Below are 461,373 nucleotides of genomic sequence, written 5' to 3' on the forward strand. Positions count from 1 at the left end.
TCTGGGCCGCAAGAACATCGCGTTTGTCGGCGGACCGCAGAGCATCGAACAGGTGCAGCATCGACTTGAAGGAGCCCAATCGGTGATCGCCGGCACCGCCGACGCAGTGCTGCTGCACCTGCCCACCAAGCAGCTCACCGTGATTGAAGGCCGGGCCGTCGGCGAGCGCATCCTTGCCATGGAACCCGCCCAACGCCCGGACGGGATTTTCGCCGCCAACGACCTGCTGGCACTGGGCATCCTGCAGGCCCTGGTGATGTCCGGGTCCCTCTCGGTGCCTGGCGACATCGCGCTGGTGGGCTACGACAATATCGACTTCGCCCAGTCGGCCGTTGTCCCGATCACCACTGTGCGCCAGCCAGCCGAGGAAATCGGCCGCACGGCAGTGGACGTGTTGCTGCGCGAAGCAGAGGCAGGGGCGGACGCGGTGCGCGAGCAGTTCGTCTTCACCCCGAAACTTGTCATCCGTGAATCCACTGTGGGGACGGGCAACGCGAACTAATGGCTTGCTGATGACTTCCTCAAAGCCGGCATCTGGGGATGCAGTCGGCGTTGATCTTTTGTTAGGTTGAAGGTCCAGCCAACGAAAGGGATGGAATCATGACAGCAAATAATCCGGACGCATTCCTGAACAAGGACGAAGCCGAAGTGCCCGATACCATTTCCGACCCTGCGCTAAATGACGAGGTAGGCCAGGACTGGACCGACGAAGGCGGGGCAACTCCCACAGGAGCCGCCATCGACGGCACCGACATCTAATTACCACCTAGCACAACCGCTGCGGCGGGATGCTCCCTTGAGGAGCATCCCGCCGCAGTGCGTTAACCGGTGGCCACAGGCGCTCATGCTAGCGTTTTGCGATAGTACCGTTGCCGCCACATCTTCTAGGGGACCTTCACTTCATGGCCACTCAACCCGACCTCAGCGGTGTCTCCCTGCCCCAGATCGCGGCTGTTATCGCGGTGGTCGACTATGGTTCCTTCACTGCTGCCGCCGACATCCTCGGAATCTCCCAGCCTTCCCTCTCGCGAAGGGTGCAGAGCCTGGAACAGAGCTTGGGCGTGCCGATTTTCCGTGCGGTCGGGCGCACCATGCAGCTCACCGATGCCGGTCGCAGCCTCGTACCGGCTGGCCGGCGAATCCTCGATGAGCTGGCTTCGATCAACGCCCTGGGCACTTCAACAAGGGAACTGAAAACCGGTTCCCTGCGCATCGCGGGCTTGCCCTCGTTGATCGGCAGCGTGCTGCCCGAGTACGTAGGAAAATTCCATCAGCAGCATCCCGGCATCCATCTGGAAATCCTCAGCGTTCAGGATCACGATGAGCTCGTGGAGGCCATTCGGCTCGGCAGCGCCGACGCGGCCTTTGGCGTCAGCCACGCAGTGCCCTCTGATCTGGAAACCAGGCTGGTCTGCTATCAGGAATTCTCCGCAGTGCTCCCCGCTGATACAGAGACAGCCGCGGAACTCGACGCCGGGTTGCTGGGTACTTTGACCTTGGTCAGCCTTCCCCAGCCCACGTCCATCCGCAAGGTGACCGACGAGGTATACCGCTCGCTGGGCTGCACCCCTCCGAGGGTCATCACCACGGTGCAGCGTGACGCCCTGGTTCCGCTGAGCATTGCCAGCGGCGGGATCACCATGGTTCCAAGCATCATGGCCACCACGGCCGAAGTTTATGGCGGCAAGCAGATGCCACTTCCAACAGGAACCGGCCGAGCCATCGGCGTGATCTACCGGCCCGACCCATTCCAGAATCCCGCGTTGGCAGAGTTCCTGCACTTCTTGTGAGTCATTGCACCCGTCCGGGCGTTGGGCCTGCGATTCATGGCCACTACGCCCTGGCATAGCTTCGGTGCATGGATCCGATCGTGAAAACTATTGGTGCGCTGCTGGGCTTTCGTGATCGTCTGGAGGTTGACCTATGACCAGATGAACGCACGCAGGAGGCCCCAGATGACCGAGCTTCGAATCCGACCTCGCCGCCGGCGCATCACCTTCGTGCTCATCGCCGCGCTGGTCATTGCCCTGGTTGTCGCCGCAAGCGGTCTCTGGTTCAAACTGCAGGGCAACATCTCCACCGCATCCATGCGCAGCTCCGAATCCACCGCTCCCGACTCCAGCCATGGGCTCAATATCCTGCTGCTTGGCTCTGACACCCGCGACCTTGAAGCCTCCGGATTCGGCAAGGCCACCGGTGCGCGCAGCGATTCCATGGTGCTGGTCCATGTGGCCGCGGGCAACAAGCGGATTGATGCGGTGCAGATTCCGCGTGACACCCTGGTCGACATGCCAGCCTGTGAAGACACCGGTCATGGCTCATCCCCCGGCGGTGTATCGATGATCAACTCGGCGCTGAACTATGGCCCGGCCTGCTCTGTTGCCGCCGTGGAATCGCTGACCGGGATCCAGCTGAACCACTTCATCGAGATGAACTTCGAAGGATTCATGTCCATCGTTGACGCGCTGGGCGGAATCAGCGTGTGCCTGCCTCAGCCGATGAAGGATCCCAAGGCGAAACTGGATCTTCCCGCCGGGGACCAGAAAGTCAACGGCACCGACGCCTTGGCGTTGGCTCGCACCCGCCATGCAGTGGGCGACGGCAGCGACATCGCCCGGCTCGGACACCAGCAAATGGTCATGTCGGCCATCGTCCAGCAAGCGACCAGCCGCGAGACGCTGGCCCGCCCGGACCGCTTGTACTCATTCCTGGACGCTGCCACCCAGTCGTTGACCGTGGACCCCGGACTGAGCTCGCTCTCCGATCTCACCGCCTTGGCCGCCCGTGCCCAGGCGGTGCCTTCCGAGGAAATCACCTTCATGACCATGCCATGGGAGCCGGCACCGCAAGACCGCAACCGAGTAGTTCCCTCGGCAGATGCCGAGGCGCTTTTTGCCAGCTTGCGCGAGGACTCACCGGTGGGTCTCGCCGGAAAGCAACCGGGGAAGAAATCCGATGCGGATGCCGCGGCAATTAATGACCGTGCGGCAGCCGTGCACATCACCAATGCCGCCCGGGTAGCGAATCTCGCCGGCGACTACGCCAAGAAGGCCACCGACCAAGGGTTCACGGTGTTCGGTATCGGCAATGCCGCCAGCGTCCAGAGCACAACTACCCTGCTGGCCGCCGACACGGAAGAGGCACGGCAGACCGCCGCAGCCCTGGCCAAGGAGCTTAATCTGGATATCACGCCGGAAACCGCCGCCATCGACGGGGTGCAGCTGCACCTGGGCCAGGACTATCAGAGCGTTGAGAAGCCGGAGGAATCCCCGGTGAAAACCACCAACCGGAAGGCCAGCCAAAACTTGTGCGGCTAACTGCTAGGCGCTAGAACTCCGCGTCCAGGTTCTCGTTGATTTCCTCAATGCTGAACACCGCTGGGTCGAAATCCTCGCCTGGCTCCAATGCGTAGTCTTCGGGAACAACGTCCTGCATCATGGTCAGCGGCTGTTCGTTCTTGAGCTCTTCGACCATCTCGTTCCAGTTCAACGCTCCGCCGCTATCTTCCAGCGGACCCATGCGGCGGCCGCCGATGCACCGCGGCAGCTGGCCATCGTCGGACTTGAGAACGTCTTCGACCTCGATTCCGATGCGCCAATCATCGCCAAAGTCATAGGCGTAGGCCAAACGGTCTTTAGCCTGTTTGAACAGCTTGGAAAGCTTCACCGTCGACTCGTCGATATCGCTTTTCATATGCGGATTCTGCGGACCATAACTGACCTTGTAGTTCTTCCCGTAGAACTGGTGCAGGTGCGAATCGGACCAGTCGAAGCTGATCTGGATGATGTCATGCAGGTCGGCCAGATTCAGGTCGGCTGGCACCAAGACGCGACGCCAGATCGGCGGCTTTGCTTCGCGCAGGGTCAGCTTGAGCTGCAGCACCTTGCCCTGATACGGCTCGGTGCGCTTCAGTCGTTTGGGTTCTTCTTCCTCGTCAAGCGAGAATCCGAAGGGATCAGCGGCCGTCTGGTCTTCCGCCGCTTGATCCAGCTCTTGTTCTTGCGCGTCTTCATCCAGATCGGTCAACGCCAGGCGGACAACTCCCGGAATATCGTAGGTGACTCCTGGGCTCACGAGGCCAAGGGAACGCAGCAAGTCCATGCGTTGATGCGCCCCGGCCCAGCCTGCTTCAGAGAACGCCTCGCTGCGCTCTTCAGCGACCGGCTGTGCCTCGCCGTCAATGGCTTTGAGCAACCAGAGGTTGGACAAGCCCCAGGCTTCAAGGCTTTCCCCGGCACTTTGCTCGGGCTGGGCCAGCAGCAGATCAAGGACGGCTTTGAGGTAGGTGTACTTGCTCTCGTAGGTAGCCACGCCGCCAGAGGCCAAAAGGGCACGAGCATTCTTGCCGTGCTCCGGAACGGCACCTGTTGCGGTGTCCAGTGCACCGGCCGCTTCGAGCGCGGAGAGCACAACAGAAGCAGCATACTGACGGCTTGGAGTATCAATGCCCTTAGAAAATAGCCCGCGAACCGCGTCAGCGGCTTGGGAAAGATACTTCGGGCCCGGGCCGGCATTCCAGTACTCATGACCTGTGGTGGTAGCCCAGGTAAGGAGAACCCGGCCCATCTTCAAAACCCGCATTTGGCTGATTTCAGCCAACGCATCTTCAGCGGACTCCGGGACATCCAGCAGCTTCGTCTCGCTGTGCTCGCTGAACGGGTCATCCGAATTGATGGTCTCCAGCAGCCATTCGAGACCCGCTGGATCACCCCGCCACAGGTCGTTTTCACGTAAGAAGTCCAAGTAGACGGTCCAAGCGGTGAAGACCAGCTCGCGAAGCTCCCCGGAATCGTCATCCGGGTCTTCGGCTTCTTCAAAATCGATGGTTGCATTCAGCACCGTGAACAGCTGCGGCGGGTCGAAGTCGGTGACGCCGCGCAATTCGATTGCTTCAGCGTAGTAGCTCAAGGTCTCGCCCACCGCGGCCAAAACCATGGGGGCCAGTTCGCTATCCCCATGCTGGGCTTCGAGCCACCGGGTGAACTGAGGGGCTAGCGCATCCAATCCGCGCTTGACCTTCGCCCGTTCAATGGAGACGACATCTCCCTGCAGGCGTGCCGGGTGCCCCTGCTTGGGCTTCTGCTTCTTCTTTTTCTTCGCCACTGAGCTGCTTTCCCATCGTTGCTTCCCTTAGTTTCAAGGCTACGTGCCAACGGGCGCTCTGACCCAACTCTTAGCCCGAAGCGATTCCGTGGCAGTCTGAATCCAGACTGCTTGGATATCTATGACGAAATCATTATTGTGTCCGCACCCACGTTGGTAGGGTGAGCGCATGATCAATACTGCCCGTTTGCATTCGGATCTGTCCCGGCTCGGTCGTGAAACTGCGATGATGTCCGCAACGATCCAGACCCTGTCCTCCGAAGAACTAGCCGCAGATTCATTGTGCGAGGGCTGGAGCCGCGCACATGTCATCGCGCACTTGGCCTCCAACGGCCGCAGCCTGGTGAAGCTCGTCGACTGGGCCACCAGCGGCGAGCCACAGAAGCTTTACGCGTCGCAGGATGCACGCAACGCGGAAATCGACCAGCTGGCCGCGCTGCCCCGCGAAGAACTGCTCGCCGCTTTTGATGAATCAGCCACCTACTTCGCCCAAGAGTGCGAGCGCCTGGCCGGCGAGCTTGCTGTTGAGGAAGTGGACCTGCACGGCAAGATCATCCCGGCCACCTCCATCGTGGCGCTGCGCATTGCAGAAGTGGTCATCCATCACCATGACCTCGACACCGCATGGACCATCGAGGAAGCCGATCCGGTCTCCCAAGAAAATGCCGTCGAAGCAGCGGTTCGCACCATGCGCGTCAAGGATGCCCCCGGGATGACTCTTCGGAGCGAAGAAGGGGACGAATGGGTTATTGGCGACGGCTCGTTGACCGTCCGTGCCGACCGCGCGGGCCTGGTCGAGTGGCTGGCCCGGGAAAATGACCGCTACATCGAAGCCGACGGGCCGATTCCGCAGCTGCCCACCTGGTAGCCGCATCGGGCACGTGTGTCTGCACGTGAAAATGTGTCAGGTAACGGGGAGAATAGATACGCCCTGCTCATCGAGATGAAAAGGAAGCGCTCTTGATCCCCGTTATCGTGCTCACCGGCTACCTCGGCGCGGGCAAAACCAGCTTGCTCAACGGCCTATTGACCAGGCCCGGCACCCGTGTTGGCGTGATCATCAACGATATCGGCAAGATCAACGTCGATACCGGCCTGATCACCGGGCAGATTGATGCCGCCGAATCCATCGCCGGCGGCTGCGTCTGCTGCCTGCCCGACAGCGGCGGACTGGACGAGCTGCTGGAAAAACTGGCCCAGCCAAAGCTCCGCCTGGATGCGATCATCGTTGAGGCCAGCGGCGCCGCCGACCCGATCAATGTGGATCGACTCTTGCGCTACGGCAATGCTCCCGGGGTACGCCCCGGAGGCATCATCGATGTCATCGACGCGGTACAGCACGAACACACGGTGGACACCGCCGCTATGGCCCCTGCCCGATTCGGCGCAGCCAGCCTCGTGGTGGTCAACAAGCTGGATATGATCGCTGAAGATGCCCGCGAGGCGACCTTCGCCCGGATCAGCGATCGGGTCCGCCAGGCCAACCCGAAAGTGAGCATCGTTCCCGCCAGCCATGCAGCCATCGACCCGGATCTGGTCTTTGATATCGCACTGAACGAGGACCCGGCAGACGAACTTCCGCTGGCCGCCGTATCCCGCGCGGAACACGACCACACCCACGCACCTCACGCCCACGCGGTCACTGTTCCCTGCCCCGAACCGGCGGACCCGGGCGCCGTCTTGGACTTGCTGGAGAATCCCCCGGCGAATGCCTACCGGCTCAAGGGCCACGTAAAGATTCGCACTGGCACCGGGGTTCAGCGCTACCTGATCAATATGGTCGGCTGGCAGCCGCATCTCCAGCTGGCTACGCCTGGTTCTGATCCTGCAAAAGACGCTCTAGTGGCAGTTGGAGTGGAACTGGATGAGCAACAGGTCGGTGACGTGTTACGTGCTGCGTTGGAGCCTTCGAACGCTGAACCATCCTCGCAAGATCTCATCCGGCTTGAGCGTCGGTTGATCCTCAGTTCGCGAGTTGCCGACGAGGAATCTGTACGTAGCTGAAGCAATTTTTGCAAGTAATGGCTCTGCGGACGATTGCAAAATCCCCGTATTTGCAGGGATCCAGGTGGGTTGGTTGTAATTGTTGGCTTGCCACCTTGTAATTGTTGTTAGTTATTCCAAAGGCCAGCATCTTCCCGACGAAGGGAAGGTACTGGCCTTTGAGTGAGCTTGGCTGCGCCGCCTACAGCGCGATCTGGCGGTTCTGATCCTTGTAGAGCAGGTAGCGGAAGTTATCCGGGCCGCCGGCGTAGCAAGCCTGCGGGCAGAAGGCGCGCAGTGACATGTAGTCTCCGGCTTCCACCTCGACCCAGTCGCCGTTCAGGCGGTAGACGCCCTTGCCCTCCAGCACATACAAACCGTGCTCCATCACGTGGGTTTCGGCGAACGGGATGGAGGCGCCTGGCTCAAAGGTCACAATGTTCACGCCGAAGTCGAAGGCCACATCGTTCGGGTCGAGCATGCGGGTGGTGCGCCATTTGCCATCGGTGCCTGGCATGGCGCCAGGCTCGACGTCGCGCTCGTTGCCAACCACTGGGCCCGGAGCGTCCACGCCGGCCAGTGGCTCATAGCGCTTGCGCAGCCAGTGGAAGCTGGTCAGTTCGGTGCCATCGTTGCGTGCCGACCAGTTGCTGCCTGCCGGCAGGTAGGCGTAGCCGCCGTCTTCAAGCACATGTTCGGTGCCTTCGATGACCAGGGTCAGCTGGCCGGTGAGCACGAAGATGAAGCCCTGGACTTCGGCCTGCGGCTCTGGCTTGGTGGCTCCGCCGCCAGGGGCGACTTCCACGATGGACTGGGCGAAGGTGGTCGCGCCGCCTGCTACCGGGCGGTTCAAGACCCAAGCGCGGGTATTGGTCCATTCAGGAAAGACGCTGGTGACGATGTCGCGCAGCACGCCCTTGGGGATCACCGTGTAGGCCTCGGTGACGATGGCGCGGTCGGTGAGCAGATCGCTCTGCGACGGGTGTCCGCCGAAGTTAGCGTAGTAGGACGAGGAGTTCGCGATTGCGGGAACAGTCATGACAGGATCCTTAGGCGTGGGAGCGATTCAGCGCGATTGCTTCGAGTTCGGACAGGGTGATCTGGGCTAGTTCAGCGACTTCCTCAGCGCTTACCGCACCGCAGGTGACCCCGCGGTGGATGTAGCGGGCAAGGGCTCGGGCGGTGGCGGGCTCATCCATAATCGTCGAGCTGATCTGGTGGACGTAGTTGCGCAGGCGGGTGCCAGCCGCCTGCAGGCCTTCACGGAAGAATGCGAAGGTCGCTAGGTATCGGGTGGGCAGCTGGTTTTCGTGCAGGTCCCAGCCTTGGTAGATGCCGCGGGCCAGGTGTCGGGAAACCAGGCGTGCATGCAGCGCCCAGGCTTCGGCCATGTTCTCCGGGTCGCCGGCGGGGATGATGTTGGTCGAGCCGTCGGAGAGCTCGACGCCGGTGCCGGCCACGGCCACCTGCATGACGTCCTTGGCGTAGTCGGCCACTGGATGTTCCATGGACTGGTAGCCGGCGGCCACACCCATGGACGCCGAGTAGTCGTAGGTGCCGTAATGCAGGGAGGAAACGCGGCCTTCGCCTGCGTGGATCAGCTGCGCCACCGGATGCGTGCCATCGGCGGCGATGATCACCTGAGGGGTTTCAACCTGGACTTCAAAATGCAGCCGGCCGGCTTCCAGTCCGTGGGCCTGCTCCAGCTTCTGCACCAGAAGCACCATGGCTTTGACCTGATCCACGGTGGTGACCTTGGGCAGGGTCAGGCGCAGGCCCTCGGGCGGCTCCCCGTGGGAGAGCAACCGTGCGATGAATAGGCCCAGGGTGCGGATGCCGCGGGCCCGGGTCGGGGTCTCGAAGCATTTGAAGCGGATGCCGATAAAGGACGGTGCCTTGCCGGCGGCCACGGCCGCGGCGAGCGAGTCGGCCGCTGCCAGTACGGCAGCGTCCTCCTCGGCGTCGCTGCGATTGCCGTAGCCGTCTTCAAAGTCGATGCGCAGATCTTCGATGGGTTCACTGGCCAGCTTCTGGGCTACCAACTCGGCCAAGCGCTGCGGTTCGGCCAGGTCCAGCTTGGTGGCCAGCATGGACAGGCCTACCAGGCCTCCGGCGGCCACCACGGCATTATGGCCCCACGCCGCGGGCAGATCCGGGGTGTACTTGTCCCCCGGAACATATACGGTGTGGATGGGCTGGCGGGCTCCGGTGTCCCCTGGGTAGGACTGTTCCAGCAGCTGGTCTGTGTCGGCCAGCAGCGTTTCTACGCTGGCCAGCGTGGACTCATCGAAGGGGTTGTTCATGGCTTGCTCACGTATTCCTTTTCCAACAGTTCATATGCGCCGGTGGTGAGGAAGTCTGCGAAGTCCTCATCCTTGCCGCTGGTCAGGGTGGCGATCAGCTGTGCGGCCGGCTCGTAGTAGGCCTTGAAGTGTTCTTCATTATTGACCTCACCGCGCAGGCGTTCTACCTCTTCGCCCAAAATGGTTGAGACCAATTCTGCGGTGATGGTATTGCCGGTGTCGGCAGCCACCACTTCGTTGCGGATCTGCTGCCAGATCTGCGAACGGGAGATTTCGGCGGTGGCGGCGTCTTCCATCAGGTTGTGGATGGCGACCGCGCCGTTGCCCGAGAGCCAGACGGCCACGTAGTTCACTGCCACGTAGAGGTTGGCGCGCACGCCGGCCTCGGTGACATCGCCCGGGGCGCTGGCCACGTCGAGCAGCTGGGCTGCGGTGACCTCGACCTCTGGGCGCTGGCGGTCGATCTGGTTGGGCTTCTCGCCCAGCTTGGCGTCGAAGATCTCCTTGCAGATGTTCACCAGGTCCGGGTGGGCTACCCAGGAGCCGTCGAATCCGTCGTTGGCTTCACGGGACTTGTCATCGCGGACCTTCTCGAAGGCGGCTGCGGTGACTTCCGGTTCGCGGCGGTTCGGGATGAACGCGGCCATGCCGCCCATGGCGAAGGCACCACGCTTGTGGCAGGTCTTCACCAGCAGTTCGGTGTAGGCGCGCATCATCGGCGCGGTCATCGACACGGCCGAGCGGTCCGGCATGATGAACGCATCGCCGGCTTCGCGGAAGGTCTTGATGATGGAGAACAGGTAGTCCCAGCGGCCGGCGTTCAGGCCCGAGGCGTGCTCGCGCAGTTCGTAGAGGAACTCTTCCATCTGGAAGGCGGCCGGGATGGTCTCGATGAGCATCGTGGCACGCACTGTGCCGTGGTCGATGCCCAGTTCGGCCTGGGCGAAGGTGAAGATCTCGTTCCACAGGCGGGCTTCGAGGTAGTGCTCCATCTTCGGCAGGTAGTAGAACGGTCCCTGGCCGGATTCGGCGAGCACCTTGGCGTTGTGGAAGAAGTGCAGGCCGAAGTCCACCAGTGCGCCAACTGCAGGCTCGCCGTTGATCAGCACGTTGTTCTCTGGCAGGTGCCAGCCGCGGGGGCGCACCACGACAACCGCGCGAGGAGCGTCGGTGCGCAGCGCGTAGGACTTGCCGCTCTTGGCATCGGTGAAGGCCAGGGTGCCGCGGGCGGCGGCCGACAGGTTGGAGATCGCGTCGATGACATTGAACCAGCTTGGGGTGGAAGCATCTTCCAGGTCGGCCAGCCAGACCTTGGCGCCGGAATTCAGCGCGTTGATGGCCATCTTGGCTGGGGAGGCCGGGCCGGTGATTTCAACGCGGCGGTCGCGCAGGGCCTCAGGCGCTTCGGCAACCTTCCAGTCGCCGGTGCGTACCGATTCGGTGGCTGGGTCGAAGTCGATGGACTTGGCATCGGAGAATTCCTTGCGGCGCACCGAACGTGCGGCCAGCAGTTCTTCGCGGGTTCCAGCGAATTTCTCGTGCAGCTTCTGGATGAAAGCAAGGGCTTCGTCAGAGAGGATCTGCTGGGCATCTGCGACATCGGGGATGCTGGTAATTGAAATACTCATGAGTTGTTCCTTAACCTCTTGTGCTCTTCTGTACTGCTCTGTTCCGTTGCTGGATGCTTTGACGTGCACCCAGTTCTCTTGCTGCAACCTGCGCTGTCTTCGCGACGGTGGCTGCGAGTTCGTGATCTCGGCGATCCAAATGATTTCCGTATAGTGGATACTATTATCCTCAAAATGAAAACGCAAGGGGTATTTGTGGCCTCAACCACGGATTTTTGTCGGCGAAATATCGGATCGTGGAAGGAATGCCTGATTTTAGGCTATTGTTGGGACGAGGATTTCGCATCGTAGAACTTACGCGTAAGCTACTTCCAAAATGAGTGCCTTAACTAGAGGAGCAAAGATGACGCAGACTACCAGCAAGTCCACCACTGGCGGCGTGCAGTCCGTTGAACGCGCATTTGAGCTTCTGGAAGTCATCGCCCGCGCCGGCGGTGAAGCGGCGCTGAGCGAATTGGCCGCCGACACTCCCTTGCCGCTGCCGACCATCCACCGCCTGCTGCGCACCTTGGTCGGAGTCGGCTACGTGCGCCAGCTGCCCAATCGCCGCTATTCCCTGGGTCCTCGCCTGATTCGCTTGGGCGAAGTAGCCAACCGCCAGCTGGGCGCACTGGCATCCCCGGTCCTCAAGGACCTGGTCACCAAGCTGGGCGAATCAGCCAACATCGCCGTGCTCGATGGCGACATGGTCACCTATATCGCCCAGGTGCAATCGGCTCATTCGATGCGCATGATCACCGAAGTCGGGCGCCGCGCCATGCTGCACAACTCCGGTGTCGGCAAGGCCGTTCTCTCGGTGCTCGATGACGAACGGGTGCAGCGCCTGGTTTCCCAAGCTGGCATGCCGCCGAAAACCGCGAATACCATCACCACTTTGGGCAAGCTGTTCACCGATGTGGAAGCCACACGTGAACGCGGCTACGCCATTGACGAGGAAGAACAGGAATTGGGCGTGCGCTGCATCGCCGTTCCGGTCCCCGGGGCGCCAACCCCGATGGCCATCTCGGTCTCCGGCCCGGTCACCCGCGTTGACGAAGCGTTCATGAAAACCGCTGTGCCGGTACTGCAGGCCGCAGCCAGCGAACTGGGCGTGCAGCTGGTGGCAGCGGCCGACTAGTTTTCCGCGCCGGCGCGTGCCGGCACCAAGCTCGTCATCGCTGCCAGCGGAAGCAGGACAATGGCGGCGATGACCGTCAGCGCCGAGAAGGAGCTGATCGCCATCAGCGGGCCGGCGGCAAAAGCGGCCGTGGCACCGCAAAGGTTGGATAGGGCATCAACTCCGCCCTGGACAGACGCGCGTTCCTGCTTGCTGATGACCGTCGCGAACAGGGCAGATCCGGACACGTTGATGAACGACCAGCCCACCCCTAGCAGGATCAGGCTGGTCATGATCCAGCCCATGCTCTCCGGGTGCAATCCCCCGGCCAACAAGGAGGCGGCAAAGATTGCCAAGCCCGCGCCGATGGAGAAGCGGTAGCCCCAGCGATCCGCCACGTACCCCACCGCTGGGGCCAAGGCGTACATGCCGAGAATATGCAGCGAGATGGTGATGCCGACCAGGGACACCGAACCGCCGTGATGGGTGACGTGGATCGGAGTCATGGTCATGATGGCCACCATGACCACCTGCGCGCTGAGTATCGCCACCACCGCGTAGCGCGCCCGGAGATTATTGCGCAGTTCCGAGGCAAAGCGCTTGAGGCTGCCGCGCTGTCGCACCGGCAGAGCCGCACCGGCCGACCGGTCGTTCTCCCGGATCAGCAATAGCGGATCAGGGCGCATCAGCAAGAAGACCAGCAAGCCTGCCAGCAGCATAGCGATACCGGCAATGAGGAATGCCCCGGCGTAGACATGCAGCCCGGTCGCGTTGCTGATCGCCTGGCCAGGAACCCCGAGGTTCGGGCCGAGCACCGTGCCGATGGTTCCCACCCAAACGATCAGTGCCAGGCTGCGACCCTTGTGGTCGTCGGCAGCCAGGTCGGTGGCGGCGAATCGGGACTGCAGGCTGATGGCTGATCCCGAGCCGATCAGCAGCAAGCCGGCGAAGAGCAGGATCACCATCTGGAATTGGGCGGCGGGAACCAATAGCAGCGCACCGAGCGCTGCCAGCCACCAGCCGCCTGACAGGGCAAAACGGCGTCCGAAGCGCGCAGCCAGGTTGCCCAGGGGCAATCCGAGCAGAGCCGCGCCGAGGGTGCTGGCGGTGCGGGCTAGGCCTGCCCAGGCTTCACTCGAGGTGACTTCCTCGGCCAGCAGGATGCCGATCGACGGGGCCACGCCCACGCCGATGGTTCCGAAGATCTGGGAGATGGCAAGGACCCACAGTGTTCTTTTCTGAATCGTTGTGCGAGTCAGCTCGATCATGTCTCCCGCCCTTCCCTGCATCCTCTAGGCAACCGACGTTTTTGCTGCCGTCACCAGAGTACGCGAGCGCAGTGGGCCAACGACCCTGCTACTGGGCGAACTGGGTTTCATAGAGCTGGGTGTAGCGTCCGCCAAGGGCAAGAAGTTCTGCGTGCGTTCCGCGTTCAATGATCTGGCCGGCTTCCACTACGAGAATTTGGTCAGCCGAGCGGATAGTGGAGAGCCGGCGGGCAATGATCAGCGCGGTGCGGTTTTCCAGGGCCTCAGCCAAGGCGGCCTGCACGGCAGCTTCGTTGGCTGAATCCAAGGCGGCGGTCGCCTCATCAAGAATAACCACCTGCGGGGCGGCCAGCAGCAGTCGAGCGATGGTCATGCGCTGGCGTTCGCCACCGGAAAGGCGGTAGCCGCGCTCACCCACCACGGTTTCCAGTCCATCGGGCAGCGCCTGGATGACCGGCTTGAGCCGGGCGCGTTCCAGCGCTTCCCAGATTTGCTCGTCCGTGGCTTCAGGGCGGGCCAAGGTCAGGTTGGAACGGATGGTTTCGTGGAAGAGGTGGCCGTCCTGGGTAACCATCGAAACTGTGGTGCGCAGTGAATCCAGTTTGAGCTGACGGATATCCTGCCCCGCTAGCTGGACGCTTCCCGAGTCCACATCGTAAAGCCGGGCCAGCAGTGAAGCTACCGTGGACTTGCCGGCGCCCGAGGATCCTACGAGGGCAAAAGTCTGCCCTGCCGGGATTTCGAAATTGATATCGTGCAGGACCTGCTCGCCCCCACGGGTATCAAGAATCGCCACCTCCTCCAGCGAGGCCAGCGAGACCTTGTCCGCGCTCGGATAGGAGAAATTCACGTGATCGAATTTCACTGGAACCGCGGCGCCCGCTTCAAGACGGCGGGCATCTGGGGCATCGGAAATCAGCGGTTCCAAGTCCAAGACCTCGAAGACGCGGTCAAAGCTGACCAGAGCGCTGGTGATTTCCACGCGGGCGTTGGCCAGTGCGGTCAATGGAGTGTAGAGCCTGGTCAGCAGCATGCCGAGGGTGACAACATCGCCGGCGGCCAGTTCGCCGCGCACCGCGTACATGCCGCCCAAGCCATAGACCAAGGCGAGCGCCAAGGCGGCCACCAGGGTCAGCGCGGTCACGAAGTAGAACTGGCGCATGGTCATCTTCACGCCGATGTCGCGGACCCTGCCAGCATGCATGGCGAAGACCTTGGACTCGTCCTTGGGGCTGCCGAAGAGCTTGATCAGCGTGGCGCCCGGCGCCGAGAAGCGTTCGGTCATCTGGTTGCCCATGCTGGCGTTCAGTTCGGCGGATTCGCGGCGCAGCAAGGCGACGGATTTGCCAAAGTGGCGGGCCGGCAGAAGGAAGATCGGCAAGAGCACCAGGGCAATGAGGGTGACCTGCCATGAAGTGGTGAACATGACGGCGGCGGTGAGGATCAACGCGACGGTATTGGATACCAGGCCAGAGAGCGTCCCCGCGAATGCCGACTGGGCACCGATGACGTCATTGTTCAGCCGGCTGACCAACGCACCGGTTCGAGTACGGGCGAAGAACGCGACAGGCATTTTCTGCACGTGGTCGAAGACCGCGGTACGCAGGTCGTAGATGATGCCTTCGCCCAGTCGCGAGGAGAACCAGCGGACGATGACGGAAGTAATGGCATCCAAAACAGCGATGACCGCCATGATGATCGCCAGATTGGCAATGGTGCGCACGCCCGACTGTGCGACGATTTCGTCAACCACCCGGCCCGCGAGCACCGGGGTCACTACTGCGAGGACAGCTGCGATCACCGAGAAGAGGACGAAGACCATGAGCCGGGTCTTATACCCAGCGGCGAATTTCAGAACCCGTTTAGGCGTGGTCGAGGCATAGGCCTTCCCCTTGTCGCCAGATAGCTTCCATAGCGAATGCCAGGCGGCACTTTCCATGCTCATGAATTTTTGCTCGCAATCCTGCTCGGGGATTCGGTGGGTTCCACCTTGCTTAGTTTCCCAGCATCTCTCCTGCTACTTCTAGCTAGGGTCAGCTTATTTGGATCCACAAGGGGCATTGGGCTGGCCCGAAAATGACGAAGCCCAGCGCCAAGATGACAATGCACGGAAATGCCGCCTTTGGTCATCAGCGCGGACGACGGGTTCCTAGAAAGCTGTCACGTTTCACTTACGCAGGCGCTCAGGTTTCCACTGATCACCAATGTTTTTCCGTATTTCCATCTGAACAATCGCGACCTAGGTTGGCCCGGCTTCCTTTACACCGTTGAAACATAAAAATACTTGTGAGGGGCGCTTTTCATTCCACAATCCAGAATGAATTTATTCCGAATCGCGGAAGTTGAGTTTTCTATTGCGGAAGGAAGTGCGCTGGCTTACAGTTGACACCAACCAAGCCACAGGCACATATCTCGGAGCGAGAATTCCTCAGGAGCAGCCATGAAAATCAATTCCGCAGACAACTTAGACGTCGCCGAATTACCGCGCAAGAAACCCTTCTACACCTCCTTGTTCTTTCAACTTGGAGTAGCCATCGTCGCCGGAGTCCTGATCGGACATTTCCTGCCGAACATCGGCTCCCAGCTTCGCCCGCTGGGCGATGGATTCATCATGTTGATCAAGATGATCATCGCCCCACTCATCTTCCTCGTGATCGTGACAGGGATTTCCGCGGTAGGAGACGTCAAGGCTGTCGGTCGCCTGGGCGTCAAAGCACTGCTCTACTTCACCTGCGCGACGCTCTTCGCACTGGTCTTCGGCCTCATGATCGGAAACCTCGTTCAGCCGGGCGCAGGATTGAACATCGATCCATCCACCTTGGACGGCACTGCGGTGCAAGAAAAGACCGGCGAGGCAAAGAGCGCATCAGAATTCATTCTTGGCATCATCCCAGTCAGCGTCTTCGGAGCATTCGCCGACAACAACCTCCTGCAGGTACTGTTCTTCTCCGTTTTCTTCGGTGCAGCAATCGTCGTCGTCGGAAAAGATCGCTGCGCGCCATTGATCGGTATTTTCGACAATGTCCTGGAATTGATCTTCAAGATCATGAGTTGGGTCATGCGCGTCGCCCCATTGGGCGCTTTCGGAGCCATGGGCTTCATCATCGGCCAGTACGGAATTGAAACGCTCGGAACCTACGCGAAACTGATCTTGGCCTGCTACGCCGCGGCGTTGTTGTTCATAGGCATTCTGTTCATCGTTGCGTGGGCATTCGCTCGGGTGCCGCTGTGGCAGTTCATCAAATACACTCGCGAAGAATTCCTGCTGGCCTTGGGCACCGCATCCACGGAATCAGTGATGCCCCGCATCATGACAAAGCTGAATAATGCAGGCTGCTCCCGAGCAACAACAGGTTTGGTCGTTCCTACCGGCTACTCGTTTAATCTCGACGGCGCCGCCATCTATCTGTCCATCTCCCTGCTTTTCCTTGCCCAAGCGTTCGGACATGATTTGAGCTTTGGACAGCAATTGGCAGCGCTCGGCGTCCTGCTGCTGACATCCAAGGGAATGGCCGGCGTGCCCGGCTCATCATTCCTTGCACTCTCCGCCACCGCAGCCGCACTAGGCATCTTCCCCGTAGCAGGCGTTGCCCTGCTGCTCGGCGCGGATCGCATCATGGATTCCATGCGCGTTGCAGTGAACCTGCTGGGCAATTGCGTGGCAACCTTCGTGGTGGCCAAGTGGGAAGGACAGTTTGACCGCGAAACGATGAAGCGCGCTTTCGCCGGAGAGAACACCCTTGAGGAAGAAACATCGTTGCCCGTCGAAACTGGCGAAGACGAGCCCGCCAAGGCTACCTGTTCACACTGCGGAACAAAGGCTTCGCATTCAGCCGGCTCAATACTCGGCTCCCCTGCAGCCGCCCCGCAACACTAACGCTTCAGGAATACCGCCCACGTTAAGCATTGGCCAGGCCTGCCGGGTTTCCGGCAGGCCTGGCCAATGCCGTTCAGACCAACCGCAATTTCTAGCGAGTGCTTCGGGACTCCGGTCGCCACTTGTCGTCAATCATGGCTGCAAAGTCGAAAGCTTCATCGAGGATTTCTCTCAGGGATTCGTTGCGCGAGTCCACCCACCGCACCAGAGCGTGGTCATAAAGGGTTAGGGCCAACAGCGCCGAGGTGTCCGCCAATCGATGATTGGCACAGAACGGATGCAACGCCCGGGCAAGCTCGGCTTGCTGTTCGCGACGTGACTCTTGCCAGCGCGCTCGCAGCGCTGGGGTGCTCCACACCAGTTGAACCCGCGAGCGCATCGCCTCGGGATCCTCCTCAGCGGCAACAACCGTCGGTTCAAAGCTCCGGCGCAGAAGTTCGAGCAAGCTTTCGCTGGGATTCGATGCCATGGATTCGAGCATCTGGGAGAAATGCATATTCATGGATCGCAGTGCGGTCACCACGGCGTCTTCTTTTGAGGAGAAGTATCTGAAGAAGGTCGCGCGCGAAATTCCTACAGCTTGCGCTGCTTGCTGAGCAGTGACGTTCTCCAAACCGCGCTCAGCAAAAACGGTATACACCTGCTGAGCCAACTCGGTTTTCATCTTCTCGCGCACCCGATCGCGCACCACGCTGCCCATGGCAAAAATTTTACTCTGAGATCACTCTCCTTTAATGAGACCCCGTCTCTTTTACCATATCAGCACTGGAATACAGTAGGCGTGTCGGATCTTTTCCGATTCACGATACTCAATAATTCCCCAATGATGGTGCCCGCATCTTGCCACTTCGGTAGGCTCAAGAGTGGCATTGAATTCCAGTTGAAGGACGGGCATGGAACAGCAGAGAAGCATCAACAGCATCGAACTCGGGCAAGGCCTGAAGGTCACCGGCCAAGGCTTTGGATGCATGTCTCTGAGCAGCGCTTACGGTGCCGCCGAGGACGCGGAATCCTTGCGGACCGTGAACCACGTGATTGATTCCGGAGTCACTTTCCTGGACACCGCGAACATCTACGGCGCGGGGCACAACGAAACCCTGCTCTCCCAAGTCCTCAAGAAGCGCCGCGACGAGGTCACCCTGGCCACCAAGGCCGGAATTGTTCGACCCAAGAACCCGGGCGACCCGCGAGCAAATGGCGACCCCGCCTTCATCAAGAAATGCTTTGACGAGAGCCTCCAGCGCCTCGGAGTGGACTACATTGACCTCTACTACTACCACCGGGTTGATAGCCGGGTCCCGATTGAAGATACAGTCGGCGCCTACAAGGAATTGGTCGAGGCCGGCAAGGTGGGCCATATCGGATTGTCCGAAGTGACCGCCAACGAGCTTCGCCGAGCGCATGCGGTTCACCCTATTTCAGCGATTCAAATGGAGTACTCGATTTTCAGCCGGGACATCGAGCGCTGGCTGCTCCCCACGGCCAGCGAGCTAGGCGTGGGCCTGGTCAGCTACGCATCCTTGGGTCGCGGCTACTTCACGGGCGAAGTGGATTCGCTCGATCAGCTGGATGCGAACGACGTTCGTCGGAACTTCCCGCGTTTCGAGGACTCCAGGATGCAGCATAACCAGCCATTGCGAACGATCATCGAAGAAACCGCGCAACGTGAAGGAATCACCACCGCGCAGCTCTCATTGGCGTGGGTTTATGAGCAGGCTCGGATCCAGAATGTGCAGGTATCGCCTATTCCGGGAACTCGCTTCGCCCACCACTTTGACGAGAACCTTGGGGCTTTGGATATCCGCCTCTCCGAGGAATCAATGACGACGCTGAACGCGCTGGCAGAACGCGTGGACGGCGAGCGCCAAGCCGACATCATGTCCGTGTCCAAGGGACGCGAAGAAGTACAGATGGCGGAAGAAGGCAGCGCCTCATGAAAATTGCACTGGCCCAGGTACTGAGCACCTCGGATCCACACCGCAACCTCGTGGCCATTCGTGATCACGCGAAGCAAGCCAAGGAAGCCGGAGCGTCTTTGGTGATCTTCCCCGAAGCGATGCAGGTGGCTTTTGGCAATGATCTAGCCAAGGCCGCTGTTGCTCTCGATGGTCCTTGGCCTGCACTGGTTCGCCAGCAAGCGCGCGACATTGGCATCACCATCGTCGCCGGGATGTTCACTCCCGGCGAGGGCGGGCGGGTTCGCAATACCCTGCTGATCGCGGGTCCCGAGGCAGATACCCACTACGACAAGATCCACCTGTACGACGCCTTCGGCTACGCTGAATCCGACTCGGTGACCCCGGGAAATTCGCCAGTGCAGTTTTCGCATGAGGGACAGATCCTTGGTGTGGCCACCTGCTACGACCTCCGATTCCCGCAGCTGTTCATCCGCCATGCCAATTCCGGTGCCGCAGTGAACATCGTCTGCGCCTCGTGGGGCGCCGGTGAAGGAAAAGTTGAACAGTGGACCACTCTGGCCAAGGCCCGCGCCTTGGATTCGACCACTTTTGTGGCGGCAGTGGGCCAAGCTGATCCGGAAAGCGTTGGGCGGAAGGTATCCGGCACGGCGCCGCTAGGCGTGGGTCATTCACTCGTCGTGGACCCGCTGGGTCGGGTCATTGCCCAAGCCGGTGCCGAACCAGAATTGCTCGTGGTGGATCTGGATCTGGCCGTGGTTGAAAAAGCCCGGCAACAGTTGCCGGTGCTGGCCAATACCGTGGAACTCTAGCGGGTCAGCCAGTACAGGATGTCACTGCACACAGGGTCGCCAGTGTCATCGTCGTTGAATCACACCTCAAGCACGGTCACTAGTTGCTGTTCGGGTTGGCGCTCCACTTGCATGCTGGGGCATCGAAGAAACCAGTCTTTTATCGCGTCCAACTGCCCAAAACCAGCAGTGCAGCGCGCGTAATATCCTCGCCGAGCCGCAAGGTACCTCCCGGCATGCATCCAATAAGCCACCCGTTTATTGCCCGATGTCCTCCAGGGCTTGTGTTGGCATCACTGACCTGTCCCGGCGTCGGGGCCTCAGCTCGCTGGCAAGCGATCCGGCCACGATGAGCAGCGCGCCGACAATGGCCACAGGTGGCAGCCGGTCCCCGGCGATACGCCCGATGATCGCGGCCCATACTGGTTCCCCGGCATAGATAATTGTGGCCCTCGTCGGCGAGACCGACTTTTGCGCCCAGTTCATCGCAAGCTGGATCATGCAGCTGGCCACGCCGAGGGCAACTGAAGCAATGACCCACACCCACGAGAACTCGGGCACTTGCTCACCGACAATCGGAACGGTCAAGAACCCGAGAAACCCAGCCACCAGCAACTGAACCACGGTGACGCGCCCAAGATGCACCTTGCCGGCGAACCAGCCAATAAGAATGATCTCCAGGGCTATGGGCAACGTGCTGATAATCGTGACGATCTCGCCCGTGCCGAAGGTGAGCCCGACACTGCCGGGGTCGGCTAGGAGAACAAGCCCGATAAAGGCCAGCGACACGCCAATCCAGGTGAGCAGTCCTGGCTTCTGACGGAAGACAACCCATTGCAGCAACGGCACCAGCGGAACATAGAGCGCAGAGATAAAAGCAGAGGTGCTGCTGTTAAGCGTCTGCAAGCCGGCGGTTTGCAGACCGTAGCCGAAGAAGATCATGACTCCGATGGCCGCACCGGCACCTATCTCCTTCAGAGTCAGGCCCTTGAGTACTCGCGCAAATAACAGGGCACTAATAAGGCCGGCAGTAATAAACCGCATTCCGACGAAGAACCATGGACCACTGTGCTGCACAGCAATGTGGATGATCAGAAAGGTTGCGCCCCAGATGACTGTGGCAAGGACCAAGACCACTTCTTGGCGGGAGAACGCGCGCCACCGAAACCTATTGTGCAACATAATGCACAATCTTATGGTGAATAATAGTGCACATGCAAACGAGCGACAGCGCAGATGTCCTGACCCACGTCAGCAGAAATGTTCGCCGGCTACGCCTAGCCACGGGCCTGAGCCAGGCGGCACTGGCCGACCAATCAGGAGTAAGCCGACGCACGGTCATCAAGCTGGAAGCCGGCGAAGCGAACATCAGTCTCACAGGACTCGACCGGCTCGCAGAATCCCTGGGCGTGACATTCGTCGATTTGGTCGCTGAGCCCACGGCTCCGCGCTCTTCGATCAACGAAGCCGTATGGAGAGGGCAGCATCCTCACAGCGTGGGAACGCTGATGGCCTCAGTTCCAGCCAATAAAGAAGCGCAGCTTTTGAGCTGGTCGCTTGAACCGGAAGAACGCTACGTCGGCGAACCTGATCCTGCGGGCTGGTCCGAAATGATTCTTGTTGTCGAAGGCGAGCTCCGTATTAAGACCACAGAAGAAACGGTGCTGCGCACCGCTGGCGAGCATTACGCATTCGCCACGAATCAAGACTTCTCCTACATCAATGAAAGCCAGCATCTGACGCGTTTTGCCCGGATCGTCGTGAGCTGATTTATCCAAACAGCCACCAACACTGCTGAGCTCTTTCGCAAACAGACACAGGCCACTAGGGTGATTATCAGCCACCCGAACACCTGCCGATGGAGCTTCCGTGTCCTTAGCCTTGCCCAAGCCAACTGCGCCGCATCCATCCATGGCTCCGGCGTTGAATTGGGGAATACTGGGGCCGGGCTGGATTGCGGGGCAATTCGCGACCTCGCTGAATTCCCTGACCGCCAGTCGTCTCGCCGCGGTCGGTTCGCGCAGCCAAGAACGCTCTGCGCAGTTCGCCCAGACCCATGGCGATAGCGACACCCGGGCTTACGATTCCTATGACCAGGTGCTCGGCGACCCGTCAGTGGACGTGGTCTATATCGCCGTCCCGCACAGCGGCCATGCAGAATTAGCCATCAAGGCCATCAACGCCGGCAAACATGTCCTGGTGGAAAAGCCGATGACCCTGAACGCGGATCAGACTCAGCAGGTAATCACTGCTGCCAGAACGGCCGGCGTCTTTGCCATGGAAGCCATGTGGTCACGCCTCTTGCCCGTCGGCAACGTGATCGCCCAGGTCCTCGAATCACGGCTGCTCGGCGAAATCCTCTCCATCAACGCGGACTTCGGAGCCAAATTCCCTGTAGATCCTACCTCCCGGATTTATGATCCTGCCCTGGGCGGTGGCGCGCTGCTCGATGTCGGGATCTACCCTGTCGCCTTCAGCGCCATGATCTCCCCTGCCAAACAGCTGCTGCACGCATCAGGCCGGATGACCCAGACAGGAGTCGACGCATCATTCACGGCAGTGCTTGCCAACAACGACGGATCCACCTCCAGCATTTTCAGCAGCATCGAAACCGATTCGCCGCAGGCCGCCTGGATTGCCGGAACCGAAGCGACCTTGGAAGTTGAGCGCCCCATTTTTGCCGGCTCACGGCTCGTGCTGCGCAACGGGGATGGCAGCATCGCCGACAGCCAAGACTTCACCGAGCACTCCGCTGCCACTGGTTTAGGCTGGGAAGCCGCGCACGTCGCCCGATGCATCAGCGAAGAAGTGCTCGAGTCGCCCATCATGCCACTGGATGAATCATTGGCGATCGCACACACCATGGACCAGATCGCGGCCCGACTGCGCAAAGGCTAGTGAATCGGCACCGCTGTATGCGGGGCTCCGTGCTTCGCCACGTCATCCATCAGGATCTGCGGCCAGGCATTCACCTCATCGCGGGTGCTGGCTACCTGCAGCCTCGCTTGGGGCAACCCGTACAGCAACGCCTGCGCTGTAGTCACCGGGTGGGAAGGGTCCTCGGTCCACGCGAAGATATGCGTGGGGACATTGACGCGTGCCAGATCCGCAAGCTGCGGCAGATCGCTGGCAGCCGCGCCTCGGAAAATGGTCGGCAGAAGCTGAGGAGAATTATCCGGCAGGGTCACCGGGTTCCCGACGGTTGCTGGAGGGACCGGCTGATTGATATCGGCTTGGACAAAGGCATCCCAGCCCTCGGTTTCCAGCACCCTGGCATGGTTCAGGTACGCTTGCGACTTCGCCTTGCGGGACTCCCAGGCAGTTGGCGGAAGCAGCAGGGTCAGTCCGCAAAAGCGCTCTGGTTCCTTGATCGCGGCGTAGAGCAAGGTGGCGCAACCCATGGATGGTCCCACGCCATAGACCTTTTCGCCCGGGAAGTACTCGTGCAGCAGGGCCAGCAGATCATCCGCCAAATTCTGCCATTCGTAGTCTTCAACGACGGTGCGTCCGGTGGATTCGCCGTGCCCGCGGGCATCGTAGCGCAGCAGCCGCGTGCCACTCAGTCCCCGGCCCAAATCCATGTTCAGCACGCGGTCCCGCGCCCGGCTGGAGGTCAAGCCATGAAGCTGGACTACCGGATGTCCGCCTTCATCGCTGAGTTCCACTTCAAGTTCAGCGCCTTGAACACTAAATTTCGCCATAATCCAAGTCCGCTTCTGTCATAGTCAATCTTGGGTAATAGGATAACGCCATGAGACTGACGAACGTTGCACAGTTACGGCTGCCCTTTGGAAAGTTGCACGGATATGACGTCGCTGTTCAGCGCACCGGAGTTGAACTGCCCATTTCCTTCGACCAGCGACGCCACGTCTCCCTGGGCCAACGCCCCGGATCCTGGATGGCCATCAGCTTCAGATTGCCCGCCAAGGTTCAGCTCGATGTCCTAGCCAGCGCATGGCTGGAAGTCATCAACCGCCACGGAACCCTGTGTTCCGCCTTCAGCCAGGATGAGCACGGCGAGCTGCGCCTTGAAGAGATCGCCGTGGCACCAGGGGCCTGGGTCCAGCACCCCGTAGCCAGCGGACAGTCCATGAACGACGCGCTGCGCGATGTTTTTGATAAGGCTTGCTCCCCCTTCAACGCCCCATCCCACCGGTTGTGTCTGCTTGAGACCGCCTTGGAATCAACCGTGGTTATCGCTTCGGACCATTCGCACGTGGACATGTGGTCCATGCTGGTCGTCGTGCGGGACCTGCTGCGATCACTGGGACTATCCGATGATGATGTCGTCCCGCAGCCACTGACCGCCGCCAGTTTCACCGAGCACACCCGGGCCTTGGCGGAACGGGAGCGCGCCCCGCGCGAGGTGCACCAGCGATGGGCTGAAGTACTCGACGCCAGCGGCTCGGTCATGCCCCGCTTCCCGCTGCCGCTGGGTGAACCGGTGCCCCACGCCGAACGAGTCGAAGTACGAGATGTCCTGGACGTTGATGACAGCGCCGCCTTCGCAGCCCAAGCCAAAGAGGATTCGGTGTCCACACTGACTGCCGTCATCTCCGCGATGACCTCAGTGACTTTGGACCTGGCACAAGCCCCGCTGCGTGCTGTCTTCCCGGTGCACAGCCGCTATGACCACCAGTGGGATGACTCGGTCGGCTGGTTCATCACCAACTCCGTCATCGAATCCGCAGATCCGGCTCCCACGGCCTGCGCGGCAGCGGTCAAGGAAGCGGTGCGGCTCGGTTCGTGGCCGCTGGAAGAAATCCTCGATCCCTGGGGCGGAATGCCCGAAGCGCCGGGCATGTTCGCCATTTCCTGGCTTGATCTACGCAGGCTTCCGGTCCGCGTGGATTCCATCGGGCTCGAAGCCCAATATATTGGCGCGACCATCCGCACCGACGGGGTCATGCTGTGGTTCATCCTCGACGATGCCGGGCTGCACCTGCGCTGCCGCTACCCCGATACCCCTGAGGGCCGTGAACATGTGGGAGGCTGGCTGGATGCGCTGATCCTCAAGCTCCGCGCCCAGGCCCGCGCTTCGGTAGGCGGGCTGCTCCGGCTCGGCGAGCGTCGATACCGGGTGCAGCGTGCCGAACGCTCCGACGTACCAGCCATTGTCGCACTCTTGTCCGATGACGAGCTGGGGGCATCGCGCGAAGGCGACGAGTTGGTGGCCTACGAGCGGGCCTTCGACAAGCTCAGCCGCGACTGGTCCAACTATCTTGCGGTGGTGCGCGACGAGGAAGATGCCGTCGTCGGAACCATGCAGCTGTCGATCATTCCCGGGCTGTCCCGCAAGGGCACCACGCGCTTGCAGATCGAGGGAGTGCGGGTGGCCGCCAGCGAAAGGTCCCATGGTGTTGGCCGGGCGATGCTCGAATGGGCGCACGCGCATGGCCGGGCCCGCGGCGCCCGGCTGGCCCAGCTCACGACCGACACCTCCAGGCTCAGGGCCCACGAGTTCTATGCGCGGCTGGGCTACGAGAAGAGCCACGTCGGGCTCAAGCTGCAGCTCTAGGCCCGGCCCGCGCCCTCGTCGGCAGCCACGGTGAAGATATTCGGCTGCACATAGCCGGCCTGCTCGAAGGCCTCCAGCACCGCTTGGCTGACCGGCTCCACCTGTTCGCGATGGATCAACGCGATGGCGCTGCCGCCAAAGCCGCCACCGGTCATCCTCGCGCCAATCGCCCCGGCAGCCAGCGCCGCTTCCACCGCGGCGTCGAGTTCTTCGCTGGAGATCTCGTAGTCATCGCGCATTGAGACGTGGGACTGGTACAAGAGCTCGCCGACCGCGTCGAGATCTCCCTCGCCAAGGACCTTCACGGTCTGCAGTACGCGCTGGTTCTCGGTGACAATATGCTTTGCCCGGCGCTTGATGACCGGATCGTCGATGGCTTCAAGGGCATCAACGCTGGCCACATCGCGCAGTGCGTCGACCCCCAGGACTTCGCAGGCCTGCTCGCAGCTGCGCCGGCGCGCGGCGTAGCCGCCATCCACATGCGAATGCTCCACCCGGGTGTCAATCACCAGCACCACAGCATCATGTTCGGCCAGCGGCAGGGGCACGGTCGCCGCTTCCATGGAACGGCAATCCAAGAACAGCGCATGCTGCGCTTGGGACATCAACGAGGCGCTCTGGTCCATGATTCCGGTCGGAGCACCGACAAACTCGTTCTCCGCCCGCTGGGTCAGCTGCGCCATCCGGGTGTGCGAAAGCCCGAGGTCATAGAGGTCGTTGAGGGCAACGATGGTTCCGACTTCCAGCGCATGGGATGAGGACAGGCCAGAGCCCACCGGAACATCAGAATCCACCAGCAGCTCGAAGCCGGAGAGCTGCACCCCGTCCAGCTCGTTCAGCGCCCAGACCACCGCGGCCGGATAGGCGGCCCAACCGGGGACGGCCTTGGGCACCAGCTCGTCGATGGTAATCGAGGTGACCGGGTTCGAGTCCGCGCCCCCATAGGTGGAGGCGAAATCCAGCGTGGTGCTCTCCGGCTCCAGCTGCGACTTGCGGCGGATGGCGACCAGCGCGTTCTTGTCGATGGCGAAGGGCAGGACATAGCCCATGTTGTAGTCGGTGTGCTCGCCGATCAGGTTCACGCGCCCTGGCGCGCGCCAGATGCCTTCGGGGTGGTGCCCGAAGGTCTTGGTGAATCCTTCACGCAGCGCGCTGACGCGGGCCGCGTTCTCCTTGCTGTCGCTGATGCTCACAGGCTGACCTCACGCAATCTTGCTGCCGTGGTTTCGGCGGGAATGTCATTGATAAAAGCGCCCATGGCCGCTTCGGAGCCGGCGAGGAATTTGAGCTTGTCGGCGGCGCGGCGCGGGCTGGTCAGCTGCAGGTGCAGGCGCGAGGCCGCGCGTTCCCTGGCGGCGATCGGAGCCTGGTGCCAGGCGGCGATGTACGGGGTCGGGGTCTGGTACAGCGCATCGAAACGCCGCAAAAGGTCCCGGTACATGACCGCCAGTTCGCCTCTTTCCTCGTTATCCAGCGCCGCGAAGTCCGGCACGTGGCGGTGCGGAACCAGGTGCGCTTCCAAAGGCCAGCGTGCCGCGTAGGGAACGAAGACGGAGAAATGCTCGCCCTGGGCCACCATGCGCGTGCCCTCGGCCTGCTCGAATTCGAGGATGTCGCCCATCAGGGTCCGGCCGGTGTCCTCCAGATGCTTGACGGCTTGATCGGCCATCTTGCGCGCGGTGGGTGTCAGGTACGGGTAGGCGTAGATCTGGCCGTGGGGGTGGTGCAAGGTGACGCCGATATCCTGCCCGCGGTTTTCGAAGGGGAAGACCTGGGCGATGCCTTCCATGGCGGAGAGCTCCTCAGTGCGCTGGGCCCAGGCCTGGACGACGGTGCGGGCGCGCTCATCATCCAGCGACGCGAAGGATCCTGCATGGTCCGGGGTGAAGACCACGACTTCGCAGCGGCCATAGGCCGGAGCGGGCACCTGGCCGATTGCGGCCGCCGGGATGCGTCCCAGCGCCGGGCCCAGGGAGGGGAAGCGGTTTTCGAAGACCACCACGTTGAAGTCCTCGGCCGGGATTTCGCTGTGTCGCCCGCCCGTGCTGGGGCACAGCGGGCACTGGTCCTTGGGCGGGAGGTAGGTGCGCGACTGGCGATGGGCCGCCACCGCGACCCAGTCGCCGGTCAGCCGGTCATAGCGCAGTTCCCCTGGCTCGCCGCGCGGGTCCAGGGCCCGGGTGTCGTGCACTTCCTCGGGGACGCTGCCGGAGGCATCGGCGAAGAAGATCGCTTCGCGGCCATCGGCGAGGTGGTGCACCCGGTGGGTTGTTTCATGTGCTGCGTTGCCCTGCGGCATGGCAATGTCTCCAGATACTTCGTCAGTTATTGGGGTGGATCTCTCGGGCTGGCTCAGCCGCCCTGAACCGGGCCGATCAGCCAGCTGGCTTGGTGGGTGCCGGCTGGCTCCAACCGGATTACGTCCTCGCCGGAGTTGAAGGCTCCCGGCGGGCAGGTCATCGGCTCAATGGCCAGGCCGGTGCGGTCCAGCGCCGGATCTTCCTGGTCTGCGGTATGCACCTGCACCCAGCCGCAGGCCTGCTCCCAGGTCATCTGCGAACCGGTGCCCTGCTCATCGGTGAGGATCGCGCGGGCCAGCTTCCCGCCCTCGAAGTCCAGCGCGGTATAGGCGTGGTCGATGAAGGTAGTGCCCAGCTTCTTCGGCTCGCGGAAGTCCAGTTCGGTGCCGGCCACGGCCACCACGTCCTTGGGCAGCAGCCGCTGGCCTTCGGTGAGCTGGACCTGCGCGGCGGGCAGGCCCAGAATCCAGTTGTCCACCTTGTCGCCGGGGGCGACCAGGTAGGCGTGCGAGCCCCAGCCGAAGGGCGCTGCTTCGGTTCCGAGGTTGGTGGCGGTGGCGGTGGTGCGCAGCCCGCCGGCTTCCAGCTGGTAGCTGATCACCAGTTCCACTTCGAAGGGGTAGCCCGGGCTCGGGGTGATGGTGGTGCGCAGCTGCGCGGAGTCTTCGGTGCGCCCGGCGAGGGTGAAGTCTGTGTCCACCACCAGCCCGTGCAGGGCGTGGCCGCGTTCGGGTTCGGTGATCGGCAGCTGCTGCGGCACCGAGTCCCAGGTGTAGCTGCCGTCGGTGACGCGGTTGGGCCAGGGTGCGAGGATGGCTCCGGAGTAGACCGGGCGGGGCTGCTGCGGGTCGAAGGCCCTGACCAGCGGCCGGCCCTGGTATTCGAGGCTGACCAGGGTGGCGCCGACGGTGGCTAGTTCGGCTCGGAAACCGTGGGCGGTGAGGGTTACGATCTGGCCGTTGGCGGTGCTGCGCATGGTTCCTTTTTCTGTGCTGGTTCGGTGCCGGGGCTGGTGGCACAGGCTGGGCCCCTCCGCACACCGGTGCGGAAGGGCCCAGCCATGCTTGACGCGCGTGCGGCTTAGCTGCCGGCGCCTGCGCGGCGCTTGTTGTAGATGTCGAAGGCCACTGCCAACAGCAGCACGATACCCTTGACGATCTGCTGGGTGGAAGCGCCCACGCCCATCAGCTGCATTCCATTGGAAAGTACCGCCATCACCAGGCCGCCGACAATGGCGCCGGTCACACGGCCCACACCGCCGGTGGTCGACGCGCCGCCGATGAAGCAGGCCGCGATGGCGTCCAGCTCGAACATGTTGCCGGCGCCGGGCTGGGCGCCATTGGAACGCGAGGAGAAGACCACGCCGGCCACGCCCGAGAGCAGGCCCATGTTGATGAAGATCCACAGGTTGATCTTCTTGACGTTCACGCCCGAAAGCTTGGCCGCCGAGAGGTTGCCGCCGATGGCGTAGACGTGGCGGCCGAAGACCGTGCGGGTGGTCAATACGTGGTAGCCCAGGATCAGCACGGCCAGGATGATCAGCACGATCGGCATGCCGCGGCTGGTGGCGATCTGCCAGAAGAACCAGAGGATGATCACGGCAATGATCAGGTTCTTGACCAGGAACATCGCCATGGATTCAACGCTCTGACCGTACTTGGCGCGGCCAGCGCGGTTGCGCCACTGCGAGTAGACCAGTCCGACAACGGCGATCACGCCGATCACCAGGGTGAAGGTGTCAAAGCCGTAGCCGCCGAGCAGGCCGTTGAGGAAGCCGCCGGCAATCTGGCCGTATTCGCCAGGGAATGGCGAGAGCGAAACGTTGTTGAGCACTTCGTAGGTCAAGCCGCGGAAGAGCAGCATGCCGGCCAGGGTCACGATGAAGGCCGGGATGCCCACATAGGCCACCCAGAAGCCCTGCCACAAACCGCAGATCGCGCCCACGGCGATGCCGGCAAGCATGCCGACCCACCAAGGCATGTCGTTCTTGATCACCAGCACCGCGGAGACCGCGCCGGTCAGTGCCACCAGCGAGCCGACCGAGAGGTCGATGTGCCCGGCGACGATCACGATGATCATGCCCAGGGCCAGGATCAGCACGTAGGAGTACTGCAGGACGATATTGGTGATGTTGGTGGGGCTCAAGAGCAGCCCGTTGGTCAGGATGCTGAAGAGCACCACGATGAGCACGAAGGCAATGTAGATGCCTGAGGTGCGCAAGTTCTTGGTGAAGATATCCTTCAACTCGGTTGTGATGGTCATCGGGTGCTTTCCTTCTCGATGGTCATGAGTTCCATGAGGCGTTCCTGGTTGGCTTCGGCCACCGGCAGTTCGCCGGTCATCCGGCCATAGGCCAGGGTGTAGATGCGGTCGCAGATGCCCAGCAGCTCGGGCAGTTCGGAGGAGATCACCAGGACCGCCTTGCCGGAGGCGGCCAGCTCGTTGATGATCGTGTAGATCTCGTATTTGGCACCGACGTCGATGCCGCGGGTGGGCTCGTCGAGGATCAGCAGCTCAGGGGCGGTGTGCAGCCATTTGCCCAGCACCACTTTCTGCTGGTTTCCGCCGGAGAGGTTGCCGACCTTGGCCATGACGTTGGGGGTCTTGATGCGCATGGACTTGCGGTAGTGCTCGGCGATCTGGATTTCGCGGTTGGAGTTCACGAAGCCGTTGGAGGAGATCTTCCCCAAGCCGGCCGCGGTGGTATTCACGCGGATATCCTCGATCAGGTTCAGCCCGAACTTCTTGCGGTCCTCCGAGACGTAGGCGATGCCGGCCTTGATGGCCTTGCCCACGGTGGAGGTATCCACCTGCTTGCCGCCCATGAGCACGCTGCCGGTGATATTCCGGCCGTAGCTGTGCCCGAAGACGCTCATCGCCAGTTCGGTGCGCCCGGCGCCCATAAGACCTGCGATGCCGACGATTTCGCCAGCGCGCACGTTCAGCGAGGCGTTGTCCACCACGGTGCGTTCCTGCTGCACCGGGTGCTGGACGGACCAGTCGCGGATCTCGAAGACGACTTCGCCAATCTTCGGTTCGCGCTCCGGGTAGCGGGAGGAGAGTTCGCGGCCGACCATGCCGCGGATGATGCGGTTCTGGTTGGAGGTCGGATCGGCCATATCCAAAGCTTCGATGGACTGGCCGTCGCGGATGATGGTGGTGGTGTTCGCGATATCTTCGATTTCGCCGAGCTTGTGCGAAATGATGATCGAGGTGATGCCCTGCTCGCGCAGTCCGCGCAGCAGGTTCAGCAGGTGCTCGGAGTCATCATCGTTCAGCGCCGCGGTGGGTTCGTCCAGGATCAGCAGCTTCACGTTCTTGCTCAGCGCTTTGGCGATTTCCACCAGCTGCTGCTTGCCGACGCCCAGCTGTCCTACCGGGGTGATCGGCAGTTCATCCAGGCCCACACGTTTGAGCAGCTCGGCGGCGCGGTGGTTGGTTTCGTTCCAGTCGATGAAGCCGCTGCGCGCGGTTTCGTTGCCGAGGAAGATGTTCTCGGCCACCGACAGGTAGGGCACCAAGGCCAGTTCCTGGTGGATGATCACGATGCCTTGGGCTTCGGAGTCCTTGATATTCGAGGCTTTGAGTTCTTCGCCTTCGAAAATGATCTGGCCCTCGTAGCTGCCGTGCGGGTAGACCCCGGACAGGACCTTCATGAGGGTGGATTTGCCGGCGCCGTTTTCGCCGCAGATGGCGTGGATTTCGCCTTTGCGGACCGAAAGGTTGACGCCGTCCAGCGCCTTGACCCCGGGGAAAGTCTTGGTGATCTCCTGCATTTGCAGGATGGTGGTGTCCATAGTGCTTTCGTCCTTGGTATGTGCGGTGAGCACCCTGCCCGTGGCTGGCCGCAACATCATGATGTTGCGGCCAGCCACGGGTGCGGGAGACTACTTGCTGCGGCCGGCCTTTACTTCTTCTGCCGTGTAGTACTTGGAGTCAACGAGCAGGGACTTGATGTTGTCCTTGACCACGATGTCCGAATCCAGCAGGAAGGATGGGACGACCTTCTTGCCGTTGTCGTAGCTCTTGGTGTCGTTGGCTTCCGGCTCGCCGCCGCCGGCGTAGGCCTTGACGGCTTCTACTGCCTGGGTAGCCAGCTTGCGGGTGTCCTTGAAGATGGTGGCGTACTGGACGCCGTCGTCAATCAGCTTCACCGAAGCGATTTCGGCGTCCTGGCCGCTGATGATCGGCAGTCCGTCCTTGATCGACTTGCCGTAGCCGGCGTTGGACAGCGCGGTGATCACGCCGCGGGAGATGCCGTCGAATGGCGAGAGGATGCCGTCGATCTTGGTCTTGCCGCCAGCGTAGTTGGCGGTGATCAAGTCCTCCATGCGCGACTGGGCTTCTTCCTGGCTCCAGCGCAGGGTTGCTGCCTGCTCGATGTTGGTCTGGCCGGACTTGACCACGAGGGTCTTGTCATCCAGGAACGGCTTGAGCGTATCCATCGCGCCCTTCCAGAAGAAGTGCGCGTTGTTGTCATCGATGGAACCGGCGAAGAGCTCGATGTTCAGCGGGCCCTTCTTGTCGGTCTTCTTGCCATCCGCGTCCAACAGGCCCAGGCCGGTCAGCAGCGAGGTGGCCTGCTGCACGCCGACGTTGTAGTTGTCGAAGGTGACGTAGAAGTCGACGTTCTCGGTGCCGTTGATCAGGCGGTCGTAGGAGATGATCGGGATGCCGGCGTCGGCTGCTGCCTGCAGCTGGGTGGACAGCGCGGTGCCGTCGATGGATGCGACCACGAGGATGTCATCACCCTTGGTGATCATCTGGTCGATCTGCTGCTGCTGGGTTGGGATGTCGTCGTTCGCGAACTGCAGGTCGACGCTGTAGCCGGCCTCTTCCAGCTGGGACTTGACGGCCTTGCCATCAGCGATCCAGCGTTCCGAGGTCTCGGTTGGCATTGCCACGCCAACCTGGATGTCTTCCGGTGCCTTCGATTCGCTTTCGCCAGCGCCTGCACCGCCACCTGCGCCGCTGCCGCCGCAGGCTGCCAGTGCGGTAACCAATGCGAGGGAACCAACAGTCGCCGCAGCCTTGCGGGTCCAGTTATTCCATGCCATCTTTTCCTCCTTGAAAATGTGCCACACTCTGCGAGTGAGACGGGGCTCACACCATGTTAGCGCTAACATAGCGGGTTAGGCCACCCCTAATTGCAGATAAATTAAGATTCCTTACTCATTGCGCTGGCGAGGGCCTGGGATTGGCCTCCGCCAGCGCAAAAAACCGCGGGAAAACGGCTAAGAACTAGAAACCCTGAGCCAGCCGGTAGTAGCTCTGGTTCACGCGGATCTGCTGAGCGAAGTTCCGGCGCGTGGTTTCCTCATCGATGACCAGCAATTCGGTTCCTGCGATCTCGGCGAAGATTTCAAAAGCTTCGATGCCCGCCGCGGTGGACATCACCGTATGGTGCGCGCCTCCGGCGGCCAGCCAGGATTCGGCCGACACGTTGAAGTTCGGCCGCGGGCTCCATACCGCGCGGGCTACCGGCAGGTGCGGCAGATCAGCAGGCGGGGTCACCACGTCGACCACATTGGCGGTCAGGCGGAAGCGCTCGCGCATATCGGCCATGGAGACCACGACCGCGCCTTCGGCGGCGTCGGCGTTGAACACCATGCGCACCGGATCCTCGCGGCCGCCGATGCCCAGCGGGTGGATCTCCACCCGCGGCTTGGTGGTGGTCAGCGACGGGCAGACCTCCAGCATGTGGGCACCGAGGATCAGCTCTTTGCCCTCGGTCAGGTCGTAGGTGTAGTCCTCCATCAGCGAGGCGCCTCCCGGCAGGCCTTCTCCCATGACCTTGGCCGCGCGCACCAGCACCGCGGTCTTCCAGTCGCCTTCCGCGCCAAAGCCGTAGCCCTTGCCCATCAGGCGCTGCACGGCAAGGCCCGGAAGCTGCTTCAGGCCGCCCAGATCCTCGAAGTTGGTGGTGAAGGCCATGGCCTTCGCTTCGCCCAGGAATGCTTCCAAAGCGATTTCCTGGCGGGCCGCATAGCGCAGCGACTCGTGGCGTTCGCCTCCGGCGCGCAGTTCTTCGACCACGTCGTAGTCGTGCTCGTACTCGGCGACCAGGGCATCGATGTCGGCTTCGGCGACAGCTTCCACGGCCTCGGCCAGGTCGTTGACTGCCCAGGTGTTCACCGATACGCCAAAGCGGATTTCCGCCTCGGTCTTGTCTCCCTCGGTGACCGCGACGTTGCGCATATTGTCGCCAAAGCGCACCAGGTTCAGGTTCTGCACGGCGTTGTAGCCGGCGGCGCCGCGGACCCAGGTGCCCACGCGGCGGGCCACAACCGGGTTGGATACGTGGCCAACTACGGTGGTGCGGGCTGCGCCCAGGCGGGTGGCCAGGTAGGCGTATTCGCGGTCGCCGTGGGCGGCCTGGTTCAGGTTCATGAAGTCGAAGTCGATGGAATCCCAAGGCAGTTCGACATTGGCCTGGGTGTGCAGGTGCAGCAATGGCTTCTGCAGTGCCTTGAGTCCGTTGATCCACATCTTGGCCGGGCTGAAGGTGTGCATCCAGGTGATAACGCCCAGCACCTTGTCATCCGAGTTCGCTTCCAGCATGGCGCGGCGGATGGAGTCCGAGTCCTTGAGCACCGGCTTCCAGACGATCTTGGCTGGCACCTCGGCGGAGGCGTCGAGGGTCTGGGCCACCTCGGTGGACTGCTCGGCCACCTGGCGCAGGGTTTCCTCGCCGTAGAGGTCCTGGCTTCCGGTGAAGAACCAGATTTCTTTATCGTTATATGCCTTGGCCATGATGTCCTTACTGTCCGTAAACGTTCTGGTAGCGCTCGTAGAGCGAGTCGATCTTCGTGGGGTCGATGGGCTGCGGATCCCCAAGCTGTTGTGCGATATGCACGGTGCGGGCCACTTCTTCGCACATCACCGCTGCCTTGACGGCGGCGCGGGCATCCTTGCCGATGGTGAAGGGGCCATGGTTGGCCATGAGCACCGCGGGGCTGCGGGATTCGCGCAGCGTGGCGACGATGCCGCGGCCGATGGAGTCATCGCCGATGATCGCGAAAGGGCCGATGGGGATCGGTCCGCCGAATTCGTCGGCCATCATGGTCAGCACGCAGGGGATGTCTTCGCCGCGTGCCGCCCATGCGGTGGCGTAGGTGGAGTGGGTGTGCACCACGCCGCCGACTTCCGGCATGTGCTCGTAGGTGTACGCATGCGCCGCAGTATCCGAAGAAGGCGCATGTTCGCCTTCCAGCAGCTGGCCATCAAGGGTGCACACCACCATGGATTCCGGGGTCAAGTCATCGTAGGAGACCCCCGATGGCTTGATCACGAAGAGATCCTGGCTGCCGTCGGCCACTTCGGGGTGGCGCACCCGCTGGGAGACGTTGCCTGCGGTCCAGACCACCAGTTCGTAGCGCGGAAGCTCGGCGTGCAGGTCGGCAACTTCTTGGCGGGCCCGCTGAACTTCATCGCGCATGGATTGCGGGTAGCTCTCCAAGGTTCGTTGTTGATTCATCGGTTTCTCTTTTCGTCCAGAACTGTATGCAATGCCTAGATGGAGGTGATGGCCGCGCGCTGGATGGCCAGGCCGGCTTCATAGGTTTCCAGGTAGGCCTCGAAGCCGGCACGGTCTTCGTCCAGCGGCTCCGCGAGATTCAATGCGGTGCCAGCGAAGACCTCGGAGTCGAGGAATCCGGGCAGGGACTGCGCCAGCCCGTCGAGGACCCGGCGGCGGTAGGCTGCGAGGACTGCGATGCCCCACGCTCCCCCGTGCCCGGCGCTGTCGCCGACCAGGACCGGGGTGTTGATCGCGGCGGCCAGCAGGCGCTGAGCCACCCCGGCGGTGCGGAAGATGCCGCCATGGGCAAACATCTGCTTGACCTCGACGCCTTCAGCAGCCAGCACCCGCAGCCCGAGGCTCAGGGTGGCGAAGATGGCGTAGACCTGGACGCGCATGAGGTTGGCCAGGTTCAGCGTGGAGTCGGGGGTACGCAGGATCGCTGGGCGGCCTTCGGCAAGGTCCGCGACTGGCTCGCCGGAGAGGTTGTTGTAGGCCAGAAGCCCGGCACCATCGGCGGCACCGTCCAGCGCCGCGCGCAGCAGGGTTTCGAAGACCGCATTGTCGTCGGCCTCGCTGCCCAGTGCTTGGGCGAACTGCCCGAAGACCTGGGCCCAGGCGGCGAATTCGCTGGCGCCGTTATTGCAGTGGACCATGGCTACCGGATGGCCATCGGGTGTGGTGACCACGTCGATTTCGTGGTGCACTTCCTTCAGCGGAGCATCGAGTACCACCATGGCGAAAATGGAGGTGCCGGCGGAGATGTTGCCGGTGCGCTGGGCTACCGAATTGGTGGCTACCATGCCGGTTCCGGCGTCCCCTTCCGGCGGGCACATCGGGCTGCCGGGCTGAAGCTGGCCGGTGGGATCCAGCAGCAAGGCCCCTGCTTCGCTCAGCGTTCCGGCATCGGCGCCGGCAGGCAGGGCCGCTGGCAGCAACGAGGAAAGTCCGGTGGTGACTCCATGCCGGGCAGCCACTGTGTCGAAAGCGGAAAGCATCCGGGCGTCGTAGCTGCCGGTGGCCGAATCGATGGGGAACATTCCGGCGGCGTCCCCGACGCCGAGCACAAAATTGCCGGTGAGAAGTTCATGGACAAATCCGGCCAAGGTGTTCAGCCTGGACACCTGCGAGACGTGCTCTTCGCCATTGAGCAGAGCTTGGAAGTAGTGCGCTACGGACCAACGCTGCGGGATGTTGAAGTCCAATGCTTCGCTGAGTTCGGCAGCGGCCTGCGCGGTGGAGGTATTGCGCCAGGTGCGGAAGGGCACCAGCAGCTCGCCGTCGGCGTCGAAGGCCAGGTAGCCGTGCATCATCGCGGAGATCCCGATGGAGCCTAGCCGTGTTGGGCGGGCCCCGTGGCGTTCTTGGGCATCTGCCAGTACCTGGGCCATGCAGTCCTGCAGGCCGGCGATGATCGCTTCGCGGGAGTAGGTCCAGTTCTTGTCTTCGTACTGGTTTTCCCAGGCGTGGCTGCCGCTGGCCAGCTGTTGATGGTCTGGGCCAATCAGGCTTGCTTTGATATTCGTTGAGCCGAATTCGATGCCCAGCACGGCTTGACCGCTGGTGATGATCTCGCGGGCTACCGGCCCGTTGAGCTGTGTTGCCATGAATTCTCCGTTCGCACAGCTCGGTGAGCAGCGCCATTGCCATCGTTATCCACTGAGCGCCTGGGAAAAATACGCAGAGCGGAACAAAACCTCGATGCAATGTTAGCGCTAACATTTTGTGATGCGCAACACCAGATTTCATTTATCTGGCTTCGAAGCGGTCCTTAGCGGGACTTTGGCGGGGCGGTGCTTGCCCGGATGACCAGCGTTGGAGCAATCACCTTCGGCGCCTTGTCCGCCGCTGCCCCATCCAGCAATTCGGTAAGCGCCGCATGGCCAACATCGCGGAACGGCTGGCGCACTGTGGTCAGCGAAGGGATCAGGAAATTCGAGATCTGCAGGTCATCAAAGCCAATGACCGAAACATCGTTGGGCACGTCCAACCCGGCTTCCCAAAAGGCGCGCAATACGCCGGTGGCTAGGTAGTCATTCGCGGCAAACACGGCCGTGACCTCGCCGGATCGCACCGATTCAACCAAGCGCTTGCCTGCCTCATGGCCACTGGGGGCCAGCCAGGATTCCGCAGGCACTTCGATCACCGGGGCCTTGGCTGCAAGCATTGCTTCCTGCCAGCCAATCTGGCGTTCCGTGGCGTCGAACCAGCCGGTTGGCCCGGAAACGTGCGCGATATTTCGATGGCCCAAACCCAGCAGGTGGTTGGTGGCGATGCGCGCGCCTTCACGCTGGTCCACGTAGACGTAATGCGCCGGATCCGAGGCCGGGACTTTGGTGCGGGCAGCCACGACTACCACCGGAATAGTCAGTGCGGCATCGTCCAGGGCATCGATGACCTTTTCGAAGGGTGCGACCATGACTAGCCCGTCGATCCCCTGGTCGGCGAGGTGGCTCAGCGCCTCGCTCGCGCTGTGCGCGTCGTAGCGATCCAGCGCGGTGACGGTCACGAAATACCCTTGAGCGCGGGCCGCGGCCTCGATGGCGAGCACGGTGGATTGCGGTCCGAAGAATTCACTCCCGACGGTCAAGATGCCGATGGTGCTGGAGTGCGAAGTGGCCAGCGTGCGGGCTGCTCGATTGCGGCGATAGCCAAGCTGGCGGATCGCTTCCATCACCTGGTCACGGGTTCCCGACCGGACATTCGGATGATCATTCAGCACACGGGAGACCGTCTGATGAGACACCCCTGCCATGGCCGCCACATCCGCCATCGACGGAGGTCGGTTTCCTGGGCGCCCTTCTCCGGGCTGAGCAATGTTCACAACGGTCATTATTGCAAAGACCCGCGTTTTGACTACTGTCGCGTAGGGTACAACGGCGCTAAAACACCTGCAGCGAACGCATATGCGATTTGGTGCATATGTTTAATTACGCAACAACAACCGCCAGATGGCGGGGTTTTCCCCGAGCCTCCCGAACGTCGGGGCTTCAGAAAAATCTTGGTTCTCAAATCGTGGTCAAAGGACGATATTGGCAAGCTCGGATACGCTCACTGAATTATCTGGCGTGGTAAATCGCGCCGCTCGTGACATCTTCTTCCAACGCTTCGAGGGTCCGTCCGCGGGTTTCTGGAACCTGGGTAGTGACGAAGTACAAGGCCACCGCGCCAACGCCGGCAAAGATGAAGAAGGAGCCGGTGATTCCCACGCCTGAGACCAACGACGGGAAGAAGAGCGTCAGCACGCCATTGGTCCCCCAGCCGAAGAAGACCGAGATGCCGATGCCCAGGCCACGCATATGCAGAGGGAAGATTTCAGCAAGCCAAACCCAGACCGCCACGCTCAGGAAAGTCTGCATCGAGGCAACAAAGGCCACCACAAGGATCAGGATGACTACCGGGCGCAGCGCACTTCCTGCTGGCAGCAGCATGCTGGCAAAAGCCACCAGCAAATGGCAAATAGTGGTCAGCGACAGCCCGATCATGAAGGTCGTCCGGCGATCAAGGCGGGCCATATTGCGCAAGCCGATGATGCCGCCAATGACGGCAACAACGCCAAAAGCGATATTGGCCAGGACCGCCTGCTGCGCGGTCATGCCAGTCTCTTCCAGCACCCGCGTTCCGTAGTACATGATCGAGTTGATCCCGGTCAGCTGCTGCATGGTCGCCACACCGATGCCCACGCAAACAATGCGCAACAGCCATTTGTTTTTCAATACCGCCTTGATGCCGACGGGCTTGTTCTTCAACTGTTCTTTTTCGGCCATGGCCCGGATTTCGCGCACTTCGGCGAGCGCCCGATCAGCTGAACGTACAGTTCCGAGCACGCCAAGGGCCTTCTCGTAATGCCCCTTCTCCACGAGCCAACGCGGAGATTCGGGCATGCGCAGCATCCCGAAGAACAGAACCAGGGCTGGCAAGGCGCAGATGGAGAACATGATGCGCCAGACGCCGTCCATGCTTCCGCCAAGCCAGGCACCGAGGATCGCGTTCATGACGAACGCGGCCAGCTGGCCGGCCACGATAGCCATTTCGTTGCGGCCGGTAATGGAACCGCGGATCTCATGGGGAGCCAGTTCCGCAAGGTACACCGGCACCACGGTGGATGCGCCTCCCACCGCCACACCAAGCATGATGCGGCCGGCCACCAGCACGCCGAAGCCCACTGGGGAGAAGGTTCCCGGCTCTGGACCCGCGGGCGAGAAAACCACGAACACTGTTCCCACGAAAAACAGAACCGCCAGTGCGACGATGGTTTTGCGCCGGCCCCATAAGTCGGCGATTTGCCCGGACACGAGCGCCCCGAGTGCGGCGGCGAAGACCAGCGAGCTGATCACCACACCGACCTGCAAGAGATTCAGGCCAAGCTCCGCGGCCATCGGCCCTTCAGCGCCGTTGGCAACCCCGGTGTCGTATCCAAAGAGCAGTCCGCCGAAGCAGGCGACAATCGAGATCAAACCCAGGCGTTTGGAATGCGGACCTGAAGTCAGTGGCGGCAAACTCGATTCGGACGCAAGATTCTGCGCGCTGGACATAAAACTCCTTCGGATGGCCCGGGTGAAAGAGTCGACTGGATCTTCAGCGATCCAGTCATTGTCACTCGGTGCAACAAGGGCGAGAAGGATTGGCCACGATCTTGATCGATGCCCGGTTTTCCCGACCTCGCCCAACCCTAATAGTTTCATCGAACGCAGGTCCGTCCAAACTCGCTGGCCCGCTCTGATCCTGGACGCAAGCAAGGCCTGGGCTTCTTCACGATGGTGAAGAAGCCCAGGCCTTGTTATTGGTTCTGCTATGCCGTTGTCTGCGGGCTGGCACCGGCTTCGGCTTCGGCCCGTTCCTCGGCATGCCCGCCGAGCTGTTCGAGTTCATGGGCCAGTTCAGCCAGCTCGGCGCCGCCGGCCATCTGGGCGGTCAGCTCTTCGACAGTGATTTCCGACTTGGTGTAGTACCCGATGGACCGTCCGCGCTTGAGCAGCAGGAACGAGTCGCCTACCGGGTACGCGTGGTGCGGGTTGTGCGTAATGAAGATGACGCCCAGGCCGCGGTCGCGAGCCTGCAGGATGTAGCGCAGCACCACGCCTGACTGCTTGACGCCCAGGGCGGCGGTTGGCTCATCGAGGATCAGCACCTTCGCGCCGAAGTACACAGCACGGGCGATCGCCACGCACTGCCGCTCGCCACCGGAGAGCTGGCCAATGGGCTGCTCCACATCTCGCAGGTCAATCCCCATATCCGAGAGTTCCTGCTTGGTGATGTCCTTCATCTTCTGCACATCAAGCTTCTTGAACGGGCCCACTCCGGTGGTCAGTTCCGAGCCGAGGAAGAAGTTGCGCCAGATCGGCATCAGCGGAACCACGGCCAGGTCCTGGTACACGGCGGCGATGCCGGCATCCAGTGCAACACGGGGGCTCTTGAGCTTGATGGACGAGCCATGCAGGGTGAAGTCGCCTTCATCGTGCTGGTGCAGGCCCGCGATGATCTTGATCAGCGTGGACTTTCCGGCGCCGTTATCACCCAGGACGCAGGTGACCTTGCCTGGGTCAACCACCATGTCCACACCGCGCAGGGCGATAATGCTTCCGTAGTGCTTGCCCACGCCCTTGAGGGTCAGCAGGTTATCGCTGGTCTTCGGCTCGAGCTTTTCCAGCAGCTCTTCGGTCTTCTTGTTTTTGCGAGTTTTCATGATCTTGTCCTTGGCTTCCTATTTGCTGGATTCCGCGCGCTTCTTCACTACGATGTTGACCACCGTAGCCAGGAGCAGCATCAGGCCCAAGAAGAACTTGAACCAGTCCGGGTTCCATTCGGCGTACACGATGCCCTTGTTAGCCATGCCGAAGATGAAGGCGCCGATGGCACCGCCAATGGCTGAGCCGTAGCCGCCGGTGAGCAGGCAGCCGCCAATCACTGCGGCGATGATGTACAGGAATTCGTTGCCGATGCCTTCACCGGACTGCACTGCATCGAAGGCGAACAGGTTGTGCATGCCCAGGACCCAACCGCAGAATCCGACGGCCATGAACAGGCCGATCTTGGTACGCACTACCGGCACGCCCACGGCGCGGGCGGCCTTTTCGTCGCCGCCGATGGCGAAGATCCAGTTGCCGATTTTGGTTCGCAGCAGGATCCACGAAGCGATAATGACCATGGCCAGCCAAATGAAGACCGTCACCTTCACATCAATTCCGGCGATGTTCACCGACGAGGCGAAGATCGCCTTGGCGCTTTGGAAGCCTTCCATATCCGCAATGGATGGCGAGGACACCGAACCGCCGATAGCGCGGGTCAAACCGAGGTTCAAACCAGTGAGCATCAGGAAACTGGCCAGGGTGACGATAAAGGATGGCAGTTTGGTCTTGATCAGGATGATGCCGTTGATGAATCCGATCAGCAGCGAAACGATCAGCGCGAGGACCACGCCGACCCAGACGTTCAGGCCGAAATACCAGGAGATCAGCGAGGCGCTCAGGGCCGAGGAGATCACGGCGACACCGGTGGACAGGTCGAATTCGCCGCCGATCATCAGCAGGGATACGCCCACGGCCATGATCCCGATGGTTGAAGCGCCATAGAGGACCGTGGCCAAGGACGCCGGCGACAGGAAGACCGGGGCGACGATGGCGAAGAAGATGAATAGTGCCACGGCGCCTACCAGGGCGCCGATTTCCGGCCGGCCCAGGAGAATGGACAGCGTGCTTTTTTTGCCGACTCGCTCATCTTGGGCGGTAGTGGTTTTCTTATGCGAGGGTGAGGCTGTTAGTGATGACATGAGTTCTCCTCCGTGTCCTTGCTGCGCGTCCTGCAGATATCTGATGCCCGCAGGACGCGAGCTGCGGGACGTGGCTAGCGGACGCCTTCTTCTGCGAAACTGGTGATCTTCTCGGCCACGGTCTTGTCGACGATGGCAGGGCCGGTCAAGGTTGCCTGTCCGCCGCCGATGGTGAAACCTCCGCGGTAGTTCTGCCAGAGAGCATCGACAGCCATGTAGCCCTGCAACCACGGTTGCTGGTCAACGGTGAAGAGGACATTGCCCTTGGTGATCTCTTGAACCAGCTGCGAGTTCATGTCGAAGGATGCGACCTCGACCTTTGAATTCGCGGTGGCCTTTGCTTTCAGCAGGGTCATCGTGAACGGAGCACCCAAACCGATGATGGCATCGGCTTGCTTATCCGCCTGGAGCTTAGCGGTGGCCGTGGACTCGACCTGGGTCATGTCGGTGCCCTGCACGTAGAGCACTTCGGTGTCTGGGACAACTTTTTTCACGCCTGCGCAGCGGGCTTCCAGGCCGACGTGCCCCTGTTCCTGGATGACGCAGATTGGCTTCTTCAAGCCGGCTTCCTTGAGCTTTTCGCCAGCGGCTTCACCGGCGAGCTGTTCATTGGATCCAAAGTGGGCGAAAACGCCGAGCTCCTTGAACCGATCTTCGCCGGCGTTGAGGCTGACGATGGGAATCCCGGCATCGGTAGCTTTTTTCAGCGAGCCCTTCATGGCATCGGGCTTGGCCAGGGTTACGGCGATGCCGTCAACGCCTTGGTCAATGGCTTGTTCGATGAGCTGGGACTGGCGGCCGCCATCCGGGTCGCTGAGGTATTGAAGTTCAACATTGTCCTTCGCTGCCGCTTCTTCCGCTCCCTTGCGGATGATATCCCAGAAGGTGTCTCCGGGGGCTGCGTGGGTGATGACTGCGACTTTGATGCGTTCAGTAGTTGCGACGGCCCCACCTCCGCCGTTGCCCTCTGGCTCTGGAGCGCGTCCGCCGGTGGACGAGCAGGCCGCCAGCCCCAGAGCTGGAACGATGGCGAGTGTCAGTGCGAGTTTGCGCCAAGTTGGCTTTCCCATTGTTGTTTTCCCCTTCAGGAATCCGCCGGCGCACCCCGTTAACCCCAGGAGCGGGCCGAATGATCGAGTTATCGTGACCTGAATCACAAGATGTCTAAAGTGTGCGTCACGAACAGCGATCCGTCAATACTTTGTAAAGACATAAGGATGTGAAGACGAAAAGATTCCCGCCTTTGCGGCGATTATCGTTATCAGGCTGGCACTGAGCTTACGCGTTTCCCACAGATGATGCACGCACGATGAGCCGCGGAGAAATTGTCAGTTGACGTGCAAATTTACCTTGCGGGTTGCGCATCAGCTGCAGCAGCAGGCGCGCACCGCTGCGGCCCAGATCCTGGAAATCAGAATCAACGCTGGTCAAGGAAATCCGGCCCAGAGATGACAAGGAAATATTGTCGTAGCCAGTCACCGCAGCACTGGCCCCCGCTTCATCCAGGGCTTGAATCGCACCGAAGGCGCACAGGTCGTTGAAGCAGGCCAACGCGTCGGGCCTTGCCCCTGAAGCCAGCAGCTGTGCCACCGCGTTGTACCCGGCTTGAAGGCTCGGTCCAGCTTCCACCACCTGCACCTGCTGGCGCAGCCCATGGCGCTGCATGGCCCGGTGGTAGGCTGCTTCGCGCAACGCTGCCACCGGACCGGAGCCTCCTGAAATATGTGTGATCCGGGCGTTCCCGCCGGCGACCAAATGGTCTATGACCAGGCTGAAGCCCTGCGCCTCATCGACGGATACAACCGCGGCATTGGCGTGTGGTTCGCGGCCGCTGCCCACGAATACCGCTGGCGTCTCGCCGAGGGCGGCTTCAAAGCTGGCCGTGTCATCAGCCGATCCCACGACAAGCAGCCCACTGACCCTCAGGTCCCGCAGTGCTTGCAGTTCGGCCGGGCCGATGCCCTGGCCGTCGTGGATGGCCGCGGCGCTGAATAGGACGTCAAACCCAGCCGCCCGCAAGGCCTCGCGCGCCACTTCGGCGACTTCGAGCACCCATGGATTTTGCAGTTCGCCCAGGACCACGCCGATAGCGTGGCGGTTCTCGGCCACGAGGGAACGGGCGGCCAGATTGGGTTGATAGCCCAGCTCGCGGATCGAATCCTCGACCCGCGAGCGCCGTAGCGAACTGACCTTGCTCGGATCCGATAGCACCAGGGACACGAGGGACTTGGAGACTCCCGCATGCTTGGCGACATCTCGAATCGTGGGGCGGCTATTTGGCGTCTGCGACATGGGTGTCAGTATGGCACTTTCTAGCTGTGCGCCGCCCGGGCCATCTGCTGCCAGTCGCCGGTGGCCGCAGAGATCTCGGCTGCCTCGACCAGTGCGGCGGCAGCCACCGCGTCGGCGATGGTTGAGTTGGTTTTCTCTCCCCCTGACACTGCCAGCAGGAACTTCTTGGCCTCAATGATCTTCAGGTCATCAAAACCCATGGCATTGCCTGGCCCGGGCTGGAATCGCGAATACTCGCCATGCTTGGGCGAGCCGATGACGGTGGTGAAGCCCTGTTCTTCGTTGCCTCGTCCGAGCACGACTTCCAGCTCATTCATGCGCTCGAAGTCCCATTTGACCGAGCCTTCGGTGCCGTAGATTTCCAGCCGGTACCCGCACTGCGGACCCACCGCGACGCGCGAGGCTTCGATGGTGCCGATGGCACGCTGTGCGAGGCCCTCGGGGCTGAAACGCACCAGCGCCGCGGCATAGTCTTCGTTTTCAACCTCGCCCATTTCGCCGCCTTCAATCAGGTCAAAGTGCGTACCCTGGCCCATGGACAACTTGGGGCGCGAAGGGATCATCACGTTGGTCGAGGCGGAAATGCTCTGGATGGAACCCACGACGTGGCTGCAAAGATCTGCGGCATGGCTGAAGAGGTCGGCGAGCACCCCGCTGCCGGCGAGCTCGCGGTTGAAGCGCCAGGACAGGGCCGCCCGCGGATCAGCGGCGTAGCCGGCGAGGAAGCTGGCGCGGACGTTGGTGATGTCTCCCAGCCGACCTTCGCGGACCAGCTGCCGCGCCCGTTCGATGGCCGGGGCATGGCGGTAGTTGAAGCCCACGGAAGTTTCGACGCCGTTGCGCACGACCGCATCTTGGATCGACTGGGTCTCGGCCAAACTACGGCCAGCAGGCTTCTCGATCCAGAAGTGCTTTCCTGCTTCCGCTGCAGCGATCGCCATCTCGGCGTGCAGGAAGTTTGGCGCGCAAATCGAGACGACGTCCACCTCGGGATCGGCCAGAACCTCGTGGTAGTCCAGGGTTCCGCGCTCGAATCCCAGTGTTTGCACGGCGTAGTCCACGCGTGATTGCTCGGTATCCGCGGCGACAATCAGCCGCGGTTTGATGCCCAATTCCGGATAGACATAAGGGACGGAACTGTACGCACGAGCGTGCAACTTGCCCATCCAACCCACCGAAATCAGCCCAACTCCGATGGTGCGCTGTTCGTTCATCTTCTTCTCCTCATCTTTGGAACGTTCCAAAAAACCATACAATCCCGTTAGAATACCGGGCAATGAATTCAGGTATGTTTTTTGTCAGGACAATTGGACAAGTGGACGTCATTGTCCAAAATTCCTAGTCGAACGGTCTTTCTTGGACGCAATACATCAAGCTCGTGAGGTGATATGCGGCGGCTGCAGGCAGGCCATCAAGCCGGAGATTCCGCGGGTTCCCGCCCAGGGGATGCCCAAAGGGCCAACTTTCCTATATAGTTTGTCCTGTCAAAGCGACATATACCCTCAAGGTCGCCGACAAGGAGCAATTGTGAGCACACCACTGAGCATCAAGATCGACCGATCTTCCCCGATCCCCCTCTACCACCAGGTGGTGCAGGGCATCGAAGGCGCCATTCGCGACGGTTCGCTCGCCTCAGGCACCCGCCTGGAAAACGAGATCGAGCTGGCCCAGCGGCTTCGGCTATCCCGCCCCACCATTCGCAAGGCCATGGACGACCTGGTCCAGTCAGGCCTTCTGGTGCGCAAGCGCGGCGTCGGTACCCAGGTTGTCTCCAGCCAGATCCGCCGCCACCTTGAGCTGTCGAGCTTGAACGATGACCTCGAGCGCGCGGGCAAGAAGCCGTCCACCTCCCTGCTCAGCTTCGAGCACATTCCGGCACCAGAGCAGATCCAGGAATTGCTCTCCCTGCCCAAGGACGTCTCGGTGTACCACTTCACCCGACTGCGTTCGGCCGGCGGCAGCCCACTGGCATTGATGGAAAACTGGGTTCGCGACGACATTGTCGAACTGGACGAAAAATCCCTGCGCGCCCACGGCTTATATGAGCTCCTGCGTGAAGCGGGCGTCAACTTCCGGCTCGCCCAGCAGCGCATCGGCGCCACCATTGCCGATGGCGCCCAGGCTGAAGCACTCGATACCGAAGCTGGATCCGCCCTAGTCACCATGCAACGCACCGCTGTTGATGACACTGGTCGCAACGTTGAGACTGGGTCTCACGTCTACCGCGCTGACGCGTACAGCTTTGAAATGACCTTGGTGCAGCGCTAGCAGCGCAAGACACCGGACACCGCCGTCGAAAGGAATGAACATGGCCGACTGGATCTACCCTGCAGGCTCCGCCACCCACGGGGACTGGAGCATCTCGCTCGGTGCCCATGACTCCGCCCTCGAGGTGGACGGCTGGGCCCATACCGGCCTGAAGGTTGCCGAATTGGCTCCCGGGCAATCGATCCAGTTGGACGCCGCAGCCGAAGAGCGAATTGTCGTTCCGCTCTCCGGCGTCTCCTTCACGGTTAGCGTGGACGGCCAGGAGCATGTGCTCGCCGGTCGCGCATCGGTGTTCAACGGCCCGTCTGATGTCCTGTACACGGGCATCAACAAGGCCATCACCATCACCGCCGAACATGGCGGCCGCGTTGCACTCGCCCTGGCTCCTGCCAAGCAGTCATATCCGACGCGGCTGATCAAGGCCGAGGACACCCCGGTGGAACTGCGCGGCGCGGGCAACTGCTCGCGCCAGGTCCACAATTTCGGCACCCCGGCGGCACTGGAAGCCGACCGGTTCATCGTCTGCGAAGTCATCACCCCGGCTGGCAACTGGTCCTCTTACCCTCCGCACAAGCACGATGAGGAGAAAGAGGGCGAGACCAGCCTCGAGGAGATCTACTACTTCGAGACCCAGCTGGCCCGCAATATGCCAGCCCCGCAGGACACCGACCCGATTGGCTACGCCCGGGTTTACGCCTCGGACGAGCGTCCTATCGACGTTAATGCAGAGGTGCGCACCGGCGACGTTATTCTGGTCCCCTATGGCTGGCACGGACCGGCCATGGCAGCGCCAGGCTACGACCTCTACTACCTGAACGTGATGGCTGGACCGGGTCGGGTGCGCGACTGGCTGATCAGCGATGACCCACACCATGGCTGGATCCGCCAGACCTGGGATGCCCAGAGTATGGATCCGCGCCTGCCATTTGGACCGGCGGCATAGTCCGCAAAACTGCAAGATGAAGCGGCGGTTACAGGATTTCCTGTAACCGCCGCTTCGTTCTGGTCTTCTAGCTTGCTGGCTGAAGCAGTGGTTCAAAGGCCTGGGCGAAAGCCGCAATGGCCGCCTCGGAATCCGCGCTGGCATAGGCTTCCATGCCAACAGGACCTGAGTACCCCAGCTGAGACAAAGCCGCTGCGACCGCGCGATAGTTGATTTCCCCGGTGCCCGGCTCGCAGCGCCCCGGAACGTCCGCGACTTGGATTTCTCCGATATAAGGGCTGGCTGCACGCACCAGCTCGATGAGATTCCCCTCGCCAATCTGCGCGTGGTAGAGATCAAGCATCATCTTGACGTTCGGGTGGTCAACGGCCTTGACCAGAGACAACGTATCCTTGGCGCGCCCCAGCGGAATGCCCGGGTGATCAAGAATTGTATTCAGGTTCTCCAGCATGAAAATCACGTCATGCTCTTCGCCCAAGCGCCCCAGTTCTTCAAGGGTCTTCGCTGCGGTCAGCCACATGTCTCCGGTAGCGCGGAATCGCGGGGTGGCAGCCTGGCCGTCGATGAGTTGGGCCGGGTGCACCACCAATCGCTTGATTCCCAGTTCCTTGGCGGCCGGAATCAGTTCCCCGGCGGTACGCACGACATGGTGCGCACTGTCCGCATCGCACAGGCTGCCTTCGCTGTAGCCTGTCATGGAGCCGAAGCGGGCACCGGTGGCCGCGAGGGCTGAAAGGTCCTTGTCCCGGATATCCCAGAGTTCGATTTCAAAGCCGGCGTCGTCGAGTTTCATGACCCGCTCGATGAGCGGAAGGTCCAGGAAGACCATTTCCGCGCAGACCGCTAGCTGCGCGCTCATGCGTTCACCGCGAGCCGGGTGGCAGATTCAAGCTTCACCGGAAGGCCGGTTTCAGAGGATTCCAGTGCGGCCAGGGCTACGCGCAGGGCGGCACGCGCGTCCTTGCCGGTGGGCACGGCGAGGGCCGCGTCGGCGCTGCCTTCGCGCAAGCCGCGGATCTTGCGGGTGAAGATCGACAGCTGATCGCGGTAGGCCTGGGCGAAAAGCTCGATATTCAACCGCTCGGTGGGAGCGTGGGCTCCCTGCGCATCAAAGCTGGAAGCAGCCAGCTGGACCGGGTTGCCGGCCTGGACCATGCCCTTGGATCCGAAGACTTCTCCGCGCACGTCGTAGCCGTAGCTGGCCGAGAAGTTGGCCTCGGCGACCGCGATGGCTCCATTGGAGTAGCGCATGGTGACCACCGCGGTGTCCAGCAGACCGTTCTCCCGGTGTTCCGGGGCGACCAGGGCGTCTGCCATGACGTGGACCTCTTGCACCTCGGCACCCGGGTTCAGCCAGTTCAGGGTGTCGAAGTCGTGGATCAGGGTTTCGGTGAAGATCACGTGGGAGCGGATCTTCGCGGCGTTGGGCAATCCGCCGGCCACTTCCGGGTCGCGGGTCAGCGAACGCAGCAGTTGCGGGGTGCCGATAGCTCCGGAGTTCACCTGTTCTGCCACCGACGCGAAGTCTTGGGAGAAGCGACGGTTGAAGCCGATCTGCAACAGCACCCCGGCGTTCTCGACGGCCTTCAGCGCGTTATCGAGGTCAACCAGGGCGTGGGCCGCAGGCTTCTCGCAGAAGATGTGCTTGCCGGCCGCGGCGGCCTGGGTGATCAGGCCCGCATGGAAAGCCGAAGGGGCGCCGATCACCACGGCATCGACGGTTTTGTCAGCGAAAACGTCAGCGATGTCCTCGGTGTAGTTGGTGCAGCCCAGTTGCGCCGCCAGTTCTGCCGCGCGCCCCGGGGCCGGGTCAGCGACAACGTGCAGTTGCGCGTCGGGCAAGTACTGGGCCACCGTGCGGGCGTGGAATGCGCCGATCCAGCCGGTGCCGATGACGGCAATGCGAAGTGGCTGCCCGGACGTTGTTGGCAGGGTTTGGTAAGCCATGGAAGTTCTCCTAGAACGTTCTAGATATGGTGTTCAGGAAAATCATGGCACACTGGATAGCAAGTGTCTATAACGTTCTAGAAGAAAGTTTGGCCAATGCCCGAGGCTTCCGCCCAACGCCCCGCAAAACGCCCCACCCTCGCCGATGTCGCCCGCGCTTCGGGCGTATCCGTTGCCTTGGCCTCCATCGTGCTGCGCGAGGCCGAGGGGGCAAGTGAAGAGTCGCGGGCGCGAGTCAAGCAGGCTGCGGCGGATCTGGGCTACCGCCCCGATTCACGGGCACGCTCCCTGCGCAGCAGCCGCAGCCGGACCCTGGGCCTGGCCCTCGCGCTCGGCGAACCGCTGCATGCCGAATTGGCCGACGCCTTGTACGCCGAGGCCGATGCCCATGGCTTCGAAATCATCTTGGGCGCCACCGGCAAGCACCGCGATGAGCGCCGGGTGCTCAATACCCTCATTGACGCTGGTGTCGAGGCGGTGATCGGCGTCTTCCCCGAGCTTCCGGCCAGCCAACTCGCCCAGATCTCCAAGCAGCTGCCGGTGATCAGCCTGCTGCGCAAGGTCAAAGGCCTGCCTTCGATCATCACCGACGAAGCCGCCGGCATTGACCAGCTTGTCAGCCACCTCGCGCAGCTCGGGCATACCCGGTCGCTGCACCTGGATGGCGGATCCGCAGTTGCGGCAAAGCAACGCCGCGATGCCTTCCTGGCCTCGGCAGCCAAAGCAGATATTGAAGCCCGCGTCATTGCGGCAGGGCCCGATGACGCCACCGCGTTCGAGGTCCTGCGCGGCTACTTCGAGCAAACCCCGCCAGCCGAGCGCGTCACCGCCGTCGTGGCCTTTAATGACCGCGCCGCCCTCGGCGCACGTCAGGCGATCGATCTAGCAGGCTTGGCGGTTCCCGGCCAGATCAGTGTGACCGGCTACGATGACAGCGAGTTTTCCCGCCTGGCGCACGCCGATCTGACCAGCGTCCGCCAGGATGTCGCAGCCCTGGCGCAGGCGGCCATGCAGGCTGCGCTGGAGGCTCCCGGCACCTCAAGCACCCACGCGCCGCAGATTGTCGTGCGCGGCAGCACCGGCCGCCTCATGGCTTAACGAATTCTGGCCCCACCAGGTGGGGCCAGAATTCGCCAGTCAGGTTATTGCTTCGACGTTATGCGTTCACCGAAGGCTTGACCTGGTAGATCGCGCCGGTGGAGACATCCTCCTCCAAGGCTTCCAGGGAGCGTCCGCGGGTTTCGGGGACCTGGGTCGCGACGAAGAGCAGTGCCAGAACGCCAATGCCAGCGAAGATGAAGAAGCATCCGGTGATACCGACTCCCGAGACCAGGGATGGGAAGAAGAGCGCCAGCACGCCGTTGGTTCCCCAGCCGAAGAACACCGAGATGCCAATGCCCAAGCCGCGCATATGCAGCGGGAAGATTTCTGCCAGCCAGACCCAAACGGCAACGTTCAGGAAGGTCTGCATGGACATCACGAAGGCGACCACGAGAATCAGGATGACGACCGGGCGGATCGGATTGCCTACCGGCAGGAGCATTCCGGCGAAGGCCACCAGCAGGTGGCAGGTGGTGGTCAGCGACAGGCCGATAACGAAGGTCGTTCGGCGGTCCATGCGGTCCATATTGCGCAACGCGATCACGCCGCCCACCACAGCCACCACGCCGAAGGCGATATTGGCCAGGACAGCCTGCTGTTCGGACATGCCGGATTCTTCCAGCACGCGCGTTCCGTAGTACATGATCGAGTTGATGCCGGTGAGCTGCTGGGTCATGGAGACACCGATGCCGATGGCGATAATGCGCAGCAGCCATTTGTTGGTCAGGATGGCCTTGATGCCAACCGGCTTGTTGTTGCGCTTTTCCTCTTCGGCCACGATTTCGATTTCATGGACCTCGGCCAGTGCGCGTTCAGGGGAACGCACGGTCTTCAGCACGCGCAGCGCTTCGGCGTAGCGACGCTTTTCGACCAGCCAGCGAGGGGATTCCGGCATGCGCAGCATGCCGAAGAACAACGCGATTGCCGGCAGGGCGCAGATGGCGAACATGATTCGCCAGACGCCCTCGACGCTCCCGCCGAGCGCGGTGCCGATGATGGCGTTCATGACGAAGGCCGCCAGCTGGCCGGAAACGATGGCCAGCTCGTTGCGCCCGGTGATGGAACCGCGGATCTCATACGGCGCCAGCTCGGCGAGGTATACCGGGACCACCGTGGAAGCGCCGCCGACTGCCAGGCCGAGCATGATGCGACCGATCACCAGGACGCTGAATCCCAGGGGCGAGAAGGTTCCCGGTTCCGGTCCTGCCGGCGAGAAGATCACCAGCAGGGTTCCGAGGAAGAACATGACGGCCAGCATGATGATGGTCTTGCGCCGCCCCCAGGCGTCAGAGATCTGTCCAATGACCAGCGCGCCGACCGCTGCCGCGAAGACCAGCGAACTGATCACCACACCCACCTGCAGGAGGTTCAGTCCGAGCTCTGCCGCCATCGGGCCTTCGGCGCCGTTGGCGACACCGGTGTCGTAGCCGAAGAGCAGGCCGCCGAAACAGGCCACAATCGAGATCAAGCCAAGCCGTCTGGAATGCGGACCCGCCGTCAGGGGCGGGAGGCTCGATTTGGCAGATTGATTCTGCGCACTGGACATGGAAACTCCTTTGGTTTTCCCGAGCAAAGGACTTGATGGCCTTCGGCCATCCGTCGGATCCTCTGCGATCCGGCGTCCTTCATTCGGTGTGGCGGGGTGCTGCTTCGCGTCATCCTGGCCCTGCCACATAAACTGAAAGTGATGGGCTTCACAGCCCTTATGTAAGGACAATACGTCATCAGTGTTTCTAGATCAAGATTTATGCACTATTTTGTCCTGACAAACCGAAAACAGCCGAGGCCGGAACCATTAGCTGGTTCCGGCCTCGGTCTATCCTTCTCTGATCTGTCTTATACCTGCGCTGGCTTCCAATCCGGTTCGCCTTGCAGGGCCACCTTGCGCAACAGCCCGGCGGCACGGCGCACTCCCTCTTCCGAGTTGACCAGCACATCTTCATGCTCGATATTGAGCGTGCCGTCATACCCTGCGGCACGCAACTCATAGACGAAATCTGCCCAGAAGGCCTCGCCAGCCGGATGCCCCAAGCCCAGGGTCACGTAGTTCCAGGCCCGCTGCTGCCACAGCGTCATTCCGGTGCCATCAGGCAAACCATTGGCGGCAACTACCGGAGTATTCAACCGCACATCCTTGGCGTGAACGTGCATGATGGTGCCAGCCAAGGCTCGGATGACGCTCGGGATATCAGCTCCCATCGCCACCAGGTGCGAGGGATCCAAGTTGATGCCAACCCACTCGCTGCCCAGCGCATCAATCAGCCGCTTTGCCGTGGCCGCGTTGTACACCAGCTGCGTGAAGCAAGGCTCGATCGCCAGCTTCACCCGGTGCTCTTCGGCGAAGGCAGCAAGTTGCCTCCAGTAGGGAATGGCCACCTGCTCCCACTGGTAGTCCAGGATTTCCAGGTTTTCCGGCGGCCACGAGCTGATCACCCAGTTCGGGGAGCTATCCCCCGCAGCGCCCGGCAACCCGGACATGCAGACGACCGTGGAGACCTCCATGAGCTGCGCGAGGCGGATCGACTTTCGCAGCACCTCGTCCTGCTGCGGCCCGGAGACCGGATGCAGCTGGTTTCCATTGGCATTCAGCGCGCTGATGCCCAGCCCGGCATCGGCAATCCTGCCCATGAAGGCCGCGCGTTCGGCTTCATTATCCAGCAGGGCATCGAGGTTGATATGCGGGGCCTCGGACCAGTTGCCAGTGGGCAATTCGATCGAGCTCAGGCCCAGGCCAGCGGCAATTTCCAAAACCTCGTCGAAGCTTCGCGATGACAGAGAATCAGTGATCAGACCGATTTCCATGGTTGATTCCTTCCTTAAAGACTTGATGCCCGGCCCCGTTCGGGCCGGGCATCGGTGCCTGCGACTAGGCGCGTGCCACTTGCGCTGCGGCGACACGGCTGCGCATCTGCTCCAACTGGTACTTCGAGACCTCGATGGCGTTCTCGTTTTCGGCAAAAACGCTCGAGACCATCACGCTCTCCTCGCGGTCGGCGAAGCCATTGGCCACCAGGCCCGAGAAGAACTCATCCCAATTCACATCGCCGTCACCGATCTTCAGGTGCTGGTGCACGCGCACCGGATTGCCCGGAGGGTTGGTGATGTAGCGCAACCCGTGCGATGCGTGGTGGTCCATGGTGTCGGCCACGTGGACCACACGCAGCCGATCCCCCACGGTCCCCATGATCTCCAAAGGCTGGTCCTTCATGTGGAAGGAATGCGAGGCAACGTAGACGAAGGACAGGTTCGGTGAATTGACCCCGCGGATCACCCGCCACGCGGCCAGGCCCTCCTCCACGAAGTCATCCGGGTGCGGATCGATAGCCACGTTGATGCCTTCGCGCTCGATGATCGGCACCAGCTCTTCCATGGACCGGTAGAACGCGGCCTCGGATTCCTCGGCGCGCTCCGGGCGCCCGGAGAACTCTGTATTCATCTGGTTCACGCCCAGGTCCACGGCGATCTGGATCGCGCGCTTCCAATAGCGCACCGCGGCCTGGCGGAGGTTCTCATCGGGCGAGGACCAACGCAGCACCGGGAGCACCGAGGCAATGCCCACGCCAGCGCCCTTGCACTCGGCGGCCAGCTTGGCGACCAGGTCATCATCGGCCTTCGGATGGGTGAAGAACGGAATGATGTCCGCATGCGGGGTCAGCTGGATGTAGTCATAACCCAATTCCGCAGCCAGCTTGGGGAACTCCAGAACCGAGTGGGTGGAATGGAACGGGGTCGGATCCAATGCGTATTTCATGATGCCCTTAGCTGTAGAGATCCGGCTTGCTGTTCAGCTTCACTTCAACCTTGGCACCGGTGCGCTGGGCCTCGACGCCCGCCTCGCAGCAGGCCGCAGTGGCGTAGCCATCCCATGCGTTCGGCCCGCCAATTTCATCGCGCAACGCGGCGTCAACCCAGGACTGGATTTCGGTGTCGTAGGCTGCGCCGAAGCGTTCCTCGAAACCAGGGGTGACCTTGCCGCCCCACTGGCCTGCGGTCCGCACATATGGGCCGGCATCGTTGCCGATGGACACGATGCCGTCTTCAAAGGACGCCTGGGTGGCCACTTCGTAGCCGAACTTGGCGTTGACGTAGATCTCCACGTCAGCCAGGACACCCGACGAGGTTTCCAGCAGGACATGCTGCGGATCGTGCTGGCCGTTCGGCGCATTGCGGGTGGCCTTGCCCAGACGCACCTGCACCGAGGTGATTTCCTCGCCGGTGAAGAAGCGGATGGCGTCGAATTCGTGCACCACCGAGTCGTTGATCAGCATCTCGTTGGTGAAACCCTCAGGTGTGTTCGGGTTGCGGTGCTGGTGGTGGAGCACCAGCAGTTCGCCCAGGCCCTGGTTCTCGATCAGCTGGCGCAGCTGCTGGTATTCGGCGTCAAAGCGGCGCATGAAGCCCACCTGGATGCGCTTGCGGCCCAGCTTGGCCTCGGCCTCGACGATTTCCCAGGACGAGGCGGCATCCGGGGTCAGCGGCTTCTCGCACAACACCGGAATGTCTGCTTCCAGCACCTTGAGCAGTGCATCGTGGTGCAGGAAGCCCGGGGTGGCCAGCAGTACCGCATTCACCTCCCCGCTGGAAAGCGCGGCATCCAGATCGGTGTAGCCCTTGGCGCCGGGGATGCCCTCGATGGCGGCGTTGACCCGGTCCGAGTCGATGTCGACCACGGCGGCTACTTCGGCACCGGAAATACGGTGGTGGATTCGCTGGATATGGTCAGCGCCCATGCGTCCGGCTCCAACGACGGCGACGCGCAGGATATCTGGCACGATATGTCCTTTCAAGAAATTTTTGGCTAGGTTCAGTCTGGCTTAAACGTGGGTGCGGGAGACGCAGCTGTGCAGATAGTTACGCGTGCGCGTGGCAATCGGCAGCGGCACCGAGAAGTCGGCCACCGGGTACATGTCCTGCTCGACAATACCGAAGATCGGACGGCCCAGTTTCTCTACTTCCTGCAAGACCTCGTTGAGGTCGGGCAGGCCCGATGGCGGCTCGCACATGACCCCGGCCAGGTTGGCGGCAGCCCAGGTCATATCCTTTTCACGCACGGTGGCCAGGATGTCCGGGTTGATCTGCTTCAGGTGCAGGTAGCCGATGCGTTCCGGGAAGCGGTGGATCAAATCCACGCTGGAGGCTCCACCGTATTCGGCGTGTCCGGTATCCAAGCACAGGGTGGTGTACTGCGGGTCGGTGACTTCGAGGAACTTCTCGATGTCGCTCTGGCCGCAGACGTGGGAGTCCGCGTGGGAGTGGAACTGCTGCTTGAGGCCGAATTCCTCCTGCAGGATCTTGCCCAGGCGGTCATGGCCCTTGGCCAGCGAGTCCCAGCCCTCGGCTTCCAGGACGCCTGGTTCCAGCGCCTGGCCGGTGACGTCATCGCGCCACATAGCCGGGATCACCACGATGTGCTCGCCGCCCATGGCGGCAGTCAGCTCGGCGACCTTGCGGGCTGGCTCCCAGGCTTCTTCCCAGGCGTTGGCGCTGCCGTCGATCCCGCGGTGGAAGGCGGTGAAGACGGTGCCGGCGCAGACGTTCAGGTCGCGGGCGGCCAGCTCATCGGCGAGCTGGGAAGGGTCGGTGGGCAGGTACCCGTACGGGCCCAGCTCGATGGTCTTGTACCCGGCTTCGGCCACCTCGTCGAGGAAGCGCTGCCACGGGGTCTGCTTCGGGTCATCGGCAAACCATACGCCCCAGGAGTCAGGAGCAGTTCCGATGGTGATGTTCTGTGCCATGGTGGATACCGTTTCTGTGGCTCAAAAAGCTAGTTGGATGGGAAGTTGAAGGTGGCTGCCGTACCCTTGGCTGGTTCTGGCCAGCGCTGGGTGATGGCCTTGCCACGGGTGTAGAAACGCACGCCATCCGGGCCGTAGATGTGGTGCTCGCCGAACAGCGAGTCCTTCCAACCGCCGAAGGAGTGCCAAGCAACCGGTACCGGCAGTGGCACGTTCACGCCGACCATGCCCACCTGGATGCGGCGGGTGTAGGTGCGGGCGTGGGCGCCGGAGGAGGTGAAGATGGCGGTGCCGTTGCCGTAGGGGTTGGCGTTGACCACTTCGATGGCCTCTTCCAGCGAATCCACACGCAGCACGACCAGGACCGGGCCGAAGATCTCCTCGGTGTAGGCGCTCATTTCGCGGCTGACCTTGTCGATGATGGTCGGGCCGACGAAGAAGCCGTTCTCGTGGTCCTTGACCACCAGGTCGCGTCCGTCGATGACCAGCGCGGCGCCGGCCTGCTCGGCTTCGCCGACGATCTTCTGCAGGCGGGACTTGGAGGCCGGAGTGATGACCGGACCCATATCGGCCTTCTCATCAAAGCCGTGCGAGACGTTGACCTTGCCGGCGTGCTCGGCCAGCTTGTCCACCAATGCGTCGGCGGCATCTCCTACGGCCACGGCCACGGAGATGGCCATGCAGCGCTGGCCGGCGGAGCCGAACGCGGCGGCGTTGATGTGGTCGGCGGCCAGATCCATATCGGCATCCGGCATGATGACTGCGTGGTTCTTCGCCCCGCCCAGTGCCTGCACGCGCTTGCCGTGCTTGGTGGCGGTTTCGTGCACGTACTTGGCGATCGGGGTGGAGCCGACAAAGGAGATGCCGTCGATATCCGGGTGCGACAGCAATCCGTCCACGGTGTCCTTGCCGCCGTGCAGGACCTGGAAGACGCCGTCTGGCAGGCCGGCTTCCTTGAACAGCTTGGCGATCAGCAGCGAAGCGGATGGGTCGCGCTCGGATGGCTTGAGGATGAAGGTGTTGCCGGTGGCGATGGCTACCGGGGCCATCCACAGCGGCACCATGACCGGGAAGTTGAATGGCGTGATGCCGGCGACCACGCCCAGTGGCTGGCGGAAGGAGAAGACGTCGATGCCGGTGGAAACCTGGTCGGAGTATTCGCCCTTCAGCGACTGCGAGATGCCGCAGGCGTACTCGACGACTTCGATGCCTCGGCTGATTTCGCCGGCGGCGTCCGAGAGGACCTTGCCGTGCTCGCTGGTGATGATGCGGGCCAGCTCGTCGGTGTGCTCGGTGAGCAGCTGCTGGAAGCGGAAGAGGATCTTGCTGCGCTTGGCGATCGATACTTCGCCCCAGGTTTCGGATGCGGCCTTGGCGATGGCGACGGCCTGGGCCAGGTCCTCGTCGTTGGCCAGGCGCAGCTGGCCGGTGACCTCGCCGGTAGCCGGGTTGTAGACCGGCTGGGTCTGGGTTCCGGTGCCTGCGCTGGGGGCTCCGTTGATGTAGTGCAAGATCTCTGCGACGTCGGTGGCGATAGTAGTCATTGCTGTTCTTCCTTTGGAGTTCTGGAGTTTTCTGGTCTCTGCCTTAGCCCAGCAGGGGCTTTTGGCGTGCCTTGTGCTTGGTGTAGTTCTGGTAGGCCGATTGGGTGCTCTCCAGCTCGGCGACTTCGCTGACCGGGACATCCCACCAGGACTCGCTGGACGGAGCATCGGCGTAGAGGTCCGATTCGATGTGGATCAGGATCGGGCCGGAGCCTTCCGGTGCCGCCTTGGCAGTGGCGATCGCTGCCGACAGGTCCTCGATGGCGTCAGGGCCCGGGGTGATCCGGATGACCTTCACGCCCAGGGATTCGGCGTTGGTGGCCAAATCGATCGGCAGGGTCTCGCCCTCGTCGAAGCTGTGGCTCTGCTCATCCAGGGTGCGGTACTTGGTGCCGAAGCGCTGGGAGCCCAGCGATTCGGAAAGCGCGCCGATGGAGGCGTAGCCGTGGTTCTGGATCAGCACGTGGATCACCTTGAGCCCTTCGGCCACCGCGGTGACCAGCTCGGTGTGCATCATCAGGTAGGAGCCATCGCCCACCATGACCACCACGTCGCGGTTCTCCTGCTCGCCGCGTTCAGCTTCGGCGCGCACCGCGCGCTTGATGCCCAGGCCGCCGGCTATCTCATAGCCCATGCAGGAAAAACCGTATTCCACGTGGTAACCGTAGGGGTCGGAGACCCGCCACATCTTGTGCAGGTCCCCGGGCAGCGAACCGGCGGCGCAGACCACCACATCGCGGGGATCCATGGCCTTGTTCACCGCGCCGATGATGGCGTTCTGGCTGACCAGCGGGGACAGGCGCTCGGCGAAGGCCTCATCCACGGTGGCGTCCCAGCGCTGCTTCTCGGTGGCGACCTGCACTTCCAGGGCCCCCTCCACGCGGTAGCCGGTCAGTGCTTCGCGCAGCGCGACCAGTGCCTTGCGGGCATCGGCCACCACCGGCAGCACGGTGCCGTGCTTGTAGGCATCCAACGCCGCGACATTGATGTTCACGAACTTCACGTCGGGGTTCTGGAAGGCGGTGCGGCTAGCGGTGGTGAAGTCCTCGTAGCGGGTGCCGATGCCGATGACCAGGTCGGCCTGCTCGGCCAACGCGTTGGCGGCGGTGGTCCCGGTGGAGCCGATGGCGCCCAGCGAGTACTTCGAATCCCATGGCAGCACGCCCACACCGGCTTGGGTATTGCCCACAGGGATGCCGGTGGCTTCGCAGAGTTCAGCCAGTTCCCCGGTGGCAAAGGCGTAGAGCACCCCGCCGCCGGCCACGATCAGCGGGCGCTTGGCCGCACGGATCATCTTTGCCGCCTCGGCGATATCCTGGGCCTCTGGCTCGGGGCGGCGGATCTTCCAGTCGCGCTCGGCGAAGAATTCTTCCGGGAAGTCGAAGGCCTCGGCCTGCACATCCTGTGGCAGCGAGATGGTCACCGCGCCGGTTTCCGCCGGGTCGGTGAGCACGCGCAGCCCATGGTGCAGGGCGCTGGCCAGCTGCTCCGGGCGGGTGACGCGGTCGAAGTACTTGGACAGCGGGCGGAAGGCATCGTTAACGGTGATGTCGTAGCCATGCGGCATTTCCAGCTGCTGGAGCACCGGATCGGCGGCACGGGTGGCGAAGGTATCGGAGGGCAGCAGCAATACCGGCAGGCGGTTGGCTGTGGCCAGCGCGGCGCCGGTGAGCAGGTTGGAGGATCCTGGGCCGATGGAGGTGGAGACCGCGTAGGTGGCGCGTCGGCGGGTGTGCCGGGCGTAGGCGACGGCCTGGTGCGACTGGGCCTGCTCGTTGCGGCCCTGGTAGTAAGGCATCAGGCTTGGGTCCTTGGCCTGCCACTGCTTCAGCGCCTGGCCTACGCCTGCGACATTGCCGTGGCCGAAGATGCCGAACATGCCCGGGATCAGTCGTTCACGGTACTGGGTTCCGCCGATGGAATCCACCGTGTACTGGCGGCCGAGGAATTCCACAACCGCCTGGGCGACGGTCATTGTGCGTGTAGTCATCGAGCTTTGTCCTTCTCAGCTTCGTGCCGGTGCGGTGGTGTTCAGTAGCGATGCGGCGGTGGCCACGGCGGCGGCCACATCTTCGTCTTCGGGGTAGAGCAGGGTCCGTCCGACGGTCAGCCCCTGCACTCCGGGCAAGGCCAAGGCGGCCTGCCAGGAGGCGAAAACCTCGTCCGGGCTGCCAGCCGGGTCCCCGCCGAGCAAGACCGTAGGCAGGGTGGTGGCGGCCATGACCCGTTCCATTTCCTGCACCACGGGGATCTTCAGCCAGGTGTAGGCGCTGGATTCGCCCAGTCCGGCGGCGATGCCCATGGACTTGATGACCGCGTCGGGACGCAGGTCGTTGACGACCTTGCCCTCGACCCGCTTGGAGATGAAGGGTTCGACCATGGCGACCAGCTGGTGCCGGGCCAAATCGGAGACGGCATCGGCGGTGGCCTGCAGGGTTTTGACGGTGTCCGGGTCCTCGTAGCTGATCCGGGTGAGCATCTTGCCGCCGTCGGCGCCCAAGGCGGCCAGGGCGGAGGCGGTGTGCCCGGTGAAGCGGTCGTCGATCTCGTTGACCAGGCCGGTCAGGCCGCCACGGTTCATCGATCCGAAGACCAGTTTGCCTTCCAGCGCCCCGAGCAACAGCAGGTCATCGAGGATATCCGGGGATGCGAGCACGCCGTCGCAGGCCGGGTTCTGCAGGGCGATCTGCAGCCGGTCCAGCAGCTGGCGGCGGTCGGCCATGGCGGTGGCGCGCTTGCCTACCGACAGGGCGCCGCGGGCCGGGTGGTCGGCGGCGATGATGAAGTTCTGGCGTCCCAGCACCGGTCCGGCATGCTTCTGGCGGGCGGCTGCGGCGCGCTGCACCGATGCCGGGTCTTCCAAGCGTTGCCGGGTGATGGATTCATAGCGGCGCGGATCTTCGCGATCCACGCTCAGCTCGGTTGCCTGTTTCATTCTTAGACCAGGTCTTTCTGGGAGGCGGGAACGGTGCGGCCGCGTTCGGCCAGCAGGGCGTTCACTTCTTCGGGGGTTGGCATGGCGTCGGAGCAGGCGACCTTGGAGGCGACGATGGCTCCGGCGGCGTTGGCGTAATCCAGCACCTGTTCCAGCGGCCAGCCGGAGAGCAGTCCGTGGCAGAAGGCTCCGCCGAAGGAGTCTCCTGCGCCCAGTCCATTGGCGGTCTGCACGGGTACCGGGGCGGAGACCACGCGTTCGGTGCGGGTTTTGGCCATCACGCCTTCGGGGCCGAGCTTGACCACGGCGATCTGCACGCCGGCCTCCAGGAGGCGGTCGGCCTGCTCGTCTGGGGTTCCTTCGCCGACGGCGACGGTGCATTCGGTGTCGTTGCCGATGGCGACGGTGGCGGAGGCCAGGGCCGCGGTGACCTGTTCGCGGGCCTGTTCCACCGAGTCCCAGAACATCGGGCGGTAGTCCAGGTCCAGGATGGTGAACTGGCCTTCGGACAGCGAGCTGGCTGGGCGGGCTTCATAGGCGGCCAGCTGGGCGCTGCGTGATGGTTCTCGGCTCAGGCCGGTGACGGTGCTCCAGAAGATCTTGGAGTTCTTGACGGCATCGAGGTCGATGTCGCTGGTGTTGATATTCCAGTCCGGGGCCATCGGGAAGCGTCCGTAGAAGTAGAGCGGGAAGTCATCGGGTGGCAGGATGGCGCAGAAGGTGACCGGGGTCTGCAGGCTGGCGTCGCGGGTTACCTGCGTGCGGTCCACGTTGTAGCGGTCCAGCTCGCGTTCCAGGAAGGTCCCGAAGTCGTCGTCGCCGACTTTGGTGATCACGCCGGCGTCGCGTCCGTGGCGGGCCGCTGCTACTGCGACGTTGGTGGCGGAGCCGCCGAGGTACTTGCCGAAGGAGTTCACGTCGGCCAGGGATACGCCGATGTCGTTCGGGTACACATCAACGCTGATGCGTCCGAGGGTGAGTACGTCGTAAGTCACGCGGATCGACGTCCTTTCGAGTCAGAAGTTCAGGGATCGGCCAGCTGCCGACAGTGTGAACGGTGCCACAGGAAATACTTTGCACCATGGATCTGGCCCTGTCAAAGGTTTGTACTGACATATTTACAACATGAGTAACATGATGGGTGTAAATCCGCGGAAAACCAGGGTTTTCCATCCGTTATTGACGCTGAAAATTAAATAGATTTCTCGATACTATGTCCTGACTTTATGACTTGATCGACGAAGTTTCCGGAGAGGCAGGCCGCCTGGATCTCGCATACTCGACTCCTTGTTCACTCGTGGAGACAATAGTGCATTTTGTATAGTTCAGGCACTGCATTTTGTATAGTTCCGACGATGATTTTTGTATAGTTACTTGCCTTCCCATAGGTATAGTGGGCATATGGAATACCTCCCCCGAAGCATAGATTTTCAGCTCGATGACCTGATGTCTTTCGAAGCGGCGGTGGCAATTGATGGCCCCAAAGGCGTTGGCAAGACAGCAACGGCATCGCGTCGCGCGCAGAAGATTTGGCGAGTCGACAATCCCGCGGAGCGTGCCGTACTAGAAGCAGACCCATACTTCGCCGACGCGCCTGATGGAACCTTGCTGATCGATGAATGGCAGCACCATCCAGACGTATGGAATTCGGTGCGGCGTCTGGTGGACGATAGTGCGCCAGCAGGCCGCTTTCTACTCACGGGAAGCGCCTCGCCCATTACGGGAATAGGGACACACTCAGGTGCTGGGCGCATTGCTTCAGCTCGGATGCGCCCAATGGCCTTTTACGAACGCGGATACCTGGAACCAACCGTCAGCCTCAAGTCCCTTTTAGAAGGAACTACGGTGAAAATTAGTGGCTCGTCACCGCTGACAGCTGCAAGTTACTATCAGGCCATCACGAAGAGTGGCTTTCCCGGCATATATGGCCTCACGGAGCGGCAAGCACAAACTCGCTTGGACACCTACCTTCAACGAATCATCGACCGCGATCTACCCGAGGCAGGCTTGTCCCTACGAAAGCCACTTCTACTCAAGCGATGGATGTCTGCATACGCCGCGGCGTCGTCAACGCCAACTTCGTATTCCAACATCCTCGACTCCACAACCTCGGGAGAAGGAACACAACCTTCCAGAGCGACTACGGAGAACTATCGCGAACACCTTGCACAGATCTGGCTTCTGGATCCACTGCCCGCATGGGAGCCGTCCTTTGGAAATCCTTTTAAGCGCCAGAAATACGCTCCAAAACACCACTTAGCGGATCCAGCTCTGGCAGCAAGGCTCCTCGGGCTTACATCGAAGTCGCTCGCAGACCGACGCGGAGCTCCGATGGCTGGACCACTGCTCGAATCGCTAGCCACCCTTACTGTGCGGGTCGCTGCAGAGGCTATCGGCGCCAAGGTTGGCCACCTGCGAACGTCGTCCGGCGACCATGAAGTTGATCTCGTGGTCGAAGGATTTGATGGCGAAGTACTCGCCCTCGAAGTTAAACTTTCAGCTCACGTAGATAACAAGGATGTCCGGCATCTTCTCTGGTTACGAGACCAGCTGCCAGACCGAGTAAACAACGTAGCAGTGCTCTACACCGGAACCGAGGCTTATCAACGTCAAGACGGAGTCGCAGTCATTCCACTTTCCTTACTTGGCCTCTGACGTACCTCAAGCCGCTCACCCTAGGTCGGCAACGAGTTCGACCACGCCCAAACATACAACGCGCTAGGCTCTTAAGAAAACATCCATGACACCTTGGAGGAACCGTGGCCGCAGAACGCCGTCGAGCAACCATTTATGACGTTGCCCAGGCCGCCGGCGTTTCCAAGTCACTGGTATCCCTGGTGCTGCGCGGCTCCCCCAGCGTCTCCACCCCGCGCCGCGCGGCAGTGTTGGCCGCCATCAAGGAATTGGACTACCGCCCCAGTCAGGCCGCGACTGCACTAGCCGGCGGCACCAGCCAAACCGTTGGCGTGGTCATCGATGACTACACCAACACCTGGTTCGTGGAACTGCTGCGCGGCCTGCAGGAGGGACTGGCCAGCGCAGGTTTGCGCATCGCCGTCTCCGACCGTTCGCTCAACACCCATATCGAATCGGACCCGCTGGATGGCTTTTTGAGCACGCGGGTCGAAGCCTTGGTCTTGGCCACTGAGCCCACCGAGGCCATGCGCTTTTCCTCGCAGATCCCGGTCATCATCGCCGGCAATCGCGCCACCGAAGTTCCCGGCGCGGATATAACTTCGAGCGATGACCGGCTCGGCGCCCGCCGGGCCATCGAGCACCTGATCTCGCTGGGACACACGCAGATCGGCCATATCGCCGGTGGCGGCGGAGCCTCGATGCAGCGCATCGCCGGCTACCAGGACGCGATGAAGGCCGCGGGCCTCACGGAACGCATCGTCACGGTCAGCGAACTGACCACCGAGGACATCGGCTATCAGTGCACGCGCCAGCTACTGGACGAAGCTCCGGAAACCACGGCCATCCTGGCCGGCAATGACTCCATGGCGATGGGAGCCATGGGAGCTGCCCAGGAAGCAGGCCTGCTGGTGCCCAAGGATCTATCAATCATCGGCTACGACAACTCTCCGCTCTCCGACACCCACTTGCTGCAGCTGACCACGGTTGACAGCCGCAACCATGCGCTTGGATTGCACGCGGCCGAGCAGGTGCTCTCCCGGCTCGCAGACCCTGAACGCACTGCTCAGCGGGTACTTCTGGAGCCCTTGCTGATCGAGCGCAGCACCTGCGCACCCGTGCGCAACGCCTGATTTCCACCGCCGCAAAGCTTTCTTCCCTTCACCCCTTGACCCTGGTCTGAAATCAGCTTTACACTTTTTTGGAGCGCTCCAATATATTCCAAAACACACATCCCCAGGAGAATTCCCGTGGCAAAAAGCATCGGCATCGCCGTCATCGGCGCCGGCATGGCCGGACTGTCCCACATCGCCGGATACCGCACCGCACCCACTTTGTATAACCCGGATCTGCCACCACTGCGCTACGTTGCGGTGGCCGACATGAACACCCAACTCGCAGCAAAAGTGGCCAAACGCTACGGCTACGAAAAGGCCTTGGGTTCATGGCAGGAAGTCGCCGCCGACCCCGACATCGACGTGGTTTCCGTAGTGATCGCCAACCGTTTCCACCGCGAGGCAGTAGAGGGACTGCTGGCTGCCGGCAAGCACGTATTGTGCGAAAAGCCCTTGGCTGACACCCTCGAAGAAGCCGAAGCCATGGCCGACGCCGCGAGCAAAGCCCAGTCCATCGCCCGGGTCGGATTCACCTTCCGCCGCACCCCCGGCATCGCCGCCATCCGCGATCTGATCACCGACGGCACCCTGGGCAAGGTCCTGCACTTCTCGGGCCGCTACTGGACCGACTACGGTCACAACCCGCAGGCCCCGATGAGCTGGCGCTTCAAGGGCGCCCCGGGCTCGGGCGCCCTTGCCGATGTAGGCAGCCACCTCGCCTACGTCGCAGAATTCCTGGCTGGCGAGATCACCGCGGTCAGCGGCGGCCAGCTGAGCACCAGCATCACCGAACGCTACCTGCCCGCCGGAGCCGTCACCGGACACAATCTCGTGGAGCTCAGCGACCAGTCGGAGCCCGTGGAAAATGATGACTACGCGGCTTTCAACGTGCAGTTCCCTTCTGCTGCCGGCAGCTTGGAAGTCTCTCGCGTGGCCGCCGGCCACCCCAATTCGCTGGCCTTCGAGGTGTTCTGCGAAAAGGGCGCAGCCCGCTTCAACCAGTTGCGCCCAGCCGAAATCCAGATCATGCTCACCGATGGCCCCGAGGCAACCAACGGCTATCGCACGGTGAACCTCGGCCCGGAACATGCCTACATCGGTGGCGGCCTGCCCATGGACGCTCCCGGTGTCGGCTTCGGACAGAATGACGCTTTTGGCTACCAGGCCCGCGCGTTCCTTGACGAGGTGTGTGGCATTGAGGCTTCCCTGCCAGCCAACGCCACCTTCGAGGACGGCGTGCACAATATGAAAATCCTGCAGGCGGTTGTCCAGTCGGCCGCCAATGACGGAAAGAAGATCTCACTATGAAACTCGGCGTCTACAACGCAATCCTGCACGACCGCCCGCTGACCGAGGCACTTAGGATCATTGCGGATCTCGGACTGACCGGCATTGAGCTGAACACCGGAGGGTTCCTGGCGCCAACCCATGTGCCGAATATCGACCAGATCTTGGACAGCGATGCCGCCCGCGATGACTTCCTGGAAATTTTCGAGAACACCGGCGTGCAGATCGCAGGGTTGAACTGCAACGGCAATCCCCTGCATCCCAACCGGGCCATCAGTGAAAAGCATGCCGAGGATGTCCGCCGCAGCATCAAGCTCGCACAGCGCCTGGGCCAGCACCGCGTGGTGACCATGTCGGGGCTGCCGGGCAGCGAGCCGGGTGCCACCCGGGTCAATTGGGTGGTCAACGCCTGGAACTCGGCAGCTCTGGATCAGCTGGATTACCAGTACGGCGTCGCGGCGGACTTCTGGAAGGAAACCGATGCCCTGGCCCAGGACCACGACGTCAAGGTCGCGCTGGAACTGCACCCGCAGAACATCGTCTTCAACCCGGCGAGCTTCCGCGAGCTGATCGAACGAGCTGGCACCAGCAATATCGGTGTTGAGCTGGATGCTTCGCACCTGTTCTGGCAGCAGATGGATCCGGTGGCTGTGGTGCGCGACCTGGGCTCATGGGTCTTCCAGGCGGCGGCCAAGGACGTGCGCATCAACCCCCATGCGGCCATCAACGGGGTATTGGATAACAGCTTCCGCAAGTTGCGCGCCGACGAGCCCCGCACCAATCTGGGCGGGGATGAATGGGCCAACGAGTGGCCGAAGAATTCGGCATGGGACTTCGTGGCCCTGGGCAAGGGGCATGACACGGCTTTCTGGACCGAGTTCCTGCGGGCCCTGCACGAAGTGGATCCCGACATGCTGGTGAACATCGAGCATGAGGATACCGAATTAGGTGCCGTTGAAGGCCTGGAAGTGGCCGCCAAAGTCCTGCGTGACGCCGATGCGGCCTTGGCCGCATCGCTTGCCACTAACTAGTCCGCTGACCGATCAAGAAGACTAGCCCGGAACTCATCGTGATGAGTTCCGGGCTTGCCTTTGGTGTTCGTGGAGTTCAGTGACCCGCGATTAGACGGTGCGAACTGCCTTCTCGTACTCGAAGCGAGCCTTTGGAGCGCCGAGTTCGCTCTGCGCTGGCTGGCCGATGTTGACCACGAGGAAGCTCTTCTGTTCGCCTTCTGGGAAGAACGAGGCATCGATGGCGGAGAAGTCAGCGCCGGTCATCGGGCCAACAGCGAAGCCGAGGCTGCGGGCGGCCAGCATGAAGTAGCCTGCCTGCAGGTGGGCGTTGTTGTTGCCGGTGGCTGCGGTGAAGTCGGCGTCAGCGTCGTACATGGCCTTTGGCGCGTTGTAGCCTGGCAGGAAGTTATCCCACTGTTCGTGCCATGCGGTGTCGTAGCTGAGGATCGCAACCAGTGGAGCTGCGGCAGTCTTTTCCTGGTTGCCTCGAGCCATGGCGTCAACCAGGGTGGCGCGGGCTTCGTCCGAACGAACGTAGGTCACGCGCAGCGGCTGGGAGTTGAATGCGGTAGGACCGAACTTGGCCAGCTCGTAGATTTCCTGGGCCTGTGCTTCGGTGACCTCGCCGGTGAAAGCGTTAGCGGTGCGCGCTTCGCCAAAAATGGCGTTGAGCGTTGCGGTGTCGACCTGGGTTTCCTGGGATGCAACAGTCATTGATTGCCTTTCGGATCAGCCCGAGGCCGCTGTGCTGGCCATGCTCGGACACGAATTTGTTCTCTGAATGTCCAACCATCAGCGTGCCTGCATCATTCCGCTCACGGACGTGTTTTATGACACATCAACTACTTGGGGTCCCATGAACCGAATCCCGGGTCCAGCGCCGATGCAGGAGCAGACAAGCAACCGAACATAGCGCAATGGTGATGCCAAACCAGGTCACCGCCATCGATTCGCCGGCCAATTGGCCCACCCAGCCCAAGCCCAGTGCACCCAGCGCGGTCAGCGCATAACCCAGCACCCAGAAGGCCGAACTGGCACTGCCACGGTGGCGAAGTTCAATGCGCCGCAAAACAATGCCCAGGCCTACCGGGAACAAGGCACCGTGGCTCAGGCCCGCGACCAGCAGCCCGAAAAGGTAGACCATGACCGCCGCTGATCCATGCAATCTCGGCGCCAGGGCAATAAGCGCCGTACCGATCATCAATCCAGCAAATCCTAGATAGGCTTTTTCGCTCACCAATTTTCCGCCGGCTTTCTGCCCCACCGTGGTGGCAACAAAAATCAATGAGCCAATGAGCCCCAAGAGCCTCAGATCGGTAATCCCGAAGGCACGCACCACCAGGATGGAGGTCATGGCGGTGCAGCCGCCCATCACGGCGAACCCCAAGGTCATCAGGCCGCCCACGCAGTAATCGCGCAGCGCGAAGCGAGGTATCAACGGCAAGCTGGGCTTGAGTCCGCGTCCGCGGTGGGCCACGGTATCCGGAATCAGCGCCAAGAGCACCATGCACAGTCCAGAGAGGACAGCATGGACGCTGAACGCGATCATCGGAGTGGAAGGAACGAAGTGGGTGAGGAATGCTGCCAGCGCCGGCCCGCTGCCCAGGCCGATCATATTCGCCACGCTGGAAATACTCGCCCCGCGCGCGGAACTGGAAACCAGGTCCGTGAGGTACGCCGTGGCGGTACCCGTCACCAGGCCGGCGCAGACTCCGGAGAGGATGCGGGCAATGAACAGCATGGGCGCATCTGCGGCCACGGCGTACAGCACGCCGCTGGCCGCCGAGGCAAGCAGCCCGATGATCATCACCGGCTTGCGGCCAATGGCATCGGAAAGCGACCCGAAAATGCATAGCACCGTGAGCACCACGATGGCGTAGATGGCAAAGAGCTGCGTCGAGGCCGCGGTGCTCAGCCCATACTCATCTTGCAGGGTCGGATAGAGCGCGGTGGGCATGGTGGTGCCGCACATGGCAATTGCGTAGGTGGCCAGAACAATGCCTAAGGATGCACCCTGAGCCCGGTCTGGCTTGGCCGACATGTTCACACCAAGACCTCGCTCTCAAGTTGGATAACAACCCGAGCCTAGATAAGACCTAATGTCCTGTCAATCTTTTTCTACTGCTGCTGGTTGAACCGAGCCAGATCCGCAGCGCCAATCAACCCTGAGGCCGGACCCAACTGCGCTTGGCTGATCTTTGCGAAGGGACGGTAGCCCCTGCCCGAGAGCGTACGGCGGTAGGTCTCTTCTGCTTTGGCTACCAATTCCTTGGAAGCCGCGCCGAGGCCGCCACCAATAACGATGGTGCCCGGATCCAGGACCGAAACGAGGTTGGAAATACCTAGACCCAACCACTCACCCATATCGGAGATGAGGTCTGCACAGGCAGGATCACCCTCGATGGCCAACTTGGTAACTATCGCACCGGTGACAGCTTCAGGGTTATCCCCCACGGCTTCACGCAGGCGGAAAGCCACCGGTGATTTACTGCGGACAAGCTCGGCCCCTTCGCGGCCCAACGCGTTGCCCGAAGCGTACTGTTCCCAGCAGCCGCGGTTGCCGCAGGCGCAACGATGTCCACCAGGAACCATCACCTGGTGCCCGAATTCTCCGGCAATGCCAGATTTGCCTCGGTGGACCTGGCCGCCAAGGATCACTGCTCCCCCAATGCCGGTTCCTAGGGTCAAGCAGACCATGTCGCTCTCTCCTTGACCGGCACCAAAACGGTGCTCAGCCCAGCCCGCGGCATCGGCGTCGTTGACCAAGGTGACTTCGTGGCCGACAAGTTTCATCAGTCGGTCGCGCACCGGTTCATTGCGCCATGACAAGTGCGGGCTGAACAGCACGTTCCGGCCCTTACGGTCCATCCATCCGGCGGCCCCAATGCCGACCGGTAACCCTTCATTGCCTCCGGAGAGCTCATGGATGACTTCCGCAATGGCACGTTCGATCCCTGCCACGTCGTGGTTGGGGGTATCTCGATGAACCTGCCCGGACACATTTCCCGCTTCGTCCACGAGGGCGGCAAGTATCTTGGTACCGCCGATGTCGACACCGATGGAAAGATTAGCTGAACTCACAATTTTCCAGCTTAGACCCTCCGGGGCCAAAGCGAGTTCAAATGTGCTGAGGTCAACTGCTTACAGCGGGTGGCGCGGTACTAGCCCGCTGAATGAATCGGGTGGGAACGATGGAGGTTCCAGGCTTGTGCTCCCGGGTGCGTAGTTGCTCCAGAATTGCAGCCACGCTGCGCCGACCTACCTCGGCGAAGTCTTGATGAATAGTGGTCAGCGGGGGCGAATAGGCGGGCGTATCGGCCGAATCGTCAAATCCGACCACGCTCAGATCCTCGGGGATCCGGCGGCCTGCTTCAGCCGCCGCGCGATACAGCCCCAGAGCCATTTGATCATTAGCGCAGAACACGGCGGTGCAGTCAGGATCTGCCAGCAGAATGCTGCCTGCCTCGTATCCTGAAGCAGCGCTCCAGTCTCCGCGCATCACTTCCTTGGCCTCAAGTCCGGCCTCGCTCAGGCTTTCACGCCATCCGTCCACACGGCGCTGGGCAGCGAAGGATGATTCTGGTCCGGCCAGGTGCCGGATGTTGGTATGGCCAAGTTCAATTAGGTGCCTTGTGGCTTGCCGTGCCCCGTCGGCCTGGTCGGTGTCGACCACGGTGTACTCGTCGCCCGCGTCGGAGTCGACCACTACCGTAGGCACCCCGCGAGGCAGTACCACTTTGGCTCGGTCCAGCAGGTGGACTTCAACGATGACCGCTACCGCGTCAACCGCCAGCTCTTCCAGCCGGCCAAAGGCATGCTCCACGCCGCTTTGGGTTGGCAAATCTACCGGGATAAGGGTGACGGCGTAACCTGCTTTGGCTGCCGCGACCGAAATCGCTTGGATGGTTCGATGATTACCCACTGCTTCCAGCGAAAAAGTAATGACCCCGATGGTGTGAAAGGAACCGAGTTTCAGCGCTCGGGCAGCGCTGTTGGGCCGGTAACCCAGCTCGTCCATGGCCTTGAGCACCAGTTCTCTGGTTTCAGGGATGACTCCGGGATAACCGTTGGAAACCCGCGACACCGTTTGCGAGGACACCCCGGCATGCCGTGCCACGTCCCCCATGGAAACGTGGCGTTTTCGTCCCCCGCGAGAAGCTTTTCCATTAGTCATAACTGACAGATTACCGTCGAAAACAATTTTGGAGGTTGGCGCAACCTGTCTCACACCCTAGGATGTTTACGTAAACATAGCACCGTCGCATCTTGGCGGTTGAGCCAGGAGAAACTTACATGCAACACCACCGCTGGTTGCGAACCCCCGCTTCAAAGCAACCACGCCTATCATTCGGCGCCGACTACAACCCCGAGCAGTGGCCCCGCGAGGTCTGGGATGAAGATGTCGCACTCATGAAGCAGGCAGGGGTGGATGTCGTCAGCGTCGCCATATTCTCGTGGGCGAAGCTACAACCAACGGAAAACAGCTGGGACTTCGCCTGGCTAGACGAAGTGATCGACCTGCTCCACACCAATGGAATCGGCGTAGATCTGGCCACTGCCACCGCATCCCCTCCAGCGTGGTTGAGCATGAAGCACCCAGAAATCCTGCCCGTGACCAGTGAAGGCAACACCCTGTGGCAAGGTGGACGTCAGCATTGGCGTCCGACCAGCCCGGTCTTTGGCAAATACTCCCTGGCCCTGGTGGAAAAGCTGGCCGAACGCTACAAGGACCACCCGGCGATAGTTGCGTGGCATGTAAATAACGAGCTGGGCTGCCACAACGCCTACGATTATTCCGATGACGCTGCCGCAGCCTTCCGCATCTGGCTCTCGGAACGCTACGGCACTATCGAAGCGCTGAATCATGCCTGGGGTACAGCGTTCTGGGCGCAGCGATACGGCAGCTTTGAGCACATCCTTCCACCAAGACAAGCCGCCGCCTTCCCGAATCCCACTCAGCAGCTGGACTTCTCGCGCTTCTGTTCGGATGCACTCAAAGATTATCTGGTGGCCGAACGCGAAGTACTGCGCCGCATCACTCCGGATATCCCGGTGACCACCAACTTCATGATCATGGGCGAAACCGGATTTGCTGACTACTCCGACTGGGCTCAGGAAGTGGACTTTGTTTCCAATGACCACTACCGCCAACCCATTGAACGCTCACGTGATGAACTAGGGTTCTCGGCGGCACTGACCTCCGGGGTAGCGCACGGCGAACCCTGGTTCTTGATGGAGCACTCAACCAGCGCGGTGAACTGGCAGCCGATCAACCGGCCGAAGGCGCCTGGAGAGCTGACTCGTGATTCCCTGACCCATGTTGCCCATGGTGCCGACGCGGTCTGCTATTTCCAGTGGCGGCAGTCGGCCGCCGGTGCCGAGAAGTTCCATTCGGCCATGGTTCCGCATGCCGGCCCTGACTCTCGGGTCTTCCGCGACGTGGTGAGCCTCGGTGAACGACTTGGTCAGCTGTCTCCAGTGTCCGGCAGCCACCGGGCACCATCACGGGTGGCGATCCTTTTTGACTGGCATTCATGGTGGGGCAGTGAGTTGGATTCGCACCCGACCGACCAGCTGCGCTACCGCGATGAGGCGTTCGCCTGGTGGTGCGCGCTGATCGACGTGGGGGTCCGTGCCGATGTGGTGCCGGTCAGCCATGACTTCTCCGGGTACGACATGGTCATCACACCTGTGTTGTATTCGGTGCCGCGACCTTTGGCGCAGCGTTTGGATGACTACGCTCAGGGCGGTGGGCATCTGATCACCACCTACTTCTCAGGCATCGTTGACGAGAACGACCATGCCTGGCTCGGTGGTTACCCGGGCGCGCTGCGTGAAGTACTGGGCATCCGCGTTGAGGAGTTCCGCCCTCTGCACCACGGCGAAACCGTGTCATTGGGATCCGTCCCCGGGCGCGGCGAACTGTGGAGCGAGATTGTTGATATCGCCTCAGAGAACGTGAGCATTGTGGCGAGTTTTGAGCAAGATGAGGAACTTGGCGGACTGCCTGCGGTGACCCGGCGTGCCCTGAAATCTGGCAGCGCCAGTTATGTCGCAACTTGTCTGGATTCTGAAGCTCGCAGCGTAGTGCTGCAGAAGCTACTGAACGCTGCGGGTATCGGATCCGAACTTCCTGAGGCGCTACGCGGGCAGGTGGAGTTAGCCGTTCGCCGTGGTGAAAACTCGGACTTTGCCTTCCTGATCAACCGGACCAATACCGAGTTGAGTTTGGAAGGTTTTGCCGGGCAGGTCATCGGCGGCCCCGATGCTCCGGGCACCAGAGGCATCCTAGATGGCCGTGCGGTGGCCGTCTTTGAAATCGAGCACCAGAACTAATTGCAGATAGTAACGAATAAGGCGAGGCGCCTCGCAGATGGAGGGCCTCGCCTTATTCGTGCAATGACTACGGAAATTAGACTCGCGACTGGGAAGCGCGGTAGGCGCTGTCCACCATCTCTTCGAGAGTATGGCGCATCTGCCACCCCAAGTCACGAGCCGCCAGCTGTCCGTCGGCCACAATTCGTGCCGGATCGCCTGGGCGGCGTGCTTCTTGGATCGCGGTGAACGGGACACCGGTCACCTTGGCCACCGCGTCCATGATTTCCCGCACGGAAACCCCGTCGCCAGAGCCAAGGTTGTAGACCGGTTCCAGCTCGGTGCCGGCTTCCAACTTCTTCGCCGCCTCAACGTGGGCCAGCGCCAGATCCGCCACATGGACGTAGTCGCGCACGCAGGTGCCGTCGGCAGTGTCGTAGTCGGTACCGAAGATCTTTGGGGCCTTGCCTTCATTGAGGGCTTTGAAGACAAGTGGGAACAGGTTGTGCGGGCTGGCATCAAAGAGTTCTTCGCTGCCCGAGCCCACCACGTTGAAGTAACGCAATGAGGTGTGCTTCAGGCCCATCGCCACCGCCTGATCACGAATCAGCCATTCACCAATCAGCTTGCTCTGGCCGTAGGGAGATTCCGGGAAAGTACCGGTCTCCTCGGTGACCAGGTCAACCGATGGGGTGCCATAGACTGCAGCGGAAGAGGAGAAGACGATATTCTCAACTCGCGCGTCGGCCATGGCCTGCAATAGGTTGGCGGTACCGGTGACGTTTTGTTCAAAGGTCAACAGCGGATTTTTTACCGATTCACCAGCGTACTTGTATCCCGCAAGGTGGATCACCCCTCGCACCTGGTGGCGCATAATGATGTCGGTGAGCTTTTCGCTGTTCAGAATGTTGACCGAATAGAAAGGCACGTCCTGCGGAACAAATCCGCGCACTCCGCTGGACATGGAATCAACGACAATTGGTTCCATAGACACCTCGGCCAACGAACGGACAACGTGCGACCCAATGTATCCGGCACCGCCGGTAACTAACCAACTCATGCCCGTCCTGCTCCTTGATCCGCAACAACAGTGAAAATGTTCGGCAGAGTGTACCCAGCCTGCTCAAAGGCGGAGATCACGGCGTTGCTCACGGCTTCGATCTGTTCTCGTTTGATCAGCGCAATGGAACTCCCACCAAAACCGCCACCGGTCATGCGGGCTCCGATGGCGCCAGCTTGCAAGGAAGCTTCAACCGCCACATCCAGCTCGTCACACGAAATCTCGTAGTCATCACGCATCGAAACATGTGACTGGTACAGAAGTTTTCCAACCGCTTCCAAATCCCCATCTTCAAGGGCTTTTACGGTATCCAGAACACGCTGATTTTCGGTCACGATATGCCGAGCGCGGCGACGGATCAATGGATCCGCAATAGCTTCGAGCTGGGCAATACCATCAATTTCGCGTAGCGACGATACCTGCAGAATTGCACTGGCTTCTTCGCAACTGCGCCGGCGCGCGGCGTAACCACCATCAACGTGCGAATGCTCCACGCGAGTATCAATCACCAAAACGACCGCATCATTTTGTGCCAATGGCAGTGGAACAGTCTGCGCTTCCATGGAGCGACAGTCCAGGAATAATGCATGTTGTGCCTCGGACATGAGTGAGGCGCTTTGGTCCATGATGCCGGTGGGTGCGCCAACAAATTCGTTTTCAGCCTGCTGGGTCAGCTGGGCCATGCGCGTGTGCGAAAGTCCCAGTTCATACAGGTCGTTGAGAGCTACGATGGTGCTGACTTCTAAGGCATGGGATGAGGACAACCCGGATCCAACAGGAACATCAGAATCCACCAGCAAATCAAAGCCTGAAATTTCTTCTTCATCGAGCTGGTTCAAGGCCCACGCCACGGCAGCTGGATAGGCGGCCCAGCCACTGACGGAACCGGGCTGCAATTCGTCCACTGCAACACTGCTGATTTCAGGGATCTCTGCATGGCCATAAGTCGAGGCCAAATTCAGCTGGTTGCCGTCCTGCTCACGAGCAGATTTCCGGCGGATCGCTACGAGGGCGTTCTTATCGATAGCAAACGGCAGCACGTATCCCAAGTTGTAGTCGGTGTGCTCTCCGATGAGATTAACTCGCCCCGGAGCGCGCCAGATCCCCTCCGGATGATGCCCGTAAAGCTTGAAGAAATTCTGACGAAGATTTTCAGTGCGTTCCAGAGTTTCTGGGTTATTGCTGTTGCTGTTGCTGTTGCTCAAAGCGATACCTCACGCAGTCGTGCAGCCGTCTGTTCCGGCGTAATGTCATTGATGAAGGCGCCCATGGCGGCTTCGGATCCAGCCAAGAATTTGAGCTTGTCAGCTGCGCGTCGTGGACTGGTTAGTTGTAGGTGCAGTCGTGTGGCTTCACGGTCGGCATCATTAATTGGTGCTTGGTGCCAGGCAGCAATATACGGAGTCGGGGTGTCATACAGGCCATCAAATCGGCGCAGCAGATCCCGATACATGATTGCGAGTTCGTCTTTTTCTTCCTCGGTCAGTGCAGCAAAATCTGGCACGTGACGGTGTGGCACTAGATGCGCTTCCAAGGGCCAGCGAGCGGCGTAAGGAACAAATACAGTGAAGTGCTCGCCGCGCGAAACAATGCGTGATCCGTCGGCAATCTCTGACTCAAGGATCTCTCCGAGCAACGCTGTTTGCGTCTTCTCGAAGTGATCCCGGGCCCGCTGCGCGATCTTTTTCGCAGTGGGTGTCACATAGGGGTAAGCGTAAATCTGACCGTGCGGATGGTGCAGGGTCACACCAATGTCCTGACCTCGATTTTCAAAGATAAAAACCTGCTCAATGCCTTCTTTGGCCGAAAGTTCCCGGGTGCGATGCGCCCAGGCTTCGACCACTGTGCGGGCTCGCTCATCAGTCAAGGAACCGAAGGATCCAGCATGATCTGGGGTGAAAACAACTACCTCACAGCGGCCTACGGCTGGCACTGGAGCGTCCGTAATTGGTGCTCCGAGTTCCGGAGAGTGGATCTGGCCTAGTGCTGGGCCAAGGGATGGGAAACGGTTTTCAAAAACCACCACATCAAAATCTTCGGTCGGGATTTCACTGTGGCGTCCGCCCACACTCGGGCACAGCGGACACTGTTCCTTGGGTGGCAGGTAGGTGCGCGACTGACGGTGTGCTGCAACGGCAACCCAGTCTCCGGTCAATCGGTCAAGGCGCAGTTCTCCGGGTTCACCACGAGGATCAAGTTCACGATCGTCGATGATTTCGGTGGGAATAGCATGCCCAGGATCTGCGAAAAATACTGATTCGCGACCATCAGCCAATCGATGGCTAATCCAGTGGTCGGCGAGCGCTTTGGCCTCGAAATTTTCGTCTACCATCAGGCCTTCTCCAGTCGTAGGTCATGAATGTGCTCTGAGATGGCGTCTACATCCGCGAGGGACAATCCGTCATCGGTGATGAGTGTGTCAATGGCGTCGAGCTCGGCAATTCGGTAGAGACCTTTGGTTCCGAATTTGCTGTGGTCGGCGAGCAATACGTTGTTGTTGCTGTGCTCGAGGAAGAGTCGATTAACGTCAACTTCCATCATGTTTGGTGTACTCAGGCCGTCTTCAATGCTGAATCCGTGGACGCCCATGAAGCAACGATCTACGTGCAGCGATGCGATGGAGGCTGTGGCCAGCGGTCCCACTAGGGCATCTGAGACGGTACGCATGCCACCGGTGAGAAGTACTGTTTGCCCTTCCACCGGAGCATCCTGAAGTAGGTCTGCGATCCTGGGCGAATTGGTGACCACGGTAATACGTGGAACCTGGCGTAGTGCCCGTGCGAGTGCGAAGGTGGTAGTTCCGGAGGTCAGGGACACCGACATTCCCGGTTCTACGAGCTTGGCGGCGGCCGTTGCGATCGCTGCCTTTTCTGGTAGCTGTAACTGGGACTTGCTCTGGAAGCCTGGCTCATCCGCAGAAGACCCCGATTGCAGCTCTGCTCCGCCGTGGACCTTGTTCAGTTCGCCGTCTTTGACCAATCGGTTCAAGTCGCGTCGCACTGTCATGTCTGATACGCCGAACTCCTGTGCAAGATCTGCAACTTTAGCAGCACCGGCAGCGCGGACACGTTCCAGAATTAGCTGGCGGCGACGCCCTGGCAGAATTTCGCTCACAGTCTCTCCTACTTTCTCGCCGCACGCGACAGTGTTGATTCCTGTTCATAATCTAAACATATAGATGTTTATTTCAACAGTCTTGTTGTTTACTTATGTTCATTCTACTATGATCTAAACCACAGACCTGACAACGTTGCCCCTAAGGCCTTCAACGAGGAACGCACATGACTCAGCATGCAGAACAACTAAACATCAACACGCAGTGCCATGTTCACTTGAACAGTGGTGACGTGTCAGTACTTATAGATCTCGGTGAACAACAACTACCATCCATCGTCCACTGGGGCGCATCGCTCGGACAGGTTTCCGCTGCCCAAGCGACCACCATGACCAAGGCCAATGTCAACCACTTCACTTCGAACAACCAAGACCTCCCGGTACGCCCTGACATTCTCGGTTCCCTCCACGCAGGTTGGTCAGGGCGCCCAGGACTCAGCGGAACTCGCGTCGGTCAAAACTGGTCCCCTAAGTTCACTCTCACCTCAGCTAGCCTGAACAGCACCAACGAGCGGCAAATCTGCATCACTGACGGCCTGATCAGCGCCTCGGCAGCAACCCTGAACATCGTTGCGGTTGACTCCCACAGCAACCTAGAACTGACGGTCGATATCGAACTGACCACGCAGGGCGTACTACGCACCCGCGGAACACTTCGCAACACTGCCTCCGAGGCCTACCAGGTTCACGAATTTGGCCTCATCCTCCCACTACCAACCCATGCCGCCGAGATCTTGGACTTTGCCGGCCACTGGGGCAAAGAACGCGTTCCACAGCGCCGAGAACTAACCATCGGTACCCACCTGCGTGAAAACCGCAAGGGTCGCACCGGAGCGGATGCCGCCTATGTACTGAACGTCGGCGAGCCAGGATTCGACTTTGCCAATGGCGAGTTGTGGGGACTGCACCTGGGTTACTCCGGCAACCAGCGTGTCTGGGCTGAGAAACTCTATGACGGTAACCGTGCCTTTGGCGCCAGTGAAATTCTGGCACCGGGAGAAATTGAACTTGCACGCGGCGAAACCGTCAGCACCCCATGGATTTACGGCATCTACGGCGTCGGCCTCGACGAGCAAGCCCACCGACTTCACAGCTGGCTGCGTGGTCGCCCCTCACACCCAAAGCGCGCCCGTCCGGTGACCCTAAACGTGTGGGAAGCGGTGTACTTCAACCACGACGAAACCAAGCTGAAGCAGCTGGCGGATCGTGCTGCAGAACTCGGCGTGGAGCGTTACGTTCTGGATGATGGCTGGTTCGGTTCACGCCGCGATGACACCTCAGGACTAGGCGACTGGACCGTCTCCCCAGAGGTATGGCCTCAGGGTTTGAATACATTGATTGACCACGTCACCTCGCTGGGCATGGAATTTGGCCTGTGGTTTGAACCAGAAATGGTCAACATCGATTCTGACGTAGCCCGCGAACACCCTGAATGGATCATGGCACCAGCAGGACGCCTGCCGACCGAGAGTCGCAATCAGCAGGTACTGAACCTGGCCATCGACGAAGCTTACGCTCACGTCCGTGACCAGATGGTGGCAGTTCTCGAAGCTCACAACATTGCCTACATCAAGTGGGACCACAACCGGGACCTGCTCGAAGCCGGCAACCAGCTCACTGGCAAGGCGTCGGTACACGCCCAAACCCTGGCCGCTTACCGTCTAATGGCCGAGCTTAAGGAACGCTTCCCAGAACTTGAAATCGAATCCTGCTCCTCCGGCGGAGCTCGTGTTGACCTCGGCGTTCTGGAATTCACTGACCGTGTTTGGGCTTCGGACGACATCGACCCATTTGAACGTCAGCAGATGCACCGCTGGACCCAGCAGCTCATTCCTGCCGAGCTAATGGGCTCCCACGTAGCTTCCGGCGCTTCACACACTACGCACCGCAATCACAGCCTGCACTACCGTGCAGGCACCGCGTTCTGGGGCCATATGGGCATCGAATGGGACCTCACCCAAGCGGACCCCGAAGATATGAAGGAACTACGCGCTTGGATCGAAGCCCACAAGGCACATCGCGATCTGCTACACAACGGACGACTGGTTCGCGTGGATCAGTTTGATTCATCCCTGGATATCCATGGCGTAGTCAGCCAAGACAAGACCGAAGCAATCTTTGCTGTGGTCTCCTTGGCTCTGGCTGACACCGACCCCGTTGGAAAGTTCCGTTTCACCGGACTAGATGAATCGCTGGACTACGAAATCCTCGATATCACTCCAGGATTTGAAGCCAGCGCCGAATATCAAGGACGTCACCCACAATCAGCACACCGCGAGCTGAACATGCGCTTGCCAGGCTGGTGGCCTGTAGACGGTCCCGTCACTCTTAGTGGCGCTGGATTGAGCAAGGCTGGCGTCTTCAGCCCGTGGCTCAACCCAGAATCACTGCGCATTCTGCACCTACGTGCACTACCAGCTAAGGGATCAAAATGAGTTCCTCGACCAACTACCGCTCACTGGGCGCTGCGAAACGTAGTCGTGCATCAAAGCAGGACCTGCGTCTGGCCATCATCTTCCTGACTCCAGCAGCCATCGGCTTTTTGGTGTTCTTGGTGTGGCCAACCCTGCGCGGAATCTGGCTGAGCTTCACCTCCTACAACCTACTGACCCCAGCTGAATTTGTAGGCTTCGCCAACTATGAACGCATGCTTGGCGACCCAGTGTTCTGGAACTCGATGAAGGTCACCGTAGAGTACGTGGTCATCAACATCGGGCTGCAAACGGCGATCGCGTTGATCATCGCCTTGCTGATGCACCGGCTGACCCAATCCACACTATTGCGCGGTATCGTCCTGATGCCCTATCTGGTCTCCAACGTCGTGACCGCCATCGTGTTCCTGTGGGTTCTGGACGTTCAGTTCGGTGTAGCCAACCAGGTTCTTGAATGGATCGGCGTGGACAAGATTGGTTTCCTCTCCAGCGAAACCTGGGCCATCCCTACCATCGCGTTGATCAATGTTTGGCGCCACGTCGGATACACTGCTCTACTGATTTTTGCCGGTTTGCAGATGCTACCCAACGACGTTTTTGAAGCTGCCAAGTTGGACGGCGCGGGCGAATTCCGCTCCTTCTTCTCCATCACCATGCCACTGCTACGTCCAATCATGGCGTTAGTGCTGATCATGACCGTCATCGGTTCTTTCCAGGTCTTTGATACGGTCGCGGTGACTACCGGCGGCGGCCCAGCTAACGCCACCAATGTCTTGCAGCTATACATCTACGACGTTGCCTTCGGCCGTTTCCAGTTCGGATACGCCTCAGCAATGTCAGTAGCCCTGCTGCTCGTTTTGGGCATCATCACCTTCATCCAATTCCGCTTGACCCGTGCCGGGTCCAGCGACATGAACTAACGGCGGTTCAACCATGACAACAACAGCAGCTCGTCGCGTAGAAGCGAACATAGAGCCAAAGCCAACCAAAACCCGTCGCAGGCTCTCCCCCGGTCGCATCGTGGCCTGGGCGATCATGATTCTGGTCATTATCGTGACGCTCTTCCCTTTCTACTGGATGCTACGCACCGCGTTATCCACTAACCCCGGGCTGCAGGCTAACCCGGATTCTTGGCTACCACCAGAATTCACCTTTGGTGCCTTTGAACGCGTCTTCGGATTGCAAGACACCGAACAGGCCATCGCTGAAGGCGGGTCGGGAACGCAGCTGAACTTCTGGCGCTACCTGCTGAACTCGGTGTTTGTCTCCACGCTGATTACCGTATGCCAGCTGGCCTTCTCAGCCATGGCGGCCTTCGCTTTCTCACGTTTGAACTGGCCTGGCCGAGACAAGGTTTTTGCGATCTTCATCGGAGGCCTGATGGTCCCTTCGATCTTCACCTTGCTACCGAACTTCGTTCTGATCAAACAGCTGGGCCTGATCGATAATCTGCTAGGCATCGCCCTCCCCACGATGTTCATGACACCATTTGCGGTGTTCTTCTTCCGCCAGTTCTTCTTGAACGTACCTAAAGAAATCGAAGAGGCGGCGCTGCTGGACGGGGTCTCCAAAATGGGAACCTTCTTCCGTGTTGTACTTCCAATGTCTAGCTCGCCACTGGCCACTCTGGGCATCCTGACTTACATCAGTTCATGGAATGACTACTTCTGGCCTCTGATGGTTTCCTACACCGATTCCTCACGAGTACTCACTGTCGCTTTGGGCGTCTTCCGCTCCCAGTCCCCACAGTCCGGAACGGACTGGGCAGGACTGATGGCGGCAACGCTGGTCGCGGCACTTCCGATGATCCTGCTCTTCGGTGTCTTCGCCAAGCGCATCGTTAATTCCATCGGTTTCAGCGGCATCAAATAGGAGATTCTGATGAATGCTAACCAACTTCCCGCAAAGACGCGCGCAGCGCGGTTCACCGCAGTGCTGGCCACCGCGGCACTGGCCTTGACCGGTTGCGCTGGCACCACTGAAAATGCCCAGCCTTCAAACACCATCGATTACTGGATGTGGGACACCAGCCAGCTGCCTTCGTACCAAAAGTGCGCCGCCGGCTTTGAAAAAGCCAATCCTGACTTGAAGGTGAAAATCACCCAGTACGGTTGGGATGACTACTGGAGCAAGCTGACCGCAAGCTTCATCGCAGGCACCGGACCGGATGTGTTCACGAACCATGTCTCGCAGTATCCGCAGTTCGTTTCACTGGATGTGCTCGCACCATTGGATGATTTCAAGGACATCCAAGGTGTGGACCAGGAAGCTTTCCAAGACGGATTGAAGGATCTGTGGACGGGACCGGACGGCAAGCAGTACGGCATGCCCAAGGACTGGGACACCATTGCGATGTACTACAACCAGAAGATTCTGGACGAAGCCGGCGTAGATCCCAAAGAGATCTCCGATTCCCAGTTCTCTCCGGAGGGCGGTGGCAGTTTTGAAAAACTAGTCGCTCACCTCAGCATTGATGCCAACGGAGTTCGAGGTGATGAGCCAGGCTTCGATAAGAACCACGTCAAGGTATATGGTCTTGGGCTTTCCAACGCCGGTGGCGACAATGCTGGCCAGTCACAGTGGGCAGGTTTTGCTGCCACCAACGGCTGGCAGGCCACCGACCAGCCACTGTGGGGAACCCACTACAACTACGACGATCCCAAAGTCCAAGAAACTCTCGACTGGTATTTCGGGCTCAGCGACAAGGGCTTCATGCCTCGCTACGGCCAGTTCAATTCGGCCGATGGTGTCCTCGGTCAGGTCACCTCCGGTTCCGTAGCCATGGTCAGCGATGGTGCCTGGATGAACGCATCCTACATATCGAGCGACACCAAGATCGGCGCCGCTCGTCTGCCCAAGGGTCCGGATGGTACTAGCAAATCCGTAATCAATGGCCTAGCGGACTCCGTGGTCAAGAGCAGCGACAACCAGGAGGGCGGTGCACGCTGGGTGGCTTACTTAGCCAGCAAGCAATGCCAGGATGTTGTAGCCAAGGCCGGCGTGGTCTTCCCATCGCGGACTGACGCCACCAACATCACGTCCAAGATCTACGCACAACAAGGCATGGACCCTACAGCCTTCACCGGGCCGGTCAAAGATGGCAACACCTTCTACCTGCCAGTCACTGACCACGGTGCCGATGTCACTTCGCTGATCATTCCCGCTCTTGAAGATCTCTGGGCGAATCGGCAGCCTGCGTCGACCCTGAACGGAACGAACGACGCGATCAACAACGTGTTCATCAAGTAGCACTCTGCAATCGAAGAAGCAGCCGACAACCGCATGGTTGTCGGCTACATCTTTTGGTGCACAGTGATGGTTGGTGCCGAGTCAGTGATCCTGGGATTCCGCCAACTTCGGCACCGGCATCTGGATCTGCCCGGTTTGGATCTTCTCGAATTCATCCGGTGAGACGACAGGGATTTCGTAGCCTTCCTTGTCGATCAGCTTGCCGTTTTCGAAGTGGTCGCCTTCGATCAGCCCACAGATCTCGTCCTGCTTCACCATGCGAGGCGGAGCGGCTGAGAAGACCGAAGCGTTCTTGGTATTGCCGAAGGTGAATTCATTGAACAGCAGATTCAGCAGAACCGCCATGATGGCTGCCGAAGAAATCCCGGAATGGAAGATGGTCTCGAACCAGGTAGGGAATCCGGCGTAGAAATCGGCTTTGACGATCGGGATGCAGCCGAAGGCGATCGATGCTGCCACGATCACCAGATTCATGCCGTCGTACTTGACCTTCGAGAGCGTGCGGATGCCCGAAGCGGCAACGGTACCGAAGAGCACAATGCCTGCGCCGCCGAGCACTGGGGTCGGGATGGCGGCGACGACGCGGCCGAGCACTGGCAACAGGCCGAGCACCATCAGGATGCCACCGCCCGCGGCGACAACAAATCGGCTGGTGATTCCGGTGATCGCCACCAGGCCCACATTCTGCGCAAAGGCCGACTGGGTAAAGGTGTTGAAGATCGGGGCGATCGCCGACGAGGCCATGTCGGCTCGAAGACCGTTGGCAATGCGCTTCGAGTCGATCTTGGATCCTGCGATCTCGCCCACGGCGAGGATGTCCGCGGTGGTTTCGGTGAGGATCACCAGCACCACAATGGTCATCGAGATGATGCCGCCGATCTCGAAGACCGGCATGCCGAAAGCCAATGGCTGAGGGAAGGCGAAAATTGCTCCCTCGGAGACCTTGGAGAAGTCTGCTTTGCCCAGCAAAGCCGCGGCAATGGTGCCGATGACGATAGCCAAGAGGATGGACATCCGCGAGATCGCGGCGTTGCCGACCTTGGACAACAGAAGGACCACCAGCAGCGTTCCGGCGGCCAACCCGATGTTGGACAGCGAACCGTAATCATCGGCCTTGGCATCTCCGCCCATGGCCCAGTTGGCGGCCACCGGGGTGAGCGAGATGCCGATCATCGTAATGACCACGCCGGTGACCACCGGCGGGAAGAAACGGATAATGCGTGCGAAGAACGGGGCAACAAGCAAGCCGATCAATGCGGCGACAAGCACCGCACCGAACACTGCCGGCAGTCCCCCGCCGCCATTGACGATGGCCACCATGGTGGACACCGTGGCGAAGGAAGTGCCCTGGACGAGAGGAAGCTGAGCTCCGAAGAATGGGATGCCGAGTGTCTGCAGCAGGGTGGCGATGCCACCTACAAACAGACAGCAAGCTACCAATAGGCCGATATCGGCCGGCGAGACTCCAGCGGCGTTGCCGATGATCAGTGGCGGGGCGATGATGCCGCCGTACATGGTCAACACGTGCTGCAGGCCGTAGGCAAAACTCTTTCCTACGGAAAGTTTTACATCCTCAGGCCGGATGGCTTTGGTAGATTCATCAGGTGTAGCGCTCAAGGCTGACCTCCTACGTCAGTCGCTGCCAAGGGTGTGCCGGTGTGTCCGCACCGGCACACCCTCAACGCTGTTCGGTTAGATAAATGCCGGAATATTGGCCCAGATCGGGTGATTTTCTTCCGTACCTTCACGGGTGATGGTCGCTTCGATCAACCCGTAAGGGCGGTCCGCGGCGAAGAAGACCTCATTCGGGTTGTCCTGTCCGAAGACATCCAGGTCCACAAGGAAGTGGTGCTTGTTCGGCAGGGACATCTTGATCTCAGCGATTTCCGGATGGGCTTCCAGTACTGCCTGGCCCATCTGGAACATGGTCTGCTGCAGCGCGTAGGAGTGGGTCTGCGCGAACTGGGTGAGCAGCAGGTTGCGCACCGAGGCGTAGACGCCGTCGAAGTCGATGCCTTCGGCAATGGCCTGATCCGTGTAGCGCCAGCGTGCGGTCACGTCAGTGGCCAAGATGCGGTCGGTGGTTTCCTTCAAGGTCGTGTACTTGTCCCGCGGGAAGCCGTGGAACTCGCTGCCGGTGGACTTCAGGACCGTCAGATCCTCAAGGCCGGCAACAATGGACTTCTTGCCCTGCGCGTCGATCTCCAAGACCGCGGTGCGGACCTCGGATTTGTTCTGCGAGAAGGCATGGTCGTGATCGTTGATGCGGTCCCAGAAGAACTGCTGCGCTGCCCAGCGGCCACCGGTGATCCAGTCGAATTCGCCGGTGAAGTGCTCGCCCAGCTGCACCAGGAACTCTTCGATGGCACCCACGCCGTTGCGGGCCAGGCCGTACACGGTGTTCTTCTGGGTGTCGGTGGCAACAACGCGGGAGTTGTCGCCATCCTGGTGGGCTGCGCTGAAGTCACCGTGCAGCTGGCTGGTGACATTCAGGTCCTGGATCTGATGGCGCTCGGTGTCGCGGGTGATCTTTACCAGGCGTACTTCCGACTTGCCGTACTGGTTGGATCCGAGCACGATCTTGGTCTGGGTTGGGGCGGTGATTTCGGTAGTCATTGTTCTAACTCCCTCGGTACGTGGAATATGCAAACGGGCTGATAAGAAGAGGTACGTGGTAGTGCTCATCGACGTCATTCACGAAGAAGTCGATGGTTACCGCGGGGAAGAAGCTTTCCGTTCCCTGCTTCCCGAAGTAGTCGCCGGTTTCAAATGAAATCCGGTAGCGGCCGGCTTCAACCTGTATCGGCCCAAGGTTCTTGATGCGTCCATCCGCATCGGTTGAACCTGTTCCGATTTCTTGCCAGCCGGATGCCGTCTTGGCTTCCAGCGTGGCCTTGACACCGGAGGCAGGCCTCCCGGTCCCGGTGTCGAGTATGTGGGTGGTGATGTGGCTGCGCTCTGCGCTGTCATCCGCCATGGTCATCTCCTAGACGTTGGAGGGAATTAGTTGGTAATGAGGTCTTTGAGCCGAAGAACGGCTATTTCACGCAATTGCGTGGCGACTTCGGCAAGTTCGGTGGCGTCGTCGTTCGCCAGCCGGCGTTCGCATTCGGCCAGGATCTCCTCGGTGCTGCGACCGGCGGCGCGGATGAGGAACACTCGATCAAAGCGCTGTTCGTAGTCCTGATTCGCTGCTTTCAGGCGAGCCGTTGCATCCCCATCGAGTTTCAAAGTTGCCTGCTCGCCGCGTGATAGATCCGCTTCTTTGCTTTCGCCCTCTGCCCGTTCGCCGATGCGCGGGTGCTGCGCCAAGGCGGCGTCCAGCTCCTGGGGATTAAAAGGGGCGATGCCACTCAGGGCATAAGAAGCGAGTTCGTCCCGGTCAGCGAAGGGACGAGCGGAGATCAGTTCGTTGATCCAACGGTCGACATCAACGCAGGGCCGAAGAAGGTTTTCGGCTTCTGCTGCGGAGAGTTCGTTGAACGCGTCGAGGTGCATCGGGTGATCAGCTCTTTTCTTCGGTCGTCATTCCACGGACCTTGGCTGAACACCCTTACCACCGAAAATAATGATTTCGGCTTCGACTCGATGCTGGTTTCGTGGAACCTTGTTGCTCAACTGTAAGCCACTTCACAGCAGGTGCGTCAAGGGAAATACCGAAAAATTTACACGCCCTTATTTTGTTAAATAGTTTTCACACGACCGCAAAACTATTTGCCCAGACCCCTTGCCAACACCCTCTCAAGGCTCACATACTAGTTTCACTAGATAAAAGATAGTTTTCACGATACGAAAGTATTGCCACCCGAAGGAGGGAACCATGACCGCCGTCAACCAGACAAAATTTAATTTCCCAGCCGAGGAAAATCGCCCTCTGGGAATGACTGAGGCGTTGCGAACGGGACTGTTTCAGTCCATCGACAATCTAGATCCGGACATTGTCCGGCAGCCGAAAATTTCCAGCGACGCTCCGTCACTGTGGAACAAGATCTTTGGTTCCACCGACTCCCGCTAAGACCGGTTACCCACCGGCTTTCATCGCCTAGGAGTGGGCCAGCAGCTGTAGCAAGATGACAACTACACCGGCCGTGGCCAGTAAAAGCATCAGCAATGTAGTGCGCAAGAATCCTAAATTCATTCGGCGCATTGCCAAGAATGCAAAGAAGGCCAGGGCGGCAATTAGCCACCATTGGCCCAGGCGTAGTGCCATTGAAACGTCAAGAACATCCAGGGCGCTGAGGCCAAGCAAAGCTAGCGGACCAAAAACGGCACCACCAGCACCCCACACCACCTTGAGCAGGTGTCTGAATTCGGCGCGGGTAACAAAAGCGGCATGCACTGTAGAGTGCGCAATGATGTCGGCTACGAGACTGGCCATCAATACCGCAGCCACCGTAACCACGAGGGTCAGCGCCGCAGCGCCGGCTGTTGGGGTATGCCCGTGGGAACCAGTAGCAATCAACACGGCGAGCGCAGTAGAGGCGACATAAACGCGCTCTTTGAGCATCGCCGCAAGCTCTTCCGGCGCCGCATCAGAATTGTTGAGCTTCTTCTGCACCACTGCTACCCCACCTTGCCTCAATAGATTGCCGACCCCAGTTTATCGCTGAGAAAAATCCATAAAATCAGCGGGCGAGGTGCTCGGAGCAGCCATCATTCCGACCACGGAATCGATCAAGAAGTAACCTACAGACTCCCACGTACCCAGCTGCTCGCCCTCATTTACCGAATCCTCGTACTCTGCACAGAGGCCCAACAGCATCAACCCAAGAATCTTGGCACGCGCACTAATGACTACGTCAGGCAGTCCCTCCAACTCAGGAGGTAGACGCCGGGGAAAGTCTTTTCCACGGAAATCTTCATCGACTAGTCCCGCCAATACGTCCGTGAGGTCAGGGCGAAGCAAAGCCTGGAAAAGGAACTTGGCTCGCCATGAAGGCTTCGGCAGAGCATCAAAGGAATAGACCAACGGAAGAGTGTACAACGTGACCTGTTCACGCAAGTTTAGTGCTGATACATCCGAGTTCAGTGGTAGTTTCTCGCGGATGGCATACACATCGCCCACCGCTCGCTGAACCATCGCACGCAATAGGTCCGCTCGGCTACCAAAGTGATACTTGATAGCTGAGTGGTTGGCCGTACCAGCGTGCTCCGTGATCTTGCGGTTTGAAACCGCATCGATTCCGTGCAGCGCAAAAAGCTCTTCCGCCGCATCCAGCAGCACTTCTCGCGCCTTGTCGCTATGTCGACTCACGGAATACTTCCCTTCAAATCTGGTACATCCAGTGATCTTAATGGTGATCTATGGCGCATCTAATGTCATTTTACGCCACGTGGCGTAAAGTCGTTGATGTACTTCATCTAAACCAGTTTGTCTCAACAAGGCAACTCTGGCTGTCCAAAACTGAGGAGCAAGAGCATTTGAGCACTGCACCCGCCGATCCACAGAGCACGCCGCCATCTCGGCGTGAAGCAAAACAGGAGCAACAAAACCTCACTCCGCAAGAGGCGGCCGCCAAGCGCGCTAAGGCTGAGAAGATCGGACGGACAGTCGCGGTTTTCATCATGCCTCTGATGATCGTAGGCATGATGATCTGGGGTTACCTCGGAGCCATGCACCATCAAGAAGCCAAGAACATGCCCGTTGCAATTAGCGCAACGAGCTCCTCGGCGGCTGAAAAATTTGCTAAGTCACTTGAAGAGCAAAACTCCGACGCAGTAGATATCACCATCGCCGACTCCGGCCTGGAAGCTCGCACACAGGTCACCGATCGCGATGTGACGGCAGCCGTGGTTCTGGATGATAAGTCTGCGACTCTGTACACCGCCAGCGGTGCCGGTGTTTCCAGCTCTTCAGCCATCACCGCAGTGCTTACCCCCGTATTGGCCGAAGATGGATTTACGATCAACAGCCAGGACCTTGCGCCACTTCCTGAGAATGACTCCATGGGTATGGGCGCCATGCTCCTGTCCACAGCGATGATCACCGCCGGTTACATGCCCTGGTCCCTGGCTTTCTCCAACTCTCCCGAGTTGCTCAAGCGTCGTCGCGCGCTGCCATTACTGGCCGGCTGGTCTCTTCTACTCTCAGGTCTGGGTATTTTGATTGGCGGACCAATCTTGGGCGTCATCCCAGCCGCCAGCATCATTCCGGTGTGGGGCACACTGGCACTAGGCGTCTTCGCCGTCGGTTCCTCGCAGGTTCTTTTGACCCGCATCTTCGGCGCCATGGCCGTAATCCCCGGCATGTTCCTGTTCATGGTGCTCGGTCAGCCTGCCTCCAACATGGGCATGTCCGTATATATGCTGCCGAAGATCTTCCCGTTCCTGCACCAGTTCTTGCCAATGCCCGCTCTCGGTGAGGCCATGCGTTCGGTACTGTACTTTGATGGCAACGGGGCTGGGAAACATATTCTGATCCTCATCGCTGGCGCAGTGGCAGCTGTATTGCTAACCACGTTCATCGACTTCCTGCGAGTCCGTAAGGGAAAGAGCCCCACACCAACGCAGATTAACGTTGTCTCGCTACACGGTGGCGCACGCCCTAAGAACAGAGCTTGGCGCTACATTACCTTGGGTGCAGTTCCCTTCGGCATGATCGCCATCATGCTCACCGCTATGCTCGGCGCAATGCAAGAACCAACGCCTCGACATATGCCAGTGGCTTTGGTCGGCTCCACCACCGAACAGGCTCAGCAGATGGCCGACTCCTTGAATGAATCCATGGAGGGCAAGTTCGACTTCACCATCTTGGATAACGCGGATGATGCCAAGGCTATGGTCGAAGCTCAAGACCTCACCGGCGCATTTATCTTGCCAAGCCAAGACGATCCACAGGCCACGATCTATACCGCGCAGGCTTCAGGCAACGCTGCCTCGCAGGTAGTTGTTCAGGTCTTCACCCAAATTGGCCAGTCGCAAAAGATGGCCGTGGACCATCAAGAGCTTGCCCCACTGCCAGATAACGACAATATAGGCACCGCCACCATGTACTACGGTATGGGCTGGGTGATGGCAGGATTCATGGTCATCATGGTTGGCTCGACCGCCGCCCCGCACGTTCGTCCACTGAAGAAACTCATCCCACTGCTGGCGGTCTATTCGGCCTTCATGTCTCTGGTTCTGTATTTGATCGCCGGTCCGTTTACCAACGCCGTGGATGGACACTTTGGGAAGCTGTTCAGTGTCGGCATGTTGGCCATCTTCGCAGTAGCGATGCTGACCACCGTATTCAACCGACTAATTGGCATGCTTTGCTTGCTGCCAACAATGCTGCTGGTGATGTTCCTCGGCGTACCAGCCTCCAACGGTGCGCTGTCGATCTACATGGAACCGCGCATGTTCAACATCCTGCATGACATCCTGCCGATGCCAGCAGCGGTTGAATCGATCCGCTCGATTCTCTACTTCGATTCAGAAGGTCTGAGTGCTCACCTAGTGACCCTAGCCATCTGGGCTCTGGTCTGCCTGGCCGTGACCATGGTGATTGACCAGCTCAAGCCGGTCCGAACCACCAGCCACCCAGTACCCGAGGAAGAGCTAGCAGCTCTTCAGGGTCGCGCGCTGGAAGCCAAGGCAACAGAGGCCGCGCAGGGCGCGGACCAGATTGATGCTGAAGCTCAGCACCTCATCCATGACGACCACTCGCAGGTCGAGGAAGAGAAAGACACAGTTCAGGTCTAACCACACCTGCTCTACTTAAACGCTGCGGGGCCGATGATTTTTCATCGACCCCGCAGCCTTTCATTTTAAGACCAGCTGGGCCAGCACGGGCAATGCGATAACGGACAGCAGGCAGGTGATCACGATAGCCACCGCAGTGGGTTCGCCGTCTCCGGTGTCGTTGTACGCCATGATGTAGGCGGTGGCGCTGACCGGCATGGCAGCCATCAAGACTGCTGCGTTGAACCAAATGCGATCCAGGTCCGGGGCAAAAAGTTGGAGCATCAGCACCGTGAGCAGCGGCAGGGCCACCAGCTTGCCGATGACCATGACCAGCATGGAGCTCTTGGCCCAAGCAGCCGGTGCCGCAGCCGATTTCACTGGCGCATTCCTGGCCGCACGTGAGCGTTCAATGGTTCGCTTCAGGGACATGCCGATGACAAAGAGCGCTCCGGGAGCCGCAGCGGCGGAGAGCAGGTCAATGGTGTCGTCAATCGGAGCCGGTACGCGGACTCCCGAAAGCACCACGGCACCGCCGATGACCATGGCCCAGGTGACCGGGCTATAAAGCAGCGCGTTGCGGATGGTGCGCAGGAGCCGGGATCCGCTGGCAGGATGCTGCCCTGCGTCAGCCCCGGCTGGCATCATGATCTGCGTGAGGATGGGGAACCCGACCATGAAGATGATGTTGTGCACCAGTTGGCCCATCCCGGCGGCGAAGCCGGCCTGCGGGCCCATCACACCCAGGATCACCGGAATACCGAGGTAGGAAACGTTGCCAAAACTCGTGGTGAGCATTCCGGCGAGCGCACGGGCTTTCCCCACGCGCAGCAGGTATCTGAAGAGGATCCAGCTGACCCCGGCAAAGAGCAGTGTCGCGACAATGCTGATCCAGAGGAATGAGAAGGGCACTCCCTGGCTGATGTCGGCGCGGCCCACCACTTTGTACAGCAGCGCAGGCAAGGCCACGTAGAACACGAAGACGTTCAATGCTGGTTCGACGGAGGCTGGAAATTTGGGTGCGTAACTCGTGCCGTAGCCGATGAGCATGATGAAGAACAGCGGCAAGACACCGTAGAGCACGTCGAGGAACACAAGACTCCTTTGAAGGTTGACCGGCCAAGATGCTGTGGGCCGGACATATCAACCCTAGTTGCTTGGGCAGCTTTGGCTCCATCCGGCCATAGCGGCCGCGCAACATCCGGTGCCTGGACTGGGCATTGCAGGCATGGATTCCTAGGATGGGAGAAGGCACGCTACACCGATGTAGTTGGAACCTTGCAAGGAGAAAAGATGTCCCAGTCCCCTCATCCGCATGGACAGGCTCGCACCGTGGTGATCACCGGCGCCGGTTCAGGCATCGGACGTGCCACCGCACGCTTGCTCCTGTCGCAGGGTTGGAATGTTGCGCTGGCAGGGCGCACCGAGGCCACCTTGGAAGAGACGGCGCGGTCGCATCCATCGGCTTTGGTCCATCCCGCCGATGTCACCGATGCGAGAGCCATGGATGAGCTTTTCGCCGCGGCACATGCTCGATTCGGCTCGGTCGACGTGCTCTTTAATAACGCTGGAATCTTCGGGCCATCGGTGCCGATTGATGAACTGAGCCCTGAGCAATGGGATCAGGTGTGCCAGATCAATCTGACCGGAGCTATCAACGCGGCCCGCGTTGCCTTTGCGCATTTCAAAGCCCGTGGTGGTGGCCGCATCATCAACAACGGCTCGATTTCGGCTCAGGTTCCGCGGGTGAATTCGGTAGCTTACACGGTGACCAAACACGGAATCGCGGGGCTGACCAAGGCGTTGGAGCTTGATGGCCGTCCTTATCGCATCCGTGCCACGCAGGTGGATATCGGCAATACGGCCAGTGACCTGCTCGATGATTTTGGTGCTCATTCCGGGGCCTTGCAGCCCAGCGGCCAGCGCATGGTTGAGCCGACCTTCCCGCTGGAAGAGGCGGCGCAGGCCATCGCCTATATTGCCGCGGTTCCCTTGGGAACCTCAATTAATCAGTTCACCATTACCGCCGGTGGCATGCCCTATATCGGACGGGGCTAGGGGAAATCCAATGAACGTAGAAGTACCTTCAACGTGTGGCAATGCTCCACGGCATCAGATCATTACCGAAGTTCTAGCCGCGATTTACCGCAAAGACTTGCCCGCACTTGAACAATGGCTCTCACCGGACGTTCGGTGGATCGTCGCTGGAATTCAGCCATTGGACGGCTTGGATGCAGTGCGCGAATGGATACTTGCGATACCAGAAACGCGAACTGTGCAATTTCTCAGCGTGCTAACGCACGGTGCGGAAGGAAGCGCTGATGGCCAAAGCTACGACGCTAATAATTCCGTGACCCGCTTCAGCCACGTCCTGAGATTCGCTTCCGCCGGCAAAACCGCAAAGATCAAGCAGATTCGCAGCTATTTCGTAAAGCAGTGAACCGTGGGGTTGGCACTCTAGAAGTATTCAGCGAGCAACGATTCAAGCTTGCCCAGTGCTGAATGCCAAGCCTTGGTGCTCGAATCAACCACTTCGTAGGGCAATGGGCCCTGAGTCAGGGTCAGCATGGTCTGGCCCGCGAACTCCTTGAACTCGATGCGGGTTTCAATAACAAGGTCCAGGGTCATCTCATGGGGTCCGTCGGCGCTGACCAGGCACTCGTATTCATCAAAAGTGGTTAACACCGCTTTCAGCGGCACCTTGGCCTCTGGGTTGCCGACCTGCACCATTTCCAGTTCGTGGCGGCCGCCTACTTTGGCTTCAAAAACGACGGACTCTTCGTTGACTGCCCAGCCGTGTGGACCCCACCATTGCGCGATGATTTCAGGCTCTACAAAAGCTGCCCAGACGGCAGTCCTCGGTGCAGAAAACTGTCGCGCAACCACCAATTCAGTCATCGATTCCATGAGTTCAATGGTATCGCTAGTTAAAGATGCTGTAGCCCCGACCTTGGCCTCAGATCACTTTCATTCTCTTAGCAAAACAGCGGAAAAGTACCGCAAACGATGGCAGACGAGAACGCTGGCTCTGCCACGTTGGTCGCAATCGAGTTCAAGGCGAAGGTGAAAGTGAAAAGCAGGTTAGACATTTAGTGTTCTCCGTACTCATGAATGCGAGGATGATCTGTCGTGGCATTCTCATGCCACTAACTACTTTTCATCGAGGTCACGGTCTCGCACCTATACAAAAGAACAGTTCTCGCAAATTATCTGCTTTCAGCTGGATTTATTCTGTCCCTGCAAATCCGTCAGAACTCTTCCGTTTTCCCTGGCGTAAAAAGCAACATGCCTCTCTACCAACCCGATCTTCTTGGGCCAAGGATCGTTGAACTTTTGTACACCGCAAGACTGTACGGAAGTACAGGGTCGCTTGATTCAACGGCTAATACAGTCGTTATCAACAACAACGATTCCAAACCAGGAAGGCCCATCATGAACGGATTGCAGCTAAGCGGCGTTAGTCGCAGCTTCGGGGACCGTACCGTCTTGCACAGCATGGATCTTTCGGTCCAGCGCGGCGAGATCGTCGGTTTCATCGGAGGCAATGGTGCCGGCAAGACAACGAGCATGAGGCTGATCTTGGGACTACTGAGCGCCGATCAAGGACAAATTATGTGGGATGGCAAACCCATCTCCGCCCAGGATCGACGCAACATCGGTTACATGCCTGAAGAACGCGGACTTTACCCACAGATGCCGGTGCGCGAACAGATCATCCACTTTGCATTATTGGAAGGTCATAAGCTTCCCGTTGCCCGCACGGTGGCAGATGATCTCATCTCTTCATTGGGACTTCAGGGTAGAGAACGCACGCTCATTCAGGATCTCTCGCTGGGCAACCAACAGCGAGTTCAGTTAGCAGTTTCGCTGGTGGGCGACCCAGCACTACTGGTACTCGACGAACCATTTTCTGGCTTAGATCCCAGCGCTGTGGCAACCATGGGCGAATTGATCCGTGAACAAGCTGCCCGCGGAGTCGGCGTTCTTTTCTCTTCTCACCAACTGGATCTAGTTGAACGACTCTGTGACCGGGTCTGCATTCTCGACCAAGGTCGAGTAAAGGCCAGCGGAAGCATCACGGAGCTAAAAACCGAAGGCAAAAGTCGTTGGCAGCTGAACTTCTCCCACAATGCAGATGCCTTCGCAGCTGAAACAGCAATGCTTCGGGACATCGACGTGACGTGGTCTTCCGCAGATCGAACCAGCGTCATGGTCTGCCTGGAAGGCGATGACCGCGACATACCTACGCAGCTTCTAGCCATTGCCCAGAGACACGGTGGATTGCGCAGCATCGAATCCGTTCAACGCTCTCTGGATGAATTACTCACGAAGCAATACATTTCGGCTGGTTTGGCCACAACAGCCGCAGCCGAACCAGTGACAACAGCATCGGAGGCAAGTAAATGAATACCGCTACCTTGAACATCGGCACCGTTTCGAAATCACGGCAAGCACTACGCGAAACAGGACTAGTTATCCGTAGGGAAATCCTCACCCGAACGGCAAACCGCACCATTCTAGTGACCACCGGGCTGCTCACATTGGGCGTCGGTGCTGCAGCAAGTGTTGGAGGCTGGTTTCTCGTCAACTCCCCGCAGGGCCTTGATACGTTCAACCTGAACCCACGCATGCTCTTCGCCACCGCCATGATCTGCGCTCTACTGACCTCTCTGGTCTATTCCTCACAAAGCTTGACCTCCGGAGTGGTGGAAGAGAAGTCCTCCCGAGTTGTTGAAATCCTGCTCACCAAGATCGGAATCGGGCCGCTACTTGCCGGCAAGTTACTGGGTATCGGGCTGGTCACGCTGGCTCAACTATTAGTGATCGGCGGTGCCGGAGTACTCGGGTTCACGGTGATGGGCGGGTTCTCTCTTATTGATATCCAGGTGGGCCCATCATTGATGTGGTTCATGGTGTGGTTCTTGCTCGGCTATGCAGTCTTCGCGCTGCTCAACACTGCTTTGGCAGCCACTGTGGCCCGGCAGGAGGACCTGGCTTCGGCAGTCATGCCGCTGTCGGTATTGCAAATGGTCCTTTTGGTTATCTCGCTGTACGTCTTACCAACTCACCTTGATAACGCCTGGCTACATGCTCTGTCCTTTGTCCCGCTATTTTCCTCTTATCTGATGCCTATTCGATTCGGTCTTGACGGTATTGAAATGTGGCAAATGATTGCGGCCGCCGGCCTCAGTTTGATGGCAATCCCTGTCCTGTTCTGGGTTGCAACCCTTCTTTATCGCAACAATGCTTTGCGCACCGGGTCCCGAGTCTCCCTGCGTACTTCCCTGAGCGCGGCCGACTAATACCAATTCCGTAAACCTGATCACTACACGTCTTTGAAAGGACAAAAACAATGCCTGAAACCAACACCGCGCAAAATAGCCCGTCCAAATCCCCGAAGCTGAAGAAGCACCTTCGAAATCTCGCTCTGCTCCTCATTGGCATCGCCGTGGCTTACGCCATCACTACCTTCCTGGCCTAGCCGCTGTCCAAACCTCATAGCCTGAAAGCGCATCGCCATGACCGTCATTCTTAATCCCTCACCTCCGGCGTCCCAAGCTGGCACCACGGCAGCGCAGCAGGCCCAACCTCTACTAGATGGTCTTGGCCGGGCACAAATCCGCACAGTTTCACCGACACAATTCGCTGGACGTAATGGCAGCTGGATCATGGAACTAACAGACGGGAGTCGGATCTTCGTCAAGAAGTTCAATACGTCTGCGACATCGCCGCAGGCATTTGCCCGATCAATGAACTTTTCAACCTTTGCTAGAAACTATCCACAGCATGCGCCTAGCACCCCCAAGTTGTTAGCAGGGGATGAATCAACTGGCCTGTTGCTGTTCGACTACTGTTCGGGAACCAGCCTGGCTCATCTGATCGTCCAAGATGCTTTGCCCGTGAGTTTCGCGGCAGATTCCGGCAGGTTACTGGCGCGATTACATTCAGGCCCTACTGACGGATTGGAACCAGCGGGTAGCACGCTACCGGTGCAGATGTTGCGCTTCGGTGTCACACATACCAGGTACTTGGATTTCACGTTGGCAGAGCTCAGCCTGTACCCAACGTTGCAACAGGACGGCGAACTTCTTCAAGCACTCGAAGCCCTACAAGATGCTGAGGAGACGAACCGCAAATCACCAATTCACGGTGATTTGCGGTGGGACCAATTTCATCTGAACGATTCGCAGCTGAATCTGTTGGATTGGGAAGACTTCTGCCTGGGAGACCCTGCACGAGACATTGGAACACTGGCCGGGGAATGGATCTACCGCGCGGTGCTCGACACGGTCACATCTCGTGGCGGAGCCGATTCCCCACCCGAATATTTTGATGAAAACAGTGCGACAACGATGATATCTCACCGGCTAGCTGCAGTAGTTCCGCAGCTACAAGAGCTGTGGCACCACTATCGGCTTAATTCCAGCACCGATGACTCGCAACTGGCATTGCGCGTCACAGCACGGTTGGGGTGGCATTTGGTGGATCGTTCAATGGCTAGGGCAGCCATGGTTTCCAGGCTCCCCGGCATTGAACGGGCAGCGGCCGGCATCGGCCGTAGAGCCTTGCTGGACCCCGCACGATATAGCCACGCACTAGGTTTCGGAAAGGACTGAGAATGAACGCCCTGCTTACGGCAACTGACACTGGTTTCACTGACATCCTGGCTTCTATCTCAGAATCTGTGCAGTTGGATCTGGTGAAAATGACGGCAAGTATCGATGAGCATCAATTTGGTGCGTCAAGTCCCGGGGAACTCAAGAACGAACTGAGTGCCCAGATTTATAAGCATCTGCACATCCGCAATCCCCTTATAGATACCCACCCTACAACCGGAGAACAAGATCTAGCTGCGCAGTTCATCCCCCTAGTGCCACACCGAAGTATCTGGCAGGTAGCGGACCGTGGATTCGAAAGTTCGGCTTCAGTAGATGGAGAATCCCACGTCATCGTGAAGCTCGGCGGTGTCAAGGTTCTATTACCTCAGTGCGACGTACGTAGGGACACTGCGGAAGAGACGTTGACCGTACGTCTGCCCAGCTGGCGTGTTCGAACCACACCAGGATATTTGCTGGTTCTCGGTGAGCTTTCCCCTGGGCCTTCCGCGGGCACTGCTCGACTCTATTTTAGTTGTGAAACCCCTGCTCAAGCCTTAGAACTCTTTCCCGCGTTACTTCGAACACTTGCAGCTTCGGGAAAGGGATACCACCTCAAAGCACTGTCATCCTCATTGGCTTACCCCCGCAGCGACGCGATCGTTGCCTACGTACCGGCAGTGCACGCTATAAAAATCGCAGACATGCTCAGCCGGACCATAACAGACCTGACGAGCACTCTAAACAGCCTTTCGATATTCACCCAGCCGCTTGGTAACGGAATCGCCCTGGCCGAAGAAAGTATCGATCAACGTCCGTCCCACCGGTCGCTGAGCTTCGGGCAACATCGCTCTCGGGTTCTAGCCGACGCACTTTTCCGTGAAGACCGCGAAAAGATCGGTTTACCTCAGGCGTGGAATCTAGAAGCGACCGCGGCCCGGATCGACCCTAACCAGCCATCTGCCAACCTGTAAATTTTCCTCACTGGCCACACACCCATCACAAAAAATGCCGTCTCGCCGGCCTATCACTAAGGAGCACCATCATGAGCAACGCCACCGCACTAACCGACCTAGCCCAGGCGCACACGATCTATGCCGCACCAGACGAACTCGGCGCCGACGCAGCCGCAGAAGCCCCAGCAACCAGCCCACTGTGCATCGGCATCATCGTCGGCGCTACCCTCGGCACCGGCTGCTAACCCACCAACAAGAATCAGTCCACCCAATCAATCAAGGAGCACCATCATGAGCAACACCACCGCACTAACCGATTTGGCCCAGGCGCACACGATCTATGCCGCACCAGACGAACTCGGCGCCGACGCAGCCGCAGAAGCCCCAGCAACCAGCCCACTGTGCATCGGCATCATCGTCGGCGCTACCCTCGGCACCGGCTGCTAACCCACTGGGTACGCATTAACTAACCGTCAAACCAAGCACTACCCAATCAATCAAGGAGAACCATCATGAGCAACACCACCATCGTTGAGAACAACAGCGCACTGACCGACCTAGCCCAGGCGCACACCGCCTATGCTGCACCGAGCGAACTCGGCGCCGACGCGGCCGCAGAAGCCCCAGCAACCAGCCCATTCTGCGCAGGCGTTCTGATCGGCGCAACCTTGACCGTGGGTTGCTAGCACGCACCTCTATCAGTCACTGCGGCGGAGTACTTGGCCGGCAACGGTCATTCGCTCCGCCGCAACATTCCACAGCTACCCCAGAGGAACACCATGACCACAGCGCACAGCACCATGCCAGCTCAGGCACTGGATCTTTCGTTGGACGGCTTCGGCTATCGTAAAGTTGCGCTGGTTCTGACAGGTTCTGCTGCGACCCAAGTCATGCCGTTCTGGCTCGATTGGATTCTGGCCGCAGCTCCCCACACGCAGTTCAGAATCATCATGCGAGACTCCGCGAGCCGCTTCATCACTCGACACAGCTTGGAAACGCGTTTGCGTGCACGAGTACATTCCGATCATTGGGAAGACGAGGTGATCGCCGAACATGTGGAGCTAGCCGAATGGGCAGATCTCATACTGATCTATCCCGCAACCTTGGACTATGCATCGCGGCTCGCCAGCGGAATTACCGATTCCCCCTCATTACTCGCTGCGCTCAGTACAAGTGCACCGGTATGCATCGCTCCCGCGCTACCACCCCGCGCGCTGTCCAATCCGCTGGTAACCAATATCTTGGATGTTTTGCGCGCCCCAAAGAACTTCGTGGTCATCGATCCGGTACCTGGACCCAGCGAATCTAGTGATATCGCGCAAGCGTGGGTACCGCCGCCTTTCCCAGCAGTGCTGCGTCGTCTCGAAACGTTACGAGTTGCTGGGACTATCGGCTCGACAACGGATCGCTAATGACGACAGTTAACTTCACTCCGGATGCAAGCTTCAGGGTACAAACAGGGTTGCTGGCCACCGAAGTAACGAGTCATGACGGCGTATATACGTGGCAACATCGCTTGGGCGCACACGCCCCGGTCGGTTTTTCCACCCTTGCGCCGTCTGGGAAATCGAAAGAAACTCACGATTCAGAATTGGTCATTTGGGGACAAGGCGACAACACGGGTCGCAGTTACCGAACCCACGCCGGTTCATCCCTCGCGATTCATCTTTTGGATCCCCAACCGGTCAAGTTGCGAGCTATCGGGAAACTCTGGGGCGCTGCGCTTAACGAGGTACACAATGTTCGTCCTGCTTCCAAAGTAACTTTCACCAAGCCTCGCACCTTGCAACGCGCTGCCGCATGGCTCGACGGCTCCTGGAAACCAGCTCGTACCGTTCTAGGATCCGCCGGACTGAGCTGCCTAGTTGATTGGGCTATTCGAATGGGCGAAGGCCCTCATCGTGTACTTGTACACGGTTGCCCCGGAATGGCCCACTGGGTCATGACTTCCGATGCACGAGAGGGAAGCCTACTAACCGGCGAAGATGCTGGCGTCGCGAGCCCAATCTACGATTTCGGCTGGGTTTTGGGCGAAATTACAGAGCTAAGAGCATTTCACCCTTTGCTAGGCACAGGGTTGAACCAGCTAGAGGAAGGTCTCCTCGACTGTTTTCCCGAAGTACCCAACCTGACTGATCTGAACTTGGCTCGTGCGTTCCGACTGGTTCACCACGCCTTTGATTGGCACCACTATGCCGGTGCATCGATTGAACAGGCCGCATTGCTTTTGCGATTAGCAAGGAATTACATATCCAACCCGGTAGGAACTGATCAGGAAATCTCATGAACTCGACCCCCTTGGAGGCAGCCCAAATGCGCGGCATGACACTTGATCAGGGTGCCCGCGCAATCGCCATTCAAAACCCGTCAGCGCGAAACAGTACATTCGTTCTTGCCATTTCTTCAGGGATGCGACACGAACTACCGGGTGAAGAAGGAATGCTTCACTTACTCGAGCATCTGATTTACCAAGATAGTGCGGCAATCACCTCAAGCGACCGTGAAGCTGAACTTAACAGTGTTGGTGGTGTCTTGGGCGGACACACTCACATGGACTACACCGAGTTTTATGAAACGGCATTACCTTCTGATCTGTCTGGCATGGTGGCCCGAGTGATTGAACAGGTATTTCATCCAGCATTTAAACCTGAGCAGATTAATGAACAGATCCACGCTGTATGCACCGAACGTTCCCAGCGTTTGGCTCCCGCACCTGGTGAGGTGTTGCCGTTCCCGCACCTGACTTGCCAATATTGGGAAGACCACGCGCATGGCCACGATGGTACCGGCGACAAGAGCTTATTTTCTAGAGTTTCTGTCGAGCGTCTGCAAGATTTGCATGCAAAGCACTACCGCCCTGAACACGCTGTTTTGGTGACTTTCGGGCCACAAGAACCGTCCGAAATGTTGGAGATCCTCGCGGAAGAAATGGGTTCAGTCTCGATTGCGAAATCCATGCCAAAAGCTACAGCATCGCACCACATGGAGGCCCGTCAAAACTCGGCGAAAAACCAAATAGTTCATGACCCTGGCTTACCAGGTAGACGTCTGCTCGCCGCTACCAGCGCTGCGGACGCACGGACGATTAACGAAGCATTCCTTGGTGATTTGATTGTCGCTTCTCTGCTTTCAATGCAAACCGGATTGGATTCCAGCGTTGGAATCTTCGGTCCGGCCGACCTAACCGAAAACGACTTATTCATCCTCGTAGATGACACGGGACTCGATCTAGAGCCAATACTCAGGCTACGAGCATTGGCCTCTGTTGATGACACAATTTTGCAATCTGCGGCAAAAAGGGCACTGTTTACCGTTGAAAAATCCGTGCATGATGATGAACGGCTGGCACGAACTACCGCTCGGGACATGCTTCTTCGAGGATCGCCTAGCTTTTCCCATGAACTGGTGAGTCGGCTAAGGCTTCTTTCCGAGCAGACAACAAGATTACGCAAACTACTACTAGGTTCAACGCAGCGTCTAGCTACTCAGCCGTGGCATACCCTCGACGTTACCCCAACCCTCCAGGAGGATGCATGAGAAGCCTAGCCAAGAGAGTACTAACAATCTCCGATGACCGCTCCAGTTTTCCTGTGCTCTCGCTGGCGTGGCGCACCGACCCGCAACATGAACAGGAAACTCGACGGTTGTTGACTCAGAGTTTCGGCCATACTGACCGGTTGGTTCCGGTCTGGCACCAGTTTTCGGGCGACAACGGGTCAGTAATTCTGACGGTTGCCGCTGAACAGCCGCAACTGGAGCGGTGGTTGCGGTCCATGGCCCACGAATCCTCGCGTCTCGATTCCACGTTGGCCTCCGGACCGACGATCGCTTTAGTCGGAACCTTCGCTGATGCCAAAAATTTCCTTGCCACTGCTACCTACCTGTTCCCGAGAAATGACTCAGAAACTGCAGTGCTACCGAGCCGAATGCAGCAAAACATGGTCCAGGGCTACCAGCAGACACTGATTACCGGCCAAGACCCAAGCCTGAAGGCCGGAGAGGCAGCCTGCTTCTTGGCACTGTGCCTATTATCGGGAGGGTCTTCGGCAATGCTACCCCGCACGGTATCGAGCCTTGGGAACGGGGCCACGGTCCAAATTTCCCGAGGTCTTGTGCAACGCCGGGCTGCCATCACTTGGCAAGGAATTTGCCGAGGGAGCGGCGGATTGCAGGTTTTCGAAATGCTCGCCCAAGCCCTGCCAGCGCAACTCAAAGCCATGAATGACGCCGAGGTGCAACAGCTCAAGCACTTCGCGCTGGCAAACCTTAGTCGTGCATGGCGCTCACCGGTAGAACTGGCGCAAACCGCGAATCAGTACCAGATCATGGACTGGGGACAGTCATTGATCTCTAGCCCGCAATCAGAACTTGATCGAGTAACGCGCGAAGACTTGGATCACGCAATGGATCAATTACTACGTCCTGTCTTGGAAGTTCTCGGCCGAAGCTAAGGGGAAGTATTGCACGCACTAACTAGACTCGCGGCACCCTTTTAATATCTAACAGCCCATATTCCATAGACTTAACGAGGATTTGCACGCGGTCGCGAACTCCGAGCTTTTCCATTACCTTAACGAACCGCGCCTTCACGGTCGATTCGGTAACGTACAACTCTTCGGCCATTTCCTTATTGCTCATCCCTTTGCCAAGCAACACGATGACTTCAAGCTCTTTGTCAGTTAGGGCCTCAGATAATTTTGCATCAGGTTCAACTTGCGCTGGAATCGAGTCGGCCAGCCCGGAAACGACGTGGCGAGTTACCTCAGCGGAAAGCACCGATTCACCAGCCATTACTTTGTGTATTGCTTCGGTGATCTCTTTAGGCTGAGCGTCCTTGACAAGATATCCGCTGGCTCCAGCACGGAGTAGGTCCACTACGTAACGGTCCGTATTAAAGGTACTCAGCCCAATAATCGCGATTTCTGGATTGTTTTGATGGATCTGCGCAGTGGCGGCCACCCCGTCCATTACCGGCATCTGCATGTCCATGAGAATCACGTCCGGACGTAGCCCGGCAGCCTGAAGCACAGCAGCTTTCCCGTCAGCAGCTTCTCCAATGATCTGGATGGTGGGATCCGAGGAAAGGTAGTCACGCAAAATTTCGCGAGTCAGAGTTTCGTCGTCAACGAGCAGTACGGTGCTCAAGGCTTCTCCTTCTTACCTGGCGCCATGACCACACGGCGCTACTACCCTTAGTTTGCCTTAGAAAGTCCATCTAATGGAATCGTGACGCTGGTTGTCCACTCTCTATCAGCTTCGCCCGCTTCCACAAACCCACCGAAAACCCTACAACGTGCGCGCATGGCCTCAAGCCCAGTTTTTGAAGACACGATCGGCTTTTCGTCCGATATGTCATTCGTAGCTAGGAGTTGAACGTTACCCTCGCGCACATATAGGCCCACTTCTACACTGCTCGCGGGGACCGCGTGTTTGAGAACGTTGGTGCCCAGCTCTCGAATGGTTCGGCGGAGCGCCTGCCTCAAGCTGGCTGGAATACGGGCAACTTCGCCCTGCACCGTGAGCTTCACTTCATATCCTGAACTCTGAAGCGCATCCGCCACCGCATCCAGATCATGCACCAGACCCACGGCCGTCGTAGTTTCTCCAGAAAGTTCAGCCAGATCGATAATGCTCGGACCAACTGTTGCGCTTTCGCCAGCTGCGTCAGATGCTTTATCTTCTTCCTTGAGTAGCAGTACTAGCGAGCGAAGATCCTGCAGTGTCTGCTGTGCGGAATTGCCAATTCCCTCGAGAATCTCTGAAGTTTTTTTCTGGTCGTCCACGAACTCTGCGCGCCTCGCCTGCATCGCGATAATAGTGACGTCATGGGCCACGATGTCGTGTAACTCGTGTGCAAGTAAGGTTCGTTCGTTGGCCCGAATTTTTGCCTGCTCGACTTCCAAATCCTCGATACGTTTGGTGCTACTTTCGTGACGGCGGCGAAATGCATTCAAGCTGAGTCCTGCCACACCAGCGAAGGCAACAAAGACTCCCACCATGGCCACCGCGAACAACGGAGCATTAGGAACCAACAAATACAGGAAGAATAAGACGACTTCACCCAGCAAAGGAAAAAGCACTGCTTGACGCCAAGGTAGAAGGTAGCAAGAACCTGCAACGACAATTACTGAGGGGAAAACTAGCCCCGCCAAAAGGGCGCCCGGCATACCCACTGCAGCGATAATACATATGCATGCGAGCCAGAGGGCAGCTCCCGGTAAAGCACCAAGAGATAGGGCCACGAGCGGCAAATAAGGTAGCGCCAATTTCAGCGCCCCATATTTTCCAAATGAGTCCCCGGAGCCTACCCAGACGTCCCCCACATACATGATGAGGGCCAACAGAACCAGTACCAGACGACCAACGATGCCTCCGGGCAACGGCTTAATATCTGCAGTCCAGGCAGTCCAATTTCTCATATCTGACATTGTTCCATCGCCAGTGCTGGTTATTGACATCGTCACGAATTCCATGACGGACTCAGAGAGCGTGGTGTCAGAGTGGCGAATAGCTAGAGCTTGCTATCTATTGCGGTCGACGCCGTGGTTCCAAGCGGCTGACGGTGTAGAGCGTCTGGTCATCCGGCTGGGTTCCCGCGGCCTCATGCGCCGCCTTGACCTTCATGGCCCGGTCCCACTTGATACGCTCGCGCGGGCTGGAATCGACCCGGCGTTCGGCAGGACCAAAAATACTCAGCCCCAAATACTTCAGGCGCCAGAGAACACGGTAGCCAACACCCAATCCGGTGGTATCGGTGATGATTGGCAGTGGAGATTCATCCATGCGCTTGGTCCTCTGCAGTATGCGTGGGCGTTGATGCTATTGCCCTCAGCATAGCGCATTAGTTGGTACACCAACTAAATTTCTGATTACTCCTTGGGAGCCTTGCCGCCGGCGGCAATCAGGCGATCCAGGACATTCCGCAATTCAACGACATCCTTCTCCGAGAGCTCCAATCGAGACATCATCTCAACCGGGACTTTCAGCGCTTCCTTGCGCAGCTCGGTGCCCTTTGGCGTGGGCTGGAGAATCACCGCTCGTTCATCCTGCGGATTCCTGGTCTTATCCACCAGCCCAGCAGCCTCCAGCCGCTTGACCAGCGGAGAGAGCGTACCCGGATCCAGGTGCAGCTGTTGGCTCAATTCCCGGGCACTCATCGGACCGGAATCCCACAGGGCCAGCATCACCAAATACTGCGGGTGGGTCAGCCCCAACGGATCCAGCACAGGCTTATAAGCCGAGATCACTGACCGCGAAGCGACCGCCAGACCAAAGCACACCTGCTTTTCCAGCTTTAGAAGGTCATCTTCCGGAAGAATAGCGCTGTCCACGTTGCTGCAAACTCCTTGAATGGGGTCAATACCGGTCTATCGATCGTACCGCTCGCCTCCTCAACTGTTGTGGCCAAAGCCCAGCGCAGTGCATAACCTAGGCACATGAGCAATCTCGAGAACAGCCCGGCAGAAATCGACTGCAGCAAGGTCGACTCCCCGGCCGAGGTCGAAATCTTGACTCCTCGCGAAGTGCCGCTGGGCGGACCTCGCGCCATGACCGTCTTCCGCACCCTGCCGCAAAAGCAGCGCAGCCTGATCGGCGCATGGTGCTTCTTGGACCACTACGGTCCCGATGACGTCAAAGCCACCGGAGGCATGAACGTCCCGCGCCACCCTCATACCGGATTGCAAACAGTCTCTTGGCTATTCACCGGACAGATCAACCACATGGATTCTGCTGGATTCAAAGCCGTCGTCCGTCCGGGCGAAGTCAACCTGATGACCGCAGGACATGGAATCAGCCATTCCGAAATCCTCACCGAAGACACCACCATCTTGCACGGCGCCCAGCTGTGGACCGCGTTGCCAGAGCACGCCCGCGATATGGAACATACTTTTGAGAACTACCGGCCTGAACCGGTCAATGGCCACGGTTGGACCATGTCGGTATTCCTCGGCAGCTACGAGATCGATGGTCAACGCTCCGTCTCCCCGGTCAGCACCCACACCGAGCTGAGCGGGGCGGAACTGCGCCTTGAGCCGCACACCGAGATCGAGATCGTGGTCCCGAAGCACCATGAGCACGGAGTGCTCGTCGACTCCGGCAGCCTCACGGTCAATGGGCACGAGGTAGCGCCGCGGGAATTGGGGTTTGTCCGGGCAGGATGCACCACGCTGCGCTTAGCCGCGGGTGAAGAGGCGGTCTTGGCACTGCTCATAGGCGGCGAACCGCTGAATGAGGACATCTTGATGTGGTGGAATTTTGTGGGCCGAACCCATGAAGAGGTCCTGGCCTTCCGCGCCCAATGGCAAGCCGAGATCTCAGCGGAGCCTGGCGATGCCTCCGAGGACCGCTTCGGGCCCTTCCCTCCCGATACGCCAACCGCCTTGCCGGCCCCGGCCCTGCCGACCGTTCGCCTGCGTCCACGCGTCAACCCATCCTGAACCCGAGGAGATCTACCATGAGCGAGATCAAGCCAGTACTCTTGCCCGAACGCCGCCGTTTCGCCCTCGATGATGACGGCAAGATCATCGGAGCTGCCCACTACCGGGATTTTGATGGCTCTGACGGTGTTGAGCGGATTTTCTTCCACACCACGGTGGATGAGGAATACGGCGGTCAAGGCCTAGCTGGCATCTTGGTGAAGTTCGCGCTGGAAAATACCATCGCCAGCGGGGCGAAGATCGTGGCGGTCTGCCCGTACGTCAAAAGCTATGTAGCCAAGCACAATGACTACGACCAGCACCTGGTTGCACCCACCAAGACCCATTTGGACCTCTTGCCTCGAAGCTAGCCTTCTGACGGAGCCGGGGTTCCCTTGGTGCGCGGGGAGATGGCAATCAAGATCAGGATCAGCACCAGGCTGAACGCGAACACCGAGATGAATCCGGTGCCGGCTGCGGCCATGGCAAAGATGACGCCGCCGATGGCCGTGGCCCCGGCATTGCCCAACGAATCTGCCACGGTCATCGCCGAGGAGTTGAATCCCTGCTCTTCCTTGGCCGACAGGGAGAGCATGTTGACGTTTTGACGAGGGAAAATCAGTCCCATGCCAAAACCGCCCACCGCCCAGCCGCACACCAGAACGAATACCGGCGGGTGGTAGATCGCAGTAGCCAACGCGGTGGCGATAGCTACGCTTCCGGCCACTGCGCCCAGGGTGATGCAGGTTGATGACTCGATCTTCTCCCCCAGCTTCCCCTGGAGCCAGGAGCCCATGGACCAGCACAGGGCCGAAGCGGTCAGGATCAGGCCGGCCCGGTCGGGGGCCAGGAAGTAGTCTTCGCGAAGCAGGTAGGGAAGATAGACTTCCACGCCGAAGAAGGCGCCGGTGATGAATATCCTGGTCATGATGGTTGCCGGCAGTCCGCGGCGCACAAGGAAGGTTCCACGGGGCAAGAGCGGGCGAATCGCCAGCAAGGCGACCACCAGCGCCAGCGCTAATCCGGCCAATGACCAGCGGCTGTTCGAATTGCCCAAGAGGTTCATGCAGATCACGGCGAGCCCGGTCAGCCCGGCGAGCGCCAGGCGTTTGACCGACACCTTACCGAGGTCATGGTTGCGCTCGGAATCCAGGGATTTGAGCACCGGGATCATCGCGCAGAAGGCGACAAGCACCAAGACTGCCACGCCGGAAAAGACCCAGCGCCACCCAAGATGCACTGCCATGAGTCCGGCCAGCCATGGGCCGATCATTGCCGGAAGCACCCAGGCGGTGGCGAAGAGGGCGAAGATTTTTGAATGCAGATGCCCTGGATACGCTCGGGCAATCAGCACGTAGATGGCCACGGTAATGGCTCCACCGCCGATGCCCTGCAAGATCCGGCCACCGATCAGCATTTGCATGTTCGCTGCAGAACCGCAGATCAGCAAGCCCACACAGAAAATCGCGACGCTTATGAACAACGGGTGTTTTGGTCCCCAACGGTCGGTGACCTCACCGGCGGCCACCATGCCGAGCATTCCGCTGGCGATGGGCGCGGCAAAGGCCAGCGCAAAATAGCGTTCGCCATTGAGCAGTTCGCTGACCATCGGCATGACGGTGGTGACCGCCATGGATTCGAAGGCAACGAGAAACACCAGAATGAACATGCCCATCGTGGTGGCCAAGAATTGCGGTGCGTAGATGGTCTCCGTAGCCGGCGCAGGGGTGTGGCTACTACGTCTTAGGGGCATGCCCTAATCATGCCAGCTTTTACCTAGCCGCCCAGAACGTGCAGGGCGAAGGCCGAAAGGAATCCACCGGTGACCAACAACCCGGTGTAATCATGCTCGACAGCGTAGGCCTCGGGGATCATCGCATCGGCGATCATGGTCAGGATTCCGCCCGCGGCCACGGCCGTGGCAAAGGCCAGAGCTTCTTCAGGCATGGACTGCATGAGCAGCGCACCGAAAAAGGCTGCCAGGCCGCAAGAAATCGCGATGGATCCCCACAACATGGCAATGGATGAACCCTTGCGGCCAGCTGATTTCATCTGAGCCGTACTGGCTAGGCCTTCGGGCACATTGGATATGAAGATGGCGATGAGCATGGCGGGATTGATGCTCGCGCTCGCGACAACGCTCAACCCCAGAGCCACCGACTCGGGGATGCCATCAATGAGCGCGCCCACAGCCAATGCGCTTCCCGATGAGCTCTCGCCATTGGTGTTGCCGGAGGCCTTCTGGCGCTTCTTGGTGCGCCAGTCCAATACCCGGTTGGCCGAGAAATACAATGCTGCGCCAGCGAGTACACCACCCACGGTGGCCATCAAGCCGCCGGTTTCAAACGCTTCGAGCACAAGCTCGAAACTCAGTGCGCTGACCAGGACTCCTGCGCCGAAGGCCATGATCGCGCAGACCCAGACTCTCGGGATTTTCAGCCACCAGGCGGCGCCCGATCCCAGCAGCAAGGCGGAACCAGCCACCGTGCCCCAAAGCAAAGCTTGCAAAGAATCGAACATGGCACCCACTATAGCCAGCAATTCGCCGGCTTAGTAGGTGCCATGTTGGTTCTGACTGGGATTAACTCTCAGAGGACATATTGCTGAAGCGCGAGTAGTGGCCCTGGAACGCCACGGTGATGGTCTTGGTAGGACCAGCACGGTGCTTTGCGATGATGACATCGGCCTCGCCGGGGCGATTTTCCTTGTCATACACATCGTCACGGTGCAGCAGGATGACCATGTCGGCGTCCTGCTCGATGGAACCGGATTCACGAAGGTCCGAAACCATTGGCCGCTTGTCGGTACGCTGCTCGGAACCACGGTTCAGCTGTGACAGTGCAATCAGCGGAACATCCAGTTCCTTGGCCAGCAGCTTGAGGTTACGCGAGAACTCGGAGACTTCCTGCTGGCGGGATTCCACGCGCTTGCCCGAGCTCATCAGCTGCAGGTAGTCAAGGATGATCATGCGCAGCTCGTTGCGCTGCTTCAGTCGACGGCACTTCGCCCGGATTTCCATCATGGACATATTCGGCGAATCATCGATGAACAGCGGCGCCTCATTCAAGCGCCCCATTGTGGTGGCAATCTTGGTCCACTGCGCGTCTTCAACCGAACCCTTACGCAGGTCCTGGAGCTGGATGGATGCCTCTGCGGAAAGCAGGCGCATCGCGATTTCATTGCGGCCCATTTCCAAGGAGAAGAAGACCGTAGCCATGTTGTTCTTGATGGCTGCCGACCGGGCGAAGTCCAAGGCAAAAGTTGATTTACCGACTGCAGGACGGGCTGCGATGATAATCATCTGCCCGCCCTTCAGGCCCTGGGTCAGTTCGTCGAATTCGTAGAATCCGGTCGGCACACCGGTAATGCCGTCACCGGCATTGGCAGCATTTTCGATTTCGTCGACAGTGCCTTCGATGATGTCCGAGAGACGGACATAATCTTCACTGCTGCGGTTTTCGGCGACTTTGTAGACCTCGGCCTGGGCTTCGTTGACGATGGCGTCGACTTCGCCGTCAGGCGAGTAGCCCATCTGGACGATACGGGTACCGGCATCAACCAGGCGGCGCAGAACGGCGCGCTCGCGCACGATTTCTGCATAGTAGCCGGCGTTGGCTGCGGTGGGCACCTGCTGAATGAGATTGTGGAGGTAAGCGGCTCCGCCTACGCGGGAAATTTCACCGCGTTTGGTCAGCAAGTCAGCTACGGTCACGGCGTCGGCTGGCTCGCCTCGACCGTACAAATCGATGATTGCCTCGTAGATGGATTCGTGGGCCGGGCGATAGAAGTCGGTTCCGCGAAGCGCTTCAACAACGTCAGCGATGGCGTCCTTGGATAGCATCATGCCGCCGAGCACGGACATCTCTGCCTCGACATCCTGTGGCGGCTTGCGCCCAGCGTCGGACTCTCGTCCTTCGTATACCGGCTCAGCACTCATTACAGACACTTCCATCCCCTATTGACCCCACTGGGAAAATTCATCCTTGCCCGATGGCAACGTTCCATCCTGTCAGTTGAGACCGACAGTTCAATGATTAACGTCTGTGGATATTTCTGTCCCAAGGCCAACAGTAGGGCTGATATTTACCCACGTAAACCCCATTATCCACAGCTCCTGTGCATAACATACCCTCACCTGTGGACTAGCCTGTTCACTAACTGGGGAGAACCCTGTGGATTAATGTCAAGTACCCGACAGTAATAGCTTTTGACTAGGTCTTTCATCTTTTCACAACTGTGGACAGAAAGAGATTTTATTGAATCTATCGCTATATCGAGAATAGTTATCAACAGCCAAAAACGCCCGGAATTCAGGGTTTCTTGCGCTTTTCACACAGTTCTGCACACTGCGCCCACAGCCATGTGGATAACTATGTGGATATAGATGGGTACGCAAAACCCTTAGTCATCTCAATAAATGAGGAAATATCCAGCGCCAGTCTAACGGTAGTCCACATTTTCACAGTGGCCCGCCTGTCCACACCGTGGATAACTATTACTTCGCATTCAACACATCAAGAAATGCATCGAGGCCTGTTGTGGATCACCTCGGTGATCCACAACAGGCCTCGATGAGGCTACTACTTGGAAGTGTTAGACGAGTTCAGGAACTGGGATTGAATGAAATCGAGAGTCATGGAAGATCTGCGGCGAGTGCTGCGATGTGTGATGCCCATGCACCTCCAAGAGCACAACCCAGTGGTCCCCTGCCTCAACCTCGTTGTAAATAGACGTTTCCAGCCAAAGTGTGGACTCCTCGATGAACAAGGCACCCTGATCGGAGGTCACCGTATCGACGCCGCGGAATCGATCACCGTTTTTCGAAGCAATCTGCGCGCAGACTCCGCCATTCTGGTCGCTGAGCACTGAGACTCCGATATGGCTGGCACCGCGCAGCTTAGGCCAGGTATTGGAAGACTTCTGGACCGCAAACATAACAAGTGCCGGCTCCAGTGAAACGCCGACGGTGAATGAGGAGGCAACGATGCCGGTTTTTACTCCATCCACCTCTGCGCACAGAGCGGCCACTCCAGAGGGATGCTGAGCGAAAACCTTACGTAGGGTTAGCGGGTCAAGTTCACGATTCAATGACATGGCTCGATTCCTTCGGGTCTTGCCCACCGCGTCAGACCCAGTGGACTTGTCGGTTCGGATGCTTCCAAACTTGCTTATCACTGAGGCTTCACGCCGTGCGCGGTACTTGTTCTGACGCCATTTGGAGCAGAACCGAATCCTCACCTGGAGCACCCCACTACCGTTGAGAGGGTTGCCGATCAGCAAGCCAGGGCTTTTAGCTGATGCTCTTGATTCTGTTTAAAACGATATGGCTCATGACGAATCACCGTCAAACAATTCACTTCGCAAATCGCAATATTCAACAAAATATTCGACTACTACGTTGATTCGAGGGAGTAAAACAGTCTTTTATTCGTCAAAACAGCCTCTGATCGCTGCCGCGACGACCCAAAAATATGTGATCTTCGTCGTAACGCATTAACTTATGGCAAGCGTTGGAGTTCATCGCCTTTTGCACCTTCACCGTTTTTACCGAGCCGTCTACCGTAATGAAACCAAGTTTCTTACTTTGACGCTGAGGTTCATGCAACGATGGAAGTCGCAGTGTTCCGGGTCACACCCGTACTGCCTGTCACCGTTGCCAGAGATGATGAGTGAAGGATGCCTCCATGGTAGATACCCAGGCCAACCATTCCGAGCTAACCCCGTTGCGCTTTCTTGAACGCTCCGCAGAGGTTTATCCAGGGAAGACTGCCGTCGTCCATGGGACGCGCAGCTATACCTACCGGGAACTTGAAACGCACGTCCAGCGTTTCGCCCAAGTCCTCGCCTCACGCATCGAGCCCGGGGATCGAGTGGCCGTTTTGGCACCGAACACTCCGGAAATGCTCATGGCCCACTACGCGGTTCCGTTGGCCGGCGGGGTGCTCATCGCCTTGAATACGCGGCTATCAGCCCACGAGTTGCAGTACATCATGGATCATTCCGAAGCCAAGCTGCTGTTCGCAGACACCGAACTGCTGGAGAACACCGAGAACCTGCGCCGGGACAATCCCACGCTCCAGGCCCTGATTGAAATCACCGATGACCAGTTCACCGGGCCACGCCCCGACGTTGCAGTAGACGGCACGCTCCAGCAATTGCTGTCCGCCGCCTCGGATGAACGGCTTGGGTACGCGATCGCTGACGAACGCGCACCGATCACCTTGAACTACACCTCGGGCACCACCGGAAAACCCAAGGGCGTGCTTTACTCGCATCGAGGCAGCTACCTGAACTCGCTAGGCGAAGCCCACCATCAGGGCTTCACCGCGGCCACCCGATACCTCTGGACGCTGCCGATGTTCCATTGCAACGGCTGGTGCACCCCATGGGCCGTCACAGCCGCTGGTGGCACCCACCTGTGCCTGCGCGCGGTCCGTGAAGATGCAGTCTGGGATGCCATTGAGCAGCTGGATACAACCCATCTGTGCGGCGCACCCACCGTCTGCTCGATCATCGCCGATTCCTCCCGCGCTCATCAGCTCGATGCCCCGCTGCGGATCACCACGGCCGGTGCCCCGCCGTCCCCTGCCATCATCTCCAAGCTCCAGAAACTGGGCATCGAGGTGGTCCACGTCTACGGCCTGACCGAGGTCTACGGCCCCTATACGGTTTGCGAATACCAGGATGAATGGAATGAGCTGGACCCTCCTGCCCGGGCCGCGAAGCTCGCCCGCCAGGGCGTTGGCATGATCACCGGCGAATCAGCCCGCATTGTCGATGAGAACATGGTCGATGTTCCCGCGGACGGATCCACCATGGGCGAGATCGTACTGCGCGGCAATATGGTGATGATCGGCTACTACCGCGATGATGCCGCCACCTCGGAAGCCTTCCGCGGCGGCTGGTTCCACACCGGCGACCTGGGCGTAATGCACCCTGACGGCTATATCCAGGTCCGTGACCGCGCCAAGGACATCATCATTTCCGGCGGCGAGAACATCTCCACCATCGAGGTGGAGCAGGCCCTGGCCTCGCACCCCGAGGTGCTGGATCTGGCCGTGGTCGGCGTGGCCGATGAGAAGTGGGGCGAGCGCCCGGTGGCCTACGTGATTCGCGCCAGCGGCTCGAGTCTTGATGCCCAGACGCTGATCAGCTTCGCCCGTGAAAAGCTGGCCGGCTACAAGGTCCCGCGCACCATCATCTTCCCGCAGGATCTGCCGAGGACTTCTACGGGTAAAGTGCAAAAGAATGTATTAAGAGCCCAGGCTATTGAGCAGCAGCCCAGCGCCTAACACTTTTGGAGTCACCCATGAATTCGCCCGAACCTCGAATCCCCGATAAGACCAGCCGCTTCACCGAGAGCATCGGATTGGTCTTTGACGACATCACCGCCACGTCCGTGCACGGACATGCCGACTTGAACGAGGACCACCACACCCCGTGGGGCGTAGTCCATGGCGGGGTGTACGCCTCGATGATTGAAAGCGCCGGCAGTGTCGGCGCCAGTTTCGCGGTGGCGGAACGCAACCAGTTTGCCGTCGGCGTGCACAATGCCACCGATTTCTTGCGCCCTTCCACCGGGGCGCGCGTTCAGGTGGTGGCCAAGGCGCTGTTCCAGGGCCGGACCCAGCAGTTGTGGGAAGTTGTCATCACCGACGAGGCCAGCGGCAAAGAGCTCTCACGCGGGCAATTGCGAACCCAGAACGTGGATATGCCGCAGGCCTGAGCGTATTCTAGGTGGCACCTAGCGGATCAGCTTCGGGAGGCTCGCCATGAGTTCCACCTATACCTTTGACGTGTTCAGCAGCCTGGATGGCTTCGGCAGTGCCGGCGGCGATAGGGGCGGCTACTGGGGCAAGCAGGGCCCGGAACTGCTGGCCCGGCGTCTGGAGCTTTACGGCTCGCCCTGCCATGTGGTGTTCGGAGCCAACACCTTCCGCCTGTTCGCCCAGTTCTGGGAAGAGGTAGAGCAGAATCCCGAAGTCGAGGATCCCTGGGGCGTGGCCCTTCATCGGCAGCCGGCCACCGTCATCTCCACGACCCTCCAGGAGCCGTTGAACTGGCCGGATGCCACCTTGGAGCGCGAGGACGCGGTAGAGGTGGTGCTGCGGCTGAAAAACAACTCCACCTTGCCCCTGCGTTCGCACGGCAGCCTGGCGATGAATCACTCCCTGCTGGAGGCCGGGTTGGTGGATTTCATCCAGATGACCATCTTCCCCGTTCTCACCGGCCGCAGCGGCAGCGACCCGGTCCTTGCCGGGGTGGATGACTATGACCTTGAACTGGTGGATTCACGCCTTCTGGATGGCAGCATCCAGGAACTGACATACCGTCCAACGCTTCATCGGGCTGCCTGAACCCTGAAAATGTCCCTGTAATAATGCTTCATTGCGCCTATTTATGCACCAATTGGTTATAAGTTCGTAGGTGATCAGACTCGAACGCGCGTAGGCGAGGCCAGCAATGAAGAATCCGAAGAATTTTCCAGTCATTTTCGCCCTCATCGCAGCCCTGGCACTGTCTGGCTGCTCGGCAGTCGCCCCAACGGCGGACCAGACGGATTCTGCCAAGCCCTCAAGCTCCAGCTCGACGGCTCCGTCCAGCTCAGCAAGCGCAACACCGACCGAGAGCCGGCTCAAGGACCTCACCGTGGACATGGCGATGTCCGCGAGCATTCCCTCCGTGTGCGGATTCCCCGCCGGAAAACTCTCCAAAGGCGTCCTGCAGAAAAAACACCCGCAGTATTCCAACGCCAGCGTCCCCAACATCCCATCCAAGAAGCTGGTCGTCGCCGGGGACCTCACCGGGGATGGCATCAAGGAGCTCGCCGCCGTGATCTACTGCGACAAGGGCGGGGTGCGCTGGCCCTCGCACATCCAGCTCTTCGAAAACACCGCCAAGGGCATCGCCGCTCTGGGCAAGCCCTTTCAAATGAGCGATGTCAACGGCGGAGCGCGAGGCATTCTCGAATCACTGAAATTCACCAAAGGCCAGCTGGAAGTCACCGACAGGCAACTGATGCCCATGGACCCTGCAGTCCAGCCCACCGGCAGGATCAAGGCCGCCTTGAAGTGGGATGTCAAGAAGCTGGTCGCCACCGCCATCCAGGATCTCGCCAATCCCGAGAATGGCACGCTGAAGACGGCAACTGTCAACGGCACCTGGTGCCAGCTGAGCGCCCAAAGCAAGATCAACAGCAAGAAGTGCTTGGAGATCAACTACCCGCAGCTGACCCAGAAGGGCCAGGACCCGCAATCCTTGACCTACTGGGTCAATAACGGCTTCACGGAGCTGGCCTACTTCGGAGCGCCGCTAGGCACCATCTACACCCCCGGAGCCAAAATCAAGGATCCAGCCAACCCGTCGGCGCCGACCGCGCAACAGGACCAGTACCGCCTGTACAACAGCCAAACCCAGGAAACCTACGTTCGGCAAGGAAAGTAGGCCTAGCTGGCCGGGCGCATGTCTCCGGTTTCCTGGAAGCGCTGGTGCCAGCTCAGGGCCTCGCCCAGCAGGTGCGGGGTGTGCTTGCCGTAGCTGTCCTTGCAGGCACGATCGAAGTAGTCCTGCAGCAGTGGACGGTATTCAGGGTGCGCGCAGTTGTTGATGACCAGCTGGGCACGCTGCTTGGGCGACAGGCCGCGCAAATCGGCCAGGCCCTGCTCGGTAATCAGGATCATGGTGTCGTGCTCGGTATGGTCCACATGCGAAGCGAAAGGAACGATGCCCGAGATCTTGCCGCCCTTGGCGGTGGATGGGGACATGAACACCGACAGGTAGCCGTTACGAGCAAAGTCGCCCGAGCCGCCGATGCCGTTCATAACATGGGAGCCGAGCACGTTGGTGGAGTTCACGTTGCCGTAGATGTCGGCCTCGATCATGCCGTTCAGCGCAATGCAGCCCAGGCGGCGGATGATCTCCGGGTGGTTGGAGATCTCCTGGGCGCGCAGCAGGATGCGTTCGCGGTAGTGCTCCACGTTCTTGTTGAACTCGTCGATGCCCTCGGCAGACAGCGAGAAGCTGGTGGCGGAGGCAAACTCAATGGTGCCATCTTTGATCAGCTCCAGCATGCCATCCTGGATGACCTCGGTGTAGGCGGTCAGGCCCTTGTAGCCGCCGCGGGCCAAGCCGGCGAGCACCGCATTGGCGATATTGCCGACGCCGGACTGCAGGGGCAGCAGCCTCTCGGAGAGGCGGCCGGCGCGGATTTCCGAGTCCAGGAAGGCCAGCAGGTGATCGGCGATCTTCTCGCTGGTCTCATCCACCGGGGCGAAGGGGCTGAGGCGATCGGGCGCATCGGTTTTCACCACGGCGACGATCTTGTCCACGTCAACGTCCATGTACTTCTGGCCGATTCGATCGCGCACCGTGGTCAGGTTGATGGGCTTGCGGTGCGGAGGCAGCGCGGTGCCGTAGTAGACATCGTGCATGCCTTCCATGGCGGCGGACTGCTGCTCATTGACCTCGATGATGACCTTGTCGGCCATTTCCAGCCAGGTCTTGTTGTTGCCCACGGAGCTGGATGGGATCAGGTCGCCGTCGGCGGTGATGCCCACGACTTCCACAATGGCCACGTCGATCTTGCCGTAGAAGCCGAACCAGGCGTGCTGGGCGACATGGGACAGGTGGATGTCCATGTACTCCATGTTGCCCTCGTTGATGCGGCGGCGCAGCTCCGGGTCGGACATGTAGGGCAGGCGCAGGTTCATGCCCTCGGCCTTGGCCAGCACGCCATCGAGCTCGGGGGCGGTGGAGGCGCCGGTGAGCACGTTGATCTTGAAGTCCTTGCCTTCTGCGTGCTGGCGTTCCATCTGGGCGGCCAGGGCGCCGGGAACGGCTTTCGGGTATCCGGCACCGGTGAAGCCGCTCATGGCTACGGTCATGCCCGGCTTGATGAATGTTGCGGCCTGTTCGGCGCTCATCAGACGATCAGCAAAGGCCCGGTGTTGGATACGCTCGTGCAAAATAAACCCCTTCGAAACTCCGTTGTGACGTAGGTCTATAACCTGCATCTCACCGGAATACTTTAGCCGTTATCGCCGGCAACTCAGACCACGAATGGGCCGATAGAACGGTGGGTGGCGCTTTTCTCGATGAGTTGCCCGCTATTTGCGGTGGCCGGTTGCCCCAGCCTGCTCCGGCGCGCGGCTAAGCCAGGGACGCGTGGGAGCCGCCGCGAATGGCCGTGATCTCGATTCGGGCGTCCAGGGCCTGCACATATCGGCGCAGGGTGGCTAGCTGCACGCGGTCCAGGTCGCCGGTTTCCAGCCGCTTGATCCGCTCAACGGGCAGCTTGAGGATCGCGGCCAGATCTGCCGGGCTCAGCTTCGCCTCTTCGCGCAGTTCCTTTGGGGTCAGCTCGCGCGGCTGGCGGCGCACAGTACTCTGGCGCTCAGCGAGCGCGACGCGTTGTTCCTCGGTGAGGGCCTGCGGATCGGCATATGCAAAACCCATGTCTTCCACCATCTCCTTTAATCGTGTCGGCGAGGATTGCCATCACTTAAGAGATTATGGGCTGAAGATCGCGGACCCGCCGCTGGTGGCCGGGAACTCGTGCGAAGAAGCGATGAATTGTTCAAGAACCCGCGGTGACGCCAGGTTCGCGGGATTTAACGCCAACGGGTGGCGTGCGTTCCTTGCGGAATGCACGCCACCCGTTGAACAGAAGGTGGGTCTAGAAGACTTACTTCTTTGCGGCAGCAACAACCTGCAGGCGCAGGTTTGCAACGACGTCCTCGTGTACGCGAACGGTTGCGGTGTAGTTGCCAGTCGACTTGATGTGGTCGTTGACCTCGATGTTGCGCTTGTCGATCTTGCCCAGACCGGCAGCCTCTACGGCGTTAGCGATATCGGTGGTCTTGACGGTACCGAACAGGCGACCGTTGGAACCAGCCTTGATGGTGATCTTCACCGGCTGGGACTTCAGCTTAGCTGCAAGTGCCTGAGCATCCTCAAGGTTTGCAACAGCGCGAGCAGCACGTGCAGCCTTGATCGACTCCACCTGCTTCTCACCGCCAACGGTCCAAACGATTGCGAAGCCGCGTGGCAGCAGGTAGTTACGGGCGTAGCCGTTCTTTACCTCGACGATATCGCCAGCAGCACCGAGACCGGATACTTCGTGAGTCAAAATGATCTTTGCCATGATGTTATATCCCTTCCTTAACCGCGGCCAGCGCCGGAGTAAGGCAGCAGGGCTACTTCACGTGCGTTCTTGATTGCCTGTGCGATCTTGCGCTGTTCCTGAACGGAAACGCCGGTCACTCGACGAGCGCGGATCTTTCCGCGGTCAGAGATGAACTTGCGCAGCAATGCGGTGTCCTTGTAGTCGATGACAGTGATGTCAGCGGCCTTCAAGGGGTTGGACTTTGGTTTGGGCTTACGGATTTCAGCCTTAGCCATCGTGGAGCTCCTTAGCTTTGGAGCCCGCAGAGTGATCTGCGGGATGGTGAATAAATAATGTTTAGAAAGGCGGTTCGTCAGCGCCTGGGTTGCCCCAGCCGCCACCGTTGTTTCCGCCGGTGCTCCATGGGTCAGCGGCTGGAGCATTCCATCCGCCACCCTGTTGCGGCTGCTGCTGACGCGGCTGCTGCGCTGGGGCACCTTGCTGTGGTGCGTTGGAGAATCCTCCACCGCCACCATTGCCGAAGCCACCGTTGCCACCGCCGGAGCGCTGGGTGCGGGTGACCTTGGCGGACGCGAAACGGAGCGATGGGCCGATTTCATCGACCTCAAGCTCCATCACGGTGCGACGTTCGCCTTCCTTGGTGTCGTAAGAACGTGAACGCAAACGGCCCTGGGCGATGACGCGCATGCCCTTGGTCAGCGTTTCAGCAACGTTCTCTGCAGCCTCGCGCCATACCGATGCGCGCAAGAACAGGGCTTCCCCGTCCTTCCACTCATTGGACTGGCGGTCAAAGGTGCGAGGAGTCGAAGCGATCGTAAAGTTCGCTACGGCTGAACCGGATGGCGTAAAACGCAGCTCCGGATCGGCGGTCAGGTTTCCGATAACGGTAATAACAGTCTCGCCTGCCATTGACTCTCCTTAAAAAGATTGAACGCTATTTCTTACGACGGAAGGTTTTGCGTAATTAAACGCGAGCCTCTTCCGGGCGGGTGACCTTGTGGCGCAGGATCTGCTCGTTGATCTTCAGCTGGCGCTCAAGCTCAGCGGAAGCGGCTGGTTCTGCGGTGTAGTTCACCACTACGTAAGTGGCTTCTGCCTTCTTCTTGATTTCGTAAGCCATCTTGCGACGACCCCAGATATCAACCTTTTCGATAGTGCCACCGTTGGAGCGAACAACCTCGAGGTACTTCTCGATGGTTGGCTCTACGGTGCGGTCATCGACCTCTGGATCAATGAGGACCATAAGTTCATAAGCACGCATGTGAACCCACCTCCTTTGGGCTAAACGGTCGCGGTATTTCCGCAACAGGAGGTTCTTGCGTTATCCATGCACCAGACACCCAACTTTCGGGCATGCAGTGGCACAGACCTTTCAATCCTACCCGAGATCATCGCGCAAGCATAAGCCTTCGTGTCCTAGATCATGGATGGCTACTTGGAATCGATCGCCTGCTGCAGCCTCTGGCCGAAGATCGGGACCAGCGTGCTCATGTAGGTATCGCTGATGTGGTGCTTGTCGCGGTAGATCAGCACGTTGCCGACCACGGCCGGACAGGTGCCATCCACGCAGAACTGGTCACTGAAGTCCAAGAGCTTGACCCGCGGCTCCAGCTTGGCGGCCGCCTTGGTGGGATCCGCCTTGTCGAAGGCGCCCTTTTCCGGGAAGGAGCACGCTTCAGGATTCTCGATGTTCTGCTCCACGCAGTCCCTGGCATAGGAGTCCTGTGGCGGCCGTGGGGTGTCGACAATGGGATAGACCGGCAGCCCGGCATCCTCGAGCTTGCCCCATGTTTTCGCCAGGCCTTGGGCCGGATCGGAGACGAAGGTGGAACCTGCCCAGTTGGAGGTGACCACCGCGTTGATGTCATTGCGTTTGGTCAGCGCATCCAGGCTCTGCTCATACGCCTCCTGGCAGTTGATGCTTCCGTCCTTATCTGCCTTGCGCTGCGCTTCATTAAAGGGGCAGGAGTTCTTCAGATAGGTGACGACCTTCCACCCCTTGCTCTTGGCATACTCGTTGAGCGCCTCGAACCAGTGGGCTGCATGGGAGTCCCCCACTAGGGCTACCGTGAAGGTGGCGTCCTTGCTCCCGAACTGGCATTCCTTGATCTGCGTGGACTGCGGATTCTGCACGCAATTGCCGATGTCGGGAAGGTCCTTGGCGGCCTCGGCCGGCACCGGAACCACCTGGTGCTGATCGGTGACAAAGGCCGGAGCTCCCTGACCGAGCGAGGCAGCCCCAAAACCTTCGGGACGCTGTTCAGCCAGAGCGGTAGCAACCCGCTGCTCCTGCTTGACCATGCGCTCCTGGGTCATGCCCGGAAGCAGGGCCACCGATGCGGTCACCGCAACCATGGCCGCGCCGGCAATCAATGACCGCGTCGGGGACACCGCCAGGAAGCGCAGGTGTCGCATCGGCGTTTCCACGAACTTCAAGCTGGCCCATGCCAGGAGCAGCGAAGCGATCAACAGGGCGATGGACTGCAGGGGTTTGGGCTTGGCCCCGGCGAGTTCGGTGTAGAAAACGATCAGCGGCCAGTGCCAGAGATACAGCGAATAGGAAGCCAGGCCGACCCATTGCACCGGAGACCAATTGACGAGCCGGTGCAGCGAACCCGGACCCCGGGTGCTGCCGGCGGCAATGATCACCGCGCATCCGAAGACCGGCACGGCAGCGGCAATGCCGGGGAAGACGGTGGCCCCGTCATAACTGAAGGCAGCGATGCCGATGGCAATCAGTGCCACCAGCACGGCCAGGTTTCGCGTGGACCATGCGGTGGCCCACCGCGGCAGCCGCAGGGCATCCTTCTCATGCGCCTGCACGCCCAGCGCCAGCAAGCCGCCAATAGCCAGTTCCCAGATGCGTGTGGTGGTCACGAAATACCCGGCAGAGTTCCCGGAGTATCCCGCGTAGGCCGAATAGCCCAGGGAGAACAGTGCGACAGCGCCGAAAACCAGCCACAGCCAACGGCGGCGGGCGGCGAAGTGATCCGAATGGGATCCGGGCATGGTGGGTTTGACCAGCCAGCACACTGCGAGGATCAGCAGCGGCCAAAACAGATAGAACTGCTCTTCAACGCCAAGGGACCAGAAGTGCTGCAATGGGCCAGCTGCCTGCTCGGCGGCCAGGTAGTCCACGGAGTCAGCGGCCAGCACCCAGTTCTGCACGGAGAACGCCGAGGCCAGTGCCTGGGTTCCCAAGGTGCCCCACTGGGTCTTCGGGAAGATCATGAACCCTGCCGCCACGACAACGAGAATCACCAGCATGGCTGCAGGCAGGATGCGCCGGGCTCTGCCGGCGAAGAATGCGGAGAGCTTGATTCGTCCGGCGCGTTCGGCTTCGCGCAACAGGTGCGAGGTAATCAGGAATCCAGAAATGACGAAGAAGATGTCAACGCCGATATATCCGCCGGGAACCACGTTGGGTTCCAGATGGTATGCGACCACCAGCAGGACTGCCAGTGCACGCAGCGCTTGGATTTCTGGTCTGAAATTTCTGACCTGCACGGAATTCGAACTCATATTGTTCGATCTGACCAGTTCCGGATGAACAACAGGTAATCAAACGGTATCTGCCCGGATAACGGCAGATGGGAAGCTCAGCTGTCTCCGCACTGGGCGGGCGAGGACAAGGGATATTTGGTATCCAGCTTGGGATCCACCACCAGGCGCATGATGGCATCCAGAAGGACCTTGCCGGCAGCCCAGTAAAGCGGAATAAGCAGCCAGATGTACCAGCCGAGCCCTCCCGCGGTTCCCAGGATGACAGTTCCGAAGGTGACCACAATGCCAAGGGCGTTGAAGATCATCATGATTCCGTGGGTGATGGAATTCCGTCGTTCCTGTTCGGCACGGGTTCTGGATTCAAGGCCTTCGACGGCTTGGGAGAAATGAGGTGTTTGAACGCTTTGGAACAATTCGCCTACTTGGACATCCAATGCCTTGGCCACCAGCGAGATGGACTCCAAACTCGCATCGTTGCCAGCCTCAAGCCGCTGGATGGTTCGCACGGTGATTCCGCTTTCCTGGGCCAGTCGTTCCTGAGTCCAGCCCTTAGCGCGTCGCAATTCTGCAATTCGTGATTCATTCATGGCACTAAAGCTATCGAGAGGAAGCACGAATCCACCACGACAAGAGCACGACAGTTACCCGTCAGCAACCCGACAGCCTGGAAATTCACGGATTGATCTGACCTGATTGAATATGCACGTTGAGGCATCAATTGCGCTGCTGCTTTTCTCTGATCAGGTCCAACGCTAGGACCGAGCCAATAATTGCTTGGCGGTGTTGCGTGCTCAATTGGCCGGCCAACTGCAGCGCGTAGGTGGACTTGCCCATTAGAGCGTTGCCCATTCCGGACCACTGGCGAGTGACGGTGCCAAGCACTCCGCGGGAATTGGAGATCTGGAAATCGAAATCCCATACGCTGCCTGAGAGTTCGAGTTCTTCGCCCAGCATGGAAATGGTGACCCTGGTTTTGAACAGGGTGATCCGCTTGACCAGGCTGGCCAGCGGACTGTCATTTCCATCAAGGATTTCAAAACGATCGCGCCCCATGGTCATGGTGTCCTTGACCTTGATGACTGGTTTCTCCGGGCCGTCGAAGACGGTCAGCTCCCGGGCACCGGTAAACATCCGCCCAAGGGTGCTGCCGCCTGTCTCGACGTGGGCGACTTGCATGCCCGCGGCATCGAGGATCGCAAAATCATTCTTCGAGAAGTTCTTCGTCTGCTGAAAAACGAGCATGTCTTGGGCAAAAATCGTCATGCTGATGATTATGCCACTGATAAATTTTCTGCCAAGAGGCACTTGGAACGCGAAGAAGGCCGGCATTGCTGCCGGCCTTCTTCGCTGGACGAACTAAGCCCCGAAGAACTCGCGCGTCACCTTGGACAGGTACCAAGGATCATCGACGCCGCACATCTCGCGTGCCGAATGCATGGACAGCAGTGCCACACCCACATCGAGGGTGCGGATGCCCAACCGGGTGGCCGTCAATGGGCCAATAGTCGAACCGCAAGGAACCCGGTTGTTGGAGACGAACTCCTGGTAAGGAACTCCGGCGCGCTCGCACCAGTTGGCGAAGGCGGCAGCACCCACCGCGTCGGTGGCATAACGCTGGTTGGCGTTGATCTTCAACAGCGGACCAGCATTGACCTGCGGACGGTTGGCCGGGTCGTGGCGCTCCGGATAGTTAGGGTGCACCGCATGGCCGGCGTCAGCCGAAAGGCATACCGAATTAGCCAAGGCGCGCGCCCGGTCTTCTACCCCGGCGCCCAGCGATACCTGGATCCGGTTGATCAGCTCTTCAAGGAATGGACCGCAGGCACCCGAACGGGAACTGGAGCCCAGCTCTTCGTGGTCGAATGCGGCCAACATGGCAATGTGCTGGCCCGATGGCTTCCGCGAGTGGTCGACTAGGGCGATAACTCCGGCATGCACCGAGGTGAGGTTATCCAGTCGGCCGCTGGCGAAGAAGTCCTTGCCGTGGCCGAAGACTTCGCCGCGCTGTGCAGGGGCCGTGAGAATGTCATAACCGGCCACCTGTGCCGGGTCCACGCCGGCGGAGGCAGCGAGGACAGCCAGGATGTCGGCATCAGCCAGATCCCCGGATCCGAAGATGGGGTTGGTGTGGGTCTGCTTGTCCAGGGTCAGGCCCTCGTTGACCTGGCGGTCAAGGTGGATTGCCAGCTGCGGGATGCGCAGGATCGGTTCGGTCTGAGCCAAGTGCTCACTGCCGTCTTTCAACACCAAGCGCCCGGCGAGGACCAGTTCGCGGTCCAGCCAAGAATTCAGCAGCGGCCCGCCGTACACTTCAACGCCGGCCTGCCACCAGCCATTGGATCCCGTGGTGGGCTTTGGCTTCAGCTTGAAACCCGGTGAGTCGGTGTGGGCACCGAGAATATGGAATCCCGAGGTTGCGGTGGCTTCCTCTGGCTGGACCCACGCGATAATCGCCCCGTCGCGCACCACATAGTAGGATCCCGGCCCCAAGTTCCAAGCGTCGGCTTCGTTCAAGCCGGTAAACCCGACAGCGTCCAGGCGCTTAGCGGCCGATGCTGCCGCGTGGTAGCTGGAAGGGGAAGTTGCGACGTATTCGGCCAGGTCTGCAATGTGGGCCATTGCTGCGGCTTGTGCCATAGCTGGTTACTCACTTCTTTCTGTCATCGTCTCGCTGGAATCCAGGATGAGGTTCCCGCCTGAACTATCGGGTTGTTCTCCAGCTTAGTATCCCGGTGCCGGTTTACCGGCGGATCAGCGCCCTCCGGGCTTGCTAGGAACCCGATGGACACCCTCATCTCATGCTTGACTTGGAGCCTAGCGTCGGCAAAGCTGAAGTCAGACCGGGAGACAACGAAAGCGAGATCATCATGGCTACATCTGATCCAACCCCAGAGCCACGCAACCTGCCTGTGGAGCCAGAGAATGGTGTCCAGGTTAATTCCGGTGAACACGCTGTTCAACCGCGTACGCCGAAGGAAACCAAGGCACCGCGCGAAGTTCCTGAATCCAAGGAAAAGCTGCCGGTGACCAAGCTCGGCCGCATCTGGACCGCCACCGTCTTGGGCATCATCGTGCTGATCTTGCTGATCATCTTCATCGCCCAAAACCAAGACCAAGTCACCCTGCGATACTTCGCCTACGAAGGACAGGTGAACCTCGGCTTGGCCCTGTTCATCGCCGCCATCGGCGGCGCCTTGGTGGTTGCGATTGCCGGAGTAGCCCGCGTTATCCAGCTGCGCGCCACTGCGAAGAAGAAGCGCAAGGCCAGCAAGCGCTAAGACCAATTCAAGGGCCGTTGCCTGCCGAAATCAACATTTCAGCAGGCAGCGGTCCTTGTGTTTGGAAAATCAGTAATCAAGTCCCTGGGAAGGGATGACCAACCCAGTCTCATAGGCATAGACCACGGCTTGGACACGGTCCCTCAAATGCAGCTTGGTCAGGATCCTGCGCACATGCGTTTTGACCGTTGCCTCGGAAAGGAAGAAACGGTGCGCGATTTCCGCGTTGGATAATCCTTCGGCGAGCGCGCGCAATACTTCTTGCTCGCGTGGCGTCAGATCATCGAGCAAGGGATCTCGAGGTGCTTCAGCGGGCTGACCGGCATGGGCTTTGCCGCCATTGCGGACATAGGTTTCCAGCAGCCGCGCAGTAACCCGGGGCGCCACCACGGCATCGCCGGAGGCAACCAGGCGCACCGCCTGGACCAGTTCTTCAGGGGCAACATCCTTGAGCAGGAACGCGCTGGCCCCGGCTTGCAACCCTGAAAAGGCATATTCATCAAGATCAAAGGTCGTCAGGATGATGATCTTGGTGTCCGGGTGTTCCTTCGCGATGCGTTCGGTGGCTTCAATGCCGTCCATTTTGGGCATGCGGACATCCATGAGCACTACGTCGGGTTTCAGCACCGCCGTCTGGGTCAAGGCATCCAGGCCGTCGACGGCTTCGCCGGCGATGGCGATATCCTCCTCGCCTTCGAGGATCAGGCGGAATCCCATGCGCAACAGCGGCTGATCATCAACCAGCAAGACCTTGATTTTCTCTTCCATGTCTATTCCTTCGCTGTTTTCTGCTTGTCGTTTTTCACGCCGCATTCAGGGATTTTCAGCACCGCTTTAACTATCCATCCACCGCTGGCTACCGGGCCTGCCTCAACGGTGCCCTCATAGAGCGCTGCTCGTTCGCGCATGCCTCGCAGCCCTCGGCCGCTGCCCACGCTGGGCACCCTGGTCGCATCGCCGTTATCCATGACTTCCAGGCGCAGTTCGTCGTCGTGCCTTCGTTCCAAACGTACCTGTACGTCGCTGACATTGCGGGCGTAGCGCAGCGAGTTGGTCAGAGATTCTTGGATCATGCGGAAGACCGTCAATTGGAAGGTGGTGTCTTCGGGCAGGTCTCCCCCCGTATGGGTGAAGGTGATGGGCAGGCCTGCCGTGCGGAATCCCTCAAGCAGCTGCTCGACATTCCCGCCGGTGGGTTGCGGTTCCAGCTCCCCGGTCTCGTTCTGGCGCAGCACGCCAAGCATGCGGCGCATATCCGCCAGGGCCGCCCTGCCGGTGCCGGAGAGCTCGTTGAGTACCTCGTCGGCGCGGGCCTGGTCCCGTTTGGCGACCACGCGTGCGCCTTCGGACAAGGCGATCATCACGGACAGGGAGTGCGCGACCACGTCATGCATTTCCCGGGCGATCCTGTTGCGCTCTTGTACCTGGGCCAGGCTGGATACCTGGCGCGCCCAGTGATTGAGCTCGGCCTCATGGATTCGCGCATTGCGCACGTTCATGCCGACCGCGGCCGCAGCGATATAGAACCCGATAACAAAACTGCCTGAGATGCCGATGATGATTCGGCTGAATACCGCTTCGTCAATACCGTCGCTCGGGTCCAGTTCCATCCCCTCCATATCGGGGAAGCCCATCAGCACCATCAGCACCACTTGGAAGCTGCCGGCTAGTACGGCCAGCGGAATGGTGCGCTTCGCCGAATAGCTGGTGGCTACCGTGTACAGCGCAATGATCATGCCCACGCCGCCGAGCCCTCCTTGCGGGCCGGCGATGATCAGGGCGACGCACTCGAAAACGAAGACCAATACGATCACCGTCATCGGCGCCTTGCGGCGGTACAGCAAGGCCGCGCTCACGGCCAGCGTAGTGACCAGCAGCCCGGTCGCGTTGGCCCCGGGCATGGCCGCGGCGATCAGAACCCCGGGCAGGGTGAGCAACAGGTACAGGACCACTGCGCCAATGACCACCAAGCGCGGGTGGGTGCGCAGGTAGCGGCGCACCCGGCCCATTCGCTTGGCGGTCAGTTCGTCAAAGGAGGCGACAGTTTCCTGCAGCGTCTGTTGGGTCATGATTCCAGTGTAGTTTTCCCGGCCTGTCCGCCGATTACTTGATGTCACGCTTAGCGAGCAATACTGCGCCCAGCACCAATGGGATGACGATCCATCCAGCGACGCCGGCCAACTGCTGCCACAGCTCCAATTCGGTGGGGACGCTCAGTGGCGTGGCCAAGGACATTCCCAACTGGTCCGGCAGGAATGCCGAAATGTTCTTGGACCAATCCACGAGGGACCCAAGGATGGCGGTGATAATCGGCAGGACAAAGAACACGCCGGCCAAGATGGTGATGCCGCCTGCGGAATTGCGCAGCAAGACGCCCAAGGCCAAGCCGATCAGGGCTGCCATGATGACGGCCAGGGTGCCGTACCAGAGCACCGATTGGAATGATTCGCCACCGAAGTCCAGGACCAGGTCGTAGTTCTCGGCGATGGGCTTCGCCGCCACAAAGGCCAGGAGGCTCGACACCAACTGTGTCAGTCCCGTGAGCACCACGATCAACACGATTTTTGCAGACATCACGCGCAGCCGCTGCGGGCTGGCCAGGAAGGTGCTGACTGCCGAGCCTGTGGTGAATTCACCGCTGAACAGCAGCACGCCCAGCACGCCGAGGATCAATTGGCTGAAGACAAGTCCGGAGCCGATGGTTTCGCTGGCGAATCCTGGCTGCGCCATGGAACTCATGCCTTCCATCTGGCTGACATCGCCCATGCTCTGCATCAGCGAGCCGACGCCCCACGTGCCAATGACGGCGATGGCTACATAGAGCACTAGCGCTATGGCCAATAGGATGCCGGTGGATTTCAACGAGAACATGCGGATCGCTTCGCTGCGCAGCACGCCTCTGAAAGTGACCTTGCCGCGCACTGGCGCTTGAATCTGGGTAGTCATTGTCTTCTACTTCCCGCCGCTGTGCTCGGCAACAATATTCGAGTTGTATTCCACGGCTTCCCGGGTCAACTCCATGTAGGCATCTTCCAAAGTGCGTTGCAAAGGACGCAGCTCGCTGAGCACCACACCGGCTTCCAGGGCGCGGCGGCCGATGATCTCCGAGTCCGGGCCGGTGACTTCCAGGCTCTGCCCATCAAGGCGGCGCAATTGCACGCCTTCCGCACTCAGGGCATTCATCAACACCTCGATGTCGGTGGCGCGAACAATGGTCTGGGACAGCCCGTTATCGATGAATTCACTGATGGGGGCCTCGGCCATGATGCGTCCTCGGCCAATGACAATGAGATGATCCGCGGTTTGCGCCATCTCGCTCATGAGGTGGGAGGAAATGAACACGGTCTTGCCGGCTGCCGCTTGCTGCCGGGCGAGGTTGCGCACCCAGGCCACGCCTTCGGGATCCAGCCCATTGACCGGTTCATCGAGGATCAGCACTTGCGGGTCGCCCAGCAGCGCGGTGGCGATGCCCAGGCGTTGGCCCATGCCCAAGGAGAACCCGCCGACCTTCTTGCGCTGCACGCCGCTCAGGCCGGTTAGTTCCAGCACCTCGTGGACCCGGGAGACCGGCAGGCCCGCGGTGGCAGCCATGGACCGCAGATGGGCCAAGGGGGTCAGCGACTTGTGCACCGACTTCGCTTCCAGCAAGGTGCCCACTTCGGTCAGCGGGTGCTTGGAGGTCTTGAAGTCCCGGTTGTTCACCAGAACCTGCCCGCTGGTGGGGGCCGCCAACCCGACGATCATGCGCATAGTGGTGGATTTGCCGGCGCCGTTAGGACCGAGGAAACCGGTCACCGCTCCGGGTTGCACCGTGAACGACACCTGGTCGACCACGGTCTTGTTACCGTATCTCTTCGTCAACTGCTGAGCCTGGATCATATCTCCAGCCTATGGAAAACAGGCTGCAGATGAACCGACCCGAGTGCTGATCTTCGCCTCACTCAAAAGGGTGAGTGCCCGGGGTTAAAGCAGTGATGGAATGCACCTTGCGGTGCACGCCATCACTGCTGTCCGCGGGGTTCAGAACCCGGCACGGGTGGCCAGGAAGATCAGCCCGGCAAGGCCCACCGCGAAGGGCAGGGCCAGCAGGATGATGAGCTTGAGCTGATCGCGGGCAATCGCCACGCACTCACGCAAAAAGGCGCTGGGCCGGTAGTAGGCTGCCGTCTTCCCGCCGTAGGAGCGGGCTTCCAAGCCCATCTGGCGCGAGGCCAACCCGGCTCGCAGCGCGTGATAATCGCTGGTGACCAGCCACAGGTGTCCCTCCGGCTGGCGTTCGCGGACCAACGCATCGGAGAATTCCAGGTTCTCCACGGTGTCCTTGGCCCGGTCTTCGATCAGGATCTGCGATTCGGGGATGCCCTGATCACGCAGGTAGCGGGCCATGCTCACGCCCTCGGGTTCCTTCTCATCGTGCCCCTGTCCCCCGGTGGGAACCATCAGCAGTTGCGGCTCGGATTGCGAGGAGTAGAGCTCGATGGCCTTATCCAGCCGGCCGCGCAGCAAGGGAGTGACTTTCCCGTTGATGGTGCGCGCCCCGAGGATGACGGCGGCAACACCGCTGGTTTTTGCCGGGAACTTCGCGTGCACCCAGGCATATAGCAGCATCATGGCGAAGAGGCTGGCGGTGAACACCGAGGCCATGAACAAGATGAACGCGAGCGAGTAGGTCCACCAGGTATTGATCCCCACCAGCAGCACGGCGAGCACCGGCAGGATGAAGACCAGCACGCCGGCGGCCAGCGACAGCAGGTTGGAGATCCGTGCGCCCTCACGCCGCCACATCAGCACGCCGTTGTAGATCAGCGCCCCGCCGAAGACCACCACGATCAGCGGCGTGAGCACCATGACGATGGCTATCAGGAAGCCGAAGCCGGGTACCAGGGTGCTCAGCAGATCCACGACGGCGGCAATGCTGCACAGCGCCAAGGGAAAGAGCAAGGCGGCCAGCCCCAGTCGGCGGGGATCCTTGCGGTACTGCCAAACGAATACCGCCCAGAGCACTGCCAGCAGGGCCCATCCAGCGAGTTGAACCAGTAGTTCCTGCATTTGCGACTATTTCACCGATTTCCAGTTTTTGATGCGGTATTCGCGTTTGAGCATGGATTGGGCGCCAAGGTATCCGCCCATGCCATGGACCGATGGCCCCGGCGGGGCCGCCGAGGAGATGAGATACAGGCCCTTGGACTGCAGGTACCAGGGATCCAGGGAAACCCTTGGCCGCTTGATAGTGCCCAGCAGGTCCATGGTGCCGCCGGATAGGTCCCCGCCGATCAAGGCTGCGTTCTGCCGCTCCAAATCCTTGGCGGTGACCACGTGGGCTTCGAGGATTATTTCGGAGAAGCCCGGGGCCGCCTGCTGGATCATGGATTGGATTTCCTGGCGCATATCCCGTGGCGAATCCAGGGGCACATGGCAATAGGCCCAGATGACGTGCTGTCCTTCTGGCGCGCGCGAATCATCGAACTGCGAAGGCTGGGAAACGATCATGAACGGGGTCGCCGATCCGCGGTGGACCGCGGCACGCTCGGCCTTGCCCACCTGCTTGGCGGTGCCGCCCAGATGCACGGTGCCGGCAGTGGCCAGCACCGGATCGAGCCAAGGAACCGGTTCGGAGAGCACAAAGTGGACCAGGCAGCTGCCCGGCGAGCGCCTGGTGGTGGACAGGGCTCGGGAGAGCTGTTCGGGCAGGTGGCCGGCGCTGAGCTTCGCGGCCTCTTCGGCTGAGGTGTCGAAGAGGATGTTCTGCGCGGAGAGCTCGTCGATGTGGTTGACCCTCACGCCGGTATGGATCTGCGCGCCGTGGGCGGTGGCTTCGGCAGCCAGCGCGTCACTGATTGCTTGGGAGCCTCCGCGGGGAATCGGCCAGCCCTTGGCGTGGGCGGTGGCGGCCAGGAACAGGCCGGCCCCGGCATTGGCCGGGCCCTGCGATCCGCCAGCCACATGGGCTGCGCACCCCGAGTAGAGGGCCGCGGCCCGCTCATACTTCGCCCCGAGCAATTCCTTGAGCCCCATGCCGCCCAGGGTGGCAGCCCCGAAGCTGGCCAGGGCCAGCGGGTGGCTGGGGACTTTGAGCAGGGTATTGAGCAGGGTATCGCTGACCTGGTCGATCTGGTTGACCAGCGGCTGGACCAGCCGGCGATAGATCTGCCCGTCCTCGCCGCCCAATTCCTCGACGGTGCGCTCCAGATCCCGGTAGGCGTAGGCGGTGCGGTCATCGATGACATGGGCGAAGGACAGATCCGGGGTGATGAAGTCCACGCGTTCGTGGACCCCGAGTTCGCGCATGGCCGGGGACTGCATGGCCATCGGGTGCACGGCGCTGCCCAGATCGAAGATCGCCTCGGAGCCATCCAGGGATTGGGTCCTGGCCGCCCCGCCGATGCTCTCGTTGGCTTCATAGACCTGCACGTTGAGCCCGGCCCGGGCGGCCACCGCGGCGGCGGCCAATCCGTTGGGCCCGGCGCCGATGACAGCGACGTCGATCATTGCTTGCCTCCTGCGGTTTCATGTTGCTTCTTGGTGCCAGGCAGCCATGGGCGCAGGGTGAATTGGTCGGGGAGCCCCGCGAACTGGCCGGCCAGCGGATCAACCTGCCCCACCGCGCGGATCGGGTCGCGCCGCGGATCGAGGATGGAACGGGCCACCAGGTACATCAGGTAGCCGAGCATCAGCATGTGGGCGAAGACCAGGACCACGTAGCCGACCTCGGGGAAGGCCTTGTGCGGGTCTTCGGCAGAGGAGGCGGCCAGGTAGTTCCAGAGACCATAGAAGTGGGCGATCTCCACCAGCATCCAGATCACGAATTCGCGCCAGCGCGGCAAGGCCAGTACGAACAGCGGGATCAGCCAGACGATGAACTGCGGCGAGTAGACCTTGTTGACCATGACAAAGGAGGCAATGATCAAGAAGGCCATCGATCCCAGCCGCGGGGTGCGCTCGGCGCACAGTCCAAGCAGGGCCACGCCTACGCAGCACAGGAAGAAGAGGACCAGCCCGTAGCGCGAAATCTGGTCGGCCTCGAAGATCGGCAGGCCCGGGTTCTTGGCAGCCACCACATTCCAGGCGTGCCAGAAGCTGGACAGGCCCGCCCCGCGTTCCGAGGAGAAGTTGAAGAAGTGCATGAAGGACTTGGGGAAGGCCAGCGCGTAGGGCAGGTTGACCAGGACCCAGGTGGCCGCGGCGGTTCCGCCGGTGACCCAGAAGGTCTTGAGCCGGCCGGTGCGGATGGCCAGCACGAGGATCGCGCCGAGGATGAAGAAGGGGTAGATCTTCATTGCGGCGCCTAGTCCGATCAGCACCCCGGCCCAGACGGTGTGCTTGCGCGCGAAGGCCAGCATGCCGGCGGCCAGCAGGGCGACGGCCCACATATCCCAGTTGATGCTGCCGGCCAGGATGATGCCCGGGGCGATCGCCACCATCGCGGCATCCCAGGGCCGTCGTCCGGTCATCCGCACGGTGCACACCACGGTGATCATCCACAGGATCGCCACCAGCACCAGGTTCATGTCGAAGTACAGCAGCGAGCGGTTGGCCACCGATTCGGGCACGATCGAGGCCACCGCGGAAGCAACGGTGCTCATCAGCACCGGGTATTCGAATTCGGCGGTGGCGCTGAACGGGGCCCACGGGTTATCGGCAAATCCGCGGGCGCCGAACAGCGGCACCCAGTCGCTGTAGCAGGCATAGTTATAGGGGTTGCCGCCGCCCCAGCCGTTGACCCGGCACGGGTTCTTGGCCAGCAGCATCAGCAGCGCCCCGAGGGTGGTCATCAGGATGATGACGCGTTCCACGCTGAAGAATCCCGGGTCGACCCGACCCGGATCGCTGCGCCGGCCCAAGGGGCCGCCGATCAGGGCGGTGAACTGTCGAAGGAAGCCGTCAGCGCGTGATGGCACGGTAATACGCAGAGGGCCACGCTTGGGCGGAGACTGGTTTGGCTCGTGCATACTCTCCAGCCTAGATGTTTTGCCCGCAAGCATCAGCGCATAGGCCAACGTTTCGTATTAACTCGCTGCTTCGCACCGTTCGCGAAGGCTGAAGCCGAGCCCGGCGAGCGCACGTAAACCGCTTGCTGACCTCACTTTCAGCAAATAAGCAGGTGATTACACCGTGACTTCACCCCTCGTTTACCTAAATACTCCCGGTTGGTTAACTAAGGCCCATAGCGTCATATCCGTGAGCAAAACCAACCAGCCAAATGTCATGGCGATCATCCCCGCCCGGGGAGGATCCAAGGGCATCCGGCTCAAGAACCTGCGTGAGATCGGCGGCAAGTCGCTGCTGGGACGCGCAATTGAATCAGCCAAGGCCGCGAGTACAGTCAGCGACGTCGTGGTCAGCACGGATCATGAGCAGATCAAGGCCGAAGCCCTGCGCTACGGCGCTTCAGTGGTTGACCGACCGGCAGATATCGCCGGGGATACGGCCAGCAGCGAGTCGGTTCTGCAGCATGTCCTGGCCAATAGCGCCTCCAAGCCGGCGGTGACGCTGTTCATCCAGTGCACCAGCCCGATGATCGACCCGGCAGACCTGGATGCAGCCATCACCAAGGTCACCTCCGGGGAAGCAGAAGTCAGCTTCGCAGCGGTGGCCGATCACGGTTTCCACTGGGCGATCGACGAGAACGGCGAAGCTGTCGCGGTGGGGCACGAGAAGCTGCACCGTCCGCGCCGCCAGGATCGCGAACCTCGTTTCCGCGAAACCGGTGCGTTCTACGCCATGGATACCGAAGGCTTCCTGGCCGCCGGGCACCGGTTCTTCGGACGGGTCCAGGTCCATGAGGTACCCAGCGAGCACGGGATCGACATCGATACCGAGGCCGATCTGCAGCTGGCGGAACTAACGCTCCCGAATGAACCGGCAGCGATCAACGTGGACGCGGTCATCACGGATTTTGATGGCGTGCACACCCCGGACACCGCGTATGTGGATGAGCACGGCACCGAAACCGTGCGCGTCTCGCGTTCCGATGGCATGGGGGTGGCCCGGTTGCGGGCCGCTGGAGTCAAGTTCCTGATCCTCTCCAAGGAAGCCAATCCGGTTGTTGCAGCTCGGGCCGCCAAGCTCAAGGTCGAGGTGGCCCACGGCATCGACAACAAGGCCGAATACCTGGCCCAGTGGCTTGCCGACGAGTCAATCAACCCGGCACGCGTGGCCTATGTCGGCAACGACATTAATGACCTCGGCGCCATGAAGCTTGTTGGCTGGCCCGTTTCCGTGGCCGACGCCAATGAGCAAGTACACCGTGCAGCCCGCCACCGCCTGTCCCGCAAGGGCGGATACGGGGCGGTGCGAGAACTGGCCGAACTGGTCCTCGCCGCACGCTAACCCACAATTTTTCCCCAGTTTCACCCAATGAAAGGCAAATCAATGACCTCCGTCAACACCGAAATCAAGCCAGTTGCTATCGGCGAATCCCTGCTTGGCGCTGGCCAGCAGGTCTACGTCATCGGCGAAATCGGCATCAACCACAATGGTGATATCGAAATCGCCAAGCAGCTGATCGACGTTTCGGCTGAGGCCGGCGCCAACGCGGTGAAGTTCCAGAAGCGCACCCCGGAAATCTCCACCCCAACCGACATGCGCGACAAGATCCGCTCCACCCCATGGGGCGACATGACCTACCTGGACTACCGCTACCGCGTCGAGTTCGACCAGGCCCAGTACAAGGAGCTCATCTCCTACGCAGCCTCCAAGGGCCTGCACGCCTTCGCTTCGCCATGGGACGTTCCATCGGTTGAGTTCATGGAAGAGCAGGGTGCAGTCACCCACAAGGTCGCTTCCGCATCGGTCACCGACATCGAGCTGCTCAAGGCCCTGGCCGAGACCGGGAAGCCGATCATCCTGTCCACCGGCATGTCCACCATCGAGCAGATCGACAAGGCTGTTGAGACCCTGGGCACCTCCAATCTGGTCATGATGCACGCTACCTCCACCTACCCACTGCCTCCAGAAGAAGCCAACCTGCGCATGATCGAAACCCTGCGCGACCGCTACCAGGTTCCAGTGGGCTACTCGGGCCACGAGCGCGGCCTGCAGATCTCGCTGGCGGCTGTCGCCCTGGGCGCTGTGACCGTTGAGCGCCACATCACCCTGGACCGCACCATGTGGGGTTCGGATCAGGCTTCCTCCCTGGAGCCAAAGGGCTTCGAGTCGCTGATCCGCGACATCCGCATCCTCGAGCAGGCCATGGGTGACGGCGTGAAGAAGGTCTTCCCAGGCGAGCTGGCTCCACTGAGCCGCCTGCGCCGCGTCGACGCCTAATCTCCGCACACCGTGTTATCTCGGCGGTCGAACCTGCTCCAGGTCCGGCCGCCGAGTTCCATGAGTCATCACTAAGCAGTACCGCACCAAGCAAAGGAAGCCAGTCCCGCCATGACGAGCCTGATCCCTGGCCGCATATCCGTGGTCATCCCGGCCTATAACCAGGAAGCATACATTTGTGATGCGCTGGCTTCCCTCGAGAGGCAAAAGCTGGGCCAGTGGGAGATGGAAGTGCTCGTCGTGGATGATGCTTCCACCGACGCCACCGCTTCGCTGATCGAGACCTACATCGATCGGGTCCCGGGCCTGAAGCTGATCAAGCTCGAGCAGAATGTGGGCGTCTCGGCCGCCAGGAACATTGCGTTGAAGCAGGTGACCGGCGAGTTCTACACCTTCTTGGATCCCGACGACTGGTACGGGCCGCAGCATCTGGCCACCTTGGCCGACACCCTGAGCAAATTGCACGTGGACTTCGTGCGCTGCGACCACGTGCGCGTCACCGGCACCAACCGGGTGATCTACCGCGCTCCGCAGGCCTTGCGGGGCATTGTGCTCAATCCGTCCGATGACATCGAACCGATCGACTCGCCGTCAATGGTTGACTACCCCTACTCGTGGGCCGGCATGTACCGCACCGAGTTGATGAAATCCATTGGCTGCTTCTACTTCGATGAGCGTCTGCTCTCGGCCGAAGACCGTCCCTGGATCTGGAAGCTGCACCTTGATACCTCGCGCTATGCGGTGATCTCCTCGCCCAGCATCTTCTACCGCCGAGGCCTGCCGAATTCGCTCAGCCAGGTCTTCGATGAGCGGCAGCTCGGATTCCTCGAGGCCTTCACCCAGGTATTGGCTACGGTGCGCGAACACCCTGATTCCTCACGCCACCTGCCCAAAGCCCTGCGCCAATTTTTCGCTATCGTGTGCCACCACGAAAAGCGCTCTAAGAACTACCCCCCGCAAGTTCGGCTTACAATCAAACAACAGCTGCGTGAGATCTTCAGTGACATCGACGTTGCTGTTGCCCACCAAGTAGTTCTTGAAATGGATGTCGCTCGCCGCCGCCATATCCTCTCGTACCTCCAGCCAGGTCAGATCGGGGTCGCCAAGTGATCGCACTGATTGAAGCCAGCAGCTACTTTCAGCTAGCTTCTCTGGCCGCGATGGCCGATGCAGGGCTGCTTCCCGAAGCAGATGAACGCATTCTGGTTCTGGCCAATGGCTCACAGGTTCCGGAATTGACTACCCCTCTGGAGGAAACGCCAGGTTTCCAGCAGCTTGCCGCGCGCTTCGACCGGGTAGTGGATTTTGCCGCGCTGACCTCGCCGCGTCGCCCGTCCCAGTTCAACCCGCGCGAAGACGAGCTGCACATCTTCGAGTCGTTGCTGCGCCAGGCATGGAATCTGGGTACCGGGCCCCTGACGCTGGTGCTCGAATCCATCCAGGTCAATCCGGCTCGAGCACTGGCGCGCATCTTCTTTGACGCCCAGTTGTGGGTCCACTCCGACGGGCTGATGTCCTACGGTCCTACCCGCAGCCGCTTGGCGATGGCGCTGCGCCAGCGATTGATGGGCACCATCCACGTTGACCTGGTTCCGGGCTTGGAGCCGCATCTTCTGGCCGAGCTCGAGCCAGTGCGCAAGGTGCTGCACGCCCACGAATTGGCGAAGATCTTCACCGAGCTTGCCGAAGATGCGCACTTCGACCTGCCTGGTTCCAGCGCGTTGATTCTTGGCCAGTACCTCGGCTCGCTGCGCCTGATGGATGCCGACGAGGAGTTCGAGCTGCATGTGCAGATGCTCCAGGAAGTGTTGAACCGCGGCCTAGATACGGTGCTTTTCAAGGCGCACCCATCGGCTAGTGCCACCTCGGCGGCCCGGCTGGCCACAGTGGCTGAAGAAATGGGCCTGGATTTCCGGCTGCTCAACACCGATCACCTTGCGGAAACAGTGATCGCCTCGGCACGCCCGGAAGTCGTCATCTCCTGCTTCTCCACCGGTCTGGCCACGGCCAAGTACATTCTGGATACCGATGTCCATGCTGTGGGCACCGGAACCATGCTGCAGGCCTTGGCACCCTATGAGAATTCGAACCGCATCCCGCTCTCAATCATTCACGCGCTGTTCGTCCAAGACCTCCCAGCCCCGGCGCACAGCGAAGGCGATGACCAGCTCTCGAAGCTGCTGGTCGCCGTTGCCTATTGCATGCAGGCAGCCCAGCTGCCTCAGCTGCGCGAGCAGGCAGCCGAATTCCTGAGCGTTCACTACCCTGAATTCTCCGCGCACTTCAAGCGCCGTCGCATCACCAAATTGGATCTGCCACCACGCTGGGTTCATCTGGTTTCGCGCCGCTCCCTGCCTTCGAAGGTCCGCGGGGCGTCACGACGGGTTCTGCGAAAAGGGTCCAAACAGCTCGAAGCCCTGTCCAAGTCCTTGAGCCGACTGGCAAAATGACCCTCACGATGATGAAACTGACTCAGCACGACACCCATGAGGTTCCGCGTCCACGATTCGGGACTGCTCATGTATGGGTCGAGTCCCCCTTGCAGTTGCTCTCGGCGGTGGAAACACACGCGGCGGGACTGCTGGGCACCGACATCCGGGTGATCCCTCGTTTGGGCATGCCGCTGGAAGCAACGACCCAGGCGCTGCTGAACCATGCCCCGGCCGGGGTGCACTTTGAACCGGCGGCACGCAAGCCACCGCAGCCTAAGAGCTCTTCGGACCGGTATGTCACCGGTGATGCCTACTCGGGCAAGGTGCAGCGCAGCTTGCTGGCGGGGGTGAAAGCCAAGGAAATCATCATCATCGATGACGGCTTGGCTACTTTGGCCCTGATCAAGCAGTTGATCAGCGACTCCCCTACCCCTCTGGTCCGTGCTCGAGCGAAGAATTCCGCGGCCCGCATCGCCATGGGCCTCGCCACCTGGCATCGCCTGCGCCAGCTGGCCCGTGAAGATCGATTGCTCATCGTTTCAGCATTGATGGTGGATGCCGAAACGAGGGCCAAGATGGCTGAACTTGGCATCAAGTTCGCCCAGCACAAGTTTGAATGGCTGGCTACCCAGCCGGTGGCAGAGAGCTTTACCGAGCCCACTTTGCTCATTGGATCCGCCATGGTTGCTGACCAGCTGATCCATGAGCAGCCATACTTGCAATGGATCGAAGAGATTTCTGCCGACGGGCCGGTCGCCTATTTCCCTCACCGCAGGGAAACCCCGGAGCTTCTGGAGAAGATCTCGAAAATCGATCAAGTGATCCTCAAAGAGCACACGGTGCCCATTGAGATGCGCTTGCGGGTATTGCGCCCGGGCCAGGAGATCCGCGCATTGCCTTCAACCGTGATCCCTTCGTTGCGCCTATTGCTGGGCCCGGATGCCCGATATCTCTACCCACAAGCGGTCCCCGAGCACTGGTGGACCGATGGAACCGACATTGAGTTGCGTGAGCACCTATCTAGTTCGTTGAAGGTGTGAAGCCACGTATGAAACCCTCAGTTCTTGCAATCGCCGATTCAGATTCCTATCTGAAGCTGGCCACAAGTTTTTTGCACCGGCTGGGTCCGGAATGGGACCGCAAGGTGTATTTGGCGCGCACTCCGGTGATGCCCACTGAACAGCAGATTTCAGCGGCCTTCGAAGGGACCGATCTGGACCCTGAGATGCTCGAGGTCATCCATCTCTCGCAGTTGGAGGCTCATTCCGTCCAGGAAGACATCATCTTCGCTTCGGCCACAGGACCAGTTGTCGCCGAGATCTACTCGCGGATGCTGCGTACCGAACCGGTTGATGCGCGCCGTACGGCGTTGATTTCTGCCTTGCCCGGTGTTGCCTACCCTGCCACGCAGAAGGGCTGGAATTATCGCCGTGCAGGCGATGCTTTCATCTGCCATTCGCACGCCGAGGCTCGGGATTTCTCGTTCATGACCGAATACCACGCCGGACACCAGCCGACCATCATGGTCAGCAAGCTGCCTTTCCTGAATTGCACGGGGTTCCCTCCTGCTCAAGAGAAGCTGATCAACCGATTGGTATTCGCGCCGCAGGCGAAGGTCCCGGAGACTGCCGAGCAGCGCGAATCGATTCTGCTGGCGTTGGAAAAGGCCAGCAAGATGAATCCCGGGCTGGAAGTCATGATCAAGCTGCGGGCCAAAGCCGGCGAGCCTCAGACCCATCTGGAGGCTCATCCCTATGACAGCCTCTTCTCCCAGCTTCAGGCGCAAAACAAGATCAGCCCCGAGTCACGCATTCAATTCGATACCGGGTCGATGAGCGAAGCGCTCATTCCCGGCAGCGCCCTGGTGACCGTCTCCTCCACAGCGGCATTGGAATCCATAGACCGCGGCCTGCCCACCATGGTGCTCTCCGATTTCGGCGTGAACCGGCAAATGATCAATACCGTTTTTGTCGCCTCCGGGATCATCGGCGACCTGGATGATGTCGTGGCATTGAACTTTGGCGAGCCCAGCAAAGCGTGGCTGCGCGAGAACTACTTTCACCGCATGGATCGCAGCTTCTTTCAATCCTTGGAGATCCTTGCCCAAAGAGCTAACTCCGGCAAGCTGCGCACCGATCCCGAAACCCTGGCTTTCATCCGACGACAGCCGCTGCGCCATCGACTGCGGACCGCGCTTCCCTCGCCACTGGTGAAGGTGCTGTTGAAAATGCGCCGAGGCTACCGCCAATCACGCGGACGCAGCGCAAGATCCATGTCATGAGTAATTAATGATTTGCCAATGACACGCTTTTTGACCTGAGTTTCAAGCACTTGTCATTACTCAACTGCTTTTCGATCTTGTACAAAAAATGAACCGGTTGCACGTCGCGTAGATTCTCGACAGGCATATATCTCTCTGCACCTGGCCTCAGCTGCATCCATTGGGAGCTACGCGGGAATTTTATGATGACAACAGGACTTGAAGTCCTTGGGACCTGCATCACAAAGATCACTTTGGGATGCCGGGATCCCGAAGTTTGATAACTTTCACAAAGGAGCTCATGTGCCAGATAATCCGATTCGCGTTGCCATCGTTGGCGTAGGCAACTGCGCCACTTCCCTGATCCAGGGTGTTGAGTACTACCGAAACGCTGATGTTCAGTCCACTGTTCCGGGGCTCATGCATGTTCAGTTCGGCCAGTACCATGTTGGCGACGTGCAGTTCGTTGCCGCCTTCGACGTTGATGCCAAGAAGGTCGGCCTTGATCTTTCGGACGCCATTTTGGCCAGCGAAAACAACACCATCAAGATCGCCGACGTTCCGACCACGGGCGTAACGGTCCAGCGCGGACACACCCTCGATGGGCTGGGCAAGTACTACCGCGAGACCATCGAAGAATCTGATGCTGAGCCGGTGGACATCGTCCAGTCCCTCAAGGACAACAAAGTTGATGTCCTGGTCTGCTACCTGCCGGTTGGTTCAGAAGAAGCCGCTAAGTACTACGCCCAGTGCGCCATCGATGCCGGCGTCGCTTTTGTTAATGCGCTTCCGGTCTTCATCGCTGGCACTCCCGAATGGGCCGAGAAGTTCACTGATGCTGGTGTGCCTATCGTCGGCGACGACATCAAGAGCCAGATCGGCGCAACCATCACGCACCGAGTCATGGCCAAGCTGTTCGAAGACCGCGGAGTGGTGCTGGATCGCACCTATCAGTTGAACGTGGGCGGCAACATGGACTTCAAAAACATGCTTGAGCGCGATCGCTTGGAATCAAAGAAGATCTCCAAGACGCAGGCTGTCACCTCCAATACCTCGGCAAAGCTGGCCGCCGATGATGTCCATATCGGCCCGAGCGACTACGTTGCCTGGCTTGATGACCGCAAGTGGGCTTTCGTGCGCCTTGAAGGTCGCAACTTCGGAGATGCTCCGGTGAATCTGGAGTACAAACTGGAGGTCTGGGATTCCCCGAACTCTGCCGGGGTGATCATCGATGCTGTACGCGCTGCCAAGATCGCACTGGATCGAGGCATCGGCGGTCCGATCCTGTCGGCATCGAGCTACTTCATGAAGTCGCCGCCGGAGCAGTACGACGATGAAACTGCACGCGCGAAGGTGGAAGCCTTCATCCGCGGCGACGTGGAGCGCTAGGCCCTCTGCTCGCTGAGGGCAACATGGTGGGTCAGGACTTCTGGTCCTGGCCCATCGTTATTTCCGACCGCACCCCAGACGCGGAGAAGCCCGCCGGCTTGCAGGCCGGCGGGCCTCTGGGCACTAATATGCGAGATCATAGTGGGTACCTCTTACTTATTCGATTGGCGGACAACGGTAATGGCGTTGTGCGCACTTAGCGAATGCGAAGGTACATTTCTACAGGCACGTGATTCTTGAGTTCACGCTCCCGCATTCGGCGATTGAATTCGGTGCTGTCGAAGTTTTTCAGCTTGCTGCTGTCTTGACGCTTTTTCATTTGCTGTCCCTCCCTTCAGCCACAGTTGAAGGGGAGGGAAGATCCTGGCGCGTTGTTGAAACGGCGCGAGCTTTCAGGCTTTCGGGACCAGCGAAGATGAGTTCCGAGGTGCGAATGGCCCGTTGAGCGGACGAGGAATACAGGGTGCTAGACATGAAAAAAGTTCCTAAGGTGAGAGTCGATTACTGACCTGCAACCTCAGGAACTCGGGTGGGATTCACCGTAGTCTAGGAATCCACTGTTCCGGAGGTTGGAGAGACAAGGCCGAAATTGCCGGCAGGCATAAAGCCGCCGCCACGTCGCCATGTGCGATGAGTAGAAATATCCAGAGTGATATTCATCGTTTCTCCACCTCCTAAAATCTCTTCGTAGCCAGTCGTGATCAATCACGAGGCTTTGCTGATAAGTTTTATCGATCCGCAAGTCTCATTGAGACTTCCCAATCACAATATTTAGCATACATGGATTGGCCAGACTGCGCCACTAGTTAAGTCAAAAAGTTTAAGAACTTTTTTGAGTGCGCAAAAATGCCCAACACCTCGCGGGTGTTGGGCATCTTCGCAGCACTCTTCTCAAGTCAGCGATTACTCTCCGGTAATCGCTTCCTGGGCCTCGGGCTGTTCCTTCCACCAGGCTCGAAGCTGCTCTACAGCGGCTTCTTCACCGAGCGGACCCTCATCCAGGCGGAGCTCGAGCAGGAAGTTATACGCGCGGCCGACCACAGGACCTGGCTTGATTCCCAGAAGCGCCATGATCTGCTGGCCGTCCAGGTCCGGGCGGATGGACTTGAGTTCTTCCTGTTCCGCGATCTGGGCAATACGTGCCTCGAGGTCATCGTAGGCAAAGGCCAGCCGGTCAGCCTTCTTGCGATTGCGGGTCGTGACATCCGAACGCGTCAGCCGGTGAAGATGCTCGAGCAAGTCCCCGGCATCGGTGACATAGCGGCGAACGGCCGAATCAGTCCATCCGGCATCGCCATAGCCGTAGAAGCGCATATGCAATTCCACAAGGCGGGCTACCGCTTTGGTGGTTTCCTTGTCGAAGCGCAAGGTGCGCATCCGCGCTTTGACCAGCTTGGAGCCGACCATGTCGTGGTGGCGGAAGGACACCGCTCCGCTCGGTTCGAATTTGCGAGTCGCGGGCTTGCCGATATCGTGCATCAACGCGGCAAAGCGCAGCACGAAGTTCGGTCCTGGAACCGGACCGTCCTGATCGGTTTCCAGCCCGATTGCCTGCTCGAGCACGGTGAGCGAATGCTGGTAGACATCCTTATGCCTATGGTGCTCGTCAATTTCAAGACGCAGGGCGGAAACCTCGGGAAGCACCTTGTCGGCCAAGCCGGTTTCGACAAGCAGGTTGATTCCGGCACGGGGGTCAGCGCCGTTGATCAGCTTCACCAGTTCATCGCGCACGCGTTCTGCGGAGATGATATCGATGCGCTCGGTCATTTCGCTCATGGCCTTGCGCACTTCGGCGCTCACTTCGATTTGCAGCTGAGAAGCGAATCGCGCGGCGCGCATCATGCGCAAGGGGTCATCAGAGAAGGAAATGTCAGGGGCACCCGGGGTGCGAATGGACTGGTCCTTCAGCGATGAGACGCCATCGAAGGGGTCAACAAGTTCAAGGTCCGGCAACCTCAGGGCCATGGAGTTCATGGTGAAGTCGCGGCGGAACAGGTCATCGTGCAGATTATCGCCGAAGGCGACGATAGGCTTCCGCGATTCCTTGTCATAGGCATCAGCGCGATAGGTCGTGACCTCTAGGGTGTGCTCACCCTTTTTCAGGGCAATGGTGCCGAACTCTCGTCCCACATCCCAGATATTGTCAGCCCAGCCAGAGATCACCTTGATGGTTTCCTCGGGACGCGCGCTCGTGGTGAAGTCGAGGTCGGGAGATACTCGACCCAGGTACAGATCTCGAACCGGTCCACCCACCAGGGACAGCTCATGGCCTGCCGTGACAAAGCGGTCGGCCAAGTCGAAAATGACCGAGGGCAGGATTTGACGCAATGCGTCAGGTGAGGGAAGTGCATGCATAGTTACTTAAGCGTGCCAGAAATCTGTGTGAATTGCTTGAAAATGCGCTGATTTTGCTTGCGAGATAACTTACTTGTCCACGTCGATAAAGCGAACGCGGCTACTTTCTCGATAGAGTGGATTCATGAACCGACCGATCCCGTCTGCCCCAAAGCGCACTCCATTGACTGCGTCAATGGCTCGCGCGCAGGCAACTGGCGGTCATACAAGCTTGCCAACAGTGGAAGAAGTCTCTTCCGGCGGCATCGTCATCGACTTCAATGCCCCGCAGCTTCCGGTAGCGATTATCGCCCGGTACAACCGCGGCGGCCGCCTGGAATGGTGCCTGCCCAAAGGGCATCCCGAGGGCGTGGAATCCAATGAGGAAGCGGCGATCCGCGAAATCGAGGAGGAAACCGGCATCGCCGGCCGCATCCTCGCGCCGCTGGGTTCGGTCGACTACTGGTTCACCGTGACAAACTACCGAGTGCACAAAACCGTGCACCATTTCCTGCTGGAAGCTACCGGCGGGCATTTGACGATCGAGAACGATCCCGATCACGAAGCCGTCGATGTTGCCTGGGTCCCCCTGGATTCCCTCGGCAAACGCCTGTCCTTCCCCAATGAGCGCCGGATCGCTGATCTGGCACGCGAGGTTCTAACAAAGCATGACTCAGGTTCCTAATTCATCTGCCGGCTCCGATCAGCAGCCAATGACCGGGGCCATGGACTTAGTCGCCGAACCTCCTGTGGAGCTGCATCATCAGCAAGGCAGGTCCCGCTCCAAGATTTATGCCCTGATGGCCTCGGGCACCCTCGTATCGCGACTGCTCGGATTCGTCCGCACCGCGCTGCTGGCCATGGCCATCGGCTCGGTCACCTCGGTGGCCGACATCTTTGAAAAAGCCAACGTCATCCCGACGATCATCTACATGCTGCTGGCCGGCGGCGTGTTCAACGTGGTGCTCATTCCCCAGCTGATCAAGGCCTCCAAGGCCAAGGACCGAGGGGCTTCCTACACCTCGAAGCTGATCTCGCTGACCGTGGTGGTGATGGGCATCCTGACCCTGATCCTCACCCTGGGCGCGCGGCCGCTGATCACGGCGCTGACCAATAACTGGTCTGAACCGATGATCGTGCTCGGCACCGCTTTCGCCTACTGGTCGCTGCCGCAGATCTTCTTCTACGGGCTCTACGCGGTGCTCGGCCAGGTGTTGAATGCCAACGGCCGATTCGCCGCCTTCATGTGGGCCCCGGCGATCAACAACATCATCCAGCTGGTGGTTATTGGCGCGTTCATCGTGACCTTCGGTGCCTATACCTCGGGCGATCCGATGCAGGACTGGAGCTCGCTGAAAACCATGTGGCTGGCCGGCGGAGCCACCCTGGGCATCGTGATGCAGTCCCTGGTGCTGTTCTGGCCGCTGAAGAAGGTCGGGCTCAAGCTCACCCTCGACTTCGGCTGGCGCGGCATGGGCCTGCGCCACGTGGGCAAGCTGGCGATCTGGACCCTGGCCGCCATGGTCATCGGCAACCTCTCCTCGCTGCTGTACTCCAAGATCGTCTCCGGGGCGACCGCAGCACGCGCCCAGATGCCAGCCGAGCAGGCCGCCTCGGTGGCCGGCGAATACGCGCTGAACACTTCGCAGCTGATCACCGTCCTGCCGCACTCCCTGTTCGCCTTGACGGTGGCCACGGTGCTGTTCAACGACTTCGCCCGGGCCTTCGCCGAGAAGCGCGTCAACGATGTCGGCCAGCTGCTGAACCGCGGCATGCGATCCACCGCGATCCCGATCGTATTCTGCACCATCGTATTCATCGTGCTCGCCGGACCTTTGGGCCGCCTCTTTGCCGGTTCATCCGAAAATGCCGCACAGGCCGCCGGTGCGCTGGGCCAGCTGCTGGTGCTGACGTCTTTGGGCCTGCCATTCAAGTCCCTGCAGTTCTTCATGCTGCGCGTGTTCTACGCCGAAGAAGATACCCGCACCCCGATGCTGATCCAGACCGCCACCGCGGCCCTGGGCCTGGTCTTGGCCTTCTCCGCCGCCGCGCTGGTCGATCCGATGCACATCGCCGCGGCCATCGCCTTCATCTACGGGCTGACCAACGTGCTGGGCTGCATCGGCACCCATTACCTGGTCAAGCGCCGCTACGGCAGCTATGGCGTCACCTCGGTGATCGATACCTACGTCCGCGTGGGCTGGATGGCGACCATCGCCGGTGCCGTCGGTAGCCTCGTGCTCTGGCTGCTGGGCGGATTCAGCTTCGGCTTCGCCTACAGTTCGCTGATCAACGCCATCATTTCGATCATTCTGGTCGCCGGAACCATGGGCGTGGTCTACATCGGTTTGCTGCACAAAACCAAGGTCCCGGAGCTCGATGGCTTCCTCGGCCCGATCCTTCGTCGGATCCCAGGATTCAAGCGCTGAAAATCCTCTGAAACTTGCTAGTGATTATGGGCAAATTGGCACCATTTAGAGTTCACTGACAGGTAACATGACAGGTGGTGGTCTGAGTACTGCTACCGAAGAACAATCAACCCTTGGAGATGCACGTGTCGCAGCCAATCGATGTCGGCTCTGTCCTCAGCGGCCGCTACCAGGTCACTGAGACTGTCCTTTCATCAGCTGAAGGTGACTTGGTACTCGGCGGCATTGACCAGGTGCTGAACCGATCCGTGAGCATCATGGTGGCATCGAGCGAGAATTCCTCGCAGCTTGCAGCCAGCGCCCGTGAAATTGCCATGGGCGAGCGCGCCTCCAACGTCCAGGTCCTGGATCTGGGCATCACCGACTCCAACCAGACCTATCTGGTTGCCAACGTCGCCCGCTCCTCGGACCTCTTGGACCTCGTCCTTGAATCCGACGACGCACCCTACGTCGAGCCGTTCTTCACCGATACCCTTGGCACCGAGATCTTCGGCGAATCCCGCCAAGCCGTACCCGAAACCTACGAGTACGAGGATGAAGAGCCAGAGCACCAGCACAAGCTGGGCACCGCGTTCTCCAGCGGCCTGGCCGGCTTGAAGAACCGCTTCGGCAAGAAGAACCACGAACAGGCAGAAGGGCAGCAGTTCGACCAGACTGCCCCTAACGAGCAGGTTCCTGCCACCACCGCAACCCCCGTGACTCCTGCCGAGCAGCCGGCCACTCAAGATCAGCCAGCGGTTTCCCGCCTGGATGATGAAGATGACGAGCCAAACGTCACCGCCACCGCGGCCCTGGCAGCTGCAGCCCAGTCCAAGGGCGACACCCCAGCCAAGTCCAAGCCTGAACAGGGAGCCAAGGAACAGTCTTCCAAGGCTGAACCGAAAAAGAAGCCTGCACAAGAGGAGCAGAAGCCAGCCAAGAAGAAGGCAGGCGCTGTTGCCGCCGGCGCAGCAGCGGCTGGAGCCGGTGCGGCTGGAGCTGCTGTAGCAGCCGGTGGTGCCAAGGCCTCGACTTTCCCTGCTGCGGCCAAGAACGTCCCTGCACAGGGCGCTGCGGCCCCTGTTGTGGACAAGGAAGAGGACGAGAACACCTCGAAGGGAACCCGCCTGCTGGTCGGCGCGGTCCTGCTGATCGTTCTGGTTCTCGCCGTGGTCTTCGCGTTCAACTTCCTCGGCGGCGACAAGGACACCACCGCTGACGGTTCAGGCGAGCAGACCGAAGCTTCACAGCCTGCTGAGTCCGAGCAGGCCAAAGAATCCACCGAGCCGGCTCTGCCAAAGCCCGAAATCTCCGACGTCTCGCGTTTGGTGCCGGGCAATCAGCAGCTGAATGCCGAAACCGATGGCAACCTGTCGAACATGATCGACGGCAACGCCTCGAGCGCCTACAACACCTACACCTACACCACCAGCAACTTCGGTGGCTTCGCCTCGAACATGGTCTTCATCCTCGAGCTCGAAGACAAGTCCGCGATCTCCGAGGTCAATCTGGACGGCCTGAACGCTACTGGTGGCGACTACGAAATCCTGGTCGGTGATTCCGATGACCTGGGCGATGCCAAGTCCGTGGCCAAGGGTTCCTTCTCCGGCCCGTCGGTCTCCGTGACCGTGAAGGATGGCGACAAGGATTCGATGGAAGGCTCCTATGTCTTCCTGAACGTCACTGACCTGCCACGCAAGGCTTCGGGCGGCAACGAATCGCGCCCATACGGCCTGCAAATCGGTGAGTTCTCCGCCAAGTAATAGAAGCGGAATTTTTTAGCAAAGCCATACGTTGAGGTGGATAGTGAGGTAAAGCCTCGCTATCCACCTCGCACTATTAGGACGAAAGGGTTCTACCCCCGTGACTTCAGCACAGAACGACGAAATCCGCGACGTAATCATCGTCGGCTCCGGCCCGTCGGGTTATACCGCTGCGATTTACACCGCGCGTGCGAACCTGAAACCACTGGTCATCGCCGGTTCGGTCACCGCTGGCGGCGAACTGATGAACACCACGGATGTGGAAAACTTCCCAGGGTTCCCAGAGGGAATCATGGGCCCAGACCTGATGGACAACATGCAGAAGCAGGCCGAGCGCTTCGGCGCTGAGATCCTCTTCGATGATGTCACTGCGATGGACCTCACAGGCGAGATCAAGACCCTCTCGCTGGCCGACGGCACCACCTTCCGTGCCCGCAGCGTGATCGTCTCCACCGGCTCCGCATACCGCGAACTGGGCCTGGAAGACGAGAAGCGCCTCTCCGGCCACGGCGTCTCCTGGTGCGCAACCTGCGATGGTTTCTTCTTCCGCGAGCAGAACATTGCCGTGATCGGCGGTGGCGACTCCGCTATGGAGGAAGCACTGTTCCTGACCAAGTTCGCTTCCAAAGTCACCGTGGTGCACCGCCGCAGCGAGCTTCGTGCATCGAAGATCATGGCCGACCGCGCCCTGGCTCACGAGAAGATCGACTTCGTGTGGGACTCCGAGGTAGTCGGCATCAACGGCGAGGACAAGGTTCAGAGCATCGCCCTGAAGAACCTCGTCAACGGCGAAGAGAGCACCTTGGATGTGACCGGCATCTTCGTAGCCATCGGTAATGATCCACGTGTAGATCTCGTCAAGGATCAGCTTGAACTGACTTCCGAAGGCACCATTGCCGTCGAAGGACGTACTTCGAAGACTTCGCTGCCCGGCGTATTCGCCGCCGGCGACGTCATCGATTCCACCTACCGCCAGGCAATCACCGCAGCCGCTTCGGGCTGCGCCGCTGCACAGGATGTGGAGCACTACCTGGCTAACGTCAACGAATCCGTAACAACCGTCTAATTAGATTTCTCAGAAAGGGGTTGTCTCTCATGAGCAACGCAAAAGCAGTAACTGAAGCAACCTTCCAGAGCGAAGTTCTGGATGCCGAAAAGCCAGTCATCGTCGATTTCTGGGCAGAGTGGTGCGGTCCTTGCCGTCAGCTTGGTCCAGTTCTGGATCAGATCGCTGAAGAGCACGCTGCCAAGGTAGACGTCGTCAAGGTCAACGTTGACGAGAACCAGGGCATCGCCGCCAAGTACGGCATCACCAGCATCCCAGCTGTTTACGTCTTCAAGGGTGGCGAGCACGTTGCCACTTCGATCGGTGCCAAGCCAAAGGCTGTCATCGAGAAGGACTTCGCAGATTACCTGTAAGTCTTAATACAGAAGCGAAAACGGGACCGGCCACTGGCCGGTCCCGTTTTTCTAACCCTGGAAGCATTCCCAAACCCTACCTGGGGTCAGGGTATCGGTGAGGGTACATCCAGAGGTTTCCTGACGAAGGAATTCACATTTGAAAACTATTTAACTTGTTTTCGTATTTTCATCAGTATTGTACTCATACACACTGCCCTCATTTCCTGGAATTGCCAGCACCTCTCTCGTGAAAGCCAATTCCGCACCCGCCAAATCATATTTCTAATCGGGATGGGTTTATTTTCGCCCCGCTAGGCGTTGTCGAGCTGATGGCTGAGAGCATTGGGGACGCAGATGACACCAGCGGGGTTCGCCACGAAATCTTCCCCCGCACTCGCGATCTTGTCACTAGGCAATCGAGCACTTACGGTTCTCATTCATTTGCAATCATCTAGAGCCGGCAACCGACTATGTTTTCTCGCTCCACCCTTGCTCTTTCGAAATCGCCTCTCGTACCTGTTGTCGTTTCAGTCGATACGTGTCCCGGTTACTGAGGATCTTGCGTGCTCACGAACCAGACACGCTAGCCATGCGAAGTCTCGGGGACCATCTGAATCTCAACAGTCGTTTCCACATTTCACAGATTTGGCTCGTAGGCGCCACCGATTGCAAATTACATTCCCACCAGCTCTTCCCCGATTGCCCGCTAAGCACACGACACCGTCACCGAGAATGTTCAGCCTTACCGAGCACACCTATGATGGCTGATCCGCTCCAGCCTGAGCAGCACAGACGGATAGTCGATGTTGAGATGCGAATCCGTTCGTGGACAGTGCATACCAACGTCGACGATTCCCAGCGGTTGGTTGATGCTGACTTAAGGAATCTATTCTGCCCAGCACCGCGGACTGAGGATTCCGGCGCAAGATTCTTTGTGGTTTGTTCATTCCTCTCTCCGTACTGGAGGGCCAATACATTTTGAACCACTTCGAACCTACGACTAGGTCGACCTCCCATATGCAGGCCGCAAATCCGTGCTGGTTGTCCGGATCTTAAGCACTTCCAATAACCCATTCGGGAGAATCATTCCGGGAGTGGCAGCGGTCTGGGTCGGCTTCAATCATCGCGCGAATCAGCTGACAGCCTACGCAACCTTGTGGGTCCATCCACCTGCATGTCTCACGAGGGATTGTCCTCTTGAGGCTGAGGCGACTGCCTCGTATTGCCATATAGTTGTCCAAGACTGTTCTATTACGCGCCACACTTTATGTGCCGTCTCTTGCCCAGCGACACAGCCCTACGCCCGCCTACAGGGCTTCAGAGTGGCCTGGCCACGCCCTCAGAGGGCTACAGGAGGCTCTCGGGGTGCTGAGCCGCCTCCGAGAGCGCCCTTGAGACCCTGTGGGATCTCATGGCGCCTCAGATGTCCCTAAGCGCTCCTTATAGCTTCAGGGGCGTTACATCGCCTCGAAGATCCACGTTCAGGGTCAAGTTTGGTTGCTCGTCCCGAGAGTAGCATCGCTGCCCGGGCTACCTATCTGTAGACGCTTATATTCATGGGACTATATTGCCGCTGACTTCCATATGACCACTATGGCGGCTAGTTCCGGATGCTGTAGCAGCGAGTACTGTACCGAACTACCGCTGTTGCCTTAATATAGATGCGACTTCGCGGACTTCCTGCCAATCGCAGCGTTTTAGCCTCTCTTGAACTATGTGAGAGTTACAGCGCCTGCATGGCGGCTGTGGCGGGATCACTCCCCCGCTGAACCCGATGGCACAACACTCTAATTGCTGACGCCTTTTCATTCTCGAGAAGCCTGGCTCTGGTAGCTATTATCGCCACGCGTTTCCATGTCCCAGGTGTACAGAACACATGTCATCGATGGAGCACCTTGGACACTGACGACTTTGGTGCCTCTAACGGCGTTCGGTCTATGGCTTCTTCGTAAGCTAAGCTGCCTTATCCACTGAAGCACATTTGATTCTTGACTGTAGATGCTTGTTTCACGTGAAATTATGAGTTTTCATCGCACTAACGAATAAATCTCGTCGCTCCACCCGGTAACTGTTTCACGTGAAACATGCGCAACCGCTGCAATACCGTGGTGATCATACATCGGACCAAGATATTCGTCTTAGCTCTAGGATGGCACACCTAGGTCAGGCCTCATTACGAATCAAAGAGTGCAACCCAAACCCCCTCCCCTATCGTGCCGCACCGGCCTGTTGGTCATGCGTCGCTGTCGGTGCTCTGCACGACGGGCGCAATCAACCTCAGTGAATACAGCCGGCGTCTTAGCACAAAGGTGCGATGAGACTACCACCTGAACGCCAAGCGCAGTGTTGAGGGCATCCCCGCGATCGATGGGCAGAAACTACCAGTATTTTGATGTACACGGTAAGCGGATTCAACACGACTCAATGAATGTCCTCCTGGATTGCAGGTAGAACCATCTAGTAGCCTATAGAGTTCGATAAACTAGGCCAGCTCTAAAAACATCGATATCTGAGGAGCTGAAGTCATTGGTGAGCGCTACGCCGCCACAAGGAACTCCCCGCTTCAACGAAGGCCCTCCTGTTTCCAAAATGACGCATGCCCCATCACATGAAGTAGCTGCCACAAGAAGGTAGCGACCAGGAATCCACGTAGGAGTCATAGATATCCAGACCTGGCGATGTGTACATCTCCGGCTCTCGATTATCTACATCCGCGTTTTGATACTTGAACTCGAAACCGCCGCTATTCGTTCGATGCTCTTCTGCCACTTTCAGTTGCGCCGCAATCCAGAGCTTTGATTCCTGTACTACAGGCGACTGATTAACGCCGGCGACATCTCAGATGCGCGTCCAATGCCCGAAACTGCCGACTGCCCAGCCAGCGGATATGCCTACTTCCTAATCTATCTACTTTTGTCCGTTGCCAGTCATCTGATCTAGGAACAGGTCCCGAACGTCATGTTGTGTACCAGTAGCGATTTACCGGCGTTGACTCCTCTTACCTCAGACTGCAATTTGAAAGCATCGAAGGCTGTTGACAGTCTTCAGTAGTCGCTGCTGTATCCACTCATTTCGACTCCCCTTACGCCCGTAATGCAGGGTTTCACGTGAAACATGTACCTGGGCCTTCTTTGAACCAGATGCTCTGAAGAAGATCGCGGCACCATGTGGTGGCAATCCGGGGTTCAGAACCGATTTCGATATCGGCTGCGATGTTCCTTCTGTAGACCACGCGTCAACTGACGATTACTGAGGCTCTACCCAATCTCCCAGAATCGCAGGGTTATGGGCCTACCTTGTGGTCCAGATTCATCTGTCTTGAAGCGATACCTCGACTCAGGTCAGCTACCCGACATCCGTTCCTTCGTTTGAATGGGGAACTCGCAAGTATTCGATACGCCGAAACTAATGTGGAATGCACACTCTGGTTGCACGTGAAACATCTGAGAATGCAAAAATGGCGCATGTTTCACGTGAAACATGCGCCATTTTGAAAGATCCCTTACTGCATCATATTGGGATCAATGACCTGCATGATCCTGTTGAGGTCCTCAACGGAAGCGAACTCGATGCTTACTTTGCCCTTTCGGGAACCAAGCTGAATCTTTACATTCGTATCCAAGCGATCTGCCAAAGATGTCGCCAGGAAGTCGAGTCTCTCATTTCGTTGAGTCTCTCTGGTCTTCTTTGCGGGCTTCTTCGGCTTATCGTCGCTAAGAGCTACGGCCTCTTCGGTCGCGCGTACTGAAAGTCCTTCATTAATGATTCGCTGAGCCAACTGCTCGATAGCTTCGTTATTAGACAGTCCCAACAGAGCTCGAGCGTGTCCTGCCGATAGAACACCGGCCGCGACACGACGCTGCACCAGAGGTGGGAGCTTCATGAGACGAATCGTATTCGAGATTTGAGACCTTGAACGGCCGATCCGGTCGGAAAGTACCTCTTGAGTACAGTTGAATTCTTCAAGAAGCTGCTGATAAGCGGCTGCTTCTTCGAGTGGGTTCAGCTGCGAGCGGTGCAGATTCTCAAGAAGAGCATCACGCAGAAGGTCGGTATCCTGCGTATCGCGAATGATCGCAGGGATCGTTTCGAGACCAGCGGCCTGGGTCGCGCGCCAACGACGTTCACCCATGACGAGTTCATATGGTGCATCATCGGCCTCGCGTGATGGCCGAACAACAATTGGCTGCAGCAATCCAATTTCTCGAATGGAGTGGATGAGTTCATCCATATGCTCCTGGTCGAAATTGGTACGTGGCTGCTTCCGGTTCGGATGAATCAGCTTGACGTCAAGCTCGGCGAACTGCGCACCGGGTACTTCTACCAAACCCGTTGCGTTATCAGTCTCTGAGGTAGCTTTACTGTCCTGAGGCGTTGAACTCTTGGCAGGTTTAACTGGCTCAGTCGGCTTGGTTTCTGGCTTATCCTCTACTGCAGGCTTTGAGCCAAGGGTTGTATTGAGGCCGGGCATTGTTGCTCGAGGACGCTTCGTCGACTTGCTTGTGGACGCAGCTGGCTTCGGTGCTGCGGACTTACGCCCTGGTTCGAAGAACATGTCCACAGGTCGGGCAGCTTTAGGCTTTGAGGTACTTTGCTTAACTTCTGGCTTAGCTGTTTCACGTGAAACATCGACAGTATCTTCTGCTGCCTCGGTAACCGGTGAACTCGAGATCAGAGCACCCAGCCCCCGGCCTAGCCCACGCTTCTTCTCTGCCATGTTAATTGCACGCCCTTTCGTCCGAACATTCAGCCCGAGACTAGTCTACTGTTTTAAGACATCGAACCGGGGATGCGCAGGGAAAGATAGCATCGGTGTTGCTCACCCTGAGTAAAAGTTGAATCATTCCGAATAAAACAAAGATTTCCACATGTAGAAAGTCTTTGATTCGCTGGGATTCAACAAACTGAAGCTATGCTCCGCGTTCGGCCATTTCATAGGCTGCTTCAGTGTATGAAAGAGCTCCGGTCGAGTTCGGATCATAGGTAATCACAGTCTGCTGGTAACTTGGAGCTTCAGAGATGCGTACCGATCGAGGAATGACAGCGTTGAGCACCTGCTCAGGGAAGTGCTCACGTACCTCATTTGCGACCTGGGCTGCCAGCTTGGTCCGTCCGTCGTACATCGTCAGCAGGATTGTGGAAACCGTAAGCTTTGAGTTCAGGTGCTTCTGAATCATCTCGATATTCTTCAGGAGTTGGCTCAAGCCCTCGAGGGCGTAGTACTCACACTGAATCGGAATCAGAACCTCACGGGCTGCGACAAAGGCATTGACGGTGAGAAGGCCAAGGCTTGGTGGGCAGTCGATGAAAACGTAGTCCAGACGTGGCAGACCTTCGCACTGGCGTGTACGCGCATAATCATCAAGTGCACGCTGCAGTCGCTGCTCACGAGCCACCAGAGAGACAAGTTCGATCTCGGCACCAGCCAGGTGGATGGTAGCCGGCGCAACCTGGAGCGTTGGCAGGTCTGGGCAAGTTGCAACAACATCAGACAACGGAAGATCGTTGATAAGCACGTCGTAGATGCTATCGACTTCGGAATGATGCTCAATGCCCAAAGCAGTAGATGCATTGCCCTGCGGATCAATATCGATAACCAAAACGTTCAAGCCGCCCTTGGCCAGCGCGGCTGCCAAGTTGACGGTGGTGGTCGTCTTACCGACGCCACCCTTTTGGTTTGAAATTGTGAAATAGCGGGTCTTCTCGGGAGCTGGCACCGTTCGGGCCTCCAAAGCTTCGCGACGACGATGTTCGCTAGCTATCTGCGTAGCCAGTGGCGAGGACGAGTCACTGAAGTCAAAAGCACTATCCGACGAGCTCTTAGTCTTGGACACAGGTAAAACTCCTCCTCGTGAATTAGTGAAACCCATATTGATGGCTTCACCGACAATGTTTCACGTGAAACATTCAAAACAAGTTATTAGGTTTGCCAAGCGACTTCGATCGGCAGATCTCTGCAAAATGAAGTCGCCGGCAAACCCAGAACTATTTAACAGACTATCGCGTTGTGCTAGCCAACCTTAATGCGAACCACCGTAGTAGGCTCCGCGAGGAAATCTTCACCGACAGTCAAGACTTCAGTTTCTTTGCCCCCGAGCTTGCGAATGGCCTTCGAGGCCTTGTCGATCTCTTCAGCAGCCGAACGGCCCTTGATGGCGATAAGCTCGCCCTGACCGTGCAGCAGTGGGATGGTAAGGCCAGCCAGGTTGGTCAATGCCGATACAGCGCGTGCGGTGACGTAGCGAGCATTTACGGCATCGACCATCTGCTCCGCGCGTCCGCGCATGACGGTCACGTTATCCAAGCCGAGGTCATCGATAACCTCGGAGAGCCAGATGCAGCGGCGTTCCAAGGGCTCGATAAGGGTGAGCTTCAGATCCGGACGCGCGATGGCCAGGCAGAGGCCTGGCAGGCCCGCTCCAGAGCCTACGTCGGCTACCTCGACGTCACGCTCCATGACAGACTCGATGACCGCGCAGTTGAGCACGTGACGCGACCACAAGCGTGGAACTTCACGAGGACCGAGCAGCCCGCGTTCAATGCCTGAGGTAGCCAGATGCTGAACGTAGCGCTTGGCTAGATCCAGGCGGTCACCGAAGATCTTCTCGGCGGCCAGGGTCTCTTCTGCAGTAAGGCTGAGATCCTCAGTCATGGTCTTGGTCCTTTAGGTCGATCAGCACGCGGCTGCGTATTGTTGCTTAGCTGTCCACTACCGAGATAACGATATGGCGTCGAGTTGATTCGCCTTCGGATTCCGAATGCAGTCCTGCTTCGGCGATCACGTCGTGCACGAGCTTGCGCTCGTAGGCGCTCATTGGTTCCAAATGGACTTTTTCACCGGTCTCGCGGGCACTGGCAATGGCGTCCTCGGCCAGCTTTTTGAGCTGCTCGGCACGGTCTGCGCGGTAGCCTGCGATGTCCAGGATCAAGCGTGAACGCTCACCGGTGGCAGTAAGGACTGCCAGTCGGGTCAGCTCCTGAAGCGCGTCCAGGATCTCACCGTTCTCGCCCACCAGGCTATCCAAGGAGGTGTTTTCATCCTCGGTCACGATGGAGATGTAGGTGCGTCCACCGCGGATTTCGATGTCGATGTCGCCGTCGAGATCGGCAATATCAAGAAGCTCTTCAAGGTAGTCTGCAGCGACTTCGCCCTCGTCTAGTACCTCTTGCTCATCGTCGATCTGAGCTTCAAGCTCGGGTGCGTCGATATTCTCAGTTGCAGTCATCGCTACTTCTTCTTCCGGCGGTTATTACGCTTTGGCTGTTCGCGCTGGCCCTTGGCAGCCTGCTTTGCGGCTTCTTCTGCAGCGGCAGCTGCATCTTCCTTCTTGACGCCTACAGGAGGCAGGCCCTTGGCTGCACGGCGAGCATTCAGCTCACGCTCTGCTTCCGAACCTGGGGTTGGGTTGTTGCGGATAACCCAGAATTGCTGGCCCAAAGTCCACAGGTTGGTTGCGGTCCAGTAAATCAGAACACCAACTGGGAAGTTGATGCCACCGATGCCGAAGACCAAAGGCAGGATGTACAGCATCATCTTCTGCTGCTGCATGAACGGGCCCTCGAGGGCTTCCTTGCTCATGTTCTTGGTCATCAGCTGGCGTTGGGTGAAGAACTGTGATGCAGTCATCGCCAGGATCATGACCACGGCAACGATGATGACGGCCCAATTCATTGAGCCAGAGTTAATGGTTCCGAGGAAGGTCTCGGACAGCGGAGCGCCGAAGATCTGCGCATTATCGAAGCTGCGAATGTTCTCTACGGACAACGCACCAACGGACTGGCCGTTCTCGCTGGCGTGGGATGCGTTGTTCAATACGCGGAACAGCGCAAAGAAGAACGGCATCTGGATCAGCAGCGGAAGGCATGAAGACAGAGGGTTGGTCTTATGCTTCTTGAACAGCTCCTGCTGCTCCTGAACCATAGCCTGACGCGACATCTGGTCGGTCTTGCCTTTGTACTTAGCCTGCAGCTTGCGAAGGTCGGGCTGAAGTGCCTGCATGGCGCGCTGCGACTTGATCTGCTTGACGAAGACCGGAATCAGCAGGGTACGGATCAGCAGCACAAGGAAGATGATCGACAGGGTCCAGGTAACGCCTGACCCTTCATCCATCCCAATCCGGGTGAACAGTTCGTGGAAAGCCCACAAAACCCACGACACCGCATATGTAAACGGAGTCAATATCGTGTCTAGGAAGTTGTTCATCAGTGGTCGAGCTCCTTGCGGCCGCTATCCGCGGCGTCTTCATCGTCGGGAATCACAGGATGATTCAGAACTATGATCCTCGGCAGTTTGCCTTCTGGCCAAATCCTTGGTCCCTCGGGAACATGATCGACGCCTCCGTGAGACCACGGATTGCACCGAAGGATACGCCAAGTGGTCAGTCCGGCACCCTTAATAACACCGTGCTGAGTCACTGCTTCGAGCCCATAGGCAGAACAGCTAGGAAAGTATCGGCATACATCGCCATAAAGCGGCGAGATGATTTTTCGGTAAATCTTGAGCAACCCGATAACTATGTTGCGTGGAATGTCGATGATGAACCACAAAACACCGGTCCGGGGAGCAGAGTCCTTACGCATCAGCGATCCTCGAGCTTCCGTAACGCAGCTGAAAATGATGCGTTTATCTGGGAACGAAGTTCTTCCCACGAAAGTTCCGCGGCGCCTGGAAGCGCCCGCACGACAATGTCGACATCGCCATCCACGCGCCGAAGCTCGTGGGCGATTTCTCGCATTCGTCGTTTAGCGAGGTTCCTTTTAACGGCGATACCTACAGCCTTGGAAACTATGAATCCAAACCGGTCCCCGGCAAACTCATCGGTGTGGCGACGGCGTGCATATAGCACGACGTTCCGGCGTCCGCTTCGGACGCCGGAACGTACTGTGGCTGTAAGATCCTGCGCTAGGCGCAGTCGCTGATTCTTTGGCAACATGTTTTTTGACCAGCTCTTTAGTTGAGCTCGTTGAAATCATGAAGCCAACAGCTGATTAGCAAATTTATGCTGAGAGTTCGGAACGGCCCTTGCCGCGACGTGCCGAAAGGATGGCACGACCTGCACGGGTACGCATACGAAGACGGAAACCGTGCTTCTTCGAACGACGACGGTTGTTAGGCTGAAAAGTCCGCTTGCTCACGGTGACACTCCAAGACGATCTAGATGATGCGTTCTTCCCGTTGACTAGCTAGCTCGATAACAACAGGTTGACGCTCGTACTTTTTATAATATGTGCGTTATTTGCGGGCTCTTCGAAAATGAGCAAGTCGCAAAATGAAGCACACAGGACTGAATAACAATAGAAAAATGCGCGCCATAGGTCAAATTGGCGCGGAAGTACTGCCAACGACTGCGAACAGAAGAGTTGGCCTGTGAATAATCTACCTCAAACTTGTGGATTACTTCCTTCCAGAAGGAAAGAAAGTTCACATATTTACAAGAAACCGCTAGTCATCTCCCAGCTTAAAACGCACATTTTCAAGGGAAAACCCGTTTTCCACACCTTTAGGGCCAACTTTTTCCACCAAGCTGTGCATAACTGTGTGGATGGTGGATAGAATCAATGGAGACGTCGTCCAAAAAACGGCGTTTTCGAGCCTTGAAAACAGGTTTCGTGTGACCAACATTGCATTTTTGACGAGAGTGGGGCGCCCTTAGTGAGCAGCGACGAGACCAATAGCATTGGTAGCTCCTGGCGTCAGGTCATTCGCAAGATCGAGGACGATGATCGAGTCAAAGCGCGCTACCGTGCCTTCGTGTCGTTGGCCAAGCCTCAAGGGCTGATCGGTACGACCCTGCTCGTGGCAGTCCCTAACGACCTGACCCGCGACATTTTGCAGACCCAGCTGCGTGAACCGCTGGATGAAGCGTTGCGCGAAGTATTCCAGGATGACATTCGTTGTGCGGTGAGTGTCGATCTGTCGCTCTCGGACGAAATGGATGAAGAAGTTCCCGAGGCCAGCGCACCAGCACCTGCGGCGGCCCCTGCGGTAACCGAAACTCCCGGCCCACGGCCGCAGCCGGCTCCGCAGCCTACTCCCCCGTCGAATTCCCAAGAATTCGGACGACTGAATCCGAAGTACATTTTCGATACGTTCGTGATTGGCTCATCGAACCGTTTCGCCCACGCGGCCGCCGTCGCTGTCGCTGAAGCACCTGCCAAGGCGTATAACCCGCTATTCATCTATGGTGATTCCGGGCTGGGCAAGACCCACTTGCTCCATGCCATCGGCCACTACGCGCGGCACCTCTACAAAGGCATCCGCGTCCGCTACGTCAACTCTGAAGAATTCACCAACGACTTCATCAACTCCATCCGTGATGACGAGGGCGCCAGCTTCAAGCAGACCTATCGCAACGTCGATATCCTGCTCATTGACGATATCCAGTTCTTGGCGAACAAGGACGCGACCCAGGAAGAGTTTTTCCATACCTTCAACGCGCTGCACAACCACAACAAGCAGGTTGTGATCACTTCGGATCTTCCTCCGAAGCAGCTGCAAGGCTTTGAGGACCGTATGCGTTCCCGCTTCGAGTGGGGCCTGCTCACCGATATCCAGCCACCAGAACTCGAAACACGTATCGCCATTCTGCGCAAGAAGGCCGATGCGGAAAATCTCTCGGCGCCAGGCGACGTCATGGAATACATCGCTTCACGCATCTCCACCAACATCCGTGAACTCGAAGGCGCTTTGATCCGAGTCACCGCGTTCGCTTCCCTGAATAATCAGCCGGTTGATCTGGCCCTGGCCGAAACCGTACTCAAGGACTTGATCAGCGAGGACGGCGCCCAGGAGATCACTCCGTCGACAATCATCAAACAGACTGCTGAGTACTTCGGGCTGTCCATCGATGAGCTGAACAGCAAGTCGCGAACCCGAACTCTGGTCACTGCTCGCCAGATTGCCATGTACCTTTTGCGTGAGCTTACCGACATGTCGCTGCCGAAGATCGGTGCCGAGCTCGGTGGACGCGACCACACCACCGTGATTCACGCAGATCGCAAGATCCGTGAGCTCATGGCGGAACGTCGAGCGATCTTTAACCAAGTCACCGAGCTAACCAACCGCATCAAGCAGAGCCAGCGGGAGCACTAAATAACAAGAAACCACAGGTGTGGATAAATCTGTGGACGATCTGGTGACTACCTGCGGATAAAGGTAGCTAACCGTGTGGACGTTAAAAATCGTGGAACTGAGTTTCAACAAGACATTGGAACTCGGTGTCAGTTTCAACCACAGATTGTTCACATGCACAATTGCCGTCAGGTCTGATGATTTAGGGCTTATCCACAGTATCAACAAGGGTTATTAACACTCCTCCTTTAAACACTTATTCATCCAAATAACGAGTCCACTCCTGACCCTCGAGCCAAACCTGTTCAAATCCTTTCCTCCGCAGCTCTCATCAACAGATGAGATTGAGGACTGACTTTGCATCATCAGGACGTGGCAAGATTAAAATGGAAAGAACGTGCAACTACCTGCTCTATGCTTAAGAACTTGGCGAGGGAACAACCTTCTTGGCCTGACTTAAGACTCAAGGGTGTCCGAAAGGCGGATTTTTCGTGAAGTTCAGCGTTGAAAAGGATGTATTGGCAGAAGCCGTATCCTGGACCGCCCGGTCCCTGGCACAACGCCCACCCTCACCAGTACTTGCTGGCATTTTGATCACGACCCATGAAGGCCTAGTTCGCCTCGAGGGTTTTGATTATGAGATCTCCTCGCACATTGAGATTCCTGCAGATATCTCTGAGCAAGGTTCGATCTTGGTCTCCGGCAAGCTCTTGGCTGAGATCACTCGTTCATTGCCAAATTCCACGGTGACCTTGGAAACCGATGGTTCAAAGATTTCGTTGACCTGTGGTCGCTCGCGATTCCACCTGGCCACCATGCCAGTTGATGAGTACCCGACGCTGCCAGAGCTTCCAGCCATTGCCGGCACCATCGACGGCCAGGCCTTCGCTGCTGCGGTATCCCAGGTCATCGTCGCAGCGTCCAAGGATGACACCCTTCCGGTGCTCACCGGCATCAAGGTTGAGATTGAAAACGATCTGATCACCTTCTTGGCTACCGACCGCTACCGCTTGGCCCTGCGTGAACTGAACTGGACTCCGAACACTTCGGAGATCTCTACTTCATTCCTGATCAAGGCGAAGACCCTGAGCGAAGTCGCGAAGACCCTTTCCGGTGCTGGCGAATTGAAACTGGCTATCAGCGAGAAGGGCGACATGGTTGGCTTCGAAAGCTCCAACCGACGCACCACCTCGTTGCTGATCAATGGCGAATATCCAAAGATCCGCTCGCTGTTCCCAAGCGACACCCCGATCCATGCAACGGTTCGTACCAGCGAGCTGATGGAAGCCGTCCGACGCGTATCGGTTGTTGCTGAACGCAATACGCCGGTACGCATGGCCTTCACCGACGGACAGCTGACCTTGGATGCAGGCACCGGCGAAGACGCCCAGGCTGAGGAAGCTATCGTTGCTTCCTTGCGCGGCGAAGATATCGTGGTTGCCTTCAACCCGACCTTCTTGTCCGAAGGCTTGAACTCGTTCACCACTGATTTCGTGCGTTTCTCCTTCACCAGCGCGCCGAAGCCGGCAATGCTCACCGGGCAGAAGCAGCTGGACGAAGCCGACCAGGATCAGTACCGCTACCTCGTGATGCCGGTACGCTTGCCAAACTCGAACTAAGCCAATTGCGTGGTGGATGAATACTTCATCCACCACCTCGTTTCTGTCAGGACCCCGGTGTATATATCGCAGCTTTCCCTCACGAGCTTCCGCTCGTATGCGCAGGCCGACGTGCACCTGGCTCCTGGCATCAACGTGCTCATTGGACCCAACGGCGTGGGCAAAACTAACATCGTTGAATCCATTGGCTATCTGGCGAATTTGGCGTCCCACCGAGTCAGCAACGATGCTCCGCTGCTGAATTTCGGCGCTGAAAGAGCGCTCATCCGCGGCACTTTGCATCGCGGCAGCCAAAGAACCACGCTGGAAGTCGAAATCACCAGCGGCAAGCTCAATCGAGCTCGAATCAACCGGGCCAACCCGGTGCGCGCTCGAGAGATTCTCGGCATGGTGCGCACCGTGCTCTTCGCTCCCGAAGACTTGGCGCTGGTCAAGGGCGATCCTTCGCACCGGCGGAAATTCCTGGACGAGCTGCTCGTCGCCTTGCGCCCGATCGAAGCCGGGACCAAAAACGACTACGAACGAATCGTGAAACAGCGCAATGCGCTGCTCAAGTCGATCCGCGGAAAATCCAAACTCACGTCCTCGCAGGAGAACACACTCAAAGCCTGGGACCTGCAGCTGGCCACCTGCGGCGCCCGGCTCATTCGCGGTCGCCTCGATGTTCTTATGCTGATTAGGCCATATATGCAGGCTGCCTATGCTGATCTTGCTGACGGTGCCAAAGACGCCAAGGCGATCTACCGTTCGTCGTTGGAAAATGAAGCCGACGAAAACAGCCTCGAGACCATCTCGCTCGAGAACCTGAGCCAGGAAGAAATCCAGGATCTGCTGCTGGACGCCATTGAGGCCAACCGCAGCCGGGAACTGGACCGCGGCGTTTCCCTCTTCGGCCCGCACCGCGACGATTTAACCCTGATTTTGGGCCCCACGCCGGCCAAGGGCTACGCCTCCCACGGCGAAACCTGGTCTTTTGCCCTCGCACTTCGCCTCGCGGCCTATCGGGTCTTTGGCGATGATGATCCTCGCCCCGGTTCAGGACCGATCTTGATCCTTGACGATGTTTTTGCCGAATTGGACGCGACTCGTCGCGACCGGCTGGCCCATATCGTTGCCGGAGCCGAGCAGGTCCTGGTGACCGCGGCAGTTGTGGAAGATGTCCCCGAAGCGCTGAAGGGACATTTCTTCCAGGTATCCCCTGGCCAGGTCGTCGATGCGTGAACCTGAAGAACGAGACGAACATCGTTTTGATCCGGAGCTCGATGCCGCCAAGGCGTTGCTGAACCGGATGCGCAAGCTCGCTGAAGAACGCGGCGATCGGCGCGTTGACGCGGCGCGCATGGAAAAAGTCCGCAAACGCCAGGCAGCCCGGCGCGGCTTCATGGACAAGGGCGGATCACCCGAGCCCGGTGCCATCCGGGACCCCCGGGCCATTGGCGAAGTGGTTGCGCGCCTGTCCAAGGCACGCGGCTGGAATACCCAGGTGGCCGTGGGATCGGTGCTGGGCCGTTGGAACGAAATGGTCGGCGAGGATATCGCCGCGCACTGCAAACCCGAATCCTTTGAAGACACCGTGGTGATCGTGCGCTGCGATTCAACCTCGTGGGCAACACAGTTGCGCCTACTCAGCCACCAATTACTGAAGAAATTTGATGCTGAACTAGGCCCCGGGATCGTGACCGTGATCCGGGTCCTCGGTCCCAATGCCCCGTCATGGCGCCATGGCATGCGTTCGGTGGCTGGGCGGGGTCCTCGGGACACCTACGGATAAAAATTGCTGATACGGCATATGGCGCACTAACGGACCCGGAGGATGGATCCCCCCTCACTTGAGCTCCGCAACTGCCTCAGATGGTCAATTACTAGCTTTATGTGGCTGATTTAGGCCACAGAAGCACCGATTATTTTGCTCAACGCGGTAGAATTAGAGGTAGTGAAATGACTTTAGCGCGGGTTATGCCCTGCGGTGAGGTCCCTCCAGACCAAGATCGCCAAAAATGCCCCACTGGGCACCAACGGTGATCGCGCGCCAAATTCGAGGAGTTCGTAGCACCCGTGTCTACTGAAAATGCTTCACCGCAGGATCCGGCAGAAAGCCAAGTTCCCGCGGAATCGATGACTTCCAAAGTCGAACATACCTATGGCGCCCAGGATATTACCGTCCTCGAAGGACTCGAAGCGGTACGCAAACGCCCGGGCATGTACATCGGTTCCACTGGCCCTCGCGGCCTTCACCACTTGGTTTACGAAGTTGTCGACAACTCCGTCGATGAAGCATTGGCGGGATACTGCGACACCATCAATGTCACCCTGCAGGCCGATGGCGGCGTGCGCTGTGAAGACAATGGCCGAGGCATCCCGGTGGATGTCCACCCGACCGAGGGCAAGCCCACCGTCGAGGTAGTAATGACCATCCTGCACGCCGGCGGCAAGTTCGGCGGCGGCGGTTACGCCGTGTCCGGCGGCCTGCACGGCGTGGGCATTTCCGTGGTCAACGCGCTTTCCCGCAAGGTCGATACCATCGTGCGCCGCCAGGGCCACGCATGGCGCATCAGCTTCGGCAACGGCGGTGTCACCACCAGCCCGCTGACCCAGGGCGAGGAAACCGAGATGACCGGCACCAGCCAGACCTTCTACCCGGATCCGGAAATCTTCGAGACCACCGAATTCGACTTCGAAACCCTGCGTGCCCGCTTCCAGCAGATGGCGTTCCTGAACAAGGGCCTGCGCATCACGCTGACCGACGAGCGCACCCCGGTGAACGCCGAACCGGAAGCGGAAGTCGAAGAAGAGATCGAAAACCAGGTAGTCAAGCCACGCACCGTGGACTACCTGTACAAGGATGGCCTGCTGGACTACGTCAAGCACCTGAATGCCGCCAAGAAGATCGAACTGGTCCACGACGAGGTCATCGCCTTCGAATCCGAGGATGCCGCTCGAGGCATCAGCGTGGAAATCGCGATGCAGTGGACCAGCGCGTACGCCGAATCCGTGCACACCTACGCGAACACCATCAACACCCATGAGGGCGGCACCCACGAAGAAGGCTTCCGCGCCGCGCTGACCGGCCTGCTCAACCGCTACGCCAGGGATAACAAGATCCTGCGCGAAAAGGATGACAACCTCACCGGCGAAGACGCGCGTGAAGGCTTGACCGCGGTCATTTCGGTGAAGCTCTCCGAACCGCAGTTCGAAGGCCAGACCAAGACCAAGCTGGGCAACTCGATCGCCCGCGGCTTCGTCCAGGGCGTGGTGAACGAGGAGCTCAGCGACTGGTTCGAACGCAACCCGAACGTGGCTCGCGACATCATCCGCAAGGCCCAGCTCGCTTCCCAGGCCCGTATGGCTGCCCGCAAGGCCCGCGATAATGCCCGCCGCAAGTCGCCGATGGAATCCTTCGGCATGCCAGGCAAGCTCTCGGACTGCTCCTCGAAGAACCCTTCCGAGTGCGAAGTGTTCATCGTGGAGGGCGACTCCGCAGGCGGCTCGGCCAAGCGCGGACGCGACCCGCACACCCAGGCCATCCTGCCGCTGCGCGGCAAGATCCTGAACGTGGAGCGAGCCCGGCTGGATCGTGCGTTGGGCAACGCCGAAGTCCAGGCGATGATCACCGCCTTCGGCACCGGCATCGGCGAAGAGTTCGACATGGCCAAGCTGCGCTACCACAAGATCGTGCTGATGGCCGATGCCGACGTGGACGGCCAGCACATCACCACCCTGCTGCTGACCTTGATCTTCCGCTTCATGCGCCCGCTGATCGAACACGGCTACGTTTTCCTGGCAGCACCTCCGCTGTACCGCATCAAGTGGTCCAACGCCCCGCACGACTACGTGTTCTCGGACAAGGAACGCGACGACGCGCTGCTCGCCGGCCAGACCTCCAACAAGCGCCTGCCCAAGGACAACGGCATCCAGCGCTACAAGGGCCTGGGCGAGATGGACTACTCGGAGCTGTGGGATACCACCATGGACCCTGAGTTCCGCACCCTGCGCCAGGTCACCATGGATGACGCCGCGGCCGCAGACGAAGTTTTCTCCGTGCTGATGGGCGAGGACGTCGAGTCCCGCCGAAACTTCATCCAGCAGAACGCCAAGGACGTGCGCTTCCTGGATATCTGATCGGCCGCGCCGATCGACTATCCACCGAAGACTTTTTGACTTATAAGGGAAAAAATTGAGCGACGAGCAAACCCCTGAGAACGAACCCATGGACGGCGAGGTCCTCGAGCCGATCCATGACGGCGGGCGCATCGACCAGATCGACCTGCAGACCGAAATGCAGCGGTCCTACCTGGACTACGCCATGGCCGTCATCGTCGGCCGCGCGCTGCCCGATGTGCGCGATGGACTGAAGCCAGTGCACCGCCGCGTGCTGTACGCGATGTACGACGGCGGCTACCGCCCGGAACGCGCCTACAACAAGTGCGCCCGCGTGGTCGGCGAAGTCATGGGCCAGTACCACCCGCACGGCGATACCGCGATCTACGACGCACTGGTCCGCCTGATCCAGGACTGGGTCATGCGCTACCCGCTGGCCCTGGGCCAGGGCAACTTCGGCTCGCCAGGCAACGACGGCGCCGCCGCCCAGCGTTACACCGAAACCAAGATGGCCCCGCTGGCCATGGAAATGGTCCGCGACATCAACGAGAACACCGTTGATTTCCAGGACAACTACGACGGCAAGAACCAGGAGCCAACGGTTCTGCCGGCCCGCTTCCCTAACCTCTTGGTCAACGGCTCCTCCGGCATCGCCGTGGGCATGGCCACGAACATTCCGCCGCATAACCTTCGCGAAGTCGCCGAGGGCGTGCAGTGGTACCTGAAGAACCCCGAGGCAAGCCGCGAAGAGCTGCTCGCCGAGCTGATGCTGCGCGTGAAGGGCCCGGACTTCCCATCCGGCGCGATGATCCTTGGCACCAAGGGCATCGCCGATGCCTACCGCACCGGCCGCGGCTCGATCACCATGCGCGCCGTGGTGAACGTCGAGGAAATCCAGGGCCGTACCTGCCTGGTGGTCACCGAGCTGCCATATATGGCCAACCCGGATAACCTCGCGGTGAAGATCGCCGAACTGGTGCGCGACGGCAAGATCGCCGGCATCGCCGATATGCGCGACGAGACTTCCGGCCGCACCGGCCAGCGCCTGGTCATCGTGCTCAAGCGCGACGCCGTGGCAAAGGTCGTGCTGAACAACCTGTACAAGCACACCGAGCTGCAGACCAACTTCTCGGCCAATATGCTCGCGATCGTCGACGGGGTGCCACGCACCCTGCCGCTGGACGGGTTCATCCGCCACTGGGTCACCCACCAGATCGAAGTCATCGTCCGCCGCACCCAGTTCCGCTTGAAGAAGGCCGAAGAAGAGGCCCACATCCTGCGCGGCCTGCTCAAGGCCCTGGATGCCCTGGACGAGGTCATCGCGCTGATCCGCCGTTCGGCTACCACCGAGGCGGCCCGCGACGGGTTGATGGAAATGCTGAGCATCGACGAGGACCAGGCCCGCGCCATCCTGGACATGCAGCTGCGCCGCCTGGCCGCCCTCGAGCGCCAGAAGATCCAGGATCGCCACGCCGAGCTCGAGCGCATGATCGCCGAATTCCAGACCATCATCGCGTCCCCGGAACGCCAGCGCGAGATCGTTTCCGAGGAACTGCAGGAAATCGTCGACAAGCACGGAGATGACCGCCGCACCAAGATCCTCATGGGCTACGACGGCGACATGAGCGTTGAAGACCTGATCCCTGAAGAGGAAATGGTCGTCACCATCACCCGCGGCGGCTACGTCAAGCGCACCCGCATTGACAACTACCGCTCGCAGGCCCGCGGCGGCAAGGGCATCAAGGGCGCCAACCTGCGCGGGGACGATGTGGTGGAGCACTTCTTCGTCACTTCGACCCACAACTGGCTGCTGTTCTTCACCAACCATGGCCGCGTCTACCGCACCAAGTGCTACGAGCTGGCCGAGGCCGGCCGCGACGCCAAGGGCCAGCACGTGGCCAACGTGATGGCCTTCCAGCCGGACGAGCACATCGCCCAGGTATTGGATCTGCGCACCTACCAGGACGCGCAGTACCTGATGCTGGCGACCCGCAACGGCCTGGTGAAGAAGACCCGCCTGGAAGACTACGACACCAACCGCACCGCCGGCGTGATCGCCATCAACCTGCGTGATGATGATGAACTCGTCTCCGCGCAGCTGGTGAGCGAATCCGATGATGTGATGCTCGTCTCGCGCAAGGGCCAGTCGGTCCGCTTCACCGCCACCGACACCGCGCTGCGTCCGATGGGCCGTGCAACCTCCGGTGTGACCGGCATGAAGTTCCGCGAGGGCGACGAGCTGCTGGCCGCCGACGTGGTCCGCGAGGGCGCCTTCGTCTTCACGGTGACCAATGAGGGCTACGCGAAGCGCACCGACGTGGCTGAATACCGCGTGCAATCCCGTGGTGGCTTGGGCATTAAGGTTGCCAAGCTGAACGAGGGGCGTGGCGAATTGGTCGGCGCGATGATCGTCGACGAGACCGATGAGGTCCTCGTGGTGATGGGCTCGGGCAAGGTCGTCCGCTCGGCCGCCGCGCAGGTTCCAGCCAAGGGCCGCGACACCATGGGCGTCATCTTCGCCAAGCCGGATAAGAAGGACCACATTATTGCGGTGGCCAAGAACTCTGAGACTGAGCTCGAAGAGAACTTGGAGGAAGATGCCGTAACGTTGGACGCAGAAAACACGATCGATCAGTCATCCACCGCGCCGGAAACCGAATCGGACGCCCAGGAAGATGACACCACTAACGGAGGTAACGCATGAGCACGCCCTCGACGCCACGCCCCAGCGGCAGTGCCCCGAAGAGCGAAGCGCCGCGACCTACCCAGGTAAAGCGTCCGGCATCAACTGGCACCGGTAGCCGCCCAGCCGCCGCAGGTGCCAAGCCAGCTGCAGGTGCCAAGCCGGCCGCCGGCCAGGCTCGTCCCGCAGGTTCCCGCCCGACAGGCCAGCGGCCAACCGGCGCCCAGCGTCCGGCCAACGGCCAGGAGCGCCTGGTACGCCCGGCCCCCAAGGCCAAGGTGCGCAAGGCCCGCTTGCTGGTTTCCAAGGTTGAGCCATTCTCGGTCCTGAAGCTGGCCTTCCTGCTCTCGGTAGCCTTCGGTGTGATCACCGTGGTCGCGGCCGTTGGCATCTGGGCCCTGCTGGACCTGATGGGTACGTTCGACGCATTCAACCAGCTGATCCAGGACGCGATGGCTGAAGGCGGCTTCGACCTGCGCCAGAGCATGTCCCTTGGCCAGGTGGCTTCCTACGCGACGATTATCGCCGTGGTGAACGTCGTGGTCATTTCCGTCATCTCGATGCTGGGTGCGGTGCTGTACAACATCGCCGCTTCGCTGGTCGGCGGCGTCGGAGTGACCCTCACCGACGACTAGAAACACCCCTAGTCGAGCCCGGGTTTCATGCTGTGATGCATGACACCCGGGCTCGATTTGTATCTTCTGGAAATCCCCGGTAGAGTTTTATTTCGTTCCAAAGGGAACAAACAAAAGCAAGGGCGTATAGCTCAGGCGGTTAGAGCGCTTCGCTGATAACGAAGAGGTCCCAAGTTCAAGTCTTGGTACGCCCACGGAAACCTTGCTGGAGAGAAAGAGGAAGTAATGAAAAAGTTCCTGGTTCTCGCAACGATTGCGACTGCTGCGGTAGTCTTGGTCAAGAAAGCGAAGGCTTCTTCGGAAACAAAGGAAACCTGGCATCAGGTAGCCGATAAAGTTTCCTAAAGCTTTTGGGGCCTTAGCTCAGTTGGTAGAGCGTCTGCTTTGCAAGCAGAATGTCAGGAGTTCGATTCTCCTAGGCTCCACAAAAGAGAATGGCGGAAAGCATCAGCTTTCCGCTAATTCTTTTTGATTGATCCGCAACGGGTCGGTCGGTGTGGAACACCAGATAAATAAATACGGGGCCTTAGCTCAGTTGGTAGAGCGTCTGCTTTGCAAGCAGAATGTCAGGAGTTCGATTCTCCTAGGCTCCACAGTCAAAGGACGGAAAGCATCTGCTTTCCGTCCTTTTTCGATCTCCGTGTTCTGGCGCTGCTAGCGGCTGATCCGCGCCATCCGCACATGCTGGTAGTGATCCAAGAGCTGTTCGCCGATGCTGAACCATGAACGATCCTGCACGCTGCGCAAGGCAGCGCTGGCAAAGGCCAGGCGCTTCGCGTCGTCGTAGACTAGGTCGCTGACCCGGCTGCGCAGTTCATTGAGGTTTCCCGGCTGGTACAGCCAGCCCGTGCGCGAAGAATCAACCAGATCCAACGGCCCTCCGCGGCCCACCGCGACCACGGGCACGCCGCAAGCCATGGCTTCTTGAATGGTCTGGCAGAACGTCTCCGAAGCTCCCGGATGGACAAATACATCCATTGAGGCCATGACCTCGGCCAGCCGCTCTCCCGAAAGGAATCCGGTGAAGTGCGCGGTAGGCAGCAAAGCCCGCAATTCGCTCTCTAACGGGCCAGAACCTACGATGACGAGCCTGGTGTTCTTCAAATCCGCCAAGGCCTTCAGATCGGCGACCTGCTTCTCTGCGGCCAGGCGCCCCACATAGCCGATGACCACCTCGCCATTCGGGGCCACCGCCGACCTGAATTGCTCGCTGCGGCGGCTCGGGGTGAACTGCGCGGTGTCTACTCCCCTGCCCGAGATCTTCAATCGGTCAATGCCCAGATCCTGCAGCTGGCGGTACGAGAAAGTACTAGGGACCAGCGACAGGTCAGCTGCGGTATGGATTGCCCGGACATGATCCCAGAGGCGCTGGGTCAGCCACGGCATCTTATAGCGCTCGGCATAGCTTGGAACTTCGGTCTGGTAGAGCGCTACGGTGGGCAGGTTCAGTTCCTTGGCGGCGCGCAATCCCTGCCAGCCCAGGATGAAAGGGCTGGCCAGATGGACGACATCTACGCGTTCGCGGGCCAGGATCTTGCGCAAGCGCCCGACACTGGTGGTGGCCACCCGGACTTCCGGATAGCTCGCCAGGGGCATTGATGGCACCGTATGGATCGCGAAGCCCTTGTACTGGCGAGGAACGCCGTGCCCCGTCAGTTCACCAGCCAAGGAACCTGCTGGCGTGATGACCACCGCGTCGTGCCCGGTAAGCGCTAAGTGGTCCAGCGTCTTGAGAATAGAGTTGGTAACCCCATTGAAGTGGGGAAGGAACGATTCAGCAACGATAGCAACCTTCACACTTTCAGCATGGGGATCAACAGTGACATCAAAGTTAATATGACTGGGTCAGTTCATTAACTTCTGTCTTCCCATTTTTGGTAAACAGCCATTGGTGGCAAGATACCGTAAGTGTTGAACGATAATTCCGGCGAGGTCCGCGGCGCGGCTGACACCGCAAAGATTGAAAAAGACTCGCGCATTGCCGTATTGCTCTTCCCCGCGCTGATCCTGCTCGGCGGGCTGTGCGGCATGCTGCTTCCCCAGGCATTCCTCGGCTTCGCAGGATGGATCAATCCCCTGCTGATGGTGATCATGTTCTGCATGGGCCTGACCCTGACCTTGCCGGATTTCTCACTGGTAGTGAAGAACCCGTTGCCGGTCCTAGGCGGCGTGGTTGCCCAGTTCGTGGTGATGCCGACGATGGGCTGGCTTGTTGCCAAGCTCCTGCATCTGGATCCTGCGCTTGCCGCCGGCCTGATCCTGGTCGGCTGCGCACCGGGCGGTACCGCATCCAACGTTGTCTCGTATTTGGCTCGAGGTAACGTCGCCCTGTCTGTGGCGATGACCTCGGTTTCAACATTGATCGCTCCGGCGCTCACTCCCTTTTTGGCGCTGTGGCTGGCTGGCCAGTACATGCCGGTCGATGCCGGCTCCATGGCGGTCAGCGTCGTGCAGATCGTGCTGATTCCGGTCATCCTCGGTCTCGTGCTTCGAATGCTGCTCAACCGGTGGGTGCTGAAGGTGACCGGAGTGCTTCCGTGGATCTCGGTCATTGCCATTACCTTCGTCGTGACCATCATCGTTGCCGGCAGTGCCCAGGCGATCCTGACTGCCGGTTTGCTGGTGCTGGTCGCGGTGATCCTGCATAACGGTCTTGGCCTGTTGCTGGGTTATGGAGTCGGCGTCTTGATGCGCGTACCCGAAGACGCACGGCGCACGATGGCTATCGAGGTTGGCATGCAGAATTCCGGATTGGCTGGCGGTCTGGCCAAGCAATACTTCACTCCGGAGGCGGCTTTGCCGGCTGCTGTATTCTCGGTGTGGCATAACTTGTCCGGAGCGCTCGTCGCCGCCTACTGGCGCCGTAAGAAGGCCCAGAAGGTCGAAATCTAGCAGATATAGCTACGTATTCCATATGAGGAATATTCTGATTCTTGAAGGAATCAGCACGTTCGGCCTACCCGGAGAGGCCGCTGGAAAACCGGGGTGCCAACCACCGGTAATCTGAGTCAGTGACGTTACTACTCGCCCTGGTCGGGATCATCGGCATCTCGGCTTCCGGGCCCATTATCGCCGCGTTCCCCGGCGTACCTGTTTTATCAATGGCCTTCTGGCGCAATGGAGCTGCCGCGGCCGTACTCAGCGTTCCCGCCCTGCGGAAGAACCCCCGCGTTTATCTTTCGATGACCCGGCGCGAATGGTTCTTCACGGGCATTGCCGGACTGGCCTTGGCTTTGCACTTCGTGTGCTTCATGTACTCGATGCGGCTGACCAGCGTGGCAGCTGGTACCGCCTTGGTCTGCATCCAAGGAGTATGGATCGCCGTCTTCCAGGTAGTGCGCGGTGTGCAGTACCGGACTCCGGTATTCATTGGCATGGCTGTGTCGCTCGGCGGGGCGATCCTGATTACCGGATTCGACATGGGGCTGAGCTCTCAGGCACTGCTCGGAGACCTCTTGGCGCTGGCCGGCGGCGTGCTGGCCGCGGTGTACACGCTGGCTGGTTCGGTGGCGCGGCGGACGATGGCTACGGCGACCTACACCTCGAGCTGTTATGCGATCACCGCCCTGGCGCTATTGGTTCTTTGCCTGGCCACGGGGATGCCCATTTGGGGTTTTGATGCCCAGGGCTGGTGGGCCATCATCCTGCTGACATTGTGCGCGCAGATCTTCGGGCATACAGCGATGAATCACTTGCTCAATGTGCTGGGGCCTTTGACGGTTTGCACGCTGATCCTCTTGGAGATCCCGGGCGCAGCCCTTCTGGCGGCATTGTTCTTGGGGCAGGTGGTTTCATTGGCCACCTACGGCGGCCTGCTGGTGATACTCGTTGGGCTTGCCCTCGTGATCCGAGGACAAGCCCAACCGAAAACTCGTGAGTAACTAGAATTTATTTGTCATCTTCGATGATCTCGCGGATTTCTTCGACGCTTGCTTCGCGAGACTCGACGGGCTGCTGCGGCTGTGCTGGCGCGGGTTCATTTTCCCAAGGATCTTCGATGGGTTTTGAGGCCTTCCAAACAGCCACCAGTAGCGCGACTATGCCAGCAATCAAGCCTACGGCTAGTACTTTTCCTGCTTTGCTCTTCTTGCTCATGCATTGCTCCAGACTGAAAGAGGATCTCGCTCTCCGACAGCTCAAGCCTATGCAGTTACAGCGCCTCAGACCAGTGTTTATCGGCAAGCCACCAGAGATTGTTCTAAATTTTCACTCAACGCGTACGTCAGTTTTTAGCGGCTCACGCCCTGATCATGGAACAATGTAGGCATGACCGCAAACGCAACTCATAAAGCCACGATTCACACTACTTTGGGCGATATCGTTGTCGATCTCTTCGGCAACCACGCACCTAAGACCGTAAAGAACTTCGTTGGCCTGTCGACCGGTGAGCAGGAGTGGGTACACCCAGAGTCCGGTGACAAGAAGACCAACACCCCGCTGTACAGCGGAACCATCTTCCACCGCATCATCTCTGACTTCATGATTCAGGGTGGCGACCCACTGGGCCAGGGCTTCGGTGGCCCAGGCTACCAGTTCGATGATGAGATCCACCCAGAACTGAACTTCAACGAGCCTTACAAGCTGGCCATGGCCAACGCGGGTATCCGCATGGGCCGTGGAACCAACGGTTCGCAGTTCTTCATCACCACCGTTCCAACCACCTGGCTGCAGGGCAAGCACACCATCTTCGGTGAAGTTGTCGATGCAGACTCCCGCAAGGTCGTTGACGCACTGAACGCTGTAGCAACCGATGGCCGTGACAAGCCACTGGAAGACGTCGTCATCAACTCGGTCGATATCGAGACCCTGTAGTAACTCACCGACGCAATACTTCGAGGCCCCGACGATCCACCCAGTGGTGTTGTCGGGGCCTCGAGCTTTAAGCACTCTCCCACTACACAAGGCAGGTACCGATGTCCTACGGGCAGGTAAACCCACAGGGCCAAGCAACTCCGACGTGCTATCGACACCCGCAGACGGTGTCTTATGTATCGTGTCATCGATGCGGACGTCCGATCTGCCCCGAATGCCAGGTGTCCGCTCCGGTGGGAGTGCAATGCGTTGAATGCGTCGCCCAAGCCAATAGGGCTCTCCCCCAGCAGAAAACCGAATTTGGCGGCAGGCTTCGTGCCGGTGTTCCGGTCATTACCTACGCGGTGATCGCGCTCAACGTCTTGGTCTATGCCCTGCAATGGATCATTCCGGGATTCACCAATTCCTTGGTCCTGGCTCCGGCCATCGCGGCCTATGAGCCGTGGAGGCTGATCACCAGCGCGTTTGCGCATTCCATGGGATCGTTCCTGCACCTGGCCATGAACATGTACGGCATCTATATCTTCGGCACTCTGCTGGAACCCAAGCTGGGCAGGCTGCGCTTTGCCTGGCTGTATTTGATCAGCGCGATCGGTGGCTCACTTGGCATCTTGCTCCTCAGCGCACCGTTGAGCGCCACCCTCGGAGCATCTGGTGCTTTGGCTGGCCTGTTCCTAGCCACCTTCGTTGTCTACCGCTCCAACAAGCAGGCTCTACGACAAATGGGCATCATTCTGGTGCTGAACATCGTCCTGGGCTTTGTGGTTTCCGGAATCTCGTGGCAAGGCCACTTGGGTGGTGCAGTTCTTGGGATCCTGGCCGCCTGCTGCATTGTCTTGATACCGAAAAGTAATCCACAACGTGCTCGAACGCAGATACTGCTTTTGGCTGTTCTTTCAGTGCTGCTTCTAGGGGCCGTCTATCTTGCCGCGCAGGCCGTGAAGTTCACTAGCTGATCGTTCGAAAACAGCTCCGCCGGTTATCCACACAGATTATCCACAATGTTAATAACTTACATCCGTGTAACTTGTTGGCACGTGGAGATATTAACAGGCGTCATTTCCCGGGATATCAAGGGTATTCCGGCTGTGTTACCCAATACTCACAACCTTGTCCCCAGTTGTGGATAACTTTTTAACACCCCCTGTAGATAGTGCATATACGAACCATCGGGCTGTTAATAACTTATGATTCGAAAGTTTAACCGACGGCTCGGAACCCCGCTCCAATGGTGTGAATACAGCCTTTATCCACAGTCGGAATCCACAGTGTTAATAACTTACACTCATGTGATTCGAACCCAAGAAATGCATATTGACTAGGCATTTCTGCGAAATTGTCAGATTTAGACAGTTGATATCCCCACCTGTGGATAAGTTTGTGAACAACTGTTTGTAAAAATTATGCACACTGCATGTGGATAACGAGCCCCGCTTGTGGATTACTTGGTGAAAACCGGCCAAATCAGCACCGCGGCAAAGAAGAGCATCATGAGCCCGATGATGAAATCCAGAATCTGCCAGGCCTTGGGCCTGGCGAAGAGCGGAGCAAGGAATCGAGCGGCGTAGGCCAACGCGAAAAACCACAGGAAACTTGCGGCAATGGCTCCGACGGCAAAGAAGCCCGTGCCGGCGCCCTGCGCAACGGCCACTGATCCCAAGAGCAGCACCGTGTCGATATAGACGTGTGGATTCAACCAAGTGAGCGCCAGAATGGTTCCGATCACCGATAAAGCGGTTGTCGCCTGGGTAGCGCCTGCAAGCTTGAGGGATTCAGGTTTAATCGCCCTTCGGAAAGCGAAGATGGCGTAGGTGGCCAAAAACAGGAATCCGCCAACCCGTGCGAAGATCAGCAGCCAAGGTACCCGCTCCACCAAGACGCCCATGCCGTTGACCCCAGCAAAGATCAGCACTGCGTCTGACAGGGAGCACACGAGTGCCGTGATGAATACATGTTCCTTTCTGATGCCCTGGCGCAGCACAAAGGCATTTTGTGCGCCTATGGCCACGATCAGTGACAGTCCGGTGGTCAGTCCGAAGAAAAATGGTGCTGGGCTCATGGGAAAACCGTATGAGATTGATTCTTCTTAGTCGAACTTAATTTTCTGAATCTAGATTAGAGTTCCTAATGTGAATATCGATGTTGAACATCTCGAGACGCTCTTGGCCATCGTTGACGCGGGAAGCTTCGACGATGCATCCATTGATCTGGGGATTACGCCCTCCGCCGTCAGCCAGCGGATCAAAGCTCTGGAAAATCGCATGGGAGCAATTCTTGTCGTTCGCAGCCGCCCGGTCGTGCCAACAGAACAGGGTTACAAGGTACTGCGCTATGCCCGGCAAATGTCGCTGCTGAGTGCGGAGTTCGCCCGCGAGCTCGCAGCGGATAAGCCATTGTCCATAGCATTGGGCGTCAACTCCGATTCGCTCTCCACCTGGTTTAGCCCGGTTTTTGAACAGCTAGCAGAGATTGATGACCTTTCGGTCGAGATACTCCGCACCGACGAAAACAGGGGACTGGAGCTGCTGCGCACCGGCCGCGTCAGCGCTGTGGTGACAGCAACCCCGGAACCGCTCCAAGGATGCATCAGCAAAAAGCTGGGTGCCATGCGCTACCGGGCGGCCGCCTCACCGCGAATTATCAAACGGTATCTGCACCACAAAACCCCGGAAGAACTGGCAAAAACGCCCATGGTGGTTTTTGACCGGGAAGATCCTCTTCAATACGACATGCTCGAGCGGGTGGCAGGCGCCGGAAGCCGTCCTTCCGGAGCGGTGCACCATATTCCGGATTCCCTCAAGTACGTCAGTGCCGTCGAAGCCGGCATGGGCTGGGGCATGATTCCAGAACTGCAATTACCGCAGGCAACAGGCATCCAGACAATTCACGACCAATGGTTTGCCGATGTTCCCCTGTACCTGCAGCGCTGGGCCGTGGACTCGAGCCTGCTCAATAAGATCGATGGCATCTTGGTCACTGCAGCCCGCCGCAGCGGTCTGCATTTGATAGCCTGAGCTTGTTGCAGGCCATGAATGCCTGAACCCGGACGAGGGAGCCGTACCCGGAGCGCGACAAGACGGCCAGAGAAGGGAATCTGGCATGTATTGGGCCGTTCTTATTATTTCTGGCGTTTTTGAAGCCGTATGGGCCATCGCCTTGGGGATGAGCGACGGGTTGTCGAAGCTCGTCCCGTCCATCGTCTTTTTCGCTGGCCTGCTCGTATCCATGGGTGGCTTGGCCTATGCGATGAAGGAAATCCCCATCGGTACCGCCTACGCGATATGGGTGGGAATTGGAGCCGCACTCGCGGTGATTTACTCCATGGCTACCGGGCAGGAAGCATTTTCGGTGCTGAAAATGGTGTTCATCTTGGGCCTGGTTGGCTGCGTCATCGGACTGAAAGCCGTCAGCCACTAGTCAAAACGTTGTTAAACAAATTTCGCCGGTCCCAATGGGACCGGCGAAAGCGCTATTTCCAGCCTGTTGTCATGAAGAATCCGACCATCGCGATGCCGAATCCAATCACGATGTTCCAGCCGCCAATGTTGGGGATGGGGAACAGGGTCTGCGAAAGGTAGTACACAATGATCCACAGCAGACCCAGGAGCATGAGGCCAAACATCACCGGCTTGTACCATCCGGGCATTGGCTTATCGATAGAGTGGGCGCTTTGGCGCTCGGCTCGGGCCTGCGTTGTGTTCTTGCGTCGTGGTTTTGACTCCGGCACTCGAATGCTCCCTCGGCTTCATCTGCTTAATGTAGTAAATGTGGGAGACATTAACGTCTTCCCGGTAGGCTTGGGTACAAGAATGCTGAGAACTGCTTGCTGCATTCCTACGTAGCTTCCATACTAGCCGCAACCCGCGATAACTCCGGGGTTTTGGCCTGCATCTGACTGCGTTGATTGACAGATCGTTATATACGAATGCCCTAAGGAGCCTGAGAGCTGTGAACCGATCCGCCACAGTGCAAGGTCGCCGCATGGAACGCCGGCCACGGTCCGCGGGAAATGTCGTCGTAGGGTTCCTAGGCGAGCTGTTCATTACCTTGGGCATCATCTTGATGCTCTACGTGGTGTGGGAACTGTGGTGGACCAATATCGACTCCGCGCAGGCCCAGAAACAGGCCACGCAGGGACTGGTGCAGGAACTGGGCGACGTCGTCATCCCGGATGATTCCGATGAGCCGTCCGAGGAGCAGGAAAAGGCCGAAGAAAAAGACTACGGGCCGGCACCGGTGACAAAGATCGATCCGGGGGAGACCTTCGGGATCATGTACTTCCCGCTTTTTGGCAGCCACGGCTCGCATCACCCAGTCACCAACGGTGTTGAAGACCGAGTCATCGACAATCTGGGCATCGGGCACTACCCGTCAACCCAGCAGCCGGGCGAGCTGGGCAATTTTGCGGTCGCAGCCCACCGCCAGACCCATGGCCAGGTCTTCTGGGATATCGACAAGCTCCAAAAGGGCGACAAGATCTACCTGCAAACGGCTGAAGGGTATTACACCTATACCTGGTACGCCACAGAAGTTGTGGCTCCTTCCAACGGCGACGTCCTGTTGCCGACCCCGCATCAATGGGGCGTGGAGCCGACAAAGTCCATCTTGACCATGACCACCTGCCACCCGAAGTACACGACCCAACAGCGAATGATCGCCTATTCCGAGCTCACGGATTGGCGCCCCTTGGATGCTGGCCCGCCCAAGGAAATCCGCGACATGGTTATCGACGCAACGAGCTAGGAGGAAAAATGTACGCCTGGATTTTCAGAAATCTCCCGGGTCCATTGTGGCTTCGCATTTTTGAAGCATTGATTCTCATTGCCGCCATCGTGCTATTACTGATGGTGTACGTTTTCCCGTGGCTGAACCAGTACATCAGCCCCTTCACCGATTCAACGATTGGCCAGAGTACCTCGTGAGCAGCACCAAGATTTTAGTGATCGACAACTACGACAGCTTTGTCTACACCCTCGTGGGCTATCTCCAAGAGCTGGGCGCTGAGACGACGGTATACCGCAATGATGATTTGAGCGTCCAGGAAGCGATCGAGCTAGCGGCCGATTACGACGGTGTGCTGATTTCCCCGGGCCCCGGCGACCCGGCAGGCGCGGGCGTCAGCATTGATCTGATCAAGTGGTGCGGTGAGAAGCGCAAGCCAATGCTGGGTGTCTGCCTTGGACACCAGGCGCTCGCCGAGGCCTATGGGGGGACGGTGACCCATGCCGAAGAACTGATGCATGGCAAGACGTCGTTGGTTAATCACGATAACCACCCGGTATTCAACAATGTCGCCAACCCATTCACCGCAACGCGCTACCACTCGCTGGCCGCCGTGCGCGAAAGCATCCCGGATGAGCTGGAAATCATCGCCCAGACTGCTGGGGGAGTCATCATGGCCCTGGCCCACCGGGACGCACCGTTGTGGGGCCTGCAGTACCACCCGGAGTCGGTCTTGACCGAACAGGGCTACCAGATGCTGGGGAACTGGCTGGAATTCCTGGGCTTGCAGGGGGCAGCCAAGAAGGCTGCCACCCTGAGCCCGCTATTCAGCGGCGAATAATCGCTGGCTGATTAATTGCCCTCACCGGGTTTTGCCGGTGGGGGCAATTCTCCGCGTGGGGTCTTGCTTGGAGTCTGGGAAGGGGTCTCGCTCGGCGATTCACTGGCAGTGGAATCATCCGAAGACTCGCTTTCGGACGGGGTTTCAGATGGGGTCTCGGACGGAGTTGGTTCCGCTGGCGCTTCAGCCAGGACATAGGTAATCGTGCCGCCCTGCTCCATGGTGCCCGGGGCGCTGGGAGTTTGGCTCACGATAGTGCCCGGCGCGAATTCGTCGGTCACTTCGGTGTCCGTGCTGGCGCTGAGCGACAGCTTTTCCAGGCCCTGGTCCTTGAGGATCTCTTCAGCCTCATCAGGAGTCTTCCCGGTGAGATCAGGGACCTCGACCTTGCCGGTGGAGAGGATCAGATCAACCTCGCTGCCGGCCTTGACCTTGGAACCCAGATCCGGGCTCGTTCCAATGACCCAGTCCGTCGGAATGGTCGCTGAATCCTCGCGGGTGACCTTGCCTACCTCCAGGCCAGCCTGGCGCAAGGCATCGCGCGCGGCGGCCTCGGACTGGTTGGTGAGGTCTTCGGGGATAACCCGCTGCTCGGAGCCCTCGGAGATGTACAAGGTCACCGTGGATTCCTTGGCCACCTCGGTGCCTGATGCAGGATCGGTACGAGCCGCCTTGTTCTCATCCACGTCCTCATTGAACTCACGCTCAACACGGACGTTGAAGGTCGCATCGCGCAGCAAGCTGCTGGCGTCGTCTTCCGACAGGTTCTTCACGTCTGGGACGGCCAACGGGGCGCGCTTTTCGGCATCGGCCTGGATCGAGCGGATCACCAGGAAGCTGGCAATGGCCACTGCCACCACGGCGATCAACGACAACAGCACGATCAGCCCGCGATTAGAGCGATGACGGGTGGTTTCCACCGGTTCATCGTGTGTCGTGAAGACCGGATGCTCCGTGGTCATCGGGGCCGCTTGGGCCGCGAAACCGGGCTCGGTGGAGTCGTGGGTGCCGTAGATCGGCAACGTGTAGGTTGCCGGCGTGGACTGATCCTCGTGGAATTCAATCCCGTTCAGGGCGTTCTCCAAAGCCTGCGCGAACGCTCCAGCGGACTGGAAGCGGTCATCACGCTCCTTGGACAGCACCTTGGCCACGACCGGATCGAAGATCGGGTCGACATCCTGTGCGACCTCGCTAGGGGCCGGCGGGATCTCGCCCACATGCTGGTAGGCCACGGAGACCGGGGAGTCCCCGGTGAACGGCGGCTTGCCGGTCATCAGCTCGTAGAACAGGCACCCGGCCGAATAGATATCGGAGCGGAAGTCCACCTGCTCGCCGCGAGCCTGCTCGGGGGAGAAGTACTGGGCGGTGCCCACCACGGCAGCGGTCTGCGTCATGGTGGCGGAGTTATCAGTGGCTCGCGCGATGCCGAAGTCCATCAGCTTCACATGTCCGGAGTCGGTCACCATGACATTGGCTGGCTTGACGTCGCGGTGCACCACATTATTGGCGTGGGAGTGATCCAGCGCCTCGGATACGCCACGGATCAGGGAGACCGCGAACTGGGCATCGATCCGGTCCTGGGAAATCACCTGCTTGAGGGTTTTCCCGGTGACATACTCCATGACCATGAACGGCAGTCGTTCGCGCTGCTGATCGGTGGCTGGAAGCTCGCCGGTGTCGTAGACAGCGACGATATTCGGGTGGCTCAGCGCCGCAACCGCCTTGGCCTCGCGCCGGAACCGGTTGACCACCATGGGATTGCTGGCGGTGTCCGGGCGCAGGACCTTCACGGCTACCTTGCGCGAGAGCACATGGTCCAGCGCCAGATAGACATCCGCCATGCCGCCGCGGCCGATGAGCGATTCGATCTCATATCGGTCGCTGATCATCCTCGGCAAGCCAGGCGGCAATGCTTCGACTTCGCTCATGGTGCTTCGCTCTGGTCCGTTTCCGAGGCAGTTGGCGAGGAAGTAGGAGTTGGCGTGGCCGTCGGGGTCTCGGATTCTTCCGGCTCCTCTTCAGGGCCGGTCGAAAGATCCAGGGTGACGGTGGTGCCAGGGTCTACTTCGCGGCCTGCGGGGACGTCCTGCGACAGGACGGTGCCGGCGACCGAGGAGTCGCTGCGCTCTTCGCCCCGTGCGGCAGCCAGGCCGGCATCCTGGATGCGCTTCTGCGCCGCTTCGAAGCTCATGCCGGTGACCTTGGGAACTTCAACGGTTTCCGGTGCCATGGCGTAGGTGACCGTCACGGTCTCGCCGACCTCGACATTGCCGGTGGGGTTCAGCGAAATGACTTCGCGCGGCTCGGCCTCATCGGTTTCCTGCGGTACGGCATTGACCTTCAGGCCCTTGCTCTCGAGCTCCGAGGTGACCTTGTCGATGTCCTGGCCGATCAGCGAGGAGGAGACCTCGACGTACTCGGGGCTCTCGCTTTGGCTTTCCGAAGGGGACTCGGAGGTCTCTGAGGGCTCCGAGGTCTCCTCCGATGGCTCGGTGGTTTCCTCGGTCGGCTCGCTGGACTCAGGCGATTCGGAGCTGCTTTCGGTGACCGTTGCGGTGGGCTGGTCGTCGTTGTTGCTGCTCATGGCAGGGATCAGCCAAGCCAAGAGCGCAATGACTACAGCCAGGGCGATGATGGCGATCAGCGGGATCAGCCATGGGCTGCGCTTGGAATCGGCAGGCTGCGGATCCTGGGCATCGGCATCTTCATCGTCAAAGCCGTTGGCACCCTGGTTGCTGGCCGCGGTGAAACCGCTGGCGGTCCGCGCAGGCTCCACCACGGTTGGCATGGCATTGGTCATGGTCGGGGCGGAATCCTGGCGGGTCATCGCCTGGGTGGCGTCCTCGCCCATATTCAGCGCCTGCGTGGCATCTTCGGAAATGCCGGTGGCCAGCATGCCTGGCACCGCCATGGTGGCGGTGTTGGTATCGCCGGCGCGCAAGGCGTCGGCGGCCTTGGCAAGGGCCGTGGCATCCTTGGGGCGGTCGGCAGGGTTCTTGGCCAGCATCGACATGATCAGCTGGCGTACCGGTGCCGGGATGGTGTCAGGCAGCGCCGGGGGAGCGTCGTTGACCTGCGCCAAGGCGATGGCGATCTGCGACTCTCCGGTGAACGGGCGGCGTCCGGCCAGGCATTCGTAGCCGATCACTCCCAGCGCGTAGATATCCGAGCTGCCGGTCGCGTTCTGCCCGGTGGCCTGCTCCGGAGCCAGGTACTGGGCGGTGCCCATCACCTGTCCGGTGGCGGTCAGCGGGACCTGGTCGGCCAGGCGGGCGATGCCGAAGTCGGTGATCTTGACGACCCCCGATGGCATGACCAGGATATTGCCCGGCTTCACGTCGCGGTGCACCAAGCCGTGCTCGTGGGCGGCGGCCAGTGCGCGTGCGGTCTGCGCGATCAGCGAGAGGGTGCGATCCACCTCGAGCTTGCGTTCGCGCTCGATGATGGTGGACAGCGGCGGGCCGGGAACAAGTTCCATGACCAGGTAGGCGGAGCCCTGTTCCTCGCCGTAGTCGAAGACGCCGGCGATGCCCGGGTGGTTCAGCAGCGCGGTGTGGCGGGCTTCAACGCGGAAGCGCGTCAGGAAGCTCTCGTTGTCGGTGTATTCCTCTTTGAGGATCTTGATCGCTACGAGGCGTCCAAGGACCTGGTCGCGAGCTTTCCAAACTTCGCCCATGCCACCGATCGCAATGCGGTCGGTGAGCTTGTAACGACCGCCCAAGGTGGTGCCGGTTACTGGCCTCACTTGTTGAACACCGCCTTTAACATCGTCTTCATGAGTGCACCGGTCGTGTTGTGACCAGTGTCGTAATCTACGTTTTGCAAGGTGACCGTAATGGCTACCTGTGGGTCATCCGCTGGGGCGAAGCCGGTCATCCACGAGTTCACGTAGGCGACGCCGTCTTCGACTTTCAGCTGAGCCGTACCGGTTTTCGCGCGGAAGTCCACGCCTGGAACCGCTGCATTCATGGCGGTACCGTGCTGGACCGGGCCTTCCATCAGCTCGGCGAGCTGCCCGGCGATCTCCGGGCTGGTGGCCGTGGAGAACTTCTCGGGCTTCGGTTCCTCGATCACGCGAAGATCGGGGGCGATGACCTTGTCGATCATATTCGGCTTCATGATCACGCCCTTGTTGGCGATGGCCATGGCGGCCATGTTCATCTGCAACGGGGTGACCTGGTTGTTGCCCTGGCCGATGGCCATGCGGGCCAGTTCGGCCGCGTCGGCTTCGCCGGTCGGGAACTTGCTTGGAACCACGTTCTGCGGAATGCTCAGCTGCTGGCCGTAGCCGAAGCGTTCGGCCACATCAGCGAACTTCTCCTTGCCCACGGTCTGGCTGATCTCCATGAAAGGCGTGTTGCAGCTCTGGGCGAAGATGAAGGCAAGGCGGGCACGTGGCTCGCGGGCACAGATGCCTTCACCGAAGTTGCTCATCGGCGTGGTGGAGTTCGGGTAGTTCACCTTGATCGGATTGTTGATCACGGTATCCAGGTCGTACTTTCCGGACTCCAGGGCGGCAACCGTGCTGAGGATCTTGAAGGAAGAACCAGGGAAGCTCAGGTTGTTGATGGCCGGGTTCTGGTACGGGCTCAGGCCATCGATTTCACTGACCTTCTTCAGGTTCTGCGCGGCCTTGGAGGTCGAGTGCACCGCCAGGTCGTTGGTGTCGTAGCTCGGCTTGGAGGCCATCGCCAGGATGTCGCCGGTCTTCGGGTCGGTGACGATGATGGTCGCCTTCACGCCATCGGGGATGGCGTTGAACGCGGTCTTCTGCAGCGCGCCATCGATGGTCAGCTCGACCGAAGCGCCTTCGGTCTTCTTGCCGGTGAACATCGCCAGCAGGCGGTCATAGAGCAGATCCGAGCTGGTGCCGGTAAGCCAATCGTTGAGCGAGGACTCCAGCTGGGTGGTGCCGTTGGCCAGCGAGTAGTAGCCGGTCAGGTGCGCGTAGGTTTCCGGATCGGTGTACTTGCGCTGGTACTCGAACTGGCCGTCATCGGTCGGAACCGACTCGGCAATGGGCTTGCCATCAACCAGGATGGCGCCACGCGGCAGATCGAATTCGCGGTACAGCTGGCGCTTGTTCAGCGCGTTGTCGGAAAGCTGGTCAGCGTCGAAGAACTGGATGTAGCTCAACCCGCCGAGGCAGATTACGAAGAGCAGAGTCAGTGCTACCCAAACTCGCTTAATGGCCTGATTCACTTGCTCTTCACCACCTTGGTGCTGGTCGTTGGGGCTTTGCTGGGTGTTGCAATTTCATCGGTGGGTCCTGAGACGCCGGACTTCGGCCGGCGCGAGTTGTGTGAAATCAAGAGCAGGAGGGCGATGATGATCCAGTTGGCCAGCAGCGAGGAGCCGCCGGCGGCCATGAACGGGGTGGCCAAACCGGTCAGCGGGATCAGGCGGGTGACGCCGCCGATGATGACGATGCACTGCAGGCCCAGGGTGAAGGACAATCCGGCGGCCAGCAGCTTGCCGAAGGTATCGCGGGAACCGAGGGCCGCGCGCAGGCCGCGGGAGACCAGCAACATGTAGAGCAGGACGATGGCGGTGACGCCGATCAGGCCGATCTCTTCGCCGAAGGAGGCGATGATCATATCCGAGTTGGCCAGCGGCACCCGGTAGGGGGAGCCGGCGCCCAGCCCGGTGCCGAACAGGCCGCCGTCGGCCATGCCGAACAGGCCTTCGACGATCTGCATGCTGCCGCCGGTGGCCTGGTAGATGGCTGGGTCGAAGGCGTTGAGCCATACGTCCAGGCGTCGGGTCACGTGGCTCATGGTCAGCCCGGCGACCGCGCCGCCGGCAACCACCAAGAGCAGGCCGATGAGCACCCAGGAGATGCGTGCGGTAGCGACGTAGACCATCACGATGAACAGCCCGAAGAACAGGATGGCCGATCCCAGGTCGCGCTGGATCACCAGCACGCCGATGGAGAGCAGCCATGCGATGACCATGGGGGCCATATCGCGCAGTCGCGGCAGCTGCAGCGGGCCGAACTTATGCCCTGCCAGCAGGATCAGGTCGCGGTTCGAGGAGAGATATCCGGCGAAGAAGACCGACAGGGTGATCTTCGCAAGTTCGCCTGGCTGCAGGGAGAAGGCACCCACGCGGATCCAAATGCGGGCGCCGTTGATAGTCACGCCCAAGCCTGGAACCAGCGGCAGCAACAGCAGCAGGATGGATACCAGCAACGCGATATAGGTGAATCGGCGCAGAATCCGGTGGTCCTTGACGGCCCAGAGAACCGCGGCCGCAATGACAATGGCGATGGCCGTCCAGAGCAGCTGGCGAGCCGACTGTGAACTGCCTTTAGCCAAGTCAATTCGGTGAATCATGGCCAGGCCGAGGGAGTTCAACGCTACCGTGATCGGAAGTATTACCGGATCGGCATATTTAGCGAAGATGCGCAGCAATACGTGCACAGCCAGGGCGAGCACCGCCATGATGCTCATCTGGACATAGAAGTCGGTATTGTCGACATCCTCGGTGGTGCTGCCCACCAGGAAGAACGCTGCACCGCCGACGCAGAGAGCCAATACAAGCAGCAGCAGCTCGAGATTGCGCCGTGGTACCGGTGCGGTCTGCACTTCGGTCATTGCATGATCTCCTGACAGTAGGCTGGCAGCTGGGTTTGGTTGCTACTTGTTGATCCCTTGGAACCGGGCACTTGCACCGGACAGTTCTGCTTGGCGGTGACCAGCAGTTCCTGGATGATCATCTGCGCATGTTCGCGGTTATCCGCCGAGATGGTGGCTTCAACGCGTTGGCGCGAGTATTCGGGCAGGGATTCCAGCGGAACCTGGCTGACCGTATCGACCTCGGAGAGCGAAATCGGTCCAAGCTCCTGCGGGACGCCCTTGTAGATGGCGACCTTGTTGTCCACGGTGCCAACGAAGTATTGGGTTTGCGTCCACATGTAGCCCCAGACGGCCAAGGCCACCACTAGGAAGGCCGCCAAGGTCAGCAGGATCGGCATCATCCAGCGGCGGTGGGCTGTCGGGCTTTCCAGCGGATCGAGGATCTGGCCGGCAGCCGGTGAGCGGTGGGTGAGCAGCGCGGCGGCTCGGCGTTCACCAGTATGCTGGGTGACCACCGGAATCTGACCGGTCTGGGTGGCCAACTGGGCCGCTCCGACCAGAAGATGCGGACGCTGGGAAATCTCGTGGCGCAGCAAGGAGGCGCTGGCTTCGACGTCGCCTTCAGCGGCAATGGCCAGCTGGGCGGTATCCGGAGCGGGTTCCTGGACGGAGGGCTCGCTGAATTCGTCGGCGGTATCCTCGACGACCTCGAACATCACCACGGTGACGTTATCCGGGGCGCCGTTTTTCAAGGTGGTGGCCACCAGGTCGTTGACGGCTTCATCCATGTCCGCGGTATTGCGGATGATCTGCTCGATGATCGGCAGCGGAACCGCATCGGTCAGGCCGTCGGAGCACAGCATCCAGCGTTCGCCGGGTTCGGCGTCGATTTGCTGGACATCGAGTTCGGGGGAGGCATCCGAGTCGCCGAGCACGCGCAGCAGCACGTTCTTGTGTGGATGGACTTCGGCTTCGGCCGGCTTGATGCGGCCCTCATCGACCAGGCGCTGCACGAAGGTGTGGTCGCGGCTGATCTGCTCGAAGTTGTTGTGCTTCAGCCGGTAGGCGCGCGAGTCGCCGATGTGGGCCATATGCAAAGTGCTGCCCGAAAGCAGCAGGGATGTCACGGTGGTGCCCATGCCCGAAAGCTTCGGGTTGGCACCAACGAGTTCATTCAAAACCAGATTTGCGGCCTGGATTTCATCGGGCAGCGCGTTTTGCGGATCGATGATATCTGCATGATCCAGGTGCACCAGATCCAAAACGGTGGATGCGGACGCCACGTCGCCACCGACATGGCCGCCCATGCCATCGGCGAGCACGGCAAGGTATTCGCCGGCATAGGCGGAGTCGTCGTTCTTCTTGCGAATCCGGCCGACGTCAGATTTCGCGGCAAATTTGAGTTTGAGGGCCATAGGCTAGGACTTCAATTCCAGGACAGTCTTTCCGATGCGGATGCGCTGGCCTGGCTCCACTGGTTGTGCACGAGTCAGCTGGCTATCGCCGACAAAGGTTCCGTTGGTGGAACCCAGATCTTCGATGAACCAGCGTGACCCCTGGGGGAACAGGCGGGCATGGCGTCCGGAAGCATAATCGTCATCCAATACTACGGTGGCGTCCTGCGCGCGGCCGAACATGATCGGCTGTCCGCTCAGGGGGATGCTGTTGCCGGCCAGGGGGCCTTCAACAATAGCCAGCGAGGTGGCGGCCTTGCGCGCTGGAGCTTCTGGTTCTGCCAGTTCGGGGTTCTTTTTCAGAGCGCGTTTGCTGGGCTTGCCCGTGCGGGCTCGTGATCCCACGGCCAAATCACGGCGCATCGATCCGACAACGCTCAAGACGAGCAGCCAGATGAGTACTAGGAAGCCCAGTCGGAACAGGCTTAGAACCAGATCGTTCATGCGCGGCCTCCGTTGTTCGAGGTGATAAGCCGAAAGACTATCTTTGTCTGTCCAATGGTGATGATCGAACCGTCAAAAATAGGGGTTTCGGCAGAAATCTTCTTGCCGTCTACGTAGGTGCCGTTGGTCGAACCCAAATCGGACACCACAAAGTTGGTCTTGCCACGGGTCTCAACGCGGATGTGCTGGCGTGAAACGCCGGAATCATCCACCGGGATATCGGTGCTCGCCGAGCGGCCCAGGACAACCGAGTGGTGGTTCAGGGCGAAACGCTGGCCGGCAACTTCAAGGATGGCCTGCTTCTGCGTTGGCACCTTGGGGATCTCGTTGACCGGGCGGACGTTAGGGCGCGGCTGCGCAGTGGTGCGCGGCGATGACTGGTCCACGGGGCGAGCGGTCGGCGTCTTCACCGGTGCCGAAGCCACAACATGGGAGCTGGTTTCCTTGACGGAGCCGTTGATTTCCATTTCCCCAGGCTTGAAGTCCTGCTTGGAAACGAAGTGGATCATGACATCACCATGGACCGAGTAGTCCTGGTTGGTGGCGTGCTCTGCGGTGACCTTAGCCATCTCATTTACGACTGCTCGTCCCCAGCTTTTAGCGGTTTCGAAGTCTTTGGTGCTCAACGAGACGACAAAGTCGTTCGGAGCGAGGCTGCGTCCTTCGCTAATCGGCAGAATCCCGCGGTCCATTTCATTGCGCAGGGCGGTAGTCAGTTCTACCGGCTTGAGGTCTGCGGTGCTGGTTCCACGAAAGAAGCTTGTGACGACCTTCTCTAAGCCGCGTTCGACATTGTCGAGAAAGCCCATTATTCGTGCTCCTTCCTTAAGGGTCCATTGTTTGTCTTAGTGTCTCGCATTCCCGCCAAAAAGCAGTGAACACAGAACTTCATATTCGATCTTACTGTTTTCAGCTGTGCAAATGCCGAAAAATCCTTGGGTGATCCACAGAGATCAGCCTTACCGACACGGTGGTCAGGGCATGAACGCTGTGTCTCTGGCCACATAGACAGGTTTCGATTAGGTGAACTGAAAATGTGTGTGTAAGCTATTTCTTGTTGCAAAAGCACGAAGCAACAAAAATTACATATGCGCGAGTGGCGGAATTGGTAGACGCGCTGGCTTCAGGTGCCAGTGATCGCAAGGTCGTGGGGGTTCAAGTCCCCCCTCGCGCACAAAATGAAAATAACCTCTAAAATGAACGAAAGTTCAGTTCAGAGGTTATTTTTTGTTTAAGCCGGCCATTGCCAGCTATGCATCATTTTGATAACTATTGCCCGCGGCGAGTCGAAACGGACAATCCGCGCCGCTTGAGCAGGGCCGCAAGCACTCCGTCGCCTTCGACCAAAGTTCCACTGTGCGAGCCATCGTAAATGGCTCCGCAGCCGCAGGAAGGGCTGCGATCTTGCAAAATGGCCTCGGTGATTCCGTTCTCTGCAGCCAGATCCGCGACCTTTTGGGCCCCTGAGATAAAGGCCTGGGTCAGATCCTCGCCGTTGATAGCGAGCACTTTGGCGTGTCCTTCGAGGACATCGTTCCCGTCTCCTCCCAGGATTTCGGCAGGCGGACGCGGAGTTGGCAGATCGCCTAGAACTTCAGCGCAGGCTGCGATCGCAGCGCCCGAGGCGACGGCTTCAGCAATTTGCGGATCGGTTTTGGCCTTGCCGTTATAACGGCAGGGAACGCCTGCCAGGCAGGAACTAACAAGCAACGGGACCTCGCGCATAACTTTAATCCTAGTACCGTGCTGGCACCTGGCGGCTGGACTAGACTTCCATTGACGATTTGAAAGGCAGGACATCGTGGCAGCATCCAAAGAACCGTTCGAAATTCGCGGAACCCTCGACCTGGTCAACGGCCACAGGATTCTTCGCCTAGAGCAGGAATCCAGCGACCAGCTCTCCAGCCGGGGCCAAGTAGCGCTCGATCTTCTCGGGGATTTTGCCGGCCGGACCGTGGTGATTGATCCCGATGGACGCCGCGGTCACTGGCTTGACCTGCACGCCGAACAGGCACCTGAGCTCGAAGGCGAGATAGGACAGCAATTCCAGCTATCAGTGCAGCCAAGCTCCAGCTGGCCGGAAACCGCAGTGCCCGCTGACCTTGCCAAAGCGCTGGGCGAAGCCAGCGATCTGGACGAGACATGGGTTGGCTTGACCCCGATGGCTCGATGGGAATGGGTCCGCTGGGTCGGTTCTACCAAGAACCCGGACACTCGTCAGCGGCGCGTCGAGGTCAGCATTTCCAAGCTGCGCGACGGCAAGCGCCGACCTTGCTGTTTCGACCTGTCTTCGTGCACCAATCCGGAACTGGCCAAGAGCGGAAAGCTTATCCAGTAGGGCTAGTGGTCCCCGCCGATCACGGTGGAGCCGCGGACAACCAATGAGCTAGGCAGCATGCTCTGCAGCGGCTCGGGGTCCTTGCCCTCGAGCAAGGCGCGAAGCTTCAAAGCGGCCAGCCGCCCGCCTTCCTGCGCGTTCAGTTGCACAGAGGTAATGGCAGGGTTGGAGGTCGCCGAGTAGGGAAGATCGTCAAAGCCAGCCACCGCGAGCTGATCCGGAATGCGGATCCCCAGGCCCCGGGTCGCATGGAGCACTCCGAAGGCGTGGTTATCGGTGGCGCAGCCCAGGGCGGTCACTCCTGCCTCCTGCCAGATGGTCCACTGCTGGCTGAAGACCGTGGATGCGGCGTTGACATCGATCATCGAGCTGGCCACGGAAGACGGCAGTACTTCGATGCCGTAATCGCCGGCGGCCTCCAGGAAGGCTTCACGGCGCACCGCGAGGGTTTCGGTTCCGGTGATGGCATCCAAGTACGCGGCTTTGGTGTGCCCCTGGGCGGCAAAATGCGCCACCACATCGCGGGCGCCTTGGGCGACATCCATATTAACCGCTGGGAACTTCGGGCTGATGCCGGGAGCGTCGAGGGCGACCATGGGCAGGTTGCCGCCAATCTCGTCAAGGAATTCCTGGCTTGGCGCGTGCACCAGCAGGCCGGCCGGGCGCAGGCCCAGGATCTTGCGGGTTTCGCTGGCGCTGGGGGAGACACCGGCATCGGTGACCGAGAGCATGAGCTGGTAGTCGCTGGCCAAGACCGAGCGAACGCCGGCGATGACCTTGGCGAAGAACGGGTTGGAGATATCCGGTGCGACCAGGACGACCAGGGAGCTGACGCCCTTGGCCAATGAGCTGCCGATGCTGTCGACAAAATAACCGAGTTCGCGGATCGCTTCGCGCACGCGTTGCTCGTTCTTGGCGGAGACCCTTCCGGAAGACTTGCCGTTGGCAACCAGCGAGACCGTGGCCGTGGATACGCCTGCATGCGCAGCGACCATGGCTGCGGTGACCCGGCGTGGTTCGCGGGTATTTCCGGTCTTCTCAGCAATCGTCATGGCTCCATCGTAGTCGCTTGCCCTCCCGGACAACTCCTAAGTTAAGCGCTTGACGTAAACTGGAGAACAGGAAAGAATTGCCTAGGATGAAGATCTTCGCATCTCGATCAATGACCGGCCGCCCGCCGGCGGAATAAAAGGATGGCACCATGGCCCAGGACAGCGCAACGCCCCGCAAGATCATTCTGGACTGCGATCCGGGGCACGATGACGCGGTTGCCATGATTCTGGCGCACGGAAGCCCGGCCATCGACTTGCTGGCCGTCACCACCGTCGCCGGAAACCAGACCCTGGAAAAGGTCACCGCCAATGCGCTGGCCGTGGGCACCATCGCCGGCATTACCGGCATTCCTTTTGCCGCAGGCTGCGCCCGGCCCCTGGTGCGCGAGGTGGAAACCGCGGCAGAAGTCCACGGCGACTCGGGCATGGACGGACCCCAGCAGCCAGTGCCGACCATTGAACTGGACCCCCGCCATGCGGTGGATGTGATCATCGATCTGGTGATGAGCCACGAGCCAGGGGAAATCACCCTGGTGCCCACCGGCGCCCTGACCAATATCGCGCTGGCCGTGCGCAAGGAACCGCGCATCGTCTCGCGGGTTCGCGAAGTCGTGCTCATGGGCGGCGGCTACCACACCGGCAACTGGAGCGCCGTCGCCGAATTCAATATCAAGGTGGACCCGGAAGCCGCGCACATCGTGTTCAACGAAAGCTGGCCGGTAGTCATGGTCGGCCTGGATCTGACCCACCAGGCCTTGGCCACCACCGAGGTGGTGCAGAGCATCGAGAAGATCGGCACCGGCCCGGCAAAATTCGTGCGCGAGCTCATGGACTTCTTCGCCCAGGCCTACCGCGACCACCAGGGCTTCGACGCCCCGCCGGTCCACGACCCCTGTGCGGTCGCCTATGTCATCGACCCGCAGATCGTGCGCACCGTGAAGGCGCCGGTCAACGTGGAACTGCGAGGGGATTTGACCCTGGGCATGACGGTCACCGACTTCCGCTCCCCAGCCAGCGAGCAGTGCAACACCTCGGTGGCCGTGGATCTGGATCACGACGGCTTCTGGAATCTGGTGACCGACGCGCTGCAGCGCATCGGCGAAGTCACACCCGCCAAATAAACAACTTCTGGCTAATGTGGGGCACATCAATGCCAATTAGGCCCAGACCTGCATAAACTGGGATCACACGAAGATCAGGAGGCGTAATGGCAGGAAAAACCCCGCACCAGAACGTGACGTTCCCATCCTCGGGTGCGCAAGCACACGGCTACCTTTCAGTACCTGAATCAGGAAAGGGCCCTGGGGTCATCGTGATCCAGGAATGGTGGGGCCTGACCGACCACATTCGAGATACCGCCGATCGCCTCGCGGCCCTCGGCTTTGTCGCCCTCGCCCCGGATCTCTACGGCGGATCCATCACCCACGACGGCGAGGAAGCCGGGCAGATGATGGCCGAGCTTCCCGAAGCCAAGGGTGCCCAGCTTCTGGCTGGCGCCGTGGACTACCTGCTGGCCAATGAACATGTCACCAGCGAGAAGCTGGGTGTCATCGGATTCTGCATGGGTGGCGGCTTTGTTCTGCAGTTGGCCGCGCAGCAGGGAGAGAAAATCGCCGCTGCCGTTCCGTTCTACGGAGTCGGCCAGGGCGTGCCCAATGACTTCTCGGGAATCCGCGCCGACATCCAGGGCCACTACGCCAACTTCGACGAGATGTACCCGCCTGAGCAGGCCCGCGCCCAGGAGGAGCAAATCCGCGAGCAATCCGGCGCCAACGTGAAGTATTACTTCTACGATGCCAAGCATGCCTTCCATAATGACGAAAACACCGCCGGAAATTACGACCCTGAGCAGGCAGTTATCGCTTGGGAACGCGCCGTCGGCTTTTTACAGGATAAAGTGGCCTAAAGGCCATAAAGTGTTATCCATCACTTAACAGCATCACTCACTAATAAGGAGAGCAATATGTCAGAAACCATCATCGTAGGTGTCGACGGTTCGGAAACCGCACAGCGAGCAGCTCGCCGTGCAGCGGAATTGGCATTGAAGATTGACGCCGAATTGGTGGTCGTCACCGCTCACGCATCGGACAACACCGAGGTCGTATCCATCGGTTCCGATACCTGGATCCTGGACGACGCAGAACAGGCCCGCAAGCTGGCCCAGCGCGTTGCCAACGACGTGAAGAACGCTGTCCCAGGCGTGAAGATCACCGCTGCTGCCGGCCACGGCAAGCCAGGCGACGTTCTGATCTCCGACGCCGAAGACCGCAAGGCTTCGCTGATCGTCGTGGGTAACGTAGGCATGAAGGGCCTGGGCCGCGTACTGGGTTCGGTTGCCTCCTCGGTAGCCCACTCGGCACCATGCGACGTACTGGTTGTGAAGACCGACAAGTAAGCCCCAGCGCTTTCGCTGACAGGCGGGTACCGTTCAACGGTGCCCGCCTGCAGTATTTAACCCCGCACAGCGTAGGCTTAACCCGTGCAAACTCTTCGAATCGCCTACGCCACCGGCGTGACCCCCGGCAAATGGATGGACCGCTTCAAGGAGCGCTATCCAAAGGTTGAGCTCCAGGCCTGGCGCCACGACGAAAGCGGAATCCTCGACCTGCTGGCCGAGGACAAGGCTGACGCGGTGTTCGTGCGCTACCGCGAGGTTTCCCCCAAGGACCACACCCGCCACGTGATCCCGTTGTACGAGGAGCTGGAAGTGGTCTGCGCCGCCAAGGACCACGAGATCGAATATTACGACGAATCGGTGCCAGCCGAGGTGGCTGCCGGCTTCCCGCAACTGGACCTGGCTGATTACCCGGAAGCCGTGGGAGGCATCGGCGTGGCCATGGAGGTCGTGGCCTCCGGCGCCCAGGTACTGCGCGTGCCGCAGAGCATCGCCCGGCTGTTCGCCCGCAAGGACGTGGTCTCCCGCTTCGTCGAGGACGGCGCGCCAACCCAGGTGGGCATCGCCTGGCCGACCTCCATGGAAGACACCACGCTCCTGGAGGAATTCATCGGGATTGTGCGCGGCCGCAGCGCGAATTCCTCCCGCCAGGCCTCGGTGCGCAACCATGAGCAGAAGGCCAAGCGCATCAACGACAAGGCGAAGTTCGAAGCCAAGGCCAAATCCCTGGCCGCAGCCAAGCGCCAAAAGGAGCTGGCCAAGAAGCAGGCGCGCAGCAACGGCGGCAAGCCCGGCAAGCCAGGCGGTTCCAAGGGGCGCAAGAAACGCTAGAACCGGCCAGGTCCCATGGGTAGAGTGAAGCCATGAAGCAATTTGATACGCTCGCCCTGTCCACGCGCGGCCCAGCACTGATCCTGACCATCAACCAGCCGAAATCGCTGAACGCGCTGGCCCAGGAGGTCGTCAATGACCTCGAAGCCTTCATCGACTGGTTTGAAACCACCGGATTCGAATACCGCGGAGTCATCATCACCGGCGCCGGGGAGAAGTCCTTTGTGGCCGGAGCCAACATCGTGCAGATGAACGCCATGGATTCCCAGGCCGCCCTGGCCTACGGACGCCAGATGCACGCGGTGACCGAACGGCTGGAGTCCCTGCAGGTTCCGGTCATCGCAGCGGTCAACGGCTTCGCCCTGGGCGGCGGCTGCGAAATCGCCCTGGCCTGCGACTTCATCTACGCCTCCGAGAACGCCAGCTTCGGCCAGCCCGAAGTGAACCTGGGCCTGGTGCCAGGCTTCGGCGGTTCGGTGCGCCTGCCGCGCCGCATCGGCAATGCGCTGGCCCGCGAACTGATCTTCACCGGACGCAGGATCAAGTCCGCCGAAGCACTGCGGATCGGCCTGGCCAACCGGGTGGTCCCTGCCGAGGAGCTGATCGACCAGGCCGTGGCCACCATCGAGGAGATCGCCGCAGTCTCGCCCACCGCGGTGGCCAACGCCAAATCCGCGCTGGTGCAGATGGATGCGCTGAACACCCATGACGCGCTGCTGGTGGAGGCCGACTCCTTCCAGCGGGCCTTCGCCACCAATGATTCGGTGGAAGGCCGGGCCGCCTTCGTGGAAAAGCGCTCGCCGAACTTCCCCGGCAACTAGTGATGCACTACGGGGCCCACCCGGACCAGCACCTCCAGTTCTTCGAACCCGAGCACAGCACGGCCCGCGGCGCGGTGATGATCATCCACGGCGGCTATTGGCGGGAGAGGTACACCGCGCAGCTCGGCGTCCCGCTGGCACAGGATCTGGCGGCCCGCGGGATTCCGGCCTACAACCTGGAGTACCGGCGGGGGACCGGCAGTGCCGCGGCGATGCTCGCCGACGCCCGGCTGGCTCTGGGGCTGATCAAGGAGGACGGGCCGATAACGCTGATCGGCCATTCGGCCGGAGCGCAGCTGGCCTGTGTGCTGGCCGCGAATGATCCGCGCGTCACCCAGGTGGTCAGCCAGGCCGGGCTGCTGGACCTGGAGTATGCGCGCAGGCAGGGGCTCAGCGATTCCGCGGTGGACCTGCTGCTCGATGGGGCGCCGCTGGCGACCTATAGCCCGGTGGAATTATGGCCGATGCCCGCCCGTGTCGTAATCTTTCATGGTCGCGAGGATGCCGACGTTCCGTTGAAAATCGCCCAGCGCGCCGCCCACAAGGCGGCGGCTCTCGGCCAGGACTACCGCTTCGCGTTGTTCCCGGGCGATCATTACACTTGGATTGACCCGCGCAGCAGCCAATGGGCCGCCTGCGTGCGCGCCCTGTCACCTGCGCACTATTAAAGGAGCAGCATGAACCCGACCGTGATCGGCGAAGCCCTCGTTGACGTCCTGGCCTCAGGCATTACCCCAGCCCAGGAATTTGTTGGCGGCAGCCCGCTGAACGTCGCGGTCTCACTGGCTCGCCTGGGTTACCCCGGAACCCTGATTTCCCGTTGGGGCGCCGACGACAAGGGCGCGAAGATCGAGGATTACCTCAAGGACAACAACGTCAAGTACCTGGGCGGCGCCGATGACGAGGCGACCGTGATCGCCCACGGCATCCTCGACCCCGCCGGCGGCGCGGCCTTCGCCTTTAATGCCTTCTGGCAGATGCCGACCATCGGCCCGGAACTGCCGCAGGACGTGGAACTGGTCCACACCGGCTCCATCGCCACGCTGTTCAGCCCAGAAGAGCTTTTGCCGCTGCTCTCCGCCGCGCGCACGCATGCGACCATCAGCTATGACCCTAACTTGCGCCCATCGCTGGTCACCAATCATGCCCAGACGGTGGCCGAGGTGGAACGCTTTGTCGGCCAGGCCGACGTTGTGCGCGTCTCGGGCATCGACCTGAAGTGGATGTACCCGATGCGTTCGGTGCATGAGTCGGCCCGCGCCTGGCTGGATATGGGCCCGGCCATCGTCGTATCCACCGCCGGATCGCGTGGCTCCTGGGGCGTGGTGCGCGCCGGGGATGCAGAATTCATCGCACCGTCGGTAGAGGTCACCGACACCGTGGGCGCCGGTGATACCTTCACCGCGGCCTTGCTGTGCTGGCTGGCAGAGCACGACATGATTGGCGCTGCCAACCGCGAGAAGCTGGGCCAGCTGCAGATCAGCGAACTGTCCCTGGCCCTGGAATTCGCCGCCAAGGCGGCAGCCGTGACCGTTCAACGTGCCGGTGCCAACCCGCCGCGGCGCGAGGAGCTCTAGCGTGATCAAGCTGATCGCCTCGGACCTGGATGGGACCATCGTCGCCCCGGACGGGACGATATCCGCGCGAACCCGCCAGGCGTTCCTGGATGCCCGCAAGGCCGGGATCCAGATCGTTTTTGTCACCGGGCGCCCGTTCCGCTGGCTTACCCCGGTGATCGAGGCCTTTGGCGGCCTGGGTACCGTCATCTGCTCCAACGGCGCGGTGCTCTACGATCTGGAGCGCGACGAGGTGATCTGGTCCCGGACGTTGAGTGCCGCCACGGCACGCGAAGCCGCGCAGATCATCACCGAAGTGGAGCCGGAGGCGACCTTCGCGGCGGAGACCACCAAGGGCCTGCATCTTGGCGAGGGCTTCGCTGACCGGCACCATAATTTCGGTGTGCAGGCGGTGATGGATCTGTCCTCGGATGCCATCGACGGCGAGGGCATCGTCAAATTCCTTGCGCGCTCCCAGCACCTGGCCATCGACGATTTTTATGCTGCCGTGAGGCCCAAGCTCAGCCATCTGGTCTCCATCACCCACTCGGCCTTTGACGTGTCGCTGTTGGAGATGGCCCACGTGGACATCCATAAGGCGCGGACCCTGAACGAATACTGCCAGCGCTTGGATATCACCCCGGAAGAAGTGATGGCTTTCGGCGATATGCCCAACGACATCCAGATGCTCGAATTCGCCGGACATGGCTACGCCATGGCCTCGGGGCACCCCACCACGCTGGCCACGGCCCGCTACTGTGCCCCATCCCTGGCCGAAGACGGCGTCGCCCAGGTCATCGAGGAATTGCTGAAATGACGTACGCTTTCACTCACCGCGGCGTGCGCCATGCCGGTGAAGAGAATACGCTGGTGGCCTTCCAGCGCGCCGTGGATCTCGGGGTGCTCCATCTGGAATCCGACGTGCACGCCTCGGCTGATGGCACGGTCTACCTGTTCCATGATGAGACCTTGGACCGGGTGACCGATGCCAGCGGAAAATTCAATGAGCGCACCGATGACCAGCTCGCGCAGATCACCGCTGGCGGAGAACCGCTGTGCACCCTTGACCAGTTGCTCGATGCCTTCCCGCAGGCGCAGGTCGTGAACCTCGACGTCAAAGACGAACACGTCATCGGCCCGTTGGCCGAGCTGATCGAACGGCGCGGGGCGCATCAGCAGATCGCCTTGGCTTCATTTTCCAGCGCACGCAGCCATGCGGTGCGCCACCTTCTGTCGGCGCCGATCAGGCGCTCGCCGGGGCAGCGTGAAATCATCCTGATTTGGCTCTGCGCCCACCTTCTTGGCTGGGTTCCGAAGAAGCTGGTCAAGGATTTCTGGGCTGTACAGGTTCCCTTCAAACAGGGTTGGCTTCCCGTGGCCACCGGTCGTTTCACCCGGGCGGTCCAACGTGCCGGCGCGCAGGTGCACGTGTGGGTGGTCAATGACGAGCCGACCATGAAACTGCTCAAGGATCGCAAAGTCGACGCGATCATGAGCGATGACGCGCAGCTATTGATGAAGGTGCTCGGATCCTAGCCTGCACCTAAAGCGCTGTATTTGATGGTGTATTGATCCATGACAGCTTCATCCGGGGCGAATCCAAGGCCCGGTGTGCTCGGCAATGGCACGCTACCATCGGATTCCATGAGGCTTTGATGCGGCGCGTGCCAGGGATGAAGCTGCACATCCCAATTCAAGAACGGGATCTCCAGTTCCGGGCGGAGATTGCCGTCCGACAGCTGCAACGGCGGATCCAGGGCAATGATTTGCGCGCTGGCCAGCAGTGCTGGGCCGTAATAGAAGCAATGCGGGATCACGTGCGCGCCGAGCCGTTGGCCTGCTTCGCGCACTTGCAGCATGGCGCTGATGCCGCCGATTTTCCCCACGCTTGGCTGCGCGAATTCAAGGGCTCCTCGCTCCATGTCATTGATCAGGCCTTGGACTCCCGAGTGGTTTTCGCCGCCGGAGACATTCTTGAAGGCGGTATTCAGCTCGCGCAGGGAATGTGAATCGTCCGGTGGGAAGACCGGTTCTTCAATCCACAACAGATTCATGTCAGCCAGGTCTTCGAAACCCAAGCGGGCCTGGGCCGCATCCCACTTGCAGTTCACATCGACCATCAGCGGGAGAGTACCAACTGTGTCCCGCGCGGTCTTGATGGCGGGCTTGAGGGATTCATGCAGCTTGAAAGCCCTGAATCCGCGGGATTTGGCGCGTTCGAGGTGGAACGAGACCTCCTGCGGATCCTCTGCGTAGTGCACCAGGGACGCGTAGGCGTGGACTTCGTGGCGGGCCTGGGCATTGATGAACTCCCGAAGAGTCTTCTTGGCCCGCTTGGCTTCGATGTCCCAAAGAGCGATGTCGACAGCTGACAGTGCGTAATGGACCGGGCCCGTGCGTCCGAAGGCATGGAAAGCGTACTGAGCCGCGGGGAGACAGTCGTTCAGAACGGTTGTGCGCCCCAGGAAAAATGGCGCGACGATGTCTTCCAAAGCCGCCCATGTGGCGGGATTCGTCTTGTGGCCGAACCCCTCGCCCCAGCCGACCAGGCCTTGGGCCGTGGTGATTTTGACGATCAATGATTCCATCTGTGTGAAAGTTCTTGATGATGCATTGAAAGTATCGATTGATTCCACATTGGAATCTTCTGTTTCTCTACGTGCTGCATCAAAGGGCATTGAAACTAGATAGAGTTCTATGGACTCGATAGTGTCATTAAATCCGGATCTGACCTGTGGCAATTGGCCTATCCTTTCGTAGGTTTTCGGTGCGCCGAGGTGATGATATTTCGTCTGTGTGCGCTACTGCCCTGCTGGCATTACGGCTGCGATTATTCATCTGGCCAATGTGGTTGACCTCACGTTGCTCTTTAGTTTAGCGTTGTGGAATAGAGATTGGAAAGCGCATTCCAAAGCATGTTGGCGAAGCATTTTTGAAGCAAGGAGTCAGTCATGTCGGTCCCGATTCGCAAGGGGCACCTTAGCGTTCTGATGAAAGGAGGTGATGGCCAGTGAGTGCCATTGCCGAGTTGCAAAGCCTGAGTAAGACCAAGGGTCGGAAGGCTCCTGCAAAAGACAACAAGGCCGCTCATATCTTCCTGATCCCCTGGACGATAGGGCTCTTTCTGGTCACGCTGGGACCGATGGCGATGTCCTTGTACCTCGCCTTCACGGATTACAACCTGTTGCAATCGCCGGAATTCACCGGCTTGGACAACATCCAGCGGATGCTCGAGGACCAGCGGCTGCACAACTCGCTGCGAGTGACCTTCACCTACGTATTGATTGGCGTCCCGCTCCAGCTGGCTGTAGCACTGGGAGTAGCCATCCTGCTGGACCGTGGCATGCGCGGACTCTCGTTCTACCGCTCCGTTTTCTACCTGCCCTCAATGCTCGGATCCTCCGTAGCTATCGCAGTGCTGTGGAAGCAGATCTTCGGCACCACCGGCCTGGTCAACCAGATGCTGGAACTTATAGGAATCCAAGGCATCGGCTGGATTTCAGATCCGAATACATCGCTTGGAAGCCTGATCCTGCTCAACGTCTGGACCTTCGGATCACCCATGGTGATCTTCCTGGCAGGCCTGCGACAAGTGCCAGCCATGTACTACGAAGCCGCCTCCATTGACGGCGCTACGAAATGGCGCCAGTTCCGCAGCATCACCCTACCGATGATCAGCCCGATCATCTTCTTCAACCTCGTGCTGCAGATCATCGGCGCATTCCAGAACTTCACCCAAGCCTTCATCGTTTCCAACGGTTCAGGCGGGCCGGCGGACTCCACGATGTTCTTCACTCTGTATCTGTACCAGCAAGGCTTCAAGCAATTCGACATGGGTTATGCCTCGGCCATGGCCTGGCTCCTGGTCCTCATAGTCGGCGCTTTCACCGCCGTGAACTTCTTAGTTTCAAAGTATTGGGTGTTCTACGATGACTAATCAAACTTCGGTACCGCAGTCAGCAGATCTTGACCAGGCAAGGCAGGATCACGTTCTCGACGAGGAGAAAATGCTGGGCCAGAAACCACCGGTAGGTGGAACCGACTCCAAGGGCCGCAGGGTCAAAGGGCACAAACCCAAGATGCGCACGCCACTGCGTTCGGTAGTAAAGCATGCCCTGCTGATCCTGGCAGCCGGCGTGATGATCTACCCGCTGCTGTGGATGGTTGCAAGTTCCTTCAGGCCCAATGACCTGATCTTCCGTGAAGCGGGCCTGGTCATTTCCCAAGTGGACTGGACCAACTACCCCAACGGGTGGGACGCCCTGTCGGAGCCATTCAGCAAGTACCTGATGAACTCCGCCATCCTGGTTTTGGGCTGCATCATCGGAAACCTGGTTTCTTGCTCCATGGCGGCATACGCTTTCGCCCGGCTTGAGTTCAAGTTCAAGAAGATCATGTTCGTTCTCATGCTGATGACGATCATGCTTCCGATTCACGTGATCATCGTTCCGCAGTACGTCATGTTCTCCCAGATCGGTTGGGTCAACACCTTCTGGCCGATTATTGTCCCCAAGCTGCTGGCCACGGACGGATTCTTCATCTTCCTGATGATCCAGTTCATCCGCGGTATTCCTAAGGATATGGACGAAGCCGCCCGTATCGATGGTGCCGGCCACCCGCGGATCTTCCTGCAGGTGATCCTGCCGCTGATGGTGCCGGCGTTGGCCACCACGGCGATCTTCACCTTCATCTGGACCTGGAGCGACTTCTTCACCTCGCTGATCTACCTGACGAACCCGAGCAACTACACCGTGCAGGTAGCGCTGAACGCGTTCATCGACTCCACCGGCGAATCGAACTGGGGCGCCCTGTTCGCGATGTCGATAGTCACCCTCATCCCGGTCTTCCTGGCCTTCCTCTTCGGCCAGAAATATCTGGTCAAGGGCATCGCCACGACCGGCATCAAATAACCAAGTGCGAATGGCCCGGAGACCCAGAACCCGGGCCATTGGCATGTCTGAAACTGGCCCAATGGCCGCGGCCCATAGCTAAGGAGAAAACAACACATGGGAACAACAACACGCACGCGCTATGTGCTGATCGGTGCCGGCAACAGATGCGAAATGTACATCACCTCCATGCTCGGCGATCACAGCAACGTCGCTGAACTGGTCGCCTTGGCTGATACCAACCCAGGCCGCATCGAGTACTACCAGGATGTCGTCGAGCAGACCTTCGGCCAGCGGCTGGGGTCCTTTGACCCCGCAGACCTTGAGGCGTACATCCGCGAGAACGCGATTGATCGAGTCATCATCACGACCCCGGACTATACCCACGCCTCCTTGATTTGCTCCTCCATGTACGCGGGCGCTGACGTCATCGTGGAAAAGCCGCTGACTATCGATGCCGCGAGCACCGCGCGCATTGCCCAGGCGGTTGCCGAGACCGGACGCGAAGTCATCGTGGCCTTCAACTATCGCTACTCACCGCGCAATACGGCCTTGAAAAAGGCCATCGATGACGGACTGATCGGCCAGGTCACTTCCATTGATTTCAATTGGATGCTCGACACCGTTCATGGCGCCGACTACTTCCGCCGCTGGCACCGTCTGAAGGAGAATTCCGGCGGTCTGCTCATCCACAAATCGAGCCACCATTTTGACCTCGTCAACTGGTGGCTTGATGACTCGCCGCACAGCGTATTCGCCGCCGGAGGCCTGAAGTTCTATGGCCCGAAGAACGCCGAAGCCAGGGGCTTCGCGACCCACGAACGCGGCACGCACGACACCAGCGACCAAGAACCGTTCGACCTTGATCTGCGCAGCGATGAACGACTGGAGAAACTGTACCTGGCTAATGAGCACTTTGATGGGTACCGTCGCGACCAGGGCGTCTTCAACGGCCAGATTTCCATCGAAGACAATCTGAGCCTCACTGTTCAATACGACAAAGGCCCGATTCTTTCCTACTCGCTCAACGCGCACAGCCCCTGGGAAGGCTACCGGGTGGCCATTAACGGAACCGAAGGCCGACTGGAACTCGACGTGGTCGAGCGCGCAGCCGTCTTGCCGGCATCCGGCGGGAGGCCAGTGGATCCCTCCTACAGCGACGACGGGCAGAGCAGCAAGGTCCGTTCCAAAGGCGAACGCCTTGTGGTTCAGCGCCACTGGCAAGAAGCCGAAGAAATCCCGATCATCAATTCGGAAGGATCGCACGGAGGAGGCGACAAGCTGCTCCTGGAAGAACTCTTCGAAGGACGCCAGGCAGACGCCTACTCACGCCAAGCCGGGTTCCTCGACGGCGTCCGGGCCATTGCCGTAGGAATCTGCGGGAACAAATCCCTGGACACCGGCGCTCTCATCGATGTTGCATCGGCCGGGCTAGGCGTTAATCTGTTATCGAATCAACAGGTTCAGGTGTAATTGAATCCATGAGTGAAAAAGTCATTATCACCGGCGGCTCTGGCCGCTTGGGACGCGCAGTGGTCCAAGGCTTCGCAGCGGCCGGACACGAGGTGATCTCGCTGGACCGGGAGTTGCCCAAACAAGCTGTTCCCGGCGTTGACTACCGCAGCATCGATTTGATGGATGCCGAAGCCACCCACACGGCATTCAAGGAAATCTCCCCGCAAGCAGTAGTCTCCCTAGCCGCGATGGCGGTGCCCTTTATGGCTCCCGAGGAAGTCCTGCTGAAGACCAACTCGACGATCGCGCACAACGTCACCTCGGCCGCTGTCGAGTCCGGCGCGACGCGCGTAGTGCTGGCCTCCAGCCCATCCATCATGGGCTACGGATCTCCGGGCGGCTGGGTTCCTGAGAAACTGCCCTTGGACGAAAACGAAACCCCACGCCCTTGGCACGCCTACGGGCTGTCAAAATATGTGGCGGAACAGATCGCTGCCATGTTCGCGGCAAAGATGGGTCCCAGCAGCCCGGTGAAGTTCGCTTCATTCCGTCCCTGCTTCGTGATTGCCGAAGAAGAGTGGGACGGGGCTCCAACACAGCAAGGACACACGGTAGCCGAGCGCCTGCAGGATCCGAAGCTCTCAGCCCCGGCACTATTCAACTATGTGGATGCACGCGACGTCGCTGACTTCCTCTTGCTGCTCCTAGAGCGATTTGATCGTGTTGAGAACGGCTCGGTATTTTTCGTCGGCGCCAAGGATGCCATGGCAACCCGGCCGCTCTCGGAAATCATTCCGGAAATCTACCCGGAACTCGCATCGCTGGCCACCGGTCTGACCGGGGACCGTCCGGCCTTCAGCATCGACAAGGCGCGGGAAACCATCGGTTGGGAACCCAAGCGAAGCTGGAGAACCGAGCTCAAAACAAAGATCTGAGTCTAGATGCAAAAATCCGGTGGATGCGAGGAAAATATTCCTCGCATCCACCGGATTTCTTATTGGCCGCTTATCTCTGCAGGACTTGGGGCCGGGGCAAGCCATTCACCATGATCGCCGGCCAGCGCGGATCCACGCTGAGAACTTCGATAGCGCCGGATTCGGCCAGCAGCATGGTGTCTTCGACCTTGAAGGTCAGGCCATCGCGTTGCGCGCTCGGGTTGAAAGTGAAAGCTTGATTGAACTGGAAGCGGTCAGTCGCTCCGGGAGCCAGTCGAGGATCCCTGCCGCTATACCCAGCAATTCCGCCCTGGTGATGCCGCGTCCACTCCAGCTCGTCAAAACCGTGGGCCGGGTAGGCCTGTTGGATCCGAGGCAAAAGGTCGCCGAGCATCGTGCCCGCGCAAATGCCGGAAAGGATCTCCGCCTCGACGCCGAGAATGTCCGATTCCCCGGAAATTTCCTGCTCCGTGGCCGGTTCAAAACGCACCCACCGCGTGAGATTGGCAATCAGCCCGTGTCTCCGGACGCACAACACTGCCATGGCCTTGCGCCCCAGCGGAACACCCTTCGGCAGCGGATGCCGGTAGCCGGCCCGCGCAGCAGAACTGACGAGCGCAACGAGCACCTCACCACCTAGCTCCATGGCACCGGCAGAGAGCTTGGCTGCGACGGAAAATTCGCTGTCCGCGCTGGAGACGACAGACAAGACGTCGGTCATGACCGCAGCCGTGTCCTGGCACAGCTGGCGATAACGCTCGATTTCCACCGCGGATAATGAGGTGCGCAAGGCACGCAATTCCGACTCGATCTCCGATTCGTCGAGAATCTCCCATGCAGCGGCTTGCCCAAACCACGAGCCAACATCATCGAGGGACTCGTACCATCCGGTGACGTGGATGTTGATCTGATCCAAGGCATTGAGTTCCTCGTTTTGCAGGCGCTGCGCTTCACTGACGGACGTCGCCAGCTCGCAGCCATCGGCATGAACCAGGACCCTGGCGATTGGCGGGGCACCGAGGGACACATGGGTCCGGGCGCCACCAAGGAACCAAGCCAAGGACGCGGGGGTGGAGAGCATGATGGCCTGGGCTCCATGTGCCTGGAGGAGCTCAATGAGCTGGGCATGCTTCGTTGCATGCTCAATAGCGGCGGCAGAAGACATGAGGCAACTTCCTAATGGTGGGAACCGAATTCTTGGAAAAGCGCCGATACCGCGGAGCGATCCCACTGGCCATCAGCCACCAGCACACGCACACGACGGGTCAACGAGGCTCCGGGATCCAAGATGACCGGGGCATCCCATGCCAGAGAGCTTCCCACACCCGGATAGCCGGAGCTGCGGACAAACCATGGATCACCATCGCCACTGCAGAAAATGAGTGTCGCCGCGCCGTGTCCCGTGCTTCGTTGCGCCAAGCTGACAGCTTCCGAGGCAAAGTCGGAGCTGAATGCCATCCACGGGCTGCGGGCGCCGTGGACTTGTTCCTCACCCGAGAGGGTGTCGGTGAATATCTGCGTGTTTTCGGCTTTCGGCAGTCTCCAGAAGAATCCGCCATAACCGCCATTGAGCCGTCCATTGGATCCTGGGGAGCCAATGGATACGGATTCTTCCCGTGCCCGCAGGGTGAAAGCGAAATCCATGATCCAGCCCGTTGCCGAGGTGGGTTGGTGTGTGAAGGCGGTGAAATCGATGCTGCGGTGCTCGTCCAGCAGCACCTGCTGCTTATGTCCGACCCACTCCAGCTCGGAGCGCACGGAACTTCCGTTCGGGGCAAAGGAATTGGCCACTGTGCGGATGTGCCCGTGGTCTTGGCGCCATACATACCGGGAGTCGGCACGGGTGTAGGTTCGCCCGCCCCAGAAGTTATTTCCATTCACGTCCTGCAAGGCCACCGAGACCCCAAGATGCCATGTGTGGTCCAGCGGCTGCTGGTCGCTGACGTGCACGCCGCCCAAGGTGGCCAGCTGATCCAAGAAGGGCCGCGGCGAGTTCGTGATGGAAATGTCCTGGCCTGTGCGCAGTCTTGCGATGCCTTGTTTTTGGGCGTTGGAAGGATTTTCCACTGTGAATGTTCCGCTGGTCTCCGGTTCGCTGGCCCACGGTGCGCCAAGCGAGGAAAAGTCGGACTGCGCGGCCACGGAACGGTTGATGAAATGTTCGATATCTGGGATGACCGGGTGGAACTGATCGCCCTGGTCGGTGGGGATCACGTAGGCCGCCGGAATGTCCTTGGGCTCGGCGCCGGTGCGGATCTGTTCCAGGACGCGCATGAACGCGCCGGCCGATTCCAGGGAGCTGAGCAGCTCGGGCGCGTGTCCTGCACGGACGTCTACGAGATTCTCCAGCAGGTTCACGCGGCCGAAGACCTGGGATGTCTCGGGTTTGCCGGATTCCGGATTGGGGCGGATGACCAATTCATCGCGCGTGTAGTACAAGATGGCCAAGCCCTCGGTCCCGTAGATGGTGATCCATGGGTCCTGCTGTTCGGCCGCGCAGACGGTCAAAGCCGCGGTGACCGGGATGCCGCTGTTTGTCTGCAGCCTCACCACGGATGTATCGTCGGCTTCGATTTGATGGGCATGGTACAAATCCGTGGCTACCGAGAGAACATCGCCAGCGCGCTGGGCACCGGCAATCCGCAATGCGCTGGCAACCGCATGGGCCAGCGGGTTGGTGACCACGCCGTCGGCGATTTCCACGCCGTTGAGCTGGCGATGGCCCGCCCATGGCGAGCGGTTGTAGTAGCCCGTGGTGCGCAGCCAATTTCCGCTGGCACCAACCGCACGCAGCGCGCCGATGGGAGAGTTCGCAACGCCATTTTCAAAGAACCCGGCCACTGCTGTCAGAGCCAGCGACCCCAGGGCCTGGAACCCAACCTGGACGTTGACGCCAGCTGCCTGGGCGGCACTGAGCAGGGTTTCGTATTGCTCCAGCGTGGCCGTTGGCGGCTTTTCCAGATACAGGTCCGCGCCCGTGGCCAGAGCTTTCATGGCCAAGTCGGCATGGGTGCTGATCGGGGTTGAAATGATGATGATGTCCGGTTTCAGCCCGGATTCGAGGAACTCGTCGAGGGTGGTGAAGATTCGCGTGTTTTCCCCGCGAACCAGGCTGCCCGGATCTTTAGGATCAATGCCAGCGAGGAAACTGATCTTGTTCTCGCTGGCCAAGCGCTGGATGTTGCCCAGATGCTGGCGTCCGAAGCCATTAAGGCCAACCAGCACCACCGCTGGGGCTGTTGACGGCGCAACGGAACTGTCGTCTTTGGCAGCTGCTGCGGTGGTTTGCTGGTTCATAGTGTCCTTCTTGGAATCGTCGAAGTCAGATCAGTTTATTGCGCTCGCCGGCTGGATGCCCGCAGCTTGTTCAAGATGAGGCAAAACAAGCGACTGATAACGCTCAGACATGGCCGCCAAGGTCAGATCCGCATCCTGGCCATTGATCTCGTCGTTGAAGATCTCGACTTCCACTGGACCTTGATAACCGGCCTTGGTCATCCAGCGGGAGATGGATGGGAAGTCGATATGCCCGTCGCCCATCATGCCGCGCGATTGCAGGGCGTTGCTGGCAATGGGCAAGTTGAAATCGCAGATTTGGTAACTAGCCAATCGGCGCTCATGCCCGGCTCGCTGGATCTGCTGCTGCAACTGCGGGTCCCAGAAGACATGGAAGGTATCGACAACAACGCCGACAGCTTCTGCAGGGTGCGCGGTGGCCAAATCCAGGGCCTGGCCCAAGGTCGAGAGCACCGCCCGGTCAGCGGCATACATGGGGTGCAGCGCTTCGAGTACCAGGCAAACCCCGTGATCCAACGCAACAGGCACCAGTTGGTCCAGCGCACGCGCGACTCGGTCACGAGCCCCGACGATGTCCTTGTCCTGCGGATCTCCGGTGCCTCCGAGAACGTGCGCGGCTGAAGGCAATCCGCCGACGACCATGATCAGATTTCCTGCCCCGATGGCGGCTGCTTCCTCAATGGCTTTCCGATTGGATTCGAAAGCTTCCTTTTGCGCTTCATTGGAAGTTGCCGTCAGGAATCCGCCGCGGCACAGGGTGCTTGCCTGCAGCCCGCCTTCCTTGATGATGTCCGCTGCTCGTTGCGCACCTCCCGCCTCTTCGAGCAGGTGGCGCCAAGGGCCGATATGGGTCAATCCGGCGCGGGCTGCGGCTTCGACCGCCTCGTGCAGGTTGAGGTTGGGGGTGGTGCCGGTGTTCAGAGATAATTCGAAGCTCATGACACTCCTGTCAGTGATCGGTTGGCTGCCTTGATTCCATAGACCGCAAGGAGCTGTTCCATGCGTTCAGCGGCCAGGGGCGGGTTCAAGATCAAACCGGCGGAATCCGCCAGAATAAAGGTCCGGATCAGGTGGGGCAGCGAGCGCCCAGCGTGAAGCCCGCCCACCATTTGGAATCCGCTTTGATGGCCGTTGAGCCAGGAAAGGAAAGCGATACCCGTCTTGTAGTAGAAGGTCGGGGCACTGAAGATATGCAGTCCCAGTTCCCGGGTAGAGTCCAAGATGGCCCGTCCCCGTGCGGAATCCGCGGCATCGAACGCCTGCAGCGCTGTCGAGGCGGCGGGGTAAATCGCGGCGAATATTCCTAGCAAGGCATCTGAATGGAGTTCGCCGTCACCGTCGATGAGCTCGGGATAGTTGAAGTCGTCTCCGGTGTAGAGCCTGATCCCTGGGGGGAGGGCCGAGCGAAGCTGTTTCTCGTGCTCTGCGTTGAGCAGGGAAACTTTCACCCCGTCGATCTTCTGCGAGTACTTTTCCAAGATGGACTGGAATACCGAGGTCGCTTCGGAAAGGTCGGTGGTTCCCCAGTAGCCGGCAAGCTGCGGATCAAACATCTCGCCCAGCCAGTGCAGGATCACGGGTTGCTGCGCGGCTTCCAGCAGGTTGCCGTAGACCTGGAGGTAATCCTCGGGAGTCTGCGCGGCCTTGGCCAGCGCGCGCGAGCACATCAGGATGGACTTCGCGCCGGAGGCCTCTACGAGGCGCAGCATTTCCAGATAGGCGTCAGTGACTTTCTGCAGCTGGCCCGGTTCAACGGACTCGATGGTGAGCTGGTCGGTTCCAACGCCGCAGGAGAGAATATCGCGCACCGTCAGCCCGGTGAGCGCGGGGTAGCGGTTTTCCGAGATGACCGTTGCCGCCTCTCGGGCCGAACGGTTGATCAGTTCGCAGGTCGCAGGGTAATCCAGGCCCATGCCGCGCTGTGCAGTATCCATGGCATCGGCGACGCCGAGGCCGTAGGACCAGAGCTCGTGGCGGTAGGCCAACGTGGCGTCCCAGTCGATCACCGCTGGCGCTCCGGGGGTATTGTCCGCCCCCATTTGAGGAATCACATGGGCCGCGGCATACACCTTGCGCGAGGTGATCGGCGAGGCGGGGCGGTGGAAGTCACCGGGACCCTGCAACCTGTAAGTGAAGGACTGGCCGTGCTCATCGATCAGGGCGAGTTCCGGGAAATTGTTCTCGCTCATAGCGTGATCTCCGGGATGTCCAGGGTTCGGCGTTCTGCTGCGGACTGCAGGCCCAGGGACGCCAGCTGCACGCCGCGCGCTGCCGAGAGCAGGCCGTATTTGTGTTCGCGTCCGGCGACGACATCTGCGAGGAAGTCTTCCCACTGCAGCTTGAAGCCGTTATCCAAATCAGCGTTGGCTGGAACTTCCAGCCACTGGTCGCGGAAGGATTCGGTAACCGGCAGGTCAGGGTTCCAGACCGGCTTCGGGGTGTGGGCGCGTTGCTGGGCGACGCACTTGTTCAGGCCTGCAACTGCCGAGCCGTGGGTGCCATCGATCTGGAATTCGACCAGTTCGTCGCGGTATACGCGCACTGCCCAGGAGGAGTTGATCTGGGCGATCACCGGATCGCCTGAGGGGGTTTCGAGTTCGAAAATACCGTAGGCCGCATCGTCCGCGGTAGCTTCATATGCTTCACCCTGCTCATTCCATCGGGTCGGGATGTGGGTGGCGGTTGTCGAGGTGACGCTCTTGACCTTGCCGATGATTCCTTCCAGGACGTAGTTCCAGTGGCAGTACATGTCGGTGGTCATCGAGCCGCCGTCGGCCAGCCGGTAATTCCACGATGGGCGCTGGGCTTCCTGGATTTCGCCTTCGAAGACCCAGTAGCCGAATTCTCCGCGCAGGGAGAGGATTCTTCCGAAGAAGCCTTCGTCGACGAGGCGGCGCAGCTTCACGAGGCCGGGCAGGTAGAGCTTGTCGTGCACGACGCCGGCGGTAATGCCCTTGGCTTTGGCCTGTCGGGCCAGGTCGATGGCATCGCTCAGGGTTTCTGCGGTCGGCTTTTCGGTGAAGATGTGCTTGCCGGCGGCGATGGCCTTGGACAGGGTGTCGTATCGCAGCGAAGTCATCGAGGCATCGAAAATGATGTCGATGCTCGGGTCTTCGATCAGCGAATCGAGGTCTGTGCTGTAGTGCTCTACCTGGTGCTTCTGCGCGAGCTCGCGCAATTTATCTTCATTGCGGCCGACAAGAATCGGCTCAACGGTGAGCTTGGTGCCGTCAGCCAGGGTGATGCCGCCCTGATCGCGGATGGGCAGGATCGAACGCAGCAGGTGCTGCCGATAGCCCATGCGGCCGGTAATGCCGTTCATGGCAATTCGGAGAACTTTGGTATTTGTCACGAGAGACTCCTCGGCTGAAGTGAGAGTAGGAAATATTTTTGGGAATGCGCTTTCCACGATAGTGATGCAGAATTGGGGTGTCAACCATCACGGGGATTGAAAGATAAGCTTGTCCCAGCTTGTAGTGGACGAAAAGGATTTCAGATGGCTATTCGACTAACTGACGTCGCTAATGAAGCCGGAGTTTCATTGGCTACTGCCTCGCGTGTGCTCAACGGTTCCGCACGTAAACCAGCGGCCGAGATCTCCGATAAGGTCCGCGCGGCCGCGGAAAAACTCGGCTACTTTCCCAACGCGCAAGCGCAAGCGCTTGCCCGGGCATCAACCAAGCTCATAGGCCTTGTAGTCCGCGATATCGCCGACCCCTACTTCTCCACGATTGCCCGCGGCGTCCAGCGTGGCCTGGGGGATAGCGGCACCCAGTTGCTCCTGGCCAGCACGGATTCCGAGCCGGAACGGGAAATCGAGGCCGTGAGGGCCTTCATGTCGCAGCGGACGGATGCCATCATCCTTTCCGGCTCGCGTGGTCAATCCGAAGATGACGGGCTGCTCAAGTTGATTGAGAACTACCAGGAGAACGGCGGGCAGGTGGTTGTCATCGGCCAGCCCCTGGCCAGCACCGGCGGTATCCAAGTGGATAACGAAACCACCTCTGAGAACCTTGCCGGAGAGCTGATCCGTGCAGGTCACCGCAAGTTTGTTGTCCTGGCTGGCGATGAAAATCTGCTGACTTCACGCCACCGCGCCCAAGGCTTCCTCTCGAAGCTGAAGCGCACCGGGCTTGCCGCCGTCGATGTTTTCCATGGGGCGTTTTCCCGGGAGGGCGCCTACATGGCCATGAGCGATTACCTCCGGGTGCGAAAGCCCGAAGAAGCGGATCAGCAAGTATGCGTTTTCTGCGTTTCCGACGTGATGGCCCTGGGTGCGATTCGCGCTGTCAGGGAAAGCGGGTTGCGGGTGCCTGAGGATATCGCTGTGGTGGGTTTCGATGATATTCCGACGCTCGAAGATGTCACCCCTTCGATCAGCACTGCGCGCCTGCCACTGGAAGAAATCGGCCGCTGGGCCGGGGAAATGGTGTTAAGCCACGGGGATGCGCGCAAAATGGTGGTCACTGGCACCCCTGTGCTACGCGATTCTTCGCGATTGCACAGCGATAATCGGTAATACCGAGCGTGCATGATGCCATGTTCAAATGTTATTGACGGATTCCACTTCCCCTCTTGACTCGTGACTGGGGTCACACTTAGATTGTTTGGGAAGCGCTTTCCAAAAGACTGAAAATGACGGTCAATTGTTGAAACCTCGCACTTACCGGCCCACTCAAGGAGGAGACCCATGGACCAGCAGGACAACTCAAGAAAAAGTCGACAGAAGTTCGGTGCACGTCTGAGCAAGTCCGTAGCCGTTGCCGCGGTTGCTGCTCTCGCGTTGACCGGGTGTGGAGGCAGCAGCGGCGCCGAGAACGCCGACGGGAAGACCGTGCTCCGGTTCTCCTGGTGGGGTTCCGACTCGCGGGCCCAGGCCACCAACAAGATCATCGAAGCCTTTGAAGCAGAGAACCCGGATATCGACGTGCAGGGCGAATACTCGGACTGGAGCGGGTACTGGGACAAGCTGGCAACCCAGGTGGCCTCCAATGACGCTCCCGACATCATCCAGATGGACGACAAGTACCTTCGTGAATATGCGGACCGCGGGGCGCTGCTGGATTTGACCGGCGTGGATGTCTCCAAGTTTGAAGAGGTATCCATCCAGAACGGAACCACCGATGACGGCCTGGTTGGCATCACCACGGGCATTAACTCCTTCACCCTGACCGCCAACCCAAAGGTCCTTGAAGAAGCCGGGCTGAAGGTTCCCGACGACAAGACCTGGACCTGGGATGACTACCGGAAGATCACCGAAACCGTGAGCGAGAAGCTCGACGGCAAATACGGTGCCGAAGCTCCGAACGAACCTGCAGGATTGCAGACGTGGCTGCGCCAGGACGGCAAGCACCTCACCGGCAGCGACGGAGCCCTCGGATTCACCGCCGAGGATCTCGCCGGATACTTCCAGCACCACCGGGATCTGCTCAGCGGTGGCTCCTACCCCAAGGCTTCGGTACTGGCGGAAAACCAGAATGCCGGACCAGACCGCTCGATGACCGGCACCGGAACCGCAGCCTTCGGCATGTGGTGGAGCAACCAGCTAGGCGGCCTGTCGGCTGCCGTCGGTTCCGATCTGGTCCCATTGCGCCTGCCTAGCAGCACCGGCAAGGCCGAGGACAACGGCCTGTGGTACAAATCCTCGATGATGATGTCCGGCTACGGCCGCACCAAGCACCCGGATGAGGTCAAGAAATTCATTGATTTCATGGTCAATTCGCAAGAGGCGGGTGCACTGAACCAGATGGACCGCGGATTGCCGGCAAACCTCGACGTCCGCAAGAGCGTTGTCGCGGATCTGGACTCGGTCGAGACCGCGTCCGCAGAATTCGTCACCAGCCTGGAGCCTGAGCTGCAGGGAACCGAGCCTATTCCGCCCATGGGATTCAGCGCCGTCCAGGACATTCTGTACCGCTACGAAATGGAGGTCTTCTTTGACCGCCAGAGCGTAGCAGACGCCGCGCAAAACGCCTTCAAGGAAATCGAAACCGCTGTAGCGCAGTAGTCCATGCAAACTGAGGGACCCAGTTCATTCATTGAACTGGGTCCCTCATTTTTTTAAAGCTACTGAAGATCTAAGGTAGCAAGCACGCTCGGCGCGTTCTCGCGCAGGTGCTCGTCATCGGCATCCAGCAGCAATCGCAGCCACGTTTCATGCTGGGACAGCGGAGCCACCAAGCAGGCTGGGCCGATCAGGTCATAGAGCTCATCCGGTGAGCCATAGGCTGCAAACTGGTCCAGATAAGCGAAAAGCACCTGCATAACGCGCTCATCGCTGGTGTCACAATCCCAGACCTCGGTCATGGCGGCCAGAGCGGTGTTCAGCGAGGAGAAGGGGTGCGCCCAGTGAGCCGAGGACAGGTTCAAGATCCGCCCATGGGTGCCGGATTCGGCCGGAACAACTACCTGGGAGAGATCAAAGTTTCCATGCTCCAGGCTCAGGGGAACAGAACCCTCATGCAACGTTGCGCAGGCCTTGGTCAGCTCGTCGATATGGGACGCCAGGTGATCGGCCTGGGCCCCGTCGATGTGCAGGGGATGTTCCGGCGGCAGGGAAACATGCATCATCAACGCCTGCTCGAACTGTTCCGGCAGGAACTGCGGGTCGACAACGGTGACCCCGGCGTCGAAGAACTGGTCTTCCCGGCCCATCAGGGCCACCTGCAGTGAACCAAGCGAGGCGAGGGCCAGTTCCCAGTTCTCCACCGAGTCCCCGAGATCCGCCATCGTATGCCCGAAGTCGGGGCTGAGCATGTAGCCGGCACTGCGGTCCACCGCCAGGGGCATCACGAAACGCTCGGGAAGAATCTGGCCGGCTACCACGGTGGTGGCCGCTTCGGCAGCCAGCCCGGGGGCGTTGGCGCTGAAGATCAGGTCCGCCGCATCGGTTTGCACCGTCGCCTGGATCTGGTGCAATTGGGCAGGCCAGAAGTCGGGACCGGAGGTGCGCTGGATGCCGTACGCCTCGCAGGCCGCGTCGATCCATTCGGCGGTCGACTCACGCCAGTTATCGCTATTGAACAAATCTATCCACTGTGCCACGTTCTTATCGTAGTATGTCGATGCAAACGCGTTCAGTTGCTACCGTATGGACTACGGCTAGTAATTTGCTCCTCTTTCGAAGGATTTCGATCGTGAACGCTTATCGACCTGAGTACCGACACCGTGATTACAAAGCCGTCCTCTTCGACCTGGATGGTGTGATTACACCAACGGCACTGCTTCACCGCAGGGCCTGGCATGAACTTTTCTCTGCCTATTTTGACCAATTCCCGGGCGTGGCCAGCTACACCGAGCAAGACTATTTCAACTTGCTCGACGGACGCCCGCGCTATGACGCGGTGCAAGCCGTCCTCGCCTCGCGTGGTCTCGAATTGCCTTGGGGCACCGTAGAGGATCCCGCCGGCCTGGACACAATCTGCGCCCTAGGCAATATGAAGAACGACAAGTTCACCGAAGTGCTGCTGCGCGACGGCATCGAACCCTACGCGGGTTCCCTGGCCTACCTGCGCCAGGTCCTCGCAGCAGGGCTGGACGTAGCGGTAGTCTCATCCTCCCGCAACGCCCGCATGGTGCTTTCTGCCGCGGGCCTGGAAGAGCACTTCCCGCTGGTGATGGGCGGGCAGGAAGCCGCCGCCCGCGGCTTGGCCGGCAAGCCAGCCCCGGACACCTTCCTGGCGGCCGCGGCTGATCTGGGCTGGCGCCCGGAAGAGTGCGTGGTCTTCGAGGACGCCACCAGCGGCGTGGCCGCAGCCCGTGCCGGAGGCTTCGGCGTGGTCGGCGTGGCACGCGAGGAGAACGCGGCCGAGCTGATGGAAGCCGGCGCGCACTTTGTCATCGAGGATCTTGCAGAACTCGTCTCCGAGGATTCAGTTCAAGCCTGGGAAATGGACTCCTGGTCCTTGCTGCGCGATGAGCACCGCGACACCGACGGCGCCCAAGACACCGTCTTCTCCCTGGGCAATGGTTTCCTCGGCGCACGGGCCGCCCAGCTGGGCTTGGGCGACCAGAGCGGCGGAACATTCATCAACGGCCTGCACGAGGCCTGGCAGATCCGGCACGCTGAAAGCGCCTTCGGCCTGGCTGAAACCGGACAGACCATGATCAGCGCCCCGGATTTCAGGACCTTGCGCGTCTTCATCAACGATGAAGCCCTGGAAGTCGGCCGCACCGAGATGCTTCGCGATGAGCTGCGCCTGGACTTCCGCGACGGAACCTTGTGCGCGCGCACCCTGTGGCGCACCGCTGAGGGGCACCGCGTGGCCGTCATGGCCCGTACGATGATTTCCTTCACCGACCGGCACCTGGCCTTGCAGGACGTCCACGTCCGGCTGCTGGATGCCCCGGCCAGGGTGCTCGTGCAGTCTTCGGTCGTGGGCTACCGCTCGGCGCGCACGGTGGCCTCGCCGGAGGAGACCGATGCCTCCGCAGCAGGGGTGGCCGATCCGCGCAAGAGCGAAGAGGCCAGCCAGAATCCGCTGCACCCGGCAGGGAACGCGGTCAACGGCTCGCGCCTGGGGATCTCCTATGCGGTCCCGGGCTCCGGCATGTCCGTGGCGGCAATGGTCGAGCACCAGGTGAGCACCACCGGCGGCGCCGACCAGCAGCTGCGCATCGACCGCAAGACCTCGGATGAAAGCGCCGACGAGGTCATCAGCGCCCGGCTGGAGGCCGGTCAGGGCATCCGCGTCTCGAAGTACGCGGTCTACAACTGCTCGCGGCGCCATCCCGCCCAGGAAATGCTGCAGCGCTCGGATCGCGCCCTGGACCACTTGGTCGAGCAGGGCATGGACGAGCACTTCCGCACCCAGCGCGACTTCATGGCCGACTTCTGGCAGCGCAGCGATGTTGTGGTGGACTGCGACGACGCCGGCTTGCAGCGCAAGATCCGCTGGAACCTGTTCCAGCTGGCCCAGGCCGCCGGCCGCGCTGACGGTTTGGGCATCAGCGCCAAGGGCGTGAGCGGCAACGGGTATTCCGGGCATTACTTCTGGGATACCGAAATCTACGTGATGCCGTTCTTGACCTACACCAACCAGCAGTGGGCCCGTAATACGCTGCGCGCCAGGGTCGCGATGATCCCGGCCGCTACACGCAGGGCCAGCATCATGAACGAGGCCGGCCTGCTCTTCCCGTGGCGAACCATCAATGGTGAAGAAGCCAGTGCGTACTATCCGGCGGGCACAGCCCAGTATCACATCAACGCGGACGTCGTGTATTCGCTCAACCGCTATCTGAGCGTGATGGAGGACGACGAGTTCCTGCTGGCCGGGGGCGCGGAGATCCTGGCGGGCACCGCCCGCATGTGGGCGTCGCTGGGATTCTGGCGCGGCCAGGAAGGCAATGAGCGCTTCCACATCCATGGCGTGACCGGACCGGATGAGTACACCGCGGTGGTCAATGACAATCTGTACACCAACGTCATGGCCCGCTTTAACCTGCGGCGCAGCGCCCAGCTGCTCACCGAGCTGGCCGGGCAGCACCCCGAGCAGTACGCCAGCCTTGCCGGCAAGCTGGAGTTGAGCGACGAGGAAATCGCCCTCTGGCTCAAGGCCGCTGACTGCATGCATATTCCGTATTCGGAATCTGTTGGCATCCACCCGCAGGACGAGCACTTCCTGAACCGCGAGGTGTGGGATCTGGCCAATACCGGTCCGGATAAGCGCCCGTTGCTGCTGCACTACCACCCGCTGGTGATCTACCGCTTCCAGGTGATCAAGCAGGCCGACGCGGTGCTGGCCCTGTGGCTGCGCTCCAGCGATTTCACCGCCGAACAGAAGCTCGCGGACTTCAACTACTACGATCCGCTGACCACCGGCGACTCGACGCTCTCGGCCACGGTGCAGTCCATCCTGGCTGCCGAGGTCGGATACCGCGAGCTGTCATGGGAGTACTTCGAGCACGCGCTGAACGTCGATCTGGAGAACCTGCACGGCAACACCGGCGACGGTGTGCACGTGGCCTCCACCGGCGGTGTCTGGTCCGGGCTGATCTACGGCTTCGCGGGCCTGCGTGATGACGATGACCGGCTGTGCTTCGACCCGCGCCTGCCCGAAGCATGGCGCTCGATCAGCTTCAGCCTGGCCTGGCACGGCATGCGCATCGCGGTCCGCCTGGAACGCGAGAGCATCACCTTCACCTTGGACGGCGCCCATTCGCGCCCGATCTGGGTGCGCGGAGAGCAGGTGGACCTGGTTCCGGGGGAAAGCATCGTGGTTCCGCTGGCCGATCAGGGTCCGGTGCGCGAGGGACGCCCGAGCCTGGACAAGGTCCTCGAAGTCCAAAGCGAGGCCGGGGTGGATGTGCCCCGCAAGGCCTGGTAGCCCCGGCCGGGGTTAAACGATGAGGCGGTGCGGAACCACAATGGTTCCGCACCGCCTCATTCATGCCCAGCTAAGAGCGAGCGTGCTTTACAGCTTCATATCTTCCAGGGTGCGTCCCTTGGTCTCCTTGACCATGAAGATCACGAAGAGCAAGGAGAGCAGCGCGGCCACTGCGTAGATGCCGTAAGCCAGCGCCAGGCCTGCGTCGGCCAGGGCCGGGAAGGTGGTGGAGACGATGAAGTTGGCGATCCACTGTGCGGCGGCGGCCACACCGAGGGCCATGGCGCGGATGGAGTTCGGGAAGATCTCGCCGAGCAGAACCCATACGGCCGGGCCCCAGGTAGCGCCGAAGCCGACCACGAACAGGTTGGCCGAGACCAGGGCGATGATGCCCCAGCTGCCAGGCAGCGATACTGCGCCGTTGATGGTCTCCGACTGGGCGAAGGCCACTGCCATCATGCCCAGGGACAGGGTCATGATGGCCGAGCCGATGGTCAGCAGCAGCTTGCGTCCCAGGACGTCGATCAGCAGCACTGCCACGATGGTGGCCACCACGTTGGTCACCGAGGTGATCAGCGAAATGGTGAAGGAATCCGATTCGGCGAAGCCCACGGACTTCCACAGGGTGGTGGAGTAGTAGAAGATCACGTTGATGCCGACGAACTGCTGGAAGACCGAGAGCAGGATGCCTACCCACACCAGCGGGTGGAAGCCGAAGCGGCCCAGCAGGTCGCTGAACTTCTGGCGGCGTTCCACGTGCACGGTGGCACGGATTTCTTCGATCTTCTTCTCGGTCTCTTCGCCGGCGTTCATGCCCATGTCGCGGGTCAGCACGGTAGCTGCTTCAACGTAGCGGCCGCGCTCAACGAGGTAGCGAGGGGATTCCGGAAGGCGCAGCGAGAGCACGCCGTAGAGCACTGCTGGAACCAGCAGCGAGAGGTACATCCAGCGCCATGCAGCCAGGCCGAACAAGCCGGTTGCATCTGCGGAGCCCATCACGAAGACCAGCAGTGCGCTGACCAGGAAGGCTACGAAGATGCCCAGCACGATGGCCATCTGCTGCATGGTGCCCAGGCGTCCGCGGTGGGCCGCTGGGGAGACCTCGGCGATGTAGGCAGGGGCGATCACCGAAGCGAAGCCCACGCCGATGCCGCCGACGATGCGCCATACGATGAGGTCGGCTGCGCTGAAGCACAGGCCGCAACCGATGGCCGAAATGGCAAGGAGGATGGAGGCGAAGAGCATGGTGCGTACGCGTCCTACGCGTTCGGAGACCATGCCTGCAATCCATGCGCCGAGAGCTGCGCCGAGCAAGGCGCAGGAAACAGTGAAACCGATAGTTACCGCGTTGAGCCCGAATTCGTGCTCGACAGCGTCTACGGTGCCGTTAACGATTGATGAGTCATATCCAAAAACGAACCCACCCAATGCCGCCCCGAGGGCGATGAAGATGAGTCGTGCGGAGAGTTTTCCGTCTGATGTTGTCGCAGTCACAATCTGCCATGCTATCTGATTTGTCCGGGCTGGAAATCCGTAATTTTCAGATTTTGATGGGATAACAATCACATTTTGGAAGGAGTCCTTACATGTTTCACCCAGACTGTTGTTCTACCCTCTGCGTCTCTTGCCTAACCAGCCGGGGATTGCATCAAAAAGCCGGCCGGTCTCGCGAACAAAGTCGCAACACCGGCCGGCCGAAAAAATTTTTTGAACTCTCAGGATTCTTTCGAATGATCCGCGAGATCGTTGCCGCGCAGCTTGGCCACCGCACGCATCGAGTGGAAGACCACCAAGGTGGCAATCGAACCGAGGGCAATGCCGCCGAGCTGGAACTGGCCGAAGCTGATATCGCTGGTGACGGCAATGGCGATAATCAATCCGGTGCCCGCGGTCATCAGGTTGATCGGATTGCCGAAGTCGACCTTCGCCTCGATCCACAAGCGCGCGCCGACGATGCCGATCATGCCGTACAGGACAATGCCCAACCCGCCGATGACACCCACCGGAATGGTGCCGACCAGGGCGCCGAACTTCGGCAGGAAGGCCAAGGCCATCGCCACAATGGCCGCCACCCAGTAGGCGGCGGTGGAGTACACGCGGGAGGCGGCCATGACGCCGATGTTCTCCGCATAGGTGGTGGTGGCAGAACCGCCACCGAGACCGGCAACAACGCTGGCAGCGCCATCGGCCATCAGCGCGCGGCCGTTGAACTTCGACAGGTCCCGGCCGGTCATCACGCCTACGGTGCGCACGTGTCCGATGTTCTCGGCAATCAACACGAAGACGGCTGGCAGGAACATCAACGCGGTATCAAAGTGGAAGCTCGGAGCGGTGAACTGCGGCAAGCCAACCCAGCTGGCTGACTGGACCGCGCTGAAATCCACCTGGCCCTGCGCCAAAGCCACCAGGTAGCCCAGGACCAAGCCGACAAGAATCGACAGGCGGCCCAGCAGGCCCTTGAAGGCCACCGTGGCCAGCACCGTGAAAATCACCGTCAGGAACGTGGTCAGCGGGACATCGGTCATCGGAGCGAGCGTTGCGCTGGCGAGGTTCAAGCCGATCAGGGCAACGATCGTGCCCATCACCACCGGAGGCATCAGCGCGTGGATCCAGCCGGTGCCGGTCGCCTGCACAATCAGGCCCACCACGAAGAGCAGGGCGCCGGTCATCACGATGCCGCCCAGCGCGCCAGCCATGCTGTGCGACTGGGTGGTGGAGATGACCGGAGCGATCATCGCAAAGGAGGAACCGAGGTAGCTGGGCACCTTGTTGTTGGTCATCAGCAGGAAGATGATGGTGGCCAAGCCGGTGAACAGCAAAGTGGTGGTGACCGGGAAACCGGTCAAGGTGGGGACCAGGATGCTGGAGCCGAACATCGCTAGGATGTGTTGGGCGCCAATGGTAATGGTTTGCGGCCAGTGCAGCCGTTCCTCCGGGGCGACGACCTCGCCTGGGGTGATGGTCTTTCCGTTACCGTGAATGCTCCAGCTCATACAATCCTCCAGATCGTGGCCCGCGCGTTTCAGACCGTAGGAAATTCTACTCGGTTCTGCCGTGCCTGATCGAAGAAGGCCACTTCATGTTCTGAAGATCGCATAAATGCCACCCGCATCCGCTCGCGCAGCCCGTCATCAGCCTGCTTCCATGCTTCGCGCACCATGCTGATGGCGCGTTCCGTGGCGCGGTCGAATTCCTCGGACGCATAGGTCACCAGCCACTGCTTATACGGGTGTGCCTGATGGTTAGCCGAGGCCAGGCGCTTGCCGATGTCCTGGTAAAGCCAGTAGCAGGGAAGGATCGCGGCAATCAGCTCGGCATAGCTCGAAGCGGACGCAGCCAGATGATTCACATAGTTCAGCGTGATGGCGCTGGGGTTCGCGGTCCCCTCAGCCAGGTAGCTGCGATGCAGCTGCAACTCGCCTTCCAGGATTTCGCTGGCGGAATTCGCCCAGAAACGCTGCGCCTCAAGATCCGGGGCCAAGGCGCTGGCCTCGGACAACACCTGGGCGTAGCGCTGCAAGTACAGCGCATCCTGGGCCAGATAGTATTCGAAGTCCGTCTCGGCCAGCGTGCCATCGGCCAGCTGGGTGATGAACTCCAGGTTGTCGATCGAGTCGCGCAGCCCCTGGATCTGCTGCCACCAGCTATCCATCGGATCGGTGTCGCTGAAGAAGTCAGCAAAATGGTTCACCGGACCGTGCCCGCTGCCGACGTTCAGTTCATCGGCCGCGCCGATGGCGCGGAACAAATAGGCCTTGGCCTTCTCCAGGGCGCAGACCCAGTCGCCGGATGCTGCGAAAAGGGTGGCCAGGGCGCTTGAGAGGGTGCAACCGGTGCCATGGGTGTTTTTGGTATCGAGGCGCGGGTTGCTGAACTCGGCCAGCACGCCTTCGCCCGAGACCAGGGCGTCGGGGCAGAGTTCACCGGCCAGGTGCCCGCCCTTGGCCAGGACCAGCGAACCATGCTTCGCGGCCAGGCATTGAGCCTGCTCCAGCGCCTGCGGCCAGCTGGCTGCTGCCGGTTCACGCAGCAGGCTGGCTAGCTCCAGCAGATTCGGGGTGATCACCGAGGCGCGGTCCAACAGCGAATCGAGCACCGCCTCGTCCTCCAGGAGCCGGTCTCCGCTGGTGGCGACCATGACCGGGTCCAGGACCACGGGGGCATCGACGGTATCGAGCCATCCGTTGACCGCGCGAATCACCTCGGCGTTGGCCAGCATCCCGATCTTGATCGCATCGATCTGCACGTCGGCGCTGATGGCCTCCAACTGGGCGAGCACAAACTCGCCGCCGATGGCCTGCACCGCGCTCACCCCTTGGGTGTTCTGCGCGGTCAGCGCGGTGATTACGCACATGCCGTATCCGCCGTTGGCGGCGATGGCTTTGAGATCCGCCTGGATTCCGGCACCGCCCGAGGGATCAGAGCCGGCGATCGAGAGAATGTTTTTCACTGGACCGCCACCCAGGCAGCGACCAGCTGTTCGCTGGCTTCTTGCGGGTTCTCGGCATTGCAGATGGCCCGGACTACCGCCAGGCCCGAACCTCCACCGGCGCGGATGGCGCCGGCGTCTTCAGCGGTAATCGCGCCAATGGCGACACAGGGCAGCTCGGTGAGCGAGGCGGCACGCGCAAAACCATCCAGGCCCAACGGGGTGGGGTGGTCCTTTTTGGTCGGGGTGGCACGCACTGCGCCGACGCCAAGGTAGTCGATGGCCTCGGCATCAAGATTGGCCTGCGCCAGCTGCTCATCGGTGGAAGCGCTCAGGCCGATGATGCCTTCGCCGATGATCTGGCGTGCCAGACGCACCGGAATGTCCTTCTGCCCGATATGGATGCCGTTGACTGCCGCCCCCGCCGCGCGGGCAGCCAGGAACACGTCGATCCGGTCATTGATCAGCAGCTTCGCCTTGCCCTCGGTAAGCCGGGCCGCTGCACATGACAGCTCGAAGAATTCCCTGGCGGTTTCATCCTTGGCCCGCAGCTGGATCCACTCGATGCCACCAGCCACCGCGCCTTCAATGACTTCCAAGGTGGTGCGTGGAGTGCAGCTGGCGGTATTGGCTACCAGATATGCGCCGATATTATCCATGGTTCAGTTCCTCGTACTTCAAATTCTGCAGTTCTTCAGGTTCGGTGGCGGCCAGGGCGTCAAGGAAGGCGACAGCGAAGCTGCCCGGGCCGTTGCTGGCGGCCAGCGCCTTTTCTGCCGCGAGGCCATAGAAGCCGTGGGCGGCGATGGCCGCTTCAAAAGGGTCCTCGTGTACCGCGATCATGCCGGCGCTAAACGCGCCTAGCGCGCACCCGCCACCGGTGACCCTGGTCAGTCCTAAGCCGTTGGTGTGCACCAGCACGGTGCGATTTGCGTCAATGATGGCGTCGGCTTCACCGGAAATGGCCACGACGCTCCCATGCTTGCTGGCCAGTTCGCGTCCGGCATCCAGCGCTGCTTGGACGGTATCGGCCGAGTCAACGCCGCGGCCGCTGGAGTCCTTGCCGGCCAGGGCCAGGATTTCCGAAGCGTTGCCGCGGATCAAGGTGGGGCGCTGCTGCACAATACGGCGTGCGAAGTCGGTGCGCACGGACAGAGCGCCCACGGCTACCGGATCCAATACCCACGGGGTTCCGGCGGCGCTCGCCGAAGCCACCGCTTCCTCCATGGCAACCATTTGCTCAGTGCTGGGAGTACCGAGATTCACCAGTACCGCCGAGGCCAGGGCCGCAAACCCGCCGGCCTCGCCGGGCAAGTTGGTCATGGCCGGTGAAGCACCCGAAGCCAATAAGACATTGGCGGTGAAGTTGGTGACGACAGTATTGGTCAGGCAAAAAACCAAGGGGGAGCGTTGCCGGTATTTTTGGGCAACGGTAGGCAGAGTCATGCGACATCCCTCCGCTAGCGTGAACTAGATCAGGTTCGACGGGTTTCATCTCAGTCGGCTTCTCCGACACCCCGTGTCACTGATTTAGAGAGTACGCAGAAGGGTTGCCTAGAACAAATCCTTACCGTTCACGCCGCGCCACCAGGGCCTTCAGCGTCGCTGCATCCACCTGTTGCGCGGCAGCCAACTCCCAGAGGTGGTCGACGGCTGCCACCAGATCTTCATGTGCGTCTACGGGTTCGGGGCGCGCGTTCACTACCGTGCCGGCACGGCGCCTCGAAGAAATCAGGCCCTCGGCTTCCAATTCCTTGTAGGCGCGGGCCACCGTTCCGGCTGCCACTCCCAGATCCGTCGCCAGCGCGCGCACGGTGGGCAGCTTGCTCCCGGCCGTCAATTCGCCGAGGTTGATAAGCGAGGCGATCTGCGAACGGATCTGTTCGTAGGGTGCAGTGGCCGCCTCGAGGTCCACACTGATCTGCGTGCTCATGCCGAAACATTCGTCAAGAGCCGGGCATTCGGGCGTTTGACCACGAGCAAGGAAGGGATGCAGAAGAGCCCAACGCCAATGGCTATGACCATTGGCTCATCAAACGAGGCCACACCGGGCAAGAGGAATAATGCACTGCAGAGAATGCGTAGGGCCCGGAACTCCAAGACTTGCCGGTACCAGATCTCCTGCTCGCCGGTGACTTGCCATGGAACGGAGCAATGCCGCGTCCACCAGATATATCCGGCTGCAATGAGCAGCAAGCCGAGGACGATCCCGGTGCTGACCCATGGGCTAACTGCCAGTTCTGCGCCGGGAGTCAAAGTCTGCGGCGTGTACAGCATGAAGATTCCACTGGCGATGAACAGTGCCGCCAACGAGTAAACCCAGACAGGCAGGTTTTCGCTGATGGGCTCCCTTGGCGTCCCCAGCTTTGCGCGCAGATGCGCATAGAACGCGAAACCAGCCGAGAGCACCAGGTATATGGCCACTGCGGCTCCGGACAAGGCAAGCATCAGCGTATTGCTGGCGGCTTGCGCTCTGGCCGGGCCAAAGGCTTCGGATAAATGCTCGAAACGGTAACTGCAGGCAATCCAAATCGCGTAGGCGGCGAGCACCATCAACGAGTTGAGGACGTACGATACAGCGTTGCTGTGGTCGCGCATCCGGCTAGATGCACTGGCTTTTGCGTTCCTTCCAACGTTGGCCACTGCGAACTTCGGGGCCCAGACGAACAACACGAAACCCAGAGTGATGAAGCCGAATGTGGACACGGTGTTCCAGCCGGTACCCAGGATCGGGTTTGCGTAGGAAATTTCTGAACCAACGATGTTGATCAGCACCCAGCCACAGTTCCGCAGCAGCCTGTTGAGCCAGACAGCGCGCAACTGCTGGTTGTGGTCAACTGAGATTCCAGCCAGTGGCCTGCGTTTGAGAATGATGAACGCGATGAGGGCAGTCGCTAGCAGAACGCCTGCGATGCACAGTGCAAATAACGGTGCGACCTCGGTGCCCGGGCGCCACCTATCGAGGCCATCCCAGCGGACTTCAGAGAAATTTGAATAATCCTGCGCGGGTACTCCTTCCCGGTCGCTTTCAGAGACATAGGCAGCGACCTTCGAGACAGGCCATATCAGGCAGGACGCGGCGATCGCCAAGATGCCAACAAGGGCGCCGAGCATCCGCGGGAAAGGGGTCGTCAAACTCCGCGGTTCCAATGAGGCCACGCGCACCGTTTGCAGTTCTTTTGGCCAGGTAAAGAGCCCAATGATGTAAACCGCAGCCAGCCACCCACCGGCGTTCAACGCGATGAATACCAGGGTGAGCATTGACTGCGATTGCGCGGGGACCGACCAGAATTGGGCAAGATCCCAAGATGTGGATAGGAAGAATGCGATGAGCGCGCACCAGAACGAATGCGATTGTGCCCGTCGGAGCGCTTGAGTGCCACGGCGATGGGCGACGGAACGGAGCCACAGGTAGATGATTGTGGCAACCACGGCCATCGACAAGGCGCTCGCAGAAATCTCTTCCATACCCGTTAATGTATCAAATGGTTGATACATAATGAATCCTTCGGCGAATTATTCAATAGAAATTCCGCTCGGTGGCGTACGCTCAAAACATGGGTCTGTTTACCTCCACTCCATTGCCCGAGCCGGTCGGCGATTCCGCTCCTCCGGTGGACGAGCATCCTTCCCGCATCGCCACGGTTCTGAATCATCTTCGCCGCTCGGCCGATGCGCGAATTACCCATCCGCGCCGCTTTAGGATCCAGCAGCTGCGTGCCCTGGAGAAGATGCTCGAAGAGCACCTTGATGACTTCCTCCAGGCATTGAACGAAGACCTGGGAAAGAGCCCCACCGAAGCCAAATTCGCCGAGGTCGACGTGGTGCGCGCCGAGATCGATTTCGCGCTGCGGCACCTGGCCGAATGGATGGACAGCACCGGGGTGAAGGTGCCACTGGCACTTCAGCCAGCCATGGCCAAGATCGAACCGCGCCCCCTGGGAGTGGTCCTGATCATCGGCGCGTGGAACTACCCGCTGCAGCTCGTGCTGGCACCATTGGTAGCCGCCATTGCCGCCGGCAACGCCGCGGTCATCAAGCCCTCCGAATTAGCTCCTGCCACCTCGGGCGCTTTGGCGAAATTCCTGCCGCTCTATCTTGATGAACGGGTTTTCGCGGTCATTGAAGGCGGAGTGGATACTGCTACCGAATTATTGGTAGCCCGCTGGGACCATATCTTCTACACCGGCGGAGAGCGGGTTGCGAAGATTGTCGCGATGGCGGCCGCAAAGCACCTGACCCCGACCACGCTGGAGCTCGGCGGAAAGTCTCCGGCGGTCGTGGACAACCACTCGCCAGCCACCGCCAAGCGCCTGGCCTATGCGAAGTTCATGAATGCCGGCCAGACCTGCGTCGCACCGGATTACATCCTGTGCATTGGAGATGCCACGCCGCTGATCAACCGCCTGGGGCAGGCCATCACCAGCTTCTACGGCAAGGAACCCATTACCCACCCCGACTTCGGGCGCATTGCCAGCAGCCAGCATTTTGAGCGTTTGCTTGCAATGCTTGAACAGGGCGAGGTGGTGTTCGGTGGCGAGTATGACGAAGAGACCTTGCGTATCGCACCGACCATCATGCGCAACGTCGACCTGGATGGCACTCTGATGAGCGAGGAAATCTTCGGCCCGATTCTTCCGGTCATCGAGGTCAAGACTTTCGAGGAAGCCCTGGAATTCATTGCCCGGCGCCCCTCGCCGCTAGCGGCCTATCTGATGAGCGAGAGCCCTCGGCTGCAGTCGATTTTCTCGGACCGGGTGCGCGCTGGCGCTATTGTGCACAACGCTCCCTTGGCCCAGATGGTCATTCCCACCCTGCCGTTTGGCGGCGTAGGCGCAAGCGGCATGGGTTCGTATCACGGGAAGCATGGCTTTGATCGGCTTTCGCAAATGCGTTCGGAACTCAACAAAACCACGGTGGTTGATACCCTGAGCGCAATTTATCCTCCGTATTCGTGGGCTAAGCGAAAGATTATTGATCGCTTACTGTAGCGCGGTTCATAGCTTTGCGACTGGTCAGAGTGCTTGGATTGAAAGGTTGGAAATTTCTAAGCATCAGGAGATGTAACGCATGACTGAGCCCGCACCGTCGCAGGACGGCCTGAAGCGTGGCCTCAAAGCTCGCCACATGCAGATGATTGCCATTGGCGGCTCAATTGGTACCGGACTATTCGTCGCGTCCGGCGGCACGATCTCTGAAGCTGGCCCGGGTGGCGCGCTCGTCGCTTATGCCCTGATTGGCATCATGGTGCTGCTGCTGATGCAGTCACTGGGCGAGATGAGTACACGACTTCCTGTGGCAGGTTCATTCCAGACCTACGCCACCGTCTTCGTCAACCGCCACTTCGGCTTCGCGATCGGGTGGAACTACTGGTTCAACTGGGCTATTACCGTCGCCGCCGAGCTGGTTGCCGCGGGCATCGTGATGTCTTACTGGTTCCCGGACTCTCCCGGATGGATCTGGGCCGCCATCTTCCTGGTGCTGCTCACCGGGCTCAACGCCCTGTCGTCCAAGGCCTTCGGCGAAGGCGAATACTGGCTCGCTGCCATCAAGGTCATCACGGTCATCGTGTTCCTGATCTGCGGCTTCGCGATGATCTTCGGCATCATCGGCGGAACCTCGCCAGGATTTAGCAACTGGACCGACGGGGACGCGCCATTTGTGGGCGGATGGCTGTCCATCGTTTCGGTGTTCATGATTGCCGGCTTCTCGTTCCAGGGAACCGAGCTGGTTGGTGTTGCCGCAGGTGAAGCGGAAAACCCGCAGCGCGATGTTCCGAAGGCCATCAAGACCATCTTCTGGCGAATCATGCTCTTCTACATCGGCGCCATCTTTGTCATCGGCATGTTGATCCCATACCTGGATCCTTCACTGCTGTCATCCGAAGCATCGGACATCGCCACCTCGCCGTTCACCTTGGTCTTCGAGCGAGCCGGCATCGCGTTCGCCGCCGCGTTGATGAACGCAGTGATCCTCTCGGCCATCCTGTCGGCAGGCAACTCCGGCCTATATGCCTCTGCGCGCATGCTTTATTCCATGGCCAAAGACGGCAAAGCACCGAAGATCTTCGCCCGCTTGAACAAGCGTGGCGTTCCGGTGCCGGCCATGCTTTTGACCGCCTCGGTGGGGCTCTTCGGGTTCCTGACGGCGATCATCGGACAGGGCGAGGCCTACACCTGGCTGCTGAACGTCTCGGGGCTGTCCGGATTCATTGCGTGGGTTGGCATTGCGGTGAGCCACTATCAATTCCGCAAGGCCTACTTGGCCAGCGGTCAGGACCTGGCCGATCTGCCGTACAAGGCTCCGCTGTTCCCTCTAGGCCCAATCCTTGCCTTCGTCATCCTGCTGGTGGTCATCGCCGGCCAGAACTACCAGGCAGTCCTGGACGGCAATCTGCTGCAGATGGCTTCGAGCTATGTCGGCCTGCCGATCTTCCTCTTGCTGTGGCTGGGCCACTGGCTGGCTACTCGCAAGCAGCCAGCCGAGGTCATTGACCCATGGACCGCGAAGCTGAACTAGCCAGCCAGAGCAGCGTCAACAATCACCCGAGCTTCAGCGAGCACTTGCTGCAGATGCTCGGGTGATTTTGTTGATTCCGCATAGATCTTGTAGATGTCTTCGGTGCCTGAAGGACGGGCCGCGAACCAAGCATGCTCGCTGGAAACCTTCAGGCCGCCAATGGCGAAACCAGCCGCTTCGGTCACCTTTGCGGTGATCGCGTCGCCCGCCAACTCGGTCGCTGCGACCATCGAAGGATCCAGCTTGGAAAGCACGGCTTTCTGCTCGCGGTTAGCCGGGGCATCAAAGCGGTCATAGAAGCTGGAACCGTGGCGCTCCACCAGTTCCGCGTGCAACTGGCTCGGGCTCTTTCCGGTGGCCGCGCGCATCTCGCTGGCCAGCAAGGCAAGCATCAGCCCGTCCTTGTCGGTGCTGAAGGCCTTGCCGGAGAAGTCCAGGAAACTTGCGCCGGCGGACTCTTCGCCACAGAAGGCCACCTTGCCAGAGGCCAGAGGCTCTACGAAGTACTTGAAGCCCACCGGGACCTCGCGCAGGGTGCGGTTGTGCGAGGCGACGACCTTGTCGATGAGTATCGAGGAGACCAGGGTCTTGCCGATCTCGGCATCTGCCGGCCAGTTCCCGCGATGGGTCAACAGGTAGTCGATGGCCACCGCCAGGAAGTGGTTAGGGTTCATCAATCCGGCGTCGGGGGTGACGATGCCGTGGCGGTCCGCGTCCGCGTCATTGCCGGTGGCGATGTCATACTTTTCGCGGTTCGCAACCAGCGATGCCATGGCGTGGGCCGAGGAGCAATCCATGCGGATCTTGCCGTCTTTGTCCAAGGTCATGAAGCCGAAGCGCGGGTCAACGGTTTCGTTGACTACCTCCAGATTCAGGCCGTAGCGGCGGCCGATCTCGCCCCAGTAGTGCACCGAAGCTCCGCCTAGCGGGTCAGCTCCGATGGAAATGCCGGATTCAGCGATGACCTTGAAGTCGATGACCTCTGCCAGGTCGGTGATGTACAACTCGCGGAAATCGAAAGGCTTGGCGGCAGCTTCGCCGCGCTTGATTTCTCCGCTGGCCAGCAGCTCATTGGCACGGGCTGCGATGGGTCCGGTGATTTCGGATTCTGCCGGGCCGCCGTGAGGCGGGTTGTACTTGATGCCGCCGTCGGTTGGCGGGTTGTGCGACGGGGTGATGATCAGGCCGTCTGCCTGATCGCCGCCCCTGGCGTTGTGGACGAGGATTGCATGGCTGACCGCTGGGGTAGGAGTCAGTCCGTCTTCGGCGAGGACCTCGACGTTGTTTCCCGCGAGCACTTCAAGGGCGGTCTGGTAGGCAGGGTCCGAGAGCGCGTGGCTGTCCTTGCCGACGTACATCGGGCCGGTGATGCCGGCGCTCACGCGGTAGTCCACGACAGCCTGGGTAATCGCGGCGATATGTGCTTCGTTGAAGGTGCCGTTCAGCGAGGTGCCGCGGTGTCCCGAGGTGCCGAAGATGACGGCCTGGTCAGGGTTGTCGCTGGAAGGAATGATGCTGCTGTAGGCATCGAGCACCTCCTGAAGATTAATCAGGTCGGATTCGTTTGCTGGTTGGCCAGCTCGAAGGTGTGCCACAAATTGCCTCTCAGGTTGATGCGCTTTATGCGAATTCATAGAAGAATAGTAAGTGATGAGCTACTACCAGTATCCGCAAAACCCCTACCAGCCGCCGAGAGAGTCCACCGGGCTATCTGTGGCTTCCCTCGTGCTGGGCATCTTGTCGATGTTGGGCTTTTTTGCAATTATCCTCGTTCCATTGGCTGGAGTCATCACTGGACACCTCGGCTTGCGCCGCGAACCGCAATCCAGGAGCCTGGCTATCGCCGGCCTGATCACGTCGTGGATCGGATTAGTCCTAGCCATAGTCGTCTATGCGGTGGCCATCTGGCTGATTTGGTGGGTGGGTTCCGAATATGGAAATTATTCCTATTACGAGAATATGACCTACTCATAAGCTCAAATCTGCGCAAGAAACGGTCCAAAAACAAGAATTGCTGGCCCCGAAAAAATCGGGACCAGCAATTTTTTGTGTGCGCTTGAATCTAGTGAATCGAGCCCATCAGCTTCTTCAGCCCTGGGGTCGCAGCCATCATGGCTACACCCAAAACGACGGCGGTGCCGCCCATGGCGATGAAGTAAGGGATCTCGTTGCCTGGCGTGTAGTAGCCAGCCAGCACGCCCGAGAGGGTGGTGCCCAGGGAGACCGACAGGAAGAACAGCGCGATCATCTGGGTGCCGAAGGCGGCCGGAGCCAGCTTGGTGGCAATTGCCTGGCCCACAGGTGAAAGGAGTAGCTCAGCGAAGGTGCACAGCAGCAAGATGCCCACCAGTGCCAGCAGTGGGGTCATGGTGAAGGATTCCAGCGGGATGAAGCACAGGAACGCAGCACCCACGATCACCAGTGCCAAGCCGAACTTGATGGCGGTGTGCGGCTGGCGCTTGCCCAGCTTGCTCCACATGGCTGCGAAGACGCCGGCGAAGATGATGATGAAGACCGGGTTGATGGAGGTGACCCAGCTTGGCGGCATCTCCCAGCTACCCAGGTGGCGGTCCAAACGCTGATCCGAGTATGCGGCGATGAACGTGAACTGCTGCTGGAACAGCGCCCAGAACGCAGCCGAGCCGATGTAGAACGGAATGAACGCCCACACCTGTTTCCGCTCGGTCGCATTGACCTTCTTGCTGCGCAAGATCAGCGCGAAATAGATGGCCGAAGCGATGATCACGACGTAGGCAAGGGTGCTTGCCAGGTTCGCCGGGGTGACGATCTTGGTTGCGAAGGCGGCGATGATGATCACCAGGACAGCCGCAAAGATCACCACGTAGCGCTTGCGCTCAGAGGCAGGCAACGGGTTGTTCGGGATGTTGCCGCCAGCAGGCAGCTTCTTGCGCCCGGCAGCGTAGATGCCCAGGCCGATGGCCATGCCGATGGCGGCGGCGCCGAAACCAATGTGGAAGCCGTAGGCTACCTGCAGCCAACCGGTGAGCAGCGGGCCGATCAGGCCGCCGATGTTCACGCCCATGTAGAACAGGGAGAAGCCCGCATCAATGCGGGGATCATCCTTGGCGTAGAGCGAACCGACCAGGGCCACGGCGTTGGCCTTCAGGCCGCCGGAACCGACAGCGACCAGGATCAGGCCGACGATCAGGCCGACGAAGCCAGGCAGCAGTGCCAGGCCGATGTGGCCGAGCATGATGGCGATAGCCGAGAAGAACAGCACGCGTTCGGAACCGAAGAGGCGGTCCGAGAGCCACGCGCCCAGAATGGTGGAGAGGTATACGGCGCCACCGTAGGCGCCGACCAAGGACAGGGCAAGGCCCTGGTCCATTCCCAGGCCGCCTTCGGTGGCCGAGTAGTACATGTAGTAAGCCAGCAAGCCCTGCATGCCGTAGAAGGAGAATCGCTCCCACATTTCTACGCTGAAGAGGCTTGCGAGCGCACCGGGGTGACCAAAGAAGGACCTTCCGGTGTTAGAAGTGCTCGATGTTGCAGTAGACATACGTAATATTTTTCGCTTTTGCCTACGCGAGTACCTACTTATATGGGAAAGCTCACACCTGCATCTGGGCGGCCAGCGCCAGCAGGAGTCCTTCGTCAGAACGCGGGGAAATCAGCTGAATACTCATCGGTAACCCAACGTTGGTGGTCGTGACGGGAATGGTGATGGCAGCGACTGAGGCGACGTTCACCATGGAGGTGTACGGGGTGTACTCGCATTGCAACATATAATCGCGATCGGCCGTGGATTGTGTATAGTGCCCGATCAGCGGTGGAATGCTCGCCATGGCCGGGGTGGCAATCACATCATAGGCCGACCACTGGCGCACAAAATCGGCGGCGATCTGCTTCAGCCGCGACCCCGCCTGCAGGTTCTGCTCCAGCGATCGTCCGGCGGCCCGGCGGCGGTAGTCCCGCGCCAACTCGCCCAGCAGCGACTCGTCATTGATCGGTACGTCCTTCAGTCCGTTGGTCCACACCGTGGCGAAGGTTTCCGGATAGTCCGCGGCATATTCCAGATCTGCCGGCTGCACCCGGTGGCGTTCGCCCAACAGTTCAAGACCGCGCTTGAATGCCGCTTGGGCTTCGGGGGCCAGCAAGATGTCGTACACCGATTCAAAGGGCGAATGGGCGCTGAATCCGATGTTCAGCCCGTTCAGGCGGTCCGGGTAGCTGCCCTGCAGCAGCGGAAGATAATGGTCCTTGCCGCGCATCGCATCCAGCAGCATTGCCGCATCCAGGGCGTCATGGGCCAGCGGGCCGGAGACCGCGAGCTTGGGCGCGCCCAGCGTGTCGACATAACCGTCCTGCACATCCGAGGGCACCCGGCCCAAGGATGGCTTGAGCCCGATCAGCCCGCAGGCCGCAGCTGGAATGCGCACCGAGCCGCCGCCATCGGACCCAGGACCCACCGGAATCATCCCGGCAGCTACCGCGGCGGCTTGGCCGCCCGAAGAACCGCCGGAAGAGCGCTGCGGATCAAAGGGGTTGCGCGAGGGCGGGGCCACCAGATTCTCCGAATGGCTGCTCAGCCCGAATTCGGGCACCTGCGTCTTGCCGAGAATGACCACTCCCTCATCGCGCAAACGCTGGACCAGCGAGTGGTCCCGGGTGGCTACCGGATGATCCACGGCGGCCGAACCATAGGTGGTCGGCATCCCGGCAACGTCATTGAGGTCCTTGAACGCGGTCGGCAAGCCGTGCAAACGCCCGAGCTCGCCGCGCACCTGCGCCTCATCCGCCGCCTGGGCCGCGGACATGGCGTCCTCGGCTACATGCACAAAGGCGCCGAGATCCTGGTGCTGTTCAATGCGGTTCAGGTAGTGCTCGGTGAGCTCGCGGCTGGAAATCTCGCCACGGGCCAGCTCGTCTCGCAATTTCAAGGCGCTGGAGGGAAACATGTCAGCTTTCGACGCAGGAAATGACTAGTCTTATTAAGCAAACACCCTATAAGTGAGGAATGCTAGCTGTGAGCGATTTTGAGACTGTCTCGGTCAACGACGTCCCGAAGGATGCCTTCATCCTTGACGTGCGCGAGGACTTCGAATGGGAAGCGGGCCACGCAACCGGCGCCACCCACATCGTGCTCGGCACCCTGCCAGAGCGTGTTGGCGAGCTGGATCCAGATGTCGATACCTACGTGATCTGCCGTACCGGCGGACGTTCCGCGCAGGCCGCATCGTGGCTGACCGGCATGGGGTACACCGCATTCAACATTGCCGGTGGATCCGACTCGTGGATCGAGGCCGGATTGCCGATGGAATCGGAGAATGGCCAGGAGCCAACCGTCCGATGAAATATGCCTATCTGGGACCTGCCGGCACCTTCACCGAGTCGGCGCTGTTGCAGGTTCCCGGGGCACCCGACGCGCAGCGCATCCCTGCAGCGAACGTGAACGTGGCCCTGGCCATGGTGCGTGATGGCAGCGTTGACGCTGCGATGGTGCCCATTGAGAATTCGGTGGAGGGCGGCGTCTCGGCCACCCTGGATGCCATTGCCCAGGGCCAGGCCTTGCAGATTGTCGCAGAGATCCTCGTCCCCATCACCTTCGTGCTGGCGACACGCCCAGGCATCGACTCGCTGGATCAGATCAAGCTCATCTCCACCCACGGGCACGCGTGGGCGCAATGCCGGTTGTGGGCCGAAGCGAATATCCCCGGCGCGGTCTTCACCCCTGCCTCATCCACCGCGGCCGCCGCGGTGGCCCTCATCGAGGACGACCCGCAGCACGATGCGGCGATCTGCAACCCATTGGTGGCTGAAGAACGCGGACTGAATGTCTTGGTGCGCGGGGTGGAAGACAACATCGGCGCGGTCACCCGCTTCATCCTGGTCACCCGTCCGGGAAGGATCCCGGCACCCAGCGGAGTGGACAAGTCCACGCTGATCCTGCCCCTGCCCGAAGACCGTCCCGGTGCCCTGATGGAACTCCTTGAGCAATTCACCGCGCGAGGCGTGAACCTTTCGCGCATTGAATCGCGTCCCACCGGGGAGGGCCTGGGCCAGTACTTCTTCTCCGTGGATTTCGAAGGCCACGTCGCCGATGAACGTGTCGCCGCGGCGCTCTCAGGTTTGCACCGTTTGTCCCCGGAGCTGCGCTTCCTCGGTTCCTACCCGGCGGCCCAGGGCGTGGAGCCATTCGTGGATACGCATAATTCCGATGCCGCGTTCAGCGACGCCCGCACCTGGGTGCAGTCGCTGCGAGATCGACTCTAGCTGGTACACGAAAGGCGCTGATGTTCCTCGCGGAGCGTCAGCGCCTTTCGCCTGCCTGGAGCAGGCTCTTGGTTATGGGGTGCGCAGGCGCAGCGCGCTTGGTGAAACGCTGACTTCCAGTTCGTTGACCTGTCCGGTTGGGTCCCCATCAATCTGGGTATTCATCGGCTCGGTGCAACGCAGGGCAACACCTGGGGTCTGGTAGAAGCTCATCACCGGAATCTTGTTCTTGGTCCGGAACGCGGTCTTGAGCAGAATCCACATCCAGCCAGCTGCCGAGCGCGGCGACAGGATCACTGCGTCCAGCACGCCGTCATCGATCTTGGCGTCCGGGACGAAGTCCAAGCCCTGCAGCTTGCCGCAGTTGGCGAAAAGCACCGAGCGGACCTTGCGGGTCTGCCAGTTCTCATCCCCCTCCAGCTTGAAGTTGACCTTCTTGCGCTTCCCGGGCAGCTGGCGCAGGCCGGCCTCCGAGTAGGCGAGCCAGCCCACCTTGGACTTCAGTTCCTCATTGGTGTCGTCAAAGAGATCGGCATCGGTGCCGACGCCGGCGATGACCAGGAATGCGTGGTCCGCTTCTCCGCCATCGAGCAGCTTGAGCTTCATATGCCCCACGTCGATGCGCCGCACCATGCCGCGCACTGCAACGAGGGCTGCAGTGTGCAGGTCATCGATAGGGATATCGACATTGCGGGCCAGCAGGTTGCCGGTGCCCAGCGGGAGGACTCCCAGCGACGCATCGGTGTCTTCAAGTACTTCTGCGACGGCGCGAATCGTTCCATCGCCACCGGCGGCAATAATTGTGTCGCATTGCGCATCCAAGGCTTCGCGGGCAGCATCCTGGCCGGCATTGTCCTTGGTGGTGTGCAGTACCAGCGGCGCTTCAATGCCCGCTTCGGCGCAAACCCGCTCCACGGCTTTCTGCGCCTCTTCAGCGCCTGACTTGGAGGGATTGATGACCAATGCCACCTTGTTCGCGGTGACATGTTCGGCGGCAACAGGCTCTTGTGCCGAGGGCTTTCGGTAGCGCGACAGCTTGCGCACCGAGTACCAACTGGTTGCCGCGGCGGCAGCTGCGGCGGCCACGACAGAGAAAACGATCACACGATTTGTCTGCATAGTGCTTTCATCGTACTCATGATTGCTACGCTTAATGTGTGATCGACCTGAAAATGCTCACCGAAAATCCGGATTTGTACCGTGCCTCGCAACGCGCGCGCGGTGCCGACGAGTCGTTAATTGACCAGCTTCTCGAAGCTGACACGGCACGTCGTGAAACCATTGCCACCTACGAACGCCTGCGTGCCGAGCAGAATGCGTTCTCCAAGAAGGTCGGCCAGGCCAAGGGCGAGGAGCGCTCCGCGCTGCTGGCCGAGGTCAAAGAGCTGGCCGCTTCGGTCAAGTCTGCCCAGGCTCAGTCTGATGAGGCTTCTGCCAAGTGCACCGAACTGCAGCGCCTGATTCCCAACCTGATCATCGACGGCATCCCTGCCGGTGGCGAGGACGACTTCACCGTTGTCAAGCACGTGGGCACCATCCGTGACTTCAAGGCTGAAGGCTTTGAACCGCTGGACCACTTGCAGATCGGCGAGAAGCTTGGCGCCATCGACATGGAACGTGGTGCCAAGGTTTCTGGCTCGCGCTTCTACTTCCTCAAGGGCATCGGCGCCCGCCTGGAAATCGCGATGATGAACATGGCTTTGGACGTGGCCATGGAGCGTGGCTTCATCCCGATGATCACCCCGACCCTGGTCCGCCCAGAGACCATGCAGGGCACCGGCTTCGATGTGGCCCACGACGACGAGATCTACAAGCTCGAGCGTGACAACATGTACCTGGTGGGCACCTCCGAGGTGGCCCTGGCCGGTTACCACTCGGACGAGATCATGGATCTGTCCGATGGCCCGATCCGCTATGCCGGTTGGTCCTCGTGCTACCGCCGTGAAGCAGGTTCAGCCGGCAAGGACACCCGTGGCATCATCCGCGTACACCAGTTCAACAAGCTGGAAATGTTCATCTACACCAGCGTCGAGAACGCTGAAGTTGAGCACCAGAACCTGCTGGCCATGGAAGAAGAAATGCTTGGCCGCATGGAACTTCCATACCGCGTGATCGATACCGCCGCTGGTGACCTCGGCATGAGCGCCGCCCGCAAGTTCGACTGCGAAGCATGGGTGCCAACTCAGGATGCTTTCCGTGAGTTGACTTCAACTTCTAACTGCACCACCTTCCAGGCTCGCCGCTTGAACATTCGCGAACGCGAAATCGTTGACGGCAAGCCAGGTAAGACCCGTGCGGTCGCTACCCTGAATGGCACCTTGGCTACCACCCGCTGGATTGTCGCGATTCTGGAAAACCACCAGAACCCAGACGGTTCGGTTAACGTACCTAAGGCGTTGCAGCCATACCTTGGCGGACTCGAAGTCCTCAAGTAAAACAGGTTCACATAGTTGCCGGTCATCCATTGCGGGTGGCCGGCAACTGTCGTTAACCAGCTGTTCAGTTGCTCCTGTGCCGTGGGTCATCGCCAAAATGTGGTGGTGGTGGTTAACTTGAGCCATGACAGTTATGACAAAGATCGGCAACGATGACCGACTAGATAAGCAGAAAAAGATGATTTGCCTTGATGTGGACGGGACTATCGTCAACCATCAAGGGCAAATGAGCCAGCGGGTGCGCGAAGCAGCCCGCGCTGTGGTGGAACAAGGTCACGAAGTGATTATCTCCACCGGACGGTCGCTGGGAGCCGCCCTGCCCATCATGCAAGAGCTGGGAATTGACCATGGTTACGTGGTCGTCAGTAATGGTGGTGTGCTGGCCAAGGTGAGCGCGAATGACATCGAAGTGATTCACCGTGAAGTTTTTGATCCTTCGGTAGCGCTCAAAGCCTTGTGGAAGCAGCTGCCCAAGGCCAAGTACGCGCTGGAAAACGAGCGCGGCGAATTTCTATCTAACCAAGCCTTTGGCGATGCCAGCTTTGGCGCCGAAACCAGGGTTGTGGATTTCGAAGAATTACTCAGCAATAAGGCCGTGCGTGTTGTGGTGTTCTCCACCGACAATACTGCCGAGGAATTCGGTCATGCGGTGCAAGGCCTGGGCCTATCCGGAGTGACCTACTCGGTAGGGTGGACCGCGTGGCTGGACATCGCCGCCGACGGCACCACCAAAGCTAGTGGTCTGGAGCGTCTACGCGCGATCCTCAAATTTGATTTGGCCGATTCACTGGCCGTAGGCGATGGACGCAATGACATCGAAATGCTTCAGTGGGCCGGTCATGGCGTAGCCATGGGCCAAGCACCGGATGAAGTTAAGGACGCCGCGGACGCTGTGACCGAAGGCGTCGATGAAGACGGTCTGGCGATTGTTCTCGAGGAGTTACTCCAGGACTAGGCGACTAGGTGAAAACCACCGTTGGCTCGTCATGTAGGTCAGTCACTGAATGCCGACGGCAAGTCAAAGTATGTGTGCGTGCCACTTCATGGAACCCACATGAGTCAGCACCCAACCAATGAGAACAATGTTCAGACGCATTTTGACTCAGGCGTTGAGAGCACGCATGTAGTCGCAACGCCGGACTCTACTGCGAGCCACGGACAGGTTGCTTCAAGCAGTGACATTGGCTGTTGAGCCCATCGGCATCGCTTGAAGCCAAATTTTTTTATCTGATCATATTTGCGATGAAGAATCCGGTTCCGATGGCGAGCAGTAGCACGGCCGGAATCCCGATCCATTTGGGCAGTGTGGCGACTTCGTGACTACTTTTGGTTGTTCCAGAGTGAGACGGGCCAATGAGGCTCGAAGTTAGTAGTATGGCTGATCCTGCAACCATGCAGATGATTCCGTATAAGACGAAGGGCGTCATAAGGCTAGATCGCTTTCGCTAGATCGCTTTCGCTAGATCGCGTTTATTGGTTTTTGTTTCCTGCTCTACCGGCGAAGAAATATGAGCTGCGTATCCAAAGAGGAATCCAAAGGCCGGTAAGGTTAGTAGTCCAAAAACTTGGCATACAAGCGTCGTCGGGCTTGCTGCAATAAGCCACGGTGTGATGACAACAATAGAACCGACTAAAAGGCCGATGGAAGTGAACCTTATATAAGGTTTGTTCATAGTGTCCCTAACTAACAAATCTTTGAGTCAATATAGGCTTCCAGTGCTGAGAAAGACCCAGCAACCGCAGCGAGTCCACCAAGTTGTGCGCCGCTGAGAGCGACACCCCCGATAACGACAGTTCCTCCGCCGGTTGCAACGGCTGCTGCACCCAGGGCAGTGGCTCCAATGCCGAAGACAACGGCTGCTAAGGATGTGGCGCACCAGCTAGCAGCTGGCGTAGCAATTGATGAATCGCCGGTGGCTACAAAACTCAGTTGGCCGTGATTCTTACTGACTTTGAAATCTTGGCCGTTAGGTGAGGAATAAGTAAAGGACTCACCACTCTTCAAGCTCTCCATTTTCTTTGCCAACTTGTTAGTTTCAGAATGGGTATCTGAACTCTCGATTGTTTGCTGCGGCGCACTAACGAATGTTGTCGCATTGGCAGGAGCATTCACCGCCAACGTGAGGGCGACAGTGGTGAGTATGGCAAGCGATGTCGAGTTAATTTTTTTTGAATAAAGGGATGTCACGATTCATATCTAATGGATTTAAGCTACATTTCGATGGTAGCGGCTACAGCTGTGGATGTAAATCGTACTTTTGTAGGAGAGCAGGTGACTTTGGCTCGTTTGTACGAGGCAGCGCGTTCCCGGGAGCAGTCGATCTCATCTTTAGGCGTGGCAAGGTGACGATTTGGTTTTCGGCGCTGATCGACCCCGCGCAGGCCAAGGGAGAACCTAAATCCCATGCAATAGAACGTCGAATTATCTGCGTTGTATGAAAGGGTGCAGGGCGGAAATCGGCGATTCGAAGCAGGAGCTGGGCTCTACAATTGGTCAGTGAATTCCAGCAGTCGGGCAATGGCTGCTCGTGCGCCGAGCTCATCGTTATACCCAGAACGCACGATGGCAGCAGACACCGCCTGCGGGGTAATACCAAGAATTTCGGCCACGGCTTTTTGCTGGCCACGTACTCCTGGAGTGAGCAGGTCTACCACTGACCATTCGGCCTCGGTACGGGTGCGAATCCACTGGCCCAACATGCGCAGCAGACCCTCCAATTCGGCATCCATCTCATCGGTGCCCGAGGAGACGCAAATTGGTACCCGTTCGCCGCGGTGACTGGCCGCTTCCAGCGCACCCAAGGCCCGGCGTGCGGCCTTGCCTTCCACCAAGTCTGCATCGGTCGGTACCGGTTCATAGAGGCTCCCGATACCGAGTCCGATATTGCAGAAGTTCAACCTCGTCACCCGCATGAGTGCATCTACTGCTGCGTCGGGATCCTTGGGTACGCCCAGCAATAATTGGCCGCTCAGAGCGGTGAACGGTGCATGCGTGTCCACCCGGGAGAGCTGATGCCACAATTGCTCGCTGGCGTCGGCAACATCGGTGACCGAGCGGGGCCGGGGGCTGAGCGCAACGACAAACATATTTCCAGTATTGCCTGTACAGGCGGGTTTGTCGCGAGTTCAGCGCGACACGTTGACCTTAGTGCTGTTGTGGCAAGCGCACGCTAGTGCGCGAAACGAAGAGCTGCGTGGCTGGTCCGATGAGTACCGCGTAAGCCACCGTGCCCAGGCCCACCGGGCCGCCGAGCAGCCAGCCGATGCCCAGCACCGAGAGTTCCAGCGCGGTGCGGATCAGCCGCAGCGACAGCCCGGTGCGCAGGTGCAGTCCGGTCATCAGCCCATCGCGCGGGCCGGGACCGAAGTGGCTTCCTATGTAGAGGGCGCCTCCCAAGCCGTTGATGAGGATTGCGACCACGAGGGTGAGGATCTGCCAGCCAAGACCGTTGATAACAGGTAAGAATCGCAGGAAGAAATCGAGTGCAACACCGAGGTACAGCGTGTTGGCGATGGTGCCCAGGCCGGGCCATTGGCGCAAGGGGATCCAGGCGAGCAGGACCAGTGCGCCTACCAGGATGATGATGGTGCCCAGCGACAAGGGCACATGATTGGCGATGCCAAGGTGCAGCACATCCCACGGATCCACGCCCAGCTGCGCTCGAATGATCATGGCCATCGCTAATGCGTAGAGGGACAGGCCGGCAAAGAGGTTGAAGAATCGCAAGGGCAACCGCCCGCTGGCGAGCTGTTGGCGCGGAGTCAGATTAGTGATGGTCATGAATAAAATAATCCGGTAAATTGGCCATGTAAAAAATAGCCAATTTTGAAGAGGTGGACTTATGGGCCGCGTCACAGGTGCTGCGCTCGCCGGAATGCTCGGGGCAGCCGACACTTCCCAACCTGCCTACCGATGGCTTTTTGAAACGCTGCGCTCGCTCATAGCCAATGGCCGCATCCTGCACGGCTCGGTACTGCCCAGCGAACGCGAAGTCGTGGCTCGACTGGGGCTGAGCCGCACCACCATTTCACGTGCCTACGCAGAACTTCGCGATAGCGGCTACGCCAGCTCCCGCCAAGGCTCGGGAACAGTCGCCCAGATTCCCGGAGGGCCGGTTGCCGGCGGAGCAGAGCCGCTGCCGCTGGGCGGTTTCGGGCCAATGCCTGGAAGCACCGCGCTAGATCTGACCTGCGCGGCGCCCAATGCCCCGACCGGAATGCTCGGGGAATTCCAAGCAGCGTTGGAACAGCTTCCGCGATATGCGGCCACGATGGGCTACTACCCATTAGGCCTAGAGCCGCTAAGGTTGGCCCTCGCCGATTACTACACCCGCAAAGGTTTACCTACCGGTCCGGATCAGATCATTGTTACCTCAGGTGCGCTGTCCTCGGTGGCAGCCGCAGGCCGCGCGGTCATGGGTCGCGGACAGAGCGTGCTGGCAGAATCCCCGACCTACCCCAACTCCTTGCTTGCGCTCAAGGCACATGGTGCTCGCACCGCAGCGGTGCCCATCGGTCCGGACGGGTCCGACATGGAGCAGATCGCCTCGGCCCTTCACACGGTGTCCCCGACAGTGATGCTGTGCCTGCCCGACTTCCACAACCCCGTGGGAACCTTGCTGGATGACGCAAGGCGAGAACGCTGGGCGGCAGAACTGGACCGGGCGGGAACCGTCGGCATCATCGATGAAACCTGCGCCGAGCTGTGGCTTGATACTGAGCCGGACGTTTTGCCGATGGCGGCCTTTTCCAAGAACCTGGTCACCGTGGGCAGCGCCAGCAAATCGCACTGGGGTGGATTGCGCCTTGGCTGGATTCGAACGCCACGGCATCTCTCGGGTGCCATCGCCCGCTCGCGCATGAGCATGGATCTCGGCGCGCCCGTGCTGGAGCAATTGGTGCTGGCCAACCTGCTGAATGCAGGCACCAGCCTCGCACAGAGTGCCCGGGAGGGCTTGCGGGATAACCGGGACTGGATGATCGCTGAACTGCAGCGGTTGCTGCCGGAATGGAAGCCCAATAGGCCTGCAGGTGGCCTGAGCCTATGGTGCCAACTGCCGCAGCCTCGTTCCAGCGCGCTTGCTCGACAGCTCAAATCAGTGTTGCTGGCGCCGGGATCCACCTTCGCCGTGGAAGGCCACGGCTTGGAGCATTATCTGCGTTTGCCATTTGCCCAGGACCGAGCCGATCTGGAACAGGCGCTTCCGGCAATTGCCGAGGCGTGGCACAAGGTGGCTGCGTGAGATTGAACTGATCCTTGGGCGCGATGGGGCAATCCGTGGACTAATCCAACCAGGCGGCCAAAGCTCCGGAGGTAATGAGGGCGAAGGTGCCAACAAATAAAACAGCGATGATGACTGAAAATAGTACGAGCCAGCGAGTTTCAGGTTTATTCATTCTTTAGACCTGGCTTTCGCGGTTGGTGAATTTCCGAATTGCCTGGCCGGCAGCGTAGCAAATGCCAAGCCCTGGAATGCATAAAGACCCCACCAGTACGATCAGCATGTACGTCGAACGGCACTGGACGTAGCGCCAGCACACGTAGATGACCCCGGTGGCCCAAAGAAGCATTACGGATACTTCAAAGGGGTCTAGAGCAAGAGCGTTGTCCATGTCAGTAGTCTATTTCATTTGGTCGGCAAGGGACGCTAGGACCACGGTCAGTGCTTCGGCAAGCTCGGGGAGAGTGCAGCTAGTCCGAGGCTGCGCCTTAAGCGCAGCTTCACGGTTGTCCGTCTCGGCACCCACCGTGGCCTTCTGCCCTTCAGGTCGAAGCGCGGGAACATGGATGAACAGCGCCGGTACTTTCTGCCCATAGGCGAGGTATGCGATGCGGTTGCAAACAAATCTGCCCGCGTCTTCGGATAGGTAAGCGCCGTGGCCTGCCTGATGCAATGCCTTCAGGATAATTTCTGGATCCAAGGTCGCGGGGCGGTAGTCTTCGCCGCCACGAACGATGCTCTGTTTCACCGGCTGGGCGCCATCATTATCCGGGATGCGGGCATCGTCCACGTTGGCGCCTTGGACTTCCAGGCTGATTTCATCTCGCCCGCCAGCCTCGCCGACGCAGATCAAAGCATCGGGCTGGTGATCCTGCAGCAAAGCTGCCAGAACCTCGCCAGAGCGCTGGAAGGATACCGGCAAGATCGCCTTGGTGATTCGATGGCCATCGGCTTTGTCGGGAACCAGCCGCACGGCCTCGCCGCTCGCGTTGAACTGGTCGTTGCCGAAAGGCTCGAAGCCGGTCACCAAAAGATGCATGAGCCCATTATGTCCCTAAACTGTCGGTGCGTGTTGATAGAGCTTGGGTATAGGTCCAATTGAAAGCCACTGGATAGGTGCTCATGGTTATCGCGGTTTTAATCCTCGTCATCCTCAATATTCTCGCAACGGCATGTATTGCCCTGCTGCTGATTCGACGCACCCAGGGCAATGATGATGGCCAGATCCGGGACTCGGTGCGGTCCGCTAATTCAGAGCTTCGGCAGGAGCTGGGAACCCAGCGCAATGAACTGCGCCAGGGCATGGGAGAAGTGCGCTCCGAGATTGATGCGAAGCTCAGCGCCATGAGCGAATCCAATGCCAACCGGCACATCCAGATCCAGCACCTGCTGCAACAGGAAATGGAGAAGCTGCGCACTGGCAATGAAGCCAAGCTGGAAAAGATGCGCGAAACCGTGGATGAGAAGTTGCAGGGAACCCTGGAGAAGCGCTTGGGCGAATCCTTCGAGTTGGTGAGCAAGCGGCTGGAAATGGTTCAGCAGGGGTTGGGCGAGATGCAATCTCTAGCCCAGGATGTCGGCGGGCTCAAGCGCGTGCTCACCAATGTGAAAAGCCGCGGCTCCTGGGGCGAAGTGCAGCTCTCGCGCCAGTTGGAAGACATCCTCACCGCTGATCAATACGAGCAGAATGTTGTAGTCGTTCCGGGAAGTCGCGAAGTAGTGGAATTCGCGGTGATCTTGCCCGGACGCGAGGCCGGCACCATCTATCTGCCTATCGACTCCAAGCTCCCGCAAGAAGATTATGAGCGCCTGCTCGATGCCCAGGAATCCGGGGAAAAGGCTGCCATTGACGCAGCGGCCAAGGCCTTGGACCGAGCGATTATCGAGCAGGCCAAACTGATCTCCAGCAAGTACATCGCCCCGCCCTACAGCACCGATTTCGCGATCATGTACCTGCCCACCGAAGGGCTCTTCGCTGAAGTCGTGCGCAGCCCCGGCCTGGCCAGCAAACTGCAAACAGAGCATCGGGTCCTCGTTACAGGTCCAACAACCCTGATGAGCCTGCTCAACTCGCTGCAGATGGGCTTCCGCACGCTGGCCATCGAGAAGCGCAGCAGCGAAGTGTGGCAGGTGCTCTCTGCGGCCAAGGAAGAATTCCGCAAATACGGGGACGTCTGGGACAAGCTGGGCAAGCAACTGGCCACCGCGCAGAACACAGTTCGTGATGCCGGTACACGCACGCGGGCCGTGGAACGCAGGCTCAAGGATGTCCAGACCTTGGAAGTCACGCCCCAAGAAGATGTCCTGAGCGGATTGCTTCCCGAAGCCTAGAAGCAGGCCTTGCGCCGGTCATGGTAAATGCGCAGGAAAGCATCCATCCCGGCACCAGCCCGTAAACGGCGCGCAGGAAGTCCGGGTCTTCCAAGAAGACCACGAAAGTTGAAAATGGCGGTGACCCGCAAGGGGTCACCGCCATTTTCAGCTCAAGTCTCGGAGACTAGGCCTTGAAACGCTCGATGGAGCGAGCCAGCTCGGCCTCGGCAGCCTCGCGGCCTTCCCAGCCCTCAGCCTTGACCCACTTGCCTGGCTCCAGGTCCTTGTAGCGGGTGAAGAAGTGCTCGATCTCCTTGATCAGCCATTCGTCGATGTCTTCAAGTTCCTTGATGTGGTCAAAGCGCTTGTCTGCAGGAACGCACAGCAGCTTGGCATCGCCACCGCCATCGTCGGTCATGTTGAATACGCCAATTGGGCGGGCTTCGACAACAACGCCTGGGATCAGATCAACGCCTGGGATGTAAACCATGGCGTCCAATGGATCGCCATCCTCGCCCAGAGTATCGTCGAAGTAGCCGTAGTGGGTTGGGTACTGCATCGAGGTGAACAGCACGCGATCCAGGCGCAAGCGGTGGGTCTCGTGGTCGATCTCGTACTTGACGCGCGATCCGGTTGGGATCTCGATGGTCACGTCGTGGCTCATGAAAAGCACGCTCCTAAACTAGTCTTAGGGTTATCCGCTAATAAGGGTATCGCCCCACGGGCCCCCTTCGATAAAACTTCGAGAGGAATGTAACCATATGAACACTGCCGCCCGACGCGCGCTTACGCTAGGGGTGGCCGTGCTGGCCGTGGTTGCAGTCATTCTGGCCATGGTGCTAGCCCCTCGATTCTTCACCGGCGAACCCGAAGCTTTCTACACCCCGGCCAGTGCCCAGCAAGCTGGAAAAGACCCAGTCACCGTGGCAGATCTCGATCCGCAGGCCCCGGCGCCGGACACCGCGGCACTCACCGCCAAACTCGATGCGATCCTCGCCGACACTTCCGATGGCACCAGCTTTAATGCGCAGGTGGTCGACGTCGCCAGCCAGACGGTGCTTTATAACCGCAACGCCGACACAAACGGCACCCCGGCATCCAGCCTGAAGGTCGTGACCGCCATGGCCGCCTTGGAAACCATGGGCGGCGACAGCCAGCTATCCACCTCGGTTCTGCTTGATGGCAACACCCTCATCCTGCGCGGCGGGGGAGATGTGCTGTTGGGCGATGGGAAGTCGGACCCGGCGCACCCCAAGGGCTACGCCGGCCTGGCCACCCTGGCCGAGCAGACCGCCAAGGAACTGGAATCCCACGGCATCAGCGAAGTCTCGCTGTGGCTTGACGATTCTCTCTTCGGCGACGCCCACAACAATTCCGCCTGGGATAAGTCGCTGTTCACCTCTAATAACATCGGCGAGGTATACCCGATCGCGCACTACGCAGGCCGCGCCGGCGAAAGCACCAACACCGCTTACCAATCCGATGCAGCCGAACAGGTCCGCAAGGTCTTCGCCAAAGAGCTCTCATCCTCTGTCAAGGTCAATGAAGGCGGCCGGGGCTCCTACGACGGCGGTGAGAAGATCACCGAAGTGAAATCCGCGCCCCTGCGCCAAGTCATCAAGCACATGCTGCTGGTCTCCGATAACTACATCGCCGAAACCATGGGACGGCTCGTGGCCGTCAAACGCGGCATGGCCCCGGAACAGGCTGGCGAAGCGGTCGCCGCCGTGGCCGGTGAACATGGCGCCGAAGGCGCGCAGCTGGCCGATACCAGCGGATTGGCCGCACAGAACAAGATCTCACCGGCCGCACTGACCGCGGTCTTGCGCGCGGCGGCCGCCAGCCCCAAGCCGGAACTGCGCGAACTGGTCTACTCCCTGCCGGTCGCCGGCTATAACGGCACGCTCATGAATCGCCTAGGCCAGTCCTCCACACTGGGATTGGTGCGCGCCAAGACCGGTTCGCTGACCGGGGTGGCCACGTTGACCGGCATGACCATCACCCAAGACGGGCGCTTGCTGGCCTTCTCGATTTTTGCCCATCAACCTGGCGGAACACTCGCACCGCATAAGCCGATTATCGACTCAGCAGTGGCCGCCATTCGCGGTTGCGGCTGCCAGAGCTAAAGGAGCAGGAGCAGCATATGAATCAGGTTGTTGATTGGAAACTGGCCGCGAACGCCGCCAAGACGCTGATGCCTGCCGGGCCGAAGATCCTCAGAAAAGATGCCGCCCGAATCATCGAGGAACTGCGCATTGCCGCCGGCGAAGGCCTGATCGAGGCGGAGAAGATCTCCAAGCTGACCTCCACCGCGCCCTCGCAGACCCTGGTGGTGGACCGGGCCGGATGGGCCAAGGCCGTCAGCCAGAATTTCGCGGCCATGCTGCCCGAACAGGCCAACGTCCCCACCATGGTTCCCGCGGTTGCCGGAGCCGAGCTCGGCGCAGTGCTCTCGGTGCTGGGCACCCGGGTGCTGGGACAGTTCGACCCCTTCGTCGGCCCGCGACTGCTGCTCAACGCACCGACCATCACCCAGATCCGCGGCGAACTGAACCTGAACGCCCGCGATTTTTATCTGTGGATCGCCACCCACGAGCAGACCCACCGCCTGCAGTTCGAGCATGCGCCCTGGATCCCCGAGGTCATGAAGTCCATCCTCGCCGAAGCGTTTGGCCCGCTGGAGAATGAAGGGTCGATGAACCAGCTCGGCGAGCGTCTGAAATCCATGAAGTCGGAAGTCAGCGAATTGACCAGCATCATGTCGGTGCTCGAAGGCCACGCCATGGTGGTGATGAACGATGTGACCAGCATCGGCAGCATCAAGACCATCCGCCGGCGCTTTGAAGCACGCGGCGAAAACCGGTCGGTGCTTGCCACCTTGCTGGGCAAGCTGCTTGGCCTGGATGCCAAGGCCCTGCAGTACAAGCGCGGAGCCAAATTCGTGCGCCATGTGGTGGACGAGATCGGCTATGAAGGCTTCAACCAGGTCTTCAGCTCCCGGGAACTGTTCCCCAGCGCCGAAGAACTCGACCACCCTGAACGCTGGCTGGCCCGCACCCGATGAACCAGGCTTTGCTCGCGGCCCGCACCGCCATTGCCCGGGCCTCCGGCCCGGGACTCACCCTGATCGGGGTCTCCGGCGGCGCGGACTCGCTGGCCCTGGCCATTGCGGCAGCCACCCTGCCCGATCCCTTCGGCGCAGTGATCGTGGACCACGGATTGCAACCGGGCAGCGCGCAGGTCGCGCAGCGGGCCGCCGGGCAATGCCGCGAGCTGGGCTTGGACCCGGTGCTGGTTTATCCGGTGCAGACTGCCGGCGATGAAGCCTCGGCCCGGGCGGCCCGCTATGAGCAGTTCGAGCTGGCGCTGAGCCGCACCGGCGCCCAGCGGATGCTGCTCGCGCACACCCGTGATGACCAGGCTGAGCAGGTGCTGCTCGGGCTTATCCGCGGTTCGGGCACCCGATCCCTGGCAGGGATCCCGGCCGAACGCGGACCTTACCGAAGGCCGCTGCTGGATCTGTCCCGGAAGCAGACCGAAGAGATCTGCCAGGACGCGCGGGTCGACTATTGGGAAGATCCGAGCAATTCCGACACCGGCTACCGGCGGAACCTGATCCGCCACGAGATCCTGCCGTTTTTGGCTGAGCGGCTCGGCGGGCATCTGCCCGAGGCCCTGGCCCGCACCGCATCGCTGGCGGCCGCCGACGCAGATGCCCTCGACCAGTGGGCGCAAACGGCCAAGGAGCAGCACGGGCTGAACCTGCGGGAGCTTTCCACGCTCCCGGTGGCGGTGGCCTCCAGAGTGTTACGCCTTTTCGCCATCGAAGCCGGCGCGAAAAATGTGGGCCATGAGCGAACACAGGCGCTGTGCGCGCTGGCCGGAATCGGCGGGCCCAAGTCCAAATCTGCTGGTCCGGTGCAACTGGATGGCAAAATCAGCGCCTTTCGGCGCGGCCCGGTGATCGTTTTCACGAGGACCGGCTCAACAACAGATCACTAAATGTGGCACTCTAGGTAAGTACCACACCTCTAGAATCAGGAGAACCCTCGTGGATTCCACTGCAGTCAAAGCCGATCTGGCGCATGTTCTGTACACCAAGGAAGAAATCCAGGCTCGCGTGGCAGAACTCGCCGCGCAGATCGACAAGGACTACGAGGGCCGCGACATTCTCGTCGTGGGTGTGCTCAAGGGTGCCGTGATGATCATGGCCGACCTGGTCCGTGCGCTGAAGTCGCACCTGACCATGGACTGGATGGCAGTATCCTCCTACGGTTCGGGAACCCAGTCCTCCGGCGTGGTACGCATCCTCAAGGACCTGGACTCGGATCTGATGGGCAAGCACGTGCTGATCGTCGAGGACATCATCGACTCGGGCCTGACCCTGTCCTGGCTGAAGTCCAACCTGGAATCCCGCGGCCCGGCATCGGTGGAAATCTGCGCCCTGCTGCGCAAGCCCGAGGCTGCCAAGGTCGAGATCGACGTGAAGTACGTCGGCATGGACATTCCTAATGAATTCGTCGTGGGCTACGGCCTGGACTACGCGGAAAAGTACCGCAACCTGGACTGCGTGGGCACCTTGGCTCCGCATATCTACCAGTAGGGGAACTTTTTTCGCCGGTCTGGCGTTGAGAAGTATCGAAGGTGGCGTGACCCGGACGCCAGAGCAGTGCGTGAGGGGGATGCGTGAGGCGCGGGGCCTTGCGGATCAATGAAAACGAAGAAGCTTTTTAATAGCTGGATCATGTGGGTTGTACTCGGCGTCCTGGCCGTAGTGCTGTTTTTGCCGATGGTTTTCGGCAATAGCTCTGCGAAGGTCGATACGTCGGTAGGCCTGCAACAGCTGACCAGTGGCAATGTCACCGAAGCCAAGATGTTCGACTCGGATCAGCGCGTCGATTTGAAGCTGCGCGACTCGTTGAAGATCGACGGCGTCGACAAGGGCAACTCGGTGAGCTTCTACTACTCCACCGCGCGTGCCCAGCAGGTCGCCAATGCGATCACCAAGGCCGAACCGGGCAAGTTCACCGACCAGCCGGTGCAGAGCAACTGGCTGCTCTCGATGCTCGGCGTGATCATCCCATTCCTGCTGATCGCCGCCATTTTCTGGTTCATCCTCGCCCGCTCCCAGGGCGGTGGCTCCAAGGTCATGCAGTTCGGCAAGTCCAAGGCGAAGCTGATCACCAAGGACATGCCGCAGGTGACCTTCAAAGATGTCGCCGGCGCTGACGAGGCCGTGGAAGAACTCCACGAAATCAAGGAATTCCTGCAGGAACCAGCCAAGTTCCAGGCCGTGGGTGCAAAGATCCCCAAGGGCGTGCTGCTCTACGGCCCTCCAGGCACCGGCAAGACCCTGCTCGCCAAGGCCGTGGCCGGCGAAGCCCAGGTGCCGTTCTACTCGATCTCCGGTTCGGACTTCGTGGAGATGTTCGTCGGCGTGGGCGCCAGCCGCGTGCGCGACCTGTTCGAACAGGCCAAGAACAACTCGCCTGCCATCATCTTCGTTGACGAGATCGACGCCGTTGGCCGCCACCGCGGCGCCGGCATCGGCGGCGGCAACGATGAGCGAGAACAGACCCTGAACCAGCTGCTCGTTGAGATGGATGGCTTCGACGCCACCACCAACGTCATCCTGATCGCCGCGACTAACCGTCCGGACGTGCTGGACCCGGCCCTGCTGCGCCCAGGCCGTTTCGACCGCCAGATCCCGGTGGAGGCACCGGATCTGAAGGGCCGCGAAGACATCCTCAAGGTCCACGTCAAGGGCAAGCCGATGGATGCCACCGTGGATCTGAACGCCGTGGCCAAGAAGACCCCGGGCTACACCGGTGCCGACCTGGCCAACGTGCTCAACGAAGCCGCGCTGCTGACCGCGCGCTCCAACGCCAACCTGATTGACGATCGCGCCCTGGATGAGGCGATCGACCGCGTAATGGCCGGCCCGCAGAAGCGCACCCGGTTGATGGACGAGCACGAGCGCAAGGTCACCGCCTACCACGAGGGCGGCCACGCCCTGGTGGCCGCGGCCATGAACCAGACTGCACCGGTCACCAAGATCACCATCCTGCCTCGCGGCCGCGCCCTGGGCTACACCATGGTGGTGCCGGAGTCCGATAAGTACTCGGTGACCCGCAACGAGCTGCTGGACCAGATGGCCTACGCCATGGGCGGCCGCGTGGCCGAGGAGATCGTCTTCCACGATCCATCCACCGGCGCTTCGAATGACATCGAGAAGGCCACCTCCACGGCCCGCAAGATGGTCACCGAATACGGCATGAGCGAAAAGGTCGGCGCCGTGCGCCTGGCCGGTTCCGCCGCGGAACAGCAGATGGGCGGAGCCCAGCGCGAATTCTCCGACGAAATGGCGCACCTGGTGGACCAGGAAGTGCGCGAGCTGATCGAGCAGGCGCATAACGACGCCTACCAGGCGCTGATGACCAACCGCCACGTGCTCGACCGCCTCGCCCTGGCCCTGCTGGAGCGCGAGACGCTGAACCAGAAGGAAATCGCCGAGATCTTCTCCGATCTGCAAAAGCGCGAGGTGCGCGATGTGTGGCTGAGCAATGAGGGGCGTCCGGTCCACTCAGATGGCCCGGTATTAAGCCCCAAGGAGCGCGCAGCTTCCTCGACCGACTAGGATCGAAGCGTGAGTGAACTAGAACAGATCGATCAGCCGCGGATCGCGGCAGCCGTCCGCGAGATCCTGGAGGCCATTGGCGAGGATCCCGATCGCGACGGCTTGGCAGAGACCCCCAAGCGGGTGGCCAAGGCCTATGCGGAATTCTTCGCCGGCTTGCACCAGGACGCGGCAGAGCACCTGTCGACCACTTTCGACATCGAGCATGACGAGATGGTCCTGGTCAAGGACATCCCGTTCTACTCGACCTGCGAGCACCACCTGGTGCCCTTCTACGGATCGGCGCATATCGGCTACATCCCGGGCAAGGGCGGCAAGGTCACCGGGCTGTCCAAGCTGGCCCGACTGGTCGAGGTCTACGCCCGCCGCCCGCAGGTCCAGGAGCGCCTGACCACGCAGATCGTCGATTCGCTGGTGGAGCACCTGAACCCGGCCGGCGCGATCGTCGTCGTCGAATGCGAGCACATGTGCATGTCCATGCGCGGGGTGCAAAAGCCCGGAGCGAAGACCGTGACCAGTGCGGTGCGCGGCCAGCTGCGGGAAACCGCCACCCGTGCCGAAGCCATGAGCCTGATCCTCGGAAAGTAGGAACCCCTATGTCCCTAGGCGCCATCCCGGGCACCGGCCCGAACACCAGCCCCCTGCCCGTGATCCGCAAGTCCAAGGTCAAGACCCTGGCTGATCTGCCCACCGACCGCACCCTGGTCATGGGCATCCTGAACATCACCGAAGACTCCTTCTCCGACGGCGGCGAGTACCTGGACGCCGACGTGGCGATCGACCGCGGGCTGAAGCTGCTGTACTCGGGCGCCGACATCATCGACGTGGGCGGCGAATCCACCCGCCCCGGCGCCAAGGATGTCGACCCGGAACTGGAGCGCTCGCGCATCATCCCGGTCATCGAGACCCTGGTGAAGGCCGGTGCCATCGTTTCGGTGGATACCATGCACGTGGGCACCGCCCGCGCGGCCATCAACGCCGGCGCGCACATCATCAACGACGTCTCCGGGCTGACCTATGAGCCGGGCATGCCCGAGCTGATCGCCGAAACCGGCGTGCCCTACGTGCTGATGCACCGCCGCGGCACCGCGCAGTCCATGGTCGCCGAAGCGAACTACGAGAACGTGCTCACCGAGGTGGTCGGCGAACTGCGTACCCTGCGTGACGAATTTGTCGCCAAGGGAGTGGCCCCGGAGCAGATCATCATCGATCCGGGACTGGGCTTCGCCAAGGACGCCGAGCACAACTGGGCGCTGCTCGGCCACCTGGATGCCATCGAGGAACTGGGCCACCGGGTGCTGATCGGCACCAGCCGCAAGCGCTTCCTGGGCGAGCTGCTGGCCGAATCCGGCAGCAGCCGGCCCCCGCTGGAACGCGACACCGCCACCGCGGCCACCACCGTGCTGGCCGCCAAGGACCAGGTCTGGGCCGTGCGCGTGCATGACGTGGTGGGCAGCCGCGACGCCATCGAAGTCGTGAAGGCCTATGGATCGCATTAGCATCTACGGGATTTCTGCCACCGGCTACCATGGGGTTTTCGACCATGAAAAGCGCGATGGCCAGAAGTTCATCATCGACGTGGTGCTGCACGTGGACATCACCCGAGCCGCGGCCAGCGACAATGTGCTCGACACCGTGCACTACGGCGAGGTCAGCGAGCTGGTGGTCGAGCAGATCCAGGCCGGCCCCTGGGACCTGATCGAAAAGCTGGGCAGCGAAATCGCCGACGCGATCCTCGCCGCCTACCCCAGCGTGCTTCAAATCGACGTGGTCGTGCACAAGCCGCAGGCCCCGATCCCGGTGCCCTTCACCGACGTCACCATCTCGCTGACCCGTGCGCAGAAGCAGCACACCGCGATCATCGCCCTGGGCGCCAACCTCGGCGACCCGAAGGCCACCTTGGCCCAAGCCGTCAAGGACCTGGGCCAAGAGCTGGAGATCCTTAAGGTCTCGCCGCTGGCGATCACCAAGCCGGTGGGCGGGCCGCCGGACCAGCCGGATTACACCAACCAGGTCATCGAGGTGCGCACGCGCCACTCGGCCCACGAGCTGCTGGATCTGTGCCAGGGCATCGAGGCCAAGCACCACCGCACCCGCGAGGTGCGCTGGGAAGCGCGCACCTTGGACCTGGACCTGATCACCTACGACCAGCTGCGCCTGGATGATGAACGGCTGACCCTGCCGCATCCGCGGGCCGCGATCCGCGGATTCGTGCTGACCCCGTGGAGCTGGATGGACCCCGACGCGGTGCTCGACGGCCAGCTGGTCTCCCGCCTGGCCTCCGAAGCCGCCGATACCAAGGACATCATCCGGCTATGAGCAAGCTGAAGCTGCGTTGGGTGCTGTGGTGCGCGGTGATCGGTGCCGTCGCCGGCTGGATCGTCCTGCGGGTGCTCACCGCCGCCGGCCGCTACGCCCCGGTGCTGGACTACTCGGCCCTGTACTCCCTGGGCGCGGTCTGCGCGGTCATCCTCTTCCTCGGCATCCGCGTGAAGCGCTCCACCCTGGGCAAATCCCATTTCGAGCCGATCGCCGCGGCCCGCACCCTGGTGCTGGCCCAGGCCTCGGCCTATGCCGGCGCGGTCATCACCGGCTGGCATGTGCCGGCCATCATGACCCTCTGGCTGGCCAATGGGCAAAGCCCGACCCTGACCCGCGGCCTGGTGCTGGCCGGCGCCGGGGTGCTGATGGTGATCATCGGCTACATTGTCCAGCATCTGTGCAAGCTACCTCCGGAGGATACCGATGACGCCAACGACTCCGTGGTCACCGAATAGCTTCACCCCCGCCGACCCGGCATACTTCAAGGTCAAGCTCACCACCTGGGCACTGACCTGGGGATTGATCTTCCTGGCCAGCCTGGTCCCGGGCGTGCTGCTGGCCAGTGGCGCCAGCGTGCCGCCATGGCTGGCGATCATCCCGGCGCTGCTCGTGCTGGTGATCGCCCTGCTGATCCTGCGCATCCTGCGCCGCCAGGTCCGCGCCCTGGGCTATCTGGAGCGCGAGGAGGACTTCGTGGTGAGCTCCGGGGTGATGTGGCGTAAGCAGCTGGTCATCCCTTACGGGCGCATGCAATATGTCGAGGTCAACAGCGGACCGCTGGAACGCCGCTATGGGCTGTGCCAGCTGACGCTGAATACCGCAGGCGCCGGGGCCACCGCCCACGTGTACGGATTGCCCGAGGCCCAGGGCCACGCGCTGCGTGAACGCCTGGTGGCCGCCGGCGAAGAGAAAATGCTGTGAACCAGGACGAGAACTGGCAGCGGGTGCATCCAGCCAGCCCCTTCGTGCGCGGCTGGCTGGCCATCGTCGGCCTGCTCTACATCTACTGGCAGAATACCGACGAACTCTCCTTCGCCGAGCGCTTTTCCGGAGACCGGCTGATCTGGACGGTGGTGCTGGCCGGGGCGGCGCTGCTCGTGGTGCTGGTGTTCTACTTCCTCTCCTGGTACTTCACCCGCTACAAGCTCACCGCCACCCACGTCTACGTGAACTCCGGCATGCTCTTCCGCAGCCAGAAGCAGGCGCGGATCGACAAGGTGCAGGGCATCGACATCGCCCAGCCGCTGCTCGCCCGGATCCTGGGCCTGGCCGAACTGCGCTTCGACGTGGCAGACTCCTCCGAATCGGTGCTGCGCCTGGCCTTCCTGTCCAAAACCGACGCGCACGCCCTGCGCCAGCTGATCCTGCAGCGCGCCACCGGCCAACTAGCCGAAGAGCCAGCCGAAGCGCCAGCGCACCCCGCCGCACCCCAAGCCGGTGCCGAACCGGCCGAACCGTTGATGGCCAAGGTGCCCGCCCCCCGGCTGCTGGCATCGCTGTTCCTCCAGCTGCCGGTGATGATCGGCCTCGTGGCCTGCGTGGTGATCGTGATCTTGTGGCTGTCCGGCATCCAGGGCATCATCGCCGCGGTCCTGCCGATCCTGCTCAGCTTCGGCAGCTGGTTCTACAAGCAGCTGAACCAAGGCTGGAACTACACCGCCAGTGCCTCGGATACCGGCATGCGCATCAGCTACGGCCTGGCCGATACCCGCCAGCACTCGATCCCCACCGGCCGGGTGCAGGCCATCTCGGTCACCGCCCCGCTCTTGTGGCGGCTGCTGGGCTGGTACAAGGTGGAAGTCAACGTGCTGGGCACAAAAAGCGACGACCTGGACAACCTTCAGGTCCTGCCGGTGGGCGATTTCGAATCGGTCGCCCGCATCATGGGCATCCTGCTGCCCGATCTCGGCGTAGGCAACCAGCGCGAAGTGCTCTCCACCGCGGTGAGCACCGGCTACGAGCACGGGTTCATCGGCTCCCCTCCACGAGCCAGGCAGCTCTCGCCGGGCGCCTGGAAGCACCAGGGATTCCTGGCCACCGCCACCACGGTGATTTCCCGCTACGGGTGGCTGGCACGCACCGCCAGCTTTGTCCCGCACTCCCGGGTCCAAGGCACCGAGTTCAGGCAGGGCCCGTGGGAACAAAAGCGTAAACTGGCCGGGGTCCGCCTGCATTGCGCCGGCGGCAATATCATCGGCTACCTGCATCAGGTTGATGCGCAGATCGCAGCGGAATTTACCCTGGCCCAAGCAGCACGCCAGGTTGAAAGGTAGAAGTGGACGCACCACGTTTGGGAATCGGGATCATCTCCGCCGGCAAGGTCGGCACCGTTCTGGGGGCCGCGCTGGCCGCCAGCGGCCACCGCATCACCGGGATCCACGCCGTCTCCGAAGCCTCCCGGGTCCGCGCTGACGCGCTCTTGCCGCAGGCCCCGCTGCTGGATCCGCCAGAGATCCTGCGCCGCAGCGAACTGGTGCTCTTCGCGGTGCCCGATGACGTGCTCGGCGAACTGGTCGCCGGCCTGGCCTCCGCCGGCCACATCCAGCCCGGGCAGCTGATCGCCCACACCGCCGGGCGCTACGGCACCTCCATTTTGCAGCCGGCCCTCGACGCCGGGGCCTTCGGCCTGGCCATCCACCCGGCCATGACCTTCACCGGGATGAGCATGGACCTGTCCCGGCTGACCGACTGCGTCTTCGCGGTCACCGCCGAGGAAGCCATGCTGCCGGTGGCCCAGGCCCTCGTGGTGGAAATGCGGGCCGAACCGGTAGTCATCGCCGAGGCCGACCGCGCCAGCTACCATGCTGCCCTGGCCCATGCGGCCAACCACCTGAACACCATCACCGCGCAGTCCGCCGATATCCTGCGCCGCATCGGTGTTGAGGACCCCGCCAATACGCTGCGCGCGCTGATGAATGCCAGCCTCGATAACGCCCTGCGTTCGGGTGCCGGAGCGTTGACCGGACCGGTGGCCCGCGGGGATATCGGCACCGTGTCAGCCCACCTCGATGCCCTGTCCGGGGATCCGGCCGAAACCAATAATTCCTACCGCAGCCTCTCGCGGGCCACCGCCTTGCGCGCTGCGCAGCGCGGGCTGATCTCCCAGGCCACGGTGGAAGAACTGTTGCGAGTTCTAGAATAGAAGCGTGAAAAACCCCAAGATCGTTAAAACCCGTGCCGAGCTGAAGGCTGCCATTGCCCAAGCCAACCCGGGATCATTGGGCTTCGTGCCCACCATGGGAGCCCTGCATGCAGGCCACAGCTCCCTGTTCAAAGCCGCTCGCGACGAAAACGAGCTGGTCGTCATCTCCATCTTCGTCAACGAACTGCAGTTCAACGACGCCAACGACTACGCCCGCTACCCGCGCCAGCTCGAGCAAGACGCCCAGCTGGCCGGCGAAGCCGGAGTCGACATCATCTTCGCCCCCGAGGCCCACGAGATCTACCACGCCGGACTCCCGCTGATCCAGCTGCATTCCGGAAGCATGGGAGAGGTCTACGAAGGGGCTTCACGGCCCGGCCATTTTGATGGAATGCTGGCCGTCGTCTCCAAGCTCTTGCACCTGGCCGATCCGCGCCAGGGCGAATACCGCGCCTACTTCGGGCAGAAGGATGCCCAGCAGGTAGTGCTCATCCGCCGCATGGTCGCCGACCTGGACTACCCGGTGCAGCTGCGCCTGGTGCCGATCGTGCGCAGTGCCAAGGGCCTGGCTCTCTCCAGCCGCAATGCGCTGCTCAGCGATCAGGAGAAGGAAGCGGCCCTGGTCCTGCACCGCGCCATCGGGCTGGTCGCCGACCGCGCCGCACACAACGAGCCGCTGAATATTGAGGACGCCATCGGGCTATTCCAGATGGAACCGCTGGTCCAGCTGGACTACTTCGTGGTGGTTGACCCCAATACCTTGCAGGAGCTGGCCTTCAACTGTCAGGACACCCCGTTCACCGGCGAGGGCCTGATCCTCGTGGCCGCCACCGTGGGCCAGGTGCGATTGATCGACAACCAGCCGATCAGCGCCTAGCTCCTAGGCGAAGCGCCGGGCGGTCTCGCTCAAGATCTGGCGGAAGCCAGCCAAGTCGGCCATGACCTCGGCTGCGGCCTGCGGTGTTTGCACGAACTGCACCGCCTGGCCGGCATATACCGGAGCCATGGCCGGCTGCGCTTCGGCGCGGGCCCGCACCATTTCCTCCCGCAGTTCGCTGGTGGCCTCCCACGTGGACAGGTCCTCGTGGCTCTCGCTGAATTCATTGCGCAGCGCGCGGCCGCCGAATTCGGCAGGCCAAGCAAGCTGCTGGGCGATATCAAAGGCCCGGGTATAAGTAGTGTCATCCATTCCGGCTTCGCGCACGGCGCTCTTGAAGTTCTCGTGTCCCAGAGACTCGACGGAAGAGAGGAACCGGGTGCCGACCCAGGCCGCCTGGGCCCCCGCGGCGAGAACCGCCGCCACCCCGTGGGCGGTGCCGATGCCGCCGGCAGCGACGACGGGCTTCACCTGCTGCGCAGCGGCCAGTTGCAATAGCGGCAGGGTGCCGGATTCATTGCGCCCGTGTCCGCCGCCCTCGCCGCCGCGAGCGATGATGATGTCGATGTCATCTTCCATGGCTCGTTCCAGTTCTGCCGCGTTGCCGATCTGCATGGCGGTGAGCACTCCGGCTTCGTGGGCCAAGGCCGCCCCTCGGGTGACATCGCCAAAGCTCAGCGAGACCAGCGAGGGGGAGAATTCGAGGAAGCTCTCCAGGGGGGATAGGTCAGTTTCCAGGGACCACGCCATGAAGCCGACACCCCAAGGTGTATCCAGGGCGGCAACATGTCCAGCCTGTTCCTGAATCCACTGCGTGGAAGGTGATCCCGAGACGCCGATCATTCCGATGCCACCGGCCTGGGAAACGGCTGCGGCTAAAGCGCCTCCGGCAGCTCCGGCCATAGGTGCGTTGAAGATGGGTTCACGGTAGCCAAGCAGGCGTTGCAGGTCGCTCATGTGCCCAGAGTAGAACAGCTTTCTTGGTGTGACCTAGAACGCGGCTCCCCGATTTGTAACATCGCGGAAACCTCTGTATAGTTTTTATCTGTTGCCGGAACGGAAACAACACGGAATCTACGAGTTGTTTACCCGGCAGCCAATCACTTTTCACCGAAGAGTTTCGACCGGTTTTGACCGGATCACGAAACATGGTAGGCTAGAAAAGTTGCTCCGGAGCGAAGCAGCCACTGGGTTTTTGGTGGTTGTGGTGTCGAGAGTGTTTGTTGTTTGAGAACTCAATAGTGTGCCAAGTTTGTTGATACCGAATTATTTTTATTTGGTGAATACATAACATTTGCTTGAGGCATTGCACCCCCGTGCAGTGTTCTTGAGTGTTTTTTATTCGCCAGGATTTTTTCATTGATTCTCCCTTATTTTCCGAGGGGTTTCGGTGGCTTTTTGTTTTTTATGGAGAGTTTGATCCTGGCTCAGGATGAACGCTGGCGGCGTGCTTAACACATGCAAGTCGAACGATGAAGCCCTGCTTGCAGGGTGGATTAGTGGCGAACGGGTGAGTAACACGTGAGTAACCTGCCCCTGACTCTGGGATAAGCCCGGGAAACTGGGTCTAATACCGGATATGACTTCCTACTGCATGGTGGGTTGTTGAAAGATTTATCGGTGGGGGATGGACTCGCGGCCTATCAGCTTGTTGGTGAGGTAATGGCTCACCAAGGCGACGACGGGTAGCCGGCCTGAGAGGGTGACCGGCCACACTGGGACTGAGACACGGCCCAGACTCCTACGGGAGGCAGCAGTGGGGAATATTGCACAATGGGCGGAAGCCTGATGCAGCGACGCCGCGTGAGGGATGACGGCCTTCGGGTTGTAAACCTCTTTCAGTAGGGAAGAAGCGAAAGTGACGGTACCTGCAGAAGAAGCGCCGGCTAACTACGTGCCAGCAGCCGCGGTAATACGTAGGGCGCAAGCGTTATCCGGATTTATTGGGCGTAAAGAGCTCGTAGGCGGTTTGTCGCGTCTGCCGTGAAAGTCCGAGGCTCAACCTCGGATCTGCGGTGGGTACGGGCAGACTAGAGTGATGTAGGGGAGACTGGAATTCCTGGTGTAGCGGTGAAATGCGCAGATATCAGGAGGAACACCGATGGCGAAGGCAGGTCTCTGGGCATTTACTGACGCTGAGGAGCGAAAGCATGGGGAGCGAACAGGATTAGATACCCTGGTAGTCCATGCCGTAAACGTTGGGCACTAGGTGTGGGGGACATTCCACGTTTTCCGCGCCGTAGCTAACGCATTAAGTGCCCCGCCTGGGGAGTACGGCCGCAAGGCTAAAACTCAAAGGAATTGACGGGGGCCCGCACAAGCGGCGGAGCATGCGGATTAATTCGATGCAACGCGAAGAACCTTACCAAGGCTTGACATGTGCCAGACCGCTCCAGAGATGGGGTTTCCCTTCGGGGCTGGTTCACAGGTGGTGCATGGTTGTCGTCAGCTCGTGTCGTGAGATGTTGGGTTAAGTCCCGCAACGAGCGCAACCCTCGTTCCATGTTGCCAGCACGTAGTGGTGGGGACTCATGGGAGACTGCCGGGGTCAACTCGGAGGAAGGTGGGGATGACGTCAAATCATCATGCCCCTTATGTCTTGGGCTTCACGCATGCTACAATGGCCGGTACAATGGGTTGCGATACTGTGAGGTGGAGCTAATCCCTAAAAGCCGGTCTCAGTTCGGATTGGGGTCTGCAACTCGACCCCATGAAGTCGGAGTCGCTAGTAATCGCAGATCAGCAACGCTGCGGTGAATACGTTCCCGGGCCTTGTACACACCGCCCGTCAAGTCACGAAAGTTGGTAACACCCGAAGCCGATGGCCTAACCACCTTGTGTGGGGGGAGTCGTCGAAGGTGGGACTGGCGATTGGGACTAAGTCGTAACAAGGTAGCCGTACCGGAAGGTGCGGCTGGATCACCTCCTTTCTAAGGAGCTAACCATTATTATGGTTGCCCATGTCTGTGCCCGAGTGTGGTACGGGTGGGTTGCTCATGGGTGGAATATCAATGAACTCAGTACTGGAAAGCATGCATGCCTGATTGATCCTTTGTGGGGTTGTGTGGTGTGTGTGGGGTACTGGCTGTGGCTGCATGGTGTTGTTGCTGGTGAGTACGCAGCATGATGATCCTTTGGGTTGTTGTGGTGTTGGAAAAGCGGTGGTGGTGTTGTGTGGTTTGTATGGTTTGGCATGCTGTTGGGTTTTGAGGCAACAAGCCTCCGTCCCTGGTGGATGATGTGATCGGTTGTTGTGGTGCTGGCCCTTGTGGGGTTGGTGTTGTGATGGTTGGTTGTTTCTCTTCTTGGGTGGCGGGGTTCTTGGTGTTTCGGTGTTTGTCCTGTGTTTGCCGTGGACGTGCCGCCTTTGTTGGTGGTGTGGTTGCGGGGGTGTGGGGTTGTTGTTTGGGAACTGTATAGTGAACGCGAGCATCTTGCAGATGAGATGAGTCTGGTGGCCCTTTTCCTTGGGTCATCTAGGTGTTTGAGTCTTGTCTGCGTGATTTTGTTAGATTGTTTTATTGCTCATATCTTGAGACTTTGATGTTGTGTTGAAGTTTTTAAGGGCGCACGGTGGATGCCTTGGCATCAAGAGCCGATGAAGGACGTGGGAATCTGCGATAAGCCTGGTGGAGTCGATAACCGGACGTTGATACCAGGATTTCCGAATGGGGGAACCCCGCACCATGTTATGTGGTGTGACCTGCAGCTGAATGTATAGGCTGTGTGGAGGGAACGCGGGGAAGTGAAACATCTCAGTACCCGCAGGAAGAGAAAACAATAGTGATTCCGTTAGTAGTGGCGAGCGAACGCGGATGGGGCTAAACCGGTTGGTGTGTGATAGCGGATAGGCGTTGCATCATCGGGGTTGTGGGGTTGACATGTACCAGTGCTATCTTGCTGGTGGGATGAGGTGCAGGCGTATAGGTGAATCGGTTGGAATGCCGGACCATAGAGGGTGATAGTCCCGTAGGTGTAATGCGTGTCTGCCGTTCTAGTGTTGATACCCGAGTAGCACGGGGCCCGTGAAACCTTGTGTGAATCTGCCAGGACCACCTGGTAAGCCTGAATACTACTTGATGACCGATAGTGAATCAGTACCGTGAGGGAATGGTGAAAAGTACCCCGGGAGGGGAGTGAAATAGTACCTGAAACCGTGCGCTTACAATCCGTTAGAGCCTGGGACTTGTTCCTGGGTGATGGCGTGCCTTTTGAAGAATGAGCCTGCGAGTTAGTGCTGTGTCGCGAGGTTAACCCGTGTGGGGTAGCCGTAGCGAAAGCGAGTCTGAATAGGGCGTTTGAGTGGCACGGTCTAGACCCGAAGCGAAGTGATCTACCCATGGCCAGGTTGAAGCGCGTGTAAGAGCGTGTGGAGGACCGAACCCACTTCAGTTGAAAATGGAGGGGATGAGCTGTGGGTAGGGGTGAAAGGCCAATCAAACTTCGTGATAGCTGGTTCTCCCCGAAATGCATTTAGGTGCAGCGTTACGTGTTTCTTGCTGGAGGTAGAGCTACTGGATAGGCGATGGGCCCTACAAGGTTACTGACCTTAGCCAAACTCCGAATGCCGGTAAGTGAGAGCGTAGCAGTGAGACTGTGGGGGATAAGCTTCATAGTCGAGAGGGAAACAGCCCAGAACGCCAACTAAGGCCCCTAAGCGTGTGCTAAGTGGGAAAGGATGTGGAGTTGCTGTGACAACCAGGAGGTTGGCTTAGAAGCAGCCACCCTTGAAAGAGTGCGTAATAGCTCACTGGTCAAGTGATTCCGCGCCGATAATGTAGCGGGGCTCAAGCACACCGCCGAAGTTGCGTCATTCAAATATTTGCCTGGCTTTTGTTGGGCGTTTGGATGGGTAGGGGAGCGTCGTATAGCGGGTGAAGTCGCGGTGGAAACCAGCGGTGGACGCTATACGAGTGAGAATGCAGGCATGAGTAGCGAATGACGGGTGAGAAACCCGTCCGCCGAATGATCAAGGGTTCCAGGGTTAAGCTAATCTGCCCTGGGTTAGTCGGGGCCTAAGGCGAGGCCGACAGGCGTAGTCGATGGATAACGGGTTGATATTCCCGTACCGGCGAAGGACCGCCCATACTGAGCTGTGGATGCTAACCATGACGGATTCCAGTGTTGATGCCTTCGGGTGTCTTGTTGGTTGATGTGGTGGGAACCGATGCAGTGAGGTCAGCGTATTAACAGGTGTGACGCAGGAAGGTAGCCGAGCCAGGCAATGGAATTGACCTGGTCCAAGGGTGTAGGAAGAGTGGTTGGCAAATCCGCCGCTCAATTGTTTCTGAGACCTGATAGGCGCCCCATTTTTTGGGGTGATTCGGTGATCCTATGCTGCCTAGAAAAGCATCGGCGCGAGGTCCCAGTCCGCCCGTACCCCAAACCGACACAGGTGATCAGGTAGAGAATACTAAGGCGATCGAGAGAATCATGGTTAAGGAACTCGGCAAAATGCCCCCGTAACTTCGGAAGAAGGGGGGCCTGCCTCGTGATCAGCTCTTGCAGTTGTGAGCGGGTGTGGGCCGCAGAGACCAGGGGGAAGCGACTGTTTACTAAAAACACAGGTCCGTGCGAAGTCGCAAGACGATGTATACGGACTGACTCCTGCCCGGTGCTGGAAGGTTAAGAGGACTGGTTAGTCACTTTTGTGGCGAAGCTGAGAATTTAAGCCCCAGTAAACGGCGGTGGTAACTATAACCATCCTAAGGTAGCGAAATTCCTTGTCGGGTAAGTTCCGACCTGCACGAATGGAGTAACGACTTCCCCGCTGTCTCAACCATGAACTCGGCGAAATTGCAGTACGAGTAAAGATGCTCGTTACGCGCAGCAGGACGGAAAGACCCCGAGACCTTTACTATAGTTTGGTATTGGTGTTCGGTGCAGCTTGTGTAGGATAGGTGGGAGACTTTGAAGCTTGGACGCTAGTTCAGGTGGAGTCATCGTTGAAATACCACTCTGGCTGTACCGGTCACCTAACTTCGGACCATGATCTGGTTCAGGGACAGTGCCTGATGGGTAGTTTAACTGGGGCGGTTGCCTCCTAAAATGTAACGGAGGCGCCCAAAGGTTCCCTCAGCCTGGTTGGCAATCAGGTGTTGAGTGTAAGTGCACAAGGGAGCTTGACTGTGAGAGTGACAGCTCGAGCAGGGACGAAAGTCGGGACTAGTGATCCGGCGGCACCTCGTGGAAGGGCCGTCGCTCAACGGATAAAAGGTACCTCGGGGATAACAGGCTGATCTTGCCCAAGAGTCCATATCGACGGCATGGTTTGGCACCTCGATGTCGGCTCGTCGCATCCTGGGGCTGGAGTAGGTCCCAAGGGTTGGGCTGTTCGCCCATTAAAGCGGTACGCGAGCTGGGTTTAGAACGTCGTGAGACAGTTCGGTCCCTATCCGCTGCGCGCGTTGGAAATTTGAGAAGGGCTGTCCTTAGTACGAGAGGACCGGGACGGACTAACCTCTGGTGTGTCAGTTGTACTGCCAAGTGCATCGCTGATTAGCTACGTTGGGAAGGGATAACCGCTGAAAGCATCTAAGCGGGAAGCCTGCTTCGAGATGAGATTTCCATGCACCTTGAGTGTGTGAGGCCCCCAGCTAGACCACTGGGTTGATAGGCAGGATGTGGAAGCAAGGACTGAAGACTTGTGTAGCTGACCTGTACTAATAGGCCGATGACTTTCAACACACAATATAACAATATTTGAACTAATGATTTCAATGCTGTTCGCGTTCACTATGCGGTTACGAGACAACAACCCGTAATCACTTGAAAACAAATATAAGACGTTTTAACACCGGAAAACATGACCAAGTTGTTTGGTTTGTGTGCTTCGTGATTGTTACGGCGGTCATAGCGTGGGGGAAACGCCCGGTCCCATACCGAACCCGGAAGCTAAGGCCCATTGCGCCGATGGTACTGCACTCGTGAGGGTGTGGGAGAGTAGGTCACCGCCGGACTTAACCTGAAAATGGTTTGAGGCCCTGACACAGTGTGTGTTGGGGCCTCACCTGTTTAACCAGTGCTGCTGCTGGCCTGGTATTAGTTGGTGCCGGTTTGGGCTGGCCTGGTGTTGGCGGGGTGGGCTATCAGCTCGCCCCTTGTTCTTGTTTAAGGGCTCAGTTCAGTGGGTTGCTTCTTCAGCGTCTATGCGTTGGGCGAGATCCGTGTTTTCGACGGTAAGCATTACTGCACTGTCTCTAGCATTGAATAGATGCATAGTGATCGCCCAGCCATTCCACTCCCATATGCATGGAGGCTGCTGTTCATCTTCCCAGGGGTGCGTGGCTGGACCATAGAGGTCGCTCAACTCGTTCTTTATCTGAAGAAAACCTTGCCGCGTTTCGGCCGACCCAGGTTTTGTTGAAGTGTAGAGATGAAGTGTGACATCAAGGAAATCTTTCTCGTATGTGCCCCACGTGCCGAGCACAGTGCTCCCAAGCCCAACGTCCAGGGGATTGATGCGCAGAGCGGATTGCTCATCGGGGTTGTCTTGGCTAATTCGCGAGATAAAACCAAGCTGAGTAAATAGTGCCTCGCGCTGGCTATCGTTCTTCGGCCTTCGGCTTTCTACTAGCCTGTGGACTATGGAAATGACATCACTGGGGGCAGGCACCAATTCAAGAAGTTGGTTTTTCTCGGACATATTGAGAGCGTACTCGTTAGGGGGCTCGCAGAACTAGCGCCAACCGGGTAGCTGGTCTGTTTTCTGCAGGGTGCCGGTGAATGCAACTAACACCCGTAGCCAAGTCAGTTCTATTCCGGAATACCGTGGCAGAAACGGGATCGACGACACCAGATATTGCCGGCCCAATGGGGCTGGGTAGTTGCTCGCATGTCTTGCTGAGTGCCTCGACATTTCTAGCTAGGTCGTATCTGCACGGCAGTATCTTGCCGTTCTAGTTCGGTTCGGGTCGAGTTGCCCCACTCATCGCAGATATCGGTAATTTCTTGCCGAATCCTCTTTTGTGATGGATGATAGAGAGCGGAATGTTGCTGATCGGCGAGATGCTGCCGGAAGAGGACTATCTATGAATTCTGTGTCGGAGCTCGGCGCCGAATTGCAGCGCGCTAGAAAGCAGAATGGTCTAACCCAGGAACAACTTGCCGAGTTGGCTGGCATCTCTGAACGTACGTTGCGTTCAATAGAACGCGGTGCGGGCAACCCTTCCATAGAAGCAGTGCTTTCCGTGGCCGACGTACTCGGCCTGAGAATCGTAGTGGCCAAATGACTCCGTCACTCCAAGAACTCAAGCTGGTCGCCCAGGCTGATGTCTATTGCAATGACAGCTTGGCTGGGTACCTAACCCGACAAGACGACGGAAGCATTGCCTTCACTTACGACGTTCACTATCTTCACGATGGCGGCTCCGCAATAGCCACATCCCTGCCGGCGGCCCGCTACGTGTACGTCGGGCCCGGTGGCGCATTGCCTTCTTTCTTCTCAGGACTATTACCCGAGGGACATCGACTCACCGTTCTCAAAGATGCAACGAAGACCAGCCTCTCTGACGAGCTGACCCTCTTGATGGCCGTCGGGTCTGATACCCCCGGCAATGTCCGGGTCATTCCGGCCGGATCGAAGTTAGAGCAAACTCCTGTGGTCGCTGAATTCAGCACTACGGAGGATCTCGACTTCTCGGCGCTCTCTAGGACTTTGGATCGCCACTCGATTCCAGGTGTTCAAGACAAGATCAGCGCAACCATGTTGACCACACCAGTCGAATTCAAGAACAGCGCTTATCTGCTTAAGCTCGATCCTCGAGACCATCCACATCTGGTGCTAAACGAGGCACTGCACCTCAAAGCAGCAAGGGCACTGAAACTCCCGGTGGCAAAGAATCAGCTAGTAATGGATTCGAAGGCGAACCCCGGGCTACTTGTAGAGCGCTTTGACCGCATGGCAGTCGAGCCCGAGGCGCAACCGGAACGATTGCCGTTGGAAGACGCCATGCAGGTACTCAACCTTCCGCCGGCAAGCAAATATGCAGTTAGCACGGAACAGGTTATCCAGGTTCTAGCCCAACACTGCCAGGCGCCGGTACTGGCTAGACGCAATCTCTACATCCAATTCGTCTTCGCCTGGCTTACCGGCAACGGGGACTTGCATGGAAAGAATGTTTCGATCCTCGCAAACGAGCAAGGACAATTCGGCGTCGCGCCGATATACGACATACCCTGCACCTTGGTCTACGGTGATGACACCATGGCTCTAACTGTCGCGGGTAAAACTAAGAACCTGAAAAGGAAGCACTGGGCCGAACTTGCCGGTGAGCTGGGATTGGCGGACCGTGCAGCACAGTCGGCAAACCAACTCGCTTTGAAGGCTGCACTCACTGCAGACCTCGACGAGCTGCCCTTTGAGGGGTCGCCACTACGCGGTGCCCAACGGGAACTGAGGTTCCGACGGATGGAGCTGGAGTAGAGAGCCAGGTATCGGCTGTCAGTCTACGAGCACGGAGAATGCGGGCCGCTGGGCATCTTGGCTCTTCTTCGCTTGCCCATGGAGCCCAGTGACCCATGAAGGGTAGACGCGAAAGCCGCGTTTCCCTGGGGCAGTCGCTGATGCGTAGACGCCCAGCTGCTCGAGGTGCTGCTGCGTGAAGCGGAAGACTCCGAAGCGCTCGGATTGCTCAATGAAGACCAATGCGCCGTGCAGTTCTGCATCGGAAACGTACGGTGCGGTGGATCCAGTTTCATCGCGATGCCATATGGCTACGAAGCCGCCAGACTTCGTTGGCGTGGTCCTTGCGGTTCTTATTCGCCAGAGTTGACCGTCGATTTCAGCGATGCCGGCTTGGTAATCGCTCTGTTGCGCTTCGGGAATAACTTCGCCGTGTGCCTGCCCAGTGACGAGGCAGTAGCGGTCTAACGCGGTGTAGGTCATTCATGCCTTCCTATGTGCTACCGGCGGTCCACCAGGAACAGTAGTGATGTCATTGAGAACTATACGTTGGCCTGTAGCTCAGCCACATCGCATTTCGCAGTAGCTCAAGGCGATACCTGCAGAGAATCACTCGCAGGCACGAGGAGAGGGCTGCCTGGCCAGTCTGCCTTGTCGTGCGCTCTGCTGTCCCTGAGCCGGCTGGATTATGCCTGTAGGCCACTCGCGTTCAGCTTCGATCCTCGCTGCGGTCTATATCCGTTGCTCAGATGTACGACTGCGCAGGTACGGCATCATTCGTAGATGCGGGCGGGAGGCCGCCGCGTTGCTTCGCGATTCAGAGAGTGGAATAAGGGGAGGTGTCGGGTGCATAGAGCAGAGTAGGGAGTCCTTGAGCAACTGTAAACGTGCATTTGTACTTCGCTATTGGGTGGGCAACGGGGGCCTAAACAACGATGCGGAAATTAAGTGTCGACGCTCACCCGGAAAAAGCAGCCACCCGATTTGCACGACCCCCCCAAACCTGTGTATAGTTTTTCCTTGTCGCCGAGAGCAAAACGGAAGAAATAACCGGATGCAAAACGACGGCGAAACCCCAGAAAATCAACGGTTTCACACAGGTCACTGTGGGAAAATAGTTGAAGAATGGGAACCAAGAATACTGTTTCAAATCACAAACAATTGATTTGACTTTCAGAAATTCGCGGTGATAAGATTTGAATATAACGCTGGACGAAATCATTGCCTGAATTGTTGGGTAATGGAGAACCGGTAAGTGTTTGTTGTTTGAGAACTCAATAGTGTGCCAAGTTTGTTGATACCGAATTATTTTTATTTGGTGAATACATAACATTTGCTTGAGGCATTGCACCCCCGTGCAGTGTTCTTGAGTGTTTTTTATTCGCCAGGATTTTTTCATTGATTCTCCCTTATTTTCCGAGGGGTTTCGGTGGCTTTTTGTTTTTTATGGAGAGTTTGATCCTGGCTCAGGATGAACGCTGGCGGCGTGCTTAACACATGCAAGTCGAACGATGAAGCCCTGCTTGCAGGGTGGATTAGTGGCGAACGGGTGAGTAACACGTGAGTAACCTGCCCCTGACTCTGGGATAAGCCCGGGAAACTGGGTCTAATACCGGATATGACTTCCTACTGCATGGTGGGTTGTTGAAAGATTTATCGGTGGGGGATGGACTCGCGGCCTATCAGCTTGTTGGTGAGGTAATGGCTCACCAAGGCGACGACGGGTAGCCGGCCTGAGAGGGTGACCGGCCACACTGGGACTGAGACACGGCCCAGACTCCTACGGGAGGCAGCAGTGGGGAATATTGCACAATGGGCGGAAGCCTGATGCAGCGACGCCGCGTGAGGGATGACGGCCTTCGGGTTGTAAACCTCTTTCAGTAGGGAAGAAGCGAAAGTGACGGTACCTGCAGAAGAAGCGCCGGCTAACTACGTGCCAGCAGCCGCGGTAATACGTAGGGCGCAAGCGTTATCCGGATTTATTGGGCGTAAAGAGCTCGTAGGCGGTTTGTCGCGTCTGCCGTGAAAGTCCGAGGCTCAACCTCGGATCTGCGGTGGGTACGGGCAGACTAGAGTGATGTAGGGGAGACTGGAATTCCTGGTGTAGCGGTGAAATGCGCAGATATCAGGAGGAACACCGATGGCGAAGGCAGGTCTCTGGGCATTTACTGACGCTGAGGAGCGAAAGCATGGGGAGCGAACAGGATTAGATACCCTGGTAGTCCATGCCGTAAACGTTGGGCACTAGGTGTGGGGGACATTCCACGTTTTCCGCGCCGTAGCTAACGCATTAAGTGCCCCGCCTGGGGAGTACGGCCGCAAGGCTAAAACTCAAAGGAATTGACGGGGGCCCGCACAAGCGGCGGAGCATGCGGATTAATTCGATGCAACGCGAAGAACCTTACCAAGGCTTGACATGTGCCAGACCGCTCCAGAGATGGGGTTTCCCTTCGGGGCTGGTTCACAGGTGGTGCATGGTTGTCGTCAGCTCGTGTCGTGAGATGTTGGGTTAAGTCCCGCAACGAGCGCAACCCTCGTTCCATGTTGCCAGCACGTAGTGGTGGGGACTCATGGGAGACTGCCGGGGTCAACTCGGAGGAAGGTGGGGATGACGTCAAATCATCATGCCCCTTATGTCTTGGGCTTCACGCATGCTACAATGGCCGGTACAATGGGTTGCGATACTGTGAGGTGGAGCTAATCCCTAAAAGCCGGTCTCAGTTCGGATTGGGGTCTGCAACTCGACCCCATGAAGTCGGAGTCGCTAGTAATCGCAGATCAGCAACGCTGCGGTGAATACGTTCCCGGGCCTTGTACACACCGCCCGTCAAGTCACGAAAGTTGGTAACACCCGAAGCCGATGGCCTAACCACCTTGTGTGGGGGGAGTCGTCGAAGGTGGGACTGGCGATTGGGACTAAGTCGTAACAAGGTAGCCGTACCGGAAGGTGCGGCTGGATCACCTCCTTTCTAAGGAGCTAACCATTATTATGGTTGCCCATGTCTGTGCCCGAGTGTGGTACGGGTGGGTTGCTCATGGGTGGAATATCAATGAACTCAGTACTGGAAAGCATGCATGCCTGATTGATCCTTTGTGGGGTTGTGTGGTGTGTGTGGGGTACTGGCTGTGGCTGCATGGTGTTGTTGCTGGTGAGTACGCAGCATGATGATCCTTTGGGTTGTTGTGGTGTTGGAAAAGCGGTGGTGGTGTTGTGTGGTTTGTATGGTTTGGCATGCTGTTGGGTTTTGAGGCAACAAGCCTCCGTCCCTGGTGGATGATGTGATCGGTTGTTGTGGTGCTGGCCCTTGTGGGGTTGGTGTTGTGATGGTTGGTTGTTTCTCTTCTTGGGTGGCGGGGTTCTTGGTGTTTCGGTGTTTGTCCTGTGTTTGCCGTGGACGTGCCGCCTTTGTTGGTGGTGTGGTTGCGGGGGTGTGGGGTTGTTGTTTGGGAACTGTATAGTGAACGCGAGCATCTTGCAGATGAGATGAGTCTGGTGGCCCTTTTCCTTGGGTCATCTAGGTGTTTGAGTCTTGTCTGCGTGATTTTGTTAGATTGTTTTATTGCTCATATCTTGAGACTTTGATGTTGTGTTGAAGTTTTTAAGGGCGCACGGTGGATGCCTTGGCATCAAGAGCCGATGAAGGACGTGGGAATCTGCGATAAGCCTGGTGGAGTCGATAACCGGACGTTGATACCAGGATTTCCGAATGGGGGAACCCCGCACCATGTTATGTGGTGTGACCTGCAGCTGAATGTATAGGCTGTGTGGAGGGAACGCGGGGAAGTGAAACATCTCAGTACCCGCAGGAAGAGAAAACAATAGTGATTCCGTTAGTAGTGGCGAGCGAACGCGGATGGGGCTAAACCGGTTGGTGTGTGATAGCGGATAGGCGTTGCATCATCGGGGTTGTGGGGTTGACATGTACCAGTGCTATCTTGCTGGTGGGATGAGGTGCAGGCGTATAGGTGAATCGGTTGGAATGCCGGACCATAGAGGGTGATAGTCCCGTAGGTGTAATGCGTGTCTGCCGTTCTAGTGTTGATACCCGAGTAGCACGGGGCCCGTGAAACCTTGTGTGAATCTGCCAGGACCACCTGGTAAGCCTGAATACTACTTGATGACCGATAGTGAATCAGTACCGTGAGGGAATGGTGAAAAGTACCCCGGGAGGGGAGTGAAATAGTACCTGAAACCGTGCGCTTACAATCCGTTAGAGCCTGGGACTTGTTCCTGGGTGATGGCGTGCCTTTTGAAGAATGAGCCTGCGAGTTAGTGCTGTGTCGCGAGGTTAACCCGTGTGGGGTAGCCGTAGCGAAAGCGAGTCTGAATAGGGCGTTTGAGTGGCACGGTCTAGACCCGAAGCGAAGTGATCTACCCATGGCCAGGTTGAAGCGCGTGTAAGAGCGTGTGGAGGACCGAACCCACTTCAGTTGAAAATGGAGGGGATGAGCTGTGGGTAGGGGTGAAAGGCCAATCAAACTTCGTGATAGCTGGTTCTCCCCGAAATGCATTTAGGTGCAGCGTTACGTGTTTCTTGCTGGAGGTAGAGCTACTGGATAGGCGATGGGCCCTACAAGGTTACTGACCTTAGCCAAACTCCGAATGCCGGTAAGTGAGAGCGTAGCAGTGAGACTGTGGGGGATAAGCTTCATAGTCGAGAGGGAAACAGCCCAGAACGCCAACTAAGGCCCCTAAGCGTGTGCTAAGTGGGAAAGGATGTGGAGTTGCTGTGACAACCAGGAGGTTGGCTTAGAAGCAGCCACCCTTGAAAGAGTGCGTAATAGCTCACTGGTCAAGTGATTCCGCGCCGATAATGTAGCGGGGCTCAAGCACACCGCCGAAGTTGCGTCATTCAAATATTTGCCTGGCTTTTGTTGGGCGTTTGGATGGGTAGGGGAGCGTCGTATAGCGGGTGAAGTCGCGGTGGAAACCAGCGGTGGACGCTATACGAGTGAGAATGCAGGCATGAGTAGCGAATGACGGGTGAGAAACCCGTCCGCCGAATGATCAAGGGTTCCAGGGTTAAGCTAATCTGCCCTGGGTTAGTCGGGGCCTAAGGCGAGGCCGACAGGCGTAGTCGATGGATAACGGGTTGATATTCCCGTACCGGCGAAGGACCGCCCATACTGAGCTGTGGATGCTAACCATGACGGATTCCAGTGTTGATGCCTTCGGGTGTCTTGTTGGTTGATGTGGTGGGAACCGATGCAGTGAGGTCAGCGTATTAACAGGTGTGACGCAGGAAGGTAGCCGAGCCAGGCAATGGAATTGACCTGGTCCAAGGGTGTAGGAAGAGTGGTTGGCAAATCCGCCGCTCAATTGTTTCTGAGACCTGATAGGCGCCCCATTTTTTGGGGTGATTCGGTGATCCTATGCTGCCTAGAAAAGCATCGGCGCGAGGTCCCAGTCCGCCCGTACCCCAAACCGACACAGGTGATCAGGTAGAGAATACTAAGGCGATCGAGAGAATCATGGTTAAGGAACTCGGCAAAATGCCCCCGTAACTTCGGAAGAAGGGGGGCCTGCCTCGTGATCAGCTCTTGCAGTTGTGAGCGGGTGTGGGCCGCAGAGACCAGGGGGAAGCGACTGTTTACTAAAAACACAGGTCCGTGCGAAGTCGCAAGACGATGTATACGGACTGACTCCTGCCCGGTGCTGGAAGGTTAAGAGGACTGGTTAGTCACTTTTGTGGCGAAGCTGAGAATTTAAGCCCCAGTAAACGGCGGTGGTAACTATAACCATCCTAAGGTAGCGAAATTCCTTGTCGGGTAAGTTCCGACCTGCACGAATGGAGTAACGACTTCCCCGCTGTCTCAACCATGAACTCGGCGAAATTGCAGTACGAGTAAAGATGCTCGTTACGCGCAGCAGGACGGAAAGACCCCGAGACCTTTACTATAGTTTGGTATTGGTGTTCGGTGCAGCTTGTGTAGGATAGGTGGGAGACTTTGAAGCTTGGACGCTAGTTCAGGTGGAGTCATCGTTGAAATACCACTCTGGCTGTACCGGTCACCTAACTTCGGACCATGATCTGGTTCAGGGACAGTGCCTGATGGGTAGTTTAACTGGGGCGGTTGCCTCCTAAAATGTAACGGAGGCGCCCAAAGGTTCCCTCAGCCTGGTTGGCAATCAGGTGTTGAGTGTAAGTGCACAAGGGAGCTTGACTGTGAGAGTGACAGCTCGAGCAGGGACGAAAGTCGGGACTAGTGATCCGGCGGCACCTCGTGGAAGGGCCGTCGCTCAACGGATAAAAGGTACCTCGGGGATAACAGGCTGATCTTGCCCAAGAGTCCATATCGACGGCATGGTTTGGCACCTCGATGTCGGCTCGTCGCATCCTGGGGCTGGAGTAGGTCCCAAGGGTTGGGCTGTTCGCCCATTAAAGCGGTACGCGAGCTGGGTTTAGAACGTCGTGAGACAGTTCGGTCCCTATCCGCTGCGCGCGTTGGAAATTTGAGAAGGGCTGTCCTTAGTACGAGAGGACCGGGACGGACTAACCTCTGGTGTGTCAGTTGTACTGCCAAGTGCATCGCTGATTAGCTACGTTGGGAAGGGATAACCGCTGAAAGCATCTAAGCGGGAAGCCTGCTTCGAGATGAGATTTCCATGCACCTTGAGTGTGTGAGGCCCCCAGCTAGACCACTGGGTTGATAGGCAGGATGTGGAAGCAAGGACTGAAGACTTGTGTAGCTGACCTGTACTAATAGGCCGATGACTTTCAACACACAATATAACAATATTTGAACTAATGATTTCAATGCTGTTCGCGTTCACTATGCGGTTACGAGACAACAACCCGTAATCACCTGAAAACAAATATAAGACGTTTTAACACCGGAAAACATGACCAAGTTGTTTGGTTTGTGTGCTTCGTGATTGTTACGGCGGTCATAGCGTGGGGGAAACGCCCGGTCCCATACCGAACCCGGAAGCTAAGGCCCATTGCGCCGATGGTACTGCACTCGTGAGGGTGTGGGAGAGTAGGTCACCGCCGGACTTAACCTAATATGGTTTGAGGCCCTGACACAGTGTGTGTTGGGGCCTCACCTGTTTAAGCCGTCCGCGCATCAGCGGCACTGACGCTCTTTTTCGTCGGGGAACTGGTTACAGTGTGTAGTAGATAAAACGAGATCTGCTATTTAGGGGGAGCCCCGCCTTGACCACCGAGACAACGAGCCCGCTGCGCTACCGAGACGATTCGATTCGTCCCCAGGATGATCTTTACCGGCACAGCAACGGCAAGTGGTTCGAAACCGCCACTATCCCAGGTGACCAGGGAATCTACGGCTCATTCATGGAGCTTCGCGATCAGGCAGAAGACGCCGTTCACGCGATCATCAAGGAAGCGGTCCAGTCCTACGAATCCGGTTCGGCCACCGACGGAGCAACCCAGCGTATTGCTCAGCTTTATGGCTCGTTCATGAATGAAGCAGTCATCGAAGAACGCGGTGCGACACCGGTTGCCGGCTTCTTGGAAGCCATCTCGGATATCCAGAGCACCGACCAGCTGCTCGAGGTCACCGGCTCATTCCACCGCAAGGGCATCAGTGGATTCTTGGATATCGGTGCCAGCAATGATGCGGGCAATCCAGACCGCAACCTCCTGACTTTCCTGCAGGGCGGACTTGGCCTGCCCGATGAGTCCTACTATCGCGAGGAGCAGTTCGCTGAAACCCTTGCCGACTATCAGGAGCACCTGAACCGCCTGCTGACCCTGGGCGCCATTGCTGATGCCCAGGCTGCAGCCGCAAGTGTTGTCGACCTCGAGAAAGCCATCGCCTCACACCACTGGGACCGCGTCAAGGTTCGCGATGCCCAGGCACGCTACAACCTGATGACAGGTGCTGATCTCTTCGAGTTGTTCGCTGGCCTGAAAACCTGGTTGGCTGGAGCAGGCATTGAAGAGAAGTACTACCAGGAAGTTGTCGTCTGGCAGCCAAGCTACCTGCAGGGCCTCGCGGAGCTGTTCGAGAGCCAGCCGCTGGAAGCATGGAAGAACTGGCTGCGCGTGCAAGTGCTGCGTTCCTTTGCCCCGTATCTGTCCAGCGATTTCGTCAATGAGAATTTCTCCTTCTACTCTGCCAAGCTCGGCGGTGTTGAGCAGATCAAGGACCGCTGGAAGCGTGCCGTCGCCTTCACCGAAGGCGCGGTTGGCGAGGATATCGGCCAGCTCTACGTCGCCAAGAACTTCTCCGCCGATGCCAAGAGCGCAATGGACGCATTGGTTCAGCGCCTTATCGAGGCCTACCGGATCTCCATCAGCGAGTTGTCGTGGATGAGCCCTGAAACCATTGAGAAGGCGCTCGAGAAGCTCTCGCAGTTCCGCCCGAAAATCGGCTACCCGAAAGAGTGGATCGATTACTCCAGCATCACCACCGATCAGCACGACGTCATTGCGAACCTGGCCTCGGCCAATGAATTCGAGTTCCGTCGTGAACTGAAGAAGATCGACGACGGCGTGGACCGGGAGCTGTGGTTCATGTACCCGCAGACCGTCAACGCCTACTACCACCCGTTGCTGAACGAAATTGCGTTCCCTGCGGCGATCCTCCGCCTGCCATTCTTCGACGTCAACCGCGACGTTGCTTCCAACTTCGGCGCCATTGGCGCGGTCATCGGCCACGAAATCGGCCACGGATTCGATGACCAGGGCTCGCAGTTCGACGGCACCGGCCAGCTGCGCAACTGGTGGACCGATGAGGACCGCGCTTCCTTCGAGAAGCTCACCGGCAAACTGGTAGACCAGTACAACGCGCTCTCGCCCACGGAAGCTCCAGATCACAAGGTCAACGGCGCGCTCACCTTGGGCGAGAACATTGGCGACCTGGGCGGCCTGGGCATCGCCTACAAGGCGTACAAGCTCGAGCTGGCTGCGCGCGGAATCGAAGAGGACGAGGTCATCGATGGCATCACCGGCGACCAGCGCTTCTTCTACGCATGGGCCGAATGCTGGCGCACGCTGATCCGCCCGGAAACCGCCGTAGTCCGAGTGACCACCGACCCGCACGCGCCAGGTGAATTCCGTTGCAACCAGGTTCCGAAGAACCTCGCTGCCTTCCACGAAGCCTTCGGCACCAAGCCGGGGGATGGCATGTGGCTGGATCCAGAACAGCGCGTTGAGATCTGGTAAACCAGCAGGACGCTAAGCCAGGGCACCGGAAAGCCAGCTTTCCGGTGCCCTGGCCTGTATCTGCCCGGACTTCGGGGTGTAAGTCTGATCATGATGGGCTTTATCCGCGCGCAATGACACGTAGAATGGACTATTGTGACTTCCGAAAATAATTCCGCACAGCCCATTGATCCCAACGACCAGCGACAGGTCCGCACTGATAAGCGCAACCAGTTCCTGGCCAAGGGTGAGGAAGCCTACCCTGTGGGTGTGGCCCGCACCCACTCACTGCTGGAAATCCGCGACAAGTACGCCCACCTCGAAGCCGGCGAAGAAACCGAAGATGTCGTAGGCGTTGCCGGCCGTATTGTTTTCATGCGCAACACCGGCAAGCTGTGCTTCGCCACCTTGCAGGAGGGCGGCCCCAAGGGCGAGGGCGTGCGCCTTCAGGTAATGCTGTCGCTGGCCAACGTCGGCGAAGAGCGCCTGGCGCAGTGGAAGTCCCTGGTTGACCTCGGCGACCACGTATTGGTTAGCGGCAAGGTCATCTCTTCGCGCCGCGGCGAGCTGTCCATCATGGCCGACACCTTCGAAATGGCCTCCAAGGCACTGCGCCCATTGCCAGTGCTGCATGCGGACTTGAACGAGGAAACCCGCGTCCGCCAGCGCTACGCAGATTTGATCGTGCGCAACGAAGCCCGCGAGATGGTCTACAAGCGTGCCGCTATCGTCCGCGCCGTGCGCAACACCCTGGAGAACCACAGCTACGTTGAGGTTGAAACCCCAATGCTGCAGCTGGTCCACGGTGGCGCTTCGGCTCGACCATTCAAGACCCACCTGAACGCCTTTGACCAGGAAATGACCCTGCGCATCGCTACCGAGCTGTACCTCAAGCGCTGTGTTGTCGGCGGCGTGGACCGCGTATTCGAAGTCGGACGCATCTTCCGCAACGAAGGCGTGGACTCGACCCACTCGCCGGAATTCACCACCCTCGAATGCTACGAGGCCTACGCCGACCAGTACGTGATGGCCGAGCGCATGAAGGAGATCATCCTCAACGCCGCCGACGCCATTGGCGCAGGCCGTACCATCGAGACCTCTCGAGGCACCGCGAACCTGGACGGCGAATGGCGCTGGTTGAGCGTCTACCCTGGCCTGTCCGAGGCCGTCGGCTTGGAAATCACCCCGGAAACCGACGCTTCGGTGCTGCGTGAGGTTGCGGCCAAGCACGAAGTGAAGATCGATCCGGCTTGGAGCGCCCAGAAGCTGGTTATCGAGCTCTTCGGCGAAATCGTCGAGCCTACCTTGATCGACCCGACCTTCGTCTGTGACTACCCGCCGCTGGCTCAGCCTTTGGCTCGTCCGCACCGTTCGAAGCCAGGGGTTATCGAGGCATGGGACTTGATCATCGGCGGCATGGAGCGCGGTACGGCGTTCTCCGAGCTCATCGACCCTGTCATTCAGCGCGAACGCCTGACCGAGCAGTCCCTGCTGGCCGCCGGCGGCGATCCTGAGGCAATGCAGCTGGATGAAGACTTCTTGCGTGCCTTGGAATACGGTGCCCCGCCAATGGGTGGCATCGGCTTGGGCATCGACCGTTTGGTGATGCTGTTTACCAACGTCGGCATCCGCGAAACCATTCTCTTCCCACTGCTTAAGCCGGAGGCATAGAAATGCCATATATCGAGGCAATTGTTCCGACTATCTGTCTGGCGCTGCTTTTTTGGTACGTGATGAAAGCTATTACAAACGCGGACCGAAAAGAACGCCAGGCGGAAGCGGAAGCGGATGCGCTTATTCAAAATCGTCCGGATTCCAATAATCCGGCGAACGAGAATTAGGCTATTCCTGAAAGAAGCTTGTGAATTCTGATCAGAATTAGAATTCTCAGTCGCTATTTGTATAAGCTTGAACACTGAAAAGGACTGGTGGGTTCAAACCAGATAGTCCAGCACATTCAAGCTCGGAGGAATCCTCAGATGGCACGTCAGGTTCAAATTGCCCTGATTGATGATATTGATGGTAGCGAAGCAACCGAATCAATTGCTTTTAGTGTTGCTGGCCAGCACTTCGAAATTGATTTGAATGATGAGCATGCTGCACAATTCCACGCGGCTATTGAACCGTATGTTGAAGCTGCACGCTCGTCGAAGCAGACTGCAACCAGCGAAGCCCCTGCAATTCGTGCTTGGGCAAAAGAGAATAATATTAAGGTCAACGCCCGTGGGCGCCTTAATGCAGAAGTTGTAGATGCCTACAACGCTGCAATGCGCAAGGGCGGTCGTAACCGTACGAAGTAATTCCTTCGGTCGCAGATAGACTTCTAATGAGTCGGCACATTCAATGTGCCGACTCATTCGTTTATAACGGCGACCGTGATATATCCATTTAATTTTGTTGAAGATAATAGTATTTGTGCAACAAGTAAAAATGGCATTTTCACCCTCAGCCCGAGGCCAAAGATCAGCGGTGAAGCAACTGATCGGGTTATCCCCGTGGCGAACAAGGGCGAATTGCAGGCGCTAGATGCGTAGCATCGAATTATTGGTAAGCAAGGAGTGTGCCGAAGATGTTTGAGAGATTTACCGACCGTGCCCGTCGAGTTGTCGTGCTCGCCCAAGAAGAGGCGCGCATGCTCAACCACAATTACATCGGCACCGAGCACCTGCTGCTCGGCCTAATCCACGAAGGTGACGGTGTAGCCGCAAAAGCGCTCGAGTCGCTGAATATTTCGCTGGGTGCCGTACGTGAGCAGGTTCAGGAGATTATCGGCAAGGGCCAGCAGGCGCCTTCCGGTCATATCCCGTTCACTCCTCGCGCCAAGAAAGTCTTGGAATTGTCGCTGCGCGAAGCATTGCAGCTGGGACATAACTACATTGGGACCGAGCACATCCTGCTCGGCCTGATCCGCGAAGGTGAAGGTGTAGCCGCACAGGTGCTCGTGAAGCTGGGCGCTGACCTCGGCCGCGTGCGCCAGCAGGTCATCCAGCTGCTCTCGGGCTACCAGGGTGGCAAGGAAACCGCCGCAGCTGGTGTCAGCTCGGGCGGCCAGCAGGAAGGCACCCCGGCAGGTTCGGCAGTGCTGGACCAGTTCGGCCGCAACCTCACCGCTGCTGCCCGCGAAGGCAAGCTTGATCCGGTGATCGGCCGCGAGCACGAGATGGAACGCGTCATGCAGGTCCTCTCGCGCCGTACCAAGAACAACCCTGTTCTCATCGGTGAACCTGGTGTTGGTAAGACCGCCGTCGTAGAGGGCCTGGCCCAGTCGATCGTTCGCGGTGACGTGCCGGAAACCATCAAGGACAAGCAGCTTTACACCTTGGACCTCGGTTCCCTGGTGGCAGGTTCGCGCTACCGCGGTGACTTCGAAGAGCGCCTGAAGAAGGTCCTCAAGGAGATCCGCACCCGTGGCGATATCATCCTGTTCATCGACGAGATCCACACCCTGGTGGGTGCAGGTGCCGCCGAGGGTGCTATCGATGCTGCATCGATCCTCAAGCCTATGTTGGCTCGTGGCGAACTGCAGACCATCGGTGCCACCACCTTGGACGAGTACCGCAAGAACATCGAGAAGGACGCTGCGCTCGAGCGCCGCTTCCAGCCGATCCAGGTCAAGGAGCCAACCGTCGAGCTGACCACGCAGATCCTGCGTGGCCTGCGTGACCGCTACGAGGCACACCACCGCGTGACCATCACCGATGGCGCGCTGCAGGCTGCCGCAACGCTGGCCCACCGCTACATCTCCGATCGCTTCCTGCCGGACAAGGCAGTGGACCTGATCGATGAAGCCGGCGCCCGCCTGCGCATCCAGCGCATGACCGCACCTCCTGCCCTGAAGGAAATGGACGAGGAGATCGCGACCGTACGCCTGGAGAAGGAAGCCGCGATCGACGCCCAGGACTTCGAAGGTGCAGCCTCGCTGCGCGACAAGGAGTCCAAGCTCATCGAGGCGCGCAACGAAAAGGAAAAGTCGTGGCGCAACGGTGACATGGATGAAGTATCCGAGGTCACCGAAGAACTCATCGCTGAAGTCCTGGCCAACTCCACCGGCATCCCGGTAGTGAAGCTGACCGAGGAAGAGTCCTCGCGTCTGCTGAACATGGAAGAGGAACTGCACAAGCGCGTTATCGGCCAGGATTCGGCTATCAAGGCCATTTCCCAGGCGATCCGCCGCACCCGTGCAGGCCTGAAGGATCCAAACCGCCCAGGCGGCTCGTTCATCTTCGCCGGCCCGACCGGTGTGGGTAAGACCGAGCTGGCCAAGGCGCTGGCAGAGTTCCTCTTCGGCGAAGAAGACGCGCTGATCACCCTGGACATGTCCGAATACTCGGAGAAGCACACCGTTTCCCGCCTGTTCGGCGCCCCTCCAGGCTACGTCGGCTACGAAGAAGGCGGACAGCTGACCGAAAAGGTCCGTCGTCGTCCATTCTCCGTAGTGCTCTTCGATGAGGTCGAGAAGGCCCACGCCGACTTGTTCAACTCGCTGCTGCAGATCCTGGAAGACGGCCGTTTGACCGACTCCCAGGGCCGCGTGGTGGACTTCAAGAACACCATCATCATCATGACCACCAACCTCGGTACCCGTGACATCTCCAAGGGTGTGATGACCGGCTTCCAGTCGGCCGCGGATACCAAGACCGGTTACGAGCGCATGCAGGCCAAGGTGCAGGAAGAGCTGCGTCAGCACTTCCGCCCAGAGTTCCTGAACCGTGTTGATGACACCGTGGTCTTCCCTCAGCTGAACCAGGAAGAGATCGAAGAGATCGTCGACCTGTTCGTTGGCCGCCTGGCCAAGCGCCTGAAGGAACGCGAGATGACCATCGAGCTGACCCAGGCTGCCCGCAGCCTGCTGGCACAGCGCGGCTACGACCCAGCTATGGGTGCTCGTCCGCTGCGCCGCACCATCCAGCGCGATATCGAAGATCAGCTTTCCGAGCGGATCCTGTTCGGCCAGATCGTCGCCGGACAGAAGGTCACCGTGGATGTCGAAGGCGAGGGAGCGGACCAGAAGTTCGTCTTCCACGCTGAAGGCGGCCAGGGCCAGCTGGAAGGCGAGCCTGCACCAGCAGCGCTGGAGGGCTAAGCCCGGATAATTACCCACAGCAAGCCGCGGAACCAGATGAAACTGGTTCCGCGGCTTGCTGCTTTAACACCTGGGACCTAGCGCCCCACGGCCTTGGCGACCAGCTGCGCGATCATTTGCTCATGCTTCTTATCCAACGCGGTGATCGCAAACGAGGTTGGCCAGAGCGTCCCCTCATCAAGCTGCGCCACATCGTTGAATCCGAAGGTCAGATAACGGGTGTCGAACTTCTTGGCGTCCTGGATAAAGCAAAGGATCTTGCCATCCAGGGCGTAGGCCGGCATGCCGTACCAGGTCTTGGGCTCCAATTCCGGCGCGGTCTCGGTGATGATCTGATGCAGCTTTTCGGCGAGCACCTTGTCGGTGCCTTGGAAGGAAGCGATCTTCTCTTCGAGCTCCTTGCGCGCCTGGGCGGCCTTTTCGGCCTTGGTCATGCGCTTCTTCGGTGCACGCACCTCCGCCGCGCGTTCCTTCATCGCCGCTTTTTCGGCGGCCGAGAAACCTTCCTGATCTGCCTGGCTCATTTTTCCTGCCCCTTCATCGCTTGGTTGATTCGGACCATGTTGCCCGACGGGTCGCGGAAAGCGCAATCGCGGGGTCCCCACGGCTGATCCATGGGCTCCTGCAGCACTTCCGCGCCCGAAGCGCTGAGCGATTCGAACAGCGGATCAAGGGCATCAACGCTGAGCACCAGCCCGCCCAAGGCGCCCTTGGCCACGAGTTCTGCCAATGACTGGGCATCGGCATCGGAACGTCCGGCACCCGGAGCGGACAGCACCAGGTTCAACCCAGGCTGGCCGGGCACCGCAAGACTGACCCAGCGGAATCCCGCATTGGCCACATCGGAGACTACCTCTAGGCCCAGGCCGTCCCGGTAGAAGCCCAGGGCTTCATCAACATCGAGGACGGTGACTGGAATGTACTGAACTGAAATCTGTGTCATGCCTACAGCTTATGGACGGACGGCTAGTCCGCGCTTCTTCAAAACTGCTCAGAATCTCGAGGGGCGCAATAAGACCTTGGCGATGCACGCCGGGATCTGCTCCGAATCCTCATGTTCGCGCTCCCGATAGGCGGTTGGCGTCTCGCCCACCACCTCGGTGAAGCGGGTGCTGAACGAGCCCAGGGAACTCCAGCCAACCTGCATGCAGGCATCGGTGACCGAGGCCCCGGAACGCAAAAGTTGCATGGCCCGCTCGATGCGGCGCGTCAGCAGATAGGAGTACGGCGTCTCCCCGTAAGCACGCTTGAATTCGCGCGAAAAATGGGCGGGGGACATCAGCGCCTTGCTGGCCATCGCCGGGACATCCAGCGGCTGGCCATAGTGCCGATCGATCAGATCCTTGGCCCTGCGCAGATGCGCCAGGACCTTAAGCGCCTGGGTATCCATGGGCTACCGGCTCCGAGATGAACGCAGGACCAGGAAGATTCCCAGCACCGTGCAGCACAGGTACACGCCGATAACGCAGATCCAGCCCGCGGTGAAGCCTCCAGCGGATCCTACGAGCAGGCCCATGGCCAGCGGCCCCACGGTGAAGCCGCCAAACTGGCCGGCAGAGACCAGTCCGCTGGAGCTGCCCAAGCGATTCGCCGGGACCACTCTAAGCAGCGCCGCCATCAGCACCACGGATACTCCCAAGGCCGAGGCGCCATGCAGCGCGACCGCAAGCCAGAGCAGGATCGGGGAGTGCAACTGCTGGGCCAGCAGGAAACTCGCCCCGCCACAGGTGGCCAGCACCGCCAGCAATAGCAGGAGCTTCGGCGCGGCAATTCCCCGCGACATCATTCGGCCCCAGCCGACTCGGGCGCTGACCCCGACGATTCCGGCAACTGCCGCGGTCAGCCCGCCGGCAACCAGCGAGAAGTCCAATTCGCGCACCGCAAAGAGCGCCAGGTACACATTCGTGGCCTGCACGCCCACGCCGTTGATGAATCCGAACAAGCTCAGCGCGTAGATGATGAACCGGGTGGAAGCGGCCGCGCTGGCCACCGGCTCGCCGCTATCCGTCCCGCTCTGCTTGCTCTTGCTTGGCGCCGGTGTGGCAAGCACCGGGGTGGCTTTGATGATGCGCACTGCAAGGATGGCCAGGCCCGCGGCCAGCACCGCCCCGGCCAGGGAAGCGCCCTGCCAGCCGATAAAGGCAGCCAGCAGCGGGAAGCCAAGGCTGCCGACCAGCTGCGAGACCTGGACCCCGGACTGCTTGATGCCGGTCCAGGTAATACGCTGGGCGGCCGGAACCCGTTGGGCAAGGATCCGGTTGGTCACCCCATTGGGGAAGGACTGGGCAAAGCCGGCGATCCCGGAGGCCACCAGCAGCAGCACATATCCGGCATCCACCGCGGCCAGTGCCATGGCGGCCGCCGCGGTTCCGAATATGATCAGCACCAGCCGGGAGTCGGGCTGCGCATTGGAGAACTTCCCGAACACCACATTGCCGATGGCCGCGCAGCCGAAGCACACCGTGGCCAAGAGCCCGAATTGCGATTCGGTGATGCCCAGGTCCCGGATCACCAAATCGCTGGTGGCGCTCAGCCCGTAGTTCAGCAGCGGCGCGATGCCAACAGCCGCCAGGAGGATGGCCAGCAGCCCGAATCCGGGGCGTGCTTCTTTGACTGACATCCTCATCCTTAGCCTTGTTCCGCAGTGCTTCAAGCTAAGTTTTGCACAGCCGAACCAGCTTCCCGGGCACTATGACATATCTGGCAACGGCTTCGAATCTTCTTGCCATCGGGCATAGGATTTGAAGGTGAATACTTTTACCGTCCGCTCCGCCAAAACCAGTGATGTCCCGGCCATTCGCGATCTTGTGCGACCGTTGGCCGAACAACGCATCTTGCTGGATAAGGAAGCGGTCACCTACTACGAATCCATCCAGGAATTCGTTGTAGCCCAGGACGCCCAAGGGAATGTTGTCGGCTGCGGCGGCCTGCACGTGATCTGGGAAGATATCGCCGAAATCCGCACCCTCGCTACCTCCGATACGGTCCGCGGCATGGGAGTCGGGCACCTTTTGCTGGGCGAATTGCTGCGCCGCGCCAAGGCTGTTGGCGTATCCCGGGTCTTCTGCCTGACCTTCGAGGTCGCCTTCTTCGAACGCCAAGGCTTCAGCGTGATGGCCGACCAGAGCGCCGTGGACCCCTCGGTGTACCAGGAAATCCTGCTCTCAAGGGATGAAGGCGTGGCCGAATTCCTGGACCTGGCCCGGGTCAAGCCCAATACGCTGGGCAATACGCGCATGATCATCGCCCTGGACTAGGCCCGGCTAGTCCATCCGGTCATAGCGGGCACGCAAGACCAGATACAGCGCATAGCTGAGCAGGCCCGCGGCAATCGCCACCAGCAACACCGAACCGTAGGCCTGGTCGCGGATGGCCTTGAGCGCGCCATCGATGCCGCTGGCCTCTTCGGGATCGCCCTGGATGGTGGCCACGATGAACAAGAGCCCCAGCGCCCCGAGCACCAGCCCCTTGGCCGGATAGCCGATCATCCCGGAATAGCGGATCGCCGAGGAGATTTCGCTGCTGCTCGAACGGTGGAGGTCATCAAGGAACTTCCGGCTCACTCCCTTGTAGATGTAATACCCGGCCATCCCCAGCAGCACCAGGCCCAGGATGATCAGTGCGGCCCGCCCCGCCAAGGACTTCATCAGCACGCCGCTCAGGCTCGTGGCGCTCTGGCCAGAATCGCTGGGATTGCCCACGGCAAAACGGCCGAAGGCGAAGCCCACGGCCAGGAACACCACGCCGGTGCCCGCGAACTTGAGCCGATCCTTGGCCTCCTTCTCGGGCAGCAGCAGCTGCGCCAGCGACCACAACCCGAGCAATAGCGCGCCGATGGCGCAGATCCACAGCAGCACCACGCCAAAGGGCTGCGCCGACAGCGCCCGCATCGCCCCGCTCTGGTCGGCCTGCGCATGCCCGCCGGTGGCGAGCACCGCGGCAAGAACCCCCATGGTGGCGTGCAAAATGCCATTGGCGATATAACCGAGCCGGGCCAGGCGTTCAAACCACGGGTGCCGTGCGGCCTGATGGGCGGCAGCGGCCGGATCAACGGAAGCGTTCATGCGCTAAGCATAGCTAGGAAGGCAGGCGCACGCCGTCATCCTCGAGCACCGCCAGCCCGTCCTTGAGCAAGCCGGCCAGGGCCCGCTCGCGCTGCGCGGATTCAGCCTGCAGCTTTTCCAGCGCCACATAGGTGGCGTGGCTCTGCCCGGCAAGATCGGCCAGGAAGGAAGCTTGCGGAACCGGATGCTCATGTTCGCGCAGGACCGCCATGATCGCGCCGCGCACCTGGCGGTCGGTGCCTTTCCAGGCCTGGCCCCTCGGGGTGTAATGCGGGGCCGGCTGGCCGGCGGCGATCCACGCGCACTGCTCGAAGACCGGGCAGGCATCGCACCGCGGGCTGCGTGCGGTGCATACCAGCGCGCCGAGCTCCATCACCGAGACATTCCACAAATTCGCCTGGCCATCATCCTCGGGCTGCACCTGCCGGGCGCGCGCGAATTCGCTGGCGCGCGGGCTTGGCTCGGGCAGGGCCATGCCGCCAAAGAGCCTGGCGTGCACCCGCCGGATATTGGTATCCACCACCACGGTGCGCTCGCCGAAGGCAAAACAGGCAATGGCCGCGGCTGTATAGTCGCCCACTCCCGGCAAGGCCCGCAGTGCCTCTTCTGTGCGCGGCACCTCGCCGTTGTATTCGGTGGTGATTTCCACTGCCGCGGCATGCAGCCGCTGCGCCCGGCGCGGGTAGCCCAAGCGGCCCCAGGCCTTCAGCGCTTCGGAGAGCGGCTCGGCGGCCAGGTCCTGAGGCCGCGGCCAACGGCGCATCCACTGTTCCCACACCGGCAGAACGCGCACCACGGGGGTCTGCTGGAGCATGAATTCGCTGACCATGACCTCCCAGCCGCCCACGCCCTCGCGGCGCCAGGGCAGGTCCCGGGAATTCTTCTGGTACCAGTCATTGATGAGGTGATGGATTTGTTGCACCCCACCACTGTAGCCAACGACGCTTCATTGCCTCGATTCAACTGCCATTACCCGGATCCCGGGCAACAATGAACTAGCCTTAAGCCATGAGCAATACATCAGGGGGAAAGCTTCCAGCCAGCGTCTATCGGCGCCGGCGCATCACCGTCGCGGTGGTCGCCTTGGTGCTGGTGGGCTTGATCATCTGGGGTGTTGTTGCCATTGCCGGATTGCTCTCGCCGGACCCGCAGGATCCTGCCGCGCCGGCCCCTACCGCGCAGTCCAGCGCCCCGACCCAGAGTGCGGAATCCGAAGAGGACGCGGGCAAGAAGTGCAAGGCCGATGAAGTGAAGGTGACCGCTTCCACTGATGCCAAGAGCTATCCCGCAGGCAAGAAGCCGGTGCTGATCCTGACCGTGGAAAACACCTCGAAGCGCGAGTGCGAGTTGAACGTCGGCACCAGCATGCAGGAATTCTTGATCTCCAGCGGCGCCGACCGGGTCTTCTCCACCGTGGACTGCCTGCAAAACGGCGAAGATGTGCCGCTGACCTTCGCCGCCGGGCAGAAGGAGAACGCCCGCTTCACCTGGAACCGCGACCGTTCGGCCCCGGGCTGCAAGGCCGTGGGCGTCCAGCCGCGGCCGGGCACCTACAAGTTCACCGCGGCCATCGGGGAATTCGAATCCGAACCGGTGAGCTTCACCCTGGAGTAGGTCCTAGATGTAGCGGTCCAGCAGCGAGGACTCGGCCATGCGGGCCAGGCCTTCGCGGATGGAACGGGCACGCTGTTCGCCCACCCCTTCGATCTCCATCAACGCGGTCGTCGAGGCCGCCATCAATAGCTGCAAATTATCAAAGGATGCCACCAGCCGGTCGCCAATGGCCTTGGGAACCGTGCGGATCTGCGAGAGCAGGCGGTAGCCCTTGGGCGTGAGCTGGTCATCGTGCCCGATGGTGCCCTGCGGGAACAGGATCTTGGTCAGCGGCTCAAGGTCGATCAGCTGCGCATCGGAGACTTCATGCAGCCGCTCCAGGGCGATATCGATATCCAGCTCCTGGCCCTCGGCCTGCGCATAGTCGCGCATCAGCAGCTGGTTATCGACCTGGATCCCGGAGAGCAATTCCGCATGTTGCGCGGCCAGCAATCGCCCATCCATGCCCAGCTCCAGTACGTAGCGGGAAATTTCCTCGCTGGTACGGCGCAGCATTTCGGTGCGCTGCAAGACTGCCAGGACCTCGCGGGCGGTAGCCACATCCTCGATCTCCGCCGCGGACAGGGCGCTGGTGACCTGGTCCAGGCGGTGGCGGTAGCGTTCCAGGGTGGCGATGGCCTGGTTGCCTCGGGCCAGCAGCCGTTCGGCCGGCTCGAGCACGTGGCGCTCGCCGGCGGCGTAGAGCGTAATGGTCTGCATGGACTGGGAGACCGAGATGGTCGGGAAGCCGGTCTGCGCGGCAACACGTTCGGCCGTGCGGTGGCGGGTGCCGGATTCCTGGGTGTCGATCTGCGCGTCGGGCATCAGCTGCACCCCGGCCTGGAGGATCTGGCGGGCGGTGCCGTCCAGGATGATCGCCCCGTCCATCTTCGCCAGTTCGCGGATGCGGGTGGGCGTGTAGTCGGTGTTGATCCTGAAGCCGCCGGAGCTGATGGATTCAACCACCTTGTCATGTCCCAGAACGATCAGGGCGCCGGTGCGGCCGCGCTGGATGCGCTCGATCCCCTGGGCAAGTTCGGTCCCCGGGGCGATCTGGGCCAGAATGGCCAGGAATCCGGGGGATGGGTTCGCTTTCAACTTGCGTCCTTTCGGCGGGCGGCAACACTCTAGTTTATCGTGTTGGCTTCTGCCGCTGGGTGAAGGCGATATCCAAGGCCTGGGCGATGTTCTCCACCTGGAATACGCGGATCCCGTCCGGGATGTTCTTCAGCGGTTCCGGGGTGGCCGGAGCCATTGCGAAGGAGAAGCCCAGGCGCTGCGCTTCGGTGATGCGCCGCGAGATCTCCGGCACCTGCCGCACCTCGCCGGCCAATCCGACCTCGCCGAAGGCCACAAAATCCTGGGGCAGCGGGAACTCGTTCATCGAGGAGGCCAGCGCCAGCGCGCAGGCCAGGTCGGAGGCGGGTTCGGCGATTTTCACCCCGCCGACGGTGGCGATGTAGGAATCCATGGAGGACAGGTCCATATGGGCGCGGGCCTGCAGGACCGCGACCACCATCTGCGCGCGGGCCGAATCCAATCCGCTGGTGGCGCGCCGGGCCGCCGGGGCGTTGCTGCGCGAGAGCAGGGTCTGCACCTCGGCGACCAGCGGGCGCCGGCCCTCCAGGGTCACGGTGATGCAGGTTCCCGGCACCGGATTGCGGGTGCGGGTGACAAAGAGCTTGGACGGGTCGGTCAATGATTCGATGCCGTCTTCATTCAGATCGAAGCAGCCTACCTCATCGGTGGCCCCGTAGCGGTTTTTCAGCGCGCGCAGAATGCGCAGCCGCGAATGCTTTTCGCCGTCGAACTGGCAGACCACATCCACCAGGTGCTCCAGCAGGCGGGGGCCCGCGACCGAGCCTTCCTTGGTCACATGCCCGACCATGATGGTGGACATCGCCCGGGTCTTGGCGGCGTTGATGATCGAGGCGGCCACCTCGCGCACCTGCGAGACGCCGCCGGCGGCCCCATCAACTTCGGCCGAGGAGAAGGTCTGCACCGAGTCCAGGATCAGCAGCTGCGGGTCGATCTCCTGGATTTGGCCCAGGGCCAGTGCCAGGTCGGTTTCGGCTGCCAGATACAGGGTGTCGGCGATCGCGTTGATGCGTTCGGCCCGGGATTTGACCTGGGCGGCGGATTCCTCACCGGTCAGGTAGAGCACCCGAAGCCCGGTCTGCGCGGCCTTGGCGGCCACATCCAATAGCAGCGTGGACTTTCCGACGCCCGGTTCGCCCGCCAGCAGGATGGCTGCGGCCGGAACCAATCCGCCACCGAGCACGCGGTCCAATTCGGAGACTCCGCTAGGCCTGAAGGCCGCTTCCGAGCCGTCGATCTGGGCGATCGGCTTGGCTGGATGGGCCACCTTGGCAGCGGCCACGGTGCGCGCGGAGACGACCCCTACCTCTTCAACGGTGCCCCAGGCCTGGCATTCGCCGCAGCGTCCCACCCATTTGATGGTGGTCCAGCCGCATTCAGAACATTTGAATGTCGGCGAAGACTTGCTGCGTGTGGAGGTTTTGGCCATAGGCCCATGCTATCGAGCCGGGCGGACAAAATTGCTCAAGACAGCTTGGGCAACGCGCTGATGGCTTCGTCATGATTGCGCCCGGCAGCTTCGAGCAGATCCACGATCATCGGCCGCAGCAGCAGCACCAGGCCTTCGCCCTGCAGGCCCTCGACCCCTAGCGACTGCGGGTCGAGCTGCGCGGCCGCGTTCTCCAGCTGGCGCACCGCGGCCTTTTCGTATTTGCGCTGCCCGGCCACGGTCTGCTCGCGCACCGAGTGGGCCAGCGAGTTCGCGGCCTCCGAGACCTCGCGCAACAGCGGTGCCAAGGCTTCGGCCCCTTCCGGGGTCAGCGCCCCGTTGCTGAGCACCGATGCCAGGCGGCGGGCGAAAACACGCAGGTTGCGGGCGGTCCAGTCGTAGTGGTTGAAGCGTTCGGACAGCCGGTTCAGCTCGTGGCGGTGCCGTCGACCGGCGGGGGAGATCATCGCGATCTCCTTGGAGGCGCTGAAGGCCCCGGGCAGCTTGTCCAGGTGCTTCTGGGTTCCGCGGGCCTTGATCAACGCGTGGAAAGCCGAGCGCCGATCATCATCGCGGATGGCCCACGAGCATTCGAGGATCGCCTCGGAGAGCTCCTTGAACAGTTCGCTCAGGGCCGCCACCGGGGTGCGCCGCGGATCGGTTGGCCAGAAGATGATCACCAGCAGGGCCAGCAGCGAACCGGTCAGCGCGTCGATGGATCTGGCAAAGGGACCGTCCACGCTGACCGGCAGCAGGACGACCAGCGCCGATTGCATGCCCAGCTGGGTGGAGAAGATCGCCCCTGAATCCAGATAGCGCGCGATCACCAGGCTCAGCGACATCACCAGGGCGGCCTGCCAGATGCCCTGGCCGAACCAGTGCATCAAGGTATCGCCCAAGGCCACGCCCAGGGTGCAGCCCAGGGCCACTTCGGCGGTTTTGCGCACCGTGGTGGAGGCGCCGAAGCCCAGGGAAATCAGGGCGCTGGTAGCGGAAAAAATCGGCTGGGTGTGCCCCCAGATGCTCTCGGCAATCCAGAAGGCGCCGATGGCGCCCAGCGTCATGCGCAGGATCCTTGGCAGCGAATTGCGCGCGCGGAGCAGCCCGGAGCGGTTTCGCGCAGCCAGGAAACCGGCAACCTTTGCCGGCATGCGCTTCTGAGTACTCCCAATAGCCATAGGCACAGTCTCCCACGGACTGGCCGCGAAGCCGATGAACATGCGGCGATATTGCTTCAGTGAGCAGGATCACCAGCCGACGTAGAAGCTGTTAACCTTTTGTTCACCTTCGCCGGGGGAACTGGTTACCTTGGCTCCTTACCGTCATAGATGAAGCGGGGCAGAATCCGCTGGCAAGTTTCTTACATTTCGTATTCAACATGGGGAGTACAACTCGTGAAGCTCAATCGCTTTGGCAGTGCAGCTGCCGTCCTTTCTGTCGCGGCACTCGCACTGACCGCTTGCGGTTCAGACAGCCCAACCGCTACCAGCTCCGAAAGCGCAGCAGGCGGCTCGTCGGCAGCAGCTGGCGTCACCGGCACCCTGACCGGCATCGGCGCTTCCAGCCAGAAGTCGGCCATGGAAGCCTGGGCAACCGGATTCAAGTCCGCCAACCCTGAAGCACAGGTCCAGTACTCGCCAGATGGCTCCGGCGCAGGCCGCGAAGCCTTCCTGGCAGGCGGCGCGCAGTTCGCCGGCTCGGATGCCTACCTGAAGGAAGAAGAAGCAACCAAGGCCAAGGGAGTTTGCGGCCCTGACGGCGCCTTCAACATCCCAGCCTACGTTTCGCCGATCGCTGTCGCCTTCAACCTCGAAGGCGTTGAAGAGATCAACATGGACGCAGCCACCATCGCCAAGGTGTTCAAGAAGGAAATCACCAAGTGGAACGATGAGGCCATCGCCAAGCAGAACCCAGATGTGGAACTGCCTGACACCGCCATCACCGTGGTTCACCGCAACGATGAGTCCGGCACCACCGAGAACTTCGTCGAATACCTGAAGGCCGCCGCAGCCGATGTCTGGAGCTACGACGTTTCCGGCGACTGGCCAAGCGACATCCAGTCGGAGAACGCCAAGGGCACCTCCGGCGTGGTTTCGACCACCACCTCCACCAACGGCGCCATCACCTACGCTGACTTCTCCGCAGTGGGCGGCCTGTCCACCGTGAACGTCAAGGTCGGCGACGAGTACACCAAGATTTCGGCTGATGCAGCTGCCAAGGCACTGGAAGCCGCAACGCCGGTTGAAGGCGCAGCCGAGAACGATCTGGCGCTGGATCTGAAGCGCGACACCACCGAAGCGGGCACCTACCCGATCGTTTTGGTTTCGTACCACATCTTCTGCAGCAGCTACAAGGATCAGGCCACCGTGGACCTGGTGAAGGCCTTCGGCAACTACGTGGTTTCCGATGAGGGCCAGAAGACCGCTCAGGAATCGGCCGGCAACGCCCCGATCTCCGCAAGCATCGCCGAGAAGGCTGCCAAGGCGATCGACTCGATCACCGTAGCCAAGTAGGACTTACGCCGGGCAACCGGCACATGGTGCGGGTGGTGACTCAGCCACCCGCACCAGCAACACCCCTCCACCCCCAGCAGTGAAAACTGCTTCACCCCCGTTTCGTAAAGGCTTTAGCCATGACTACCAATGCTTTGACAAGCAAGTCATCGACTTCCGGCCGCGCAGGCGACAAGATCTTCTCCGGCGCCGCCATGGCTGCCGGTGTCCTGATCCTGATCACGCTCTTCGCGGTCGCGGTCTTCTTGCTGATCCAGGCGCTGCCGACGTTCTTCGCCGATCCGGCCGAGATTTCCGGTGGCAAAGGATTCTTCGCTTACATCTGGCCGATTGTTATCGGCACCGTTATCGCAGCGGCCATCGCGCTCGTTGTCGCCACCCCGATCGGCATCGGCGTGGCACTGTTCATCTCGCACTTCGCGCCGCGCAAGGTTGCCGGCCCGCTGGGCTACCTGATCGACCTGCTGGCCGCGATCCCATCGGTGATCTACGGCGCCTGGGGCTACATGGTCCTGGCACCGGCCCTGGTTCCGGGCTTTGAATGGCTGTCGAAGAACCTGGGCTTCATCCCCATCTTCGAAGGCCCTGCCTCGCAGACCGGCAAGACCATGCTCACCGCGGGCATCGTGCTGGCCGTGATGGTGCTTCCGATCATCACTTCGCTGAGCCGTGAAATCTTCTTGCAGACTCCTAAGCTGCACGAGGAAGCCGCACTGGCTCTGGGCGCAACCCGCTGGGAAATGATCACCACCGCGGTGATCCCCTTCGCCCGTCCGGGCATCGTCTCGGCAGTCATGCTGGGCCTGGGCCGCGCCTTGGGCGAGACCATGGCCGTGGCGCTGGTGCTCTCCACCGGCAACCTGATCCCATCGCTGATCAAAACCGGCAACCAGACTATTGCCGCGGAAATCGCGTTGAACTTCCCAGAAGCCTTCGGGCTGCGCCTCTCGGAGCTGATCGCCGCCGGTCTGGTCCTGTTCCTGATCACCCTGATCGTGAACATGATCGCCCGCGCAATCATCGCCCGCCACAAGGAATTCTCGGGAGCTAACTGATGAGTGCCACCACTACCAACCTCAGCAACAAGGCCAGCGGCAATTCCACCCCGCCGGTGCGCAAGCGCAACTCCCTGGCCAAGGGCAAACTGCCAAAGTGGGCCATCTGGGCCATCGCTGCCGGCTCGATCGTCATCGGCGCCGCAGCCTCTACACTGACCGGCTTCAACGTGGCAGCATTTGCCATCTACTCGGCGATCATCTTCCTGATCGCGGCCTCCGTGATCACCACCGTGGTGGAAGGCAAGCGCCGCGGCAAGAACGCCATGTGGACCTATCTGATCTACGCCGCCTTCATCGTGGCGCTGATCCCGCTGGCCTCGGTGCTCTTCACGGTCTTGCAAAAGGGCCTGCCGGGCATCAACAGCCACTTCCTGTTCTCCTCGATGAACGGCGTCACCGGCGCCATCGATAACCAGACCGTGGCCAACGGCGAGCCAGTCATCGGTGGCGCCTACCACGCGGTGATGGGCACCTTGCTGATCACCCTCTGGGCCACCTTGATCTCGGTTCCCGTGGGCATGCTCACCGCTGTCTACCTGGTGGAATACGGCCAGGGCAAAGTGCTGTCCAAGGCGATCACCTTCTTCGTTGACGTGATGACCGGTATCCCATCCATCGTCGCCGGTCTGTTCGCGGCCGCCTTCTTCGGCCTGATCCTCGGACCGAATGCCCGCATGGGCATCGTTGCCGCGGTTGCCTTGAGCGTGCTGATGATCCCGACCGTGGTCCGCTCCACCGAGGAAATGCTCAAGATCGTCCCGAACGAGCTGCGCGAAGCCTCCTTCGCACTGGGTGTGCGCCGCTGGCGCACCATCTTGAAGGTGGTCATCCCGACCGCGATCTCCGGCATCGCTTCGGGTGTCACCCTGGCCATCGCCCGCGTGATCGGCGAGACCGCGCCAATCCTGGTCACCGCAGGCATCGCGAGCCAGATCAACATGAACGTCTTCGCAAACTGGATGTCCACGCTGCCGACCTTCATCTACTACCAGATCCTGACTCCGACCAGCCCGACGAATATCGACCCGTCGGTACAGCGCGCCTGGGCTGCGGCCCTGCTGCTGATCCTGATGGTGATGGCTTTGAACCTCATCGCCCGACTGGTCGCCTCGATCTTCGCTCCAAAGAAGGGCCGTTGAGCTTAGGCTCCGGTCCGGACAACTCCAAACTTTTCAAGGAATACATCATGGCAAAACGCATTGACGTCAATGATCTGAACGTCTACTACTCCAAGTTCCTGGCCGTTGAGGGCGTCTCGATTAACATCGAGCCGAAGTCCGTCACCGCCTTCATCGGTCCATCGGGCTGTGGCAAGTCCACCTTCCTGCGCACGCTGAACCGCATGCACGAAGTGATCCCCGGCGGCCGCGTCGAGGGCCAGGTGCTGCTGGACGGAGACGACCTCTACGGTGCCGGTGTTGACCCGGTGACCGTGCGCAGCCAGATCGGCATGGTCTTCCAGCGTCCGAACCCATTCCCGACCATGTCCATCAAGGACAACGTGCTCGCCGGCGTGAAGCTGAACGGCACCAAGATCTCGCGTTCAGACGCCGATGACCTGGTGGAGAAGTCGCTGCGTGGCGCCAACCTGTGGAATGAAGTCAAGGACCGCCTGGACAAGCCGGGCTCCGGCCTTTCCGGTGGCCAGCAGCAGCGCCTGTGCATCGCCCGCACCATCGCAGTGAAGCCGGACGTGATCCTGATGGACGAGCCTTGCTCGGCACTGGACCCGATCTCCACCCTGGCCATCGAGGATTTGATCAACGAGCTGAAGAACGACTTCACCGTGGTGATCGTGACCCACAATATGCAGCAGGCCGCCCGCGTGAGCGACAAGACCGCCTTCTTCAACATCGCGGGCACCGGCAAGCCGGGCAAGCTCATCGAGTTCAACGACACCACCGCCATCTTCTCCAACCCGGAGCAGAAGGCCACCGAAGATTACGTCTCCGGACGCTTCGGATAAAGATTTCGGATATCGCCGCTCTGTGAGCCGGCGGTAGACGAACCGGAAGGGGGGTCTTCCGGGGATCCTGGAGGGGATCACCGCCAGCGGCGCACCATGAATGGTGTGCCGCTGGTTTTTAAGCTGGCATGTAAAGCACCCTTGACTGTAAAGCGTGCTTGTCATTAGGGTGGAGGTGCATGGCAAACGATGGGAGATGGCAATGAGTACTCAGACAGCCACACGAAGCCGCTGGGGCCGTTCGCGCTTTGGCGGCGGTCCAGGCGCCCTGATCACAGTCAGCCTCGTCGCAGGGCTTGTCCTGTCGGCTGGCGCCTGCGTCCTATTCGCCCGGCTAAATGCACCGGCTCATTTCATGCTGGCTGCATTGATCATGACCGCTGGTTTACTCCCAGTTTTGTCCACGACTTGCTGGGCGTTGCTGCTGGATCGGAACACCTTGCGCGGTGCCACAAGAAACCCCGCAATTTCGGTGGAGAGCCAGTGGTACGACAAGGCGGCCGTCGGCGTATTCCAAGACCTGCTGCTCGTTTGCGGCCTGGGTGGGGCGTTGTTTTCCTTCATGCCGGTATCCGTCTCGCTGGGACTCGTCTTGGCTGGCGTAGTCCTGGTCGCCATGATTGATTTCGCAATCCGCTACCTGATGATCAAGCGGGCGCAGAGCTAGTGGAGAACAATCTCACCGAGTACCGGAAGGAACGCGGGTTCTCCCAGCAGGCCTTAGCCGACGAACTAGGAGTCTCTAGGCAGACCGTCATCTCCCTGGAAAAAGGGCGTTATGACCCATCCCTGCCCCTGGCGTTCAAGCTCGCGGCGCTGTTCCAATGCCGCATCGAGGACCTGTTCATCCCCGAAAGCTCCTAGCTCCCGGCGAAGAGCGGACGCACCGCCAGAGCGAAAATCGCGCCACCGATCACGCAGACCACCGGGGTCAACAGCCAGTGCCAGAGCACGCGGTTCACATTGCGCCAGGCCACGGATTCAAAAGCCTGGTTCCGGCCCGCGCCGACAATGCCGCTGGTGACCGCCTGGGTCGTTGACAGCGGCAGGTGGACCACCAAGGAACCGACAAAAAGCATGCCAGCGGCAACACCTTGGGCGATCATGCCGCGCAGGGGATCGAAGTTCACCAGGCGGCGTCCCAGCGTATAGGTGATTCGCCAGCCGCCCAGCAGCACGCCGAAGCTCAGGGCACAGGCCGCAGTGAGCTGGATGGCTACGGTCAGCGGCCCGGGAGCCATCATATTGCCGGTGATGAGCACCAAGCTCAGCATGGCCCCGGTACGCTGGCCATCCTGCAATCCAAGTCCCAGTGCCACCGCGCCAGCAGCCACGGCCTGCCCGGCCCTGGAGCCATCATTCACCGAGCGGGAAGTTTTGTATCGCAAGAACCGCGTTGCCGGGAACACCAGGAGGTAGGACAGCACGTAGGCGATGATCGAGGCGAGCACCATGGGGATGATCACCGAAGACAGCAGCAGCCCCCACACATTGCGGGTGGATTCGTCGCCCATGATCGCCGCGGCGCCACTGCCGCCAGCCAGCGCCGAAAGCAGCGCATGCGTGGAGCTGATTGGAAGGCCGCGCCACCAGCAATATATGCCCCAGATGCCGGCTACGATCAGCCCGCTGATCAGCAGCTTCAGCCCGGCCACGCCCGCGGGAACATTGATGTTCAGCTCCTGCACCAGGGACACGCTCAGCCCCGAGGTGGCCATGGTGCCGATGAAGGCGAAGACGGCGGCCACGGAGACCGCAATGGCCGGGCGCAAGGCCCGGGTGCGCACCGATGCGGCCACCGCGGTGGAGGCATCACGCATGCCGTTGAGCACGGCGTAGGCCAGTGTCAGGACAACAGCAATCGCCGTGAGGACCGAAATCAGGGTCATCGGACTTAGGACTCCTTGACCAGGACACGACCGAGGTGGTCGGCGAACTGGCGCAGGGTGTTCGCGGCCAGCATCAGCTGGTCCGCCACCTGCTGGTGCCGATGGATGGTGCTGGCCTTGGAGAAGTTGGCGATCTCATCGCCCCACACCAGATGCGTGCGTGCCGCGCGCTTGGAGAACTGCAGCATCTGCAGCCAGTGGTCTTCCAGGTCATCAAGATTATTCAGGCGCTGCACCGCATCGGAAGCCAGCTCCGCGAGCTGCGAAATCAACTCCAGCTGCTCCGAGGAACGCTCCGAGAGCGGGGTGGATCCCACGGTCATGATCAGCTCGCCGGTACCCCGCAGATGCTCCATGGTCTCGTGAAGGAAGCGCGATAGCGCGTACATGTCTTCGCGCGGCAGGGGGCTGACGTAACTGGTGCGCAGGTGGGTCATCACCGCGTGCAAAAGGTCCGACGCCTCGGCCTCGGCCGAGGCCAGGTCGCGCAGGCGATCGGAACGCGTTGTCGGGCTGCCGATCATTTCGGCCACGCTCTCAACCGAGCCACGAATGGTGGCGGTCAGCGCGCGCAGCAGCTCAATGCCACGCAAGGCGGAGGGAAAGACCTGGAACTTCACTTTTTGGGCGCACCATTCGGATCGACTGCTTTTGGTACCAACGCAGAACAGTTTACGACGTGGAAGTTAACGCCGGGTCATTGATGATGTCGGACCGGGAACGCCTCTCGGCGGAAGGCCGCTCGAAGCGGCAGAATTTTGGAGCCCGGGGTTACCAGCGGCCCGACACCGTTACCTAGTTTTCTCGCCTAACGCCCCTGCTGTCAACCACAGCAAGCGGTGCGTGTAATTTCTCACGCTAATGCCGAAGATTCTTCTCCACACCGCTCAGGCACAACAGCGCGCAGCAGAACCAGATCGCGCCGGCCGGCCCCATCCCGGCGGCCACAGAACTTGAAACCAGCGGCAACGCCACTTGTCCAAGCCGGTTTCCCATCAGCCGCACGGCAAGCGCCGCGCCGCGATCCACCGGAGGCACGGAGGTGGAAATCATTGTCATCGTCATCGGCTGGCCCAGCCCCAGGAAGAAGCCGCCGACGAGCAGTGCCAGCCCCGAAGCCCACAGTTCATCGATGAAGATCGGAGCCAGCGCGATCGAGACGCCCGAAGCGTAGAGGCTGGCCACCAGCAAATGCCGGCGTTCGAAGTGTGCGGAGAGCTTGGGGATGAACAGCCTGGATACGACCGAGGCGCAGCCTCGAATGGCCAAAAGCACACCCACAGCTGTCGGGGAGACCTCATGTTTCTCGGCCACCAGGGGCAGGAAGGCGGTCAGGATGTCCAGCATGGACAGCAGCATCATGGAGGCGAACATATGCGAGGTCATGCCCTTGACCCGCAGGATCGAGCCGATCGAGGCCGAGGATCGCTCCGGCCGGGCCGCCGACACGGATTTGGAAACCCGTGGCTGGAAATTGGGCAGCAGGAACGGTATCGACAGCAGTGCGCAGCCCGCGCCGATCCACAGCGACAGGCTGATATCGGCGATTCGTTCTGCCGAAACCGCATCGGTGTCGGTGCCCAGCACTATGCCGGCAATCAGCGGGCCGATGAACTGCCCGGCCGCATAGGCGGCGGTGAACCAGCCGAAGCCCTTGTCCAGATCGCGGTCCGGGAAATAGCGGGCAATGGAGGACTGGCCGCCGATGGTGAACATCAGATGCCCCAGGCCCAGCACGGCGCTGGCCAGCGCCACGGTGAGCGCATTCGGCGCGAGGTTCACGCCTAAACCGCCCAGGGCAATCAGGCCCACGCCCGCAACCATCAGGAAGCGGATGCGGCGGATCCGGGAGCTGACCCGGCCCAAAAGCATGGCGGTGAACAGCGGAAGGATCGCATAGGCCGCGGTCACCGCGCCAACGGTAAAAGACCCGGAGCCAAAGGAGATGAGCTTGTAGGTGGTGACCGGCCGAACGAGGTTCAACGCCGCCTGGGATAGCAGCCCGGTGGCAACCAGGACGATGAGCCAGCGCATGATCCCCGAAGAGTTCGCTTTCGATCCGGCGACCACACACACCTGCCTAAAATTCCGGGACTAGTTCCTCATCCATCCTAAAACTCCGGCCCGGCTATTTAGTCCAACGCGCCTTGTCGCCACAACCGGGCGCAAGTTTCCAAGTCGGCGGCGGTCTTGCTCAATGCCCGGGCCTGCTGGGTCAGCTTGCTGCCCCGGTCGGAATTGGACAGGTCAGCGGCGTCTGCGTGCTCGGTCATGCCCAGGACCAGTACCCGGCAATAGGCCGCGGTGCGTTCGAGCGCGTGGGCAAAATCTCCATCAAAAGCGCCGGTAAGAATCGACCCGGTCATCTTCTTGAGTTCTTCCGCCGTCGGAGGCTCGGCGACACCGGCCACGATGCGTTCGACCTGCGCGCGATGGGCTCCGGCCTGGAAACGGGCCGAATGCACTTCCGGCTTGCTCATGGTTGCCGCTCGCACCGCATACAGGCGCCAGAGCGCACCTGGCAGCGAATGCGCCGGAGCTTCGCTCCACAGCTGTGCCAGCACCTCGAGGCCTTCGTCCTCCGCCACGGCGATCAGCCGGTTGGAGATCTCCGGGTCATTGTTCTCGATGCCCCGGCGCACGAATGCCTGGGCTGATAGGTGGGCTGCTTCCGAAACGCGCGCCGGATCGGCCCCGCCTTCGTAGGGCTCGAATTCCTCTGGAGCGAAGGGGCGTGGTTTGTGATGGCGGAATCCCGCGTCCTGGGCAACTTTTGATCCTGCGCGTGCACCTCTCATGGCCTCAAGGATACTCGCCGAACCTTGGTTCTTAGTTAACAGGTGTTGCACCACATATTGCCCGGGATTCAGCTGTTTTTGCCTTCTGTCCAAGCGCGAAAACAGCCGATTAATACTCACGCGGTTACATCAGGTAGTATGGATTTTGGCCTTGTGCCGTGCGCCTTTAGCTCAGCTGGTAGAGCACTGGACTTTTAATCCATTGGTCGCGGGTTCGATCCCCGCAGGGCGCACAAGTGGAAACTGGATCCGAATCGCATACGCGAGTCGGATCCAGTTTCTTTTGTTAAGAGTTGACGCTCATAAAAGCACCATCCATGACATTGTTAATTTTGCCACTGGAATCCGGGCTGAAATCGACTCCATGGACACCTCTTATGGCCGCGATGAACCCTCTTAGCTTTGTCGACCTTTGTCGACTAGACGTAAGGCTCCAGGAACTTGATCACGCGTTCCATGACCAGCGCGCGGGCTTCGGGATCATGCGAACGCAACGAGCTGTCGGTGAACAGGTGCTTGTTGCCCGGGTAGGTGAACAACTGGGCGAGGTCTTTGCCTTGGCCGGCAACGAAGTTCTGCGCGGACTCCAGATCGCCTTCCTTGGCGAAAAACGGATCTTCGTCCATGCCATGGATCTGCACCGGAACATTTTCCGGCCACGGACCGAAGCTCCACTCGGCGTCAAGATCAACAAAGGACTCCAGCAGTACAGCGGCCACTGCGCCCTGCCGTTGCTGCGCGCACTGTTGGGCAAGGGCTGCGCCCCATGAGGTGCCGATGTAGACCAGTTCTTCGGGAAGCTTGCTGAAGAGCTTCTCCACTCGTTCCTGGATCTTGTCTTCGGTCAGTTTGTTGGCCATGCGCATGCCAGCCTCAAAATCCTTGGGCAGCTTGCCCGTGTAAAGGTCCATGGCGTGAACCGTATGACCCGCGGCACGCAATTCGGCGGCCATTGCTTGGACCCCGGGAGTGAGCCCTTGGACGTGGTGGAACAAGACAATGGTTGCCATGAGAGTACTCCTGGAGTTTTCTAGCGTTCGTCGACGAGGTTGTTGATGCGCTGGGGGAGGTGTTCCAAGGCGGCGTCCCAGCCCGGCATCTGGCTGTTGATTTCTACGCTGTAGCCTTCAACCAGCATGAATTCTGCGCAGGTGAGGACTTCTTGCTCGGATTCGGTTTCGTAAATAAACGCGCGTTTGATGTCACTCCAGAGCAAGGTGGCCGACTGGTCGATAACCAGGCCGGTCTTTACTACTTCAACGGTGCGCTGGGGATAGGACATGTTCCACTTGCTTTCGAGATCCGCGGCGGTGTGCTTTGCTCAAGTCTAAACCTGTTGCACACCGCCTGCCGGTGATCAAACCGGGTTGGGGTAGGACTTGCTCAGTGTTCCTTGCGCCGAAAGCTCCAGGAAGTAGTCCAGGTTCAGCTGGGCCAGGAAGTTCTGGTCGTGGCTGACTACCAGCAATGCGCCGCGATAAGCCTGCAGGGCTTCGGCCAGCTGGCGCACGCTGTCGATGTCCAGGTTATTTGTCGGCTCATCGAGAATGAGCAGCTGCGCGGTCGGCTCAGACAGCAGCAGCGTTGCCAGATAAACACGGAATCTTTCACCACCGGAAAGCACTGCCAGCGGACGGTCAGCACTTGCCCCGCGCAGCAACAGCCGGGCGAGCATATTGCGAATCTTCCCGCTGTTTGCCGAAGGGGCTACTGCAGCGACATTTTCCATGGCGCTGAGCTGGTCATCCAGGCCAATCAGGCGCTGTGGCAGGAAACCAACCCGGTCTAGACAGATTTCTCCTTTCAACTTTCCGCTGGCGGCATCGCCGGAAACCATCTGCCGCAGCAAGGTGCTCTTGCCTGAACCGTTAGGGCCGATCAGCCCCACGCGCTCTGGCCCCTGGATTATCTGCTGCGTCGTCCCGGAAGATACGATCGCGACGTTCTTGCTGGACGGCAGTTCAGGGTCCGGCAATTCAAGATTGATGTGTTCCACCTGCCGGACTTTGCGGTCTGCATCATCAACCTTGGCTTGCGCGTTTTCAACCTTCCCGTCCAGGTGCGAGCGCATCTTCCCGGCGTTAGCCTCGGACTTCTGCTTCAGGCTATTGGCCAGGATCTTCGGCAGGCCGCCGCCGAGCTGTTCGGCCCGGCCCTTGCGTTTGGCCCGGGCCAGCTTGGTCTCGGCTTCCACGCGCTGGCGCTTCTCCACTTTCAGAGTCGCCTGCGCGGTTTTTGCCGCCTGCTGGGCAGCTTGCTGTTCGGTCTCCAGCTGCTGAACGTACACGCTGTATGGCCCGCCGAAAACGCGAAGCTCGCCAGCGTGCAACTCGACGGTGTGCTCCATCATTTCCAGCAGCTCAAGGTCGTGGCTGACCACGATCAGCGTCCCTTTCCAGGAACGGACCAACTCGTAGAGCAGCTCGCGGGTGGGTGCATCGAGGTTATTGGTGGGCTCATCGAGCAAGGTGATCTCGTTCCCTGCAAGGCGCAGGCCAAGAACTGCCAGAAGCATCGTTTCGCCGCCGGAGAGCGAACCAATCCGGCGTTCCAGGCTCACGTGCCCTAATCCCAGGCGGTTCAACTCGACGTCGACACGGGCTTCCACATCCCAGTCATTTCCTACCGCATCAAAATCAGCGGGGTCGACGCTGCCAGCCTCGATGGCCTTGAGCGCCACCAGCGACTTCTCGACACCGAGCAGCTGCGCCACCGTCGCGTCCTTTTCCAAGGTGATCATCTGTGGCAGGTAGCCGATCTGCGCGTTGGCTTCCACCGATCCGCTGGTTGGTGCCAGCAGGCCGGCGATGAGCTTGAGCAGAGTCGTTTTGCCGCTGCCGTTGCGGCCGGTTAAGCCCACCAAGCCGGCCGGGAATGTGCCGTCCAGATCTGCCAGGGCGCGTTCGCCGGTGGGCCATTCGAAGCTGAGGTTTTTCAGGGTAATTGGTGGAGTCAAAGACATATATTCCTCCCACATGTGGTGAAGAGGCTGCCGACTGGCGGAATCAGATAGCTGGCTCAACCCACAGGGGAGCCAAGAAAAAGGGATACCGTAGCCGGTAGCCAAAATGAACAAGTTGCGCCTCAGGTGATGGGCGCAGGGTCATTGGCTGGCTTAGTAGGTATCCATGGAAAAAGTGTAACAGGAGTTTCCAAACCCGTCGTTAAAGAACTTTCGGCCCGCATCCATCACCGGATATGGGCCGAAAAACAAAACTACGGAAAGGCTACTTCCAAGCGCGGTGCACCGCAACGATGCCACCGGTCAGATTGCGGTATTCCACATTCTTCCAGTCCACGTTGACGAACTTGGCGCCCAGTTCTTCCTGGTTTGGCCAGGCCGCAATGGACTCAGCCAGGTACGCGTACGCGGTCGGGTTGGGCGAAACCAGGTAGCCCAGCGCGGGAATCACGCGTGGCAGGAACTGCTGGTAGGCCACCTTGATCGGGGTCACGGTTGGGGTGGAGAACTCTGCAACCACGATGCGCCCGCCGGGCTTGGTCACGCGGCGCATCTCCGAGAGGGCCTTCTCGGTGTCGTCGATATTGCGCAGGCCATAGGAGATGGTCACCGCGTCAAAGGTGTCGTCCTCGAAAGGAAGGTCGTGGGCATCGCCGTATACGAAGTCCAGATGCGGGTAGCGCTTGCGGCCCTCGGCGAGCATGCCGTTGGACATGTCGCAAGCGGTCACCTTTGCGCCGGCTTCGGCCAGCGGGACCGAGGAGGTGCCGGTGCCGGCAGCCAGGTCGAGGATGCGCTCGCCGGGCTTCGGCGCGATGGCCTCGGTGGTGATCTTGCGCCAGTAGTTCACAATGCCACCGGTCATCAAGGTATTGAGCAAGTCGTAGCGTGGAGCCAGCTTGTCGAACATGTTCTGAACCTGATCGGCCTGCTTATCCAGGCCTGCGCGCGCATTGTGGGAACTCATGGGACTAAGTGTTTCATATTTGCGCGCGCCTCGGCGCCGGATGTGGGGCGAATCGCCCTCTAGAGAATCGATTCGAGCCGGGCGTAGCTGGCCTCCATTCCCTCGGTCATTCCGGTGGCGAGCACCGTGTCGCGGGTTTGCGCGTCGGGATAGGTAATGAGCACGGTGAGCAGGGTGCCGCCGTCATTTGGTGTCAGCGTCAGTTCGTTGACCGTGGCTGGGTAGTCCGTGTCGATCATCTGCTCGGTGGTCTGCTCATAGGACTGCGGCAAGGACTCCAGCACAGTGCCGGTGAAACCGAATCCTGTCCCGGCGTCGCCTGCTACCGGTTCCCACCAGTAACGGTAGGTCTCACCAACCTGCTTAGCGGTGATGCATTCGGTCATTTTCCAGCCATCTGGACCGAGCATCCAGCGTTTCATGAGCTGTTCATCGTGATGGGCCTGCCACACTTGCGCCACCGATCCACGAATCAGGCGGGTGACGCGCACCTGGGTATCGGAGAGGATCTGGGTGTCAGTGCTGAAGTTCTGAGCGTAGTCGCGCAGGTCTGCCAGGACCTGTTCGATTTGGCTCATCGCCGAGCGGATTCCTTCAATCATGCCCATAGTGACGACCTTCTCCAGGTCTTCTGCGGTCTCGAACACGGCGCTCACGCTCAGCTTGCTTCCCTCGGGGGTTGGGTCGAAGGTGAACACCATGCGGTTAACCGGCAGCGTCGTGTCCTCGGTGCCGTCGGCGTGCGCGAAGCCGTCGCTGACTTCGAAGAACTTGTGTTCAACCACTTCGTGCCAGATCCAGTATCCATGGTGTTCTTCGCCTTCGGGTGAGGTCATGTGGTAGTTGGATCGGCCACCTGCGGTGGCGTCGTGGCGGGTGAAGGTTGCAGGGTATTCGACCGGCCCCCAGAATTTTTCGATTTGTCGGGCATCAAGGTAGGCGTCCCAGAGGCGGGATACTGGCACCGGAAATTCTGCGTGCACGGTCAGCGAGAGGGTTTCGGGGTCTTTGACTACGGATGTGACGGGCATGGTCTTGCTCCTTAGTTCTCTGTCTCGGCGAGGAAATCATCGAGCCGGCTAATGCGCTGGCGCCAGATATCTTCGAGGGAGGTCAGTAGTTCTTGTGCTTGCCGGATGGTTTCCGGCTGCCCACGAACGATGCGTTCGCGACCACGTGCGATTTTTGTGACCAGGCAAGCAGCTTCTAGCACTGCCACGTGCTTTTGCACCGCTGCAAAAGACATGTCGTAGTGTGCTGCAAGTTCAGAAACACTGACTTCACCACGAAGCGTCCGCCGCACGATGTCTCGTCGTGTGGCGTCTGCCAAGGCGCGGAAGACCTTGTTTGTCTGTTCTTCGCTCAACTCATATACAACCATTTGGTTGTATATTACGCCCGGGTGGAACCGCGAGTAAAGGGGCTGGCTCAAGTTTCTTATAAAAAGGTCGACAAGTCACCTGAAAAACTCGAGAAATTCAGTAGATTTCTCACGTAGTTATCCACTATATCCACGGTGTGCTCTTCTCAACCCTGCGGTGTTCGCCTAGTCTTGTGAGACCGCACAAAATCGGCTTTCCGACGAGGTGAAGAGGGAGTATGGGTACGTCCGCCATTGACTGGTCCAACACAACTCGTCGGGCACAACAAGCGCGTGAGCTGCTTTCCACCCAAGAAGCCGGAATTGGAGATCTGCCACTGCGTACAGATGTGCGCGAATCCTGGAAACGCTCACTAGCCCAAGATGGTTTGGTACAAGGCCCTCCGGTGCTGAGTAATGATCGCCTGCGTCTTGCCCGCGAACGTAGTGAACTGCAGCGAATCTGGCCGGTCTTTGAAAAACTCCTGGTTCCCGCCGCGACCGACGCCAATCTACTTGTCGCGCTGGCCGATGCTGGCGGAACCTTGTTATGGGTCGCGGGAAGCAGTAGCTCCATGAGCCAGGCCGAGCACGTGGGCTTTATGGCTGGTGCCGATTGGGCGGAGCGATCCGTGGGAACCTCGGCACCCGGAATGGCCTTGGCTACCGGTTCCGGCTCTCAGGTTTCTGGCGCCGAACACCTATATGAGCAAGCCCAGCAGTACAGCTGTTCGGCCGTGCCGATCAGGGATCTGCGTAGTGGCCAGGTGATCGGAGCCATCGATCTGACCGGAGGACCGGAAGCCATCGCGGCGCATTCCTTGCCGCTGCTGCAGGCAGCCGTCATGGCCGCCGAAACACAATTACTCCTGCCTGGTGCGGGAGTGGTGGCCGACCCTGACTACCTTGATTTGGGCCGACCGGATGGTGCCCACTTGGGATCTCACCCCATCTCCCTGCGCCATGCCGAGATTTTGACCCTGCTGGCCCAGCATCGTGACGGCCTGACTAGCGCGCAGCTAGTAGAAGAACTCTTTGAACGACCAGACTCGGCCGCCGAAGGAACCGTACGCGCCGAAATGGTCCGGTTGCGCAAGGTTCTGGCGGGTACGCCCGGGCGGACCCTGACCTCTCGCCCTTACCGCCTGCAATGGGAACTTCAAACCACCCTTGGCCGGCTTCGCAGGGCTCTGGAACAGGGCGATGTCGACTCGGCGCTTCAGCTATTCACCCCGGGGATGCTCGAACGCTCGCAGGCCCCGGGCGTACTCGCCTTGCGCTACCGCGCCGAAGCAGCGCTGCGCGAGTTGGTCATGGACCGCGGCAGCGCCCAGCAGCTGCTGAATCTCGGCCGCCAGTTAGCCGATTCCAGCCTCCTGCGCGCCGCCTTGCGCGAACTTCCGGCTGACTCGCCGGCCCGCTCGCTGATCGTCTCTGAGATTCAGGAGCTCGAAGCCTGAGTCGCTGCACCGCGTTGCAACCTACCTGCAACGTTGCTGTGATTAGAGTCACACTCAAGAGGCTGCGGAGGCGAATTCGCGGCATCATCCACTGACAAAGGAGTCATGTAGCCATGAGCGTTTATGCAAACCCGAACACCGATGGCGCGCTGGTTAATTTCAAGGAGCGCTACGAGAACTACATTGGCGGCCAATGGGTCGCCCCGGCCAAGGGCATGTATTTCGAGAACGTCACCCCGGTGACCGGCAAGGTCTTCTGCGAGGTGGCCCGTTCCACCGCCGAGGATATCGAGACTGCCCTAGATGCAGCCCATGCGGCCGCTCCTGCTTGGGGCAAGACCGGCCCTGCCGAACGCGCTGTCATCCTGAACAAGATCGCGGACCGCATCGAGGAAAACCTCGAAATGATGGCCGTGGCCGAAACCTGGGACAACGGCAAGGCCATCCGCGAGTGCCTGAACGCCGACCTGCCGCTGGCAGTTGACCACTTCCGCTACTTCGCCGGCGCCATCCGCGCTCAAGAAGGCAGTCTCTCCCAGCTCGATGACGACACCACCGCCTACCACTATCACGAACCGCTGGGCGTGGTCGGGCAGATCATCCCGTGGAACTTCCCGATCCTCATGGCTGTATGGAAGCTCGCCCCGGCACTGGCCGCCGGCAACGCGATCGTGCTCAAGCCAGCCGAGCAGACCCCGGTCTCCATCCTCGTGCTGCTGGAGCTGATCGGCGACCTGCTGCCAGCCGGCGTGCTGAACGTGGTCAACGGCTTCGGCGTGGAGGCAGGCAAGCCGCTGGCCAGCAATAAGCGCATCCGCAAGATCGCCTTCACCGGCGAAACCACCACGGGCCGGCTGATCATGCAGTACGCCTCCGAAAACCTGATCCCGGTCACCCTGGAGCTGGGCGGCAAGTCCCCGAACATCTTCTTCGAGGACATCGCCGCCAAGGAAGACGCGTTTTACGACAAGGCCCAGGAAGGGTTCACCCTGTTCGCGCTGAATCAGGGTGAAGTCTGCACCTGCCCATCGCGCGCGCTGATCCAGGAAAGCATCTACGATCGCTTCATGGGCGACGTCGTGGCCCGCACCAAGGCCATCAAGCAGGGCAACCCGCTGGATACCGATGTCATGATGGGCGCCCAGGCCTCGAATGACCAGCTGGAGAAGATCCTCTCCTACATGGACATCGGCAAGTCCGAGGGCGCCAAGGTGCTGCTCGGCGGCGGACGGGCGGATCTGGGCGGAGAGCTCTCCGGCGGCTACTACGTGCAGCCGACCATCTTCGAGGGCACCAATGACATGCGCATCTTCCAGGAGGAGATCTTCGGACCGGTGGTCGCGGTGACCAAGTTCAAGGACTACGACGACGCCATCTCCATCGCCAATGACACCCTCTACGGTTTGGGCTCGGGTGTGTGGAGTCGTAACGGAAATACTGCCTACCGCGCCGGCCGCGCCATCCAGGCCGGGCGCGTCTGGGTCAACCAGTACCATGCCTACCCGGCTCACTCGGCCTTCGGCGGCTACAAGTCCTCGGGCATCGGGCGTGAAAACCACCTGATGATGCTCGATCACTATCAGCAGACCAAGAACCTGCTCGTCTCCTACTCGGAAGACAAGCTCGGCTTCTTCTAAGCCGGAAACTTCCACCAAGCAACATCAATATCACTCAGACCTCGAAGGCGCGGGGTCAGGGGTAGCGGCGTCCGGGACGCGATTGGACTCAATTCCCGGAAGCACCCCCATGCCCCGCACCTTCGAAGCCCATGCAAAGGACAAAGTACATGAGCACGATGAAAGCTGCAATAGTCAAAGGCTTCGGCGATGAACTGGACATCGAGGATGCCGCCATTCCGCAGCCCGGCCCCGGCCAGGTGCTGGTCAAGCTGATCGCCTCCGGGGTGTGCCACACCGACCTGCACGCCGCCGAAGGCGACTGGCCGGTCAAGCCAAAGCTTCCGCTGATCCCCGGGCATGAAGGGGTGGGCAACGTCGAAAAGCTCGGCGAAGGCGTCACGGAAGTCTCCGTGGGCGACCTGATTGGCAATGCGTGGCTCGCCAGCGCGTGCGGGCACTGCCAGTATTGCCGCACCGGATGGGAGACGCTGTGCGAAGAGCAGTCCAATGGCGGCTATTCGGTGGACGGCTCCTTCGGGCAGTACATGCTGGTCGACGCCCGCTTTGCGGCCCGGATCCCGGACGGGGCCGACCCCCACGAAATTGCTCCGGTGCTGTGCGCCGGGGTGACGGTGTACAAGGGGCTGAAGATGACCGAGGTGCGCCCCGGCCAGTGGGTCGCGATCTCTGGCATCGGAGGCCTGGGGCATATTGCGGTGCAGTATGCGGTGGCCATGGGAATGCGCGTGATCGCCATCGACGTGGCCGATGACAAGCTCGATCTGGCCTCCAAGCACGGTGCGGAGATCACTGTCAATGCCTTTGCGCAGGATCCGGCCGAGGTGATCCAGGAAAAGATCGGCGGCACCCACGGCGTACTGGTCACCGCAGTGCACCCTAAGGCCTTCGGGCAGGCGATCGGCATGACCCGCCGCGGCGGAACCATCGTGTTCAACGGGCTGCCGGCCGGCGATTTCCCGGCCCCGATCTTCGACATCGTGCTCAAGGGCCTGACCATCCGCGGCTCCATCGTGGGCACCCGGCAGGACATGATCGAGGCACTGGACTTCTATGCCGCGGGCAAGATCAAGCCGACCTTCCACACCCGTCCGCTCGAAGACATCAATGCCGTCTTCGACGAAATGCGCCATGCCAAGATCGATGGCCGCGTGGTGATCGACTACACCGGCAAGAAATAGCCAGCCTGGAACCCCGGGCCTGCCTGCTGCGGCAACCAGCCAGGCAGGTCCGGGGTTTCTGCTTCGCCAACACCATGGACTGCACAGCGTTTATGGAGGACACTGGCAACAACAACTTCACGCAGGAGTGAACCATGAGCACCGTGACCGAAACCAGGGCCGCTATTGCCGGGGAGGAATTCTCCCGGGTGGCCTTCACCCCCGAGGCCTTGGAGCTGTTGCGCAAGCTCTGGGGGATCCACGGGCCGCTGATGTTCCATCAATCCGGGGGCTGCTGCGATGGTTCCTCGCCCATGTGCTATCCGGCCGGGGAATTCCGCACGGGCGGCTCGGATATCCTGCTCGGCGTGCTGCCGCTGGATGACGGTGCCGGGGGTGTCCTGGGCGAGATCGACTTCTGGATGTCCAAGGAGCAGTTCGAATACTGGAAGCACACCAAGCTGACCGTTGACGTGGTCACCGGCCGCGGTTCCGGCTTCTCGGTGGAAGCCCCGGAGGGCAAGCGCTTCTTGATCCGCAGCCAGATCATCGAATTCCCGGCCAGCTAGGAGAGCTTCATGCTAGGTCCCAAGGTTTATATCCACTTCCCGGGCACGGCGCGCGAAGCGCTGGACTTCTACCAGCAGATTTTCGGCGGCGAACTCGCCCTGTACACTCTTGAGGAGTTCAACCGCACCGACGGGGACCCGCAGGGCATCGCCCACGGCGAGCTGACCGGGCAGGTGTGCCTCGGCGGGGCGGATGCCTCCGCCATGGACCGCCCGTTGCGCGTCGAGGGAATGATGCTTTCGCTGCTGGGCACCGCGCAGCCAGAGGTGCTGCACCAGTGGTTCGACAAGCTCAGTGCCGGCGGCGAAGTGATCGACCCGCTCTCCGATAAGCCCTGGGGTGCTGTTGATGGGCAGGTGCGCGACCGCTATGGGGTGCACTGGCTGATCGGCTATGAACCTGAGAAGACGGAATAGGAAAAACGCTTGATTCCGTGCCACGGGCGAGAAATCAAGCGTTTTTCCAGCCATAGTTGTTCGATTTCTGCGGATTAGCCGAAGATGCGCGCGAAGAACCCCTTCTTTGGCTCGGCGTCATGGCCTGGGCAGCGATCCTTGCCCGGTACGCCACGCATGACGGAATCAACGTGCTGGCCGCAGCCAGCCCAGGTGGTTTTCTGGCAGATTTTGCACTGAACCTGGCGACACATGTTTTCTCCTTGTTGGTTTGTCAGGAAAGGGAAAGGAATAGCTTTTCGAGTTCCTCGATGCTCAGGCCGTCTTCTTCTTCGGCGGCCTTCTGCGGGTCTGCGATGCAGTGCTGCATCGCAGTCGAGACAATTGCGAATCCGGCGCGGTCCAATGCAGTGGATACCGCCGCGAGCTGTGTGACCACTTCCTTGCAAGACCCATCGGTTTCCACTGCGTTGATCACTGCATCAAGCTGGCCACGGGCGCGCTTGAGGCGGTTGAGGATTCGCTTTCGGGTTGCTTCGTCAGCGGTGCGCATCAATTACTCCTTTTTTGCTGCTGCGGCATGCATCGAGGACCAGGGGATTGGCGCTGCCATGAATCCAACATAGAATATACCCCCGGGGGTATGTCAAAAATACGGGCGGGGCATCCCTGGGCAGCGAAAAGGCTAAGGTGCCTGATTGCCGTAGAACCGCGCCAGCTCAGCCGATGGTAGCTGCCAGCACCGCATCGAATCCGCGCTTCAGCGCGCCGGCGAGCTCCTGTGGTTCACCGAGATAGCCGTTGACCATGGCGCCATCGCGCAACATCATGAACTGGCGGGCCACCGCCTGCGGTTCCTGGGCCCCGGCGTCCGAGGCGATGGACGCGAATTCGCCGAGCATCCACGCCCGATGCGCGTCGATCACTTCGCGTACCGGATCGCCGGCTTCGGAATATTCGGCGGCCGCATTGATGAAGGCGCAGCCGCGGAACCCCGGGCTGCAGCTGGCGGCCCCGATGCCGGCGGCGATGGCATCCAGGGATCGCGCCGGATCCTTGGGATCGCGCAAGGAGGAGAACCAGCTGCTTTCCTGCTCGGCCTGGGCTTGCAGGTAGGCGACAACGAGGTCGTTCTTGCTGCGGAAGTGGCGGTAGAAGGTGACCTTGGTGATGCCCACTTCTTCGATGATCCTATCGGCGCTGGTGGCCCGGATGCCCTGTGCGTAGAACAGCTGGTTGGTGGCATCCAGGATCCTCTGGCGAGTGGGTGTGGCCGTGGTTTTGGCTGGCATGGCGACCTTTCGGATCCTGAAGCGCTTGCATTGGTATACGAAGTAGTCTACCTTAACGATGTAGACGAACTAGTAACTCTACTTGTTCCGCTTCCCACTCACCGAAAGATGGCCATGAGCTACTCCCACAAACTTCGCGACCTCTATTTCATCCGCTTCGCCTTCGCCATAGTCTGGGTGGGTGTCATGTTCGTTATCGCCGCCAAGGCGGCTGAACCCACCGCACTGCTCACCGTGCTGCTGGTCATCTACCCGGCCTTCGATGCCGGCGCGGTGCTCTGGCAGCTGCGCGCGGATCCCGAGGCCGGCCGATCGAAAACCAGCGAATGGATCTCGGTCGCGGTCAGCGTCCTTGTTGCCATCGCTTTGGGCATCAGCTCCTCCATCGCCCTGCCGGCAGCGCTCGCCGTCTGGGGCATCTGGGCGATCGTCGCCGGCATCCCGCAATTGATCACCGCAATCCGCAACCGCAAGGCCGGAGGGCAGATCGCGCAAATGCTCTCCGGAGGCATCTCCGTCTTCGCCGGATCCGGTTTCCTGCTCCAGGGGATCCAGGGCAAGGCGATGATGACCGGGCCTGCCGGCTACGCGCTGCTCGGTGCCATCTTCTTCCTGATCTCCGCCATCCGCCTGGGCATCAAACTTCGAAAGGCCAACGCATGAGCGAGCAATATGACTACGATCTGATCGTCATCGGAGCCGGCCCCGTCGGCGAAAATGTCGCGGACTACGCCGCCCGGCAGTCGCTGAGCGTGGCCATCATCGAATCCGAGCTGGTCGGCGGTGAATGCTCCTACTGGGCCTGCATGCCCTCCAAAGCTCTGCTGCGCAGCGGCCACGCATTGCGTGCGGCCCAGCGGCTGCCCGGCGCAAGCCAGGCGATCACCGGAAAGCTCGATGCCAACGCCGTGCTGGCGCGCCGCACACAATTCACCAGCGGCTGGAAGGACGACGGGCAAGTGAAGTGGCTGGATTCGGCCGGGATCGACCTGATCCGCGGTCGCGGCCAGCTGGCCGGACCGGGCAAGGTGCAGGTGGGCGATCAGTTCTACACCGCCCGCGCCGTAGCGTTGGCCACCGGATCGATCCCCACGCTGCCGGATATCAAGGGCCTGGCCGAAGCCCGGCCCTGGGGCACGCGCGAAATCACCTCCGCGCAGCAGGTTCCGGACTCGCTGATCGTGCTCGGCGGCGGGGTGGCGGGCACCGAAATGGCCCTGGCCTTCGCCAGCCTCGGATCGAGCGTCACGCTGATCTCGCGTTCGGCGCTGCTGGGCCGCGAGGAGCCATTTGTCGCCGACCATGTGGCTGCCGGCCTGAAGGAAGCCGGGGTGGAAGTTCGCCTCGGGGCCAAGCCCACCGAAGTGCACCGCGCCCAGGATGGAACTGTCAGCTTGTCGCTCGATGACGGGTCAACGATGCAGGCCAGCGAACTGGTAGTGGCCGCCGGGCGCACCCCGGCCACCCTTGATCTGGGGCTGGAAGCACTTGGCCTGGATGCCAAGCTCAGCGTGGATGACACCATGCTGGTGGCGGGAACCGACTGGCTATACGCCGCCGGAGATGTGAATGGCCGGGCGCTGCTGACCCATCAGGGCAAATACCAGGCGCGCATTGCCGGGGAAGCGATCGCCGCTCGGCTCAATGGAGCCCCGCTGGAAACCGGGCCCTGGGGCCAGCATGCGGCCACCGCCGACCACCACGCCGTGCCGCGGGTGATCTTCACCGACCCCGAGGTGGCCGCCGTGGGGCTGACCGAAGCCCAGGCGCGCGAGGCCGGCTTCCCGGTGCGCACCGTGGCTTACGACCTGGGCAACGTGGCCGGGGCGAGCCTTCACGCCGATGGCTACACCGGGCGCGCCCAGCTGGTGATCGACCAGGACCAACAGGTGATCCTCGGCGCCACCTTTGTCGGCCAGGACGTGGCCGAGCTGCTGCACGCGGCGACCATCGCGATCGTCGGCTCAGTTTCGCTGGATCGGCTGTGGCATGCGGTGCCGGCCTATCCGACGATGAGCGAAATCTGGCTGCGCCTACTGGAGGCCTGCCGCCAGGCTGTCTAGGTGCACGGCCAGCCGGCTGCTGGCATTCTCCAGGTGCCGGGCCAACAGCTCGGCGGCGCCCTGCTGGTCTCCGGCGGCGATCTTATCCAGCAGCCGGGCATGTTCGTTGGCGATATCGGCGGTGTTCAGCAGCGTCGCGTCCTGGACCTGGGTCATGCACAGGCGGATTTCGTCGCTGAGCTGGCTGTAGATCGCGCTGGTGCGCTCGGATTCCAGAGCTTGGACCAGCGCGCTGTGGAAGCGGACGTCGGGATCGACGATCTGGATCGGCGAGGCCTCGCTCAAGGCGGTGATTTCCGCGTTGGCTTCCCGCGCGGCGTCGGGGACCTGCCCGGTGCCGGCGAGCAGGCGCACAGCTTCGGCCTCGATGATGGCACGGGTGCGGTAGATGTCGCGGGCATCGGCCGAGGTCAGCCGCGTGACCCGGGCGCTTTGATGGGCGCTGCGGGTGAGCAGGCCGCTGGCCACGAGGTTTTCCAGCGCGGCCTTGGCGGTGGGGCGGGCCACCTCATAATGGGTGGCCACATCGACTTCGCCCAAGGGGGTGCCGGGAGCCAGCTCACCGCTGAAGATGCGGGTGCGCAGCGAGGCGATCACGGCCTGCACCACCGAAACCACTCCTAATCGGGCTGCCACGTGTTTCCTTTCGGGCTAAGAAAATAACCTCACAAGTATCCCATGAATCGTACTACTATTGGTTGTGTACTTGTTAGACAATTTTCCTTTTGGGCAGTAACCACCTGCCCGCGACACAGGAGCGCACCATGGCATTGAGCACGCCAGCACTCGGCGAACCAACGGTTTCACCCAGCATCCTCGACCTCGTTGGCGAACCGGGCCGCGTCAAGACCCGTTCCATCGACCGCGTCGCCTACGCCTCGGATGCCTCGCACTACCTGTACACCCCGCAGGCGGTGATCCTCGCCAAGGATGCCGCCGAAGTCTCCGCCCTGCTGCACGCCGCGGCCAGCAACAACCAGCCGGTCACCCTGCGCTCCGGCGGCACCTCGCTGGCTGGCCAAGCCAGCGGCGATGGGCTGATGATCGACGTGCGCCGCAATTTCCGCGACATCCAGGTCCTTGATAACGGGGCGCGCGTGCGCGTAGAGCCCGGCGCCACCGTTCGCCAGGTCAACGCGCGCCTGGCCGTCTACGGCACCAAGCTCGGCCCGGACCCGGCCAGCGAAGCTGCCTGCACCATCGGCGGAGTGATCGCCAACAATTCCTCGGGCATGGCCTGCGGCACCGAGTTCAACACCTACCGCACCCTGGAATCGATGACCTTCGTGCTGCCCTCTGGCACCATGATCAACACCGCCGATCCCGACGCCGACCGCCAACTGGCCGCCGCCGAACCCCAGCTGGTCGCCACCCTGGATCGCCTGCTCAAGCGCGTGCGCAACAACCCCGCATCGGTCGCCAAGATCCAGAAGCACTTCGCCCTGAAAAACACCATGGGCTACGGCATCAACGCCTTCCTCGACTTCGACACCCCGGCCGAGCTCATGGCCCACCTGATCATCGGCTCAGAAGGCACCTTGGCCTTTGTCGCCGAAGCGGTGTTCCGCACCGTGCCGATCCGCAAGCTGGCCATCGCCACACTAGCCGTTTTCGACAACCTCGATCTGGCCACCCGCGCCCTGCCCGAACTCCTGGATTCCGGGGCGGCCACCTTGGAACTGATGGACTCCACCTCGCTGCGCGTGGGGCAGGAACTGCCCGGCGTCCCCGAAGCGATTATGGGTTTCGAGGTCGACCAGCAGGCCGCGCTGCTTGTTGAATACCACGCGGATACCGCCGAAGAACTTGCCGGGCTGCAGAATGCCGGCCAGCGCCTACTGGATTCAGCCGCGCTGCGTGCTCCGGCGCTGCTCTCCCAGGATGCCAAAAACCGCCAGGCCGCCTGGAAATTCCGCAAGGGCCTCTACGCCTCGGTGGCCGGCGCCCGCGTTTCCGGCACCACCGCCCTGCTCGAAGACGTCGTCGTCCCGGTTCAGTCGCTGGCCGAAACCTGCGGCAGCCTGCAAGAGCTGTTCACCGAGTACGGCTACGAGGATTCGGTGATCTTCGGACACGCCAAGGACGGCAACATCCACTTCATGCTCACCGACCGCTTCGAGGGCGAGGCGGCGCTGAACCGCTACAACGCCTTCAATGACCAAATGGTCGCTCTGATCCTCGCCAAGGACGGAAACCTCAAGGCCGAACACGGAACCGGCCGCGCCATGGCGCCATTTGTCCGCGCGCAGTATGGCGACGAACTCTACGAGGTGCATCTTGAACTCAAGGCCGCCTGCGACCCGCGGCTGATGATGAACCCGGGCGTAATCATCGACGAAGACCACGCCGCGCACATCCGCAACATCAAGCTCAACGAAACCATCGAGGTCGAGGCCGACCGCTGTGTGGAATGCGGATACTGCGAGCCGGTCTGCCCCTCCAAGGACCTGACCCTCACCCCGCGCCAGCGCATCGTGGTGCGCCGCGCCATCGCCAAGGCCGAGGCCGAAGGAAACACCGAGCTGGCCGCTGAGCTGGAGCGCGACTACGAATACAACGGCGTGCAGACCTGCGCGGTGGACGGCATGTGCGTCACAGCCTGCCCGGTCGGCATCAACACCGGACTGATGGTCAAGCGCCTGCGCCGCGAAGATGCGCACCCGGTGCTCGCTGCCGGATTCAAGGCCGCCGCCAAGGGCTGGGGCCCGGCCACCCGGGTTGGTTCGATGGCGCTGAGCGTGGCCGACAAGTTCCCCGCTCCGCTGGTTCGCGGCGTCACCGATGTCGCACGCAAAGTCGTGAGCACCGACGTCATGCCGCGCTACGATGCCGATCTTCCAGCCGGCGGTGCCGCGCGCAAGCCGCTGGCTGGCAACCTGGGTGCTGAAGGCACCGAACCGCTGGCTATCTACTTGCCAGCCTGCGTGAATTCGATGTTCGGCCCTGCCGGCGAGGGCGAAGGAGTAGCGTCGGCCTTCACCAAGTTGCTGCACGCCGCCGGGGTTTCGGTCTTCGTTCCGCAGGGTATCGAATCTACGTGTTGCGGTACGCCATGGACCTCCAAGGGCTACGCCGACGGGCATGAAGTGATGGCGCAGAGGGTCCTCGATGAAGTGCGTTCAGCCATGCCGGGCAAGAACTTGCCGGTGATCTCGGATGCATCCAGCTGCACCGAAGGCTTTGCCCACACCCTCGAAGAACAGGGCTACGAAGTCATCGATCTCCTGGCCTTCACCACCCGGAACCTGCTGGATAAGCTGCCTGAGATCGACAAGATCTCCTCGCTCACTCTGCACCCGACCTGTTCGTCGACCCAGATGGGCCTGAATCCTGACCTGCAGAGGATCGCGCAGGCCGTGGCGCAGACCGTGAACACCCCGGTGAATTGGGGTTGCTGTGCCTTCGCGGGGGATCGCGGCATGCTCCATCCGGAACTGACGGATTCGGCCACCGCCCGGGAGGCCGCGGAGGTCCGGGCGCTTGATGCCCAGGCTCATGCTTCGTGCAACCGCACCTGTGAACTTGGGATGTCTCGGGCGACCGGAAAAGAGTACCGCCACGTGGTCGAACTCCTTGCTGAAGCCGCCACGAAGTAGTTCCTGCGAAGCCACCTGGATGATCCATCCGGGTGGCTTAGCCGTTGGTGCGAAAAGCACTTATCTACCTTGGTTCGGTGCCAAATACCCTAGACGCGCGAAGTGCCGTTCCTAATAGGGTTAAACCTAGTCATCAATGGTGCTCGGAGGGAGTCAAATGCGCATCGCTGTAATGCAGGACGAAGCTGAGGTCTTGGGGCTTGAGCGCAATCTCGACGCCATTGATCATGCTGCGCAACGTGCTGCCGCCGATGGTGCCAAAATCCTGCTCACATCCGAGCTCTTCACCGTCGGCTACGCGCCCTACGTCCTGCGCGATTCCCTGGATATTTCCCTGCTGCCGGGTGCTCACCAGCGATTGTCGCAAATTGCAGCCAAGCATTCGATTGCCTTGGTTTACTCCCTGCCGGAGATCACCGATGCCGGTTGGCTGATTACATCGACCTTTGTTGATGATCAGGGAGTGAAGCTCGCGCATTATCAGAAGGTGCAGCTTTTTGGCGTTGAAGAGCATGAAGTATTCACCGCAGGCAGCAACCCGCCAGCATCCTTCGCCTATGCAGGACTGAGGCTGGGCATGGTGATCTGCTTTGACGTGGAATTCCCGGAAGTTGTCCGCGAAGCTTCACGACGTTCGGTCCAGTTGCTGCTCGTCCCAACTGCCATGGGCCGCGGATATGAGCAGGTATGCACTCGCCTTGTTCCAACCCGTGCCATGGAGAGCCAGCTTTTCATCGCCTACGCGAACCACAGCGGTTCGGAAGCTGGCTTCGAGTTGGCAGGCACCAGCGTCATCGCCGGTGCTGATGGGACTATCCTGGCGCAGGCTGGCGCGGGTTCCGAGCTTCTTGCTGCGGATATCGACGTGAACGCACTTCCGCGGATCAGAGCGGAAGTTCCGTATCTGGAACAGGCGCGCAAGGACCTCTACGCGCAATGGCTAATGGATAAGTAACCATCTCCCTGGGTGCTTCCGCAGGCGAAAGTATCGTGCGGAAGCATCAGGAGGCCTGAGGTTGTAGTCAGGCGGCCGTGGGTTTCGCGAAGCCAGGTCCTCCGAGTTTGCCTTTGAGTTCTTCGAACCAACGCGAGTCACTCATGAGATGAGGGAAGGGCTTGTGGACTAAACCCGTAGCTGGCGGGGCCGTCGATCTATACGACGTCGAGGACACCGGATTGATCAACATGGTGTGCGGACCCTTCATGAGCGTCAACTCAAACCAGCCAGCAGCTTCCTTGGCTTTATTGCAGATTTCGCAGCGACCGCAGCCGTTGTACGCACTGGTCTTGCCACCTCGAGCATGCTGCTTGACGTGGTCTGTTTCTTCGACAATTCCGTCGCAAAATGGAGTGCGGCAATGCCGGTCACGAACTCTGATGAACTTCTTGAGGTTTTCCGGGAAGATCCGGGCTTTGGAGTCCATCGCTATCAGGTCTTGATCTCCAGGTGCCGTATAGAACCTAGCTAGTTCAGTGAGCACTTCGATCTGTTCGACATGGTCCGGAGTGAGCTTCGCTTCCATCTCTTCGAACGTTAGCTCGTTGTCGATTTGATGTCCGCCGATCCATGCCCGCACGTCCTGCGCGGGCATGTAGCCGTAGCCTTCGAGGTATGCAGGTTCCCGTTCGCCCTGGAACAAAGCCCGGTCGGTCATGATGACTCCGACTTGCAAGTTGATGGGCATCTTTGAGGGCTCGCCGGCCATCATATAGCTGTGGAGAATGTCGGCCCTGATTTGATCCAGGGTTCGCTCGTCACCCTTTTTCTTGAGCCTCCGGGATTCCTTGTCGAGATAGTTCTTCAACCCCATGCCGGGAAGCAACGGATACATCGCGGTGAGCTTGATGCAGCCCTTCGTTGTATCAATGTCCATGCGGGCGTAGCGGCTCTCTTCGACTGTCTTCTGCTCTTTGGATACCTGGTCAGAGTTGTAGGAAAGCGTGAACTTCCGGACAGTGTCTTTGATGCGCTTCGGCCCCATGTTCTCGAACATGTCAGGGTTCTCGCCGTAGAAATCATCAAATTCGGTGCGACGTTGCGCCTTGACCGTCTGCAATTCATTGAGGATTGCCATGATCTGACGTTCGGTAAATTCACCGTGTGCGAATGCGGTCGCCAAATTTGGGGTGTCTTCCATGAGGACGCGGCAATTGGTCAGGTAATTGCGGAATCCTTTGGGTGATTGTCTGCGTGCCATGGCAACGCTGGAAGCTGCGCCTCGCGTTTGATCGTCCAGGTTGACTCCGCGTTCTTCGTGGTCGCGGACTACGTCTTTTTCTACCTGATAAGACAACGAAGCCTGCTTGTAGTTAGCCGAAGAGGCCAAGCTTTCCAAGCCTGCGATGGCTTGGAGGCGTTCAGTTGTGCTGCCGTGGTCTTCAATCCACGCCAGGTCATCTTGCAGTTGCAGCAAGTGGGTTTCGAAATCCTCTTGCGTCACTGCTGGGTGCAGGCCATCTCCGTGCGCCTTTGCTTCGGGCATATTCTAATTATACTTCTTAAGCTCGAATATGTCTTCGAACAATGTGGAAAAGTTTTGGTGCGGTGCGGTTAGCTCGAAGCGAGGAAATTCAGTGCGAGATAGAGCTCCTGGCGAACGCCAGCGCGGTTCAGGTCCTTGTCGAGAATCTCGCCGATGGAGGCGATGTGACGGCGCACGGAATTGCGATGCAAGTCAATGTTCTTCGAAGTCTGATCCCAGGAACCATTGGCTTCCAGCCAGCCGGTGAGCACCTCAAGGTAGAGGTCGCGGCGGGGTTCGGGGAGATCGAGGATCGGCGCGAGGGCTTGTTCGGCGAGCTGCTTCCCGGCTTGGGCGGGGAGCAGGGAAAGGAATGAACGAGGGATGGAGCGGGCGTCGAGGCTCTGGCGTTTTTCGCGGATCTGGGGGAGCAGGCCGGTGGCTTGGGCCTGGAGATCAGCGAGCTTTTCGCCGAGCTGGCGATCGGCGGGTTCCGGAGTGCTGAAGCCGGCGACGTAGCCGGAGGATTCGAGTCGTTCGAACATCGCGGTGGTGGGTTCGGCGCGGGTGAGGGCGACGAAGTGGTCGTCGGCCTGCATCACCAGGCGGGTGTCAAAGAGCGCCTGGAGGTGGGTCAAATGCGGCGAAGGCTGCTGCGCAGCGGAGGAGTCGAGCGGGGAAACCACCGCAACGCGCACCGGATTCGCGGCGGCTCCGCCAAGGCTGGCGGAGAACAGGTCGAAGGTCGCGGCGTCGAAGGCGGAGCGCGAGGCGAACAGCAAGGTGGTGGCGAGTTGTGTTGAGCTCGACGAGCTGGCGGCACGTTCGCGCGCAAGGACATCGAGCAGGCCCAGCGCCGTGGTGATCAGGTTGTGGTCGAAAGCCGAGGGAGTGCGGGCGAAACCGATGGACAGCACGCCCAGCAGCGGCGCGCGGCCGCCGGAAGTAGTGCTGGCGCGGATCGGGAAGGCCAGGTCAACCAGCGAATCTTCGCGGTGCATGGCGAACTGCTGGTTGCTGGCTCCGCTGGCGGCCTTCTCGAAGAGCTCGGATTTGCGGTCCTCGTCGAGATCGGCGGTTTCAGCGAGCGACACCTCGTGGCGGACTTGGCCTTCGGCGCCGAGCAGCCGGACGCTGGCCTTGAGCCGTTGGGAAAGGACCGCGACCAGCTGGGCTTCGGGGTCCGGATGGGTCATGCAGCGCATCAAAGCGCGGTTGGCTTCGGCGCTGCCGCGCAATTGGGCGGCGTTATCCGCCTCGATCAGCTGCGCGAAGGCGATGCCGATGGCGGCGAAGGGGACGCTGGCCGGGATTTCCACCAGCGGCAACTGATGGGCGAGGCAGGCATCGATCACCGTCTGCGGGATGGCGGTGAAATAGGGTTCGAGGCCGAAGCCCAGCGCGCTGACCTTGGCCTGGGCGAGGCGGGCGATGAACTGCTGGACCTGATCGGGGTCCTGGTCATGGCCGAGCAACGGGAAACCGCTGGTGAGGATCATTTCCTCGTCGAGCAGGTAGTCGGTGGGATCGTCCATATCGCTGGCTTCCACCCAGCGCAGCGGCCGGTCGCCGGCATCGTGGACCAGGGTGATCTCCGGAGGAAGCTGGCGCAGGAATCGGCGCAGGGTGATGCCGGGAGCCACGGGCTGGGGCGAGGATTGTGGTGGTGCGGAATGTCCCATGAGAAACTATTTTAGTTCAAAACTTCCATTCTGAGAGCCGGGTCACAGATCTAGGCTTGAAGGCGGAAGAAAAACCACCGTGCAGCAAAATCCACAGTGCAGCGAGGACCCGAGATGAACAGCACCACGAGCGCCAGGCAGAAACCCGCCACTGGCCTTGGCCCGCAGCTGCGGCGGCGCAAGTCGATCCAGCAGATGATCGGCGACTCAGAATCCAGCTCATCGGGCGGTGCGCTGCGCCGCACCCTGGGCATGTGGCAGCTGACCATGATCAGCGTCGGCGCCACCATGGGCACCGGCATCCTGGTGATCCTCGGTGCGACCGTGCCGATCGCCGGCCCGGCCATCTGGATCTCCTTCGTGATCGCCGGCGTGACCGCGCTGCTCTCGGCCGTGTCCTACGCCGAAATGGCGGGCATGGTGCCGGTGGCAGGCTCCAGCTACTCCTATTCCTACGCGACCATGGGCGAAGGCATCGCCTGGATCTGCGGATGGTGCCTGGTGCTCGAATACGCGGTCTCCGTGGCCGCGGTGGCGGTGGGAGCAGGCGAATACGTCAATGAGACGCTGCGCGCCTTTAATATGGAGCTGCCCGCCTCGCTGGCCGGCGGACCGGCTGAAGGCGGAGTGGTGAACCTGCCGGCGCTGATCGTCGTCGTGCTGGCCACCTTGCTGCTGGTGCGCGGAGCGCGCGAATCGGCCATCGTGAACACCGTTGTGGTGGTGATCAAGGCCGGCATCCTGGTCTTCTTCTCGATCGTCGCCTTCAGCGCCTTCAACGCCGGGAACTTCGAGCCATTGCTGCCGATGGGAGCTGCCGGCGTGACCGCGGCGGCCTCCAGCGTCTTCTTCTCTTACATCGGTTTCGACGCGGCCTCCACAGCCGGCGAAGAAGCCAAGAACCCCAAGCGCGATCTGCCGCGCGCGATCATGCTCTCGATGCTGATAGTCACCCTGACCTACGTGCTGGTGGCGGTCTCCGCGATCGGCGCCCGCGAATGGACCTGGTTCGAGGGGACCGAAGCCGCGCTGGTGCAGATCGTCGGCGAAATCACCGGACAGCCATGGCTGGTGCTGGTCTTTGCGCTGGCCTCCGTGCTGGCCATCGCCTCGGTGGTGCTCACCGTGCTCTACGGGCAGACCCGCATCCTGCTGTCCATGTCCCGCGACGGGCTGGTGCCCGCCGCCTTCGGCAAGGTCTCAAAGCGCACCGGAACCCCGGTGATCGGCACCCTGATCACCGGCATCCTGGTGGCGATCACCGCCGGCTTCATCCCGCTGGGCGCGCTGGCCGACGCCACAAGCATCGGCACCCTGTTCGCCTTCGCTCTGGTGGGCGTCTCGGTGATGTACCTGCGCCGCAAGCAGCCGCTGGCACCACGCACCTTCAAGGTCCCGTTCTACCCGATCACCCCGATCCTGGGCGTGCTCGCCTGCCTGTTCCTGATGAGCCAGCTCAGCTGGCACACCTGGGTGGTCTTCGGCGGCTGGATGCTCGTGGGCATCATCTTGTACCTGGCCTATGGCCGCCGCCGCTCGGTGCTTGGGCAGCTGAGCAAGCAGGAATATATCGACAGCCACCTCGGCAATAAATAGGAGCCATTTTGAACCCCATCACCATGCTCAATCCGGACTTCCCGTTCAGCTACGACCACTACCTGGCCAACGACGCCGGCCTGGGTTCCGTGCCGGAATCGCTCTACGGCACCGAGGTGGCCGTGATCGGCGCCGGGCTTTCCGGCCTGGTCACCGCCTATGAACTGATGAAGCTGGGCCTGAAGCCGGTAGTCTACGAGGCCGATCAGATCGGCGGGCGCCTGCGCACCGCAAGCTTCGCCGCGGCCCCGCAGATCACCTGCGATCTGGGCGGCATGCGCTTCCCGGTCTCCAGCAAGGCGCTGTACCACTACATCGAGCTGCTGGGGCTGGACACCTACGACTTCCCGAACCCGCTGGCCGAGCCCACCGACTCCACCGTGATCGAGCTCAAGGGCCAGAAGATCTACGTGGAAGACCCCGCCGACCTGCCGGTCTTCTACCAGGAAGTAGCCGATGCCTGGAAGCAGGCGTTGCGCGAAGACGCCCATTTCGAGCAGATGCAGCAGGCCATCCGCGACCGCGATACGCACACCATCAAGGCGCTGTGGGACTCGATGCTCGAGGAGTTCGACGAGGAGAGCTTCTACGGCTTCATCGCCAACTCCAAGGCCTTCAAACAGGCCGGCTTCGAGCACCGCGAGGCCTTCGGCCAGGTGGGCTTCGGCTCGGGCGGCTGGGATACCGACTTCCCGAACTCGATCCTGGAAATCCTGCGCGTGGTCTACACCGACGCCGACGACTACCACCGCGGCATCACCGGCGGAGCGGCCAAGCTTCCCGAGGCGCTGTGGAACCATGCGCCCGAAAAGATGGCGCACTGGCCAGCGGGCACTTCCCTGTCCACGCTGCACGTCGGCGCTCCGCGCGGCGCGGTCGCCAAGGTCTACCGCACTTCCAACCCCGGGTTCAACGGCGCGAATACCATCGAGGTGACCGAGCGCTTCGGCCGCACCCAGGAATTCGGCGCCGTGGTCTCCACCGTGCAGTCCTGGCTGCTGTCCACCGGGATCGACACCGACGAGGACTTGTTCGCCCCGGAACTGTGGACCGCGATCGAGCGCAGCCACTACATGCAGTCCTCCAAGACCTTCGTGATGGTCGACCGCCCGTTCTGGAAGGACCGCGACCCGGTCACCGGGCAGCACCTGATGTCCATGACGCTCACCGACCGGCTCAGCCGCGCCACCTACCTGCTGGATAACGGCGAGGACCAGCCGGCGGTCATCCTGCTCTCCTACACCTGGAATGACGATGCGCTCAAGTGGCTCTCCCTGTCGGCTGAACGCCGGATGGAGCTGATGCTGCATTCGCTGGAGAAGATCTACCCGGGGGTGGATATCCGCAGCCACATCGTGGGCCAGCCGATCACCGTGTCCTGGGAGTCCGATCCGAACTTCATGGGCGCGTTCAAGGCCAACCTGCCCGGCCACTACCGCTACCAGCAGCGCCTCTACACCCACTTCGACCAGCAGGCCATGGCTGCCGAGCACCGCGGCATCTTCTTGGCCGGCGATGACGTTTCGTGGACCGCCGGCTGGGCCGAAGGCGCGGTGACCACCGGTTTGAATGCCCTGTGGGGCGTGGTGCAGCACCTGGGCGGCGCGGATGCGCAGGCCAATCCCGGCCCGGGCGCATTCCTGGCCGAGATCGGGCCCAAGGCGCTGTAGCTAGACGCTGCCGAAGAAACCAAAATCCCGCACAGACGGGGTCTGGCGTTCGTCGCAACGCCGGCGATCTAGGCCTCGATAATAGTTCATGCATACGCTCGACTGGAATCTTCCAGCCGAGCGTTTTGCATTGGAGCCCATTGAGCAACGGAGCCACTTCCTTCAAATCCTCTGGACCGTCAGAGTAGACTCGTTTGCTTCGGCGGTTTCGATTGCGGTTTTCCTGCGTCGGACGAATTCTCAATGGATGCCAACTTGTCTGACGGCTTGTCAACGACGCATACTTTGGGCACACGGGCACAGGAACTCTTAACGTTTTCTAGCTCGAGGTTGCGGGAAATTCGCACGGGCTCTGATCGCCCGCTGGCAGATTGTGTGGTTTGGGAAGCTTGGTTCGCGGACCGCTTGGCTAGCGTTTTGATGCTTGTCGAGGGCCATGAAGAACGTGTATTTTTGGCCTTGGCGCATTGAGTTCTGTAGAGAATTTCGACGCCACGTGATTCCGATACTCAGCGAGTAGTGCGCCCTGGGTTCGCTTGTGATCGATCGGTTTTGGAATAAATTAAGGTGCTGTCATTGTAACTTCTGATTGTCCGAGGTGCAGCAATAACAGTTAGGGTTCGCCTTAACCGTGGAGTGCAGAATTTTCCTGTGCAAAACCCATGACTGATTAAATTTTTCCATTGCGTTATGAAACTAATGACAATTTTGCATTTTTCGGACAGTTGGGGCGTTCTTCTGCACCAAGAGAATAAAACGTCTACTCGCACCGACGTTTTATGATCGACAGTTGGGCTTTATGGGGTTAAAGCTTTTCTCTCAGCTTGTCGCGAGGGACCGTGCTGCTATTGTCCGTAGCACTTCATTACATCGTTTTTCGTTTCCTCTTCATTTGAGGATGCCATGAAGGAAGTTCAATCATCTTGAAAAGTGGATCTTTCTGTAGACGTAGTGGGAAGATTTTCTCCGTTTTGTCTGCTGTAATCCTGACCGCTTCTTCGCTTGTTGCTACCCCTGCATCAGCTGCAACCGAGAAGAATTCCCAACCTTCATACTCTGCTGCGTTAGAGCCTTGTGTGCAGAAAGCTGTCAAGTCCAAGGCCAAGAAGTGGGTGTGTGAACCTGAAGGCCTGAGCATTAATGTGGATGGCAAGGGTGTACAGGTAAATGAGTTTATTGAGATTCCTACCAAGCAGAGCTATCTAGGGGCGATTGCACAGCCGGCTAAGGGTGGAAGTCACGAGGACACATGGTGTGAAAACGGCGCATCTTGTAAGCGCAAAATCAATGACTACATTTATGAAGTCAAGAGAAATGCTGTTTATGGTAGCGGATCAAAGACTATCGGCCAATATGACTTGGTTGTTCGAACCTACCTCAATGGGCGCCAAGCACAGTGGACTGTGACGCGCGTATGGGATTCTGGGCCTTCACTAAACTTCACTGACTCGAAACTTACATGCTTGGAGAAACGCGGGGCTCTCTCCCCAAATATCTGCGGTACCCACAAGCTTTCTTCCGTGACGATCAATTCTGGAGTTCCTCGCACACAGAAGAAGATCTACGGGAACTATTTGAGAAACAGCAATAACTATTACGGAATATTCCGTACAAAGTTCACTCCTAGGGGCTATTCGCAGTACACGGCGGCAGGATTCGATACCGGCACATTCAACTGCTATGGAAATGCGGATGATAGGTGCTACGTTCCTTAACCATGAAGACTCTGCATATTGACGAAGTTCAAGAAGTTGATGTTGCTCCTGACGGTTGGGAGCTTGCTAGTGAGAATGGTTGGGGATACTTGGCACTTGTGAGTCTGCAAGAGTCAGGGCGATTGTCCAAGATTGTTCGTGTACCGCGAGCTGCTGAGGATGTCGATGCCCGCGACATCGTTGATGATGCTATTTCTTCTTATGTGGAAGACACCGCGGACATCAGGTACGCGGAGAATTTTCTGGAGTGGGAATGGTATTTTCAGAAGCCACATGGTTCCGAGAATTTCTGGGCTGAGTTGAATTCCGAAGTGTATAAACGCGTCAGGAGTAAAGCGCCGCTTCCTGAAGAGAACTACCAGGCGATGCTTCAAGCTGTCAGTTCTTTGTACGCGGAAGGCGTGGAGAACTAGATAGTAGTGGGAGAGGAGCAAGGCCGTCCTTAACGTGAGAAGTGCGGAACTTTTGGGTTCCTCTTTGAGCTGATCCGGTACTTAGACGTCCTGTCGGCGTCGGGAAGCAACCCGGCGCCACAGGGTGTAGCCGATCATCAGCGCCAATAGCGCGTACAGGGTGATGGTGATGCCCGAGCCGAGCAGGATCGACAGCTCGCCGCCGCTGGACATCAGCGCATTGCGCAGGCTGGTTTCGGCCAGCGGGCCAAGCACCACACCGATCATCACCGGCGCCAGCGGGTAGCCATAGCGGCGCATCAAAAACGCGACAAATCCGATCACCAGCACCAGCAGCAGGTCGATCACCGAGGCTCCGGTGGCGTACACGCCCAACCCGCAGAACACCGTGATGCCGGCGAACAGGTGCGGCTTGGGAATCAGCAGCAGCTTGGCCCACAGTGGCGCAAAGGGCAGATTCAACACCAACAGCATCACCAGGCCGACAAAGAGGCTGGCCAGCAGCGCCCAGACCAGATCGGCATTGCGCTCGAAAAGCATCGGGCCCGGCTGCAGGCCATACTGCTGGAAAGCTGCCAGCATGATGGCGGCCGTCGCCGAGGTGGGAAGGCCCAGGGCCAGCAGCGCGCCCATGGCGGTGCCGCTGGTGGCATTGCCTGCGGCTTCCGGGGCGGCGACGCCGCGGATCGCGCCGGTGCCGAACTTCGGGTGGCGGCGTTTGCGGTCCAGCTGGCGTTCGGTGCCGTAGGCCAGGAAGGTCGGCACCTCGGCGCCGCCCACCGGGATCACGCCGAAGGGCACGCCAAAAGCGGTGCCGCGCAGCCACGCGGGAATCGCTTCGCGCACTTCGGAGCGCGAAAGGTAGGGGCGGCCCGACACGGAAATAGCGGTCAGCTTCTCATCGCGGTGGATCCGCGAGGCCACATGCAGCACTTCGCCCAGAGCCAGCACGCCGACGGTGATCACGATGATGCTCACCCCGTCAAAGAGCTGCGGTACATTCGCGGTGAAGCGCGAGGCGCCGGAAATGCCATCGATGCCCACCACGGCCAAGGCCAAGCCGACCAGCAGCGAGGCCAGGCCCTTCAGGGCCGAGTCCGAAACCACCGAAGCGGTGGCGATGAAGGCGAAGACCGCGAGGGCGAAGTATTCGGCCGGCCCGAAAAGCACCGCGACTTCCGCAAGCTTGGGGGCGAAGAACACCACCAGGGTGGTGGCGATCAATCCGCCGATGAAGGCGCCGATCGCGCTGGTGGCCAGCGCCTGCGGAGCCCGGCCGTCCTTGGCCATGCGATGGCCCTCGAAGGTGGTGGCAATGGCGGTGGAGCCGCCGGGGGTATTCATCAAGATCCCCATGGTGGAGTCGCCGAAAAGCCCGCCGAAGTAGACGCCGGCGAACATGATGAACGCGCCGACCGGGTCCAGCGAGAAGGTCATCGGCAGCAGCAAAGCCACGGCCATGGAGGACCCCAGGCCGGGCAGCACGCCCACGGCGGTGCCCAGCAAGGCGCCGATGAAGACCCAGAGCAGGTTCATCGGGGTCAGTGCTTGGCCGAAGCCTTCAAGAAGCAGATTCAGTGATTCCATTAGCCGATCAGTCCTTCCAGGATGCCGCTAGGCAGGTTCAAGCCGAGTGCCGCGCCGAAGGCCAGCTGGATGACCGAGGCGAAAACCAGTGCGATCCCCAGATCCCTGGCCCGGTTCTTGCTGCCCAGGGCAAAGGCCACGGTCCAGAACAGCAGGCTGGCGCTGATCAGCCATCCGGCGGGGACCAAAAGCAGGGCGAAGGCCAGGAATCCGGCGGCGACCAGGGCCACGGTTTTCCAGTCCGAATAGCTGCGGTAGCCCTGCCGATCGGCGGGGACCGGCTCGGGGTTGCGGATCAGCTGCACTGTTAATAGCGCCGCGATCACGAAGATCGCGATGGTGATCAGGATCGGGAAGAATGTGGGCCCCGGTTGCTTGGCCCCGTCGGGCACGTCCATGGTGATGATGCCGACGGCCAGGTAGATCCCCAGCAGCACCAGGATGCCTGGCAGGATCAGACCGCTGCGGCCGGTGGTCTTAGCTTTCATCTTCATCGGCCTTCACGCTCAGCACCGGGATGCTGGACCCGAGGATCACCGCTTGGGCGTCGGAGCCCATGAGCATTTTCCCTACCCGCGAGCGGGAGCGGACGCCGATGACGATCAGCTTCGCGTCCAGCTCGTTGCCTAGGTCGATCAGTTCATCGGCGGCGCGCGGCGAATTGGCGCCAGGCTGCAGGAAGCGGGCCTTGCCCTTCAGCTGCGAGTCGAGTTCCGGGCTTGGCCAGGTTTCGCCGTTGAGGGCGAAGAGCGGGAAGAGGGCCACGTCGGTGTGGACCAGTTCGGCGGCGGCGAGGCCCTGCCGCAGGGCGGCGGCGCCCTCGGCGGTGTGGGTGTATCCGACCAGGATGGTCATGGTTTCTCCAATTTTTCGTGGCTAGTAGCCAAGCTCATTCCAGATGGCGTCGACGCTTTGCCGTTCGGATTCGAGGAATTCCTCGAACTCCGGGCCGGTCAGGAAGGTGTCGGCCCACTGGTTGCGTTCCAGGGCGTCGGCCCATTCGGGGGTTTGGACGGTTTCGGTGACGATCTGCTGGAGCTCTTTGATGTTTTCGTCGCTGAGTCCCGGAGGGGCGACGATGCCGCGCCAGTTGGTCAGCTCGATGTCGTAGCCCAATTCCTTCAGGGTGGGCACCCCGGTGGCAGGGACCGGTTCGGGAGCCGAGACGGCCAGGGCCTTGAGTTTCCCGGCTTCGATCTGGTCGGCGAAGTCCACCCAGCCGGAGACCGAGGCCTTGATGGTTCCGCTGAGCAGGCTGGTGGCCAGCTCGCCGCCGCCGGAGTAGGCGATGTAGTTCACCGCGGTGGGCTTGATGCCGGCTTGCTGGGCGAGCTGGGTGATGATCATCTGGTCGACGCTGCCCAGCGAACCGCCGCCGAAGGCGAAGGCGTTGGGGTCTTTGGCCCAGTCGGCGACCAATTCATCCACCGAGTCATAGGGCGAGTCGGCGGGGACCACCAGGACGTCGTAGTCATCGGTGATCCGAGCGATCGGGGTGACGTCCTGGATGGTGGTTTCCGAGCCGTTGATGTTGATGGCGCCGAGCATCGTAATGCCCATGACCATGAGGCTGGATTTTTCGCCTTCCATGCCGGCGAACTTATTCAGCCCGATGGTGCCTCCGGCACCGGGGATGTTGACGACCTGGGCGTTGTTGACGATGGATTGCGCTCGCATGGCCTGCTGGGCTTCGCGGGCCGCTCCATCCCAGCCGCCGCCGGCGCCTGCCGGAGCGATGAGGGTCAGCTGGGCTCGTGCGTCATCGCCGCTGCCGCTGCTGGCCGCATTAAAGGCCGCCCCGGCGACCACTGCCGCGCCGGCCAGGATAGCCATGGCGCGAAGCGGTTTCCGCAGGCGGGTGCTATCAAGAGTCATTGTGATCCTTTCGCGCCCGATGCCGGGACGCCGTTGGATGTTACAAATTATAAATTATAGTTAACGACCTTAAGTTGTGACCCAAGTCATGTCAAGGTGCGGGTGGCGGGCATGAAAATACCCCCAGTGCCTAAGGCGCTGGGGGTCTTGGGATGGGCTGGGCCTACGGGGCCAGTGCGTCGATGGCCCGGCGGCCGAGGCTGCCTTGGACGTGCTTGGTCATTTCTTCCTCGGCTTTGGCCGCATTGCCGGCGATGACCGCCTTGAGGATGCGCTCATGCTCGGCGGCAACGCGCTTTTTGTCCGCGGCCGAATCCTGCCGGGCGGACAGTCCGACCTGGCGGTAGCGGTCGGCCTTATCCCACAGGGATTCGAGCATGTTGATCAGCAGGTCATTGTGCGAGGCGGTGTAGATCGAGCGATGGAATTCGCGGTGCGCAGCCAGCGCGTCGAGATCGGGGTTTGGTGCCAATGGACGCATCTTTTCGGCCGCGGCCTTCATCCGGCTGATGTCCTCATCGGTGCGGTGGGTTGCGGCCAAGGTTGCAGCCATCGGGTCAAGGCGTTCGCGCACCTGGAAGAGATCGGTGGCTTCCTGGGCGGTCAGTGGCGCGACCTTGGCGTTGCGGTGGGCGTCGATGGTGATCAGCCCTTCGGCTTCCAGCTTGCGCAAAGCCTCGCGCATGGGGGTGAGGCTGACGCCGAGGTCTGCAGCAAGCTGCGACTGCGCCAAGGCTTCGCCCGGTAGCAGTTCCCCGCTCATGATCAGCTCCCTGACGCTTTGATAGGCGTAGGCGTTCTTGGTCAGCGCAGCTTGGCTCACGAGTGGCCTCTTTCGAAGTGCAGGTTTCGGCGGTGCACATTTCATAGAGTGCAACGTCCTTTTTATAAATGTTAGCCGGTAGAGCCTTGGGTCGGGGGAATGCGTGTTGTACGATTTTATAAATTATAAAAACGAGGGGAGAGGCGCATGCCTTCACAAAGCCAACCGCGCATCACGACATTCGAATCCGGCGGCCAGCGCTATTCAGCCACGGATCTTCGGGCAGCCCTGGGCGCGGAATTCAGCCGGCTCCCCGTCGTGCTCAGGCTGCTGGCCGAAAATACCTTGCGCCGCTCCAGCACAGGCGAAGGTGCCAGGACAGTAGCCAACCTCAAGGACTGGCTGCGCGAACATCGCTCCGAAGCCGAACTGGAATACTGGCCGCACCGGATCTTGATGCATGACACCACCAGCACCCCAGCCCTGGTTGATATTGCCGCCATGCGTGACTCGTTGGCCGAAGCCGGTATCGACCCGATCGTGCTCAACCCGCAATTGCAGGTCGAGGTCTCCATCGACCACTCTCTCGCCGTCGAGGACTACGGGCGTGATGATGCAGCACCGCGCAATCTGGCACATGAGTACCGGCGGAACCAGGAACGCTACAAATTTCTGAAGTGGGCGCAGCAATCCATGGAAACGGTTAACGTCAACCCGCCGGGAACAGGGATCATGCACACCCTGAACCTGGAGCAGCTGGCAACTGTGGCGCATCTGGATATCGAGCGCTCGGAAAACCTGGAGCATCCGCTGGTCGTGCCGGACATGATGATCGGCACCGATTCCCACACCCCGATGGTCAACGCCTTGGGTGTTCTGGGCTGGGGTGTTGGCGGGCTCGAAGCCCAGACGGTGATGTTCGGCCTGCCCACCACCCTGCGCATCCCCGACGTCATCGGATTCCGGCTCACCGGGCAATTGCCGGCCGGGGCCACCGCCACCGACCTGGCGCTGAATATCACCCACATCATCCGCGAACGAGGGGCCAGCGGCGAATTTGTCGAGTTCTTCGGCCCCGGCGTGAGCACGCTGAAGGCCGGAGAGCGCGCGGTGGTTGCGAATATGGCCCCGGAATACGGGGCCAGCACCGGCTACTTCCCGGTGGATCAGCAGGTCCTTGACTACCTGGCGCAAACCGGTCGGGCGAGCGAGCAGATCCAACTGGTGCAGGACTACTATCAGGCGGCCGGTCTGTGGTTCGACCCGCAGGGTCAGCCGGAATACACCGATGTGCTGGAGCTGGATCTGGGCCAGGTCCGGCTGAGTGCCGCCGGACCACGCCGTCCGCAGGATCTGATGGAGGTATCGCAAATTCCGCAGGCCTTGGAGGGCGAGGCAGACGGAGTTGAAGATGACGCTGGCGGATTGCCGCGCTTCGCCATCGCGCTGGCCGCGATCACCAGCTGCACCAATACCACCGATCCTAAACTGCTGATCGCCGCCGGACTGGTCGCCCGCAAGGCACGCGAGTATGGGCTGAAGGTTCCGCACTGGGTGAAGACCTCGCTGGCACCGGGGTCGCCGGCAGCCATGAGCTACCTGCGCCGGGCCGGGCTCCTGGAGGACCTGGGCTACGCCGGATTTGATGTGGTGGGCTTCGGCTGCACCACCTGCATCGGCAACTCCGGGCCGCTGAGCGAACCGATCAGCCAAGAGCTGGCGGAAGCCGCGATCAGACCCGTCGCGGTCCTTTCGGGGAACCGGAATTTTACCGGCCGCATCCACCCGGACTTGGATCTGGGCTTCCTGGTTTCGCCACCTTTGGTGGTGGCTTTTGCGCTCGTGGGCCGGGCCGACGTTGACTTGTTGACCTACGAATTCACCCCGGAACAAGCTGGCGGTACGCCGGTGAAGCTTGCCGACCTGCTGCCCACGCGTGAGGAAGTCCAAGCGGCATGGGAGCGGGGGCATGATGCCCAGGACTTCGCGCGCGACTTCAAAATCGCCACCACCAGCCCCCTGTGGTCGAAGCTGGATGCGCCGACCGGCGCCCAATTCCATTGGAACGAAGACTCCAACATCCTGCGCCGCCCGCCTTTTGCCGCTGCTAGTGAAGGCAGCCAACTCGGGACATTTGTTGCGCACCCGCTGCTGGTGCTCGGCGATGATGTCACCACGGACCATATTTCCCCCGCCAGCGCGATCCCGGCCGATTCGCTCGTGGCCGACTACCTCGTCTCGCGCGGAGAGAACCGCGATGACCTCAACGTTTTTGCCTCGCGCCGCGGCAATTTTGAAGTGATGGTGCGCGGTGGATTCCACGCCAAGAACCTGGAGAACAAGCTCGGTGCCAACCTGCCGGTGGTCCATACCGTGCATGCCGGAACCGGAGACGTGATCCCGCTGGCCGAAGCTGCCAACAGGTATCGGGAGCAGGGGCAAAGCACCGTGGTCATCGCGGGAGAACGCTATGGGACCGGCAGCTCGCGCGACTGGGCGGCCAAGGTCCAACGGCTGCTGGGGGTGCGCGCGGTGCTTGCCGGAAGCTTCGAGCGAATCCACCGCTCCAACCTCATTGGCATGGGAGTGGTGCCATTGCTGGTTCCGCAGGAGGTCAAAGCGCAGCTGCAGCAGCTTGCCGCCGATGACTGGATCGGGATCTCGGTCCCGTCTTCCACCTTGGCGGTGCGCGGGGCAGTACCGGTGAAGGTCGAGTTCTCCGGTGGGGGAGTCCTGGAATTCGAGGCCCGGCTGGCCGCTGAAACAGAGCTGGATCTGACGTTGCTGAAAGCAGGTGGAGTCATTCCGCACCTGCTAGCCAAAACCCAGGCTCAATTCCGAGGAGTTGCACGATGAACCATGCCAAGAAGCCCGGGGTGATCGTGGAAATCCGCGGCGACGAGGCTGCCAACGAGATGTTCACCATGGTGCGCGAACGGATTATCAAGCCCCTCGTTGACGTCGACATTCAAAGTTTTGACCTGTCGCTGGCCAATAGGGACGCGACCGCCGATGCGATTACCGTGCAGGCGGCCGCAGCCGTGAAGGAACATCGGGTGGCGGTGAAGTGCTCGACCATCACGCCCACGGCAGCGCAGGTGGCAAGCTTCGGGCTGAGCCAACGCTGGAAATCGCCCAACGCGACCTTGCGCAAGGCATTGGACGGCGTGATCTTCCGGGAGCCGATCGTGCTGGAATCGGTGCCGCGGATCGTGCCGGGCTGGAAGGCCCCGATTGTTGTTGCGCGGCATGCCAACGCCGATCAATACCAGGCAACCGACTTCAAGGTACCTGGCGCGGGAAGCCTTACCCTGAGTTTCACCCCGGCCGATGGTTCAGGGCCAATAGTCCGTGAGGTCACAACCTTCGGAGCCGATGGCGGCGTGGCCCTGGGCATGTACAACAACACCGATTCCATCCGGGCTTTTGCGCGGGCATGTTTCAGGCAGGCCTTGCGTTTGAAGCTTCCCCTGTATTTCTCCACCAAGCACACCGTGCTCAAGGAATACGACGGTGTTTTTGTTGAAGCGTTCCAGGGAATCTACCAGGGGGAATTCGCACAGTTATTTGCCGAGGCGGGGCTCAGCTATGAACATCGATTGATCGATGACATGGTGGCTTTTGCGATCAAGAGCCCTGGCGGATTCATGTGGGCGCTGAAGAACTACGACGGCGATGTCCAAGCGGATATCGTCGCCCAGGGCTTTGGTTCACCTGGTTTGATGGCATCGGTGCTGGCTGGGGAGGACGGTGAAACCTGCTTGTTCGAGGCGGCCCACGGAACCGTGGCCCGCCACTACAAGAGATTGGTCCAGGGCGAAGAGCTGAGGGCAAATCCCGTGGCCACCATTGCCGCCTGGAGCCGCGCCCTCGAGCATCGTGGCACCTTGGACTCCAATGCCGAACTGGTCCAAGCGGCCGAAGCGATCGACGCTGCGGTCAGAGGGACCGTGGCCGATGGCGTGATGACCGCGGACCTGGCTGGCTTGGCCGGCGGCCACCCGGTGGGGACCGCCCAATTCATTGATGCGGTGGCCGGCAAGCTGGGCATGACGGGGGCTGGGCGTTAAAGAACCGCGGTGGCGTTGGCGGGCGACCCGGTGCCGCCGATGAGATTCAGTGGCTTGATGCTCAGCAGGCAGTCCCAGCGATCCAGCTGGCCCATGCGGCGGGCCAGCGGCCCCAACCGCCATAGCTCGCCGAGCGGAAGGCCGAGCTTCGCCAGGAATTCCTGGTGCATCATCCCCCGATCATTCGGCGCTGAGTCAAGGAACGGGGAGTTGGCCACAGGCGGCAGGCACTCCACGGCAAAGTTGTCGGCCGCCAGGATGCTCAGCCCCGAATCCCACGCCCAGTCCAGCAGCTGCTCGGACTGTGCCAATCCGGTGGCTTTCCCGCTATCGCGCTGCCGGGATTTTTCCTCCGGGGATAGCGCCAGGAACCATTCGCTCCAGCCGGTGTGGACCATCAGCGCATCGCCGGGCTCCACCGAGATTCCTTGGTGGTTCATGGCCTCCAGGAGCAAGGAGAACGGGAGCTGCTGCCCGCCTTGATGGTCGAGCTGCTGGCCCAAGCTGGCCACGTATCCGGCAAGGTCAAGCAACAGGCCTCGGGTCACGATGGGTTGATCCGACCAGTACTGGATGCCCAATTCTGCGGTGCCGGCAATGATCTGTTCGTCGGGCACGCCGTTATAAAAGCCCACCTCGTCCGAACGGCGGTGGCGCAGCCCGTCGATCTGCGATGAGCCCTGGAGGTAGAAGTTGTCCAGATAGTCATCGCGGTGGGCCGGATGGTTGCCGAAAATATGGTGCTCCGGGGCGCCACGGGTTTTGGACATTCCCGGCGAGAAGGCGTTGATCGGGTAATCCAGCCCGAACGTTTCCCCCAGCCGCACCGAGGTGGCGGCCTGCACGCGCTTGGCCGCATCGATCTTATCGGGGGCGCCGGCAGAGGGAGAGCTGAACAGGCCCCAAGAAGTGCCGGCAAGCCGGCCCGGCCGCTGCTTGAGCTGCGCGCGAGTGGGGTAGCTTTTCTTCTCGCTCATCGTGCGCTCTTTTCCTGCGCGTATTTCACCGGGGTGGAACCCACATGGAGTAATAGGAAGGCCGCGATCGAGGCGATGGATGCGCAGATGCAAAGGATCATCTTGAATACGGTGTTGGGTCCGGTCAGCAATGTTGCGCTGCCGAAGACGATTCCGGCCAGCTGCAGCAGGACAAAGACGATTCCGCCGCACAGGGCCAGCGCCAGCGAGGCGACGAAGGTTTTTCGAAGTATCAGTCGGTACATGGTGCTTCCTCGTGGGTTAGACCGGCAGGATTCCGGACGCGATCAACACGCCAATGGCCAATAACGGTAGTGCATAGAACAGCAGCATGCGACGGAAGGTGCTGTAGGGGTTGACCCCGGCGATGCCGCAGGCAACATACAACGGCGCACCACCTGGCGGAACTGCTGCTTCGCAGGAGGAGAAGACAAGCACTGCTACTGCCGCGGTCGGCGCCGGGACTCCCGCGGCGACCAGTGCGGCCACTCCCACGGTACCCACGGCCGCCATGGTCGCGGTCGAGGAGAGCGGAGCTGCTACGGCAATGACGATCAGCCCGATGACCAGGGCCAGCAGCCACACCGGCAGCGATAGCTGGTTCAACACGGCGGTCAGTTGCTCGGGCAATCCGGTGCTGGCCAGCGCATTGGCGCCGGCGAAGGCGAATAGCACGGTCACCCCGACGATGCCGAAGCGGGGGATGGAATCTTCGAGCATGGCGGACCAGGCCTTGAGGGTGCGCGGCAGCTGGCGGTATCCCAGCAGCAGGCCCATCAGGATCAGCGCGATAGGGATCCAGAAGATCGGGCTGATCGCCTTGGCCACGTTGGTTTGGGTGTAGCTGCTTAATGCCTCGGCGATGGCGCCGCTGGTGATGATCATCGGGATGGCGACGCCGACAAAGAGCAGCAGGGTGCTCCATCCTTGCCTGAAGGCCACCGATAGCGCTTGGCGTTGCTCCTTGGCAGTGGCTTGCGCGCCACTGCGGCGAACCAGCAGGTAGGTCACGACCAGCCGGTGGGCCACGCACCATAGGCCGCCGAAAATCAAGGGGATCAATAGTTCATTGGCCGAGAGCAGAGGGCCCACGGTGGAGGAGCCGACCAGGACAAACATGGATGCGCTGAACGGGAAGGTGATGCCCATGCCCGCGTTGCCAGCCACGATGGTGGCCGCGGTCGGCCGGTCGATCTTCGAGCGTTCCATCCACGGGATCGTAATGGAGCCTACCGTCGCGGCGATGGCAGCCTGGTTGTGCACGATGCTGCCCAGCCCGGCGGAGGACACCGTGGAGACATAGGCCGCGCCGCCCTTGCTGCCGCCGATCAGCGAATCCAGCAGATTGATCATCCGCTCCATGACGCCGGCTCGTTCCAGCAGATAGCCCATGAAAACGAAGATCACCGTCGCATAAACGATTTCATCGGTGAGCGCCTCGTACAGCGCACCCCATCCTGCTGAGAGCATCTGGCTGCCGTTGAACGCTGCCGCCACGATGAAGCCGAGGATCATCGCTTCGCCGACATTGCGGCGCATCAGCACCGACCAAATGATGATGACCGCGAGGTAGGCGCCCAGCGCCCAGATGCCAATCATGCTGTTTCCTTCCAAAGCTTGCCAGCGTCGCTGCTAGCCAGCTGTCATCCTATTATCGATAGCCATGCGCTCCATGGCGCTGGCTGAGGCGTCGGCCATTTCGTGCGGGACGCCCAGGTCTTCCAGATATCCGCCGGTGGAACGCATTTCCGCCGCACGGCGTACTGCATGCTTGGCGGTGCCCGTCAGGAAGCGATCGATGGTTGCCTGCCCGTCGCCGGCCAGCGTCTTGGAGATTTCTTCGCGGATCCATGGTTCCAGCCCGGCGGCAGCACCGGCGCGCACCGCTTCAATCACCACAGAGGCCAGGCCCTTGGTGAAGACGCTGCGCAGCAGCTTATGGGCCATGGCGCTGCCCGGCCCGCCATCAACGATCTGGACCGATGCCCCTACGGAGTGGAGCAGAGCGGCAAAGTCCTGCGCTCCGCGGCCGCTGGCCATCAAGGGGGTCTTCGCTCCCTGGGCAATGACGGGGCCGAGGATGGCTACATCGATGAAGTTGGCTTCGCCCGCGGTGGAGCCGAGTTCTTCCATGGTCTTGGGGGATGAGCTGGTCAGGTCGGCGTAGCCGGCACCTGGCTTCATCACCGGCAGGCATTCTTCGGCTACCTTGGGCGCAGCGCCGGCGCCGGTGAGGACCAGGACCATGTCGGCTTCCCTGGCTGCTTCCGCCGCCGATTGGGCCAGCACGGCCCCTGGCGGGGCGGTGGTGATGAACGGGTCGTAGCCGATGATTTCGTGTCCTGCGTCGAGCAGCGCGGCGGCATAGATCTGTCCGACTTCACCGAGTCCGATAAGTGCACATTTCATAGTGTGGGGCCTTTGATTGTCAGGAGTGGGAGAGTTTGCGGCTGGCGAGAATGGCGGTGCGGCGCTGGGACTCATCGAGATTCACGGCTTCAGCGGCGGTGGCGATGTCTTCGGCGCGCTCTGCCGGAATGATGACCAGGCCATCGGAATCGCCGATGACAATGTCGCCTGGCGAGACGGCAACCCCGCCGAAAGCGATCGTTCCGTTCACTTCGAAGGGGCCATTCTTGTAGGGGCCGGCGGGGCTGGTGGCTCGGGCGAAGACCGGAAGATTGATTTCGCCGAGATCCACGGCATCACGGACCGCTCCGTCGACAGCGAATCCGGCCACGCCCTTGGAAATCGCGCGCTCGCCGATGAGCTCTCCAAGCAGCGCTCGATCGGTGTAGCCGCCGCCGTTGACGACGATGACTTCTCCGGGCTGAACATGTTTGAGCGCTTCGTGGATTCCGGCGTTGTCACCCGGAGCCACCCAAACGGTGTAGGCAGGTCCGGAAATCTTGGCGCCTTCCCAGACTGCCTGGATTTGCGCTGAAGCAATGCCTAGGCGCTGCATGGCGTCGCCGATGTTGGCGGCGGGAAGCGCAGCGAGTCGATCGATAACGGATTGCGCGACGAGAAGAGGCTGCGTCGATTGATTCATGGGGCACCTATCCCAAATGCTGGGGCGAGCGTGAAACTTTTGAATAAATTTCATTAGACGTTCTATAGTTTCACACTACGCAATTAATTGATGATGTACGGAATCATGACATGGGCTGCGTCACAGTGTCAAGGCGCAGGAAGGCATATTTCCCGCCCAACGCGGAGGGCGCTGGAAATTCAGGGCGCGCAAAAACAGGCGCGTGTATCACGCGCCTGTTTAGGTGGTGGCGGCCTTTAGTAGACGCTGCTCGCCAGGAGATCCGAGAGTCTGCGGGCAGCTTGGAGGAGCTCCGGGGCGCGGGCCTCAAGGGTTTCGCGGGTGACCGTGTGGATCGGGCCGGTCAGCGAGAGGGCTTCGGTGGGCGGACCTTGCCGCGAAGGGATGGCGGCGGCGATCGAGATGATGCCAAGCGCGCGCTCGTCTTCGGAGATGGCATAGCTGGCGTCCGCCATCGGGGCGCGGGCCTTGATGGCCTTGAGGTCGAAGTCCTCGTTTTCGTAATGCAGGTGCCGGGAGGTTTCGGCAATCTGCGTGAGCTCATCGTCGTCGGCACCGAGCAGGAAGATGCGTCCGGCTGCGCCGGCGGTAAGCGGCAGGCGCCTGCCCTGGGGCAGGTTGTAGCCCAGCGAGCTTTCGCCCACGACGCGTTCGACCAGGACTCGCTCGCTGCCCAGTCGGGTATAAAGCGAAGCCGTTAGCTTCGTGGCCTGGGACAGCTGCTGGAGGATCGGCTGGGCGACCCGGGGCAGCGGGTCGTTTTCGAGGAAGACGCGGGCCGCGGGAAGAACCGCTGGACCCAGGCGGTAGCTCTTGTCGGTCTGGCTGACGAGGCCGGCTTCCTGGAGCACCCGCAGGATGCGCAGGGTCGTAGGCGAGCTCATGCCCATGTCGGCGGCGATAGTGCTGAGGCGACGCGGATGCTCGTAGCGCTGGATCTGCTCGAATACGGCTATCGCTCGGGTCAACGACCGCATGCCGTTGGGTGCTTCGGACTTCTCTTTTTCTGCCGCCATGATTTCATTCTATGCAATTAATTTGTAATTTGATGCACTTGCTTGACGACCTCTTGTGCCCCATGTCACTATTTCATGGAACGCTAGATAATTTTACTGTATGAAATTTACGAACAAACTATGCAATTGGAGGAAGCTGTGTCGAACGATGCAACGGGGAGGCGGGTTCCAGCTGGACGATGGCCGATCCTCATCGGCCAGGCTGTCATCGCACTCGTAGGCTTGTACGCGCTGCTGGGTTCATTAAGCCTTGGACTCTGGAGCAGCCTCGGTCCGGGTGCCGGCTTCTTTCCAGCAGTTCTTGGCATTTTCCTGATGGTTCTCGTCGTGCTCTGGTTTGTGCAGGAACGCGCCAAGCCAACCGAAGATGCAGGCGCAGAAGCCTTTGACAGTGCCCAGATATGGGCCGTTGTCCTCAGCCTGGTGATTCTGGCGGCCGCTTTGCCATTCCTCGGCTTCCAGCTCAGCGTCTTCATCTTCCTCATGTACCACCTCAGCTTCCGGGCGCGGATCGGATGGGTGAAGGCCGTCATCATTTCTCTTTGCGGGAGCGTCGGGGTCTTTTACCTGTTTACGGCCGTCCTGCACGTCTCTCTGCCGGTGGCAACGGTGCCGCCGTTGAGCATGATTGGACTTTGATATGGATGTTCTCAACGAACTCATGATGGGTTTTGCGCAGGCGATGACCTGGCAGAACCTCCTCTTCGCCTTCGTCGGCTGCCTGTTGGGCACCGTCATTGGCGTCCTGCCGGGCATCGGGCCTGTTGCCGGCATCGCCCTGCTGATCCCGCTGACGCTGAATCTTGATCCTGCCGGATCCATCATCATGTTGTGCGCGATTTTTTATGGCACGACCTACGGCGGAACCATCACCAGTGTCCTGCTCAATACCCCGGGCGAAGCTGCCTCGGCCATCACCGCCATCGACGGCTACCAGATGACCAAAGTGGGACGCGCTGGTGTCGCGCTGACCATTGCCGCGGTGGGTTCCTTCATTGGCGGAACCATTGCCACCGTTGGCCTGGTCATGGCGGCCAAGCCGCTGGGCAGCCTGGGCTTGCTGATCGGCCCTCCGGAATTCTTCGCTCTTGTGGTCGTCGGCATATCCCTGCTGGTCGCCTTGGCTGGACGCTCGATGGTCAGGGCACTGATCTCCGGGGCCTTGGGATTGCTGATTTCGATGGTCGGCATCGATCCGGTCATGGGAGCACCACGTTTTACCTTCGGCATGGAGCGCTTGCTCGATGGCGTCTCCTTTGTGGCCGTCATTGTGGGCATCTTCGGCTTGTCGGAGATCCTTTCCTACCGCCCGGGGAAAAACCAGGCGGTGGCCCAAGCGCCGGGAATGCGCGCGCTGCTTCCCACGCGCACCGACTGGAAACGCAGCACCCCGGCCTTCGCCCGCGGTACCGGCATCGGCTTCGCCATGGGGCTGATTCCAGGCATGACCGGATCGGTATCCTCACTGCTGTCCTACGGCGCCGAGAAGAAATTCTCCAAGCACCGCAATGAACTGGGGCAGGGAGCCATCGAAGGAGTTGCCGGTCCGGAGACCGCGAATAATGCGCACGCAAATGGCGCCTTGATTCCGCTGTTCACTCTGGGGATCCCCGCCTCGCCGACGATCGCCGTGCTCATGGGCGCCTTCCTGCAGCAGGGGCTGACCCCCGGCCCCACCCTGTTCGCCGAACACAGCACACTGGCGTGGACGATCATCGCGAGCCTGTTCATCGGCAATGTCCTGCTGCTGGTGCTCAACGTCCCCCTGGTCGGCCTGTGGACTTCGATCCTGAAGGTGCCATATCCGATCCTTGCCGGTTTGATCCTGATGTTCATGGTCGTCGGTGCCTACACCATCAACTTCTCGGTATTCGACGTTTTCGTCATGATCATCTTCGGTCTGGTGGGTCTTGGCCTGCGCCGGCTGGACATTCCGCTGGCGCCCATGGTCTTGACCTTGGTGCTGGGCCCGCTGATGGAACGCTCCCTGCGCGAATCGCTGGATATTTCGCACGGCAGTTTCTCCATCTTCTTCGATCGCCCCATCACCATGGTTCTTCTGCTCATCGCCTTGGTGATTGTCTGCAGCCCGCTGCTGAAGCTGCGCAAGCCAGCCGCCCTGGTGGCTGAAGATCCCGAAAGCTAAACACTCGCAATAAGCAGTACCGAACAAAAAGGAACCAACAATGAAACGCATCATCACCGCTGTCGCTGTAGGTGCACTCGCCCTGGCCGCCTCTGGCTGTTCAGCAAGCGGCGGAGCCGCCTCCAATGCCGGAGCCGACTTCCCTAAAAACGGCAAATCCGTCGAACTGCTGGTGGCATTCTCGCCCGGCGGGCCGGTGGACACCGCTGCCCGGTTGATCCAGCCAGTGCTCGAAAAAGAACTGGGAACCAACGTCGAGGTGGTCAACAAGCCAGGCGCTGGCGGTCAGATCGGCTACACCTCCCTGGCTAACGCCAAGCCCGATGGATACACTATTGGCGCCGTAGGCTCGCCCTCCATCGTGGTCATTCCCTTGGACAAGGCCCGAGGTGCAGCGTTCACCCGGGAAGACATGCAGCCACTGGCCCGCCAGGTGACCGATCCGATGGTGATCGCTGTCCAGCCGGATAGCAAGTACAAGAACGTCAAGGACCTGTTCGAGGACAGCAAGGCGAATCCAGGGGCTATTAATGCCACTACCACCGGCCAAATGGGTGGCGAGCACTTTGCCATCGCGCAGATCAACGAGGCCACCGGCGGCGAACTGAGTCCGGTCCACTTCTCCGAGGGCGCTTCGCAGGCTTCCACCGCATTCCTGGGCAAGCATGTTGATGTGCTGGTTGGAAATATTAGCGAAGTCATCGACCTGCAGAAGCAAGGAAAGGCCAAGGTGCTGGGCGTCATGCATTCAGAACGCTCCGACGCTCTGCCCCAGGTGCCAACCCTCAGCGAGGAAGGCTATGACGTAGTGGCTGCGACCGCGCGTGGCTATGCGGCCCCGGCAGGCTTGCCTGAGGATGTGGCTAAGAAGCTGGAATCAGCATTGCAGAAGGCGATTGAAGATGAGTCAGTAGTGTCGAAGATGGACAATCTGGGGCTGGCCACCAGTTACCAAAATTCGGCGGACTACGGCGAATTCTGGACGAAGCAGGAAGCCGACTACAAGGCGGTACTGCCGCTCGTGCAGGCCAAATAGCCTGCAGAGAGGTCTTTTCAGCGGTGGCTGGGCGCGCATGGTGCGCGCCCAGCCACCGCTGCCCTAGCGCAAAACTGTCGCCGTGCCCTATCATCGATGAGTCAGGAGTCACAGTCTTGTGGTTTCCGGCGCTCTCAAAAGGGGCGATACCCGTTGCCGTGAAGCAACTGGTAACGGCAGACATATATGGAATTTTCTTAAGCACCATTTCTTGAAAAGAGTCCATAATGTCTAGCGTTTCCGCAGCCATTGCCCATGCCCTTAAACCAATTGCCCCGCAGATCTTCGGGCTGATGGGAAATGGCAACGCCCACTTCCTTGATGCCGCCGTCCGTGCGGGATTCGACTACACCGCAGTGCGCCATGAGTCCGCGGCGGTTTCGGCCGCCGACGCGTATTTCCGGATCGCGAATAAGCTGGCCATCGCTACCACCACCTACGGTGCCGGCTACACCAATGCCGTGACCGCGCTGGCCGAAGCCGCAGCCGCCGGAACGCCGCTGCTCTTTGTCACCGGCGATGCGCCCAGCACGGGACTGCGCGGCTGGGACGTGGACCAGGCGGCGATCGACGGCGGTGTGCGAGCACCCCGCTACGTCGTGGATCGCCACACCCCGGGCAGCATCGCGTTGCAGGCCGCCGCTCATGCGCTGCGCGAGCAGACCCCGGTAGTCCTGGCCATTCCTTATGACCTGGCGGCCGCCGAAAGCGCAGGCGAAGAACTTCCCGATTTCGCCTCGCTGGCCTGCACGCCGGCCAAGCCGCGGTTGGAGCCCGCCGCGCTGCAGCAGATCGTAACCAAGCTGGATGCCTCGAAGCGCACCCATATTCTTTATGGGCGCGGCGCCATTGACGCCGCCGACCAGGTCAGGGAGCTGGCCCGGAAGCTGGATGCCACCACCTCGGGCACGCTGCTGGCCCGCGACCTGCTGGACTACGACTTCGACCTCGGAATCACCGGCGGATTCTCCACCGAGGCTAACGCCCGCATCATTGCCCAGGCCGACACGGTGCTGGTCTTGGGAGCTTCACTGAACCAATTCACCTTGCGCTTCGGCGAGCTGGTTAATGAGTCGGCGACGCTGATCCAGATCGATCTCGGCGCGGCAGCCACCAATGCCCGCGTGGACGTCTTCGCCACCGCCGATGCCCAGAGCGCCGCGGCAGATTTGCTCGACGCTGTACAGCGGGCGCAAGGCAACTGGTGCGCGGGACTGGACCTGGGTGATCTGCGCAGCCGCCCGGCCGGCGACGATAAGGCCGAGGACGGATTGCTGGATCCTCGCCGGGTAGCCAGCGAGCTGGAGAAGATCCTGCCAGCCAACCGGGTCCTGGTCCAGGATGGCGGGCACTTCATCGGCTGGGGGCCGATGTACTGGTCGACCAGCGGCGCGCGTTCGCTGGCCTGTGTGGGCACCGCGTACCAGTCCATCGGCCTGGGCATCGCTTCCATGGTGGGAGCTGGCGCCGCGGCGCAGGGCCGTACCGTGGTACTGGCCGCCGGCGACGGAGGATTCCTGATGGGCCTGGCCGACCTCGAATCCATCATCCGCACCGTCGACAGCGGAGTGATCGTTATCTACAACGACTCCGCCTACGGCGCAGAGGTCCATCAATACGGCTCCATCGGCCTGCACGAAGACCCGATGCTGATCCCGACCGTGGACTTCGCAGGCATCGCCCGCTCCATGGGAGCCACCGGGGTGCGGGTGGAGAATCTGGTGGATATGGCTGGACTCACACAGTGGGTGGCTGACGGTGCGCGGGGCGTATGCCTCGTCGATGCCCGCGTCACCACGCGGGTTCGCGCCCCTTATATGGAAGAGGTGCTCGCCGCCAACAAGAAAGCGGCCGCGACACTGGCATTACAATCCGATTAAGACGCTGGCAAAACGGTTGGGATACGGCGTAGGGTTGACCCGTGCGCAAGATATTAGTTGGAACAGCCAGCCTGAGCCTGGGAGCGCTTTTAGTCCTCCCAGCGACCGCTGCCTTTGCTGTACCAACTGGACCCGGTGACCGGGCCGAAGCGCCGACCCAACTGTTTTCTGATTCTTCGCTGCGTGTAGCCACCATCCAGGCCAACCTCACCGCTGATGCCTCTGGCGGCCTGGAAGCGAAGTTGATGGGCGGAACCAACCCGCAGGCCGCCCAGATCGCCGATAGCATTTCCGAAGCCGATGCCGACGTAGTGGTTTTGACCAATATGGATGCCGAACAGGGTGCCGTTGATGCGTTCAAGGACCAGTACCTGAACAACGAGGCGGATGACCGCACCGATATCGACTACCAGTACTCTTATCTGGCCGTTGGCTCCAAGGGCCTGCAAAGCGGTGCTGATTTGAACGCTGATGGCGTGATCGGCAGCGCCGAGGATGCCTGGGGCCAGGGAGCTTTTGAAGAGCAGGGCTCGGTAGTGGTGCTTTCCAAGTACCCGGTGGACGAAGAGAAGATCACCGCAGTCTCCAAGCTCAAGTGGCAGGACGTGGAGAACGACCAGTTGCACCATACCGACCTGTCGGGTGTCCTGGCTGCCTCTATTCCAGTCATGAATACCGGCCTGTGGGATATTCCCCTTGAAGTTGGCGGCCAGCAAGTCCATGTTGTTGCCACTCAGACCGAGCCTGAAGATGCGAACCAGGGGTACTCCCAGGCCCGCCACGGTGATGAACTGAAAGTCATTTCGGACTACTTGGCTGGCAAGGACTACGTGCACACGGATCAGGGCCGCCAGGCCGAGGGCGTGGGCGATGAGAAGTTCGTCGTCGCTGGTGCCTTGGATCTGCGGGATGCCACCGAGAACCGGCTTGAACCATTCCTCAAGGGCTTCGCTCGCGAAGATGCCCTGAATGACGCCGGCAGCTACCTGATTCCGGATGCCTCGTGGCAGGTTACCGGACAGGGACGCATCGAGCAGAGCGATCCTCCACTGGAAGAAGCAGTGCCGAGCACCGTTGAAGCACCCGGATCACTGATCTGGACCGACATCGAGTTCTAAGCTCTATCCATCCAGCCGCGGGCTGGAGAACAATCCGCTTGGCCCGTTCGCGAAGGGCGATCTACCCGGTCGCAGATAACAGCCAGGCGTACTCCATCAGCAGAAATTGCTGTAATCCACCCGCTGGTCTGCGGGTTTGTGTAGATTAGCTACTGCACCTAGATTTCGCACGATCCAATCATTGGCAGCAGACCCGAAGAATGCCCGGCAGTCTCAAGGCAACTCTCAGGGTCATGCAGATAAGCTGAGGGCATCATGAAAAACGATCCAATCTCGATGACTTTCATTGGCAAAGATGGCAAGCCTCGCTCCAGCGTGCAACAGGCCATCTTGAAGGGCATCGGCGTGCAGCGGCCGCTGGTACTCGCGTACATCAATCGTCTTCGCAAAAAGAACCCCCAGGCGGAAACCGCTGAACTAGCCGCCATCGTTGAACGGGACTACCTTCGCGTAGTGACCGGCTCCGGTGCTGCCGTTGGCGGCACGGCTGCAGTGCCCGCCGTTGGCACTGGCGTAGCGCTTGGCCTGTCGGTCGCAGCGACCTTGGGCTTCCTGGAAGCTTCGGCGCTCTATGCCCAAAGCCTGGCCGAGCTTCACGGCATCGCCATCGAGGACCCGGACCACTCGCGTGTTTTGGTCATGGGCATCCTGATGGGTGAAGAAGGCAGCTCCATGATTGCCGGACTTACCTCGCAGGCCGCTGGCCGTGGCGGCGGCCCGGTCAAGGGATGGGCTCAGGCCTTCGGAGCGAACAAGAGCACCAGCTTCTACTCGAGCGTGCAGCGGACCTTGCAGAAGAAGTTCCTGCATAAGATCATCGGCACCCAGGCCGCTAGTGTTGTCGGACGCCTGGTTCCCTTCGGCGTAGGCGCTGTGATCGGTGGCGCTGGCAACCGGTTCATGGCAAAGCGCGTGATCGAGAATGCGCAGGAAGCCTTCGCTGGCATCCCTACGGTGGCGCCAAGTGCCTTGCCGTTGGATGATCCACGAATTTTGGAATCCGAAATCGTCGAAGACTAGCCGCGAGGCAGAGCCGGGCAGCGAGAGAAGAGCCCGCGAAGCGCCCCGTAAAATAGTATTAACTGTTTTACGGGGCGTTTTTCTTGGTTTAAACCGCGTGAATCCGGGGATGGGAGCGCGTACATGGGATTAAGTGTCGACGCTCACCCGGAAAAGCAGCCACCCGATTTGCACGACCCCCCAAACCTGTGTATAGTTTTTCCTTGTCGCCGAGAGCAAAACGGAAGAAATAACCGGATGCAAAACGACGGCGAAACCCCAGAAAATCAACGGTTTCACACAGGTCACTGTGGGAAAATAGTTGAAGAATGGGAACCAAGAATACTGTTTCAAATCACAAACAATTGATTTGACTTTCAGAAATTCGCGGTGATAAGATTTGAATATAACGCTGGACGAAATCATTGCCTGAATTGTTGGGTAATGGAGAACCGGTAAGTGTTTGTTGTTTGAGAACTCAATAGTGTGCCAAGTTTGTTGATACCGAATTATTTTTATTTGGTGAATACATAACATTTGCTTGAGGCATTGCACCCCCGTGTAGTGTTCTTGAGTGTTTTTTATTCGCCAGGATTTTTTCATTGATTCTCCCTTATTTTCCGAGGGGTTTCGGTGGCTTTTTGTTTTTTATGGAGAGTTTGATCCTGGCTCAGGATGAACGCTGGCGGCGTGCTTAACACATGCAAGTCGAACGATGAAGCCCTGCTTGCAGGGTGGATTAGTGGCGAACGGGTGAGTAACACGTGAGTAACCTGCCCCTGACTCTGGGATAAGCCCGGGAAACTGGGTCTAATACCGGATATGACTTCCTACTGCATGGTGGGTTGTTGAAAGATTTATCGGTGGGGGATGGACTCGCGGCCTATCAGCTTGTTGGTGAGGTAATGGCTCACCAAGGCGACGACGGGTAGCCGGCCTGAGAGGGTGACCGGCCACACTGGGACTGAGACACGGCCCAGACTCCTACGGGAGGCAGCAGTGGGGAATATTGCACAATGGGCGGAAGCCTGATGCAGCGACGCCGCGTGAGGGATGACGGCCTTCGGGTTGTAAACCTCTTTCAGTAGGGAAGAAGCGAAAGTGACGGTACCTGCAGAAGAAGCGCCGGCTAACTACGTGCCAGCAGCCGCGGTAATACGTAGGGCGCAAGCGTTATCCGGATTTATTGGGCGTAAAGAGCTCGTAGGCGGTTTGTCGCGTCTGCCGTGAAAGTCCGAGGCTCAACCTCGGATCTGCGGTGGGTACGGGCAGACTAGAGTGATGTAGGGGAGACTGGAATTCCTGGTGTAGCGGTGAAATGCGCAGATATCAGGAGGAACACCGATGGCGAAGGCAGGTCTCTGGGCATTTACTGACGCTGAGGAGCGAAAGCATGGGGAGCGAACAGGATTAGATACCCTGGTAGTCCATGCCGTAAACGTTGGGCACTAGGTGTGGGGGACATTCCACGTTTTCCGCGCCGTAGCTAACGCATTAAGTGCCCCGCCTGGGGAGTACGGCCGCAAGGCTAAAACTCAAAGGAATTGACGGGGGCCCGCACAAGCGGCGGAGCATGCGGATTAATTCGATGCAACGCGAAGAACCTTACCAAGGCTTGACATGTGCCAGACCGCTCCAGAGATGGGGTTTCCCTTCGGGGCTGGTTCACAGGTGGTGCATGGTTGTCGTCAGCTCGTGTCGTGAGATGTTGGGTTAAGTCCCGCAACGAGCGCAACCCTCGTTCCATGTTGCCAGCACGTAGTGGTGGGGACTCATGGGAGACTGCCGGGGTCAACTCGGAGGAAGGTGGGGATGACGTCAAATCATCATGCCCCTTATGTCTTGGGCTTCACGCATGCTACAATGGCCGGTACAATGGGTTGCGATACTGTGAGGTGGAGCTAATCCCTAAAAGCCGGTCTCAGTTCGGATTGGGGTCTGCAACTCGACCCCATGAAGTCGGAGTCGCTAGTAATCGCAGATCAGCAACGCTGCGGTGAATACGTTCCCGGGCCTTGTACACACCGCCCGTCAAGTCACGAAAGTTGGTAACACCCGAAGCCGATGGCCTAACCACCTTGTGTGGGGGGAGTCGTCGAAGGTGGGACTGGCGATTGGGACTAAGTCGTAACAAGGTAGCCGTACCGGAAGGTGCGGCTGGATCACCTCCTTTCTAAGGAGCTAACCATTATTATGGTTGCCCATGTCTGTGCCCGAGTGTGGTACGGGTGGGTTGCTCATGGGTGGAATATCAATGAACTCAGTACTGGAAAGCATGCATGCCTGATTGATCCTTTGTGGGGTTGTGTGGTGTGTGTGGGGTACTGGCTGTGGCTGCATGGTGTTGTTGCTGGTGAGTACGCAGCATGATGATCCTTTGGGTTGTTGTGGTGTTGGAAAAGCGGTGGTGGTGTTGTGTGGTTTGTATGGTTTGGCATGCTGTTGGGTTTTGAGGCAACAAGCCTCCGTCCCTGGTGGATGATGTGATCGGTTGTTGTGGTGCTGGCCCTTGTGGGGTTGGTGTTGTGATGGTTGGTTGTTTCTCTTCTTGGGTGGCGGGGTTCTTGGTGTTTCGGTGTTTGTCCTGTGTTTGCCGTGGACGTGCCGCCTTTGTTGGTGGTGTGGTTGCGGGGGTGTGGGGTTGTTGTTTGGGAACTGTATAGTGAACGCGAGCATCTTGCAGATGAGATGAGTCTGGTGGCCCTTTTCCTTGGGTCATCTAGGTGTTTGAGTCTTGTCTGCGTGATTTTGTTAGATTGTTTTATTGCTCATATCTTGAGACTTTGATGTTGTGTTGAAGTTTTTAAGGGCGCACGGTGGATGCCTTGGCATCAAGAGCCGATGAAGGACGTGGGAATCTGCGATAAGCCTGGTGGAGTCGATAACCGGACGTTGATACCAGGATTTCCGAATGGGGGAACCCCGCACCATGTTATGTGGTGTGACCTGCAGCTGAATGTATAGGCTGTGTGGAGGGAACGCGGGGAAGTGAAACATCTCAGTACCCGCAGGAAGAGAAAACAATAGTGATTCCGTTAGTAGTGGCGAGCGAACGCGGATGGGGCTAAACCGGTTGGTGTGTGATAGCGGATAGGCGTTGCATCATCGGGGTTGTGGGGTTGACATGTACCAGTGCTATCTTGCTGGTGGGATGAGGTGCAGGCGTATAGGTGAATCGGTTGGAATGCCGGACCATAGAGGGTGATAGTCCCGTAGGTGTAATGCGTGTCTGCCGTTCTAGTGTTGATACCCGAGTAGCACGGGGCCCGTGAAACCTTGTGTGAATCTGCCAGGACCACCTGGTAAGCCTGAATACTACTTGATGACCGATAGTGAATCAGTACCGTGAGGGAATGGTGAAAAGTACCCCGGGAGGGGAGTGAAATAGTACCTGAAACCGTGCGCTTACAATCCGTTAGAGCCTGGGACTTGTTCCTGGGTGATGGCGTGCCTTTTGAAGAATGAGCCTGCGAGTTAGTGCTGTGTCGCGAGGTTAACCCGTGTGGGGTAGCCGTAGCGAAAGCGAGTCTGAATAGGGCGTTTGAGTGGCACGGTCTAGACCCGAAGCGAAGTGATCTACCCATGGCCAGGTTGAAGCGCGTGTAAGAGCGTGTGGAGGACCGAACCCACTTCAGTTGAAAATGGAGGGGATGAGCTGTGGGTAGGGGTGAAAGGCCAATCAAACTTCGTGATAGCTGGTTCTCCCCGAAATGCATTTAGGTGCAGCGTTACGTGTTTCTTGCTGGAGGTAGAGCTACTGGATAGGCGATGGGCCCTACAAGGTTACTGACCTTAGCCAAACTCCGAATGCCGGTAAGTGAGAGCGTAGCAGTGAGACTGTGGGGGATAAGCTTCATAGTCGAGAGGGAAACAGCCCAGAACGCCAACTAAGGCCCCTAAGCGTGTGCTAAGTGGGAAAGGATGTGGAGTTGCTGTGACAACCAGGAGGTTGGCTTAGAAGCAGCCACCCTTGAAAGAGTGCGTAATAGCTCACTGGTCAAGTGATTCCGCGCCGATAATGTAGCGGGGCTCAAGCACACCGCCGAAGTTGCGTCATTCAAATATTTGCCTGGCTTTTGTTGGGCGTTTGGATGGGTAGGGGAGCGTCGTATAGCGGGTGAAGTCGCGGTGGAAACCAGCGGTGGACGCTATACGAGTGAGAATGCAGGCATGAGTAGCGAATGACGGGTGAGAAACCCGTCCGCCGAATGATCAAGGGTTCCAGGGTTAAGCTAATCTGCCCTGGGTTAGTCGGGGCCTAAGGCGAGGCCGACAGGCGTAGTCGATGGATAACGGGTTGATATTCCCGTACCGGCGAAGGACCGCCCATACTGAGCTGTGGATGCTAACCATGACGGATTCCAGTGTTGATGCCTTCGGGTGTCTTGTTGGTTGATGTGGTGGGAACCGATGCAGTGAGGTCAGCGTATTAACAGGTGTGACGCAGGAAGGTAGCCGAGCCAGGCAATGGAATTGACCTGGTCCAAGGGTGTAGGAAGAGTGGTTGGCAAATCCGCCGCTCAATTGTTTCTGAGACCTGATAGGCGCCCCATTTTTTGGGGTGATTCGGTGATCCTATGCTGCCTAGAAAAGCATCGGCGCGAGGTCCCAGTCCGCCCGTACCCCAAACCGACACAGGTGATCAGGTAGAGAATACTAAGGCGATCGAGAGAATCATGGTTAAGGAACTCGGCAAAATGCCCCCGTAACTTCGGAAGAAGGGGGGCCTGCCTCGTGATCAGCTCTTGCAGTTGTGAGCGGGTGTGGGCCGCAGAGACCAGGGGGAAGCGACTGTTTACTAAAAACACAGGTCCGTGCGAAGTCGCAAGACGATGTATACGGACTGACTCCTGCCCGGTGCTGGAAGGTTAAGAGGACTGGTTAGTCACTTTTGTGGCGAAGCTGAGAATTTAAGCCCCAGTAAACGGCGGTGGTAACTATAACCATCCTAAGGTAGCGAAATTCCTTGTCGGGTAAGTTCCGACCTGCACGAATGGAGTAACGACTTCCCCGCTGTCTCAACCATGAACTCGGCGAAATTGCAGTACGAGTAAAGATGCTCGTTACGCGCAGCAGGACGGAAAGACCCCGAGACCTTTACTATAGTTTGGTATTGGTGTTCGGTGCAGCTTGTGTAGGATAGGTGGGAGACTTTGAAGCTTGGACGCTAGTTCAGGTGGAGTCATCGTTGAAATACCACTCTGGCTGTACCGGTCACCTAACTTCGGACCATGATCTGGTTCAGGGACAGTGCCTGATGGGTAGTTTAACTGGGGCGGTTGCCTCCTAAAATGTAACGGAGGCGCCCAAAGGTTCCCTCAGCCTGGTTGGCAATCAGGTGTTGAGTGTAAGTGCACAAGGGAGCTTGACTGTGAGAGTGACAGCTCGAGCAGGGACGAAAGTCGGGACTAGTGATCCGGCGGCACCTCGTGGAAGGGCCGTCGCTCAACGGATAAAAGGTACCTCGGGGATAACAGGCTGATCTTGCCCAAGAGTCCATATCGACGGCATGGTTTGGCACCTCGATGTCGGCTCGTCGCATCCTGGGGCTGGAGTAGGTCCCAAGGGTTGGGCTGTTCGCCCATTAAAGCGGTACGCGAGCTGGGTTTAGAACGTCGTGAGACAGTTCGGTCCCTATCCGCTGCGCGCGTTGGAAATTTGAGAAGGGCTGTCCTTAGTACGAGAGGACCGGGACGGACTAACCTCTGGTGTGTCAGTTGTACTGCCAAGTGCATCGCTGATTAGCTACGTTGGGAAGGGATAACCGCTGAAAGCATCTAAGCGGGAAGCCTGCTTCGAGATGAGATTTCCATGCACCTTGAGTGTGTGAGGCCCCCAGCTAGACCACTGGGTTGATAGGCAGGATGTGGAAGCAAGGACTGAAGACTTGTGTAGCTGACCTGTACTAATAGGCCGATGACTTTCAACACACAATATAACAATATTTGAACTAATGATTTCAATGCTGTTCGCGTTCACTATGCGGTTACGAGACAACAACCCGTAATCACCTGAAAACAAATATAAGACGTTTTAACACCGGAAAACATGACCAAGTTGTTTGGTTTGTGTGCTTCGTGATTGTTACGGCGGTCATAGCGTGGGGGAAACGCCCGGTCCCATACCGAACCCGGAAGCTAAGGCCCATTGCGCCGATGGTACTGCACTCGTGAGGGTGTGGGAGAGTAGGTCACCGCCGGACTTAACCTAATATGGTTTGAGGCCCTGACACAGTGTGTTGGGGCCTCACCTGTTTAACCAGTGCTGCTGGCTTGGTGGTGTTGGCGGGGTGGGCTATCAGCTCGCCCCTTTTCCTGCTTAAGAGGGTTATCTCTTGACGCATTCTTGGAAGCAGACCTAGAGTCAACGCACGCATTCGTCGTTGGCCGAGGAGAATCCGCAGATGGGACAGTTAACCTACGCAATCAATGTCACCCTGGATGGCTGCATTGACCATAGAGTGGGCATCGTCGACGACGAGACCCATGACTATTTCACCAACTTAATGGACCAGCGCGGCGCAATGCTGTGGGGCCGGACTACGTACGAAATGATGGAAGAGTACTGGCCTCAGGTGGCCAGCGGAGAAGCAGAGGCTCCCGCGGCGCTTCGGGAATGGGCGATCAAGCTGCAGGCCAAGCCGAAGTACGTGGTCACTTCAACGCGCACCGATTTTCCCTGGAACAATAGCCATCACCTTGACGGCGAATTAGTCGCGTCGGTACGAGAGCTCGTTGATCAGACCCCGAACGGTGTGCTGCTCGGCAGCACCAAATTGGCATCGGCCTTGGATCAACTGGGACTGATCGATGAGTATCGCTTCTTGATCCATCCGATCATCGCTGGACATGGGCCGAGGTTGTACGATGCCGGATTGCCAGAATCGCGTTACCTGGAACTGGTCGAGACGAGGAACCTGAGCAACGGCGTGATCGCTGCCAGTTACCTGCGGGCATAGTAAAGCCGGTCGGTCCGTACGCAGAGGTACGAACCGGCCGGCTTTCGGATTGGGCGATATCAGCTGGTAGTGGTCTTCTGCCCCAGGAGCTCTGCCAAGGTGGCCAGCGAGCCGTGCTCATGCAGGGACCGGAGCGTCTTGAGGTACGGGGCGGTGAACCGCTCGTCATCAACTACGTCGCCAAAGAGATCACGCTGGCGCAGGAAGGCCAACGGATCCTCGCTGTGCTTGGAAGCGGCGGCATGCACTTCTTCTTCCAAGCGGTCGACAATGGTGATCGGTTCGCCGGCTTCATCGATGCCTTCGGCGTAGCGCGCCCAGCTGGCTACGATGGCAGCCGAGAGGGTCACATCCCGGCCAGCGGCGAGGTTCTCGCGCACCACGGGCATCAGCCACTTGGGGATGCGGTCCGAGGAATCCGCGCACAGCCGGGCGACGGTATCGGCGACGTACTCATTGCTGTAGCGCTCGATGAGCTTGTGCTGGTAGGCATCCAGATCCACCCCGGGCAGCTCGCGCAGGGTCGGTTCGGCCTCGTTTTTCATGTATCGCAGCAGGAAATCGGCGAAAAGCTCATTGCGGGCCACATCGTGCACGGCGCGGTAGCCGGCGAGGTGGCCGAAGTAGCACAGGCCCTGGTGGGTGGCATTGAGCAGGCGCAGCTTCATCAGTTCATAGGGAACCACATCGTCGACCAGCTGCACGCCGGCTTCCTCATAGGCCGGGCGGCCGGCTACGAACTTGTCTTCCAGCACCCACTGCTCGAAGTCCTCGCAGACTACCGGCCAGCCGTCCTCGATGCCGTAGCGCTGCGTGACATCGGCGCGATCGGCATCCGTGGTCACCGGCGTAATGCGGTCCACCATGGAGTTAGGGAAGGACACGTTCTGTTGCACCCAGTCGCCGAATTCCGGATCCAACGCCGCGGCGAAGGCACCGAACATCTTGTGCGCCACTTCGCCGTTGCCCTGGATGTTATCGCAGCTCATCACCGTGAACGGCGCGATGCCGCGTTCGCGGCGCAGCTTCAGGCCGGCGCTGATCAAGCCGAAGGTGGTGCGTGGCGCCTGCGGGTTGGCAAGGTCCGCGGCGATGGCTGCATTGGCCAGATCAAATTCTCCGGTGACCGGGTGGACGTTGTAGCCGCCTTCGGTGACCGTCAGCGAGACGATGCGGATGGCCGGGTCAGCCAGCTGCTCAATGGCTGCGTCCAGATCATCGGGGGCGTAGAGGAAGCCGAGGATCGAGCCGATCACCTCAACCTGGCGCGATCCGTCGGGATTCTTGACCACGAGGGTGTACAGCCCGTCGCTGGCCGTGAGCACATCGCGCATGCGCTGATCGGACTCCATCACGCCCATGCCGATAATGCCCCAGTCCAGCGCCTTGCCCTGGTTCATCAGCCGGTTCAGGTACATGGCCTGGTGGGCGCGGTGGAAGCCGCCGACCCCGAAGTGCACGATGCCGGGCGTGGCTGCGCTGCGGTCGTACTGCGGGGTGGAGACCTGCGGGTCCAGCTGGCTGAGGGTGGTGTTGTCCAGTTTCATGGTGGGTAGCTCCTTGGTCGGGATCGGACGAATTCAGTGGGCGGCGATCGCGGTTGTTGGCGCGAGGCCGTGGAAGCCGGGTTGGGTTCCGCGCAGCGCGTGGGACATGACCGCTGCGATCAGGTAGAGGGCCGCGAAGAGGAAGACCATGCCGGCGGCTCCCAGCACGTTGTAGAGCAGTGCCACCAGCAGCGGGCCGGCGAAGACGGCGGCGCCGATGCCGAGGTTGTAGGAAGCCATGGCCGCTCCGGGATGTTCGGGGGCCAGGGATACGGCGATGGCGGAGAGCGGGACGAAGCCGGCCAGCCCTATGCCGAAGACCGCGCCGATCACCAGGGTCAGCGGGTAGGCGAAGGCATAGCCGTGGTCCACGGCCCAGGCCGGAATCAGGTAGAGCGCCGCCATGGAGATCGCGCAGAGCACCGCGCCGAACCAAACCACGACCTTGGACCAGCCCAGCTTGTCGCCCAGGGCGCCGAAGAAGAGGTTGAAGGGGATGTTCACCGCGTAGATCACGGTGGTCAGGATCAGGAACTGGCCTACGCTCCAGCCGAAGCGGTCCACGAACAGGGCCGGGAAGAAGATGGCCATGCCGTAGGTGGGGACCGAGTTGATGGTTCGGGTGAGCATGACCATCAGGGCCTTGCGGTTGCTCACCAGCAGGCGCAGGCCGAAGCTCATGGTGCTGAAAACCTGTTCGGGATTGGCCACCAAAGGCGCGCGTCCGGTCTTTTCCTTCACGCCGATCAGCGCGATGGCCGCTCCGATGACCACCAGGGCCAGGGAGACCCAGAGGGTCTGGTAGTAGCTCAGGGAGAAGAGTTCCAGGCTGGCGCTGGCGGTCAGCGCGCCGAGGGTGGGCAATCCGGAGCTGAAGGCGACGTAGAACCAGCCGATGGCTACGGCCAGGCGCTTGGCGTTGGCGGTGGCGGAGATCCAGACCAGGAAGCCGTAGGCGAAGAACGGGTAGCCGAAGCCGCGCAGCCCGTAGGCGATGAAGATCAGCGGCGTGCTCGAGGTGTTCAGCGCGATGCCCAGGAAGAGCAGTTCGAAGATCACCCAGATGCCGGCGCCGATGAACATCACCTTGCGCGGGCCCCAGAGGTCGGAAAGCGAAGCGGAGAGGAAGGCGGCGATGGCTACGGCCACGCCGTAGATGGTGACCAGGGTTCCGGCCAGCGGGATGGAGAAGCCATGTTCGCCGGTGAGGTACGGGGCGAGGATGTTCGTTTCCACGCCGTCGCCGATCATGAAGATCATCAGTCCCACAAAACCCCAGAGCAATGGGCGCGGCAGCCCTAGCCTGTCGAGGATCGAGGGGCGTGGTGGCAATGGGTTCGAGGTCATGGCGCTCCTTTGCGTTCGGCCGTGCCGGGTGATCGATTGAACCAATCTAACACCAAAGAAACAAACTCAACAGATTTTTTGTTAAAAACTTGAAAGAAATGATGTTTTGCTAGTTCGAGCCCAGCATCTATCATCGAAGTTGTGGCATATAACGAATCTGATGTTAAAAACGAAACGCCCGGCGCTGCCCAGGGGCTGCCTCCGGAGGCCCGCCGCGAGCAGATCACCGGGCACGTGAACAAGTCGCGCAGCGCCCGCGTGGAAGAACTGGCCGAGATCTTCGCCGTCAGCGCCATGACCATCCACCGCGACCTCGACGTGCTGGCCAAGGAAGGCCGGCTCCAGCGCATCCGCGGCGGAGCGCGCGCCATCACCGCACGGCTGGCCGAGCGCGATGTGCGCCTGCGCCGGCACCTGAACGCCGAGATCAAGCAGCAGCTCGCCGCCACCGCGGCACAGCTGATCGAACGCAACTCGGTGATCGCCCTGGATGACTCCACCACCGTAGGCGCGCTCAGCGACTACCTCGAAGAGCGCGAGCCATCCACCGTGATCACCCACTCCCTGGCGCTGATGGGGGCAGTCTCTTCCATGGCCCACATCGACATGGTGGGTCTGGGCGGGCAATACTATGCCGAAACCGACTCCTTCCTCGGATCGATCGTGGTGGAACAAGCCGAACGGCTGATGGCCGACGCGGTCTTCGTCTCCACCACGGCCATCAAGAACCAGTCCCTGCTGCACCCGGATGCCGAAGCGGCCCGCACCAAACGCAGCCTGCTGAAAATGGGGCGCCGCAAGATCCTGGTGATGGACTCGAGCAAATATGAATCCGCCGGGATCTATCACGTCATGGACCTGGCCGAAATCGACGATGTCGTGATCGATGACCAGCTCGATGAAGTCCTGATGGCACAGCTGCAGGCCCTGGGCCCGCGCATCCACATCGTCAACACCTCTGCAAAGGCGCAGCCATGAAACCAACCTATGTCCTGGGCATCGACTCCTCCACCCAATCCTGCAAGGCGCTGCTGGTCGAAGCTGACAGCGGCAAAGTTGTCGCCGAACAGCGCAGCGCGCACCCGCAGGGAACCCAAATCGACCCGCGGCACTGGATCGCCGCCCTGGAAGAAGCCACCGCGGGGCTTGTGGAGCAGGCCTCGGCACTGTCCATCGCCGGGCAGCAGCACGGCATGGTGGCCCTGGACGAGCAGGGCGTCCCGGTGCGCGATGCGATGCTCTGGAACGATACTTCCTCCGCCCCGCAAGCCCGCGAACTGGCCGAAGAGCTCGGCGGAGCGCAGGCCAGCGCCGAGAAGATCGGCAGCGTGCCGGTGGCCTCGTTGACCGTAACCAAGCTGCGCTGGCTGCGCGATCACGAACCGGAGAAAGCCGCGAAGACCAGCCAGGTCCTCTTGCCCCATGACTATCTGACCTGGCATCTGGGCGGACGCAAGGAAGCGGTGAGCGACCACGGGGATGCCTCGGGCACCGGATACTACGACCCGGCCGCACGCCGCTTCCTGCCCGAACTGGCCGCCAGCGCGCTGGGCCACCCGGTCAAGCTGCCGCGGCTGGCCCAAGCCAACGAGGTGGTGGGCCACACCGCCGGCGGTGTGAAGATCGCGGCGGGCACCGGCGATAACATGGCCGCGGCCCTGGGCCTTGACCTGCAGCCAGGGGATGTCTGCATCTCCATCGGCACCTCCGGGGTCGCCTCCGCGGTGGTCGATCACAGCGTGCACGACGGCACCGGGATGGTCACCGGATTTGTGGCCGCCAATGGAAAATTCCTGCCGCTGGCCTGCACCCTGAACGGCGCGCCGGTCCTGGACTTCGGCGCGCGGATGCTCGGGGTCGGCCAAGAGGAATTCTCGCAGCTGGCCCTGGCCGCTGAACCCGGATCCGGCGGCGTTGTTGTGCTGCCCTACTTCGGCGGGGAACGCACTCCCAACCGGCCCGAAGCCACCGGCCTGCTGCAGGGCCTGCGCACCACGACTACCCGCGAGCAGATCGCCCGCGCCTACGTGGAAGGGCTGCTGTGCTCCATGAAGGACGCGGTGGCCGCTCTGGAAGCCAGCACCAAGGTGGCCACGCGGCGGATCCTGCTGATCGGCGGCGGTGCGCAATCCGAGGCGGTCCGCATGATCGCCCCGCAGGTGTTCGGCGTGGCCGTGGACGTTCCGCAGACCGCTCAATACGTGGCGCTGGGCGCGGCCCGGCAGGCGGCCTGGGCGCTGGGCGGCCAGGGACAGCCGCCGGTCTGGAACCTCGCCGAATCCACCCGCTACGAAGCGCAGCCGCGACCGGAAATCTACGCCGGCTACGCGAAGCTGCGCGATCGCACCGATGGGTGGAAATAAGTGCTCGATCGCGTAGCGTAGGAACCATGGATACGCTCTTCTTCGCCCACCGCGGCAGTTCCCATAAATATTCGGAGAATACCCGGGCCGCCTACCTGCAGGCCATCGACGAGGGGGCCGACGGGATCGAATGCGATGTCCACTTGAGCATGGACGGCCAAGTGGTGTGCCACCACGACCCCACGGTGGATCGCACCTCCGATGCCTCGGGCCTGGTCTCGGCCTTCACCCTCGAACAGCTCAAGGCCATGGACTTCACCGGGGTGGTGCCCGCCGAGGTCCCGGCCGAATACGGCACCGAGAACGAGCAGCTGCTCAGCCTCGATGAGCTGCTGGCGCTGATCGAGGACCGCGGCAAGCCGGTGGGCCTGGCCGTGGAGATCAAGCACCCCAGCCCCTATGGCTACCTGCTCGAGGACCGGGTGCTGCAGGTGCTTGCCGGCCATGGCTTCGACCCGCAGACCGGCCGCGCCGGAAGCCAGGGGCAGATCGCGGTGACCTTGATGAGCTTCGAACCCGATGCGCTGCGCTATCTGGGCCGCACGGTGAATACCGATCTGCTGTGCCAGCTGATGACCGAGGTGAATCCCGAATACATCCAGGAGCTCTTGGACTCCGGGCAGGTCGGGCGGGCTGGCGTGTACTCGGTGCTCTACCGCTCGGTGGCCGAGGGCATCGAGCTGATCAACGCCGGGGGCGCTGGCATCATCGGCTCCGGGGTGGCCTGGACCCGCGCCAATGAGCAGATGGTGCGCCGCTGGCTCGCTGAAGGACGCCAAGCGCGGATCTGGACCGTGGATCGGCCCGCCGACGCGCAGTATCTGATCGACCTCGGGGTCGGGGAACTGACCAGCAACCGTCCGGTGGAACTTCGCAGGGAATTGGAGCAGCACTAGGGCCATGGGCATCAAGAATTCCGAACAGGCCAATCTGTACCTGGAAGACACATACGTTTTCAGCACCGAAGCCACCGTGATTGCCGCCGGCAGCGACGACGAGGGTCCGTGGCTTGCGCTCAGCCCCAATATCTTCCACCCGCGCGGCGGGGGACAGCCCGAGGACTCGGGCACCGTAGATGGGCAAGGAGTCGCAGTGCAGCGCGCCGATGACGGGCTGGTGATCCTGCGCGGGGCCGGAAGCCAGCCGGTGGGCGCCGTGGTGCACACGCAGATCGATCGCGAACTGCGCTTGAAGCATGCGGCCTTGCACACCGCCGGGCATGTGCTGGGTTTTGCCGGCGAGGATCGCGGTTGGCAGCACAAGGGCCACTCGCACTTCCCGGGGCAGTCGCGCCTGGACTTCGACCCGGACAGCGTAGACCTGCCGCTGGCCGAGCCAGCCCAGCGTGATGCAGCCAAGGTCTGGCTGCAGCAGCGCGTCGACGAGCTGCTGGCCCAGGGCGGGGAGGTAACCGCAGTGATGGATGAGGCTGGACGGCGGACCGTCACCATTGCCGGAATCAATGCTGAGCCCTGCGGCGGCACCCACGTGAGCCACGTGGACCAGCTGCGCGATGTCGCCATTGGCGAGGCCAAGGTCAAGCGCGGGGTATACAAGGTGCGCTACGAGGCCAGCCATAGTGACTAGGGGTTTGACCCCGGCGACCAAGATGGGGCTGTCCATCTCGATTGCCACCGGGTTGTACGGAATTTCCTTTGGCGCGCTGTCCATTGCCGCCGGGCTGAACCTCTGGCAGACCGTGGCCTTGAGCGCCTTGATGTTCACCGGCGGATCGCAGTTCGCCTTCATCGGCGTGATCTCCGGCGGAGGGGCAGGCTCGGCTGCTTTTTCGGCTGCCTCGCTGTTGGGCGTGCGCAACGCCGTGTACGGCATGCAGATCAAGCAGACCTTGCGCCCGCACGGCCGGCACGTTCCGTGGATGGCCCAGGTGACCATCGACGAATCCACCGCCGTGAGCCTCGGCCAGGCAGGGATCGGGGAAAAGCGCCGCGGATTCTTCACCGCAGGCATCGGGGTGTACGTGCTGTGGAACCTGTTCACCATCATCGGCGCACTGCTGGGCGAACGCATGGGGGATCCGGCGGCCTGGGGGCTTGACGGGGCGGCGGTGGCGGCCTTTATCGGCCTGTTGTGGCCTCGGCTCACATCGATGCAACCGGCGCTGATTGCCGTGGCCGCGGCGATCCTGACCGCGCTGGCGGTGCCCGTCAGCGCACCGGGCCTGCCCATTTTGATCACTGCTGTTGCCGCCGCGCTCTACGCGGTGTTCAGCGTGCGCACAAAGCCCGCGGCAACAGAACATGGCGGGCTGCGCAGCGTGGATGAGGAGCAAGCATGAGTGAACTGAGCTGGTGGATCCTGGCCTCGTGCCTCACCGCCTATGCCATCAAGCTCTGCGGCTACTTCGTGCCGCGCAAGGTGCTCGACTCGCCGCTGATGACCCATGTGGCCTCGACCTTGACCGTCGCATTGCTGGCCTCCCTGGTCACGGTCAACGCCTTCACCTCGGGCCAGGAGCTGGTGATCGATGCGCGCATCGGCGCCCTGGCGGCGGCCATTATCGCGCTGATCTTCAAGGCGCCCTATCTTGTGGTGGTGCTCGTCGGGGCGCTGGCCGCAGTACTTTTGCGAGCCACCGGGCTGGCCGCCTGAAGCAGATGACAAGCCGGGGCAGTGGTGGGAAAGTAGAAGCATGATTGTAGCTTTTTCTGTAGCCCCTTCCGGTACCGGCAGCAACCCCGATGGCTCGGTGCATGATGCCGTCGCCGAAGCCGTGAAAGTGGTGCGCGAGTCCGGCCTGCCCAACCGCACCAGCTCGATGTTCACCGAAATCGAAGGCGAATGGGACGAGGTCTTCGACGTCGTCAAGCGCGCCACCGAAGCCGTGGCGCCTTTCGGCTCCCGCATCTCGCTGGTGATCAAGGCCGACATCCGACCGGGGCGAGAAGGCGAGCTGGACGGGAAGATCCAGCGGCTCGAAAAGGCTATCAAGGACAGCGAGGAGAGTGCATCGAAATGACCCGCCATTCAACTGACCGTGAAGCCGGTTTAGTTGAGCAGTATCTCGAGGAATCCCTCGGGCTTGGAATCGAGTCCCTGGAGAAGGGGCGCGAGCACGCGCGGGCTGCCGGTCTGCCGCCCATCGAAGTCAGTGCGGGACAGGGCAAGCTCCTGCAGCTGCTGGCCGAAATGATCGGCGCCCGCCGGGTTTTGGAGATCGGCACCCTGGGCGGCTATTCGACCAGCTGGCTGGCCCTCGGAGCCGGCGCGGCAGGAACGGTCATCACCTGCGAATTCGAGCCGTTGCACGCCTCGGTAGCGCGGGAGAACCTGGAACGCTCCGGGCTCGCGGACCGGGTGCAGATCAAGCTGGGCGCCGCCGAAGGCACCTTGGATTCGCTGATAGCCAAGCGGACCGAGGCTTTCGACCTGGTCTTCATCGATGCCGACAAGCGCAATAACGTCCGCTATCTTGAACGCGCGCTGAAGCTGTCGCATCCGGGCACCGTGCTGGTGCTCGATAACGTGGTGCGCGGCGGTGCGATCCTGGATGATCCAGCCAAGCTGGGCAACCAGGAAGCCGATGTGCGCGGGGTCCAGGAATCGCTGGCGTGGCTGCGGGAGAACCCGAGGGTGTCGGCTACCGCGCTGCAGACCCTGGGTGCCAAGGGCTGGGACGGATTCGCGATCGCGCGGGTGCTGTAGGCGCTAGCGCGCTGAATGGTGGCCGTGGAATTCCTGCTCGAATTCCTCGTCGGTGTCGTGGGTGAATGGCGGGGACTTGATGATGAAATACAGCACCGCCGCCCCGCAGAGAACGGCCGCGGGCGCGCCAACCCAGAAGGCGTACTCGGTATTGCGCACCAGCCCGGCCACGACCGGGCCCACCAGCATCGGGATGATGTAGTAGTAATGCTTCGGGGCCGCCGGGCCCCAAAAGCGTTCAAGCTTGGATAAGAGGCTGAAGCCGGCAGCAAGGATGATGCATCCGAGCAAAATCACCCACAGCGTGGACGACAGGCTGATGGTGAGGGTCAAAGAGCCGACAAGTCCTGCAGTTAAACACGCGTACTTCGTATTTCGATGCAAGCCCTCGCCCCTTTTTCTGCTCCGGATGGATTGAACCTAGACTAGTATTTTTTCAAACACTTAGACAGTCCGCAATCCTACTTAAGTAGGAGGGTCACGTGGAGCGTTGGCGGAAATAGCCTCGGGCACTGCCGTAGGGTATAAATGTGCCACATATGAACGACTACCGAATCCGACTGGCTGCCGAACACGACGTGCGTCAAGCGCTGGAAATGAAGCTGCAATGCTGGCGTGAGGCCTATGCCGAATTGCGCGAACCAACCTTCTTCGCGCACCACGAAAAAGAACTCGACGGGCAAGTCGCGTGGTGGGAACGAGGACTGGCCTCCGGGGCGCAGTTCTTCATCGCCGAAGACCCGCAGGGCAGGATCATCGGGCTGGCCGGTGGCACCCCGGCCATCGAGGAAGACCGCGATGCCGGCGTGGATATCGAGCTGGGCATGCTCTACGTGCTTGAAGAGTACTACGGCAGCGGCCTGGGGGCACATCTGATGGACGTGGTGCTCGGGCAGCGCGAAGCGCTGGTCTGGGTGATCGAAGGCAACGATCGGGCCATGGCCTTCTTCGAAAAGCAAGGATTCACCGCCGACGGAACCACCGAAGCGCTGGTGGGCACCTGGCAAGGACTGACCGAACGACGGATGGTGCGCACACATGGCTAGGGATACCAAGGACTCGCTGCTCGGCGAATTCCCGATTGATACCGGAACCGCCATCATCGAGGCCGACCCCTACGGCGGGAACCGCTACATCCTGAAGGTCAACGGGGTTCCCTCATCGCATGTGGATCTGGATGATCCGACCTACCTGGACTTCGAGTACATGCGCTGGATGGAGCCGATTTTCACCTACGGCTTCCCGGCCGAGGACTATGACGGCCGCGCCCGCAAGCTGCGCGTGCTGCACCTGGGCGGCGGTGGCTGCTCCATGGCCCGCTGGGTCGCGGCCAGCTACGAAAACGCCCGCCAGGTAGTGGTGGAGCTCGATGCGAAGCTCGCTGAACTGGTGCGCACCAGCTTCGACGTGCCGCGCGCCCCGCTGGTCCGCCTGCGGGTAGGTGATGCCGGCCAGGTGCTGCCCACGCTGAGTGAAGAGAGCCGCGACGTGATCATCCGCGACGTGTTCGCCGGGAGCACCACCCCGCGCGAACTGACCACGGTGGACTACGCCCGCCAGGCTCAACGGGTCCTGGATGGCGGCGGCGTATACATCATGAACTGCGGGGATACCGCGGATCTGGCCGGAGCCAAGGCCGAGGCCGCCACCTTGCTCGAGGTCTTCGAGCATGTGGCCATGATCGCCGACCCGCCGATGCTCAAGGGGCGCCGCTACGGCAATATCGTTTTCCTGGCCAGCGACGAACCGCTCAGCCTCGGCGCCGGGTTCGAACGCAATCTGCGCACCGCACCGCTGCCAGCCCAGCTGGTCTCCGGGGCCGGTGTGCAGCGCTTCGCCGCCGGGGCGTCGCCGATCCTTCCCTAGGCCCTAGGATTCGTCCCAGCGCCGGTAGCTGGAGCCATCGGCGGCGCGCAGCAGCAGCGCGTGGTCGACCATGTACCGGCGCAGCAGGGCGACATCCGGGTGGAATACCCGCAGCCGCTCATTAACCTGCTCTTCGCGCAGCTGCTCATCGGCGCCGATCACCGCGTCGCGGATGGATACCAGCACCTCGTGCCGGTCAGCGGGCTTGGCCGGCAGCGTATCGAGCCGGTGGCCGGTGAAAAACCGCTGGATGCCGGTACGGTCCGCCTGCGCCGCGCTCGCCGAGGACAGCGTCTGATCCAGCAGTTTTTCGTTCAACTGCCCATCTGGGCCAAGCAGTCCGATCTTCTGCCAGCGGGCGAGGTCCTTGAGCTGGGTCTTGCCCGGCTGTTCCGGGACCCCGGCGCCGGTCAGGACGGCTCCGAGCAGCTGTCGCATGCCCGGGTTCTTTAATCCCGCGGCCACTTGGATCCAGGTTCCCGCGGTGTTCTGCTCTTGGCTCATGTCCCCATCCTAGCCACGGCTGGAGCGCCGTGATGGCACAAAACAGCCCGCCATGACCAGGTCATGGCGGGCTGTGCAATGTGGTGCGCGGTGTTTAGACCCCGGCCCACATCTCGATGAGTCCGATGCCGAAGAACAGGACGAAGGCCGCGGAGACAACCCACATCAGCGGGTGGATTTCCTTGGCGCGGCCCTGGGTGGCGCGGATGAAGACGTAGGAGATGAAGCCTGCGCCGATGCCGTTGGCGATCGAGTAGGTGAATGGCATCAGGGTGAAGGTCAGGAAGGCCGGCAGCGCAATGCCCCAGTCGCTCCAGTCGATCTTGGAGACCTGGGTGATCATCATGAAGCCGACGACCACCAGTGCCGGAGCAACCGCTTCGAAAGGCACCAGGTAGATCAGCGGGCTCAGGAACATCGCGACGATCATCAGCAGGCCGGTGACCACCGAGGCCAGGCCGGTGCGTGCGCCTTCGCCGATGCCGGCACCGGATTCCACGAAGATCTGCGCCGAGGAGCTGGAGGTGCCGCCGCCAATGATCGCGCCAGCGGCGTCGACCATCAGCACCTTGTCCACGTTTTCGATCTGTCCGTTTTCGTCCATGGAGCCGGCCTCGGAGGCCAGGCCCACCATGGTGCCCATGGCATCGAAGAAGATCGAGAGCAGGATGACGAAGGCCAGCAGCGAGGCGGCGGTGAAGCCGAGCTTGCTGAAGGCGCCGAAGATGCTGACCTGGCCGATCAGCGACAGGTCAGGCAGGGTCCAATCCGGCATGGATGGAACCACCAGGGACCAGGATCCGGTTTCGAATTCGCCGATGTGGAAGATGGCTTCCAGGATGTTGGCGATCACCGCAGAGACGACGATGCCGATCAGGATCGCGCCCTTGACCTTGCGCACGACCAGGGCCATGGTCAGCAGCAGGCCGATGATGAAGACCAGGATCGGCCAGCCCATCAGTTCGCCGTCGAAGCCCAGGCCTACCGGCACGGTGGTATTCGCGGCGTCCGGGATGCGCTGCACGAAGCCCGCGTTGACCAGGCCGATCAGCGCGATGAACATGCCGATGCCCACCACGATGGCCGTTTTCAGCCCGGCCGGAACCGCGTTGAAGACCGCGGTTCTGAACCCGGTGAGCACCAGGATGAACATGACCACACCGGCAATGAGCACCAGGCCCATGACGTCGGCCCAGGTCAGTTCCGGGTTGGTGGCCACGGTGATGGCCACGAAGGCATTGACGCCAAGGCCGGTGGCCATGGCGAAGGGGTGGCGGGCCCAGATGCCCATGAGGATGGTCAGGATGCCGGCCACAAAAGCGGTCACCGCGGCAACGCGCTGGATGCCCAACTCGCCGCCCGAGGAGTCGGCGCCGGAAAGCACCAGCGGGTTGAGGACGACGATGTAGCTCATTGCGAAGAAGGTGGCGATGCCGCCGCGAACCTCGGTGGAGAACGTCGAACGCCGTTCCGAAATCTTGAAGTATCGGTCGATCCGCGCGGCCGCAGACGTGCCGGAAGCAGTTTTGGTGGAGGAGGACATGGAAAAATTCTATGTTGTTTTTGTTGCGTATCGATATCTAACTTCTAACTAACTAGGCACAATCAGAAATCTTTAGACCCAACTCACACCTAGTAACTGCCAAAGCAAGTACATTGGAGGTAAGGGAAATCACACCCATGTTGATCTCAGGTTATGAAGGAGCGATTCAGATGAGTGATGAAGCGCCAGTCGCAGCAGAAAAGATCGAAGGAATTGTTGTCGGTGTTGATGGTTCGCAGCAAAGCAAGTGCGCTTTGCGGTGGGCCGAACGCGAGGCGGTGCGCCGCGGAAGCGTGCTGAATATCGTTTCCGCCTACACCATTCCGGTCTTCGCCGCGTCCTCCATGGATGCTGGTTACTCGACCCTGGACGATGATTTGATTCGTGGCGGAGCCGAGGAAATCGTCCGGCAGGCGCGGGCTGATCTTGAAGGCAGCCAGGCTCAGATCCGCACCTATATCGAGTCCGGGGATCCGGCCGGGGTGCTTCTGGATTTGAGCCAGGATGCCGAATTGGTTGTCGTAGGCACCCGTGGCCGCGGTGGTTTTGTGGGACGTTTGCTCGGCTCGGTATCCTCCGCGCTGCCGGCCCACTCCAAATGCCCGACTGTTGTGGTGCCGCTGTGCATGTCCAAGGAACAGGAGAGCTCCGGCAACGCGGCCGTTGAGCGCAACTGCATCGTGGTTGGCGTGGATGGCTCGGATCGGGCCCGCTCCGCGGTGCTCGCCGCGGCCGATGCGGCGGTCGCCAGCGACCTGACCCTGCGCCTGATCTGCGCGGTGCCTCCGGTAGGCGCGGCGCTGGCGTGGATGCCGGCGACCATTGACCAGGAAGCCGTGCTGGAAGATGTCCGCTACCAGATGAGCGTGGGCACCAAGTGGCTGCGTTCGCATTACCCGGAGCTGAAGATGGAGACCGATGTGGTTTCCGGGCCTCCGGTAGAAGTGCTGATTCGCGAGTCGGAGCATGCGGTGCTGACGGTGACCGGTTCGCGCGGCCGCGGTGGATTCACCGGCATGCTGCTGGGCTCCACCTCGCAGGGCGTGCTGCACCACTCCAAGGGGCCGGTGATGGTGGTTCCCGATTCGGAGGATCCGCGCTTGGAGGACCGGAAGAACTTCGACACCCGGGCCCAGGAGCAGTAGCCGCCTGGATCGCCGAGGGCGATAAAGCAGATTAAGCAGATTAAGCAGAAGGCCACGCACCCATCGGGTGCGTGGCCTTCTGCTTGGCGGTGGCTGCTTTAGTAGCGAGCTGCCTTCGAGTACAGGTTGTTGACCCAGCTCAATGGCGTCACCGAAATACCTGCATTCGGGTTACGGGCGTGCACTACGTTGCCGTTACCGATGTAGATCGCTACGTGGTAGAACGATGATCCGCCGTTGGAGGAGGAGAACACCAGGTCGCCCGGGCGCAGGTTGCTCAGCGACACGTACTGCGGAGCGCTGAAGAACTGCTGGGTCGAGGTGCGCGGCAGGCTGATGCCCGACTGGCCGAAAGCGCGCTGCGAGAAGCTCGAGCAGTCGAACGCGTTAGGGCCGTTGCTGCCGTAGACGTAGTACTTGCTTGGATCGTCAGCGGTCTTCAAGGCCCAGGCGATTGCTGCCGAGTAGCTGCGGCCGGTATCTGGCTGCGGCTCTGGCTCTGGCTCAGCGGTCTTGGTTGGCTCAGGCTTTGGAGTCGGCTTGGGCGTTGGCTTAGGAGTCGGCTTCGGTGTTGGCTTTGGAGTCGGCTTTGGCTCAGCGGTCTTCGTCGGCTTTGGCTCAGGCTTCGGTTCAGCCGTCCTGGTTGGCTTTGGCTCAGGCTTTGGTTCGGCCGTCTTGGTCGGCTTTGGCTCTGGAGTCTTGGTTGGCTCCGGGGTAGGCTCAGCAGTCTTGGTAGGCTGCGGCTCCGGAGTCTTGGTTGGCTCGGCCTTTGGAGGCTCAGGCATCGCGGTTGGAGTCAGGGTATCGAGCTCCACTGCCTTGGGCTTGACCGTTGGCTCGTCCTGGGAATCGGTAGGTTCCAATTCCTGCGGTTCTGCGACGGCCAGTGGCTGGACTGCCGCTGGCTTTTCCTCGGGAACTTCGGTGGTGTCCTCGGTGGCGATAGCCTCCTCGAGGGCGGCTTCCTGTTCCTTGGCTTCCTTCTTCTCTACTGCCTTGCGGACTTCAGCTTCTTCCTTCTGCTGCAAGGTAGCGAGGTGGCCGATGAGTTCGTTGCGGAGCTTCTTCTCGGGCTCAACGGCGGATTCGTAAGTGTTCAGGGTGCTGTTGGCGGTGGCTGCAGCTGAATCGTAGTTCGCGGCGGCTTCCTCAGCGGCGCTCTGGGCTGCGTCGGCATATTCCTGCCACGCGGAGACCAATGCTTCTGCCTCGGAGGCGGTGTTGACCGACTGGACCTGCTGTTCGCTCAATGCGTCGATGGTGGCGGCCTTGTAGAAGAGGTCGCCTTCCTTGTTGTCATCCAGCAGCAAGCCCAGGGTGGAGGTGCCGGCGCCGTTGCGGTAGATATCCGAAGCGATGGCGCCCAGGTCCTTGCGGCTCTGTGCCAGGTAGGTCTTCGCGTAATCCAGCTGCTTGACGGCCTTCTCGGCTTCGGCGGTGCGCAGGTCGCGCTCTTCGCCAGCGGAGAGCAGGGATTCCTGTGCCTCGGCGGCTTCGGTTTCAACCCGCTGCAGTTCAGCGCGGCTGGAAGCCAGGGATGCCTCGATACGAGCGATCATGGCGTTCGTAGAGTCTTTGTTCTTCTTGGCTTCTTGGATCTCTGCATCCGTTGGCAGAGCCGAAGCGCTTGGTGCAGCTGCGATGGAGACAGATGCAGGGAACGTAGTTGAAGTTGATGCGGACGCGGGCAGGGCACCTACAAGGCAGGATGCTGCTAAGGCTAGTGTGCTAGCGGCGACACCGAGCGTGTGGCGAGTAGCCATATCGTTCCTCACTAAGTTCTTGGATGACAGAGAGCGTTGAAACCGTGACTTCCTGAGGTGGAAAGATCACGATTAGGACAAGGCTCCAAATAGCACATTAGGCTAACTGCAATACCCTTGGCAACACTGTTCACACCAGTCACATGAATCCCAAACGTGTAATTCACTTGAAGTTTTGCGCTGTGATCTGCAGTAACGCGAGATGTTGCGAGTCGTTTTTCCTGAAAGAAACCTTGGAAAATTTTTTGGAGCCGCGCAGGTAGTCGTTACCTGAACGCGCTGTTCATGAAGCTTCGGTAACGCAATGAATGCATTTAATCGCCCCGGTGGGAGATCGAGGGAATCCGGCATCAAAAAGCCGCCTTTAAAAGGAACGGTTTTTGAACGGCTTGGAATCCGATTTCTGGGGCCGGGGGAAGCTGCTCCCGTTCGTGCAGTAATCCGATGTGGTCTGCCTCTCTTTCGAATCCACTCTGGCCACTGGATTCAGGAAAATTTGTGAGACAGATCTCAAAAGAACTTTTCGGGATTTCGGGCTCAAGCCCACCCTAGATCGTGCAATTTTTCGTCGTCGATGCCGAAGTGATGGGCTACCTCATGCATGACCGTAATGCCGATTTCGCGAACCACTTCTTCCCTGGTTTCGCATGCGCGCAGCGTCGGGTTTTTGAAGATCGTAATCTGGTCCGGAAGTGCGCCGAAACCCCAGTCTGAATCCCGTTCGGTCAGCGCCACGCCCTCGTATAGCCCCAGAATTTCAAGGTTTTCTGGCTCTCCTGGCTGGGGTGTGTACTCGTCTTCGATGAAGAAAATGACGTTGTCCATCATGGCGAAAGCGGCCTCGGGAATGGCGTCGATCGCCTGCTCAACTAGCTGCTCGAACTCGTCGTCGCTGATCTCTGAAAGCATGTTTTCAGCCTAGTTGCGGAGCATGGTTTCGGCATCGAAAAAATGGCCCGGGAGCCGATTTTGCGAAATCAAAAAACCCCACGTATAGTTATTGGAGTCCGCTACGGAGACGCAAGAAACCGAAGCGACTTAGGCCCCCATCGTCTAGCGGCCTAGGACACCGCCCTTTCACGGCGGCGGCACGGGTTCGAATCCCGTTGGGGGTACAAACAACTAATTCATTAGTTGTCAGATGGAGAAATCCATTGGCTTGCGAAAGCAAGGCCCTGTAGCGCAGTTGGTTAGCGCGCCGCCCTGTCACGGCGGAGGTCGCGGGTTCAAGTCCCGTCAGGGTCGCTCAATTTACTAATCTATTAGTAAATTTGGTGTCCACTAAGTGGTACCAGGCTCTGTAGCTCAGTTGGTAGAGCGTTCGACTGAAAATCGAAAGGTCACCGGATCGACGCCGGTCGGAGCCACGCAGGCCCTCGGTTTACCGAGGGTTTTACTGTGTGTATTGAAAGTTATTCAAAACACTAGGCCCTGTAGCGCAGTTGGTTAGCGCGCCGCCCTGTCACGGCGGAGGTCGCGGGTTCAAGTCCCGTCAGGGTCGCCTGATAAACAAATGCTCCGGTTTTCCGGAGCATTTGCTGTATCTGCGGTTATTTAGTTGGCGCGTCCCAAGTGGCGCGGCCCCAGCCAACGGTTGCTCAGCCTGCGATAGGCCGCGGCAGCGCCGGTCATATCGCCATCATCCAAAGCCTGCAGGCCATCGAGCAAGTCATTGGGCGAATCGTCAGGCCACACAATTTCAGCCAAAAGACCGTAGTCCAGCTCGATGACCGAGCGGCGATCAAAGGACTCCAGCCAACTGCCCAGGCTGCCCAGCTCCTCGAAAAGCTGAGATTGGGGCGCATGGGTCACCAGCGTCTGGACAGCCCAGGCAAGCCGCTCCACGGCCTGCTCAAAGCCGATGTACATGCGCGCGGTCTTCAGATGCTCGCCTTCATGGATGACCTCTTGCTCATCATCTTCGCGGAACAAGGCAAACCAGCTCAGTGGAATGCCCCAGGAAGATGTGCGGGTATGAAGATGCGTCAGATCCCCAGCGAGCCGGTCCGGATCCACCCGCTGCGCGTTCGCTTTCCGGGAGGCCGGCGGGACCAGGAGGTCGAAAACTTCTGGGCGGATGGCCTCTTCGGCCTGCTCGGCGGCGAGCAGGCTGCGCGCCTGCAGCTGCCCGGGGCAGTAGCGGGTATGTTCGGTGCCCTGGTAATCAAGGGTCTTGATGGCCCGGAAAAATTCGGGCTCATTGTGCGGGAATGGGTCGGAAACGCTGCGCAAGGTGCGTTGCCACAGCCGCTCATTTTCGAACTCGTCCCATTGCGCGGCGGTGCGCTGCGGGGTGCGCAGAATGATCGACTGGGCCCAGTCTTCAAAGGTGTCCAGCGGCTCGTAAACGCGCAGGTGTGCCGTGGCCGAGGTGAGCTCATTGGTGGGCCCAGTCAATTTAGAGGTCATGGCTAGTCCGCGAGCTCCACGATGACCGGCGCGTGGTCGCTGGCGCCCTTGCCCTTTCGTTCCTCCCGATCGATGCTTGCCGAGGTGACTCGTGCGGTGAGCGCGGGGGACGTCAAGGAGAAATCGATGCGCATGCCTTCACCCTTGGGGAAGCGCAACTGGGTGTAATCCCAGTAGGTGTACTGGCCCTCGGTGTAGCCACGGACGACGTCGCTGAATCCCAGATCCTCAAAAGCGGTGAACGCTGCGCGCTCGGGAGCCGAAACGTGGGTGAGCTTGTTCTCCAGGAAGAAATCGATGTCCCAGACATCTTCATCCTTCGGGGCGATATTCCAGTCGCCCATCAAGGCGATTTGGGCTTCTGGGTTCTCTCTGAGCCATTGCCCGGAACGCTGCTTGAGTTCATCGAGCCAGTTCAGCTTGTAGGCCATGTGCTCGTCGTCCAGGGCTCGGCCGTTCGGGACGTACAAGCTCCAGATGCGCACGCCGCCGCAGGTCGCGGCAATGGCGCGGGGCTCCTGGATCGGGTTCTTGCCGCCTTTGCCGAATTCCGGCTGGCCCGGGAAGGTGCGCTGCACATCTTCAAGTCCGACGCGTGAAGCAATGGCTACGCCATTCCACTGGTTAACGCCGAAGTGCGCTACCTCGTAGTCATTGTTCTCGAACAATTCCCACGGAAAATTCTCGTCTTTGCATTTCGTCTCCTGGATAGCCAGGACATCCACGTCGGTGCGGCGCAGCCAGTCCTCAACACGGTCGGCGCGGGCTCGCAGCGAGTTCACATTCCAAGTTGCAATCTTCACAAGTTCAACCTATCAAGTTTGCCGACCAGTGCCACTTCAATTTACTTGGAAGTCCGAGTATATTCGTGTGCAGAAGGTGACGCCAATCACTGCAAGGAGGCAATGGTGCCGGAAATCCTGACCGAACGTCGCGGCCATTTGGGCCTGATCACGCTTAATCGCCCCAAGGCGCTGAACGCTTTGAACGCCTCGATGTGCCAAATAATTCTTGATACTTTGCTTGCCTGGCGTGATGACCCCGACATCGCGCAGGTGGTGGTCCAGGGTGCGGGGGAGCGCGGACTCTGCGCCGGCGGCGATATCGTCGCCATCTACCAGGACATCAAGGAACGGACCGGGTCCTCCGAGAATTTCTGGCGCATCGAATACCAGCTGAACGTCCTGATCAATGAGTATCCCAAGCCCTACATCGCGTTGATGAGCGGCATCGTCCTGGGTGGCGGCATCGGCATCTCCGCGCACGGCAGCCACCGAATCGTCACCGATTCCAGCAAATGCGGGATGCCGGAAGTCGGCATCGGCTTTTTCCCGGACGTCGGCGGCACGCACCTGCTGGCCAAAGCCCCGCATGCCGCCGGTCGATTGGCGGCCCTGACCGGAAGCAAATTCGGTGCGGCCGACGCCATCCTCCTCGGGCTGGCCGACAGCTACGTGCCCGAAGACCAGCTGGCCCGGCTGCTGGTTGAGCTGGAAAGCGAATCAGCGCAGTCCGTCATCGAAAGGCACCAGCAAACCCCGCCGACCGGCTACATGCACGAGCCCTGGGTTCAGGCCTTTGATGGGGAGAATTTGCGCGAGGTATTGCGCTCGCTGCAATCCAGCCAGGCGCCCAAGGCCCAGGAAATGGCCGAAACCCTGCAGAGCGCCTGCCCCAGCTCCGTGCGGCTGACCAACGAACTCATCCGGCAAGCCGGGGATGATCTCCGCGCGGATTTGCAGCGCGAATTCCGTGCCGCGCTGCACCGGCTGGATGACCCCGACTTCGCAGAAGGAATCAGGGCCGCGGTCATCGACAAGGACCGCACACCGCACTGGGTGGAATCGCTGCCCGGGTTGAGCCATGAACAACGAACCGAACGGCATCTCGGCCCGCTGCCGGGAGCCGAATTGAATTACGCCATGCTCGGCGCAAGCGCCGAAGAGAAGAGTGCATCATGAGTGAGAAGCCAACCATCGGCTTTCTGGGAATGGGGCACATGGGATTGCCCATGGCCATCAACCTGCATCGAGCCGGATACCAGCTCAAGGGATTCGACGTGGTCCCGGCTGCCGTGAAAGCCGCGCAGGAGGCAGGGATCCAGACGGTGGCCAGCGGCGCCGAAGCCGCCGTCGACGTGGACATCGTGCTGACCATGTTCCCCTCCGGGCAGCATGTGCTTGATGCCTACGATCAATATCTGCTCAAGAGCGCCAAGCCCAATACGCTGTTCCTGGAATGTTCCACCATTGATGTCGCCCAAGCCCGGCAGGCCGCGGAACTAGCCGTGGCAGCCGGCCATCGCAGCGCGGACGCCCCGGTTTCCGGCGGCGTCGTGGGTGCCGAAGCCGGGACGCTGACCTTCATGCTCGGCGCGCAGGCAGAGGACCTGGCAGAGATCACCGAAGTCTTGGAGAGCATGGGCAAGCGGATCGTGCACTGCGGCGGCTACGGCGCGGGGCAGGCGGCCAAGGTCTGCAACAACATGCTGCTGGGCATCTCGATGATCGGCGCGGCGGAAGCCTTTGTGCTCGGTGAACGGCTCGGCCTGGAGCACCAGGCGCTTTATGACGTGATCTCCTCGGCCTCGGGCCAGTGCTGGGCCGTGACCACCAACTGCCCGGTGCCCGGTCCGGTGCCCACCTCGCCGGCCAACCGGGACTACCAGCCCGGGTTCGCCGCGGCGTTGATGGCCAAAGATCTCGGACTGGCCAGCAGCGCCTTGGCGCATACCGACACGGATGCCCAGCTCGGGTCCCTGGCCTCGGCCCTGTATCGGAAGTTCAGCGACGAAGGCAATGCCGGAACGGACTTCTCCGGCATCATCAACGCCATCCGCGACGGTTCCCTATAGGAAATCTCCGGAGGCCTTGCGGAAGCGGGCGAGGATCTCGAAAAGCTGGGTGGCATCGTTGCCCGAAAGGTTGCTCTGGGCGAAAAGCTGCTCATTGAGGTCATCGCGGGCCGCGGCCAGGACCTTCTGGCCGTTGGCGGTCAGCTCCAGCAATCGGGTGCGTCCATCGGTCGGGTGCGCAATGCGGCGCACCAGGCCGGTGGACTCCAGGCGGTCCACCGAATTGGTCAGGCTGGTGGCGTGGACCTGGAGCAGGTCGCTGGCCTGGCTCATCGGCAGCGAACCCCGCTTGGAGAAACCCAGCAGGGCCAGAACCTCGAAGCGGGCAAAGGTCAGCCCATGCGGTTTGAGGATCGCATCGGCGCGCTGCAGGAAGATCGAAGCGGTGCGCATGACCGCGGTGATCGCGGCCATGGAATCAGCCTGGGCTGTCCAGCCATGCAAAATCCACTGTTCCCGGGCCTGGGCAATCGGGTCGCGCGGCAACGGAGAAGTCATTTAAATACCCCCATAAGAAGACCTAGTCCAACAATATACTTGGACATCCTAAGGTTTGGAAGGAGAACCCCCATGGACCTATTAGGAGTGGCACAACAGCTGCGAGCTCAAGAACATGAACGCCTGCTTGAAGTGCGGGAACTGGTGCAGGACAAAATCCGCCGCCAGTCCATCGATTACTGGAACCGCGAAGAATTCCCTGAGGATCTGGTGGCACAGCTCGCCGGGCACGGGCTGGGAGGTGTCCAGCTGGAAGAATGCTCGCACCTGCTGCGCGGATTAATCCACGCGGAAATCGCTCGCGCCGACATCTCGCTGTCCTCGGTGGTGGGCATCCACAACGAGCTCGTGGTCGGGATGATCCATGAATTCGGCTCCGCGCAGCAGAAGGCCCAATGGCTGCCCAAGCTCACGGCCTTTGAAGCCTTCGGCGCCTTTGCCCTGACCGAACCCGAACATGGCTCGGATATTGCCGGGGGAGTGCAGAGCACCGCCCGGCGCGACGGGGACGAGTACGTGATCTCTGGGGCCAAACGCTGGATCGGCATGGGGACCTTCAGCGACTTCGCACTGATCTGGGCCAAAGACGAGGACAGCGGGGATCTGGGCGCCTACCTCGTGGAATCGGATCGTCCTGGCTACAGCGCCACCAAGATCGAGCACAAGATCGGGCTGCGGATCATGCAGAATGCGGATATCACCCTGGACCAGGTGCGTATTCCGGTGGCCAATAAGCTTCCCGGCGCCACCTGTTTTGCCTCCGCCAACGGCCTGCTGATGCAATCGCGGGCCTGGGTCGGCTGGCAGGCTGTCGGCGCGATGATGGCAACACTGGATATCTGCCTGTCCTACGCCGGCAAACGCCAGCAGTTCGGCCAGCGGCTTGCCTCTTTCCAGCTGATCCAGCAGTCCCTGGCTGAAATCGCGGGGAACCTGAGCCTGTGCCTGTCGATGATGAGCGATATCGCCCGCAAGCAGGAGCGCGGGGATCTGCAGATGGTTGATGCGGCCATGGCCAAGTCCACCGCCACCCGGCTGGCGCGCGAATCGGCGGCGCTGGGCAGGGCGCTGTTGGGCGGCAACGGGGTGGTCAGCGACTTCGAGATGGCGAAGGTGTTCTGCGACGTGGAAATCCTGCACACCTATGAAGGCACCTACGAAATCAATTCGCTCATTGTTGGGCGGGCGCTGACAGGCATCAGCGCGTTCGTGTAGCGGGCTTTGAGCGGATCGAAAGCCAATAAAATAACTAACAAGTACTTTCCATTTTGGAAAGTACTTGTTAGTGTTGGGGTGTTCGAAGGTTCGCAGGCAAAGGAGCAGGATCATGAAAGCGACGTTCAGCACTTGGTACCTCACCGCGATCATCGTGGCGGGATTGGCCTTTTTTGCGCTTGCGCTCAGCGCGTACGCCACCGGTCAGCAGGCCTTGATTTTCATTGGCATGGGGATCTTCATGGTTACCACCATGACAATGGCCTCGTTGTTTGCGCAGCGGCAGCGCAAGGCCCAGGCATTGGACAGCAAATGAGCTCGGAACAGGAACTGGGCCCCGAGGAGCAATTGGCCGCGCTGGGCAAGGCGCGGCAGGGCATGGATCGCGCCTCCGGGTACGGCGCCAGATTGCTGGGATCCTATTGCATTGCCCTGGGCCTGCTGATCGGCGGGCTCGCGGCGCTCTTGCAGATCTATCGCCCTGATGAGAAATTCGCCGGATTCATCGTCATCATGGCGCTGTTTGCCGCAGCTGTTCTCGCGATGTCCTTGGCCTATGGGAAGCTCTACCGTTCGCTTCCGAGGGGATACTCGAAAATGTACATGCGCGGATTTATTGCCAGCATGGTGCTCTACGCGGTGTCAGTGGCATTGATTGGCGCCGGACCGCTGGATTGGCCGGCAATGGCGCTCATTGGCGTTGTTGTTGCTGCGCCATTATGCGCAACTGGAATTGCGATGGTGCGGCGATGAGCGCCCATGCCCGGGATCGGCTGAATGGAGATTTCTCGAATCCCCTGCGGCTATCGGTCATGGGATCGCTGCAGGCCGTGGACGAGGCTGATTTCAAGTCCCTTAAAGAAGCCCTGGGCGTCTCCGATTCGGTGCTTTCGCGGCATTTGAGCGCGCTTGAAGCTGGCGGCTACGTGCAGATCAAAAAAGGGTATGTCGGCAAAAGGCCCCGCACCTGGGCGAAGCTCACTTCGACCGGGCGCAAGGCCTTTGCACAACATGTTCAAGCGCTGAAAGAGATTACCGGTTTGGCGTAATCCCTAGGAGCGCCACCACTGATCCCAGTAGGTCGCTGGCACCGCGCGCTTATGCCGTGATGCGACAAAGCGCTTTTCAATGGCTTCCGCGGCAACTTCGGCAACTTCGCGGCCCTCGAGGTAATCGTCGATCTGGTCGTAGGTCAGGCCGAGTTCTTCCTCATCGGCGCGCTGCGGCTGGCCGTCGAGCAGGTCCGCGGTGGGCTTCTTGGACCAGAGCAGTTCTGGGGCCTGCAGTTCACGCAGCAGGGCCTGGTTCTGGCGCTTGTTCAAACCGGCCAGCGGCAAAAGATCGGCGCCGCCATCACCGAATTTGGTGAAGAACCCGGTCACGGATTCGGCGGCGTGGTCGGTGCCCAGCACCAGCATTCCGCGGTCGCCCGCGATGGCGTACTGCACGATCATGCGGGTGCGGGCCTTCGCGTTGCCGCGGTTGAAGTCGCTGATCTTCGGGTGCCCGGCATCGGCGATCGCCTCATCAAGCGCGGCGACCGGCTTGGCGATATTCACCTCGAATTGCTCATCGGCGGCAATGAAGTCCATGGCCGCGGCGGCGTCGTCCGCATCCTGCTGGACACCGTGGGGAAGGCGTACCGAAACGAAGCGTGCTCCGCCCCCGGCCTCGCGGACCTCCTGGACTGCCAGCTGGGCCAGGCGCCCGGCCAGGGTGGAATCGATGCCGCCGGAAATCCCGAGGACAAAACCCTTGGCGCCTGTGGCCGCCAGATAGTCCTTGAGGAAATCAACGCGGCGGCGGATCTCCTGCGCGGCGTCGATTTCCGGGCGCACGCCCAACTCTTCAATGATCTCTGCTTGCAATTCACGCATGTCTTTAATCCTAGGCAGTTGGCATGGCTACGGGGCGCCAGGTGCCGCGTTTGCCTCGAAAATTAATCTGTTCTCAACATACGCCGCAATGGCCTGTGGCTACGCTTGGTCGTCTTCTGGTTTCCAGCCGAGGTTGCGCGCCATCTTTTCCAGGGTCTGGACTACCGCGTCATATTCCGAGCCGTCCAGATCCTCTCCGAACTGTGTGCGGATCTTCTCCACGAGCTCGCTGAGCTTCAGCAGCGAGACGTGGCCGCGGTCGGTGATCGAGTACTCGCCGTCCTGCGCGGTAACCCATCCCGATTCCACCAGCTCGGCCAGGTGCTCGCTCAACGATTGCGGCTCATCCTCGGAAGCGAAGAACGGGGAGAGCCCGGCGTTCAGCTGCGCCTCGGTGGCGGGCTGATGCTCCAGCAGGTTGAGCACCTGCCACTGCCGGCGTGTCACACCGTGTTCTTCCAAAGTCGCTGCAAACTGCTCGTCAATCAGCGAATCCACCAATTTCAACCAGTAACCCAAGGGGCGTTGTGCGTTCATAAAATCAGCCTAGCGATGATGCCGACTAGAATCGAGGGTATGAGCGAAACCAGCGCCCGTGAGCGACTAAAAGAACTGATCCAAGAACTTGCCATTGTGCGCGGCAAGGTCATCTTGTCTTCGGGCAAGGAAGCTGACTACTACATCGATTTGCGCCGCGTGACCCTGCACCAGGAGGCCTCTGGCCTGGTGGGCGAGGTCATGCTGGAGCTGCTGGATGAAGCGAAGCTGGACTTCACCAATGTGGGCGGGCTGACCATGGGCGCAGACCCGGTGGGCACCGCCATCATGCACACCGCACGCGCCAAGGATCGGGCGATTGACGCCTTCGTGGTGCGCAAGGCGCAGAAGTCCTACGGCATGGGCCGCCAGGTCGAGGGCCCAAGCGTCGAGGGACGCGACGTGATCGTGCTCGAGGATACTTCCACCACCGGCGGCTCGGCGCTGACCGCGGTGGAAGGCGTGCGCAAGGCTGGCGGCAACGTGATTGCCGTGGCCGTGATCGTGGACCGCGATACCGGAGCCAAGGAGCGCATCGAGGCTGAAGCCGGGGTGCCTTACCTGTTCGCCTACGGCAAGGATGAGCTGGGCCTGTAGCCAACGTGCATATCCCTGCCGGGCACCCGCCATTTTCGGATCTTCCGGGATGGCGGGTTTCCTGTTTTAAATGGCGCGCGGCGGCGCGGTGGTATCGCGGGGAACCAGCACCGCGGGCAGCTGCTGCGGCGCGCTGGCTTCTTCGCCGTCCAGCAGGCAGAGCAGCAGGCGCACCGCGTGCGCGCCCATTTCGTGCAGCGGCTGGCGCACGGTGCTCAAGGCCGGGATGCTTTGCGCGGCGGCCGGGATGTCATCGAATCCGATGATCGACAGGTCGCCAGGCACGGCCAGCCCGCGGTCGGCGGCCACGCTCAAGGCGGCCAGCGCGGAGATGTCGTTGGCCGCGAAAATGGCGGTGGGCGGCTGGGGCAGGTCAAGGAGCCGTTCGGTGGCGGCTACCGCGGACTCGTGCTGGTAGTCGCCGTCCTGGATGAGCTGTTCATCAAAGTCGATGCCGGCATTCTCCAGCGCCTGGCGGTAGCCGGCTTCGCGCAGGTGCGCGGATTTGAGGTCTTCGCGGCCGCGGATATGCCCGATGCGCCGGTGGCCTAATTCCAGGAGGTGCTCGGTGGCTCTTTGCGCGCCACCGGAATTATCCACGTCCACGGTGATGGGCATATCGGTGCCCGCCTGCGGGTCGATGGCCACCACGGGCACGGAGCTGTGCGGGATTTCAACGGTGGGCGTCACGATGATGGCGCCGTCGATCAGCGTGCCGCCCAGGCGCGAGAGGGAACGGCGCTCCCACCCGATATGCCCTTCGGGGCTGAGGTTGCCGGCATAGGCCATCAGGTCGTATTTGGTGCCGCGCAAGGTGGCGGAAATGCCGTTGAGCAGCTCCAAGGCGAAGGGCTCGAATTCGGCGACCAGGATGCCGATTATGTTGGTGCGCGAGTTGCGCATGGAGGAGGCTACCAGCGAGGTCTCGTAGCCGAGCTCGTTGATGACCTGGTGCACGCGTGCAATGGTGGCCGGCGAGACGCCGTAGCGTCCGTTGACCACCTTGGACACCGTAGAGACCGAAACCTCGGCGACGCGGGCCACATCGTTGATGGTGACCCGGGCGGCAACCTGGTTTTCGGCAGGCGCGGGAAGCCATGCGGAGGCGGCGTTCACGGTGTTCTCGGTCTCTGGGCTCATCACCCGACTAACAGTAGCGTATATTTCCGCGAAAACAGTGGAGTTTGCGGGCCTGTGACATGGCAGCAGCGAATTTTCGATAACGTTTTCGCCAAGGATTTCGAAAACGTTATCGAAAACGATTGACATGACGTGGGTCACAGTGCAATTCTTGGTGAAGCCAAGTGCCTGCCGCGCCATCGCCGACAGGGCCAATTCATCACCACCGCTCAGGAGCACACGCATGATATCCACGTCCCGCACCGCTAAATTTCTGGCGCTGGCAGCCACTGGCTCGCTGCTCTTCTCCGGATGCGCCTCCGGTTCCTCCAACGCCAGCGGGTCCTCCGACGGCACCACCACCGTGACCTGGTGGCACAACTCCAACAATGGCGAAGGCAAGGCCTACTACGAAAAGGTCGCCAAGGACTTTGAAGCGGAACATGAAGGCGTGGACATCGAAGTCCACGCCATGCAGCACGAAGACATGCTCACCAAGCTCGACGCCGCATTCCAAAGCGGGGATGCGCCGGATGTCTACATGGAGCGTGGCGGCGGAGAGCTCGCCGCCCACGTGGCCGCCGGGCTGACCAAGGACCTCAGCGACGTGGCCAGCGAGGAAATCGGCTTCCTCGGCGACACCGCCGGCGGCTGGCAGATCGAGGGCAAGACCTATGCCCTGCCCTACTCGCTGGGCGCGGCAGGCTTCTGGTACAACAAAGCCCTGTTCAAAAAAGCCGGCATCGACAAGGCCCCGGAAACCTGGCAGGAGCTGCTCGATGCCAGCAAGAAGCTCAAGGACGCCGGCATCACCCCGATCTCCGTGGGAGCCGGCGACAAGTGGCCGGCAGCGCACTACTGGTACTACGCCGCCGTGCGCGAATGCGCCGAGCAGACCCTGGCCGACTCGGTCACCAACCTCGACTTCAGCGACCAGTGCTTCGTGAAGGCCGGCGAGGACGTGGACCAGCTGATCAAGGCTGAGCCATTCAACCCGGGCTTCCTCTCCACCCCGGCACAGTCCGGGCCGACTTCGGCCTCGGGCCTGCTGGCCACCGGCAAGGCCGCCATGGAACTGGCCGGACACTGGGAACCAGGGATCTTGCAGGGACTGACCGAAGACGGCAAGGGCCTGGGCAAGGACACCGGCTGGTTCTCCTTCCCCGCCATTGAAGGCGGCGCGGGCAATCCTGATGCGCAGCTCGGCGGCGGCGATGCCTGGGCGGTAGCCCAGGACGCACCGGATGCGGCCGTGGAATTCGCCAAGTACATGCTCTCCGAGAAGGTCCAGCGCGGCTTCGCCGAACTGGATATGGGCCTGCCCACCAACCCGAAGGCCACCGACGCCGTGGCTGATCCGGCACTGGCTTCCATGCTGGACGTGCGTGATAATGCGCCATACTTCCAGCTGTACTTCGACACCGCCTTCGGTGCCTCCGTCGGAGGGGCCATGAACGATGAAATCGCCCTGCTCTTCGCTGGCAAGTCCGATGCGCAGAAGATCGTTGACGCCAGCCAAGATGCCGCAGACCTGGAGAAGTGATCCGGGTCGTGGCTCAAGAAGTGAGGTATGCATCAACCCCGGTGGCCCAAGGCCCGGCAGCACAGGCCGCGGCCACCGGGCAGGCCCCGGCTGAAAGCGGGGCGGCAAAAGCCGGGCGCCGCCGGCGAAAGCCAGCGGACCGGCGCAAAACCCTGGAGATCTTGTTCTTCGTCAGCCCGGCGCTGCTGCTGATCGCCGTGTTCATGCTGCTGCCCATCATCCAGGCCGTGCGCTTCTCGGTGTACAACTGGAAGGGCTTCGGCCCGCTGGTGGACTTTGTCGGGCTGAAGAACTACGCCCGGGTGCTGGGCAACGAGGTCTTCACCGATGCGATGATCCACAACCTGATCATCATCGGCGGATCCATCGCATTGCAGCTGCCCATCGGCCTGGGCATCGCCCTGCTGCTGAATCGGAAGATGAAGATCCAGTCGCTGCTGCGCACCATCATCTTCGTTCCCTATGTGCTCTCCGAGGTTATCGCCGGCGTCATCTGGTTCCAGCTGCTGCAGCCGCAGTATGGGGTCATCGACACCATCCTGTCCAAGCTGGGAGTCCAGGGCCCTGCCCAAGGCTGGCTGGGCACGCCCGAATTGGCGCTATGGACCGTGCTGGCGGTATTGACTTGGAAGTACCTGGGCCTGGCCGTCATCCTGTTCCTGGCCGGCCTGCAGGGCGTGCCCTCCGAACTGTATGAAGCCGCTGAAATCGACGGGGCCTCCTGGTGGCAGATCCAGCGCAGGATCACCATCCCGCTGCTCGGGCCCACGCTGCGCACCTGGGGATTCCTCTCCATGATCGGCTCGCTGCAGCTGTTCGACATGGTCTGGATCCTCACCGGCGGAGGACCTGCGAACTCCACCACCACCATGGCCAGCTTCCTGGTATCCGAAGGAACCAAGCGGCAGAACTTCGGCGTGGCAGCCGCCGCCTCGGTGGTGCTGTTCATCGTCGCCCTGATCCTGGCGGTGTCCTACCAGCAGTTTGTCCTCAAGCGGGATTCGCAGCCAGATGACGAACGAACCAAGGCGAAGAAGGTCAAAGCATGAGCGCCACCGTGGCCACCGGCCCGCAGCACACCCCAGCACAGGCAATGCGCGCCAAGAAGCGGGCGCGGAACCAAGGCGGAAACGTCCTCGTGTACGCCATCGCCCTCGCGGTAGTGGCGCTGACCCTCGGCCCGGTGCTCTACGGCGTGCTCGGCGGATTCCGCAGCAACGCGCAGCTCGCCGAGAACCCGGCCGGCCTGCCGGCACCCTGGGTGCTGGATAACTATCTTGGCGTGCTGAAAAACCCGGACTTCTGGCAATATGCGCTGAACTCCACCATGATCGCGGTGATCACCACGGTGATCGTCGTGGTCCTGGGCATCATGGCCGCCTACCCGCTGGCCCGCTACCAGTTCAGGATGCGCGAACCGATCTTCATGGTCTTCGTGCTGGGCTTGCTCTTCCCCGCCACCGTGGCCATTGTTCCGCTGTTCATCCTGATCACCCGCGACCTGCATATGGGCAATACCTGGTGGGGCGTGGCCCTGCCGCAGGCAGCCTTTGCGCTGCCAATGACCGTGGTCATCCTGCGCCCCTTCCTGATGGCGCTGCCCCAGGAATTGGAAGAAGCCGCCCAGCTCGATGGCGCAAGCCGCATCGGCTTCTTCTGGAGGATCCTGTTGCCGCTCTCCGGCCCGGGCATGGTCACTGTCGGTGTGCTGGCCTTTGTCGGTTCGTGGAATGCCTACCTGCTGCCGCTGCTTCTGCTGCAAGGGGATATGCGCACCCTGCCGCTGGGAGTCGCCGACTATTCCAGCGAGCACTCCGCCGATACCGCCGGAGTTTTCGCCTTCACCGCACTGGCGATGATCCCGGCGCTGATCTTCTTCCTCGCCATGCAAAAGCGCATCGTCAACGGACTGCAGGGTGCAGTCAAGGGCTAAGTACCTGAAAGCGCCCCTCCCACTTTTGAGAATAGGATTTTCATGAAAACTGCCGAGCAGACCTGGCATGATGCCAGCCTCCCAACAGACCAGCGCGTGGCGGCCCTCCTGGCACAGATGACGCTCGAAGAAAAAGCCGGGCAGCTGGGCTCCTACTGGATCCGCCCGGAAGAAGAACAGCAAGACGGCGAAAGCAATGTGGCGCCAATGGCCGATACCTTCGGCGGCGGCCCGAGCTTCGAAACAGCCATCGCCAACGGGCTGGGCCACATCACCCGGGCCTTCGGCACCGTTCCGCTGGACCCGGCCGAGGGCCGCACCAAGCTGGCCGAACTGCAAGAACAGGTCATGGCCGCCAACCGCTTCGGCATCCCGGCCATCGCCCACGAAGAATGCCTGACCGGTTTCACCGCCCTGGGCGCCACCTGCTACCCGGCATCCATTGCCTGGGGAGCGAGCTTCAACCCGGAATTGGTGCAGTCTATGGCTGCGCGCATCGGGGCCGATATGAAAAAGCTGGGTGTGCACCAGGGACTGTCCCCGGTGCTGGATGTAGTGCGCGATTACCGCTGGGGACGCGTGGAAGAGACCATCGGCGAAGACCCTCACCTGGTCGGAGAGCTTGCCGTCGCCTACGTGAAGGGCCTGCAGGGTTCTGGCGTCAGCGCCACCTTGAAGCATTTCGCCGGATACGCCGCCTCGCAAGCCGGGCGCAACCATGCGCCGGTCTCCATTGGCCAGCGCGCCCTGGAAGACACAGTCTTCCCGCCCTTTGAACGAGCGGTGCGCGAAGCCAAGGTGCAGTCGGTGATGAACTCCTACGCGGATATCGACGGCGAAGCGCCAGCGGCCAGCCGTCGGTTGCTCACAGAAGTGCTGCGTGAACGCTGGGGCTTCACCGGCACCGTGGTGGCAGACTATTGGGCCGTGAGCTTCCTGCACAGCATGCATGAAATCGCCGACAGCGAAGACAGCGCGGGCCTGCTTGCCCTGAATGCCGGCATGGATGTGGAATTGCCAGAGACCATTGCCTACGCCCGCCTCGCAGAAGCGGTACGCGCAGGGCGTTTGGACGAGTCGGTCCTGGATACCGCGGTCAGCCGGGTGCTCACCCAGAAAATCGAGGCCGGCCTGCTGGACCCGGACTACAGCCCCGAACAAGCCTGGCAAGGCGACGATGTTGAACTGGATTCCGCGCAGAACCGGGAACACGCCCGCACCATGGCCGAAGAATCCATCATTTTGCTGCGCAATGAGCAGATCCTGCCACTGAAGAATCCTGCCCGCCTAGCGGTGATCGGCCCGAGCGCCACCCAGCCGCGCACTCATTTGGGTTGCTATTCCTTTACCAACCACGTGTACTCGCGCTTCGCCGAGCAAGAAGACTATGGCGTGCAGATGACCTCCATACTTGAAGCCTTGCGTGAAGCTCCGGCGCTCGCCGGAAGCCAGATCGAATATGCCCGAGGGGTGGACTTCACCGACCTTGATGAGGCGGGCATCGAGCAGGCCGTGGAAGCAGCGCGCAACGCCGAAGTGGCGGTGGTGACCGTGGGGGATTTGGCTGGGCTCTTTGGCCGCGGAACCTCCGGCGAGGGCTGCGACGTAGTGGATCTGAAACTGCCTGGACGCCAAGCAGAATTGGTCGAGGCTGTGCTGGAAACCGGTACGCCGACCGTCCTGGTATTGGTCACCGGACGCCCCTATTCGCTGGGGCAATTTGCTGACCGGGCCGCGGGCATTGTCCAGTGCTTCATGCCAGGCGTTGAAGGCGGACCAGCATTGGCCGCGGTGCTCACCGGGCAGGTGAATCCTTCGGGCAAACTGCCGGTGCAGATTCCCGACCATATTGGTGGACAACCCGGAACCTACCTGGCGCCCAAGCTGGGGTGGCATTCGGATGGCGTCTCGAACCTCGACCCGCGTCCGCTCTATCCCTTCGGCTACGGATTGTCCTACACGAGCTTCGAAATCTCAGGTATCGAATTATCGGCCCAGGAAATTTCCACCGAGGGGATCCTGGAAGTCAGCGCCACCGTGACAAATACCGGCCAGATTCCGGGCGCCCAGGCGGTGCAGCTGTATCTTGCAGATGAAATCTCGCAGGTGGTCCGTCCGCGCCGTTGGCTGGCTGGTTTCGCGAAGGTCAAACTGGCCGCGGGGGAGTCGAAGCGGGTGAGCTTCAGCGTGCATGCTGACCGCACGTCATTTACCGGTCTGGCTGGACGCCGGATCGTGGAGCCAGGCAAATTCACCTTGTTCATCGGTTCGGACAGCGAAGATCTGGATCAACAAGCTGGGTTCAACATCGTGGGCGAGATCCGAGAGATCGGCGAGGGCCGGGTCATGGATACCCCGGTAGTGATCAGCTAGTAGGGCAGGCGAATCAAGATACAGCGAAGGCCGGGCAATAAGCCCGGCCTTCAGCGTGTGCAGATGGTTACTTCTTGGCTGCGGGAGCCTCGGCCGGCTGCGCGCCCTTGGCCAGTTCTGCATGCAGGTTCGCTACCGATGGGTACTGCAGGTCCGGACGGAACGGGAAGGTGTCCATGTCATCACGGGCGGTGATGCCGGTGAAGACCAAAGCGGTCAGCAAGCCTGCTTCCATGCCTGCCACGATGTCGGTGTCCATGCGGTCGCCGATCATCGCCGTGGTTTCCGAGTGGGCGTCGATGCGGTTCAACGCGGAACGGAACATCATCGGGTTTGGCTTGCCCACGACATATGGTTCGCGGTTGGTGGCGCGCGAGATCAACGCTGCGATGGCACCGGTTGCCGGCAGCAGGCCTTCGGCCGATGGGCCGGTGGCATCTGGGTTGGTGGCGATGAACTTGGCGCCGCCCTCGATGAGGCGGATCGCCTTGGTGATCGCCTCGAAGGAGTAGGTGCGGGTCTCGCCCAGGACCACATAATCAGGATTCTGGTCGGTCATGATGAATCCGGCGTCGTGCAAGGCGGTGGTCAGTCCGGCTTCGCCGATCACGAAGGTGCGGCCGCCTGGACGTTGGCGGGCCAGGAACTCAGCGGTAGCCATGGCCGAAGTCCAGATGTTCTCCTCTGGAACGTCCAATCCCGAAGCCAGCAGGCGGGCGCGGAGGTCGCGCGGGGTGTAAATGGAGTTGTTGGTCAAGACGAGGAAACGCAGATTGTTTTCACGCCAGTACCCCAATAGCTCTGCGGCACCTTTTACGGCCTGATTTTCATGGACAAGAACGCCGTCCATATCAGTGAGCCAGCACTGGATATCGTGGACAGTACGTGCGGCGCGGTTGGTAGTCGTCACGAGGTGAAGTCCTCCCTGATGAAATTGTGGTGGGAGCTATCTGCGTTGAAAGGTTCCCCTGCTATTAAAAAGACTACACAGCCTCGGGGAATTGCGCCGTGAACAAGGGCACGATGAGAAAGAACTACGCTTAATACCGTGAATCAAGAAACGCATGAGCCAGTGAACGACCCCAGCGAGCAGCACGTCATCGGAGTGGGCCCCTGGGAAGGGGAACTGCCTGCCGATGAAAAGTATGACCCGGAGCTGCTGGCCAACGGCGACCGGCGCAATGTCGCCGACAAATATCGTTACTGGACGATGGACGCCATCATCGAGGATCTCGATGAGCGCCGCCACGATTTCCACATTGCCATTGAAAATTGGCAGCATGACATGAATATCGGGACCGTGGTGCGCAGCGCCAACGCATTCTTGGCCAAGGAAGTCCACATTATTGGCCGCCGCCGCTGGAACCGTCGAGGTGCGATGGTGACAGATCGTTACCAACACGTGCGCCACCATCCGACCGTGGAGGATTTTGTTACCTGGGCTGAAGCCGAGGGGCTCACGATCCTGGGAATCGATATCTTCCCGGATTCCGTGCCGCTGGAAACCTACGACCTTCCGAAGAATTGCGTATTGGTGTTTGGCCAAGAAGGACCCGGTTTAAGCCCTGAAGTCCATGCTGCAGCTAAGGACACCTTGTCAATTGAACAATTCGGATCAACCCGGTCCATTAATGCCGCTTCCGCGGCTGGAATTGCCATGCATGCGTGGGTCCGCAGGCATGTTTTCGGGCAACGAGTTGGCTAACGCAAAAATTAATACTGAAGAGTATTAGTCGAGCATCTGGATTAGTTACATTTTTCCGCTTAGGCTGTTAATCGGTTATGAAAATGTGATCTGGGAGCGAGTGGCTGTGAAACGACGTCATCAAGTGAACCACGACTTATTGCTGCCCGGATTGCCTCGACGCAAGAACCCCGTGGTTATCTGGTCGACCTCCATCGTTGCCGCACTGGGGTTAACCGGTGCGTTGGCAATTCCTATCGTGGCGCAGCCAGCTGATTCGCGTCAGGGCGATGTTGAGGTGTCCATGGATGCCGTCGCGGATTACTCCCTTACTGATGGACCGATTTTTGTTAGCGCAGATGCTCCACTGAACGCCTTCGGCGCTTCCGGCAAAGACCTGGCCATTGACGGTCGTCCGCTGGGCATGATCGAGGGCGCCGCAGAGACTTCCGAATCAAGCAGCAGCGAAGAAGAATCCACTGCGCTGCTGGCTGGCACCGTTGGCGAGCTCGGCAAGCTTCCTGGTGATCTCCAGCTGATGCACCCGGTGAAGACCCGTCGCATTTCCAGCCCATATGGATGGCGCGCGAATCCGACCGGTGCAGGCAACCAGATCCACATCGGCCAGGACTACCCGATTTCTTGTGGCTCCCCGGTCTATGCGTCCGAGGATGGCACCGTTTCGGTTTCTGCATGGGCTGGCCACTCGGGCATGCGCGTGACCATTGATCACGGCTCCAATGTCCAAACCGGTTATAGCCACAACTCAAAGCTCATCGCGAAGGTTGGCCAAAGCGTCAAGCAGGGCGAGCTGATTGCCTTGGCTGGCACCACCGGCAACTCCACCGGCTGCCACGTGCACTTCGAGGTCATCATCGATGGCCGTTGGCACGACCCTCGCAATTACCTGCCGCTGATCCCAGGCCAGCGTCAGGCAATGATCGATTCGCAGCGTCTGACCGTGAACGCGAATACCGCGCCTAAGGGCAATGGTTCGCAGAACTCGGGCCAGTCCAATAATGCGCCTGATCCGGACATCATCGTTCCCGAGGACGACGAAACCCCATACATTCCTGCTCCGAAGCCGCGTCCTACGCCTACGAAGTCGACCAAGCCGACTCCAAGCCAGAGCGAGAGCGAAAGCCCAACCGGCACGAAGAGCCCAAGCGATTCGACCTCGCCATCCGAGAGCGAGTCCGAATCGCCGACGAACAGCCAGCCGCCGACTGTGAAGCCGTCTCCGACTAAGTTGCCATCAGAAACGTCTTCTCCAGAAGACCCATCGACACCTCCGCCATCGAATGTCGACGATTCGGATAGCCAGGCGCCTGCAAGCCCGCCGCCAGCAACGCCAGAGGATACGAGTTCCAAGGAGCCATCGACTACCAAGACGGGAAGCGTACAGTCGCCGTCAACCTCAAGTTCTTCATTCCTTGGGCTAACGCTTGATCCGACCGAAGGTGCAAGCCTGTCAGCCTCGATAACTGAATAAATAACTGCTGTTTGGACAACGGCCGTCTGCTGCGAGTGCCCTACTCGTTTCAGGCGGCCGTTGTCATTGAGAATAGTGGTTCTTTACCGTGTCACGATATGAGATTTTAGGTAGAGATAGTGACCTAGGCGATAGGATGGATGGCGAACCGCCGTCAATGGAGACGCGAAACCTCGCTAATCACCAGGAGTGAAGCATGCCTATCGCAACCCCCGATAAGTACAATGCCATGATCGATGCTGCCAAGGCAGGCGGCTACGCCTTCCCAGCAGTGAACGTGACCAGTTCGCAGACCCTGAACGCCGCAATCCGCGGCTTCGCCGAAGCTGAGTCTGACGGCATCATCCAGGTCTCCACCGGCGGTGCCGCCTACTGGTCCGGCGCCTCCATCAAGGACATGGTCGCAGGCTCGTTGGGCTTCGCAGCCTTCGCCCGTGAAGTAGCCAAGAACTACGGCGTCAACATCGCCCTGCACACCGACCACTGCCCAGCAGACAAGCTGGACAGCTTCGTGCTGCCACTGCTGGCTGCCTCGGAAGCTGAAGTTGCTGCAGGCCGCGACCCATTCTTCAACTCCCATATGTGGGACGGCTCGGCTGAGACCCTTGAAGAGAACCTGCGTATCGCTGCAGAACTGCTGCCACGCACCGCTGCTGCCAAGCAGATCCTCGAAGTTGAAATCGGCGCAGTGGGTGGCGAAGAAGACGGCGTAGAGAACGCTATCAACGACAAGCTGTACTCCACCGTTGAGGACGCACTGGCAACCATCGACGCACTGGGCGCCGGTGAAAAGGGTCGCTACATCACCGCATTGACCTTCGGCAACGTCCACGGCGTTTACAAGCCAGGCAACGTGAAGCTGCGTCCGGAGATCCTGAAGGATATCCAGGCTCAGGTTGGCGCCAAGATTGGCAAGGAAAACCCATTCGACCTCGTCTTCCACGGTGGTTCGGGCTCCTCCGAGCAGGAAATCGCAGACGCGGTTGCCTACGGTGTCATTAAGATGAACATCGACACCGACACCCAGTACGCATTCACCCGTCCAGTCGCCGGCCACATGCTGGGCAACTACGACGGTGTGCTGAAGATCGACGGCGAAGTCGGCAACAAGAAGACCTACGACCCACGCGTATGGGGTGCCAAGGCTGAAGAGTCCATGGCAGCTCGCATCGTTGAAGCTGCTCGTCAGCTGGGCTCGGCCGGAAAGTCGCTGAAGTAAATATGGTCGGCGAAAACCTGTTGGGCATTCCAGAAACTCTGCTCCCCGAGGAGTCCGAGGTCTTGGCACATCTTGAAGCTGGCGATGAACCAGTGGACCTGGCGGCCAAGTTCCCTTCCTCCTCGTTGGTGTGGGCGCTGCTGGCCGATGAAGCACACGGCGAAGGTCGCACCGTGGAATCCTACGCGTTTGCGCGCGTGGGCTACCACCGCGGTCTGGACTCGCTGCGCAAAGCCGGTTGGCGCGGTCAGGGACCAGTTCCTTGGAGCCACGAGCCCAACCGCGGCTTCCTCCGCTCGCTTTATGCGCTGGGCCGTGCGGCCGCAGCCATCGGCGAAGCCGAAGAAGTTGATCGCATCGGCAAGTTCTTGAACGATTCGGATGCTTCTGCCAAGGCTGAAATCGAAGCTGGAAAGTAAGCACCGGAATAAACACCAAACGGCGGCTCATCTCATGAAGAGATGGGCCGCCGTTTGTCGTTAATGAGCGCTTCGAAGGCTGATGTGAGCGCAAAGTTACCTTATTTCAACGGACGAAAACATATAGGCACAGGTCAAGACTCATTCAGTAATATGAGGGCATTCTCATCCAGCTCTACTTTTGCCTTCATTCTGTTCACCTAAAGTTCACTTAGAAGGGATCATCGCTTCACACTTTTGAAAGGGATAAGAATGTTGTCTTTCTGGACAGGACTAGCCTCAAACGTCATCGGCATTACCGTGCTGGTGTACTTCGTATACTTCCGTCGACACTTCCGCCGTGACCTTGTGCTCGCATACATCGCCTTGAGCATGGGTATCTTCGCGGTCACTTTGCTGCTTTCCGGCAGCGGCGCAGGCATGGGGCTGGGCCTTGGCCTCTTCGGCATCCTTTCAATCATCCGCCTTCGGTCAGACACGCTGACCCAGGAAGAAGTCGCCTACTACTTCATTTCCCTGGCCATTGGTTTGGTCAACGGCCTGCACCCGGACCCAGCATGGTTGGCACCGTCGGCCACCGCGGCTCTGGTGCTGGTCATGTTCCTGGCGGATCACCCAAGCTTCGCCCCGCGGACCGAACGCCAGACGGTGACCCTGGAGAAGGCCTATCCCAAGAAAGCTGAACTCCAGTCGGCTCTGGAAGAACTGCTTGATGCCAAGGTCCTGCGCACCGTTGTTGTCGAGCTGGATATGGTTCGTGATCTGACCATCGTTGACGTTCGCTTCCGCACCAATGCCGCTTCGCCGGAGAGCTCGGACAGCAACTACGCCAACGCGGAGAACTATGCAGGAACCTACGAACTGGCCAAGGGGCAAAGCGCTTCCCAGAATTCTTCGGTACAGAACGGAGCCAAGCAGGAGACCTGGTCCTAATGACTGCGCTCGATAGCCGTATTCAAACTGACCGAGCGACAAAGGCTCGCGAAGCATTGGAAGAAGCAGTTGCCTGCCGTGAACCGATCAGCCTGGAAGAAGTCGTGTCCGAGGCGGCGCTTCAAACTCGTGTTGATAAGAAATTCTTGCTCACTCCACAACAGTTCGCTGCATTGTCGGAACGCCTCGGCGAGAAGTTCAAGATCATGCAGATCGATGGCCTTCGCACATTCCGCTATGAATCCGTGTACTTCGACACCGAAGATTTTGACCAGTATCGGGCTCACCGCCAAGGACGGCGCAGACGCTACAAGGTCCGCTCTCGAACCTACGCTGACACTGGACTGTCCATGTTCGAGATCAAGACCAAGGGCCTGCGCGGGGCAACCGTGAAACACCGGATCCAACAGGACCTGTATCGGGCGGGTGAGCTGACCGAAGATAACCTGCAGTTCCTGGAATCCGTGTTGGATAGCGAATACGGCCAAGGAGTCCCTGAACTGCAACCGGTGCTAGACAGTTCCTATACGCGTGCCACCTTCGTGAACCCCATCGATTCCGAACGATTGACCTGCGATGTCGAACTGGAATACGCCAACTCAAAGACTCGCATCAACGGGCCAGACTTGATTGTCGTCGAGACGAAGTCTGCCGATGGCCGCGGAGCCTCGGACCGGGCGCTGGCGGAGCTGGGAATCAGGGAAGTGTCCATGTCCAAGTACTGCATCGGAGTGGCTCTGCTCAATCCGCATCTGCCGGCAAACCGCTGGAGCCGACTGCTGCAGCAGAATTTTGTCCCGGCTCCCACCCTGCGCTAAGCCTTGTGCCGGCTAGCTATTTTGCGGCTGCCAGACGGTAGCCGAAGCCGCGGACAGTCTCGAAGCGTGCAGAGCCGAGCTTATTACGAAGGTAGCGGACATACACGTCAACCACGTTTGAACCAGGATCAAAATCGTAGCCCCAGACTCGCGAAAGCAACTGTTCCCGGCTGAGCACCTGGCCTGGGTTGCGCAAAAATGCTTCGGCCAGGGCGAATTCGCGGGCTGAAAGATCCACTTCGGTTGAATCCACGGTGACCCTCCGGCGCAGCAGATCCATGTGCAGGTTTTCGTGGGTCAAGGACGAAACCTCAGGGGCGTTGTCCTCGGTCCGCAAGCGCAGCCGTACTCGGGCGAGTAGCTCATCAAAGTGGAATGGCTTAGCCATGTAGTCATCTGCGCCGTTTTGCAGCCCAGCGACAGTGTCTTCAACACTTCCGCGAGCGGTCAGGATGATGACCGGGGTGGTAATCTGCGCTGCTCGCAATCGGCGTAGAACGGAGAACCCGTCTTCGTCCGGCAAGCCCAAATCCAGGATGATCAATTCATGCTCGCCGTCGAGCGCCTGGGTGAATCCGTCGTGGCCCGTCTCTGCAATGGAGGAAGTCAGCCCGGCAGCCCGCAGCCCTTTGGCGACAAACGAGCTGATGCGGGGTTCATCTTCGACGATCAATATTTGGCTCATGCTTCCTTGCTTCCTGTCGACAGCGGCAAATCAATATAGAACGTGGATCCCTTATCGGGCTCAGAGTTAACCCAGACGCGTCCACCGTGGGTTTCGGCGATGGCTTGCACAATATTCAATCCCAGCCCGGACCCGGAGGAGCGTGCGGAGTTCTGTCCGCGTCCGAAGCGTTCAAAGATGCGTTCCAGATCTTCGGTTTGGATGCCGATGCCGGCATCGGAGACCCACCAGCGCAAGGTGGTTTCTCCATGTCCATTGCGCAGGATCTCGTTGCCCAAGGCAATGCGGCTATCATCTTCGGAGAATTTCACGGCGTTGGCGCAGAGCTGCAGCATGGCCTGGGTCAGGCGTATCGGGTCCAGCCTGACGGTAGCCTCGGTGCGGTAGTCGATGCGCCATTGGCGCTGGCCCAGGCCGCGGGCCTTGTCCAGGATGTCATCAAGCAGCTTGCCCACCTGGACCGGCTCAATCTGCAGGAAGTCCGTGCGGTTGGACTTGGCCAGGGTCACCAAGTCATTGATCAGCAGGGACATGCGGCCCAACTCATCCATGGCGATATCGCGGCTCTGTTTCACATCCTGCGGGTCATCAGGATCCATCAATTCCAGATGGCCGTTGATGATGGTCACCGGCGTGCGCAGCTCATGTCCCACATCGTCTAGCAATTGGCGTTGGGCCTTGAGTGCGCCCTCGAGGCGGTCCAGCATTTCATTGACCGTGACGGTCAAGTCTGCGAACTCGTCATTGCCGGAGACTTCGATGCGCTGGGAGACGTCGGTTTCGGAGATCTGCTGTGCGGTGGTCTGCAGCCTGCGAATGGGTTCAAGCATTCGCCCCACTACCAACCAGGCCGCCAGGGCTGAGAGCGCCATGACCGAAGCCCCCACGGCGCTGTAGATCAAGAAGTTCCGGTCATTGGCCACCGCTTCCGCCGAGTAGTCGTAGGCCAACACGAAAGAGCCGCGCTCATGATCCGCCGGCAAGCTCACCGGTACCACTACGGCACGGTAGGTGGCGATATCCGTCTTTATGGTGCCCAACCGGATGTGGTTGCTGTCTTGGACTTGGAAGGCCCAGTCGATGAATTCGGGATCGTCTTCCAGCCGGGTGCCTACGATATCCGGCGCAGTCCAACGGACCTCCTTGCCGACAAGGGAGACCATTCCCTGCTTGGGGGAGGGCAGGGTGCGCTGCATGGCAATATAGAGCAGGTCCTCGGCATGCTCGAATCGTTTCATCGTTCGCGGGTCGACACCCGTTTCGGTCAGCACCCCGAATTCCTTGACGGAACGCGAGAGTGATTCATCAAGACGTTCATTGAGCTCGTGGCGTTGCACTGCGAAGCTGGCAGCACCAGCGGCAACCAAGGCCAGGCCGACCAATAGCAACATGCCGGTGAGCACGCGAGCGCGGATGGACCATCGGCGTTCGGGTGCTTTAATCATCGTCATCTACGTCGTCGGCCTCGTCATCGTCGTCATCAGACTCGTAATCGTCATCATCATCGTCGTCATCGTAGTTTTGGTTCCCTGACGGTGGCAATGGGGTGACGGTTTTCTTAGGCGGGGCCGGAGCTGGCGGCTTTGGCTTGGGCTTGACCGTTGGCGTGGGCTTAGGCGTGGGCTTTTTCGTAGAGTTGCTCGGCTTGGGGGTGGCGGATGGTGTGGGCTTGGCGGTCTTGGATGCGGAGGGGCTTGGCGATGGCGTTGGGCCATTAGGCACACCGCTGGTCGGGGAAGGGGATTCTTCTTCGAAAATGAATCCTTCACCGAGATCTTGATCCGAGGGGCCGCCCAAGGCGCGGCTGATCCCGAAGGCTCCCAAGCAGATGACCGCCACCACGGCGATGGAAGCCACGACGCGGCGCAACGTTTCCTTTCCCATGCCACCCATTGTTCCGGATGCAAATGAGATCTAGATGAGAGATGCCACTAGATGACGGCGCAGGCAGACCTAGCGCAGGTGCTCAAAGATAATCACCGTTTGGGTTGAAGAAAACGCACGGTTGGAGCCGAGATGAGCCGCAACGAAGGTGCGCAGATCATCGATGCTCCGGGTTGCAACCCGGACCAGTAGATCAGGTGATCCACCGAGCACGAAGACCTCTTTGACCTCCGGCAGCTGCTGCAGTGACTTCGCCGAGGAAAGCAGCCGGTCCCGGGCCGAGGGGGAGACGAGCACGGAAATCATCGCGTTGACCGTGACGCCAAGCAGTTTTTCATTGATCGCCGCGTGGTAACCGGTAATGATTCCGGCGTTGGATAGTGCCTTGACCCGGCCGAGGCACGTCGAAGGGGCTATGCCCACCGTGGCAGCGAGAAGGTTATTGGGAATCCGGGCGTCTTTGCTCAGTTCCGAGAGGATCGCCAGATCGGTGGCATCAACGCGAACAGGATTCGGAACGGCATCGCCTTGCACTTCCCAGAGGGAATTCTCCACGGATATCTCATTTCATTCTTTATGAAAGTTCGGAATCAGTCGCGTGATCTTGTGTTTGATTCTACGATAACTACAGCGTGGAGAACTGAAATCCTAGGAGAAAAATGTCTACCGAGTTGACTCGTCAAGCCTTGTCCCAGCTGGATGCAGCGGATCCCTTGACGGCATTCGCTGACCGTTTCATCTTGCCTGAAGACACCATTTACCTTGATGGAAACTCTCTCGGTGCTCTGCCCAAGGGTGCTGCCGAACGCGCGGCCCAGGTGGTGAGCGAAGAATGGGGACAAGGCCTGATCCGCTCATGGAACACCGCAGGCTGGTTCGACCTGCCACTGAAGCTGGGGGACAAGCTGGGAAGCTTGCTCGGAGGGAAGCCCAATGAAACAGCCATCACCGACACCACCACGCTGAACCTGTTCAAAGCACTGGCCTCGGCACTGCGCACGCAAAAAACCGATGCGCCACAGCGCCGGGTGATCCTGACCGAACGCGACAATTTCCCCACCGACATCTACATTGCCGAAGGCCTGGCAGATCTGGTCAACTCCCTGTCCCAGGAGACCGGCGTCGCGTACGAGGTGAAGCTGATCGATGACGAGGCATCCTTGCGCGCGGCCTTAGATGACAGTGTTGCCGTAGTGGCGCTGTCGCACGTGAATTACCGGACCGGTGCCATGTGGAACATGGATGAGATCACAGCAGCGATCCACGCTTCCGGTGCGCTGGTGATCTGGGATCTGGCCCATGCTGCCGGGGCTGTGCCGGTGGATCTGAACGCCGCAAATGCCGACTACGCAGTGGGCTGCACCTATAAGTACCTCAACGGCGGACCAGGCTCGCCGGCCTTCATCTGGGTCAACGCCCGCCACCACGAACGTTTCTGGCAGCCGCTGTCGGGCTGGTGGTCCCACAACAAGCCCTTCGAAATGTCGCAAAGCTACACCCCGGCCAATGACATCCGCCGATTCATGTGCGGCACCCAGCCAATGACCTCGCTGGCCATGGTCGAGGTAGGACTCGACATCGCCTTGGAAGCGGATATGGCTCAGGTGCGCGCCAAGTCGCTGGAGCTTGTTGATCTGTTCATCAACCTGGTTGAGACGCGATGCGCTGGTTATGGTTTGGAGTTGGTGACTCCACGCGAACATGCGGCACGAGGCAGCCACGTCAGCTTCCGACATGAACATGGCTACGAGATCATCGCCGCGCTGATCGACCAAGGGGTCATCGGTGATTACCGGGAACCTGAAGTCCTGCGCTTCGGCATCACCCCGCTGTACCTGTCGCGCACCGATATCTGGGATGCCGTGGAGAAACTGCGTGAAATTCTGCACACCAACGCATGGCAGCGTGAAGAGTACGCCGTGCGAAATGCCGTGACGTAACCGGGAAACCGGCAACGGCTCCATATAACAGCTCTACCGCTGGCCTGCGATGGCCAGAGTACGCTTGTACGCAACACGGCATGTTCTGATGCCGTGCTGTTCGCATGAGATTTAGGGAGCATTGTTGGGCAAGCAGCCGGTACGCGCCACTGACGTCGGGTCGGGTCTGAAGAAGTCGCTGACTCCCGCGCAGATGTCCATGATTGCTCTGGGCAGCGCCATCGGCACCGGGCTTTTCGCCGGCAGCAAGCTGGCCATCATGATGGCTGGACCGTCGGTGATCCTCAGCTACGTGATCGGCGGGGTGGTGGCTCTGCTGGTGATGGGAGCGCTCGCCGAAATGACAGTCAAACAACCGGTGGCAGGGTCCTTCGGCGTCTATGCTGAACGCTATCTTGGCCGTTTTGCCGGATACCTGACCAAATACCTGTATTGGTCCGCATTGATCTTCGCGGTGGGCACCGAGGTCAGCGCTGTTGGCGAGTATATGCAGTACTGGTTCCCTCAGATCACCGGATTATGGTGGGTGGCCATTTTCTCTGCCGTTCTCTTGGCAGTGAACTTCTCCAGCGTGAAGATCTTCGGAACCACGGAATACTGGTTCTCGGCGATCAAGGTTTTTGCGGTCCTTGCCTTCATCATCATTGCCCTGTGGCTGGTCTTCCATAATTCCCAGGACCAGTTTGGCGTGCATAACTACAGTGCGGAAGGCGGCTTCTTCGCCAACGGATTATTCGGCACATGGAGCGCGGTCATCGTTGCGATTTTCTCTTATATGGGAATCGAAGCCATCTCGATTGCTGCCGCGGAAGCGCATAATCCGAAGGTCGCGGTGCGCAAGTCCTTCAAGGTGTCCTTCCTTCGGCTCTTGCTGTTCTACGTATTCACCATGGCCCTGATCCTGGCGGTGGCGCCCACCAGCGAATTGATTGCCGGTGGCTCGCCTTTTGTCACCGTGATGTCCCAGGTGGGTATTCCATTTGCCGACTCGGTGCTGAATTTTGTGCTGATTGTTGCCGCGCTCTCGGCCATGAACGCCCAGCTGTATGCCGCGACCCGCATGCTGCATTCGCTGGCTGATTCGGGCCATGCACCTCGCATTGCGCATCGGACCAATCGTGCCGGAGCGCCAGTTCATGCGGTGTGGATGTCCGCTGGCGGCATTGCCGTGGCCGCGGTGGTTTACGCGCTGGTCCCGGACGGTGGCTTTGGCATCATGCTGTCTCTGGCCACCTTTGGTGCGCTGGCTACCTGGTTCATGATCCTGATAACCCACGTGTCATTCCGGCGCAGGGTGAAAGAAGAACGCGTAGCCCTGGAATTCAAACTATTCGGATATCCAGCTGCCTCCATCCTTGGCGCGCTGCTGCTGGCGGCCTTGCTGGTGACCTCGTTCTTTGTTCCGCAGTTCAAGTACACGCTGATCTTCGGTGTGCCTTTTGTCGTGGTCATGTCGGTACTGTATTGGCTGGTCTTTGCCAGAAAAGAACAGAAAGAAACCGCCTAGCTCTGGCCAAGGCCAACCGTCAACGACAGCTGTGAGTTGAATTGGATTGGGCCTCCAGCCGAGTGTAGCTACCGCCGATTAATGGTGCTGGCACTAAGATCGTAGGGTGCCGTCTAGTTAGTTGGCGCAACCGATCTTCAAGGAGCGATAGTGGCCAAGTTGTATTTCCGCTACGGAGCAATGAATTCTGGCAAGTCCACGAGTTTGCTCCAGGCTGCTTTCAACTATGAAGAACGCGGCCAGCGAATCCTGCTGGCAAAGCCAGGCATTGATACCAAGGGTGACAACTCGATTGTTTCGCGGCTGGGCATCAAGCGCATCACTGATTTCACCATTGGTCCTGAGGATCATGTCCGGGAGCAATTCGCGGCCCAGAGTTCGGGAGATGACCCGAACGCGTTGGTGACACATGTTGATGCTCCACCGGTGGCCTGCCTATTGGTGGATGAGGCGCAATTCCTCACGCGTGAGCAGGTTGATGATCTGTTGCGCATCGCCGTGCTGGATAACGTGCCGGTGCTGGCTTACGGTATCCGCACCGACTTCCGCACCCATGCCTTCCCGGGTTCGGCACGCTTGATGGAACTCGCCCATTCCTTGGAAGAGCTGAAGACCATTTGCCGTTGCGGACGCAAGGCCATGTTCAACACCCGACGGGTTGGCGATGGTTTTGTCTTTGATGGCGACCAGGTGGCCATTGATGGCGAAGAGGTCGGGTACGAATCGCTGTGCGCCTCATGCTATCTCGAAGCTTCCGATGGGAAATTGAGCTAATTCCCACCCGTTGTCGCATCTCGTTTTGATTACATCGATGACGTGATGAAGATTCGTATGCCAGACTCTGATCATGAAATCTCCGCTTGGCTTATCACTCGTCGCTGCAGCGTTGCTGATACTTGCTGGCTGCGCTGAGGCAACACCTGACGGACAGCCAGATTCCAAGGATCTATTCGAGAAGTCCCGGCATTCTGATCGTGCGCCTTCAAGCTTCCACGATGATGTCCAACGCGAATCCTGCGGGGAGATAGACCTTTCGCAGGGTGAACAGATCCCCCAGGAAGCCCTTGCCTGCATGGATGCGGCAATAGGTGAACGCAATGTTGAATTGGCTGTCTCATCGCCAACTACCGAAGGTGATCCGATCATCACGTTTTACCGCACCAGTGCTGATGCCTCAGGAGTTGAGATGTTCTCCAACGGCGAGTACGACAAATTCGGTGCAGGGGACTGGATTCAGGCCACCTGCCCCGCAACGATGGCGCTCGCCGCACGCGAGGGCTGTCAGGATTAGAAACCTATTGTCGGATCCGTGAACGAAGCTCAGGAAGGTGCCGCTTGATCGCCGCAGCAGTTATCACCTTGCTTTTGTCCTTGGTTTTCATCGGTGTATTCGAATGGGAACGCAGAGACAGGAAGAAAACCGGTTCCAAGGAGGACAAGTTCTTTGGCAATTGGGCGCTGGTGGCCTTCTGGATCTGCGCGTTTTTCTTCGTCGTATTTGCCCTTGGCGCGTTCTGAACGTGCTTGTGAAAGCCTAGGCACTTTTGACCCCGTCAAAAGTAAATGACTCATCCAATGCTGCTGATGGTAACGGCCGCCGATAGTAGTACCTGTCTGGTTTCTTCACGGCGTCTTCATTAACGGGTAGATGATTGCGCGCGCTAATCGATTGTTAGAACCAAGAAAGGCAAGCATCTAGCGCTAGCCAGTACAGTTGCGTTCATGGAAATTCGCGCCCTCAACATTGATGATGATCTGGAACTGACCGCGGCTTATCTTGTTGAGTGCGTCGCTAATCAGAACTCGCGCCCAGATTGGAAACCGCTAAGCAAGGAAGCCAGAATGCTGTCGTGGCGGGCATCAGACGGCTGGCGCAATCACCTCGTAGGCGCGTGGGATGACTCCAAGCTCTTAGGGTTCGCGGCTGGGATGAACCATGCGGATACTCCAGAGACGACGTGGGTATTCTCGTGGGTTGAACCCGACGAGCAAAGGTCCGGTATCGGCTCTGCGCTGGTGCGAACCGTTGAAAGCACCAGTCAGAGTTCAACCACTAGGTTCACCACGAGCATCTTCCGCCCTGAAACTGCACAAATAGACCAAGTCGCACGTGATTTCCTGCAGCCACTGGGCTACGCTCCGGCAACGACCGAAACTGTTGTGGAGTTGGATCTGAGCGTAGTATCTCTTCCCGAACCTCGCACTATTGAGGGGTATGAAATAAATACTTACGTGAACGGCGTGCCTGAACGATACCGAGAGCAAGTAGGTCGTATCAAAGGCCTCGTGGATTCGGAAGCTCCCAATGGAGACTTGGATTGGAACGAATCTCCCGTATCACCGGAAGAGTATGCAGACGAAATCTCATTGTGGAAGGCACAAGAGTTCACAGTCCTGGAAACCATTGCCATAACACCTGAAGGTGCTGTGGCTGCATGGACCTGCCTACTAGTACCGGTCCATCCTGCGATCCCGGCGCAAGTCGAAGGTACTTTAGTCGTTTCTGCACACCGAGGTCATGCACTGGGGTTTGCCGTAAAACTAGATAACCTGAGGTGCGCTTTGGCAGAAACCGAGGTCAAGAAGGTCAGGACTAGCAGCGATGACGAGAATGTCTGGATGAGGTCAATCAATAGCGCTCTCGGATTTGAACCCGTTGAGACGGAGATGATCCTGCAGAAGAAAACGTGCAAGTGATGCTGGTGACCTGCGCGTAGAGTCACCAAGAATCCGGCTGAAGCGAAGAAGCTCCCTTGTGCCGCAGCAGTCGCCGGGAGCCCAGAACCTTGACGGGCCTAAGCCGGTACCAGTTCAGTTTCTTCAAGAACCAGTATAGGGCTCTTGCCCGAGCTGTCAGCTAACCAGCCCGGCAACAGCTCGTTGCAAGCCCCAGTCGAAGCCATCCGCCAGCGGCGCATCAACATCCAACTGCACGAGATTCTGGCGGAAGGCGACAGACCCGAGGATGTGGTTGAGCAGCAGCTGCTGTCCGTGGCGGGCATTCTCGCCAGACAGCCCCGAAGCTTCCAAAAGCTCACGCAATTGCAGAACTGGAACCAGCTCGGTGGCTTGCATAGCGGTGGCCACTTCAATGACTTCAGGACTGTCCTGGATAGGCAACAACGCTAAATACAGCCGGCGGCACAGCTGGAGAATGGCGTCGGCAGGAGTTTTGAAGTCCTCAACATCCACCGAGAGCTGCGGGGTATTAAGCAGCTTGGCTGCAACCTGGGCCAGCAGCTCCTGCTTGTTCTTCACATGCCAGTAGAGGGCACCAACTTGGACATCCAGCTCTTTGGCCAGGCGACGCATCGACAAGTCAGCCAACCCGAACTGTTGCAGGATGTCGACCGCGGTATCCACGACCGTTAACTGAGTCAATGCCATAAGACCAAGTCTAGCCTCCGGGGCTTTAACTCTCCTGCTGCTAGCCGTTGACGAGTTCCGGAACGAGGCCAGAGCTCTCTTCGCACTGTGCTGCCAGGCGATTGACCAGAGACCTTAGCTGGGTCGAGGCTGTCTGCGGATGTTCCGGATGCCATTGCACTGCGGTTACCGGGGCCGACTCATGGACCACGGCCTCGATAATGTCATCTGTGGACATCGCCGCAATCTGCAGTCCGTGGCCCAACTCGTGGATTGCCTGATGATGGGTGCACTTGTGGCTGTCCTTCGCGGACAGATCTTCTGCGAGCTCAGAAGCAATCGAGTCGAAACGGGTATCAACAAATGGATCACCACCGGTGCTGCGGTGCGCATCGGCGTTCTCCAGATGCTGGATCAAGCTGCCGCCCAAGGCAACGTTGAGCAGCTGCAAGCCACGGCAGATACCAAGCAATGGCGTCTTGGTGGTGATGGCATGCTGGATGGCAGCGATCTGGTTCCGGTCGGAGGCCACCTCGTGATATCCGCCGCCGGGGTAGGATGAAGTGCGTCCGTAAAGCGAAGGCTCGACATCTTCGCCGCCCATGATGATCACCGCGTCCGAAGCATCAACGATCTGCAGCATCTGCTCGACGCTGAGATCATTGCAGGGAACCAGCGAGGCATTGTGCCCGGCATCGATGATCTGGCCGATGGTGTTTTCGTTGAGCTCATCAAGTTCCAGCTGGAATTGCGGGTTGCGCGGACGGGACTCGCGAATGTGCAGGACCGAGAAATTCAAAGGTGCCAAAACCAGCTCCAACTAATGCGTTTCGGGCCGATAAAACTGGCCCATGAAGGTTGATGCATCCCACGCTACAAGTTCCGGATTTCGCAACCGAATCACCGATGTTTCCTGCGCATTTCCACAAGTTCATCTATAGCGACTTGCTAATAAAGCCACGTCGGCCCCTAATAATTGCCTTCCAGAGTATCGCCTGGGATTCCGTCAGCCAAAAAGAAGTCAGCTGATGACCGGCCTTTTACAAGGAATTCACACGGTCGATATTTGCCTTGTGAAATGAAACATTGCGTTGCCTATCTGAAATGGATTCGAAAGCGAAGCGGAATGTTGCATCGATAGTTTGAACTTGCTCGCAAACACAAACTTCGAAAGGGGCGCCCATCATGGAAGCCGCTGACATGGCTTGGCTCCTGGCGGCATTCGCCATGGTCCTGCTGATGTTCCCAGGACTGGCAATGCTCTACGGTGGCATGCTCAACGGACGCAATGTCCTGAACATGATGCTGATGGTGCTCAGCGCATTGGCAGTGACCGGCGTTGTCTACGTGGTCATCGGCCATGGACTGGTTCTAGGTGATTCGCTCGGGGGCGCAGGAATCATCGGGAATCCTTTCGAGTACACCTTCTTCTCCGACTTCATGACCGACGACGAGGCTGGCGGCACCTTCTGGGGCGCGTTCTACATCCTCTTCGCCGCCATCTCCGTAGCCCTGGTCGCTTCCGGCGCCGCCGGGAGAATGAAGTTCGGCGCCTGGCTGGTCTTCGTGGCCTTGTGGATCATCCTGGTCTACTGCCCTCTGGGACACTGGGTCTTCGCCCTTGATAACCCGGAGACCGGCACCGTCGGTGGCTGGATGCGCAACAAGCTCGGCTTCCACGACTTCGCCGGCGGCACCGCGGTGCACATGAACGCCGGTGCCGCAGGACTGGCGCTGGCAGTGGTCCTGGGCAAGCGCAAGATGAGCCCGGGACGTCCACACAACTTGCCGCTCATGCTGATCGGCGTGGGTCTGATCGCTACTGGCTGGATGGGCTTCAACGGCGGCACCGCCGGCGGGGCGAACTTCATGGCACAGTACGTCATTCTCACCACTTTGCTAGCCCTGTGTGGTGGCATGCTGGGGTTCATCACGATCGAACGTGTTCGTGATGGGCATGCCACCATGCTGGGTTTGGGTACCGGCGCCATTGCCGGAATGGTCGGTATCACCCCGGTGGCCGATGCGGTGGGGCCGATCGGTGCCATCATGGTGGGCTTCCTCGCCGCAGCAGCTGCCGCGTGGGCCATCACCTGGAAGCGCCGCCACCAGATTGATGACTCGCTGGACGTCTTCGCAGTGCACGGCATTGCCGGCATCACCGGCTCGCTGTTCGCGACCTTTTTCGCGAATCCGAAGGCGCCGGGCGAAATGGCTGGCATCTTCTTCGGCGGCCACTTCAGCGAGCTGGGACATGAGCTGATCGCGATTGCCGCCACCTTGGTATACAGCTTCGCCATGACCTTCGCTATCGCTTGGGTGATGAACAAGATCTCCCCAATCCGCGTCAGCGAGGCGGACGAAGAAGCCGGTTTGGATAACTCCATCCACGCTGAATCCGCCTATGACAGCCGTCAGCTCTAGCCGCCTGCACAGAAAGGCTATGCCATGAAACTTATTACCGCAGTCATCAAGCCCATCCGGCTTGAATCCATCTGTTCCGAACTGGAAAAGGCCGGTTTCTCGGGCGTGACCGCTACCGAAGTCCAGGGCCGTGGCGCCCAGGGCGGGCGCACCGAGTACTACCGAGGCCAAGAATTCTCGGTGATGTTCCGGAACAAGATCCGTCTTGAACTGCTGGTCTCGGAACCTGATCTGGAACGTGCCCTGGAGATCATCGTCCACACCGCCAAGACCGGTGAAAACGGCGAGATCGGTGACGGGAAGGTCTGGGTCACCTCCTTGGAACAGATCATCCGAGTGCGTACCGGTGAAACCGGCGAAGCAGCCATCTAAGTTTGAACGTCTAGAAATTTCCAGCAAGGGAGCTCCACATGACTACTATCAACTTCCGCTACCTCAGCGAACAGGACATGATCGCTGCAGGTGTCACCGACATCGCCCGTTGCACCGACGTGATGGAGGAAGCGCTGATCCTGCTGCGCAACGGTGATTACCGGATGGCCGGCGAAAACGGCAACTCGCACGGTGCAATGATCACCTTCCCGCAGAACCCGGTCCACGAGGGCATGCCCAGTGATGGACCAGACCGCCGCTTCATGGCGATGCCGGCCTACCTCGGCGGCCGCTTCGGGACGACCGGTGTGAAGTGGTACGGCTCGAACACCGAAAACCGCGCCAAGGGCCAGCCGCGCTCCATCCACCTGTTCACCTTGAATGACACCGACACCGGTGCGCCGATGGCCGTGATGAGCGCCAACCTGCTCAGCGCCTACCGCACCGGAGCTGTTCCGGGTGTGGGCGTGAAGCACCTGGCCAAGCAGGATGCCAAGGTTGCCGCCGTGGTAGGCCCTGGCGTGATTGCCAAGTCCGTTATCGACGCGACCCTGTCGCTGCGTCCGAGCATCGACACCGTGACCGTCAAGGGCCGTTCGGCTGCTGGCGTGGAGTCTTTCGCGCAATACGTCCGCGAGAACTTCCCTCAGGTGACCTCGGTGGTGGCTGCCGAAACCATTGAAGAAGCCATCAAGGATGCAGATGTCATCATGGCGACCACCAGCACCGACATCAAGGGCTCCGAGGCTTTCCCTTACTTCCCAACCGAGGCCATCAAGCCTGGCGCGCTGTTGCTGCTGCCTGCGGCTGCTCGTTTTGATGATGATTTCATCATCAATGATGCACGTCTGGTCCTCGACGCCCGTGGTCTGTATGACGCGTGGGCTGAGGAATATGGAACCCAGGCTTACCAGCTGCTGGGCATTCCAGGCACGCACTTCCACGATTTGATGCGTGAAGGCAAGCTGTCCGAATCCAAGCTGGAAGAAATCGCGGACGTTGCCACCGGCAAGATTCCAGCTCGCCGCAATGATGAGGAAATCATCCTCTACTCGGTGGGTGGCATGCCGATCGAAGACGTGGCCTGGGCTACCGATTTGTACCAGTCGGCCGAGGAGAAGAACATCGGCCAGGTACTGAATCTGTGGGATACCCCGGTCCTCGCCTAAAGATTTAGGTCCAGTGACTTGGACCTTGAAAAACGTAGATCCCCGAAAAGCGGAGTGTGGCCGCTGTTCGGGGATCTGCCATGTCCGGGACAGAATTTATCTGCCGTGGAAAGGATGCCGTGGTCACTGCAGTTTGCCCGACGGACCCCGGCGGGTCGAACCACCTCGCGTCCAGCTCGCTCAGTCTCGACGTCGAGTATCTAGGGGAGTTCTATTACCGGTGTGATGAACTCATACGTTTGGGAGGCAAAACACCTGCTCGCTTTCGTACTGCCGCCGGCCTAGCAAGACATGAATCTATCTCAACCCTGCGGTGCTATCGGTTTCCGAAGCTCTCAGAAGTTCTGCCTATTTTCCTCCGCGTTACACCGCTCCGTCCGCAGGGGAACCGCCCGACCTCGACAGGAGAGATAATGCGTAAAGGTCAGGCACCGGATTATCAATCGTTATGTTGCTTCGGTCTGAAAACGGTATTTGAAAGCGGTGCATAGGCATACCATCCAGTGCTTCTCCCCGACGGGTAGCTTCCCTTGCACGCGATACTTCCTCTTCAAAATCTTTAACCTCAATGGCCAAGGAATCGAACACTGCGGCAGCTTCAGGGTTGAGGGCTGGTCCCCTCCCTTGAAATTTGCGTTTTGGTGAGCCTTCCAAGGACGTGACTAACTCGATTTCGAATTTATCGCCAAGTTCATCAGCCACACGTTGCGCTAATCGTTCACCCTCTGCAGCGAATCTGCGAGCCACACCTGCGGATTTCCACTCATAGTCATGGTTCAATCCGTCATAGTACGACTGTTCCCACTGCGAGAGTTCATGTGTCAAAGTATCGGACAGCTTGGCAGTGTCGTACTCGATTGGTTCGTTAAACCAAAGCACCGTGTTTGCATAATCCGGAAACAGGCGCACCGTTGACGGCGCGGACTCCTGTGAAGAATTCATACCGCGATCATACCGACGCAGACCAGTAAGGCGCATCCTCAAAATTGCCACCCCTTGGGGACGGTAAAGCGACGGAAAAGACTACCCGACAGATCCACTTCGCGTGCTATTGCTCCATTCCCGTAAGTCGAACGCTCTACGGGACAGTCGGCGCACTAATCAAGTGGATCGCGGCACGACCGATGCGTAGTGCCACGCAAGAACGGCGTTTCTATCGTTCGTACAGGCGTCCGGTATCACGTACCCGTGTAACGTCACTCTGACTCAAGTTTGCGCGAACTCCTATTGCCCGGGCGGATGTGCCATGGGGTCTCCTGCAGGAATGGGAATCACTTAGTTCTGTATTCCCACACACCACGGAAAGCGGGAATACAGAGATCGGGGATTCCCAGTTGCTATTCCAGTAATTCGGACAGTTCTTCTCAGACCACGGCAATGGCCACCGGCGGCATCCACCCTCTGCGATTTTGAAGTTGGGTCCGGAATTTGCGCACGGCAGCTTGGCTTCGGGCAAAATCTGCCCAAATTCAGGTGAAGAGATCCAACCCCGGCTACTGAAGCAACGATGCTAAGGCATCGGCCAAAGCTGCCGCGCCGAGTTCCGCGTCAGCGTCTTCTACATATTCTTCAGGGGAGTGGGAGATGCCGTTGGGGTTGCGAACAAAAATCATGGCACTCGGTACGTGTCCGGCGAGTACACCAGCATCATGCCCCGCACCGGTATCGAGTACCGGAGTGTTGGGCAGCGCCAGTCCAAGCTGCCCCGAAAGCTTTGCATCAAAACTTACCGTTGGACTCAATGATTCTTGGGAGAAATCGAGGGTGCAGCCCTCTTCAGCTGCAATAACCTGCGCCGACTCGTGAATCTCTTGGACAACACCGGCTGTAACCGCATCATCTGGATGGCGCACGTCCAGCCAGTAGTCCACCCGCGAGGCAATGACATTAGTTCCGCCAGGAACCGGTTGCAGCCGGCCCACTGTAGCTCGCGCGTTATCCCGTGTGCGGGCAATCTGCTGCACCGCGGCAATGCTGCGGGCAGCAGCCACCATCGGATCCTTGCGGTCAGACATCAGCGTGGTTCCTGCGTGGTTACCTTGTCCCCGCATGCTCAACTTCCAACGTCCGTGGCCGAGGATGGATCCGCCGATGGCCACCGGGTGATCCAGATCCGCCAGCCCGAGTCCCTGTTCCACATGCAACTCGACAAAGACACCAATCTGTCCCAAGAGGCGGCGGTCTGGGCCGATGAAACGTGGATCTAGCCCATTGCTGGATGCTATGTCGGCAAAACTATTGCCGTCAGGATCCCTCAGATTCAACGCCTTGTTTCGGTCAATGGCTCCGGTGAGCAGACGCGAGCCCAAGCAAGCCACACCAAAGCGGGAGCCTTCCTCTTCCGGGAACACCAAGATGGCCATGGCACGGGTGCGCGCCAGATTCTTTGCCTGCATCAGATCAAAGGCAATCAGCGCGCTGGCTACGCCAAGCGGCCCGTCAAAGGGTCCGCCACCCGGGACCGAGTCGAGGTGGCTGCCGGTGACAACTGCATTGGTGCGGATTCCTGTGGGCAGATCCCACCAGGCCCAGAGCGCGCCGTTTCCGTCTTCCTCTACGCTTAGCTGCCGTCTGGTGGCTTGTTCAATGAACCACGTGCGCAGGTCGATTTCAGCGCTGGAATACACCGGGCGGGAATAGCCTCCGCGCAATGGGTCTTGCCCGGTGCCGGCGATGCCAGCCATGAGCTCGGAGACTGTCGTAGTGGGCAGGTCTAGCGGGATGTTGAACAAGGGATTCTCCAAAATAGCTTGCTGCTGGGACTTCTAGACCATGGCCTTGGCGTGGGAAGCGAGGCGGAAAAGCTCGGGGGTTTCCCGCACCCCGGTGGCCAAGTCCGCAGCAAGCTCGCCGAGCAGTGGGCCGAACTTGGCTCCATGCCCCGAGCAAGGCGAGAAGATGGTGATGCCGTCGACTTCATCCATGATGAAATCCTCAGTGGGGGTTGCGCTGAAAATGCAGGTGGTTTCGGCGTAAGGTGTTGGTTCCAGTCCGGGCAGGTACTTTTTCACGTACTCGATCACGCGTTCGCGGTTGGCTGGATCGATCTGGCCGTTTTGCTGGCTGGCAGTATCCAGCTGACGTCCCGCCATGTATTCGGCAACCTTTTGCCCGCGGAAGTTGGCGTCACGTCCTCCCGGCAGGCCGTAGGACTTAAAAGCAGGGTCCTTGTGGATGTAGGTTGGCCACGCTTGGCGTGCTTCGGGATCCTGGTCGCGGTAAGGGAAGTGGAAGGCATTCTCTTGATATACAACCATCTTGGGAACGCTGCGTACAAAGCCTGATGGCAGGGGAAGGTTTCCGAGCAATTCTGGCAACCAGCCGCCTGCGGCCACGATGATTTTGGATGCCAAGTAGGTGCGTCCATCTGCGGACGTGAGTTTGTATCCGTTAACTGTTGCCTCGACGGAAGCGACTGGCCACTGGGTTTCCACCTGGGCGCCATGAGCCTTGGCTTGAGCCACCATTGCCTGAACCGAGCGTTCGGCGTCCAGTACTCCGGCACCTGAGTGCCAAAGGACTTCGGTATCAAAATTGATTCCACTAAAGCGGTTACGGGCTTCGGCGGCGGAGAGCAATTCATGTTCCACCCCGGCGTTGGCGAGAATCCCGGCGAGCATACGTGGATTGCGCAGGGGTCCGTAATCCGCTGAACCGCAGGGGTTGATCAGCTGGCTGCCGCTGGCCTCTTCGAGTTCATTCCAGGCTTTGCGCGCTTGTACAACAAGGTCTGTGTAGAGCTGGTTGGGGTAGCCATAACGGAAGATGCGCGCTGAGCCATGCGAACTGGCATCGTCAGCGGCGGGCACTTTGCGCTCCAGCAGGGCAACTTCATGGCCTCGCTGAGCCAACCTCCATGCTGCTGAGGAGCCGGCGAGGCCTGCTCCGATGACAACGTATTCTGCAGAGGGCGACTGGGACGAGGTGCTCATGGCTTGCTCCTGATCTGGGCATCTTTGTTGTTCTACCTCTAGTAACCCACGGATATTATTAGGGCGTCCAATACCTTTTTCCTAGACATTATTAGTTTTTGTGCAAAAATTGAGTGCATGGAACTCCGCCACCTCCACTACTTCCTCGTTGTTGCTGAACATTTGCACTTCGGCCGTGCCGCCGAAGAGCTTCGGATGTCGCAGCCACCGCTGACCGTTGCAGTGAAAAAGCTGGAACAAGAGCTGGGCGTGCAGCTCTTTGACCGCACCACTCGCAGCGTAATCCTCACGCCCGCAGGGCGGATGTATCTGGACCGCATCAAACCGTTACTAGCGGATCTGGATAAGGCCAATCAAGAACTGACCGAGGCGGGACTGGGCCTGCGCGGACGGCTGAATGTCGGATTTGTCAGCTCTGCCAGTTATGCCACCATGCCTTCGGCGCTGCGCAGGTTCCGCGAACTGCGGCCCAATGTTGAGCTGGTGCTGCACCCGCTCACTACCGACGAGCAGATTGAAAAGCTGCTAGAAAATAGTCTTGATCTCGGAATTCTGCGTGACCCAACACGAGTGCCCGGCGTCGAATTGCAAGAGATCCATTCGGAGCCACTGGTGGTGGCGCTTCCGGCGGGCCATCGTTTGGGTGCCAATGAGCAGATCAAGGCAGAGGATCTCGCCGATGAAGACTTTGTCCTTTTCCCCTACAAGTACATGAGTGGTTTCTACTCGCTGGTACATTCATTATTCGATGGTCGTACGCCGCCTCGAATTGTCGAGCGAGCCATTCATCAGGAGACCATTCTTGGGCTGGTCGCTGCCGGGCTGGGAGTCTCAATCCTGCCTGCATCGGTGTCGCGCTTCCAGATGCCTGAAGTCTCGTTCCACCCGTTGGTCGGTGAGCCAAAGACGCGGCTCTATGCGGGTACGGGTACTCCGAATCCTGCGGCCCAGGCTTTTCAGAAGTGCTTGCTTGAGGCTGACCGCGAAGGCTGAGTAAGTACGTGGCGCGAATGGGGTGGGCTACGAGTTATTGATAGCATGCTGAATATGTCTGGTCTTGAATCTGAACCATCGGTGGAGAATCCTCCTGCTTTTTCACGTTTTCTGCCCGGAGGCATCCCACTCACGGGGGCATTTGCCAGGTTTGGCGGAAAGCTCTATGAATGTGGGTCAGCAAAGCTGCCATCTGGTGAGTATGACCATGGCATGCTCGTGCTCTCCTCCATCGAGGAACGGCCCGGGCCGGAGTGGCAACTAACCTGGCGGTCTCAACTTGGTCCGCTTGCCGGATTTACTGAGTGGAGCAGAGTCGTTCATCGGAGTCAGGCCGAAGAGACATTCTGGTGCCGCAATTACCTAGTGTGGCAAGGTATAGGATTCTCAGGGTCGACCAACGTTCATGAAGAAAAGTATGTCGGGATGTTTTGGGAGCACTCGCGCAACATTCCCGAAGAGAAACTTCGCACCCTCAAGAAATACGAGCGCCTTGATGCCGTCGAGTGGTTCGCGCTAGTGCCACTCGACGACCTTGAGACGCTTAAGATTTATCGCGAGCAGTGGCCCGAGAGTCCGAAAAAACCGAAGAAATCTTTTTGGAGATTATTCCGATAGCCGGATATCCACTAGGCGATAGTTCCTTCAAGTTGGCAACTAGACCGATCGACACAAATTGGGTGTGCTCCATTGCCCTAGAACCTAAGCACCAAAGAGATTGCGATTCAGGAATTCGTTGCGGAATTTGCCCGCAGGATCCAAGCGCTGAGCCAACTCGATAAAGTCATTGAACTTCGGGTACAGCTTCTGCAGATCGGTTGACGTTGCTGCAAAGAGCTTGCCCCAATGCGGACGAGCCGCAAAAGGCGCGAGAGCTGATTCAACGTGCGGCAGGATTGTCTCCACTTCCTGCTGCTGCGGCTTCCACGTAAAGTGCAGGGCAATACCGTCGCGGCCGTAGTTGCCGCTGAGCCACAACTCATCGGCGGCAATGGTCCGCACCTCAGCCACCAGCAATAACGGGGTGATCACCGAGGACAGCTCGCGCATCGCGGTAATGGCTTGAACAGCGTATTCACGCGGAACCAAATATTCGGTCTGCAACTCATCACCGGCACTGGGCATGAAGTCCATGCGGAAATGGGAGAGCCGATCGGACCAAGGCCCGGCCACCCCGAGCTGTTCGCTGCAGATCGCGCCATCGGCTCCGGGCAATGGGTGCATCGGAGCGATCGCCGCCAGACCGCCAAATTTTCCCTGATCAATATCATCGAGAAGGGCATCACCAACACGACGCTTGAGCCATGTTTGGCCCACCAAGTCCCCGCTCCAATCGGTGAACAGGCTGACGCTGTAGGCGGAAGCCTGGATTCCATCAAAGCTGTCCAGAACTTTGTCCCAGGACAGCTGCTCATACACGGTCTGTTGCACATCAAAGCTCGGAACGATATCCAAGGTCAGATGAGTGATCACGCCTAGCGCACCAAGGGACACTACATAGCCGTTGAATTCCGGATCGTTTCGATTGACCGAGAGCTGCGAGCCATCGGCCAGCACGAGCTCGACTGCGCTGACTGCGGTTGCCAGGTTGCCGTGGGCTTCGCCCGAGCCATGGGTGCCAGTGGATACCGCGCCGGCCACCGAAATATGCGGCAGGGAAGCCAGATTGTGCAGCGCAAAACCGGCGGCGTGCAGCGCATCGGCCAGCGCGCCATAGGTGATTCCGCCACTGACGCGCACGTTCATGGCCTGCGCATCGATATCAATGACTTGGGGCATCTTGGCCAGTGAGATCATGGTTTCGCTGGTATCGGCAATGTCATTAAATGAATGGCGGGAACCGAGCACGCGCACCTTCCTGGCGGCGCGAACCTGTTCCTGCAGTTGCTCAATGCTGGTGGGGTACAGCAGTTCGCTGGCCCGGTACTCAAGGTTTCCAGCCCAGTTGAGTTCCTTGGTCTCTAGCTCCACGGCAGATCCTTACTTCTCTAGCCACTGGCTGGAAACCAGCGAACGGTAGCGTTCCAAAACATGCGGTGTTGCTTCTGCCGCAGGGACTTCGGTGGAGTCCTGGGTCCACTGCGGGAATGCTCCGGCCAGCACACCGGCAGCTTGCCGTGCCGCGCCATCAGCCACATACTCGCCAGGGGCCGGAATGATAATCGGCAGGCCCAGGACCTGGGCTGCAATCTGCTGCACCGCTGTGGACTGCGCTCCGCCGCCCACCAAGATGATGCGCTGGGCTTGAACCCCTTGGGCCTCAAGCGCGCGCAGCCCATCGGCTAGCGAGCAGATGATTGCTTCCACCGCGCTGCGAGCCAAGTTGGGTGCAGTGTAATTCGCACGGGTGATTCCGTGCAGCGAACCCGTGGCATCTGGCAGGTTCGGGGTGCGCTCGCCGTCAAAGTAAGGGAGCAGGGTCAGTCCATCGGAGCCCGGGTTGGCTGACAGGGCGAGGTCATTGAGCTCTGTCAGGCTCACCTGCAACAGGTTGGCGGTGGCATCAAAAATTCGGGTGGCGTTTAGCGTGCACACCAGTGGGAGGTAGTTTCCGGTGGCATCGGCAAACCCGGCCACCAGCCCGCTGGTGTCTGCAGATGGGGCGTCGGCAACGGCGAAGACCGTGCCGGAAGTGCCCAGGGACATCACTACATCACCAACGGTGGCGCCAACCCCCAGTCCGGCGGCGGCGTTATCACCCGCGCCGGGACCGATCAGCGCGCCGGTGGCGGTGCGGCCGATGGATTCCAGCGGTCCCGCCACCGCAGGCAAAATTGGGGCGTGCCCCAGATGCTGCTCCAAGGCTTTGAGGTCATAGGATTCTTCGGCAGCCCGGTAGTACCCGGTGCCCGAGGCATCGGAGCGGTCGGTGCCTAGAGCGGCCAATCCTTCGACACCGCTGCCCGGGCCATAACCGGCCAGACGCCAGGACAGCCAGTCGTGGGGCAGGCAGACCGCGGCGACCTTGGCCGCGTTGTCCGGTTCATGGTCCTTGAGCCAACGTAGTTTGGCCAGGGTGATCGAGGAGACCGGAAGGGTGCCGGTACGCTGCGCCCAGTAGGCGGCGCCAGCCTCGCTGTCACCGTCGCCGGCCTCGGTGATGATGTGGCGGGCCGCCTGCGCGCTGCGGGTATCGTTCCACAGCAGCGCAGGGCGGATCACCGCACCGGTGGCATCCAGCACGACCATGCCGTGCTGTTGCCCGCCCACCGAGATCGCGGCCACATCGTCCAGGCCGCCGGCCTGGGCGATGGCTTCTTGCAGGGCGGCGAACCAGAACTCCGGGTCCACTTCGGTGCCATCCGGGTGGCTGGCGCGTCCGGAGCGGATCAACGCTCCGGTGTCAGCGTCGCGGATGACAACCTTGCAGGACTGGGTGGAGGAGTCGATGCCGGCTACAAGCGTCATTGAGTGTGGCTGCTTTCTACGGTGGGTTCTGGCGGGGTTTAGCGCGAGCCGAGCAGGTGCTCGATGGCCAGCTGGTTCAGGCGGATGAAGGCGAAGTTGCGCTGCGCGGCAGCATCGGCGTCAAAGCCTGCGAAGCTCGCGGAGTCATTCATCAGATCCGCTGCGCTTTCTCCGGCGTTCAGGGTGGTTTCGCCCAGTTCGAAGACACCCGAGGTCTTCATGGCTTCCTGTACTTCTGGATCCGCGCGGAAGGCCAGCGCGCGTTCCTTGAGCAGCAGGTACATGGACATATTGGCCTTGGCCGAGTCCCACACGCCGTCGTAGCCGTCGGTGCGCGATGGCTTGTAGTCGAAGTGGCGTGGGCCGGTGTACTTTGGCCCGCCGTTGGGGAAGCCGTTCTCCAGCAGGTCAACGGTGAAGAAGGCGCTGGTCAAATCGCCGTGGCCGAAGACCAGGTCCTGGTCGTACTTGATGCCGCGCTGGCCGTTGAGGTCAATGTGGAACAGCTTTTCGGCCCACAATGCCTGGGCGATGCCATGGGTGAAGTTCAGCCCAGCCATCTGCTCGTGGCCGGTTTCCGGGTTCAGGCCCACGATGTCTCCGTGTTCCAGCTGCTCGATGAACGCCAGGCCATGGCCGACGGTTGGCAGGAAGATATCGCCGCGTGGTTCGTTTGGCTTTGGCTCCAGTGCGATGCGCAGGTTGTAGCCCTTGTCCTTGATGTAGCCGGCTGCCGTGTCCACGCCTTCGCGCATGCGGTTCAGTGCTGCGGCCAAGTCCTTGGAGCCGTCGTATTCGCTGCCTTCGCGCCCGCCCCACATGACGAAGGTTTCGGCGCCCATCTCGGCGGCAAGATCGATGTTATGCAGGACCTTGGCCAGTGCGAAACGGCGGATCGAGCGGTCGTTGGAGGTGAAGCCGCCGTCCTTGAATACCGGGTGGCTGAACAGGTTGGTGGTCACCATCGGGACCTTCAAGCCGGTTTCTTCCAGAGCTGCGCGGAAGTCAGCCAGGATCTTTTCGCGTTCAGCCTCGGTGGCGTCAAAAGGAATCAGGTCATTGTCGTGGAAGGTGAGGCCGTAGGCGCCGAGTTCAGCGAGCTTGTGGACGGCTTCTACCGGGTCCAAGTTCTTGCGGGTGGCGACACCAAATGGGTCAGCACCGGTCCATCCCACGGTCCAGAGGCCAAAAGTGAAGTGGTCTTCAGGGGTCGGGGTAACGCTCATGGTGATACATCCTTGGATCGTTCGGAATGGCTGACGCCATTTAGTTTATGTCCTGAACTATATGGGTGGTGATGCGCTAGAGTCAATAGCGAGCAGTGAACGATTCGTCCCAAAAAATTCTCAAGGAGAAGGCATGCGCCAGCCAGCGACTACCGCCCGAGCCGCAACATCTTCGGCCCCGGGTAACGTCGGCGATGTGCGCAAAGCCAACCTGGCCAGAGTCTTGTCGGTAATTGCAGCCGCAGGGGAGGACCAGCGGTTATCGCGTGCCGATATCGCGCAACTCAGCCAACTCACCAAGGCCTCGGTTTCCAGCCTGGTGACCGATTTGTTAGCCGCCGGATTGGTTATTGAAATTGGCGTGCACCGTGACGGGGAACGCGGCCGCCCCTCGGTAGGACTAGTGCTGAACCCCGCGCGCTGTGTCATGGGCATGGAAATCAACGTTGACTACATCGCCGCCGGACTGGTGGACCTCAGCGGCAAACTGCTGGCTCACGAGGTCCTACCCCGTGCCAACCACAGCTCAACAGCAAGCGAAGTGCTCGCTGCGCTGGGGGAGTTGAGCCAGAGGCTCCAAGCTGCTGCCCAGGCCCAGGGTCTGATGATCCTCGGCGGAGGATTAGCCGTTCCCGGTTTGGTCAACGAGGAACATTTCACCGTCCTGCAGGCACCAAACCTTGGGTGGGTTCAGCAGGAACTGGACGTGGCAGCATTGCTGCCTGAACCCAAAACCCGCTTCCGGCTCTTTAACGAAGCCAACGCCTCAGCACTGGCCCAACAGCAATTGATGGACGCGCAAGAGGACAACTTCCTCTTCGTTTCCGGGGAAGTGGGCATTGGTGGCGGATTGATCATCGACGCTGAACTCTTTGTCGGGCCTCAGGGCCACGCCGGCGAACTCGGCCATGTGGTGATCGCACCCGATGGCAAAACCTGCAGGTGCGGCGGACGCGGTTGTTTGGAGACCATTGCCGGGCAGGAAGCCATTCTGGCCGCGGCCAACCTCGGCGCTGGCGCCGACAGCGCGCCGCGCCAAGAGCGAATCAGCCAGCTCTACCAAGCATTGGAAACCGGAACTGAACCCGCGGCGAAAGCGGTGGCCGAGGCCGGAAAATCCTTGGGAATTGCCGTAGCCTCGGCCATGCGCCTGTACAACGTTTCCACCGTGGTCTTTGGCGGGCATTTTGCCGCCCTGGAGCAGTGGTTGCGTCCTGCCATGGAAGCCAGCCTGCAGGTGCACGCGCCGAGCATTGTCGGACAGACGAGGCTGCTGTGTTCGCCTCTGGGCCAAACCGGCGCACTGGTCGGTGCGGCACGCAGCGTGGTGGGGGACCTGCTGGAGGCTCCGTACCAGCTGGTGGATTAGGGAGCGCCGACTGGCTGCTGAAGTTCGGTCACCCAATCCGCTTGGTCATCGGACACAGCGCGCACGTAGACTTCACGGCACGGCCCGGACGGGACCAAGCCGCGGGCCAGGACTTCTTCGTGCACGGCCTGCCAGCTTTCATGGATGGTGTCCATGGAACCAAGGTGTACTCCGCAGATCGCTTCGGGCACCGCGGGAAGCTCGATGATCTCGACACCGGCCAGGCTCTGGGCGCTAGTGGCATACCCGGCGATGACCTCGACTCCATCCTCGGTACCGTTGTATTGCGCAATGGGTGTGGCAAGGCTTTGGCCCTGAATGGACTGCGCGATTCTGTCGAAAAGCGGGCCGATGCGTCCGGCGATTTCAGGCTGTTCGGCCACCGTGAAACGGCCGGCGGCCAAGCGCACCGCGGGCAATGGCTTGTGGATGATTTCAATGCGTGACATGAGGTTCTCCTTGGAAATCAGTTGCAGGCGCCGCTGCACATCAGCCAAGCGCTGCGTGGCCAGCTGGTGCTCGGCCTCAACTTGAGCCTGGCGAATGTGCAATAGGTCGGTTATCTTTCCCGCGCTTGCTCCCTGGTCCAGGATCAAAGAAATTTCTTCAAGCCCGAATCCCAAATCGCGCAGGGCAACAATCTGATGCAAGCGCTGAAGCTGGGAAGGATCGTAGGAGCGATAACCGCTAAATGGGTCCACATGGGCGGGTGTCAGCAGGCCGGCAGTATCCCAGTGCCGCAACATGCGGTGGGTCACCTGGCCGATCTGGGCAAACATCCCGATGGATAACATTCTTCAGTTCTCCGCCCTCACACTATGTCAGGGTCAAGTCTGCTTCAGAAACCCATCGATATCCATGTTTAAGCTCGACTCCGTGACGTACAACTCGAGATTCACTAATCGTTTCGGTAAACTTTGGTCGTAAGAGCCCCTAACTCTTGCAACGAACCTTCGGGTTTTAGTGAGCAGGACTGGGGCATATTTTTTGCCCGGCACCGTGCCGGGACGGCGCTAAGCACGCCGTAACCACTGCTTTTTGCAAGGGGGAGGATCCCATGCCAGCAATCGTGATCGTCGGAGCCCAATGGGGCGATGAGGGTAAAGGAAAAGCTACCGACCTGCTCGGTGGCAAGGTTGACTACGTAGTAAAGCCAAACGGCGGAAACAACGCCGGGCACACCGTAGTCGTCGGCGGCGAGAAGTACGAGCTCAAGCTCCTTCCAGCCGGCATCCTTTCACCTAATGCCACTCCGATTATCGGCAACGGCTGCGTGGTGAACCTTGAAGCCCTCTTTGACGAGATCGACGGCCTGGAATCCCGTGGCGCCGACACCTCGAAGCTGCGCGTCTCGGCCAACGCGCACCTGGTGGCCCCGTACCACCAGACCATGGACAAGGTCACCGAACGCTTCCTGGGCAAGCGTGCCATCGGCACCACCGGACGCGGCATCGGCCCGGCCTACATGGATAAGGTCGGACGCCTCGGCATCCGCGTGCAGGACGTCTTCGACGAGTCCATCCTGCGCCAGAAAGTAGAGGGCGCACTGCGCCAGAAGAACGAACTGCTGGTCAAAATCTACAACCGCCGCAGCGTCGAGGTCGAGGAAATAGTCTCGTACTTCCTGTCCTACGCTGAGCGCCTGCGCCCGCTGGTGATCGACTCCACCTACGAGCTGAACAAGGCTCTGGACGAGGACAAGGTCGTACTGATGGAAGGCGGCCAGGCAACCTTCCTGGACGTGGACCACGGCACCTACCCGTTCGTGACCTCCTCCAACCCGACCGCCGGCGGCGCTTCGGTGGGCTCGGGCATCGGCCCAACCCGCATCACCCGCTCCATCGGCATTATCAAGGCTTACACCACCCGTGTGGGTGCCGGTCCATTCCCGACCGAGCTCTTTGATGAGATGGGCATCTACCTGCAGAAGACCGGCGGCGAGTTCGGTGTGAACACCGGCCGCCCACGTCGCTGCGGCTGGTACGACGCGGTTCTGGCTCGCCACGCTTCGCGCGTGAACGGTTTCACCGATTACTTTGTCACCAAGCTGGATGTGCTTACCAACATCGAGCAGATCCCAGTGTGCGTGGCTTATGACGTTGACGGCGTCCGCCACGACGAAATGCCAATGACCCAGACCGACTTCCATCACGCGAAGCCGATCTTCGAGTACTTCCCGGGCTGGACCGAGGACATTTCGGACGCCAAGACCATGGAAGATCTTCCGGAGAACGCCCGGAACTACATCCTGGCTTTGGAAAAGATCAGCGGCACCCGGATCTCCGCCATCGGCGTGGGCCCGGACCGCGATCAGACCATCGTGCGCCACGATCTGATTCAGGACTAGTTCTTAGACAACTAAGGAGCCACCGCAGTTCATTTATTGATGAACTGCGGTGGCTCCTTTTTTGGTGCGCCGGATTCTTTGCCATGTTGGTCGTGAGATTCGGACCCGCGCAGGTGAAAACCCTAGGATTGAATGGCACCAGCCGGTTGTACCGGCCGGGGTCAATCAGCATGAAGATGGAACAAGAAGGAACTCGAATGCCAGAACAGATCACCGTCAGCGCCGTCATCATCAGAAACGAAGCGGGACAGGCTCTGATAGTTCGCAAACGAGATACAACGTTATTCATGTTTCCCGGTGGCAAGCCAGAACTCGGGGAGTCGGCTATTGACGCGGCGGTGCGTGAAGTAAGCGAAGAGCTGGGCGTCAATTTGAATCCAGCATTGTTGCGACTCGTTGGGACCTTCACTGCCCCGGCAGCCAATGAAGCCGGGCATAGCGTTCAAGCCACCGTATTTGAACATCCTCTGGTGCCGATTGGTGAGCCGCTGGCTGAAATCGAAGAGTTGCAGTGGACCGACCCTGCAGCGCAATTAGATGAGCTTGCCCCGTTGCTCAAAGACGTGGTCTTTCCGGCGTTGCTCGCTGGCCCACGAATGATCCAGACTTTGGCAGTGTTCACCGGCTCGGCTTCGGGCAAGTCACCTGTGTATGAGCAAGCGGCAGAAGACTTCGCACGTACCGTTGCCGACTCAGGGCGAGCCATCGTTTATGGCGGCGGACGCGTGGGTTTGATGGGAATAATTGCTGATGCGGCGCGCAAGGCTGGTGGCGAGGTTTACGGTGTCATGCCACAGGTCCTGGTTGATGGCGAACTGGCGCATCCGGGGCTAACAAGCCTCGAAGTTGTTGCGGACATGCATGCACGCAAGCACCGCATGTCGGAACTAGCCGATGGCTTTGTCGCGCTGCCCGGTGGTGCCGGAACCTTGGAAGAGCTCTTTGAAGTATGGACCTGGCAGCAGCTGGGAATCCATGCGAAACCAGTAGCCCTTCTGGACGTCGACGGATTCTGGCAGCCTCTGCTGAGCATGCTGGATCACATGACTGATCAGGGATTCCTGGCCCCACAGTTTCGTGACTCGTTGGTGGTGGCCAGTGAACCACAGGCGCTTTTGGACGCTCTGTCCTCATGGCAGGCGCCGGCGGCCAAATGGAGCGCAGGATCTAACAACTAAAGCACGAAGAACAATTCGAGCCTTATGCCCAGCGGGTTGCACCGCTGGGCATAGGGCTCGAATTTATGGGTCCGACTCGGTATTTCTAGCGGACTAGAGCGTAGGCCCTTGTGCCGTTGCGTTCACAGGGGCATCCTGGGCCTTGCCAGCAACGCGCAGGTTCCAGTGCTCAATCACTTGTCGGTCTGTGGTCTTGGTCAGCAGCGAAACAATAATGAACGCTACTGCCGAAGCGATCAGGCCGTAGTAGATAGGTTCGTTGGCATAGACGCCATCGAACTTGTTCTCGGCCTGGATCTCCAAGATGATCATCGTGCCCAGGGTTACCAGGGAGCCGGCAGCCATGGAGGCCGTAGCCCCAACACCGTTGCCGCGCTTCCACAGCAGGCCGCCGATGATAGCCACCAGCAAACCGCCCACCAGAATGTCGTATGCGATAGTCAATGCGGCAACCACGTCATCCACCAGGATGGCCAAGGTGACCGTGACGACGCCTAGAACCATGACCCAGATGCGGTTGGCGCGAACATCGTGCTCAGGGTTCTCATTCGAGTTGACCTGGATCTGCTTGCCGAACCAGCTAGCCACAAATGGAGTCACGTCGGTGCGTGCCACGGTGGCGGCGGCGATCAATGCGCCCGAAGCGGTGGACATCATGGCGGCAACAGCCGCGGCCATCACCAGACCGCCCACAGCTACTGGCAGCAGCTGCGTTGCGACCTCTGCGTAAACGACGTCCTTATTGTCCGCTGCGCCCGCGATCTCAGGCAGTGCTACCTTTGCGGCCATGCCGATCAGGGCACCTGCTGCGCCGTAGAAGATGCAGTAGATGCCAGCAGTCATGCCGCCCCAGCGAGCTACCTTGGGAGTCTTGGCGGTGAAGACGCGCTGCCAGATGTCCTGGCCGATGAGTAGGCCGAGGGTATAGACCACGAAGTAGGTGATGATCGACTGCAAGCCGATGCCGGTGAAGCTGAAGAACTCAGCATCCACGCGTTCGCGGATGCCGTCCAGGCCGCCAGCTGCGTGCATGGAGAATGGGAGCATCAGCGCGAATATGCCGATGGTCTTGATGATGAACTGGACCTGGTCCGCAAGGGTAATGGACCACATGCCGCCGATGGTCGAGTAGACCACCACGATCGCACCGCCAATGGCGATGGCTACCCACTTTTCCCAGCCGAAGAGCACCACAAAGATGGTGGCGTAGGCACTGGTGGAGGTTGCACAGAGCATCAGCGTGTAGGCCAGCATGACAATGCCGGAGGTGTTGGTAGCCGCTGCGCTGCCGTAACGCAGGCTGAGCATCTGCGAGACGGTGAAGACCTTGAGCTTCTGCAGGGTTGGCGCGAAGAACACCGAAAGGAGAATGACGCCGGCGCCGATGGCGACCACGAGCCACATGCCTGAGATGCCCCATTTGTATCCCAGACCCACACCGCCCACGGTGGAGGCGCCGCCAAGCACGACGGCGGCCATGGTCCCGGTGTAGAGGAACGGGCCGAGGCGGCGGCCGGCGACTAGATAATCGCTGCTGTTTTTGGTGCGGGACTTGCCCCACCATCCGAACGCGAGCATTGCGGCGAGATATAACGCGACAATGGTCCCATTGATGAATTCCATGGACTTCCCCGATGCGAGTGAGAATGCTTACTATCAGTAAACTTTTATTTCTCAATAGGCTACTTGTGTGAGCTGACACAGGTCAATGCTTTCCGGCTTTGTGTCTGTGAACTGGCCCGCTCAGGGGTGTGATAAACGTTACTGTTCTACGGTTCCAAAAAATATAGACAATTTGCCTAGAAATATGCATCACGGCGCGCATGGTGTCATAGTTGCGTAGTAATAGGCATTCACGGTGCGCAATTGGGTCTTCTTTAGTACTGTTTTACGACAACGCAACGTTGCATCACTGGCTTTAGTGCCGTCAATTTCCGTTGCGTCTGACAATTTCCCGCAACCAGAAAGACGCCTACAGATGAGTGAAAATGCCCAAGGTCTGACAAAGAAGTCAGCCGGACATGTCATTGTCGATACACTTGCCGCGCACGGCGTTGAACGAGCCTACGTTGTTCCGGGCGAAAGCTACTTGGATGTCCTCGATGGGCTGCACAACTCATCCATTGAGACCGTCGTATGCCGCCACGAAGGCGGAGCTACCTACATGGCTGAAGCCGAAGGAAAAATGCACCAGCGTCCCGGCATCGCCATGGTGACCCGAGGACCGGGCGCCGCCAACGCACACGTCGGGCTGCACACCGCCTGGCAGGACTCCACTCCACTGGTGCTTTTTGTCGGCCTGATTCCTTTTGAGCACCGTGAAAAGGAAGCCTTCCAGGAATTCGACCCGAAGGCCTGGTTCGGCACCGGAGCCAAGCGCGTGATGATCCTGGACCATGCGGACCGCGCCAGTGAAGTAGTCGCAGAGGCGATGTTCGCAGCCATGTCCGGCCGTCCCGGCCCCGTGGTGGTTGGCCTCCCGGAAGACGTCATCCGCAACGAGATTTCTGCCGAACTGCACCCGGAAATTCCGGTTGCCACCGGCGGCATGACCGTGACGGACTGGAAGGCGCTGAACACCGCCCTGCAGGAGGCGGACAAGCCGCTGTTCATTTTCGGCGGCAACGACTGGTCGCCGCAGGGCGCAGCCGATTTCACCCGCTGGCTCGAAGAGCATGACCTCCCGGCCGCTGCCGAATGGCGTTGCGAAGGCACCGTTCCATTCAATTCGCCTTCCTATGTCGGCCCCATCGGCTACGGCCGCCCCAAGCCAACCTATGACCTGCTGGAAGAAACAGATCTGCTGATCTTCGTTGGAACCGTTCCAGGCGACGTGATCACCGACGGCTTCAATGTCCGTCAGAACTGGGAGAAGAAAAACTTCCTGGTCACCATCGACCCATCCTTGCGCGGTCGCTCCGGTCCGGTTTCGCATCAGGTCGTGGCCAAGCCCGACGTATTTGTCCGCGACCTGTTGTTGATGGACTTGCCCGTGAAGGACTCCTGGAAAGAATGGACCTCGCGGATGCGCGGCGAGCAGGAGAAATTCGCAGCGCTGCCAACCCCGGTACCTGCCGACGGGCCAGCCAAGATGGCAACCCTGATGTCGAACCTGGTCAATGCATTGCCTGAAGACGCCATGGTCACTTTTGGCGCTGGCGAGCACACCAACTGGGCCCACCGCTACTTCCCGACCAACGGATATGCCTCGATGCTCTCCGCGCGCAATGGCTCCATGGGATACTCCATTCCATCGGCAGTGGCTGCTTCGCTGAATTACCCAGGGCGCCGAGTGGTGACCATCGCAGGTGACGGCGAATTCTTGATGAACGGCCAGGAACTGGCCACGGCAACACAATACGGCGCCACGCCGCTGGTGGTCATCATGGACAACCAGCAATACGGCACCATTCGCACCCACCAGGAACGCCAGTACCCCGATCGTGTTTCCGGCACTCAGCTGCAGAATCCTGATTTCGCCTTGATGGCACAGTCCTTTGGCGGCTACGGAGTCCGGGTCGAAAAGGACGCCGATGTTCCAGCGGCCCTGGAAGCCGCATTGAAGGCTATCGACGAGAACAAGACCTTTGCGTTGATCCACCTGATCGTGGAGCAGGGCGTCAAGGCCTACTAAGGGCGAGGCTAAGAGCAAACATATAATTCCAACGGGTATCGTTTATGCGGTACCCGTTGGATGCCTTAAGTGGCAGAGTTGTCAGAAGAAGTCTGCCAGCAACAACTCGCAATAGTGGAGCTCTCACAATATGAATGATCCCCTGATCGCCAGCCTCTTGCGTGCCGTCGAAGCGGCGCCAGAGGAACACGAATTGCGCCTTCATCTGGCCCAGCAACTGCACCAAGCCAACCGAGCGGCTGAAGCTCTGGCGCATATCAATATCGTGGTCCAAAAAGACCCCGGAAATACCGCGGCCTTGCAATTGCTCGGCCAAGTCAGCGCAGCACTCATGGGCGGCGCGAGGGAAGAACCAACTCCCGAACCGGCTTCAGAACCGGCTCCAGCCACGCCACAAAGCACCGAGCAGCCAGGCTTTGACTGGGAGGCGGCGGCGCAGCAATTCGAGCAGTCCGTGCCAGCGCCCTTTGCAGAACCGGAAATCCAGATGGGCGAGAGCACGGAAACCGTCGCCCCGGTAGAACCGGCGGGCCAGCGCATCACCCTGGCCGATGTAGGCGGCCTTCAGAACGTGAAGGACCGGCTCAACGAATCGTTCCTGGCGCCGATGCGCAACGCCGCCATCGCCAAGGCCTTCGGCAAGTCCCTGCGCGGCGGGCTTCTTCTCTATGGCCCTCCGGGTTGCGGCAAGACCTTTGTGGCACGTGCTGTGGCTGGTGAGCTCCAAGCCAACTTCATGGCGGTCACCATGACCGATATCCTCGATTCGCACATCGGAGAAACCGAAAAGAACATCAAGGCCATCTTCGAAAAGGCCCGCAGCAATTCGCCAACCGTTCTCTTCCTTGATGAGGTTGATGCCCTGGGCCTGCGCCGTGGGTCTCTGACTGGCAGCGCCTCGTGGCTACGCCAGATGGTCAACCAGCTTCTCATGGAGATGGATTCGCTCTCCTCGAACAATGATGGGCTCTACGTACTGGCCGCAACCAACCATCCGTGGGATCTGGATGAGGCGTTGCTGCGTCCTGGCCGCTTGGACCGTACCGTGCTGGTCACTGCGCCGGACCTGCCAGCGCGTGAATCCATCCTGCGCTATCATCTGGAGCGCCGCCCTATCGCCGGAATCGATCTGAAATGGATTGCCGAGCAAACTGACGGATTCTCCGGAGCCGACCTGGAGCATTTGTGCACCACCGCGGCCGAGAAAGCCATGATGCAGTCCATCGAGCGCAATGAAGTGCTGCCCGTGGATATGGCGCATATCCGCACGGCCATGAAAGAAGTGAAGCCATCGACCCTGCCATGGCTGGAATCGGCTCGCAACGTCGTGCGCTTCAGCAACGAGAACGGCCGATACGACGAGCTGGCTGATTACCTGGTCGCCAGGAAACTGCTCTAACCCAAGCAGGAAAGGCGCCGCATGGAATTTGACGTCCTCTACACCAGAATCAGCCACCACCTGGCGACCGGCAGGGAAACCGAAGCCATCAGCCTGCTCAAGGATAATCTCAACGAGTATCAGCAGGTTGCCGAATTCTGGATGCTCTATTCGGCCTGCCATCTGAACCTGGAACAGTGGGACGAAGCCGAAGGCACCGCACGGGCGGCGCTAGGTCTGAACCCTGAACATCCAGTAGCCGGAGAACAGCTGGCGGTTGCGCTCTCCAGGCTGCGCCGCCGCGATGAAGCCTTGGCGACGATCCAGCAGGTCATTGCCGTGGAACCGGAGTATGCCCGTGGCCATCACCTGCTGGGAATGATCCTGCTGGGAAATGTGCAGAATAATGACGAGCGGATCCTGGCCCGCCAGGCCACCGAACATGCGCTGATGCTGGAGCCGGAAAACCCTGACTTCTATCAAGGCGCTGCACTTGCAGCCGATATGGCCGGGGACCAGCGCAGCGCGTTGAGGCACCTCGAAGCAGGACTGCGCATCGACCCGCATCATCAGGGCCTATTGCGTTCAGCTGGAAGCATTGAAAAAGGCCACAAGATCGTGGGGGACCACGGCCAACTGCTGCGCGGCATGCTGGCCAGCGACCCCATGAATGAAAAGCTGCACGAGGACTACGCAGAGAACTTCCTCGCCAAGCAGGCGGTTTATGCGAACCGCTGGTGGCTGTTCATTCCTCTTCTTGCGGCCATCTCCTCTTTCGGGGTTGGCGCCAGCTTGCCGGTTCTCCTTATTGCCATTGCGTTGGTGTCAGTTTGCGCCGGGCTCTTTGCCTGGTGGAATATCGCCACCTACAGGAAGAGCGAGAAGTCCCTCCCAGCTGGATATATCAAAGATATCCATGCCCGTTTTCCGAGCCTGCCCAAAGCCGCCCGCGCGTACCAGATCAGCTGGGCCGCAGCCCTCATCGGAGCGATTGCAGGTTGCATTGCCCCGATGGCGGGAGCAATCATGATGATTCTTGGTGCCGCGGCGGGCCGGGCAGGTGCGGCGCTGATTTTCCGCGAGATTTCGGGTCCTCCGGAAGATCGCCAGGATCCTGAAGAACGCCGGATACACCTGGTGCGCCTGAGCGGTGGATACGCTGCTGGGTTCTGGAAACGTGTCCTCTTGGTATTGGCTCATCTGATTCTTTTTGGCGTGTGCATGGCGCATCCAAGCCAGCTGGCCGCAGTGCCCCTGGGGTCGGCAGGACTTGGCCTCTTGGTCATCGGCGCAGTCCTGGCCTATTGCCAATTCCGTTTGGGATTCAAGGACAACGCCTTCGCGTACGGGCTCGCAGTGAGCTCCTCTGCAAAATCGAGGGGATTCGCCTTGCTCCGAGGCAACCTTGGTGGACTGTACTTCATTGCCGTGCATTTGGTGTTCGGGCTCATCGCCTTCGCAGTGTCCCTCTCGCTGCTCGGTGGCGTCCCTCAGCCCTCGGAAGATTCCGGCGGCCCGGTGGAAGATGGGCCTGGCGGGCCGGTCGAGTTGACGCCCGAACAGCTTGACCAGCTGACCAAATCACCTGTACCGAAGCTCGACGACTTCAGCTTTTCACCTATGCCTGAACTGCCTGATGTCCCTTCTCTGGATCAGTAACAGCCGTCGAAAATCACGCGGTCGAAAAGATCACAATCCAACTGAAGATTCTGTCTTGGCATGCTCGCGCTGAAGAAATAAGATGAATTGCTACCGAATTACGTGAAGCAAAAACCCCGACCACGAGGTGGATAATCAGATGGCAATGATGAGCGAAGAGCTCATTGAGCAGTGGGCTGACGCAACTGCTGAAATCTACAATGAGTCCCTGACTGGCATCAACCTGAGCCGTCTGCCCGAGGCAGTGGCTCAGTACGTCGAACTCTTTGCGCAGAGCGAGAATCTGACGTTTAACGAAGATGCCACCCCAACCGATTACTTTGAGCATCACCCATTCGTTGCGGTGACCGCAGTGCTTAACAGCCCCGAAGCCCTTGAGGTTTTGGACGGTGATGCGCAGGATGCGCTGGATTCCATGGCTGATTTCACCGAGGCCTGGTACAACTTCGACCTGGAGCAGGAGCCGGAGCTGGGAATCTCGGAAGCCGACGTTGATGATGAAGACTGGTAAACACCAATAACGCCCGTGGCCGGCGCCAAACAGGACAACTGTTTGACGCCGGCTTTTTTCTGCCCGAATCTTCTGAAAGCTATTCCCATTCACCCATGGGAGTGCAACGATTCCGGTATGAGGCAGTTCAGTGTTTTTGAAAGCACCGTTCTCATTCATCTTCCGGTGCACCGCGTCTGGGAATTGCTAACCGACTGGGCAGCAGCTCCCTTGTGGATCCATGGGATTGGTTCCATGCATTCAGATGACCCCGAATTGAAGGTGGGCACCAATCTGGTCTATCGGGTCTCCGGACATGAACGCGTCTATCGCGTCCATAAACTCATCGACAATCGATTGCTCATTCTCCACACCTCAGAAAACCCGGATGGCCTGTCCTATCGGTATGACCTGAAGGACGACGCCGGATACACCGAAGTGGTATTGCAAGTGGCGATCATCAATCCTGATTTGAGCGTGGAACAGTGCGAGGAACTCGCTGCGAACGTTCGCGAAAGCGAGGGGGACAAGCTGGATCAGCTGCGTCTTTATGCTGAACAAGCGCCTTGATAATTACTGCTGCGCGGGATCGAGCGGCGCCGATGAATACACCACGGAATCCTCCATTTCCCCGGCGAAGAGCTGGTCCACGGTTACCGGGGTATAGCCCTTGGCTCGCAGCTGCGACACCATTTCGGGAATGGCTTGGACGGTGGTCTTGCGAGGATCGTGCATCAGGATGATGGAGCCCGGCTGGACGGTATCCATCGTGACCTTCACGATCTTTTCGGAATTCTTCAGCCGCCCATCATGGGTGTGGATGTCCCAAAGCACCAGTGGGTAAGGGACCAGCTGATTGTGCGCCTTGTCGTGATGTCCTAGCGGCGGACGGAAAACGCTGGGGCTCTGCCCTGTCGCCTTTTTGATGGCGGCATCCGTGCGATCCAGCTGTTGCTTCAGCTGCTGGGCTGACAGCTTGGTGATATCCGAATGGTCCCAGGTGTGGCTGCCGATCTGGTGGCCTTCAGCTGCCATGCGCTGGAGCGTGCCAGGGAGCTTCTGGACCTTGCTTCCGATGAGGAAGAACGTGGCAGGGGTTTCGGTGGCCTTCAAGGTATCCAGCAACTCATCGGTGAACTGGTCCGGGCCATCATCAAATGTGAGCGCGACGCAGCGCTGCACGGAGCAATCAACTTGTTCGCTGGCGGACTGGCTGGGGGATTGGGCCTGCGGCTCCGCCCCGGTGGTGGCAGAGCAGGACGCGGCACTTGTAGCGCCCAGCAGCGCCATGGCAAGCATGCTCCAGCGGGAAAGTTGTCGGCTCATCCTTCTAGTGTTATCCGAGGTGGCGAGATTGGTACAGAGCGCCACAGTGAATGGGCCGAAAATTACCCATCCGTTCAACTGCGGTGCGCAGGGATGCAAGAGCAAGCCGAGGGGTGAACTTCGGCAACGGCCCGGGCTCACCTCTCGGTTACGGGCAAAGGCTCATCCACCAGCGGATGTTCCACTTCGTCTCGAGCGAACTTTCCAGCCCACCAAGCGATGATTCCGAAGACCGGCGAGGCGAGGCCCGCGATGACGAATATCGATTGCAGGCTCAGAACCTGGGTAAGGGGTCCTGCGACCGCCATGGACAGCGGCATCAGTGCCAGCGAAACGAAGAAGTCGAGGCTGGAAATCCGGCCCAGCAGCCGGCTGGGCACCCTGCGCTGCAAGAGCGTTCCCCAGATGACCATGCCCACCGCGTCGGTGATGCCGAAGGCCAAGAGGATGATGAACAGCATCCATGCTTCATCAACATAGCCAACCATGGCCAAGGGCAAGGTGCCCAGGCACCAGCAAGCGGTCATCAGGCTCAGATAGCGGCGCGGAAATTTAGCCGAGGCAATCAGCAATGAACCCAGCGCTGATCCGACGCCGAAGAACGCCAATGCAAAACTGAAAAGTTTCGCATCGCCATGCAGGTTGTCGCTGACGATAAAAGGCAAGAGCACTTCGAAGGGGCCGATGAAGGTGAATACGGAGATGACCGAAAACAACAGGGTCCATAACAGCCAGCGGGTGCGCACGGTATAGCCGACTCCCTCACGCAATTGGCGGACAATGCCCGGTTTCGCTTCGCCGTCAGCGACCGCTGCGGCGTTGTAGGCATCCCGGTTGGGGATCCTGCGTAGCATCAGCAAAGCAGAGAAGTGCACCAAGGCCACGCCAATGATGGCGTGGGCCGGTGACAGCGCGGCGACGAGGAAGCCTGCGGCCATGGGGCCCAGCGCGGTATGCACCACGGGGCGCACGGTTCCCTCCAGCCCGTTGGCGGCCAGAAGCTGATCGCTGGGCAGCATCTTGGGCAGCAGCGCAGAGTAGGACGGGTAGAAGAATGCTGATGCGGCACCCATGAAGAATCCGGCCACCATCAGGTGCCATAGTTCCAGTGCACCGGAAATTGCGAGAATCGCGGTGATGCTCATCAGGGCAAAGGAAAAGGTCTCCACCAGCAGCACAATGCGACGGCATGAATGCCGGTCGGCCATGATGCCGCCGAACAGCACAAAGCACAGCAGGCCCACGGCGTTGGCGGTCGCGACCATGGACAGTTCTACCGGTCCGCCATCCAGCCTGCGTACCTGGTAGACCATGGCCACGCTCCACATGCCCGCGGCAAAGGTCGAGAAAACAAGGGCGCTGGCCAGCAGGGCGTAATCGCGGATGGCGAAGGGCTTGATGAGGCGCAGCGCGGAGGTCTTGAGCGCGCTCATGCAAACTCCTACGTTAGTGCGTAAGTATCATCATCCGCTAAGTGATTGAGTTCTGTCAATCGGTAATTTGACCACAAAAAACGGGGAACAAGCCGTAGCTTGTTCCCCGTTTTTGAGCTAAGAATTACTCAGCGTCGTGGTCGGTCTCCAAGATGGTGACCAGCTGGTCAAGGGCAGCTTCTGCGCCTTCGCCCTCGGCACGCAGGACCACGGTGGTGCCGTGCTCAGCGCCCAGGCCCATCAGCGAGAGGATGCTCGAAGCGTCCATGGCCTCGTCCGCTGGCTCGCCTTCCAGGGCGATGGTGACCTCTACCGGAAGCTCTGCTGCTGCTTCGGCGAAGATGGCCGCCGGGCGGGCGTGCAGGCCGACGCGGCTGCCGATGATTGCTTTACGTTCTGCCATGATGGCTCCTTCAGGATCTTGTGAACGGTCGTTGAAGATAAATTCTAGTGGCCTACAGGCCGAAGCGGTCCAGTTCGCTCAGCTCGGCGCGAACAGCGCTGCGGGCCAGCTCGGCAGACGGCGCATCCAGTGCCAGCTTGGCCAGGCGCTGGGCCTTGGCGAAGTCCACGGTGCGCAGTACTGCGGAGACCGGAGCCAGCGCGCGCTTGTTCATCGACAAGGTGGTGACACCTAAGCCCACCAACACTACGGCCAGGGCCGGGTCGGCAGCGGCTTCACCACAAACACCTACTGGCTTACCGTCGGCGCTTTGTGCTCCAGCGGTGGTGGCAGCGACCATATGAAGCACTGCTGGCTGCCAAGGATCATTCAGCTCGGCAAGGGTGCCCAGCTGGCGATCCGCAGCCATGGTGTACTGGGTCAGGTCATTGGTGCCAATGGAGACGAAGTCGCAGCGCTGCAGGATCTGTCCGGCCAGGACGGCGGCTGAAGGCACTTCGATCATGGTTCCAGCGGTAGCCAGGCCAGCAGCCTTGGCCATCTCGGCGAAATCCTGTGCCTCGGCCGGGGTGGAGATCATCGGGGCCATGACCCAGACATCTGCCTCGTGCTCGCTGGTCGCCTGGGCGATGGCCTTGAGCTGGCGTTCCAGCACACCCGGGCTGGTCAGGTCGGTGCGGTAGCCGCGAACACCCAGTGCCGGGTTCGGCTCGCTGGAATCGGTCAAGAATGGCAACGGCTTATCCGCGCCGGCATCCAGGGTGCGAACAACAACCTTTTTGCCCGGGAAGGCGGCAAAAACGGCGCCGTAAGCAGCAACCTGCTCCTCATGGGTCGGCTCTTTTTCCTTGCCCAGGAAGCAGAACTCGGTGCGCAGCAGGCCCACGCCTTCGGCGCCGGCTTCAGCTGCCAGCTGGGCGTCCTCGCCGCTGCCCACATTGGAGAGCAGCGGAACGCGGTAGCCATCGGCCAGCTCGCCGGTGCCGGAGAAGTCCGGCAGGACCTCGCGGTTGGCGTAGGTGGAGGCCAGGTGCTCTTCGGCTTCGGTGGGGTCGGTGATGACCTGTCCGTCGATGCCGTCGACAAAGACGTAGTCCCCGTCGGCCAGCTCGGTGGTTTCCGGAGCGGCAACGATGGCCGGCAGTCCCAGCGAGCGGGCGATGATCGCGGTGTGCGACTGCGGTCCGCCATCGGAGGTGACCAGGGCCAGCACCTTGGCCGGGTCCAGGGTCGCGGTGTCCGCTGGAGCCAGATCCACGGCGGCCAGGATGAATGGCTCATCCGAATCCGGGATGCCCGGGGCAGGGACCCCGCGCAGTTCTGCCACGATGCGGGCGCGCACGTCCAGCACGTCGCCGGCGCGTTCAGCCATGTAGCCGCCCAGCGCGGTGAGCTGGGTGGCGACCGCGTCAGCGGCCTCCCAGATCGCCGATTCGGCGCAGGTGCCGCCGGCTACCAGCTTGGTGGCGGACTTGATCAGCGAACGGTCGCTGGCCATCAATGCGGTGGCCTTCAGCACGGCCTGCGCATCTCCGGTGGCCAGCGCCGCGCGCTCCTTGAGCCCGGCGGCCACGGCCTTGGAAGCCTCGGCCAGACGCTGGGTTTCTTCCTCCGGGCTCACGCCCGCCGGCAGCGGCGCGCCATCTGCTGGTGGAAGGATTGGTTCAGGCATGCGGCGGACGTGTCCAATGACGCGTCCAGCGCTCACGCCTACTCCGGTGAACTTCTTGCTCATGCTGCGACCTTTGCCGGTTCAGCGGCTCCCACAGGAGCCTTGCGTACGTACTTCTTCAAAACGATGACCAACACTGCTGAGATAACCGTACCAATCAAGGTGGCCAGCAGGAACAGCGGCCAGGTGTTGTTCATGGCGAAGAAGACGAAGATGCCGCCGTGCGGGGCCTGGCTGACCACATCGAAGCTCATGATCAGCGAGCCGGTGACGCCGGCGCCCACCATCGAAGCCGGGATCACGCGCAGCGGGTCAGCTGCGGCGAATGGAATGGCGCCTTCGGAGATGAATGCGGCACCCAGCAGCCAGGCGGCCTTGCCGTTTTCGCGTTCGGCTTCGGTGAACAGCTTGGAAGCGACGGTGGTGGCCAGGGCCAAAGCCAGTGGCGGAACCATACCGGCAGCCATCACAGCAGCCATGATCATCATCGGGGCGGGGTTATCGGCCAGTGAAGCGGTACCCAGGCCAGCAACTGCGAAGGAGTAGGCCACCTTGTTCACTGGCCCGCCAAGATCTACGGCCATCATCAGACCAAGAATCAGACCCAGTACTGCAGCTGCAGTGCCGGACATGCCCGAGAGCCAGCTGTTCAAAGCTTCGGTCAGCTTGGCGATTGGACCACCAAGGAACAGGAACATCAGGCCCGAGGCAATAATTGAGCCCAACAGTGGGGTGATAACTACCGGCATCAACCCACGCATCCAGCGTGGCACGTTCCAGGAACCGATCCAGCGGCAGGCCAGGCCGGCGATCAAACCGCCGACGATGCCGCCGATGAAGCCGGCACCCATGAAGCCTGCCACCGCACCGGCGGTGAAGCCTGGGGCGATGCCCGGGCGGTCTGCGTAGGCGTAGGCGATGTAGCCTGCCAATGCCGGGATCAGGAAGCTCATGGAGAGGTTACCGATCTTGAACGCCACCGCGCCGATGTAGGCCATGAAGCCGGCATCCGGCAGGTTGAACAGGGTGTTCTCGGTCAGGTACTTGTCGGCAACATCGGTGATGTCGTAGCCGCCGAAGAGGAAGCCCAGGGCGATGAGCAGACCGCCACCGGCCACAAACGGAATCATGTAGGAGACACCGGTGAGCAGGGCACGCTTCAGCCCGGCGCCGAAGGACTCGTTGTCCTTGTTCTCTTCGGTGCTTGCCGCGGCGCCTGCAGGAACGCGGCGTGCCTGCGGATCCTCGGAGGCGGCGATGGCGTCGTTGATCAGCTTTTCCGGCTCATCGATGCCGCGCTTGACCGGAACCTGGATGACCGGCTTGCCGGCGAAGCGGCCGCGGTCGCGCACGTCTACGTCCACCGCGAAGATCACGGCGTCGGCAGCTTCAATGACTGCTGGATCCAGCGGGGTGGAGCCCGAGGAGCCCTGGGTTTCCACCGCGAACTCCACGCCCATTTCCTCGGCGGTCTGGGCCAGCGAGTCGGCGGCCATGTAGGTGTGGGCGATGCCGGTAGGGCATGCGGTCACCGCGACGATCGACTTCTTCTTAGGTCCCGCAGTGGCTGCCGGGGCCTCGGAAGCGGCTGGAGCGGTGGCCGCGGCCGGGGCAGCTGCTGTGGGTGCGGCTGCAGGGGCGGCGGCCGGCTTGTCGGCAACAACCTCGCGTACCAGTTCCACAATCTCCGCTTCGCTCTGCGCTTCGCGCAGCGAGCCGGTGAAGGACTTCTTCACCAGCGCACGAGCGAGCTTGGAGAGCAGCTTCAGGTGCGCCTGGTCGGCGCCATCCGGGGCGGCGATGAAGAAGACCAGGTCGGCTTCGCCGTCCTTGGCGCCGAAGTCGACCTTCGGGTTCAGGCGGGCCATGGCCAGGGTCGGCTCGGTCACCGCGGCGGAACGGCAATGCGGGATGGCAATGCCGCCGGGAACGCCGGTGGCGGTCTTGGCTTCGCGGGCCTTGCCGTCGGCAGCCAGGGCGCCTGCATCGGTGGCACGGCCCTGTTCAGCAACCAGCGAGGCCAGCTTTTCGATGACTTCACTCGTGCTGTTGCCCAGATCGGCATCGAGCAGCACGAGCTCTGCGGTGATTAGTTCACTCATGACTCGGTTCCTTGCTTTGGAGTAAGTTCGCGGACGGTGACGGCGTCAACGGTGAGATCGGATTGGGTCGGGATGGTGGAGCCTGGCAGCTGCGTGGCGGCAGCCCCGTAGGCGACGGCGTTTTTCAGCCGTTCAGGGGCGCTGGCCCCTGCAACATCTGCCAGCAGGTAGCCGGCCAGCGACGAGTCGCCGGCCCCCACCGTGCTGCGCGGGGTGATCGGGGTGTGCGATCCGTGCCAGACGCCATCCTCGGTGACCAGCAGGGCGCCCTTGGCGCCCAGGGTGGCCAGGACTGCGCCGATGCCCTTGGCCAAAAGCTTTTGCGAGCATTCGGTGGCCAGCTCTACCGAGCCTTCCAGCGCTTCCTCGTCGCAGCCGCCGACCAGTTCGGCCAGTTCTTCGGCGTTGGGCTTGATTAGATCCGGGATGTGCTGCGCGCTGTGGGCGAAGAGCTCGATCAGCGGAGCGCCAGAGGTGTCCACCGCGATCTTCGGGCACTTCTCGCCCAGCTCGGCACGAAGCCGAGCGGTTAGCTGCGCGTAGAAGTCGGCGGGGACTCCCGGCGGCAGCGACCCGGCCAGCACCAGCCAGTTGGCTTCGGCGGCTGCCCCGGCGACCAGTGCGCTGAGCTCGGCGAGCTGGCCGGCGTCCAGGCTCGGGCCTGGCTCGTTGATCTTGGTGGTGGTTCCATCGGGATCGGTCAGCGTGATGTTGGTGCGCAGCGGTTCGGTGATCGACAGGGTGCGGTGCGCCAGCTTGTCGCTGGACAGCGCGGTGATCAGCGGGTCGGTGCTGGCCCCGGGCAGTACGGCCAGGGTCGGGACGCCGGCCGCGGCGATGGCGCGGGAAACGTTCACGCCCTTGCCGGCGGCCTGCACGTGGCTGGCGGTGGCGCGCTGTACTGCGCCGTGGGAGAGCGGTTCGCCCAGTTCAATGGTTTTATCCAGTGCCGGGTTGACGGTCAGGGTCACAATCATGCGATCACCACTTCTACATCTGCGGCTTCCAAGGCGGCGGCGAGTTCCTCGCCGGGCTGCTGATCGGTGACCAGCGTGTCAATGGAATCCAGGCGGGCGAAGCAGACCAGGGTTTCCTGGTCGAACTTGGAGCTGTCGGCCAGCAGGACCACGCGGCGTGCGCTGGTGACCAGTGCGCGCTTCACGGCCGCTTCCAGCGGATCGGGGGTGCTCAATCCGAAGCCTGCGTGCAGGCCGTTGGTGCCGATGAAGGCGATGTCCGCGCGGTGCCGCGAGTATTCCTCGACGGTCTGCGCTCCGGAGGTCGCGCCGGTCAGTCCGCGCACGCGTCCGCCGATGAGCTCTAGGATGCCTGACTGGCTCTGCACCAGAACCGAGGCGATGGGCAGTGCGTGGGTGATGACGACCAAACCGGCGTTGGCGTTGGTGCGCAGCATGCGTTCTGCGAGGAATTCGGTGGTGGTGCCGGCATCGATGATGACCGAGGCATCCGAGACCGGCAGCAGGCTCAGGGCGCGCTGGGCGATGCGGGATTTCGCGTCGGCGTGGATTGCGGTGCGCACCAGGTGGCTTTCCTCGCGGGTGCTGGCCTCGGTGGTGGTGACCGCTCCGCCGTGGACGCGGCGCAAGAAGTTCTCTGATTCGAGTTGGGCGAGGTCGCGGCGGACCGTTTCCCGGGTGATTTCAAAGCGTTCGGCGAGTTGCGCGACGGAAACTTTTCCGTCCGATTCGAGCTGCTCGACGATCAGCCGGTGTCGTTCTTCGGCGAACATTTTCTGCCTCCGGGATTCCTCATGACCTGCACCACATGAATCTGTGTTTCCATGACTTTATGCCCGAATGCGTGGGAACGTCAAGTGAAATGTGAGGGAAATTTAACGAACCGGACATTTGAAAGTGGTTATAGTTGGCATTTTGCCGTATGAGATGCCTGTGGGCCGCAAAAATCGGCCTGGAAACTTTGATCAATCAAGTCTGGGTCCGCGGTTTGTGCAGGTCCTGGCATTCGGGATCCGATGCCGCGGGTTCACTCTTGCCGACTAATCTGAGCTTCTTTCAAGTGACCACGTATACCTCTTGAGTTCTAGAACGTATGGGTAGCAAAATCTTGATATGTGGGAGATTGATGTCGAGATCATCGAAGGCTGGCTCATGTCGTTTGATGAACAGTCGTAGGCTCACGTGATTCTGCGCTGAGGCTCCCGGGTCCCAGAAGGATTCGCATCTAATTCGCAGATGAGCCCGCAGGGCACGCCAACTTATTGGTGGCTGGTGATAAGCGCGGACACTGGGAGAACTGGTACCGAGAAAACATTCCTGTCGCGGATTATTTGTACGAAGCTCATTTAGAACAGCTACAGAAAGGCGGACGCAATGACTAAGAATCTCGAAGAGCTACTGGCGCAAAGGCCTGTGAACGAACAGCTCGCATCAATATTTGAGAATCAATTGCGCGCCGAAATCCGCGCCTATCGTCCCAGGGAGTTGCGTGAAAAATCAGAACTCACGCAGACCGCGATGGCTAAGGTCCTGGACGTCAGCCAGAAACGAGTCTCCAACATCGAGCACGGCGCGGTTGAGCGGGCACAAGTTGATACTTTGCGCAGGTACGTTGAAGCGCTCGGTGGGACGTTGCTCGTGGAAGCGAAATTCGGCGATGAAACTTATCGGATCGCCTAGAGCTGGACTGTAAAAGACAGCTAATGCCGGTGCCGGGCAACCAAATAAGTTGCCCGGCGCCGGCATTAGATCATCAGGACTGGTTAGGCGAGCACCTGGCGCTTGGAAGAAATCACGCCCGTATTAAAACCGGCCAGGCGCAGTCCGCCGTGGAAACGGGCGTGCTCGATCTTGACGCAACGATCCATCACGACGTTCAGGCCGGCTGCTTCCGCTCGGCGTGCCACGTCTTCATGCCATGAACCTAGCTGGAGCCACAGGGTCTTCGCGCCCACAGCCAAGGCCTCGTCCAAAACCGAGGGCAGGTCATCGTGCTTGCGGAAGACCTCCACCAGGTCCGGGGTCTCTGGCAGATCTGCCAGAGACTTGTAGACCGGCTGGCCCAAGATCTCATCCAGTACCGGGTTGATGAAGTACACCTTGTACTTGGACGAAGACAGCAGGTAGGTCGCGACGAAGTAGCTGGCACGCGAGGGCTTGTTCGATGCGCCCACGATGGCAATGGTCTTGGTGTCGCGCAGGATGCCCAGACGCTCGGCTGCGCCCGGACCTTCCCAGGTGCGTTCGGTGGTGCTCATTAGTTAGCTCCCTTCGGTGCGGCAGGAATGGCGCAAGCTGCACCGTCATAGGTTGGTGCCGCGAATTCTTCGGCAGAACCAGCAACGGCTTCCTGCGAAGCGGTTAGTGCCTGATCCAGATCCCAAAGGATGTCCTCGACATCTTCCAGACCCACCGACAGGCGGATCAGGTCTTCTGGAACGCCGGCGGCAACCAGCTGGTCAGCGCTCAGCTGCTGGTGTGTGGTGGACGCTGGGTGCAGCACCAAGGTGCGGGCATCACCGATATTGGCCAGGTGGCTGGCCAGCTGCAAGGCTTCGATGAACTTGGAGCCGGCTTCGCGCCCGCCCTTCACGCCGAAGCTGAAGACCGAGCCGACTCCCATCGGCAGCAGTTCCTTCGCGTGCGCATGCTGCGGGTGCGATTCCAGGCCCGCGTAGTTCACGTAGGTGACGCGCGGGTCTGCTTCGAGCCATGCGGCAACCTGCTTGGCATTGGCCAAATGGTTGTCCATGCGCTGAGGCAGGGTCTCCAGGCCCTGCAGCAGCTGGAACGCCGACTGGGCTGGCAACGCCGGGCCGAAGTCGCGCAGTTGTTCGCTGCGCAGCTTGGTCAGGAAGCCGTACTCGCCGAAGTTGGCCCACCAGGAGACATTGCCGTAGCTGGCTACCGGTTCGGTCATGGCGGGGAACTTGCCGTTGCCCCAGTTGAACTTGCCGGATTCCACCACTACGCCGCCAAGGGTCGTGCCGTGGCCGCCGATGAACTTGGTTGCCGAGTGGATCACGATATCGGCACCGTGCTCGATCGGCCGCAAGATATATGGGGGAGTGAGCGTGGAGTCGACGACCAGCGGAATCAGGTGGCGGTGCGCCACCTCGGCCAGGCCCTTGAGGTCGGCGATATCGCCCGAAGGGTTGGCTACCACTTCGGTGTAGACGGCCTTGGTGTTCTCCTGGATGGCGGCCTCGAAGTCGGCTGGATCATTGGAGTCGATGAAGGTGGTGTTGATGCCGAAGCGGCGCAGTGAGACGTCCAGCTGAGTGATGGTTCCGCCGTAGAGCTTGGAGGAGGCCACGATGTGGTCCCCGGCCTGGGCAAGGGCGGCGAAGGTGACGAACTCGGCGGCCATGCCCGAGCCGGTGGCTACTGCGCCGATGCCGCCTTCCAGGGAAGCCATGCGCTCCTCGAAAGCAGCGACGGTCGGGTTGCCGATGCGCGAGTAGATGTTGCCGTACTTCTGCAATGCGAAGAGGTTGGCTGCGTCATCGGCATCTTTGAAGACGAATGAGGTGCTCTGATAGATGGGCACTGCGCGGGCGCCGTGCTCGGCATCGGGGGTGCCACCGGCGTGCAATGCGCGGGTGCGGAATCCAAACTGATGATCTGCCATGATGGCTTACGACTCCTTGTCGATTGGGTTTTCGCGATTCACCGCTAGGCGGTGGCGCGATCGAGGCAGGAATCCCGGAATCAATGTCGCTTCCTGTTTTTGCTTAAACAGGAAAAGCGGCTGCATCGTTTCTGGCGGTAGCACCGTAACCACCGGATGTGGCAGGTTGCTGCGGCTTCATCGAACCAGATCTCTCAGCCGCTCGGGATGGTGTAATAATCTTCGCAACATGACCGTTCGTGACCTAACTATGAGTCGTAACGTTGCGTATTGGACGTAATATCGGAGATTCTTCGATATCCATGCTCGCCGGTACGCTGGACTCATGGATACTGCGCTGGTGTTGATCAGACACGGACTGACCGATTGGAATCTGGCTGGCCGCCTTCAAGGGCGTACCGACATTCCACTGAATGACACCGGACGCGGACAAGCCCGCGGTGTCGGCCGCGAATTGGTAGGCCAGGGCTTCTCCTTGATCCTCGCTTCCCCTCTGGGCCGGGCCCAGGAAACCGCCGCATTGATTGCCGAGGAATTAAACGCAGAAACCGGCCAGCCGGTCCCGGATCTCATCGAACGCGGATTCGGGCCGTTGGAAGGCCGGATCATGGCCGAGGTCTCCGACGAGGAATCAGTGTCGTTGCAGTCCCAGCTCGAACCCATCGACGATATCCTGCGCCGGGCGATTCCCGCTTTGATTGACCTGTCGGTGGAACATGCCGGCAAGAAGGTGGCCGTGGTGAGCCATGGCGCAACCATGCGCGCCATCCGCGATGCACTGGCTGGAACCAAGCTGCCACGAGGCGTGGAAAACGGCGAGATCATCCAGATCAATATCCAACGCCTCAACGAGCTGGCTGAAGAACTCGATTTGGTCAGCTGCTAGGACCTGGAAGTTTTCTTCTCCGGAACCTCACACTTTTGCAGCGCACTGCGTTTACATGGTGAAAGCCCGTCAAGGCGCCAAACTTCAGGAGAGCCATGCAAGTACCCTTTGAGCGGATAGTCCAGGATTATGGGCTGAACGTATTACGGGTTTGCCGTGCCTTGCTTGATGAGCACCGCGCCCAGGACGCCTGGTCCGAGACCTTCCTTTCCGCGCTCAAGGCCTATCCGCAGCTGGCGGATGATGCCAATGTCCTCGCCTGGCTGGTGCGTATCGCGCGCAACAAGGCCATCGATGAACTGCGCAGGAACAAGCCGGAGATCCTTGACGATCACCAGCAATGGGACCACGCTGACGGCCAACCGGATCTTGGGCTGGAGCTGGAGAACCTCCAGCTCTGGCAAGAGGTTGCCCAATTGCCCCAGAAACAACGGCTGGTAGTCGGGTACAGGTATCTCGGCGGGTTGAGCTATGCGCATATAGCCCATCTGGTTTCCGGGACTGAGGCCGCGGCTCGGCGTGCAGGCAGCGACGGGATCAAGAACCTTCGCCGGATACTCGGCGACGACACACTGTGGCAGGAGCAGTCATGACTGACTCAAGAATCAACCCAACCGCAACCGGAGAAGAAACCGCGCTTTTGGAAAAACTGGGCAATGAACTTCGGGCCAAGGCGCAGGCCGAGGAACTGCTCGACGTTTCCTACCGCATCGTTGATAGCCCGGTAGGCTCGCTGCTTTTGGCCAGCACCACGGCTGGCCTGGTGCGGGTGGCCTTCGAAACCGAAGACCACGACAAGATCCTTGAACTGCTCGCTCAAAAACTCAGCCCGCGAATCCTCAAGGATCCTTCGCGCCTGGATGCCGTGGCCAGGCAGCTGGACGAGTACTTTGCCGGAACCCGGCACAATTTCGACGTGCCCTTGGACCTCAAGCTCTCCACTGCCTTCCGCCGCCAGGTTCAGCTGGAGCTGGGCGAGATCGGCTACGGGCATACCTGGAGCTACTCGCAAATGGCCGAGCGCATCGGCAACCCGAAGGCCGTACGCGCCGTCGGGTCAGCCTGCGCGACCAATCCGATCCCCATCGTCCTGCCGTGCCACCGGGTGCTGCGCACTGATGGGTCATTAGGCGGATACCTGGGCGGACTGGAAGCGAAAACAGAATTGCTGAAGCTGGAAAATCCGGACTTCGGTGGTGCGCCGGGCACGCTGTTCTAGAGCCCGGCTCAGTTGTTTTCGCGGATGCGCTTCAGGGAGAGCTGCAGCTGGGCAGCGGTCTGTTCTCCCAAGCCCAGCAGCGGAATCATCGCTTCGGCTTGAAGCAGCAGGTGCTCCCAGCCGTCGGAATATTCCAGGCCCTGGTCTATGGCCGACTGGATTGTTCCCGTGACGTGCTTGCCGTACACGAAGTCATAGACAAAGGTTCCAGGCGTGAGCCGGGTTTTGCCCCAAGGCGCTGGGTCTTCTGGATACTTGCCGATGGGTGTGGCATTGATGATCAGCGAGGCTTGCGTGGCTGCTTCGGCAACGTGCGAGAAATCCACGGTCCTGCCCCGGATTCCCATGCCATTGGCCAGGGACAACAGCTCTGCTGCGACATCCTGGTTTCGGTCCGTGATGGTGACGGTGCCGATGCGCCCCTTGAGCGCAACCAGCGCGGCCCGAGCGGCGCCACCTGCGCCGAGCAGCAAAACGTGATCATGGGATTTCGCGGCAAGCCTGTTTTCTACGGCAATCAGATCAGTGTTGTAGCCGTGGAGCTGATCGTCCTGCCGAATCAACAGGTTTGCTGCGCCGCTGAGGCTGACCTGTTTGGAGCGTTCGTCCGCGATGGCCGCGGCCCACTGCTTGTGGGGCATGGTCACGTTGGCGCCAATGACGTCCGCGGCGAGCAATCCGTCATGCACTTCCTGCATTCCGCTTTGCGCAGGTACGTCCCAAGTCAGATACTCCCACTTGTTGCCAAGCTCTTTGAATACTGGATTCCAGAGGTCGGGTGACATGGTGTGGGAGGCGTGGGATCCGATGATGAATAGTTGTGTTGCGTTGTCCTCGTAACTCATTGTTGTCCTTCCGAGACGAACTGGTTCAGTGTTGATGACGCAGGCCGTTTAACATCTTGTGACACGCCTCACCTTTGCTGTACTTTATTCATTGTCGCATATCGCACAGATGTGCGCATTGCGTACAACTGGCATAAGTGCAGGACGTGAATCATCCCCGCTGCTGTGGAAGGACACCCCATGAGCAAGACCACCACCCATACGAGCCCGAACCTCGATGAGGAGCAACAGCGCAAGCTCAAGCGAGCCAAGAAAGCGGCGCTCGCGGGATTCCTCGGCGGCGCGCTGGAATACTATGACTTCTTCATCTACGCGACCGCGGCTTCCTTGATCTTCTCCAAGATCTTCTTCCCGGCCGGGGATGCGACCATTGCGCTGCTGGCCTCGTTTGCCACCTTCGGCGTCGCCTACATCGCCCGTCCATTCGGAGCGATCTTCTTCGGGCATCTCGGCGACAGGCTGGGACGCAAGGCGGCGCTGGTGATGACCCTGGTGCTGATGGGCTCGGCAACCTTCCTCATCGGCGTGCTGCCGGACTTCTCGACAGCCGGCTACTGGGCACCGGCCCTTCTGGTGATCTTGCGCCTGATGCAGGGCTTGTCCGCAGGAGCGGAAACAGCCGGCGCTTCGGCGCTGTCCACCGAGGAAGCGCCCGAAGGGCGCCGCGGCTTCTTCGCCAGCTTCTCCATGAGCGGCATTTCCTTCGGTATCGTCCTCGCGTCGCTTGCTTTTCTTCCGGTGGCCGCGATGGAAGAATCGGCGCGGTTGGCCTGGGGCTGGAGGATCCCATTCTGGCTCTCGCTTTTGGTTCTCGTTGCCGCCTACCTTGTGCGCCGCTCATTGGAGGAGCCCGAGGTCTTCGAGGAAAAGCAGGAAGCGGACGCTACGGTCAAGCTGCCGTTCACCAAGATGATCACCACCCACCCAGCGCAGTTCGTCCAGGTGGCGCTGATGTCCTTCCAAGTCGTCACGAATACATTCATGCAGTCCTTTGGGCTCTCTTACGCGGTATCCGTCGGCATCCCGGCTGCCACCATGCTGTGGGTGAGCATCGCAGGCAATGTCATTGCCATTGCCAGCCAGCCATTCTTCGCACGTCTCTCTGACATCTACGGGCGCAAGAAGGTCTTTATCGCGGGCGTCATGGGATCTGGCGTGATGATCTTTGTGTACTTCTTGACGATTTCCACCGGAAATCTGGCCATGATTTTTGTTTCCAGCATGCTGATCACGGCCGGAACGTACGCCGCGTCGAACTCGGTCTACCCGGCCTGGTTCTCCGAGCTGTTCAACGTGAAGGTGCGCTATTCGGGAATGGCCATCGGCCTGCAGATCGGCATCCTCTGCGCCGGGTTCACCCCGATGCTTGCCACCGCCCTTGTGGGAGATGTGACTGCCAACTGGGGCCCTGCGGCGTGGATCGTAGCTGCCTCTTCGATCCTCGCTGTGATTGGCGCGGTATGGGCCCGCGAAACGAGCAAGACTGATCTGCGCGAACTAGGCAACCCAGTTCCTTAACGCCAGCACAATGACAGCTTTCAATTAACGACGGTGGCCGCCACCTTCCGAATCAATCGGAAGGTGGCGGCCACCGTTGTGCGCCGTGGGCTGCTTACTTGCGCAGCTCGAAGCGGTCTGCATCCATGAGCTTGGCCCATGCTGCGGCGAAGTCCTTGACGAACTTCTCCTTGGCGTCGTCCGAAGCGTAAACCTCGGCCAGTGCGCGCAGCTCGGAGTTCGAGCCGAAGACCAGGTCTACGCGGCTGCCGACCCAGCGGCCGTCAGTGGTTGCGTAGGTCTTCTCTTCTGCATCCGGGGTCCACTCAAGGCCCAGTTCCAGCAGGTTAGCGAAGAAGTCGTTGGTCAGTGCACCAGGGGTCTCGGTGAACACGCCGGTGTTCGAGCCGTCCCAGTTGTTGCCCAGTACGCGCAGGCCGCCGAGCAGTACGGTGGTCTCTGGCGCGGTCAGGCCCAACAGGTTGGCGCGGTCCAGCAGCAGGTACTCGGAAGGCAGGTTCAAGAAGCCCGAGTCGTAGTTGCGGAAACCGTCAGCTACTGGCTCCAGCCATGCGAACTGCTCAACGTCGGTCTGCTCCTGGGTTGCGTCAACGCGACCTGGGGTGAAAGGAACCTCGATCTGCTGGCCGCCAGCTGCAGCGCCCAGCTCAACACCTACGTTGCCGGCCAGAACCACAACGTCAGCGAAGGAGGTCTTCACAGCGGAAGTAGCGTTGAAGGTGTCAACGATTTCTTCCAGCTTTGCGATAACTGGCTTCAGCTGCTCTGGCTGGTTCACGCTCCAGGAAACCTGTGGCTCCAGGCGGATGCGGCCGCCGTTGGCGCCGCCGCGCTTATCCGACGAGCGGAAGGTTGCCGCTGCCTTCCATGCGGTGGAGACCAGCTGCTGTACCGACAGGCCGGAGTTCTTGATCAGTTCCTTGAGTTCGGAAATCTCTGCGGCGCCCAGGGTGGTCTCTGGTGCAGCTGGCAGTGGATCCTGCCACAGCAGGTCCTCTGCAGGAACCTCTGGACCGAAGTAGCGGGACTTCGGGCCCATGTCGCGGTGGGTCAACTTGAACCAAGCGCGAGCGAAAGCGTCAGCGAACTTCTGCTGGTTGTCCTTGAACTCGCGGGAGATCTTCTCGTAGGCAGGATCAACGCGCAGGGCCAGGTCGCTGGTGAGCATGCGTGGTTCGCGGCGCACCGAGGAGTTCTGGGCCATTGGAACCATGTCGGCTCCGCCGTTGTCCTTTGGACGCCACTGCTGGGCACCAGCAGGGGAGTGGAACAGTTCCCACTCGTAAGCGAAGAGGATGTGGAAGAACTCGTTGTCCCAACGGGTTGGATGGTAGGTCCAGGTAACTTCCAGACCGGAGCCGATGGTGTCATCGCCGTGGCCGGTGCCGAAGTCGGACTTCCAGCCCAGACCCTGCATCTCCAGTGGAGCTGCTTCCGGGTCGCCGCTCTTGTGGGACTCGGCACTGGCGCCGTGGGTCTTGCCGAAGGTGTGGCCACCGGCAATCAGGGCGACGGTTTCTTCGTCGTCCATGCCCATGCGGCGGAAGGTCTCGCGGATATCCGCTGCCGAAGCCAGCGGATCGGCAACGCCGTCCGGGCCTTCTGGGTTCACGTAGATCAGACCCATCTGGACTGCTGCCAGAGGTGCCTCCAGATTGCGGGCGCCTGTGTAGCGTTCGCTATCCAGCCAGACCTTTTCTGGGCCCCAGTAAACATCGTCATCTGGCTCCCAAACGTCCTTGCGGCCGCCGGCGAAGCCGAAGGTCTTGAAGCCCATGTCTTCCAGAGCCACGTTGCCAGCCAGGATCATAAGGTCAGCCCAGGAGATGGACTGGCCGTACTTCTTCTTTACTGGCCACAGCAGACGGCGAGCCTTGTCCAGGTTCACGTTATCTGGCCACGAGTTCAGTGGAGCGAAGCGCTGCTGGCCGGCGGAGCCGCCACCGCGGCCGTCGTGCGAGCGGTAGGTGCCAGCGGAGTGCCACGCCATGCGAATCAGGAAGGGACCGTAGTGGCCGAAGTCGGCTGGCCACCAGTCGTAGGACTTGGTCATAACCTCGGCAAGATCAGCCTTGACTGCCGCCAGATCCAGAGCTTCGAAAGCCTTGATGTAATCGAAGTCTGCATCCAGAGGGTTGGTGGCCTCCTGGTTCTTTGCAAGGATCTTCAGATTCAGCTTATTCGGCCACCACTCGGTGTTGGCGTTGCCCTGAGTCGGGTGTACACGACCGGTGTTGCCTACAACCGGGCACTGACCTGCTGTTGTCTCAGACATATGCTCTTCCTTCCGGATTTCTTGGGGTTTAGGTTTCGATGTTCATCGCGCGAGATGGCTCGTGAGATGACAAAGTCTTAGGGCCGGGCGGCTATTCGTTCAGATTCTTGGCCTGGCATTCGGGGCAGGTGCCCCAGTAGATGACCTCGGCTTCATCGATCTTGAATCCGTGGTCATCTGATGCGTGCAGACAAGGTGCTCCGCCGACAGCACAGTCGACGTCGGCCAGGTTCCCGCATTGGCGGCACACCACATGATGATGATTGTCGCCCACGCGGGTCTCGTACCGTGCGATATGTCCTTGAGGCTGAATCTGGCGAATGACGCCCAAACTGGTGAAAAGCTTGAGCGAATCGTAGACCGCTTGGTGCGACACCGTGGGATGCTCACTGTGGACAGCCGAAATAATTGTTTCGGTATCCGCGTGAGGGTGCGCGGCTACGGCAGCGAGTACCGCAACGCGTGGTTGCGTGACTCGCATCGAAGCCGCTTTGAGCACCTGCTCAATCCCGTCTAGAGATGTCATATCTTCAGCATGCCCGCTTATCTTGAATGAGTCAAGATAAGTCGCGATGCATTTCAGGTTACTACGCGAAGATTCGCGGTTAACGGCTTTGCAGTAGATGCTGGTTAGTAGATATTCCGACTAGGGAATATTCCCGTGTGCCGTGTCAAGGAAACCGCAGTTACCGCGACAGCCTCGTTTTTCGGATCAGTTTTGCGGAAAATCCAAGGGGAAAATCAGGGGGGGGAGAATTCCCTGTCGGAACCGAAGAATTCCGCTCGCTTTGCCACTGAAATTGTTCGCACGCGAGCAAGTTCACAGAGCTGTGAAACCCCTATGGAAACATCGCTCTGGAGGGGTTGCGGCGAGCCAAGATCCGCGAAAAATAGGGGCTCTGGTTTGACCAATGGGTGCGAGTCGACCATGCTTAAAAAGGACTATTTACGATTTATTGTGACAATCCGAGAAGAAATAGCGTCGGGTCACCGGTCAAATTACCGGAGACATTCCCCTTGGCTAGCTGTACCAATCAGCGCCTGCTGACGCTAGATTTGGATTCAGTGAATCGACACCGATAAGCAATTCGCAATCAAACACACTGCATGGCAATCGCATCCTAGGGAAACGGTTACGCATCGGATTCCAAGGTGGATCTCATCCGCGGAGTCTTGCCAGTGAAGGAAGAACGCAATGAAGCAGACGGATCAATCTTTTGAAGACCTCGTCGGCGAGCTGCATTCAGCTCGACAACGACGACCTAAGAAATATTCGGTTTCAGGAACCGACTATTGGGTATTTGGCATCGCTGGCGCCTTGGCGCTGGCATTTATTGTTTGGGGTTTTGTTACCCCCGAGGGCTTGGGCAAAGCCTCAGACGTAGCACTTGATTGGGTCATCACCAACACCGGCTGGCTGTTCGTTATCGCAGCCTCGGTCTTTGCAATATTTGTCATCGTGGTAGCTGCTAAGAACTTTGGCCGCATCCCGCTGGGCAAGGACGACGAAAAACCGCAATTCAGCACGGTCTCATGGATCTCCATGATGTTCGCCACCGGCATGGGCATCGGCCTGGTGTTCTACGGCGTAGGCGAACCGCTGTTCTTCTACATGTCGCCTCCACCAGGCACCGTTGAAGGATCTACCGACGCTGCCTTGAGCACCGCGATGGGCACCACGCTCTTCCACTGGACACTGTTCCCTTGGGCGATGTACGCCATCGTCGGTTTGGGCATGGCCTACGGCAGCTTCCGACTGGGACGCCCGCAGCTGTTCTCAGCGATGTTCTCCTCGATTTTCGGAGAGCGCATCGTCCACGGCTGGGGTGGCCGCACCATTAACGTCCTGGCTATTATCGCCACGCTCTTCGGCTCCGCTTGTTCCTTGGGACTCGGAGCGCTGCAGATTGGCGGCGGCATCCAGTCCGCAGGAATCATGGAAAAGGTCGGCTCCGGTGTCCTGGTAGTCATCATCGCGATTCTGACCGCACTGTTTGTCGCCTCAGCCGTCTCCGGCATCGAGCGCGGCATCCAGTGGCTGTCGAATATCAACATGGTTCTGGCAGTGGTCTTGGCGCTGATCGTCTTCATCGGCGGACCGACCCTGTTCATCCTGAACGTCATCCCTAACGCCGTGGGCTCCTTCATCGGCGACTTGCCTGAGATGGCCTCGCGCACCGCGGCCTCCGGCGATAGCACCATGTCCAGCTGGCTGTCTTCGTGGACCGTCTTCTACTGGGCCTGGTGGATCTCATGGAGCCCATTCGTAGGCCTGTTCATCGCGCGTATTTCGCGCGGCCGCACCATCCGCCAGTTCGTCACCGGCGTGCTGCTGGTTCCTTCTGCTGTCACCCTGATCTGGTTCTCGATCTTCGGCGGCGGCGCCATTGGCCTGCAGGAGCGCGCTGAGCGTGCTGGAAACACCGGCGACATGCTGACCAAGATGGCGGACGGGGCTCCGGACATCAACTTCGACCTGATCCTCTTCGGCCTGCTCGACAAGCTGCCGGTCTCCGGCTGGATCGCCACGGTTCTGATGGTGGTCACGGTCTTGCTGATCGCGATCTTCTTCGTCACCGGCGCCGACTCGGCCTCCATCGTGATGGGTGCCCTGAGCGAGCGGGGCGCGGAAGAGCCAACCAAGAAGTCCGTGCTCTTCTGGGGTGTTGCCACCGGCGCTGTCGCGGCAGTCATGCTGCTGGCTGGCGGCGATCATCCGGCCGAAGCGCTCAATGGCCTGAAGAACATCACGATCGTTTCGGCCTTGCCGTTCGTGATCGTCATGCTCTTGCTGTGCGTAGCGCTGTGGAAGGACCTGAGCCGGGATCCGCTGATCCTGCGCGGCAAGGTCGCCCGCACCGTGCTGGAGCAATCGGTGACCCAGGGTGTGGACCGGCATGAAGGCAGCCAGTTCAGCTTGATGACCACCGAGATTCCAATCATCAAACCGGCCGATAAGCCCGAAGCCGGTGACTCGGGATCTGCCCAGATCTTCGTCACCGAAGCTGATGCGAAAGATCCCTCGGACTCCACCCAGTCCAAGGATTCCTAGCAACAAATAGTTGAAGCCACGTCCCGCGGGACGTGGCTTCAACTATTTAAGCGGGGCGGGCCGGTGAGCCTAGCCGCGTGCCCGGCAGATCGCGTTGATCTCGGGAATGCACGGTTCATTCTGCAAGCTGGTGGTATCGCCGAGTGTGGTCCCCTCGAACAGCTGGGTGAGCAACCGGCGCATGATCTTGCCTGAGCGCGTCTTGGGTACATCAGGAACGAGCACCACATCGCGCGGCTTGGCGATCGGGCCAATCTGCGTGGTGACCGTGGAGCGCAGCTCAGCGATGAACTTCGCCTGGCGGGCAGCGAGCTGCTCATCAGGATTCTCGGCAATCAGCGACTTATCCAAAGGCACCACAAAAGCGGTCGCCGCGTGGCCAGTCTTGGCATCCGGAGTCGGGCACACACCGGCCTCGACAACACCCGGGTTGGTGACCAGCGCGGACTCGATTTCAATGGTGGACAGCCGGTGGCCGGAAATGTTGATCACGTCATCGGTGCGGCCCAGGATGAAGATATCTCCATCCTGGTCAAAGCGCGCGCCGTCACCGGCGAGGAACCAGCCCTGCTGGACATACTGTTCCCAGTAGCTGGTGTAGTAGCGTTCCGGGTTGCCCCATACGGTACGCGCCATCGACGGACCGGTCTGGGTGATGACGATATTGCCCTGGGTATTCGGCGCAACGCGCTGGCCCTGGCCATCAACAATGTCCACCGAGACTCCCGGCAAAGCGCGGGCAGCGCAGCCCGGCTTGAAGTAGTCGTCGGTCGGCAGCGGGGAGAGGATGGTCGCGCCGGACTCGGACTGCCACCAGGTATCCACCATGGGCAGGCCGGCCGGGGTATCGCGCCCCAGCTGTTCGCGGAACCACTTCCACGCTTCCGGGTTCACTGCTTCGCCCACGGTGCCGCCGGTGTTGATGGAGGACAGGTCGTACTGTGCGGGGATGCCGTCCGGGAACCAGCCCATCAACGAGCGAACCAGGGTGGGCGCGGTGTAGTAGCTGGTGACCTTGTAGCGTTCGATGACTTCAAAGTGGCGTCCTGGATGCGGGGCGTTGGGGACGCCTTCATAAATCACCTGGGTGACGCCGTTGGCCAGCGGACCGTAGATCTCGTAGGTGTGGGCGGTAACCCAGGCAAGGTCCGCGGTGCACCAGTGCACGTCTTGATCGCGCTGGGAAGGATCCGGGTTGGCGAAGAGCATGTTGTAGCTGGCGGCGGCCTGGGTCAGGTATCCGCCGGTGGTGTGCACCAGGCCCTTGGGCTGTCCGGTGGTGCCGGAGGTGTACATGATGAACAGCGGAGTTTCCGAGTCGAAGAACTGAGCCTCATGTTCGGTGGACTGGGTGTCGACAACATCGTGCCACCACACGTCGCGGCCTTCGGTCCACGGGATCTCATCGCCGGTGCGGCGAATGACCAGGACCTTTTCGATTTCGTTCTCGCCGGAGACCGCTTCATCGGCGTTGTCCTTCACTGGCACCGAGGTGCCGCGGCGGAACTGGCCATCGGTGGTCACCAGCACCTTGGCCTTGGTGTCTTCTACGCGGAACTTCAGGGCCTCGGCGGAGAAGCCGCCGAAGACCAGCGAGTGGATGGCGCCGATGCGGGCGCAGGCCAGGGTGATGACGATGGTTTCAATGAGCACCGGGAGGTAGATGACCACGCGGTCGCCCTTGACCACGCCCAGGGATTCCAGCGCGTTGGCCGCCTGGCTGACGCGTTCTTGCAGGTTCTTGTAGGTGACGGCTACCCGGTCTCCGGGCTCACCCTCGAAGTACAGCGCCACTTTCTCACCGCGCCCGGCGGCTACGTGGCGGTCGGCGCAGTTCACCGCGGCGTTGAGCTTGCCGCCCAGATACCAGGAGATCTGCGGGCCGCGCTTGGCGGCTGGATCAGCCGGGACGATCTGGCTGGTGGTGTGCCAATTGGTGTCCCAATCAAGGAGGCGTGCCGCTTCATCCCAGAATGCTTGGCGTGCTTCCTCCGAGGCAAGAGTTGAGGTTGATGCCGATTCGATGGTCATGACAGAAAATTCCTTGAACAGTATTGATGAAAAAATGGTGGTTCTAGCGATGCGCTGGAATCAGGTCCAGCGTTTGATGGCCCAGCGTTCGGCGATGGAGAGCAAGATGATGGTCATGATCAGCCCGTCAAGCCTGCCGTTGTTCTGCGAGTCGGTGAGCAAGAAGCCTAGGCCCCTGGATGCGCCGAGCAATTCTGCTGCGTTCTTGCATGCGTCATATCAGGGCGAAACATGAATTGTCTTGCGACATTCGCAGTCGTTTGCGGCTTTCCTTCTTGGTGGTGAAGGTGCGTGATACCTCGCTGAAGTCGACACCCAGTGCGGTCGAGGGGTGGGCCGGGTCGTGCGCCTGAGGCTGTGCAAAGCTCAGTGCCATGATCATCTCCATCGGTCCTGGCGGTAGCACCGGCCTATGGAAAGTGGTCTCATCCATAGGTGGTTGCTGCGGCGTCACTGAGCCAGATCTCTCGGCCGCTCGGGATGGTTACACGTCCATTACAGGGTTTCGAAGGAATTGAATGCAAATCTTGCGTAACATGAAAAATCTTCGATAACTCCGTCACATGCGCGGGATATTTCGTTACTTATTTCATTGAATGCCTGTTTGATCGATGATGGGCGTTGTTGATCAAGTCATCTTCGGCGTGAAGCGCCATTGACTGTGCAACCTGCCTGTCAAACCGGTACGCCGCGGGGACGAAATGTGACTTCGTGGCTTGGAAGCACCGGTTTGTTACGGCTACAAATGAATGACAACCCATCCAGAGCGGCTAAGAGATCTGGCTCGACGACGCCGCAGCAACCACCCGAATCGCGGGACGGTGCTACCGCCAGGACCGATGGAAAGAATTGAGGACTTCTGATGTCATTTGGCGAGTCGCCAAACACCCCCGGCATGGACTTCAACCAGCTCAGCGACCCTTCACAGGCCAGCGCCTTGGGACTCGATGAATTCGAAGAGCAGCTGCCCACCCGGCAGCTGCTGAAAGTCACGCCCGGCCCCGGCGCAGATGAGCAATACGACCGCTTGGCCGAAATCTTCCGTCCGGTCTTCGCTCAGATCGCAGCCACCGCCAAGGACCGCGACCGCAACCGGGTCCTGCCCTTCGAACAGGTGGGCCTGCTCAACCGCGAGCGTTTCGGCGCGCTGCGCATCCCGGTAGCCGATGGCGGATACGGCGCCCGCCTGGTCGACGTATTCCGCCTGCTCATCGAGCTTTCCGAAGCTGATTCTCATGTCGGCCAGCTATGGCGCGCCCATATCGCCTTCGTGGAGAACGTCCTGGTCCTTGATGACCAGGAACTGCGCAGCAAGTGGATTGCCCGCATCGCCGCCGGACAGATTGTCGGCAACGCCTACACCGAACGAGGCGGCAACGCCCTGGGCACTCTGAACACCAAGACCAGCCAGGTGGATGGCCGGTGGCTGGTCAACGGCGAGAAGTACTACTGCACCGGCACCATCTTCGCCGACTGGACCACCGTGGCCGTAGCCCACCCGGACTTGCCCGGACGCCAGATCGCCGTGGTCTCCACCCAGCACAGCGGTGTGAAGATCCTCGACGACTGGGACGGGTTCGGCCAGGGCCTGACCGGAACCGGCACCACCGAATTCCATCAGGTGCCGGTGGACTCGTTCATGCCCCAGCAATCCAACGACTCCGAGGCCGCGATCTTCCAGCTGGTGCTCATGGCCGTCCAGGCAGGCATCGCCCGGGCCGCCCTGAATGACCTGCGCATCTCGGTGCAGAACCGGACCCGCATCTTCACCACCGGCACCGGCGTGCCGGTGCACCGCGAACCACAGGTGCTGCAACTGGTCGGCGAGGTCTCCGCTGAATCCTTCGCCGCCGACTCGGTGGTGATCGGAGCGGTCCTTGAAGTAGAAGCTGCGCTGGTTGATCTGGGGCTGAACGACGAGGAACGCTACGCAGTGTGCGAGCTCGCGGCGAACCGCGCGCAAACCATCGTCCAGCCACTGGTGATCGGCGCTACCAGCAAGCTCTTCGACGGGCTGGGGGCATCATCCACCAGCGTCGTGTGCAACCTGGACCGGCACTGGCGCAACGCCCGCACCATCGCCACCCACAACCCGGCCATCTACAAGGCCCGCATCGTGGGGGACTACGAAATCAATGCTGTCCAGCCGCAACGGCTCTCAGTCACCGGCGAAGACAGCAACCATCGAGGCTACGGCGCCTGAACGCCGACCAACAGACTTCACCACTACCCAACCATGGCAAGGGGAACAACAATGAGCCAGCAGCGCGAAATCCTTTTCAACGCATTCGACATGAACTGCGTGGTGCACCAGTCGCCAGGCCTCTGGCGCCACCCGGATGACAAGGCTTCGACCTACAACACCATCGGCTACTGGACCCACCTGGCCAAGGTGCTGGAAAAGGGCAAGTTCGATGGCCTGTTCATCGCCGACGTGCTGGGCACCTACGATGTCTTCAACGGCACCAACGAATCCCCGCTGCGTTCCGGCGCCCAGGCACCGGTGAACGACCCGATGATGCTGGTCTCCGCCATGGCCGCCGTCACCGAGAACCTCGGCTTCGGCGTCACCGCCGGCACCGCCTACGAGCACCCTTACGCTTTCGCCCGCCGACTGGCCACCCTGGATCACCTGACCAACGGCCGCGTGGGCTGGAACGTCGTGACCGGCTACCTGCCATCGGCCGCCCGCAATATGGGCCAGGAAGACCAGATGGAGCACGACGAGCGCTACAACCACGCCGATGAATACCTCGAAGTGGTCTACAAGCTGCTCGAAGGCTCGTGGGAAGACGACGCCGTGCAGAACAACAAGGAAACCGGGATCTACACCGATCCGGCCAAGGTGCACAACATCGAGCACGAAGGCAAGTACTTCAAGGTGCCGGGCATTGCCATCACCGAGCCTTCCACCCAGCGCACCCCGGTGATCTACCAGGCCGGCGCCTCCTCGCGCGGCATCAAGTTCGCATCGGAAAACGCCGAGGCGGTCTTCGTGACCAGCCCGACCCGCGAAATCCTCAAGGCCACCGTCACCAAGATCCGCGACGCCGCCGAGGCCGCCGGCCGCGACCGCTACGATGTGAAGATCTTCGCGATGCAGACCATCATCACCGATGAGACGTCCGAGAAGGCCCAGGCCAAGTACGAGGACTACAAGTCCTACGCCGACGTTGAAGGCGCCCAGGTGCTGATCTCCGGTTGGATGGGCGTTGACCTGTCGGAGCTGAACCCGGATGAGCCATTGGGCGCCAACCTGAAGTCCAACGCCATCCAGTCCACCGTGGAAACCTTCCAGAAGGCCAGCGGCGATGACGGCAACCCATGGACCATCCGCCAGCTGGCCGAGTGGGTGGGGGTGGGCGGCTTCGGCCCGATCACCGTCGGCTCCGGCGCCGAGGTGGCCGAGAAGCTCATCGACTGGGTGGACTACACCGACGTGGACGGCTTCAACCTGGCCTACGCTGTCACCCCGGCGACCTTCGAAGACGTCGTCGAGTACGTTGTTCCCGAGCTGCAGGCCCGTGGCGCGTACAAGGCCGAGTACGCTGAAGGCTCGCTGCGCAACAAGCTCTTCGGAGCCGGCGACCGCGTGAAGGACACCCACCGCGCAGCGCAGTTCAAGATTTCCAACCGGCTGGCCGCCCAGGGCTGATCAGCGGGCAAGAATCCTCGACCTTAAACCAGCGCCGGCTCCGTCCACCCTCATGGGTGGACGGAGCCGGCGTTGTCTTGAGGGCTTACTTGGCGGGAGCCACCACCATGGCGGAGCCTCCGCCGCGGCGTACCGGTTCGGCCGCTGCGGTCAGCGTTCCATCGGCATTGATCTCCACGGCTTCCACCGCGCCGATCTCTGCCTGCGGGGTGAAGGAATCCCCGGCCGGGGTGAGCTTATGGCCGAAAGCTTCCAATGCTGAGCCGTACTGGGTGATGAATTCCGGCTCCGCGGTCACCGCTGCGGTATTGCGCTGCGAGGCGCGTGGGGCGGCGATTGCCTGGCTGATGTCCATGCCCAGGTCATAGCGGTTGAGCAGGGTCTGCAGCACCGTGGTGATAATCGTGGAGCCACCCGGGGAGCCAATAGCCAGCACCGGCTCGCCATCACGCAGCACGATGGTCGGCGCCATGGAAGAACGCGGGCGCTTGCCTGGCTCGATGCGGTTGGGATCCTCTGGATCATAGACGGTGGAGAAGTCCGTAAGCTCGTTATTCAGAAGGAAGCCTCGGCCCGGGACCACCATGCCCGAGCCGCCGGTCTGCTCGATGGTCAGCGTGTAGGACACCACGTTGCCCCAACGGTCCACGACCGACAGGTGGGTGGTGGACATGTTCTCGGTATCCTGCTCCACGGCAGGCTCGGTGGTTGCCGCCGGGCACTGGCCATCAAAATTCTCGATATCACCCGGTGCCACCGGCTTGGTTGCCGCCTGCTCCGGGTTCAGCGCGCAGGCGCGGTCATCACCAAAGAGCTTGCTGGTCAGCGTCTTGGTCGGCACGTCGACGAATGCAGGATCACCGACGTACTTGCCGCGGTCAGCGTAGGCCAGCGCAGTGGCCTCGAAGTAGTGGTGCAAGGCGTCGGCCGGCTCCATCGAGGACAGGTCATAGTTGCCCAGGATGTTCAGCGATTCACCCATGGTGGTGCCACCGCTGGACGATGGAGCCATGCCGAAGACATCCAATCCTCGGTAATCCACCGAGGTCGGCTTCTGCTCAGCCACCTCGTAGTTCGCAAGGTCATCGGTGCTGACAAAGCCTGCCGGAACCGGCAGCTTGGTGTCTTCGACCTTGGGCGGGGCCTGGACCGTCTGGGAAATTTCAGCGGCCAGATCTCCCTGGTAGAACGCCTTGGGGCCTTCCTTGGCCAGCAATCGGTAGGTGTCGGCCAGTTCGGGATTCTTGAAGATGGCTCCGACCTGCGGTGCATCTCCATCGGGGAGGAACAAATCGCTGGTCGAGGCGAATGCTTCGAAGCGTTCCTTGTTATCCAGTGTCTGTTCGCGGAAGGTCTCATCAACCACAAATCCACGCGAAGCGACCTGGGTTGCCGGGCGCAGAACCTGCTTCAGGCTTTGCGATCCCCAGTTATCCAGGGCCCGCTGCCAGGTGGCGACGGTGCCGGGAACGCCTACAGCAGCTCCGCTGGTTACCAGTTCCGGAGTGAAGTTGTAGGGTTCGCCGGTGCTCGGGTCGATAAAGGCATCGTGCGGAGTGGAAGCCGGTGCGGTTTCGCGTCCGTCAATGGTGTTGACCTTGCCGGTGGCCGCGTCGTAGTACATGAAGTATCCGCCGCCGCCGATACCGGCACTGTAGGGTTCGGTCACGCCCAGCGCCGCTGCTGTGGCGACCGCGGCATCCACCGCGTTGCCTCCCTTGCGCAGGACTTCGATGCCTGCGGCTGAAGCTTCCGGATCGACCGAAGAAACCGCTCCGCCGGTACCAGTGGCGGTCGGGGTCTTCTCGGTCTGGCGTGGCTCGGCGCTCGCCGGAATCGCGCTGAAGGCGCCCAATCCCAGACAGAGGATTGCGGCACCAGCCAGTGCGCGCACACTTGATCGTTGCATACTTTGATCTCCTGAAAAGGTGGGGATGAAGGTATGCGTGAATTTACGTGAGACGTTCGACTCCGCGATGAAGTGACACGCGCCATCTTCTCCGGTTCGTTGTATTTCCGTCCATGTGGAAGAAATAAGTTTGGATATGACATTAAACAGCGGAGGCAATCAGCGGACGGGTCATCGTCCTGGCTGATTGACTCCGCTGCACAAGAACTTATGTTGTCCTAGCGTGCGAGGGCATCCTTGATGGCTTTGCCAAGGGAAGTCGGAGCGCGGCCGATGAGCTTGGCCAGATCCCCGGAAGACACTTCCAAGCCCCCTTCGCGAACTCGCAGATCCGTATCCACCAGGATGTCAGCGAAAAACTCGGGAACACCCGACTCGGTGTAGATCGCCACCAGCTGCTGCGGATCCATGTCCTGGTAAGCGACATCCTGCCCTGCGGCCGCACCGACGGCGCCGGCCAGCTGGCTGAGGGTGAAGGGCTTGTCCCCGCCCAATTCGTAGATCTTCCCTGCTTCGTCGGATTCCGAGAGCAACACGGCGGCCGCCGCCTCCGCGTAGTCCGCGCGGGTCGCGGCGCTGATCTTGCCGTCGCCGGCTGCTCCGAGGATAACCCCGCTATTGAGGTAGCCGAGCAGCTGATCGGTGTAGTTTTCCGTGTACCAGCCGTTGCGCAAGAGGACGTAGTCGATGCCGGAAGCGGCCAGCACATGCTCGGTGGCGATATGTTCCTGTGCAAGCTTCATATTTCCGGTGAGCGCATTGGCGATGGAGGTGTAGGCAATGAGCTTGACGTTGACGCGCTGGGCCGCGGTGATGACGTTCTCATGCTGGACGGCTCGCTGCCCGACTTCGCTGCCTGAAATCAGCAGCAGCTTGTCCACGCCCTCCAGTGCGGTGACCAAGGAGGCTTCCACATTGTAGTCAGCCACGCGCGTCTGAAGACCCTTGCCTGCCAGCGGTTCAAGCTTCTGCGCAGAACGGCCAATGGCTACCAGCTGTGCTGGGTCGGCCCCGCGTTCGAGCAGTGCGTCGATGACCAGCTGGCCCAGTTGTCCGGTGGCGCCGGCAATTGCGATCTTCATAATGTCCTCTCGATTGATCTGCAATCCAATACAACCATCGTGTCCACTGCAGAATTCCCCATTCAACTTTGGCGGGACATTCAAAACCACACCGGTGCAAAGCTCAAGGCTTTCCGTCTTAAAAGGAGTTACTGGCGAAATATGTCGGATTGCTACGCCGATTATTGCGCGATTTCCACGAGTACCGAGTCCAAGCATGACTTGATGACGCAGATTTACGTAACGTTTGCCGGCCCGCAGCCACGGGCGACAGACTTGAATTGTCCGGGAGGTACAACCGGACACACACCATCCAGAGCGACTGAGAGATCTGGCTCAACGACGTCGCAGCAACCACCCGAAAGGGAGCGGTGCTACAGCCAGGACCGATGGAGTACTTTCACTTCGCGATTTGAATATCTGCGCACCGCAGATGATTTTTTCGCGAAGTACGCTCCGCATAACCAAGCATCAAGGAGCGATGATGATTCGTCTTGAGAACGTAACCACCACCTTCGGCAAAGGCCAGGAGCAATTCACCGCCGTCAAGGATGTCTCACTCGATATCCAGGCCGGCAGCATCCACGGCATCATCGGATTCTCCGGTGCCGGCAAGTCAACGCTCCTGCGCAATATCAACCTGCTGCAGCGCCCTACTTCGGGCCAGGTGTTTGTTGACGGCGTTGAGCTCACCGGGCTCAGCGAAGGCGATCTGCGCAAACAGCGCCATGACATCGGAATGATCTTCCAGCACTTTAATCTGCTCAATAACCGCACCGCGCAGCAGAACGTCGAGCTGAACCTGAAGTTCGCCGGGGTGCCCAAGAAGGAACGCCGCGAACGCGCACTGGAGGCGCTGTCCATCGTGGACCTTGCCGACAAGGCCAGCGCCTACCCGGGCCAGCTCTCCGGCGGACAGAAGCAGCGCATCTCCATCGCCCGCGCCCTGGTGACCGAGCCCAAGGTGCTGTTGTGCGATGAACCAACCAGCGCCGTGGACCCGCGAACCACCACCTCGGTGCTGCAGTACCTCAGCGACATCAACGCCAGCCTCGGCATCACCACCGTGATCGTCACCCACGAGATGAACGTCATCAAGGCCATCGCCGACAAGGTCTCGGTCATGGAAGACGGAGCGGTCGTTGAGGAATTCGCGCTGAGCTCGCTGAAAGAACCAAGCTTTGAACCGATTACGCCCATTGGCCGCTACCTGATCAGCGATGAAATCACGCTGAACCGCCAGCCCAAGCAGGCGGATAACCTCGCTGCCAACGTAGCCCGCGTATAGAGAACCTGGATTACCAATGAACTTCACTTCAGTAGTGCTAGCCACGAGCAACGGCAGCGCAGCAGCTTTCAGCTTTGACCGGATTGCCGAATTGGCCCCGGAAATCTGGGTGGCCATGGCGCAGACCTTCGCGATGCTGCTGGTGGCCATCCCCATCGCCATCCTCCTGGGAACCCCGCTGGGCATTTGGCTCTATTCAATGTCTCCCAATGGGCTGCGTCCGCGTCCAAAGCTGCACCGGGTAGTTGACGGCTTGGTAAATACCATCCGTTCCTTCCCGTTCTTGATCCTGCTGATTGCCATCATTCCGTTCACCCGATTCGTCGTGGGAACCACCATCGGCACCGCGGCGGTCATCGTGCCGCTGACCATCAACGCGATCCCGTACTTCGCCCGCTTCGTGGAACAGAACATCAGCCAGCTGGGCAACGGAGTTGTTGAAGCCGCCCAGGCCATGGGCGCTACCCGCGGACAGATCATCCGCGAGGTGCTGCTGGTCGAAGCCAAGCCGGCATTGCTCTCATCCATCACCATCATGACCGTCAGCTTCATTTCCTA

Annotated in this window: 416 protein-coding genes, 9 tRNA genes, 9 rRNA genes, 1 pseudogene and 7 riboswitches (2 of these 442 only partly in view); of the genes and pseudogenes, 228 read left to right on the top strand and 207 right to left on the bottom strand. The window is 60.2% G+C overall.

The window, feature by feature from the left end; genetic code table 11:
* The 4 genes from D3791_RS07585 to D3791_RS07600 all read left to right on the top strand — a co-directional run.
* A protein-coding gene (locus D3791_RS07585; RefSeq protein ID WP_172511805.1) for a LacI family DNA-binding transcriptional regulator crosses the window boundary here: on the top strand, positions 1-502 show its end. The gene continues 521 nt to the left of window position 1, outside the view; the window shows 502 of its 1,023 coding nt (coding positions 522-1,023); its start codon lies off the left edge, out of view; its stop codon occupies positions 500-502.
* Positions 503-600: 98 nt separating this feature from the next.
* Positions 601-759 (top strand): hypothetical protein, encoded by a 159-nt coding sequence (locus tag D3791_RS07590; RefSeq protein ID WP_022874640.1) that lies wholly within the window; start codon positions 601-603, stop codon positions 757-759.
* Between the two features lie 143 nt (positions 760-902).
* Positions 903-1,790: a LysR family transcriptional regulator gene (locus D3791_RS07595; RefSeq protein WP_022874639.1), complete on the top strand. Its 888-nt coding sequence runs from the start codon at positions 903-905 to the stop codon at positions 1,788-1,790.
* A 165-nt stretch (positions 1,791-1,955) separates the two neighbouring features.
* Positions 1,956-3,317, top strand: a complete 1,362-nt coding sequence (locus tag D3791_RS07600; protein WP_172511806.1) for an LCP family protein — start codon at positions 1,956-1,958, stop codon at positions 3,315-3,317.
* Between the two features lie 10 nt (positions 3,318-3,327).
* Here D3791_RS07600 and D3791_RS07605 read toward each other — a convergent pair whose 3' ends face one another.
* Positions 3,328-5,103, bottom strand: coding sequence for a plasmid pRiA4b ORF-3 family protein (locus D3791_RS07605; RefSeq protein ID WP_081638045.1), 1,776 nt, complete (start codon positions 5,101-5,103; stop codon positions 3,328-3,330).
* A gap of 169 nt (positions 5,104-5,272) precedes the next feature.
* Here D3791_RS07605 and D3791_RS07610 point away from each other — a divergent pair, with 169 nt between their 5' ends.
* Positions 5,273-5,971, top strand: a complete 699-nt coding sequence (locus D3791_RS07610; protein WP_172511807.1) for a maleylpyruvate isomerase family mycothiol-dependent enzyme — start codon at positions 5,273-5,275, stop codon at positions 5,969-5,971.
* A 92-nt stretch (positions 5,972-6,063) separates the two neighbouring features.
* Positions 6,064-7,107 carry a CobW family GTP-binding protein gene (locus D3791_RS07615; protein WP_172511808.1) on the top strand — a complete coding sequence of 348 codons (1,044 nt, stop codon included), beginning with the start codon at positions 6,064-6,066 and terminating at the stop codon, positions 7,105-7,107.
* A 181-nt stretch (positions 7,108-7,288) separates the two neighbouring features.
* On the opposite strand, the gene D3791_RS07620 is transcribed toward D3791_RS07615, so the two are convergent.
* From D3791_RS07620 to aceB, 3 genes are read right to left on the bottom strand one after another with little or no spacing between them, the layout of a single operon-like run.
* Positions 7,289-8,125 carry a bifunctional allantoicase/(S)-ureidoglycine aminohydrolase gene (locus D3791_RS07620; RefSeq protein ID WP_022874635.1) on the bottom strand — a complete coding sequence of 279 codons (837 nt, stop codon included), beginning with the start codon at positions 8,123-8,125 and terminating at the stop codon, positions 7,289-7,291.
* A gap of 10 nt (positions 8,126-8,135) precedes the next feature.
* The gene (locus tag D3791_RS07625; protein ID WP_022874634.1) at positions 8,136-9,389 is read right to left on the bottom strand and encodes a DUF6986 family protein; all 1,254 of its coding nucleotides are present in this window, start codon (positions 9,387-9,389) and stop codon (positions 8,136-8,138) included.
* Positions 9,386-11,017: a malate synthase A gene (aceB, locus tag D3791_RS07630; protein ID WP_172511809.1), complete on the bottom strand. Its 1,632-nt coding sequence runs from the start codon at positions 11,015-11,017 to the stop codon at positions 9,386-9,388. Before aceB ends, D3791_RS07625 begins: the two co-directional genes overlap by 4 nt.
* 343 nt (positions 11,018-11,360) lie before the next feature.
* On the opposite strand from aceB, the gene D3791_RS07635 reads away from it, so the two are divergent.
* The gene (locus tag D3791_RS07635) at positions 11,361-12,134 is read left to right on the top strand and encodes an IclR family transcriptional regulator (protein ID WP_022874632.1); all 774 of its coding nucleotides are present in this window, start codon (positions 11,361-11,363) and stop codon (positions 12,132-12,134) included.
* Here D3791_RS07635 and D3791_RS07640 read toward each other — a convergent pair.
* Positions 12,131-13,381, bottom strand: coding sequence for an MFS transporter (locus D3791_RS07640; RefSeq protein ID WP_172511810.1), 1,251 nt, complete (start codon positions 13,379-13,381; stop codon positions 12,131-12,133). The two genes, D3791_RS07635 and D3791_RS07640, sit on opposite strands and share 4 nt — an antisense overlap.
* Positions 13,382-13,469: 88 nt before the next feature.
* Positions 13,470-15,326, bottom strand: coding sequence for an ABC transporter ATP-binding protein (locus D3791_RS07645; protein WP_172511811.1), 1,857 nt, complete (start codon positions 15,324-15,326; stop codon positions 13,470-13,472).
* Positions 15,327-15,821: 495 nt separating this feature from the next.
* Between D3791_RS07645 and D3791_RS07650 the strand changes: the two genes are divergently transcribed.
* Positions 15,822-17,258, top strand: coding sequence for a cation:dicarboxylate symporter family transporter (locus tag D3791_RS07650; RefSeq protein ID WP_022874629.1), 1,437 nt, complete (start codon positions 15,822-15,824; stop codon positions 17,256-17,258).
* A 91-nt stretch (positions 17,259-17,349) separates the two neighbouring features.
* Here the strand turns inward: D3791_RS07650 and D3791_RS07655 are convergent, their stop codons facing one another.
* Positions 17,350-17,958, bottom strand: coding sequence for a TetR family transcriptional regulator (locus D3791_RS07655; protein ID WP_172511812.1), 609 nt, complete (start codon positions 17,956-17,958; stop codon positions 17,350-17,352).
* Between the two features lie 193 nt (positions 17,959-18,151).
* Here D3791_RS07655 and D3791_RS07660 point away from each other — a divergent pair, with 193 nt between their 5' ends.
* Positions 18,152-19,195, top strand: coding sequence for an aldo/keto reductase (locus D3791_RS07660; RefSeq protein WP_172511813.1), 1,044 nt, complete (start codon positions 18,152-18,154; stop codon positions 19,193-19,195).
* A complete protein-coding gene (locus D3791_RS07665; protein WP_022874626.1) occupies positions 19,192-19,986 on the top strand; it encodes a carbon-nitrogen hydrolase family protein in 795 nt (264 codons plus the stop codon). Before D3791_RS07660 ends, D3791_RS07665 begins: the two co-directional genes overlap by 4 nt.
* A gap of 237 nt (positions 19,987-20,223) precedes the next feature.
* Here the strand turns inward: D3791_RS07665 and D3791_RS07670 are convergent, their stop codons facing one another.
* Entirely contained in the window at positions 20,224-21,102 is an 879-nt protein-coding gene (locus D3791_RS07670; protein ID WP_246242552.1) for a DMT family transporter, read from the bottom strand.
* Positions 21,103-21,179: 77 nt separating this feature from the next.
* Here D3791_RS07670 and D3791_RS07675 point away from each other — a divergent pair, with 77 nt between their 5' ends.
* Together D3791_RS07675 and D3791_RS07680 are read left to right on the top strand one after the other, a co-directional pair.
* Positions 21,180-21,734: an XRE family transcriptional regulator gene (locus D3791_RS07675; RefSeq protein WP_172511814.1), complete on the top strand. Its 555-nt coding sequence runs from the start codon at positions 21,180-21,182 to the stop codon at positions 21,732-21,734.
* 100 nt (positions 21,735-21,834) lie between these two features.
* The gene (locus D3791_RS07680) at positions 21,835-22,863 is read left to right on the top strand and encodes a Gfo/Idh/MocA family protein (RefSeq protein WP_022874623.1); all 1,029 of its coding nucleotides are present in this window, start codon (positions 21,835-21,837) and stop codon (positions 22,861-22,863) included.
* Here the strand turns inward: D3791_RS07680 and D3791_RS07685 are convergent.
* A complete protein-coding gene (locus D3791_RS07685; RefSeq protein WP_022874622.1) occupies positions 22,860-23,666 on the bottom strand; it encodes an alpha/beta fold hydrolase in 807 nt (268 codons plus the stop codon). The two genes, D3791_RS07680 and D3791_RS07685, sit on opposite strands and share 4 nt — an antisense overlap.
* 50 nt (positions 23,667-23,716) lie before the next feature.
* Between D3791_RS07685 and D3791_RS07690 the strand changes: the two genes are divergently transcribed.
* Positions 23,717-25,483: a GNAT family N-acetyltransferase gene (locus D3791_RS07690; RefSeq protein WP_172511815.1), complete on the top strand. Its 1,767-nt coding sequence runs from the start codon at positions 23,717-23,719 to the stop codon at positions 25,481-25,483.
* Here the strand turns inward: D3791_RS07690 and galK (D3791_RS07695) are convergent.
* The 16 genes from galK (D3791_RS07695) to D3791_RS07770 all read right to left on the bottom strand — a co-directional run bounded on the left by galK (D3791_RS07695) (position 25,480) and on the right by D3791_RS07770 (position 45,577).
* Positions 25,480-26,676: a galactokinase gene (gene galK / locus D3791_RS07695; RefSeq protein ID WP_172511816.1), complete on the bottom strand. Its 1,197-nt coding sequence runs from the start codon at positions 26,674-26,676 to the stop codon at positions 25,480-25,482. The genes D3791_RS07690 and galK (D3791_RS07695) overlap by 4 nt on opposite strands.
* The gene (galT, locus tag D3791_RS07700) at positions 26,673-27,782 is read right to left on the bottom strand and encodes a galactose-1-phosphate uridylyltransferase (protein WP_172511817.1); all 1,110 of its coding nucleotides are present in this window, start codon (positions 27,780-27,782) and stop codon (positions 26,673-26,675) included. The genes galK (D3791_RS07695) and galT (D3791_RS07700) overlap by 4 nt, the downstream gene beginning before the upstream one ends.
* Positions 27,783-27,835: 53 nt before the next feature.
* The gene (locus D3791_RS07705; RefSeq protein WP_172511818.1) at positions 27,836-28,759 is read right to left on the bottom strand and encodes an aldose 1-epimerase family protein; all 924 of its coding nucleotides are present in this window, start codon (positions 28,757-28,759) and stop codon (positions 27,836-27,838) included.
* 104 nt (positions 28,760-28,863) lie between these two features.
* On the bottom strand, positions 28,864-30,045 hold the full coding sequence (gene mmsB, locus D3791_RS07710; RefSeq protein ID WP_022874617.1) for a multiple monosaccharide ABC transporter permease: 1,182 nt from the start codon (positions 30,043-30,045) through the stop codon (positions 28,864-28,866).
* Positions 30,042-31,580 carry a multiple monosaccharide ABC transporter ATP-binding protein gene (gene mmsA, locus D3791_RS07715; protein ID WP_172511819.1) on the bottom strand — a complete coding sequence of 513 codons (1,539 nt, stop codon included), beginning with the start codon at positions 31,578-31,580 and terminating at the stop codon, positions 30,042-30,044. The genes mmsB (D3791_RS07710) and mmsA overlap by 4 nt, the downstream gene beginning before the upstream one ends.
* A 90-nt stretch (positions 31,581-31,670) precedes the next feature.
* A complete protein-coding gene (gene chvE, locus D3791_RS07720; RefSeq protein WP_172511820.1) occupies positions 31,671-32,840 on the bottom strand; it encodes a multiple monosaccharide ABC transporter substrate-binding protein in 1,170 nt (389 codons plus the stop codon).
* 184 nt (positions 32,841-33,024) lie between these two features.
* Positions 33,025-34,536 carry an L-arabinose isomerase gene (araA, locus tag D3791_RS07725; protein WP_172511821.1) on the bottom strand — a complete coding sequence of 504 codons (1,512 nt, stop codon included), beginning with the start codon at positions 34,534-34,536 and terminating at the stop codon, positions 33,025-33,027.
* 7 nt (positions 34,537-34,543) lie between these two features.
* Complete coding sequence (locus D3791_RS07730; RefSeq protein ID WP_172511822.1) at positions 34,544-35,260, bottom strand: L-ribulose-5-phosphate 4-epimerase; 717 nt, start codon at positions 35,258-35,260, stop codon at positions 34,544-34,546.
* Between the two features lie 35 nt (positions 35,261-35,295).
* Positions 35,296-36,909 carry a xylulokinase gene (locus tag D3791_RS07735; RefSeq protein ID WP_172511823.1) on the bottom strand — a complete coding sequence of 538 codons (1,614 nt, stop codon included), beginning with the start codon at positions 36,907-36,909 and terminating at the stop codon, positions 35,296-35,298.
* A 164-nt stretch (positions 36,910-37,073) separates the two neighbouring features.
* Positions 37,074-38,135: a LacI family DNA-binding transcriptional regulator gene (locus tag D3791_RS07740; RefSeq protein ID WP_022874611.1), complete on the bottom strand. Its 1,062-nt coding sequence runs from the start codon at positions 38,133-38,135 to the stop codon at positions 37,074-37,076.
* 226 nt (positions 38,136-38,361) lie between these two features.
* Positions 38,362-39,837, bottom strand: coding sequence for a sugar porter family MFS transporter (locus D3791_RS07745; RefSeq protein ID WP_172511824.1), 1,476 nt, complete (start codon positions 39,835-39,837; stop codon positions 38,362-38,364).
* 257 nt (positions 39,838-40,094) lie between these two features.
* Positions 40,095-40,988, bottom strand: coding sequence for an ATP-binding cassette domain-containing protein (locus D3791_RS07750; RefSeq protein ID WP_172511825.1), 894 nt, complete (start codon positions 40,986-40,988; stop codon positions 40,095-40,097).
* An 18-nt stretch (positions 40,989-41,006) separates the two neighbouring features.
* On the bottom strand, positions 41,007-42,071 hold the full coding sequence (locus D3791_RS07755; protein ID WP_022874608.1) for an ABC transporter permease: 1,065 nt from the start codon (positions 42,069-42,071) through the stop codon (positions 41,007-41,009).
* Positions 42,072-42,145: 74 nt separating this feature from the next.
* On the bottom strand, positions 42,146-43,141 hold the full coding sequence (locus D3791_RS07760; RefSeq protein ID WP_172511826.1) for a substrate-binding domain-containing protein: 996 nt from the start codon (positions 43,139-43,141) through the stop codon (positions 42,146-42,148).
* A 208-nt stretch (positions 43,142-43,349) separates the two neighbouring features.
* Positions 43,350-44,363, bottom strand: coding sequence for a LacI family DNA-binding transcriptional regulator (locus tag D3791_RS07765; RefSeq protein ID WP_172511827.1), 1,014 nt, complete (start codon positions 44,361-44,363; stop codon positions 43,350-43,352).
* A gap of 20 nt (positions 44,364-44,383) precedes the next feature.
* Positions 44,384-45,577, bottom strand: a complete 1,194-nt coding sequence (locus tag D3791_RS07770; protein ID WP_172511828.1) for a Gfo/Idh/MocA family protein — start codon at positions 45,575-45,577, stop codon at positions 44,384-44,386.
* A gap of 313 nt (positions 45,578-45,890) precedes the next feature.
* Here D3791_RS07770 and D3791_RS07775 point away from each other — a divergent pair, with 313 nt between their 5' ends.
* Positions 45,891-46,631, top strand: coding sequence for a GntR family transcriptional regulator (locus D3791_RS07775; RefSeq protein WP_246242442.1), 741 nt, complete (start codon positions 45,891-45,893; stop codon positions 46,629-46,631).
* A gap of 40 nt (positions 46,632-46,671) precedes the next feature.
* Entirely contained in the window at positions 46,672-47,574 is a 903-nt protein-coding gene (gene iolB, locus D3791_RS07780; RefSeq protein ID WP_172511830.1) for a 5-deoxy-glucuronate isomerase, read from the top strand.
* 67 nt (positions 47,575-47,641) lie between these two features.
* Here the strand turns inward: iolB and D3791_RS07785 are convergent, their stop codons facing one another.
* Together D3791_RS07785 and D3791_RS07790 are read right to left on the bottom strand one after the other, a co-directional pair.
* The gene (locus D3791_RS07785) at positions 47,642-48,433 is read right to left on the bottom strand and encodes a TIM barrel protein (RefSeq protein WP_172511831.1); all 792 of its coding nucleotides are present in this window, start codon (positions 48,431-48,433) and stop codon (positions 47,642-47,644) included.
* Positions 48,430-49,521 carry a Gfo/Idh/MocA family oxidoreductase gene (locus tag D3791_RS07790; RefSeq protein WP_172511832.1) on the bottom strand — a complete coding sequence of 364 codons (1,092 nt, stop codon included), beginning with the start codon at positions 49,519-49,521 and terminating at the stop codon, positions 48,430-48,432. The genes D3791_RS07785 and D3791_RS07790 overlap by 4 nt, the downstream gene beginning before the upstream one ends.
* Before the next feature lie 96 nt (positions 49,522-49,617).
* Here D3791_RS07790 and D3791_RS07795 point away from each other — a divergent pair, with 96 nt between their 5' ends.
* The gene (locus D3791_RS07795) at positions 49,618-50,619 is read left to right on the top strand and encodes a LacI family DNA-binding transcriptional regulator (protein WP_172511833.1); all 1,002 of its coding nucleotides are present in this window, start codon (positions 49,618-49,620) and stop codon (positions 50,617-50,619) included.
* 58 nt (positions 50,620-50,677) lie between these two features.
* Here D3791_RS07795 and D3791_RS07800 read toward each other — a convergent pair whose 3' ends face one another.
* The 9 genes from D3791_RS07800 to iolC all read right to left on the bottom strand — a co-directional run bounded on the left by D3791_RS07800 (position 50,678) and on the right by iolC (position 61,831).
* Positions 50,678-52,168: a sugar porter family MFS transporter gene (locus tag D3791_RS07800; protein ID WP_022874599.1), complete on the bottom strand. Its 1,491-nt coding sequence runs from the start codon at positions 52,166-52,168 to the stop codon at positions 50,678-50,680.
* A 290-nt stretch (positions 52,169-52,458) separates the two neighbouring features.
* Entirely contained in the window at positions 52,459-53,424 is a 966-nt protein-coding gene (locus D3791_RS07805; protein ID WP_172511834.1) for a sugar phosphate isomerase/epimerase family protein, read from the bottom strand.
* A 64-nt stretch (positions 53,425-53,488) separates the two neighbouring features.
* On the bottom strand, positions 53,489-54,373 hold the full coding sequence (locus D3791_RS07810) for a sugar phosphate isomerase/epimerase family protein (protein WP_172511835.1): 885 nt from the start codon (positions 54,371-54,373) through the stop codon (positions 53,489-53,491).
* A gap of 7 nt (positions 54,374-54,380) precedes the next feature.
* Positions 54,381-55,394 (bottom strand): Gfo/Idh/MocA family protein, encoded by a 1,014-nt coding sequence (locus D3791_RS07815; protein WP_172511836.1) that lies wholly within the window; start codon positions 55,392-55,394, stop codon positions 54,381-54,383.
* Between the two features lie 42 nt (positions 55,395-55,436).
* Entirely contained in the window at positions 55,437-56,357 is a 921-nt protein-coding gene (locus D3791_RS07820; protein ID WP_022874595.1) for a sugar phosphate isomerase/epimerase family protein, read from the bottom strand.
* Positions 56,358-56,386: 29 nt separating this feature from the next.
* Positions 56,387-57,901: a CoA-acylating methylmalonate-semialdehyde dehydrogenase gene (locus D3791_RS07825; RefSeq protein WP_022874594.1), complete on the bottom strand. Its 1,515-nt coding sequence runs from the start codon at positions 57,899-57,901 to the stop codon at positions 56,387-56,389.
* A gap of 43 nt (positions 57,902-57,944) precedes the next feature.
* Positions 57,945-59,876 carry a 3D-(3,5/4)-trihydroxycyclohexane-1,2-dione acylhydrolase (decyclizing) gene (gene iolD / locus D3791_RS07830; protein ID WP_172512933.1) on the bottom strand — a complete coding sequence of 644 codons (1,932 nt, stop codon included), beginning with the start codon at positions 59,874-59,876 and terminating at the stop codon, positions 57,945-57,947.
* A gap of 30 nt (positions 59,877-59,906) precedes the next feature.
* Complete coding sequence (locus D3791_RS07835; RefSeq protein WP_172511837.1) at positions 59,907-60,836, bottom strand: Cgl0159 family (beta/alpha)8-fold protein; 930 nt, start codon at positions 60,834-60,836, stop codon at positions 59,907-59,909.
* A gap of 2 nt (positions 60,837-60,838) precedes the next feature.
* Positions 60,839-61,831, bottom strand: coding sequence for a 5-dehydro-2-deoxygluconokinase (iolC, locus tag D3791_RS07840; protein ID WP_172511838.1), 993 nt, complete (start codon positions 61,829-61,831; stop codon positions 60,839-60,841).
* A 406-nt stretch (positions 61,832-62,237) separates the two neighbouring features.
* Here iolC and D3791_RS07845 point away from each other — a divergent pair, with 406 nt between their 5' ends.
* From D3791_RS07845 to D3791_RS07860, 4 genes are all read left to right on the top strand, one after another.
* Positions 62,238-63,491, top strand: coding sequence for an ATP-binding protein (locus D3791_RS07845; protein ID WP_172511839.1), 1,254 nt, complete (start codon positions 62,238-62,240; stop codon positions 63,489-63,491).
* Between the two features lie 104 nt (positions 63,492-63,595).
* Positions 63,596-64,603, top strand: coding sequence for a LacI family DNA-binding transcriptional regulator (locus tag D3791_RS07850; protein WP_172511840.1), 1,008 nt, complete (start codon positions 63,596-63,598; stop codon positions 64,601-64,603).
* 117 nt (positions 64,604-64,720) lie between these two features.
* Entirely contained in the window at positions 64,721-65,893 is a 1,173-nt protein-coding gene (locus D3791_RS07855; RefSeq protein WP_172511841.1) for a Gfo/Idh/MocA family protein, read from the top strand.
* Entirely contained in the window at positions 65,890-66,903 is a 1,014-nt protein-coding gene (locus D3791_RS07860) for a sugar phosphate isomerase/epimerase family protein (RefSeq protein ID WP_022874587.1), read from the top strand. The genes D3791_RS07855 and D3791_RS07860 overlap by 4 nt, the downstream gene beginning before the upstream one ends.
* 90 nt (positions 66,904-66,993) lie before the next feature.
* Here D3791_RS07860 and D3791_RS07865 read toward each other — a convergent pair whose 3' ends face one another.
* From D3791_RS07865 to D3791_RS07880, 4 genes are all read right to left on the bottom strand, one after another.
* The gene (locus D3791_RS07865; RefSeq protein ID WP_022874586.1) at positions 66,994-67,599 is read right to left on the bottom strand and encodes a malonic semialdehyde reductase; all 606 of its coding nucleotides are present in this window, start codon (positions 67,597-67,599) and stop codon (positions 66,994-66,996) included.
* A 124-nt stretch (positions 67,600-67,723) separates the two neighbouring features.
* Positions 67,724-68,926 carry an MFS transporter gene (locus D3791_RS07870; RefSeq protein WP_172511842.1) on the bottom strand — a complete coding sequence of 401 codons (1,203 nt, stop codon included), beginning with the start codon at positions 68,924-68,926 and terminating at the stop codon, positions 67,724-67,726.
* A gap of 77 nt (positions 68,927-69,003) precedes the next feature.
* The gene (locus D3791_RS07875; protein WP_172511843.1) at positions 69,004-69,966 is read right to left on the bottom strand and encodes an ROK family protein; all 963 of its coding nucleotides are present in this window, start codon (positions 69,964-69,966) and stop codon (positions 69,004-69,006) included.
* Between the two features lie 52 nt (positions 69,967-70,018).
* Positions 70,019-71,059, bottom strand: a complete 1,041-nt coding sequence (locus D3791_RS07880; protein WP_246242443.1) for a LacI family DNA-binding transcriptional regulator — start codon at positions 71,057-71,059, stop codon at positions 70,019-70,021.
* Between the two features lie 119 nt (positions 71,060-71,178).
* On the opposite strand from D3791_RS07880, the gene D3791_RS07885 reads away from it, so the two are divergent.
* Positions 71,179-73,221, top strand: coding sequence for a beta-galactosidase (locus D3791_RS07885; protein ID WP_172511844.1), 2,043 nt, complete (start codon positions 71,179-71,181; stop codon positions 73,219-73,221).
* A 76-nt stretch (positions 73,222-73,297) separates the two neighbouring features.
* Here the strand turns inward: D3791_RS07885 and galE are convergent, their stop codons facing one another.
* The 4 genes from galE to D3791_RS07905 are packed head-to-tail and all read right to left on the bottom strand — an operon-like array spanning position 73,298 to position 77,374.
* Positions 73,298-74,260, bottom strand: a complete 963-nt coding sequence (gene galE / locus D3791_RS07890; RefSeq protein WP_172511845.1) for a UDP-glucose 4-epimerase GalE — start codon at positions 74,258-74,260, stop codon at positions 73,298-73,300.
* Positions 74,257-75,465: a galactokinase gene (galK, locus tag D3791_RS07895; RefSeq protein WP_246242446.1), complete on the bottom strand. Its 1,209-nt coding sequence runs from the start codon at positions 75,463-75,465 to the stop codon at positions 74,257-74,259. Before galK (D3791_RS07895) ends, galE begins: the two co-directional genes overlap by 4 nt.
* The gene (gene galT / locus D3791_RS07900; protein WP_172511846.1) at positions 75,462-76,592 is read right to left on the bottom strand and encodes a galactose-1-phosphate uridylyltransferase; all 1,131 of its coding nucleotides are present in this window, start codon (positions 76,590-76,592) and stop codon (positions 75,462-75,464) included. Before galT (D3791_RS07900) ends, galK (D3791_RS07895) begins: the two co-directional genes overlap by 4 nt.
* Positions 76,592-77,374, bottom strand: coding sequence for a DeoR/GlpR family DNA-binding transcription regulator (locus D3791_RS07905; protein WP_172511847.1), 783 nt, complete (start codon positions 77,372-77,374; stop codon positions 76,592-76,594). The genes galT (D3791_RS07900) and D3791_RS07905 overlap by 1 nt, the downstream gene beginning before the upstream one ends.
* 167 nt (positions 77,375-77,541) lie before the next feature.
* Between D3791_RS07905 and D3791_RS07910 the strand changes: the two genes are divergently transcribed.
* From D3791_RS07910 to D3791_RS07925, 4 genes are read left to right on the top strand one after another with little or no spacing between them, the layout of a single operon-like run.
* On the top strand, positions 77,542-79,809 hold the full coding sequence (locus tag D3791_RS07910) for an alpha-galactosidase (RefSeq protein ID WP_172511848.1): 2,268 nt from the start codon (positions 77,542-77,544) through the stop codon (positions 79,807-79,809).
* Positions 79,806-80,726: a carbohydrate ABC transporter permease gene (locus D3791_RS07915; RefSeq protein ID WP_022874576.1), complete on the top strand. Its 921-nt coding sequence runs from the start codon at positions 79,806-79,808 to the stop codon at positions 80,724-80,726. The genes D3791_RS07910 and D3791_RS07915 overlap by 4 nt, the downstream gene beginning before the upstream one ends.
* 13 nt (positions 80,727-80,739) lie before the next feature.
* Entirely contained in the window at positions 80,740-81,678 is a 939-nt protein-coding gene (locus D3791_RS07920) for a carbohydrate ABC transporter permease (RefSeq protein WP_058255964.1), read from the top strand.
* 9 nt (positions 81,679-81,687) lie between these two features.
* The gene (locus tag D3791_RS07925; protein ID WP_022874574.1) at positions 81,688-83,055 is read left to right on the top strand and encodes an ABC transporter substrate-binding protein; all 1,368 of its coding nucleotides are present in this window, start codon (positions 81,688-81,690) and stop codon (positions 83,053-83,055) included.
* Between the two features lie 81 nt (positions 83,056-83,136).
* On the opposite strand, the gene D3791_RS07930 is transcribed toward D3791_RS07925, so the two are convergent.
* The 4 genes from D3791_RS07930 to uraD all read right to left on the bottom strand — a co-directional run bounded on the left by D3791_RS07930 (position 83,137) and on the right by uraD (position 86,553).
* Complete coding sequence (locus D3791_RS07930; protein ID WP_246242449.1) at positions 83,137-84,672, bottom strand: nucleobase:cation symporter-2 family protein; 1,536 nt, start codon at positions 84,670-84,672, stop codon at positions 83,137-83,139.
* Positions 84,673-84,747: 75 nt separating this feature from the next.
* Positions 84,748-85,671: a factor-independent urate hydroxylase gene (gene pucL, locus D3791_RS07935; protein WP_172511849.1), complete on the bottom strand. Its 924-nt coding sequence runs from the start codon at positions 85,669-85,671 to the stop codon at positions 84,748-84,750.
* A gap of 4 nt (positions 85,672-85,675) precedes the next feature.
* On the bottom strand, positions 85,676-86,032 hold the full coding sequence (uraH, locus tag D3791_RS07940) for a hydroxyisourate hydrolase (protein ID WP_022874571.1): 357 nt from the start codon (positions 86,030-86,032) through the stop codon (positions 85,676-85,678).
* 26 nt (positions 86,033-86,058) lie between these two features.
* Entirely contained in the window at positions 86,059-86,553 is a 495-nt protein-coding gene (uraD, locus tag D3791_RS07945) for a 2-oxo-4-hydroxy-4-carboxy-5-ureidoimidazoline decarboxylase (protein ID WP_172511850.1), read from the bottom strand.
* Between the two features lie 322 nt (positions 86,554-86,875).
* Between uraD and D3791_RS07950 the strand changes: the two genes are divergently transcribed.
* The gene (locus tag D3791_RS07950; RefSeq protein WP_172511851.1) at positions 86,876-87,070 is read left to right on the top strand and encodes a hypothetical protein; all 195 of its coding nucleotides are present in this window, start codon (positions 86,876-86,878) and stop codon (positions 87,068-87,070) included.
* Between the two features lie 27 nt (positions 87,071-87,097).
* On the opposite strand, the gene D3791_RS07955 is transcribed toward D3791_RS07950, so the two are convergent.
* Positions 87,098-87,616, bottom strand: coding sequence for a hypothetical protein (locus D3791_RS07955; protein ID WP_172511852.1), 519 nt, complete (start codon positions 87,614-87,616; stop codon positions 87,098-87,100).
* A gap of 39 nt (positions 87,617-87,655) precedes the next feature.
* Complete coding sequence (locus D3791_RS07960) at positions 87,656-88,309, bottom strand: TetR/AcrR family transcriptional regulator (RefSeq protein ID WP_022874567.1); 654 nt, start codon at positions 88,307-88,309, stop codon at positions 87,656-87,658.
* A gap of 167 nt (positions 88,310-88,476) precedes the next feature.
* On the opposite strand from D3791_RS07960, the gene D3791_RS07965 reads away from it, so the two are divergent.
* Positions 88,477-90,738, top strand: coding sequence for an ABC transporter permease (locus D3791_RS07965; RefSeq protein ID WP_172511853.1), 2,262 nt, complete (start codon positions 88,477-88,479; stop codon positions 90,736-90,738).
* 60 nt (positions 90,739-90,798) lie between these two features.
* On the opposite strand, the gene D3791_RS07970 is transcribed toward D3791_RS07965, so the two are convergent.
* Entirely contained in the window at positions 90,799-91,812 is a 1,014-nt protein-coding gene (locus tag D3791_RS07970) for an AEC family transporter (RefSeq protein ID WP_172511854.1), read from the bottom strand.
* Between the two features lie 198 nt (positions 91,813-92,010).
* On the opposite strand from D3791_RS07970, the gene D3791_RS07975 reads away from it, so the two are divergent.
* Both D3791_RS07975 and D3791_RS07980 read left to right on the top strand, forming a co-directional pair.
* Positions 92,011-92,775, top strand: a complete 765-nt coding sequence (locus D3791_RS07975) for an SDR family oxidoreductase (RefSeq protein WP_022874564.1) — start codon at positions 92,011-92,013, stop codon at positions 92,773-92,775.
* A 10-nt stretch (positions 92,776-92,785) separates the two neighbouring features.
* On the top strand, positions 92,786-93,157 hold the full coding sequence (locus D3791_RS07980; RefSeq protein WP_028268408.1) for a nuclear transport factor 2 family protein: 372 nt from the start codon (positions 92,786-92,788) through the stop codon (positions 93,155-93,157).
* 17 nt (positions 93,158-93,174) lie between these two features.
* On the opposite strand, the gene D3791_RS07985 is transcribed toward D3791_RS07980, so the two are convergent.
* Positions 93,175-93,615, bottom strand: a complete 441-nt coding sequence (locus D3791_RS07985; RefSeq protein ID WP_022874562.1) for an SRPBCC family protein — start codon at positions 93,613-93,615, stop codon at positions 93,175-93,177.
* A 534-nt stretch (positions 93,616-94,149) separates the two neighbouring features.
* Between D3791_RS07985 and D3791_RS07990 the strand changes: the two genes are divergently transcribed.
* From D3791_RS07990 to D3791_RS08040, 12 genes are all read left to right on the top strand, one after another.
* Positions 94,150-95,124 carry an ABC transporter ATP-binding protein gene (locus D3791_RS07990; RefSeq protein WP_172511855.1) on the top strand — a complete coding sequence of 325 codons (975 nt, stop codon included), beginning with the start codon at positions 94,150-94,152 and terminating at the stop codon, positions 95,122-95,124.
* A gap of 11 nt (positions 95,125-95,135) precedes the next feature.
* Entirely contained in the window at positions 95,136-96,020 is an 885-nt protein-coding gene (locus D3791_RS07995; RefSeq protein ID WP_246242456.1) for an ABC transporter permease, read from the top strand.
* Between the two features lie 50 nt (positions 96,021-96,070).
* A complete protein-coding gene (locus D3791_RS16835; protein ID WP_022874559.1) occupies positions 96,071-96,199 on the top strand; it encodes a hypothetical protein in 129 nt (42 codons plus the stop codon).
* A 37-nt stretch (positions 96,200-96,236) separates the two neighbouring features.
* Positions 96,237-97,334: a class V lanthionine synthetase subunit LxmK gene (gene lxmK / locus D3791_RS08000; RefSeq protein WP_022874558.1), complete on the top strand. Its 1,098-nt coding sequence runs from the start codon at positions 96,237-96,239 to the stop codon at positions 97,332-97,334.
* A gap of 2 nt (positions 97,335-97,336) precedes the next feature.
* A complete protein-coding gene (locus D3791_RS08005) occupies positions 97,337-98,287 on the top strand; it encodes a T3SS effector HopA1 family protein (RefSeq protein ID WP_172511856.1) in 951 nt (316 codons plus the stop codon).
* Positions 98,288-98,358: 71 nt separating this feature from the next.
* Positions 98,359-98,514 carry a hypothetical protein gene (locus D3791_RS08010; RefSeq protein ID WP_022874556.1) on the top strand — a complete coding sequence of 52 codons (156 nt, stop codon included), beginning with the start codon at positions 98,359-98,361 and terminating at the stop codon, positions 98,512-98,514.
* 46 nt (positions 98,515-98,560) lie between these two features.
* Positions 98,561-98,716 carry a hypothetical protein gene (locus D3791_RS08015; RefSeq protein ID WP_022874555.1) on the top strand — a complete coding sequence of 52 codons (156 nt, stop codon included), beginning with the start codon at positions 98,561-98,563 and terminating at the stop codon, positions 98,714-98,716.
* Positions 98,717-98,781: 65 nt separating this feature from the next.
* Positions 98,782-98,955, top strand: coding sequence for a hypothetical protein (locus tag D3791_RS08020; RefSeq protein WP_022874554.1), 174 nt, complete (start codon positions 98,782-98,784; stop codon positions 98,953-98,955).
* Positions 98,956-99,048: 93 nt separating this feature from the next.
* Positions 99,049-99,681, top strand: coding sequence for a flavoprotein (locus D3791_RS08025; protein ID WP_061955675.1), 633 nt, complete (start codon positions 99,049-99,051; stop codon positions 99,679-99,681).
* Positions 99,681-100,556, top strand: coding sequence for a hypothetical protein (locus D3791_RS08030; protein ID WP_172511857.1), 876 nt, complete (start codon positions 99,681-99,683; stop codon positions 100,554-100,556). Before D3791_RS08025 ends, D3791_RS08030 begins: the two co-directional genes overlap by 1 nt.
* On the top strand, positions 100,553-101,806 hold the full coding sequence (locus D3791_RS08035) for a M16 family metallopeptidase (protein WP_172511858.1): 1,254 nt from the start codon (positions 100,553-100,555) through the stop codon (positions 101,804-101,806). Before D3791_RS08030 ends, D3791_RS08035 begins: the two co-directional genes overlap by 4 nt.
* A complete protein-coding gene (locus tag D3791_RS08040) occupies positions 101,803-102,720 on the top strand; it encodes a hypothetical protein (RefSeq protein WP_172511859.1) in 918 nt (305 codons plus the stop codon). Before D3791_RS08035 ends, D3791_RS08040 begins: the two co-directional genes overlap by 4 nt.
* A 22-nt stretch (positions 102,721-102,742) precedes the next feature.
* Here D3791_RS08040 and D3791_RS08045 read toward each other — a convergent pair whose 3' ends face one another.
* From D3791_RS08045 to D3791_RS08060, 4 genes are all read right to left on the bottom strand, one after another.
* A complete protein-coding gene (locus D3791_RS08045) occupies positions 102,743-103,414 on the bottom strand; it encodes a response regulator (RefSeq protein ID WP_022874549.1) in 672 nt (223 codons plus the stop codon).
* 47 nt (positions 103,415-103,461) lie between these two features.
* Positions 103,462-104,742, bottom strand: coding sequence for a sensor histidine kinase (locus D3791_RS08050; protein WP_246242457.1), 1,281 nt, complete (start codon positions 104,740-104,742; stop codon positions 103,462-103,464).
* 52 nt (positions 104,743-104,794) lie between these two features.
* Entirely contained in the window at positions 104,795-105,052 is a 258-nt protein-coding gene (locus tag D3791_RS08055) for a hypothetical protein (RefSeq protein ID WP_022874547.1), read from the bottom strand.
* Positions 105,053-105,138: 86 nt separating this feature from the next.
* Positions 105,139-105,600, bottom strand: coding sequence for a MarR family winged helix-turn-helix transcriptional regulator (locus tag D3791_RS08060; protein WP_022874546.1), 462 nt, complete (start codon positions 105,598-105,600; stop codon positions 105,139-105,141).
* A 105-nt stretch (positions 105,601-105,705) separates the two neighbouring features.
* On the opposite strand from D3791_RS08060, the gene D3791_RS08065 reads away from it, so the two are divergent.
* Complete coding sequence (locus tag D3791_RS08065) at positions 105,706-106,707, top strand: pirin family protein (RefSeq protein WP_172511860.1); 1,002 nt, start codon at positions 105,706-105,708, stop codon at positions 106,705-106,707.
* 17 nt (positions 106,708-106,724) lie between these two features.
* On the top strand, positions 106,725-107,057 hold the full coding sequence (locus tag D3791_RS08070) for a GNAT family N-acetyltransferase (RefSeq protein WP_172511861.1): 333 nt from the start codon (positions 106,725-106,727) through the stop codon (positions 107,055-107,057).
* Here D3791_RS08070 and D3791_RS08075 read toward each other — a convergent pair.
* From D3791_RS08075 to D3791_RS08090, 4 genes are all read right to left on the bottom strand, one after another.
* On the bottom strand, positions 107,054-108,439 hold the full coding sequence (locus tag D3791_RS08075) for an MFS transporter (RefSeq protein ID WP_172511862.1): 1,386 nt from the start codon (positions 108,437-108,439) through the stop codon (positions 107,054-107,056). The genes D3791_RS08070 and D3791_RS08075 overlap by 4 nt on opposite strands.
* Before the next feature lie 23 nt (positions 108,440-108,462).
* Positions 108,463-109,206 carry a ZIP family metal transporter gene (locus D3791_RS08080; RefSeq protein WP_172511863.1) on the bottom strand — a complete coding sequence of 248 codons (744 nt, stop codon included), beginning with the start codon at positions 109,204-109,206 and terminating at the stop codon, positions 108,463-108,465.
* Positions 109,207-109,267: 61 nt separating this feature from the next.
* Entirely contained in the window at positions 109,268-110,623 is a 1,356-nt protein-coding gene (gene dnaB, locus D3791_RS08085; protein WP_022874541.1) for a replicative DNA helicase, read from the bottom strand.
* A 656-nt stretch (positions 110,624-111,279) separates the two neighbouring features.
* Positions 111,280-111,780: a flavin reductase family protein gene (locus tag D3791_RS08090; protein ID WP_022874540.1), complete on the bottom strand. Its 501-nt coding sequence runs from the start codon at positions 111,778-111,780 to the stop codon at positions 111,280-111,282.
* 97 nt (positions 111,781-111,877) lie between these two features.
* Positions 111,878-111,995, bottom strand: a riboswitch (SAM riboswitch).
* Positions 111,996-112,370: 375 nt separating this feature from the next.
* Between D3791_RS08090 and D3791_RS08095 the strand changes: the two genes are divergently transcribed.
* The 4 genes from D3791_RS08095 (at position 112,371) to D3791_RS08110 (ending at position 116,130) form a co-directional block, all read left to right on the top strand.
* A complete protein-coding gene (locus D3791_RS08095; protein ID WP_172511864.1) occupies positions 112,371-113,978 on the top strand; it encodes an AMP-binding protein in 1,608 nt (535 codons plus the stop codon).
* Between the two features lie 17 nt (positions 113,979-113,995).
* A complete protein-coding gene (locus tag D3791_RS08100) occupies positions 113,996-114,412 on the top strand; it encodes a PaaI family thioesterase (RefSeq protein ID WP_172511865.1) in 417 nt (138 codons plus the stop codon).
* A gap of 46 nt (positions 114,413-114,458) precedes the next feature.
* Positions 114,459-115,043 (top strand): dihydrofolate reductase family protein, encoded by a 585-nt coding sequence (locus tag D3791_RS08105; RefSeq protein WP_172511866.1) that lies wholly within the window; start codon positions 114,459-114,461, stop codon positions 115,041-115,043.
* A 106-nt stretch (positions 115,044-115,149) separates the two neighbouring features.
* The gene (locus tag D3791_RS08110) at positions 115,150-116,130 is read left to right on the top strand and encodes a hypothetical protein (protein WP_172511867.1); all 981 of its coding nucleotides are present in this window, start codon (positions 115,150-115,152) and stop codon (positions 116,128-116,130) included.
* Between the two features lie 2 nt (positions 116,131-116,132).
* On the opposite strand, the gene scpC is transcribed toward D3791_RS08110, so the two are convergent.
* From scpC to D3791_RS08160, 10 genes are all read right to left on the bottom strand, one after another.
* Positions 116,133-117,650, bottom strand: coding sequence for a succinyl-CoA:acetate CoA-transferase ScpC (gene scpC, locus D3791_RS08115; RefSeq protein WP_425483159.1), 1,518 nt, complete (start codon positions 117,648-117,650; stop codon positions 116,133-116,135).
* A 184-nt stretch (positions 117,651-117,834) separates the two neighbouring features.
* Positions 117,835-118,140: a helix-turn-helix domain-containing protein gene (locus D3791_RS08120; protein ID WP_172511869.1), complete on the bottom strand. Its 306-nt coding sequence runs from the start codon at positions 118,138-118,140 to the stop codon at positions 117,835-117,837.
* Positions 118,141-118,369: 229 nt separating this feature from the next.
* Entirely contained in the window at positions 118,370-118,828 is a 459-nt protein-coding gene (gene rplI, locus D3791_RS08125) for a 50S ribosomal protein L9 (RefSeq protein ID WP_022874533.1), read from the bottom strand.
* Between the two features lie 17 nt (positions 118,829-118,845).
* Complete coding sequence (gene rpsR / locus D3791_RS08130) at positions 118,846-119,085, bottom strand: 30S ribosomal protein S18 (RefSeq protein WP_013350683.1); 240 nt, start codon at positions 119,083-119,085, stop codon at positions 118,846-118,848.
* Between the two features lie 61 nt (positions 119,086-119,146).
* A complete protein-coding gene (locus D3791_RS08135) occupies positions 119,147-119,719 on the bottom strand; it encodes a single-stranded DNA-binding protein (RefSeq protein WP_022874532.1) in 573 nt (190 codons plus the stop codon).
* 55 nt (positions 119,720-119,774) lie between these two features.
* Positions 119,775-120,071 carry a 30S ribosomal protein S6 gene (gene rpsF, locus D3791_RS08140; RefSeq protein WP_022874531.1) on the bottom strand — a complete coding sequence of 99 codons (297 nt, stop codon included), beginning with the start codon at positions 120,069-120,071 and terminating at the stop codon, positions 119,775-119,777.
* 170 nt (positions 120,072-120,241) lie between these two features.
* Entirely contained in the window at positions 120,242-122,332 is a 2,091-nt protein-coding gene (locus D3791_RS08145) for an acyltransferase family protein (RefSeq protein WP_172511870.1), read from the bottom strand.
* Positions 122,333-122,409: 77 nt separating this feature from the next.
* The gene (locus D3791_RS08150) at positions 122,410-122,901 is read right to left on the bottom strand and encodes a helix-turn-helix domain-containing protein (RefSeq protein ID WP_022874529.1); all 492 of its coding nucleotides are present in this window, start codon (positions 122,899-122,901) and stop codon (positions 122,410-122,412) included.
* A 127-nt stretch (positions 122,902-123,028) separates the two neighbouring features.
* On the bottom strand, positions 123,029-123,577 hold the full coding sequence (locus D3791_RS08155) for an LURP-one-related/scramblase family protein (RefSeq protein ID WP_172511871.1): 549 nt from the start codon (positions 123,575-123,577) through the stop codon (positions 123,029-123,031).
* A 93-nt stretch (positions 123,578-123,670) separates the two neighbouring features.
* Complete coding sequence (locus tag D3791_RS08160; protein ID WP_172511872.1) at positions 123,671-124,951, bottom strand: M18 family aminopeptidase; 1,281 nt, start codon at positions 124,949-124,951, stop codon at positions 123,671-123,673.
* Positions 124,952-125,181: 230 nt separating this feature from the next.
* Here D3791_RS08160 and D3791_RS08165 point away from each other — a divergent pair, with 230 nt between their 5' ends.
* Entirely contained in the window at positions 125,182-125,592 is a 411-nt protein-coding gene (locus D3791_RS08165) for a LapA family protein (protein ID WP_152485468.1), read from the top strand.
* 69 nt (positions 125,593-125,661) lie between these two features.
* Here the strand turns inward: D3791_RS08165 and D3791_RS08170 are convergent, their stop codons facing one another.
* The 7 genes from D3791_RS08170 to D3791_RS08200 form a co-directional block, all read right to left on the bottom strand.
* Positions 125,662-126,360, bottom strand: a complete 699-nt coding sequence (locus D3791_RS08170) for a response regulator (RefSeq protein WP_028268399.1) — start codon at positions 126,358-126,360, stop codon at positions 125,662-125,664.
* Positions 126,361-126,362: 2 nt separating this feature from the next.
* Positions 126,363-127,661: a sensor histidine kinase gene (locus D3791_RS08175; RefSeq protein WP_172511873.1), complete on the bottom strand. Its 1,299-nt coding sequence runs from the start codon at positions 127,659-127,661 to the stop codon at positions 126,363-126,365.
* A gap of 34 nt (positions 127,662-127,695) precedes the next feature.
* The gene (locus D3791_RS08180; protein WP_172511874.1) at positions 127,696-128,538 is read right to left on the bottom strand and encodes an ABC transporter permease; all 843 of its coding nucleotides are present in this window, start codon (positions 128,536-128,538) and stop codon (positions 127,696-127,698) included.
* Positions 128,539-128,544: 6 nt separating this feature from the next.
* Positions 128,545-129,471, bottom strand: a complete 927-nt coding sequence (locus D3791_RS08185) for an ABC transporter ATP-binding protein (protein WP_022874521.1) — start codon at positions 129,469-129,471, stop codon at positions 128,545-128,547.
* A 141-nt stretch (positions 129,472-129,612) separates the two neighbouring features.
* A complete protein-coding gene (locus D3791_RS08190; RefSeq protein WP_172511875.1) occupies positions 129,613-130,641 on the bottom strand; it encodes a YdcF family protein in 1,029 nt (342 codons plus the stop codon).
* Between the two features lie 6 nt (positions 130,642-130,647).
* Complete coding sequence (locus tag D3791_RS08195) at positions 130,648-132,081, bottom strand: phytoene desaturase family protein (protein WP_172511876.1); 1,434 nt, start codon at positions 132,079-132,081, stop codon at positions 130,648-130,650.
* A complete protein-coding gene (locus D3791_RS08200) occupies positions 132,078-133,541 on the bottom strand; it encodes a glycosyltransferase family 87 protein (protein WP_172511877.1) in 1,464 nt (487 codons plus the stop codon). Before D3791_RS08200 ends, D3791_RS08195 begins: the two co-directional genes overlap by 4 nt.
* Positions 133,542-133,770: 229 nt before the next feature.
* On the opposite strand from D3791_RS08200, the gene D3791_RS08205 reads away from it, so the two are divergent.
* The 7 genes from D3791_RS08205 to D3791_RS08235 all read left to right on the top strand — a co-directional run bounded on the left by D3791_RS08205 (position 133,771) and on the right by D3791_RS08235 (position 141,939).
* Complete coding sequence (locus D3791_RS08205) at positions 133,771-134,922, top strand: acylneuraminate cytidylyltransferase (RefSeq protein ID WP_172511878.1); 1,152 nt, start codon at positions 133,771-133,773, stop codon at positions 134,920-134,922.
* 42 nt (positions 134,923-134,964) lie between these two features.
* A complete protein-coding gene (locus D3791_RS08210) occupies positions 134,965-135,858 on the top strand; it encodes an N-acetylneuraminate synthase family protein (RefSeq protein WP_172511879.1) in 894 nt (297 codons plus the stop codon).
* Positions 135,859-135,969: 111 nt separating this feature from the next.
* Positions 135,970-136,968, top strand: a complete 999-nt coding sequence (locus D3791_RS08215; protein WP_172511880.1) for a glycosyltransferase family 2 protein — start codon at positions 135,970-135,972, stop codon at positions 136,966-136,968.
* Positions 136,965-138,308: a polysialyltransferase family glycosyltransferase gene (locus tag D3791_RS08220; protein ID WP_172511881.1), complete on the top strand. Its 1,344-nt coding sequence runs from the start codon at positions 136,965-136,967 to the stop codon at positions 138,306-138,308. Before D3791_RS08215 ends, D3791_RS08220 begins: the two co-directional genes overlap by 4 nt.
* An 8-nt stretch (positions 138,309-138,316) precedes the next feature.
* Positions 138,317-139,330: a hypothetical protein gene (locus D3791_RS08225; protein WP_246242459.1), complete on the top strand. Its 1,014-nt coding sequence runs from the start codon at positions 138,317-138,319 to the stop codon at positions 139,328-139,330.
* Positions 139,331-139,338: 8 nt separating this feature from the next.
* The gene (locus tag D3791_RS08230) at positions 139,339-140,571 is read left to right on the top strand and encodes a DUF6716 putative glycosyltransferase (RefSeq protein ID WP_246242461.1); all 1,233 of its coding nucleotides are present in this window, start codon (positions 139,339-139,341) and stop codon (positions 140,569-140,571) included.
* 282 nt (positions 140,572-140,853) lie between these two features.
* On the top strand, positions 140,854-141,939 hold the full coding sequence (locus D3791_RS08235) for an inositol-3-phosphate synthase (RefSeq protein WP_172511884.1): 1,086 nt from the start codon (positions 140,854-140,856) through the stop codon (positions 141,937-141,939).
* 903 nt (positions 141,940-142,842) lie between these two features.
* Here D3791_RS08235 and D3791_RS08240 read toward each other — a convergent pair.
* Entirely contained in the window at positions 142,843-144,294 is a 1,452-nt protein-coding gene (locus tag D3791_RS08240) for a CCA tRNA nucleotidyltransferase (RefSeq protein ID WP_172511885.1), read from the bottom strand.
* Between the two features lie 124 nt (positions 144,295-144,418).
* On the opposite strand from D3791_RS08240, the gene D3791_RS08245 reads away from it, so the two are divergent.
* The 5 genes from D3791_RS08245 to trxA all read left to right on the top strand — a co-directional run bounded on the left by D3791_RS08245 (position 144,419) and on the right by trxA (position 149,863).
* On the top strand, positions 144,419-144,958 hold the full coding sequence (locus tag D3791_RS08245; RefSeq protein ID WP_022874507.1) for an NUDIX domain-containing protein: 540 nt from the start codon (positions 144,419-144,421) through the stop codon (positions 144,956-144,958).
* Positions 144,942-146,702, top strand: coding sequence for a murein biosynthesis integral membrane protein MurJ (murJ, locus tag D3791_RS08250; protein ID WP_246242462.1), 1,761 nt, complete (start codon positions 144,942-144,944; stop codon positions 146,700-146,702). The genes D3791_RS08245 and murJ overlap by 17 nt, the downstream gene beginning before the upstream one ends.
* Positions 146,703-146,827: 125 nt before the next feature.
* Positions 146,828-148,444 (top strand): hypothetical protein, encoded by a 1,617-nt coding sequence (locus tag D3791_RS08255; protein ID WP_172511886.1) that lies wholly within the window; start codon positions 146,828-146,830, stop codon positions 148,442-148,444.
* A 100-nt stretch (positions 148,445-148,544) separates the two neighbouring features.
* A complete protein-coding gene (gene trxB / locus D3791_RS08260) occupies positions 148,545-149,510 on the top strand; it encodes a thioredoxin-disulfide reductase (protein WP_022874504.1) in 966 nt (321 codons plus the stop codon).
* Positions 149,511-149,539: 29 nt separating this feature from the next.
* Complete coding sequence (gene trxA, locus D3791_RS08265; RefSeq protein ID WP_061955595.1) at positions 149,540-149,863, top strand: thioredoxin; 324 nt, start codon at positions 149,540-149,542, stop codon at positions 149,861-149,863.
* Between the two features lie 3,484 nt (positions 149,864-153,347).
* Here the strand turns inward: trxA and D3791_RS08270 are convergent.
* The 8 genes from D3791_RS08270 to rpmH all read right to left on the bottom strand — a co-directional run bounded on the left by D3791_RS08270 (position 153,348) and on the right by rpmH (position 158,980).
* On the bottom strand, positions 153,348-154,562 hold the full coding sequence (locus tag D3791_RS08270; protein ID WP_172511887.1) for a ParB/RepB/Spo0J family partition protein: 1,215 nt from the start codon (positions 154,560-154,562) through the stop codon (positions 153,348-153,350).
* Between the two features lie 193 nt (positions 154,563-154,755).
* Positions 154,756-155,715: a ParA family protein gene (locus tag D3791_RS08275; protein WP_425483160.1), complete on the bottom strand. Its 960-nt coding sequence runs from the start codon at positions 155,713-155,715 to the stop codon at positions 154,756-154,758.
* 140 nt (positions 155,716-155,855) lie between these two features.
* Positions 155,856-156,497 (bottom strand): 16S rRNA (guanine(527)-N(7))-methyltransferase RsmG, encoded by a 642-nt coding sequence (gene rsmG / locus D3791_RS08280; protein WP_022874500.1) that lies wholly within the window; start codon positions 156,495-156,497, stop codon positions 155,856-155,858.
* Positions 156,498-156,543: 46 nt separating this feature from the next.
* Positions 156,544-157,071 carry a Jag family protein gene (locus D3791_RS08285; RefSeq protein WP_022874499.1) on the bottom strand — a complete coding sequence of 176 codons (528 nt, stop codon included), beginning with the start codon at positions 157,069-157,071 and terminating at the stop codon, positions 156,544-156,546.
* A gap of 2 nt (positions 157,072-157,073) precedes the next feature.
* Entirely contained in the window at positions 157,074-158,048 is a 975-nt protein-coding gene (gene yidC, locus D3791_RS08290) for a membrane protein insertase YidC (RefSeq protein WP_022874498.1), read from the bottom strand.
* Positions 158,048-158,425, bottom strand: a complete 378-nt coding sequence (gene yidD, locus D3791_RS08295) for a membrane protein insertion efficiency factor YidD (protein WP_022874497.1) — start codon at positions 158,423-158,425, stop codon at positions 158,048-158,050. The genes yidC and yidD overlap by 1 nt, the downstream gene beginning before the upstream one ends.
* Entirely contained in the window at positions 158,425-158,778 is a 354-nt protein-coding gene (gene rnpA, locus D3791_RS08300) for a ribonuclease P protein component (RefSeq protein WP_081638040.1), read from the bottom strand. Before rnpA ends, yidD begins: the two co-directional genes overlap by 1 nt.
* A 64-nt stretch (positions 158,779-158,842) precedes the next feature.
* Positions 158,843-158,980, bottom strand: coding sequence for a 50S ribosomal protein L34 (rpmH, locus tag D3791_RS08305; protein ID WP_081638039.1), 138 nt, complete (start codon positions 158,978-158,980; stop codon positions 158,843-158,845).
* Positions 158,981-159,497: 517 nt separating this feature from the next.
* Between rpmH and dnaA the strand changes: the two genes are divergently transcribed.
* The 11 genes from dnaA to D3791_RS08355 all read left to right on the top strand — a co-directional run bounded on the left by dnaA (position 159,498) and on the right by D3791_RS08355 (position 170,544).
* Positions 159,498-160,937, top strand: coding sequence for a chromosomal replication initiator protein DnaA (dnaA, locus tag D3791_RS08310; RefSeq protein WP_022874495.1), 1,440 nt, complete (start codon positions 159,498-159,500; stop codon positions 160,935-160,937).
* A gap of 470 nt (positions 160,938-161,407) precedes the next feature.
* Positions 161,408-162,535, top strand: a complete 1,128-nt coding sequence (gene dnaN, locus D3791_RS08315) for a DNA polymerase III subunit beta (protein WP_022874494.1) — start codon at positions 161,408-161,410, stop codon at positions 162,533-162,535.
* 57 nt (positions 162,536-162,592) lie between these two features.
* Positions 162,593-163,756, top strand: a complete 1,164-nt coding sequence (recF, locus tag D3791_RS08320) for a DNA replication/repair protein RecF (RefSeq protein ID WP_172511888.1) — start codon at positions 162,593-162,595, stop codon at positions 163,754-163,756.
* Entirely contained in the window at positions 163,749-164,306 is a 558-nt protein-coding gene (locus D3791_RS08325) for a DciA family protein (RefSeq protein ID WP_061955585.1), read from the top strand. Before recF ends, D3791_RS08325 begins: the two co-directional genes overlap by 8 nt.
* Before the next feature lie 344 nt (positions 164,307-164,650).
* Positions 164,651-166,654: a DNA topoisomerase (ATP-hydrolyzing) subunit B gene (gene gyrB, locus D3791_RS08330; protein ID WP_216847380.1), complete on the top strand. Its 2,004-nt coding sequence runs from the start codon at positions 164,651-164,653 to the stop codon at positions 166,652-166,654.
* Positions 166,655-166,709: 55 nt separating this feature from the next.
* The gene (gyrA, locus tag D3791_RS08335; RefSeq protein WP_172511889.1) at positions 166,710-169,337 is read left to right on the top strand and encodes a DNA gyrase subunit A; all 2,628 of its coding nucleotides are present in this window, start codon (positions 166,710-166,712) and stop codon (positions 169,335-169,337) included.
* Complete coding sequence (locus D3791_RS08340; protein ID WP_172511890.1) at positions 169,334-169,951, top strand: DUF3566 domain-containing protein; 618 nt, start codon at positions 169,334-169,336, stop codon at positions 169,949-169,951. The genes gyrA and D3791_RS08340 overlap by 4 nt, the downstream gene beginning before the upstream one ends.
* A 120-nt stretch (positions 169,952-170,071) precedes the next feature.
* A tRNA-Ile gene (locus D3791_RS08345) sits at positions 170,072-170,145 on the top strand.
* Between the two features lie 31 nt (positions 170,146-170,176).
* On the top strand, positions 170,177-170,296 hold the full coding sequence (locus tag D3791_RS16915; protein ID WP_022874488.1) for a DLW-39 family protein: 120 nt from the start codon (positions 170,177-170,179) through the stop codon (positions 170,294-170,296).
* Between the two features lie 7 nt (positions 170,297-170,303).
* Positions 170,304-170,376 (top strand) — tRNA-Ala (locus D3791_RS08350).
* A gap of 95 nt (positions 170,377-170,471) precedes the next feature.
* Positions 170,472-170,544: transfer RNA gene (locus D3791_RS08355), tRNA-Ala, on the top strand.
* A gap of 61 nt (positions 170,545-170,605) precedes the next feature.
* Here the strand turns inward: D3791_RS08355 and D3791_RS08360 are convergent.
* The gene (locus D3791_RS08360; RefSeq protein WP_172511891.1) at positions 170,606-171,748 is read right to left on the bottom strand and encodes a glycosyltransferase family 4 protein; all 1,143 of its coding nucleotides are present in this window, start codon (positions 171,746-171,748) and stop codon (positions 170,606-170,608) included.
* Positions 171,749-171,862: 114 nt separating this feature from the next.
* On the opposite strand from D3791_RS08360, the gene D3791_RS08365 reads away from it, so the two are divergent.
* Both D3791_RS08365 and D3791_RS08370 read left to right on the top strand, forming a co-directional pair.
* The gene (locus D3791_RS08365; protein WP_216847381.1) at positions 171,863-172,843 is read left to right on the top strand and encodes a bile acid:sodium symporter family protein; all 981 of its coding nucleotides are present in this window, start codon (positions 171,863-171,865) and stop codon (positions 172,841-172,843) included.
* A gap of 119 nt (positions 172,844-172,962) precedes the next feature.
* Positions 172,963-173,832 (top strand): DMT family transporter, encoded by an 870-nt coding sequence (locus D3791_RS08370; RefSeq protein ID WP_172511892.1) that lies wholly within the window; start codon positions 172,963-172,965, stop codon positions 173,830-173,832.
* A 7-nt stretch (positions 173,833-173,839) separates the two neighbouring features.
* Here the strand turns inward: D3791_RS08370 and D3791_RS08375 are convergent, their stop codons facing one another.
* Positions 173,840-174,046: a hypothetical protein gene (locus D3791_RS08375; RefSeq protein WP_022874484.1), complete on the bottom strand. Its 207-nt coding sequence runs from the start codon at positions 174,044-174,046 to the stop codon at positions 173,840-173,842.
* Positions 174,047-174,217: 171 nt separating this feature from the next.
* On the opposite strand from D3791_RS08375, the gene D3791_RS08380 reads away from it, so the two are divergent.
* Together D3791_RS08380 and D3791_RS08385 are read left to right on the top strand one after the other, a co-directional pair.
* On the top strand, positions 174,218-174,763 hold the full coding sequence (locus D3791_RS08380; protein ID WP_022874483.1) for a peptidylprolyl isomerase: 546 nt from the start codon (positions 174,218-174,220) through the stop codon (positions 174,761-174,763).
* 233 nt (positions 174,764-174,996) lie between these two features.
* Positions 174,997-175,719, top strand: coding sequence for a rhomboid family intramembrane serine protease (locus tag D3791_RS08385; protein ID WP_246242472.1), 723 nt, complete (start codon positions 174,997-174,999; stop codon positions 175,717-175,719).
* 485 nt (positions 175,720-176,204) lie between these two features.
* Here D3791_RS08385 and D3791_RS08390 read toward each other — a convergent pair whose 3' ends face one another.
* Positions 176,205-176,822: a LysE/ArgO family amino acid transporter gene (locus D3791_RS08390; protein WP_172511894.1), complete on the bottom strand. Its 618-nt coding sequence runs from the start codon at positions 176,820-176,822 to the stop codon at positions 176,205-176,207.
* Positions 176,823-176,892: 70 nt separating this feature from the next.
* Here D3791_RS08390 and D3791_RS08395 point away from each other — a divergent pair, with 70 nt between their 5' ends.
* Both D3791_RS08395 and D3791_RS08400 read left to right on the top strand, forming a co-directional pair.
* On the top strand, positions 176,893-177,777 hold the full coding sequence (locus D3791_RS08395; protein WP_172511895.1) for an ArgP/LysG family DNA-binding transcriptional regulator: 885 nt from the start codon (positions 176,893-176,895) through the stop codon (positions 177,775-177,777).
* Between the two features lie 4 nt (positions 177,778-177,781).
* Positions 177,782-177,848, top strand: a riboswitch (guanidine-III (ykkC-III) riboswitch).
* 14 nt (positions 177,849-177,862) lie between these two features.
* Positions 177,863-178,180 (top strand): DMT family transporter, encoded by a 318-nt coding sequence (locus D3791_RS08400; protein WP_172511896.1) that lies wholly within the window; start codon positions 177,863-177,865, stop codon positions 178,178-178,180.
* A gap of 52 nt (positions 178,181-178,232) precedes the next feature.
* On the opposite strand, the gene D3791_RS08405 is transcribed toward D3791_RS08400, so the two are convergent.
* Positions 178,233-178,490 carry a cell division protein CrgA gene (locus tag D3791_RS08405; RefSeq protein ID WP_172511897.1) on the bottom strand — a complete coding sequence of 86 codons (258 nt, stop codon included), beginning with the start codon at positions 178,488-178,490 and terminating at the stop codon, positions 178,233-178,235.
* 221 nt (positions 178,491-178,711) lie between these two features.
* On the opposite strand from D3791_RS08405, the gene D3791_RS08410 reads away from it, so the two are divergent.
* From D3791_RS08410 to D3791_RS08420, 3 genes are read left to right on the top strand one after another with little or no spacing between them, the layout of a single operon-like run.
* Positions 178,712-179,506, top strand: a complete 795-nt coding sequence (locus tag D3791_RS08410) for a class E sortase (RefSeq protein WP_172511898.1) — start codon at positions 178,712-178,714, stop codon at positions 179,504-179,506.
* Between the two features lie 8 nt (positions 179,507-179,514).
* A complete protein-coding gene (locus D3791_RS08415; RefSeq protein ID WP_022874476.1) occupies positions 179,515-179,685 on the top strand; it encodes a hypothetical protein in 171 nt (56 codons plus the stop codon).
* Complete coding sequence (locus D3791_RS08420; protein ID WP_172511899.1) at positions 179,682-180,326, top strand: anthranilate synthase component II; 645 nt, start codon at positions 179,682-179,684, stop codon at positions 180,324-180,326. Before D3791_RS08415 ends, D3791_RS08420 begins: the two co-directional genes overlap by 4 nt.
* Positions 180,327-180,337: 11 nt before the next feature.
* On the opposite strand, the gene pknB is transcribed toward D3791_RS08420, so the two are convergent.
* The 7 genes from pknB to D3791_RS08455 are packed head-to-tail and all read right to left on the bottom strand — an operon-like array spanning position 180,338 to position 189,611.
* On the bottom strand, positions 180,338-182,254 hold the full coding sequence (gene pknB / locus D3791_RS08425) for a Stk1 family PASTA domain-containing Ser/Thr kinase (protein WP_172511900.1): 1,917 nt from the start codon (positions 182,252-182,254) through the stop codon (positions 180,338-180,340).
* A complete protein-coding gene (locus tag D3791_RS08430) occupies positions 182,251-184,071 on the bottom strand; it encodes a protein kinase domain-containing protein (RefSeq protein ID WP_172511901.1) in 1,821 nt (606 codons plus the stop codon). The genes pknB and D3791_RS08430 overlap by 4 nt, the downstream gene beginning before the upstream one ends.
* Positions 184,068-185,528 (bottom strand): peptidoglycan D,D-transpeptidase FtsI family protein, encoded by a 1,461-nt coding sequence (locus D3791_RS08435; RefSeq protein WP_022874472.1) that lies wholly within the window; start codon positions 185,526-185,528, stop codon positions 184,068-184,070. The genes D3791_RS08430 and D3791_RS08435 overlap by 4 nt, the downstream gene beginning before the upstream one ends.
* Positions 185,525-186,922: an FtsW/RodA/SpoVE family cell cycle protein gene (locus D3791_RS08440; RefSeq protein WP_172511902.1), complete on the bottom strand. Its 1,398-nt coding sequence runs from the start codon at positions 186,920-186,922 to the stop codon at positions 185,525-185,527. The genes D3791_RS08435 and D3791_RS08440 overlap by 4 nt, the downstream gene beginning before the upstream one ends.
* Positions 186,919-188,319 carry a PP2C family protein-serine/threonine phosphatase gene (locus D3791_RS08445; RefSeq protein ID WP_022874470.1) on the bottom strand — a complete coding sequence of 467 codons (1,401 nt, stop codon included), beginning with the start codon at positions 188,317-188,319 and terminating at the stop codon, positions 186,919-186,921. Before D3791_RS08445 ends, D3791_RS08440 begins: the two co-directional genes overlap by 4 nt.
* 3 nt (positions 188,320-188,322) lie before the next feature.
* On the bottom strand, positions 188,323-188,802 hold the full coding sequence (locus D3791_RS08450; RefSeq protein ID WP_022874469.1) for an FHA domain-containing protein FhaB/FipA: 480 nt from the start codon (positions 188,800-188,802) through the stop codon (positions 188,323-188,325).
* The gene (locus tag D3791_RS08455; RefSeq protein ID WP_022874468.1) at positions 188,799-189,611 is read right to left on the bottom strand and encodes an FHA domain-containing protein; all 813 of its coding nucleotides are present in this window, start codon (positions 189,609-189,611) and stop codon (positions 188,799-188,801) included. Before D3791_RS08455 ends, D3791_RS08450 begins: the two co-directional genes overlap by 4 nt.
* 281 nt (positions 189,612-189,892) lie before the next feature.
* On the opposite strand from D3791_RS08455, the gene D3791_RS08460 reads away from it, so the two are divergent.
* Positions 189,893-189,976, top strand: a tRNA-Leu gene (locus D3791_RS08460).
* A 95-nt stretch (positions 189,977-190,071) separates the two neighbouring features.
* Here the strand turns inward: D3791_RS08460 and D3791_RS08465 are convergent.
* Positions 190,072-190,527: a 2-thiouracil desulfurase family protein gene (locus D3791_RS08465; protein ID WP_172511903.1), complete on the bottom strand. Its 456-nt coding sequence runs from the start codon at positions 190,525-190,527 to the stop codon at positions 190,072-190,074.
* Positions 190,528-190,603: 76 nt separating this feature from the next.
* On the opposite strand from D3791_RS08465, the gene D3791_RS08470 reads away from it, so the two are divergent.
* Positions 190,604-191,140 (top strand): YdeI/OmpD-associated family protein, encoded by a 537-nt coding sequence (locus D3791_RS08470; protein WP_172511904.1) that lies wholly within the window; start codon positions 190,604-190,606, stop codon positions 191,138-191,140.
* A gap of 2 nt (positions 191,141-191,142) precedes the next feature.
* Here the strand turns inward: D3791_RS08470 and D3791_RS08475 are convergent, their stop codons facing one another.
* The gene (locus D3791_RS08475; protein WP_022874465.1) at positions 191,143-192,192 is read right to left on the bottom strand and encodes a LacI family DNA-binding transcriptional regulator; all 1,050 of its coding nucleotides are present in this window, start codon (positions 192,190-192,192) and stop codon (positions 191,143-191,145) included.
* 149 nt (positions 192,193-192,341) lie between these two features.
* On the opposite strand from D3791_RS08475, the gene uriH reads away from it, so the two are divergent.
* The 9 genes from uriH to D3791_RS08520 all read left to right on the top strand — a co-directional run bounded on the left by uriH (position 192,342) and on the right by D3791_RS08520 (position 199,331).
* Positions 192,342-193,313, top strand: a complete 972-nt coding sequence (gene uriH, locus D3791_RS08480) for a uridine-preferring nucleoside hydrolase UriH (RefSeq protein WP_061955547.1) — start codon at positions 192,342-192,344, stop codon at positions 193,311-193,313.
* 86 nt (positions 193,314-193,399) lie between these two features.
* Positions 193,400-194,098, top strand: a complete 699-nt coding sequence (locus D3791_RS08485) for a dienelactone hydrolase family protein (RefSeq protein ID WP_172511905.1) — start codon at positions 193,400-193,402, stop codon at positions 194,096-194,098.
* Between the two features lie 57 nt (positions 194,099-194,155).
* A complete protein-coding gene (locus D3791_RS08490) occupies positions 194,156-194,587 on the top strand; it encodes a universal stress protein (protein ID WP_022874462.1) in 432 nt (143 codons plus the stop codon).
* Between the two features lie 84 nt (positions 194,588-194,671).
* Positions 194,672-195,418, top strand: a complete 747-nt coding sequence (locus tag D3791_RS08495) for a LysR family transcriptional regulator substrate-binding protein (RefSeq protein WP_022874461.1) — start codon at positions 194,672-194,674, stop codon at positions 195,416-195,418.
* Positions 195,419-195,450: 32 nt separating this feature from the next.
* Positions 195,451-196,239, top strand: a complete 789-nt coding sequence (locus tag D3791_RS08500) for an enoyl-CoA hydratase/isomerase family protein (RefSeq protein WP_022874460.1) — start codon at positions 195,451-195,453, stop codon at positions 196,237-196,239.
* Between the two features lie 2 nt (positions 196,240-196,241).
* Entirely contained in the window at positions 196,242-196,907 is a 666-nt protein-coding gene (locus D3791_RS08505; protein WP_052165177.1) for an alpha/beta hydrolase, read from the top strand.
* A 9-nt stretch (positions 196,908-196,916) separates the two neighbouring features.
* Complete coding sequence (locus D3791_RS08510) at positions 196,917-197,816, top strand: PfkB family carbohydrate kinase (RefSeq protein ID WP_022874458.1); 900 nt, start codon at positions 196,917-196,919, stop codon at positions 197,814-197,816.
* Between the two features lies 1 nt (position 197,817).
* Positions 197,818-198,612 (top strand): Cof-type HAD-IIB family hydrolase, encoded by a 795-nt coding sequence (locus D3791_RS08515; RefSeq protein ID WP_022874457.1) that lies wholly within the window; start codon positions 197,818-197,820, stop codon positions 198,610-198,612.
* Positions 198,609-199,331, top strand: coding sequence for a glycerophosphodiester phosphodiesterase family protein (locus D3791_RS08520; protein WP_172511906.1), 723 nt, complete (start codon positions 198,609-198,611; stop codon positions 199,329-199,331). Before D3791_RS08515 ends, D3791_RS08520 begins: the two co-directional genes overlap by 4 nt.
* On the opposite strand, the gene D3791_RS08525 is transcribed toward D3791_RS08520, so the two are convergent.
* Positions 199,328-200,473 carry a mandelate racemase/muconate lactonizing enzyme family protein gene (locus tag D3791_RS08525; protein WP_281350633.1) on the bottom strand — a complete coding sequence of 382 codons (1,146 nt, stop codon included), beginning with the start codon at positions 200,471-200,473 and terminating at the stop codon, positions 199,328-199,330. The two genes, D3791_RS08520 and D3791_RS08525, sit on opposite strands and share 4 nt — an antisense overlap.
* A 332-nt stretch (positions 200,474-200,805) precedes the next feature.
* Here D3791_RS08525 and D3791_RS08530 point away from each other — a divergent pair, with 332 nt between their 5' ends.
* From D3791_RS08530 to D3791_RS08545, 4 genes are all read left to right on the top strand, one after another.
* Entirely contained in the window at positions 200,806-201,732 is a 927-nt protein-coding gene (locus tag D3791_RS08530; protein ID WP_022874454.1) for a carbohydrate ABC transporter permease, read from the top strand.
* Complete coding sequence (locus tag D3791_RS08535; RefSeq protein ID WP_028268387.1) at positions 201,725-202,705, top strand: carbohydrate ABC transporter permease; 981 nt, start codon at positions 201,725-201,727, stop codon at positions 202,703-202,705. The genes D3791_RS08530 and D3791_RS08535 overlap by 8 nt, the downstream gene beginning before the upstream one ends.
* A gap of 96 nt (positions 202,706-202,801) precedes the next feature.
* Entirely contained in the window at positions 202,802-204,157 is a 1,356-nt protein-coding gene (locus tag D3791_RS08540) for a Gfo/Idh/MocA family protein (protein ID WP_172511908.1), read from the top strand.
* Between the two features lie 8 nt (positions 204,158-204,165).
* On the top strand, positions 204,166-205,074 hold the full coding sequence (locus tag D3791_RS08545) for an NAD-dependent epimerase/dehydratase family protein (RefSeq protein WP_172511909.1): 909 nt from the start codon (positions 204,166-204,168) through the stop codon (positions 205,072-205,074).
* A 70-nt stretch (positions 205,075-205,144) separates the two neighbouring features.
* On the opposite strand, the gene D3791_RS08550 is transcribed toward D3791_RS08545, so the two are convergent.
* From D3791_RS08550 to D3791_RS08570, 5 genes are read right to left on the bottom strand one after another with little or no spacing between them, the layout of a single operon-like run.
* A complete protein-coding gene (locus D3791_RS08550) occupies positions 205,145-206,239 on the bottom strand; it encodes a M24 family metallopeptidase (RefSeq protein ID WP_172511910.1) in 1,095 nt (364 codons plus the stop codon).
* Between the two features lie 11 nt (positions 206,240-206,250).
* Positions 206,251-208,371, bottom strand: a complete 2,121-nt coding sequence (locus D3791_RS08555) for a DUF6807 family protein (RefSeq protein ID WP_172511911.1) — start codon at positions 208,369-208,371, stop codon at positions 206,251-206,253.
* A gap of 30 nt (positions 208,372-208,401) precedes the next feature.
* Entirely contained in the window at positions 208,402-209,310 is a 909-nt protein-coding gene (locus tag D3791_RS08560) for a sugar phosphate isomerase/epimerase family protein (protein WP_172511912.1), read from the bottom strand.
* On the bottom strand, positions 209,307-210,560 hold the full coding sequence (locus D3791_RS08565) for a dihydrodipicolinate synthase family protein (RefSeq protein WP_172511913.1): 1,254 nt from the start codon (positions 210,558-210,560) through the stop codon (positions 209,307-209,309). Before D3791_RS08565 ends, D3791_RS08560 begins: the two co-directional genes overlap by 4 nt.
* A complete protein-coding gene (locus D3791_RS08570; RefSeq protein ID WP_172512941.1) occupies positions 210,557-211,693 on the bottom strand; it encodes a Gfo/Idh/MocA family protein in 1,137 nt (378 codons plus the stop codon). The genes D3791_RS08565 and D3791_RS08570 overlap by 4 nt, the downstream gene beginning before the upstream one ends.
* Positions 211,694-211,867: 174 nt before the next feature.
* Here D3791_RS08570 and D3791_RS08575 point away from each other — a divergent pair, with 174 nt between their 5' ends.
* Positions 211,868-212,890, top strand: coding sequence for a LacI family DNA-binding transcriptional regulator (locus D3791_RS08575; RefSeq protein ID WP_022874445.1), 1,023 nt, complete (start codon positions 211,868-211,870; stop codon positions 212,888-212,890).
* 171 nt (positions 212,891-213,061) lie between these two features.
* Entirely contained in the window at positions 213,062-214,378 is a 1,317-nt protein-coding gene (locus tag D3791_RS08580) for an ABC transporter substrate-binding protein (RefSeq protein ID WP_061955520.1), read from the top strand.
* A gap of 59 nt (positions 214,379-214,437) precedes the next feature.
* Here the strand turns inward: D3791_RS08580 and D3791_RS08585 are convergent, their stop codons facing one another.
* A complete protein-coding gene (locus D3791_RS08585; protein WP_022874443.1) occupies positions 214,438-215,397 on the bottom strand; it encodes a hypothetical protein in 960 nt (319 codons plus the stop codon).
* Between the two features lie 110 nt (positions 215,398-215,507).
* Between D3791_RS08585 and D3791_RS08590 the strand changes: the two genes are divergently transcribed.
* On the top strand, positions 215,508-218,696 hold the full coding sequence (locus D3791_RS08590; protein WP_172511914.1) for an HAD-IA family hydrolase: 3,189 nt from the start codon (positions 215,508-215,510) through the stop codon (positions 218,694-218,696).
* An 87-nt stretch (positions 218,697-218,783) separates the two neighbouring features.
* Here D3791_RS08590 and D3791_RS08595 read toward each other — a convergent pair whose 3' ends face one another.
* From D3791_RS08595 to D3791_RS08625, 7 genes are all read right to left on the bottom strand, one after another.
* Entirely contained in the window at positions 218,784-220,190 is a 1,407-nt protein-coding gene (locus tag D3791_RS08595; protein ID WP_022874434.1) for a sugar porter family MFS transporter, read from the bottom strand.
* Positions 220,191-220,411: 221 nt separating this feature from the next.
* Complete coding sequence (locus tag D3791_RS08600) at positions 220,412-221,689, bottom strand: uracil-xanthine permease family protein (RefSeq protein ID WP_172511915.1); 1,278 nt, start codon at positions 221,687-221,689, stop codon at positions 220,412-220,414.
* A 29-nt stretch (positions 221,690-221,718) separates the two neighbouring features.
* Complete coding sequence (thiD, locus tag D3791_RS08605; RefSeq protein WP_246241956.1) at positions 221,719-223,146, bottom strand: bifunctional hydroxymethylpyrimidine kinase/phosphomethylpyrimidine kinase; 1,428 nt, start codon at positions 223,144-223,146, stop codon at positions 221,719-221,721.
* On the bottom strand, positions 223,143-223,784 hold the full coding sequence (thiE, locus tag D3791_RS08610) for a thiamine phosphate synthase (protein ID WP_022874431.1): 642 nt from the start codon (positions 223,782-223,784) through the stop codon (positions 223,143-223,145). Before thiE ends, thiD begins: the two co-directional genes overlap by 4 nt.
* Positions 223,777-224,571, bottom strand: a complete 795-nt coding sequence (gene thiM / locus D3791_RS08615; protein ID WP_172511916.1) for a hydroxyethylthiazole kinase — start codon at positions 224,569-224,571, stop codon at positions 223,777-223,779. The genes thiE and thiM overlap by 8 nt, the downstream gene beginning before the upstream one ends.
* Positions 224,561-224,655, bottom strand: a riboswitch (TPP riboswitch). (Overlaps the previous gene by 11 nt.)
* Positions 224,656-224,692: 37 nt before the next feature.
* Positions 224,693-225,058, bottom strand: a complete 366-nt coding sequence (locus D3791_RS08620) for a GntR family transcriptional regulator (RefSeq protein ID WP_022874429.1) — start codon at positions 225,056-225,058, stop codon at positions 224,693-224,695.
* Positions 225,055-226,623, bottom strand: a complete 1,569-nt coding sequence (locus D3791_RS08625; RefSeq protein ID WP_172511917.1) for a hypothetical protein — start codon at positions 226,621-226,623, stop codon at positions 225,055-225,057. The genes D3791_RS08620 and D3791_RS08625 overlap by 4 nt, the downstream gene beginning before the upstream one ends.
* 41 nt (positions 226,624-226,664) lie before the next feature.
* On the opposite strand from D3791_RS08625, the gene D3791_RS08630 reads away from it, so the two are divergent.
* On the top strand, positions 226,665-228,116 hold the full coding sequence (locus tag D3791_RS08630; protein WP_246241959.1) for an aldehyde dehydrogenase family protein: 1,452 nt from the start codon (positions 226,665-226,667) through the stop codon (positions 228,114-228,116).
* Positions 228,117-228,195: 79 nt separating this feature from the next.
* On the top strand, positions 228,196-229,644 hold the full coding sequence (locus tag D3791_RS08635; RefSeq protein WP_172511918.1) for an amino acid permease: 1,449 nt from the start codon (positions 228,196-228,198) through the stop codon (positions 229,642-229,644).
* Here D3791_RS08635 and pgm read toward each other — a convergent pair.
* Positions 229,641-231,239 (bottom strand): phosphoglucomutase (alpha-D-glucose-1,6-bisphosphate-dependent), encoded by a 1,599-nt coding sequence (gene pgm / locus D3791_RS08640; protein ID WP_172511919.1) that lies wholly within the window; start codon positions 231,237-231,239, stop codon positions 229,641-229,643. The two genes, D3791_RS08635 and pgm, sit on opposite strands and share 4 nt — an antisense overlap.
* A 55-nt stretch (positions 231,240-231,294) precedes the next feature.
* Between pgm and D3791_RS08645 the strand changes: the two genes are divergently transcribed.
* Positions 231,295-231,618 (top strand): DUF4190 domain-containing protein, encoded by a 324-nt coding sequence (locus D3791_RS08645; RefSeq protein ID WP_022874424.1) that lies wholly within the window; start codon positions 231,295-231,297, stop codon positions 231,616-231,618.
* 88 nt (positions 231,619-231,706) lie between these two features.
* Here the strand turns inward: D3791_RS08645 and D3791_RS08650 are convergent, their stop codons facing one another.
* Together D3791_RS08650 and D3791_RS08655 are read right to left on the bottom strand one after the other, a co-directional pair.
* The gene (locus D3791_RS08650; RefSeq protein ID WP_172511920.1) at positions 231,707-233,164 is read right to left on the bottom strand and encodes a peptide MFS transporter; all 1,458 of its coding nucleotides are present in this window, start codon (positions 233,162-233,164) and stop codon (positions 231,707-231,709) included.
* A 52-nt stretch (positions 233,165-233,216) separates the two neighbouring features.
* Entirely contained in the window at positions 233,217-234,563 is a 1,347-nt protein-coding gene (locus D3791_RS08655; protein ID WP_022874422.1) for an amidase, read from the bottom strand.
* 68 nt (positions 234,564-234,631) lie between these two features.
* On the opposite strand from D3791_RS08655, the gene D3791_RS08660 reads away from it, so the two are divergent.
* Entirely contained in the window at positions 234,632-234,958 is a 327-nt protein-coding gene (locus D3791_RS08660) for a rhodanese-like domain-containing protein (protein ID WP_022874421.1), read from the top strand.
* The gene (gene pheA / locus D3791_RS08665) at positions 234,955-235,878 is read left to right on the top strand and encodes a prephenate dehydratase (protein WP_172511921.1); all 924 of its coding nucleotides are present in this window, start codon (positions 234,955-234,957) and stop codon (positions 235,876-235,878) included. Before D3791_RS08660 ends, pheA begins: the two co-directional genes overlap by 4 nt.
* A gap of 72 nt (positions 235,879-235,950) precedes the next feature.
* Here pheA and D3791_RS08670 read toward each other — a convergent pair whose 3' ends face one another.
* Entirely contained in the window at positions 235,951-236,997 is a 1,047-nt protein-coding gene (locus tag D3791_RS08670; RefSeq protein WP_172511922.1) for a diacylglycerol/lipid kinase family protein, read from the bottom strand.
* A 38-nt stretch (positions 236,998-237,035) separates the two neighbouring features.
* On the opposite strand from D3791_RS08670, the gene serS reads away from it, so the two are divergent.
* Positions 237,036-238,313 carry a serine--tRNA ligase gene (serS, locus tag D3791_RS08675; protein ID WP_172511923.1) on the top strand — a complete coding sequence of 426 codons (1,278 nt, stop codon included), beginning with the start codon at positions 237,036-237,038 and terminating at the stop codon, positions 238,311-238,313.
* 124 nt (positions 238,314-238,437) lie between these two features.
* Positions 238,438-239,268 (top strand): HAD family hydrolase, encoded by an 831-nt coding sequence (locus tag D3791_RS08680; RefSeq protein ID WP_022874417.1) that lies wholly within the window; start codon positions 238,438-238,440, stop codon positions 239,266-239,268.
* Positions 239,269-239,997: 729 nt separating this feature from the next.
* Here the strand turns inward: D3791_RS08680 and D3791_RS08685 are convergent.
* From D3791_RS08685 to yczE, 3 genes are all read right to left on the bottom strand, one after another.
* Positions 239,998-240,501 carry a hypothetical protein gene (locus D3791_RS08685; protein WP_172511924.1) on the bottom strand — a complete coding sequence of 168 codons (504 nt, stop codon included), beginning with the start codon at positions 240,499-240,501 and terminating at the stop codon, positions 239,998-240,000.
* Between the two features lie 296 nt (positions 240,502-240,797).
* Entirely contained in the window at positions 240,798-241,400 is a 603-nt protein-coding gene (locus tag D3791_RS08690) for a hypothetical protein (protein ID WP_172511925.1), read from the bottom strand.
* 58 nt (positions 241,401-241,458) lie between these two features.
* Positions 241,459-242,094 (bottom strand): membrane protein YczE, encoded by a 636-nt coding sequence (yczE, locus tag D3791_RS08695; RefSeq protein ID WP_246241962.1) that lies wholly within the window; start codon positions 242,092-242,094, stop codon positions 241,459-241,461.
* A gap of 61 nt (positions 242,095-242,155) precedes the next feature.
* Here yczE and yczR point away from each other — a divergent pair, with 61 nt between their 5' ends.
* Positions 242,156-243,556: a MocR-like transcription factor YczR gene (yczR, locus tag D3791_RS08700; protein WP_172511926.1), complete on the top strand. Its 1,401-nt coding sequence runs from the start codon at positions 242,156-242,158 to the stop codon at positions 243,554-243,556.
* A 157-nt stretch (positions 243,557-243,713) separates the two neighbouring features.
* On the opposite strand, the gene D3791_RS08705 is transcribed toward yczR, so the two are convergent.
* Positions 243,714-243,926, bottom strand: a complete 213-nt coding sequence (locus D3791_RS08705) for a hypothetical protein (RefSeq protein WP_022874413.1) — start codon at positions 243,924-243,926, stop codon at positions 243,714-243,716.
* 9 nt (positions 243,927-243,935) lie between these two features.
* Entirely contained in the window at positions 243,936-244,574 is a 639-nt protein-coding gene (locus D3791_RS08710; RefSeq protein ID WP_022874412.1) for a pyroglutamyl-peptidase I, read from the bottom strand.
* 83 nt (positions 244,575-244,657) lie between these two features.
* Between D3791_RS08710 and D3791_RS08715 the strand changes: the two genes are divergently transcribed.
* The gene (locus tag D3791_RS08715) at positions 244,658-245,866 is read left to right on the top strand and encodes a DNA recombination protein RmuC (protein WP_061956674.1); all 1,209 of its coding nucleotides are present in this window, start codon (positions 244,658-244,660) and stop codon (positions 245,864-245,866) included.
* Between the two features lie 166 nt (positions 245,867-246,032).
* Here D3791_RS08715 and D3791_RS08720 read toward each other — a convergent pair whose 3' ends face one another.
* Entirely contained in the window at positions 246,033-246,512 is a 480-nt protein-coding gene (locus tag D3791_RS08720; protein ID WP_013347472.1) for an inorganic diphosphatase, read from the bottom strand.
* 97 nt (positions 246,513-246,609) lie between these two features.
* Here D3791_RS08720 and dacB point away from each other — a divergent pair, with 97 nt between their 5' ends.
* The 13 genes from dacB (at position 246,610) to panC (ending at position 258,826) form a co-directional block, all read left to right on the top strand.
* The gene (gene dacB, locus D3791_RS08725) at positions 246,610-247,974 is read left to right on the top strand and encodes a D-alanyl-D-alanine carboxypeptidase/D-alanyl-D-alanine endopeptidase (RefSeq protein WP_172511927.1); all 1,365 of its coding nucleotides are present in this window, start codon (positions 246,610-246,612) and stop codon (positions 247,972-247,974) included.
* A gap of 17 nt (positions 247,975-247,991) precedes the next feature.
* Positions 247,992-248,912, top strand: coding sequence for a zinc-dependent metalloprotease (locus D3791_RS08730; RefSeq protein ID WP_172511928.1), 921 nt, complete (start codon positions 247,992-247,994; stop codon positions 248,910-248,912).
* Positions 248,909-249,850, top strand: a complete 942-nt coding sequence (gene tilS / locus D3791_RS08735; protein ID WP_246241965.1) for a tRNA lysidine(34) synthetase TilS — start codon at positions 248,909-248,911, stop codon at positions 249,848-249,850. Before D3791_RS08730 ends, tilS begins: the two co-directional genes overlap by 4 nt.
* A gap of 49 nt (positions 249,851-249,899) precedes the next feature.
* Entirely contained in the window at positions 249,900-250,451 is a 552-nt protein-coding gene (gene hpt, locus D3791_RS08740) for a hypoxanthine phosphoribosyltransferase (RefSeq protein WP_172511929.1), read from the top strand.
* 108 nt (positions 250,452-250,559) lie between these two features.
* Positions 250,560-252,485 carry an ATP-dependent zinc metalloprotease FtsH gene (gene ftsH / locus D3791_RS08745; RefSeq protein WP_022874406.1) on the top strand — a complete coding sequence of 642 codons (1,926 nt, stop codon included), beginning with the start codon at positions 250,560-250,562 and terminating at the stop codon, positions 252,483-252,485.
* Between the two features lie 9 nt (positions 252,486-252,494).
* Complete coding sequence (gene folE, locus D3791_RS08750; RefSeq protein WP_172511930.1) at positions 252,495-253,073, top strand: GTP cyclohydrolase I FolE; 579 nt, start codon at positions 252,495-252,497, stop codon at positions 253,071-253,073.
* 8 nt (positions 253,074-253,081) lie between these two features.
* The gene (gene folP, locus D3791_RS08755; protein ID WP_172511931.1) at positions 253,082-253,984 is read left to right on the top strand and encodes a dihydropteroate synthase; all 903 of its coding nucleotides are present in this window, start codon (positions 253,082-253,084) and stop codon (positions 253,982-253,984) included.
* Entirely contained in the window at positions 253,971-254,804 is an 834-nt protein-coding gene (folK, locus tag D3791_RS08760; protein ID WP_172511932.1) for a 2-amino-4-hydroxy-6-hydroxymethyldihydropteridine diphosphokinase, read from the top strand. The genes folP and folK overlap by 14 nt, the downstream gene beginning before the upstream one ends.
* The gene (locus D3791_RS08765; protein ID WP_172511933.1) at positions 254,801-255,262 is read left to right on the top strand and encodes a DUF3180 domain-containing protein; all 462 of its coding nucleotides are present in this window, start codon (positions 254,801-254,803) and stop codon (positions 255,260-255,262) included. Before folK ends, D3791_RS08765 begins: the two co-directional genes overlap by 4 nt.
* Positions 255,231-255,728 (top strand): PH domain-containing protein, encoded by a 498-nt coding sequence (locus tag D3791_RS08770; RefSeq protein ID WP_022874401.1) that lies wholly within the window; start codon positions 255,231-255,233, stop codon positions 255,726-255,728. The genes D3791_RS08765 and D3791_RS08770 overlap by 32 nt, the downstream gene beginning before the upstream one ends.
* Entirely contained in the window at positions 255,725-257,080 is a 1,356-nt protein-coding gene (locus tag D3791_RS08775) for a PH domain-containing protein (RefSeq protein WP_172511934.1), read from the top strand. Before D3791_RS08770 ends, D3791_RS08775 begins: the two co-directional genes overlap by 4 nt.
* A 2-nt stretch (positions 257,081-257,082) precedes the next feature.
* Positions 257,083-257,949 carry a Rossmann-like and DUF2520 domain-containing protein gene (locus tag D3791_RS08780; protein ID WP_172511935.1) on the top strand — a complete coding sequence of 289 codons (867 nt, stop codon included), beginning with the start codon at positions 257,083-257,085 and terminating at the stop codon, positions 257,947-257,949.
* A 4-nt stretch (positions 257,950-257,953) separates the two neighbouring features.
* Positions 257,954-258,826, top strand: a complete 873-nt coding sequence (panC, locus tag D3791_RS08785; protein ID WP_172511936.1) for a pantoate--beta-alanine ligase — start codon at positions 257,954-257,956, stop codon at positions 258,824-258,826.
* Between the two features lie 3 nt (positions 258,827-258,829).
* On the opposite strand, the gene D3791_RS08790 is transcribed toward panC, so the two are convergent.
* Positions 258,830-259,783: an NAD(P)H-dependent flavin oxidoreductase gene (locus D3791_RS08790; protein WP_172511937.1), complete on the bottom strand. Its 954-nt coding sequence runs from the start codon at positions 259,781-259,783 to the stop codon at positions 258,830-258,832.
* Between the two features lie 447 nt (positions 259,784-260,230).
* Here D3791_RS08790 and D3791_RS08795 point away from each other — a divergent pair.
* The 3 genes from D3791_RS08795 to rrf (D3791_RS08805) all read left to right on the top strand — a co-directional run bounded on the left by D3791_RS08795 (position 260,231) and on the right by rrf (D3791_RS08805) (position 265,785).
* Positions 260,231-261,756: ribosomal RNA gene (locus tag D3791_RS08795) — 16S ribosomal RNA — on the top strand.
* Between the two features lie 620 nt (positions 261,757-262,376).
* A 23S ribosomal RNA gene (locus D3791_RS08800) occupies positions 262,377-265,513 on the top strand.
* A gap of 155 nt (positions 265,514-265,668) precedes the next feature.
* Positions 265,669-265,785 (top strand): 5S ribosomal RNA (rrf, locus tag D3791_RS08805).
* Together the 16S, 23S and 5S rRNA genes form the textbook arrangement of a ribosomal RNA operon.
* A 164-nt stretch (positions 265,786-265,949) precedes the next feature.
* On the opposite strand, the gene D3791_RS08810 is transcribed toward rrf (D3791_RS08805), so the two are convergent.
* Complete coding sequence (locus D3791_RS08810; protein ID WP_172511938.1) at positions 265,950-266,471, bottom strand: hypothetical protein; 522 nt, start codon at positions 266,469-266,471, stop codon at positions 265,950-265,952.
* Between the two features lie 385 nt (positions 266,472-266,856).
* Here D3791_RS08810 and D3791_RS08815 point away from each other — a divergent pair, with 385 nt between their 5' ends.
* A complete protein-coding gene (locus D3791_RS08815; protein ID WP_022877199.1) occupies positions 266,857-267,057 on the top strand; it encodes a helix-turn-helix transcriptional regulator in 201 nt (66 codons plus the stop codon).
* Complete coding sequence (locus tag D3791_RS08820) at positions 267,054-268,250, top strand: type II toxin-antitoxin system HipA family toxin (protein WP_172511939.1); 1,197 nt, start codon at positions 267,054-267,056, stop codon at positions 268,248-268,250. The genes D3791_RS08815 and D3791_RS08820 overlap by 4 nt, the downstream gene beginning before the upstream one ends.
* 18 nt (positions 268,251-268,268) lie before the next feature.
* Here the strand turns inward: D3791_RS08820 and D3791_RS08825 are convergent, their stop codons facing one another.
* Positions 268,269-268,712: a MepB family protein gene (locus D3791_RS08825; RefSeq protein ID WP_022877201.1), complete on the bottom strand. Its 444-nt coding sequence runs from the start codon at positions 268,710-268,712 to the stop codon at positions 268,269-268,271.
* 960 nt (positions 268,713-269,672) lie between these two features.
* Here D3791_RS08825 and D3791_RS08830 point away from each other — a divergent pair.
* The 8 genes from D3791_RS08830 (at position 269,673) to D3791_RS08865 (ending at position 282,422) form a co-directional block, all read left to right on the top strand.
* A 16S ribosomal RNA gene (locus D3791_RS08830) occupies positions 269,673-271,198 on the top strand.
* Between the two features lie 620 nt (positions 271,199-271,818).
* Positions 271,819-274,955: ribosomal RNA gene (locus D3791_RS08835) — 23S ribosomal RNA — on the top strand.
* A gap of 155 nt (positions 274,956-275,110) precedes the next feature.
* Positions 275,111-275,227: ribosomal RNA gene (gene rrf / locus D3791_RS08840) — 5S ribosomal RNA — on the top strand.
* A 159-nt stretch (positions 275,228-275,386) separates the two neighbouring features.
* Positions 275,387-277,360, top strand: coding sequence for a M13 family metallopeptidase (locus D3791_RS08845; RefSeq protein ID WP_172511940.1), 1,974 nt, complete (start codon positions 275,387-275,389; stop codon positions 277,358-277,360).
* Positions 277,361-277,495: 135 nt separating this feature from the next.
* Positions 277,496-279,010, top strand: coding sequence for a lysine--tRNA ligase (lysS, locus tag D3791_RS08850; RefSeq protein WP_172511941.1), 1,515 nt, complete (start codon positions 277,496-277,498; stop codon positions 279,008-279,010).
* 2 nt (positions 279,011-279,012) lie between these two features.
* The gene (locus tag D3791_RS08855; protein WP_172511942.1) at positions 279,013-279,180 is read left to right on the top strand and encodes a hypothetical protein; all 168 of its coding nucleotides are present in this window, start codon (positions 279,013-279,015) and stop codon (positions 279,178-279,180) included.
* A gap of 138 nt (positions 279,181-279,318) precedes the next feature.
* Entirely contained in the window at positions 279,319-279,639 is a 321-nt protein-coding gene (locus D3791_RS08860; RefSeq protein WP_022876972.1) for a histone-like nucleoid-structuring protein Lsr2, read from the top strand.
* Positions 279,640-279,908: 269 nt separating this feature from the next.
* The gene (locus D3791_RS08865) at positions 279,909-282,422 is read left to right on the top strand and encodes an ATP-dependent Clp protease ATP-binding subunit (RefSeq protein WP_022876973.1); all 2,514 of its coding nucleotides are present in this window, start codon (positions 279,909-279,911) and stop codon (positions 282,420-282,422) included.
* Positions 282,423-282,499: 77 nt separating this feature from the next.
* Here the strand turns inward: D3791_RS08865 and D3791_RS08870 are convergent, their stop codons facing one another.
* From D3791_RS08870 to D3791_RS08885, 4 genes are read right to left on the bottom strand one after another with little or no spacing between them, the layout of a single operon-like run.
* Positions 282,500-282,946 carry an iron chaperone gene (locus D3791_RS08870; RefSeq protein ID WP_172511943.1) on the bottom strand — a complete coding sequence of 149 codons (447 nt, stop codon included), beginning with the start codon at positions 282,944-282,946 and terminating at the stop codon, positions 282,500-282,502.
* Positions 282,943-283,365 carry a VOC family protein gene (locus tag D3791_RS08875; protein WP_022876975.1) on the bottom strand — a complete coding sequence of 141 codons (423 nt, stop codon included), beginning with the start codon at positions 283,363-283,365 and terminating at the stop codon, positions 282,943-282,945. Before D3791_RS08875 ends, D3791_RS08870 begins: the two co-directional genes overlap by 4 nt.
* A 48-nt stretch (positions 283,366-283,413) precedes the next feature.
* Positions 283,414-283,812 (bottom strand): helix-turn-helix domain-containing protein, encoded by a 399-nt coding sequence (locus D3791_RS08880; RefSeq protein ID WP_022876976.1) that lies wholly within the window; start codon positions 283,810-283,812, stop codon positions 283,414-283,416.
* A gap of 3 nt (positions 283,813-283,815) precedes the next feature.
* Positions 283,816-285,042 (bottom strand): MFS transporter, encoded by a 1,227-nt coding sequence (locus D3791_RS08885; protein ID WP_172511944.1) that lies wholly within the window; start codon positions 285,040-285,042, stop codon positions 283,816-283,818.
* Between the two features lie 127 nt (positions 285,043-285,169).
* Here D3791_RS08885 and D3791_RS08890 point away from each other — a divergent pair, with 127 nt between their 5' ends.
* A complete protein-coding gene (locus D3791_RS08890; protein WP_022876978.1) occupies positions 285,170-285,679 on the top strand; it encodes an amino-acid N-acetyltransferase in 510 nt (169 codons plus the stop codon).
* Positions 285,680-285,685: 6 nt separating this feature from the next.
* On the opposite strand, the gene D3791_RS08895 is transcribed toward D3791_RS08890, so the two are convergent.
* Together D3791_RS08895 and D3791_RS08900 are read right to left on the bottom strand one after the other, a co-directional pair.
* A complete protein-coding gene (locus D3791_RS08895) occupies positions 285,686-286,486 on the bottom strand; it encodes a DUF1206 domain-containing protein (RefSeq protein ID WP_022876979.1) in 801 nt (266 codons plus the stop codon).
* A 13-nt stretch (positions 286,487-286,499) separates the two neighbouring features.
* On the bottom strand, positions 286,500-287,408 hold the full coding sequence (locus tag D3791_RS08900; RefSeq protein ID WP_172511945.1) for an A/G-specific adenine glycosylase: 909 nt from the start codon (positions 287,406-287,408) through the stop codon (positions 286,500-286,502).
* Positions 287,409-287,494: 86 nt separating this feature from the next.
* Here D3791_RS08900 and D3791_RS08905 point away from each other — a divergent pair, with 86 nt between their 5' ends.
* Positions 287,495-288,100, top strand: coding sequence for a hypothetical protein (locus tag D3791_RS08905; RefSeq protein WP_172511946.1), 606 nt, complete (start codon positions 287,495-287,497; stop codon positions 288,098-288,100).
* A gap of 3 nt (positions 288,101-288,103) precedes the next feature.
* On the opposite strand, the gene disA is transcribed toward D3791_RS08905, so the two are convergent.
* Genes disA through D3791_RS08920 form a run of 3 tightly spaced genes read right to left on the bottom strand, consistent with a single transcriptional unit; the run spans position 288,104 to position 291,757 of the window.
* Positions 288,104-289,177 carry a DNA integrity scanning diadenylate cyclase DisA gene (gene disA / locus D3791_RS08910; protein WP_022876982.1) on the bottom strand — a complete coding sequence of 358 codons (1,074 nt, stop codon included), beginning with the start codon at positions 289,175-289,177 and terminating at the stop codon, positions 288,104-288,106.
* A 34-nt stretch (positions 289,178-289,211) separates the two neighbouring features.
* Positions 289,212-290,606 (bottom strand): DNA repair protein RadA, encoded by a 1,395-nt coding sequence (gene radA, locus D3791_RS08915; RefSeq protein WP_172511947.1) that lies wholly within the window; start codon positions 290,604-290,606, stop codon positions 289,212-289,214.
* Positions 290,607-290,641: 35 nt separating this feature from the next.
* Complete coding sequence (locus tag D3791_RS08920; RefSeq protein WP_022876984.1) at positions 290,642-291,757, bottom strand: FUSC family protein; 1,116 nt, start codon at positions 291,755-291,757, stop codon at positions 290,642-290,644.
* A gap of 243 nt (positions 291,758-292,000) precedes the next feature.
* Between D3791_RS08920 and pstS the strand changes: the two genes are divergently transcribed.
* The 6 genes from pstS to D3791_RS08950 all read left to right on the top strand — a co-directional run bounded on the left by pstS (position 292,001) and on the right by D3791_RS08950 (position 297,007).
* The gene (gene pstS / locus D3791_RS08925; protein ID WP_172511948.1) at positions 292,001-293,119 is read left to right on the top strand and encodes a phosphate ABC transporter substrate-binding protein PstS; all 1,119 of its coding nucleotides are present in this window, start codon (positions 292,001-292,003) and stop codon (positions 293,117-293,119) included.
* Positions 293,120-293,238: 119 nt separating this feature from the next.
* A complete protein-coding gene (pstC, locus tag D3791_RS08930; protein ID WP_022876986.1) occupies positions 293,239-294,174 on the top strand; it encodes a phosphate ABC transporter permease subunit PstC in 936 nt (311 codons plus the stop codon).
* On the top strand, positions 294,174-295,316 hold the full coding sequence (gene pstA / locus D3791_RS08935; protein ID WP_022876987.1) for a phosphate ABC transporter permease PstA: 1,143 nt from the start codon (positions 294,174-294,176) through the stop codon (positions 295,314-295,316). The genes pstC and pstA overlap by 1 nt, the downstream gene beginning before the upstream one ends.
* Before the next feature lie 47 nt (positions 295,317-295,363).
* Positions 295,364-296,143 carry a phosphate ABC transporter ATP-binding protein PstB gene (pstB, locus tag D3791_RS08940; RefSeq protein WP_028268887.1) on the top strand — a complete coding sequence of 260 codons (780 nt, stop codon included), beginning with the start codon at positions 295,364-295,366 and terminating at the stop codon, positions 296,141-296,143.
* A gap of 202 nt (positions 296,144-296,345) precedes the next feature.
* Positions 296,346-296,810, top strand: coding sequence for a hypothetical protein (locus D3791_RS08945; protein WP_172511949.1), 465 nt, complete (start codon positions 296,346-296,348; stop codon positions 296,808-296,810).
* A complete protein-coding gene (locus D3791_RS08950; protein ID WP_022876990.1) occupies positions 296,810-297,007 on the top strand; it encodes a helix-turn-helix transcriptional regulator in 198 nt (65 codons plus the stop codon). The genes D3791_RS08945 and D3791_RS08950 overlap by 1 nt, the downstream gene beginning before the upstream one ends.
* Here the strand turns inward: D3791_RS08950 and D3791_RS08955 are convergent.
* The 4 genes from D3791_RS08955 to D3791_RS08970 form a co-directional block, all read right to left on the bottom strand.
* A complete protein-coding gene (locus D3791_RS08955) occupies positions 297,004-298,032 on the bottom strand; it encodes an inorganic phosphate transporter (RefSeq protein ID WP_172511950.1) in 1,029 nt (342 codons plus the stop codon). The two genes, D3791_RS08950 and D3791_RS08955, sit on opposite strands and share 4 nt — an antisense overlap.
* A gap of 5 nt (positions 298,033-298,037) precedes the next feature.
* Positions 298,038-298,652, bottom strand: coding sequence for a hypothetical protein (locus tag D3791_RS08960; RefSeq protein WP_022876992.1), 615 nt, complete (start codon positions 298,650-298,652; stop codon positions 298,038-298,040).
* Positions 298,653-298,890: 238 nt separating this feature from the next.
* The gene (locus D3791_RS08965) at positions 298,891-300,102 is read right to left on the bottom strand and encodes an MFS transporter (RefSeq protein ID WP_246241967.1); all 1,212 of its coding nucleotides are present in this window, start codon (positions 300,100-300,102) and stop codon (positions 298,891-298,893) included.
* Positions 300,103-300,164: 62 nt separating this feature from the next.
* Positions 300,165-300,830 carry a hypothetical protein gene (locus tag D3791_RS08970; RefSeq protein ID WP_172511951.1) on the bottom strand — a complete coding sequence of 222 codons (666 nt, stop codon included), beginning with the start codon at positions 300,828-300,830 and terminating at the stop codon, positions 300,165-300,167.
* 160 nt (positions 300,831-300,990) lie between these two features.
* Here D3791_RS08970 and D3791_RS08975 point away from each other — a divergent pair.
* Positions 300,991-301,063 (top strand) — tRNA-Lys (locus D3791_RS08975).
* A 186-nt stretch (positions 301,064-301,249) separates the two neighbouring features.
* On the opposite strand, the gene D3791_RS08980 is transcribed toward D3791_RS08975, so the two are convergent.
* From D3791_RS08980 to D3791_RS09005, 6 genes are all read right to left on the bottom strand, one after another.
* Positions 301,250-301,840 carry a dienelactone hydrolase family protein gene (locus D3791_RS08980; RefSeq protein ID WP_172511952.1) on the bottom strand — a complete coding sequence of 197 codons (591 nt, stop codon included), beginning with the start codon at positions 301,838-301,840 and terminating at the stop codon, positions 301,250-301,252.
* A 20-nt stretch (positions 301,841-301,860) separates the two neighbouring features.
* Positions 301,861-302,112 carry a hypothetical protein gene (locus D3791_RS08985; protein WP_022876996.1) on the bottom strand — a complete coding sequence of 84 codons (252 nt, stop codon included), beginning with the start codon at positions 302,110-302,112 and terminating at the stop codon, positions 301,861-301,863.
* A gap of 75 nt (positions 302,113-302,187) precedes the next feature.
* The gene (locus D3791_RS08990; RefSeq protein ID WP_022876997.1) at positions 302,188-303,792 is read right to left on the bottom strand and encodes an ABC-F family ATP-binding cassette domain-containing protein; all 1,605 of its coding nucleotides are present in this window, start codon (positions 303,790-303,792) and stop codon (positions 302,188-302,190) included.
* Positions 303,793-304,057: 265 nt separating this feature from the next.
* Complete coding sequence (locus D3791_RS08995; RefSeq protein WP_022876998.1) at positions 304,058-304,759, bottom strand: class I SAM-dependent methyltransferase; 702 nt, start codon at positions 304,757-304,759, stop codon at positions 304,058-304,060.
* Positions 304,760-304,818: 59 nt separating this feature from the next.
* Positions 304,819-305,790: an SRPBCC family protein gene (locus tag D3791_RS09000; RefSeq protein ID WP_022876999.1), complete on the bottom strand. Its 972-nt coding sequence runs from the start codon at positions 305,788-305,790 to the stop codon at positions 304,819-304,821.
* Between the two features lie 11 nt (positions 305,791-305,801).
* Entirely contained in the window at positions 305,802-306,140 is a 339-nt protein-coding gene (locus D3791_RS09005) for an ArsR/SmtB family transcription factor (RefSeq protein ID WP_028268888.1), read from the bottom strand.
* Positions 306,141-306,358: 218 nt separating this feature from the next.
* On the opposite strand from D3791_RS09005, the gene D3791_RS09010 reads away from it, so the two are divergent.
* The 5 genes from D3791_RS09010 to D3791_RS09030 all read left to right on the top strand — a co-directional run bounded on the left by D3791_RS09010 (position 306,359) and on the right by D3791_RS09030 (position 311,362).
* On the top strand, positions 306,359-307,579 hold the full coding sequence (locus D3791_RS09010; RefSeq protein WP_052165336.1) for a GAF domain-containing protein: 1,221 nt from the start codon (positions 306,359-306,361) through the stop codon (positions 307,577-307,579).
* A gap of 113 nt (positions 307,580-307,692) precedes the next feature.
* Positions 307,693-309,216, top strand: a complete 1,524-nt coding sequence (adh, locus tag D3791_RS09015) for an aldehyde dehydrogenase (protein WP_172511953.1) — start codon at positions 307,693-307,695, stop codon at positions 309,214-309,216.
* Positions 309,217-309,365: 149 nt separating this feature from the next.
* Complete coding sequence (gene adhP / locus D3791_RS09020) at positions 309,366-310,397, top strand: alcohol dehydrogenase AdhP (RefSeq protein WP_172511954.1); 1,032 nt, start codon at positions 309,366-309,368, stop codon at positions 310,395-310,397.
* 134 nt (positions 310,398-310,531) lie between these two features.
* Positions 310,532-310,945 (top strand): DUF779 domain-containing protein, encoded by a 414-nt coding sequence (locus D3791_RS09025; RefSeq protein ID WP_022877003.1) that lies wholly within the window; start codon positions 310,532-310,534, stop codon positions 310,943-310,945.
* A gap of 9 nt (positions 310,946-310,954) precedes the next feature.
* Positions 310,955-311,362: a VOC family protein gene (locus D3791_RS09030; RefSeq protein ID WP_022877004.1), complete on the top strand. Its 408-nt coding sequence runs from the start codon at positions 310,955-310,957 to the stop codon at positions 311,360-311,362.
* Positions 311,363-311,436: 74 nt separating this feature from the next.
* On the opposite strand, the gene D3791_RS09035 is transcribed toward D3791_RS09030, so the two are convergent.
* The 3 genes from D3791_RS09035 to D3791_RS09045 all read right to left on the bottom strand — a co-directional run bounded on the left by D3791_RS09035 (position 311,437) and on the right by D3791_RS09045 (position 312,633).
* Positions 311,437-311,595 carry a hypothetical protein gene (locus D3791_RS09035; RefSeq protein ID WP_022877005.1) on the bottom strand — a complete coding sequence of 53 codons (159 nt, stop codon included), beginning with the start codon at positions 311,593-311,595 and terminating at the stop codon, positions 311,437-311,439.
* Positions 311,596-311,615: 20 nt separating this feature from the next.
* Positions 311,616-311,894: a metal-sensitive transcriptional regulator gene (locus D3791_RS09040; protein ID WP_028268889.1), complete on the bottom strand. Its 279-nt coding sequence runs from the start codon at positions 311,892-311,894 to the stop codon at positions 311,616-311,618.
* Positions 311,895-312,060: 166 nt separating this feature from the next.
* Positions 312,061-312,633: a TetR/AcrR family transcriptional regulator gene (locus D3791_RS09045; protein ID WP_022877007.1), complete on the bottom strand. Its 573-nt coding sequence runs from the start codon at positions 312,631-312,633 to the stop codon at positions 312,061-312,063.
* A gap of 114 nt (positions 312,634-312,747) precedes the next feature.
* Here D3791_RS09045 and D3791_RS09050 point away from each other — a divergent pair, with 114 nt between their 5' ends.
* Both D3791_RS09050 and D3791_RS09055 read left to right on the top strand, forming a co-directional pair.
* The gene (locus D3791_RS09050) at positions 312,748-313,296 is read left to right on the top strand and encodes a hypothetical protein (RefSeq protein ID WP_216847339.1); all 549 of its coding nucleotides are present in this window, start codon (positions 312,748-312,750) and stop codon (positions 313,294-313,296) included.
* Positions 313,293-314,696, top strand: a complete 1,404-nt coding sequence (locus tag D3791_RS09055) for a dihydrolipoyl dehydrogenase family protein (protein ID WP_172511956.1) — start codon at positions 313,293-313,295, stop codon at positions 314,694-314,696. The genes D3791_RS09050 and D3791_RS09055 overlap by 4 nt, the downstream gene beginning before the upstream one ends.
* On the opposite strand, the gene D3791_RS09060 is transcribed toward D3791_RS09055, so the two are convergent.
* Positions 314,667-315,332 carry a GntR family transcriptional regulator gene (locus tag D3791_RS09060; protein WP_172511957.1) on the bottom strand — a complete coding sequence of 222 codons (666 nt, stop codon included), beginning with the start codon at positions 315,330-315,332 and terminating at the stop codon, positions 314,667-314,669. The two genes, D3791_RS09055 and D3791_RS09060, sit on opposite strands and share 30 nt — an antisense overlap.
* A gap of 128 nt (positions 315,333-315,460) precedes the next feature.
* Between D3791_RS09060 and D3791_RS09065 the strand changes: the two genes are divergently transcribed.
* A complete protein-coding gene (locus D3791_RS09065; protein ID WP_172511958.1) occupies positions 315,461-318,292 on the top strand; it encodes an FAD-binding and (Fe-S)-binding domain-containing protein in 2,832 nt (943 codons plus the stop codon).
* Between the two features lie 157 nt (positions 318,293-318,449).
* A complete protein-coding gene (locus D3791_RS09070) occupies positions 318,450-319,247 on the top strand; it encodes a nitrilase-related carbon-nitrogen hydrolase (protein ID WP_172511959.1) in 798 nt (265 codons plus the stop codon).
* Between the two features lie 67 nt (positions 319,248-319,314).
* Here D3791_RS09070 and D3791_RS09075 read toward each other — a convergent pair whose 3' ends face one another.
* Positions 319,315-320,775 (bottom strand): HNH endonuclease, encoded by a 1,461-nt coding sequence (locus tag D3791_RS09075; protein WP_172511960.1) that lies wholly within the window; start codon positions 320,773-320,775, stop codon positions 319,315-319,317.
* A gap of 68 nt (positions 320,776-320,843) precedes the next feature.
* Entirely contained in the window at positions 320,844-322,436 is a 1,593-nt protein-coding gene (locus D3791_RS09080; RefSeq protein WP_172511961.1) for a PucR family transcriptional regulator, read from the bottom strand.
* Positions 322,437-322,550: 114 nt separating this feature from the next.
* Between D3791_RS09080 and D3791_RS09085 the strand changes: the two genes are divergently transcribed.
* From D3791_RS09085 to D3791_RS09100, 4 genes are all read left to right on the top strand, one after another.
* Positions 322,551-324,032, top strand: a complete 1,482-nt coding sequence (locus D3791_RS09085; protein WP_022877015.1) for an amino acid permease — start codon at positions 322,551-322,553, stop codon at positions 324,030-324,032.
* A 23-nt stretch (positions 324,033-324,055) separates the two neighbouring features.
* Positions 324,056-325,702, top strand: coding sequence for a flavin monoamine oxidase family protein (locus D3791_RS09090; protein WP_172512947.1), 1,647 nt, complete (start codon positions 324,056-324,058; stop codon positions 325,700-325,702).
* A 971-nt stretch (positions 325,703-326,673) separates the two neighbouring features.
* A complete protein-coding gene (locus tag D3791_RS09095) occupies positions 326,674-327,417 on the top strand; it encodes a hypothetical protein (RefSeq protein ID WP_172511962.1) in 744 nt (247 codons plus the stop codon).
* Between the two features lie 2 nt (positions 327,418-327,419).
* A complete protein-coding gene (locus D3791_RS09100; protein ID WP_172511963.1) occupies positions 327,420-327,830 on the top strand; it encodes a hypothetical protein in 411 nt (136 codons plus the stop codon).
* An 81-nt stretch (positions 327,831-327,911) separates the two neighbouring features.
* Here the strand turns inward: D3791_RS09100 and D3791_RS09105 are convergent, their stop codons facing one another.
* The 5 genes from D3791_RS09105 to D3791_RS09125 all read right to left on the bottom strand — a co-directional run bounded on the left by D3791_RS09105 (position 327,912) and on the right by D3791_RS09125 (position 332,115).
* A complete protein-coding gene (locus D3791_RS09105) occupies positions 327,912-329,417 on the bottom strand; it encodes a tripartite tricarboxylate transporter permease (RefSeq protein ID WP_172511964.1) in 1,506 nt (501 codons plus the stop codon).
* Positions 329,417-329,905: a tripartite tricarboxylate transporter TctB family protein gene (locus tag D3791_RS09110; protein WP_216847340.1), complete on the bottom strand. Its 489-nt coding sequence runs from the start codon at positions 329,903-329,905 to the stop codon at positions 329,417-329,419. Before D3791_RS09110 ends, D3791_RS09105 begins: the two co-directional genes overlap by 1 nt.
* Positions 329,895-330,272: a universal stress protein gene (locus D3791_RS09115; protein ID WP_172511966.1), complete on the bottom strand. Its 378-nt coding sequence runs from the start codon at positions 330,270-330,272 to the stop codon at positions 329,895-329,897. Before D3791_RS09115 ends, D3791_RS09110 begins: the two co-directional genes overlap by 11 nt.
* Before the next feature lie 21 nt (positions 330,273-330,293).
* On the bottom strand, positions 330,294-331,292 hold the full coding sequence (locus D3791_RS09120) for a tripartite tricarboxylate transporter substrate binding protein (protein ID WP_172511967.1): 999 nt from the start codon (positions 331,290-331,292) through the stop codon (positions 330,294-330,296).
* A 163-nt stretch (positions 331,293-331,455) separates the two neighbouring features.
* Positions 331,456-332,115, bottom strand: coding sequence for a GntR family transcriptional regulator (locus D3791_RS09125; protein ID WP_246241969.1), 660 nt, complete (start codon positions 332,113-332,115; stop codon positions 331,456-331,458).
* Positions 332,116-332,262: 147 nt separating this feature from the next.
* On the opposite strand from D3791_RS09125, the gene acnA reads away from it, so the two are divergent.
* Positions 332,263-334,911: an aconitate hydratase AcnA gene (gene acnA / locus D3791_RS09130; protein ID WP_172511969.1), complete on the top strand. Its 2,649-nt coding sequence runs from the start codon at positions 332,263-332,265 to the stop codon at positions 334,909-334,911.
* A complete protein-coding gene (locus D3791_RS09135) occupies positions 334,908-336,125 on the top strand; it encodes an NADP-dependent isocitrate dehydrogenase (RefSeq protein ID WP_172511970.1) in 1,218 nt (405 codons plus the stop codon). The genes acnA and D3791_RS09135 overlap by 4 nt, the downstream gene beginning before the upstream one ends.
* On the opposite strand, the gene D3791_RS09140 is transcribed toward D3791_RS09135, so the two are convergent.
* The 6 genes from D3791_RS09140 to D3791_RS09165 all read right to left on the bottom strand — a co-directional run bounded on the left by D3791_RS09140 (position 336,122) and on the right by D3791_RS09165 (position 341,170).
* Positions 336,122-337,102: a cyclase family protein gene (locus D3791_RS09140; protein ID WP_172511971.1), complete on the bottom strand. Its 981-nt coding sequence runs from the start codon at positions 337,100-337,102 to the stop codon at positions 336,122-336,124. The genes D3791_RS09135 and D3791_RS09140 overlap by 4 nt on opposite strands.
* Positions 337,099-337,347 (bottom strand): hypothetical protein, encoded by a 249-nt coding sequence (locus D3791_RS09145; RefSeq protein WP_172511972.1) that lies wholly within the window; start codon positions 337,345-337,347, stop codon positions 337,099-337,101. Before D3791_RS09145 ends, D3791_RS09140 begins: the two co-directional genes overlap by 4 nt.
* Positions 337,348-337,363: 16 nt before the next feature.
* A complete protein-coding gene (locus tag D3791_RS09150) occupies positions 337,364-338,701 on the bottom strand; it encodes a TRAP transporter large permease subunit (RefSeq protein ID WP_172511973.1) in 1,338 nt (445 codons plus the stop codon).
* 33 nt (positions 338,702-338,734) lie between these two features.
* On the bottom strand, positions 338,735-339,511 hold the full coding sequence (locus D3791_RS09155) for an NAD(P)-dependent oxidoreductase (protein ID WP_172511974.1): 777 nt from the start codon (positions 339,509-339,511) through the stop codon (positions 338,735-338,737).
* 19 nt (positions 339,512-339,530) lie between these two features.
* Entirely contained in the window at positions 339,531-340,154 is a 624-nt protein-coding gene (locus tag D3791_RS09160; protein ID WP_172511975.1) for an RraA family protein, read from the bottom strand.
* A gap of 236 nt (positions 340,155-340,390) precedes the next feature.
* Positions 340,391-341,170, bottom strand: a complete 780-nt coding sequence (locus tag D3791_RS09165) for an IclR family transcriptional regulator (RefSeq protein WP_246241972.1) — start codon at positions 341,168-341,170, stop codon at positions 340,391-340,393.
* A 138-nt stretch (positions 341,171-341,308) separates the two neighbouring features.
* Between D3791_RS09165 and D3791_RS09170 the strand changes: the two genes are divergently transcribed.
* The 10 genes from D3791_RS09170 (at position 341,309) to D3791_RS09215 (ending at position 355,307) form a co-directional block, all read left to right on the top strand.
* Positions 341,309-341,809, top strand: coding sequence for a tripartite tricarboxylate transporter TctB family protein (locus tag D3791_RS09170; protein ID WP_246241975.1), 501 nt, complete (start codon positions 341,309-341,311; stop codon positions 341,807-341,809).
* 1 nt (position 341,810) lies between these two features.
* Positions 341,811-343,316: a tripartite tricarboxylate transporter permease gene (locus D3791_RS09175; protein ID WP_172511977.1), complete on the top strand. Its 1,506-nt coding sequence runs from the start codon at positions 341,811-341,813 to the stop codon at positions 343,314-343,316.
* Between the two features lie 40 nt (positions 343,317-343,356).
* Positions 343,357-344,352, top strand: a complete 996-nt coding sequence (locus D3791_RS09180; protein WP_172511978.1) for a tripartite tricarboxylate transporter substrate binding protein — start codon at positions 343,357-343,359, stop codon at positions 344,350-344,352.
* 227 nt (positions 344,353-344,579) lie between these two features.
* A complete protein-coding gene (locus tag D3791_RS09185; RefSeq protein ID WP_172511979.1) occupies positions 344,580-346,232 on the top strand; it encodes a thiamine pyrophosphate-binding protein in 1,653 nt (550 codons plus the stop codon).
* Between the two features lie 41 nt (positions 346,233-346,273).
* Positions 346,274-347,350 carry an endonuclease/exonuclease/phosphatase family protein gene (locus D3791_RS09190; protein WP_172511980.1) on the top strand — a complete coding sequence of 359 codons (1,077 nt, stop codon included), beginning with the start codon at positions 346,274-346,276 and terminating at the stop codon, positions 347,348-347,350.
* Positions 347,351-347,605: 255 nt separating this feature from the next.
* Positions 347,606-348,370, top strand: a complete 765-nt coding sequence (locus D3791_RS09195; RefSeq protein WP_172511981.1) for a hypothetical protein — start codon at positions 347,606-347,608, stop codon at positions 348,368-348,370.
* Between the two features lie 626 nt (positions 348,371-348,996).
* Positions 348,997-350,522: ribosomal RNA gene (locus D3791_RS09200) — 16S ribosomal RNA — on the top strand.
* A 620-nt stretch (positions 350,523-351,142) separates the two neighbouring features.
* Positions 351,143-354,279 (top strand): 23S ribosomal RNA (locus D3791_RS09205).
* A 155-nt stretch (positions 354,280-354,434) separates the two neighbouring features.
* Positions 354,435-354,551: ribosomal RNA gene (rrf, locus tag D3791_RS09210) — 5S ribosomal RNA — on the top strand.
* A gap of 201 nt (positions 354,552-354,752) precedes the next feature.
* Positions 354,753-355,307, top strand: a complete 555-nt coding sequence (locus tag D3791_RS09215) for a dihydrofolate reductase family protein (protein WP_172511982.1) — start codon at positions 354,753-354,755, stop codon at positions 355,305-355,307.
* Positions 355,308-355,366: 59 nt separating this feature from the next.
* Here the strand turns inward: D3791_RS09215 and D3791_RS09220 are convergent, their stop codons facing one another.
* Together D3791_RS09220 and D3791_RS09225 are read right to left on the bottom strand one after the other, a co-directional pair.
* Positions 355,367-356,854 carry a mannitol dehydrogenase family protein gene (locus D3791_RS09220; RefSeq protein ID WP_172511983.1) on the bottom strand — a complete coding sequence of 496 codons (1,488 nt, stop codon included), beginning with the start codon at positions 356,852-356,854 and terminating at the stop codon, positions 355,367-355,369.
* Between the two features lie 33 nt (positions 356,855-356,887).
* A complete protein-coding gene (locus tag D3791_RS09225) occupies positions 356,888-358,201 on the bottom strand; it encodes an MFS transporter (protein WP_172511984.1) in 1,314 nt (437 codons plus the stop codon).
* A gap of 141 nt (positions 358,202-358,342) precedes the next feature.
* Here D3791_RS09225 and D3791_RS09230 point away from each other — a divergent pair, with 141 nt between their 5' ends.
* Genes D3791_RS09230 through D3791_RS09265 form a run of 8 tightly spaced genes read left to right on the top strand, consistent with a single transcriptional unit; the run spans position 358,343 to position 364,230 of the window.
* Positions 358,343-359,179: a DeoR/GlpR family DNA-binding transcription regulator gene (locus D3791_RS09230; RefSeq protein WP_022877190.1), complete on the top strand. Its 837-nt coding sequence runs from the start codon at positions 358,343-358,345 to the stop codon at positions 359,177-359,179.
* A complete protein-coding gene (xylB, locus tag D3791_RS09235; protein WP_172511985.1) occupies positions 359,176-360,564 on the top strand; it encodes a xylulokinase in 1,389 nt (462 codons plus the stop codon). The genes D3791_RS09230 and xylB (D3791_RS09235) overlap by 4 nt, the downstream gene beginning before the upstream one ends.
* Positions 360,565-360,590: 26 nt before the next feature.
* Complete coding sequence (locus tag D3791_RS09240) at positions 360,591-361,460, top strand: glycerophosphodiester phosphodiesterase (RefSeq protein WP_172511986.1); 870 nt, start codon at positions 360,591-360,593, stop codon at positions 361,458-361,460.
* A gap of 4 nt (positions 361,461-361,464) precedes the next feature.
* The gene (locus tag D3791_RS09245; RefSeq protein ID WP_172511987.1) at positions 361,465-362,151 is read left to right on the top strand and encodes an alanyl-tRNA editing protein; all 687 of its coding nucleotides are present in this window, start codon (positions 361,465-361,467) and stop codon (positions 362,149-362,151) included.
* Positions 362,152-362,173: 22 nt separating this feature from the next.
* Positions 362,174-362,863, top strand: a complete 690-nt coding sequence (locus D3791_RS09250; protein ID WP_061956396.1) for an AzlC family ABC transporter permease — start codon at positions 362,174-362,176, stop codon at positions 362,861-362,863.
* Entirely contained in the window at positions 362,860-363,177 is a 318-nt protein-coding gene (locus D3791_RS09255; protein WP_022877185.1) for an AzlD domain-containing protein, read from the top strand. The genes D3791_RS09250 and D3791_RS09255 overlap by 4 nt, the downstream gene beginning before the upstream one ends.
* A gap of 40 nt (positions 363,178-363,217) precedes the next feature.
* Positions 363,218-363,544 carry a thiamine-binding protein gene (locus tag D3791_RS09260; RefSeq protein WP_022877184.1) on the top strand — a complete coding sequence of 109 codons (327 nt, stop codon included), beginning with the start codon at positions 363,218-363,220 and terminating at the stop codon, positions 363,542-363,544.
* The gene (locus D3791_RS09265; protein WP_172511988.1) at positions 363,541-364,230 is read left to right on the top strand and encodes an O-methyltransferase; all 690 of its coding nucleotides are present in this window, start codon (positions 363,541-363,543) and stop codon (positions 364,228-364,230) included. Before D3791_RS09260 ends, D3791_RS09265 begins: the two co-directional genes overlap by 4 nt.
* A 3-nt stretch (positions 364,231-364,233) precedes the next feature.
* Here the strand turns inward: D3791_RS09265 and D3791_RS09270 are convergent, their stop codons facing one another.
* Complete coding sequence (locus D3791_RS09270; protein WP_172511989.1) at positions 364,234-364,614, bottom strand: hypothetical protein; 381 nt, start codon at positions 364,612-364,614, stop codon at positions 364,234-364,236.
* A gap of 155 nt (positions 364,615-364,769) precedes the next feature.
* Between D3791_RS09270 and D3791_RS09275 the strand changes: the two genes are divergently transcribed.
* The gene (locus D3791_RS09275) at positions 364,770-365,276 is read left to right on the top strand and encodes a GNAT family N-acetyltransferase (protein WP_246241977.1); all 507 of its coding nucleotides are present in this window, start codon (positions 364,770-364,772) and stop codon (positions 365,274-365,276) included.
* Positions 365,269-366,096, top strand: a complete 828-nt coding sequence (locus D3791_RS09280) for a spermidine synthase (RefSeq protein ID WP_246241979.1) — start codon at positions 365,269-365,271, stop codon at positions 366,094-366,096. Before D3791_RS09275 ends, D3791_RS09280 begins: the two co-directional genes overlap by 8 nt.
* A gap of 3 nt (positions 366,097-366,099) precedes the next feature.
* Here the strand turns inward: D3791_RS09280 and D3791_RS09285 are convergent, their stop codons facing one another.
* Entirely contained in the window at positions 366,100-366,600 is a 501-nt protein-coding gene (locus D3791_RS09285; protein ID WP_172511991.1) for a DUF2087 domain-containing protein, read from the bottom strand.
* A gap of 94 nt (positions 366,601-366,694) precedes the next feature.
* The gene (locus D3791_RS09290; RefSeq protein WP_172511992.1) at positions 366,695-368,143 is read right to left on the bottom strand and encodes an NCS2 family permease; all 1,449 of its coding nucleotides are present in this window, start codon (positions 368,141-368,143) and stop codon (positions 366,695-366,697) included.
* 170 nt (positions 368,144-368,313) lie between these two features.
* Here D3791_RS09290 and D3791_RS09295 point away from each other — a divergent pair, with 170 nt between their 5' ends.
* The gene (locus D3791_RS09295; protein WP_022877177.1) at positions 368,314-369,288 is read left to right on the top strand and encodes a universal stress protein; all 975 of its coding nucleotides are present in this window, start codon (positions 368,314-368,316) and stop codon (positions 369,286-369,288) included.
* 98 nt (positions 369,289-369,386) lie between these two features.
* Here the strand turns inward: D3791_RS09295 and D3791_RS09300 are convergent, their stop codons facing one another.
* On the bottom strand, positions 369,387-371,051 hold the full coding sequence (locus D3791_RS09300; RefSeq protein WP_172511993.1) for an NlpC/P60 family protein: 1,665 nt from the start codon (positions 371,049-371,051) through the stop codon (positions 369,387-369,389).
* A gap of 537 nt (positions 371,052-371,588) precedes the next feature.
* Positions 371,589-371,960 (bottom strand): metallopeptidase family protein, encoded by a 372-nt coding sequence (locus D3791_RS09305; RefSeq protein WP_172511994.1) that lies wholly within the window; start codon positions 371,958-371,960, stop codon positions 371,589-371,591.
* A gap of 133 nt (positions 371,961-372,093) precedes the next feature.
* Between D3791_RS09305 and D3791_RS09310 the strand changes: the two genes are divergently transcribed.
* From D3791_RS09310 to D3791_RS09325, 4 genes are all read left to right on the top strand, one after another.
* Positions 372,094-372,166, top strand: a tRNA-Glu gene (locus D3791_RS09310).
* Between the two features lie 56 nt (positions 372,167-372,222).
* A tRNA-Asp gene (locus D3791_RS09315) sits at positions 372,223-372,296 on the top strand.
* Positions 372,297-372,345: 49 nt separating this feature from the next.
* Positions 372,346-372,418 (top strand) — tRNA-Phe (locus D3791_RS09320).
* A 60-nt stretch (positions 372,419-372,478) separates the two neighbouring features.
* Positions 372,479-372,552 (top strand) — tRNA-Asp (locus D3791_RS09325).
* Positions 372,553-372,605: 53 nt separating this feature from the next.
* Here D3791_RS09325 and D3791_RS09330 read toward each other — a convergent pair.
* On the bottom strand, positions 372,606-373,460 hold the full coding sequence (locus tag D3791_RS09330) for a DUF8083 family protein (RefSeq protein WP_172511995.1): 855 nt from the start codon (positions 373,458-373,460) through the stop codon (positions 372,606-372,608).
* Between the two features lie 2 nt (positions 373,461-373,462).
* Positions 373,463-374,263: an exodeoxyribonuclease III gene (locus tag D3791_RS09335; RefSeq protein WP_061952705.1), complete on the bottom strand. Its 801-nt coding sequence runs from the start codon at positions 374,261-374,263 to the stop codon at positions 373,463-373,465.
* A 102-nt stretch (positions 374,264-374,365) separates the two neighbouring features.
* Between D3791_RS09335 and D3791_RS09340 the strand changes: the two genes are divergently transcribed.
* On the top strand, positions 374,366-375,421 hold the full coding sequence (locus D3791_RS09340) for a 3-hydroxyisobutyryl-CoA hydrolase (RefSeq protein ID WP_022877025.1): 1,056 nt from the start codon (positions 374,366-374,368) through the stop codon (positions 375,419-375,421).
* Complete coding sequence (mmsB, locus tag D3791_RS09345) at positions 375,418-376,314, top strand: 3-hydroxyisobutyrate dehydrogenase (protein WP_172511996.1); 897 nt, start codon at positions 375,418-375,420, stop codon at positions 376,312-376,314. The genes D3791_RS09340 and mmsB (D3791_RS09345) overlap by 4 nt, the downstream gene beginning before the upstream one ends.
* Here mmsB (D3791_RS09345) and D3791_RS09350 read toward each other — a convergent pair.
* Entirely contained in the window at positions 376,309-376,812 is a 504-nt protein-coding gene (locus D3791_RS09350) for a MarR family winged helix-turn-helix transcriptional regulator (RefSeq protein ID WP_172511997.1), read from the bottom strand. The genes mmsB (D3791_RS09345) and D3791_RS09350 overlap by 6 nt on opposite strands.
* A gap of 72 nt (positions 376,813-376,884) precedes the next feature.
* Between D3791_RS09350 and D3791_RS09355 the strand changes: the two genes are divergently transcribed.
* The 4 genes from D3791_RS09355 to D3791_RS09370 all read left to right on the top strand — a co-directional run bounded on the left by D3791_RS09355 (position 376,885) and on the right by D3791_RS09370 (position 379,076).
* Entirely contained in the window at positions 376,885-378,027 is a 1,143-nt protein-coding gene (locus D3791_RS09355) for an acyl-CoA dehydrogenase family protein (protein WP_172511998.1), read from the top strand.
* 112 nt (positions 378,028-378,139) lie between these two features.
* On the top strand, positions 378,140-378,343 hold the full coding sequence (locus D3791_RS09360; protein WP_028268896.1) for a hypothetical protein: 204 nt from the start codon (positions 378,140-378,142) through the stop codon (positions 378,341-378,343).
* Positions 378,340-378,780 carry a hypothetical protein gene (locus D3791_RS09365; protein WP_022877030.1) on the top strand — a complete coding sequence of 147 codons (441 nt, stop codon included), beginning with the start codon at positions 378,340-378,342 and terminating at the stop codon, positions 378,778-378,780. Before D3791_RS09360 ends, D3791_RS09365 begins: the two co-directional genes overlap by 4 nt.
* On the top strand, positions 378,777-379,076 hold the full coding sequence (locus D3791_RS09370; protein WP_022877031.1) for a winged helix-turn-helix domain-containing protein: 300 nt from the start codon (positions 378,777-378,779) through the stop codon (positions 379,074-379,076). The genes D3791_RS09365 and D3791_RS09370 overlap by 4 nt, the downstream gene beginning before the upstream one ends.
* A gap of 3 nt (positions 379,077-379,079) precedes the next feature.
* Here D3791_RS09370 and nadE read toward each other — a convergent pair whose 3' ends face one another.
* On the bottom strand, positions 379,080-379,904 hold the full coding sequence (gene nadE / locus D3791_RS09375) for an ammonia-dependent NAD(+) synthetase (protein ID WP_022877032.1): 825 nt from the start codon (positions 379,902-379,904) through the stop codon (positions 379,080-379,082).
* A 99-nt stretch (positions 379,905-380,003) separates the two neighbouring features.
* Entirely contained in the window at positions 380,004-380,441 is a 438-nt protein-coding gene (locus D3791_RS09380) for a MarR family winged helix-turn-helix transcriptional regulator (protein WP_172511999.1), read from the bottom strand.
* A 39-nt stretch (positions 380,442-380,480) separates the two neighbouring features.
* Between D3791_RS09380 and pyrE the strand changes: the two genes are divergently transcribed.
* Positions 380,481-381,038 (top strand): orotate phosphoribosyltransferase, encoded by a 558-nt coding sequence (gene pyrE, locus D3791_RS09385; RefSeq protein ID WP_022877034.1) that lies wholly within the window; start codon positions 380,481-380,483, stop codon positions 381,036-381,038.
* Positions 381,039-381,104: 66 nt separating this feature from the next.
* On the opposite strand, the gene D3791_RS09390 is transcribed toward pyrE, so the two are convergent.
* The gene (locus D3791_RS09390) at positions 381,105-382,178 is read right to left on the bottom strand and encodes a LacI family DNA-binding transcriptional regulator (RefSeq protein WP_172512000.1); all 1,074 of its coding nucleotides are present in this window, start codon (positions 382,176-382,178) and stop codon (positions 381,105-381,107) included.
* Between the two features lie 223 nt (positions 382,179-382,401).
* Here D3791_RS09390 and D3791_RS09395 point away from each other — a divergent pair, with 223 nt between their 5' ends.
* Genes D3791_RS09395 through D3791_RS09410 form a run of 4 tightly spaced genes read left to right on the top strand, consistent with a single transcriptional unit; the run spans position 382,402 to position 388,006 of the window.
* Positions 382,402-383,700, top strand: coding sequence for an ABC transporter substrate-binding protein (locus D3791_RS09395; RefSeq protein ID WP_172512001.1), 1,299 nt, complete (start codon positions 382,402-382,404; stop codon positions 383,698-383,700).
* An 8-nt stretch (positions 383,701-383,708) separates the two neighbouring features.
* Positions 383,709-384,749: a carbohydrate ABC transporter permease gene (locus D3791_RS09400; protein ID WP_172512002.1), complete on the top strand. Its 1,041-nt coding sequence runs from the start codon at positions 383,709-383,711 to the stop codon at positions 384,747-384,749.
* Positions 384,746-385,633, top strand: coding sequence for a carbohydrate ABC transporter permease (locus tag D3791_RS09405; protein ID WP_172512003.1), 888 nt, complete (start codon positions 384,746-384,748; stop codon positions 385,631-385,633). Before D3791_RS09400 ends, D3791_RS09405 begins: the two co-directional genes overlap by 4 nt.
* Before the next feature lie 42 nt (positions 385,634-385,675).
* On the top strand, positions 385,676-388,006 hold the full coding sequence (locus D3791_RS09410; RefSeq protein WP_172512004.1) for a glycoside hydrolase family 3 N-terminal domain-containing protein: 2,331 nt from the start codon (positions 385,676-385,678) through the stop codon (positions 388,004-388,006).
* Between the two features lie 67 nt (positions 388,007-388,073).
* Here D3791_RS09410 and D3791_RS09415 read toward each other — a convergent pair whose 3' ends face one another.
* Entirely contained in the window at positions 388,074-388,856 is a 783-nt protein-coding gene (locus D3791_RS09415) for an HAD-IIA family hydrolase (RefSeq protein WP_172512950.1), read from the bottom strand.
* A 198-nt stretch (positions 388,857-389,054) separates the two neighbouring features.
* On the opposite strand from D3791_RS09415, the gene D3791_RS09420 reads away from it, so the two are divergent.
* From D3791_RS09420 to D3791_RS09445, 6 genes are all read left to right on the top strand, one after another.
* On the top strand, positions 389,055-389,711 hold the full coding sequence (locus D3791_RS09420; RefSeq protein ID WP_022877041.1) for a TrmH family RNA methyltransferase: 657 nt from the start codon (positions 389,055-389,057) through the stop codon (positions 389,709-389,711).
* A gap of 106 nt (positions 389,712-389,817) precedes the next feature.
* Positions 389,818-391,182: a M23 family metallopeptidase gene (locus D3791_RS09425; protein ID WP_172512005.1), complete on the top strand. Its 1,365-nt coding sequence runs from the start codon at positions 389,818-389,820 to the stop codon at positions 391,180-391,182.
* A 196-nt stretch (positions 391,183-391,378) separates the two neighbouring features.
* Entirely contained in the window at positions 391,379-392,401 is a 1,023-nt protein-coding gene (gene fbaA, locus D3791_RS09430; protein WP_022877043.1) for a class II fructose-bisphosphate aldolase, read from the top strand.
* 2 nt (positions 392,402-392,403) lie between these two features.
* Positions 392,404-392,820: a DUF3151 domain-containing protein gene (locus tag D3791_RS09435; RefSeq protein ID WP_172512006.1), complete on the top strand. Its 417-nt coding sequence runs from the start codon at positions 392,404-392,406 to the stop codon at positions 392,818-392,820.
* A gap of 252 nt (positions 392,821-393,072) precedes the next feature.
* The gene (locus D3791_RS09440) at positions 393,073-393,753 is read left to right on the top strand and encodes a DUF4956 domain-containing protein (RefSeq protein ID WP_172512007.1); all 681 of its coding nucleotides are present in this window, start codon (positions 393,073-393,075) and stop codon (positions 393,751-393,753) included.
* Positions 393,753-394,571, top strand: a complete 819-nt coding sequence (locus tag D3791_RS09445; RefSeq protein WP_172512008.1) for a polyphosphate polymerase domain-containing protein — start codon at positions 393,753-393,755, stop codon at positions 394,569-394,571. The genes D3791_RS09440 and D3791_RS09445 overlap by 1 nt, the downstream gene beginning before the upstream one ends.
* A gap of 16 nt (positions 394,572-394,587) precedes the next feature.
* Here the strand turns inward: D3791_RS09445 and D3791_RS09450 are convergent, their stop codons facing one another.
* The 4 genes from D3791_RS09450 to D3791_RS09465 form a co-directional block, all read right to left on the bottom strand.
* Positions 394,588-395,256 (bottom strand): response regulator transcription factor, encoded by a 669-nt coding sequence (locus D3791_RS09450; RefSeq protein WP_159613705.1) that lies wholly within the window; start codon positions 395,254-395,256, stop codon positions 394,588-394,590.
* Positions 395,253-396,701, bottom strand: coding sequence for a sensor histidine kinase (locus tag D3791_RS09455; RefSeq protein WP_246241981.1), 1,449 nt, complete (start codon positions 396,699-396,701; stop codon positions 395,253-395,255). Before D3791_RS09455 ends, D3791_RS09450 begins: the two co-directional genes overlap by 4 nt.
* Entirely contained in the window at positions 396,694-397,140 is a 447-nt protein-coding gene (locus D3791_RS09460; protein ID WP_172512009.1) for a hypothetical protein, read from the bottom strand. Before D3791_RS09460 ends, D3791_RS09455 begins: the two co-directional genes overlap by 8 nt.
* A 69-nt stretch (positions 397,141-397,209) precedes the next feature.
* Complete coding sequence (locus D3791_RS09465) at positions 397,210-397,695, bottom strand: Lrp/AsnC family transcriptional regulator (protein WP_022875345.1); 486 nt, start codon at positions 397,693-397,695, stop codon at positions 397,210-397,212.
* 104 nt (positions 397,696-397,799) lie between these two features.
* Here D3791_RS09465 and kynU point away from each other — a divergent pair, with 104 nt between their 5' ends.
* From kynU to D3791_RS09495, 6 genes are all read left to right on the top strand, one after another.
* Positions 397,800-399,080 (top strand): kynureninase, encoded by a 1,281-nt coding sequence (kynU, locus tag D3791_RS09470; protein WP_172512010.1) that lies wholly within the window; start codon positions 397,800-397,802, stop codon positions 399,078-399,080.
* A gap of 124 nt (positions 399,081-399,204) precedes the next feature.
* Positions 399,205-400,587, top strand: coding sequence for an amino acid permease (locus D3791_RS09475; RefSeq protein ID WP_172512011.1), 1,383 nt, complete (start codon positions 399,205-399,207; stop codon positions 400,585-400,587).
* Between the two features lie 150 nt (positions 400,588-400,737).
* A complete protein-coding gene (locus D3791_RS09480; protein WP_172512012.1) occupies positions 400,738-401,361 on the top strand; it encodes a thymidine kinase in 624 nt (207 codons plus the stop codon).
* 73 nt (positions 401,362-401,434) lie between these two features.
* Positions 401,435-401,878 carry a hypothetical protein gene (locus D3791_RS09485; protein WP_172512013.1) on the top strand — a complete coding sequence of 148 codons (444 nt, stop codon included), beginning with the start codon at positions 401,435-401,437 and terminating at the stop codon, positions 401,876-401,878.
* 44 nt (positions 401,879-401,922) lie between these two features.
* Positions 401,923-402,105 (top strand): hypothetical protein, encoded by a 183-nt coding sequence (locus D3791_RS09490; protein WP_061952754.1) that lies wholly within the window; start codon positions 401,923-401,925, stop codon positions 402,103-402,105.
* 204 nt (positions 402,106-402,309) lie between these two features.
* Positions 402,310-403,284, top strand: a complete 975-nt coding sequence (locus D3791_RS09495; protein WP_172512014.1) for a GNAT family N-acetyltransferase — start codon at positions 402,310-402,312, stop codon at positions 403,282-403,284.
* Positions 403,285-403,440: 156 nt separating this feature from the next.
* Here the strand turns inward: D3791_RS09495 and D3791_RS09500 are convergent, their stop codons facing one another.
* Both D3791_RS09500 and D3791_RS09505 read right to left on the bottom strand, forming a co-directional pair.
* Positions 403,441-403,974 (bottom strand): TetR/AcrR family transcriptional regulator, encoded by a 534-nt coding sequence (locus D3791_RS09500; protein ID WP_172512015.1) that lies wholly within the window; start codon positions 403,972-403,974, stop codon positions 403,441-403,443.
* A 40-nt stretch (positions 403,975-404,014) separates the two neighbouring features.
* On the bottom strand, positions 404,015-404,761 hold the full coding sequence (locus D3791_RS09505) for a gamma-glutamyl-gamma-aminobutyrate hydrolase family protein (RefSeq protein ID WP_172512016.1): 747 nt from the start codon (positions 404,759-404,761) through the stop codon (positions 404,015-404,017).
* Positions 404,762-405,138: 377 nt separating this feature from the next.
* Here D3791_RS09505 and D3791_RS09510 point away from each other — a divergent pair, with 377 nt between their 5' ends.
* Genes D3791_RS09510 through D3791_RS09520 form a run of 3 tightly spaced genes read left to right on the top strand, consistent with a single transcriptional unit; the run spans position 405,139 to position 407,918 of the window.
* A complete protein-coding gene (locus D3791_RS09510) occupies positions 405,139-406,377 on the top strand; it encodes an ammonium transporter (RefSeq protein ID WP_022875351.1) in 1,239 nt (412 codons plus the stop codon).
* A 24-nt stretch (positions 406,378-406,401) separates the two neighbouring features.
* Entirely contained in the window at positions 406,402-406,749 is a 348-nt protein-coding gene (locus tag D3791_RS09515; RefSeq protein WP_172512017.1) for a P-II family nitrogen regulator, read from the top strand.
* A gap of 38 nt (positions 406,750-406,787) precedes the next feature.
* Positions 406,788-407,918 carry a tyramine oxidase subunit B gene (locus D3791_RS09520; RefSeq protein WP_172512018.1) on the top strand — a complete coding sequence of 377 codons (1,131 nt, stop codon included), beginning with the start codon at positions 406,788-406,790 and terminating at the stop codon, positions 407,916-407,918.
* Between the two features lie 363 nt (positions 407,919-408,281).
* Here D3791_RS09520 and D3791_RS09525 read toward each other — a convergent pair whose 3' ends face one another.
* The 3 genes from D3791_RS09525 to D3791_RS09535 all read right to left on the bottom strand — a co-directional run bounded on the left by D3791_RS09525 (position 408,282) and on the right by D3791_RS09535 (position 411,850).
* A complete protein-coding gene (locus D3791_RS09525; RefSeq protein ID WP_172512019.1) occupies positions 408,282-408,860 on the bottom strand; it encodes a hypothetical protein in 579 nt (192 codons plus the stop codon).
* A gap of 551 nt (positions 408,861-409,411) precedes the next feature.
* Complete coding sequence (locus tag D3791_RS09530) at positions 409,412-410,650, bottom strand: allantoate amidohydrolase (RefSeq protein WP_425483097.1); 1,239 nt, start codon at positions 410,648-410,650, stop codon at positions 409,412-409,414.
* Positions 410,651-410,683: 33 nt separating this feature from the next.
* Positions 410,684-411,850, bottom strand: coding sequence for an FAD-dependent oxidoreductase (locus D3791_RS09535; RefSeq protein WP_172512020.1), 1,167 nt, complete (start codon positions 411,848-411,850; stop codon positions 410,684-410,686).
* Positions 411,851-411,967: 117 nt separating this feature from the next.
* Between D3791_RS09535 and D3791_RS09540 the strand changes: the two genes are divergently transcribed.
* Both D3791_RS09540 and D3791_RS09545 read left to right on the top strand, forming a co-directional pair.
* A complete protein-coding gene (locus D3791_RS09540) occupies positions 411,968-412,843 on the top strand; it encodes a LysR family transcriptional regulator (protein ID WP_061952770.1) in 876 nt (291 codons plus the stop codon).
* 54 nt (positions 412,844-412,897) lie between these two features.
* On the top strand, positions 412,898-413,461 hold the full coding sequence (locus D3791_RS09545; RefSeq protein WP_131090610.1) for a hypothetical protein: 564 nt from the start codon (positions 412,898-412,900) through the stop codon (positions 413,459-413,461).
* 84 nt (positions 413,462-413,545) lie between these two features.
* On the opposite strand, the gene D3791_RS09550 is transcribed toward D3791_RS09545, so the two are convergent.
* The 3 genes from D3791_RS09550 to xylA are packed head-to-tail and all read right to left on the bottom strand — an operon-like array spanning position 413,546 to position 417,477.
* On the bottom strand, positions 413,546-414,814 hold the full coding sequence (locus D3791_RS09550; protein ID WP_172512021.1) for an FAD-binding protein: 1,269 nt from the start codon (positions 414,812-414,814) through the stop codon (positions 413,546-413,548).
* A 9-nt stretch (positions 414,815-414,823) separates the two neighbouring features.
* Positions 414,824-416,251, bottom strand: coding sequence for a xylulokinase (gene xylB, locus D3791_RS09555; protein ID WP_172512022.1), 1,428 nt, complete (start codon positions 416,249-416,251; stop codon positions 414,824-414,826).
* 38 nt (positions 416,252-416,289) lie between these two features.
* Entirely contained in the window at positions 416,290-417,477 is a 1,188-nt protein-coding gene (gene xylA / locus D3791_RS09560; RefSeq protein ID WP_172512023.1) for a xylose isomerase, read from the bottom strand.
* A 133-nt stretch (positions 417,478-417,610) separates the two neighbouring features.
* Between xylA and D3791_RS09565 the strand changes: the two genes are divergently transcribed.
* Positions 417,611-418,846, top strand: coding sequence for an ROK family transcriptional regulator (locus tag D3791_RS09565; RefSeq protein WP_172512024.1), 1,236 nt, complete (start codon positions 417,611-417,613; stop codon positions 418,844-418,846).
* Here the strand turns inward: D3791_RS09565 and D3791_RS09570 are convergent.
* Positions 418,843-419,625: a MerR family transcriptional regulator gene (locus D3791_RS09570; protein WP_246241982.1), complete on the bottom strand. Its 783-nt coding sequence runs from the start codon at positions 419,623-419,625 to the stop codon at positions 418,843-418,845. The genes D3791_RS09565 and D3791_RS09570 overlap by 4 nt on opposite strands.
* 278 nt (positions 419,626-419,903) lie before the next feature.
* Here D3791_RS09570 and D3791_RS09575 point away from each other — a divergent pair, with 278 nt between their 5' ends.
* Together D3791_RS09575 and D3791_RS16750 are read left to right on the top strand one after the other, a co-directional pair.
* Positions 419,904-421,193, top strand: coding sequence for an adenylosuccinate synthase (locus D3791_RS09575; RefSeq protein ID WP_022875364.1), 1,290 nt, complete (start codon positions 419,904-419,906; stop codon positions 421,191-421,193).
* Between the two features lie 197 nt (positions 421,194-421,390).
* Complete coding sequence (locus tag D3791_RS16750; RefSeq protein WP_246241983.1) at positions 421,391-422,371, top strand: TIGR00730 family Rossman fold protein; 981 nt, start codon at positions 421,391-421,393, stop codon at positions 422,369-422,371.
* A gap of 93 nt (positions 422,372-422,464) precedes the next feature.
* On the opposite strand, the gene D3791_RS09585 is transcribed toward D3791_RS16750, so the two are convergent.
* The gene (locus tag D3791_RS09585; RefSeq protein ID WP_172512027.1) at positions 422,465-423,994 is read right to left on the bottom strand and encodes a sodium:solute symporter family protein; all 1,530 of its coding nucleotides are present in this window, start codon (positions 423,992-423,994) and stop codon (positions 422,465-422,467) included.
* Between the two features lie 355 nt (positions 423,995-424,349).
* Here D3791_RS09585 and D3791_RS09590 point away from each other — a divergent pair, with 355 nt between their 5' ends.
* From D3791_RS09590 to D3791_RS09610, 5 genes are all read left to right on the top strand, one after another.
* The gene (locus D3791_RS09590; RefSeq protein ID WP_022875367.1) at positions 424,350-426,005 is read left to right on the top strand and encodes a thiamine pyrophosphate-dependent enzyme; all 1,656 of its coding nucleotides are present in this window, start codon (positions 424,350-424,352) and stop codon (positions 426,003-426,005) included.
* A gap of 130 nt (positions 426,006-426,135) precedes the next feature.
* Positions 426,136-427,404, top strand: coding sequence for an ATP-binding protein (locus D3791_RS09595; protein ID WP_022875368.1), 1,269 nt, complete (start codon positions 426,136-426,138; stop codon positions 427,402-427,404).
* A 21-nt stretch (positions 427,405-427,425) separates the two neighbouring features.
* Positions 427,426-429,042, top strand: coding sequence for a tetratricopeptide repeat protein (locus D3791_RS09600; protein ID WP_172512028.1), 1,617 nt, complete (start codon positions 427,426-427,428; stop codon positions 429,040-429,042).
* Between the two features lie 139 nt (positions 429,043-429,181).
* Positions 429,182-429,553 (top strand): hypothetical protein, encoded by a 372-nt coding sequence (locus D3791_RS09605; protein WP_022875370.1) that lies wholly within the window; start codon positions 429,182-429,184, stop codon positions 429,551-429,553.
* 15 nt (positions 429,554-429,568) lie between these two features.
* Positions 429,569-430,102, top strand: a complete 534-nt coding sequence (locus D3791_RS09610) for an SRPBCC family protein (protein ID WP_172512029.1) — start codon at positions 429,569-429,571, stop codon at positions 430,100-430,102.
* A 3-nt stretch (positions 430,103-430,105) separates the two neighbouring features.
* Here D3791_RS09610 and D3791_RS09615 read toward each other — a convergent pair whose 3' ends face one another.
* The 7 genes from D3791_RS09615 to D3791_RS09645 form a co-directional block, all read right to left on the bottom strand.
* Entirely contained in the window at positions 430,106-430,858 is a 753-nt protein-coding gene (locus D3791_RS09615; RefSeq protein ID WP_172512030.1) for a polysaccharide deacetylase family protein, read from the bottom strand.
* 137 nt (positions 430,859-430,995) lie between these two features.
* Entirely contained in the window at positions 430,996-432,291 is a 1,296-nt protein-coding gene (locus D3791_RS09620) for an MFS transporter (RefSeq protein WP_172512031.1), read from the bottom strand.
* Between the two features lie 124 nt (positions 432,292-432,415).
* Positions 432,416-432,694, bottom strand: a complete 279-nt coding sequence (locus D3791_RS09625; RefSeq protein ID WP_022875374.1) for an HPr family phosphocarrier protein — start codon at positions 432,692-432,694, stop codon at positions 432,416-432,418.
* A 52-nt stretch (positions 432,695-432,746) separates the two neighbouring features.
* Positions 432,747-434,429, bottom strand: a complete 1,683-nt coding sequence (ptsP, locus tag D3791_RS09630; protein ID WP_172512032.1) for a phosphoenolpyruvate--protein phosphotransferase — start codon at positions 434,427-434,429, stop codon at positions 432,747-432,749.
* Positions 434,426-436,468, bottom strand: a complete 2,043-nt coding sequence (locus D3791_RS09635) for a PTS fructose transporter subunit IIABC (RefSeq protein WP_172512033.1) — start codon at positions 436,466-436,468, stop codon at positions 434,426-434,428. The genes ptsP and D3791_RS09635 overlap by 4 nt, the downstream gene beginning before the upstream one ends.
* Positions 436,465-437,445, bottom strand: coding sequence for a 1-phosphofructokinase family hexose kinase (locus tag D3791_RS09640; RefSeq protein WP_022875377.1), 981 nt, complete (start codon positions 437,443-437,445; stop codon positions 436,465-436,467). The genes D3791_RS09635 and D3791_RS09640 overlap by 4 nt, the downstream gene beginning before the upstream one ends.
* Positions 437,442-438,218, bottom strand: coding sequence for a DeoR/GlpR family DNA-binding transcription regulator (locus tag D3791_RS09645; RefSeq protein WP_022875378.1), 777 nt, complete (start codon positions 438,216-438,218; stop codon positions 437,442-437,444). The genes D3791_RS09640 and D3791_RS09645 overlap by 4 nt, the downstream gene beginning before the upstream one ends.
* A 601-nt stretch (positions 438,219-438,819) precedes the next feature.
* Between D3791_RS09645 and D3791_RS09650 the strand changes: the two genes are divergently transcribed.
* Complete coding sequence (locus D3791_RS09650) at positions 438,820-439,125, top strand: helix-turn-helix domain-containing protein (protein WP_172512034.1); 306 nt, start codon at positions 438,820-438,822, stop codon at positions 439,123-439,125.
* An 83-nt stretch (positions 439,126-439,208) separates the two neighbouring features.
* Here the strand turns inward: D3791_RS09650 and D3791_RS09655 are convergent, their stop codons facing one another.
* Together D3791_RS09655 and D3791_RS09660 are read right to left on the bottom strand one after the other, a co-directional pair.
* A complete protein-coding gene (locus D3791_RS09655; protein WP_061952809.1) occupies positions 439,209-439,703 on the bottom strand; it encodes a CoA-binding protein in 495 nt (164 codons plus the stop codon).
* Positions 439,703-441,076 (bottom strand): O-acetylhomoserine aminocarboxypropyltransferase/cysteine synthase family protein, encoded by a 1,374-nt coding sequence (locus D3791_RS09660; protein WP_022875381.1) that lies wholly within the window; start codon positions 441,074-441,076, stop codon positions 439,703-439,705. Before D3791_RS09660 ends, D3791_RS09655 begins: the two co-directional genes overlap by 1 nt.
* Positions 441,077-441,195: 119 nt before the next feature.
* A riboswitch (SAM riboswitch) is annotated at positions 441,196-441,290 on the bottom strand.
* A gap of 126 nt (positions 441,291-441,416) precedes the next feature.
* Between D3791_RS09660 and D3791_RS09665 the strand changes: the two genes are divergently transcribed.
* The 3 genes from D3791_RS09665 (at position 441,417) to D3791_RS09675 (ending at position 443,181) form a co-directional block, all read left to right on the top strand.
* On the top strand, positions 441,417-441,962 hold the full coding sequence (locus D3791_RS09665) for a histidine phosphatase family protein (RefSeq protein WP_172512035.1): 546 nt from the start codon (positions 441,417-441,419) through the stop codon (positions 441,960-441,962).
* A 95-nt stretch (positions 441,963-442,057) separates the two neighbouring features.
* A complete protein-coding gene (locus D3791_RS09670; protein ID WP_172512036.1) occupies positions 442,058-442,555 on the top strand; it encodes an RNA polymerase sigma factor in 498 nt (165 codons plus the stop codon).
* The gene (locus tag D3791_RS09675) at positions 442,552-443,181 is read left to right on the top strand and encodes a methylated-DNA--[protein]-cysteine S-methyltransferase (protein ID WP_172512037.1); all 630 of its coding nucleotides are present in this window, start codon (positions 442,552-442,554) and stop codon (positions 443,179-443,181) included. The genes D3791_RS09670 and D3791_RS09675 overlap by 4 nt, the downstream gene beginning before the upstream one ends.
* An 8-nt stretch (positions 443,182-443,189) precedes the next feature.
* Here D3791_RS09675 and D3791_RS09680 read toward each other — a convergent pair whose 3' ends face one another.
* On the bottom strand, positions 443,190-444,026 hold the full coding sequence (locus tag D3791_RS09680) for a shikimate dehydrogenase family protein (protein ID WP_172512038.1): 837 nt from the start codon (positions 444,024-444,026) through the stop codon (positions 443,190-443,192).
* Between the two features lie 180 nt (positions 444,027-444,206).
* Here D3791_RS09680 and D3791_RS09685 point away from each other — a divergent pair, with 180 nt between their 5' ends.
* Positions 444,207-445,544 carry an MFS transporter gene (locus tag D3791_RS09685; protein ID WP_172512039.1) on the top strand — a complete coding sequence of 446 codons (1,338 nt, stop codon included), beginning with the start codon at positions 444,207-444,209 and terminating at the stop codon, positions 445,542-445,544.
* A 94-nt stretch (positions 445,545-445,638) separates the two neighbouring features.
* On the opposite strand, the gene katG is transcribed toward D3791_RS09685, so the two are convergent.
* Together katG and D3791_RS09695 are read right to left on the bottom strand one after the other, a co-directional pair.
* Positions 445,639-447,819, bottom strand: a complete 2,181-nt coding sequence (gene katG, locus D3791_RS09690; RefSeq protein WP_172512040.1) for a catalase/peroxidase HPI — start codon at positions 447,817-447,819, stop codon at positions 445,639-445,641.
* Between the two features lie 91 nt (positions 447,820-447,910).
* Complete coding sequence (locus D3791_RS09695) at positions 447,911-448,345, bottom strand: Fur family transcriptional regulator (RefSeq protein ID WP_022875388.1); 435 nt, start codon at positions 448,343-448,345, stop codon at positions 447,911-447,913.
* A gap of 669 nt (positions 448,346-449,014) precedes the next feature.
* Between D3791_RS09695 and D3791_RS09700 the strand changes: the two genes are divergently transcribed.
* Positions 449,015-450,871 (top strand): BCCT family transporter, encoded by a 1,857-nt coding sequence (locus D3791_RS09700; RefSeq protein WP_172512041.1) that lies wholly within the window; start codon positions 449,015-449,017, stop codon positions 450,869-450,871.
* A gap of 69 nt (positions 450,872-450,940) precedes the next feature.
* Here the strand turns inward: D3791_RS09700 and acs are convergent, their stop codons facing one another.
* The 3 genes and pseudogenes from acs to D3791_RS09715 all read right to left on the bottom strand — a co-directional run bounded on the left by acs (position 450,941) and on the right by D3791_RS09715 (position 453,278).
* Positions 450,941-452,902, bottom strand: coding sequence for an acetate--CoA ligase (gene acs / locus D3791_RS09705; RefSeq protein WP_172512042.1), 1,962 nt, complete (start codon positions 452,900-452,902; stop codon positions 450,941-450,943).
* 60 nt (positions 452,903-452,962) lie between these two features.
* A pseudogene (locus D3791_RS09710) lies at positions 452,963-453,103 on the bottom strand (ABC transporter permease); the annotation flags it as partial.
* A 13-nt stretch (positions 453,104-453,116) separates the two neighbouring features.
* Positions 453,117-453,278, bottom strand: coding sequence for a hypothetical protein (locus tag D3791_RS09715; protein ID WP_172512043.1), 162 nt, complete (start codon positions 453,276-453,278; stop codon positions 453,117-453,119).
* 5 nt (positions 453,279-453,283) lie between these two features.
* A riboswitch (SAM riboswitch) is annotated at positions 453,284-453,389 on the bottom strand.
* Positions 453,390-453,656: 267 nt separating this feature from the next.
* Positions 453,657-453,748, top strand: a riboswitch (SAM riboswitch).
* A 16-nt stretch (positions 453,749-453,764) separates the two neighbouring features.
* On the opposite strand from D3791_RS09715, the gene D3791_RS09720 reads away from it, so the two are divergent.
* Positions 453,765-455,105, top strand: coding sequence for an acyl-CoA dehydrogenase family protein (locus tag D3791_RS09720; protein ID WP_172512044.1), 1,341 nt, complete (start codon positions 453,765-453,767; stop codon positions 455,103-455,105).
* A 51-nt stretch (positions 455,106-455,156) separates the two neighbouring features.
* Positions 455,157-456,557 carry an LLM class flavin-dependent oxidoreductase gene (locus D3791_RS09725; protein ID WP_172512045.1) on the top strand — a complete coding sequence of 467 codons (1,401 nt, stop codon included), beginning with the start codon at positions 455,157-455,159 and terminating at the stop codon, positions 456,555-456,557.
* A gap of 85 nt (positions 456,558-456,642) precedes the next feature.
* Here the strand turns inward: D3791_RS09725 and ggt are convergent, their stop codons facing one another.
* Together ggt and D3791_RS09735 are read right to left on the bottom strand one after the other, a co-directional pair.
* The gene (ggt, locus tag D3791_RS09730) at positions 456,643-458,466 is read right to left on the bottom strand and encodes a gamma-glutamyltransferase (protein WP_172512046.1); all 1,824 of its coding nucleotides are present in this window, start codon (positions 458,464-458,466) and stop codon (positions 456,643-456,645) included.
* A gap of 218 nt (positions 458,467-458,684) precedes the next feature.
* A complete protein-coding gene (locus D3791_RS09735) occupies positions 458,685-459,548 on the bottom strand; it encodes an SDR family oxidoreductase (RefSeq protein ID WP_172512047.1) in 864 nt (287 codons plus the stop codon).
* Between the two features lie 285 nt (positions 459,549-459,833).
* Positions 459,834-459,923: riboswitch (SAM riboswitch) on the top strand.
* Positions 459,924-460,008: 85 nt separating this feature from the next.
* Between D3791_RS09735 and D3791_RS09740 the strand changes: the two genes are divergently transcribed.
* On the top strand, positions 460,009-460,815 hold the full coding sequence (locus tag D3791_RS09740; RefSeq protein WP_022875397.1) for a methionine ABC transporter ATP-binding protein: 807 nt from the start codon (positions 460,009-460,011) through the stop codon (positions 460,813-460,815).
* 16 nt (positions 460,816-460,831) lie between these two features.
* Positions 460,832-461,373, top strand: partial view of a methionine ABC transporter permease gene (locus tag D3791_RS09745; RefSeq protein WP_022875398.1) — the 5' portion only. It continues 175 nt past the right edge of the window; only the first 542 of its 717 coding nucleotides appear in the window; it begins with the start codon at positions 460,832-460,834; its stop codon lies off the right edge, out of view.

Origin of the sequence: Glutamicibacter mishrai (genome assembly GCF_012221945.1) — a bacterium.
GTDB classification, from domain to species: domain Bacteria; phylum Actinomycetota; class Actinomycetes; order Actinomycetales; family Micrococcaceae; genus Glutamicibacter; species Glutamicibacter mishrai.

Coding starts and splice junctions, on each gene's coding strand:
- D3791_RS08550 (WP_172511910.1), bottom strand. CDS start 206,239: ATGTCTTCTGCCGCCGCTATTGAGCATGCAACGAAGCATGCCCAGCTC.
- D3791_RS07645 (WP_172511811.1), bottom strand. CDS start 15,326: ATGAGCATGGAAAGTGCCGCCTGGCATTCGCTATGGAAGCTATCTGGC.
- D3791_RS08770 (WP_022874401.1), top strand. CDS start 255,231: ATGACGCCAACGACTCCGTGGTCACCGAATAGCTTCACCCCCGCCGAC.
- D3791_RS09715 (WP_172512043.1), bottom strand. CDS start 453,278: ATGGCACTGAGCTTTGCACAGCCTCAGGCGCACGACCCGGCCCACCCC.
- D3791_RS09035 (WP_022877005.1), bottom strand. CDS start 311,595: ATGTGTCGCCAGGTTCAGTGCAAAATCTGCCAGAAAACCACCTGGGCT.
- D3791_RS09405 (WP_172512003.1), top strand. CDS start 384,746: ATGAGCGCCACCGTGGCCACCGGCCCGCAGCACACCCCAGCACAGGCA.
- D3791_RS09675 (WP_172512037.1), top strand. CDS start 442,552: ATGACTGACTCAAGAATCAACCCAACCGCAACCGGAGAAGAAACCGCG.
- D3791_RS09365 (WP_022877030.1), top strand. CDS start 378,340: ATGAGCTCGGAACAGGAACTGGGCCCCGAGGAGCAATTGGCCGCGCTG.
- chvE (WP_172511820.1), bottom strand. CDS start 32,840: ATGGCATGGAATAACTGGACCCGCAAGGCTGCGGCGACTGTTGGTTCC.
- D3791_RS09500 (WP_172512015.1), bottom strand. CDS start 403,974: ATGGCATTGACTCAGTTAACGGTCGTGGATACCGCGGTCGACATCCTG.
- D3791_RS08875 (WP_022876975.1), bottom strand. CDS start 283,365: ATGACACAGATTTCAGTTCAGTACATTCCAGTCACCGTCCTCGATGTT.
- D3791_RS07600 (WP_172511806.1), top strand. CDS start 1,956: ATGACCGAGCTTCGAATCCGACCTCGCCGCCGGCGCATCACCTTCGTG.
- pheA (WP_172511921.1), top strand. CDS start 234,955: ATGAAATATGCCTATCTGGGACCTGCCGGCACCTTCACCGAGTCGGCG.
- D3791_RS08765 (WP_172511933.1), top strand. CDS start 254,801: ATGAGCAAGCTGAAGCTGCGTTGGGTGCTGTGGTGCGCGGTGATCGGT.
- D3791_RS09565 (WP_172512024.1), top strand. CDS start 417,611: ATGCGCCAGCCAGCGACTACCGCCCGAGCCGCAACATCTTCGGCCCCG.
- D3791_RS08580 (WP_061955520.1), top strand. CDS start 213,062: ATGGACCAGCAGGACAACTCAAGAAAAAGTCGACAGAAGTTCGGTGCA.
- D3791_RS08870 (WP_172511943.1), bottom strand. CDS start 282,946: ATGAGCCAGGCAGATCAGGAAGGTTTCTCGGCCGCCGAAAAAGCGGCG.
- D3791_RS09300 (WP_172511993.1), bottom strand. CDS start 371,051: ATGGCTACTCGCCACACGCTCGGTGTCGCCGCTAGCACACTAGCCTTA.
- D3791_RS08210 (WP_172511879.1), top strand. CDS start 134,965: ATGACCTCCGTCAACACCGAAATCAAGCCAGTTGCTATCGGCGAATCC.
- D3791_RS09260 (WP_022877184.1), top strand. CDS start 363,218: ATGATTGTAGCTTTTTCTGTAGCCCCTTCCGGTACCGGCAGCAACCCC.
- D3791_RS08015 (WP_022874555.1), top strand. CDS start 98,561: ATGAGCAACACCACCGCACTAACCGATTTGGCCCAGGCGCACACGATC.
- D3791_RS07675 (WP_172511814.1), top strand. CDS start 21,180: ATGCAAACGAGCGACAGCGCAGATGTCCTGACCCACGTCAGCAGAAAT.
- D3791_RS08275 (WP_425483160.1), bottom strand. CDS start 155,715: ATGGGTTTCACTAATTCACGAGGAGGAGTTTTACCTGTGTCCAAGACT.
- lxmK (WP_022874558.1), top strand. CDS start 96,237: ATGACCGTCATTCTTAATCCCTCACCTCCGGCGTCCCAAGCTGGCACC.
- D3791_RS08080 (WP_172511863.1), bottom strand. CDS start 109,206: ATGTTCGATTCTTTGCAAGCTTTGCTTTGGGGCACGGTGGCTGGTTCC.
- D3791_RS09195 (WP_172511981.1), top strand. CDS start 347,606: ATGAAAAACGATCCAATCTCGATGACTTTCATTGGCAAAGATGGCAAG.
- D3791_RS09545 (WP_131090610.1), top strand. CDS start 412,898: ATGTCTGGTCTTGAATCTGAACCATCGGTGGAGAATCCTCCTGCTTTT.
- D3791_RS08465 (WP_172511903.1), bottom strand. CDS start 190,527: ATGCGCGAGGTCCCGTTGCTTGTTAGTTCCTGCCTGGCAGGCGTTCCC.
- D3791_RS09155 (WP_172511974.1), bottom strand. CDS start 339,511: ATGAAATGTGCACTTATCGGACTCGGTGAAGTCGGACAGATCTATGCC.
- uraD (WP_172511850.1), bottom strand. CDS start 86,553: ATGCACCTCGACGCGTTCAACGAACTCTCCGCAGCAGAAGCCGAAAAC.
- D3791_RS09245 (WP_172511987.1), top strand. CDS start 361,465: ATGGGCATCAAGAATTCCGAACAGGCCAATCTGTACCTGGAAGACACA.
- D3791_RS08560 (WP_172511912.1), bottom strand. CDS start 209,310: ATGAGCTTCGAATTATCTCTGAACACCGGCACCACCCCCAACCTCAAC.
- D3791_RS08050 (WP_246242457.1), bottom strand. CDS start 104,742: ATGGAATTCGTGACGATGTCAATAACCAGCACTGGCGATGGAACAATG.
- D3791_RS09050 (WP_216847339.1), top strand. CDS start 312,748: ATGAGCTACTCCCACAAACTTCGCGACCTCTATTTCATCCGCTTCGCC.
- D3791_RS09520 (WP_172512018.1), top strand. CDS start 406,788: ATGACTACTATCAACTTCCGCTACCTCAGCGAACAGGACATGATCGCT.
- D3791_RS09135 (WP_172511970.1), top strand. CDS start 334,908: ATGAACCATGCCAAGAAGCCCGGGGTGATCGTGGAAATCCGCGGCGAC.
- acnA (WP_172511969.1), top strand. CDS start 332,263: ATGCCTTCACAAAGCCAACCGCGCATCACGACATTCGAATCCGGCGGC.
- D3791_RS08715 (WP_061956674.1), top strand. CDS start 244,658: ATGGTTATCGCGGTTTTAATCCTCGTCATCCTCAATATTCTCGCAACG.
- D3791_RS08920 (WP_022876984.1), bottom strand. CDS start 291,757: ATGCCGGCAAAGGTTGCCGGTTTCCTGGCTGCGCGAAACCGCTCCGGG.
- D3791_RS07625 (WP_022874634.1), bottom strand. CDS start 9,389: ATGAACAACCCCTTCGATGAGTCCACGCTGGCCAGCGTAGAAACGCTG.
- D3791_RS08490 (WP_022874462.1), top strand. CDS start 194,156: ATGTCAGAAACCATCATCGTAGGTGTCGACGGTTCGGAAACCGCACAG.
- D3791_RS07990 (WP_172511855.1), top strand. CDS start 94,150: ATGAACGGATTGCAGCTAAGCGGCGTTAGTCGCAGCTTCGGGGACCGT.
- D3791_RS07740 (WP_022874611.1), bottom strand. CDS start 38,135: ATGACCGTTGTGAACATTGCTCAGCCCGGAGAAGGGCGCCCAGGAAAC.
- D3791_RS09380 (WP_172511999.1), bottom strand. CDS start 380,441: ATGAACGCACAACGCCCCTTGGGTTACTGGTTGAAATTGGTGGATTCG.
- D3791_RS09525 (WP_172512019.1), bottom strand. CDS start 408,860: ATGAATTCTTCACAGGAGTCCGCGCCGTCAACGGTGCGCCTGTTTCCG.
- D3791_RS09225 (WP_172511984.1), bottom strand. CDS start 358,201: ATGACCTCGAACCCATTGCCACCACGCCCCTCGATCCTCGACAGGCTA.
- gyrB (WP_216847380.1), top strand. CDS start 164,651: ATGACTTCCAAAGTCGAACATACCTATGGCGCCCAGGATATTACCGTC.
- D3791_RS08035 (WP_172511858.1), top strand. CDS start 100,553: ATGAACTCGACCCCCTTGGAGGCAGCCCAAATGCGCGGCATGACACTT.
- D3791_RS09645 (WP_022875378.1), bottom strand. CDS start 438,218: ATGTTCGCCGAAGAACGACACCGGCTGATCGTCGAGCAGCTCGAATCG.
- D3791_RS09340 (WP_022877025.1), top strand. CDS start 374,366: ATGGTGCCGGAAATCCTGACCGAACGTCGCGGCCATTTGGGCCTGATC.
- D3791_RS09145 (WP_172511972.1), bottom strand. CDS start 337,347: ATGTACCGACTGATACTTCGAAAAACCTTCGTCGCCTCGCTGGCGCTG.
- D3791_RS07685 (WP_022874622.1), bottom strand. CDS start 23,666: ATGGCGAAATTTAGTGTTCAAGGCGCTGAACTTGAAGTGGAACTCAGC.
- D3791_RS09570 (WP_246241982.1), bottom strand. CDS start 419,625: ATGTTTGCCCAGATCGGCCAGGTGACCCACCGCATGTTGCGGCACTGG.
- D3791_RS07650 (WP_022874629.1), top strand. CDS start 15,822: ATGAAAATCAATTCCGCAGACAACTTAGACGTCGCCGAATTACCGCGC.
- D3791_RS08980 (WP_172511952.1), bottom strand. CDS start 301,840: ATGGCAACCATTGTCTTGTTCCACCACGTCCAAGGGCTCACTCCCGGG.
- yczE (WP_246241962.1), bottom strand. CDS start 242,094: ATGACCATCACTAATCTGACTCCGCGCCAACAGCTCGCCAGCGGGCGG.
- D3791_RS09625 (WP_022875374.1), bottom strand. CDS start 432,694: ATGGCAGAACGTAAAGCAATCATCGGCAGCCGCGTCGGCCTGCACGCC.
- D3791_RS08820 (WP_172511939.1), top strand. CDS start 267,054: ATGACTCCGTCACTCCAAGAACTCAAGCTGGTCGCCCAGGCTGATGTC.
- D3791_RS07805 (WP_172511834.1), bottom strand. CDS start 53,424: ATGGAAATCGGTCTGATCACTGATTCTCTGTCATCGCGAAGCTTCGAC.
- D3791_RS08285 (WP_022874499.1), bottom strand. CDS start 157,071: ATGACTGCAACTGAGAATATCGACGCACCCGAGCTTGAAGCTCAGATC.
- pstC (WP_022876986.1), top strand. CDS start 293,239: ATGACTACCAATGCTTTGACAAGCAAGTCATCGACTTCCGGCCGCGCA.
- D3791_RS09670 (WP_172512036.1), top strand. CDS start 442,058: ATGCAAGTACCCTTTGAGCGGATAGTCCAGGATTATGGGCTGAACGTA.
- D3791_RS09290 (WP_172511992.1), bottom strand. CDS start 368,143: ATGTCCTCCTCCACCAAAACTGCTTCCGGCACGTCTGCGGCCGCGCGG.
- D3791_RS07910 (WP_172511848.1), top strand. CDS start 77,542: ATGACTCAGCATGCAGAACAACTAAACATCAACACGCAGTGCCATGTT.
- D3791_RS08075 (WP_172511862.1), bottom strand. CDS start 108,439: ATGCCCCTAAGACGTAGTAGCCACACCCCTGCGCCGGCTACGGAGACC.
- D3791_RS08090 (WP_022874540.1), bottom strand. CDS start 111,780: ATGTCATTGAATCGTGAACTTGACCCGCTAACCCTACGTAAGGTTTTC.
- D3791_RS09350 (WP_172511997.1), bottom strand. CDS start 376,812: ATGACTTCTCCGTTGCCGCGCGACCCGATTGCCCAGGCCCGGGAACAG.
- D3791_RS07770 (WP_172511828.1), bottom strand. CDS start 45,577: ATGAACGAACAGCGCACCATCGGAGTTGGGCTGATTTCGGTGGGTTGG.
- D3791_RS08600 (WP_172511915.1), bottom strand. CDS start 221,689: ATGAGCTGGAGCATTCACGGTAACGGAAAGACCATCACCCCAGGCGAG.
- D3791_RS08880 (WP_022876976.1), bottom strand. CDS start 283,812: ATGGATACCCAGGCGCTTAAGGTCCTGGCGCATCTGCGCAGGGCCAAG.
- D3791_RS09600 (WP_172512028.1), top strand. CDS start 427,426: ATGGAATTTGACGTCCTCTACACCAGAATCAGCCACCACCTGGCGACC.
- folP (WP_172511931.1), top strand. CDS start 253,082: ATGTCCCTAGGCGCCATCCCGGGCACCGGCCCGAACACCAGCCCCCTG.
- D3791_RS08440 (WP_172511902.1), bottom strand. CDS start 186,922: ATGACCGAAGTGCAGACCGCACCGGTACCACGGCGCAATCTCGAGCTG.
- D3791_RS09275 (WP_246241977.1), top strand. CDS start 364,770: ATGAACGACTACCGAATCCGACTGGCTGCCGAACACGACGTGCGTCAA.
- D3791_RS09445 (WP_172512008.1), top strand. CDS start 393,753: ATGACTGCGCTCGATAGCCGTATTCAAACTGACCGAGCGACAAAGGCT.
- D3791_RS08510 (WP_022874458.1), top strand. CDS start 196,917: ATGAACCCGACCGTGATCGGCGAAGCCCTCGTTGACGTCCTGGCCTCA.
- pstB (WP_028268887.1), top strand. CDS start 295,364: ATGGCAAAACGCATTGACGTCAATGATCTGAACGTCTACTACTCCAAG.
- D3791_RS08955 (WP_172511950.1), bottom strand. CDS start 298,032: ATGACCCTGATTTCGGTCCTCACGGCGATTGCTGTTGTCCTGACACTG.
- D3791_RS08070 (WP_172511861.1), top strand. CDS start 106,725: ATGAGCGAGATCAAGCCAGTACTCTTGCCCGAACGCCGCCGTTTCGCC.
- D3791_RS09075 (WP_172511960.1), bottom strand. CDS start 320,775: ATGCCCGAAGCAAAGGCGCACGGAGATGGCCTGCACCCAGCAGTGACG.
- D3791_RS08175 (WP_172511873.1), bottom strand. CDS start 127,661: ATGACCCAACAGACGCTGCAGGAAACTGTCGCCTCCTTTGACGAACTG.
- D3791_RS08970 (WP_172511951.1), bottom strand. CDS start 300,830: ATGAGAGGTGCACGCGCAGGATCAAAAGTTGCCCAGGACGCGGGATTC.
- D3791_RS09640 (WP_022875377.1), bottom strand. CDS start 437,445: ATGATTGTGACCCTGACCGTCAACCCGGCACTGGATAAAACCATTGAA.
- rpsR (WP_013350683.1), bottom strand. CDS start 119,085: ATGGCTAAGGCTGAAATCCGTAAGCCCAAACCAAAGTCCAACCCCTTG.
- D3791_RS09110 (WP_216847340.1), bottom strand. CDS start 329,905: ATGAAAGCTAAGACCACCGGCCGCAGCGGTCTGATCCTGCCAGGCATC.
- D3791_RS16835 (WP_022874559.1), top strand. CDS start 96,071: ATGCCTGAAACCAACACCGCGCAAAATAGCCCGTCCAAATCCCCGAAG.
- D3791_RS08865 (WP_022876973.1), top strand. CDS start 279,909: ATGTTTGAGAGATTTACCGACCGTGCCCGTCGAGTTGTCGTGCTCGCC.
- D3791_RS08885 (WP_172511944.1), bottom strand. CDS start 285,042: ATGTCAGTCAAAGAAGCACGCCCCGGATTCGGGCTGCTGGCCATCCTC.
- D3791_RS08520 (WP_172511906.1), top strand. CDS start 198,609: ATGACGTACGCTTTCACTCACCGCGGCGTGCGCCATGCCGGTGAAGAG.
- D3791_RS09695 (WP_022875388.1), bottom strand. CDS start 448,345: ATGACATCTCTAGACGGGATTGAGCAGGTGCTCAAAGCGGCTTCGATG.
- D3791_RS09115 (WP_172511966.1), bottom strand. CDS start 330,272: ATGACCATCCTGGTCGGATACACCCACACCGCCGAGGGCGCCGCCGCC.
- D3791_RS09085 (WP_022877015.1), top strand. CDS start 322,551: ATGAACAGCACCACGAGCGCCAGGCAGAAACCCGCCACTGGCCTTGGC.
- galT (WP_172511846.1), bottom strand. CDS start 76,592: ATGGTAGACGAAAATTTCGAGGCCAAAGCGCTCGCCGACCACTGGATT.
- D3791_RS09055 (WP_172511956.1), top strand. CDS start 313,293: ATGAGCGAGCAATATGACTACGATCTGATCGTCATCGGAGCCGGCCCC.
- D3791_RS08710 (WP_022874412.1), bottom strand. CDS start 244,574: ATGCATCTTTTGGTGACCGGCTTCGAGCCTTTCGGCAACGACCAGTTC.
- D3791_RS07880 (WP_246242443.1), bottom strand. CDS start 71,059: ATGACTAATGGAAAAGCTTCTCGCGGGGGACGAAAACGCCACGTTTCC.
- D3791_RS07925 (WP_022874574.1), top strand. CDS start 81,688: ATGAATGCTAACCAACTTCCCGCAAAGACGCGCGCAGCGCGGTTCACC.
- D3791_RS08100 (WP_172511865.1), top strand. CDS start 113,996: ATGAATTCGCCCGAACCTCGAATCCCCGATAAGACCAGCCGCTTCACC.
- D3791_RS09355 (WP_172511998.1), top strand. CDS start 376,885: ATGGACCTATTAGGAGTGGCACAACAGCTGCGAGCTCAAGAACATGAA.
- D3791_RS08620 (WP_022874429.1), bottom strand. CDS start 225,058: ATGAGCACGCAGATCAGTGTGGACCTCGAGGCGGCCACTGCACCCTAC.
- D3791_RS09150 (WP_172511973.1), bottom strand. CDS start 338,701: ATGATTGGCATCTGGGCGCTGGGCGCCTACCTCGCGGTCATCATCATT.
- D3791_RS09140 (WP_172511971.1), bottom strand. CDS start 337,102: ATGAGCGAGAAGAAAAGCTACCCCACTCGCGCGCAGCTCAAGCAGCGG.
- D3791_RS09100 (WP_172511963.1), top strand. CDS start 327,420: ATGAAGACTCTGCATATTGACGAAGTTCAAGAAGTTGATGTTGCTCCT.
- D3791_RS07845 (WP_172511839.1), top strand. CDS start 62,238: ATGGAATACCTCCCCCGAAGCATAGATTTTCAGCTCGATGACCTGATG.
- D3791_RS09105 (WP_172511964.1), bottom strand. CDS start 329,417: ATGGAATCACTGAATCTGCTTCTTGAAGGCTTCGGCCAAGCACTGACC.
- D3791_RS08445 (WP_022874470.1), bottom strand. CDS start 188,319: ATGGCCCTCAAACTCAAATTTGCCGCGAAATCTGACGTCGGCCGGATT.
- D3791_RS08575 (WP_022874445.1), top strand. CDS start 211,868: ATGGCTATTCGACTAACTGACGTCGCTAATGAAGCCGGAGTTTCATTG.
- D3791_RS08995 (WP_022876998.1), bottom strand. CDS start 304,759: ATGAGTTCCCACAATGCGCGCGCAGGCCTGGATAAGCAGGCCGATCAG.
- tilS (WP_246241965.1), top strand. CDS start 248,909: ATGAACCAGGCTTTGCTCGCGGCCCGCACCGCCATTGCCCGGGCCTCC.
- D3791_RS09080 (WP_172511961.1), bottom strand. CDS start 322,436: ATGGGACATTCCGCACCACCACAATCCTCGCCCCAGCCCGTGGCTCCC.
- D3791_RS08020 (WP_022874554.1), top strand. CDS start 98,782: ATGAGCAACACCACCATCGTTGAGAACAACAGCGCACTGACCGACCTA.
- ptsP (WP_172512032.1), bottom strand. CDS start 434,429: ATGAGCAAGAAGTTCACCGGAGTAGGCGTGAGCGCTGGACGCGTCATT.
- D3791_RS07820 (WP_022874595.1), bottom strand. CDS start 56,357: ATGGCACAGAACATCACCATCGGAACTGCTCCTGACTCCTGGGGCGTA.
- D3791_RS07865 (WP_022874586.1), bottom strand. CDS start 67,599: ATGACTGTTGCATCCCAGGAAACCCAGGTCGACACCGCAACGCTCAAC.
- D3791_RS09165 (WP_246241972.1), bottom strand. CDS start 341,170: ATGGCGGCAGAAAAAGAGAAGTCCGAAGCACCCAACGGCATGCGGTCG.
- D3791_RS09120 (WP_172511967.1), bottom strand. CDS start 331,292: ATGACTCTTGATAGCACCCGCCTGCGGAAACCGCTTCGCGCCATGGCT.
- D3791_RS07950 (WP_172511851.1), top strand. CDS start 86,876: ATGACCGCCGTCAACCAGACAAAATTTAATTTCCCAGCCGAGGAAAAT.
- D3791_RS07835 (WP_172511837.1), bottom strand. CDS start 60,836: ATGAAACAGGCAACCGAGCTGAGCGTGGATCGCGAAGATCCGCGCCGC.
- D3791_RS16750 (WP_246241983.1), top strand. CDS start 421,391: ATGCCAGAACAGATCACCGTCAGCGCCGTCATCATCAGAAACGAAGCG.
- D3791_RS09030 (WP_022877004.1), top strand. CDS start 310,955: ATGCTAGGTCCCAAGGTTTATATCCACTTCCCGGGCACGGCGCGCGAA.
- D3791_RS08180 (WP_172511874.1), bottom strand. CDS start 128,538: ATGACTACCCAGATTCAAGCGCCAGTGCGCGGCAAGGTCACTTTCAGA.
- D3791_RS07750 (WP_172511825.1), bottom strand. CDS start 40,988: ATGAAAACTCGCAAAAACAAGAAGACCGAAGAGCTGCTGGAAAAGCTC.
- D3791_RS08150 (WP_022874529.1), bottom strand. CDS start 122,901: ATGAATGAATCACGAATTGCAGAATTGCGACGCGCTAAGGGCTGGACT.
- D3791_RS09510 (WP_022875351.1), top strand. CDS start 405,139: ATGGAAGCCGCTGACATGGCTTGGCTCCTGGCGGCATTCGCCATGGTC.
- iolD (WP_172512933.1), bottom strand. CDS start 59,876: ATGACCGTCGCCCAGGCGGTTGTGGAATTCCTCGGCCGCCAGTACACG.
- D3791_RS09660 (WP_022875381.1), bottom strand. CDS start 441,076: ATGGCAGATCATCAGTTTGGATTCCGCACCCGCGCATTGCACGCCGGT.
- D3791_RS07915 (WP_022874576.1), top strand. CDS start 79,806: ATGAGTTCCTCGACCAACTACCGCTCACTGGGCGCTGCGAAACGTAGT.
- D3791_RS09685 (WP_172512039.1), top strand. CDS start 444,207: ATGAGCAAGACCACCACCCATACGAGCCCGAACCTCGATGAGGAGCAA.
- D3791_RS08985 (WP_022876996.1), bottom strand. CDS start 302,112: ATGTCCTATCCCCAGCGCACCGTTGAAGTAGTAAAGACCGGCCTGGTT.
- D3791_RS08810 (WP_172511938.1), bottom strand. CDS start 266,471: ATGTCCGAGAAAAACCAACTTCTTGAATTGGTGCCTGCCCCCAGTGAT.
- uriH (WP_061955547.1), top strand. CDS start 192,342: ATGGCCCAGGACAGCGCAACGCCCCGCAAGATCATTCTGGACTGCGAT.
- D3791_RS08135 (WP_022874532.1), bottom strand. CDS start 119,719: ATGGCAGGCGAGACTGTTATTACCGTTATCGGAAACCTGACCGCCGAT.
- D3791_RS08400 (WP_172511896.1), top strand. CDS start 177,863: ATGTATTGGGCCGTTCTTATTATTTCTGGCGTTTTTGAAGCCGTATGG.
- D3791_RS09005 (WP_028268888.1), bottom strand. CDS start 306,140: ATGGTTGTATATGAGTTGAGCGAAGAACAGACAAACAAGGTCTTCCGC.
- D3791_RS09460 (WP_172512009.1), bottom strand. CDS start 397,140: ATGGGAAAGGAAACGTTGCGCCGCGTCGTGGCTTCCATCGCCGTGGTG.
- D3791_RS08010 (WP_022874556.1), top strand. CDS start 98,359: ATGAGCAACGCCACCGCACTAACCGACCTAGCCCAGGCGCACACGATC.
- galE (WP_172511845.1), bottom strand. CDS start 74,260: ATGAGTTGGTTAGTTACCGGCGGTGCCGGATACATTGGGTCGCACGTT.
- D3791_RS09265 (WP_172511988.1), top strand. CDS start 363,541: ATGACCCGCCATTCAACTGACCGTGAAGCCGGTTTAGTTGAGCAGTAT.
- D3791_RS08040 (WP_172511859.1), top strand. CDS start 101,803: ATGAGAAGCCTAGCCAAGAGAGTACTAACAATCTCCGATGACCGCTCC.
- D3791_RS09040 (WP_028268889.1), bottom strand. CDS start 311,894: ATGCGCACCGCTGACGAAGCAACCCGAAAGCGAATCCTCAACCGCCTC.
- D3791_RS07635 (WP_022874632.1), top strand. CDS start 11,361: ATGACGCAGACTACCAGCAAGTCCACCACTGGCGGCGTGCAGTCCGTT.
- D3791_RS08475 (WP_022874465.1), bottom strand. CDS start 192,192: ATGACGATTGCTGAGAAGACCGGAAATACCCGCGAACCACGCCGGGTC.
- D3791_RS07870 (WP_172511842.1), bottom strand. CDS start 68,926: ATGTCGGCCAAGCCAGACCGGGCTCAGGGTGCATCCTTAGGCATTGTT.
- uraH (WP_022874571.1), bottom strand. CDS start 86,032: ATGGCGGATGACAGCGCAGAGCGCAGCCACATCACCACCCACATACTC.
- D3791_RS08240 (WP_172511885.1), bottom strand. CDS start 144,294: ATGCATGCACTTCCCTCACCTGACGCATTGCGTCAAATCCTGCCCTCG.
- D3791_RS09450 (WP_159613705.1), bottom strand. CDS start 395,256: ATGAGCCAAATATTGATCGTCGAAGATGAACCCCGCATCAGCTCGTTT.
- D3791_RS08650 (WP_172511920.1), bottom strand. CDS start 233,164: ATGTCTACTGCAACATCGAGCACTTCTAACACCGGAAGGTCCTTCTTT.
- D3791_RS09065 (WP_172511958.1), top strand. CDS start 315,461: ATGGCATTGAGCACGCCAGCACTCGGCGAACCAACGGTTTCACCCAGC.
- D3791_RS08065 (WP_172511860.1), top strand. CDS start 105,706: ATGAGCAATCTCGAGAACAGCCCGGCAGAAATCGACTGCAGCAAGGTC.
- pyrE (WP_022877034.1), top strand. CDS start 380,481: ATGAGCGAAACCAGCGCCCGTGAGCGACTAAAAGAACTGATCCAAGAA.
- D3791_RS07800 (WP_022874599.1), bottom strand. CDS start 52,168: ATGTCCAGTGCGCAGAATCAATCTGCCAAATCGAGCCTCCCGCCCCTG.
- D3791_RS07730 (WP_172511822.1), bottom strand. CDS start 35,260: ATGAATCAACAACGAACCTTGGAGAGCTACCCGCAATCCATGCGCGAT.
- D3791_RS08690 (WP_172511925.1), bottom strand. CDS start 241,400: ATGTTTGTCGTTGCGCTCAGCCCCCGGCCCCGCTCGGTCACCGATGTT.
- D3791_RS08860 (WP_022876972.1), top strand. CDS start 279,319: ATGGCACGTCAGGTTCAAATTGCCCTGATTGATGATATTGATGGTAGC.
- D3791_RS09215 (WP_172511982.1), top strand. CDS start 354,753: ATGGGACAGTTAACCTACGCAATCAATGTCACCCTGGATGGCTGCATT.
- D3791_RS08155 (WP_172511871.1), bottom strand. CDS start 123,577: ATGACGATTTTTGCCCAAGACATGCTCGTTTTTCAGCAGACGAAGAAC.
- rnpA (WP_081638040.1), bottom strand. CDS start 158,778: ATGTTGCCAAAGAATCAGCGACTGCGCCTAGCGCAGGATCTTACAGCC.
- D3791_RS08545 (WP_172511909.1), top strand. CDS start 204,166: ATGAGTGAAAAAGTCATTATCACCGGCGGCTCTGGCCGCTTGGGACGC.
- thiM (WP_172511916.1), bottom strand. CDS start 224,571: ATGACTCTGCCTACCGTTGCCCAAAAATACCGGCAACGCTCCCCCTTG.
- D3791_RS08185 (WP_022874521.1), bottom strand. CDS start 129,471: ATGATCCAGGCTCAGCAGTTGACGAAGAGATACGGTAACAAGACCGTG.
- D3791_RS08160 (WP_172511872.1), bottom strand. CDS start 124,951: ATGGCACAAGCCGCAGCAATGGCCCACATTGCAGACCTGGCCGAATAC.
- acs (WP_172512042.1), bottom strand. CDS start 452,902: ATGACCATCGAATCGGCATCAACCTCAACTCTTGCCTCGGAGGAAGCA.
- katG (WP_172512040.1), bottom strand. CDS start 447,819: ATGTCTGAGACAACAGCAGGTCAGTGCCCGGTTGTAGGCAACACCGGT.
- D3791_RS09160 (WP_172511975.1), bottom strand. CDS start 340,154: ATGAATCAATCGACGCAGCCTCTTCTCGTCGCGCAATCCGTTATCGAT.
- galT (WP_172511817.1), bottom strand. CDS start 27,782: ATGCCGCAGGGCAACGCAGCACATGAAACAACCCACCGGGTGCACCAC.
- D3791_RS09575 (WP_022875364.1), top strand. CDS start 419,904: ATGCCAGCAATCGTGATCGTCGGAGCCCAATGGGGCGATGAGGGTAAA.
- D3791_RS08730 (WP_172511928.1), top strand. CDS start 247,992: ATGAATCAGGTTGTTGATTGGAAACTGGCCGCGAACGCCGCCAAGACG.
- D3791_RS09720 (WP_172512044.1), top strand. CDS start 453,765: ATGTCATTTGGCGAGTCGCCAAACACCCCCGGCATGGACTTCAACCAG.
- D3791_RS07690 (WP_172511815.1), top strand. CDS start 23,717: ATGAGACTGACGAACGTTGCACAGTTACGGCTGCCCTTTGGAAAGTTG.
- D3791_RS07595 (WP_022874639.1), top strand. CDS start 903: ATGGCCACTCAACCCGACCTCAGCGGTGTCTCCCTGCCCCAGATCGCG.
- D3791_RS08030 (WP_172511857.1), top strand. CDS start 99,681: ATGACGACAGTTAACTTCACTCCGGATGCAAGCTTCAGGGTACAAACA.
- yczR (WP_172511926.1), top strand. CDS start 242,156: ATGGGCCGCGTCACAGGTGCTGCGCTCGCCGGAATGCTCGGGGCAGCC.
- D3791_RS09090 (WP_172512947.1), top strand. CDS start 324,056: ATGCTCAATCCGGACTTCCCGTTCAGCTACGACCACTACCTGGCCAAC.
- D3791_RS08540 (WP_172511908.1), top strand. CDS start 202,802: ATGGGAACAACAACACGCACGCGCTATGTGCTGATCGGTGCCGGCAAC.
- D3791_RS07825 (WP_022874594.1), bottom strand. CDS start 57,901: ATGACTACTATCGCCACCGACGTCGCAGAGATCTTGCACTACATCAAC.
- D3791_RS09495 (WP_172512014.1), top strand. CDS start 402,310: ATGGAAATTCGCGCCCTCAACATTGATGATGATCTGGAACTGACCGCG.
- D3791_RS08505 (WP_052165177.1), top strand. CDS start 196,242: ATGCACTACGGGGCCCACCCGGACCAGCACCTCCAGTTCTTCGAACCC.
- D3791_RS09515 (WP_172512017.1), top strand. CDS start 406,402: ATGAAACTTATTACCGCAGTCATCAAGCCCATCCGGCTTGAATCCATC.
- adhP (WP_172511954.1), top strand. CDS start 309,366: ATGAGCACGATGAAAGCTGCAATAGTCAAAGGCTTCGGCGATGAACTG.
- D3791_RS07975 (WP_022874564.1), top strand. CDS start 92,011: ATGTCCCAGTCCCCTCATCCGCATGGACAGGCTCGCACCGTGGTGATC.
- D3791_RS09025 (WP_022877003.1), top strand. CDS start 310,532: ATGAGCACCGTGACCGAAACCAGGGCCGCTATTGCCGGGGAGGAATTC.
- yidC (WP_022874498.1), bottom strand. CDS start 158,048: ATGAACAACTTCCTAGACACGATATTGACTCCGTTTACATATGCGGTG.
- D3791_RS08670 (WP_172511922.1), bottom strand. CDS start 236,997: ATGCAGACAAATCGTGTGATCGTTTTCTCTGTCGTGGCCGCCGCAGCT.
- D3791_RS09740 (WP_022875397.1), top strand. CDS start 460,009: ATGATGATTCGTCTTGAGAACGTAACCACCACCTTCGGCAAAGGCCAG.
- D3791_RS09700 (WP_172512041.1), top strand. CDS start 449,015: ATGAAGCAGACGGATCAATCTTTTGAAGACCTCGTCGGCGAGCTGCAT.
- D3791_RS07810 (WP_172511835.1), bottom strand. CDS start 54,373: ATGAAATACGCATTGGATCCGACCCCGTTCCATTCCACCCACTCGGTT.
- D3791_RS07980 (WP_028268408.1), top strand. CDS start 92,786: ATGAACGTAGAAGTACCTTCAACGTGTGGCAATGCTCCACGGCATCAG.
- D3791_RS09585 (WP_172512027.1), bottom strand. CDS start 423,994: ATGGAATTCATCAATGGGACCATTGTCGCGTTATATCTCGCCGCAATG.
- D3791_RS07785 (WP_172511831.1), bottom strand. CDS start 48,433: ATGAGCGCGCAGCTAGCGGTCTGCGCGGAAATGGTCTTCCTGGACCTT.
- D3791_RS09285 (WP_172511991.1), bottom strand. CDS start 366,600: ATGAGCCAAGAGCAGAACACCGCGGGAACCTGGATCCAAGTGGCCGCG.
- folK (WP_172511932.1), top strand. CDS start 253,971: ATGGATCGCATTAGCATCTACGGGATTTCTGCCACCGGCTACCATGGG.
- adh (WP_172511953.1), top strand. CDS start 307,693: ATGAGCGTTTATGCAAACCCGAACACCGATGGCGCGCTGGTTAATTTC.
- dacB (WP_172511927.1), top strand. CDS start 246,610: ATGAACACTGCCGCCCGACGCGCGCTTACGCTAGGGGTGGCCGTGCTG.
- pstA (WP_022876987.1), top strand. CDS start 294,174: ATGAGTGCCACCACTACCAACCTCAGCAACAAGGCCAGCGGCAATTCC.
- D3791_RS08270 (WP_172511887.1), bottom strand. CDS start 154,562: ATGGCAGAGAAGAAGCGTGGGCTAGGCCGGGGGCTGGGTGCTCTGATC.
- D3791_RS08485 (WP_172511905.1), top strand. CDS start 193,400: ATGGCAGGAAAAACCCCGCACCAGAACGTGACGTTCCCATCCTCGGGT.
- D3791_RS07735 (WP_172511823.1), bottom strand. CDS start 36,909: ATGGCAACACAGCTCAACGGGCCGGTAGCCCGCGAGATCATCACCAGC.
- radA (WP_172511947.1), bottom strand. CDS start 290,606: ATGGCCAAAACCTCCACACGCAGCAAGTCTTCGCCGACATTCAAATGT.
- D3791_RS08245 (WP_022874507.1), top strand. CDS start 144,419: ATGAACCGACCGATCCCGTCTGCCCCAAAGCGCACTCCATTGACTGCG.
- xylA (WP_172512023.1), bottom strand. CDS start 417,477: ATGAGCGTTACCCCGACCCCTGAAGACCACTTCACTTTTGGCCTCTGG.
- D3791_RS08905 (WP_172511946.1), top strand. CDS start 287,495: ATGAGCAATACATCAGGGGGAAAGCTTCCAGCCAGCGTCTATCGGCGC.
- rsmG (WP_022874500.1), bottom strand. CDS start 156,497: ATGACTGAGGATCTCAGCCTTACTGCAGAAGAGACCCTGGCCGCCGAG.
- D3791_RS09185 (WP_172511979.1), top strand. CDS start 344,580: ATGTCTAGCGTTTCCGCAGCCATTGCCCATGCCCTTAAACCAATTGCC.
- D3791_RS07590 (WP_022874640.1), top strand. CDS start 601: ATGACAGCAAATAATCCGGACGCATTCCTGAACAAGGACGAAGCCGAA.
- D3791_RS07765 (WP_172511827.1), bottom strand. CDS start 44,363: ATGTCGCAGACGCCAAATAGCCGCCCCACGATTCGAGATGTCGCCAAG.
- D3791_RS09250 (WP_061956396.1), top strand. CDS start 362,174: ATGGGGCTGTCCATCTCGATTGCCACCGGGTTGTACGGAATTTCCTTT.
- D3791_RS08120 (WP_172511869.1), bottom strand. CDS start 118,140: ATGGGTTTTGCATATGCCGATCCGCAGGCCCTCACCGAGGAACAACGC.
- D3791_RS07985 (WP_022874562.1), bottom strand. CDS start 93,615: ATGACTGAATTGGTGGTTGCGCGACAGTTTTCTGCACCGAGGACTGCC.
- D3791_RS08200 (WP_172511877.1), bottom strand. CDS start 133,541: ATGCACGAGCCAAACCAGTCTCCGCCCAAGCGTGGCCCTCTGCGTATT.
- yidD (WP_022874497.1), bottom strand. CDS start 158,425: ATGCGTAAGGACTCTGCTCCCCGGACCGGTGTTTTGTGGTTCATCATC.
- D3791_RS07640 (WP_172511810.1), bottom strand. CDS start 13,381: ATGATCGAGCTGACTCGCACAACGATTCAGAAAAGAACACTGTGGGTC.
- D3791_RS09360 (WP_028268896.1), top strand. CDS start 378,140: ATGAAAGCGACGTTCAGCACTTGGTACCTCACCGCGATCATCGTGGCG.
- D3791_RS08570 (WP_172512941.1), bottom strand. CDS start 211,693: ATGAACGGCATTACCGGCCGCATGGGCTATCGGCAGCACCTGCTGCGT.
- aceB (WP_172511809.1), bottom strand. CDS start 11,017: ATGAGTATTTCAATTACCAGCATCCCCGATGTCGCAGATGCCCAGCAG.
- ggt (WP_172512046.1), bottom strand. CDS start 458,466: ATGCAACGATCAAGTGTGCGCGCACTGGCTGGTGCCGCAATCCTCTGT.
- thiE (WP_022874431.1), bottom strand. CDS start 223,784: ATGGATAATATCGGCGCATATCTGGTAGCCAATACCGCCAGCTGCACT.
- D3791_RS09455 (WP_246241981.1), bottom strand. CDS start 396,701: ATGATTAAAGCACCCGAACGCCGATGGTCCATCCGCGCTCGCGTGCTC.
- D3791_RS09240 (WP_172511986.1), top strand. CDS start 360,591: ATGGATACGCTCTTCTTCGCCCACCGCGGCAGTTCCCATAAATATTCG.
- D3791_RS07665 (WP_022874626.1), top strand. CDS start 19,192: ATGAAAATTGCACTGGCCCAGGTACTGAGCACCTCGGATCCACACCGC.
- D3791_RS08380 (WP_022874483.1), top strand. CDS start 174,218: ATGACCGCAAACGCAACTCATAAAGCCACGATTCACACTACTTTGGGC.
- D3791_RS16915 (WP_022874488.1), top strand. CDS start 170,177: ATGAAAAAGTTCCTGGTTCTCGCAACGATTGCGACTGCTGCGGTAGTC.
- D3791_RS08190 (WP_172511875.1), bottom strand. CDS start 130,641: ATGCAGGAACTACTGGTTCAACTCGCTGGATGGGCCCTGCTGGCAGTG.
- dnaB (WP_022874541.1), bottom strand. CDS start 110,623: ATGAGTGCTGAGCCGGTATACGAAGGACGAGAGTCCGACGCTGGGCGC.
- D3791_RS08455 (WP_022874468.1), bottom strand. CDS start 189,611: ATGGGCTTTCTCGACAATGTCGAACGCGGCTTAGAGAAGGTCGTCACA.
- D3791_RS08110 (WP_172511867.1), top strand. CDS start 115,150: ATGAAGAATCCGAAGAATTTTCCAGTCATTTTCGCCCTCATCGCAGCC.
- D3791_RS07790 (WP_172511832.1), bottom strand. CDS start 49,521: ATGGCTTACCAAACCCTGCCAACAACGTCCGGGCAGCCACTTCGCATT.
- D3791_RS09305 (WP_172511994.1), bottom strand. CDS start 371,960: ATGCTTTCAGAGATCAGCGACGACGAGTTCGAGCAGCTAGTTGAGCAG.
- D3791_RS08555 (WP_172511911.1), bottom strand. CDS start 208,371: ATGAACCAGCAAACCACCGCAGCAGCTGCCAAAGACGACAGTTCCGTT.
- D3791_RS08535 (WP_028268387.1), top strand. CDS start 201,725: ATGACTAATCAAACTTCGGTACCGCAGTCAGCAGATCTTGACCAGGCA.
- D3791_RS07920 (WP_058255964.1), top strand. CDS start 80,740: ATGACAACAACAGCAGCTCGTCGCGTAGAAGCGAACATAGAGCCAAAG.
- D3791_RS09680 (WP_172512038.1), bottom strand. CDS start 444,026: ATGAGTTACGAGGACAACGCAACACAACTATTCATCATCGGATCCCAC.
- D3791_RS09175 (WP_172511977.1), top strand. CDS start 341,811: ATGGATGTTCTCAACGAACTCATGATGGGTTTTGCGCAGGCGATGACC.
- D3791_RS09540 (WP_061952770.1), top strand. CDS start 411,968: ATGGAACTCCGCCACCTCCACTACTTCCTCGTTGTTGCTGAACATTTG.
- D3791_RS08645 (WP_022874424.1), top strand. CDS start 231,295: ATGAGCTACTACCAGTATCCGCAAAACCCCTACCAGCCGCCGAGAGAG.
- D3791_RS08500 (WP_022874460.1), top strand. CDS start 195,451: ATGAAGCAATTTGATACGCTCGCCCTGTCCACGCGCGGCCCAGCACTG.
- D3791_RS09485 (WP_172512013.1), top strand. CDS start 401,435: ATGAAATCTCCGCTTGGCTTATCACTCGTCGCTGCAGCGTTGCTGATA.
- D3791_RS09280 (WP_246241979.1), top strand. CDS start 365,269: ATGGCTAGGGATACCAAGGACTCGCTGCTCGGCGAATTCCCGATTGAT.
- D3791_RS09535 (WP_172512020.1), bottom strand. CDS start 411,850: ATGAGCACCTCGTCCCAGTCGCCCTCTGCAGAATACGTTGTCATCGGA.
- D3791_RS07860 (WP_022874587.1), top strand. CDS start 65,890: ATGAAACTCGGCGTCTACAACGCAATCCTGCACGACCGCCCGCTGACC.
- D3791_RS08375 (WP_022874484.1), bottom strand. CDS start 174,046: ATGAGCAAGAAGAGCAAAGCAGGAAAAGTACTAGCCGTAGGCTTGATT.
- D3791_RS08945 (WP_172511949.1), top strand. CDS start 296,346: ATGAGTACTCAGACAGCCACACGAAGCCGCTGGGGCCGTTCGCGCTTT.
- araA (WP_172511821.1), bottom strand. CDS start 34,536: ATGGCCAAGGCATATAACGATAAAGAAATCTGGTTCTTCACCGGAAGC.
- D3791_RS08680 (WP_022874417.1), top strand. CDS start 238,438: ATGACAGTTATGACAAAGATCGGCAACGATGACCGACTAGATAAGCAG.
- D3791_RS08825 (WP_022877201.1), bottom strand. CDS start 268,712: ATGACCTACACCGCGTTAGACCGCTACTGCCTCGTCACTGGGCAGGCA.
- D3791_RS09070 (WP_172511959.1), top strand. CDS start 318,450: ATGCGCATCGCTGTAATGCAGGACGAAGCTGAGGTCTTGGGGCTTGAG.
- D3791_RS08565 (WP_172511913.1), bottom strand. CDS start 210,560: ATGAGCGAGAACAATTTCCCGGAACTCGCCCTGATCGATGAGCACGGC.
- D3791_RS09735 (WP_172512047.1), bottom strand. CDS start 459,548: ATGAAGATCGCAATTGCCGGCGCCACCGGACAACTGGGCCAGCTGGTC.
- rplI (WP_022874533.1), bottom strand. CDS start 118,828: ATGGCAAAGATCATTTTGACTCACGAAGTATCCGGTCTCGGTGCTGCT.
- D3791_RS09605 (WP_022875370.1), top strand. CDS start 429,182: ATGGCAATGATGAGCGAAGAGCTCATTGAGCAGTGGGCTGACGCAACT.
- D3791_RS08790 (WP_172511937.1), bottom strand. CDS start 259,783: ATGAGCGACCTGCAACGCCTGCTTGGCTACCGTGAACCCATCTTCAAC.
- iolB (WP_172511830.1), top strand. CDS start 46,672: ATGGCCGACTGGATCTACCCTGCAGGCTCCGCCACCCACGGGGACTGG.
- D3791_RS09180 (WP_172511978.1), top strand. CDS start 343,357: ATGAAACGCATCATCACCGCTGTCGCTGTAGGTGCACTCGCCCTGGCC.
- D3791_RS07755 (WP_022874608.1), bottom strand. CDS start 42,071: ATGTCATCACTAACAGCCTCACCCTCGCATAAGAAAACCACTACCGCC.
- D3791_RS08325 (WP_061955585.1), top strand. CDS start 163,749: ATGCGTGAACCTGAAGAACGAGACGAACATCGTTTTGATCCGGAGCTC.
- D3791_RS08625 (WP_172511917.1), bottom strand. CDS start 226,623: ATGTATCAACCATTTGATACATTAACGGGTATGGAAGAGATTTCTGCG.
- D3791_RS08195 (WP_172511876.1), bottom strand. CDS start 132,081: ATGATCGACGTCGCTGTCATCGGCGCCGGGCCCAACGGATTGGCCGCC.
- D3791_RS07705 (WP_172511818.1), bottom strand. CDS start 28,759: ATGCGCAGCACCGCCAACGGCCAGATCGTAACCCTCACCGCCCACGGT.
- D3791_RS09635 (WP_172512033.1), bottom strand. CDS start 436,468: ATGAGTGAACTAATCACCGCAGAGCTCGTGCTGCTCGATGCCGATCTG.
- nadE (WP_022877032.1), bottom strand. CDS start 379,904: ATGCGTGAATTGCAAGCAGAGATCATTGAAGAGTTGGGCGTGCGCCCG.
- D3791_RS08225 (WP_246242459.1), top strand. CDS start 138,317: ATGATGAAACTGACTCAGCACGACACCCATGAGGTTCCGCGTCCACGA.
- D3791_RS09010 (WP_052165336.1), top strand. CDS start 306,359: ATGGGTACGTCCGCCATTGACTGGTCCAACACAACTCGTCGGGCACAA.
- D3791_RS09220 (WP_172511983.1), bottom strand. CDS start 356,854: ATGAAACTGGACAACACCACCCTCAGCCAGCTGGACCCGCAGGTCTCC.
- kynU (WP_172512010.1), top strand. CDS start 397,800: ATGTCTACCGAGTTGACTCGTCAAGCCTTGTCCCAGCTGGATGCAGCG.
- D3791_RS07795 (WP_172511833.1), top strand. CDS start 49,618: ATGCCCGAGGCTTCCGCCCAACGCCCCGCAAAACGCCCCACCCTCGCC.
- D3791_RS09000 (WP_022876999.1), bottom strand. CDS start 305,790: ATGCCCGTCACATCCGTAGTCAAAGACCCCGAAACCCTCTCGCTGACC.
- trxA (WP_061955595.1), top strand. CDS start 149,540: ATGAGCAACGCAAAAGCAGTAACTGAAGCAACCTTCCAGAGCGAAGTT.
- D3791_RS08165 (WP_152485468.1), top strand. CDS start 125,182: ATGGCTACATCTGATCCAACCCCAGAGCCACGCAACCTGCCTGTGGAG.
- D3791_RS09045 (WP_022877007.1), bottom strand. CDS start 312,633: ATGCCAGCCAAAACCACGGCCACACCCACTCGCCAGAGGATCCTGGAT.
- D3791_RS09410 (WP_172512004.1), top strand. CDS start 385,676: ATGAAAACTGCCGAGCAGACCTGGCATGATGCCAGCCTCCCAACAGAC.
- D3791_RS08025 (WP_061955675.1), top strand. CDS start 99,049: ATGACCACAGCGCACAGCACCATGCCAGCTCAGGCACTGGATCTTTCG.
- D3791_RS08415 (WP_022874476.1), top strand. CDS start 179,515: ATGTACGCCTGGATTTTCAGAAATCTCCCGGGTCCATTGTGGCTTCGC.
- D3791_RS09330 (WP_172511995.1), bottom strand. CDS start 373,460: ATGACCTCTAAATTGACTGGGCCCACCAATGAGCTCACCTCGGCCACG.
- D3791_RS09615 (WP_172512030.1), bottom strand. CDS start 430,858: ATGAGCCGACAACTTTCCCGCTGGAGCATGCTTGCCATGGCGCTGCTG.
- D3791_RS07745 (WP_172511824.1), bottom strand. CDS start 39,837: ATGTCCAGCGCGCAGAATCTTGCGTCCGAATCGAGTTTGCCGCCACTG.
- D3791_RS07620 (WP_022874635.1), bottom strand. CDS start 8,125: ATGACTGTTCCCGCAATCGCGAACTCCTCGTCCTACTACGCTAACTTC.
- pucL (WP_172511849.1), bottom strand. CDS start 85,671: ATGACTACCGAAATCACCGCCCCAACCCAGACCAAGATCGTGCTCGGA.
- D3791_RS08655 (WP_022874422.1), bottom strand. CDS start 234,563: ATGTTTCCCTCCAGCGCCTTGAAATTGCGAGACGAGCTGGCCCGTGGC.
- D3791_RS08815 (WP_022877199.1), top strand. CDS start 266,857: ATGAATTCTGTGTCGGAGCTCGGCGCCGAATTGCAGCGCGCTAGAAAG.
- D3791_RS08990 (WP_022876997.1), bottom strand. CDS start 303,792: ATGTCTTTGACTCCACCAATTACCCTGAAAAACCTCAGCTTCGAATGG.
- mmsB (WP_172511996.1), top strand. CDS start 375,418: ATGAGTGAGAAGCCAACCATCGGCTTTCTGGGAATGGGGCACATGGGA.
- mmsB (WP_022874617.1), bottom strand. CDS start 30,045: ATGACCATCACAACCGAGTTGAAGGATATCTTCACCAAGAACTTGCGC.
- D3791_RS09590 (WP_022875367.1), top strand. CDS start 424,350: ATGAGTGAAAATGCCCAAGGTCTGACAAAGAAGTCAGCCGGACATGTC.
- mmsA (WP_172511819.1), bottom strand. CDS start 31,580: ATGGACACCACCATCCTGCAAATGCAGGAGATCACCAAGACTTTCCCC.
- D3791_RS08105 (WP_172511866.1), top strand. CDS start 114,459: ATGAGTTCCACCTATACCTTTGACGTGTTCAGCAGCCTGGATGGCTTC.
- D3791_RS09435 (WP_172512006.1), top strand. CDS start 392,404: ATGGTCGGCGAAAACCTGTTGGGCATTCCAGAAACTCTGCTCCCCGAG.
- D3791_RS08230 (WP_246242461.1), top strand. CDS start 139,339: ATGAAACCCTCAGTTCTTGCAATCGCCGATTCAGATTCCTATCTGAAG.
- D3791_RS09620 (WP_172512031.1), bottom strand. CDS start 432,291: ATGAGCGCGCTCAAGACCTCCGCGCTGCGCCTCATCAAGCCCTTCGCC.
- D3791_RS07885 (WP_172511844.1), top strand. CDS start 71,179: ATGCAACACCACCGCTGGTTGCGAACCCCCGCTTCAAAGCAACCACGC.
- D3791_RS09395 (WP_172512001.1), top strand. CDS start 382,402: ATGATATCCACGTCCCGCACCGCTAAATTTCTGGCGCTGGCAGCCACT.
- D3791_RS08340 (WP_172511890.1), top strand. CDS start 169,334: ATGAGCACGCCCTCGACGCCACGCCCCAGCGGCAGTGCCCCGAAGAGC.
- D3791_RS09295 (WP_022877177.1), top strand. CDS start 368,314: ATGAGTGATGAAGCGCCAGTCGCAGCAGAAAAGATCGAAGGAATTGTT.
- D3791_RS09595 (WP_022875368.1), top strand. CDS start 426,136: ATGAATGATCCCCTGATCGCCAGCCTCTTGCGTGCCGTCGAAGCGGCG.
- D3791_RS08450 (WP_022874469.1), bottom strand. CDS start 188,802: ATGAACGATCTGGTTCTAAGCCTGTTCCGACTGGGCTTCCTAGTACTC.
- D3791_RS09415 (WP_172512950.1), bottom strand. CDS start 388,856: ATGGACGGCGTTCTTGTCCATGAAAATCAGGCCGTAAAAGGTGCCGCA.
- D3791_RS08720 (WP_013347472.1), bottom strand. CDS start 246,512: ATGAGCCACGACGTGACCATCGAGATCCCAACCGGATCGCGCGTCAAG.
- rpsF (WP_022874531.1), bottom strand. CDS start 120,071: ATGCGTGCTTATGAACTTATGGTCCTCATTGATCCAGAGGTCGATGAC.
- fbaA (WP_022877043.1), top strand. CDS start 391,379: ATGCCTATCGCAACCCCCGATAAGTACAATGCCATGATCGATGCTGCC.
- D3791_RS09255 (WP_022877185.1), top strand. CDS start 362,860: ATGAGTGAACTGAGCTGGTGGATCCTGGCCTCGTGCCTCACCGCCTAT.
- pknB (WP_172511900.1), bottom strand. CDS start 182,254: ATGAGCGAAGTCGAAGCATTGCCGCCTGGCTTGCCGAGGATGATCAGC.
- D3791_RS09650 (WP_172512034.1), top strand. CDS start 438,820: ATGACTAAGAATCTCGAAGAGCTACTGGCGCAAAGGCCTGTGAACGAA.
- D3791_RS08005 (WP_172511856.1), top strand. CDS start 97,337: ATGAACGCCCTGCTTACGGCAACTGACACTGGTTTCACTGACATCCTG.
- D3791_RS07655 (WP_172511812.1), bottom strand. CDS start 17,958: ATGGGCAGCGTGGTGCGCGATCGGGTGCGCGAGAAGATGAAAACCGAG.
- D3791_RS08095 (WP_172511864.1), top strand. CDS start 112,371: ATGGTAGATACCCAGGCCAACCATTCCGAGCTAACCCCGTTGCGCTTT.
- xylB (WP_172511985.1), top strand. CDS start 359,176: ATGAAACCAACCTATGTCCTGGGCATCGACTCCTCCACCCAATCCTGC.
- D3791_RS09655 (WP_061952809.1), bottom strand. CDS start 439,703: ATGAGCACCACCGAACGCACCTGGGAAGGTCCGGGCGCAGCCGAGCGT.
- D3791_RS07660 (WP_172511813.1), top strand. CDS start 18,152: ATGGAACAGCAGAGAAGCATCAACAGCATCGAACTCGGGCAAGGCCTG.
- D3791_RS09370 (WP_022877031.1), top strand. CDS start 378,777: ATGAGCGCCCATGCCCGGGATCGGCTGAATGGAGATTTCTCGAATCCC.
- D3791_RS08895 (WP_022876979.1), bottom strand. CDS start 286,486: ATGAACGCTTCCGTTGATCCGGCCGCTGCCGCCCATCAGGCCGCACGG.
- D3791_RS08215 (WP_172511880.1), top strand. CDS start 135,970: ATGACGAGCCTGATCCCTGGCCGCATATCCGTGGTCATCCCGGCCTAT.
- ftsH (WP_022874406.1), top strand. CDS start 250,560: ATGAAAACGAAGAAGCTTTTTAATAGCTGGATCATGTGGGTTGTACTC.
- D3791_RS07610 (WP_172511807.1), top strand. CDS start 5,273: ATGATCAATACTGCCCGTTTGCATTCGGATCTGTCCCGGCTCGGTCGT.
- D3791_RS07760 (WP_172511826.1), bottom strand. CDS start 43,141: ATGGGAAAGCCAACTTGGCGCAAACTCGCACTGACACTCGCCATCGTT.
- murJ (WP_246242462.1), top strand. CDS start 144,942: ATGACTCAGGTTCCTAATTCATCTGCCGGCTCCGATCAGCAGCCAATG.
- D3791_RS09440 (WP_172512007.1), top strand. CDS start 393,073: ATGTTGTCTTTCTGGACAGGACTAGCCTCAAACGTCATCGGCATTACC.
- D3791_RS08055 (WP_022874547.1), bottom strand. CDS start 105,052: ATGGATGAATCTCCACTGCCAATCATCACCGATACCACCGGATTGGGT.
- D3791_RS08170 (WP_028268399.1), bottom strand. CDS start 126,360: ATGGAAGAGAAAATCAAGGTCTTGCTGGTTGATGATCAGCCGCTGTTG.
- D3791_RS09390 (WP_172512000.1), bottom strand. CDS start 382,178: ATGAGCCCAGAGACCGAGAACACCGTGAACGCCGCCTCCGCATGGCTT.
- D3791_RS08145 (WP_172511870.1), bottom strand. CDS start 122,332: ATGAGTTCGAATTCCGTGCAGGTCAGAAATTTCAGACCAGAAATCCAA.
- D3791_RS08635 (WP_172511918.1), top strand. CDS start 228,196: ATGACTGAGCCCGCACCGTCGCAGGACGGCCTGAAGCGTGGCCTCAAA.
- D3791_RS08525 (WP_281350633.1), bottom strand. CDS start 200,473: ATGCCCTTTGATGCAGCACGTAGAGAAACAGAAGATTCCAATGTGGAA.
- xylB (WP_172512022.1), bottom strand. CDS start 416,251: ATGACGCTTGTAGCCGGCATCGACTCCTCCACCCAGTCCTGCAAGGTT.
- D3791_RS08390 (WP_172511894.1), bottom strand. CDS start 176,822: ATGAGCCCAGCACCATTTTTCTTCGGACTGACCACCGGACTGTCACTG.
- D3791_RS08855 (WP_172511942.1), top strand. CDS start 279,013: ATGCCATATATCGAGGCAATTGTTCCGACTATCTGTCTGGCGCTGCTT.
- D3791_RS08705 (WP_022874413.1), bottom strand. CDS start 243,926: ATGGACAACGCTCTTGCTCTAGACCCCTTTGAAGTATCCGTAATGCTT.
- D3791_RS09725 (WP_172512045.1), top strand. CDS start 455,157: ATGAGCCAGCAGCGCGAAATCCTTTTCAACGCATTCGACATGAACTGC.